Origin of the sequence: Sodalis praecaptivus (assembly GCF_000517425.1) — a bacterium.
Lineage (GTDB): Bacteria > Pseudomonadota > Gammaproteobacteria > Enterobacterales > Enterobacteriaceae > Sodalis_A > Sodalis_A praecaptivus.
In genome coordinates, this window is sequence record NZ_CP006569.1 from 3337635 (window position 1) to 3799007 (window position 461373).

General features: G+C 56.8%; 422 protein-coding genes, 9 tRNA genes, 3 rRNA genes, 1 other RNA gene, 6 pseudogenes, 1 riboswitch and 1 other annotated feature (2 of these 443 running past the window's edge). Of the genes and pseudogenes, 200 read left to right on the top strand and 241 right to left on the bottom strand.

The genetic code is table 11. The features are described 5' to 3' along the window. The 25 genes from SANT_RS14765 to SANT_RS22995 all read right to left on the bottom strand — a co-directional run. Window positions 1-309 carry the 5' portion of a phage tail terminator-like protein gene (locus SANT_RS14765; protein WP_148296302.1) on the bottom strand. Its footprint begins 102 nt before the window's first position, so the window shows 309 of its 411 coding nt (coding positions 1-309); the start codon lies at window positions 307-309; its stop codon lies beyond the left edge, outside the window. Between the two features lie 9 nt (window positions 310-318). Further along, window positions 319-768: an HK97 gp10 family phage protein gene (locus SANT_RS14770; RefSeq protein ID WP_025423047.1), complete on the bottom strand. Its 450-nt coding sequence runs from the start codon at window positions 766-768 to the stop codon at window positions 319-321. Then, window positions 768-1124, bottom strand: coding sequence for a hypothetical protein (locus SANT_RS14775; protein WP_025423048.1), 357 nt, complete (start codon window positions 1122-1124; stop codon window positions 768-770). Before SANT_RS14775 ends, SANT_RS14770 begins: the two co-directional genes overlap by 1 nt. A 1-nt stretch (window position 1125) precedes the next feature. Beyond that, window positions 1126-1608, bottom strand: coding sequence for a DnaT-like ssDNA-binding protein (locus SANT_RS14780; RefSeq protein WP_025423049.1), 483 nt, complete (start codon window positions 1606-1608; stop codon window positions 1126-1128). A 14-nt stretch (window positions 1609-1622) separates the two neighbouring features. After that, window positions 1623-2213 (bottom strand): hypothetical protein, encoded by a 591-nt coding sequence (locus SANT_RS14785; protein ID WP_025423050.1) that lies wholly within the window; start codon window positions 2211-2213, stop codon window positions 1623-1625. After that, window positions 2195-3646: a glycosyltransferase family 2 protein gene (locus SANT_RS14790; RefSeq protein ID WP_025423051.1), complete on the bottom strand. Its 1452-nt coding sequence runs from the start codon at window positions 3644-3646 to the stop codon at window positions 2195-2197. Before SANT_RS14790 ends, SANT_RS14785 begins: the two co-directional genes overlap by 19 nt. Before the next feature lie 41 nt (window positions 3647-3687). Further along, window positions 3688-4662, bottom strand: coding sequence for a hypothetical protein (locus SANT_RS14795; protein WP_025423052.1), 975 nt, complete (start codon window positions 4660-4662; stop codon window positions 3688-3690). Window positions 4663-4673: 11 nt separating this feature from the next. After that, window positions 4674-5372, bottom strand: coding sequence for a hypothetical protein (locus SANT_RS14800; RefSeq protein ID WP_025423053.1), 699 nt, complete (start codon window positions 5370-5372; stop codon window positions 4674-4676). Between the two features lie 89 nt (window positions 5373-5461). After that, complete coding sequence (locus SANT_RS22985; protein ID WP_025423054.1) at window positions 5462-5848, bottom strand: hypothetical protein; 387 nt, start codon at window positions 5846-5848, stop codon at window positions 5462-5464. A gap of 66 nt (window positions 5849-5914) precedes the next feature. Next, on the bottom strand, window positions 5915-6982 hold the full coding sequence (locus SANT_RS14810; RefSeq protein WP_025423055.1) for a minor capsid protein: 1068 nt from the start codon (window positions 6980-6982) through the stop codon (window positions 5915-5917). Further along, window positions 6963-8372 carry a DUF4055 domain-containing protein gene (locus SANT_RS14815; RefSeq protein WP_025423056.1) on the bottom strand — a complete coding sequence of 470 codons (1410 nt, stop codon included), beginning with the start codon at window positions 8370-8372 and terminating at the stop codon, window positions 6963-6965. Before SANT_RS14815 ends, SANT_RS14810 begins: the two co-directional genes overlap by 20 nt. Window position 8373: 1 nt before the next feature. Next, the gene (locus tag SANT_RS14820; protein ID WP_025423057.1) at window positions 8374-9855 is read right to left on the bottom strand and encodes a terminase; all 1482 of its coding nucleotides are present in this window, start codon (window positions 9853-9855) and stop codon (window positions 8374-8376) included. After that, window positions 9855-10373 carry a terminase small subunit gene (locus tag SANT_RS14825; protein WP_025423058.1) on the bottom strand — a complete coding sequence of 173 codons (519 nt, stop codon included), beginning with the start codon at window positions 10371-10373 and terminating at the stop codon, window positions 9855-9857. Before SANT_RS14825 ends, SANT_RS14820 begins: the two co-directional genes overlap by 1 nt. Window positions 10374-10536: 163 nt before the next feature. Then, on the bottom strand, window positions 10537-11064 hold the full coding sequence (locus SANT_RS14830; RefSeq protein WP_025423059.1) for a Rha family transcriptional regulator: 528 nt from the start codon (window positions 11062-11064) through the stop codon (window positions 10537-10539). Between the two features lie 626 nt (window positions 11065-11690). After that, window positions 11691-11957 (bottom strand): hypothetical protein, encoded by a 267-nt coding sequence (locus tag SANT_RS14835; protein ID WP_025423060.1) that lies wholly within the window; start codon window positions 11955-11957, stop codon window positions 11691-11693. A 141-nt stretch (window positions 11958-12098) separates the two neighbouring features. Beyond that, entirely contained in the window at window positions 12099-12395 is a 297-nt protein-coding gene (locus tag SANT_RS14845; protein WP_025423061.1) for a hypothetical protein, read from the bottom strand. Then, on the bottom strand, window positions 12392-12742 hold the full coding sequence (locus SANT_RS14850; RefSeq protein WP_025423062.1) for a hypothetical protein: 351 nt from the start codon (window positions 12740-12742) through the stop codon (window positions 12392-12394). Before SANT_RS14850 ends, SANT_RS14845 begins: the two co-directional genes overlap by 4 nt. Further along, on the bottom strand, window positions 12739-13206 hold the full coding sequence (locus SANT_RS14855) for a glycoside hydrolase family protein (RefSeq protein WP_025423063.1): 468 nt from the start codon (window positions 13204-13206) through the stop codon (window positions 12739-12741). Before SANT_RS14855 ends, SANT_RS14850 begins: the two co-directional genes overlap by 4 nt. Further along, entirely contained in the window at window positions 13203-13466 is a 264-nt protein-coding gene (locus SANT_RS14860; protein WP_025423064.1) for a hypothetical protein, read from the bottom strand. The genes SANT_RS14855 and SANT_RS14860 overlap by 4 nt, the downstream gene beginning before the upstream one ends. Beyond that, window positions 13463-13870, bottom strand: coding sequence for a hypothetical protein (locus tag SANT_RS23870; protein WP_148296303.1), 408 nt, complete (start codon window positions 13868-13870; stop codon window positions 13463-13465). Before SANT_RS23870 ends, SANT_RS14860 begins: the two co-directional genes overlap by 4 nt. Window positions 13871-14015: 145 nt before the next feature. Continuing rightward, the gene (locus SANT_RS14870) at window positions 14016-14426 is read right to left on the bottom strand and encodes a type II toxin-antitoxin system HicB family antitoxin (protein WP_025423066.1); all 411 of its coding nucleotides are present in this window, start codon (window positions 14424-14426) and stop codon (window positions 14016-14018) included. Between the two features lie 48 nt (window positions 14427-14474). After that, window positions 14475-14651, bottom strand: coding sequence for a type II toxin-antitoxin system HicA family toxin (locus SANT_RS14875; RefSeq protein ID WP_025423067.1), 177 nt, complete (start codon window positions 14649-14651; stop codon window positions 14475-14477). A 194-nt stretch (window positions 14652-14845) separates the two neighbouring features. Further along, complete coding sequence (locus SANT_RS14880) at window positions 14846-15580, bottom strand: phage antirepressor KilAC domain-containing protein (RefSeq protein ID WP_025423068.1); 735 nt, start codon at window positions 15578-15580, stop codon at window positions 14846-14848. Between the two features lie 77 nt (window positions 15581-15657). After that, complete coding sequence (locus tag SANT_RS14885) at window positions 15658-16206, bottom strand: Bro-N domain-containing protein (RefSeq protein ID WP_038668639.1); 549 nt, start codon at window positions 16204-16206, stop codon at window positions 15658-15660. Window positions 16207-16234: 28 nt separating this feature from the next. Next, window positions 16235-16867, bottom strand: a complete 633-nt coding sequence (locus tag SANT_RS22995; RefSeq protein ID WP_051440179.1) for an HNH endonuclease signature motif containing protein — start codon at window positions 16865-16867, stop codon at window positions 16235-16237. Between the two features lie 94 nt (window positions 16868-16961). On the opposite strand from SANT_RS22995, the gene SANT_RS14895 reads away from it, so the two are divergent. Continuing rightward, window positions 16962-17357, top strand: coding sequence for a helix-turn-helix domain-containing protein (locus SANT_RS14895; protein WP_038668642.1), 396 nt, complete (start codon window positions 16962-16964; stop codon window positions 17355-17357). A 7-nt stretch (window positions 17358-17364) separates the two neighbouring features. Here the strand turns inward: SANT_RS14895 and SANT_RS14900 are convergent, their stop codons facing one another. From SANT_RS14900 to SANT_RS23490, 12 genes are all read right to left on the bottom strand, one after another. Beyond that, window positions 17365-17754, bottom strand: a complete 390-nt coding sequence (locus tag SANT_RS14900; protein WP_025423072.1) for an antiterminator Q family protein — start codon at window positions 17752-17754, stop codon at window positions 17365-17367. Further along, window positions 17751-18347, bottom strand: a complete 597-nt coding sequence (locus SANT_RS14905) for a recombination protein NinG (RefSeq protein ID WP_025423073.1) — start codon at window positions 18345-18347, stop codon at window positions 17751-17753. Before SANT_RS14905 ends, SANT_RS14900 begins: the two co-directional genes overlap by 4 nt. A gap of 162 nt (window positions 18348-18509) precedes the next feature. Further along, window positions 18510-18845, bottom strand: a complete 336-nt coding sequence (locus tag SANT_RS14910) for a hypothetical protein (protein WP_025423074.1) — start codon at window positions 18843-18845, stop codon at window positions 18510-18512. Window positions 18846-18854: 9 nt separating this feature from the next. After that, entirely contained in the window at window positions 18855-19304 is a 450-nt protein-coding gene (locus tag SANT_RS14915) for a DUF1367 family protein (protein ID WP_025423075.1), read from the bottom strand. Between the two features lie 15 nt (window positions 19305-19319). Next, window positions 19320-19607, bottom strand: coding sequence for a hypothetical protein (locus SANT_RS14920; protein ID WP_025423076.1), 288 nt, complete (start codon window positions 19605-19607; stop codon window positions 19320-19322). A gap of 91 nt (window positions 19608-19698) precedes the next feature. Beyond that, the gene (locus tag SANT_RS14925) at window positions 19699-19962 is read right to left on the bottom strand and encodes a DUF4752 family protein (RefSeq protein WP_335328930.1); all 264 of its coding nucleotides are present in this window, start codon (window positions 19960-19962) and stop codon (window positions 19699-19701) included. Next, window positions 19959-20219 carry a hypothetical protein gene (locus tag SANT_RS14930; protein ID WP_025423078.1) on the bottom strand — a complete coding sequence of 87 codons (261 nt, stop codon included), beginning with the start codon at window positions 20217-20219 and terminating at the stop codon, window positions 19959-19961. The genes SANT_RS14925 and SANT_RS14930 overlap by 4 nt, the downstream gene beginning before the upstream one ends. Further along, complete coding sequence (locus tag SANT_RS14935) at window positions 20216-20416, bottom strand: hypothetical protein (RefSeq protein WP_025423079.1); 201 nt, start codon at window positions 20414-20416, stop codon at window positions 20216-20218. Before SANT_RS14935 ends, SANT_RS14930 begins: the two co-directional genes overlap by 4 nt. Continuing rightward, window positions 20416-21267, bottom strand: a complete 852-nt coding sequence (locus tag SANT_RS24220; RefSeq protein ID WP_025423080.1) for an ATP-binding protein — start codon at window positions 21265-21267, stop codon at window positions 20416-20418. Before SANT_RS24220 ends, SANT_RS14935 begins: the two co-directional genes overlap by 1 nt. A gap of 3 nt (window positions 21268-21270) precedes the next feature. Then, window positions 21271-22149 carry a replication protein gene (locus SANT_RS24225; protein WP_025423081.1) on the bottom strand — a complete coding sequence of 293 codons (879 nt, stop codon included), beginning with the start codon at window positions 22147-22149 and terminating at the stop codon, window positions 21271-21273. A 51-nt stretch (window positions 22150-22200) separates the two neighbouring features. Beyond that, entirely contained in the window at window positions 22201-22497 is a 297-nt protein-coding gene (locus SANT_RS14950) for a CII family transcriptional regulator (protein WP_025423082.1), read from the bottom strand. A gap of 144 nt (window positions 22498-22641) precedes the next feature. Beyond that, window positions 22642-22857 (bottom strand): helix-turn-helix transcriptional regulator, encoded by a 216-nt coding sequence (locus SANT_RS23490; RefSeq protein WP_071882034.1) that lies wholly within the window; start codon window positions 22855-22857, stop codon window positions 22642-22644. Window positions 22858-22966: 109 nt separating this feature from the next. Here SANT_RS23490 and SANT_RS14955 point away from each other — a divergent pair, with 109 nt between their 5' ends. From SANT_RS14955 to SANT_RS14990, 8 genes are all read left to right on the top strand, one after another. Further along, window positions 22967-23641 carry a S24 family peptidase gene (locus tag SANT_RS14955; RefSeq protein ID WP_038669765.1) on the top strand — a complete coding sequence of 225 codons (675 nt, stop codon included), beginning with the start codon at window positions 22967-22969 and terminating at the stop codon, window positions 23639-23641. A gap of 333 nt (window positions 23642-23974) precedes the next feature. After that, the gene (locus tag SANT_RS14960) at window positions 23975-24598 is read left to right on the top strand and encodes a Panacea domain-containing protein (RefSeq protein ID WP_025423084.1); all 624 of its coding nucleotides are present in this window, start codon (window positions 23975-23977) and stop codon (window positions 24596-24598) included. Further along, window positions 24598-24975, top strand: coding sequence for a hypothetical protein (locus tag SANT_RS14965; RefSeq protein ID WP_025423085.1), 378 nt, complete (start codon window positions 24598-24600; stop codon window positions 24973-24975). Before SANT_RS14960 ends, SANT_RS14965 begins: the two co-directional genes overlap by 1 nt. 715 nt (window positions 24976-25690) lie before the next feature. Beyond that, window positions 25691-25939 carry a hypothetical protein gene (locus SANT_RS14970; protein ID WP_025423086.1) on the top strand — a complete coding sequence of 83 codons (249 nt, stop codon included), beginning with the start codon at window positions 25691-25693 and terminating at the stop codon, window positions 25937-25939. A gap of 7 nt (window positions 25940-25946) precedes the next feature. After that, complete coding sequence (locus tag SANT_RS14975) at window positions 25947-26438, top strand: hypothetical protein (protein WP_025423087.1); 492 nt, start codon at window positions 25947-25949, stop codon at window positions 26436-26438. Window positions 26439-26474: 36 nt separating this feature from the next. After that, window positions 26475-26858 carry a pentapeptide repeat-containing protein gene (locus SANT_RS23880; protein WP_025423088.1) on the top strand — a complete coding sequence of 128 codons (384 nt, stop codon included), beginning with the start codon at window positions 26475-26477 and terminating at the stop codon, window positions 26856-26858. Between the two features lie 62 nt (window positions 26859-26920). Beyond that, window positions 26921-27349, top strand: a complete 429-nt coding sequence (locus tag SANT_RS14985) for a hypothetical protein (RefSeq protein WP_038668649.1) — start codon at window positions 26921-26923, stop codon at window positions 27347-27349. An 85-nt stretch (window positions 27350-27434) separates the two neighbouring features. Next, window positions 27435-27653, top strand: a complete 219-nt coding sequence (locus SANT_RS14990; RefSeq protein WP_025423089.1) for a hypothetical protein — start codon at window positions 27435-27437, stop codon at window positions 27651-27653. Between the two features lie 154 nt (window positions 27654-27807). Here SANT_RS14990 and SANT_RS24230 read toward each other — a convergent pair whose 3' ends face one another. Next, window positions 27808-28176, bottom strand: coding sequence for a hypothetical protein (locus SANT_RS24230; protein ID WP_148296304.1), 369 nt, complete (start codon window positions 28174-28176; stop codon window positions 27808-27810). 275 nt (window positions 28177-28451) lie between these two features. Here SANT_RS24230 and SANT_RS23495 point away from each other — a divergent pair, with 275 nt between their 5' ends. The 13 genes and pseudogenes from SANT_RS23495 (at window position 28452) to SANT_RS15050 (ending at window position 34560) form a co-directional block, all read left to right on the top strand. Continuing rightward, window positions 28452-28586: a protease FtsH-inhibitory lysogeny factor CIII gene (locus SANT_RS23495; RefSeq protein WP_071882035.1), complete on the top strand. Its 135-nt coding sequence runs from the start codon at window positions 28452-28454 to the stop codon at window positions 28584-28586. Window positions 28587-28912: 326 nt separating this feature from the next. Next, window positions 28913-29533 carry an ERF family protein gene (locus SANT_RS14995; protein WP_025423090.1) on the top strand — a complete coding sequence of 207 codons (621 nt, stop codon included), beginning with the start codon at window positions 28913-28915 and terminating at the stop codon, window positions 29531-29533. Between the two features lie 8 nt (window positions 29534-29541). Continuing rightward, on the top strand, window positions 29542-29811 hold the full coding sequence (locus SANT_RS15000; RefSeq protein WP_025423091.1) for a hypothetical protein: 270 nt from the start codon (window positions 29542-29544) through the stop codon (window positions 29809-29811). Window positions 29812-30109: 298 nt separating this feature from the next. Further along, a complete protein-coding gene (locus tag SANT_RS15005; protein WP_025423092.1) occupies window positions 30110-30415 on the top strand; it encodes a hypothetical protein in 306 nt (101 codons plus the stop codon). Then, window positions 30415-30666, top strand: coding sequence for a DUF7446 family protein (locus tag SANT_RS15010; protein ID WP_025423093.1), 252 nt, complete (start codon window positions 30415-30417; stop codon window positions 30664-30666). Before SANT_RS15005 ends, SANT_RS15010 begins: the two co-directional genes overlap by 1 nt. Next, window positions 30659-31138 (top strand): hypothetical protein, encoded by a 480-nt coding sequence (locus SANT_RS15015; RefSeq protein ID WP_025423094.1) that lies wholly within the window; start codon window positions 30659-30661, stop codon window positions 31136-31138. The genes SANT_RS15010 and SANT_RS15015 overlap by 8 nt, the downstream gene beginning before the upstream one ends. Further along, the gene (locus SANT_RS15020; protein WP_025423095.1) at window positions 31135-31401 is read left to right on the top strand and encodes a hypothetical protein; all 267 of its coding nucleotides are present in this window, start codon (window positions 31135-31137) and stop codon (window positions 31399-31401) included. Before SANT_RS15015 ends, SANT_RS15020 begins: the two co-directional genes overlap by 4 nt. Beyond that, window positions 31398-32096 (top strand): hypothetical protein, encoded by a 699-nt coding sequence (locus tag SANT_RS15025; protein WP_025423096.1) that lies wholly within the window; start codon window positions 31398-31400, stop codon window positions 32094-32096. The genes SANT_RS15020 and SANT_RS15025 overlap by 4 nt, the downstream gene beginning before the upstream one ends. Before the next feature lie 73 nt (window positions 32097-32169). Continuing rightward, window positions 32170-32343 carry an ANR family transcriptional regulator gene (locus tag SANT_RS24235; RefSeq protein ID WP_148296305.1) on the top strand — a complete coding sequence of 58 codons (174 nt, stop codon included), beginning with the start codon at window positions 32170-32172 and terminating at the stop codon, window positions 32341-32343. A 205-nt stretch (window positions 32344-32548) separates the two neighbouring features. Further along, complete coding sequence (locus tag SANT_RS15035; RefSeq protein ID WP_025423098.1) at window positions 32549-32767, top strand: hypothetical protein; 219 nt, start codon at window positions 32549-32551, stop codon at window positions 32765-32767. A gap of 183 nt (window positions 32768-32950) precedes the next feature. Then, window positions 32951-33166 carry a hypothetical protein gene (locus tag SANT_RS24240; RefSeq protein WP_051440182.1) on the top strand — a complete coding sequence of 72 codons (216 nt, stop codon included), beginning with the start codon at window positions 32951-32953 and terminating at the stop codon, window positions 33164-33166. Window positions 33167-33169: 3 nt separating this feature from the next. Further along, a pseudogene (locus tag SANT_RS24725) lies at window positions 33170-33307 on the top strand (excisionase family DNA-binding protein); the annotation flags it as partial. A gap of 92 nt (window positions 33308-33399) precedes the next feature. Then, on the top strand, window positions 33400-34560 hold the full coding sequence (locus tag SANT_RS15050; protein ID WP_025423100.1) for a tyrosine-type recombinase/integrase: 1161 nt from the start codon (window positions 33400-33402) through the stop codon (window positions 34558-34560). Between the two features lie 18 nt (window positions 34561-34578). Here the strand turns inward: SANT_RS15050 and SANT_RS15055 are convergent. Beyond that, window positions 34579-34655: transfer RNA gene (locus SANT_RS15055), tRNA-Arg, on the bottom strand. Window positions 34656-34838: 183 nt separating this feature from the next. Between SANT_RS15055 and folD the strand changes: the two genes are divergently transcribed. Both folD and ybcJ read left to right on the top strand, forming a co-directional pair. After that, the gene (gene folD / locus SANT_RS15060; RefSeq protein ID WP_025423101.1) at window positions 34839-35711 is read left to right on the top strand and encodes a bifunctional methylenetetrahydrofolate dehydrogenase/methenyltetrahydrofolate cyclohydrolase FolD; all 873 of its coding nucleotides are present in this window, start codon (window positions 34839-34841) and stop codon (window positions 35709-35711) included. 2 nt (window positions 35712-35713) lie between these two features. Continuing rightward, the gene (gene ybcJ / locus SANT_RS15065; RefSeq protein WP_025423102.1) at window positions 35714-35926 is read left to right on the top strand and encodes a ribosome-associated protein YbcJ; all 213 of its coding nucleotides are present in this window, start codon (window positions 35714-35716) and stop codon (window positions 35924-35926) included. Window positions 35927-36012: 86 nt separating this feature from the next. Here the strand turns inward: ybcJ and cysS are convergent, their stop codons facing one another. Next, window positions 36013-37398, bottom strand: coding sequence for a cysteine--tRNA ligase (gene cysS / locus SANT_RS15070; RefSeq protein WP_025423103.1), 1386 nt, complete (start codon window positions 37396-37398; stop codon window positions 36013-36015). A 264-nt stretch (window positions 37399-37662) separates the two neighbouring features. Between cysS and ppiB the strand changes: the two genes are divergently transcribed. Continuing rightward, window positions 37663-38157: a peptidylprolyl isomerase B gene (gene ppiB / locus SANT_RS15075; RefSeq protein ID WP_025423104.1), complete on the top strand. Its 495-nt coding sequence runs from the start codon at window positions 37663-37665 to the stop codon at window positions 38155-38157. Between the two features lie 10 nt (window positions 38158-38167). Further along, complete coding sequence (locus tag SANT_RS15080; RefSeq protein WP_025423105.1) at window positions 38168-38887, top strand: UDP-2,3-diacylglucosamine diphosphatase; 720 nt, start codon at window positions 38168-38170, stop codon at window positions 38885-38887. A gap of 138 nt (window positions 38888-39025) precedes the next feature. On the opposite strand, the gene SANT_RS15085 is transcribed toward SANT_RS15080, so the two are convergent. Further along, window positions 39026-39448 (bottom strand): ASCH domain-containing protein, encoded by a 423-nt coding sequence (locus SANT_RS15085; protein ID WP_025423106.1) that lies wholly within the window; start codon window positions 39446-39448, stop codon window positions 39026-39028. Window positions 39449-39681: 233 nt separating this feature from the next. On the opposite strand from SANT_RS15085, the gene purE reads away from it, so the two are divergent. Together purE and purK are read left to right on the top strand one after the other, a co-directional pair. After that, a complete protein-coding gene (gene purE / locus SANT_RS15090; RefSeq protein ID WP_025423107.1) occupies window positions 39682-40191 on the top strand; it encodes a 5-(carboxyamino)imidazole ribonucleotide mutase in 510 nt (169 codons plus the stop codon). Next, complete coding sequence (purK, locus tag SANT_RS15095) at window positions 40188-41258, top strand: 5-(carboxyamino)imidazole ribonucleotide synthase (RefSeq protein ID WP_025423108.1); 1071 nt, start codon at window positions 40188-40190, stop codon at window positions 41256-41258. Before purE ends, purK begins: the two co-directional genes overlap by 4 nt. Window positions 41259-41681: 423 nt before the next feature. Here purK and SANT_RS15100 read toward each other — a convergent pair whose 3' ends face one another. From SANT_RS15100 to ybbA, 3 genes are all read right to left on the bottom strand, one after another. Continuing rightward, on the bottom strand, window positions 41682-43913 hold the full coding sequence (locus SANT_RS15100; RefSeq protein ID WP_025423109.1) for an NADP-dependent isocitrate dehydrogenase: 2232 nt from the start codon (window positions 43911-43913) through the stop codon (window positions 41682-41684). A gap of 322 nt (window positions 43914-44235) precedes the next feature. Then, complete coding sequence (ybbP, locus tag SANT_RS15105; RefSeq protein WP_025423110.1) at window positions 44236-46668, bottom strand: putative ABC transporter permease subunit YbbP; 2433 nt, start codon at window positions 46666-46668, stop codon at window positions 44236-44238. Further along, complete coding sequence (gene ybbA / locus SANT_RS15110; RefSeq protein ID WP_025423111.1) at window positions 46665-47351, bottom strand: putative ABC transporter ATP-binding protein YbbA; 687 nt, start codon at window positions 47349-47351, stop codon at window positions 46665-46667. Before ybbA ends, ybbP begins: the two co-directional genes overlap by 4 nt. Here ybbA and tesA point away from each other — a divergent pair. From tesA to SANT_RS15135, 5 genes are all read left to right on the top strand, one after another. Beyond that, a complete protein-coding gene (gene tesA, locus SANT_RS15115; RefSeq protein WP_162149617.1) occupies window positions 47322-47957 on the top strand; it encodes a multifunctional acyl-CoA thioesterase I/protease I/lysophospholipase L1 in 636 nt (211 codons plus the stop codon). The genes ybbA and tesA overlap by 30 nt on opposite strands. Window positions 47958-47985: 28 nt before the next feature. Then, window positions 47986-48762: an SDR family oxidoreductase gene (locus tag SANT_RS15120; protein WP_025423113.1), complete on the top strand. Its 777-nt coding sequence runs from the start codon at window positions 47986-47988 to the stop codon at window positions 48760-48762. Window positions 48763-48813: 51 nt separating this feature from the next. Then, on the top strand, window positions 48814-49668 hold the full coding sequence (locus tag SANT_RS15125; protein WP_025423114.1) for a co-chaperone YbbN: 855 nt from the start codon (window positions 48814-48816) through the stop codon (window positions 49666-49668). A gap of 256 nt (window positions 49669-49924) precedes the next feature. Next, a complete protein-coding gene (locus tag SANT_RS15130) occupies window positions 49925-50842 on the top strand; it encodes an SPFH domain-containing protein (RefSeq protein WP_025423115.1) in 918 nt (305 codons plus the stop codon). Further along, complete coding sequence (locus SANT_RS15135) at window positions 50839-51297, top strand: NfeD family protein (RefSeq protein ID WP_038668653.1); 459 nt, start codon at window positions 50839-50841, stop codon at window positions 51295-51297. Before SANT_RS15130 ends, SANT_RS15135 begins: the two co-directional genes overlap by 4 nt. A 230-nt stretch (window positions 51298-51527) precedes the next feature. Here the strand turns inward: SANT_RS15135 and cueR are convergent, their stop codons facing one another. Beyond that, complete coding sequence (gene cueR, locus SANT_RS15140) at window positions 51528-51950, bottom strand: Cu(I)-responsive transcriptional regulator (protein ID WP_025423117.1); 423 nt, start codon at window positions 51948-51950, stop codon at window positions 51528-51530. Window positions 51951-52630: 680 nt separating this feature from the next. After that, on the bottom strand, window positions 52631-53659 hold the full coding sequence (locus tag SANT_RS15145) for a hypothetical protein (RefSeq protein ID WP_081730516.1): 1029 nt from the start codon (window positions 53657-53659) through the stop codon (window positions 52631-52633). 472 nt (window positions 53660-54131) lie between these two features. Here SANT_RS15145 and copA point away from each other — a divergent pair. The 4 genes and pseudogenes from copA to ybaL all read left to right on the top strand — a co-directional run bounded on the left by copA (window position 54132) and on the right by ybaL (window position 60218). Then, window positions 54132-56731 (top strand): annotated as a pseudogene (gene copA / locus SANT_RS15155) (copper-exporting P-type ATPase CopA). A gap of 59 nt (window positions 56732-56790) precedes the next feature. Next, window positions 56791-57591 (top strand): TraB/GumN family protein, encoded by an 801-nt coding sequence (locus SANT_RS15160; RefSeq protein ID WP_025423119.1) that lies wholly within the window; start codon window positions 56791-56793, stop codon window positions 57589-57591. Between the two features lie 78 nt (window positions 57592-57669). Continuing rightward, window positions 57670-58152, top strand: coding sequence for a Cys-tRNA(Pro)/Cys-tRNA(Cys) deacylase YbaK (ybaK, locus tag SANT_RS15165; protein ID WP_025423120.1), 483 nt, complete (start codon window positions 57670-57672; stop codon window positions 58150-58152). A 380-nt stretch (window positions 58153-58532) separates the two neighbouring features. Further along, entirely contained in the window at window positions 58533-60218 is a 1686-nt protein-coding gene (gene ybaL, locus SANT_RS15170; protein WP_025423121.1) for a YbaL family putative K(+) efflux transporter, read from the top strand. Between the two features lie 90 nt (window positions 60219-60308). Here the strand turns inward: ybaL and hemH are convergent, their stop codons facing one another. From hemH to apt, 7 genes are all read right to left on the bottom strand, one after another. Continuing rightward, window positions 60309-61274, bottom strand: coding sequence for a ferrochelatase (hemH, locus tag SANT_RS15175; RefSeq protein WP_025423122.1), 966 nt, complete (start codon window positions 61272-61274; stop codon window positions 60309-60311). Between the two features lie 626 nt (window positions 61275-61900). After that, window positions 61901-62545, bottom strand: a complete 645-nt coding sequence (gene adk, locus SANT_RS15180) for an adenylate kinase (RefSeq protein WP_025423123.1) — start codon at window positions 62543-62545, stop codon at window positions 61901-61903. A 607-nt stretch (window positions 62546-63152) separates the two neighbouring features. Then, window positions 63153-65054, bottom strand: a complete 1902-nt coding sequence (gene htpG / locus SANT_RS15185) for a molecular chaperone HtpG (protein ID WP_200867251.1) — start codon at window positions 65052-65054, stop codon at window positions 63153-63155. 142 nt (window positions 65055-65196) lie between these two features. Continuing rightward, entirely contained in the window at window positions 65197-65802 is a 606-nt protein-coding gene (recR, locus tag SANT_RS15190; protein WP_025423125.1) for a recombination mediator RecR, read from the bottom strand. Beyond that, window positions 65802-66131, bottom strand: coding sequence for a YbaB/EbfC family nucleoid-associated protein (locus SANT_RS15195; RefSeq protein ID WP_025423126.1), 330 nt, complete (start codon window positions 66129-66131; stop codon window positions 65802-65804). The genes recR and SANT_RS15195 overlap by 1 nt, the downstream gene beginning before the upstream one ends. 59 nt (window positions 66132-66190) lie before the next feature. Beyond that, window positions 66191-68605 (bottom strand): DNA polymerase III subunit gamma/tau, encoded by a 2415-nt coding sequence (gene dnaX, locus SANT_RS15200; RefSeq protein WP_025423127.1) that lies wholly within the window; start codon window positions 68603-68605, stop codon window positions 66191-66193. A 74-nt stretch (window positions 68606-68679) separates the two neighbouring features. After that, window positions 68680-69231, bottom strand: coding sequence for an adenine phosphoribosyltransferase (gene apt / locus SANT_RS15205; protein WP_025423128.1), 552 nt, complete (start codon window positions 69229-69231; stop codon window positions 68680-68682). A 259-nt stretch (window positions 69232-69490) separates the two neighbouring features. On the opposite strand from apt, the gene priC reads away from it, so the two are divergent. After that, window positions 69491-70021, top strand: a complete 531-nt coding sequence (gene priC / locus SANT_RS15210; RefSeq protein WP_025423129.1) for a primosomal replication protein PriC — start codon at window positions 69491-69493, stop codon at window positions 70019-70021. 108 nt (window positions 70022-70129) lie between these two features. Then, window positions 70130-70279 carry a DUF2496 domain-containing protein gene (locus SANT_RS23515; protein ID WP_071882037.1) on the top strand — a complete coding sequence of 50 codons (150 nt, stop codon included), beginning with the start codon at window positions 70130-70132 and terminating at the stop codon, window positions 70277-70279. Window positions 70280-70308: 29 nt separating this feature from the next. On the opposite strand, the gene acrR is transcribed toward SANT_RS23515, so the two are convergent. Next, complete coding sequence (acrR, locus tag SANT_RS15215; protein WP_025423130.1) at window positions 70309-70968, bottom strand: multidrug efflux transporter transcriptional repressor AcrR; 660 nt, start codon at window positions 70966-70968, stop codon at window positions 70309-70311. Between the two features lie 144 nt (window positions 70969-71112). Here acrR and SANT_RS15220 point away from each other — a divergent pair, with 144 nt between their 5' ends. From SANT_RS15220 to SANT_RS15245, 6 genes are all read left to right on the top strand, one after another. Then, window positions 71113-72309, top strand: a complete 1197-nt coding sequence (locus SANT_RS15220; protein ID WP_025423131.1) for an efflux RND transporter periplasmic adaptor subunit — start codon at window positions 71113-71115, stop codon at window positions 72307-72309. Window positions 72310-72327: 18 nt separating this feature from the next. Then, the gene (locus SANT_RS15225; RefSeq protein WP_025423132.1) at window positions 72328-75492 is read left to right on the top strand and encodes an efflux RND transporter permease subunit; all 3165 of its coding nucleotides are present in this window, start codon (window positions 72328-72330) and stop codon (window positions 75490-75492) included. Between the two features lie 151 nt (window positions 75493-75643). After that, window positions 75644-75901, top strand: coding sequence for a type B 50S ribosomal protein L31 (locus SANT_RS15230; protein ID WP_025246874.1), 258 nt, complete (start codon window positions 75644-75646; stop codon window positions 75899-75901). 20 nt (window positions 75902-75921) lie between these two features. Next, window positions 75922-76062: a type B 50S ribosomal protein L36 gene (gene ykgO, locus SANT_RS15235; protein WP_025423133.1), complete on the top strand. Its 141-nt coding sequence runs from the start codon at window positions 75922-75924 to the stop codon at window positions 76060-76062. 526 nt (window positions 76063-76588) lie between these two features. Next, complete coding sequence (gene tomB / locus SANT_RS15240; protein WP_025246875.1) at window positions 76589-76948, top strand: Hha toxicity modulator TomB; 360 nt, start codon at window positions 76589-76591, stop codon at window positions 76946-76948. A gap of 46 nt (window positions 76949-76994) precedes the next feature. Then, window positions 76995-77198 carry an HHA domain-containing protein gene (locus SANT_RS15245; RefSeq protein WP_011410544.1) on the top strand — a complete coding sequence of 68 codons (204 nt, stop codon included), beginning with the start codon at window positions 76995-76997 and terminating at the stop codon, window positions 77196-77198. Between the two features lie 492 nt (window positions 77199-77690). On the opposite strand, the gene ffs is transcribed toward SANT_RS15245, so the two are convergent. Then, window positions 77691-77787: signal recognition particle sRNA small type (ffs, locus tag SANT_RS23520), an RNA gene on the bottom strand. Between the two features lie 201 nt (window positions 77788-77988). On the opposite strand from ffs, the gene SANT_RS15250 reads away from it, so the two are divergent. Next, window positions 77989-78318 (top strand): MGMT family protein, encoded by a 330-nt coding sequence (locus tag SANT_RS15250; RefSeq protein ID WP_025423134.1) that lies wholly within the window; start codon window positions 77989-77991, stop codon window positions 78316-78318. 628 nt (window positions 78319-78946) lie between these two features. Here SANT_RS15250 and SANT_RS15255 read toward each other — a convergent pair. The 5 genes from SANT_RS15255 to SANT_RS15275 form a co-directional block, all read right to left on the bottom strand. Beyond that, the gene (locus SANT_RS15255; protein ID WP_025423135.1) at window positions 78947-79504 is read right to left on the bottom strand and encodes a YbaY family lipoprotein; all 558 of its coding nucleotides are present in this window, start codon (window positions 79502-79504) and stop codon (window positions 78947-78949) included. 261 nt (window positions 79505-79765) lie between these two features. Further along, window positions 79766-81052: an ammonium transporter AmtB gene (amtB, locus tag SANT_RS15260; protein WP_025423136.1), complete on the bottom strand. Its 1287-nt coding sequence runs from the start codon at window positions 81050-81052 to the stop codon at window positions 79766-79768. A gap of 36 nt (window positions 81053-81088) precedes the next feature. Then, window positions 81089-81427 carry a P-II family nitrogen regulator gene (gene glnK, locus SANT_RS15265; RefSeq protein WP_002208627.1) on the bottom strand — a complete coding sequence of 113 codons (339 nt, stop codon included), beginning with the start codon at window positions 81425-81427 and terminating at the stop codon, window positions 81089-81091. 392 nt (window positions 81428-81819) lie between these two features. After that, window positions 81820-83595 (bottom strand): SmdB family multidrug efflux ABC transporter permease/ATP-binding protein, encoded by a 1776-nt coding sequence (locus tag SANT_RS15270; protein ID WP_025423137.1) that lies wholly within the window; start codon window positions 83593-83595, stop codon window positions 81820-81822. Then, complete coding sequence (locus SANT_RS15275) at window positions 83579-85351, bottom strand: SmdA family multidrug ABC transporter permease/ATP-binding protein (RefSeq protein ID WP_025423138.1); 1773 nt, start codon at window positions 85349-85351, stop codon at window positions 83579-83581. Before SANT_RS15275 ends, SANT_RS15270 begins: the two co-directional genes overlap by 17 nt. Before the next feature lie 521 nt (window positions 85352-85872). On the opposite strand from SANT_RS15275, the gene SANT_RS15280 reads away from it, so the two are divergent. Beyond that, the gene (locus SANT_RS15280) at window positions 85873-86910 is read left to right on the top strand and encodes a PLP-dependent cysteine synthase family protein (RefSeq protein WP_025423139.1); all 1038 of its coding nucleotides are present in this window, start codon (window positions 85873-85875) and stop codon (window positions 86908-86910) included. A 97-nt stretch (window positions 86911-87007) separates the two neighbouring features. Continuing rightward, window positions 87008-87703 (top strand): 7-cyano-7-deazaguanine synthase QueC, encoded by a 696-nt coding sequence (gene queC / locus SANT_RS15285; protein WP_025423140.1) that lies wholly within the window; start codon window positions 87008-87010, stop codon window positions 87701-87703. A 483-nt stretch (window positions 87704-88186) separates the two neighbouring features. Here queC and SANT_RS23885 read toward each other — a convergent pair whose 3' ends face one another. From SANT_RS23885 to bolA, 8 genes are all read right to left on the bottom strand, one after another. Next, window positions 88187-88897 carry a ComEA family DNA-binding protein gene (locus SANT_RS23885; RefSeq protein ID WP_025423141.1) on the bottom strand — a complete coding sequence of 237 codons (711 nt, stop codon included), beginning with the start codon at window positions 88895-88897 and terminating at the stop codon, window positions 88187-88189. A 144-nt stretch (window positions 88898-89041) separates the two neighbouring features. Next, entirely contained in the window at window positions 89042-90928 is a 1887-nt protein-coding gene (ppiD, locus tag SANT_RS15295; protein ID WP_025423142.1) for a peptidylprolyl isomerase, read from the bottom strand. A 236-nt stretch (window positions 90929-91164) separates the two neighbouring features. Beyond that, window positions 91165-91494 (bottom strand): nucleoid-associated protein HU-beta, encoded by a 330-nt coding sequence (hupB, locus tag SANT_RS15300; RefSeq protein ID WP_158500174.1) that lies wholly within the window; start codon window positions 91492-91494, stop codon window positions 91165-91167. A gap of 154 nt (window positions 91495-91648) precedes the next feature. Then, window positions 91649-94009: an endopeptidase La gene (lon, locus tag SANT_RS15305; protein ID WP_025423143.1), complete on the bottom strand. Its 2361-nt coding sequence runs from the start codon at window positions 94007-94009 to the stop codon at window positions 91649-91651. Between the two features lie 200 nt (window positions 94010-94209). Then, window positions 94210-95484, bottom strand: a complete 1275-nt coding sequence (gene clpX, locus SANT_RS15310; protein ID WP_025423144.1) for an ATP-dependent protease ATP-binding subunit ClpX — start codon at window positions 95482-95484, stop codon at window positions 94210-94212. Between the two features lie 147 nt (window positions 95485-95631). Further along, window positions 95632-96255, bottom strand: a complete 624-nt coding sequence (gene clpP, locus SANT_RS15315) for an ATP-dependent Clp endopeptidase proteolytic subunit ClpP (RefSeq protein ID WP_025246891.1) — start codon at window positions 96253-96255, stop codon at window positions 95632-95634. Window positions 96256-96647: 392 nt separating this feature from the next. Beyond that, entirely contained in the window at window positions 96648-97952 is a 1305-nt protein-coding gene (gene tig / locus SANT_RS15320) for a trigger factor (protein ID WP_025423145.1), read from the bottom strand. A gap of 316 nt (window positions 97953-98268) precedes the next feature. Continuing rightward, window positions 98269-98586, bottom strand: a complete 318-nt coding sequence (gene bolA, locus SANT_RS15325) for a transcriptional regulator BolA (RefSeq protein WP_025423146.1) — start codon at window positions 98584-98586, stop codon at window positions 98269-98271. A gap of 289 nt (window positions 98587-98875) precedes the next feature. Here bolA and SANT_RS15330 point away from each other — a divergent pair, with 289 nt between their 5' ends. The 8 genes from SANT_RS15330 (at window position 98876) to SANT_RS15365 (ending at window position 107811) form a co-directional block, all read left to right on the top strand. Continuing rightward, entirely contained in the window at window positions 98876-99454 is a 579-nt protein-coding gene (locus tag SANT_RS15330) for a lipoprotein (RefSeq protein WP_025423147.1), read from the top strand. Between the two features lie 63 nt (window positions 99455-99517). After that, a complete protein-coding gene (ampG, locus tag SANT_RS15335) occupies window positions 99518-101005 on the top strand; it encodes a muropeptide MFS transporter AmpG (protein ID WP_025423148.1) in 1488 nt (495 codons plus the stop codon). 441 nt (window positions 101006-101446) lie between these two features. After that, on the top strand, window positions 101447-102382 hold the full coding sequence (gene cyoA / locus SANT_RS15340; protein WP_025423149.1) for a cytochrome o ubiquinol oxidase subunit II: 936 nt from the start codon (window positions 101447-101449) through the stop codon (window positions 102380-102382). A 5-nt stretch (window positions 102383-102387) separates the two neighbouring features. Beyond that, complete coding sequence (gene cyoB, locus SANT_RS15345; RefSeq protein ID WP_025423150.1) at window positions 102388-104382, top strand: cytochrome o ubiquinol oxidase subunit I; 1995 nt, start codon at window positions 102388-102390, stop codon at window positions 104380-104382. Further along, a complete protein-coding gene (locus tag SANT_RS15350; protein ID WP_025423151.1) occupies window positions 104372-104986 on the top strand; it encodes a cytochrome o ubiquinol oxidase subunit III in 615 nt (204 codons plus the stop codon). The genes cyoB and SANT_RS15350 overlap by 11 nt, the downstream gene beginning before the upstream one ends. Beyond that, window positions 104986-105318, top strand: a complete 333-nt coding sequence (locus tag SANT_RS15355) for a cytochrome o ubiquinol oxidase subunit IV (protein WP_025423152.1) — start codon at window positions 104986-104988, stop codon at window positions 105316-105318. Before SANT_RS15350 ends, SANT_RS15355 begins: the two co-directional genes overlap by 1 nt. Window positions 105319-105333: 15 nt before the next feature. Further along, window positions 105334-106224, top strand: coding sequence for a heme o synthase (gene cyoE, locus SANT_RS15360; RefSeq protein WP_025423153.1), 891 nt, complete (start codon window positions 105334-105336; stop codon window positions 106222-106224). 225 nt (window positions 106225-106449) lie between these two features. Next, window positions 106450-107811 (top strand): MFS transporter, encoded by a 1362-nt coding sequence (locus SANT_RS15365; protein ID WP_025423154.1) that lies wholly within the window; start codon window positions 106450-106452, stop codon window positions 107809-107811. Window positions 107812-108015: 204 nt separating this feature from the next. Here the strand turns inward: SANT_RS15365 and SANT_RS15370 are convergent, their stop codons facing one another. Next, on the bottom strand, window positions 108016-108507 hold the full coding sequence (locus SANT_RS15370) for a YajQ family cyclic di-GMP-binding protein (protein ID WP_025423155.1): 492 nt from the start codon (window positions 108505-108507) through the stop codon (window positions 108016-108018). A gap of 191 nt (window positions 108508-108698) precedes the next feature. Here SANT_RS15370 and panE point away from each other — a divergent pair, with 191 nt between their 5' ends. Both panE and yajL read left to right on the top strand, forming a co-directional pair. Continuing rightward, the gene (panE, locus tag SANT_RS15375) at window positions 108699-109610 is read left to right on the top strand and encodes a 2-dehydropantoate 2-reductase (protein ID WP_025423156.1); all 912 of its coding nucleotides are present in this window, start codon (window positions 108699-108701) and stop codon (window positions 109608-109610) included. Then, complete coding sequence (gene yajL / locus SANT_RS15380; RefSeq protein ID WP_025423157.1) at window positions 109573-110163, top strand: protein deglycase YajL; 591 nt, start codon at window positions 109573-109575, stop codon at window positions 110161-110163. Before panE ends, yajL begins: the two co-directional genes overlap by 38 nt. Before the next feature lie 331 nt (window positions 110164-110494). Here yajL and thiI read toward each other — a convergent pair whose 3' ends face one another. Then, complete coding sequence (gene thiI, locus SANT_RS15385; RefSeq protein ID WP_025423158.1) at window positions 110495-111946, bottom strand: tRNA uracil 4-sulfurtransferase ThiI; 1452 nt, start codon at window positions 111944-111946, stop codon at window positions 110495-110497. Window positions 111947-112165: 219 nt separating this feature from the next. Between thiI and xseB the strand changes: the two genes are divergently transcribed. The 4 genes from xseB to SANT_RS15405 all read left to right on the top strand — a co-directional run bounded on the left by xseB (window position 112166) and on the right by SANT_RS15405 (window position 116509). Next, window positions 112166-112414 carry an exodeoxyribonuclease VII small subunit gene (xseB, locus tag SANT_RS15390; protein WP_025423159.1) on the top strand — a complete coding sequence of 83 codons (249 nt, stop codon included), beginning with the start codon at window positions 112166-112168 and terminating at the stop codon, window positions 112412-112414. Then, on the top strand, window positions 112411-113313 hold the full coding sequence (ispA, locus tag SANT_RS15395; protein ID WP_025423160.1) for a (2E,6E)-farnesyl diphosphate synthase: 903 nt from the start codon (window positions 112411-112413) through the stop codon (window positions 113311-113313). Before xseB ends, ispA begins: the two co-directional genes overlap by 4 nt. A 37-nt stretch (window positions 113314-113350) precedes the next feature. Then, window positions 113351-115213, top strand: a complete 1863-nt coding sequence (gene dxs, locus SANT_RS15400; protein ID WP_025423161.1) for a 1-deoxy-D-xylulose-5-phosphate synthase — start codon at window positions 113351-113353, stop codon at window positions 115211-115213. Between the two features lie 321 nt (window positions 115214-115534). Next, window positions 115535-116509, top strand: a complete 975-nt coding sequence (locus SANT_RS15405; protein WP_025423162.1) for an aldo/keto reductase — start codon at window positions 115535-115537, stop codon at window positions 116507-116509. Window positions 116510-116552: 43 nt separating this feature from the next. On the opposite strand, the gene pgpA is transcribed toward SANT_RS15405, so the two are convergent. From pgpA to nrdR, 6 genes are all read right to left on the bottom strand, one after another. Then, complete coding sequence (pgpA, locus tag SANT_RS15410; protein WP_038470679.1) at window positions 116553-117041, bottom strand: phosphatidylglycerophosphatase A; 489 nt, start codon at window positions 117039-117041, stop codon at window positions 116553-116555. Window positions 117042-117049: 8 nt separating this feature from the next. Continuing rightward, window positions 117050-118036, bottom strand: coding sequence for a thiamine-phosphate kinase (gene thiL, locus SANT_RS15415; protein ID WP_025423163.1), 987 nt, complete (start codon window positions 118034-118036; stop codon window positions 117050-117052). A 69-nt stretch (window positions 118037-118105) separates the two neighbouring features. Then, a complete protein-coding gene (gene nusB, locus SANT_RS15420) occupies window positions 118106-118525 on the bottom strand; it encodes a transcription antitermination factor NusB (RefSeq protein ID WP_025423164.1) in 420 nt (139 codons plus the stop codon). Between the two features lie 20 nt (window positions 118526-118545). After that, window positions 118546-119016: a 6,7-dimethyl-8-ribityllumazine synthase gene (gene ribE / locus SANT_RS15425; RefSeq protein ID WP_025423165.1), complete on the bottom strand. Its 471-nt coding sequence runs from the start codon at window positions 119014-119016 to the stop codon at window positions 118546-118548. 86 nt (window positions 119017-119102) lie between these two features. Beyond that, the gene (ribD, locus tag SANT_RS15430) at window positions 119103-120230 is read right to left on the bottom strand and encodes a bifunctional diaminohydroxyphosphoribosylaminopyrimidine deaminase/5-amino-6-(5-phosphoribosylamino)uracil reductase RibD (RefSeq protein ID WP_025423166.1); all 1128 of its coding nucleotides are present in this window, start codon (window positions 120228-120230) and stop codon (window positions 119103-119105) included. Between the two features lie 21 nt (window positions 120231-120251). After that, complete coding sequence (gene nrdR, locus SANT_RS15435; protein ID WP_011410403.1) at window positions 120252-120701, bottom strand: transcriptional regulator NrdR; 450 nt, start codon at window positions 120699-120701, stop codon at window positions 120252-120254. 193 nt (window positions 120702-120894) lie between these two features. On the opposite strand from nrdR, the gene SANT_RS15440 reads away from it, so the two are divergent. Further along, window positions 120895-121488 (top strand): DUF3251 domain-containing protein, encoded by a 594-nt coding sequence (locus SANT_RS15440; protein WP_025423167.1) that lies wholly within the window; start codon window positions 120895-120897, stop codon window positions 121486-121488. A gap of 164 nt (window positions 121489-121652) precedes the next feature. Here SANT_RS15440 and secF read toward each other — a convergent pair whose 3' ends face one another. From secF to queA, 5 genes are all read right to left on the bottom strand, one after another. Next, window positions 121653-122564, bottom strand: a complete 912-nt coding sequence (secF, locus tag SANT_RS15445; RefSeq protein ID WP_051440241.1) for a protein translocase subunit SecF — start codon at window positions 122562-122564, stop codon at window positions 121653-121655. Between the two features lie 69 nt (window positions 122565-122633). Beyond that, complete coding sequence (gene secD, locus SANT_RS15450; RefSeq protein ID WP_025423169.1) at window positions 122634-124487, bottom strand: protein translocase subunit SecD; 1854 nt, start codon at window positions 124485-124487, stop codon at window positions 122634-122636. Between the two features lie 27 nt (window positions 124488-124514). Next, entirely contained in the window at window positions 124515-124847 is a 333-nt protein-coding gene (gene yajC, locus SANT_RS15455; RefSeq protein ID WP_025423170.1) for a preprotein translocase subunit YajC, read from the bottom strand. After that, entirely contained in the window at window positions 124848-125996 is a 1149-nt protein-coding gene (tgt, locus tag SANT_RS15460) for a tRNA guanosine(34) transglycosylase Tgt (protein WP_025423171.1), read from the bottom strand. It lies immediately after the preceding gene. Between the two features lie 190 nt (window positions 125997-126186). After that, window positions 126187-127260 carry a tRNA preQ1(34) S-adenosylmethionine ribosyltransferase-isomerase QueA gene (gene queA, locus SANT_RS15465; protein ID WP_025423172.1) on the bottom strand — a complete coding sequence of 358 codons (1074 nt, stop codon included), beginning with the start codon at window positions 127258-127260 and terminating at the stop codon, window positions 126187-126189. Between the two features lie 104 nt (window positions 127261-127364). On the opposite strand from queA, the gene SANT_RS15470 reads away from it, so the two are divergent. Beyond that, complete coding sequence (locus SANT_RS15470; protein WP_025423173.1) at window positions 127365-127952, top strand: ACP phosphodiesterase; 588 nt, start codon at window positions 127365-127367, stop codon at window positions 127950-127952. A 378-nt stretch (window positions 127953-128330) separates the two neighbouring features. After that, window positions 128331-129104: an N-acetylmuramoyl-L-alanine amidase gene (locus tag SANT_RS15475; RefSeq protein WP_025423174.1), complete on the top strand. Its 774-nt coding sequence runs from the start codon at window positions 128331-128333 to the stop codon at window positions 129102-129104. Window positions 129105-129168: 64 nt separating this feature from the next. On the opposite strand, the gene SANT_RS15480 is transcribed toward SANT_RS15475, so the two are convergent. After that, window positions 129169-130140, bottom strand: a complete 972-nt coding sequence (locus SANT_RS15480) for an LD-carboxypeptidase (protein ID WP_025423175.1) — start codon at window positions 130138-130140, stop codon at window positions 129169-129171. 566 nt (window positions 130141-130706) lie between these two features. Here SANT_RS15480 and SANT_RS15490 point away from each other — a divergent pair. Continuing rightward, window positions 130707-131309 (top strand): peroxiredoxin C, encoded by a 603-nt coding sequence (locus SANT_RS15490; RefSeq protein ID WP_025423177.1) that lies wholly within the window; start codon window positions 130707-130709, stop codon window positions 131307-131309. A 148-nt stretch (window positions 131310-131457) separates the two neighbouring features. Here SANT_RS15490 and proY read toward each other — a convergent pair whose 3' ends face one another. The 6 genes from proY to phoB form a co-directional block, all read right to left on the bottom strand. Then, the gene (proY, locus tag SANT_RS15495) at window positions 131458-132825 is read right to left on the bottom strand and encodes a proline-specific permease ProY (protein ID WP_025423178.1); all 1368 of its coding nucleotides are present in this window, start codon (window positions 132823-132825) and stop codon (window positions 131458-131460) included. 74 nt (window positions 132826-132899) lie between these two features. Continuing rightward, a complete protein-coding gene (gene brnQ / locus SANT_RS15500) occupies window positions 132900-134216 on the bottom strand; it encodes a branched-chain amino acid transport system II carrier protein (RefSeq protein WP_025423179.1) in 1317 nt (438 codons plus the stop codon). 503 nt (window positions 134217-134719) lie between these two features. Further along, complete coding sequence (locus SANT_RS15505; RefSeq protein ID WP_025423180.1) at window positions 134720-135823, bottom strand: cobalamin-independent methionine synthase II family protein; 1104 nt, start codon at window positions 135821-135823, stop codon at window positions 134720-134722. A 202-nt stretch (window positions 135824-136025) separates the two neighbouring features. After that, window positions 136026-136994, bottom strand: coding sequence for a PstS family phosphate ABC transporter substrate-binding protein (locus tag SANT_RS15510; protein ID WP_025423181.1), 969 nt, complete (start codon window positions 136992-136994; stop codon window positions 136026-136028). Next, complete coding sequence (gene phoR, locus SANT_RS15515) at window positions 136994-138331, bottom strand: phosphate regulon sensor histidine kinase PhoR (RefSeq protein ID WP_025423182.1); 1338 nt, start codon at window positions 138329-138331, stop codon at window positions 136994-136996. The genes SANT_RS15510 and phoR overlap by 1 nt, the downstream gene beginning before the upstream one ends. Before the next feature lie 202 nt (window positions 138332-138533). Next, on the bottom strand, window positions 138534-139223 hold the full coding sequence (gene phoB / locus SANT_RS15520; protein ID WP_025423183.1) for a phosphate response regulator transcription factor PhoB: 690 nt from the start codon (window positions 139221-139223) through the stop codon (window positions 138534-138536). A 451-nt stretch (window positions 139224-139674) separates the two neighbouring features. Between phoB and sbcD the strand changes: the two genes are divergently transcribed. Together sbcD and SANT_RS15535 are read left to right on the top strand one after the other, a co-directional pair. Further along, window positions 139675-140901 (top strand): exonuclease subunit SbcD, encoded by a 1227-nt coding sequence (sbcD, locus tag SANT_RS15530; protein WP_025423185.1) that lies wholly within the window; start codon window positions 139675-139677, stop codon window positions 140899-140901. Then, on the top strand, window positions 140898-144644 hold the full coding sequence (locus SANT_RS15535; RefSeq protein ID WP_025423186.1) for an AAA family ATPase: 3747 nt from the start codon (window positions 140898-140900) through the stop codon (window positions 144642-144644). The genes sbcD and SANT_RS15535 overlap by 4 nt, the downstream gene beginning before the upstream one ends. 362 nt (window positions 144645-145006) lie before the next feature. Here SANT_RS15535 and mak read toward each other — a convergent pair whose 3' ends face one another. Further along, a complete protein-coding gene (gene mak / locus SANT_RS15540) occupies window positions 145007-145924 on the bottom strand; it encodes a fructokinase (protein ID WP_025423187.1) in 918 nt (305 codons plus the stop codon). A 192-nt stretch (window positions 145925-146116) separates the two neighbouring features. Next, complete coding sequence (locus SANT_RS15545) at window positions 146117-147142, bottom strand: hypothetical protein (RefSeq protein ID WP_025423188.1); 1026 nt, start codon at window positions 147140-147142, stop codon at window positions 146117-146119. 501 nt (window positions 147143-147643) lie between these two features. Between SANT_RS15545 and rdgC the strand changes: the two genes are divergently transcribed. Then, window positions 147644-148561 (top strand): recombination-associated protein RdgC, encoded by a 918-nt coding sequence (rdgC, locus tag SANT_RS15550; RefSeq protein ID WP_025423189.1) that lies wholly within the window; start codon window positions 147644-147646, stop codon window positions 148559-148561. A gap of 266 nt (window positions 148562-148827) precedes the next feature. Here the strand turns inward: rdgC and ppnP are convergent, their stop codons facing one another. The 5 genes from ppnP to SANT_RS15575 form a co-directional block, all read right to left on the bottom strand. After that, on the bottom strand, window positions 148828-149124 hold the full coding sequence (gene ppnP / locus SANT_RS15555) for a pyrimidine/purine nucleoside phosphorylase (protein ID WP_025423190.1): 297 nt from the start codon (window positions 149122-149124) through the stop codon (window positions 148828-148830). A gap of 111 nt (window positions 149125-149235) precedes the next feature. Further along, a complete protein-coding gene (locus SANT_RS15560; protein WP_025423191.1) occupies window positions 149236-149997 on the bottom strand; it encodes an IclR family transcriptional regulator in 762 nt (253 codons plus the stop codon). A 361-nt stretch (window positions 149998-150358) separates the two neighbouring features. Then, on the bottom strand, window positions 150359-150550 hold the full coding sequence (locus SANT_RS15565) for a hypothetical protein (protein WP_025244430.1): 192 nt from the start codon (window positions 150548-150550) through the stop codon (window positions 150359-150361). Between the two features lie 109 nt (window positions 150551-150659). Next, window positions 150660-151184, bottom strand: a complete 525-nt coding sequence (aroL, locus tag SANT_RS15570) for a shikimate kinase AroL (RefSeq protein ID WP_025423192.1) — start codon at window positions 151182-151184, stop codon at window positions 150660-150662. Between the two features lie 225 nt (window positions 151185-151409). Next, window positions 151410-152942 carry an FAD-dependent oxidoreductase gene (locus tag SANT_RS15575; protein WP_237234619.1) on the bottom strand — a complete coding sequence of 511 codons (1533 nt, stop codon included), beginning with the start codon at window positions 152940-152942 and terminating at the stop codon, window positions 151410-151412. 120 nt (window positions 152943-153062) lie between these two features. Here SANT_RS15575 and SANT_RS15580 point away from each other — a divergent pair, with 120 nt between their 5' ends. Further along, window positions 153063-153395, top strand: a complete 333-nt coding sequence (locus tag SANT_RS15580; protein ID WP_025423194.1) for a hypothetical protein — start codon at window positions 153063-153065, stop codon at window positions 153393-153395. On the opposite strand, the gene SANT_RS15585 is transcribed toward SANT_RS15580, so the two are convergent. Together SANT_RS15585 and SANT_RS15590 are read right to left on the bottom strand one after the other, a co-directional pair. Then, complete coding sequence (locus tag SANT_RS15585) at window positions 153372-154586, bottom strand: MFS transporter (RefSeq protein ID WP_025423195.1); 1215 nt, start codon at window positions 154584-154586, stop codon at window positions 153372-153374. The two genes, SANT_RS15580 and SANT_RS15585, sit on opposite strands and share 24 nt — an antisense overlap. Before the next feature lie 604 nt (window positions 154587-155190). Next, complete coding sequence (locus SANT_RS15590; protein WP_025423196.1) at window positions 155191-155844, bottom strand: epoxyqueuosine reductase QueH; 654 nt, start codon at window positions 155842-155844, stop codon at window positions 155191-155193. Window positions 155845-156084: 240 nt separating this feature from the next. Between SANT_RS15590 and SANT_RS15595 the strand changes: the two genes are divergently transcribed. Then, complete coding sequence (locus SANT_RS15595) at window positions 156085-156852, top strand: DUF2076 domain-containing protein (protein ID WP_025423197.1); 768 nt, start codon at window positions 156085-156087, stop codon at window positions 156850-156852. Between the two features lie 552 nt (window positions 156853-157404). Here the strand turns inward: SANT_RS15595 and fusA are convergent. From fusA to bhsA, 3 genes are all read right to left on the bottom strand, one after another. Beyond that, window positions 157405-159504, bottom strand: a complete 2100-nt coding sequence (gene fusA, locus SANT_RS15600; RefSeq protein WP_025423198.1) for an elongation factor G — start codon at window positions 159502-159504, stop codon at window positions 157405-157407. A gap of 134 nt (window positions 159505-159638) precedes the next feature. Continuing rightward, the gene (locus tag SANT_RS15605) at window positions 159639-160340 is read right to left on the bottom strand and encodes an extensin family protein (protein ID WP_038668670.1); all 702 of its coding nucleotides are present in this window, start codon (window positions 160338-160340) and stop codon (window positions 159639-159641) included. A 236-nt stretch (window positions 160341-160576) separates the two neighbouring features. Then, on the bottom strand, window positions 160577-160837 hold the full coding sequence (gene bhsA / locus SANT_RS15610) for a multiple stress resistance protein BhsA (RefSeq protein ID WP_025423200.1): 261 nt from the start codon (window positions 160835-160837) through the stop codon (window positions 160577-160579). Window positions 160838-161079: 242 nt separating this feature from the next. On the opposite strand from bhsA, the gene SANT_RS15615 reads away from it, so the two are divergent. The 5 genes from SANT_RS15615 (at window position 161080) to SANT_RS15635 (ending at window position 166230) form a co-directional block, all read left to right on the top strand. Beyond that, window positions 161080-161808: a TetR/AcrR family transcriptional regulator gene (locus SANT_RS15615; RefSeq protein ID WP_025423201.1), complete on the top strand. Its 729-nt coding sequence runs from the start codon at window positions 161080-161082 to the stop codon at window positions 161806-161808. A gap of 579 nt (window positions 161809-162387) precedes the next feature. Next, complete coding sequence (locus tag SANT_RS15620) at window positions 162388-163548, top strand: M20 aminoacylase family protein (protein ID WP_025423202.1); 1161 nt, start codon at window positions 162388-162390, stop codon at window positions 163546-163548. Window positions 163549-164046: 498 nt separating this feature from the next. After that, the gene (gene mdtJ / locus SANT_RS15625; RefSeq protein ID WP_025423203.1) at window positions 164047-164445 is read left to right on the top strand and encodes a multidrug/spermidine efflux SMR transporter subunit MdtJ; all 399 of its coding nucleotides are present in this window, start codon (window positions 164047-164049) and stop codon (window positions 164443-164445) included. Next, on the top strand, window positions 164432-164761 hold the full coding sequence (gene mdtI, locus SANT_RS15630; RefSeq protein ID WP_025423204.1) for a multidrug/spermidine efflux SMR transporter subunit MdtI: 330 nt from the start codon (window positions 164432-164434) through the stop codon (window positions 164759-164761). Before mdtJ ends, mdtI begins: the two co-directional genes overlap by 14 nt. Before the next feature lie 202 nt (window positions 164762-164963). After that, window positions 164964-165132, top strand: a riboswitch (M-box (ykoK) riboswitch). 75 nt (window positions 165133-165207) lie between these two features. After that, window positions 165208-166230: a magnesium transporter gene (locus SANT_RS15635; RefSeq protein ID WP_025423205.1), complete on the top strand. Its 1023-nt coding sequence runs from the start codon at window positions 165208-165210 to the stop codon at window positions 166228-166230. Window positions 166231-166355: 125 nt separating this feature from the next. On the opposite strand, the gene iraP is transcribed toward SANT_RS15635, so the two are convergent. Next, window positions 166356-166655 (bottom strand): anti-adapter protein IraP, encoded by a 300-nt coding sequence (gene iraP, locus SANT_RS15640; RefSeq protein ID WP_025423206.1) that lies wholly within the window; start codon window positions 166653-166655, stop codon window positions 166356-166358. A gap of 776 nt (window positions 166656-167431) precedes the next feature. On the opposite strand from iraP, the gene SANT_RS15645 reads away from it, so the two are divergent. Both SANT_RS15645 and SANT_RS15650 read left to right on the top strand, forming a co-directional pair. Then, window positions 167432-168316 (top strand): MurR/RpiR family transcriptional regulator, encoded by an 885-nt coding sequence (locus SANT_RS15645; protein ID WP_237234621.1) that lies wholly within the window; start codon window positions 167432-167434, stop codon window positions 168314-168316. Between the two features lie 108 nt (window positions 168317-168424). Then, window positions 168425-169222 carry an N-formylglutamate amidohydrolase gene (locus SANT_RS15650; protein WP_025423208.1) on the top strand — a complete coding sequence of 266 codons (798 nt, stop codon included), beginning with the start codon at window positions 168425-168427 and terminating at the stop codon, window positions 169220-169222. Here the strand turns inward: SANT_RS15650 and SANT_RS15655 are convergent. Beyond that, window positions 169210-170169, bottom strand: coding sequence for a D-2-hydroxyacid dehydrogenase family protein (locus tag SANT_RS15655; RefSeq protein WP_025423209.1), 960 nt, complete (start codon window positions 170167-170169; stop codon window positions 169210-169212). The two genes, SANT_RS15650 and SANT_RS15655, sit on opposite strands and share 13 nt — an antisense overlap. A gap of 219 nt (window positions 170170-170388) precedes the next feature. Between SANT_RS15655 and SANT_RS15660 the strand changes: the two genes are divergently transcribed. Beyond that, window positions 170389-171150 carry an SDR family NAD(P)-dependent oxidoreductase gene (locus SANT_RS15660; protein WP_025423210.1) on the top strand — a complete coding sequence of 254 codons (762 nt, stop codon included), beginning with the start codon at window positions 170389-170391 and terminating at the stop codon, window positions 171148-171150. Between the two features lie 18 nt (window positions 171151-171168). Here the strand turns inward: SANT_RS15660 and SANT_RS15665 are convergent, their stop codons facing one another. Continuing rightward, on the bottom strand, window positions 171169-172137 hold the full coding sequence (locus tag SANT_RS15665) for a helix-turn-helix domain-containing protein (RefSeq protein WP_237234622.1): 969 nt from the start codon (window positions 172135-172137) through the stop codon (window positions 171169-171171). Window positions 172138-172383: 246 nt separating this feature from the next. Between SANT_RS15665 and SANT_RS15670 the strand changes: the two genes are divergently transcribed. Then, a complete protein-coding gene (locus SANT_RS15670; protein WP_025423212.1) occupies window positions 172384-173097 on the top strand; it encodes a phage antirepressor KilAC domain-containing protein in 714 nt (237 codons plus the stop codon). Between the two features lie 286 nt (window positions 173098-173383). On the opposite strand, the pseudogene SANT_RS15675 reads toward SANT_RS15670, so the two are convergent. Together SANT_RS15675 and SANT_RS15680 are read right to left on the bottom strand one after the other, a co-directional pair. Further along, window positions 173384-173698: pseudogene (locus tag SANT_RS15675) on the bottom strand (helix-turn-helix domain-containing protein); the annotation flags it as partial. A gap of 64 nt (window positions 173699-173762) precedes the next feature. After that, window positions 173763-174389 carry a TetR/AcrR family transcriptional regulator gene (locus tag SANT_RS15680; protein WP_025423214.1) on the bottom strand — a complete coding sequence of 209 codons (627 nt, stop codon included), beginning with the start codon at window positions 174387-174389 and terminating at the stop codon, window positions 173763-173765. A gap of 495 nt (window positions 174390-174884) precedes the next feature. On the opposite strand from SANT_RS15680, the gene SANT_RS15685 reads away from it, so the two are divergent. Then, window positions 174885-175160, top strand: a complete 276-nt coding sequence (locus SANT_RS15685) for a hypothetical protein (RefSeq protein WP_025423215.1) — start codon at window positions 174885-174887, stop codon at window positions 175158-175160. A 166-nt stretch (window positions 175161-175326) separates the two neighbouring features. On the opposite strand, the gene SANT_RS15690 is transcribed toward SANT_RS15685, so the two are convergent. Further along, window positions 175327-176565 carry an amino acid deaminase gene (locus SANT_RS15690; RefSeq protein WP_025423216.1) on the bottom strand — a complete coding sequence of 413 codons (1239 nt, stop codon included), beginning with the start codon at window positions 176563-176565 and terminating at the stop codon, window positions 175327-175329. A gap of 209 nt (window positions 176566-176774) precedes the next feature. Here SANT_RS15690 and SANT_RS15695 point away from each other — a divergent pair, with 209 nt between their 5' ends. The 3 genes from SANT_RS15695 to SANT_RS15705 all read left to right on the top strand — a co-directional run bounded on the left by SANT_RS15695 (window position 176775) and on the right by SANT_RS15705 (window position 180519). After that, entirely contained in the window at window positions 176775-178214 is a 1440-nt protein-coding gene (locus tag SANT_RS15695; protein WP_025423217.1) for an N-acyl-D-amino-acid deacylase family protein, read from the top strand. Window positions 178215-178315: 101 nt separating this feature from the next. Then, on the top strand, window positions 178316-178714 hold the full coding sequence (locus SANT_RS15700; RefSeq protein ID WP_025423218.1) for a RidA family protein: 399 nt from the start codon (window positions 178316-178318) through the stop codon (window positions 178712-178714). Between the two features lie 329 nt (window positions 178715-179043). Continuing rightward, window positions 179044-180519 carry a sodium:solute symporter family protein gene (locus SANT_RS15705; RefSeq protein WP_025423219.1) on the top strand — a complete coding sequence of 492 codons (1476 nt, stop codon included), beginning with the start codon at window positions 179044-179046 and terminating at the stop codon, window positions 180517-180519. Window positions 180520-180577: 58 nt separating this feature from the next. On the opposite strand, the gene SANT_RS15710 is transcribed toward SANT_RS15705, so the two are convergent. Next, the gene (locus SANT_RS15710) at window positions 180578-181441 is read right to left on the bottom strand and encodes a MurR/RpiR family transcriptional regulator (protein WP_025423220.1); all 864 of its coding nucleotides are present in this window, start codon (window positions 181439-181441) and stop codon (window positions 180578-180580) included. 433 nt (window positions 181442-181874) lie between these two features. On the opposite strand from SANT_RS15710, the gene SANT_RS15715 reads away from it, so the two are divergent. Then, a complete protein-coding gene (locus tag SANT_RS15715; protein WP_025423221.1) occupies window positions 181875-183377 on the top strand; it encodes a sugar porter family MFS transporter in 1503 nt (500 codons plus the stop codon). A gap of 403 nt (window positions 183378-183780) precedes the next feature. Here the strand turns inward: SANT_RS15715 and SANT_RS15720 are convergent, their stop codons facing one another. Continuing rightward, entirely contained in the window at window positions 183781-184044 is a 264-nt protein-coding gene (locus SANT_RS15720) for a hypothetical protein (RefSeq protein ID WP_025423222.1), read from the bottom strand. After that, a complete protein-coding gene (locus tag SANT_RS15725) occupies window positions 184044-184673 on the bottom strand; it encodes an AAA family ATPase (protein WP_025423223.1) in 630 nt (209 codons plus the stop codon). Before SANT_RS15725 ends, SANT_RS15720 begins: the two co-directional genes overlap by 1 nt. A 449-nt stretch (window positions 184674-185122) precedes the next feature. Here SANT_RS15725 and SANT_RS23005 point away from each other — a divergent pair, with 449 nt between their 5' ends. The 3 genes from SANT_RS23005 to SANT_RS15740 all read left to right on the top strand — a co-directional run bounded on the left by SANT_RS23005 (window position 185123) and on the right by SANT_RS15740 (window position 188390). Next, the gene (locus SANT_RS23005) at window positions 185123-185572 is read left to right on the top strand and encodes an RcnB family protein (protein ID WP_051440184.1); all 450 of its coding nucleotides are present in this window, start codon (window positions 185123-185125) and stop codon (window positions 185570-185572) included. Between the two features lie 825 nt (window positions 185573-186397). Then, a complete protein-coding gene (locus SANT_RS15735; RefSeq protein ID WP_025423224.1) occupies window positions 186398-187195 on the top strand; it encodes an ABC transporter substrate-binding protein in 798 nt (265 codons plus the stop codon). A gap of 79 nt (window positions 187196-187274) precedes the next feature. Beyond that, entirely contained in the window at window positions 187275-188390 is a 1116-nt protein-coding gene (locus tag SANT_RS15740) for a succinylglutamate desuccinylase/aspartoacylase family protein (protein ID WP_025423225.1), read from the top strand. A 1070-nt stretch (window positions 188391-189460) separates the two neighbouring features. On the opposite strand, the gene SANT_RS15745 is transcribed toward SANT_RS15740, so the two are convergent. Together SANT_RS15745 and SANT_RS15750 are read right to left on the bottom strand one after the other, a co-directional pair. After that, window positions 189461-190249, bottom strand: coding sequence for an SDR family oxidoreductase (locus SANT_RS15745; RefSeq protein WP_025423226.1), 789 nt, complete (start codon window positions 190247-190249; stop codon window positions 189461-189463). 62 nt (window positions 190250-190311) lie between these two features. After that, a complete protein-coding gene (locus tag SANT_RS15750) occupies window positions 190312-191208 on the bottom strand; it encodes a GntR family transcriptional regulator (RefSeq protein ID WP_025423227.1) in 897 nt (298 codons plus the stop codon). A 196-nt stretch (window positions 191209-191404) separates the two neighbouring features. On the opposite strand from SANT_RS15750, the gene SANT_RS15755 reads away from it, so the two are divergent. The 7 genes from SANT_RS15755 to SANT_RS15785 are packed head-to-tail and all read left to right on the top strand — an operon-like array spanning window position 191405 to window position 198156. Continuing rightward, window positions 191405-192226 carry an ABC transporter substrate-binding protein gene (locus SANT_RS15755; protein ID WP_025423228.1) on the top strand — a complete coding sequence of 274 codons (822 nt, stop codon included), beginning with the start codon at window positions 191405-191407 and terminating at the stop codon, window positions 192224-192226. Between the two features lie 33 nt (window positions 192227-192259). Next, a complete protein-coding gene (locus SANT_RS15760; protein ID WP_025423229.1) occupies window positions 192260-192982 on the top strand; it encodes an amino acid ABC transporter permease in 723 nt (240 codons plus the stop codon). Between the two features lie 9 nt (window positions 192983-192991). Next, entirely contained in the window at window positions 192992-193741 is a 750-nt protein-coding gene (locus tag SANT_RS15765) for an amino acid ABC transporter ATP-binding protein (RefSeq protein ID WP_025423230.1), read from the top strand. A 23-nt stretch (window positions 193742-193764) separates the two neighbouring features. Then, window positions 193765-194940 (top strand): M20 family metallopeptidase, encoded by a 1176-nt coding sequence (locus tag SANT_RS15770; protein ID WP_025423231.1) that lies wholly within the window; start codon window positions 193765-193767, stop codon window positions 194938-194940. After that, on the top strand, window positions 194937-196046 hold the full coding sequence (locus tag SANT_RS15775; RefSeq protein ID WP_025423232.1) for a mandelate racemase/muconate lactonizing enzyme family protein: 1110 nt from the start codon (window positions 194937-194939) through the stop codon (window positions 196044-196046). Before SANT_RS15770 ends, SANT_RS15775 begins: the two co-directional genes overlap by 4 nt. After that, on the top strand, window positions 196030-197205 hold the full coding sequence (locus tag SANT_RS15780) for a M24 family metallopeptidase (RefSeq protein ID WP_025423233.1): 1176 nt from the start codon (window positions 196030-196032) through the stop codon (window positions 197203-197205). Before SANT_RS15775 ends, SANT_RS15780 begins: the two co-directional genes overlap by 17 nt. A gap of 27 nt (window positions 197206-197232) precedes the next feature. Continuing rightward, a complete protein-coding gene (locus SANT_RS15785; RefSeq protein ID WP_025423234.1) occupies window positions 197233-198156 on the top strand; it encodes a dihydrodipicolinate synthase family protein in 924 nt (307 codons plus the stop codon). A 79-nt stretch (window positions 198157-198235) separates the two neighbouring features. Here the strand turns inward: SANT_RS15785 and SANT_RS15790 are convergent, their stop codons facing one another. Next, entirely contained in the window at window positions 198236-199435 is a 1200-nt protein-coding gene (locus SANT_RS15790) for a glutamine amidotransferase-related protein (protein ID WP_025423235.1), read from the bottom strand. A 170-nt stretch (window positions 199436-199605) separates the two neighbouring features. Between SANT_RS15790 and SANT_RS15795 the strand changes: the two genes are divergently transcribed. The 7 genes from SANT_RS15795 to SANT_RS15830 all read left to right on the top strand — a co-directional run bounded on the left by SANT_RS15795 (window position 199606) and on the right by SANT_RS15830 (window position 206871). After that, window positions 199606-200814, top strand: coding sequence for a pyridoxal phosphate-dependent aminotransferase (locus SANT_RS15795; protein ID WP_025423236.1), 1209 nt, complete (start codon window positions 199606-199608; stop codon window positions 200812-200814). 437 nt (window positions 200815-201251) lie between these two features. Next, complete coding sequence (locus SANT_RS15805) at window positions 201252-202820, top strand: ABC transporter substrate-binding protein (RefSeq protein ID WP_025423238.1); 1569 nt, start codon at window positions 201252-201254, stop codon at window positions 202818-202820. Continuing rightward, the gene (locus SANT_RS15810; protein ID WP_025423239.1) at window positions 202820-203872 is read left to right on the top strand and encodes an ABC transporter permease; all 1053 of its coding nucleotides are present in this window, start codon (window positions 202820-202822) and stop codon (window positions 203870-203872) included. Before SANT_RS15805 ends, SANT_RS15810 begins: the two co-directional genes overlap by 1 nt. Window positions 203873-203883: 11 nt before the next feature. Further along, window positions 203884-204759 (top strand): ABC transporter permease, encoded by an 876-nt coding sequence (locus SANT_RS15815; RefSeq protein WP_025423240.1) that lies wholly within the window; start codon window positions 203884-203886, stop codon window positions 204757-204759. After that, window positions 204746-205591, top strand: a complete 846-nt coding sequence (locus SANT_RS15820) for an ABC transporter ATP-binding protein (protein ID WP_025423241.1) — start codon at window positions 204746-204748, stop codon at window positions 205589-205591. The genes SANT_RS15815 and SANT_RS15820 overlap by 14 nt, the downstream gene beginning before the upstream one ends. After that, window positions 205588-206292 (top strand): ABC transporter ATP-binding protein, encoded by a 705-nt coding sequence (locus SANT_RS15825; protein ID WP_038668679.1) that lies wholly within the window; start codon window positions 205588-205590, stop codon window positions 206290-206292. Before SANT_RS15820 ends, SANT_RS15825 begins: the two co-directional genes overlap by 4 nt. A 183-nt stretch (window positions 206293-206475) precedes the next feature. Continuing rightward, complete coding sequence (locus tag SANT_RS15830) at window positions 206476-206871, top strand: hypothetical protein (protein ID WP_335328931.1); 396 nt, start codon at window positions 206476-206478, stop codon at window positions 206869-206871. 1129 nt (window positions 206872-208000) lie between these two features. Here the strand turns inward: SANT_RS15830 and SANT_RS15835 are convergent. After that, entirely contained in the window at window positions 208001-208396 is a 396-nt protein-coding gene (locus SANT_RS15835) for a cupin domain-containing protein (RefSeq protein WP_025423244.1), read from the bottom strand. Between the two features lie 154 nt (window positions 208397-208550). On the opposite strand from SANT_RS15835, the gene SANT_RS15840 reads away from it, so the two are divergent. The 3 genes from SANT_RS15840 to SANT_RS15855 all read left to right on the top strand — a co-directional run bounded on the left by SANT_RS15840 (window position 208551) and on the right by SANT_RS15855 (window position 212906). Beyond that, the gene (locus tag SANT_RS15840) at window positions 208551-209459 is read left to right on the top strand and encodes a LysR family transcriptional regulator (protein ID WP_025423245.1); all 909 of its coding nucleotides are present in this window, start codon (window positions 208551-208553) and stop codon (window positions 209457-209459) included. 616 nt (window positions 209460-210075) lie between these two features. Next, window positions 210076-211608 (top strand): MFS transporter, encoded by a 1533-nt coding sequence (locus tag SANT_RS15850; protein ID WP_025423247.1) that lies wholly within the window; start codon window positions 210076-210078, stop codon window positions 211606-211608. After that, on the top strand, window positions 211608-212906 hold the full coding sequence (locus tag SANT_RS15855; RefSeq protein WP_025423248.1) for a glycoside hydrolase family 28 protein: 1299 nt from the start codon (window positions 211608-211610) through the stop codon (window positions 212904-212906). The genes SANT_RS15850 and SANT_RS15855 overlap by 1 nt, the downstream gene beginning before the upstream one ends. Window positions 212907-212991: 85 nt before the next feature. Here the strand turns inward: SANT_RS15855 and SANT_RS15860 are convergent, their stop codons facing one another. From SANT_RS15860 to SANT_RS15880, 5 genes are read right to left on the bottom strand one after another with little or no spacing between them, the layout of a single operon-like run. Then, window positions 212992-213984: a substrate-binding domain-containing protein gene (locus SANT_RS15860; protein WP_237234696.1), complete on the bottom strand. Its 993-nt coding sequence runs from the start codon at window positions 213982-213984 to the stop codon at window positions 212992-212994. Window positions 213985-214039: 55 nt separating this feature from the next. After that, the gene (locus SANT_RS15865) at window positions 214040-215077 is read right to left on the bottom strand and encodes an ABC transporter permease (RefSeq protein WP_025423250.1); all 1038 of its coding nucleotides are present in this window, start codon (window positions 215075-215077) and stop codon (window positions 214040-214042) included. 35 nt (window positions 215078-215112) lie between these two features. Further along, entirely contained in the window at window positions 215113-216618 is a 1506-nt protein-coding gene (locus tag SANT_RS15870) for a sugar ABC transporter ATP-binding protein (protein ID WP_025423251.1), read from the bottom strand. Next, a complete protein-coding gene (gene xylB / locus SANT_RS15875; RefSeq protein WP_025423252.1) occupies window positions 216615-218129 on the bottom strand; it encodes a xylulokinase in 1515 nt (504 codons plus the stop codon). The genes SANT_RS15870 and xylB overlap by 4 nt, the downstream gene beginning before the upstream one ends. A gap of 3 nt (window positions 218130-218132) precedes the next feature. After that, a complete protein-coding gene (locus SANT_RS15880) occupies window positions 218133-219167 on the bottom strand; it encodes an NAD(P)-dependent alcohol dehydrogenase (protein WP_025423253.1) in 1035 nt (344 codons plus the stop codon). Window positions 219168-219388: 221 nt separating this feature from the next. On the opposite strand from SANT_RS15880, the gene SANT_RS15885 reads away from it, so the two are divergent. From SANT_RS15885 to SANT_RS15895, 3 genes are all read left to right on the top strand, one after another. Then, window positions 219389-219919, top strand: coding sequence for a sugar isomerase (locus SANT_RS15885; protein ID WP_025423254.1), 531 nt, complete (start codon window positions 219389-219391; stop codon window positions 219917-219919). 60 nt (window positions 219920-219979) lie between these two features. Then, on the top strand, window positions 219980-221005 hold the full coding sequence (locus tag SANT_RS15890; RefSeq protein WP_148296308.1) for a LacI family DNA-binding transcriptional regulator: 1026 nt from the start codon (window positions 219980-219982) through the stop codon (window positions 221003-221005). 320 nt (window positions 221006-221325) lie between these two features. Continuing rightward, window positions 221326-222393: a hypothetical protein gene (locus SANT_RS15895; protein WP_025423256.1), complete on the top strand. Its 1068-nt coding sequence runs from the start codon at window positions 221326-221328 to the stop codon at window positions 222391-222393. A 218-nt stretch (window positions 222394-222611) separates the two neighbouring features. Here the strand turns inward: SANT_RS15895 and SANT_RS15900 are convergent, their stop codons facing one another. After that, the gene (locus tag SANT_RS15900; protein WP_025423257.1) at window positions 222612-223460 is read right to left on the bottom strand and encodes an oxidoreductase; all 849 of its coding nucleotides are present in this window, start codon (window positions 223458-223460) and stop codon (window positions 222612-222614) included. 277 nt (window positions 223461-223737) lie between these two features. On the opposite strand from SANT_RS15900, the gene SANT_RS15905 reads away from it, so the two are divergent. Next, a complete protein-coding gene (locus SANT_RS15905) occupies window positions 223738-224652 on the top strand; it encodes an AraC family transcriptional regulator (RefSeq protein WP_025423258.1) in 915 nt (304 codons plus the stop codon). A 77-nt stretch (window positions 224653-224729) separates the two neighbouring features. Here SANT_RS15905 and SANT_RS15910 read toward each other — a convergent pair whose 3' ends face one another. After that, on the bottom strand, window positions 224730-225365 hold the full coding sequence (locus SANT_RS15910; protein ID WP_025423259.1) for a TetR family transcriptional regulator: 636 nt from the start codon (window positions 225363-225365) through the stop codon (window positions 224730-224732). Between the two features lie 233 nt (window positions 225366-225598). Here SANT_RS15910 and SANT_RS15915 point away from each other — a divergent pair, with 233 nt between their 5' ends. The 5 genes from SANT_RS15915 to SANT_RS15935 all read left to right on the top strand — a co-directional run bounded on the left by SANT_RS15915 (window position 225599) and on the right by SANT_RS15935 (window position 232156). Continuing rightward, complete coding sequence (locus tag SANT_RS15915) at window positions 225599-226465, top strand: SDR family oxidoreductase (RefSeq protein WP_025423260.1); 867 nt, start codon at window positions 225599-225601, stop codon at window positions 226463-226465. 348 nt (window positions 226466-226813) lie between these two features. After that, entirely contained in the window at window positions 226814-227878 is a 1065-nt protein-coding gene (locus SANT_RS15920) for an alginate lyase family protein (RefSeq protein ID WP_025423261.1), read from the top strand. Window positions 227879-228356: 478 nt separating this feature from the next. After that, window positions 228357-230075 (top strand): IlvD/Edd family dehydratase, encoded by a 1719-nt coding sequence (locus tag SANT_RS15925; RefSeq protein ID WP_025423262.1) that lies wholly within the window; start codon window positions 228357-228359, stop codon window positions 230073-230075. Between the two features lie 17 nt (window positions 230076-230092). Then, window positions 230093-230785, top strand: a complete 693-nt coding sequence (locus SANT_RS15930; RefSeq protein WP_025423263.1) for an RraA family protein — start codon at window positions 230093-230095, stop codon at window positions 230783-230785. A 33-nt stretch (window positions 230786-230818) separates the two neighbouring features. After that, window positions 230819-232156 carry an MFS transporter gene (locus SANT_RS15935; RefSeq protein WP_025423264.1) on the top strand — a complete coding sequence of 446 codons (1338 nt, stop codon included), beginning with the start codon at window positions 230819-230821 and terminating at the stop codon, window positions 232154-232156. Window positions 232157-232675: 519 nt separating this feature from the next. On the opposite strand, the gene SANT_RS15940 is transcribed toward SANT_RS15935, so the two are convergent. Genes SANT_RS15940 through SANT_RS15965 form a run of 6 tightly spaced genes read right to left on the bottom strand, consistent with a single transcriptional unit; the run spans window position 232676 to window position 237329 of the window. Continuing rightward, on the bottom strand, window positions 232676-233695 hold the full coding sequence (locus SANT_RS15940; RefSeq protein ID WP_025423265.1) for a LacI family DNA-binding transcriptional regulator: 1020 nt from the start codon (window positions 233693-233695) through the stop codon (window positions 232676-232678). A gap of 12 nt (window positions 233696-233707) precedes the next feature. Continuing rightward, on the bottom strand, window positions 233708-234574 hold the full coding sequence (locus SANT_RS15945) for a PTS system mannose/fructose/sorbose family transporter subunit IID (protein WP_051440185.1): 867 nt from the start codon (window positions 234572-234574) through the stop codon (window positions 233708-233710). Then, window positions 234574-235374 (bottom strand): PTS mannose/fructose/sorbose/N-acetylgalactosamine transporter subunit IIC, encoded by an 801-nt coding sequence (locus SANT_RS15950; RefSeq protein ID WP_038668684.1) that lies wholly within the window; start codon window positions 235372-235374, stop codon window positions 234574-234576. The genes SANT_RS15945 and SANT_RS15950 overlap by 1 nt, the downstream gene beginning before the upstream one ends. A 4-nt stretch (window positions 235375-235378) precedes the next feature. Next, a complete protein-coding gene (locus tag SANT_RS15955; protein ID WP_025423268.1) occupies window positions 235379-235876 on the bottom strand; it encodes a PTS system mannose/fructose/N-acetylgalactosamine-transporter subunit IIB in 498 nt (165 codons plus the stop codon). A gap of 2 nt (window positions 235877-235878) precedes the next feature. Continuing rightward, on the bottom strand, window positions 235879-236295 hold the full coding sequence (locus tag SANT_RS15960) for a PTS sugar transporter subunit IIA (RefSeq protein ID WP_025423269.1): 417 nt from the start codon (window positions 236293-236295) through the stop codon (window positions 235879-235881). Between the two features lie 2 nt (window positions 236296-236297). Then, window positions 236298-237329, bottom strand: a complete 1032-nt coding sequence (locus tag SANT_RS15965) for a mannitol dehydrogenase (protein ID WP_025423270.1) — start codon at window positions 237327-237329, stop codon at window positions 236298-236300. Between the two features lie 245 nt (window positions 237330-237574). Here SANT_RS15965 and SANT_RS15970 point away from each other — a divergent pair, with 245 nt between their 5' ends. The 4 genes from SANT_RS15970 to SANT_RS15985 all read left to right on the top strand — a co-directional run bounded on the left by SANT_RS15970 (window position 237575) and on the right by SANT_RS15985 (window position 244139). Next, the gene (locus SANT_RS15970) at window positions 237575-239329 is read left to right on the top strand and encodes a class I mannose-6-phosphate isomerase (RefSeq protein ID WP_025423271.1); all 1755 of its coding nucleotides are present in this window, start codon (window positions 237575-237577) and stop codon (window positions 239327-239329) included. Next, window positions 239329-240459 carry an AGE family epimerase/isomerase gene (locus tag SANT_RS15975; protein WP_025423272.1) on the top strand — a complete coding sequence of 377 codons (1131 nt, stop codon included), beginning with the start codon at window positions 239329-239331 and terminating at the stop codon, window positions 240457-240459. Before SANT_RS15970 ends, SANT_RS15975 begins: the two co-directional genes overlap by 1 nt. 123 nt (window positions 240460-240582) lie before the next feature. Beyond that, window positions 240583-242151: an alcohol dehydrogenase catalytic domain-containing protein gene (locus SANT_RS15980; RefSeq protein WP_148296309.1), complete on the top strand. Its 1569-nt coding sequence runs from the start codon at window positions 240583-240585 to the stop codon at window positions 242149-242151. Window positions 242152-242249: 98 nt separating this feature from the next. Further along, window positions 242250-244139, top strand: a complete 1890-nt coding sequence (locus SANT_RS15985) for a PTS fructose transporter subunit IIABC (RefSeq protein ID WP_025423274.1) — start codon at window positions 242250-242252, stop codon at window positions 244137-244139. Window positions 244140-244169: 30 nt separating this feature from the next. Here the strand turns inward: SANT_RS15985 and SANT_RS15990 are convergent, their stop codons facing one another. Next, window positions 244170-244469: an HPr family phosphocarrier protein gene (locus tag SANT_RS15990; RefSeq protein WP_025423275.1), complete on the bottom strand. Its 300-nt coding sequence runs from the start codon at window positions 244467-244469 to the stop codon at window positions 244170-244172. Between the two features lie 492 nt (window positions 244470-244961). Between SANT_RS15990 and SANT_RS24895 the strand changes: the two are divergent. The 7 genes and pseudogenes from SANT_RS24895 to SANT_RS16030 all read left to right on the top strand — a co-directional run bounded on the left by SANT_RS24895 (window position 244962) and on the right by SANT_RS16030 (window position 252245). Continuing rightward, a pseudogene (locus SANT_RS24895) lies at window positions 244962-245652 on the top strand (hypothetical protein). A 165-nt stretch (window positions 245653-245817) separates the two neighbouring features. Next, window positions 245818-246543 (top strand): aldehyde dehydrogenase iron-sulfur subunit PaoA, encoded by a 726-nt coding sequence (paoA, locus tag SANT_RS16005; protein WP_071882039.1) that lies wholly within the window; start codon window positions 245818-245820, stop codon window positions 246541-246543. Then, on the top strand, window positions 246540-247490 hold the full coding sequence (locus SANT_RS16010; RefSeq protein ID WP_025423279.1) for an FAD binding domain-containing protein: 951 nt from the start codon (window positions 246540-246542) through the stop codon (window positions 247488-247490). Before paoA ends, SANT_RS16010 begins: the two co-directional genes overlap by 4 nt. A 3-nt stretch (window positions 247491-247493) precedes the next feature. Next, a complete protein-coding gene (gene paoC, locus SANT_RS16015; RefSeq protein WP_025423280.1) occupies window positions 247494-249692 on the top strand; it encodes an aldehyde oxidoreductase molybdenum-binding subunit PaoC in 2199 nt (732 codons plus the stop codon). A gap of 9 nt (window positions 249693-249701) precedes the next feature. After that, entirely contained in the window at window positions 249702-250658 is a 957-nt protein-coding gene (locus tag SANT_RS16020) for an XdhC family protein (RefSeq protein ID WP_025423281.1), read from the top strand. Beyond that, window positions 250658-251224, top strand: a complete 567-nt coding sequence (locus tag SANT_RS16025; RefSeq protein WP_025423282.1) for a nucleotidyltransferase family protein — start codon at window positions 250658-250660, stop codon at window positions 251222-251224. Before SANT_RS16020 ends, SANT_RS16025 begins: the two co-directional genes overlap by 1 nt. A 307-nt stretch (window positions 251225-251531) precedes the next feature. Beyond that, window positions 251532-252245 (top strand): helix-turn-helix transcriptional regulator, encoded by a 714-nt coding sequence (locus SANT_RS16030; protein WP_025423283.1) that lies wholly within the window; start codon window positions 251532-251534, stop codon window positions 252243-252245. Window positions 252246-252480: 235 nt separating this feature from the next. Here SANT_RS16030 and SANT_RS16035 read toward each other — a convergent pair whose 3' ends face one another. Both SANT_RS16035 and SANT_RS16040 read right to left on the bottom strand, forming a co-directional pair. Continuing rightward, window positions 252481-253518, bottom strand: coding sequence for a hypothetical protein (locus tag SANT_RS16035; protein WP_148296311.1), 1038 nt, complete (start codon window positions 253516-253518; stop codon window positions 252481-252483). Window positions 253519-253613: 95 nt separating this feature from the next. Further along, complete coding sequence (locus SANT_RS16040) at window positions 253614-256418, bottom strand: inverse autotransporter beta domain-containing protein (protein ID WP_025423285.1); 2805 nt, start codon at window positions 256416-256418, stop codon at window positions 253614-253616. A gap of 1531 nt (window positions 256419-257949) precedes the next feature. Between SANT_RS16040 and SANT_RS24520 the strand changes: the two genes are divergently transcribed. The 3 genes from SANT_RS24520 to SANT_RS16050 all read left to right on the top strand — a co-directional run bounded on the left by SANT_RS24520 (window position 257950) and on the right by SANT_RS16050 (window position 261161). Then, on the top strand, window positions 257950-258087 hold the full coding sequence (locus SANT_RS24520) for a hypothetical protein (protein WP_237234623.1): 138 nt from the start codon (window positions 257950-257952) through the stop codon (window positions 258085-258087). 1720 nt (window positions 258088-259807) lie between these two features. Further along, a complete protein-coding gene (locus SANT_RS24265) occupies window positions 259808-260074 on the top strand; it encodes a hypothetical protein (RefSeq protein WP_148296312.1) in 267 nt (88 codons plus the stop codon). A gap of 373 nt (window positions 260075-260447) precedes the next feature. Next, window positions 260448-261161: a helix-turn-helix transcriptional regulator gene (locus SANT_RS16050; protein WP_025423287.1), complete on the top strand. Its 714-nt coding sequence runs from the start codon at window positions 260448-260450 to the stop codon at window positions 261159-261161. 452 nt (window positions 261162-261613) lie between these two features. Here SANT_RS16050 and SANT_RS16055 read toward each other — a convergent pair. From SANT_RS16055 to gpt, 6 genes are all read right to left on the bottom strand, one after another. After that, window positions 261614-261689: transfer RNA gene (locus SANT_RS16055), tRNA-Thr, on the bottom strand. Between the two features lie 287 nt (window positions 261690-261976). Beyond that, window positions 261977-263230, bottom strand: a complete 1254-nt coding sequence (proA, locus tag SANT_RS16060) for a glutamate-5-semialdehyde dehydrogenase (protein WP_025423288.1) — start codon at window positions 263228-263230, stop codon at window positions 261977-261979. Window positions 263231-263239: 9 nt separating this feature from the next. Further along, window positions 263240-264343, bottom strand: coding sequence for a glutamate 5-kinase (proB, locus tag SANT_RS16065; protein ID WP_025423289.1), 1104 nt, complete (start codon window positions 264341-264343; stop codon window positions 263240-263242). 116 nt (window positions 264344-264459) lie between these two features. Beyond that, complete coding sequence (gene crl, locus SANT_RS16070; protein ID WP_025244418.1) at window positions 264460-264861, bottom strand: sigma factor-binding protein Crl; 402 nt, start codon at window positions 264859-264861, stop codon at window positions 264460-264462. A 67-nt stretch (window positions 264862-264928) separates the two neighbouring features. Continuing rightward, window positions 264929-266173, bottom strand: a complete 1245-nt coding sequence (gene frsA, locus SANT_RS16075; RefSeq protein WP_025423290.1) for an esterase FrsA — start codon at window positions 266171-266173, stop codon at window positions 264929-264931. 373 nt (window positions 266174-266546) lie between these two features. Continuing rightward, window positions 266547-267005 (bottom strand): xanthine phosphoribosyltransferase, encoded by a 459-nt coding sequence (gene gpt / locus SANT_RS16080; protein ID WP_025423291.1) that lies wholly within the window; start codon window positions 267003-267005, stop codon window positions 266547-266549. 226 nt (window positions 267006-267231) lie between these two features. On the opposite strand from gpt, the gene pepD reads away from it, so the two are divergent. After that, the gene (gene pepD / locus SANT_RS16085; RefSeq protein ID WP_025423292.1) at window positions 267232-268692 is read left to right on the top strand and encodes a beta-Ala-His dipeptidase; all 1461 of its coding nucleotides are present in this window, start codon (window positions 267232-267234) and stop codon (window positions 268690-268692) included. A gap of 150 nt (window positions 268693-268842) precedes the next feature. Here the strand turns inward: pepD and dinB are convergent, their stop codons facing one another. Beyond that, window positions 268843-269931 (bottom strand): DNA polymerase IV, encoded by a 1089-nt coding sequence (dinB, locus tag SANT_RS16090; RefSeq protein ID WP_025423293.1) that lies wholly within the window; start codon window positions 269929-269931, stop codon window positions 268843-268845. Window positions 269932-270105: 174 nt separating this feature from the next. On the opposite strand from dinB, the gene dpaA reads away from it, so the two are divergent. Then, window positions 270106-270828 carry a peptidoglycan meso-diaminopimelic acid protein amidase gene (gene dpaA / locus SANT_RS16095; protein ID WP_025423294.1) on the top strand — a complete coding sequence of 241 codons (723 nt, stop codon included), beginning with the start codon at window positions 270106-270108 and terminating at the stop codon, window positions 270826-270828. Here the strand turns inward: dpaA and SANT_RS16100 are convergent. The 3 genes from SANT_RS16100 to SANT_RS16110 form a co-directional block, all read right to left on the bottom strand. Continuing rightward, the gene (locus SANT_RS16100) at window positions 270799-271566 is read right to left on the bottom strand and encodes a class II glutamine amidotransferase (protein WP_025423295.1); all 768 of its coding nucleotides are present in this window, start codon (window positions 271564-271566) and stop codon (window positions 270799-270801) included. The genes dpaA and SANT_RS16100 overlap by 30 nt on opposite strands. 33 nt (window positions 271567-271599) lie before the next feature. Next, window positions 271600-272184 carry a D-sedoheptulose 7-phosphate isomerase gene (gene lpcA, locus SANT_RS16105; RefSeq protein WP_025423296.1) on the bottom strand — a complete coding sequence of 195 codons (585 nt, stop codon included), beginning with the start codon at window positions 272182-272184 and terminating at the stop codon, window positions 271600-271602. 372 nt (window positions 272185-272556) lie between these two features. Next, entirely contained in the window at window positions 272557-273141 is a 585-nt protein-coding gene (locus tag SANT_RS16110) for a YceI family protein (RefSeq protein WP_025423297.1), read from the bottom strand. Window positions 273142-273345: 204 nt separating this feature from the next. Between SANT_RS16110 and SANT_RS16115 the strand changes: the two genes are divergently transcribed. After that, complete coding sequence (locus SANT_RS16115) at window positions 273346-274503, top strand: pyridoxal phosphate-dependent aminotransferase (RefSeq protein WP_025423298.1); 1158 nt, start codon at window positions 273346-273348, stop codon at window positions 274501-274503. Further along, entirely contained in the window at window positions 274491-275264 is a 774-nt protein-coding gene (locus SANT_RS16120) for an amidohydrolase (RefSeq protein ID WP_025423299.1), read from the top strand. Before SANT_RS16115 ends, SANT_RS16120 begins: the two co-directional genes overlap by 13 nt. A gap of 122 nt (window positions 275265-275386) precedes the next feature. Here SANT_RS16120 and puuE read toward each other — a convergent pair whose 3' ends face one another. The 3 genes from puuE to dnaQ all read right to left on the bottom strand — a co-directional run bounded on the left by puuE (window position 275387) and on the right by dnaQ (window position 277910). Then, window positions 275387-276364 (bottom strand): allantoinase PuuE, encoded by a 978-nt coding sequence (gene puuE / locus SANT_RS16125; protein ID WP_025423300.1) that lies wholly within the window; start codon window positions 276362-276364, stop codon window positions 275387-275389. Window positions 276365-276939: 575 nt separating this feature from the next. Then, a tRNA-Asp gene (locus SANT_RS16130) sits at window positions 276940-277016 on the bottom strand. Between the two features lie 135 nt (window positions 277017-277151). Then, entirely contained in the window at window positions 277152-277910 is a 759-nt protein-coding gene (dnaQ, locus tag SANT_RS16135; protein WP_025423301.1) for a DNA polymerase III subunit epsilon, read from the bottom strand. Between the two features lie 53 nt (window positions 277911-277963). Here dnaQ and rnhA point away from each other — a divergent pair, with 53 nt between their 5' ends. Then, window positions 277964-278455, top strand: coding sequence for a ribonuclease HI (rnhA, locus tag SANT_RS16140; protein ID WP_025423302.1), 492 nt, complete (start codon window positions 277964-277966; stop codon window positions 278453-278455). Window positions 278456-278462: 7 nt separating this feature from the next. Here rnhA and SANT_RS16145 read toward each other — a convergent pair whose 3' ends face one another. Beyond that, window positions 278463-279200, bottom strand: coding sequence for a class I SAM-dependent methyltransferase (locus SANT_RS16145; protein ID WP_025423303.1), 738 nt, complete (start codon window positions 279198-279200; stop codon window positions 278463-278465). 45 nt (window positions 279201-279245) lie between these two features. On the opposite strand from SANT_RS16145, the gene gloB reads away from it, so the two are divergent. Then, window positions 279246-279998, top strand: coding sequence for a hydroxyacylglutathione hydrolase (gene gloB / locus SANT_RS16150; protein ID WP_025423304.1), 753 nt, complete (start codon window positions 279246-279248; stop codon window positions 279996-279998). Between the two features lie 70 nt (window positions 279999-280068). Beyond that, entirely contained in the window at window positions 280069-281445 is a 1377-nt protein-coding gene (gene mltD / locus SANT_RS16155) for a murein transglycosylase D (protein ID WP_025423305.1), read from the top strand. Window positions 281446-281668: 223 nt separating this feature from the next. Here the strand turns inward: mltD and SANT_RS16160 are convergent, their stop codons facing one another. Then, window positions 281669-282508 (bottom strand): endonuclease/exonuclease/phosphatase family protein, encoded by an 840-nt coding sequence (locus tag SANT_RS16160; protein ID WP_025423306.1) that lies wholly within the window; start codon window positions 282506-282508, stop codon window positions 281669-281671. 409 nt (window positions 282509-282917) lie between these two features. Here SANT_RS16160 and SANT_RS16165 point away from each other — a divergent pair, with 409 nt between their 5' ends. Then, window positions 282918-283553, top strand: coding sequence for a carbapenam-3-carboxylate synthase domain-containing protein (locus SANT_RS16165; RefSeq protein ID WP_025423307.1), 636 nt, complete (start codon window positions 282918-282920; stop codon window positions 283551-283553). Then, entirely contained in the window at window positions 283550-284116 is a 567-nt protein-coding gene (locus SANT_RS16170) for a carbapenem self-resistance protein CarG family protein (protein ID WP_025423308.1), read from the top strand. The genes SANT_RS16165 and SANT_RS16170 overlap by 4 nt, the downstream gene beginning before the upstream one ends. 139 nt (window positions 284117-284255) lie before the next feature. On the opposite strand, the gene SANT_RS16175 is transcribed toward SANT_RS16170, so the two are convergent. The 9 genes from SANT_RS16175 to rluD form a co-directional block, all read right to left on the bottom strand. Further along, window positions 284256-284332, bottom strand: a tRNA-Asp gene (locus SANT_RS16175). 135 nt (window positions 284333-284467) lie between these two features. Beyond that, window positions 284468-284583 (bottom strand): 5S ribosomal RNA (gene rrf / locus SANT_RS16180). Between the two features lie 286 nt (window positions 284584-284869). Continuing rightward, window positions 284870-287778: ribosomal RNA gene (locus tag SANT_RS16185) — 23S ribosomal RNA — on the bottom strand. A 392-nt stretch (window positions 287779-288170) separates the two neighbouring features. Beyond that, window positions 288171-288246 (bottom strand) — tRNA-Glu (locus SANT_RS16190). 101 nt (window positions 288247-288347) lie between these two features. Next, window positions 288348-289889 (bottom strand): 16S ribosomal RNA (locus tag SANT_RS16195). Together the 16S, 23S and 5S rRNA genes with 2 tRNA genes alongside form the textbook arrangement of a ribosomal RNA operon. 376 nt (window positions 289890-290265) lie before the next feature. Continuing rightward, the gene (locus SANT_RS24525) at window positions 290266-290433 is read right to left on the bottom strand and encodes a hypothetical protein (protein ID WP_158500164.1); all 168 of its coding nucleotides are present in this window, start codon (window positions 290431-290433) and stop codon (window positions 290266-290268) included. A gap of 95 nt (window positions 290434-290528) precedes the next feature. Then, window positions 290529-293102: an ATP-dependent chaperone ClpB gene (gene clpB / locus SANT_RS16200; RefSeq protein ID WP_025423309.1), complete on the bottom strand. Its 2574-nt coding sequence runs from the start codon at window positions 293100-293102 to the stop codon at window positions 290529-290531. 131 nt (window positions 293103-293233) lie between these two features. After that, entirely contained in the window at window positions 293234-293965 is a 732-nt protein-coding gene (yfiH, locus tag SANT_RS16205; RefSeq protein WP_025423310.1) for a purine nucleoside phosphorylase YfiH, read from the bottom strand. Further along, the gene (gene rluD / locus SANT_RS16210; RefSeq protein WP_025423311.1) at window positions 293962-294942 is read right to left on the bottom strand and encodes a 23S rRNA pseudouridine(1911/1915/1917) synthase RluD; all 981 of its coding nucleotides are present in this window, start codon (window positions 294940-294942) and stop codon (window positions 293962-293964) included. The genes yfiH and rluD overlap by 4 nt, the downstream gene beginning before the upstream one ends. 131 nt (window positions 294943-295073) lie before the next feature. Here rluD and bamD point away from each other — a divergent pair, with 131 nt between their 5' ends. The 3 genes from bamD (at window position 295074) to pheA (ending at window position 297820) form a co-directional block, all read left to right on the top strand. Then, window positions 295074-295805: an outer membrane protein assembly factor BamD gene (gene bamD, locus SANT_RS16215; RefSeq protein WP_025423312.1), complete on the top strand. Its 732-nt coding sequence runs from the start codon at window positions 295074-295076 to the stop codon at window positions 295803-295805. A 240-nt stretch (window positions 295806-296045) separates the two neighbouring features. Continuing rightward, a complete protein-coding gene (gene raiA / locus SANT_RS16220; protein ID WP_025423313.1) occupies window positions 296046-296375 on the top strand; it encodes a ribosome-associated translation inhibitor RaiA in 330 nt (109 codons plus the stop codon). Between the two features lie 136 nt (window positions 296376-296511). Further along, window positions 296512-296639 (top strand) — a sequence feature (Phe leader region). Between the two features lie 23 nt (window positions 296640-296662). Then, window positions 296663-297820 carry a bifunctional chorismate mutase/prephenate dehydratase gene (pheA, locus tag SANT_RS16225; protein ID WP_025423314.1) on the top strand — a complete coding sequence of 386 codons (1158 nt, stop codon included), beginning with the start codon at window positions 296663-296665 and terminating at the stop codon, window positions 297818-297820. Between the two features lie 49 nt (window positions 297821-297869). On the opposite strand, the gene tyrA is transcribed toward pheA, so the two are convergent. Both tyrA and SANT_RS16235 read right to left on the bottom strand, forming a co-directional pair. Next, the gene (tyrA, locus tag SANT_RS16230; protein WP_025423315.1) at window positions 297870-298991 is read right to left on the bottom strand and encodes a bifunctional chorismate mutase/prephenate dehydrogenase; all 1122 of its coding nucleotides are present in this window, start codon (window positions 298989-298991) and stop codon (window positions 297870-297872) included. After that, complete coding sequence (locus SANT_RS16235; protein WP_025423316.1) at window positions 298985-300076, bottom strand: 3-deoxy-7-phosphoheptulonate synthase; 1092 nt, start codon at window positions 300074-300076, stop codon at window positions 298985-298987. Before SANT_RS16235 ends, tyrA begins: the two co-directional genes overlap by 7 nt. 461 nt (window positions 300077-300537) lie before the next feature. On the opposite strand from SANT_RS16235, the gene SANT_RS16240 reads away from it, so the two are divergent. After that, the gene (locus tag SANT_RS16240; RefSeq protein ID WP_071882040.1) at window positions 300538-300903 is read left to right on the top strand and encodes a DUF2799 domain-containing protein; all 366 of its coding nucleotides are present in this window, start codon (window positions 300538-300540) and stop codon (window positions 300901-300903) included. 717 nt (window positions 300904-301620) lie between these two features. Here the strand turns inward: SANT_RS16240 and SANT_RS23010 are convergent. The 19 genes from SANT_RS23010 to SANT_RS23015 all read right to left on the bottom strand — a co-directional run bounded on the left by SANT_RS23010 (window position 301621) and on the right by SANT_RS23015 (window position 322590). Beyond that, the gene (locus SANT_RS23010) at window positions 301621-302376 is read right to left on the bottom strand and encodes a winged helix-turn-helix domain-containing protein (RefSeq protein WP_025423318.1); all 756 of its coding nucleotides are present in this window, start codon (window positions 302374-302376) and stop codon (window positions 301621-301623) included. Window positions 302377-302496: 120 nt separating this feature from the next. After that, entirely contained in the window at window positions 302497-302736 is a 240-nt protein-coding gene (locus tag SANT_RS23535) for an acyl carrier protein (protein WP_038668695.1), read from the bottom strand. A gap of 23 nt (window positions 302737-302759) precedes the next feature. Beyond that, window positions 302760-305315, bottom strand: coding sequence for a hypothetical protein (locus tag SANT_RS16255; protein WP_148296313.1), 2556 nt, complete (start codon window positions 305313-305315; stop codon window positions 302760-302762). A 400-nt stretch (window positions 305316-305715) separates the two neighbouring features. Further along, window positions 305716-307176, bottom strand: a complete 1461-nt coding sequence (locus SANT_RS16260; RefSeq protein WP_025423320.1) for a hypothetical protein — start codon at window positions 307174-307176, stop codon at window positions 305716-305718. A gap of 87 nt (window positions 307177-307263) precedes the next feature. Then, window positions 307264-309240, bottom strand: coding sequence for a type III secretion system translocon subunit SctE (gene sctE, locus SANT_RS16265; RefSeq protein ID WP_025423321.1), 1977 nt, complete (start codon window positions 309238-309240; stop codon window positions 307264-307266). Continuing rightward, window positions 309233-309784 (bottom strand): type III secretion system translocator chaperone SicA, encoded by a 552-nt coding sequence (gene sicA, locus SANT_RS16270; RefSeq protein ID WP_025423322.1) that lies wholly within the window; start codon window positions 309782-309784, stop codon window positions 309233-309235. The genes sctE and sicA overlap by 8 nt, the downstream gene beginning before the upstream one ends. Window positions 309785-309972: 188 nt before the next feature. Continuing rightward, complete coding sequence (locus SANT_RS16275; RefSeq protein ID WP_038668698.1) at window positions 309973-311061, bottom strand: EscU/YscU/HrcU family type III secretion system export apparatus switch protein; 1089 nt, start codon at window positions 311059-311061, stop codon at window positions 309973-309975. 2 nt (window positions 311062-311063) lie between these two features. Beyond that, window positions 311064-311843, bottom strand: a complete 780-nt coding sequence (gene sctT / locus SANT_RS16280; protein WP_025423323.1) for a type III secretion system export apparatus subunit SctT — start codon at window positions 311841-311843, stop codon at window positions 311064-311066. Window positions 311844-311856: 13 nt separating this feature from the next. Then, the gene (gene sctS / locus SANT_RS16285; protein ID WP_025423324.1) at window positions 311857-312111 is read right to left on the bottom strand and encodes a type III secretion system export apparatus subunit SctS; all 255 of its coding nucleotides are present in this window, start codon (window positions 312109-312111) and stop codon (window positions 311857-311859) included. Further along, window positions 312108-312788: an EscR/YscR/HrcR family type III secretion system export apparatus protein gene (locus tag SANT_RS16290; RefSeq protein WP_025423325.1), complete on the bottom strand. Its 681-nt coding sequence runs from the start codon at window positions 312786-312788 to the stop codon at window positions 312108-312110. Before SANT_RS16290 ends, sctS begins: the two co-directional genes overlap by 4 nt. A gap of 4 nt (window positions 312789-312792) precedes the next feature. Next, complete coding sequence (locus tag SANT_RS16295; RefSeq protein ID WP_025423326.1) at window positions 312793-313704, bottom strand: FliM/FliN family flagellar motor switch protein; 912 nt, start codon at window positions 313702-313704, stop codon at window positions 312793-312795. Beyond that, window positions 313704-314579, bottom strand: coding sequence for a hypothetical protein (locus SANT_RS16300; RefSeq protein ID WP_025423327.1), 876 nt, complete (start codon window positions 314577-314579; stop codon window positions 313704-313706). The genes SANT_RS16295 and SANT_RS16300 overlap by 1 nt, the downstream gene beginning before the upstream one ends. Then, a complete protein-coding gene (locus SANT_RS16305; protein WP_025423328.1) occupies window positions 314569-315021 on the bottom strand; it encodes a hypothetical protein in 453 nt (150 codons plus the stop codon). Before SANT_RS16305 ends, SANT_RS16300 begins: the two co-directional genes overlap by 11 nt. Further along, entirely contained in the window at window positions 315005-316312 is a 1308-nt protein-coding gene (gene sctN / locus SANT_RS16310) for a type III secretion system ATPase SctN (RefSeq protein WP_025423329.1), read from the bottom strand. Before sctN ends, SANT_RS16305 begins: the two co-directional genes overlap by 17 nt. Window positions 316313-316322: 10 nt before the next feature. Continuing rightward, window positions 316323-316730, bottom strand: coding sequence for a hypothetical protein (locus SANT_RS16315; protein ID WP_025423330.1), 408 nt, complete (start codon window positions 316728-316730; stop codon window positions 316323-316325). A 29-nt stretch (window positions 316731-316759) separates the two neighbouring features. After that, window positions 316760-318814, bottom strand: coding sequence for an EscV/YscV/HrcV family type III secretion system export apparatus protein (locus tag SANT_RS16320; RefSeq protein WP_025423331.1), 2055 nt, complete (start codon window positions 318812-318814; stop codon window positions 316760-316762). An 85-nt stretch (window positions 318815-318899) separates the two neighbouring features. Then, complete coding sequence (gene sctW / locus SANT_RS16325) at window positions 318900-320000, bottom strand: type III secretion system gatekeeper subunit SctW (protein WP_081730469.1); 1101 nt, start codon at window positions 319998-320000, stop codon at window positions 318900-318902. Between the two features lie 15 nt (window positions 320001-320015). Further along, window positions 320016-321776, bottom strand: a complete 1761-nt coding sequence (gene sctC, locus SANT_RS16330; RefSeq protein WP_025423333.1) for a type III secretion system outer membrane ring subunit SctC — start codon at window positions 321774-321776, stop codon at window positions 320016-320018. Continuing rightward, window positions 321769-322590 carry a helix-turn-helix domain-containing protein gene (locus SANT_RS23015; protein WP_081730470.1) on the bottom strand — a complete coding sequence of 274 codons (822 nt, stop codon included), beginning with the start codon at window positions 322588-322590 and terminating at the stop codon, window positions 321769-321771. The genes sctC and SANT_RS23015 overlap by 8 nt, the downstream gene beginning before the upstream one ends. Before the next feature lie 214 nt (window positions 322591-322804). Between SANT_RS23015 and SANT_RS16340 the strand changes: the two genes are divergently transcribed. The 10 genes and pseudogenes from SANT_RS16340 to SANT_RS24900 all read left to right on the top strand — a co-directional run. Then, window positions 322805-324061 carry a PrgH/EprH family type III secretion apparatus protein gene (locus SANT_RS16340; RefSeq protein WP_025423335.1) on the top strand — a complete coding sequence of 419 codons (1257 nt, stop codon included), beginning with the start codon at window positions 322805-322807 and terminating at the stop codon, window positions 324059-324061. 11 nt (window positions 324062-324072) lie between these two features. Further along, entirely contained in the window at window positions 324073-324330 is a 258-nt protein-coding gene (gene sctF, locus SANT_RS16345) for a type III secretion system needle filament subunit SctF (protein ID WP_025423336.1), read from the top strand. A 51-nt stretch (window positions 324331-324381) separates the two neighbouring features. Then, entirely contained in the window at window positions 324382-324705 is a 324-nt protein-coding gene (gene sctI, locus SANT_RS16350) for a type III secretion system inner rod subunit SctI (protein ID WP_025423337.1), read from the top strand. Beyond that, window positions 324705-325484: a type III secretion system inner membrane ring lipoprotein SctJ gene (gene sctJ, locus SANT_RS16355; protein WP_025423338.1), complete on the top strand. Its 780-nt coding sequence runs from the start codon at window positions 324705-324707 to the stop codon at window positions 325482-325484. Before sctI ends, sctJ begins: the two co-directional genes overlap by 1 nt. Continuing rightward, on the top strand, window positions 325481-326068 hold the full coding sequence (locus tag SANT_RS16360) for a type III secretion apparatus protein OrgA/MxiK (RefSeq protein ID WP_025423339.1): 588 nt from the start codon (window positions 325481-325483) through the stop codon (window positions 326066-326068). The genes sctJ and SANT_RS16360 overlap by 4 nt, the downstream gene beginning before the upstream one ends. Next, window positions 326046-326714, top strand: a complete 669-nt coding sequence (locus SANT_RS16365) for a hypothetical protein (RefSeq protein ID WP_148296314.1) — start codon at window positions 326046-326048, stop codon at window positions 326712-326714. The genes SANT_RS16360 and SANT_RS16365 overlap by 23 nt, the downstream gene beginning before the upstream one ends. Next, the gene (locus tag SANT_RS16370; protein ID WP_025423341.1) at window positions 326711-327088 is read left to right on the top strand and encodes a hypothetical protein; all 378 of its coding nucleotides are present in this window, start codon (window positions 326711-326713) and stop codon (window positions 327086-327088) included. The genes SANT_RS16365 and SANT_RS16370 overlap by 4 nt, the downstream gene beginning before the upstream one ends. Window positions 327089-327143: 55 nt before the next feature. Beyond that, the gene (locus SANT_RS16375; RefSeq protein ID WP_237234625.1) at window positions 327144-327689 is read left to right on the top strand and encodes a lytic transglycosylase domain-containing protein; all 546 of its coding nucleotides are present in this window, start codon (window positions 327144-327146) and stop codon (window positions 327687-327689) included. Between the two features lie 274 nt (window positions 327690-327963). Then, window positions 327964-329799 carry an inositol phosphate phosphatase SopB gene (locus tag SANT_RS16380; protein WP_158500165.1) on the top strand — a complete coding sequence of 612 codons (1836 nt, stop codon included), beginning with the start codon at window positions 327964-327966 and terminating at the stop codon, window positions 329797-329799. Between the two features lie 207 nt (window positions 329800-330006). Beyond that, window positions 330007-330069, top strand: a pseudogene (locus SANT_RS24900) (hypothetical protein); the annotation flags it as partial. A 173-nt stretch (window positions 330070-330242) separates the two neighbouring features. Here the strand turns inward: SANT_RS24900 and SANT_RS16385 are convergent. The 7 genes from SANT_RS16385 to ffh form a co-directional block, all read right to left on the bottom strand. Next, the gene (locus tag SANT_RS16385; RefSeq protein WP_025423344.1) at window positions 330243-330593 is read right to left on the bottom strand and encodes a type III secretion system chaperone; all 351 of its coding nucleotides are present in this window, start codon (window positions 330591-330593) and stop codon (window positions 330243-330245) included. Next, window positions 330593-332638 carry an inositol phosphate phosphatase SopB gene (locus tag SANT_RS16390; protein ID WP_148296317.1) on the bottom strand — a complete coding sequence of 682 codons (2046 nt, stop codon included), beginning with the start codon at window positions 332636-332638 and terminating at the stop codon, window positions 330593-330595. The genes SANT_RS16385 and SANT_RS16390 overlap by 1 nt, the downstream gene beginning before the upstream one ends. A gap of 317 nt (window positions 332639-332955) precedes the next feature. After that, window positions 332956-333303, bottom strand: coding sequence for a 50S ribosomal protein L19 (gene rplS, locus SANT_RS16395; protein WP_025423346.1), 348 nt, complete (start codon window positions 333301-333303; stop codon window positions 332956-332958). A gap of 62 nt (window positions 333304-333365) precedes the next feature. Continuing rightward, window positions 333366-334121 carry a tRNA (guanosine(37)-N1)-methyltransferase TrmD gene (gene trmD, locus SANT_RS16400; protein ID WP_025423347.1) on the bottom strand — a complete coding sequence of 252 codons (756 nt, stop codon included), beginning with the start codon at window positions 334119-334121 and terminating at the stop codon, window positions 333366-333368. 38 nt (window positions 334122-334159) lie between these two features. Further along, window positions 334160-334708 carry a ribosome maturation factor RimM gene (gene rimM / locus SANT_RS16405; protein ID WP_025423348.1) on the bottom strand — a complete coding sequence of 183 codons (549 nt, stop codon included), beginning with the start codon at window positions 334706-334708 and terminating at the stop codon, window positions 334160-334162. A gap of 18 nt (window positions 334709-334726) precedes the next feature. Then, window positions 334727-334975: a 30S ribosomal protein S16 gene (gene rpsP, locus SANT_RS16410; RefSeq protein WP_011410519.1), complete on the bottom strand. Its 249-nt coding sequence runs from the start codon at window positions 334973-334975 to the stop codon at window positions 334727-334729. A 111-nt stretch (window positions 334976-335086) separates the two neighbouring features. Beyond that, on the bottom strand, window positions 335087-336448 hold the full coding sequence (gene ffh, locus SANT_RS16415; protein WP_025423349.1) for a signal recognition particle protein: 1362 nt from the start codon (window positions 336446-336448) through the stop codon (window positions 335087-335089). A 164-nt stretch (window positions 336449-336612) separates the two neighbouring features. Between ffh and SANT_RS16420 the strand changes: the two genes are divergently transcribed. Together SANT_RS16420 and SANT_RS16425 are read left to right on the top strand one after the other, a co-directional pair. Next, a complete protein-coding gene (locus tag SANT_RS16420) occupies window positions 336613-337401 on the top strand; it encodes a cytochrome C assembly family protein (RefSeq protein WP_025423350.1) in 789 nt (262 codons plus the stop codon). A 26-nt stretch (window positions 337402-337427) separates the two neighbouring features. Then, entirely contained in the window at window positions 337428-338717 is a 1290-nt protein-coding gene (locus SANT_RS16425) for an HlyC/CorC family transporter (RefSeq protein WP_025423351.1), read from the top strand. Window positions 338718-338977: 260 nt separating this feature from the next. Here SANT_RS16425 and luxS read toward each other — a convergent pair whose 3' ends face one another. From luxS to pncC, 12 genes are all read right to left on the bottom strand, one after another. After that, on the bottom strand, window positions 338978-339493 hold the full coding sequence (gene luxS, locus SANT_RS16430) for an S-ribosylhomocysteine lyase (protein WP_025423352.1): 516 nt from the start codon (window positions 339491-339493) through the stop codon (window positions 338978-338980). Between the two features lie 158 nt (window positions 339494-339651). Then, window positions 339652-341214 (bottom strand): glutamate--cysteine ligase, encoded by a 1563-nt coding sequence (gshA, locus tag SANT_RS16435; protein ID WP_025423353.1) that lies wholly within the window; start codon window positions 341212-341214, stop codon window positions 339652-339654. Window positions 341215-341290: 76 nt separating this feature from the next. Beyond that, complete coding sequence (yqaB, locus tag SANT_RS16440) at window positions 341291-341863, bottom strand: fructose-1-phosphate/6-phosphogluconate phosphatase (protein ID WP_025423354.1); 573 nt, start codon at window positions 341861-341863, stop codon at window positions 341291-341293. Window positions 341864-342400: 537 nt separating this feature from the next. Next, a tRNA-Arg gene (locus SANT_RS16445) sits at window positions 342401-342477 on the bottom strand. A 115-nt stretch (window positions 342478-342592) separates the two neighbouring features. Beyond that, window positions 342593-342669 (bottom strand) — tRNA-Arg (locus SANT_RS16450). Between the two features lie 114 nt (window positions 342670-342783). Further along, a tRNA-Arg gene (locus SANT_RS16455) sits at window positions 342784-342860 on the bottom strand. An 8-nt stretch (window positions 342861-342868) separates the two neighbouring features. Continuing rightward, window positions 342869-342961: transfer RNA gene (locus SANT_RS16460), tRNA-Ser, on the bottom strand. 265 nt (window positions 342962-343226) lie between these two features. Next, on the bottom strand, window positions 343227-343412 hold the full coding sequence (gene csrA / locus SANT_RS16465) for a carbon storage regulator CsrA (protein ID WP_011410512.1): 186 nt from the start codon (window positions 343410-343412) through the stop codon (window positions 343227-343229). A gap of 254 nt (window positions 343413-343666) precedes the next feature. After that, entirely contained in the window at window positions 343667-346294 is a 2628-nt protein-coding gene (gene alaS / locus SANT_RS16470; RefSeq protein ID WP_025423355.1) for an alanine--tRNA ligase, read from the bottom strand. Between the two features lie 145 nt (window positions 346295-346439). Then, entirely contained in the window at window positions 346440-346925 is a 486-nt protein-coding gene (locus SANT_RS16475) for a regulatory protein RecX (RefSeq protein ID WP_025423356.1), read from the bottom strand. Between the two features lie 53 nt (window positions 346926-346978). Then, on the bottom strand, window positions 346979-348046 hold the full coding sequence (gene recA / locus SANT_RS16480; protein ID WP_025424172.1) for a recombinase RecA: 1068 nt from the start codon (window positions 348044-348046) through the stop codon (window positions 346979-346981). 111 nt (window positions 348047-348157) lie between these two features. After that, on the bottom strand, window positions 348158-348646 hold the full coding sequence (pncC, locus tag SANT_RS16485) for a nicotinamide-nucleotide amidase (RefSeq protein WP_038669821.1): 489 nt from the start codon (window positions 348644-348646) through the stop codon (window positions 348158-348160). Between the two features lie 292 nt (window positions 348647-348938). Here pncC and SANT_RS16490 point away from each other — a divergent pair, with 292 nt between their 5' ends. Both SANT_RS16490 and SANT_RS16495 read left to right on the top strand, forming a co-directional pair. Further along, window positions 348939-349709: an amino acid ABC transporter substrate-binding protein gene (locus tag SANT_RS16490; RefSeq protein WP_025423357.1), complete on the top strand. Its 771-nt coding sequence runs from the start codon at window positions 348939-348941 to the stop codon at window positions 349707-349709. Window positions 349710-349733: 24 nt separating this feature from the next. Beyond that, window positions 349734-350393, top strand: a complete 660-nt coding sequence (locus SANT_RS16495) for an amino acid ABC transporter permease (protein ID WP_025423358.1) — start codon at window positions 349734-349736, stop codon at window positions 350391-350393. 75 nt (window positions 350394-350468) lie between these two features. On the opposite strand, the gene mltB is transcribed toward SANT_RS16495, so the two are convergent. Next, the gene (gene mltB / locus SANT_RS16500; protein ID WP_025423359.1) at window positions 350469-351557 is read right to left on the bottom strand and encodes a lytic murein transglycosylase B; all 1089 of its coding nucleotides are present in this window, start codon (window positions 351555-351557) and stop codon (window positions 350469-350471) included. A 95-nt stretch (window positions 351558-351652) separates the two neighbouring features. Next, on the bottom strand, window positions 351653-351994 hold the full coding sequence (locus SANT_RS16505; protein WP_025423360.1) for a zinc ribbon domain-containing protein YjdM: 342 nt from the start codon (window positions 351992-351994) through the stop codon (window positions 351653-351655). Window positions 351995-352477: 483 nt separating this feature from the next. Here SANT_RS16505 and nqrC point away from each other — a divergent pair, with 483 nt between their 5' ends. From nqrC to mutS, 9 genes are all read left to right on the top strand, one after another. Next, complete coding sequence (gene nqrC, locus SANT_RS16515; RefSeq protein ID WP_025423362.1) at window positions 352478-353236, top strand: NADH:ubiquinone reductase (Na(+)-transporting) subunit C; 759 nt, start codon at window positions 352478-352480, stop codon at window positions 353234-353236. A gap of 258 nt (window positions 353237-353494) precedes the next feature. Continuing rightward, window positions 353495-355471, top strand: coding sequence for an FTR1 family iron permease (locus SANT_RS16520; protein WP_025423363.1), 1977 nt, complete (start codon window positions 353495-353497; stop codon window positions 355469-355471). A 33-nt stretch (window positions 355472-355504) separates the two neighbouring features. Next, window positions 355505-356032 carry an iron transporter gene (locus SANT_RS16525; RefSeq protein ID WP_025423364.1) on the top strand — a complete coding sequence of 176 codons (528 nt, stop codon included), beginning with the start codon at window positions 355505-355507 and terminating at the stop codon, window positions 356030-356032. 119 nt (window positions 356033-356151) lie between these two features. Then, the gene (locus SANT_RS16530) at window positions 356152-357531 is read left to right on the top strand and encodes a Fe-S-containing protein (RefSeq protein ID WP_025423365.1); all 1380 of its coding nucleotides are present in this window, start codon (window positions 356152-356154) and stop codon (window positions 357529-357531) included. 2 nt (window positions 357532-357533) lie between these two features. Continuing rightward, window positions 357534-358817 (top strand): ABC transporter permease, encoded by a 1284-nt coding sequence (locus SANT_RS16535; RefSeq protein ID WP_025423366.1) that lies wholly within the window; start codon window positions 357534-357536, stop codon window positions 358815-358817. Beyond that, window positions 358807-359937 carry an ABC transporter permease gene (locus tag SANT_RS16540; RefSeq protein WP_025423367.1) on the top strand — a complete coding sequence of 377 codons (1131 nt, stop codon included), beginning with the start codon at window positions 358807-358809 and terminating at the stop codon, window positions 359935-359937. The genes SANT_RS16535 and SANT_RS16540 overlap by 11 nt, the downstream gene beginning before the upstream one ends. Window positions 359938-359941: 4 nt before the next feature. Beyond that, window positions 359942-360637, top strand: coding sequence for an ABC transporter ATP-binding protein (locus SANT_RS16545; protein WP_025423368.1), 696 nt, complete (start codon window positions 359942-359944; stop codon window positions 360635-360637). Continuing rightward, window positions 360624-361109, top strand: coding sequence for a TlpA family protein disulfide reductase (locus SANT_RS16550; RefSeq protein WP_025423369.1), 486 nt, complete (start codon window positions 360624-360626; stop codon window positions 361107-361109). Before SANT_RS16545 ends, SANT_RS16550 begins: the two co-directional genes overlap by 14 nt. 644 nt (window positions 361110-361753) lie before the next feature. Further along, window positions 361754-364321, top strand: coding sequence for a DNA mismatch repair protein MutS (gene mutS, locus SANT_RS16555; RefSeq protein ID WP_025423370.1), 2568 nt, complete (start codon window positions 361754-361756; stop codon window positions 364319-364321). A gap of 206 nt (window positions 364322-364527) precedes the next feature. Here the strand turns inward: mutS and rpoS are convergent, their stop codons facing one another. The 13 genes from rpoS to cysG all read right to left on the bottom strand — a co-directional run bounded on the left by rpoS (window position 364528) and on the right by cysG (window position 376077). Next, window positions 364528-365517: an RNA polymerase sigma factor RpoS gene (gene rpoS, locus SANT_RS24615; RefSeq protein ID WP_025423371.1), complete on the bottom strand. Its 990-nt coding sequence runs from the start codon at window positions 365515-365517 to the stop codon at window positions 364528-364530. A gap of 51 nt (window positions 365518-365568) precedes the next feature. Further along, window positions 365569-366681, bottom strand: a complete 1113-nt coding sequence (gene nlpD, locus SANT_RS24620; protein ID WP_038668711.1) for a murein hydrolase activator NlpD — start codon at window positions 366679-366681, stop codon at window positions 365569-365571. A 205-nt stretch (window positions 366682-366886) separates the two neighbouring features. Then, window positions 366887-367513, bottom strand: a complete 627-nt coding sequence (locus tag SANT_RS16570; RefSeq protein WP_025423373.1) for a protein-L-isoaspartate(D-aspartate) O-methyltransferase — start codon at window positions 367511-367513, stop codon at window positions 366887-366889. Next, window positions 367507-368268 (bottom strand): 5'/3'-nucleotidase SurE, encoded by a 762-nt coding sequence (gene surE / locus SANT_RS16575; RefSeq protein WP_025423374.1) that lies wholly within the window; start codon window positions 368266-368268, stop codon window positions 367507-367509. The genes SANT_RS16570 and surE overlap by 7 nt, the downstream gene beginning before the upstream one ends. 289 nt (window positions 368269-368557) lie before the next feature. Next, window positions 368558-369595, bottom strand: coding sequence for a tRNA pseudouridine(13) synthase TruD (gene truD, locus SANT_RS16580; protein ID WP_025423375.1), 1038 nt, complete (start codon window positions 369593-369595; stop codon window positions 368558-368560). Window positions 369596-369603: 8 nt separating this feature from the next. Beyond that, window positions 369604-370080 carry a 2-C-methyl-D-erythritol 2,4-cyclodiphosphate synthase gene (gene ispF, locus SANT_RS16585; RefSeq protein ID WP_025423376.1) on the bottom strand — a complete coding sequence of 159 codons (477 nt, stop codon included), beginning with the start codon at window positions 370078-370080 and terminating at the stop codon, window positions 369604-369606. Continuing rightward, window positions 370081-370800 (bottom strand): 2-C-methyl-D-erythritol 4-phosphate cytidylyltransferase, encoded by a 720-nt coding sequence (ispD, locus tag SANT_RS16590; RefSeq protein WP_025423377.1) that lies wholly within the window; start codon window positions 370798-370800, stop codon window positions 370081-370083. It lies immediately after the preceding gene. After that, a complete protein-coding gene (ftsB, locus tag SANT_RS16595) occupies window positions 370800-371117 on the bottom strand; it encodes a cell division protein FtsB (protein ID WP_025423378.1) in 318 nt (105 codons plus the stop codon). Before ftsB ends, ispD begins: the two co-directional genes overlap by 1 nt. Before the next feature lie 157 nt (window positions 371118-371274). Then, window positions 371275-371622, bottom strand: a complete 348-nt coding sequence (locus tag SANT_RS16600; protein WP_025423379.1) for a DUF3561 family protein — start codon at window positions 371620-371622, stop codon at window positions 371275-371277. A 59-nt stretch (window positions 371623-371681) separates the two neighbouring features. Then, window positions 371682-372302: an adenylyl-sulfate kinase gene (gene cysC / locus SANT_RS16605; protein WP_148296364.1), complete on the bottom strand. Its 621-nt coding sequence runs from the start codon at window positions 372300-372302 to the stop codon at window positions 371682-371684. Next, the gene (cysN, locus tag SANT_RS16610) at window positions 372302-373729 is read right to left on the bottom strand and encodes a sulfate adenylyltransferase subunit CysN (RefSeq protein ID WP_025423381.1); all 1428 of its coding nucleotides are present in this window, start codon (window positions 373727-373729) and stop codon (window positions 372302-372304) included. Before cysN ends, cysC begins: the two co-directional genes overlap by 1 nt. A gap of 12 nt (window positions 373730-373741) precedes the next feature. Beyond that, window positions 373742-374650 (bottom strand): sulfate adenylyltransferase subunit CysD, encoded by a 909-nt coding sequence (gene cysD / locus SANT_RS16615; protein WP_025423382.1) that lies wholly within the window; start codon window positions 374648-374650, stop codon window positions 373742-373744. Between the two features lie 11 nt (window positions 374651-374661). Further along, window positions 374662-376077 (bottom strand): siroheme synthase CysG, encoded by a 1416-nt coding sequence (cysG, locus tag SANT_RS16620; protein ID WP_025423383.1) that lies wholly within the window; start codon window positions 376075-376077, stop codon window positions 374662-374664. Window positions 376078-376297: 220 nt separating this feature from the next. Here cysG and SANT_RS16625 point away from each other — a divergent pair, with 220 nt between their 5' ends. Then, window positions 376298-377365, top strand: a complete 1068-nt coding sequence (locus SANT_RS16625; protein WP_025423384.1) for an aminopeptidase — start codon at window positions 376298-376300, stop codon at window positions 377363-377365. Between the two features lie 117 nt (window positions 377366-377482). Here SANT_RS16625 and SANT_RS16630 read toward each other — a convergent pair whose 3' ends face one another. The 3 genes from SANT_RS16630 to cysJ are packed head-to-tail and all read right to left on the bottom strand — an operon-like array spanning window position 377483 to window position 381747. Then, on the bottom strand, window positions 377483-378217 hold the full coding sequence (locus SANT_RS16630) for a phosphoadenylyl-sulfate reductase (protein ID WP_025423385.1): 735 nt from the start codon (window positions 378215-378217) through the stop codon (window positions 377483-377485). Window positions 378218-378232: 15 nt separating this feature from the next. After that, complete coding sequence (cysI, locus tag SANT_RS16635; protein ID WP_025423386.1) at window positions 378233-379933, bottom strand: assimilatory sulfite reductase (NADPH) hemoprotein subunit; 1701 nt, start codon at window positions 379931-379933, stop codon at window positions 378233-378235. After that, entirely contained in the window at window positions 379933-381747 is a 1815-nt protein-coding gene (cysJ, locus tag SANT_RS16640; RefSeq protein WP_025423387.1) for an NADPH-dependent assimilatory sulfite reductase flavoprotein subunit, read from the bottom strand. The genes cysI and cysJ overlap by 1 nt, the downstream gene beginning before the upstream one ends. Window positions 381748-382084: 337 nt before the next feature. Between cysJ and queD the strand changes: the two genes are divergently transcribed. Next, window positions 382085-382447, top strand: coding sequence for a 6-carboxytetrahydropterin synthase QueD (gene queD / locus SANT_RS16645; protein ID WP_025423388.1), 363 nt, complete (start codon window positions 382085-382087; stop codon window positions 382445-382447). A 266-nt stretch (window positions 382448-382713) separates the two neighbouring features. Here the strand turns inward: queD and queE are convergent, their stop codons facing one another. From queE to rlmD, 6 genes are all read right to left on the bottom strand, one after another. Beyond that, entirely contained in the window at window positions 382714-383385 is a 672-nt protein-coding gene (gene queE, locus SANT_RS16650) for a 7-carboxy-7-deazaguanine synthase QueE (protein WP_025423389.1), read from the bottom strand. A gap of 169 nt (window positions 383386-383554) precedes the next feature. Beyond that, window positions 383555-384856: a phosphopyruvate hydratase gene (gene eno, locus SANT_RS16655; RefSeq protein ID WP_025423390.1), complete on the bottom strand. Its 1302-nt coding sequence runs from the start codon at window positions 384854-384856 to the stop codon at window positions 383555-383557. Window positions 384857-384935: 79 nt separating this feature from the next. Further along, a complete protein-coding gene (gene pyrG, locus SANT_RS16660) occupies window positions 384936-386573 on the bottom strand; it encodes a glutamine hydrolyzing CTP synthase (RefSeq protein ID WP_025423391.1) in 1638 nt (545 codons plus the stop codon). A 289-nt stretch (window positions 386574-386862) separates the two neighbouring features. Beyond that, window positions 386863-387669 carry a nucleoside triphosphate pyrophosphohydrolase gene (gene mazG, locus SANT_RS16665; RefSeq protein ID WP_025423392.1) on the bottom strand — a complete coding sequence of 269 codons (807 nt, stop codon included), beginning with the start codon at window positions 387667-387669 and terminating at the stop codon, window positions 386863-386865. A gap of 18 nt (window positions 387670-387687) precedes the next feature. Next, the gene (gene relA, locus SANT_RS16670; protein WP_025423393.1) at window positions 387688-389922 is read right to left on the bottom strand and encodes a GTP diphosphokinase; all 2235 of its coding nucleotides are present in this window, start codon (window positions 389920-389922) and stop codon (window positions 387688-387690) included. Window positions 389923-389931: 9 nt separating this feature from the next. Beyond that, window positions 389932-391266: a 23S rRNA (uracil(1939)-C(5))-methyltransferase RlmD gene (gene rlmD, locus SANT_RS16675; RefSeq protein ID WP_025423394.1), complete on the bottom strand. Its 1335-nt coding sequence runs from the start codon at window positions 391264-391266 to the stop codon at window positions 389932-389934. A 60-nt stretch (window positions 391267-391326) separates the two neighbouring features. On the opposite strand from rlmD, the gene barA reads away from it, so the two are divergent. Next, entirely contained in the window at window positions 391327-394104 is a 2778-nt protein-coding gene (gene barA / locus SANT_RS16680; protein WP_025423395.1) for a two-component sensor histidine kinase BarA, read from the top strand. A 108-nt stretch (window positions 394105-394212) separates the two neighbouring features. Here the strand turns inward: barA and SANT_RS16685 are convergent, their stop codons facing one another. The 4 genes and pseudogenes from SANT_RS16685 to SANT_RS16700 all read right to left on the bottom strand — a co-directional run bounded on the left by SANT_RS16685 (window position 394213) and on the right by SANT_RS16700 (window position 398578). Continuing rightward, window positions 394213-395355, bottom strand: coding sequence for a glycerate kinase (locus SANT_RS16685; RefSeq protein WP_025423396.1), 1143 nt, complete (start codon window positions 395353-395355; stop codon window positions 394213-394215). Between the two features lie 88 nt (window positions 395356-395443). After that, window positions 395444-396337 (bottom strand): annotated as a pseudogene (garR, locus tag SANT_RS16690) (2-hydroxy-3-oxopropionate reductase); the annotation flags it as partial. A gap of 78 nt (window positions 396338-396415) precedes the next feature. Further along, window positions 396416-397186, bottom strand: coding sequence for a 2-dehydro-3-deoxyglucarate aldolase (gene garL, locus SANT_RS16695; RefSeq protein WP_025423398.1), 771 nt, complete (start codon window positions 397184-397186; stop codon window positions 396416-396418). A 60-nt stretch (window positions 397187-397246) separates the two neighbouring features. Continuing rightward, window positions 397247-398578, bottom strand: coding sequence for an MFS transporter (locus tag SANT_RS16700; RefSeq protein ID WP_025423399.1), 1332 nt, complete (start codon window positions 398576-398578; stop codon window positions 397247-397249). A 471-nt stretch (window positions 398579-399049) separates the two neighbouring features. On the opposite strand from SANT_RS16700, the gene garD reads away from it, so the two are divergent. Next, complete coding sequence (garD, locus tag SANT_RS16705) at window positions 399050-400618, top strand: galactarate dehydratase (protein ID WP_025423400.1); 1569 nt, start codon at window positions 399050-399052, stop codon at window positions 400616-400618. Between the two features lie 185 nt (window positions 400619-400803). Here garD and SANT_RS16710 read toward each other — a convergent pair whose 3' ends face one another. Next, a complete protein-coding gene (locus SANT_RS16710) occupies window positions 400804-401709 on the bottom strand; it encodes an AraC family transcriptional regulator (RefSeq protein WP_025423401.1) in 906 nt (301 codons plus the stop codon). A gap of 163 nt (window positions 401710-401872) precedes the next feature. On the opposite strand from SANT_RS16710, the gene SANT_RS16715 reads away from it, so the two are divergent. Beyond that, window positions 401873-402949 carry an aldo/keto reductase gene (locus SANT_RS16715; protein ID WP_025423402.1) on the top strand — a complete coding sequence of 359 codons (1077 nt, stop codon included), beginning with the start codon at window positions 401873-401875 and terminating at the stop codon, window positions 402947-402949. Window positions 402950-403117: 168 nt separating this feature from the next. On the opposite strand, the gene gudD is transcribed toward SANT_RS16715, so the two are convergent. Both gudD and SANT_RS16725 read right to left on the bottom strand, forming a co-directional pair. Then, on the bottom strand, window positions 403118-404458 hold the full coding sequence (gene gudD, locus SANT_RS16720) for a glucarate dehydratase (protein ID WP_025423403.1): 1341 nt from the start codon (window positions 404456-404458) through the stop codon (window positions 403118-403120). A gap of 23 nt (window positions 404459-404481) precedes the next feature. Next, window positions 404482-405825: an enolase C-terminal domain-like protein gene (locus SANT_RS16725; protein WP_025423404.1), complete on the bottom strand. Its 1344-nt coding sequence runs from the start codon at window positions 405823-405825 to the stop codon at window positions 404482-404484. Window positions 405826-406368: 543 nt separating this feature from the next. Here SANT_RS16725 and SANT_RS16730 point away from each other — a divergent pair. Beyond that, complete coding sequence (locus SANT_RS16730; RefSeq protein WP_025423405.1) at window positions 406369-407703, top strand: MFS transporter; 1335 nt, start codon at window positions 406369-406371, stop codon at window positions 407701-407703. 262 nt (window positions 407704-407965) lie between these two features. On the opposite strand, the gene SANT_RS16735 is transcribed toward SANT_RS16730, so the two are convergent. From SANT_RS16735 to dgt, 3 genes are all read right to left on the bottom strand, one after another. After that, window positions 407966-409123, bottom strand: a complete 1158-nt coding sequence (locus tag SANT_RS16735) for a CdaR family transcriptional regulator (protein ID WP_025423406.1) — start codon at window positions 409121-409123, stop codon at window positions 407966-407968. 179 nt (window positions 409124-409302) lie between these two features. After that, a complete protein-coding gene (gene degP, locus SANT_RS16740) occupies window positions 409303-410748 on the bottom strand; it encodes a serine endoprotease DegP (protein WP_025423407.1) in 1446 nt (481 codons plus the stop codon). A gap of 154 nt (window positions 410749-410902) precedes the next feature. After that, entirely contained in the window at window positions 410903-412417 is a 1515-nt protein-coding gene (gene dgt / locus SANT_RS16745; protein ID WP_025423408.1) for a dGTPase, read from the bottom strand. Between the two features lie 160 nt (window positions 412418-412577). Here dgt and mtnN point away from each other — a divergent pair, with 160 nt between their 5' ends. The 3 genes from mtnN to SANT_RS16760 are packed head-to-tail and all read left to right on the top strand — an operon-like array spanning window position 412578 to window position 414727. Beyond that, the gene (mtnN, locus tag SANT_RS16750; RefSeq protein WP_025423409.1) at window positions 412578-413279 is read left to right on the top strand and encodes a 5'-methylthioadenosine/S-adenosylhomocysteine nucleosidase; all 702 of its coding nucleotides are present in this window, start codon (window positions 412578-412580) and stop codon (window positions 413277-413279) included. Next, window positions 413280-414110, top strand: coding sequence for a vitamin B12 ABC transporter substrate-binding protein BtuF (gene btuF, locus SANT_RS16755; RefSeq protein ID WP_025423410.1), 831 nt, complete (start codon window positions 413280-413282; stop codon window positions 414108-414110). Further along, window positions 414107-414727 carry a TRIC cation channel family protein gene (locus SANT_RS16760; protein ID WP_025423411.1) on the top strand — a complete coding sequence of 207 codons (621 nt, stop codon included), beginning with the start codon at window positions 414107-414109 and terminating at the stop codon, window positions 414725-414727. Before btuF ends, SANT_RS16760 begins: the two co-directional genes overlap by 4 nt. 109 nt (window positions 414728-414836) lie before the next feature. Here SANT_RS16760 and erpA read toward each other — a convergent pair whose 3' ends face one another. Further along, window positions 414837-415181: an iron-sulfur cluster insertion protein ErpA gene (gene erpA, locus SANT_RS16765; protein WP_025423412.1), complete on the bottom strand. Its 345-nt coding sequence runs from the start codon at window positions 415179-415181 to the stop codon at window positions 414837-414839. A gap of 82 nt (window positions 415182-415263) precedes the next feature. After that, window positions 415264-416700, bottom strand: a complete 1437-nt coding sequence (gene clcA, locus SANT_RS16770) for a H(+)/Cl(-) exchange transporter ClcA (RefSeq protein WP_025423413.1) — start codon at window positions 416698-416700, stop codon at window positions 415264-415266. Window positions 416701-416876: 176 nt separating this feature from the next. Between clcA and hemL the strand changes: the two genes are divergently transcribed. Beyond that, entirely contained in the window at window positions 416877-418157 is a 1281-nt protein-coding gene (gene hemL / locus SANT_RS16775; RefSeq protein WP_025423414.1) for a glutamate-1-semialdehyde 2,1-aminomutase, read from the top strand. Between the two features lie 211 nt (window positions 418158-418368). Here hemL and fhuB read toward each other — a convergent pair whose 3' ends face one another. The 4 genes from fhuB to SANT_RS16795 form a co-directional block, all read right to left on the bottom strand. Further along, window positions 418369-420393 carry a Fe(3+)-hydroxamate ABC transporter permease FhuB gene (gene fhuB / locus SANT_RS16780; protein ID WP_081730472.1) on the bottom strand — a complete coding sequence of 675 codons (2025 nt, stop codon included), beginning with the start codon at window positions 420391-420393 and terminating at the stop codon, window positions 418369-418371. Then, a complete protein-coding gene (fhuD, locus tag SANT_RS16785; protein WP_038668718.1) occupies window positions 420390-421289 on the bottom strand; it encodes a Fe(3+)-hydroxamate ABC transporter substrate-binding protein FhuD in 900 nt (299 codons plus the stop codon). Before fhuD ends, fhuB begins: the two co-directional genes overlap by 4 nt. Next, a complete protein-coding gene (gene fhuC, locus SANT_RS16790; protein ID WP_025423417.1) occupies window positions 421289-422086 on the bottom strand; it encodes a Fe3+-hydroxamate ABC transporter ATP-binding protein FhuC in 798 nt (265 codons plus the stop codon). The genes fhuD and fhuC overlap by 1 nt, the downstream gene beginning before the upstream one ends. Window positions 422087-422681: 595 nt before the next feature. Next, window positions 422682-423335: a TetR family transcriptional regulator gene (locus SANT_RS16795; RefSeq protein ID WP_025423418.1), complete on the bottom strand. Its 654-nt coding sequence runs from the start codon at window positions 423333-423335 to the stop codon at window positions 422682-422684. A gap of 325 nt (window positions 423336-423660) precedes the next feature. On the opposite strand from SANT_RS16795, the gene SANT_RS16800 reads away from it, so the two are divergent. The 11 genes from SANT_RS16800 (at window position 423661) to SANT_RS16850 (ending at window position 435310) form a co-directional block, all read left to right on the top strand. Further along, window positions 423661-424479 (top strand): enoyl-CoA hydratase/isomerase family protein, encoded by an 819-nt coding sequence (locus SANT_RS16800; protein ID WP_025423419.1) that lies wholly within the window; start codon window positions 423661-423663, stop codon window positions 424477-424479. A gap of 115 nt (window positions 424480-424594) precedes the next feature. Further along, on the top strand, window positions 424595-425926 hold the full coding sequence (locus SANT_RS16805; protein WP_025423420.1) for an MFS transporter: 1332 nt from the start codon (window positions 424595-424597) through the stop codon (window positions 425924-425926). Window positions 425927-426054: 128 nt separating this feature from the next. Next, on the top strand, window positions 426055-426807 hold the full coding sequence (locus SANT_RS16810) for an enoyl-CoA hydratase/isomerase family protein (protein ID WP_038668722.1): 753 nt from the start codon (window positions 426055-426057) through the stop codon (window positions 426805-426807). Between the two features lie 163 nt (window positions 426808-426970). After that, complete coding sequence (locus SANT_RS16815) at window positions 426971-428335, top strand: MFS transporter (protein ID WP_025423421.1); 1365 nt, start codon at window positions 426971-426973, stop codon at window positions 428333-428335. Window positions 428336-428472: 137 nt separating this feature from the next. After that, entirely contained in the window at window positions 428473-430083 is a 1611-nt protein-coding gene (locus SANT_RS16820; RefSeq protein WP_237234627.1) for an acyl CoA:acetate/3-ketoacid CoA transferase, read from the top strand. Beyond that, complete coding sequence (locus SANT_RS16825) at window positions 430080-430910, top strand: shikimate dehydrogenase family protein (RefSeq protein WP_025423423.1); 831 nt, start codon at window positions 430080-430082, stop codon at window positions 430908-430910. The genes SANT_RS16820 and SANT_RS16825 overlap by 4 nt, the downstream gene beginning before the upstream one ends. Further along, on the top strand, window positions 430898-431764 hold the full coding sequence (locus SANT_RS16830; protein WP_038668726.1) for a sugar phosphate isomerase/epimerase family protein: 867 nt from the start codon (window positions 430898-430900) through the stop codon (window positions 431762-431764). The genes SANT_RS16825 and SANT_RS16830 overlap by 13 nt, the downstream gene beginning before the upstream one ends. After that, window positions 431751-433136, top strand: a complete 1386-nt coding sequence (locus SANT_RS16835) for a glycoside hydrolase family 88 protein (protein ID WP_025423425.1) — start codon at window positions 431751-431753, stop codon at window positions 433134-433136. The genes SANT_RS16830 and SANT_RS16835 overlap by 14 nt, the downstream gene beginning before the upstream one ends. Further along, window positions 433133-433918 carry a 3-ketoacyl-ACP reductase gene (locus SANT_RS16840; RefSeq protein ID WP_237234628.1) on the top strand — a complete coding sequence of 262 codons (786 nt, stop codon included), beginning with the start codon at window positions 433133-433135 and terminating at the stop codon, window positions 433916-433918. Before SANT_RS16835 ends, SANT_RS16840 begins: the two co-directional genes overlap by 4 nt. A gap of 46 nt (window positions 433919-433964) precedes the next feature. Then, on the top strand, window positions 433965-434444 hold the full coding sequence (locus SANT_RS16845) for a MaoC family dehydratase (RefSeq protein WP_025423427.1): 480 nt from the start codon (window positions 433965-433967) through the stop codon (window positions 434442-434444). A gap of 197 nt (window positions 434445-434641) precedes the next feature. After that, the gene (locus SANT_RS16850) at window positions 434642-435310 is read left to right on the top strand and encodes a TetR/AcrR family transcriptional regulator (protein WP_081730473.1); all 669 of its coding nucleotides are present in this window, start codon (window positions 434642-434644) and stop codon (window positions 435308-435310) included. A 148-nt stretch (window positions 435311-435458) separates the two neighbouring features. On the opposite strand, the gene mrcB is transcribed toward SANT_RS16850, so the two are convergent. After that, window positions 435459-437990 (bottom strand): bifunctional glycosyl transferase/transpeptidase, encoded by a 2532-nt coding sequence (mrcB, locus tag SANT_RS16855; protein ID WP_025423429.1) that lies wholly within the window; start codon window positions 437988-437990, stop codon window positions 435459-435461. A gap of 89 nt (window positions 437991-438079) precedes the next feature. Continuing rightward, window positions 438080-440515, bottom strand: coding sequence for an ATP-dependent helicase HrpB (gene hrpB, locus SANT_RS16860; RefSeq protein WP_025423430.1), 2436 nt, complete (start codon window positions 440513-440515; stop codon window positions 438080-438082). A 128-nt stretch (window positions 440516-440643) separates the two neighbouring features. Between hrpB and thpR the strand changes: the two genes are divergently transcribed. The 9 genes from thpR to panD all read left to right on the top strand — a co-directional run bounded on the left by thpR (window position 440644) and on the right by panD (window position 447834). Then, window positions 440644-441222 carry an RNA 2',3'-cyclic phosphodiesterase gene (thpR, locus tag SANT_RS16865; protein WP_025423431.1) on the top strand — a complete coding sequence of 193 codons (579 nt, stop codon included), beginning with the start codon at window positions 440644-440646 and terminating at the stop codon, window positions 441220-441222. Between the two features lie 9 nt (window positions 441223-441231). Then, entirely contained in the window at window positions 441232-441939 is a 708-nt protein-coding gene (gene sfsA / locus SANT_RS16870; protein ID WP_025423432.1) for a DNA/RNA nuclease SfsA, read from the top strand. Between the two features lie 195 nt (window positions 441940-442134). Continuing rightward, window positions 442135-442590: an RNA polymerase-binding protein DksA gene (gene dksA, locus SANT_RS16875; protein WP_025244526.1), complete on the top strand. Its 456-nt coding sequence runs from the start codon at window positions 442135-442137 to the stop codon at window positions 442588-442590. An 82-nt stretch (window positions 442591-442672) separates the two neighbouring features. Beyond that, on the top strand, window positions 442673-443545 hold the full coding sequence (gene gluQRS, locus SANT_RS16880) for a tRNA glutamyl-Q(34) synthetase GluQRS (RefSeq protein ID WP_025423433.1): 873 nt from the start codon (window positions 442673-442675) through the stop codon (window positions 443543-443545). A gap of 99 nt (window positions 443546-443644) precedes the next feature. Further along, window positions 443645-445045: a polynucleotide adenylyltransferase PcnB gene (pcnB, locus tag SANT_RS16885; RefSeq protein WP_206777538.1), complete on the top strand. Its 1401-nt coding sequence runs from the start codon at window positions 443645-443647 to the stop codon at window positions 445043-445045. Further along, entirely contained in the window at window positions 445045-445551 is a 507-nt protein-coding gene (gene folK, locus SANT_RS16890; protein ID WP_025423435.1) for a 2-amino-4-hydroxy-6-hydroxymethyldihydropteridine diphosphokinase, read from the top strand. The genes pcnB and folK overlap by 1 nt, the downstream gene beginning before the upstream one ends. 224 nt (window positions 445552-445775) lie before the next feature. Then, window positions 445776-446567 carry a 3-methyl-2-oxobutanoate hydroxymethyltransferase gene (gene panB, locus SANT_RS16895; RefSeq protein ID WP_025423436.1) on the top strand — a complete coding sequence of 264 codons (792 nt, stop codon included), beginning with the start codon at window positions 445776-445778 and terminating at the stop codon, window positions 446565-446567. Between the two features lie 11 nt (window positions 446568-446578). Further along, window positions 446579-447433 carry a pantoate--beta-alanine ligase gene (gene panC, locus SANT_RS16900; RefSeq protein WP_025423437.1) on the top strand — a complete coding sequence of 285 codons (855 nt, stop codon included), beginning with the start codon at window positions 446579-446581 and terminating at the stop codon, window positions 447431-447433. Window positions 447434-447453: 20 nt separating this feature from the next. Beyond that, complete coding sequence (gene panD / locus SANT_RS16905; protein WP_025423438.1) at window positions 447454-447834, top strand: aspartate 1-decarboxylase; 381 nt, start codon at window positions 447454-447456, stop codon at window positions 447832-447834. 79 nt (window positions 447835-447913) lie between these two features. Here the strand turns inward: panD and SANT_RS16910 are convergent, their stop codons facing one another. Together SANT_RS16910 and SANT_RS16915 are read right to left on the bottom strand one after the other, a co-directional pair. Beyond that, window positions 447914-448681: an ABC transporter permease gene (locus SANT_RS16910; RefSeq protein ID WP_200867308.1), complete on the bottom strand. Its 768-nt coding sequence runs from the start codon at window positions 448679-448681 to the stop codon at window positions 447914-447916. Further along, window positions 448681-449613 carry an ABC transporter ATP-binding protein gene (locus SANT_RS16915; RefSeq protein WP_025423440.1) on the bottom strand — a complete coding sequence of 311 codons (933 nt, stop codon included), beginning with the start codon at window positions 449611-449613 and terminating at the stop codon, window positions 448681-448683. Before SANT_RS16915 ends, SANT_RS16910 begins: the two co-directional genes overlap by 1 nt. Window positions 449614-449723: 110 nt before the next feature. On the opposite strand from SANT_RS16915, the gene can reads away from it, so the two are divergent. Together can and SANT_RS16925 are read left to right on the top strand one after the other, a co-directional pair. Continuing rightward, complete coding sequence (gene can / locus SANT_RS16920; protein WP_025423441.1) at window positions 449724-450380, top strand: carbonate dehydratase; 657 nt, start codon at window positions 449724-449726, stop codon at window positions 450378-450380. A gap of 738 nt (window positions 450381-451118) precedes the next feature. Next, entirely contained in the window at window positions 451119-452108 is a 990-nt protein-coding gene (locus SANT_RS16925) for an F-box protein (protein ID WP_148296318.1), read from the top strand. Window positions 452109-452709: 601 nt separating this feature from the next. Here the strand turns inward: SANT_RS16925 and hpt are convergent. Both hpt and SANT_RS16935 read right to left on the bottom strand, forming a co-directional pair. Next, window positions 452710-453252 carry a hypoxanthine phosphoribosyltransferase gene (gene hpt / locus SANT_RS16930; protein ID WP_025423443.1) on the bottom strand — a complete coding sequence of 181 codons (543 nt, stop codon included), beginning with the start codon at window positions 453250-453252 and terminating at the stop codon, window positions 452710-452712. Between the two features lie 346 nt (window positions 453253-453598). Further along, window positions 453599-455200, bottom strand: a complete 1602-nt coding sequence (locus SANT_RS16935; RefSeq protein WP_025423444.1) for a GMC family oxidoreductase — start codon at window positions 455198-455200, stop codon at window positions 453599-453601. Between the two features lie 224 nt (window positions 455201-455424). Between SANT_RS16935 and SANT_RS16940 the strand changes: the two genes are divergently transcribed. From SANT_RS16940 to speD, 4 genes are all read left to right on the top strand, one after another. Continuing rightward, window positions 455425-456579: a GAF domain-containing protein gene (locus SANT_RS16940; protein WP_200867252.1), complete on the top strand. Its 1155-nt coding sequence runs from the start codon at window positions 455425-455427 to the stop codon at window positions 456577-456579. Window positions 456580-456808: 229 nt separating this feature from the next. Beyond that, window positions 456809-457156: a YacC family pilotin-like protein gene (locus SANT_RS16945; RefSeq protein WP_025423446.1), complete on the top strand. Its 348-nt coding sequence runs from the start codon at window positions 456809-456811 to the stop codon at window positions 457154-457156. A 109-nt stretch (window positions 457157-457265) separates the two neighbouring features. Next, window positions 457266-458129 carry a polyamine aminopropyltransferase gene (gene speE / locus SANT_RS16950; RefSeq protein WP_025423447.1) on the top strand — a complete coding sequence of 288 codons (864 nt, stop codon included), beginning with the start codon at window positions 457266-457268 and terminating at the stop codon, window positions 458127-458129. A 28-nt stretch (window positions 458130-458157) separates the two neighbouring features. After that, window positions 458158-458952: an adenosylmethionine decarboxylase gene (gene speD / locus SANT_RS16955; RefSeq protein WP_025423448.1), complete on the top strand. Its 795-nt coding sequence runs from the start codon at window positions 458158-458160 to the stop codon at window positions 458950-458952. 91 nt (window positions 458953-459043) lie between these two features. Here the strand turns inward: speD and SANT_RS16960 are convergent, their stop codons facing one another. Both SANT_RS16960 and acnB read right to left on the bottom strand, forming a co-directional pair. Beyond that, window positions 459044-459409, bottom strand: a complete 366-nt coding sequence (locus tag SANT_RS16960) for a YacL family protein (RefSeq protein ID WP_025423449.1) — start codon at window positions 459407-459409, stop codon at window positions 459044-459046. A 229-nt stretch (window positions 459410-459638) separates the two neighbouring features. Then, window positions 459639-461373: the 3' portion of a bifunctional aconitate hydratase 2/2-methylisocitrate dehydratase gene (acnB, locus tag SANT_RS16965; RefSeq protein ID WP_025423450.1), read on the bottom strand. Its footprint extends 863 nt past the window's final position; only the last 1735 of its 2598 coding nucleotides appear in the window; its start codon lies off the right edge, out of view; the stop codon is at window positions 459639-459641.

The window sequence follows — 461373 nt, forward strand, 5'->3', positions numbered from 1 at the left end:
GCGAGTGTTGTTATAGGTGAGCACAGTCCCAATTTTAAACTGTCCCCGTAAAGTGTCGAAAATAGCCAGCATGGCGCCGTTGACACCCGCGCGGACCTTGCAAACGACATCAATCTGAACAAAGCCGCTGATCGAATCCAGACCACCTTGTCCAAAGGTTGTTGCAGTGTCGCCGGCAGGTGAAAAATAGAATCGAAGATAATCGCCATCTGGCGGATCAAACGACTCAAGCGGCCACGCCACCGGTACCGACAATGCAGCGGCCGCCGCTACCATGCGCGAGCGCAAAGCGGAGGAAATATCCTTCACGGGTTAGCCTCACTTAACGAGTATCATGGCCTTATTGAGGTTGGTGTTGATGCGGGACATGTTGCGGCGAACCATGCCAGCGGGCGCTTGAGTGGAATAGCCAGCTACTGTATGAGGCCCGTTTGCCGGATTTCCATTTTTGTCCTTCCATTCGCCATACTCGGCAACTTGGGCATAAGGCAAGTTGTTGGTCATATAGACCGTGAAATTACGCCCCTGGGCAAGCACGACGGTTGTCATTTTCTCTACCGTCTGAGCGCCGTCTTTGTCGTCTAATGCGAGTTGTCCGAATACAGGCGAATCAGCGGAAACCTGCCAGTTGGCCCGGAGTCTGCCCGTATCAACCGGAGTATCAAGGATAATGCCGCGAAATAACGCTATGGCAGCCTCTTTACCGACGTACTCAGAGCGCTTAATGGTTTCGCCGGACCATTTACCAATCGATGCGGAGAATCCCATTAGCGCCTCACTTGCAGCTGATAGCAGACCGTCACGTCAGCCGGAGTTTTGTCGCTGATGTTGATGATCCGCCATTTAGTTGTCCCGTCTTGGAGAAAATCACCGATAAGCGGCGTTGTATCGGCAGAGATAGTAACTTTCTTGTCGCTGGCGAGGATGAATGTGCCGTCAACCTCAACGCGGTTAAAGTCCTGCACTACGCCGATAACAGACAGCATTTGCGGCGGTTGAGTCACTGCATCACCGGTCACCGGGTCAATCACAGAAGTGCCGGCGCGTTCGATGTACATCGTTTTACCGTATTTCGTCAGTAACCGTGTTGCGGTAGCCTGCATGCGTGGATAAAAGGCCGCCATATCATCCCCTTATCACATCAAAGTTAACGGAAGACCCGGTGCCGACAAGGCCGCGAAGCAGGCCAGAAAGCCACGCAAAGTAAGGAGCTGATGTGCTGCTACCCTCGGCATAGGAAACGCTGACAACGCCGGTAACGGCCTCCTGTACCACTTCGCCACCACCAGAATAAGAAGGTGTGAGGTCGATAGTTTGCGCTTCGACTGCTAAACGGCATTGGGCCTGTATCAATTGGCGCGGGATGGTGGTCAAAGCAACACCGCCGGCATAGACCTTTGTGCGTGGCCACTGAAGCGGCTGATTAGCATTAAGGGGAAGCCCCCGCCACGCCATTCCCTCCAGATAATCCATGGCCTGCATAAGCAATTGCTCTTTTACTTCATCCGATGGTGGGATGCTGTAGCCCCTGGCTGCGGCGAACATGTCAAGGTCAGCAACGCTAGCGTAGCTATTGAAGTCGGGTGATGTCGGATCGGTGTTTATCATAACGTCCTCGTCGTTCAGGCCAATCTCCAGGCTTTACGGCGCTCAAGCCTTGGCTGACCATCCGGGTGTTTTTCGACACTAACCACATCAGCATGGTCGACCAGTGAATAGCATGGGTAGATAACAGGCCCATCCCATGCATCCCCTATTGCAAAGTCCGCCGCTTTTGTAGAGTTCCAGCGCGATAACACTCGGTTGATATGCTGTGGTGGTACGCTGTAACAGACACCGTGAATCAGCCGTGGCAGCGTGATGTAGTCAGCCCTTGCTTTGTCAGCGGCTATTAGCCGTTCCGCTATCTGTATCTGGTATTGTGGCGGCCGGCCGGTGCCGAGATAGAAAGAACACAAGTAGTCAGGGAAACGCGTCAACCATTCGTTCACAAGCGCCTTAAACCCAGCGACAGGAATCGCATCATCTTCACAGATAACAACCCTGCATTCCTGCTCAGCAGCCCACTCAAGCGCACGGCGATGGTTTGCATTGGCGCCGTTGCTGCCCTCATCAATCACCAGATGAGCATTAAGTGATGCCGCTAAATCGATAGCCATCGACCTGCGCATATGATGGCCGACCACGGCAAACTTTATTTGTGGGCAAACCATGCGAACTCCTTCCCTATGCCGTTCGTTCGGAAAACGGTATGCACCTGGGGTCCAGTGACAACGCGGTCACCGAATGTTTTCGCCACGATGCCAAACGCCAACATATCGCCGATTGCCCCATCGGGCTGTTCCGTCTTCCAGAAACGCATGCTCTCGATGCGGTAATACAGACGGACGATGCAATGCGCGAACGCCATAACGTCATCGCGTGTTCCGCCGAGTAAACCGGCATTGAGCATGGTCTCGTTACGGTGTTGTTCGATGAACTGCTGATAAATCCGTTCTGGATGTTTCTCACGCGCCCACGCATCAGCGTGGGTTTTCGGCTCGGAGCCTACATAGATTTTACCCGGCTCCATGTCCTGCCACGGCTCGCAGAGCATCTCAACGTCTGTCCCGTCCGTGCACCAAACTAAACGGTATTCAGGATGCTCGCGTAGGTATTGATAGATATGCAGCCATCGCCGGAAATAGACGTTCATATCGACCGCCGGAACGCGAACCAGAGACGCGCCAACTGGCGCCTTCTCCAGCTCATCCACAAGCACTAGGGCATCAGCACCTTTCATCGACGCTGACCATTTCGCCAGCAAAGACGCATCCGGCTTAATCTTCACATTGCGCTGTGGGTCTGGCTGGCTTGTCAGCAATGTTGTGATTACTGCATTACGCTGACGCCTGTACTCTGCATAACCTGCATACCCTTTATCGCGCCGCTCATTGTGTATCGTGACGTTGCGCTTTACCTGTTGTTCCCTGTCCGGGCGCGGCACTGAACGTTCTACGGCCTCATGCTCATCCAGCGAATGAATAAGTTTTCCCGATCCCGCTACATCAGCAAATGCCCAGCTTGTTAGCCCTGCATTGTGGATACGTAATGCCAGGTCGCTGTGCTCGTACATGCCTCGCCCATATATTGGGTCAAAGCCGCCGAGCTTCTCGATAACCGAGCGGTGATAATAGAGCATTACGCCGCGTTGCCCGGTGTAAGCGACGTGTTTATCATCCCTGTAAAGCACTGCGATATCCTTTAATTTTCGCGGCCCAGCTAAATCCAGAAACTGATAAGCAAGATGTGGCTCGGGGGATTCAATGTAAGGCAGGTGCCAGTTATCAGCGATAGGCCAGGCGTCATCGTCCCACAGGAATATATGCTCACAGCCTGCCCCCATAAGCGCTTCAAGGCTTGCGTTTTTGGAAGCCACAATGCCTAGAGATATCTCATTGCGTATAAGCTTTATACCTTCAGGAGCTTCGGCTTGAGGGTTTGAGCCGTCATCCATGACGACCATCATGGCACCTAAAGGGAAATGCTTTTGATGCTGCTCAATTGCTCGCTTGAGAACATCAGGTCTATTGTGCGTGGTTATAGCAATACCGATACTTGCGCTGTTATGTGGGGAATACAAAACCCCGTCAATCATAACCTTCATGCTTCCCTCTCATGAAAAAAGGGGCCGAAGCCCCTTGATAGTTATGAACCGGAACCACCAGACAACACGGCAGCAAAAGGAACCTGCTTACGGTCAAATACTCGCGTCCAGTTAGCAGCATCGGCCATCTGGGTGTATGTCGGCGAAAGGTTCGGATCATCCTCACCTACCCAGGAGAACCCTGCCGGCTGGATGATATAGGTTTTGCGCTCCCACAACACTTCTGCACCACCACCATTACCACCATCCGGTTTGCGCTGAAGCTCAACCGGGGTATGCGGAGTGCCAACGCCATAACCAAATGCGCCAGAGCCGAAGAACACGGAAAGGAACTGACCTGAGTTATATTTCAGGCTGTCATCCATGAACACCGGCTTACCCAGATACGTGGCGAGGATGATATTGCCGGTCGAATCGCGAAGGTATTCGATCAGGTCGGCTTTAACCATCTGGTTCATAACAGTCGAATGCACGCCGATTGCCGAGAACTGATCTGCGGCATCACCCGCAGTGAAGGCGGCATCCTGGAATGACTCGGCCAGCGAAGCGCCAGCGTCAACCACCATGTCGCCATCATCGTTAGCGATATTGGACGCAATAATGCCCCGCGCCTCGCCAATCAAATAACGCTGCCATTGGCGGGTCCAGTAAGTGCCAAAGCGATTGCGGATTTGCGTCATCGGGTCGCTGTTGGCCAATTCAGAGGCCAAATCGGCCACGCCATAGCCTTTATTCAGGTACAACGTGCGGGCGCGCATGCTTCCCTGGGTTACCTTGCCGACTTCGCCCAGATCGTCCGGGTTATCGTTGGAGGCGTTTGGTGCTTCGTCTGCATCCAGATCCTGCCAGTAGCTGACAGTCGCGGTGCCTTGGCCGTTTTGTGCGACTGCATCCAATGCCGGCAGGCGTGTGATAATCCCAGAGTTATAGACTGCGGTTTTTTCAGGGCTATTTACCGGAGCTATGGTCTGATAATAGTCCGAGACAAAAATGTCAGTAAGACGAGTGGTAGCCATTCGGCAACTCCTTAAGTGTTTTGTGTTGCTGCGAGTCGTTTAAACTCGTCAGGGTTTTCTTTGAATAACTGAAGCCTCTGGGCTTCTGTGTAATCAGTCCATTTTTTGCCGTCGCCGCTGACGAACGTCTGGCTACCGTTACCGCCGGTCCCGGATGCCTTACTACCGATAACAATTGGTGCAAAAAGCTTGTTGCTACGGAATTCTTTTTCCAAATCTTCGAGCGTTGACGCTGACGGTTTGCCATCCGCATCTAAAATTCGTGTCTTTCCGTCTTCAACAACCAGACGGGATTTAATGTGTGGGGTGAGTACTGCTGCGCTATCTCCAGCCAGGCGAGTCGCCAAGGATTGTGCGACGTTATCGACTAGCAAAGTTTGCAGTTTTCCGTCTCGTTCTTCGATCTGCGCCAGAAGCTCTCTCTCGCGGCTGGAAAGCTTTTCTGCCCAACTCTTTTCTAGGGTATCTAAATCCCCTTTTTTTCGGGCCTGCTCTTCTGCCGCCTTTCTCGCTTCTTCTTCAGCCTGCCGACGCTTTTCTTGTTCCGTTTTTTTCTCGCCCAGCAATTCGTTTACTTTCTTTTCCAGACCAGAGACATCAGGAATGCCATCAACGGCGAGCTGAAACCCTTCGCCGGCTTCCGCGTACATGGTTTTTGCAGACTCTTCCAGGTCGTCGAATTCTTCTTTGGTTAATTTGAACTTAAGCATCTATAACCTCGGGTTAGATGTTGCAGTCTCGGACTGCGAGTAAAAAAAAGCCCAACCAATGACGGCCGGGCCAATATGTTTATGGATGGCTAATGAATTTGCCTTACTGTCTCAACTGTCGAGCCCGATGAGTTCATGACATAAACCTCATCGCCGGGATAAATGAACTGGTACTGTGTTTCGCGGATGTCCTCACCATCAAAAATGGTAATAGCGTAGGGAGCGCCGCCGCTTGAATTTCCACGATGAACGACGATGTTATGCCCTTCATATGCAACGTCTGTCATGCTCTCATCGTAAAATTCAGGAGAGCGGCTCAGGATATAATCAACGTCACCGTCATATCCCATTGCGCCGCTGACGTTAAGCAGCTTCATAGCATCTACCCACTGGTCAGATCCCGGCATGGCAATAACGATGGACTCAACTTGGAAAAGAGTGGTTGCGTTATTAACTCTCTGTTTAACCGTAAACATTCGTCTTCGCCTTCTTCGTTGCATAAAAAAAGGCCGCACATGGCGACCCTGTAAAATGAAGAACACTCAAATTCCAGCGCGTTTAAATGCCTCTGGTGCTATTTTGCGCATCTCTTCCAATGTCATCGGCTCGAAGTTTCTATCTAGCTGCAAAGCTGCAAATCTCTCAGCACTAAGTCCACCATCACGCAGCAACTTTCCCCGATTCTTGCCGATAATCATGTCCTGTTGTTTGTCTGGTTGCCTCAATAGCCATTGATAATAGGTTTCATCGGAAGAAATATAACCATCAGAAGATGCCCGCGTTTCACCTTCCCTAAGAATGTCATTAAGCGCAGAATCAGCCAGCACCGGGATAATCGTACTTCGGCACCGAATGTGAAGAGGCGGTCGCGGACCGACGTTAATCGCAAATTCTCGCCCATCGAGAGAACGGCAAATTGCTGTTGTTCTGTTATCAAGCGTGGCGACAAATTGGACTTTATCAACCACATCATCGTTAACGTCAAAAAAAGTTTCGCGGGCCACTGTAGCGGTATGTTGGATGGCTGTCCTGGCTATCGCGTCAGCGTTCTTAACGTACTGCCCGATAATGCCGTCAGCGCCGTTTAATGCCCTAGTGCCGCGCAGTGCAGTAGTCAGTTGTTGAATGGTCTGTCCTTCGCGCCATGATCTCAATACGGCGTTATTTGCGGCCGTTAAGGTGAGTGTTTCCCAATCTTTAATGAACGGGTCGAGTAATAACTCACCACGCCAGTTCCTTATTGAAAGTGGTCGATTGTGGACCTGCCTAATGATTTTGTCAGTGTCGGGAACAATCAGGCCCGGCATGCCAGGAATAGAACTTAGGGAATTGAGTTCGAGCTGGGCAACGTCGCCGGAAAGTTGATCGCATAGGGCCAAAAGTTGCTTGGAGTATCCATCGACTGGCCCATACATTGCATTAGCCAACAGTTTAGATATTTCGTCACGCTGACCCATCGTATTGATAGTGCCATCGTACTCTTGTAAAACGTAGCCAGTAGACGCGCGCAATTCATTGTAGAGCGTCGTCAGTTCCGTTCCCTGGCTGGCTTTAAGTCGCTCAATCAGGGTCTGGATGAGAACAGAATTATCATGGAGTAACGTTGCCACTGATGTATGCCCCCATTCCTGGCGCAGTTTCAGCCAATTCCGTCTCTATTTCCTCCGGCGACTTATCAGCCGGGGCCAATCCCACGTTCTGTTGATAGCGTATGAAATCGACTAAACGCATGTTGCCACTTTGCACAGCCGCCATTAGTGCGCTTATCCCTTGAGAGTCTAAAAGCGCAATTTCATACTTCTTGCTCAGCTCAACAATCGCTTCACCGCTGCCGGCGAACTGAATAGCAAACTGTATGGCCCGGTTTACGGCCTGCTCAACATTCCCAGCGCACAGTGATAGGATGGAATTGTCGGTTTGCGCCTCATCACCTGCCTGTGTTGCCGTTTTGGTCGAAGTGTTGCGCTCAACTAATTTAGCGCCGAGCATTGCCATCTGTTTTTCACGGCGCTCAGCCAAAGCAATAAGAATATTTCTCTCTTCAGGCTGGGCAAACTTCATATCACCGCCCTTCGGCAACAAAACGCCCTTTCGAGAACCAACCTTAAACCCATCAGCCAGATATTTATCGGCCCACTGCTCATCCAGTCCGGTAAGTGCAACCATAGGTTGCCCTACGGTATGCGCCGCTTCGGCAATGTCGGCCTCAGCCTGATAATGCTTAATGTTGACATACGCGATATCAGCCAAGGGCGGAGCATCTGGAGTGTGGTCGTTGTTACTTGAGCCAATCCATGACCAGGGCAGTTCTTTCAAATCGATGCCATTGGCGTCTGATAATGGTCTCAAATCGCTACCGCTGATGGCCCTGTCTCCTTCGGACCATTTACGAGCGTGGGCGATACCGTTGATTAGCCTTAGCTCAATCCAGTGCCGCTGCATGGTTAACTGAAATCCGGCCTCATCATTAATCGGTTCTTCAAAATGCAAAACTACCAGCGACGTTTGTCCGTTCGTGACGCGCCAGTTTATGATCTGCTTCGCGGTGAACAGGCGCAGAACCGGACGGCCTTTCGTCGCTTGGGTTTGGGTTCCTGTACCCGTGAAATCAGTCAGGATACCGCCGCGACCACGCTGCAAATTTTGGCTCAGTGCATCTCGGATAAGTTGCGAAAGGGGTTGGCCCTCCCCGTCTGCGTCAGATGCAATATCTTCGATCCCGCCTGACAGTTCGATTTTCGGCGGCTTATTGAAAGCTATCCCCAGTAACCCGGAGAGTGTGCGCCCGGTGGCGTTGATGAATGCGGCGCGCTTAAGGTAGGAGCTATATCGGATGCCTTGCGGATCATCGTTAGCGCTGTCGTCACTCGGATGCGGAAGGTATTTTCCCTTTTTCTTCTTAATCTTTCGCTCACCATCAACGCAGTCGCCAATCATTTCCCATTCGGGCAAGAACTCAGCATATGCAGGGTGACGGTAATCAATGTCTAAATCTGCCATTTTATGCCCACTTGAAGTTAAGAGATTTGACGGGTTTTTTCTTGCTCTTTGCTACGCCGAAGTAACGAAATCCATCAGCACCGTGCGAAGTGAAATCATGGAGTGGCTTGTCTTTCCAACAACCGCGTTTGTCATCCCACTCTTTGCGATAGCCTTCAAGATGGGAAATCCCTAACTCGCATTTTGACTCATCGAATACGCATTTCGGTAAAATCTCGCGTACGGTCTCAATCCCTTCATCAATGCCTATTTTCGGCACAACCTGAAAATTAATTCGGTACGTTTCGCCGTCTATTTCATAACCTTCATACGCGAGCTGCTTCCGTGTCTTGCCATCGCCCGCGAATTCCCGGTTTTCGATATCGTGCGGCGCCCAATGCTCACCGTATTCATAACCACGGTCTTTTAATACCTTTAAGTAGTGGCGCAGCCCTTCGCCGCTGTTTTCGTAATAGTCGATGACGTGAAACTCTTCCCCGACCTCGCGAACAAACCAGATAGCGGTTGAGTCGCCCACGCCGATATCCCAGAAGGTGTGAACCGGTAAATGCGAGTTTTCCGGTATTGCCCCGATGCGCTTATTTTCGTAGAGCCAACGGAACTGTTTAGCGTAATACGCGCCTTCTACGGATTGCTGGAACGCTTCGGCGGGTATTGATGGGTACTCGCGCTTCATGTCATCGCCAAGGGTCTTCTCCTTAGCGTAATACCAGGCGCGCTGGCGTTCATCTGTCACAACGCCGTGCTTTGCTTCAATCTCTGCGAAATAATCAATCAGTCGCTGTGGAAGCGGCTCTACGGGCTCGATTGCGTACTGCGGATTCTTCCACCATGAGAAGAAAAAGAACTTCCAGTCGAGGTTGGATAGAACCTTGCCAAGCATCTGCGCCTTTTCAGCAGTCTGACAGTAATCGAAGAAGTAACCAGCGCGACCCTCAGCTGTACTCTCGATAGTGGTAAAGCATTCGCTGGATACAGCTTCAAACGCGCCGGTGACTATCTCGCGGGCCTTATCTGGGAACTTTGCGCATATCTTGCCGAACTCTGACACGTGCAGGTAACGCAGGGTGCCGCCACGGAATGACGTGCTGACGTAGAGCGAGCCGCCCTTTTTGAACACCAGCTCACCGGCAGCATCATTGCTGGCCGGATTGGCCGCCTTAATCTCATCAGGGAGATTGTCATAGGCATACTTGACCTTTTCACGAAACAGTCGCTTGGCATCATTCAACGTGTGGGCAATGAGCGCACACTTAGCTGCCTCAAACAGCGCCGCGTCAAGCTGGATAATGCAAACCTCAGTCGTGAAGCCAAGCTGACGAGCCTTCAAGATAATGTTGCGGGTGTGCATGCCCTTGAAGTAATCAAGCTGTTCCGGGGTCATTGTAAACCGGACAGGCTTACCTTCTTTATCAGTAATCCAGTAAAGGTGATTTAGCCGCCATAACTTGTCCCGCAAATGATTGAGGTGCTCAGGTTTCATTAAGCCCCCTGAGACAATGAATCCATCAGGTCAGATAATGAATTGACAGTATGATCAGCTTTAATTTGCTCGCGGAACGCCTGAACGTTAACGTGCTTGCCGAGCAACTCAAGGTTCTTCACTTTGTCAGGCCATTTGATTTTCTTGAGTAATGCCGTGCCCTCTTCTTCCCCAGAAGCTATGACGGTTACATCTAACCCGCAAAGGGTAATGCGCCAGCACTTAGGCCAATCCTTTACAGGCTTCAATTCGCCCGATTCGGTCAGAATGTCGAGCACGTCCATTTGGTCAATTTCAACCAGTCTTTTAAGGACATAAGCCGCATCTATGCCGATCTCCTCATTGCGTTCCGCTTTGAGTTGCGCGATTCTGTTCTGAATGTCAAGTTTTGACAATAATTGAGCGGCAATGCGGTTAGCGGTCTTCTCGCTGTACCCCGCCCGAATGGCCGCTTGTGTGGCGTTCAAATCGATGAGGTACTCGCGACAGAACATTTCCTGTTTGTCGGTGAGTGCCATTTTAGAATTTCCTGCTGTGAAATGAAGGTGCGCCACCGAGGGGTATCAGGCTGCATGCTGCGATATCGATATTTTGAAGTGATTGATCCCAATTCAGCCACCAGGCGCACGCGTTAATGCGCCTTGTGAATAAGAGCCGTTGTGAAAGAGGCTCTCTTGCCCATTAGTCGATAAAAAGGAGCTTCGGCTGGGTGAGAGAAAGGATCTGATCGTATTCAAGCTGAAGCAGCTTTTTCTCTCGTTTCCGGTTATTCATCAGGTGGCTTCCCATACGTGCCTTGGCTTCAGATTTCGCAACCTTGATTGCATGCCGATGCTGGGCCTCTTCACCCATTTCATTCCAGCGGAAAAGCTGATCAGCCATCCAATTAAAGGCTTGAATGTATCTAACCTTGATTAGCGTTGCTGCTGCACCAGTAAATCCCATCACGACCAACATGTAGCCATCTTTCGTCAACTTAAACATCGGCTGCGCTTCACCGTTTTTATCAATGAAATCAGCCTCCTCAAAATTGAGGGCCGCAAAATCATCGGGGCATTCCGCTTTTACTTGCCTTATCTTCCTGAGTACGTTGTCGTGACGCTTACCGAAATAATCAGCAATTTTTTGGCTTGTGGTAAAAGCCTTCCCCTGAATAGCCATAACCATTTTTGAGAAATCGAACTCATGAATTACCAATGTCTCTGTCATTGCGTATTACCTTACTTTGAAATGAACCGTTGCCGCATAGGAAATCAGCCCACCGAGGCTCGCCAGCACTAACTGACTTCCTCAACGGCTCATTTCAAAGGGTTTGGTTCGGTGGGTGTAGATGCGCATGCGTTGCGCAGGGATTTATTGCAGGCATAAAAAAGCCCCGCGGGTGCGAGGCTTAATTTTGGGTTGAACAGCCAAGTGGCTGCGTTTAATGTGCTTTTCAGTGGGGTACACCCAGCTTAACGCCACGATAATGTACATAACTCAAAGATAATATCACTACAACATTATGATTTAATTCGTCTTATTAAATAAATCTTCATTGATACCGCATTGAAACTATTAACATCAATTCGGTATATGTTAAAGATGCAATTAATAGGAGGAAACATGAAAAAATTTATCGCACTGTTTTTAATTTCTTTTGGATTGTCTTCAGCAACTGCATATGCGTGTACACAGTCGGGTGCACCAGGAGTTCTATGTAAACAAATTTGTAGCAAGTTCGCTCCTTTAAATGATAATTCTTACGCGGCCTGTATGTTCGGGGCTACGAAAAAGTAAGTTGCAATCATTCTGTAAGAAAAGCCCACTGAAGTGTGGGCTTTTACATTGAGCTTTCATAAATACTTCTTCGCTAGCACCTTCAGCTCCTCTTTCGCAGCGTCACCCAGCTGCTCTACACCGTTTTCCACGAATGCCAGGGCGGCTTCAAAATCATTCACTCCCGTCTTAACTTCTGCCGCCGGCGTCTCAACGGCAATTTCGGTGCCCGTATCAACGATTGCGGGTTGCTCAACTTCTGTGCTTGCAGCTGTTGTGTCAGTCACTTTTGTTTCCTCTGATTTCGTTGTGAGCCATGTCCAGGCTCGTTTGAAAATGTTCATTTGCTATCCCCGCATAACCTGTCCCACAAATCGTTATGCGCGTTAATGGCCCGCACAGTGCGAATATCCATTACGTCAGCGTCTTTACCGTGGGTGTGAATTGGCTGGAATAGTGTGCAGGAGGAATCAACGGTTACTGTATTAGTCTTCGGAGTTGTATTTTGACTTGCGCAGCTTGTCGCGACTAGCGTCATCAGTAAGAGCGTCGTTCTCAGACTCCACATTTTTTGCCACCTCAATGTTGTCACTCTGCTTTTTAGCTATTGCCTGAATCTGCGCTATTTCTTTCTCTGTAGCCGCAACATCCGCTTTAGCTTGCGTCTGTACAGTGCCGATTTTCTTACCGCCGAAATAGACGCTAACAAGCGCTACAGCTGCTGCAGCAATCCCAGCCACCCATTCCCAACCATTGGTAAAAATTGAGGCTATCCACGTCATGACGCTACCCCGCTTTGCATTTCTGCCTTTTTAGCCAACAGCTTTTTCTGCCGGACAAACTGCGACATAACTGCCATCGCTACCATAAAGGCGCCTATCATCCCCAAATAATTTTGCGGGAGATATGACTTGATATCAGGAGGCAGCATGTTCCAGGCATTCATAGCGGCATCAGGGAACGACTGCACCCACGCACTGATCGCGGAACCCGCCGAAGCCAGCCAGACAGACCACGCTTTAAACAGTAATCTCGCGTGACTGACGAATTCCAAAGAACTGTATTTGCGGATTAGCAACAGCGCTATCACGGCCACCAGCACAACGGCGATAAAAATCAGGAATTTCATATCAGCCCCTTGTAGGCTTCCATCGTGCCTGTGCGCATCACTTCAGCGTGACGTTTAGCCCGTGCCGGCGTTTGCCGGGCCCAGGCGCTGTTAAGCATGCCAGATGCCGCACCCGTAAAATTTTCAGCGGCAATCATTGCTAACGTGTTTTTGAATCCCGCCAAACCCTGCACGCCCATTTGAAACGACATACTTGTTAAAACGTCCTGCCGTGGGCCATTACAAGCGTTAATAGCCGCCATGATGATGGGCGTGGAGTGCATCTGAACGAGGATTTTCGCTATAAGTGTTTGCAGCCAAACGTCAGAAACTTCTTTCGGCAATGTAAACGTGTAATACGACAGCGGCGCATTTTTCGGGCCAATCAGAAAACCAGTCCCGATAGTCGGGTAGCCGAGAGAATCATAATAAGGGGTCGCTTTAAACCCCTCTTCAAATCCAAGCAGGGGAATTATCTGGCTCATTTTGGTGCGTCCTCTTGTACTACTTGTTTGACCTTGTCTGCGGTTTTTGTCGCCGTCTGGTCAGGTATCTGGTCCACTTTCAGCTTAATTTCCCCAACGGTCTTATCTCGCTTGTCAGCTCGCTGTGAATACTGCGCTTGCGCTATGAAATAGCCTGTTGACGTCCCGCTTAGGTAAATACTGAATCCGGTAGCAATGACAATGAGCCACATGCGCCAAGTGATCGTTAACTCAGTATTCTTGAATGTGAAATGCATCATGGCTTGGCCTCCACCGCTGCGCGCAGCCTTACGACCTCAGCCGTAAGCTGTTGATTGGATTCGGTAAGTGTGGTGACCTGCTTTGATAATGACTCGTTCTGTCGCTTCAGATAGTCCTGAGAGCTTTCGATTATCTGTAGCCTGGCCTGAGTCTCAGTGATAGTTTTCCAATAATCCCGTATGACCTGTTCTTTCTGATCGATCTCTTCTTTCAGAAGGTTTATTTCACCCTGCATGCTCTCACGCACTTTTTCTTGCCACTCGAGCATGTTTACCTGTTGACGGTCATTTGCGGATAGCGTTTTATTGATGCTTAGCTGTCGGCCAAATGCCATCAGGCCGACCGCGCCAGTAGCAATAGCTGTACCAAAGCCCGTCGCTATAGATGTCCAATCAAAGGTCATAAAATCACCGGCTATTTTCCGGTTGTACCGGCGCATGTGTGAGAAAAGAAAATGCAGCCGCCTACCCTAGAGGAATGGCAGGGGAAATCATCGGCGCGCTGAAATAAAAAAGGCCCGCCGAAGCGAGCCTTTAAGTCTTATGAGATTATGCAGCTTGTAGTTCTAGCCGCTTTCCGAGCGCCACCATAGCGCGCTGCACTGTATCTATTTTTGTTGAGTGATGCAGGTCAAACAGGCGTGTTACCTCCTGTTTTTTTACTCCCATGCGCGACGCCAGCTCAACCTGGGTTAAGCCGGAATCAACAAACGCATTAAGCAGCACCACTTTTGAAGCGACGCTAAGCGGGACGTCTACATAATCGCCAGTGATGACGCCGGGCGGTGGGACTTTACGATTATCCTCAAAGTAAAAATCAAACGAGGTAACCAACCCATCGAGCCCCATCGCCAATGCTTCCTCTCGCGTATCGCCCTGGGTAAGCGCCTCCGGGATATCGGGGAACGAGACAAAAAATCCCCCCTCATCGCACGGCTCAATATTAACGGGATATCGCATATCGTCTTAGTGAATCTCCGCGAGTACCAGCCCCGGAGGGCTGGTTTTTTATTTCAGGCCAAGCTGCTTAAGTATGGCCTTTCGCAGCGCTTCTTTTATCTCAGCTCCGGGATGCCTCGGCATTACGCTTCGCTTCCCGCCTAGTTTGAGCTTCAAATGGTTTGTGCCGTTTGAAACCTCTACCCCCTGAGATTCAAGCCACCGCCTGAACTCGCTTTGCTTCACTACTCCTCCTGTCTGTTGAACATGGGACTATAGTAAACAATATTGCTTACCATGTCAACATTTTTGTTTACTACATTTCAGGAGGTTTATAAAAAAGCCCCGGCGTTTTGCCGAGGCTGAATTAACTGGTAAGGCTGCTGACGTAGTCGTCACTCTTATCAGAATATCTTAAATTTTACGATCGTAAATAGTTTTTATGCGGCAATATCATTTAACCCCAGCATTTTTGATAGTTTCGTCAGCCCTTTCGGGGTCACCAATACTTGCTCCACAACTTTTTCACTACCATCGGATCGTTCAACGGTTGTTATCTTATGTTCCAGCACGCCTGACTGAATACGATGCTGATAAGCAAGCCATACTTTTCCACCAGTACGGCGATAGATCCAATGATTTGCATACATTAGTTTGAACAGAAATTTCGGCTGCACCTGTAGGTGTTTTGCCGCATTAGTGATGCACATACTACCCTCTGCTTTCGCAATGCGATCCAGCGCTTCAACATCTGGTTTCATTTCTTCGACTTTGTGTTCGAGCGCAATTACCTTCTCACTGTAAGTGAGCAATGTGCCACGCAGGAACTCCGCGTCGTTAAGAGCGGCCATAGGGTCGAAAGCTGGCGAGGCAATCAGTTTTTCCAGTTCCTGCCAGCGGTCGACCAGCTTGGCGGTGAACTCAGGGGAAAGCTGGGCCACGACAACAATACTGTCACGCTTACCCTGCTCGCCTTCAAACACGTACAGTTTTGACACCACCCCGTTCGCTGACTTTTCCCCATCCTCCATTGGAGGTTGGGATATCACGCCCGATGCAACCAATCTTTCTATTGCTCTCTTAACATTGTCATGCCTGCTTCCAACCAGCTCGGCAATTTCCAGGCTGGACATAGTGACAACGTCGTTCTGTACTGCTAAATTGTCTTTAAGCATTGATTGAACCTTTCCGTTAGTTGATGTCGACCGCCAGCGGCCACTGGCGGTTTTTCTTTGCGCCATCCCTTGCGACTTCAGTGGAGCTTCCTTAATTTCTTCTGGTTAACTGGTACGTGAGTGAAAGCGTTTGGGCGATAACCAAGGTCGTTTGCTAAACCGAAAGCCACTTGCCGCATATCCTGTGCCTGCCCCAAAATCTCGAACCTTTCACCGGTCATGTCATCGCGTATCTCTAGACGAGCTTTGTATCGATAGAAGGGGGTTAGATCCGGCTGCTTCTCAACTTCCCGATCTAATATATCTAGCACCCAGCGGCGGAATTGTTTCGCAACCGGTGTCTCGGCAAACATAGCGATCAGGTGAGCGCCACGAATTGAGAACACACGGACCTTTTTCTTACGTAAGCTATTGTTTATTCCATTGGTTGTCATATTGATAACCATTGACATAGCCGGCGTGAACTCGTCCTGGTTGCGGTTGAACAGGATGCTGACGGCTTTGGTATCAGCATATCCGAGGGCAATCGCCAATTCGGTAGACGTCAACCACATAGAACCGCCATCAATTACCGGGTGGAACGTGGTCCGCTGGAACTTCAATTCGTAACTTGCTATATTGTTCATGTCGATATCTCTAGCGGGATTAGACAAATCAGAGGCCCTGACTATCGCTAATAGTTGGGGCTTCGCTCTTGTAATCATCTACTTCTTTTAATCCGGAAAATCTTTTATATTTTGTTTGACCATTACTTTTAAGGTGTCTTTTGTATACATTCGATGGAATCCCGAGATCTTTTTCTGGCCATCCTGCCGAGATTCTTTGTTCTAGCGTTCCTGGATTGACCTCTAACTGCTGCGCCCATTCATATATCGTTTTTATTTCACCGCCAATCTCATAGAATACGCGACCGAAACGTACACTTTCTCCTCCTCCGTATCGTTTAAACCCCATTCGTTGCCGCTTTCGATCAATCATGTCATTGGCATTGTCCTTTGCGTTCCCAAGATAAAGATGCATTGGATTACAACATGCAGGGTTGTCACATTTATGCAGAACCCACCACTTAGGTGCATATTGTGGGATAAAGCCATTTGCAATTTCATAAGCAAGACGATGTGAAGCCCAAGTGCGCCCCTCAAATGAGAACTGCCCGTACCCGCAATAATTTAGTGCGCCCTTCCACTCCATACACCCATCGGCATTAGGTTTACTTAGAAGCTTTTCGAATTTGAGCTTCATCAGCCTGAGGTCTTGAATATCCTCTATTGATTTTCTTACCCTCATTTCATCACCATTAGTATTTAAGTGTCATGAAGTATCATGTATAGTGAATCTTATGGCTCAAAACTAACCATGTCAATACACTTCAATACTAAATATGACTAAGCATGATGATTTGGCATCTCGATTGATTGAGCGACGCGCACAACTAGGTTGGTCGCAAGAGCAGCTATCGAAAGAAACTGGTGTGGCCGCCGCCCAGATATCTCGCTACGAAGCACGGATCAACAAGCCGCGAGCAAATGTGATCGCAAAATTGGCCAAAGGATTATTGGTTCCTTTCGCATGGCTAGCCAATGGAGATACATCAGAGTTTCGCATTGATGATGCACCTAAGGGGTTCATAGACCTAATGCTTAACATACCTGACGATATTGCAGAGGATATGTCTAGGGCGGCTGCAACATATGGCATCAGTGAGGACGAATACATACTTAAGGCGCTTGAGGAATCGATTAAAGAAGACCTCATGAAAAACAAAAAGCCCACCTGATGGTGGGTTACGCCGCCACCTCGCGCGTGACGTACTTGTCCATATCAAGTTTTATTTCCATTGCCATCAAGAAACCGTCCACCACGCCTTCCGCGTTCTGAAGTTTTTTCCCTATATGCGTATCAGAGCAATGATGCTCCGTGGCAAGCGTCATAAATGTCTTACCAAAAACGTAGTAGTCGAATAGGAGGTCGTGTGTCGCGGGTTGTTTGCTGCGAAGTCCCGCCATGATTCCAGATATGACTAGGCCATCATCATCTGTGCATTGTGTGCGCGACTTAATTTTAGATGGTATAAGGCCCATAAACCCGGCAGCTATGGGGGGCCAGTAAACATCCTCATGATTGTTGGCTGCCCAAGCGCCCCAACGTTCTAATACCTGCTGAATGTCTCTCATGCTGCATCCTCCCGGCTCGTCTTAAGCGCTTTAAGCTTGGCCCTGTATAGGGCCCTAATTCGCTCATAATCCTCGCGGCGATATCTGACCGCATCATGTGGCCCCATGAGTCTGTCAAAACGCTCCAGACCGATTTTGGCTATTAGATTTGGCGTGTAGCTGGCTATGTTGCCTGAAAGATGGTTATTACAGACTGAACACTGCCTGTGACAATTGTCTTCATTGAACCTGAGTTCAGGATTTGCGCCCGTGGAACGATAATGGCCGGCATGATATTGCCCATCGTGATATCGGTCGCAGCTGATACACGGCAACCCAGCGTCACGCTCCCGGATGTAGGTGTTAAAATCAGCTTGCGCCAGCTTTGCGAAATAGCTAAGAGGCTTAACGGAAAGCTTTCGTACTTTCAGCTTATCCCGTCTTGCCGCTTCTTCCTGCTTCCGCTTTTTTTCTAATACGGCGATAGCTTTTTGCGTTTCCTTCTTCCGACGCTTTATGGCAAGCTTCGCGCCGCATTCTGGGCTACACCACTGGATATTCTGATAGGCTGGAATAAACCATATTCCGCATTCTTTGCACTTACGCCTTGCCATATACCCTCCTGCTGCGCACGCGGTCCCATCGCGCACGAAGTGGCGATATGAGAGCGTCGTATGTGATGATTTCAGTTGCCGGAATGTGTTTCTGTTTGCGGGGTTTGCTGTGGATGTAGATGAGCTTATCTTCGAGTTTTTGCCATGCTGAGCGCCTTCGGCTCATAGCCTCGCCCTCGCCTCTCGCTGACGCTGGTCGAACCAATAAACTTTGCTGTGTCGGCAGTACTCTTCGACGATATCAGGCACGCATTTACCGTTAAGCTCATCAAATACCGCCGCCCGGCTGGCGCTGATGTGATAGTGAACAAACTTCTTCGGGTCGCGAGTGCGGAATATCTTCTTATCAGCAAGCAGCTCAGGCATAACTCTACTAATGTTCGTCTCATCAGTTTGCAAAGCTGCTGCTATCTCAAATCTGTTTGTCGCATCGTGATCGCGTACATAATCAACAATGAGCTGTTTTAGTGTTGAGCGTTTTCTCAGTAGTCTTGTCATACGGTAGCCTCAAAAATATGAGTAAAGCTGGTTGATGATGTTTTGGTTTTTGGTGCCGCCAAATATTCGCTTAATGGCTGCGTTTATCAGCGCTGAGTAACACTGCTCAAATTCGTCCTGCTCCATGTTCCCGTACGCGAGGCTTTTCGCTTCCGTCCTAATGGAGCCGTCAAGCCGTACCGTCTGTTCGTAGTAACCTGCCAATATTGTCAGGTCTTTGCGAAAGCGGTCGAATTGAGCGGACTCGTCCATAAATTTCAGGTCGGTTTTATCAGCGGCCCAGTGGTCAAAGCAGAATTTAAAGAAAGCGAAAACTTTTCTATGAAATTGGGGGTTGCGGCTTAATTTTGCTTCGAGGGTGTACAGCTCTCCGTTTCTAAACTTTGCCAGCCTTGGCAGGTCCATATCGAACGCCGGGACAAAGACGCCGCCGGCGCTCTTTATCATTTCGATTTGCACGGCTCACCTCTCTTTCTAGCCATCTTTAACGGATATGCCTTCCGACTTAACAGCGTTTTCGCAGCGCTCCAGACAGTCATTCCAAATATCACTTTGTAGTGTTCCTGCGCATTCATAATTCGGAAATTCAAACACCAGCGCCGCACGGCTGGCCTGCCATGCCGCTTGCCAGGCTTCCCATTGATTTTGAGCTGTAAGGAAGAGATATTTATTCCCTCTTTTCTCAACCGCTCGTGGGTACTGACCTTTGTCTGATGCCCAATATTCAAACCGCTGGCGCTCAATTTCATCTTTGTCGCTCATTCTTCCTCTCCCCGCTTCATCGCTTGCGCGGCACAAACAAAAAGGGCCGCTATTACAAGCAGCCCCACGATTAACTCTGTTAGATATGTGATCATCGCTCCTCCTTGCGATATATCAGGATTATCAAATCGCCTTTTTCCGCGAAACGTAAATATCCGCCCTCTGTTATCTTGTCCAACTCAAAGGCTTCATAAAACTCGTCCACAGCTTTCTGACGGCGCGACGATTTCCGGCGCTTGCTCCATTGCCTGAGAAATATGCCCGTGAGCCACCCTCCGGCTCGGACAGTGATATACAGATATCCGACAATCATCAGGCCAATCGTCATCCATTCGCTAACGCTGATTTCTTTCATGATCCATCCTTCACTTTCAGGCCTGCGGCGCGAATGACTTTGCCGGCAGCGTTGATTCCAGCGTTATACCCCTCATCCCACTCTGTATCATTTTCTCCATTGCCAAGCAGATATCCGGTATCAATTTCAATAGCGGCGCGGGATGCCTGCCATGCTATCCAAAGAGCTTCGGTTACATCATGGTCAGGAGCATCCTTCACACTCCAGCCAGTCTCATCCCTGTACCATTCCTCAAAAACAATCCGGCTGTTCTTCATCCTTCCCCCTGTGTCTCGATAATGTCCTGCAAAATGTCGTGTGCCTCAGCAACCCTTTCGGCAATGACATCACGCATCATCCTGCCGTTCTCGTTCTCGACGGGGATAAGCTCAAGATTGTCAGCCATGCCGGCCAGTAAATCCCGAGCTTCTTCAATCGGGCCCGTCGGCTTGTGAAGTAGAATTACGTCACCCATTAGGCAGCACTCCGCGATCGGTAACTATCCCAGGTAAACGCGAGTGTGCAGCCGCCGCCATCGTTCATGCGGTCGATTACGCGCTCACCGATGAAGGCCGACAACTCATCTTTGGGCAAATTGCTGATTAATATCGTGGGCTTCATTTTCTCGTAGCGAGTATTGATAACCTCGAACAGGATCAGCTTTTCGGTATCGCTTCCAAATTGCACTCCAACTTCGTCAATGATGAGCAGTGCCGGGTCCGTGTAGGCATGAATAACGTCATACTCTGAGCGTTCCGAATTCTTTCCCCAGGTCGATTTAAACGCCCTGCCTAGCCTTAACGCGGTTGTGAATAGGGCGGCGCTCTGGTGGACGGTAATGACATGCTTGGCAATAGCAAGTGCAAGATGGTTTTTCCCCGTGCCAGGCTTCCCGCACAAGACCAACCCGCCGCCCTGCTTCAAACGGTCTGGCCATTTCGATGCGTAGGCTTTGCAAAGCTTTAGACAGCGTGCGGCATCGTCGTTGACGGGCTCGTAATTATCCAGCGTCACGTCTGCAAAACGCTCGGGCAGGTTCAACTCTCCCATGAGCCTGTTTATCTCGTTGCGCTTACGCCTTTGGTCCGCTTCATCCGCATCCTGCTGCAACTTCACGAGCTTTTCGCGCAAGCACGCAGGACACTCGCTTTTTGTTTCCATAACTTTGCTAAGCACCAACATTTTCCGGCACCGTTGATTAAACGTTCCATGCTTATCACAGACAGCCTGTACCTCCTCATAAACCGTGTTTTCAATAGGCTTGGGTGGCGCGCTAATGTCTGCCAGTTTCTGCTTAATGGCCTCGATATTTTCTCGGTAGTCCATAGATTACTCCCTGGCCCAACTGGGCATTTGAGTAGAGCCGTAGTCTTTGGCGTTGAAATTCTCGGTCATGGTGCGATGTTGCACGGGCTTTGCGGCTTGTTTGGGCTCAAACAGCCCTGTCCAGCCGTTTGCAATACTCTGGTTTATTACGTCCTCCGGCGTTGCACCTTTGCTTCGGCTCCGGTCCAGCACGTTAATTGCCTGTGTAACCGTCTGCTGGGACTTGATGGCCTTTTTGATGTCTTTCCGATAGCAAACCCATGATTGCCATGTCTGCCGCGATAGCCACTCAGGTAGCGTCACCTGCATCGGATCGAATTTGCTTGATGGCTGTTTTTTCTCAGCCTCTGAATTTATAGCCTGGGGGATTATAGGGGGATTAATATTGTCTTTATTGTCTTTTGTATGTTTGTCTTTTGTGTTTAACGGATTCCGTAAAGGGTCGATTACAGATTCCGTAAAACTTTTCTTTACGGATTGCGTAAAGGTTGACGGATTACGTAAAGGTTTACAGATTCCGTTAATCTTCGTCAGCCAGCCTGATATTTCCTTGTTAACGCCCGTTTGCCTACCTTCTGCCCGAATGACATTAAGCTTGATCAATTCATTTCTGGTCGTGCTACAACGCGTCTCAGGGATGCCTGTAAGCTCGGACAATTGGCTGTTGCTTATCCAGTCTGATTTCCTGTTGTACCCGTACGTTTTACGAATGACTGCCAAAGCAATAAGTAACTGGTTCTGGGTCAAGCCAGATAGCATTACCGCTTCAAGAAGCTCGTTAGCGATACGGGTGTACCCATCATCGGTATCGACCACGCGGCGCTCCACGGCCCGCAAGTCGGGCCTGATTGGGATGACTATGTTTTCTGCGAGGCTACCCATAGATACCCCCGACACTGTTTACAAAAACAGTTGTTTGCATGTATAATTACCTCAGAAATCGATAGAAAATTGTTGTACTGAATCCCTGGTTGCCGCCGGGGATTTTTTCTTTGTGAGCACCCTTGCAACCTGCTTAGCCAGCCGCGCTAAGTCCTCGTCCTCTACTCCGTAATTCAAAATGGCCAGAGCCATGCTCATGGTTTCAAGCATCCCATTTTTCCATCGGCTGACCTGGGATTCATGAACCCCCATTGCTTCAGCAAACCGACGCTGGCCCATCACGGAAATCTTGTTCAGCAATGACGAGTGGATCCTCATTGCCGTCTTGCGTGTACTTGCAATATCCATCTGTGATACTTCTCCTATCGAACTGAATCGATTGTTAAAATTACGGGTTCTTTGTTTGTTCATCCGACTTTTAGCCGTCCTGGCTGATCCTCGGGGCCGCCGTATACCGGGCGTTCGGTTGAAGCGGTGGCGCCGAAGCGCCGGTTATGCTGCGTTCTGTTTAGGGGGGAAAACGTCGTCTAATTGGACGGTTGCCCCAAGATTATTTAATGCGTTAACCAGTTGGCGGCACGTACTTAAATCAGGAGTTCGGCGACCAGATTCGTAATGGCCGATCGCTCCCTGCGTGCATCCAACCAGATCAGCAAGTACGGATTGAGAGACCGGAATTGCCTCCCGAATCTTGCGTAAGTTGCTCATATGCGACTCCATGAATGGCTGGTAATTACGATAATACATATTGTACTTAACAACTGCAAATGATTAATACGTTTTGTACGTTGCGAGTTTTAATACATTGCGTAATATTTTGGGCATGAAAATGAAATGGACTGACTTAGCCAAAGACAAGATGAGGGAATTAGGCATCTCACAAGAGAAGCTTGGGGAACTCATTGGCAAAACCCAGGGCGCCGTCGGGCACTGGCTGAATGGCCGACGCGAGCCAAGCATTGATGACATCGCCCAAATCATGAAGGCGCTTAAGATGCCAGAAATGGTACTTTTGTCGGATGGCTACGTGAGGTCTATAGGCGACGAGGAAGGCGACAACGTTTCTTACGTAGGGCCTTTTACGCCTACAAAAAAACTCCCCTTAATCAGTTGGGTTAGCGCCGGGCAGTGGAGTGAGGCGCTGGAGCCGTACAAGATCGATGACATTGAAGAGTGGCCTGAAACAACCGTGCATTGTAGTGATGGTTCGTTTTGGCTGAAGGTGCGTGGGGACTCGATGACGTCGCCAACAGGATTGAGTATCCCGGAGGGAATGATCATCCTGATTGACCCGGAGGTTGAACCTAGCAACGGTAAACTTGTTGTGGCTAAACTTGAAAACGAGAACGAAGCCACCTTTAAACGTTACGTCACCGACGCCGGGCAAAAATATCTGAAACCATTAAACCCGCAGTACGCGATGATTCAGATTAACGGCAATTGCACCATTATCGGTGTGGTAGTCGATGCCAAAGTTGACAACCTTCCGTAGAGATAGCCCCGCCCGTGTGTTCTGGTACTCAGTGTTGGTTTGATGCTTTCCTAGCAGTCTATGTGTGCCTATCCAAGGGAGCATAATTACTCTTAATCTAAGCCATGCACATGCATGCACGTGAGATAGGCTCAGTGGCCGGAGGAGACCTTCAACTGAGGGGGGCGAGGTAACATCTTGAACTGATTAATCTTATAGTTCTGCAATATCGCCTCACATGTGTTATGATTGTAATCAATAAAATCGCTGTATTTTTAACCAGTACATTTCTGAAAATCTTGTGTTTTTAGAATCGGATTGATTGTCTAAAGTTAACCTCAAAGGAGGCGCATCATGGCTTACTCCGCTATCGCAGTAGCTAATGCCTTCATTGACAAGGCAAATCAAGAAGGAATTTCTGACCTTTCACAAATGAAGTTGCAGAAACTGGTTTTCTTCGCACAATCATGGTCTTTAAGACTTTATGAAAAACCGATTACAGAAGATTTCTTTGCGAAATGGACCTTTGGACCAGTGATACCCTCACTCTACCACGCAACAAAACAATATGGCAGCGAGCATATTTCATCATTGATAAGTACACTAGAGTTCTCGAGTGGGGGCATGCCTGAGACAGTAACCCCTACCATTCCTGATCCAACCGCAGAATTAATATGCTTGATTGACAATATATTAAAGGTTTACGGTCATATGACTGCGGCGGCTCTTTCCAGGCTTACCCATTTACCTGGATCTGCATGGTCTCGAGCTGGCGAAGAAGAAGCTGTACTTGATAATCAATTACTTAAAGAATGCATTGTCATTGAAGAGGGAAGATTCATGTCCTGTGCAGAATTTCCCTACAACTATGATTTATCTAGGATAGAAAAAGCACTATCAGATGACTTTATAACTGTTCCAGAGGGATTGGAAACGCTTGATGACTTCACTACTTGGCTTCGCGAGGCTGTCAAGTAATGAAGGTTGAGATTGGTAAGCTTTTTGGAAGGGAATTGCTCAATTTCCCTCCCAGCGATCAGCTTAAGATCAAGAACTTTATCAAACATGTACAAGCTCATGGTTTAAATAACCTTGAGGGAAGGAACAAAAATTCTGACAACGTTCCTACTGATGACAAAGATTTTGTCAAAAAAGTTAAATTAGCTCAAGCACACCGCTTATGGCATTACCACATTGGTATAGTCGATTATGATATGACAAAGTCTTTTGGTGATAGAACTTCTGAATATGTTCTTCACTATAAAAATGAGCTAAGTCCAGGTGAGTTGCGGATTATTGATTTCTCAACTCATCCACCATTCAGGCCCCCTACCCCCCCATACTTAGAAGAATAACCCGGCCCCGCACCGGGTTTTTTTATGCCTGTCATCCTGCCGTAACCTCTATTGATAAAAATATGGAGATCCGCTACTGTACTGATGTCTAGGCAGTACGGTTGCGGGTGTCCTAAATTCCCCAATCTGAGCCCGCGCTCGCGGGCTTTTTTATGCACTCGGTGCGCGATTTAGCACACCGAACCGGCATCCCTACTCCGCTATGATGCCCACCTAACTACAAGAGAATCACGATCCCTCTGCCCGCGTCGTCCATGCCGCGGGCTTTTTTGTGCCTGAAATCCGCCAATCCCCTCCCCGGTCGGTCGGTCGGTCTGTCAAAAACTTTAAACCCTCACTATTCAAATACATATCGTTTTATAATCATCTTTAGTACGAATTGTATTGACTGCATTTAGTACATTTTGTATTGTTTACCCATCGGCAGGGAACACGCCGCCACGGAGCACCACCCGGCAGGACGCCGACAGGAGCAGCAAGCACATTCCCGTATGTGGAGACAGTCGGTAAGAATTACCGGCATAAACGGAGATAGTCTGACGGTGGACAATAAACGTAGCCGGGCTTGAAGCGAGGGTGGAACCCTTCCGACGAACAGGGCGGAGTGACCAGGACACGGAATGTCCGATTGCGGTCATCAAATCAAGCACAAGAAAATTTATACAGCATCCTGATTTTAGGATGCTGAATTAAATCTTCTTACCTGGAGGTTCAGATGAAAAACGAAATAGCTTGCCCGGTGTGTGGACGGATGTTCAGCCCGAAGACACCGTATACGCACATCCAGCAGCACCACAAGGGCGCGAAGGATTCCGAGCTGGCAAAGATACGGGATGCTCGCCGCAAATGCTTTGACGAAGTTCCAGAGCGTAAGAAGGGGGATCGGCGCTGTCTCCCGGAAGTAGCGCTCTACAGAGCGGGTTATCGAAGCGTACGCGAAGAAGCGACGCATATTGTGAAGTGAGCGAAACATGAGCAAACGGCTTGAGATTTTGAAAGCCTCTCTCGCGAAGAAAGAGGCGCGATTTGATGAGCGATTGCAGAACCACTTTGACACTGTAGCCCAGGCAAATGGACAGCCACTTAATGACAAGCGCAATGGACGCGCAACGCTGCAAAAGTGGAATGAGCAGGGCGATGGCCTGAGGACGCTACAGGACAGTATAAAGCGCACAACGGATGCTATCGATCGCGAAGAAACCATGATTGCCAAGGTCGGCATGGTTGACCTGCCGGCCTACCTTCAGCAAGCGATTGTCGATGGACTGATAACTCAATGGCGCAAGTTCCCCCGATTCTTTTTTGTGACAGGCGTGAAGCATGGCCGCATTGTTTTAGACAATAAAACCGGGGCCATTGCTCATCGATATCTGAGCAAGGTCACAAAAGATGAATATCCAACCTTTCGAGATGTATTTAACAAGCTGAACCAGCAATGCCGGGAATCATCAAAGGCTGCTTAGCGGCCTTTTTTATTGGCTAAATTCAGGATTAACAATATGAACACAGCAGACCTGAAAAAGATTTTAGATGATCACAAAGTATGGGTAGAAAGCTTATATCTGTCAGGATCAAGAGCGAACCTGTGCGGTGCCAACCTGTGCGATGCAAACCTGTGCGGTGCCGACCTGCCAGAAAAAACCTTCGTAAGGATGGGTGGGGCTTATCCAGTGTTCATAACAAACGGTGAATACGTCCGGGCAGGATGCCAGAACCACACTGTCGATAAATGGCGCAGGTTCACCAAAAAGGACATTGCCGATATGGATGGACGTAAAGCGCTGCGTTTCTATCCGATACTGCTGGATATTATTGATTTTCATCTCGGCAAAGGCGATCGGCCGGAATGGCTTAGCGAGCCTGATTCGGAAGAGGCTGCCTAACCCACAGCTTTTTTATTACCTGTTAACCCATCGTGGACGCAGCAAAACTTATAGAGGTGAGTATGGGCAATCTAGGTTATTTCGAGGGTGACACGTGCGCCCGAGATGGTTGCGAGGGAGTTATCGAGCTGGAAGAGGTAGAGAATTGCAGTTGCCATTTGTATGCACCCTGCTGGCGTCACGAAAATGCAGATATGTGGTGTCCCGAGTGCGGTTGGCAAGCATCTAAAGACCCCCTTTGCGTTCGCGAAATATCAACAATCAGTTTAGGTGGCCCACTTCCATTAATCGAAACGCGGCGCCGCGTTCTTGACCCAACAAAAATCGACTGGATCACAAAAATGCATAGTAGCAGCTCGATGATTAAAGAAGGCGTCTATCCAGAGTATCTGACAAGGCAAGAAGTCGAAAAAGAGGTGCGCGGAACTTTCGGAGGTCGATTCGAGTATTTTGGAGACGGCAAGTTTAAGTACATTGCATACACAGACTAGCCCGCCCCGAGCGGGTATATTTTTGCCAGTAGCTCGGTAATGCCGGACAAATGGCGGCTTTATACGCATGACAAAAGGAGATGATATGAGCAAAGAAACAGGTGGACAGGCGTTTCCCGTGCAGGGATATGAAGGCGTGACCATACGCGATTATTTTGCAAAAGAGGCTCTTGGATTGTGTTATGCCCAATACCTTAATTACGCCGAAGTTGAGGGTTTTCACGAAGATTGGCGCACGGGTGTAGCAATTGACGCTTACATGATGGCTGATGCAATGCTCGCCGCCCGGGCCAGTAACAGCTGACAGGAGGACGTGTGCCTAAGACCTATTCAACAACATAGAATTAACGAATGATAGCAAAAGAAAAAAAACAAAAGTGCTCGCATGCTGGAATACGAGCACTGAAAATCAACTAATCGCTCCGTGTGAATATTATCAACACGGAAGACCTATCGATTTAAACAAACTGCAGAGAATGTGTGAATTTAATCGTTTGCTTACCTTCAAGTTCCGCTGTCAATTGTTTTCCATTTTCAATTGGCACAGATATATCTTGAATAGTGATCTCTTTCGAGTCTGGGTCGAAATATAAGGTTATGGTTCCAGCGAGAACACCTTCCAAACTACCTGTACGAACTAACTTAAGTTCACAGACATGCCTTGAAGAGAGCTCCTTAGAAGCAAACGTATGTTTTTGCAATGGTTCATTAACAGTTGTCGCAGGTATAGCTTTACTGCCTACAGTCTGACTATGGAAGTTTAATGCAAGCTGGTTTGGCTTTGCGCTTACATTATCGATAGCATATATAGTTAATTCATAGTTCATGATTTACCCTTAATATAAATATAATGAATGTTGAACTAATACACGATGCCGGGGCTAAATTCCGCTCGGCATGACGACATTAACATTTAGACCATATGTAATGACAATAAATAAGGGTTGTGCCATACATGGCCGAAAAGTAATTTAAAACTTTAATGCATACCGAATCATGCAGTTTTTAATAAAATTCTCACTTATAATTTTACTTAATTATTATTTATTTTAATAAAACCTGCCGACCCATATACATAAACAAATATTAAAGGAGTCAATCTATGCAACAGTACGCCGTTGCAGGGTGGCCTGTTGCTGGCCTCCCTGAATCACAATTATCCCGCGTTGCCGACAGAATTCGCGAAGTATGTAGGAAAATAATTGAATTACTAAACCAGCCGGGCAACCCGCTATGAATTATGTAATCAAACTCACCCGAGCGCTAGCCCATGAAGCTACCAGACTTAGCGACAGCGAATTATGGGTTATTAGCCACCAACTGTTTAAGCAAGTGAGGCCGTAATGGTAATGTATGATGATTCAATAGAATACCCTAATACCATCCGTGTAGCTAAAGAATGGCGGAGATATTGTTTGATTAAGGCATTGGAGAGCAGAAGGCTAGGTTTGCGAGAAGCAAAAAAGGAATCTCTGTATTGTGCCAATATTGCAAAACTTAACCTGCGCTATTTCCTCCCAACGGGCAACGAACCATTTTAATATAGCTACTAAGGGTACAACCATGCTAGATTCAAAAGCTGTTTATAAAGCAATAAGCAATGTTGCTCGCGAGCTGGCGGCTGCCGGCATCAAAAAGGGAAGCCAGAACAAACAACAGGGGTTTATGTTTCGAGGTATAGATGCAGTTTATAATGCACTGGCTCCTGCGCTTGTTACTAACGGGCTGTTGATCTTACCTCGCATCGTCGAGAGAAGCTTATTAGAGCGCACAAGTCAAAAAGGTGCTGCTCTTTTTTATGTGACTGTAAAGGCAGAGTTTGACTTTGTCTCTACAGAGGACGGTTCTATCCACACTGTAACTACATATGGTGAGGCTATGGATAGCGGCGATAAAGCAACAAATAAGGCAATGTCTATTGCATATAAATATGCCGCTTTTCAGGCATTTTGTATTCCAACTGAAGAAACCGCAATTGATGCGGATGCAGAGTCCCACCAAGTCAAAACAACTTCACCAGATGAAATACTGAAAAATTTTACTGACATGGCCTCTAATGCACCAATGGCAGATTTGAAACGGGAGTTTGCTAAAGCGTATAAGGCTCTTCATGAAACCCCTCAACAAGCCATTGCCAAAGATGTTTACGACATCCGCAAGTCTGAATTAGAGCAGCCCGCGTAGGAGTGCATATGGACAAGCAAGAGCGATATGCCATGATTGTAGCAGAGGTTCTTGAGGCTGTTGAATGCGCAAGACTCGGGGAAAAACATTCGAGGCTAAATCAAATGATGATACGCACTATGGCAATGGAAGCCAGCTTTTACCCTCTCTGCCCTGAAGAGCTCATCCCTATCGAACGTCGCAAATATCACATGAAACCTGTGGATATTAACCGAGAAATATATCTCGACTTTAAAGACCGCCGTCAAGGCCGGTTTGGCTTTATCAGCCAGGAGTAAACATGTACGCCCTTTTCTTCCTAACGTGCCTTACTGGCGCGGCTGAATGTTATCAGCCTGACGGTTATGTCTACCCCGATTCATTCAATTGCGAAGCAGATAAGCACCAGCGCGGGCTGGGGAAACTATATGTTTGCCTGCCAATTGAGGGAGTTATTGCAAACGACAATAGCTTACCGCGTGTATCTGGAGAATAAACAAATGAGCGACGACACGAAATTACTCATCGGCGTAATTACGCTAGCTATATTAACTGCGGCAATTATCTATTTCGAGATTCCGATTAATTGAGGCGCGTATGAACAACAAATTAAGCGATGACTTTCATGATATTGCTGCCAATCTTCATGCCGCGCAATGTCGTATCGATGAGCTGGTCAACGAAATTAGCGGACTTCGCGCCCGGCTGGCGGAGTATGAGCAAGCGGGGCGGGAACCGGCGCGGGAACCGGTGGCAATGCCGGACGATGAAGATCTGCAATTCGAGATTGAGTGGATGGAAAAAGCAGAAGTGAGTGATGTTTCAGAATATTTGCAATTAATTCGGTGGCTCAAAGAATTGCAGCGCCGCCGCGCCGCCATGCTCGAAGGGGGTAAGGAATAATGGCTAAAAATATTCACATCGGGCTATCGCCTCTTACCGGAACAATCTTTGCCGGGCCTGCTAGGCCAATGAAAGGCGGGCCAGACGGCGCTATGCAGTTTACCGGCGAAAAGGTTGACGTAACCGCGCAGTGCCTCGCCGCCGTAGCACAGAAACTGGTAGATGAAGATCGGATAATTTCATGGAGTTTACCGGACGGCATAGTTTTACAGCTGCGTGCTGATTATGTGGAGGCGAAAAATCATGATTAACCTCACCGCAGAGGAACGGCAGATGCCGAGCAGTGATCGGCTTTTTAGAATAGCTTATGGCAGCGAGGCTCACCAGGAAGAAATTGAGCAAATGGCGTTGGCATTGCTGGCGTCGCTGACGGCTGAGCCTGTGGCGGTTGTTAATGAGCGAGCTAGCGCACATGGGCGCATATGCTGGAATAAATCTGGCCGTGATTTGCCACATAGGACACCGCTCTACACCGCGCCGCCTGCCAACTCTCCGGTAATTCCAGAGGGATTCGTCGCTATTCCGGTAGATTTACTTTCTGATTATCGCGATGTGAAATATGCGCAAATACAGAATTATAAATCAATATTTGGAGACCGATGCGATATACCCGGTTCCCGCTGGCAACTGCAAGTTGCTGATTTAACCGATGAGCTTGCAGAAATAGACAAGCTTTTCGCCGCCGCCCCTTCCACAAGCGCGAACACAGGCGGTGACGCATGAACACATATCAGGTTTGGTGCCCAGAGGACGGAGAGGAACGCGAGGACGCGCGAGAGATTGAGGCCTATGACGCCCAGGAGGCTGTCGAGATATGGGCGGAACTTTCCGACAGCGGAAGTGCGGATTATCTCATTGTGGGCGGGCAGGTGACGCCTGTTGTCCATGTCGCGCTTGCTGACAAAGTACCGCAGCTTTTCCGCGTCAGTGGCGAGTGCGTGGCTCAATACACCGCACGGGCGGTTAGCGCGGAGGATGCCAAATGAAAGAGAGGCCGATTATTTTCAGAGCAGATGAAGTAAGGGCTATTCTCGACGGCAGGAAGACGCAGACGCGGCGTGTAATGAAACCTCAACCGTCTGATGATTTTTGCCCTGATATTGCTCAAGGGGATGAGCCTACTGCAATAGATAACAATGGTGAAATGTACCCAGGGAAACCAATCTTTGGTGTTCCCGATAAATATGAGGATCAGGGGTACAAAAGCCCCTACGGCCAGCCGGGGGAGCGCTTGTGGGTGCGTGAAACGTGGCAAGCTATCCACGATTCGACAGATGAATGGGGCCATGTTGAAGAGCGAACCTATGCGCCGTCGATACCCAAAGAAAAGGACACCTATTGGCACACGGTATATCAAGAGTATTTCGGCGATGAAAACCGAGAAGATCGCGGGTTCCCGTGGCGCCCTGCTATACACATGCCGCGCGAGGCTTCCCGAATCACGCTTGAAATTACCGGCGTGAGGGTGGAACGGTTGCGGGATATTAGCGAAGAGGACGCAAGATCGGAGGGGATTATTGACGGTGGATGCATTAATTGCGGCAACCCGGAGCCGTGTAGTTGCGATACTCCAAATCCAGACGCAAGGGATTCTTTTGTTTATTTATGGCAATCCATCTACGGCGAGGAAAGCTGGCAGACTAATCCATTCGTTTGGGTGATCGAGTTTAAGCGCGTGTAATTAAGAATAACGTCTCACCAATCGCAATTACCATCGCCGCGTTAGCGGTTTTTTTATGCCCGGAGAATAACCAATGAACTATCAACTGCTATCGAGGCGGGCGGCTGAGCTTGAGCGTTCGCATGAGTTAATCAAGGCAAGGGACATGTGGAAGGATGCGGCAAAGGAAGCTGCGCCAGCAAATAGAGAATGGGCGGAGTTACGCGCCGCACTATGCGACACCAAAATTGAGCGGGGGTGGAAATGATGGCGGACGATATCGATAACGCTGCGCTGTTGGAACAATTCAATAATGAGATAGCGCTCTTGAACCGCCCCCGCCCGCAATTCGTTTACACAGGGAAATGCCATTGGTGTGATGAGCCTATCGCTAATGGGTGCTTTTGCAAAGACGATAGTTGCGCAGAGGACTACGAGAATTACAAGCGCGCAGAGCGGCGGCGGGGGAGAGCATGATTTCAACACTAGATGAATATTTAGATGAGGTTATCGCTATGCAGCACGGAATGAAGATCCGGCGGCGTGATGAATTATCAATAAGCCGCCTGAATTACCTACGTGAAGTATGGCCGATAGCGCATCAGGCTGGTTACAAAAAGGCCGTGGCGGATGGGCTCAAAGCGCCGGCACGTGCTAAGGCTAACGGGCTTCCGAAAGGGGTAATGCCATGAGACGAATGCCCATTAAAACTCACAGCGGAATTGTGACTGACGGTGCAGGTGACAGGTTAGTGAAACTCCATGCAACTGCTACATGCTGGGTGGTCAAACAGACAGAATGCTATTACCGGGATTCGGGTGCCCGAGTAGGCGGTAAGGGCGCGCGGCTTTATCTGGGGAGCATAAAGGAGCTGTATGGTGACACCCGTAGAGAATAATGCCCTGCGCGCCGTTGCTAGGCAGTGCAGCGACGAACTCCACTCCGCTTTAAAAGATAACCCCAGCGAAAAATTCAACACTATTAGCCGCCCAATTATTCTGAAACACGCCGCCAGGGTAGAGCCTCGCTTTAGCCTTTGCCAGCTGATCCATGCGGTGGGTGTGCTTAACGGCCAATATCCTGAAAGGTGAAGAATGACAGAAAAATATAGCCTGAGCCGCAAGGAGGCCGCTCAGTTTATTGGTGTGTCAAGGGATACAATCACCCAATGGATCAGGGACGGAAGACTAACAGCGTCGCAGAAAGACCCGTCCAAATCCAAATCACCTTATCTCATCACCCGGCAGTCATGTATTGCTGCGATCAACAATCCGTTGCACACTGTGCGAGTGAGCGCGGCGGATGCACATGAGGAGAAATCAACATGTCTATCTTCCGCAGGGGCTCCGTCTGGTACGGGAGCTACACGACGCCAGGCGGCAAGCGCATTAAAGAATCTCTTGGCACAGAGGAAAGAAAGCAAGCGCAGGAGCTCCACGACCGCCGAAAGGCTGAACTGTGGCGAATAGAGCGCCTCGGGGATTTTCCCGATGTAACGTTTGAAGAGGCCTGTGTGCGCTGGCTTGAAGAGAAGGCGCACAAGAAGTCTATAGATGCAGATAAAGGCCGGATTGGATTCTGGCTTTTGCATTTTGAAGGGGTACGACTGAAGGATATCAGCGAAGCGAAGATATATGCGGCAGTCAGTAAAATGATGAACCGCAAGTCGGAGGAGCGCTGGAATCAGCGGGCGGTCGCGATGGCTAAAAAGGGAGTCGACATCGTTGCCTATAAGCCGAAGGCGGTATCCACCTCAACTAAGGCTAAACACCTTGCGCTGATGAAGGCGATGATGCGAGCCGCGGAACGTGACTGGAAGTGGATCGAGAAATCACCAGTCATTAAGGTGCCACAAGAAAGAAATAAGCGGGTGCGTTGGCTCGAACCCGCTGAAGCTCAGCGACTGATAGATGAATGCCCCGAACCCCTCAAGTCTACAGTAGAGTTTGCACTGGCAACAGGCCTACGCCGCTCTAATATTGTAGACCTGAAATGGCAGCAGATAGACCTGCAAAGGAAGGTGGCATGGATTGAACCGGAAGACAGCAAGTCAGGCAGAGCAATTGGCGTTGCCCTGAATGGCACAGCCGAAGCCGTTCTGCGCAAACAGATCGGACGGCATCAAAACTGGGTATTCGTCCATACCGAATCCGCAAAGAGAAGTGACGGAACCACAACAGCGACAGTACGTAAAACGCGGGTGGATTCTAATACAGCATGGCGAGCAGCTCTCAAGCGAGCAGGCATTGAGGATTTCCGTTTCCATGATCTGAGACACACCTGGGCGAGTTGGCTTATTCAGGCCGGAGTGCCATTGTCGGCATTACAGGAAATGGGCGGTTGGGAGAGTATTGAAATGGTGCAGCGTTATGCCCACTTAGCACCGAACCATCTTACGGAACACGCGAGACAAATTGATGCGATTTTTGACAGTCGTGTCCCAAATCTGTCCCACGGCGAAAATATGAAAGCGGGCGGCGGGTGATAACTCGTTGAATTCATTTGGTACGCCCTACTGGACTCGAACCAGTGACCTACGGCTTAGAAGGCCGTTGCTCTATCCAACTGAGCTAAGGGCGCACAACGGAAACCGCGGCGGTGAATGCGGTTTGGATTATACGGAGGTAAGCGTTTGAGTCAATGGCTTTTCTGTCCGTTGTTCTGTTGGTAAAAGGTCAGGATGCATTCTGTGCCTGACAGCGGGGCGCGCTTCTGCCAAAATAGCGCCCTCAGCCCGATTACAATGACGGATTTCCGATTCAGATGGTAGCGAAAATAATTGATGGTAAGGCCGTTGCCCAGCAGGTCAGAAGTGAAGTGGCCGCGCGGGTTCAGGAGCGCCTCAAGGCGGGCAAGCGTGCGCCCGGGCTGGCGGTGGTGCTGGTCGGCGGCGATCCCGCCTCGCAGATTTATGTTGCCAGCAAACGCAAAGCCTGTGAAGACGTCGGTTTTATCTCCCTTTCCTATGATCTGCCGAGCACGGTCACGGAGGCGGAATTACTGGCGCTGATTGATAGGCTGAACGCCGACCGCCGCGTGGACGGCATATTGGTGCAACTGCCGCTGCCGGCGGGGATTGATAATATCAGCGTGCTGGAGCGTATCGCGCCGGATAAAGATGTAGACGGTTTCCATCCCTATAATGTCGGCCGTCTGTGCCAACGCGCGCCGCTGCTGCGACCCTGTACCCCACGCGGCATTGTGACGTTGCTGGAGCGCTATCGCATCGATACCTTTGGCCTCAATGCCGTTGTGGTTGGCGCGTCCAATATTGTCGGCCGGCCTATGAGTCTTGAGCTGTTGCTGGCGGGCTGTACGGTAACCGTCACTCACCGTTTCACGCGCGATTTACGGCGTCATATCGAAAATGCCGATCTGCTGGTGGTGGCGGTGGGCAAAGCGGGCTTTATTCCCGGCGAGTGGATTAAACCCGGTGCGGTGGTCATGGATGTCGGGATTAATCGTCTGGACAGCGGCAAAGTGGTCGGCGACGTGGATTATGCCAACGCCGCCGAGCGCGCCGCCTACATTACACCGGTGCCCGGCGGCGTGGGCCCGATGACGGTGGCCACGCTGATTCAGAATACCTTGCAGGCCTGCGAGGATTATCACGATACGTCTGCGCCGGAGGCTTAACCATGACGACATTTTCCCTTGAAGGGCACCCCTATATCGCATTATGCGATCTTCTGAAAATTTCGGGCTGGTGCGATAGCGGCGCGGCGGCCAAGTTGGTCATTGATGAGGGCCGGGTTACGGTAAACGACGCGGTGGAAACCCGCCGACGCTGTAAGATCACCGTCGGGCAGCGCGTCGCCTATGCCGGTCAGCAGGTCACGATCGCGGACTAGCCGGCGAAAGAAGCGTGATAGCCGGTCCCCGCTGTCCAAGTAGGGGAACGGCGCGGGCCGTCGAGGGCCAGCGCCGGCCTAGGCCTTTAACCGCGGCGCCAGGTCGTACCCTGGGGGCCGTCTTCCAGCACGATGCCCAGCGCGGTAAGTTTATCCCGGGCTTCATCCGCCAGTGCCCACTGCCGGGCTTTGCGCGCGTCGTTGCGCTGCTGAATTAACGCGGTTATCTCGGCATTCTCATCCACGTCGCCGCCGGCGCCCTGCTGCAGGAAGGCGGCGGGATCCTGCTCAAGCAGCCCCAGCACCCCAGCCAGCTGGCGTAACGTCGCCGCCATACCCTGCGCCGCCGCCGGCTGCTCGCTTTTCAAGCGGTTCACCTCGCGGGCGATGTCGAACAGGACAGAATAGGCTTCCGGGGTATTAAAGTCGTCATCCATCGCCGCTGTAAACTGCGCCACGAAGTTTTCACCGCCGGCGGGCGCAGCTGCCGCATCGGTGCCGCGCAGGGCGGTATACAGGCGCTCAAGGGCGGCCCGCGCCTGCTTAAGATTCTCTTCGCTGTAATTAAGCTGGCTGCGGTAATGGCCGGACATCAGAAAATAGCGCACCGTTTCGGCGTCGTAATAGCGCAGGACGTCGCGCACGGTAAAAAAGTTGCCCAGGGATTTGGACATCTTCTCTCGATCGACCATCACCATCCCGGCGTGCATCCACACATTGACATAAGGGCCGTCGTGAGCACAGGTGGACTGTGCGATTTCATTTTCATGGTGCGGGAAAATCAGGTCCGAACCGCCGCCGTGAATATCAAAATGATGGCCAAGCTGCCGGCTGTTCATGGCCGAACACTCAATGTGCCAGCCGGGCCGGCCGTCGCCCCACGGCGATGGCCAACTCGGCTCGCCGGGCTTCGACATTTTCCACAGCACGAAGTCCATGGGGTTGCGTTTTACTTCGGCGACTTCGACGCGAGCGCCGGCCTGGAGCTGCGCCAGATCCTGGCGGGACAACAGGCCATAGTCGCTGTCGCTGTCCACGGCGAACATCACATCACCGTTGGTGGCCACATAGGCATGTTCTCTGGCCAGAAGCTGCCCCACCAGTTCAATAATCGCGTCCATATAGTGCGTGGCGCGCGGTTCATGATCGGGACGCAAAATATTCAGCTGGTCGAAATCGAGATGCATCTCTTGGATCATGCGATCGGTAAGCTGATGAAAGGGTTCACCGTTTTCCGCAGCGCGGCGAATAATTTTGTCTTCAATATCGGTGATATTGCGGACATAATTGACCTCATAGCCGCGATAGCGCAGATAGCGGGTAACGACATCAAAGGCGACGAAAGTGCGCCCATGGCCGATGTGGCAGAGGTCATACACGGTAATGCCGCACACATACATACCGATTTTACCGGCATGGATAGGTTTAAATTCCTCTTTTTGGCGTGTCAGGGTGTTAAAAATCTTTAGCATCGAAAATCATTCCATGTGTCTGCGGATTACGCGTGTAGAGCGCCCAGCGGTAAAGGTCAATAAACCTAACGGGGTATTGAACCCTGAAGCCGCAGCTATTGCAAGGGTATGCCCGGAATTCCCCGTGCTTGACGCGGTGCTGTCATTCGGCCGACGGAGGGAAACGGGGGACAATGCTGACTCTATGCCAGAGTTATGCTATAAAACCCCTCTGCCCGTACACTTCGTATGAATGCAATTCATCAGACTTTCAGGACATTAAATATGGTTACTTTACATACCAATCACGGCGATATCGTTATCAAAACTTTTGCGGAAAAAGCGCCGTTAACCGTTGAGAATTTCCTCAATTATTGCCGCAGCGGGTTTTATGACAACACCATTTTCCATCGCGTGATTAATGGCTTCATGATCCAGGGCGGCGGCTTTGTCCCCGGTATGGAACAAAAGGCGACCCAGGCGCCGGTAAAAAACGAAGCCAATAATGGTCTGAAAAACACTCGCGGTACGCTGGCGATGGCCCGTACCAACGATCCGCATTCTGCCACCGCACAATTTTTTATCAACGTGGTGGATAATGACTTCCTGAATTTCCGTTCTGAGCGTCCCGACGGCTGGGGATATTGTGTCTTCGCCGAAGTGACCGAGGGTCTGGACGTGGTGGATAAAATCAAAGGCGTCGCGACCGGCCGCAGCGGGATGCACCAGGATGTACCGAAAGACGACGTCATCATTACCCATGTGACGATCGCGGAGTAACCTTAGCCGCATGTCAACGCTGTTCGTCGCGGATATTCATCTTTGCGCACAGGAGCCGGCGATTACCGCCGGTTTTCTGCATTTTCTACGTACCCGCGCCGTCGCCGCGCAAGCATTGTATATTCTTGGCGACCTGTTTGAGGTGTGGATAGGCGATGATGATCCCAATCCGCTGCATCACGAGATCGCCGTCGCGCTACGGGCGCTGGGTCAACGCGGTATTCCCTGCTATTTCATTCACGGTAATCGTGATTTCCTGCTTGGCCAGCGCTACGCCAGCGCCTGCGGAATGACGCTGCTGCCCGCGCAACAGGTTATGCAGCTTGACGGGCTTCGGGTGGTGATATTGCATGGCGACACGCTGTGTACCGACGATAGCGATTATCAGCGTTTTCGCCGCCGGGTGCATCAACGCTGGCTGCAGCGGCTGTTTCTGTCGCTGCCGCTGCGGCTGCGGTTGCGCATCGCCGACAGGATGCGCGCCAATAGTCTTCGTGTCAACGCCGGCAAAACCGCCGATATCATGGACGTCAACGCGCAGGCGGTCATGGCGGTGCTGGCGCACACCGGCGCGACGGTGATGATCCATGGCCATACCCACCGGCCGGCGATACATGAGCTGCCCGGGGAGCGCCGTCGCGCGGTGCTTGGCGCCTGGCACCGCCAGGGGTCGGCCATTGAGGTCACGGCCAAGGGCGTCACGCTGCACGAGTTCCCTTTCGGCAGTTGAAGTTTGGCACGCGCCCGGCGTTATCTTCTCGACCACGAGAGGCGCTTATCCCCTCAGCGCAGCCACCGGGGCCTTTTGCCGCCAGGGTTTCCCGCTCAACCGGGGGCTCGTAGGGCACCAGGCCACCTCTGCACGGGTCTATAAGGTCTCCACCAGCATAAACTCTTCCACCACCAGCGCCATCTCTTCCGACCAGTGGCCGGCACGTTCAAAAAACGCCCGGTGGGTTTCACGCCAGTAGGCCAGGCTAAGATCTCCCTCGCCTTCTTTGGCCGCCATTTCCGCCGTGACGTCGCAAAAACGCAGCAGGCGCAAGGCGGTGGTGCGGATAACCGCCAGCGGGCGCTCCCTGCCATCGAGGATCACGCTGTAGTCGCCAATGCGCGGGGAGCTGGCATCCTGTTGGTAAGCCTGCAGCGAGCAGCAGGTGGCGGTTTTTATGCCCCCTACCACCAGTGCGCCCAACTCGTCGGCCATTTGCGCGCTATCGCCGAAAGCCCAATAGGCCGCGCCCGGGTAGGTTACCGTAAGCGGCGCGCTTTCCTTTGGTGTGGTTTCCATCGCAGATATCCCGTTGAGCCCCGCCGGCACCGGCCAGGGCAAGCTATTCAGTTAAAGCAACATTTCGGTGCAGTATAACCCGCACAGCGCATTTTTTCCTTCGCCGCGCACGCCGCCGGCGGCTACGCAACCGTTTTCCTCTACCGGGACCCATGATATGCTCTACGCCCGGTTAGCCAGGCCGCAGGGTCTGTTAAGAACGCCGACATTATGACCACAGGAGCACGACGCGTATGCAATCCAACCACGCCACGGCAAAGATCGCGATTGTCATGGGTTCCCAAAGCGATTGGAGCACCCTGCAATTTGCCGCGGAAATTCTCACCGCGTTAAACGTTCCCTTTGAGGCGGAAATTGTTTCAGCCCACCGTACCCCTGATAAGTTATTCCGCTTCGCCGAGCAGGCGGCCGACAACGGTTATGCGGTGATTATCGCCGGCGCGGGCGGCGCGGCGCATTTGCCGGGCATGCTGGCGGCCAAGACGCTGGTACCGGTGCTCGGGGTGCCGGTTCAAAGCGCGGCGCTGAGCGGCGTGGACAGTCTCTATTCCATTGTACAAATGCCGCGCGGTATTCCGGTCGGTACCTTGGCCATCGGCAAAGCCGGCGCCGCCAACGCCGCCCTGCTGGCCGCCCAAATTTTAGCGCTGCATGACGCGGCGCTGGCCGATCGTTTGAGCCAGTGGCGCCAACGGCAAACCGATGAGGTCCTGAGCCATCCCGATCCGAGGGAACAGGCATGAAGCCGGTCTGCGTACTGGGCAACGGCCAGTTGGGTCGTATGCTGCGGCAAGCCGGCGAGCCGCTGGGTATCGCGGTGTACCCGGTCGGGCTGGACGCCGAACCCGAATCGGTGCCCTTCGGCCAAAGCGTCATCACCGCCGAAATCGAGCGCTGGCCGGAAACCGCCCTCACCCGCGAATTGGCGCGTCATCCGGGCTTCGTTAATCGCGATATTTTCCCCAGGTTGGCCGACCGGCTAACGCAAAAGCAACTGCTGGACCAGTTGCGTCTGGCCACCGCCCCCTGGGCGCCGCTGGCGGGTGCCGCCCAATGGCCGGAGGTGTTTGTTTCCTTCGGCAATTTGGCCATTGTAAAACGCCGGGTGGGCGGCTATGACGGTCGCGGCCAATGGCGGCTGCATCCAGGCGAAGAGGCCACCCTACCGCAGGAGTGCTACGGCAGTTGCATCGTCGAGCAGGGCATCGCCTTCGATGGGGAGGTCTCGCTGGTCGGCGCCCGGTCCGCCGATGGCGTCCAGGTCTTTTATCCGCTGACCCATAATTTCCATCAGGATGGCATTCTGCGCGCCAGCGTCGTCTTTCCCGCCACGGATAGCGGCCTGCAACAGCAGGCGGAAAATATGCTCGGCGCTATCCTGCATGAGCTGGACTATGTCGGCGTGATGGCGATGGAGTGCTTTATTGTCGGCGATCGGCTGCTTATCAATGAACTGGCGCCGCGGGTGCATAACAGCGGCCACTGGACGCAAAATGGCGCTTCCATCAGTCAATTTGAACTGCATTTACGCGCTATTCTGGCGCTGCCGCTACCGGCACCGGTCGTCAGCGCGCCCGCGGCCATGGTGAATATTATAGGCAGCGACGTGAATATCGATTGGCTGGCGGACTCGCTAGTGCATTTGCACTGGTACCAAAAAGAGGTGCGCGCGGGGCGCAAGGTCGGACATTTGAATCTTAGCCATCCTGATAGCGCGGCACTCAGCCGCAGCCTGCAGCGGTTGGCAACGCTACTGCCGGCGGAATACCAACACGGGATCGACTGGGCAAGGCAGAAACTGGCCGGTTGAGGTTGAGCGGGCGCGGCTCGCTCTGTCCACAACATTGCCAACGAATTGCCCGCTGCGCTGACCGACGCGATAAGTCCATCGTCCGCCGATCGTAACAATGCACCGGCTCCTGCACCGCCGTATGCGGCGCATTGTTGCCAATGCGCGTCGATCGTGACAACGCACCGGCTCCTGCGCCGCCGTATGCGCCGCATTGTTGCCAATGCGCGCCGATCGTGACAACGCACCGGCTCCTGCGCCGCCGTATGCGCCGCATTGTTGCCAATGCGCGCCGATCGTGACAATGCACTGGCTCCTGCGCCGACGTATGCGCCGCATTGTTGCCAATGCGCGCCGATCGTGACAATGCACTGGCTCCTGCGCCGCCGTATGCGGCGCGTTGTTGTCAATGCGTGCCGGGCAGGGGCTGCCCGGCGGCCTGCCTCAGGCGCCCACCGCCTGTAGCGCGGCGTTGAGGGTGGCGCTGGGGCACATGGCTTTGCTGGTCAGCGCGGGATCCGGATGATAATAGCCGCCGATATCCACCGCGTTACCCTGCACCTGATTCAGCTCCGACACAATTTTCTGCTCATTATCAGCCAAGGTGCGCGCGAGCTCGGTGAACTGCTGCTTTAACGCCGTGTCCTCGTTCTGCTCCGCCAGCGCCTGCGCCCAGAACAGCGCCAGATAGAAGTGACTGCCGCGGTTGTCGAGCTCACCGACTTTACGGGAAGGGGATTTGTTGGCGTCGAGGAATTTGCCGGTTGCCTGATCCAGCGTTTTCGCCAGCACTTTGGCCTTGCTGTTGCCGGCGGCGATACCGACGTGCTCCAGCGAGGCGGCCAGCGCCAGGAATTCTCCCAGCGAATCCCAGCGCAGGTGGTTTTCCTGCACAAACTGTTGAACGTGTTTGGGGGCGGAACCGCCGGCGCCGGTTTCAAACAGGCCGCCGCCCGCCATCAAAGGCACGATGGAGAGCATTTTGGCGCTGGTACCCAGCTCCATAATCGGGAAGAGATCCGTTAAATAATCGCGCAGCACGTTGCCGGTGACCGAAATAGTGTCCTTGCCCGCGCGGATCCGCTCGATGGAAAAACGCGTGGCGTCGACCGGGGACAGGATACGAATATCCAGCCCGTCGGTATCATTCTCCTGCAAATAACGCTGCACTTTCTCAATCATGCGCGCATCGTGCGCACGGGCCGGATCGAGCCAGAATACCGCCGGCGTATTGGATTCACGGGCGCGGTTGACCGCCAGCTTCACCCAATCCTGAATCGGCGCATCTTTAGCCTGGCACATGCGCCAAATATCGCCCGCCTCTACCGGATGGGCCAGCAGCACGTTGCCCGCCTCATCGGCGACCTGCACCACGCCGTCGGCGGGGATCTGGAAGGTCTTGTCATGAGAGCCGTATTCTTCAGCCTTTTGCGCCATCAACCCCACGTTGGGCACGCTGCCCATGGTCTTGGGGTCAAAAGCGCCATGCTGCTTGCAATCTTCAATTACCGCCTGGTATACACCGGCATAGCAGCGGTCGGGAATAATGGCCTTGGTATCATGCAGTTGGCCATCGGGCCCCCACATTTTGCCGGAATCGCGGATCATTGCCGGCATCGACGCATCCACGATAACATCGCTAGGCACATGCAAATTGGTAATGCCTTTGTCGGAATTCACCATGGCAAGCGATGGCCGCTCGGTGTACAGCGCCTCGATGGCTTGTGTGATTTCCGTCTGTTCAGCGGCGGGCAATTCTTTGATTTTGGCGTATAAGTCGCCAATACCGTTGTTGGCGTCGAAGCCCAGCGTTTTCAGTTTATCGTTATAGCGGGCCAGCACCTCTTTATAGAATTCAGACACCACGATACCGAACATAATCGGATCGGACACCTTCATCATAGTCGCTTTCAAATGCAGCGACAGCAGCACGCCCTGCCGTTTGGCATCGGTGATCTGCTGCGCGATAAAGCTGCTCAACGCCCTTTTGCTCATGACCGCGGCGTCGATGATTTCGCCGGCGTTCACCGCCGTTTTGGCTTTCAAAACCTGCTTGGCGCCATCGCGGCCGACGAGAGTGATACTAACGTTACCATCGCGTTCAATCAGCGCCGATTTCTCGCTGCCGTAGAAATCGCCCTCGTGCATATGGGCAACGTGGGATTGAGACGATGCCGACCATTCTCCCATGCGGTGCGGGTGTTTGCGGGCGTAATTCTTCACCGACAGCGGCGCGCGGCGATCGGAGTTACCTTCGCGCAGAACCGGGTTAACCGCGCTACCTTTGATTTTGTCGTAGCGGGCCTTGGCCTCTTTTTGCGCATCCGTGTTCGGTTCGTCAACGTAATCCGGCACCGCATAGCCCTGCGTTTGCAGCTCTTTGATGGCGGCTTTCAGCTGCGGCAGCGAGGCGCTGATATTCGGCAGCTTGATGATATTGGCTTCGGGCGTCACCGCCAGTTGACCCAGCTCCGCCAGGTGATCCGAGAGGCGCTGATCCGATTGCAGATGTTCGGGGAAATTGGCGAGAATACGACCCCCCAGCGAGATATCGCGGGTTTCGACGGCGATCCCCAGGGATTGGGTGAACGCACGGATGATCGGCAGCAGCGAGTAGGTCGCCAGCGCTGGGGCTTCATCGGTGAGCGTATAGATAATCTTGGACGTCGTAGTCATTTATTACGTTAACTCCTCTCTCTCATAGCGATTGCAACTATCGTGAAGAGTGCCGAACCGTTGCGTTCACCGTTGACACCCATTGGGAGCATAAGCGGAAACGCGGGTTTTCCGGATAACACTTCCTGGTGCTAAGTGGGCAGAGTGGATCTGCGAAGTGGCTGAGATATCTGGCTGATAACCTCTGCGTTGTTGGCGGACCTATTTACATTGTAGTGTGACGCCAGGCCGTTACTGTGCAGCAGGGGTCCGGGCCCTGTCAACCCGGTTGTCACTCTGCTGATTATTTTTTGTTGCGTTAATGTTCCCATTTTGTAAACGATTACGTCCAATCCTGTCCCAGCCGTCCCTTTCTTTGCACCAGACGGGCGCCAAGCACGGTCCCCAGCAGTGATAACAGCAGCATACCCCCGAGGGGCAGCGCCCACCACAGATAAGGATCCGGTCGGGCGGGGAAATCGAATACCCGCCGCTGCAACAGCATCAGCGCCGCCTCGGCGCCGATCGCGGCCACCGCGCCCGCAACGAGCCCGAGTAAGGCAAATTCATTCCACAACGTCCAGCGCAGTAATTTGCGGCTAGCGCCTAATGTCCGGTAGACCACCAATTCCTGCTGACGCTGTCGCATGCCGACCTGCACTTGCGCCATCAGCAACAGCCCGCCGCACATCAGCACCAGAATGACCATGATTTCCAGCGCCCGGCTTACCTGTTGCAGTACCTGCCCTACCTGCCGCAGCATGGCGCCGATATCCAACAGGCTCAGCGTGGGGAACTGACGTGTAAGCGCCGTCACCAGCTGCTCGTTTCCATCATAACGAAAGCTGGTGAGCCAGGTTTGCGGCTGTCCTTCCATCCCTCCGGGGGGAAAGATGAAGAAAAAATTCGGCCGCAGGCTCTCCCAATCCACCTGGCGCAGGCTGGATACCGTGGCGCTAAACGATTGGGTATCGCCGGTGAATGTCAACCGATCGCCGATACCGACCCCCAGATCTTTCGCCACACCTTGCTCCATTGATACTTCGCCCGCGCGCGGCGGCCAATGGCCCGCCAACAGCGGATTATGATCGGGCAAGGCGCGCAGCCAGGTCAGGTTGAGTTCCCGATTAACCGTGGGGCCGCCCGGATCGTCGGGCTTGATGATGTCGGTCGCGCTTCGATCGTTGATGGCGGTCAGCCGGGCGCGCACCACCGGATAGAATACGCCGGGCGTCACACCGCGCTGCCGCAGGAAGCGATTGACGGTGTCCACCTGCTCATCGGTCATATTCAACAGGAAATAGTTAGGGCTTTCCGGCGGTAGTTGCTGCTGCCATCGTTGCAGCAGGTCGCCGCGCATCACCAACAGCAGGCCCAGCAGCATAAACGACAAAGAAAACGCCGCCAGCTGACTCTGTGTCACCCAGGGCTGGCGCAGCAGGCGATTGACCGCCAGCCGCAGGGTCAGCCGGCGCAGCGTCAGCCGCCGCAATAGCAGCAGCGCCCCCCACCCCACGACGGCCAACAGCAGCGCCAGCACCGCCATACCGGCTACCACCGACCAGAGCAGCGGGCTTGGCCCCACCAACCACAGCAGGAGCCCCAGCAGCAGCGCCAGCACCGCCGGCAGATAATAGCGCAGCGGCCAAACGGTCGATAACACATCGCGGCGCAGGACGCGCAGCGGGCGGGTGGCCAGCAGTTGGCGATAGGGGCGCACCCCCACCAGTAGAGAAATGACCACCAGCGATCCCATCGACCAGAGCCAGGGCCACACCCCGGCGGCGGGTAGCGTAGCCGGCAACACCGGCGCCAGCAGTTTTATCAGCACCGCCTCGAACGCCAGCCCCGCCAGCGCGCCACAGACGGCCGAGAAGGCCAGCAGCGCCAACCACTGGCCGATTATAAGCTTTATCAGCGACAGCCGGCCGGCGCCCAGGGTTTTTAGCACCGCCACCAGCTCAGCGCGGCTGCGGCAGTAGTGTCCCATCGCCACCGCCACCGCCGCCACCGACAAGAGCAGCGTCAACAGCGCCGAAAGCAGCAGAAAATATTGTGAACGCTCCATAGAGCGATTCAGGGCACCGCTCGACTCCTCTGAACCGTTCCAGCGTTGATCGGCTTTTAACTGCGGCGTCAGCCAGTTCTCGAAACGTTGGAGCTCTTCAGGCTCGCCGGCGAACAGGTAACGCCAAGTGACCCGGCCGCCGGGCTGTACGGCGCCGGTTTTCTCCACGTCGGCGGTGTTGATGATAATGCCGGGAGCGGTTTGAAACGGATTGAAACCGCTGTCCGGTTCGCGCAGCACTTCCCCCGCCACCCGCAACGTCGCGTCGCCCACCTCCAGCGAATCGCCCGTCTTCAGTCCCAGCAGCGCCAGCAGCCGCGGCGCGACCAGCGCCTCTCCCGCGGCCGGGCGCAGATTGGCCGGCCGGGTGATCAACTCGCCATACAGCGGGTAGTTGCCGTCGGCGGCTTTGACTCTGGCCAGTTGCGCCGCGTCGCCGGCGAACGTCATGGTCATAAACGTCAGTTGGCGGCTGAGCGTCAGTCCGTCGGCCTTGGCCTGCGAGAGCCAGCGTTCCTCCACCGGCCGCGCCGCGCGCAGCACCCGATCGGCCGCCAGAAATTCGCGGCTTTGCTGGTTAAGCCCTTTTTCCATCCGATCGCTTAGGTTACCCAGCGCCAGCACGCAGGCCACCGACAGGGTAAGCGCCAGCCAGACGATCAGCATGGAGGGGGTTCGCCATTCGCGCCAGAACCAGCGTGCTATCATGCCACTTCCTCCAGCCGGCCGTCCTGCAAACGCAGACGGCGTTCACAGCGCGCGGCCAGTTGCCTGTCGTGCGTCACCAGAATCAGGGTGGTGGCGAAATCCCGGTTCAGGCTGAACAGCTGATCGGCAATGCGATCGCCGGTGGCGCGGTCCAGATTGCCGGTCGGCTCATCGGCGAATAAAATCTGCGGCCGACCGCTGAACGCGCGCGCCAGCGCGACCCGCTGCTGCTCGCCGCCGGAGAGCTGGGCGGGCAAATGGGACAAACGTTGCCCCAGCCCCAACTGCGTCAACAGGGTCACCGCCTGTTCGCGGCTTTGGCGCTCGCCCTCCCCTCTCAGCAGCGCCGGCAATTGCACATTTTCCAACGCCGTCAGGGTGGGGACCAGCATGAAAGATTGAAACACAAAACCGATATGGCGGGCGCGCAGCGCGGCGCGACGTTCTTCATTCAGCGCCGTCAGGTCGTGCCCCAGCAGATGTACGGCGCCGTCGCTACCGTCGTCGAGCCCGGCCAAGATCCCCAGCAGGGTAGATTTTCCCGATCCGGACTCGCCGATAAGCGCAATTGTCTGCGCGGGTTTGACAACCAGCTCAACTCCGGTAAGGATGGAGATATGGTGTTCACCTTGACCGACGTGCTTACTAAGATGATGAACTTCAAGAACGTTTTCCGCTGGCATTTCCCTTTCCTTATTCTGTTGAGTCTGGTAAGCGTTCGGGCGCTGGCCGCCGATACGCTCTTGGTTCTAGGCGACAGTCTAAGCGCCGGTTACCGCATGCCCGCCGCACGGGCCTGGCCCGCGCTGCTGGCCGCGCGCTGGCAGCAGGACGATAATGCCATCCGGGTGGTTAACGCCAGCATCAGCGGAGATACCGCCACCCAGGGCGTAGCCCGCCTGCCGGCGCTGCTGCGCCAGCATAAGCCACGCTGGGTGGTCATCGAGCTGGGCGGGAATGATGGTCTGCGCGGTTTTCCGCCGTCGCAGATTGAACAAGATTTGGTCAAAGCCATTACCTTAAGCCAACAGGCGGGCGCGCAGCCCCTGCTCATGCAAATCCGCCTACCGCCGAATTACGGCAAGCGCTATACGGAAACCTTCAGCGCCATTTATCCGGCGCTGGCGAGCCGGTACGCCGTTCCCTTACTGCCGTTCTTTATGGAGCAAGTTTATCTGCGGCCGGAGTGGATGCAAGATGACGGGATACATCCCAATCCGGACGCCCAGCCCTTCATCGCGCAATGGATGGCTGACCGCCTGCTGCCTTTACTTAAACATGAATCATAGGCAAGGAGAGCGCAATTTGGGTAAAGTTATGCAAAAAGCCGTGCTGATTACCGGTTGCTCCAGCGGTATCGGCCTGGTGGCGGCCCGCTATCTGCGCGCGCGCGGCTACCGGGTATTGGCCGCCTGCCGCCAAACCCGTGATGTGGCGCGGCTGGCAACGGAGGGCTTTGAGGCCGTGGCGCTGGATTTGGACGACCCGCAAAGCGTTGACGCCGCCGCCGATGAGGTGTTGCGGCTGACCGGCAACCGGTTGTACGGACTCTTCAATAATGCGGGCTACGGTATGTATGGCCGACTTGACACGTTAAGCCGGAGTCAGCTGGAACAGCAATTTTCCGCTAATCTGTTCGGTATTCATCAATTGACCCGGCGGCTACTGCCTGCCATGGTACCTCATGGCGAGGGGCGGATTATCCAGACCAGTTCGGTCATGGGGCTGGTGTGCACGCCGGGCCGGGGCGCCTATGCTGCATCCAAGTTTGCCCTGGAAGCATGGTCGGACACGCTGCGCATGGAGCTGTACGGCAGCGGCGTGCAGGTCAGCCTGATTGAACCGGGTCCCATCGCCACGTCATTTAGCACTAACCTGACCCACACCCGGACCGATCAGCCGGTGACCAATCCGGCTATCGCCCGACGCTTTACGCTGCCGCCGGAGGCCGTGTTGCCGAAATTGCGCCATGCGCTGGAAAGTCCTCGGGCCAGATTACGTTATCCGGTTACCCTGGTGGCGCACGCGCTAACGGGGTTGCGTCGCCTCCTGCCAGGGCGCTGTCTGGATTGGCTTTTACGCGGCAAGCATTGAAGCGCGGCACGCCCGCCCCCATGTATTGCCAAAACCATTGAGAGAAATTGCATGTTAAACGCCACGGTAGTTGAAATTAACGAAACCAACCTGCAGCAAACGCTGGAACAATCCATGCAGGTGCCGGTACTGTTCTATTTCTGGTCCCAGCGCAGCCCGCATTGCGAGCAGCTAACGCCGGTGCTGGACAAGTTGGCGCAGGAATACGCCGGGCAATTCGTGCTGGCGAAAGTAGACTGCGACGAACAGCAGCATGTCGCCGCCCAATTCGGCCTGCGCGCCATTCCCACCGTGTATCTGTTCAAGGAGGGTCAGCCGCTTGACGGTTTTCAGGGGCCCCAACCGGAAGAGGCGGTACGCGAGTTGCTGACCCGCGCTTTGCCGGATCCCGCCGAGCTGCAATTGCAGGAGGCCACGGCGCTGGTGCAGGCGGGGGATTTCGCCGGGGCGCTGCCGCTTTTGAAAGCGCTGTGGCAGGAACCCAAGCCCGCCAGCGAAGCCGGCCTGTTATTGGCGGAAACCTATCTGCAACTCAATCGTCCCGATGATGCGCAGGCGGTGCTGGACCAGTTCCCGCTACAGGATAAAGATACGCGCTACCAGGGTTTACTGGCGCAAATCGAGCTGCTGCGCCAGGCGGCGGATACGCCGGAAATTCAACAGTTGCAACAACAGGTGCAACTTGCGCCGCACGATGCCGCGCTGGCGGTACAGCTAGCCCTTCAGCTCCATCAGGTGGGCCGTAATGAGGAAGCGCTGGAGCTGTTGATGGGCCATTTGAAAAACGATCTTGGCGCCGCCGACGGCGAAGCGCGTAAAATCCTAATGGACATTCTGGCGGCGCTGGGCACCGGCGATGCGCTGGCGGGGAAATACCGTCGCCAACTATACTCCCTGCTGTATTAAACCTTTCTGAACGCCAGGCGCGCCATGACGAACGCCTGTCCTCTTTTGCCGTCCGGCCTTATGCGCCGGCGGCAAAGATCGCAAAAAACGCGCCTGGGGTCGCTTAACGGTAACGATCCGGTCCCTTTTATTGCGTGAATCACTGTAACCTTGCGCGCTTTGTTGTATCTTCTCTTCTATAACACCAATCCCGCCGCAGAGCGCAGGCGGGTTGCCCGGCGCGTTATTCTCTGGCACTGAAAAGGAGTCTTCACCTATGTTAATGGTCATTCCCGTTCTGGTCGTGCTCGCCTTGATTGTGGTCGCGGCGGGTATCAAGATTGTACCGCAGGGCTATCAATGGACGGTTGAGCGATTCGGCCGCTTTACGCAGGCGCTGAAACCCGGCCTGAATCTGGTCGTGCCGTTTATGGACCGCATCGGCCGTAAAATCAATATGATGGAACAGGTATTGGATATTCCTTCCCAAGAGATCATCTCCAAGGATAACGCCAACGTCACCATTGACGCCGTCTGTTTTATCCAGGTGGTGGACGCCGCACGCGCCGCGTATGAAGTCAGTAATCTCGAGCAAGCGATCCTCAATCTCACCATGACCAATATCCGCACCGTTCTGGGCGCCATGGAGCTGGATGAAATGCTGTCGCAGCGCGATAGCATCAACATCCGGCTGCTGCAAATCGTGGATGAAGCGACCAATCCCTGGGGCATCAAGGTCACCCGCGTCGAGATCCGCGATGTGCGCCCGCCGGCGGAAATGATTGCCGCGATGAACGCCCAGATGAAAGCGGAGCGAACCAAGCGCGCCGATATTCTGGAGGCGGAAGGGGTACGCCAGTCGGCCATCCTGCGCGCCGAAGGGGAGAAACAGTCGCAGATCCTGAAAGCCGAGGGCGAGCGGCAGTCGGCGTTTTTGCAGGCCGAGGCCCGTGAACGCGCCGCCGAAGCGGAAGCGCGGGCCACGCAGATGGTTTCTGACGCCATCGCCGCCGGCAATATCCAGGCCGTCAACTACTTCGTGGCGCAAAAATATACCGACGCGCTGCAAAAAATCGGCTCCGCCGGCAACAGTAAAGTCATCATGATGCCGCTGGACGCCAGCAATCTGCTTGGCGCCATTGGCGGCATCGCTGAACTCGTCAAAGAAAGTCAGTCCGGCCGGAGCAAAGGATGATAGTAGAGGCGATACGTGCGCACCCGCACAATTTTTGGCTGATCCTGGGTGGCCTGCTGCTGGCGCTGGAAATGCTGGGGGCGAGCGGCTATTTGCTATGGAGCGGGATCGCCGCGCTGCTGGTGGGGCTACTGACGTGGCTGGTACCGCTTGGCTGGGAGTGGCAGGGCGCGATTTTTGCCGTGCTTACCGTGGGCTCGGCCTGGCTGTGGTGGTATCGCCTGCGCGCCGGGGATCGCACGCGTCCGGCATCGGCGTTGAATCAGCGCGGCCAACAGCTCATCGGGCTGCGCACCCGGCTGTCCGAGCCTATCATCAACGGGTTCGGCCGATTACGCGTGGGCGACAGCACCTGGCGCGTCCAGGCCAGCGAGGATTTACCGGCGGGTACCTGGGTGGAAGTGTACGCGACGGAGGGGATTACGTTGCGCGTGCGCCGCGCCGTCGCACAATAGCGTCGCTCTGGCTATCGAAGTCGCATCGCGGCGGCATTGGGAAAACGGCGAGCGCACCCCGGCTGCAAGGGAAAACGGGCTTGGGTATTACGGTTGCATCGCCTCAGCACGAACAAACGGCGAGCGTCATGATCGCGCCAATGCAGAACGTCATAACGGCCATTAACCGCGTCAAGCACCGCCTACCGGCATTGTCACCGCGCAGAAACGAATGCGTTAGCCGTTGCGGCTTAATGCGCTGATTCCACAGAGGGTGGGCGGTGACAACAGCCCGCAAGGTTGTCCATAATGGGGCACTCTGCGCCTTGATCGCCCGGACAACTGGCCGCCAGCGCCAGCAGATGCTGGCGCATCTGGTCTAATTCGGCGATATGCGCCTCAATTTCCCGCACCTTCGTCAGCGTCCGGCGTTTGACATCGGCGCTGTGGCGACCGGGATCGTTAAACAGCGCCACCAGTTCCCGGCACTCTTCCAGAGTGAATCCCACCTGCCGTGCCTGACGCAGCAGCGTCAGCTCTTCAAGATGGCGGGCGTTATAGCTGCGATAACCGTTCTCCCGGCGCGCAGGCGGCGACACCAGCCCTTTCTGTTCGTAGAAACGAATCGCTTTGGGGGTGAGCCCGGTTTTTTTTGCCACACTACTGATATTCATCATTCCCCCTGAAGATAGCCGCCATCGTCGCGTCCCACCTACTCAGGCACGCGCGCCGTGGGATCCGCCGGCATTGCCTATCACAAGCCGCCGCGCCCTGTGCTTTGCGCGCCTACTGTGCAAGCACTTCCCCCTATACGTGCACCTGTACTATGCGCGCCTAGGGTGCAAACACTTCCCACTATACCTGCGACTGTACTATGCGTGCGCGCCTACCGTGCAAACACTTCCCACTATACCTGCGACTGTACTATGCGTGCGCACCTACCGTGCAAACACTTCCCACTATACCTGAAACTGTACTATGCGTGCCTGCTGTGCAAACACCTCCCACTATACCTGCACCTGTTCTGCGCCTGTACCTACACTTGGACTTACGCCTGCCTCAAAACAGCGCTCAATGACTATTAGTCTAGCGCATCGCGGCGCGGGTATTCCAACCGCCTGTCAAGATGTTAGGATTTGGCCAACGGTGCGTTACCCCCCTTTCGCGATATTTGGTGAAGCGCCAGAAAATGCCTCGGGAACGTTGTGCCGCCCCACCATTAAAGACGAAGAGGGGGACGCCGGATTACTCGATAGCGGGCCCCCCGTCAACCGAGCATTATCACTCCCCCCTTCCCCGCAGGAAACTTGCCAGTTTGACACCTCACACCGTTGCGCTTCCCTCGGCAGAGAACTCAACCAAGAGTCGCGCCGGCAGGGTAGCGCGCCGTCTCAACATGCTCACTGGCGTGAAAATCCACGCATTCAACTTGACCCTCGGCGGAAATAGTCAGTGCCACGTCCATTTGCAGGTGCGGATAAATATCCGGCTTCGGGCCGTTGATGACGAAATGCTGATGCTCCTCATCGTTCATCAGCCGGCGCGTAATCTGACGTACCGATAGTTCAGCGCTCTCCGGGTGATATTGCAGTGCGACGGAGGTGGAAATCCCCCCCAGGGCAAAATGCTCGATAAACGCATTGGGAAAGCTTTGCAGTCCCAGGTTGACATCGGCAAAGCCGCTTTGGCTACCCACTTCAACCAGCGCCGCGCGTTGTAGCGGCGTCAGTTTATGATAAAGCCTATTCGTAGCGTCGGTGATCTCTTCCTCCGTCATACGGGTGACACCATTAAAAATAGGCTGCCCGTCTATGATGCTTTCACCGCTTAAACGCCACATATCGATCAACAAGCGCGACGGCGCCGTCTCTCCCCACGCCGTTTGCGTATCGTTTGCCAGGATATCCTGCACCGTTTGGCCGATACTCGATTTCACCTCCGGATGCCGATTGACCTGTTGCAGATAATACGCCGCTAAAAGGGAAACCGGAGAGTCGTCCGGCTGGTGTTTATCCAGCGATTTAACGCAGGTAGCGCCAATATAGAAATCAACCCCGCGATAATGGTTCTCTTTGACCTGAAATAACGCCTTGTCATCGTCTTTGGCGAGTGCTTTAAGATTGGCAAAAGCATTAAGAGCGACATGAAGATGGGCAAATTTGCCCTCTTCGTCTTGGGGTATGGGCGTATTGTCGCTGTGAATCAAGTGATAAAGATGCTCTAGGACTTCCGATTTGTTGTAGGGACGGAAGTAATCTTTAATACGATCCCAAATGCCGATATGCGTGGCGTAGTCTTTGTCCGCGCTGAGCAGGCGGCCAATGCGCGAGGAATTGATTGCCAGCGGCTGCTGACCGATGTCGACCTTAACAGATATTGCCATAACGATTTCCTTATCATCCTTGATGTTGCAATAACGATGGCTCGATTTGAAGATGGAGTGGGTATCAACAATAACGACAGACGCCAATAGCCCTTTGCCTATGCATTGCATCTATAGCGCCGCATTGGCCGGCTTTTCGCGCCGGCGGGCGACGGCCGTCCCCGTGCTTATACAATCGCGCTTAACCTTCGAGATCACAGGGTTGTTGGACTATATTCCCTCGGCCGTGAAACGGGATCGGGTCAACACCGCAAATTGCTACACGAAAGCCAATCACCCGGTATGACGTTTTCCCCTCCGACGAGGCGCGTTCTGGCGAGAACAGGCTATCTTCCGTCATAAAGACTTGACCTTGCCCCAGCGGGAAGGTCTAGGCTGTTTGTCATAGCCTAGCCTGCTGAACGGTTTTGCCCGATACACATCGCGGGCGATCGCCGGCACCGCAGGCCTCTTGATAAATCGGGAGTGAATGATGTCAACGATGATTAAATTAGATTTGCAAGACCTGACCTGCAACCATTGCATCAATCGGGTGAAACAGGCGCTGGAAGCGGTAACGGGTGTTACCCACGCCGAAGTGACCCTTGACCACGCCCAGGTTACCGGCAGCGCCGCCGCCGGCGCGCTAATCGCAGCGGTGCAGCAGGCCGGCTATCAGGCGCAGCAGGCCGAGGCGTCCGCCGCCCCAAAACCGCGCCGCTGACGGACGATAGCGAAGTGCCGGAACCCCCGGCAGCGGCGAAAACGGTTTCGGCGCACGCCAGCGCGCCACCGACGGACTTCCGCGCGCGGTCGCCGGCGGACGATAGCCTGCAATTACTTATCGACGGCATGAGCTGCGCCAGCTGCGTGACGCGGGTCGAGCGCGCGTTGGCGTCGGTGCCCGGCGTGACGCGGGCGCGGGTCAATCTGGCCGAACGCAGCGCGTTGGTGATGGGATCGCCGGCCCCTCACGCCTTGCTCGCGGCAGTGCAACAGGCCGGCTACGGCGCCGAAGTGGTCCAGGATGAGGAGGAACGGCGCCGCCGGCAACAGCAAACCGCTGAGCGGGCGACGCGGCGCTATAGCCGACAGTCGGCGCTGGCGCTGGCGCTCGGTGTACCGCTGATGGCCTGGGGGTTATTGGGCGGCAGCATGGCGCTGACGCCCGCCACCCGCCTACCCTGGTTGGCGGTGGGCCTGCTAACGCTGGTGGTCATGGTCGTCGCCGGCGGCCACTTTTACCGTAGCGCCGCCAACAGTTTGCGCAACGGCAGCGCGACGATGGATACGCTGGTCGCGCTCGGGACCGGCGCCGCTTGGCTTTATTCCATCAGCGTGGTGGTCTGGCCGCAGGCGTTTCCCACCCTGGCCCGGCACCTCTATTTTGAAGCTAGCGCCATGATTATCGGTTTGATTAATCTCGGCCACGCCCTGGAGAGCCGCGCGCGCCAGCATGCATCCGGCGCGCTGGCGCGGCTGTTGGATCTGACGCCGCCCAGCGCACGGGTCGTGGTGGACGATCGGGAGCATTTGACGCCGCTGGCGCAGGTAGCGCCGGGGATGACGCTGCGTCTGACCAGCGGCGACCGGGTGCCGGTGGATGGCGATATTTTCCAGGGTGAAGTCTGGCTGGATGAGTCCATGCTGACCGGCGAGCCGGCGGCGCGGCATAAACAGGCCGGCGATCGGGTGCATGCCGGCACCGTTGTGGCGGACGGCAGCGTGTTATTCACCGCCCAAGCTACCGGCAATCAGACCACGCTCGCCAGAATCATCCGGCTGGTGCGGCAGGCGCAGAGCAGCAAACCCGCCATGGGACAACTGGCCGATCGAATTTCAGCCGTGTTTGTACCCGTCGTGGTGGCTATCGCGCTGGCGAGCGCCGCCCTCTGGTGGCTGGCCGGACCGGAACCGCGCATTGCCTATTCGCTGGTGGTCGCCACGACGGTGCTCATCATTGCCTGCCCCTGCGCGCTGGGCCTGGCAACGCCAATGTCCATTATTGCCGGCGTCGGCCGCGCCGCGGAATTCGGCGTGCTGGTGCGCGATGCCGATGCGCTGCAACAGGCCAGCCAAATCGATACGCTGGTATTCGATAAAACCGGTACCCTCACCGAGGGTCGGCCCCAAGTGGTGGCTATCGAGCCCTTTAGCGGCTGGGAGAGCCAGCCCGCCCTGATGCTGGCCGCGGCTATCGAACAGGGATCCGGTCATCCGCTGGCGCATGCCATTCGCGCGCGCGCGCAACAAGAAAATGACGCGCCGGCGCTGACCCAGCCGGAACAATTCCGCACGCTGCGCGGCCTTGGCGTCAGCGCCCGTCTGGCGGGGCAGCAGGTGCTACTCGGCAACGCCGCGTTGCTGGCGCAGCAAGGGGTGGACACCGCGGCGGGCGAAGCGCGGCGGCGTTACTGGGCGCAACAGGGCGCCACGCCGGTACTAATGGCGGTGGACGGCAAATTGGCGGCGCTGTTGGCGGTGCATGATCCTCTGCGCCACGACAGCGCTGAGGCCCTACAGCGGCTGCGGGCGACGGGATATCGGCTTGTCATGTTAACGGGCGATAACGCCGACACCGCCCGGACGGTCGCCGATAAGGTCGGCATCGACGAAGTGATTGCCGGCGTTCTGCCCGACGGGAAAGCGGCGGCGATCGTCTCGTTGCAGCGCCAGGGGCACCGGGTGGCGATGATAGGTGACGGTATCAACGATGCGCCCGCTTTGGCGCAAGCGGAAGTCGGCATTGCCATGGGGAGCGGGAGCGACGTGGCGATCGAAACCGCCGCCATCACCTTAATGCGCGCCAGCCTGCACGGGGTGGCCGATGCGCTGGCGCTGGCCAACGCCACCTTGCGCAACATGAAACAGAACTTGCTTGGCGCGTTCTTTTACAACGCGCTGGGTATTCCCATTGCCGCCGGAATTTTGTTTCCTTTTACCGGCACGCTGCTCAGCCCGGTGGTAGCGGGCGCGGCCATGGCGCTCTCCTCCATTACCGTGGTGAGCAACGCCAACCGACTCATCCGCTTCAAACCCGCCACCGCCGTCGACGCCGGCGCGCGGGTGAAACCGGCGGCGGCAGATTCCTGACCGTCCCCCCGGTGCTTCATGCTACCCTTAGCGAACAAATGAGCACCGGAGCGATAGGCATGAGAAAGGTATTACGGCGCCTGGCGAGTCTGCTGGGCGATTTAACGCCGGCGACGTTTCCCTGGCCGGGTATGGATGTCAGCCTGGCATCGGGGCGGCAATTTCACCTAGTGGGCAGTATACATATGGGAACGTCGGCGATGGCGCCCCTGCCCGCGCGCCTGCTGGAACGCCTTGAACGGGCCCAGGCGCTTATCGTGGAGGCGGACATCACCGCCAGCCCGCCGCTAACGAGCATCGGCGAGGCGCAAATCCCGCTGGCGAATCGACTCAGCGCTGCCCACTATGATCGCGTATGCCAATTGAGCGAAGACTATCAGTTGGATCTCGCGGCGCTTGACGGTCTGCCCCCCTGGCACGTGGCCCTGCTGCTGCAATCGCGCCAGGCAGAGCGGTTGGGGTTACGCGCCGATTTCGGCATCGATTATCAATTGATCCAGGCCGCGCGCGCCAACGACCAACCGGTTATCGAACTGGAGGGGCCGGAGGAACAGCTGGCGCTATTGCGCCGGCTGCCGGATCAGGGCGTGGCGCTGCTGGCCGATACCCTAACGCATTGGCATACCAACGCGCGCCTGCTACAGGTGATGATCGGCTGGTGGTTGGAGAGTCGGCCGGTGGACGTCCGCCAGGCTTTTCCCTCCACCTTCAGTCACGATCTGTACAGCTACCTGATGACCGATCGCAATCATCGCTGGAAATCCACGCTGCAACAATTGCCGCCGGGCACCTATGTGGTCGCGGTGGGCGCCTTGCATCTTTACGGCGCGGATAATCTGCCGGGTCTACTGCGGCAATGAGCGCCGTCGCGCAGCATTTACCCGTTGCGCCGCTTGCGCTACCCTGAACGCCTGAACTTCTGTCATCAGGATCCCGTCATGACGCCCGCGGTCACGTTATTGGAAAAAAAACGCATTCCTTTTATCCTGCATGCCTACGAGCACGATGCCAACGAAACCCATTTTGGCGAGGAAGCGGTGCAAAAACTGGGGCTGAGCGCCGATCGCGTTTATAAGACCCTGCTGGTCTGCCTGAACGGGGAAGCGCGGCAGCTGGCGGTGGCGGTCACCCCGGTTTCGCTGCAGTTGGATTTGAAGAAAGTCGCGCGCGCCCTAGGCGCCAAAAAAGCGGAAATGGCCGATGCGCAGCTGGCGCAGAAAACCACCGGTTACCTGGTCGGCGGCATCAGCCCGCTTGGCCAGAAAAAACGCCTGCCGACGGTCATTGATGCGCCTGCTCAGGCCTTCGCGACAATGTTTGTCTCGGGCGGCAAGCGCGGCCTGGATATCGAGCTGGCGCCGGCGGATTTGCAAAAGTCGCTGGATGCTCTGTTTGCCGATATCGCCAAACGCGAGGTTTAACCCCAGTTCCTAACTTTCTCCGGCGCAGGCGGCGTCAATGGCCGCCGCTCACGCGGCGTCGCCGTTTTAAACCTTGTTGGCGCAGTTAAACGGCGGAAAATCCGCCATTGTGGGCCTGCGCCGCCGAAACAGCGGCCTTTTTGCGAGTCGTAGCGAAATTTTATTGCGCTGCACGCGGGGGCAAAGCAAAATCCGGCCGCAGCGCCAGGCTCACCGCCAGGCCGCGACGCAGGATTTGCCGTGAGAAATGGCGCGTTACCGTTTTTTTCCTTCATTTCATTTTATTTGTCAATTTTAAGTAAAAAAACGTTCACTCATAGGCAAGATCCCCTAAACTGAATATGTAACACTTTGTATCTACCGATGACAGAGGAGTCCTGATGCATCATGCCACGCCGCTCATCAATACCATTGTAGGAGGGCTCGTCCTGGCATTTTTGCTCGGGATAGCAGCAAATCGGTTGCGTATCTCCCCGCTGGTGGGATATTTGGCCGCCGGCGTGCTGGTCGGTCCTTTTACTCCCGGGTTCGTCGCCGATACGTCGTTGGCGCCTGAGCTGGCAGAGCTGGGGGTGATCCTATTGATGTTCGGCGTCGGGCTCCATTTCTCCTTAAAAGATCTCATGGCGGTGAAGCACATCGCCATTCCGGGCGCCATCGCGCAAATTGCGGTGGCGACGCTCCTGGGCATGCTGTTTTCCTCCGTCATGGGCTGGACGTTACTCAACGGTCTGGTGTTTGGGCTGTGCCTGTCTACCGCCAGTACCGTAGTGCTGCTGCGCGCCCTGGAGGAACGGCAGCTGATTGACAGCCGCCGCGGCCAAATCGCCATCGGTTGGCTTATCGTTGAAGATTTGGTCATGGTGCTGACGCTGGTGCTGTTGCCTGCTTTCGGCGATATCCTCGGTACCCAGGGTACCGGCAGTGCGCAACTCTGGCGCGAGCTGGCGTTGACTATCGGTAAAGTGGTCGCCTTTATTACCCTGATGATCGTGGTGGGCCGCCGGTTGGTGCCGTGGGTGCTGGCCAAGAGCGCCAGCACCGGCTCCCGTGAATTGTTCACCCTCGCCGTACTGGCGCTGGCGCTGGGCATTGCTTTCGGCGCGGTAGAGCTCTTTGGCGTCTCCTTTGCCCTTGGCGCCTTTTTCGCCGGCGTGGTGTTAAACGAATCCGAACTCAGCCATCGCGCCGCTCACGACACGCTGCCGCTGCGCGACGCTTTTGCGGTATTGTTTTTTGTCTCGGTGGGCATGCTGTTCGACCCCACAATTCTGCTGCGCGAGCCGCTGGCGGTGCTGGCGACCCTGGCCATTATCTTGCTGGGAAAATCGGCCGCGGCCTTCGCGTTGGTCAAGCTGTTCGGCCTGTCGCTGCGCACCTCGTTAACCATCGCCGTTAGCCTGGCGCAAATCGGGGAATTCGCGTTTATTCTCGCCGGTCTGGGTATCGCGCTCAACATGCTTTCCGAACAAGGACGCCATTTAGTCCTGGCCGGCGCTATTCTGTCAATCATGATCAACCCGCTGATGTTCGCGCTGTTGGAGCGCTATCTGACCCGCTACGATAATGAAAGCGATGCCAGTGAACCACAGCAGGAGGAGAATGCCCCGCTACCGCCGTCGATAAGCCACCACGCGCTGTTGGTGGGCTATGGCCGCGTGGGCAGCCTGATTGGAGCAAAGCTGCTACAGGCGGGCGTGCCGATGGTGGTGGTGGAAAACACCCGCGCCCGCGTGGATGCGCTGCGTGATCAGGGGATCAATGTGGTGCTGGGCAACGCCGCACGGGCCGAGACTATGGCGCTGGCGCGGCTGGACACCGCCCGCTGGCTGCTCGTGACCATTCCCAACGGTTTTGAGGCGGGAGAAATTGTGGCGCTGGCGCGCGAACAACACCCCGATTTGACCATCATCGTCCGCGCACATTACGACGATGAGGTGGACTACATCACCGAGCGCGGCGCCACGCAGGTGGTGATGGGGGAGCGGGAAATCGCCAACAGTATGATTGCGCTGCTGCAGCGGGAAATGGAGCAAACGCCCCTGCAGCCTTCCTGCGCGGTTTAGGGCCGCGCGGGCGGGAGCAGGTGGCAAGCATCGGCAGCCGCAAACATGGGCTGGCTTTGACCACGGGCGGCCGCAGGCGTCCAGGGACAGTTATCGCAGCTCCGCCATTACCAGCTGACGCAGCATCTCCACATGGGCCGCATCGTCGTTCAGCGACGGAATATAATGGAACGCGCTGCCGCCGGCATGTTCAAATATTTCCCGATTTTGTACCTGAATCTCTTCCAGCGTTTCCAGGCAATCGGCGGCGAAACCGGGGCAAATCACCTGCACCCGCTTCACCCCCTGCGACGGTAGGCTTTTCATCGTTTCATCCGTGGCGGGCAGTAACCACGGATCGCGGCCGAAGCGCGACTGAAAAGTCATCAGCACCTGTTCGGCCGGATAATCCAGCGCCGCGGCCAGGGCCTGGCGCGTGACATCGCACCGCTGCGGATAATCGTCTCCCTCTTCGGCGTAGCGCTGCGGTATACCGTGGAAAGAGAGCACCAGGCGATCCGGCCTGCCGTGCCGTGCAAACGCCTGCGCAACGCTGGCGCTCAGCGCGGCAATATACGCCGGATGCGCCGCGTAATCGCGAATGAAGCTTATCGACGGTAAGCGGCGGTAACCCTTCAGGCTGCGCGCCACCGCATCCCAAATCGCGGCGCTGGTAGAGCAGGAATATTGCGGATACAGCGGCAGGATGATAAGCCGGGTGATGTCTTGGGCGAGAAGCCGCGCCAGCGCCTGCGGCAGCGCCGGCTGGCCATAGCTCATCGCCAGTTCCACCGCGACATCCGGCAGGCTGGCGGCCAGCGCCTGCTGCTGACGACGGCTGTAAACCAAAAGCGGCGACCCTTCTGCCATCCAAATGCTTTGATACAGTTTTGCCACCCTCGGCGAACGCAACGGCAGGATCACGCCGTACAGCAGCGGTAACCACAGCGCGCGCGGTGTGTCCACCACGCGTCTGTCGCTGAGGAATTCGGCCAAGTAGCGCTTGACCGCCTTGGGGGTGGGGGCTTCCGGCGTGCCCAGGTTGACCATCAATACGCCGTATTTTTCCTGCCTCATTGCCGTTTCCTTATCAATTCGTCGCTGGCGCTAACTCCATGAATTTATCAGGGTTACACCCGCTGTCGGAGAAGGTATTGTAGCGGAAAAGCGGCCTTTGAGAATGGTTATCATCCATTATCATTGCAATAGGTGATGTCTGATGCAGCGCACTCTGGACGTCGCCGGCGCGCAGGCGTGTCGTACGCGATGGCGTCATTCCTTCGCGGACGCACCGTTCGCGGGTCGTAGGGTGAAAGTGCGTCGTTGGAGGGTAAGACGTGGGAAAGCGGGTCGCCAGCAAAACGCCCAGACCAGCGCCTGGCGGCTCCTACCGACGGCACGCTTCGCCGCTAACCGGCTTACGGCCTGCGCCCGAGCATAAGCAACACCGCCGTCGTGCCCGGCGCCGGCCCCTGGACTCGATCGGCCCGGTAAGCGAGACGAGCGCCCGTCAGGCTCACTGCCGTCCTTGCATCAGCCGATAGACGGCCCACACGGCGAAAAGGGGGATTGCCGTAGCGGCCATTCAGGCCCGTGCGCCAGCCGAGCACTGCGGGCGGCGCGCAGGTCATCGACGTCGGCCACCGTTTCCGCATACGCCGCTGCTTGACGAGGGCAACAACGGCCTAAAATTCGGCGGTCAATCAGCCGAGGATAGCGGCCAGCTCGGCGCTGACCTCGTTCACATTGCGGGTGCCGTCAATGGTGAAATAGCGGGTATTGCCTGCATCTGCTTCTTTACGGTAGTAGTTGATCAGAGGCGCGGTCTGTTGATGGTATTCCACCAAACGCTTGCGTACGGTGTCTTCCTGATCATCCTTGCGGGTGGTCAACGGCTCGCCGGTGACGTCATCCTTGCCTTCCTGTTTAGGCGGATTAAACTTCACATGATAAACCCGGCCCGAAGGCGCATGTACCCGGCGACCGACAATACGGTCGATGATAAGCGAATCCGGCACCGCGAACTCCAGCACATAATCCACCGCGATGCCCGCCTCTTTCATGGCATCCGCCTGGGGAAGGGTACGGGGAAACCCATCCAATAAGAAACCCTGGCGGCAGTCGTCTTGTTTAATACGTTCTTTGACCAGCGCGATCACCAGCTCGTCGGTCACCAGTTTGCCGGCATCCATGAGCGCCTTGGCCTGCTTGCCGAGTTCGGATTGCGCTTTCACCGCGGCACGTAGCATATCGCCGGTGGAAATCTGCGGAATGCCGTACTTCTCCATGATAAATTGTGCCTGAGTGCCTTTACCAGCGCCCGGAGCGCCCAGCAGAATGATACGCATTGCGTCAATCCCCTTGCTAATCCAAAAGTATTTTTAAAATCTGAAAAAAAACGATAAACCATACCACTACCGGCACGCATTCCTCAAGCAACCGATATCGTTGGCGGCGGTTGTCCGCGGCTTTCGGATTTGCCTGAGGAAAACGGCCCACCGCTGGCGCATCCGATCATAACGCAAAACCGTGCTGGCGGCGCGGGAATATCGTGGCAAAGGGAAACTTTTAGCGCCTATCAGCCAGGGAAAACCACCCGCCAGACCAGTAGGTGGCGTGTTCCGCGCGGCCTAAGCGCGTACGCGGCACAAACGTCCGTGGCGCGCAACGAAGACGTAAGCAGAAAGTCTGGAGATGATTTCGCGGCTAAAACGTCCGCGGCACGCAGCGAAGACGTAAGCCGAGAGTCTGGCGATGATTTCGCGGCTAAAACGTCCGCGGCGCGCAGCGCAGACGCAAGCCGAGAGTCTGGAGATGATTTCGCGGCTAAAACGTCCGCGGCGCGCAGCGCAGACATAAGCCGAGAGTCTGGCGATGATTTCGGGGCTAAAACGTCCGTGGCGCGCAGAGAAAGCGGCAAATCCGCCCTTAATCGGAGGATTTGCCGCGCTACCGTTAGGCGTTCAACAGTTGGTTCATACGGCGGATGAACTGGTTAGGATCCTCAAGGGTACCGCGCTCGGCCAGTAACGCCTGGTCCAGCAGCAGCTCTACCCAATCGCCAAACGCGCCGTCATCGGCCAGATCGGCGGTGCGTTTTACCAGCGGGTGCTCCGGGTTCAGCTCGAAGATATACTTGATCTCCGGCGCGGCCTGGCCTGCGGCGGCGAACAGTTTGGCCATTTGCGTCGTCATATCATTGGCGTCAGTGGTGACGACCGCCGGAGTATCGGTCAAGCGATGGGTCAGCCGCACCTCTTTGATGCGCTCGCCGAGATAGGTCTTCACGCGTTCAACGAAAGGCTCAAGCGCCTTTTCGGCCTCTTTTTGCTCTTCGTTTTCCTCATCGGCCAGTTTATCCAGCGAGGGGTCGGCTTTGCTGACAGACTGGAAAGCTTTACCATCAAATTCCGTCAGATAGCTCATCATCCATTCATCGATACGATCGGAGAGCAGCAGCACTTCGATGCCTTTCTTACGCAGCAGCTCCAGATGCGGACTGCTCTTGGCGGCGGCATAGCTGTCGGCGGTGATATAGTAAATTTTCTCTTGCCCTTCCACCATGCGGCCAACGTACTCTTCCAGCGCGACGGTTTGCGCCGGGCTATCGCCGTGGGTCGAGGCGAAACGCAGCAGTTTGGCCACCGCTTCACCGTTGGCGGGATCCTCGCCCGGCCCTTCTTTCAGCACCAACCCGAACGCCTGCCAGAACGATTGATACTGTTCAGCGTCGTCTTTGGCCAGCTTTTCCAGCATCGACAGGGCGCGTTTGGTCAGCGCACCTTTCAGATTCTGCGTAATCCGGCTGTCTTGCAAAATTTCCCGCGACACGTTCAGCGGCAGATCGTTGGAATCAATTAACCCCTTCACGAAACGCAAATAGTTCGGCATGAATTGTTCGGCATCATCCATGATGAATACGCGCTGCACGTAGAGTTTAAGCCCGTGTTTGTGCTCACGGTTCCACATATCCCAAGGCGCCTTTGCCGGGATGTAAAGCAGGCTGGTGTATTCCTGTTTCCCTTCGACGCGGTTGTGGCTCCAGCTTAACGGGTCGCTGAAGTCATGGGACAGATGCTTATAAAATTCTTTATATTCGTCGTCGCTGATATCGGCCTTGTTACGGGTCCACAGCGCCTGCGCTTTATTGATTTTTTCCCAGGTCACGACCTCTTCGTCGCTGCCTTCTTGGTCACTGCCTTCCTCGTCGCTTTGAGTCCGCGTCTCGATTTCCACCGGCAGCGCGATGTGGTCGGAGTATTTGCCGATGACGCTTTTGAGGCGCCAGTCGTCGAGGAACTCGTCCTCGCCCGCGCGCAAATGCAGGGTAATCTCCGTCCCACGCTCCGGCTTCACGATATCGGCAATGGTATAATCGCCCTCGCCGGCGGATTCCCAAAACACCCCTTCGTCGGCATTCGCGCCGGCGGCCCGGGTGCGTACGGTGACCTTGTCCGCCACGATAAACGCCGAATAGAACCCGACGCCGAATTGGCCGATAAGCTGGCTGTCTTTTAGCTGATCGGATCCCATCGATTCAAGGAAGGCCTTGGTGCCGGATTTGGCAATGGTTCCCAAATTGTCGATCACTTCGTCGCGGCGCATGCCGATACCGTTATCGCTGAGCGTGATCGTGCGTTTCTCTTTATCGCAGGACAGACGAACGCGCAAATCGCCGTCCCCTTCGTATAAATCCGGCTGCGACAGAGCGCGAAAACGCAGTTTATCCGCCGCATCCGATGCGTTGGAAATCAATTCGCGCAGGAAGATCTCTTTATTGGAATAAAGGGAATGGATCATCAGATGAAGCAGCTGCTTTACTTCCGATTGGAATCCGCGGGTTTCTTGTCCTTTCATACTCATGTTTTACCTCAATCCAAATGCGACCAAACAGGCGGTTAAAGACGGCAATGATGAACAAATGGGGTTAAGACGAAGGGATTTCAAGCGGTAAGAAAAAAAAGCGCGCAAACGGCCGGCGAACCGGCCTGAGGCGAGGTTAGAATTTAATCGGGTGGCGACCGGCCAGCGAGTGCGACAGCGTGGTGCCGTCCACCATTTCAAGCTCGCCGCCAACCGGCACGCCGTGAGCGATGCGGCTGGCCATCACGCCGTAATGCGCGCACAGTTCGGCGATGTAATTGGCGGTGGCTTCCCCCTCCACCGTCGGGTTGGTGGCGAGGATCACCTCCTGGAGGCTCTCGCTCTCAAGCCGCTCCTGCAGCCGGCTGAGACCGATATCGTCCGGGCCGATACCGTCAAGGGGCGACAGGTGCCCCATCAGCACGAAATAGCGCCCGGCGAATTGGCCGGTCTGCTCAATGGCGTGAATATCCGCCGGGCTTTCGACCACGCAGATCTGGCCGGACTGCTGCCGGCGGGGATTCGCGCAAATAGTGCAGATCGCTTGTTCGGTGAAGGTGCGGCAATCGGCGCAGTGGCCGATTTCCGACATCGCGCGGGTCAGCGCCTGCGCCAGGCGCATCCCGCCGCTGCGATCGCGCTGCAACAGGTGGAAAACCATACGCTGCGCCGATTTCGGCCCGACGCCCGGCAGGCAGCGCAAGGCCTCCGTCAATGCCTCCAGTAATGGACTGGTTTGCATCAGAACGGCATTTTAAAACCAGGAGGAAGCTGCATGCCGCTGGAGACGGCGGCCATCTTTTCCTTCTGGGTTTCAGCGACACGGCGGGCGGCGTCGTTGAACGCCGCGGCGATCAGATCTTCTAGCATGTCTTTGTCATCTTCCAGCAGGCTGGGATCGATTTCGACACGGCGGCAATTGTGCGCGCCATTGATGGTGATCTTGACCAGGCCGGCGCCCGACTCACCGGTCACCTCCAGCTGCGCGATCTCTTCTTGCATGCGCTGCATTTTTTCCTGCATTTGCTGGGCCTGCTTCATCAGATTGCCCATTCCGCCTTTACCAAACATAGTCTTCTCTCTCAGTTGCGTCGGGCCGCACTGGCGGCATGTTGCCGCAGCGCGGCGGGTTATACGGGTCGGATACTGTCTTCATCCAACTCGGCGTCAAAAAAACGCCGCAGCATTTGAATGTGCGAATCGTTCATCATCGCTTCCCGCGCCCGCATCAGTTTCTCTTCGTAAATCGCCTGGCGCCATTCCAGCGGCGTTTTCATCGCCGGATTATCATCTTCCGTTACGGTTAATTCAACCGGTGCGCCCAAATCGGCGCTGAGCGCGTCGCGCAGGGCGTTTTGCGCCGTCGCCGAATTCAAATGACGCTGCGAGGCGCGCAGGTGCAGACAGACCTTGCCCGGCGCCAAATCTTCTTTCCAGGCGTTCAAAGCAAGCTGCTGCACCAGCTTGGGCACCGCCAGCCGATGCACCTGCGCCGCCCAGGGATCGCGTTCCAGCGCTTCTTCCGCCAGAGACAAGGCCAGTTCCGGCGTTTTTTCATGCTCCAGCGCCGTGCGCAGCGCTTTCGGAGTGGTCACCGGCGCCGGCTCAGCTTCTGGCTGCTGGCTGGCACGCCAGCGGTAAGCCTCCGGTCGCGGCGTTTTCACCGAATCTTCCCGTCCGGCGGCAGGCTGACGCTGCTGGGCGCGTTCGCCCACGGTGGCCAGCCGCTCCAGCGCGCTGACGGCCGCTTTTTGGCGCGCCGGCGCCGGTTCAGCCTTTTTTGTTTTTTGGCTCTCCTGACGTCGCAGCAAGGCGGTACGGGCCTGCAAGAGCTGCGCGGTCGCGTCCGGCAATGGACTATCGCCGCCGGGGGGCGGAGCGGGCGGCTCGGCATTTTCCGGCATTACCGCCTCCGGCTGCCATTCAGCCTGCGCCTCATCATCATCGAAGCCGCTGGCGGCATACGCCTCCATCAGGCTTTCATCCACACTGTCAACCGCAGTGGCTTGCCGGGTAGCGGCCGCGCCGCCGCCCGGTAGAGACGGGGTCTGCCCGCCGGTCAACGCTGGTGCTGGCGCAGAAACGCCAGCGGCCGGTTTATGCCCCGGTGCCGCCTGTCCAGCGACATGGCCGGCATGCGCACTGCGCGTTGGGCTATCGCTCCCGTCGCCCCCCTGGGCACCTACCGCCTTGTCTGACGCCGAGAGGCGCCCTTGCCCGCCATGGGGACTGGGCACCCTCTCAGACGCCGCCAGGGGGGCTATGTCCGGTGCCGCGCCCGGCCGGCCCTTAGCGAGGGGGGAGACATTAACGCCGGCGCGCGACGTCACGCGATCCGCGGACGCGGCCTCTGAGGCGACGGCTGCGCCGGCGGCAGCTCCACCCTGGCCGGCGCCGGGGCTGAATTCAGCCGTTTTTTTTTCCGCATTGGCGGGTATCACCGCCGCTTCCACCGCGGCAGGATGAAACGCCAGCGCGCGCAATAGGGTCATTTCAACCCCCATCCTGGGGTCCGGTGCGAAAGGCAGCTCTTTGCGCCCTATAAGCAAAGTTTGGTAATACAGCTGCAAATCGGCCGGAGGAAGGCGACGGGCCAATTCCCGCAAACGCGGCACGATGCCGGGGTCTTCCTCATCGTTGAGTTGGTCCGGCAAAAGCTGCCCCATCGCGAGACGGTGTAGCAAAGAGAGCATTTCCAGGAGCAGAGCTTGCCAATCCATACCGCGAGCGGCGCATTGCGCAAGCTGCGCCATCATCGCGCCGCCGTCGGCGTCGGCCAGCGCTTCGATAAGCGCCAGCGGCTGCTCGGTGTTCAACGTGCCGAGCATGAGGCTTACCGCCTCAGCGCTGACCTCCCCCTGCCCCATGGCGATAGCCTGATCGGCCAGGCTCAGGGCGTCACGCATGCTGCCGTCGGCGGCGCGAGCCAGCAGTTGCAGCGCGCGCGGCGCGGCGGCGATATGCTCCTGCTGCAACACCGTCGATAGCTGACCGCGGATTTGCTCGACGTCGAGCGCTTTTAAATGAAATTGTAAACAGCGGGAAAGAATGGTCACCGGTAATTTTTGCGGATCGGTGGTGGCCAGTAAAAATTTGACGTGCGCCGGCGGCTCCTCCAGCGTTTTTAACAGCGCGTTGAAGCTATGGCGGGACAGCATATGCACTTCATCGATGAGATACACCTTGAAGCGGCCGCGCGCCGGCGCGTACTGGACGTTATCCAGCAGATCGCGGGTATCCTCAACTTTGGTCCGCGAGGCGGCGTCGATTTCAATCAGATCGACGAAGCGGCCCTGCTCGATTTCGCGGCAATTATCGCACTGGCCACAGGGGGTGGCGGTGATACCGGTTTCGCAATTCAGCCCTTTCGCCAGAAGACGGGCGATGGTGGTTTTACCCACGCCGCGGGTGCCGGATAACAAATAGGCATGATGGATCCTGCCCAATGATAGGCCGTTCGCCAGCGCCGTCAGGACATGCTCCTGACCTACTACATCGGCAAATGTTTGCGGACGCCACTTACGGGCAAGCACCTGATAGCTCATGAGTCGCGATTTACGTCGGAGGAACAGAATGCCATGCTAACACAGCCTCACATCGCAGCGCGAGGCTGTTGTCATCAGTGGCCGGGGAAGAGCACCAGACTGTAACTCGTTACGCCGATACCGTTGAGAAGCGTTTCACCGCCGAGGTCGGCCAGATTGATAACGAAGGCCGCATCCTGCACATCGCCGCCGAGCCGCCGGATAAGCTTTACCGTGGCGCCGATGGTCCCGCCGGTGGCGAGCAGATCGTCCACCACCAGCACTTTATCGCCGGGGACGATGGCGTCTTTATGGATTTCCAGGCTGTCGGTACCGTATTCCAGCACGTAGTTTTCGCTAATGGTTTCACGCGGCAGCTTGCCGGGTTTGCGCACCGGCACGAACCCCAGCCCCAACGCCAGCGCGACCGGCGCGCCGAACAAAAATCCGCGCGCTTCGGTGCCGACGATTTTGGTCAGCCCTGCATCGCGATAACGATCGGCCAGCAAGGCGATGCTGGCGGCATAGGCATGCGGATCTTCAAGCAGACTGGTGACATCGCGAAACAAAATACCGGGTTTCGGATAGTCTGGAACCGATTTTATGCTTTGCTTGATTAATGCTAATTGTTGTTCCGTAGCGGTCATAGTGGGTATGCCTGGAAAGCCTTTATTCATCATTAACGCGGATCTTGTCATGGCTAAATAAGACTGACCGCGCACGAAAGCGCCCAAATCTATGCAAACTGCCGCGAAAATGCAACCTCCGGCAAACGCAGAGAAGGCAATTATTGACGTGGCGCAAGCTGCACCGGCCGCCTCCGCGCGTTAATGCAGTGCATCGCAGAAAACGACGGGGTATTATCATAAAAGTCGACCCCGATGTCATTCATTACAGGTAAATGGCGTGCACGCATCTCAACTGATTACCGTTCTTGGCGCCCGTCTAAACGATTTAGCCGTACGCATCGAAGCCCAGGGACACCCTGTTGTGAAGCAATCCCGTTTCGATCATCTGCTCTTTAGCACCCGCGGCAACCGCCTGGGCGACTATTTGTCCGAGAGCCGCGCAACGCTTGCGCATTTGACCAGCGCGGTGGAACAGGGTCGTACCGAGCGCGTGGCCTGGCTGGCCCAGCGGCTAACCGATCAAATGTTGGCGCTCTCCCGTGAACTGGCCACGCAAAATCTGCGCCAGGCGGCCCCCGCCGCCGCACCGGAGGATATTTACGCCCGCCTGGCCGAGCATCAGGACTATGAGCGGCGGCTGCTGGCGATGATCCGCGATCGCGATAGCCTGCTCGCCGCCGCGGACGATCTGTCCCGCGCGCGGCAGTTGCAGCAGGAAATCGCCGCGCTGGAAGGCCGTCTACAGCGTTGCCGGCAGGCGCTGACCCGTCTCGAATACCAGATAGAGCGGCGCGAGCGGGGCGAATAAGAAAAAAAATTCGCCCGGCGGCACAAATGGATTACCTGTTCATCTTTTAGAGTGTAAATAATATCCTCTATACTTGAGTTTACAGCCTGAGTTGAGCAGGAGCGCGAGGTGACCCTCGAAGACGAATCCCCCGAAATCAAACTGGCGGTCGATTTGATTATGCTGCTTGAAAAGAACGAACTGGCACCAGAGCTGGTGCTGGCGGCGCTGGAGATTGTCAAAAATGATTATTTGCGCAAAGCGGATACGGTGGAATAAACGTTGATCGCCTTTGCCTGGGCACGCCGTCAGACGGTTTGGGGGGCGTCGTGTTGCTCGCAGCGCAACATCGGGCTCATGCGCAACATGTCGATCAGCGCGAAAACCAGGGTGCGCGAGTCGGCCTGCAAATCAAAGCTCCCGGGAATGAACAACCAGTTTTCCATGAGGCCAGACATAGAGGCGCGCAACATGATCGCCGCACGGCGGCAGTGCAGGGTCGCGGGCAGTTGCCGTTGCGCGATGCAGCGACCGAGCGTGGCCTCAAGCCGGCCGTAACATTCGTCGAAAAGCTGCGAACGCACTTCTTGATACAGCGCCATTTCACCCACAAACTCGCATTTATGAAACACAATTTCCATAAGCTCGCGCCACTGGCGATTGGATACGGTAGCGTCAAGAATGTAAATCATTGTCTCGGTTAACACATAAAGTGGATTGTCTGGATATTTTGTCTGATACTCTGTTTCAAAATCTCGGACCTTACTGTCAGCCGTGTGAAGTATTTCATTAAATAACTCGGCTTTATTTTTGAAGTGCCAATAAATCGCGCCGCGCGTCACCCCGGCCAATGCCGCGATATCATTGAGCGAGGTGGCGGATACACCTCTCTCGGAGAAGGCCTTAATTGCGGCGTCCAGTATATGCTGGCGGGTTTCCTGAGCCTGTCGTTTGGTTTTTCGTGCCATAGTGCCGTTTTGGAGTGGTCTTTGGATTTACATACATTCAAGAATGTATGTAACATAGCATAACGAAAAATGTCGCGCAGCACTGTCTTTGGGGCTTGTGATCACTTGATCAATTTTTTCAAATCGGAATCTTGGGGTTTATCTATGAACAAAAACAGAGGGCTATTGCCTCTGGCGGCCGTTCTGATGCTTTCCGGCAGTTTTATTCTCGCAGGCTGTGATAATAAAGAAGCCGCGCAGGCAGGTAATCAGCAGCAGGCTCCCGAAGTGGGCGTTGTGACGCTAAAAAAACAAGCGCTTAATGTCACCACCGACTTACCGGGCCGTACCGCCGCTTTCCGGGTCGCGGAAGTCCGTCCACAGGTCGATGGCATTATCCTGAAACGTAATTTCGTCGAAGGGAGCGATGTCACGGCAGGCGTCTCTTTGTATCAAATCGATCCGGCCACCTATCAGGCCGCCTATAACAGCGCCAAGGGCGATTTGGCGCAGGCGCAGGCGAATGCCGGCATCGCGCGGGTGACGGTAAACCGCTATAAGAAACTGCTCTCCACCAGCTATGTCAGCCGCCAAGACTATGATCAGGCGGTTGCGACGCTGGCGCAAAACGATGCGGCCGTGCAGGCGGCGCAGGCGGCGCTGGAAACCGCCCGCATCAATCTGGCCTACACCCGCGTCACCTCCCCGATAAGCGGCCGCATCGGCAAGTCCGCCTTTACCGAAGGCGCCTTGGTCACCAGCGCGCAAACCACCGCGATGGCGACCGTTCAGCAGTTGGACCCGATGTATGTCGATGTCACCCAGTCGAGCAATGACTTCATGCGTCTGCGCCAAGAGCTGGAAAACGGCACGTTGAAACAGCATGACGGTAAAGCGACGGTGCGCCTGTTGATGGAAAACGGCGGCGAATATGCACAGACGGGTACGTTGGAATTCTCCGATGTCACGGTGGATGAAACCACCGGCTCCATTACGCTGCGCGCTATTTTCCCGAATCCGCAGCATACGCTACTGCCGGGTATGTTTGTGCGCGCCAAATTGGACCAGGGTATCAATGAAAACGCTTTACTCGTGCCTCAACAGGGCGTCACCCACACGCCCCGCGGCGAGGCGAGCGCCATGGTGGTCGGGAGCGACAATAAAGTCGCGATCCGCCAGATCACGGCGCCGCAGGCCATCGGCGATAAATGGTTAGTCACCGCCGGATTACAAGAAGGCGACAAGGTCATCGTCGCCGGCGTGCAAAAGGTGAAACCCGGCATGCAGGTCACCCCGAAAGAAGTGACCGACCAGGAAAAACAACCGGAACAACCGCAGCCTGACACCGCCAGTAAGTCTTAACAGGAACGGGTAACCCTTATGTCTAAGTACTTTATCGATCGGCCCATCTTCGCCTGGGTGATTGCCATTATCATCATGCTGGCGGGGGCGCTATCGATTCTCAAGCTGCCCATCGAACAGTATCCGGCTATCGCGCCGCCGACGATCCGTATCACCGCGACCTATCCCGGGGCGGACGCCTCAACGCTGCAAGATAGCGTGACGCAGATAGTCGAGCAGAATATGAACGGCATCGACCATCTGATGTACATGGCCTCCGACAGCGACTCGTCCGGCACCGCCACCATCACCCTGACCTTTGAATCGGGTGCCGATCCGGATATCGCCCAGGTCCAGGTGCAGAACAAACTGCAACTCGCGATGCCGCTGTTGCCTCAAGAAGTTCAGCAACAAGGCGTACAGGTGCAGAAATCCAGCGCCAGCTTCCTTATGGTCGCCGGTTTTATCAGCGATGATAAAAACATGACCCAGGAAGATATCGCGGATTATGTCGGTTCCTCCATCAAGGATCCGATAAGCCGTACCAACGGCGTGGGCGAAGTGCAATTGTTCGGCGCCCAATATGCAATGCGTATCTGGCTCGATCCCAATAAGCTAAATAATTTTCAGCTAACGCCGGTGGATGTCATCAGCGCGCTGGAGGTCCAGAACAACCAGATCGCCGCAGGCCAGCTGGGCGGTTCGCCGCCGGTGAAGGGGCAACAGCTTAACGCCTCGATTATCGTGCAGACCCGGCTGAAAACCGCCGAGGAGTTCGGCAAAATCCAGCTGAAAGTCAATCCCGACGGATCGCAGGTGCGGCTGAAGGATGTGGCGACCATCGCGCTGGGCGGAGAGAGCTACGATATTATCGCCCGCATCAACGGCCAGCCCGCCACCGGTTTGGGGGTTAAACTCGCCACCGGCGCCAACGCGCTGGATACCGCCAACGCGGTTAAAGCGGAACTGGCGCGGCTGCAGCCCAACTTCCCCGCCGGGCTGAAAGTGGTTTACCCTTACGACACCACGCCGTTTGTGAAGATCTCCATCACCGAGGTGGTGAAAACGCTGGTGGAAGCCATCATCCTGGTGTTCCTGGTGATGTATCTGTTCTTGCAGAATTTCCGCGCGACGCTTATCCCGACCATCGCGGTGCCGGTGGTTCTGCTGGGGACATTCGCCATCCTGGGAGCGTTTGGTTATACCATTAACACCTTGACGATGTTCGCCTGCGTGCTCGCCATCGGGCTGCTGGTGGATGACGCCATCGTGGTGGTGGAAAACGTCGAGCGCGTCATGGCCGAAGAGGGGCTCAGTCCCATTGAGGCCACGCGGAAATCGATGGGTCAGATCCAGGGCGCACTGGTGGGGATCGCGCTGGTACTTTCCGCGGTATTTGTGCCGATGGCGTTTTTCGGCGGCTCGACCGGCGCTATTTACCGTCAGTTCTCTATCACCATCGTTTCGGCAATGATCTTGTCGGTTATCGTGGCGCTGATTCTGACCCCGGCGCTGTGCGCCACCCTGCTCAAGCCCATTAAAAAAGGCGATCACGGCAAAACCACCGGCTTTTTCGGCTGGTTTAATAAAAAGTTCGACCAGAGTACCCACCACTATACCGACAGCATCGGCCACATCTTAAACAGCACCGGCCGCTATTTGTTGATTTATCTGCTGATTGTGGTGGGTATGGCGTTACTGTTTATTCGCCTGCCCACCTCGTTCCTGCCGGATGAGGATCAGGGCGTCTTCCTGACAATGACGCTGCTGCCGGCGGGCGCCACCCAGGAGCGCACCCAGAAAGTGCTGGATGAGGTGACCCAGTATTATCTGAACAACGAAAAAGACAATGTCAGGTCGGTGTTCACGGTCAACGGCTTTGGTTTCGCCGGCCGGGGGCAGAACTCCGGTATCGTGTTCGTCAGCCTGAAGGACTGGGGTGAGCGTTCCGGGGCAGACAACAAAGTGCCCGCGATTACCGCCCGCGCCAACCAGGCGTTCTCCAAGATCAAAGACGGCATCGTGCTGGCGTTTAACCTGCCCGCGATCGTCGAACTGGGGACTGCAACCGGTTTCGACTTTGAGCTTATCGATGAGAACAATCTGGGGCATGAACAGCTAACCGCGGCGCGCAATCAGCTGCTGGGGATGGTGGCGCAGCATCCTGATGTGTTGCAGGGCGTCAGGCCCAACGGTCTGGAAGATACCCCCGAATACAAGCTGGATGTCGATCACGAGAAAGCCGAAGCGCTGGGCGTTTCGCTGTCGGATATCAACACCACCATCGGTGCGGCGCTCGGCGGCAGCTATGTTAATGACTTCATTGACCGCGGCCGCGTGAAGAAGGTCTATGTCCAGGGTGATGCGCCCTACCGTATGCTGCCGCAGGATATCAATAACTGGTATGTACGCGGTTCGGATAACCAAATGGTGCCCTTATCGGCGGTCACGACCTCACGCTGGCAGTACGGTTCGCCGCGTCTGGAGCGCTATAACGGGCTGCCGTCGATGGAGATCCAGGGGGAAGCCGCACCCGGTAAGAGTACCGGTGAAGCCATGGCATTGATGGAGCAACTGGCGGGCAAACTGCCGACGGGAATCGGTTACGACTGGACCGGCATGTCCTACCAGGAACGGTTATCCGGCAATCAGGCCCCGTCGCTGTATGCGATATCGCTCATCGTGGTGTTCTTATGCCTGGCGGCGCTGTATGAGAGCTGGTCTATTCCGTTCTCGGTCATGCTGGTGGTACCGCTGGGGGTTATCGGCGCCCTGCTGGCGGCGACGCTACGCGGTTTAAACAATGACGTTTACTTCCAGGTTGGTCTGCTGACCACCATCGGATTGTCGGCCAAAAACGCCATATTGATCGTGGAATTCGCCAAGGATCTGATGGAGAAGGAAGGCAAAGGACTGGTAGAAGCCACTTTGGAAGCGGTACGTATGCGTTTACGACCGATTCTGATGACCTCGCTGGCCTTCATTCTCGGCGTATTGCCATTGGCGATCAGCACCGGTGCCGGCTCAGGCTCGCAAAACGCGGTCGGTACCGGCGTCATGGGCGGGATGGTTACCGCTACCCTGTTGGCCATTTTCTTCGTACCTGTGTTCTTCGTGGTGGTACGCCGCCGCTTCGGTAAGAAGGGCCATCAGGACGAACTGGAACATGGACATCCCGTGGATAACCCGCCGCCGCGGCCGTAAGCGCGACGTCGTCATCCCCTCACACCAGGGCCGCTATTGCGGCCCTTTTTCATGTCTAGCGGGCCGAGACGATCCTCCGCCCGGCGATTGTATAATGTCTTTCCTGACGCTATAATTAATATGTTATAACATTACAATTAGGAGCAGCATGATGAAACCCGCTATTCATCCCGTTTATCGTCAGGTGGTTTTTCACGACACCACGGCCAACGTCTACTTCAAAGTCGGTTCGACCATCGCCACCACGCGCTCTGTGGAATACGAGGGGGCGACCTATCCCTATGTCACTCTCGACGTCTCCAGCGCGTCGCATCCCTATTACACCGGGAAGCAGCGTACGGTAGCCAAAGACGGGAGTACCGCGCGCTTTAATCAACGCTTTGGCCGTTTCCTCGGTCAACAAGGTTAACCTTCAGGAGAAACCAGCAGATGCAGGTATTAAGTTCCCTCAAGAGCGCCAAATCGCGCCATCCCGACTGCCAGATTGTTCGCCGGCGCGGGCGCGTGTATGTCATATGCAAATCCAACCCCCGCTTCAAGGCGGTACAGGGACGCAAAACACGCCGCTGACAATTATGGCGCTGGGCGACCGGGGCCGGGACAGAAAGACAGTACAGCTGCGCCGAGGGAATACCTTCGGCGCTTTTCTTTTTATTTGTGTCGTCGGGGCGGGAAACGGTATAGGCATGATTAGGGTAGGAGAAATGCGGGGATTTACGCATATTTGTAAATAAATATTGTATTTGAGTGAATAAGAAGAAAACACTCTTTTATTTATCCGACATGTCTGCTAATTTTAAAGTATCCATCATGCATCAGCACTGATAAAAGTAATTCAGCCGTACCGTTTCATTCCGCACCAGCACGCCGGCAATGAGAGAACGCTGAGACTCCCATCCCAACGCTGTTTACCTGAGCCCTGCTGTCACGGCTGGCTATGACTCAGGGACTGTAAGTTAATGTAAGCATGGGATGCCAAACCGCCCAAAATATCCTATCTTTAATCTGGAATGGGCGAATTGAGCAGTGGGTATCGATCCATGTCCCCAGCCGGGTTTTAAGATTACTGCAATTGCTATGTGTTAGGAGGGCTGATATGGATGAGTATTCACCCAAACGCTACGATATTGCGCAATTGAAATACCTGTGTGAAAATCTCTATGATGAAGGCATTGCCAGTCTGGGTGACAGCTATCATGGTTGGGTAAATGACCCAAGTTCCGCCGTCAATTTGCAGCTTAACGAATTAATTGAGCACATAGCGGCGAATATTGTCATCTTCAAACTTAAATACCATAATGAAAGTGAGCTTACCGATCAGGTTGAAACCTTTTTAGACGATACTTTTACCCTGTTCAGTAGCTATGGCATCAATAATTACGATATCCAGCGCTGGCGTCGCAGCCGCAGGCGTTTATTCGGAACATTCTCGGAGACAGAGCTCTGTACAACCTGAGAAAGTAGTAACACACCCGTTCAACTGACTGTACAAAAAGGTAAAAATGAAAAAGATCGACTATTTAATGCGCTTGAGGAAGTGCCGAACGCTGGAAACCCTCGAGCGTGTGATTGAAAAAAACAAATATGAACTGTCTGATGACGAACTGGAGATATTCAATTCCGCCGCCGATCATCGCCTGGCGGAACTGACCATGAACAAGCTGTACGACAAAGTTCCAGTTTCTGTCTGGAAGTATGTACGCTAAAACTGATTATTCTAAACATAATGTTAGTGTTAATAAACATGACTATTAATACCATTTTTTGCCCTCCGGCAATTAAATAACCTATTGCTTGCCCCTGCTGATAACCGTTCTTTTTCGCGCCATTGACGTCAGGTTAACCTCCTATTGTCTGGCGCGCGACGCGGATGTAAATGGCCAGTGCGTTATCATACTGGTTAATAACATTATTGGTCTTCTCCAAGCGCAGGTCCCAAGCGGTGATGTCAAGTGCTTATTGCGTCGGATTTCCCTCATTTTTGCGGGGCGGCCTTGGCGTTATTTCGTACGATTGTATTTTTACAGGTGCCGGACGGGAATGTACTGACCGGCAGATACGATTTCGGCACGTCATTAATAAAGGACAATTGCGGAAAAACCACCGCTTATTTCCCGGTAAAGGGAGGATAACCTCGGCGCCGCGGGCGGGGAGGTTCAAGGAAGAGCAAGATGAATGCGGGCTGAATTGGGTGGAGGCCCCGCCAGCGACATCCCGGCACACACGTCGCCTGCTGCGGCTGCTTCCTTCCGGACCTGACCGAGTTCACAGGGTAGTGTTGCGAGAGCACCCACGGGGCCTCCATTGACGGCTCGTTTCAAACGAGCGCGGGGCATTATCAATTAAGGCTTGGGTAATTGCAAGCCAGGGCGGTTTAAGCGCCGTTTTCTTATCCAATATGTTTCACACGTAACGCTTCACCGCCGACGGTTGCGGTCGCCGGGCTAAATGTGACAGGATAATTCCCACGCCGAATTCAACTGCAGAATTGAAAATATGCCCGATCCCTCTCACGATAATTTTCGTCAGCGCGTTTATCAGATCGTGGCCGCCATCCCTTATGGCCGATTAACCACCTATGGTGATGTGGCGCGTCTGGCCGGCGCACCGCGCGCCGCCCGGCAAGTCGGCGGGCTATTGAGCCGGCTGCCCGAGGGCAGCAAACTCCCCTGGCATCGAGTGGTAAATCGTCACGGCGCTATCTCGCTAAGCGGCGAGGATTTCTACCGCCAGCTCAGGGTGCTACAGGCCGAAGGGCTGTTGTTACAAGACAGCGGCCGGTTTGATCTCGCCCGCTGCCGGTGGCGTCCAGAAGACGGCGATTAAGCGCTTATCGCCAGCCGCCTATCGCCTTGACGTTTTCACCACGGGATGAAATAGGCCGTTCTCACCCCACTCTCTCTGATGGGCCTGCATAGGCCCCGCCGACAAGCGCTGTAGCCGCGCTTTAGGGACCGGCATAATCCAGCAGCTCTTATCCCATCGCCGTGGTGGTACGGGGCGTTACCGCGCGTTCTTGATGGGCGTCTGGGCCTGTGCAGCGCGAGCGCCGCCAGTGCCACGATTTATCACCGCAGCCACGGGGAACGCAGGCCGCCCTGGGCACGCCTCGTCGTTGGCAGCGGCCGTTGGGAGCATGGTTACCAGAAGCGACCACGGGAGTGACGGTCGCCAGATGTCGCCTTAACAATGACGGCCGCCGTGAAGCGGCCGTAGGAATGACGGTCGCCGGAAGCGACCCTCGGTATTGCGGTCGCCGGAAGCAGGCATTGAGAAAACAGCCACCGGCAACAGGCATTGAGAAAACGGCCATCGGTAGAAGGCATTGGGAGGAGGGCCTCCGGGAGCAGGCATTATTACGACGGCCGCCGGAAATAGGCATTATGAAGAAGGCCGCCAGAAGCGGCCATTCGGACCAAGGCCGCCAGGACGCGCGGCCGCTGTCGGATAGCCGTTAAAAGGACGTCGGCGCCGGGATGCTATTCGAGGGTGTCACCTGCGTCGGCGAACTTGACGGCACCGTGGTAGCGGGTTGCGTTTGCGTCGGCAAGGCCACCGACTCAACCGGTACCAAGATCAAATCGTGGCGCGTTCCGCCTTGGGTGACCGCCATTTTTACCTGCTCGGTGATCATCACTACGCGGCCATCAACCGTAATGGCGGCACTTAACAGGATACGGGCATTGGGCTGAATATCCGAGGGATTAAACGGCAATACGAAGCTGAACGGAGCCTGCTTGCCGTCCGTGCGCACCACGCGCTGCGCGATGACTTTAGACGGGGTATCAGGAATCGTGGCATCGGATAGCGTGACCGTCAACGCCGCGTTAGGCGGCAGCGCGATGCGCTGGCGGATATACACCGTACCGCTGACCGCCGGCTGGCTGATGGCGCCCTGCTGGGCGGTGCCCGGCGCTTTAAACGCGGGGGTGGGAATGTTGGCGCTTTTATCCGCGCATCCTGCCAATGTGGCGCCCAGAGCGACACCCGCAATGATTTGCCAGAGTTTCATCTTTCGCTTCTCCTTCTTATTATTTGCCGGACCTTCACCACCGTGGTACAGATTGTGGCGAATGCGATGGTGGTTCGTACCACCCAATGCTTTAATCATGGCACAAGATCCCGGAAATTTCCTGTCGCCGGGTTAAGGAGGATTTTCTGCCGTCCGCCGCCTGACCGAAGGGCCGGCAGCCATAAAAAAGCGGGAGCGCTAAGCGCTCCCGCTGGATTGGCACCCGTTCTGTCGGTAGCACGGAACGGTTAATGCCCGCGATTAGGGGTTGTAGGCATTCTCGCCGTGGCTGTTGACGTCCAAACCTTCGCGCTCTTGCTCCTCGGACACGCGCAGGCCCACCATCATATCGGCGATTTTGAAGCCGATAAACGCCACCACGCCAGACCAGATCAGGCATACGATCACGCTGATGAGCTGCACCCACACCTGGTGGCCCATGGTGACCCCTTCAGCATAACCGGTGCCGCCCAGCGACGCGGAGGAGAATACCCCTGTCAGGAGACAGCCGACGATACCGCAGACGCCGTGTACGCCAAAGACATCGCACACGTCATCCACTTTCAGCCATTTCTTCAAGGTAACCACGCCCCACAGACCGGCGACGCCACCCACCAGGCCGATGACCAGTGCACCGCCAACGCCGACGGTACCGGCAGCCGGTGTAATGGCGACCAGACCGGCGATACAGCCTGAGCACGCACCCAACAACGATGGTTTACCGCGCAGCATCCACTCGACAAACACCCAGGAAAGGATGGCGCCGGCGGTGGCCATGACGGTGTTGATAAAGGCCAGGCCGGCGATTTCGTTGGCGGCGCTGGCGGAGCCGGCGTTGAAGCCGAACCAGCCGACGTACAGGATAGCGGTGCCGGTAAATACCATCGGCAAGTTATGAGGTTTGAACGCTTCTTTTCCAAAACCGGCGCGTTTGCCCAACAAGTAAGCCCCCACCAGCCCGGCGCTGGCGGCGTTAATATGCACCACGGTACCGCCGGCGAAGTCCAAAGCGCCCAAAGAGGCCAGGTAACCCCCCGCCCATACCATATGCGCCATGGGCAGATAGGAGAAAGTCAGCCACACCAGCACGAAAATCAGCACCGCCGAGAAGCGGATACGCTCCGCCAGCGCGCCGACGATCAGGCCAACGGTAATGCAGGCGAAGGAGCACTGAAACGCGACATGAATCAGCTGATAGAAACTGCCGGTCAGTGCGGTCACGCCGATGCTTTTAAGCATGATCATGCTGAAATCGCCGAAGAAGGCATTACCGGTACCGAACGTCAACGAGTAGCCGTAAATCATCCATAGCACACAGACCAGCGCAAAAGTGACCGCAACCTGCGTCAGCATTGACAGCACGTTTTTTCCGCGCAGCAGACCGCCGTAAAACAGCGCTATCCCCGGAAGCGTCATGAACAGCACCAGCGCGGTGCTTATCATCATAAAGGCATTGTCGGCCTTGTCGACTGCGGGTGCCGCAGCCATGGCCCAGGACGGCAAGAGGGCCGCAGCGCCTAAAGCGGTGAGTGAGACAAGTTTCTTCATTTTTTATTCATCCCTATCTACAAATAGCGCATGTCGTTAAAGTGCCGCTTCGTCGGTTTCGCCGGTACGAATGCGAATAACCCGCTGAAGTTCAGCAACAAAAATCTTGCCGTCGCCGATTTTGCCGGTATAGGCCGCCTTGCTGATGACATCAATCACTTCATCAAGCTGATCGTCAGCGATAGCGATATCGATTTTCACTTTTGGCAGGAAATTTACGCTGTACTCGGCGCCGCGATAAAGCTCGGCATGGCCTTTCTGACGCCCAAATCCCTTCACTTCAGTGACCGTCAGCCCCTGAATTCCCACAGAGGAGAGCGCTTCACGCACATCTTCCAATTTAAATGGCTTAATCACCACGGTTACCAGCTTCATATGTACCCCTCGAAAATTAAGTCCCGACTCGCGACCACTACGCCCAATTAAAGCAAAGCATGTGCCACAAATGTTTTGACATAAAAATTTACCGTTAGCAGGCTATTCCTATGGCAACTGCCTGTCGCGAGTTAGAGGGAGGGATCAAAAAAGCAAGGCCATATAAAGGGAAATGCACCAAACAGGTGCCTGATGCTAAAAAACGGTGCGTCTGTCACAAATTTGGCACACAAATGCCCACTCGCAGTGCGTACCGCGGCGAATGGGCATCCCATTGGCGCTTACGATGACGAAACGGCGAGGGGAAATCGTGGCGCCTGAGGGATAAAGGCAAATGTTATTGCCGCACGGCGGCGAAAGGGTAAAGGTATCGCTAAGCCGGCGGCCCGGCCTTAACCGGGCAATGCCTGGGGCGCGTCGGCGCGCAGCGCCTGTCCCGCCTGCTGCAGCTGATACATTCGATAATAGCGGCCTCGCGCCTGCAGCAGGGCGGCATGGGTGCCCCGCTCCACCGCCTCGCCCCGATGCAGCACCAGGATTTGATCCGCCTCGACCACCGTCGACAGCCGGTGGGCTATGACCACCAGCGTCGTATGGCGCCGCACCGCCACCAGCGCGCGGGCAATCGCCTGTTCAGTACCGGAATCGATATTGGCGGTGGCCTCATCGAGAATCAATACCGCCGGCGTGGACACCAGCACCCGCGCCAGAGCCAGCAATTGCTTTTGCCCGACCGACAAAGTGTTGCCCTGTTCACCCAGTTCGGCGAACACTCCCCCCGGTAGCGAGCGTACCAGCGCCGCCAGTTGCACCTGCTCTAACGCGCGCCAGACCTGTTGTTCGCTTATCTCCCGTCCGAGGGTGACGTTGCCATAGACCGTGTCAGCCATGACGACCGGATCTTGCTGCACCATTGCCACCCCCTGGCGCAAGACGCGATGGCTAAGAGTCTCTATGGGCCGGCCGTCCAGTAACAGCGTCCCCGCGCTGACCGGATAGTAGCCCATCATCAGGCTGGCCAGGGTACTCTTGCCGCTGCCGGTATGCCCCACCAGGGCGATAAAACTTTTCGCCGGCGCCATTAGCGAAATGTCGCGCAACACCGGCGATCCCTGGCGATAGGCAAAGTGCAGGTGGCGCAATTCGATGGCGCCACCGCTCAGGGAAACATCATCCGTGCCGTACCGTTGCGCGGGACCGTCCATCAGTTCAAAGATACGTTCTCCCGCGACCGCCGCCTGCTGCATGATGGACTGCTGGGATGTCAGCTCAATCAGCGGCTCGTTGAGCCGGCCGAGGTAATTGATGAAGGCGTAAAGCACCCCCACACCTATCGCCCCGCGCGGACTTAGCCCAAACAGCAGCAGCATGCCGCACAATATCAGCGCAAACAGCAGGCTGAGCAGCGGGCGCAGCAGATAGCCCTCCAGCCGTAGCGTCGCCATACGGGTTTGGAAGTGGGCGTGGCTTGCCCGCTGTAGCTTGTCGCCGAAACGCCGCTGCTGGCGGAATTGCTGAATTACCCCCATCCCGTTGATGGCTTCATTAAAACCATCATTGATATCGGCGACATAGGCCCGCATCCGCCGCACGATTGGCGTGCTGTAATGCTGATACAGCCACATCACCACAATGACCACTGGAAACAGCACCAGCGAGATACTCGCCAGCCGCCAGTCCAGCAAAAACATCGCCACCAGCATGGCGCTGATTAACGCCACGCTGCGCAGCACGGAGGCCACCACCGTGACGTACAGATCTTTCACCACTTCGGTATCGTTGGTCACCCTGGAAATGAGCTGCCCTACCGGCTGAGTATCGAATACGCCTAACGGCTGGCGCAGCGCGGCATCCATGACTTCCGTTCTCAACTGCTGCACGACGCTTAACGCGGTGCGGTTGAATAACAGCGCCTGGTAATAGCGCAGCGCCGCCGACAGCACCTGTAGCGCGAGGAAAATCGCCACCAGACCGGCCACCGTCCAGGGCGGCAGGACTTTCTCGGGCAGAATATGGTCGATGAAATAGCTAATGACTATCGGTCCGGCGACTTCCGCCGCTGCCGCTAGCCATAACATCAGAGCCGCCAACGTCAACGGCCTGCGGTAGGGCCGGCCATAGGCGAGTAGCCGTTTAAGGGGGGGCCAAAGGCTAGTCCAGCTGCGCATCGCCCGCCTCCTTGGGTTCCTGTTCGAGGGCGGCTTCCAACTGCTGGTAGCGGTACATATCCCGGTACCAGCCCGGCTGGTGCAGCAGCGCGGCGTGATCGCCGCGCTGGCCGATGCGGCCCTGTTTAAGCACCAGGATCTCGCTCGCACCCTGCAGCGCCGACAGCCGGTGCGCGGTAATGATCACCGTTCGGTGGACACCCCAGCGACGCAGATTATGCAATATGCTATGTTCGGTACGCCCGTCAACCGCCGATAACGCGTCATCCAGGACGAGAATTTCCGCCTCCAGCAAGAGCGCTCGGGCAATCGCCAGACGCTGTTTCTGCCCGCCGGACAGCATAACGCCGCGTTCCCCGACCTCTGTCTGGTACCCCTTAGCAAGACGCAGTATGTCGTCATGTATGCAGGCCAACCGTGCCGCCTCTTCGATCTGCTCCGCCGTGGCGTCCGGCCGGCCAAGGGCGATATTGCTGGCCACGCTGTCAGAAAACAAAAAAGGCGTCTGGCTCACCACCGCCAGCCGACTGCGCCATTGATCGAGCGCCAGCGCGGTCAAAGGCAGATCGTGAAAGCGTATCTCCCCTTCGCTGACGTCAAACTGCCGCAGGATTAGCGCCAGTAGCGTGCTTTTGCCGGCGCCGGTAGGGCCGCACACGCCCAGCATCTGCCCGGGCGCCAGCGTCAGATGTATATCCTGTAACGCATGCTCTTTAGCGTGGGGGTAACGAAAGGCATTAATCGCCACCCTCAACGTTCCCCGCCCCGCGGGAAGAGATAACGCGCCATCCTCGACTTCTGGCCCCTCTTCCAACGTCTGGCGGATGCGACTGTAGGCCGCGCTGCCGCGCTCGACAATATTGAACATCCAGGCAAGGGCGAGCATGGGCCAGATCATCAGCCCGAGATACATGATAAAGCTGGTCAGTTGACCGAGCGTCATGGCGCCACGCAGCACCAGCCAGCTGCCGCCGCCGACCGCCAGCAAATTTGATAACCCTACCGCCAGGTAAATAGTCGGGTCGAAGCGGGCATCTACCCGGGCCACGCGCATGTTTTTATCACCGGCCTCCGCGGCGACGGCGGCGAAACGCGCCGACTGATGCTGTTCCAGACCGAACGCCTTGATCATCCGAATGCTGGTCAGATTTTCCTGCGCCTGGTTGTTGAGCGAGGAGAACGCCGCCTGCGCCACGCGAAAGCGCTGATGCAGGCGCTGGCCGTCCCGCTTGATGAGCACCGCCATTATCGGCATCGGCAACAGCGCCAACAGCGTCAGTTGCCAGCTGATTTGCAAACTCATCACCAACAATACCGAGCAGCCCATCACCAGTGAATCCACCAGCGTCAGCACCCCTTCACCGGCGGCGAGGACCACGCGGTCCACATCATTGGTGGCGCGCGCCATCAAATCGCCGGTACGATGGCGCAGATAAAAGCCCGGCAATTGCCGGCTCAGCAACTGGTAAAGCCGGTCGCGCAGTTCTACCGCCAGCCGGTATGCGGCGCCAAATAATAATACTCGCCAGACATAGCGCAGCCCATAGACCAGCACCGCGGTAAAGACCATCACCCCTAGCCACAGCGCGAGACGCCGCCCGCTGGCGTTGCCGGCCACCACGCTATCGATAATCATCCCCACCAGCCGCGGCGGCACTAATTGCAATAGCGCGATAATGATCAGTAATGTCACAGCACCCAGGTATTGCCGCCACTCGCGGCGAAAAAACCATCCTAATTGTGCAAATAATCTCACGAGGCGTTATTCCAAAAATAAAAAGGGCCGGACAGCCGCGCCGAGCGCCAGGCGCTATTGTGGCCGTATTATACCGTGATTAAGAAATTTATGCTGGTTCAACCCTGGCGGGGACCGAAAGCCATGGGGGCGCGGCGCTGTTATCGCCCTCACCGCAGGGAGTGGTGATTCAGTGGCCGAAAGGTTAAATGGCCAAATGGCTGAAGGGTCAATTGCTCAAACGGCTAACGGGCCGATAAGGCAACTTGTCGAATAGTTGAATGGTGTTATGCCGATGGTGTGATTGGCCAACGGGTCGAATGGACGATGGGTTGAATGGCTAATTGACCGGATGACGATTAAGCCGGCGTGGTAATTTATCACTAGAATTTACGCCGCGATCACCAGATAATATATTCTCTTTTTATGGCGATAAAAGAGAAATTATTTCTCCAAATTATGATAATGATGCAATAAATAGCAAACCCTTTTTCCGCTATTGCGGTTAGGCTAGGTTTAAATTACCAATAAGGACATGAGTCATGTCGTCATGGGCAGCACGGGCGGTTAACGAGATAGCGAGCGACTTCCAGCGCTCGGCGGATACCCATTTAATCCGGCTTACGTTGCCGGCCTTTCCCAATATTATCTTCTACCTAAAAGATGAGAGCACCCACCCTTCCGGCAGCCTAAAGCATCGGCTCGCCCGATCGTTGTTTCTCTACGGGCTTTGTAACGGCTGGATCCGTCAGGGCATGCCTATTATTGAAGCATCATCCGGCAGCACCGCCGTGTCCGAAGCCTATTTCGCCCGCCTGCTTGGCCTGCCTTTTATTGCCGTGGTGCCGGAATGTACCGCGCGGCGAAAAATCGAGCAAATCGAGCATCACGGCGGCCGCTGTCATTTCGTCAGCCACGGCGGATTGATTTACGATGAGGCGAAACGGCTGGCGCGCGAGCAAAACGGCCATTATATGGATCAGTTTACCTACGCCGAACGGGCTACCGACTGGCGGGGAAATAATAATATTGCCGAAAGCATTTGGCGCCAGCTGGCACGCGAGCCGTTTCCGCAGCCGTCCTGGATGGTGATGAGCGCCGGTACCGGCGGCACCTCTGCGACGCTTGGACGTTATATCCGCTATCAGGGCCACCCGACTCGTTTGATGGTCGTCGACCCGGAAAATTCCGTGTTCCATGCATTTTTTCGCCAGCGCGATCCCGAACTGACCCATAATCGGCCCAGCCGTATTGAAGGTATTGGCCGGCCCCGGGTCGAGCCGTCGTTTATCCCTGATGTGATCGATGAAATGATGACCGTGCCCGACGGGGCCAGCATCGCCACGCTAGGGTGGCTGGAACCGCTGCTCGGCCGCCGCGTGGGTGGCTCTACCGGCACCAACATGTGGGGCGCGCTGCAATTGGCCAAACGTATGCGCGCCGCCGGCGAAGCGGGGGCCATCGTCACGTTATTATGCGACGGCGGCGAACGCTATAGCGATACTTACTATCAGCCGACATGGGTGAAGGAACATATCGGCGATATTCGTCCGTGGCAGATTGAGCTGGAAAACCTGTAACGGCAAACAACCGCCGCAATCTTCGCCGCCCGCTACTGTTCATCCGCAGGCAGAGACAGTACCCTATACCCTTTGCCATGAAGAGTGAAGGTAACAGATGAAACGAGCGGTGGTGGTGTTTAGCGGCGGGCAGGATTCAACCACCTGCCTTATCCAGGCCTTAAATCAGTACGACGAAGTCCATTGCGTTACCTTCGATTATGGCCAGCGCCATCGGGCGGAAATTACCGTCGCCCGCGAGCTGGCGATACAGTTGGGCGCGCGGGCGCACAAGGTGATCGACGCCGGCCTGCTTAATGCGCTGGCGGTCAGCAGCCTCACCCGCGACAACATTCCGGTTCCGGGCTACGAGGACACGCCCGATGGTCTGCCCAGCACCTTTGTGCCCGGTCGCAACATCCTGTTTTTGACGCTGGCCGCCATCTACGCCTATCAGGTCGAGGCGGACGCGGTCATCACCGGCGTGTGCGAGACGGATTTCTCCGGTTATCCCGATTGCCGCGACGACTTTATCAAAGCGCTGAACCACGCGGTCAATCTTGGTATGGCGCGCGAATTGCAATTCGTCACGCCGCTAATGTGGCTGGACAAGGCTGAAACCTGGGCGCTGGCGGATTATTACCATCAACTTGAAAGGGTGCGGCAGGATACGCTGACCTGCTACAACGGCATCAAAGGTGATGGCTGTGGACAGTGCGCAGCCTGCCATTTACGCGCGCGCGGGCTTGCGGCGTATCGCGCGCAGCCGCAGGCGGTGATGGCTTCACTGAAAGCTAAAACCGGCCTGCGCTGAAAGCGCCATGCTCCCGCACCGCCCTAGCCAAGCGGCCTTGAGCATCTGATATCGCTGCGGTCAGACCCAGCAAGCAGGCTCGCAGTTAATTCCCCTGCGCCATCAGACCCAGCCAAACGGCGCTCAGCATCTAATACCCCTGCGCCATCAGACCCAGCCAAGCGGCGCTGAGCATCTAATACCCCTGCGCCATCAGACCCAGCCAAGCGGCGCTGAGAATCTAATACCCCTGCGCCATCAGACCCAGCCAAGCGGCGCTGAGCATCTAATACCGCTGCGCCGTCGGAGCCAGCAAGCACGCTCGCAGTTGATTCCTCCTGCGCCAACAGACCCAGCTAAGCGGCGCTGACTGCTTGATACCGCTGCGCCGCTCGCCCCCGCCGAACGTCGCTGACAGCGGTTAGCGCGGTGCCATCCCCTCCACGCGGCGCTGGAGCCATCAGCGCGCCCGTGCAACGCCGTACTTACCTTTTCCCGCGACGCTTAGAGCTTCAGGCAATCCTTGATCCGGGCCATCGTTGCCGGACCGATACCTTTCACTTTTTCCAAATCTTCAATACGCTCAAACGGACCGTGCTGCTCACGATAATCAATAATCGCCTGGCCCTTTTTGGGCCCGATGCCTTTCAACCCGTCCACCAATTCGTCAAGGGAGGCGGTATTGATACTGATTCTGTCTTCATCCTCCTCCGTGCTGTCCGCACCCGGCGCGGCATCCGGTGCGGGTTCCGCCACGCGCTGGCCTTGCGCCGGCCCGGCGCTCTGCCTATTGCCGCTCGGCGGCGTACCGCCGGCGCCGTCTTTCACCCTACCGCCCGTGGTTTTTTTTTCCTGCTTCGCCCCAGCCCGCCCTTTGCTACCGGCGGGTTTAGGATGCGCCTTAACGCTGGCCGTGGGCCGTTCGGCTTTTTCTTGCTTACTGTCCGAGGTACTGCGGGTCGTGGTCCGTTCGACTTCTTCCTGCTTGTCATCCGAAGGGGCGGTATCCGTCGCCTGGTAATCCATCGGCGTCATCGCGCCCTCCAGCGGCAGCGTCGCCTCGAACGAAACGGGATCGGTCTGAGTGGCCTTATCGGCGGTGGCGGGTTTTTCCGCCGTGCCACCGGCGAGGGTGGCCCGCGCCGGTGACACGTGCTGCAGGGACAAAACAGCGATGAGGGTCAATAACGTCCTGGTGAATATCGGCTGTCGCATGCTCTTCTCTCCTTAGTGTATTCCCGGCAGAGCATGCCCTGGCGTTCCAATTGCCGCTACCGCCGGCGATCAAAAACGCAACAGGCCGCGAAAGCGGCCTGTTGGATTTGCACAGTTAACGGTAACGTTGCGGTCAGTGTCGCGTTATTGCATCTGCGCCGCCGCGCCCATTTTGATTTTCGCCGCCGCCCGCAGGTTCGCCAGCAGCGCATCAAAGGTCACGCCGGTCATCCCTTGATTCAGCTGGTCCACGAATGCTTTGCGCTGCTGCTCATCAAGCGATCGCGGCGTCACGCTATCCAGCGCAATCAGGACGATGTCCCCTTGCGCATTGGTGGCCATGCCGTAACTGCTTTTGCCCTGCGGCGGCTGCGGCAGCGTAAAGAGGGTTTGCGCCAGCGGATCGCCTTGGTTGGCGGAGTCGAAATGCTGCACGGCGCTGAAGCTCAGGCCGGCGGCCTGCAGCGCCTCGGCGCCTTTATCGTTGCCCTGCTTCAAGGCGGCGAGCGCTTTTTCAGCGTCTACGCGGGCCTGCTCTACGGCTTTCTGGCGCTTCACTTCCTGCTCGACCCGCGCGCGCACATCCTCCAGCGGCTGCACATGTTCGGGACGGTGATCGGCAATACGAATGACGAAAGCGCGGTTGCCGTCGACGGTGATCACATCCGAATTGCTGCCTGGCGCCCCCTTGCTTCCCAACAACGTCCCCTCGAACAGCACCTGTTTCACCGCGTCATAATTCAGCGCCGCGGGCACGTCATCCCGGCTGAACCAGTCGGTCTCTTGCGCCTTGATGCCGGCAGCGGCTTCGGCCGATGCCAGCGTCTCGTTATCATTGCTGGCCGCATCGCTCACTTTTTGCTGTAGCGCATAATAGGCGTCGATGGCTTTCTCCTGTTTCACCTTCGCCGCCACCTCGTCATGCACCGCGCTCAACGGGCTGACCTGCGCCGGCGCGACATCGTCCAAACGGACAATGAGGAAGCCCACCGAGGATTTAATCACGCCCGACAGCTGGCCTTTTTCGCTCAGGTTGGCCTGTTTCAGCTCATCGAGGCTATCGCTGTCGCTTATCCAGCCGATATCGCCGCCGTTTTTCGCCGAAACGACATCGGTGGAGTGGGCTTTGGCCAGGGCGGAGAAATCGGCGCCCTGCTGCAATTGTTTCAGCCAGTCGTTAGCGTCGTTTTCGGTTTTGCTTTGGATAATGCTGTAGCGTTTACGCGCGGGGACGGTGAATTGATCGTGGTGCTGATCATACCAGGACTGGATCTCTTGTTCGTCGACGCTGGTTTTCGCCTGCATCGCTTCAGCGTCCATCGGGATATAGCTCACCTTAAAGGTTTCCGGCGACAGGTACTGACTTTTGTGCGCGTGGTAACTGGCTTGGATCTCATCGTCGCTCGCGGTCTGCTTCGCCGCCAGCGCCGCGATATCAAACGTGGCCAGACGTGCGTCACGGGTTTGCACCGCAACCGCCAACAGTCGTTCGTTTTCCGCCGGTAACAGGAAGCCGGTGCCGCCAATGCCCTGAATAAGCTGTTGGGTAAGCAATTGTTTGCGCATCAGCGCGGCGTACTGATCCGGCGACAGCCCCATGTTGCCGATCAGGGCGCGGAATTTGGCGTTATCGAATTTATCCTCGGTGCGGAAAGCCGGGATGGCGAAGATCGCCTGTTTGATTTGATCGTCGCCGATAGCCAGTCCCAGCTTATCGGCATACTGATCCAGAAGGGTTTCATCAATCAATTGCGAGAGCACCTGCTGGCGCATCTGGCGCATGTAGCCTTCATTGGCCGCCAATTGGGAGAACTGTTCACCCATGGATTCCTGCTGGCGGTTACGTTCGTTCTGCACCGCCTGCTCCAGCTGCGCACGGCTGATCTGCTGACCGTTCACCTTGGCGGCGTAGTCGCCATCGCCGCCGATAAGATAGTTGCCTACCCCGGTCAGCACGAATGAAACAGCAATAAGCCCCAGAATAATTTTGAGCACGACGTGATTAGCGGCCGCGCGTAAATTGTCCATCATGGTGTGACAACACTCCGCTGTAAATGAATGAAACCTGTGCGCCGGTAAACGGGCTGGCCGCCTGCCGTAGCTCCCCGGAGCCGCTGCGCGTTAACGCTATTTCTCTGACAACGCCAACCCTGCTCTGTCAGCCAATCCAGAAAAAAAAAGCGCATCCTGATGATGCGCCTTGTATTCTACCCTACCCGTCTGACTGCGTCAGGTATTAGTTGACGCATGCGAGACCGGGAAAGTGATCAGTTCACCGCGTCTTTCAGCCCTTTACCGGCACGGAAGCCCGGTACCTTGGCAGCGGCGATGGTGATCTCTTTACCGGTTTGCGGATTGCGTCCGGTACGGGCGGAACGCTCGCGCACGGTGAAGGTGCCAAACCCGACCAGCGCAACGTCATCTCCCTGCTGCAGCGACTCGGTAACCGAACCAATGATTGCATCCAGCGCACGTCCGGCGGCCGCTTTGGAAATATCAGCACCTGCGGCAATTTTGTCGATCAGTTGTGACTTATTCACTTTTTCATCCCCTCTTGAATTCTCATGTCGCGGCGGATTTTTCCTTAAACGCGACAGCGCAGCTGTTATATCAAACCCAGTATGCCGGAGCAGACTAAACCTGCCCGCTGCCCCGACCCAACAGCTCACTAACTTAACGGTACAAAAAAAGGCTGGCAAGTCCGAATTGGCCTGCCAGCCCCTTTTTACCGGTTTATTTTACATAAACCCCTCATTTTACCGCTTCGGGCGCCACTTCAATGCCGAAAGGGGCATTCTGTAGCGCCAGATTCAACACCTCGTCGATGCGCTGAACCGGATGAATATCCAGGTCGTTTATCACATTGGCCGGCATATCTTCCAGATCCCGCTTATTCTCGAACGGAATCAGCACGGTTTTGATACCGCCGCGGTGCGCCGCCAGCAGTTTTTCCTTCAGACCGCCGATGGGCAACACCTGGCCGCGCAGAGTAATTTCGCCGGTCATCGCCACATTGGCCTTGACGGGATTGCCGGTCAGGCAGGACACCAGCGCGGTACACATCGCGATCCCGGCGCTCGGGCCATCTTTAGGGGTGGCGCCTTCCGGCACGTGCACATGAATATCGCGTTTTTCATAAAAGTCGGGATTGATCCCGAGCTTGTCCGCGCGCGCGCGCACCACGGTCAGCGCCGCCTGAATGGATTCCTGCATCACCTCTCCCAGCGAACCGGTATAGGTCAATTTGCCCTTGCCGGGTACGCACGCGGTCTCAATGGTCAGCAGATCGCCGCCGACCTCGGTCCACGCCAGGCCGGTCACCTGGCCGATGCGGTTTTCCCCTTCTGCGCGTCCGTAATCGAAGCGCTGGACGCCGAGGAAGTCCTTCAGATTGTCGGCGCTGATGGTGATATGTTTCGTGCTCTTATCCATCAGCAGGGTTTTCACCGCCTTGCGGCACAATTTAGAAATTTCCCGCTCCAGGCTGCGCACCCCGGCTTCGCGAGTGTAGTAGCGGATAATCCCCACCAGCGCGCTGTCTTCCACCGTCAACTCGCCTTTCTTCAGGGCGTTGCGCTCAAGCTGCTTAGGCAACAGGTGCTGCCGGGCAATGTTGAGTTTCTCGTCTTCGGTGTAACCGGACAGGCGGATCACTTCCATACGATCGAGCAGCGGTGCCGGGATATTCATCGAGTTAGAGGTGGCGACAAACATCACGTCGGAGAGATCATAGTCCACTTCCAGGTAATGGTCGTTGAACGCCACATTCTGCTCGGGATCCAGCACCTCCAGCAGCGCCGATGCGGGATCGCCGCGCATATCCGACGACATCTTGTCGATTTCGTCGAGCAAGAACAGCGGGTTTTTCACGCCGACCTTGGACATCTTCTGGATAAGCTTGCCCGGCATGGAGCCGATATAGGTACGACGGTGCCCGCGGATTTCCGCCTCATCGCGCACGCCGCCCAGCGCCATGCGCACATACTGCCGGCCGGTGGCCTTGGCGATGGATTGGCCGAGCGAGGTCTTACCCACCCCGGGCGGGCCTACCAGGCACAGGATCGGCCCCTTGATTTTACTGACCCGGCTCTGTACCGCCAGATATTCGAGAATACGGTCTTTTACGCGTTCAAGCCCGTAGTGATCCTTATCAAGCGTCTCTTGCGCCTTGACCAGGTCCTTTTTGACTTTGCTGCGCGCATGCCAGGGCACCGACAGCATCCAGTCGATGTAGCCGCGCACCACGGTCGCTTCAGCGGACATCGGCGACATCATCTTCAATTTTTGCAGTTCTGCCTCGGTCTTTTCCCGGGCTTCCTGCGGCATTTTGGCCGCCTCTATCTTACGCTTCAGCGCTTCGTTTTCATCCGGCGCATCGTCCATCTCGCCCAGTTCTTTCTGAATCGCCTTCATCTGCTCATTCAGATAGTACTCGCGCTGGCTCTTCTCCATCTGCTTTTTGACGCGATTGCGGATACGTTTTTCCACCTGGAGCAGGTCGATTTCCGACTCCATCATCGCCATCAGGTACTCCAGCCGCTCGGTCACATCGGCCATCTCCAACACCGACTGCTTGTCGGCCAGCTTCAGCGGCATGTGGGCGGCGATGGTGTCGGCCAAGCGGGCGGCATCATCGATACTGTTTAACGAGGTCAGCACTTCGGGAGGAATTTTCTTGTTCAGTTTGATATAGCCTTCAAACTGATTGATGGCGGTACGCACCAGCACTTCCTGCTCGCGCTCATCCAATTCGGGCGCGTCAAAATAGTCCGCCTCGGCGGTGAAGTGATCGCCGCTGTCCGCCAGCTCCTTGATCCGGGCGCGGGTCAGCCCTTCCACCAGCACTTTGACCGTGCCGTCGGGCAATTTAAGCATCTGCAGAATGGACGATACCGTCCCGACTGAAAAAAGATCGTTAATACCCGGCTCGTCGGTTGACGCTTCTTTTTGAGCCACCAACATGATTTTTTTATCACTGTCCATGGCTGCTTCAAGACACCGAATCGATTTTTCCCGGCCGACAAACAGCGGGATGACCATGTGCGGATAGACCACCACATCGCGCAGAGGCAATACGGGAATTTCTATGCGTTCGGAACGCTCAGCATTCATAGAGCTCTCTCTTAGTTTAGCTTCCGCCAGGTTTGTGGGATGCGCAAAAACTCGGCTTTTGCCAGTTTCAACAATTAGGTATTTGAGTATATGGGGTCGAATCGCTTACATTCAACGGCAGCCGGTAATGAAAAAAAACGGGGGATAAAATCCCCCGCCTGGACGCTCTTAATCGGCGCACGCGCCGCACCACACCCCCGTTACTCGCCGGAGGCCTGCTGCGCTTCGTGCTTACCGTAGATAAGCAACGGCTCCGATTGGCCGGCGATGACCGCTTCGTCGATCACCACCTTTTCCACACTGTCCTGGGAAGGCAGTTCGTACATGGTTTCCAGCAGCGCGCCCTCCACGATGGAGCGCAGGCCGCGGGCGCCGGTTTTGCGCGCCATGGCTTTTTTGGCGATGGCGGTCAATGCTTCGTCGCGGAACTCCAGCTCAACGCCTTCTAAGTTGAACAACGCCTGATACTGTTTGGTCAACGCGTTCTTCGGCTCGCGCAGAATCTGAATCAGCGCTTCTTCGCTTAGCTCATTCAGCGTCGCCACGACGGGCAACCGGCCGATGAATTCCGGGATAAGCCCGAACTTGATCAGGTCTTCCGGCTCCACCTGCGCCAGCAGCTCGCCTTCGGTGACTTTCTCCGAACTGCCTTTGACGGTGGCGCTAAAACCGATGCCGCGATTGGTTTCGGTGCGCTGCTCGATCACTTTATCCAGGCCGGCGAAAGCGCCGCCGCAGATAAACAGGATTTTCGAGGTATCCACCTGCAGGAATTCCTGCTGGGGATGCTTGCGTCCGCCCTGGGGCGGCACCGCGGCCACGGTACCTTCTATCAGTTTCAGCAGCGCCTGCTGCACCCCTTCACCGGAGACGTCGCGGGTAATGGAGGGGTTATCCGATTTACGGGAGATTTTGTCGATCTCGTCAATGTACACAATACCGCGCTGGGCCTTTTGCACGTCGTAATCGCATTTTTGCAACAGTTTCTGGATGATGTTTTCCACATCCTCACCGACATACCCGGCTTCGGTCAGGGTGGTGGCATCGGCCATGGTGAAAGGCACATCCAGGAAGCGTGCCAGCGTTTCCGCCAGCAGGGTCTTACCGCTGCCGGTAGGGCCAATCAGCAAAATATTGCTCTTGCCGAGTTCGATGCCGTTATTGGTGTCGCCATTGCGTAAACGCTTATAGTGGTTGTAGACCGCCACCGCGAGCACTTTTTTGGCTTTTTCCTGACCGATGACATAATCGTCCAGGTGGTGACGGATTTCATGGGGCGTCGGCAGCGCGCTGCGTTCGCGGTGCGGCGCGACCTCTTTTATCTCTTCGCGGATAATGTCGTTGCATAAGTCGACACATTCATCGCAGATATACACCGACGGCCCGGCGATCAATTTCCGCACCTCATGCTGGCTTTTACCGCAGAAAGAGCAATACAGCAGCTTTCCTGAACCGTCTTTGCGCTTATCTGTCATCAGTAAACCTCTTTCTTTCGTCTTTGTCCCGCAGGCCAATCAGGGCGGCAACGCGACGGCTGAACTCAAAACCGGTCGCCGGAAGCGCTAACGCTTCCGCACGACGCACTACATTCACTATAGTCTATCCGTTCCCGCCATTAGCAATTACGCGCGCTGGCTCAATACGGAATCCACTAATCCATAGTCTACCGCCTCAGGCGCGGAGAGGAAACGATCGCGTTCGGTATCCCGCTCTATTACTTCAAGAGGCTGGCCCGTATGTTTCGCCATCAGCTCATTCATCCGCGCCTTGACCTTCAGGATTTCCCGCGCGTGAATTTCAATATCGGTGGCCTGGCCCTGGAAGCCGCCCAGCGGCTGATGGATCATGACCCGCGAGTTGGGGAGGCAGAAGCGTTTGCCTTTGGCGCCTGCCGCGAGCAGGAAAGCGCCCATGGAGGCGGCCTGGCCCATGCAGAATGTGCTGACATCCGGTTTGATGAACTGCATGGTGTCATATATCGACATCCCGGCGGTAATGACCCCGCCCGGCGAGTTGATGTACAGATAGATATCCTTTTCCGGGTTTTCCGCTTCTAAAAACATCATCTGCGCGACGATCAAATTCGCCATATGATCTTCGACCTGACCGGTCATGAAGATAATCCGTTCTTTCAACAGGCGCGAAAAGATATCGTATGAACGCTCTCCGCGTGAAGTCTGTTCCACCACCATCGGCACCAGAGCCATATGGGGTGCAAAGTTATCTTGTTCGCCACTGTATGACATTATCGTCTCCTAGAAATAAAGCTTTCGGCGCCTGGGTTTCCGATTTTACGTGAGATGCGGCGTCATCGCCATGTCCCAAGATGTCGCCGGTCCGCTGGAGGGGTTTCGGCCCCTCTTCCGCCAGCGCGGCAGTTTCTCCCTTTCCCCTCTAGTTGGGGGAGCGTTGCGCCTTTTTCAAGGCCGCAGCGGCATTATTTCAGCGCCGGACGTTACCGGGTATTCCCGCGGCGCACCCTCTTTTTAACACTGCTTACCCGTTAAATATAGCGCTATTTATCACCGTCAATAGTATGAAAAGCTTATACAAACAAAAAGCCTGCCACCGCAGGATGACAGGCTATGGGGATAACGGATGAGCCTTGGGGCCGCACGCGGCCCGACGACGAGGGCGGTTACGCCGCGCTCGGCTGGTTCATCAACTCGTTGAAGCCGGTTTCTTTTTCCGTCACGCGCGCGTTGGCCAGCAGCGCTTCAACCGCCTGCTCTTCCAGCGCCACGTTACGCATGTTGTCCATCAGCTCTTTATTCTTGCCGTAGAACTCGATGACCTCTTTGGGATCTTCGTAGGCGGACGCCATTTCTTCAATCAGCGCGTTGACGCGGGTTTCGTCCGCTTTCAGTTCATGTTTGCGGATGACTTCACCCAGCAGCAGACCAACCTTGACGCGACGCTTGGCCTGTTCTTCAAACAGCTCGCGCGGCAGCTCCAGCGCCTGCTTTTCGTTGCCGCCGAAGCGCTGTGCCGCCTGGCGTTTCAGCACGTCGATTTCGCCGTCGACCAGCGCCGCGGGAACGTGAATGTCGTTCGCGCTGAGCAGGCCGTCAATCACCTGGGTTTTCACGCGATTGCGCACGGCGTTTTTCAGCTCGCGCTCCATGTTTTTACGCACTTCGGCGCGCAGGCCCGCCAGGGTGCCGTCGGCAACGCCGAAACGCTTAATGAAGGCTTCATCCAGCTCCGGCAGTTCACGCTGCTCGACTTTTTTCAGCTCAACGGCGAACTTCGCGGCTTTGCCTTTCAGATTTTCAGCGTGGTAGTCTTCCGGGAAAGTGACGCTGATGTCGAAGCTTTCGCCCGCTTTATGACCGATAACGCCCTCTTCAAAACCGGGGATCATGCGGCCCTGGCCCATGGCCAGCACGAAATCGGTGGCTTTGCCGCCCTCAAACGCTTCGCCGTCAATGGTGCCGGTGAAGTCGACGGTGACGCGGTCTTCCGCGGCGGCGGCATCAGCGGTTTCTTTCCAGTCGGCCTGCTGTTTGCGCAGCGTTTCCAGCATGGTGTCGACATCGGCGTCCTTCACTTCCACCTGCGGTTTTTCCACCTCAATGGTGTCCAGCCCCGTCAGTTCCACTTCGGGGTAAACTTCAAACTCCACCGCATAGCTGAAATCTTCGCCGGTCTTGTATTCGCCCGGGACATAATTCGGCGCGCCTACCGGATTGATTTTTTCCTGGATAATGGCGTCGACAAAGTTGCGCTGCATCAGGTCGCCTAGCACGTCCTGACGGACGGAGGCGCCATAGCGCTGCGCAACGATATTCATAGGGACTTTCCCTTTGCGAAAGCCGTCGATGCGGACTTTTTTGGCGACGTTCACCAATTCGCTTTTCACCGCTTGCTCAATCGTGTCGGCGGCAACGGTAATGTTTACACGGCGCCCCAGGCCTTCAGTGGTCTCAACAGAAACTTGCATCTCGTTACCTCAAAAAATCACAGTGCTCGATCAACGCCAGAAGCCGTTTTCAAAGAAGCGGTCATCCAGGTCCACTGACGTGAAAATGGCCTCTTAAGATCCGGGTGGTCTGAGGAATCAAAACCTGTTGCCCGTCGTCGTCAGAAGCATCCCGAATACCTTCCGGAAATATAAGACGCGGCATTATAGCGAGATAGGGTTTATGAGTCGAGGACGGCGCGCAAATTGCGCCGTGTGCGCGTGGAGAGGGAGATAAAAAAAGGCCGGCGGGTCGCTTCCCCGCCCATCCGGCCCGTTTACCCTGTGCCGATAGGGCTCAGGCCGTCAGCCCGGCACCCCGGCAAGGGGGGGAGGCCGGCACCGTATCCTGCAAGCCTTCCCACTCTTTCACCGTGTAGGTGTGCAGCGCCAGCGCATGCACAGGCCCCGCCAGCTCATCGGCCAGAACGCCGTATATCGCGCGGTGGCGGCTCAGGATACGCTCGCCGTTGAACCGATCGCTGACCAATACCACTTTGAAATGACTCTCAGAGCCCGCCGGGACATTATGGCGATAACTTTCATCCACCACTTCCAGATACAGCGGAGTGAACTCTGCCCTGATTTTTGTTTCTATTTGCTCGCGAATCATCATCTCTTCTCCTCAACGCCAGGCAGAGCGCTTTGCTCCGTCAGTTAAAATTTTAGCTGATTATTCTTTAACGCCTAGCCTTAAAGCGACAAATTTCACGCTCAACGCCCCTTGCCGTCCCGCCCGGGGCCGCCAACGGAGGTGACGTACGGCCAAAAGGCGTCTGCCTGACGCGGCGCGGCAAAATGTCCGGTAACGTAAATTAGCGTTATTAGGGGCTTTCCCCTCCCGATGGCGATGCTATGATGTGGCCATTTTCCCCTTCCCTATCCTGATGAATGAGAAAGCATATATGCTAAAAAAATTACTGATGCCGTTGGTGGCCTTATTGTTGCTCTCCGGCTGCGCCGCCAGCACCAATACGCTGGATATTTCCCCGAAGATTCAGCTGCCGCAGCAGGATCCGTCGCTGATGGGCGTCACCGTCAGCGTTAACGGCGCCGACCAGCGGCCGGATCAGGCGCTGGCCAAGGTCAACCGCGACGGCCAACTGGTCACCCTCACCCCGTCGCGCGATCTGCGTTTCCTGTTGCAGGAAGTGCTGGAGAAACAGATGACCGCCCGCGGCTACATGATTGGTCCGAACGGCGCCGTCGATTTGCAGATCGTGGTCAATAAACTTTACGCCGATGTCTCCGAAGGCAACGTGCGTTATAACATTACCACCCGGGCGGATATCTCCATTATCGCCCAGGCGAAAAATGGTAACAAACAAGTGAAGAGCTACCAATCGGTCTATAACGTACAGGGCGCTTTCCGCGCCACCAATGACAAAATCACCAGCGCCGTGGACAGCGTGCTGGCGGATGTCATTAACGATATGGCCAACGACAGCAGCGTCAATAGCTTCATCAAGCAAAACGCGCGTTAATCTTTTCCGTTCACCCGCCTGCCCGCGGCGCCGGGCAGGTTAACCCGAAAGCCGTGTATGCCCATGACATCCGTTCGACTTGCCACGCTTACCCAGCGCCGTTCCCTCATTTTGCTGTGCCTCGGTTTTGCCTCCGGTTTGCCGCTGGCGCTCACCTCCGGCACGCTACAGGCCTGGATGACGGTAGCCGGGTTGGATCTGAAAACCATCGGTTTTTTCTCGCTGGTGGGTCAGGCGTACGTCTTCAAATTCCTCTGGTCGCCGGTAATGGATCGCTACAGCCCGCCGCTTATGGGCCGTCGCCGCGGTTGGCTGGTCATTTGCCAAGCGCTGCTGATCGTGGGGCTGCTGGCGATGGGTACTCTCGATCCGGCACGCAATCTGGCGTGGTTGGCGGCGCTTGCGGTATGGGTGGCGTTCTGCTCCGCCTCGCAAGATATCGTGTTCGACGCCTACAAGACCGATCTGCTGCCGGCGGAGGAGCGCGGCACCGGCGCCGCGGTCTCGGTACTGGGTTATCGCCTGGCCATGCTGGTGTCCGGCGGCCTGGCGCTGTGGCTGGCGGATCGCTGGCTGGGCTGGCAGGCCACTTACTGGCTGATGGCCGCGTTGATGCTGGTAGGCTTGGTCAGCACCCTGCTGGCGCCGGAGCCGGACCAGGCGATACCCAGGCCGGCCAGTCTCGAGCAGGCGGTGATGGCGCCGCTACGCGACTTTTTCGGCCGCGATAACGCCTGGCTTATCTTAATGCTGATTGTGCTTTATAAGCTTGGCGACGCTTTTGCGCTTAGCCTGAGCACGACCTTCCTGATTCGCGGCGTAGGGTTTGACGCCGGCCAGGTGGGTATGATCAATAAAAGTCTGGGCTTATTGGCGACGATCATCGGCACGCTGGCGGGCGGGCTGCTGATGCAGCGGCTGTCGCTGTTCCGCGCCCTGATGCTATTCGGGCTCCTCCAGGCGGTCTCCAATGCCGGATACTGGGCGCTGGCGGTGACCGATAAACACCTTTGGTCGATGGCCACGGCGGTATTTGTCGAAAACCTGTGCGGAGGCATGGGCACCGCAGCCTTCGTCGCGCTGCTGATGACGTTGTGCAACAAATCCTACTCCGCCACCCAATTCGCCCTGCTGTCGGCGCTGGCCGCCGTCGGCCGGGTCTATGTCGGCCCTCTTGCCGGCTGGTTCGTTGAACTGCACGGCTGGGCCTGGTTTTACCTGTTCTCCGTCGCCGTATCATTTCCCGGTCTGGGCCTATTGATGCTGTGCCGCACCACGCTGACCGCGACGCAGCAGACCGGCGATTTCCTGCGACGCGGCCATTTTAGCGCCGGTTATCGCCTGGCGCAGCGCCTCTTGGCGACCGGCGGCGCGCTGTGGGCCGGCGCGCTGGCGCTGCTGCTGGCCAAGGCTGTCGGTATGGCCTCGGCCGCGACGCTGATGCAATGGTGTTGGGAAATAGGTGCTGTCCTGCTCTCAGTGAGTATACTCATGGGGTGCGTGCTCGATTATCGCGCGATGAAACGATCCCGGCCGCGGCTTCACGGTTAAGCCTGGCGTTGCCCAGGGCCGGCGAATAACGTTCGCCGGCGTCAACGGCCGGCGTTTGGCTTATTACTCTTCTCGCTAAAGGTCATTTTTTTATTTATGTCGCAGGAGTGACAGTTTATCACCTCTACTATTTTACAGGGTGCGTATTTACGTATTTGTAGTTTCTTTGTCAAAGAATGATATTGATTTGTTAACGTGATGATACAGATCCCGCGCCGTTATTCTTTCCGTTAGCGGAATCGAGGTTTTTCGGCGGTTAATTCTCTAAGCCTTTGTCGCGATTAATATTTTGTCATCATTCCCAACAGGTGTGACACGCCTGGCAGAACGCAGAAACATGTTTCTGACATAAGCTTAAGCGTGTTTACAGTACTGCAACCTTCCCGTAAAATGCCCCCACACAAGAAACGACATTAGAGCACATTTTATTGAGGTCGTTAGATGAGACTCAGGAAATACAATAAGTATTTAGGGATTCTGTCGCTGTTTAGCGTTGTCGCGTTAGTTAGCGGCTGCAGCGACATGGTGTTAATGAATCCCAAGGGACAGATTGGACTGGAGCAACGTTCATTAATACTGACCGCCCTCGGGCTGATGTTGATCGTCGTGATACCCGCTGTCGTCATGGCATTCGTCTTTGCCATCAAATACCGCGCATCCAATACCAAGGCGACGTACAGCCCCAACTGGTCCCACTCCAGCAAGGTGGAACTGGTGGTGTGGACGGTACCGATCCTTATCATCATCTTCCTGGCCACGCTGACATGGAAGTCGACTCATGCCTTGGATCCGAGCAAACCCATTGCGTCTGACGCCAAACCCGTCACCATTCAAGTTGTCGCCATGGACTGGAAGTGGCTGTTCATTTATCCGCAGCAGGGTATCGCTACGGTAAACGAAATCGCTTTCCCGGCCAACGTCCCGGTGAAGTTTGAGATTACCTCCAATTCGGTGATGAACTCCTTCTTTATTCCCCAGTTAGGGGGCCAGATTTACGCGATGGCCGGGATGAATGCCACTTTGCATCTCATCGCCAACGAGCCGGGGAGTTATAAAGGCATTTCAGCGAACTTCAGCGGCCGGGGTTTCTCCGGCATGAAATTCACCGCCGTCGCCACGCCGGATCAGGCAGGCTTCGACGAGTGGGTACAGAAAGTCAAGGCATCACCGGATACGCTTGGCACCATGGACGCTTACGAGCAGCTGGCAGCGCCGAGCGAGTATCATCCGGTCGAGTACTTCTCCAGCGTTAAACCCAGTCTGTACCAGGATGTGATCGGCAAATTCATGGGCAAGGGGAAGAGTATTGCCACCACCCAGGACGAAGGGATGGACATGAACATGGGTGAACACTCTCACGCGGGTACCGAGGAATAATAACGATGTTCGGAAAATTAACGCTTGATTCGGTTCCGTACCATGAACCGATCATTATGATAACCGTCGCCGCCATCATTGTGATTGGTCTGGGGCTGGTGGCCGCCATTACCTACTTCGGTAAATGGCAATATCTTTGGCAAGAGTGGTTCACCTCGGTAGACCATAAGAAAATCGGCATCATGTACATGATCGTGGCGTTCGTGATGCTGCTGCGCGGCTTCGCCGACGCCATCATGATGCGTTCGCAGCAGGCGCTGGCCTCGGCGGGCGAAGCGGGCTTTCTGCCGCCCCATCATTATGATCAGGTGGTGACCGCCCACGGCGTTATCATGATAATCTTCATGGCGACGCCGTTCGTGGTCGGGCTGATGAACCTGGCGGTGCCGCTGCAAATCGGCGCGCGTGACGTTGCCTTTCCTTTCCTGAACTCGGTGAGTTTCTGGTTCTTCGTCGTCGGCGTCATCCTGATTAACGTCTCTCTCGGCGTGGGTGAATTCGCCCAAACCGGCTGGGTGGCTTATCCGCCGCTGGCGGGCAAGGAGTACAGTCCCGGCGTCGGGGTCGATTACTGGATCTGGAGTATCCAGATAGCCGGTATCGGAACCACCCTGACCGGCGTTAACTTCTTCGCCACCATTCTGCGCATGCGCGCCCCCGGCATGCCGATGATGAAAATGCCGGTCTTCACCTGGGCCGCGCTGTGCACCAACGTGCTGATTATCGCCGCGTTCCCGATTTTAACCGTGACCATCGTACTGCTGACCCTGGATCGCTATCTGGGTACCCATTTCTTCACCAATGATATGGGCGGCAACATGATGATGTACGTGAACCTGTTCTGGGCCTGGGGCCATCCGGAAGTGTACATCCTGGTGCTGCCGGTGTTCGGCGTGTTCTCGGAAGTGGTGGCCACTTTCTCGAAAAAACGCCTGTTCGGCTACACCTCGCTGGTATGGGCGACCATCGCCATTACCGTGCTGTCGTTCTGCGTTTGGCTGCACCACTTCTTCACCATGGGCTCCGGCGCCAACGTCAACGCCTTCTTCGGCATCATGACCATGATCATCGCCATCCCGACCGGGGTGAAGATTTTCAACTGGCTGTTCACCATTTATCAGGGTCGCGTGGTGTTTAACTCCGCGATGCTGTGGACCATAGGCTTCGTCATCACCTTCTCCATCGGCGGGATGACCGGCGTGCTGCTGGCGGTGCCCGGCGCCGACTTCGTGCTGCACAACAGCCTGTTTTTGATTGCCCACTTCCATAACGTCATTATCGGCGGCGTGGTCTTCGGCTGCTTTGCCGGGATGACCTACTGGTTCCCGAAAGCCTTCGGCTATACCCTGAACGAAACCTGGGGCAAACGCGCTTTCTGGTTCTGGATTATCGGCTTCTATGTCGCATTCATGCCGCTGTACGCATTGGGCTTCATGGGGATGACCCGTCGTTTGAGCCAGCAGATCGACCCCGTCTTCCATCCGCTGCTGATGGTGGCCGCCGCCGGCGCCGCGCTTATCGCGCTGGGTATCCTGTGCCAGGTGATCCAGATTGTGGTCAGCGTGCGCGATCGCGAAAAGAACCGCGACCTGACGGGCGATCCGTGGGGCGGCCGTACTCTGGAGTGGGCCACCTCCTCTCCCCCGCCGTTCTATAACTTCGCCATCGTGCCGGAGGTAAATAACCAGCGCGATGTGTTCTGGCAGATGAAAGAAGAAGGCACCGCTTATCAAAAACCGCTGGCCTATGAGCCGATCCATATGCCGAAAAACACCGGCGCCGGCGTGGTTATCGCCGCCTTCAGCCTGGTGTTTGGCTTTGCCTTGATCTGGCATATCTGGTGGCTGGCGATCGTCGGGTTTGCCGGCATGATCGTGACCTGGATAGTTCACAGCTTCAACGAAGACGTGGATTATTACGTGCCGGTAGAGGAAGTCGAGCGTATTGAGAACCGGCATTTTGACCAAATCAGTGAAGCGGGCGTGAAGAATGTCAACTAAGATCCTATCCAATCATGATACCGCCCATGCCGAGCATGGGCACCACGATGCGGGAGCCAATAAAGTATTCGGTTTCTGGATCTACCTGATGAGCGACTGTATTTTGTTCGCCACCCTGTTCGCCACCTACGCCGTTCTGAGCAACAGCGTGGCGGGCGGGCCAACGGGCAAAGAGATTTTCGAGCTGCCGTTCGTCCTGGTCGAAACCTTCTTCCTGCTGTTCAGTAGTATCACCTACGGCATGGCGATCCTGGCCATGTACCGCGGCGACAAGAGCCGGGTCAACGTCTGGCTGGGCCTGACCTTCCTGTTCGGTCTGGGCTTTATCTGCATGGAGCTCTACGAGTTCCATCATCTGATTGCCGAAGGCTATGGCCCGGATCGCAGCGCCTTCCTGTCCGGCTTCTTCACGCTGGTGGGCACCCATGGTCTGCACGTCACCTCCGGCCTTATCTGGATTGTGGTGATGATGGTTCAGGTCTCCCGTCGTGGTCTGACCCCGGTCAACCAAACCCGCCTGCAGTGCCTGAGCCTGTTCTGGCACTTCCTGGACGTGGTCTGGATTTGCGTCTTTACCGTGGTGTATTTAATGGGGGCACTTTAATGAGTCATGCATCCGCAGGGCATACCGGCGCCAGCCACGGCAGCCATAAGTCCTATCTGATTGGTTTTATTCTCTCCATCATCCTGACGGTGATTCCGTTCGCCATGGTGATGCAGGGCTCCGCCAGCGAAAGTACGCTGATAGCGGTGCTGGTGATTTGCGCCGTGGTGCAGATTGTCGTGCATCTGGTGTATTTCCTGCACCTCAATACGTCGTCCGAGCAGCAGTGGAACCTGATAGCCTTCGTATTTGCGGTGATGATCATCGCAATCCTGGTGGTCGGCTCCTTGTGGATTATGTGGTACCTCAATCACAACTTGATGGGCCACTAACAGAGCGCAACGGTAATGATTAAGCAATACCTGCAAGTAACAAAACCAGGAATTATTTTCGGTAATCTAATTTCTGTCATCGGGGGCTTTTTGCTGGCTGCAAAGGGCCAGATAGACTATGCCCTGTTTCTCGCCACGCTGGTCGGTGTATCGCTGGTGGTCGCCTCGGGTTGCGTGTTTAACAACTATATCGATCGCGACATCGACCGGAAAATGGAAAGGACCAAAAACAGGGTCCTGGTGAGAGGGTTGATTTCTCTGAAAGCCAGTCTGGTTTACGCTACGGTGCTGGGTATTGCCGGTTTTGCGCTGCTGTATCTGGCGGCCAATCCGCTGGCCATGTGGCTGGCGGTAATGGGCTTTATCGTCTATGTCGGCGTCTACAGCCTGTATATGAAGCGCAAATCCGTCTACGGTACGCTTATCGGCAGCTTGTCCGGCGCCGCGCCGCCGGTGATTGGCTACTGCGCCGTCAGCGACCGGTTCGACACCGGCGCATTGATTTTGCTACTGATCTTCAGCCTGTGGCAAATGCCGCACTCTTATGCCATCGCCATCTTCCGTTTCAAGGATTATCAGGCGGCGTCGATTCCGGTGTTGCCGGTAAAACGCGGCATTTCCGTCACTAAACACCATATTACCCTGTATATCATCGGTTTTATGGTGGCGACGCTGATGCTGACGCTGAGCGGTTATGCCGGCTACAAATACCTGATTGTCGCCGCCTCGGTCAGCGTTTGGTGGCTCGGCATGGCGCTACAGGGCTATAAATCCGCCAATGACGATAAAGTCTGGGCGCGCAAGCTGTTCATCTTTTCGATCGTTGCTATCACCTCGCTCAGCGTGATGATGTCGGTGGACTTTATGGTGCCTTCCGCCACCAGCCTGCTCACCTACGTCTGGTAGCCATCCGCCCTACCCTCTTTCCGGCAGGGCGCAGGCCCTGCCCTCTTCCTGCCCTTTTCACCTCACTGTCAGCCATGGCCGCCGGAGCCGCGACGGCGCCGCGCTCCGGCTATCGCCACGCCCGCTGGGCAAAGGGGGATGACGTTAACATCTGTTAAATATCATTCCATTTCCCGTCATGCGTTAAGGCATTACAATGGCCCGGTAAGATATTTCGAGGTAGTGATGAACGACACAAAAATGACCGGCATGGAGCTGCGGGCCACCTGGGGCCTGGGTACGGTATTTTCACTGCGCATGCTGGGCATGTTCATGGTATTGCCGGTATTGACCACCTACGGCATGGCCTTGCAGGGCGCCAGCGAATCGCTTATCGGCCTCGCTATCGGTATTTACGGGTTGGCGCAGGCGATTTTTCAGATCCCCTTCGGCCTGGTTTCCGACCGCGTCGGTCGTAAGCCGCTTATCGTCGGCGGCTTGCTGGTCTTCGCTCTCGGCAGCGCCATTGCCGCGCTGACCGACAACATTTGGGGGGTGATACTCGGCCGCGCGTTGCAGGGATCCGGTGCCATTGCCGCCGCGGTAATGGCGCTGCTGTCGGATTTGACCCGCGAACAAAACCGCACCAAGGCGATGGCGTTTATCGGCGTCAGCTTTGGCGTGACCTTTGCCATCGCCATGGTGGTGGGCCCGATAGTCACCCACGCCATCGGACTAAACGGCCTGTTCTGGGGCATCACCGCGCTGGCGCTGGCCGGCGTCGTGCTTACCCTATTGGTGGTGCCCACCGCCGGCGACCATACCCTCAACCGCGAGTCGGGCATCGTGCGCGGCAGCGTCGGCAAAGTCCTGGCCAATCCACAATTGCTAAAACTCAATATGGGTATTTTTTGCCTGCACGCCATGCTGATGTCGAGCTTCGTCGCCTTGCCGCCCATGATGGCCGGCGCCGGCTTTTTGCCTAGCGAACAATGGAAAGTGTATCTGATCACCATGCTGGTTTCGTTTGCCGCGGTGGTGCCGGCGATCATTTACGCCGAAGTTAAGCGCCATATGAAGCGCGTTTTTTTGGGTTGCGTGACGCTGCTGCTGTTTGCCGAGCTGGTATTGCTCGCGGCGGGCAACCATCTGTGGGTGATGTTCGCCGGCATCCAACTGTTCTTTCTGGCATTCAACGTTATGGAGGCCCTCTTACCTTCGTTGATTAGCAAAGAGTCGCCGGCCGGCTATAAAGGGACCGCTATGGGCGTGTACTCCACCAGCCAGTTTCTCGGCGTTGCATTCGGCGGCACGCTCGGCGGTTTTCTGTTTCAGCTTCAGGGGGCATGGCTGGTGTTTCTGGCGGGGGCGGTAATAGCGTTGGCCTGGTGGGGGGTGAGCGCGACGCTGCGTGAACCGCCCTACGTCAGCAGCCTGCGCATCGCCCTGCCCGGTCGCGCGGCGGCCGATAGTCAACTGGCGCAGCGTCTACAGGCGCAGCCCGGCGTAACCGAAGTGGTGGTGGTGCCCGAAGAGCGCAGCGCCTACGTTAAGGTGGATACCAAACAAACCAACCGCGCGGCGCTGGAAAAGGCGGTGGCGGTCTAACGCCGGCGTCGCCGCCCAATCAGGCGCCGCAGTCGCAAACCGCCCGTTGTGCTGCCCTCCTCCGTGGTCTTGACGGCTGCATCGTCAAAGGCCGCAGCTCGTTAAAACGGCAAGCGCCCTCACGCCTCGCCGCGCCGGGAAACGGCAGCGGCCAGCGGTCGCTTACGGCGCGGTAACAGCACTGGGATCGGCGCCGGCGGGGCGTTAATCGCGAAAGTTGGTGAATTGGAAGGGTTGACCCAGCTCCCCGCCTTTGACCAGCGCGATAACCTGCTGCAGGTCATCGCGAGCCTTACCGGTGACACGGACCTGCTCGCCCTGGATCTGCGCCTGCACCTTCAGCTTGCTGTCTTTAATGAGTTTAACGATTTTCTTGGCCAGGCCGGTTTCGATTCCCTGTTTGAGCTTCGCATCAACGCTGTAGGTTTTCCCGCTGTGCTCCAGTTCGTCCGGCAATTCGATAGCGCCGCCTTCAATGCCGCGCTTGGCCAGTTTTTCGCGCAGGATTTCGATCAGTTGTTTCACCTGAAAATCCGATTCGCTGGCGGCCTTGATGGTCTGATTTTTTTCATTCAACTCAAAGCTGGCCGGGACATTGCGAAAGTCCCAGCGAGTGCTCAGTTCGCGATTGGCGTTTTCCACCGCATTACGAACTTCTTGCATATCAATTTCTGACACGATATCAAATGAGGGCATACTGTGGCTCCGGCAAGGCAAAATTTGCCCATATCATACCTTCAAGGGCAAAGAGATAAAAGACGGGATCCCCGCGCTACGTTACGCGCTGGCGCGCCGGGATAATCTGCGGCACAGCAGAAAAGTCTATACTTATGGCTCCAGGGTGATGTGCGGCCGGAGCCCTATCATTTCGCTACAGGGTAAGGAAAATGAAAATTACCGTTCTGGGTTGTGGCGCATTGGGGCAGCTATGGCTGGCGGCGCTCAGCCGCCAGGGTCACAGCGTCCAGGGATGGCTACGGGTGCCGCAATCGGTTTGCGCCGTGGACGTTATCAGCCCGCAAGGGCGGGAAAGCCGTTTGCAACTGCCCGCCAATAACGCCGAGCATTTGGCTAACAGCGATCTGCTGCTGGTCACGCTGAAAGCCTGGCAGGTATCGGGGGCGGTGCGGGCGCTGTTGCCGCAGTTGCGGGCCGATTGCGCCATCTTGCTGCTGCATAACGGGCTCGGCGCCCGTGAAGAATTACCCGCCCTGGTCCAGCCGCTGATCATGGGCACCACTACCCATGCCGCCCACCGCGAAGAGGCCAAAATTCACCATGTTTATGCCGGCACGACCCGCATCGGGCCCGGTAATAGCCAGGCGCAACAGGCCAGCGCCATTGCCGAAGTGCTACACCACGCCCTACCTGAGGTCGCCTGGCACAACAATATTGCCGCCTCCAGTTGGGTCAAACTTGCCGCCAACTGTGTGATTAATCCTCTCACCGCGATCCACGATTGTCGCAACGGCGAGCTGGAGCGCTATGCGGCGGAAATCGAGGCCATCTGCCGCGAGGTGGCGATGGTGATGGACCGCGAGGGCTACCATACCCATTACGAAAGCCTGCTGTTCTATGTTGGCCAGGTCATCCGCAGCACCGCCGATAATGTCTCCTCCATGTTGCAGGATGTCCGGGCGCAGCGGCATTCGGAAATTGATTATATCAACGGCCATATTCTACGGCGCGCACGGGCGCACGGGCTGAGCGTGCCGGAGAACCAGCGACTGTTTGATTTGGTGAAACGCAAGGAGGAAAGCTATGGACAAAACGATTCTTCTCTGTCTGGCAGATGGTAGTGAAGAAACCGAAGCCGTCACCACCTTCGATCTGCTGGTGCGCGCCGGTTTCCAGGTGCGCGCGGCCAGCGTCAACGGCGATGGCGGGCTGACCATCGCCGGATCGCGCGGCGTGCGTCTGCTGGCCGACGCGCCGCTGGCGGCGCTGGCGGACGAGCCCTATGACGCCATGGTACTGCCCGGCGGTATGCAGGGCGCCGAGTGCTTTCAGCGCAGTCCGTTGCTGGTGGCGTGCGTGCGCCGTATGCATCTCGACGGTAAATTGGTGGCGGCGATCTGCGCCGCGCCGGCATTGGTGTTGCAGCACCATCAGCTGTTCAGCCAGGCGAATATGACCGGTTTTCCGGTGCTTAAAGACCGCATCCCCGCCGAACGCTGGGTGGATCAGCGGGTGGTCTATGATGCGCGTTATCGGCTCCTCACCAGCCAAGGGCCGGGGACGGCTATGGATTTCGCTCTCAAAATCATTGAGTTACTCGCCGGCCGGCCGCGCGCGGCCGCGGTAGCGGCGCAGCTGGTGCTGCCGCAGGGCATTGACAGCTACCAGGATTAGCAACGGGCCGGATTGGGCCGCCGCTGCGGTTCAGCGCGGGCCAAGCGTGCAGACCCGATTGAGCGGCAGCCGCGGCTGAGCGCGGGCCAGGAACGCAGATCATGGTGAGCGGCAGCCGCGGTTCAGTGCGGGCCAAGCGTGCCGATCAGGGTGGGCGGCAGCCGCGGTTCAGCGCGGGCCAAGCGTGCCGATCAGGGTGAGCGGCAGCCGCGGTTCAGCGCGCGCCAAGCGTGCCGATCAGGGTGGGCGGTCACCGTGGCGTTGAACGAAACGCGCGCTCCAGATAGCGGCATGAAGGCGGGCACGGTCTGCTCACCGCGCCCGTGAGGCTTTACGGGCGGTAAACCTTCACATTATGAAAACCCTGCTCGCGCAAATAAAGCGCCTGCAAGCGGCTCATCACCCCGCGATCGCAGTAAAGCAAGTAAGATTTACTCTGATCCAGATCGCCAAATTGGCTGCCCAGTTTGTAAAACGGCAACGTCTGCACCGCCACATTGTCCAGCGTCAGCGGGCGGCCTTCCTGTTCATCCTGCGAGCGGATATCCAGCACGACATCGCCACTGCCCAATTCGGCGGTCGTTTCCACTTCGGTTATCGGCGCGGCGGTCGCGTCGGCGGCAATCTCGCGGATATCCAGCACCTGCGCCTGCGCCACCGCCGCGTCCAGCACGGCGAAATCGAATTGCCCCTCTTCCTGCTCGATGCGGCTTTTCACCGCCCGCACGGTCGGGCTTTTGGAAATCACCCCGCAATATTCCGGCATGGTTTTCGCGAATTCTTCCGTGCCTATCTGGCGCGCCAGCGTGATGATATGCTCTTTGTCATGGGAGATGAGCGGACGCAGGATAAGCGTGTCCGAAGCATTATCAATCAAACGCAAATTGGTCAGCGTCTGGCTGGAGACCTGCCCCAGCGCCTCGCCGGTCACCAGCGCCTGGATCCCGTAGCGCTCGGCCATGGCCGACGCCGCGCGCACCATCATACGTTTTAGCACGACGCCCATCTGACCATCGTCCACCTTTGCCAGAATCTCATTCACTACCGACGCGAAATCAAGGGACACAAAGCGGACTTTATGCGACAGACCATAACGGCGCCACAAATGATATGCCACCTGACGGACGCCGATCTCATGCGCCGCGCCGCCAAGATTAAAAAAGCAGTAATTCACCCTACAGCCGCGGCGCATCAGCATGTAACTGGACACGCCGGAATCGAAGCCACCGGAAATCAGCGACAGCACATCCTCCTGGGTACCGATAGGGAAGCCGCCAAGGCCTTCGAGGCGTTCGGTTATCAGCAGTAGTCGGTCGTTATCGATTTCCAGCAGTACCGTTTCGTCCGGATGGGTCAGTTTAACGCGGGTATTTTCCACATTCTGGTTCAAACCACCGCCGACGTAGCGCTCGACATCCTGCGACGTGAAATCGTGCGTGCCGCGGCGTTTTACCCGCACGCAAAAGCTTTTACCCACCAGACGGTCGCGATACATCGCCAGCGTTTGCAGGTAAATATCGTGCATATCCTGCCAGGGACGCTCCTCCACCGCCAGAATGTGATGGATCCCCGGAATGCGGGTCAACGCATCGGCCACCTGAGGACGACGGAGTTCATTGCCGGTGCGCACCTCGATATGATCCCAATGGCGTACCACCGCCACCGACTCATCGCACTCTTTGAGAATATTGCGGATATTGCTGGTGAGAATTTTAATAAAGCGCAACCGCACGGATTGACTTTTTATCGTGATTTCCGGAAACAGTTTGATGATAAACTTCATGGCGATAGTCGTTATTTGATCATTAAAGAGTCACGCGTCGCAACACGTTATATAATGGGGCATTGGCCCACGTTAGCCCTGGCGTCGGCCTCTCGGCCCTGCGGCGCGGAGTATACCACTTTATGCCGTGGGATTAAGGCGCAATTTGCTTATCACCGCACTCTGGGCTAACGTGGGCCGCCACCCGCGCCTTCGCTATTGACCGGTAGGATACAGACCATGCCAAAAAAAACTGAACAACCCGCCAGTTTTGAAACTGCCCTAAAAGAGCTGGAGCAGATAGTCACCCGCCTCGAATCCGGGGAATTGCCGCTGGAGCAGGCGCTTAACGAATTCGAGCAGGGCGTGCAGCTGGCGCGCCAGGGTCAGAAAACGCTGCAACAGGCGGAACAGCGGGTGCAAATATTGTTAAATGACGCGCCAGACGCACAGCTTACTCCCTTTGCGCCGGAAAATGATGCGTTATGACCGATTTCGCCCGCGCGTTAGAAGATAGCCGCCAGCAGGTGGATGCGGCGTTGGAACACTATCTGCACACCCTGACCAGCCAGCAGACGCCGCTGGTCCAGGCCATGCGCCACGGCGCTCTGCTGGGGGGCAAACGGCTGCGGCCCTTTTTGGTTTATCAGACCGGCCGGCTATTCGGACTCACGCCCGCAAGCCTTGATGCGCCGGCGAGCGCGATTGAGTGTATCCATGCCTATTCGCTGATTCATGACGATCTGCCGGCGATGGATAACGACGCGCTGCGCCGCGGCTTGCCGACCTGCCACGTCAAATTTGGTGAAACTACCGCCATTCTGGCCGGCGATGCGCTGCAAACGCTGGCTTTCAGCATCCTGGCCGATGCGGAAATGCCTGAGGTCAGCGCACAGGATAGGCTGCAAATGATCTCGACCCTGGCTGCCGCCAGCGGCGCCGACGGCATGTGCCTCGGGCAGGCGCTCGATTTGGCGGCGGAGGGTCAGCAGGTATCCGCCGCGCGTCTGGAGACGATTCACCGGCACAAGACCGGCGCCCTTATCCGCGCCGCGGTGCGGATGGGCGCGCTGGCGGCCGGCGAACGCGGCAGCCCGGCGCTGGGCTATCTCGATCGTTTCGCTGCCGCCATCGGCCTGGCTTTCCAGGTACAAGACGATATTCTTGATGTCGTGGGCGACAGTCAAACCACCGGCAAGCGGCAGGGAGCGGACCAGGAATTAGGCAAAAGTACCTATCCGGCCCTGCTGGGACTGGACATGGCGCGGGCCAAGGCTCAGGATCTGTATCACGAATCGCTAGCATCCTTAGAATGTGTCGCCGCACTCGGTTATGATACCGCCACGCTGGTGGCGCTGGCGCGCTATATTATTGAACGTGACAAATAAGTGATGTGGTTTTTTACACCTCAGATATGAGTACCCCATGAGCCTTGATACAAAGAAATACCCGACGCTGGTCCTGGCCGATAATCCTATGGAGCTGCGCCAGTTACCCAAAGAGAGTCTGGTGGCACTGTGCGATGAGCTGCGGCAATTTTTGCTCGACAGCGTCAGCCGCTCAAGCGGCCATTTCGCCTCGGGGCTGGGGACGGTTGAACTGACGGTGGCGCTGCATTACGTCTACAATACGCCGTTCGATCGGCTGATTTGGGATGTCGGCCATCAGGCCTATCCGCACAAAATCCTAACCGGACGTCGGGATCGCATCGCCACCATCCGCCAGCGCAACGGCCTGCATCCCTTTCCTTGGCGTGGCGAAAGCGAATATGACCAGCTTTCGGTAGGCCACTCCTCCACCTCCATTAGCGCCGGGCTCGGCATGGCGGTGGCGGCGGAGCATGAGGGATTGGGCCGCCGCACGGTCTGCGTTATCGGCGATGGCGCCATCACCGCCGGTATGGCGTTCGAGGCCATGAATCACGCCGGCGATATCAAATCCGATTTGCTGGTGGTGCTTAACGACAATGAGATGTCCATCTCGGAAAACGTTGGGGCGCTCAATAACCATCTGGCGCAGATCCTGTCCGGCAAGCTTTACTCTACCCTGCGCGAGGGCGGCAAAAAGGTGCTTTCCGGTATTCCGCCCATCAAGGAGCTGGTGAAACGCACCGAAGAGCATATTAAGGGCATGGTGGTGCCCGGCACGCTGTTCGAGGAGCTGGGATTTAACTATATCGGCCCGGTGGACGGCCATGATGTGCAGGGTCTGGTGCAGACGCTAAAAAATATGCGCGCCAAGAAAGGGCCACAGCTGCTGCATATCATGACTAAAAAAGGCCGCGGCTATGCGCCGGCGGAGAAAGACCCCATTAGCTGGCACGCGGTGCCGAAATTCGATCCTCAAATCGGCACCCTGCCGAAAAGCGGCGGCGGATGCCCCTCCTACTCGGCCATTTTCGGCGATTGGCTGTGCGCCACCGCCGCCGGCGACGATAAGTTAATGGCGATTACCCCCGCCATGCGCGAAGGCTCCGGCATGGTTGCCTTTTCACGCCAATATCCGCACCAGTATTTTGATGTCGCCATCGCCGAGCAGCATGCGGTCACCTTCGCCGCGGGTCTGGCGATCGGCGGTTATCACCCTGTGGTCGCTATCTACTCCACCTTTTTGCAACGTGCCTACGATCAGGTGATCCACGATGTGGCGATTCAGAATCTGCCGGTGCTGTTCGCCATCGATCGCGGCGGTGTCGTGGGCGCCGACGGCCAAACCCACCAGGGCGCGTTCGATCTCTCTTATCTGCGCTGTATTCCCAACATGGTCATCATGACGCCCAGCGACGAAAACGAGTGCCGTTTGATGCTGCACACGGGATATCACTATCGGGCTGGGCCGAGCGCGGTGCGTTATCCGCGCGGTAACGGCACCGGCGCCCCGCTCAGCGATCTGTATGAATTGCCGCTGGGTAAAGGGGTTGTGCGCCACGATGGCGTCGGCGTGGCGATTCTCAACTTCGGTACCTTGTTGCCCGAGGCCGAGGAGGCGGCAAAGGCGCTGAACGCGACGCTTGTAGACATGCGCTTCGTCAAACCGCTCGACGGCGCGCTTATAAAAGAACTGGCCGCCAGTCATCAGGCGCTGGTGACGGTTGAGGAGAACGCTATCATGGGCGGTGCCGGCAGCGGCGTGAACGAATTCGTCATGCACCAGCGGCTGCAGGTGCCGGTATTGAACATCGGCCTGCCGGACCATTTCATTCCCCAGGGGGGCCAAGAGGAGATCCGCGCCGATCTGGGCCTCGACGGCGCTGGGATCCGCCGGCAAATCGAGAACTGGCTGGCCTAAGCCCGCGGCGCGGTGCGGGCTCCGTTACCAGAAGCCTTCCGCCCCGCGCCGGCGCCGGCGTCAGTTTTCCGGCGTAGACGCCTGAGCTGAGTCCCCCAGCGCTAAGCGCCCAGGACACCTCTACGCCCCCGCCGGCCGGCGCTGTCCCCTGCCCCGGTTTTATTTCGCACAGGCCGACGGTATCGCCCGCGCCGCGTTTTATCCGCTTTTGCGCCATTTGTGCCGTTAGTCACGTAAAGCCATTATCGGTTGCCCGCGTCGCCGGCGCCGGCGCCTATACTTATTATTTCCCTTTACGGCGCTTTTCATCTGGAGATGATTATGGAATATACCACCCTTGGCCAGACCGGCCTGCGCGTGTCCCGCCTGTGTCTTGGCTGTATGACGTTTGGCGAACCCGCGCGCGGACGCCATGCCTGGACCTTGCCGGAAGAAAGCTCGCGGCCGCTCATCCAGCAGGCGCTGGAGGGCGGCATCAATTTTTTCGACACGGCCAATAGCTATTCCGACGGCAGCAGCGAAGAGATCGTCGGCCGGGCGCTGAAAACCTACGCCCGTCGCGAAGACGTGGTGGTGGCGACCAAGGTATTTTTTCCCACCGCCGGCCTCTCTGGCGGTTTGTCCCGCGCCAATATCCTGCAATCCATCGATGATAGCCTGACGCGCTTGGGCATGGACTATGTCGATTTACTGCAAATTCACCGCTGGGACTATGACACCCCGCTGGAGGAGACGCTGGAGGCGTTGCATGATGTCGTGCAATCCGGTAAGGCGCGCTTTATCGGCGCCTCCTCAATGTACGCCTGGCAATTCGCCCGCGCGCTCTATACCGCCGATTTGCACGGTTGGACGCGGTTTGTCAGCATGCAGGATCAATACAATTTAATTCAACGGGAAGAAGAGCGGGAAATGCACCCGTTGTGCCTGGCGGAAAATATTGCCGTATTGCCGTGGAGCCCGCTGGCGCGTGGCAGGCTTACCCGGCCCTGGGGGGAAACCACCGCCCGGCTGGTGTCTGACGAATTTGGCAAAACGCTGTATGAACACAGCGAGGATAATGATGCCCGTATCGCCGAACGGGTCGGCGTGATTGCCAAGGTCCGCGGCGTCTCGCGCGCGCAGGTGGCGCTGGCGTGGATGCTGAGCAAGCCGGCGGTGACGGCACCCATCGTTGGCGCGTCGCGCCCGGCGCAGCTTGCCGAGCTGCTGCAGGCCACGGAGGTCAAGCTGGACGACGAAGAGATAGCCGAGCTGGAGACCGCATACTTACCGCACCCTGTGGTGGGCTTTCGCTAGGGTAGCCGGCGTTTCCCCCCGCCGCCGGCACAGGGGAAACGCCCTAAAACAGCGGCCAGTGATGCCCGACCCAGTAAAGGACGCCGGCGGCGATGATCCCGGCCACCACATCGTCGATAATGATGCCCATGCCGCCGTGTACCTTGCGATCGAACCAGCGGATCGGCCAGGGTTTCCAGATATCCAGCAGTCGGAACAGTAAAAAGCCCGCCAGCACCCACCGCCAATCGTTTACCGGCAAGGCCATCAGGGTAATCCACATGCCGACGAATTCATCCCAAACGATGCAGCCGTGGTCGTGGACCCCCATATCCCGCGCCGTCTGATGGCAAAAGTAGACGCCCAGGCAAAGGCTGAACATAACCGCCAGCGAATACAGCTGCCACGGCAGCAGCACCAGCAGGCACCAAAACGGTATTGCCGCCAGCGAGCCCACGGTGCCGGGCATCCAGGGGAACATGCCGCTGCCGAAGCCCGTTGCCAGCAAATGCCAGGGGTTGGAAAGGTTAATCCGCCGCTTGGCGGCCAGCATATCCATCGTCATTCACTATCGTCCGTTTTGAAATGGTCATACCCGTGCCAGTCATACTCTACCGGCTGGTGATGGCGCATAAATTGTATCCCTTCGCTGCGCGGACCGATCTGGCCGATGCAGGTAAACGGCGCGCCGGTATGGCCCAGCGCGACATCCAGCGCGCCGCGATTGATTTCGGGCACCGTAAAGCACAGTTCGTAATCTTCGCCGCCGCCGAGCGCCCAGCGCAGCGCCTGATCGGGCGTGGCGTGGCGCAGCAGCGCCGTAGAGGTGGGAATATCGTCGAGGTTAATGCGGGCGCCGCAGTCGCTACGGGCAAGAATGTGGCGCAAATCCGTGATAATACCGTCGGAGATATCAATGGCGGCGCTGGCGAGGTCGCGCAACGCCTGGCCCTGTAGAATCCGTGGCTGCGGGCGCAAATGGCGGGCCAGCAAATATTGCCTATCCTGCGCATCCTTCACCTGCAGGCGATTTTGCAGTATCGCCAGTCCGGCGGCGCTATCCCCCAGCGTGCCGGTGACATAGATCCAGTCGCCTATTCGGGCGCCGTCACGGGTCAGCGCGCGGCCGGCGGGGACTAAACCCTGGATGGTCAACGTCAGGCTCAACGGACCGCGGGTGGTATCGCCGCCAATGAGCTGCATATCGTAGTAATCCAACTGCTGGAAGAGGCTATCGCTGAAGGCGGCCAGCCAACCCTCGTCTACCGAGGGCAAGGTCAGCGCCAGCGACAGCCAGGCCGGATCGGCGCCCATGGCGGCCAGGTCGCTGAGGTTGACCGCCAGCGACTTATAGCCCAAATCAGAAGGGCTGATGTCCGGCAGAAAATGCGTGCCCGCCACCAGCGTATCCGTACTGACCGCAATCCATTTTTTTTCAGCTACCGACAGCAGCGCACAGTCATCGCCGATGCCCACCACCACATCCCGGCGCGTGCTGCGCATCCGGTTGAAATAGCGGTCAATGAGGTCAAACTCACCACATGCCATACTCTGTCCAAATTTGTGTTGGTGCTGGCGCGGCGTAACGGTGGGACCAGCGACGCCGGCCCCGCCCCGCTATTTTCTGTTGGGACGAATTTCTGGGGCCACCTTGTCCAGCACACCATTAATAAACTTATGACTCTCTTCTGCGCCAAAGGTTTTGGCCAGCTCGATAGCTTCGTTGATGGCGACCTTGTAAGGCACATCCTGGCGCTTGCTCAGTTCAAACAGCGCAATGCGCAATACGGCGCGCTCCACGTGGCCGAGCTCCTCCAGCTGACGTGAAAGATAGGGCGCCATCAGCTTATCCAGCTCCTGGGCATTCGTCGCCGCGCCGGCATACAGCTCGCGGAAATAAGCGACATCCACATCCGACGTGTCCTGCTCCGCCAGAAACTGGACTTCGATATCGGCGATGTCGTTATGTGATAATTGCCATGAGTAAAGCGCCTGGACGGCACATTCACGAGCACGGCGACGAGCGGCTGGTTTCACAAAATTCCCCTTTCCTTTACTTACGCTTTGATGGCTTGCAATACGTTGATCATTTCCAGCGCGGTCAGTGCGGCTTCCGCGCCCTTATTGCCGGCCTTGGTGCCGGCGCGTTCGATGGCCTGTTCGATACTTTCGGTGGTCAGCACTCCGAACGCCACCGGCAGCGCGGTGCGCGCGGCGACCGCGGACAGCCCGGCGCTGCATTCGCCGGCGACGTATTCAAAATGCGCGGTGCCGCCACGGATAACCGTGCCCAGCGCCACGACGGCGTCATAGTTTTTACTATCGGCCAGCGCGCTGACCGCTAGCGGTAATTCGTAAGCGCCCGGCACCCAGACCACGGTGATATTTTCGTCTTTGACCTGGCCGATGCGTTTCAGGGCGTCGACGGCGCCATCAAGCAGGCTGTCATTGATGAAGTGGTTAAAGCGCGCAATAGCGATAGCGACGCGCGCATTGGGAGCTGCAACAACACCTTCAATAACGTTCATGATTATCCTTACAAAATGGCAAATAGCTGAATCGTCTCGCGAGGGAGCGGATTCTAACATAATACTTTGTCCGCTGCGCGGGCCAATTAAATGCCCTCGCCGGGTTTCAGACGCAGGCGGATATCCGGCCCCACCTGCCGGACGTCAAGCAGCGTAAACCCCGGCGCCGCGTTAAGTTGTTGCAGCCCCGGCAGCAGACACAGCGGGCGGGCGTCGGCGCCGAGCAGTTTCGGCGCCTGGTACAATATCAATTCATCCACCAATCCGGCGCTCAGCAGCGCGCCGGACAGACCGGCGCCCGCCTCAACCCACAGGCTGTTGATCTGACGGCGGCCCAGCTGCATCATCAACACCACCAAATCAAGCTGCGCGCCATCCGGCCCTTCGCGCGCCGGCAGTTGAAGCTGCTCGACGGACGCCGGCCACGATAGACCGTCCGGCGCAAGGCGCGCCAGCCAGGTTCGCCCTTCCTCCTGTGCGACCCGATGAGCGGGCGTCACGCGGTTGGCGCTGTCAATGATCACTCGCACCGGCTGACGCACCCGATCTTGGGGATAGTGAGCCTGAACATCCTCCGGCAGCGACGGCCAGCGCACCGTCAGGGCGGGATCGTCCGCCAGCACCGTGGCGGCGGTGGAAAGAATAGCGTCGCTTTCGGCACGCCAGCGCTGAACATCCCGCCGCGCCTCGGGGGAGGTAATCCACTGGCTCTCCCCGGAAGCCATGGCGGTGCGGCCATCGAGCGATGCCGCAAGCTTGAGCCTGACCCAGGGAAAACCGGTGCGCATGCGTTTGAGAAAGCCCGGGTTTACCGCTTCCGCCTCGGGCAACATCAAGCCATGGCGGACATTGATGCCCGCCTGCTGGAGCCGGTAGAAGCCGCGGCCCGCGACCTGCGGGTTGGGATCGGGCATCGCGGCCACCACCCGCGCCACGCCGGCGGCTATCAGCGCGTCGGCGCAGGGGGGGGTGCGGCCGTGGTGGCTGCAGGGTTCAAGGGTAACATAGGCGGTGGCGCCGCGCGCCGCCTCTCCCGCCGTGCGCAGCGCATACACTTCGGCATGCGGCTCGCCGGCGCGCTGGTGATAACCTTCACCCACAATGCGTCCATCGCGGACGATAACGCAGCCCACGTTAGGATTGGGCGCGGTAGTAAAGCGTCCACGGCGCGCCAGTTCAAATGCGCGCGCGAGAAAAACCTCATCATGCTCCATAGGAGGGTCCTTAGGGTGACGCTAATCCTGCAGTCGGGCGATCTCTTCGCCAAACTCGCGGATATCCTCGAAGCTGCGATAAACCGAGGCAAAGCGGATATAGGCGACCTTATCCAGTTTTTTCAGCGCGTCCATCACGAGATTGCCGATCATTTTGCTCGGCACTTCGCGCTCGCCGGTGGCGCGCAGCTGGGATTTGATATGGTTGATGGCCATTTCGACATCGTCGGACTTGACCGGCCGCTTTTCCAGCGCTTTCAAAAAACCGCTGCGCAGCTTTTCTTCGTTAAACGGTTCGCGCACATCATTGCTTTTGATGACGCGAGGCAGCACAAGTTCCGCCACTTCAAATGTCGTGAAGCGTTCATTACAGATGACGCACTGCCGGCGGCGGCGCACCTGGGTTCCTTCCCCCACCAGACGGGAATCAATCACTTTGGTATCGACTGCAGAACAAAACGGACAATGCATAGCGCTTCCTGGCCGGCTGATTAGGGATAGGGTAGTTTAGCGCGAACTCCGCCGAGGACAAAGCAACACTACTTAAAGCGGAACCGGCGCCGCAGAGTTATCGCTATTGACGCGAGAACGCGGCGCACCTCATGACTTTCCGCCGCTTAACGGCTAAACTGAACGCAACCGTTGAAAAAAGGAAATTGCCGCTATGACAATCAGTTATCGCGCTAGTTATGCCGTTGCCGCCCTGCTGGTGCTTACCGGCTGCGCCAGCCGGGAGGAGGCCCAACAGGTGCCCAAACTGCGCAGCGAAGTGGGGCATTTGAACCAGCGTTTGCAAACGCTTACCAATCAGGCCGCCGCGCTGGTGGCGCAAAACGAGCAAAATCAGCAGTCGACCCGCGGTATCTACCTGTATCCTGCGGCGAAAACCGCGGCGGACGTGCAAAGCGAGGCGGGCAAATTGCGGGTCTCCATCAGTCAGGTAGAGGCGGAAGCCAGCGGCTCGCGCGCGCAGCTGCATATCCGCAGCGCCGACAGCGCGGCGCTGATGCCGCTGCACGGGATTGTGGATTGGGGACAGGTGGATGCGGCCACGGGTAAGCCATTGACCGCCGATGCGCTTAGCCAGCCGATTTCCGTGCCGGCCTCGCTGTTGCCGAGGACCGAGGCCACTATCGAATTACGAATGTCCGGCCTGACGCCGGAGCAGGTAGGCTTTATCCGGCTGCATGATATTCAGCCGGACACGCCGCAAAATCCGCCGGCGGCGGACGCCACCAAACCTGTCGGCAGCCAATAAACAGCCCTCTGCCTGGGCGGTAACCGCCTAGGCGGCGCTGACTGTATCGCGCGGCGGCATTTGCGCACGCGTCACCGCCCGTGCCCGCAACGCGAACATCACGCCGCGGGAGGCCGCCTCCGCTCGCGCGGCGGCGGCACTCCTCATAGCGCGGTGGGCGTCTCTTAGGGCAGCAGCGAAGGCTGATCGGCCCCCTCTTTTTCCACCTTCTGCTGCAACAGATGTTCGCGTTTCATCCCGAGCTTAAGCGCCAACGCCGACGCCACATAGATGGAGCTGACGGTGCCGATAAAGACGCCGATAAACAGCGTGGTGGAGAAGCCGCGCAGCATCGCGCCGCCGAAAATCAGCAGCATCAACACCACCATCAATGTGGTGGCCGAGGTCATGATGGTCCGGCTCAAGGTCTGCGTCAGCGAGACGTTAAAAATATCGTAGGCGCTGCCGCGGCGAATTTTGCGGAAGTTCTCACGAATACGGTCCGACACCACGATACTGTCGTTCAGCGAGTAGCCAATCACCGACATCAGGGAGGCAATAATCGTCAGATCGATCTCGATATGAAACAGCGACAGAACCCCAAGCGTAATCACCACGTCATGGGCCAGCGCCAACACCGCCCCGGTCGCCAGCCGCCATTCAAACCGGAAGCCGACATAAATCAGGATACAGATCAACGCCACCAGCAGCGCCATGCCGCCGTCCTGAGCCAGATCGCTGCCGACGCTCGGTCCGACAAACTCGACCCGCTTCACGGCGGCATTCTGCCCGGTTGCCTGATTAATCACCCCGAGCACTTTGTTGCCCAGCTCCTGCCCAAGGCCGTCTTGCACCGGGGGCATACGCACCATCACATCGCGACTGCTGCCGAAATTCTGCACCAGTGGATCCGTGAAGCCCGCATGTTCAAGCGCGTCACGCATCTGGTCAAGATCGGCGGCCTTTTCCAGGTTAAGTTCAATTACCGTACCGCCCGTGAAATCCAGCCCCCAGTTAAAGCCCCGCACCGCCATGATGGCGATGGAGGCGATAAGCAGGATGGCCGACAGGGTGAACGCCACATAATCCCAGCGCATAAAGTCGTAGACTTTACGGCCGTAGTTCAATTCTTCGACATTTCTTTGTTGCTGAGCCACAAGCCACTCCTAGATAGACAGCTTATCGATGCGTTTACCGCCGTAAAGCAGGTTAACGATGGCACGGGTGCCGATGATCGCCGTAAACATTGAGGTAGCAATCCCGATGGCGGTAGTAATGGCGAAGCCCTTGATCGACCCCGTGCCCACCGCGTACAGGATGACGGCGGTAATCAGCGTCGTGACGTTGGCGTCAACGATACTGGAGAACGCGCCCCGATAGCCCTCATGAATGGCTTGCTGCACCGTGCGACCGTTGCGCAGCTCTTCTTTAATACGTTCATTAATAAGCACATTGGCGTCCACCGCCACCGCCAGCGTCAATACAATACCGGCGATACCCGGCATGGTCAGCGTCGCGCCGGGCAGCAGAGACATGATGCCGATAATAAGCACCAGGTTGGCGATGAGCGCCGTGGTGGCGATAAGACCAAATTTGCGATACCACACCACCATAAACAGAATCGACGCCACCAGCCCCCACAAACAGGCTTCCAGTCCCTGAGTAATATTCTGCAGCCCCAGGGTCGGACCGATGGTGCGCTCTTCCACTATCTGGATCGGCGCAATCAACGCGCCCGCACGCAGCAGCAGCGACAGCTGACGCGCCTCGTTGGGATTGTTGATGCCGGTAATGCGGAAGCTGTTACCCAGCCGCGACTGGATGGTGGCGACATTGATGACTTCTTCCTGCTTCTCCAGAATGGCGCGACCGTTGGCGTCTTTCTTGCCGCTATCCTTATACTCCACAAACAAGGTGGCCATCAGCTTGCCGATATTGTCCTTGGTGAAGTTGGACATGGTCGTGCCGCCGCTGCCGTCCAGGGAAATATTGACCTGCGGACGGTTATATTCATCGGCGCTGGAGGTGGAGTCGGTGATGTGATCGCCGGTCAGGATAACCCGTTTGTATAACACAACCGGCTGGCCGTCGCGGGTGGCTTTCACCTCCGAATCCCCCGGCACGCGGCCGTTGGCGGCGGCGGTTTGATCCACCGAGCTATTGACCAGACGGAATTCGAGCGTGGCGGTCGCCCCCAAAATTTCTTTGGCGCGCGCCGTATCCTGGATACCCGGCAGCTCGACGACAATTCGGTCGGCGCCCTGACGTTGCACCAAAGGCTCGGCAACGCCCAGCTGATTAACGCGGTTGCGCAGGATGGTGATGTTCTGTTGCACCGCGTACTCGCGGGCTTGGCGCAGGCGATCGTCCGCCAGCGTGGCGCGCAGCGCGTTGTCTCCGACGCTGTTGATAACCAGATCGCGGTGGCGCGGCGTCAACCAGGATATCGCCTGATCGCGGGTATCGGCATCGCGGAAGCGGATTTCGCTACCGTAATTCTCGATTTTACGCACCGTCGCATACGGAATGCCCTTTTCGCGCAAATCGCCGCGCAGGGTATCCATCGTCTGCTCCTGCAACTTATTGAGCGCGGTGTCCATATCCACTTCCATCAGGAAGTGAACGCCGCCGCGCAAATCCAGGCCGAGCTTCATCGGCGCCGCCCCTACCATGGCTAACCAGGGGGGAGTGGCCGGGGCCAGATTAAGCGCCACGACATAATTCTCGCCGAGGGCGTTCATCAACGCTTCGCGGGCGCGCAACTGTACGTCCGAGTTGGAAAAACGGGCCAGAATGGCGCCATTTTCCAGCGCAATGGATTTACTGGCGATATGTTGCTGTTCTAATACAGTCCGGATCTGGACCAGCGTCGATTCACTGGCGGCGCCACCCCGCGCGCCAGTGATCTGTACGGCCGGATCCTCACCATACAGGTTGGGAAGCGCATACAGCAGCCCGACGACCAGCGCCAGCACCAGCACCAGCATGATATACTTCCATAAAGGATAACGGTTTAACACGGCAGTTCCCTTCGGGAAAATCGTTTATTACAGCGCTTTCATCGTACCTTTCGGCAAAACGGCGGCCACAAAATCACGCTTGATGACCACTTCATTGGTATCGTTGAGCGCGATGGAAATATAGCCGGTGTCCGCGACTTTCACCACGCGACCCACCAGACCGCCGGTCGTCAGAACTTCATCTCCTTTGGAAATGGAATTCATCAACTCTTTATGCGTCTTGGCGCGCTTTTGCTGTGGGCGCAGGATCATGAAATAAAAGATCAGACCGAAAACAACCAGCATCACCACCAGAGAGTAAGGACTTGACTGGGACGGAGCACCGGTGGCGGCAACGGCGTCAGAAACGAAAAAGCTCATTTAAATTCCCTCATTGTTATTTAACTCGACGACTAAAGGTGGCACCGGCTTACCTGTCCGGCGATAGAACTCACCTACAAAGTGCTCTAATTTACCCTCATCAATAGCCTGGCGTAAACCCGCCATCAAACGCTGGTAATAACGTAGGTTATGGATAGTATTTAGACGGGCACCCAATATTTCGTTGCAACGGTCAAGATGATGCAAGTACGCGCGGCTATAATTGCGACAGGTGTAACAATCACATTCCGCATCCAGCGGCGCGACATCGTCTTTATACCGGGCGTTGCGTATTTTCACCACGCCATCGGTAACAAACAGATGACCATTGCGGGCATTGCGGGTCGGCATGACGCAGTCGAACATATCGATACCGCGGCGAACGCCCTCCACCAGATCTTCAGGTTTACCGACGCCCATCAAATAGCGTGGTTTATCCGCCGGGATCTGCGGGCACAGGTGCGCCAAAATACGGTGCATATCGGCTTTCGGTTCCCCTACCGCCAGGCCGCCCACAGCGTAACCATCAAAACCGATCTCTACCAGTCTTTTTACCGATACATCTCGTAAATCTTCGTAAACACCGCCCTGAATAATACCGAAAAGCGCGTTGGGATTTTCCAGCTCATCAAAACGCTGGCGACTGCGGGCCGCCCAGCGTAACGACATTTCCATCGAGCGCTTGGCGTAATCCCAATCGGAGGGATAAGGCGTGCATTCGTCAAAAATCATGACAATATCGGAGCCCAGATCGTACTGGATTTCCATCGATTTTTCGGGGCTTAGGAATATCGCGTCGCCGTTGATGGGATTGCGGAAATGCACGCCTTCTTCGGTAATTTTGCGAATGTCGCCCAGACTGAAGACCTGGAACCCGCCGGAATCGGTCAGTATTGGACCGTGCCACTGCATAAAATCGTGCAAATCGCCGTGCAGCTTCATGACCGCCTGACCCGGGCGCAGCCAAAGATGAAAGGTATTGCCCAGCAAAATCTGCGCGCCGGTCTCTTTCACTTCTTCGGGCGTCATGCCCTTCACGGTGCCATACGTCCCAACCGGCATAAACGCCGGCGTTTCCACGACGCCCCGATCAAATACCAGCCGCCCGCGGCGGGCCTGGCCATCGGTTTTCAATAATTGATATTCCACACATCCTCCAACACCAGAGAAACAGTCCGATGTTTGATGAAAAGGAGCGCATTCTAGCAACCCCGCAAGCCGCTGTACAAGCCGGTCCGCGGAATGTGTTGCCGCCGGCGTGGTTAATCCCTGCTTTCTGCCGCCGACGGTTCGCGCAAAGCACGGATCCAGACCCGCTATTGCCGATCAGCCCGCCCGCTTACGACTCACCCACGCGCTCTTGGGCAGCGGCAGGGTTCCGGGTGATAAACATGGCATCCCCATAGCTGAAAAAACGGTACGCCTGCGCCACCGCTTCCCGGTAGGCCGCCAGCGTATGGCGATAACCGGCGAACGCCGATACCAACATTATCAAGGTGGACTCGGGCAGATGAAAATTGGTGATAAGCGCATCTATTACGCGAAAATGATAACCGGGATAAATAAAAATGCGCGTGTCGCCAAAAAACGGCGCCAGGGTATTCTCTCCCGCCGCCGCGGCCGCGCTCTCAAGGGAGCGCACGGAGGTGGTACCAACGGCCACGACCCGGTTGCCGCGCGCCTTGCACGCCAGAACCGCATCCACCACCTCTTGCGGCACTTCGGCATACTCCGAGTGCATCTGATGCTGTTCGATCCGATCCACCCGCACCGGCTGGAAGGTACCAGCGCCCACATGCAGGGTGACAAACGCCATTGCAACCCCTTTGGCGCGCAGCGCCGCCAGCAGCGGCTCATCGAAATGCAGGCCGGCGGTGGGCGCCGCCACCGCGCCGGGCCGTTCACCGTAAACCGTCTGATAGAGCTCACGATCCGCGGCTTCGTCGGGCCTATCGATATAGGGCGGCAAAGGCATATGGCCGGCATCATTGAGCAGCGTCAGCACATCGCGGGGGTCGTCGAAACGCAGCTCGAAAAGTGAATCGTGGCGCGCCACCATGGTGGCGGCGATGCTGTCATCATCCCCCAACAGCAGCGCGGCGCCGGCTTTCGGTGCCTTGGACGCGCGCACGTGGGCAAGTACCCGCTTATCATCGAGAACTCTTTCCACCAGGACTTCGATTTTACCGCCGCTGACTTTGCGGCCGAACAATCGGGCGGGGATCACCCGGGTATTGTTGAATACCAGTAAATCGCCAGGCGCCAGTTTTTCCAGCAAATCGGTAAAAACCTGATGCGCCAGTGCGCCCGTCTGGCCGTCCAGCGACAGCAGACGGCAGGCGCTGCGTTCCGCCTGCGGATAGCGGGCAATCAGATTATCGGGTAATTCAAAAGAGAAGTCGGCAACGCGCATGGCAGATCACTTCAGCATAAAAACAGGCGGCTTAGTCTAGGGCTATGCGTTCCGCCCTGCAAGAATTAAGCTATGTCGCGCCGCTTTTGCCGTATACTGATGTAATGAATTTTCTTGCTCATCTGCATCTCGCCACCCTGGCCCATAGCTCCCTGCTCGGAAATCTGATGGCGGATTTTGTCCGCGGCGATCCCGAAGGCCTCTATTCACCCGCGATTGTGGCGGGGATTCGTATGCATCGCCGAATTGATAGCCTTACCGATAGTCACGAAGCGGTAAAGCAGGTGCGCACGCTGTTTTCGCCCGCGACGCGGCGGGTGGCGCCTATCGCGCTGGATGTCGTCTGGGATCATTTTCTGTCGCGCCACTGGCTGCGGGTCGAGCCACAGTTGCCGCTGACGGAATTCGTTTTGCGGGCGCAGCGGGAAATCGCGCCCGCGCTGCCGGATACGCCGGCGGGGTTTCAATCCCTTAACCGCTATCTGTGGCGGGAACGCTGGCTGCTGCGCTATGCCGATGGGCCTTTTCTGGCCCAGGTGCTAAACGGTATGGCCCAGCGCCGCCCGCGGCTGTCGGCTCTGGGCGAGATTTATCCGGAGATCCAGACCCATTATGACCGGCTGGAAACGGCGTTTTGGCAACTTTATCCAGCGATGATGCATGCAGCGCGCCAGGGCGCGCTGGGCCACTGAGCGCGGTCGCTGATCGCCCGGTCGTCCAGTGGCGTGACCACCCACCGGCAACGAGGCCCGCGCCCGCTCTGTCTGAAGACGTGTCCGCCTGTCATCCATATGTCTCACGCCCACTTTGTCTGTTGACGAGTCCCGCGCTCCGTGGCGGGGCCGGGTGGTCTGTCCGTCCAGTTATATCGCCAACTCTTCGCCGCATGGCCGGTTCCCCCCCATCGAGAATTGCCCTTTCGGTAGACAAGGGGAACCGTGCGCGGCACCACCTTTTGCCGCGCCGTACGCAATGTCCTAGAAATGACCCAACGTCCCGTCGTTGCCGACGGCGATAGGGGGTGTTATGAATAGCGCTAGGCAATCATCCCACAGGAAGGAGTCCTGGCCATGTACCCCATCGATGCGACAAGTTACCGTTCAGTAAAAGGATTTAACCAACGCGTACGCTTTCTGATTATGCATTACACCGCTCTCAATTTCGCCGACTCGGTCAACGCGCTGAGCGGCGACGCGACCCTCAGCGCGCATTATCTGGTGCCCAATCCCGACGATCAAAGCTATATCGACGCCGGCTTCAATGATATGCGCATTTTCAACCTGGTGGACGAGAAGGATCGCGCTTGGCACGCCGGCCTTAGCGCCTGGGCCGGGCGCAACAATCTCAACGATACGTCTATCGGGATAGAAAATGTCAACCTGGCGTCGGTTAACGCGGGGAAATGGACCTTCCCGCCTTATCCTGCGGTGCAAGTCGAGGCCATCATTCAATTAGCGCAGTCTGTCCTGCAACACTATCCGGATATCACCCCCACCCAGGTGGTCGGCCATAGTGATGTTGCCCCCGGCCGGAAATTCGATCCCGGCGCGGCGTTTCCCTGGAAAAAGTTGTACGAAGCGGGCATAGGCGCCTGGTTTGATGATGCGACCAAACAGCAGTATAGCGACGAGTTTGCTGAGCACGGGACGCCTGACCAGGCGGCGATAAAAGCCAAACTCAAGACCTACGGCTATAACGTCGCGGGAGCAACAGGCGCCGGCGGCTATAAAAACCTTATCCAGGCTTTTCAATTGCATTTTCGCCCCGCTGACTGGCAGGGCACGGTGGATAATGAAACCGCGGCAATTCTCTACGCTTTGGTAGATAAATATTTCAACAAGTGAGTGCTGGCTCACTTGCTGTTACCGTGGCGCTGCCGGTGGATTATGCTATCGCTTACAGCACATGTTATTCCACCGCACGCGCATTTCTCTGCTGCCCTCTTTTCGGCTCAGGCCGAATAGCCGGCTGCCGCAAAGTGCAATATTCCTGTTCGGCAGGACAAGTAATAACCGCCTGATGCTTAAGTAACATTGGATTATTCGTCGCCCCATGACCGAAATAAGGGTAATAATACACCGGAATCGGCGTGGCATCGGCGAAATCACGGATCACGCTTTTGAAAATCAATCGCTCTTCATCGCTGGCCGAGAGGGGATAAAATTGGCCGAAAATGATCGCATTGGGCGTAAAGTCTTTTTTATATTGCAATTGATGTAGTGCCCGGTCGAGTTGTTTATAAGTGACGCCGGTATCCTCCAGCAAGAGTATTTCATCGCGCAGGTATTTTTCGTAGCGGGTGGAAAACAGCGATTGAAGCAACGTCAGATTACCGCCCATCAATACCCCTGAGACGCCGGCCCTCGCCGGCGTATTCAGCGGCAGGATACCGGGATAACTCACCCCATGGGTTATCGCGTCGAAGGTTTGGCGCAACCCCGTATTCATATTTATCCCCTTCTCCCCCTGGCGTTGATAGATATCTTTATTGTTGGCCGCCACGATGCCATGGACGCTGCGCCATCCGACATGTTTATTAATAAAATCATGAATGGCCGTGACATCGCTAAAGCCAACGAGGATTTTTTCACGGGCGCCGTGGATATTCGTCAAATTCGCAAACAGATGCGGCAGAAGGTTGAGCGCCCCTGACCCGCCGCGAACAAACCACAAATACTCGACGTCATCATCGGTCAATGCCTTGACCAAATTTTCCGCCCGCGCCCGATCGGTATTGACATAGCCGAAGTCGGAAACCTGTTGATCAAGGTACTGTCTATTGACCTGAAAACCTTGCCGCTTAAACGCCGTCACAATATCCGGGATGTTGTGCTCGTCATATTCAGATGAGCTGGAAATAAGATGCACCGTTTTTGCCATAATTGTTCCCGCATGAAGTGATAAACATAAACAGCATGCCGCCATAAATATTCCCTTTGTCATTCCCATTGACTTTTATATCCTTTTTCCATTCCATCAAGCGCGCTGGTCTGAATTACCCTCGACACGCCCTCTTTTCCGCGTTCGGTTCTCCCAAAGAGAGTATTGCCGAACGCAGACGTCGCGACAACCGCTAAAATTACGCGCGCTAGGGGCCTTGCTCTCGCCATGCCGTTACCAGCGCGCCTGGCGACATCCCGCTGCGACATGCTGCGCCACCCGAGGTAAAAATTATCGCGGCAGCGTGAGGAACAGTCTGAGTGAGTTTATCGTTTCCCCTTCAATGAACAGGCGGGAAATAAAGAATCCCGCCTTTGTTGACCCGCCGCTAGTTCGCGCCAGCTCTACGGAAGGCACCGCTATGATGACAAGGTTCACCTATCGCTTCGATAGGCATAACCTATTTAACCAATCGGTACGGTTGACTTTATTCCCCCCCGGCGCGGCCTTATACTAAGCCGGCTCAAATCCTATCAATCCGCAAACGCTATTTTACAGGAGTAAATATGGTCCTGGTCACTCGTCAAGCCCCCGATTTTACCGCCGCCGCCGTGCTCGGCACGGGTGAAATCGTTGACAATTTCAATCTTAAAGCCCATATCCAGGGTAAACCGGCGGTCATTTTCTTCTGGCCGATGGACTTCACCTTCGTCTGCCCGTCCGAACTGATTGCTTTTGACAAACGTTACGCAGAATTCCAGAAGCGCGGCGTGGAAATCATCGGCGTCTCTTTTGACTCAGAGTTTGTACACAACGCCTGGCGCCAGGTCCCCACCGACAAGGGCGGTATAGGACCGGTCAAGTATCCGATGGTAGCGGACATCAAACGCGAAATCATCAAAGCCTATGGCATTGAGCATCCGGACGCCGGCGTCGCGCTGCGCGGTTCGTTCCTCATCGACAAAGACGGGATTGTTCGCCATCAGGTCGTTAACGACCTGCCGCTGGGCCGCAATATCGATGAAATGATGCGCATGGTCGATGCCCTGCAATTCCATGAAGAACACGGCGAAGTTTGCCCGGCACAGTGGGAAAAAGGGCAGGAAGGGATGGGGGCTTCACCGGAAGGTGTCGCCAAATATCTGTCTGAGAACCTGACCAGACTGTAATCAGCTTCCGCCAGATCAGAGAGGGCACGCGCCCTGTCCGTCTAACGCCGGTCAGCCAAGCTGACCGGCTTTTTTATACCCTGTGCCCGCGCCTACCCGGGAGCTAACCCGATAAAGCCGCCCTCGCATCCCCTGCCGGGCTTTGCGCTCAAGAGGCGGTCACGCGCTTCGTTGTTACCCAGCGGTATCCCAGCAAGAGCAGTAAAACCCACACCGCACCGACGTATAACGACACCCGGGTGGTGGGGAAGTAGCCAATCAAGCCGATAATAAACAGCAGAAAGACGACGCCGAGGCCTGCGGTGATAGCGCCGCCGGGCAATGGGAATTTCAGCGCCCTCACCTGCTCGGGCTTGAGCCTGCGGCGAAAGGCGATTTGCGAACACAAGATCATGATCCACACCCATACGGTGGCAAACGTGGCCAGCGAGGCGATCATCAGGAAGACATTTTCCGGCATGAGGTAATTCAAGTAGACCGCCACCAGCATCGCCATCATCATCACCAGCACCGTGATCCAGGGAATGCCGTGACGGGATACGCGCCGAAAGATGCGCGGCGCATGCCCCTGCCCCGCCATGTCGTGCAACATGCGCCCGACGCCAAACACATCGCTGTTAATGGCCGAGAGCGACGCCGTCAGCACGACGAAATTCAACAGGCCGGCGGCGACAGGAATGCCCAAATTCTGGAACGTCAGTACAAACGGGCTACCGCCGGTACCCACCTGATTCCACGGATAGATGGACATGATAACCGCCAGGGTGCCGACATAAAATAGCAGGATACGCCAGGGAACGGAGTTGATGGCCCGCGGGATAGAGCGCTCAGGATCCCGCGCTTCGCCGGCGGTGATGCCGATGATTTCAATACCGCCGTAAGCGAACATCACCATTTGCAGCGAAAGAATCATCCCCCCGACGCCGTGGCTGAAGAAGCCGCCGTGGCGCCACAAATTCGCCACACCGGTAGGTTGGCCGCCGTTGCCGATGCCCCACAGGATAATGCCGATGCCGGCGAGGATCATGACGATAATGGTGGCAACTTTGAAAAATGAGAACCAGAACTCCAGCTCGCCAAACGCTTTGACGCTCAGTAAATTGATCGCGCCGATGAATAACACCACGCTTAACACCCAGACCCAATGCGGTACCAACGGGAACCACACGCCCATATAGATGCCGAAGGCGGTCACATCGGCAATGGCAACAATCAGGATTTCAAAACAGTAGGTCCAGCCGGTAATGTAGCCCGCCATGGGGCCCAAATTATCCTGCGCATAGCGGGAGAACGAACCGGCATTGGGGTTTTCCACGGACATTTCCCCCAGGGCGCGCATGATAACGTAGGCCGCCAGGCCGCCTATCAAATAAGCCAGCAGTACGCTAGGACCGGCCATTTGTATCGCATCAGCGGAACCATAGAACAACCCGGTACCGATGGCGGAGCCAAGCGCCATAAAGCGAATATGCCGGGTGGAAAGCCCCCGCTTCAGCGAAGGGGTGGAAGATTGCATGACCCATTACCTTTTATTGCACAAGAAAAAACCACGGAACGGTGTCCGTGGTCAGTTGATTGCCTCGCCGACGCTCAAAGAACGGAGATTTGCTGCCGTCCGCGGGATTGATCGTAAGCCGCCGCGACGACAAGCATGACCAGCGTCGGCGGTAGCCAGGCCAGTCCCTGCGCGCTCAGCGGCAGGCGATCCACCCAGGCCGGGAGAATGTCGGGATAGGCCGACACCTTGATGCCATCCAGGCAGCCAAACACCAGACTGACCAGCATGCCGGGCGCAACAAGGCGGGCGCTGGAATGCCACCAGCGCAGCGTAAAACTCAGCAGGATCAGGACGATGCACGGTGGATAGATAGCGGTAAGCACCGGTACGGAAATGCTGATCAAATGGCTAAGGCCCAGGTTGGACACCACCATGGAGAACAGCCCCAGCAGGAACACCCACTTGCCATAGCCCATGCCGGTATGTTCGCTGAAAAATTCAGCGCAGGCGCAGGTCAGGCCCACCGCGGTCACCAAACAAGCTATCGTTATCAGCACCGTCAAAAAACCGCTACCGGCGGCGCCGAAGATGTACTGCACATAGGCGTGCAAGATTTCGGCGCCGTTTTGCGCCCCCGGCACCAGCACGCCGCTGCCTGAACCTAACTTGAACAGCGTCAGATAGACCGCCGTCAAACCGATACCGGCAATCAGTCCGGCCAGAACGGTGTAACGGGTCAGCAAGTGGGCGCTCGCCACGCCGCGCGAACGGGCGGCGTTGACGATAACGATGCCGAATACCATCGCGCCCAGGGTATCCATGGTGAGATAGCCGTTGACGAATCCGCTGGAAAACGGCAGGTGACTATAGCCTGCGGACACCGGCAACGGCTGGCCCGCCGGCCACAGCATCGCCGCAATGCCCAATACCGCGAGCGCGATGATCTTAAGCGGCGCCAGGACATGGCCCACCGTATCCAGCAAGCGGCCGGGGTACAGGGAAATACCGATGACCACGGCGAAATAGATCAGGCTGTAAATCAGCAAAGGCAGTTCGCCGTTGCCGGCGAAGGGGGCCACGCCGACCGCAAATGAGACGGTCGCGGTGCGCGGTGTAGCGAACAGCGGGCCCACCGCCAGATAACACACGACAGCCAGAAGCAGACCGGCTTTATGGCCGATAGGGGAGCTGAGCGCATCAATGCCGCCCCCGACCCGCGCCAGCGCGATAACGGTAATGACCGGCAGACCGACCGCGGTAATCAAAAAGCCCGCCGCCGCCAGCCAAACGTGCTGACCGGATTGCAGGCCCACCATGGGCGGAAAAATGATATTTCCGGCGCCGACAAACAGAGCAAAGGTCATAAAACCCAGCGCGAGGATGTCTTTGGAGGTTAAACGTTTAGTCATGGGTTTGTATTAAAGCCTGTAGTAAATCCAAATAAGAAATTCTTATGACTGCGCGGTGCTCAACACACCTTTGGCCGAAACGATCGGCATCGCGTAAACGGCCGTTAAGCCGGACAGAATAATCATGCGGGGAAGCAATACTGACGGGCGGCGCAACGGCGGCTAATTTAATAGTTTATAGCGGTTGCTGGCAAGTCCATCCGGCAAAACTGGCACTAAAATCTGCTTTTTGAATAATATTTAGGTTAAGTATTCAAATGTTCCCTTTTCTGCGCTACATGATAACCCGTCTGACGACGAAAATCGCCAGCGCGACATAAGAAATTGCGATGGACGACATGGACACGGGGCGTGCGGGCGACATAGGGCGAGCGAACCGCTGCGCAGTTCAAAATCTGGCACCGGCTGTGGCTGTGGTTAAAGACGAGGTTTAGACTTCCATTGACGCAGACGGTGGCAACGACTTGAGCGCGGGCAGAGAAGAACCGCCCGCGCACGCGTTATCACCAGGCGCGGCGAGCGATATCAAGCACTAACTTCAGCTTATCCCACTGCTGCTGTTCGCTCAGCATATTGCCCTCTTCGGTAGAAGCGAAACCGCATTGCGGGCTTAGGCACAGCTGATCCAGGCTGACATACTGGCTGGCTTCACGGATGCGTGCCAGCACCGCCTGGGGGTCTTCCAGCGTCGGCGTTTTCGAGGTAATAAGCCCCAGCACCGCCTGCTGATGTCCGGGTTTGATAAAGCGCAGCGGTTCAAAGCCGCCAGCGCGTTCGGTATCGTACTCCAGGAAAAAGGCATCCACCTTCACTTGACCGAACAGGATGGGCGCGACCGGCTCATAACCTCCTTCGGAAATCCAGGTGGAGCGGAAGTTCCCGCGGCAAACGTGCAGGCTCACCACCAAATCCTTCGGCTTACCGGCCAGCGCTTTATTCAGCACCTCAGCGTAAATCTGCGCCAGAGCGTCCGGATCATCGCCACGTTCGCGCATTTGACGCTTTTGATCTTCCGAGCACAGATAGCCCCAGACGGTATCGTCCAACTGCAAATAGCGGCAGCCGGCGGCATAAAACGCGGCAATGGCATCGCGCCAGGTCTGTGCCAGATCGTCGAAGTATTCCGCCAAATCGGGGTAGACGGCCCTATCGATCGCCGCGCGCCCGCCGCGGAAATGCAAGACGCTCGGACTGGGAATGGTCATTTTCGGCACCGCGTCGCCGGCCACGCTTTTCAGGAAACGGAAATCCTCCAGCATCGGGTGATGGCGAAATCCCAGTTTACCGGTGACCTTGACGCTCCGGGCTTTGGTCTGCACGCCCTGAAATTGAATGCCGTGGTCGGGCTGGTACCCTTCCACCCCGTCCAATCCTTCAAAGAAATCCATATGCCACCAGGCGCGGCGGAACTCCCCGTCCGTTACGACCTGCAGCCCCAGCGCGCGCTGCTCCGCGACGACGCGTGCAATCTCGTTGTCTTCCACGGCGCGCAGCTGCGCGGCATCTATCTCGCCATCGGTGAAACGCTGGCGGGCCTGCTTTATCGCGGCGGGACGTAACAGACTGCCGACCACATCGGCGCGGAAAGGGGCTTGGGTTCTTTGCATTTTACTGCTCCAGGAGGGCGTCATCCTCATGATGATCGCGTTAGTTTAGCGACGGTATAGTCACGCTTCGGAATGAAGGGACATCCAGACGTCTATATGTCTCAGGCGCAGTGTGTCACTTCACCTAACGCCGCACAAACGAGAAAATTTCAACGCTATTGAATTTTATTCATGATCGTTGTGAGATTTTCACTTTGGCGATTTAAGGCAATCCAGCGGCCCGCCGCGCCGTCAGCCGTTGGGATTGCGTCAAAGGCACATACCCTGCCTGGCTAACCTGCTCTTGTCCCTCGGCGGACAAAACGCGCGCCAGAAATGCCAATGTCAGGGGGTCAAGGGATTTACCCGGCGGTTTATTGACGTAGAGAAAGAGCGGGCGGGTGAAAGGGTACTCCCCGCGGCGCAATGTCTGCGCATCGGCGGTTAACGTGTGGCCAGCCGCATCGATAATCGCCAGCCGCTTCACCCCGCGGGCGTGGAAGCCCATGCTGGTATAGCCAATCGCGTTCACCGAAGCGGCCACCGCCTGCGCGACCGCCGCCGATCCGGGCAGTTCGTTGACCGTTGGCTGCATATCTCCACCGCAAAGCACCCGAAGGCGAAAAAATCCCTGGGTGCCGGAGGCGGTGTTCCGGCCGTAGCGCAGTAGCGATAACGTGCGCCATTCTCCGGTTAACCCCACGTCCCCCCAACGCCGTATCGGCGCCGCCTGTCCGCACTGACGAGTGACGGAAAAGATCGCATCCAGCTGGCGTTGGCTAATCGCTTCTAGCGGATTGGCCTGATTAACCATGACCACCAGCGCATCCTGCGCCACCGGTAGCGCCAGCGGCGCATAGCCGTAACGCTGACGAAAGCCGGCGATTTCCAGCTCGCTCATCGGGCGGCTCATGGGGCCCAGCTGCGCCGTGCCGGCCGCCAGCGCGGCGGCGGCGGCGGCGGAACCCATCGCCTGGATTTGCACGCCGACCTCGGGATAGCGCCGACTGAAGTCCGCCGCCCAGCCGCTCATCAGCGACGCCAGCGTATCCGAGCCGGTACTGGTTAACGTACCGGTCAGGAGCGGAATCGGCGCCGCCGGCGTAACGGGCTGCGCGCGCAGCGCCGCGCTATGCCCCCCCAGCAGGCAGCTAGCGAACAGGGCGCCGGCCAAGAGGGAAAAACCGCGCATCACTCTCTGGCCTGGGGTGAAAGAGGAGAAACGCTAGGGTCCACTCGCGGCGGCAGGGTAATCAACCGCGCCGGCAGGGTAAAACCGAAACGGGTGCCCTCGCCCGGCGCGCTGCTGATATCCAGCCGCGCATCGTGATGGCTTAACGCATGTTTGACAATGGCCAGACCCAGGCCGCTACCGCCGGTTTGGCGCGAACGGGCTTTATCCACCCGATAAAAGCGCTCCGTCAGGCGCGGCAAATGTTCCGGCGCAATACCCGGCCCGTTGTCGCTAACCTGAAACGTCGCCCCCTCGGCGCTGCGCTGCCAGCTGACCTCGATGCGGGTGCCGGGAGGCGTATGAATAACCGCGTTGTACATCAGATTCGATACCGCGCTGCGCAGTTGCTCTTCATTGCCGTTGATCCATAACCGCGGATTGACGCGCAGCACCAGCGGATGCTGTCCTTGGCTGAGCCCCTCGACGCTGGCCTGCAAACGCTTGAGCAAGGTCGGCATATCCACCGGCGTGTGGGTTTCCCCCTGCGGCGCCGCTTCGATACGCGACAGCTCCAACAATTGGGCGACCAGGCGTTCCATGCGCCGGGATTGATCCTGCATAGTCTGCACCGCCCGCTGCCGCATGTGGGCGTCAAGACTATCGTCGGTCATCATTTCCAGATACCCCTGCAATACCGTCAGCGGCGTGCGCAATTCGTGGCTGGCGTTAGCGAAAAAGTTACGCCGCGCCCCTTCCAGTTGCCGCATTTGCGTGACGTCACGCACCACCATCAATAGCTGATCGTCGGTATAGGGCATAACGCGAAACTCCACCCAGTGCTGATTGTTCAGCTGCAATGTAAGCGGTCGCTGAAACGCTTGCCGCTGCAAATAATCATTAAACTCTGGATAACGCAACAAATTGAGGATCGGTTGTCCATTATCCTCCGGCCAGCGGAAACTGAGCAGTTGTTGGGCTAGGCCGTTGCACCAGAAAATATGGCCGTCACCCGTTAACATCACCAGCGCATCGGGCAGCGAATCGGCGCCGCTGCGAAAGCGTTTAAACAACATCGCCAGCTCGCGCCGCCGGCGGCGTTGACGCAGTTGCATACGGTGCAAACCATAGAATAGCGAAATCCAACTGCCCCCGCCCGCCGGCGGCGCCCGCCCCGGGTTGCGCCATAGCCAATGCGATAGCCGCAGCTGAAAATAATAATTGCGCATTAGCGCCGCCAGCAGCGACAGAGCCAACAGCCAGCCCAAGTGGCCGATGAACAACGACAACAGCAGCGCCGGCAGGCAAAACAGCACCCCTTCCAGCAACAATCTGCGCCAGGTAATAGGTTCAAGCAACGGCATCTCCTTCGCGACGGCCCCTGTAGCGCGGCCACCGGCTCATCATGCGTCCGCTGACCGCGGGCATCGCATCCTTTCCATCTGACTCATGTTCCGCCTCTGCGCGCTGTCATCGCCGGTGCGCAAGCGTACCATCAACGGCCGCTACCGCGGCAGCAAGGTTTGAGCAGACCGCGCGCGCTGCCCGCCTGCGCCGTATTTAATAGCGCCCGGAGAAGCGGTAACCGGTACCGCGCACCGTTTGCACCATACGGTCATGCCCCCCGGATTCAAGCGCTTTACGCAAACGGCGGATATGGACATCCACCGTGCGATCCTCCACATAGACATTCGTGCCCCATACATGATTCAGCAATTGCTCGCGGCTGTAGACGCGCTCAGGATGGGTCATAAAGAAATGCAGCAGCTTGAATTCGGTCGGCCCCATATCTAGCGCCTGCTCGTTGGCGGTCACCCGATGCGAGGCGGGATCCAGACTCAGGCCCTGAAGCTCGATTCGCTCTTCCGCCTCCATCGGGGAGATGCGCCGCAGCACCGCTTTTATCCGCGCCAGCAGCTCTTTGGGAGAAAAGGGTTTGGTAATATAATCGTCGGCCCCGACTTCCAGCCCGCGTACGCGATCTTCTTCTTCACCGCGCGCGGTCAGCATCACAACGGGAATTTCCCTCGATAGCGCTTCGCGTTTCATCTGTTTGATGAATTGAATGCCGGACCCTCCCGGTAACATCCAGTCCAGTAGCACCAGGTCAGGGTACGGTTCCGCGAGCAGATTGACCGCGGAGGGGTAGTCCTCCGCCTCGATGGCCTGAAAGCCGTTTTGCTCCAGGACAAAACACAACATTTCCCGGATTGGCGCTTCGTCTTCCACCACCAGTATGCGTCTCGCCATCGTTTCTCCGCCATAAATCGTCATGATCAAGGTGCCGGCATTATGCGTCACTTTTGTGACATATTTATTAAAACTCATTTATCTAAAAAGAAATAGATTTTATCGTTAACTGACGCCGGCACCCGGCGGCAACAGACGACGTTTTGATACCATAACACGCTGAAAATTGGCGAATTTTACTAATCAATGCGCCGCAGCCGCGCCGTCAGCGCCTTACGCAGAATCTTGTTTCTTTTCGGGTAACCGAGCGTCAGGGGGTAGCGGCGCGTATAGCGCCACGGCAACGGCGGAGCGCGCAGCCAAGCGCGCGGTTGCTCAGCGCGGAATGACGTCGCACGGGAGGGCTTATCCTCTTTTCGGGAATCGGCGCCGCAAAATTCCCCCCGTCGGACGACAGGCGCCGGCGGCACGGTTTATACTGCCCCATCGATTTGTTTGCCGCTGGAGCGTCATGCGCATTATTCACACTTCTGATTGGCATCTGGGTCAGTCGTTCTTCACCAAAAACCGCGCCGACGAACATCAGGCGTTTCTGACGTGGCTTATCAGTCAGGTGGATGAACACCAGGTGGACGCCTTGATTGTAGCGGGCGATGTCTTCGATACCGGTACACCGCCCAGTTATGCCCGCGAATTATTCAACCGTTTCGTCGTGTCGCTGCAGCCGACCGGCTGTCGCCTGGTGGCGCTGGCGGGCAATCATGACGCGGTCGCAACGCTCAATGAATCTCGCGCGCTGCTGGCGTGCCTGAATACGCGCATTGTGGCCGGCGGCAACGGCGAGGACCAGGTGTGGGTGCTAGACGATCGCCACGGCGCGCCGGGCGCGGTGCTGTGCGCCGTTCCCTTTCTGCGGCCGCGGGATATACTGGTCAGCCGCGGCGGCCTGTCGGGCGGTGAAAAGCAGCAGGCGCTGCTTGACGCCATCGCCGAGCGCTATCAGCAGCTGTATCTACGCGCGCAGCGGTTGCGCGACGCGCTCCCCTCCCCGGTCCCGATTATCGCCACCGGCCATCTCACGACGGTCGGCGCCAGCACCACCGATTCGGTGCGCGATATTTACATCGGCGCTCTCGATGCTTTTCCCGCGCGGTTGTTCCCGCCCGCGGATTATATCGCCCTGGGCCATATTCACCGGCCGCAGATTATCGGCGGCAATGACTGCATCCGCTATTGCGGCTCGCCGATACCGCTAAGTTTTGATGAGGCGGGCCAGCCGAAACAGGTCAATCTGGTTACTTTCCAGGACGGTCTGCCGCCGCGGATAACGCCGCTGACGGTGCCCGAAACGCAGCCAATGCGGCTTATCAAAGGCCCTGTGGATGAGATAGAGCGGCAGCTGCGCGGCTATGCTGATTATCGCGGCGAACGCCCGGTGTGGCTGGACATTGAGGTTGTGGCCGACGGCTATCTCACCGACATCCAGCAGCATCTCCAGGCGTTGGCGGAGCCGTTACCGGTAGAGGTGGTGTTGCTGCGCCGCAGCCGCGAGCAGCGGTCTAGCGGCCTTCATCCGTTACAGCAGGAGACGCTTAGCGAATTGAGCGTGAGCGAGGTGTTTGAACGGCGGCTGGCGCTGGAGGAGGCGCCGGATGAACCCCGCTGCCAGCGCATCCGGGGCCTGTTTGAACAGGTGGTCGGCGATGTACACGATGGCCGGGAGGGAGCGGAAGCATGAAAATTCTGACGCTGCGCCTCAAAAACCTGAATGCGCTGCAGGGTGAATGGAAAATCGACTTTACCGCCGCCCCCTTTGATCGCAGTAGCTTGTTCGCCATCACCGGCCCGACCGGCGCGGGGAAAACCACGCTGCTCGATGCCATCAGTCTGGCGCTTTATCACCAGACGCCGCGCCTTAAGGACAACCCTGGCCCGGAGCTGATGACGCGCCATACCGCGGAAGCGCTTGCCGAAGTGGAGTTCGCCGTTAAAGGGGTCGGTTACCGTGCGTTTTGGAGCCAGCGCCGGGCGAAAAATCAACCTGACGGTAATCTGCAGGGAGTGAAAGTGGAGCTGGCTCGCATCAGCGACGGCCTGATTTTGGCGGATAAAATCAGCGATAAAAAACGCCTGATAGCCGAACTGACGGGGCTGGATTTTGCGCGGTTCACCAAATCCATTTTGCTGGCGCAGGGCGATTTTGCCGCGTTTTTGAATGCTGACGCCAAAAGCCGCGCCGGGCTGCTCGAGGAGCTGACGGGCACCGATATCTATGGCCGCATCTCCGCCGATGTGTTTGAACGTAATAAAGCGGTCCGCACCGAGCTGGCGCAGTGGGAAGCTCGCGCGGGCGCCATTGAAATGCTGACCGGTGAGCAGCAGGCGGCGCTCGAGGACGAACTGACGCAGCGGCGGCAGGAGGAACAGCGGCTGAACGCGCAGCGCCATGTACGTCAGCGTCATCAGGCTTGGCTGAATGAACGGACGCAGCGGCAGACGGCCCTGGCGCAGACGCAGCAGGCGTCCTTGCAGGCCGCGCAGCAGGTGCAGGCCGCAGCGCCGGATCTGGCTCGCCTTGCCGCGGCGGAGCCGGCGGAGGCGTTGCGCCCTTTGCTGGACCAGCAGCGGCGCGACGCGCAGGCCTGTACCCGCGCCGAGGGGGAGCTGGCCCAGTTGCAGCAGCGCCAGCAGCAGGATCAGGCGCGGCTGCAGCCGCTGGCGCAAGCGCTGCGGCTCGCCGATGAGCAACTGGCCGCGCACGAGGAGGATCAGCGCCGGCATCAGCAAATAATAGAGGAACAGCTTATCCCGCTGGATCAGCAGATCGCCACGCTGCGGCAACAACAGGAGGACCTCAAGCGTCAGCTTGTGCCGCTGCAACAGCGCCATCGTCAGGAAAGCGCGGCTCTGGCGACACAGCAGCAGGCGCTGCATCAGGCTCGTCAGCAGGCGCAGGAGGAGAGTGACTGGCTGGACCGCCATGCCGCCTGCCGCCTATGGGGTGAGCAGCTCCCGCTGTGGCGTGAGCAGTTCGCTCGCCGCGATGAAGCGCTAACCCATTGCCGAGACCTGGAACAGCGCGTGGCGCAGCAACGGTTGCGGCTTACCGCTTTACAAACGGAAGGTCAGCAGCGTTTAACGGAGAGTCAGCGGCTGGCACAGCAGCGCGAGGCGCTAAGCTTGAGCTTTGCCGAGGCGCAACGGCAGCGGGAAGAACAGGTCCACGCGCAGAGCGGCACCACGTTCGAGACGCGTTGGAAACGGCGGCAGGGGCAGCGGCCCCATTATCTGTTGCTGACCACCCTGCTGCCGCAGCTCTCGGGGCTGGCGGATAGGCTCCGGCAGGAGGAGTCGCAGCAGTCCCAACGCCTGCAAACGCGGTTTATGTTAAGCCAGGAGCAAACGGCGCTGCACGCCAGCCTGGAGGACAAAACCCGGCTGCTGAGGCAGACGAAAACCACGCTGGAGCTGGAACGGCGTATTGTCCGGCTGGAGGATGAGCGCCGCGCTCTGCGCGCCGGTGAACCGTGCCCGCTGTGCGGCGCCACCCAGCATCCAGCGATAAATGCCTATCAAACGTTGTCCCCCGGGCGCACCGAGCAGCAGTTGCAGCAGCAGCAGACCGAGGTAGACCAATGCGCCGCGGCGAAGATCGAGGGGGATACCCGTTTGCACCTGCTGGTTACGCAGTGCCAACAGGGCGAGGAGACGCTGACGGCCTTGGCGCATCAGCGCAACGAGCTGCAACAACGCTGGCGGCAGGCGGTTGAGCAACTGGCGATTGCGCCTGACGAAAACCTGCGCCTTCCCGAGCTGGCGACGCTAACGCCCGAGGCTCTGCGGGCGGCCGCAGACGCGCTGGCGGCTTATGAACGGGAAGAGACTCAACTGGCGCAGCGGCTCGAACAGCTACAGCAGGCGACCCTGGCGTGGCAGTCGGCGCGCGATGCACTAAGCGCCGCCGAGCTTGTCCACGATCGCAGCCTGTCGGCGCTGGCGCTAAACGGTCAGCAGCAGCGCGACCTGGAGGAGAATCTGCAAGCCTCCACCTTGAGTCTGACCCAGCAGCAAACCGATCTCGCGCGGCTTAACGAGGAGATTGCCGCCGCCCTCGACGCGGCAGCGTTAACGGTGCCGGAGCCGATGCAAACCGCAGCGTGGCTCGATGCCCGCCGGGAACTGTGGCTGAGGTGGCAGCAGCGCCATGAACAGGCGCAGCGGCGACTAAGCCAAATCACCTCGCTGAACGGCAGCGTCGACGCCCTGATGCAGACCGTCGCCGACCTGACGCAGCGCCAGGCGGCGCTGACGCAGGCGCTAACGGCCACCGACGCTGAACTGGCCGGCGCCGGCCGGCAGCGTCATGCCCTGGCCGGCGATGTCACGACCGTCGAGTTCGGCGCGCGGCTGCGCCGCACCGGTGAACGGCTGCGCCAGGTGCAGCTTCAGGCCGGCCAACAGCTACAGGCAGCGCAGCGTCAGCTACACGAACTGGCGGGCAGCCTCAGCGCGCTGGCGCGCCAGCGGCAGACGCTGGCTCAGCAGGCATCGTCCAGCACAAGTCAGCTGCAACAGGCGTTGAGCACCTCTTCGTTTGCCGATAGCGCTGCCCTGGATGCTGCGCTGCTGCCCACAGGCGAGCGGGATGCGCTGCGCGAACATCGCGATCGGCTTAACGCGCAGCAGCAGCGTACTGACGCCCGCCAGCAGCAGGCCGCCGAGGCGCTGGCACAGGTGGAGGCCGCCCGTCCGCCAACCCTGTCGCCCGAGGAGGATGACGCCGCGGTGGCGGAGCGCCTGGCCGAATTGGATGACCAACTGCGCCAACTTGCCCGCAGGCAAGGGGAAATACAGCAGCAGTTGGGCAGCCATCAACAGCGACAGCGGGAACAGCATCTGCTGCTGCGGCAGATAGAAGAGAGCCGCGACCGTTGTCAGGATTGGGCCTATCTCAATGAGCTCATCGGGTCGAAGGAGGGGGATAAATTTCGTAAATTCGCACAGGGTTTAACGTTAGAACACCTTATTTATCTGGCTAACCAGCAGTTGGCGCGCCTGCACGGCCGTTATCAGCTGCAACGCAAAACGCACGAAGAGCTGGAGCTGGAAGTGGTGGACACCTGGCAGGCTGACGCCATACGTGATACTCGGACGCTGTCAGGGGGGGAGAGTTTTCTGGTCAGCCTGGCGCTGGCGCTGGCGTTATCGGATTTGGTCAGTCATAAGACGGGCATCGACTCGCTGTTCCTTGACGAGGGATTCGGCACCCTTGACGCCCAGACGCTGGATATTGCCCTGGACGCGCTGGATACCCTCAACGCCAGCGGTAAAATGATCGGCGTGATAAGCCACGTGGAAGCGATGAAGGAGCGTATCCCGGTGCAGATAAAAGTCAGTAAGATTAATGGATTGGGCATCAGCCGCCTGCAGCGACAATTTGCTGTGGCGGACAATGCGCCGGTCAAAGAGGGAGACGATTGAGGTCGCTGACGGCAACGACGCCCAACCCACTCTTGGCACGGCCAGCCTCCAGCCGGCGGCAACGCCATCAGGACCGTATAGGCGCCGTGGGCAACCTTTGCCCACGGCAACTGCACCCCAGCCACCGTTGTCGCCTCTGCCGGCGGCAACGCCATCAGGACCGTACTGGCGCAGATGGCAACCTTTGCCCACGGAACTGCACCCCAACCGCCGTTGACGCCTCTGCCGGCGGCGGTGCCAGAGGCGGTGCCGGGTGCCTGTCGCCGCGAAGAGAGCCGCTCAGGCGGGAGCCCTAAGCCCCGCCGGTGCGCGATGTAAACCCAACCTGCCGCCGCGCGGGTGGCGCTGGCATCGTTCGCGAGTCAGCGCGCTTCTTCCTGCGGCCAAAGCCACGCCGCGCCGCGCACGCCGCTGGAGTCGCCATGAACCGCCTTACGAATCGGCGTCTGGCATTCGTTGCCAAATACCCAAGGCGTTATTAAGCTCGGCAGCGAATCGTACAGTCTGTCGACATTGCTCATTCCACCCGCCAACACGACGACATCCGGATCGAGCAAATTGATTACCTGCGCAAGGGCCTTGGCCAGCCGTCGCTCATAATTACTCAGCGCCCGCTCAGCCCATTTATCGCCTTCTGCGGCGAGATGGACGATCTCTGCGCCGCTGCGCTGTTGCCCGCTGAGCCTGGCGTAATCCTGCATAAAACCGGTGCCGGAGATGAAAGTTTCGGTACAGCCGGATTTTCCGCAGTAGCAGGGAACCTCTTGCATAATGCGCCTTTCATCCTCATCCATCCAGGGCAGCGGATTATGCCCCCACTCCCCCGCCACGCCATTGCCGCCGCTGTGCACTTTGCCATTAAGGGCGATACCCGAACCGCAACCGGTACCGATTATCACTGCAAACACGGTACTCATACCTATGCCGGCACCGTCCGTTGCCTCCGACACCGCCATGCAATTGGCGTCGTTGGCCATCCTTACCGACCGCTGCAGCCGGGTCTGCAAATCCTTATCCAGACGCTGACCGTTAAGCCATACCGAATTGGCATTTTTCACTTTGCCGGTATAGGGCGACAGGGTTCCGGGAATACCAACGCCGACGCTGCCGCGCTGGCCTGTCTCCTGTTCTACCCGCTCGACCAGCGCCGCGATGGTCTCCACCGTCCCAGGATAATCATCGCGCGGCGTCGCGACCCGTTTGCGTAATATCGCCTGACCCTCGTCATCCAGCGCTATTACTTCGATTTTGGTACCCCCCAAATCAATGCCGATACGCACGTTGCCAGCCCCCGCTCCGGTTATCTACCGGCGCCGTGGCCCCCGCGATAAGCGACAGGAAGCGGCACGGCGCACTATTTGGGGATCAGCATAGGATATTCGACGGAAAAAGTTGAGCTATTCCCGCCGTGGGGTAACGTTTCAGCCTGGCTTTGTGGCGCCCGTCACCCCGTGCATGCAACGGTGGCAGGTTTAGAGAACGTGATAGCGATCGCCGCTTCTTACTCCCCACCAGCCGCCGGCGGCGCTGACTATCGCCCCCAGCAATAGGGTAATGAATAACCAAAGCGCGGACTTGGCGCTGGCGGCAGCGGCCTTATCGGCGCGCTGTTTCATTTCCTCGCGCCAGCGCTGCAAATCTTCACGCGCGTGACTGACGTTCTGCTGCAGCGTATCGATCCGTTGTTTTATCGTTTCTGCCGCCTGCTGTTTATCGCGCATCACCTTATCGGTCGCCTGATTTAACGCCTCCGGCGTCATAGTACGATTGCTATTGGCCAGCGCCTGATGCACGTCGTCGCGCTTGATATCGTCGGCTACGGCATCCGTGCGCTGCTTCAACCTCTCAGCCAGCCCTGCCATAATCTGCTCACTGCGCTCAGGGGCGCGCATCGCCTCGGCGACCGCCTGGCTGACTTCCGCACGTATTTCCTTAAGCTGGCGCTGAAGGTAGTCGGGATGCAGCGCTTCCACTTCACTGTTTTGCAGCGCATCGCTAATATTTTTTGGCGAGGCATCGGCCGGCAGAGAATCGTCCAGAGTTAATTTCCCCAACCCATTGTTCAACGCCCCCGCTAATTCATCGCTATTATTCCCCACCGCCGTAACGATATTTCCGGCGGCGCTGCCCGCTGCGCCCAGCATATTTCCCGCCAAACGTAATGCACCACTAATAATGAATCCGCTAATGATAATCGCTAACAGCAGCGATAGCGCCCAGGTCAAGAAGCCGTGCGTCACGCCGGCCATCATCGCCAGCCGGCCGGCGACAAAACCACCGGCCAATAGACTAAGGAGCAGCGCAGCCGCCGTCCATAGGGTCATGGTGGTGCCGATACCCCCGGCCGGTCGCTGCGCCCAGGGATCGACCATGCTAAATCCCAACGCGCTACCGAGCAGCGCTAATAAGAGTGAAATAGAGAATGCCGTAAGAACGCCACTGAAAAGTGATCCCCATGACACCCGGTTGGCGCAGATAGCCACATCCCGCGTTTCCATAAGCTAACTCCTTTATTTTTTACGAAGTAGAATGATGCTACGCCATTAAGTTAGTCTATGTTTACGGTAATACAAGAATACCGAATTTTGAGAATCATTTATTTTATAATAATTATTATTATCTTTTTTCTATCGCTTGGCGCATGGGTTACATCAGTAATACGGCTTTTTGATAAACTTAAATTAATAGATAATTATTAATCATAAAATCATCAGACATTTTCGACGCCGGTAACCGGCGAAATCACCGTTAACGCGCTACGGCAAGCGCCTCTTTCCGGTCTCCTCTCCAGAACCTTCGGTATGCCGAGCGCCTTTTTTTTAACCTGTGGCAAACGCAGACGGTGCCTGACCCGCCCGTTACACACCATGCTTCAACGTCAAATACGGACAACTCTGTGCGCTTTTTCCTAGGGGAAGCGCCTGCAATTCGTTATCATGCGCGCTGCGTTTGTTGGCAAATCGCGCCGGTTGAGGTGCCTCAGGTCAGGGATATCTATTATGTTGTGGTTTAAGAATGTCATGATTTACCGTTTGAACCGGCCGATCGAGCTGTCGGTGGAGCAGATCGAACAGCAGTTGTCCGCCTTCGCCTTTACTCCCTGCGGCAGTCAGGATATGGCGAAATCCGGCTGGGTTCCGCCCATGGGTGCCAAGAGCGACGTGCTGACCCATGCGATACCGGGACATGTCCTGCTTTGCCTGCGCAAAGAAGAAAAAATTCTACCGTCCTCGGTGATAAAGCAGGAGCTACAGGGCAAAATCGACAAACTGGAAAATGAACAAAGCCGGAAACTGCGTAAAACCGAAAAAGACGCGCTCAAGGACGAAGTGCTGCACACCTTGATGCCTCGCGCCTTCAGCCGTTTTGGCCAAACGTTCTTGTGGCTGGATCAGGTCAATAATCTGGTGCTGGTCGACGCCGGCAGCGCCAAAAAAGCGGAAGATTGTCTGGCGCTGCTGCGCAAATCTATCGGCTCGTTGCCGGTGGTGCCGCTGACTATGGAAAAACCGATTGAAATGACCCTGACCGAATGGGTACGCAGCGGCGATCCCGCTGCCGGCTTCGCCATTCAAGATGAGGCTGAGCTAAAAGCGCTGCTGGAAGAAGGCGGCATCGTTCGCTGTAAAAAACAGGATTTGTCCAGCGACGAAATCGCGGTGCATATTGAGGCAGGCAAACTGGTGACCAAGCTGGCGCTGGATTGGCGGGAGCGAGTGCAGTTTGTGCTGGGCGATGATGGCACGGTTAAACGGTTAAAATTCGCCGATACGCTACGCGAGCAAAATGATGATATCGATCGCGACGATTTCGCCGCCCGTTTCGACGCCGATTTTACGCTCATGACCGGTGAATTGGCGGCTTTAATCACTGAGCTGATTGCGGGGCTGGGAGGCGAGGCGCAGCGTCAGGGCTAACCGAGGCGGCCGCAGGGAAAAGGCACGGTTGACCCGCCCGCCGGTTAACCCTGAGACGAATCGGCGCGGCGATGACCCTAACCGATTGCTTGAGGACGAATCGACGCGGCGGCGCAGAGGGCGGCTATGCCGCCGGGCTCGCGGCCAGCGCAGGTTACGCAATGCCGTATGCCTGGCGCGAACGAAGCGGGATGAGAGTAAAGATTGCCCCCCGGCCCAGCGGCGTCAACGGTGGACGGGACGGCGCAGGCCTTGCGCCAACCCGTTCAGCGCGAGTGGCTAAGGTACCTGCATAAATAGCTGCTGGTTTCCGCCAGCTGCAGGCAAAATTCGCTGTGTGCCGGCACGTAGAACGACTCTCCCGGCATAAAAACCTGCCAGTCGTTGGCGCCTGGCAGCAGCGTCTTAAGCGCGCCGCTAACGACCGTCATTTCTTCCGGCTGGCCGGTGGTAAAGGTGTACTCCCCTGCCTCCATAACGCCAACGCTGGCACGGCCCGTGCTGGCGGCGTCGAATCCAATGGACTTCACTTTCCCTGCAAAATAGTCATTCACCTTCAGCATCGGTCTTTTCCTATCAATTAATGTCATACCAGTGTAAAAGGCGACTCGGCGGGCGTCACGCCCTTTTCTACAAAAACCCCGGCCGGGACAAACAAATTTTGCGCCGCCGATTTACTGATAGATTCGTTGGGCAATCATCCGCGTAGCGGACTGCAACCCCGCCAACTTATCGGTCGGGAAGGCGCCTTTATCGCCAGCGTTCACGAAAGACAGACATAGGCCGAACTGCTCACGCCGCTCGCTGTCCGCCAGCGCCGTAGCGAGCGCGCTGTAACCCGGGCGGGTTTCATTGCGATTGAAATCCCAGCCCTGCCCGCGCACCACTGATAATCGCTGCAGCAAGCGGACAATGCCGGGCTGATTAAATCCCCCCAGCCTGCCCTGGCGCGGCATCAACCGCGCTATGACTTCCCGCTCGGAAAAACAGGCCAACAACGCTCTGCCGACCGCCGTATTCATGGCGGGCAAATGGCTGCCTACCGCATAGATCGCAGGCGCGGCGGCGCTGCTTTGAAATCGGTCCACGATACGGACTTTATCCCGATGCAGCATGCATAAATAACCGGTGCAGCGATAGCGTGCGCTGAGCTGATGCAGCGCCTGCGCCGCCCGCTCAGCAAGCGTAGCCGGCCCGCTCTGCGGTGCAGGCGGGCTCAATGAGCGCAGCAGGTGGCCGACCCGATAATGGCGGTTGTGGGGATCCCGCGCGAGCAGTCCCTGCGATTCCATTGCGATAAGCAGCCGGGAAAGCGTACTTTTTGGCAAGGTGAGACGGCGGGCCATGTCGCTGAAGGACAGACTTTCCGGCAGCGCATCCGTGCCCGGCTGGACGAACAACGTTAACACCGCGGCGGCGTTTTCCAATGTCGACATAATGTTATTTTTTTTGCAGGTGAACTGATGTCGGAGTTTTTATCATTCATCGCCTGCGCGTCGGCGTCAAGACAATATTTCACCGGTTTGCACGCTCCGTCCGCGGTGCGCCGGCGGCCTCATACACATCGGTTTATCGCTATTAATTAGAAACTTAAACACTAGCGTGTCGCTCTTAACGATAACGCCTCACGCACGAGCAATGCGCTTCATTCTCAGCCACTTGGCCCAATGGGGCCATGACGGCAGCAGCAGAAACATGAATTATTTTTTACGCCGATGTGACACATCGTGATGCGCGACGGTGGAAAGCGCGTAGTAACGGCGGGGCGGCAGGACGCGATGTCCTGCCGCCGGATGATCAGCTTTTGCTTTCATCCTCATAGCGCTCTTTGGAATCCAGCGCTTCTTGCTCGGTGTCGTGTTCACTGATAAGGGTATTGGGGTGGGGATGGTCGGCACGCAACTCATAGACGGTTTTGCTCTTGCCGGCCGGCCCTTTCTCTTTTTTGACGATGTGCGCTTCGCGCGGATAGGGAGGTTTGCTTGCCATAGTTACTTCCTTATAGTTGTGCTCACGTAAGGTAAGTATAGCCAACACGCCGCGCCTCGTCGGCCGAAGCGATTAACCTCTCATCACGTCTCCCCAAGTCGCCCGGTTATCAACTCGCCGCGCTGGGATAGAGCTGTTGTAAAATGGCATAGACCACATCGTCCGGCGCCTGACTGGCGTCCAATATGTGATGTGCCGCTTCTTGATAGAGTTTTTCCCGTGCGGCGAGCACGTCGGCGATCTCTTCAATCATCGGTTTGCCCGTCAAACTGGGCCGCTGCTCCTCATCGGGGTACGCCTGTAGACGGCGCGCAAGCTCCTGCGCCGACACGTGCAGATACACCACGGTGCCGCGCGCGCGCATGAAATGTCGGTTAGCCGCCGATAAAATAATACCCCCGCCCGTGGCCACCACGGTTTGCCCTTGCGTAACGCTTGTCAGGATTTCGCTCTCCTTTGCCCGAAAGCCCGCCCAGCCTTCATCAGCGACGATCTCTGCCACAGTCTTGCCGGTAGACCGCCACAACATCTCGTCGGTATCGGTAAATGCATATCCCAATACCCGCGCTAATGCCTGACCCACCGTGGTCTTGCCGCAGCCGCGCGCACCAACCATAAATAGGGGCTGTGTCATTGCCTGTCTGTCCTTTTCCTTACCTGAAATAGCGGACGAGAACGTTCATCGTCCCTGGGCCGGAGCAGGATGAGGCGGAGAGTCGCCGCCCCGTTGCGTGCCGGCAGCGCATCATATCATCGACCTCTGGCGGCGCACACGTTTGCCGGCAAAATTTTGCGCTACGGTAAAGGGAATCGGCGCCGCGAAGGCCGCGGGCATTGCCGCTGCGGCGCCGGCGCGCGGTCAGCTTTCCGCTTCGCGGGTGTCGGCGACGATGCGCTGCGCTTCGGCAAAACCGAGTTTGTCGCCCATTTTAATTAATAGCACGCCGGTCGTGCGCATCCGTCCGGCCGCCACGACCGCCACCAGATTTCCTTTCAGGCCATACAGCGAGACAAAGTTATCCTCATCCGGCGAGCCGATAATTTCCTGCTGATCCCATTTAGCGGCATGGCCCAAATATTCATAGCGAACGCCGTAATGCTGGGTCCAAAAAAAGGGTACGGCATCATAGGGGTGTGGCTTATCCATCATCGCACCGGCGGCGACACGTCCGTGCTGCTGAGCCACGCGCCAGTGTTCAATGCGGGTGGGATTGCCGTCCAGCGGGAACGTCGCGATGTCACCGATGGCAAAAATGTCTGCGGACACCTTCATCGTCCGGTCAACGGTCAGGCTGCCGTCGTCATTGAGCGGCAGATCGTGGATGAATCGCGTCGCCGGCGCCACGCCCGTCGCCAGCAAAACCAGCGTCGCCTCAATACGTTGGCCGTCTTTCAGCGTCACCGCGCTGACGCTTTTTTCCCCTTCAAAAGCGGCCGGCTCGCCGTCAACAAAGGTGACGCCTTTCTCCTGGTGACGGCGGCGGAAAAAGCGGCCCAACTCGGTGCCGAATTGTTTTTCAAACGGTAAAGGATGGGGCGAAACGACCGTGACCTCTACGGCTTGTTTACGCAGCGCCGCCGCCACCTCCATACCGATGAAGCTATTGCCGATAATGACCAGCCGGTGCTCCCGCTCGACGGTGGCAACCAGCGTCGCCGCCTGTTCCCAGCTGCGCAATACCTCCACGCCGCGTAGCGCTTTGCCAGGCAGGTCCGGCCGCTGCGGCGTGGCGCCGGTGGCTAACAGTAAACGATCGTAGGAAAGGGTCTTGCCGTCTTCCAGACGTAAACGACGGCGCTGGCTGTCCAGTTCTTCCACATTGCCATTGATGCGTTCTATCTGTTGTTGCTGATAGTAGGATTCCGGCAGCAGGGAGGGCACATCGTGAATATCCATATCCCCCTGCGGCACAAATTTCGATAGCGCGGTACGATCGTAGGGGGCCTGTTTTTCACGTTCAACCACCACCAGCCTGCCGGTAAAACCCATCTCACGCAGCGCTTTTATCGCCGCGCTACCGCCGGCGCCGGTGCCCAATACCACATAGGTCGGCTGTTTATCCGCCGTCTGCAAGGGAGTGGCTTCGTCAAGCGGGTGCGGGTCGATCCACACGGCATCTTGCTCCACCTTCACCGGGAAGCGTTTCAGTGCCCGCAGTGAGGGCGGTTCCAGCAGAGAGCCCGGGCGACTTTCGGTGATGGCGAACACCGATTTATGCCACGGGCAGACCAGTTTATCTTCGCACAGCGCCCCCTTTTCCAGCGGCGCGCCGGAGTGCGGGCAGGTGGCTTCCAGGGCATAGACCTCATCACCGCGGCGGATTACCAGTATATCGGTCTCTCCGACGGTTATTTTGCTCGGGGTCATTTGCGACAGGGAGGATAACGACATTATTTGCTCATAGGCCACGATAGGCTCCTTACTAATTTTATAAAACCTTACTGTTTAAAGCACTATCAGTAAGCCTAGCAGCAAATTGATAAAAGGCGCTCAGCCCCAGCCGGCGCCGGCTTGGGGCAAGACGAGGTTGGTGGTAACGGCGCGGCGCAAGCCAAGGCCAGCCGTAACGGCGCAGTGCGAACCAAAACCTACGATAACGGCGCGGCGCCGACCGAGGTCTGCGATAACGGCACGGCGCATGCCAAGACCAGCCGTAACGGCGCAGTGCGAACCAAAACCTACGATAACGGCGCGGCGCCGACCGAGGTCTGCGATAATGGCACGGCGCATGCCAAGACCGGCGATAACGGCAAAAGCCCGCCGGAGGGCGGGCTTTTGCCTGACAGGGACACTCCGCCGACCGGATGTCGGGGCAAGTTGTTATTCGCCGTGGGCATGCCCTAAACGGTAGCCGCGCTTATCGACAGCCCCCGGCTGGCGCAGGGTCAGCGAAATCATCAACGCGATCACCAGCAGAGCCGCTATCAGTTGGAACGTCACCATAAATCCGCCGAACAGCGACGCCACCAGGGAGCCGATAATGCTACCCACGCCGAAACCCAGATAAATAATGCCGTAATTCTTGGTTAGATTATTCAGTCCGAAGAAATCGCTGACCAGCGACGGGTATACCGTAATGGTCCCACCAAAACTGAACGCCACGCAGGCCAGCGAGATAAAGAACAGTGTCTCGTTAAGATGAACGAATAACAGCATGCTCATCCCCGCCATGGCGATGACCTGGGCCAGTGAAACGACCCGAAGACGGGACATTTTATCGGACAGGACGCCCAGCACCAGGCGCCCGCTAAGATTGGCGACGGCAATAATAGTGACCGCATTGGCCGCCACCGCCGTCGATAAATGGACCAGATTCTCGCCGATATCTTTGGCGACGCCGATAACATATAACCCGCTCATGCAGGCGGTAACAAACATCAGCGCCAATAACCAATATTGCGGCATACGCATGGATTCGGCCAAGGTGTAATCCCGGACCCCGGCACGCTGCCGGATTTCCTGGCGCGGCGCGTCTTTCATCATAAGAGCGCCGGCCACGACCATTATCACTGCGATACCGCCCCATAATACAAACGTCAACGGCAGACTATAGCGGTCCAGCAGCTGGCTGTTGATGTATTTGAAGCCCAGACTGCCCAGCCCATAGGCGCCGATAGCGCATGCAGAAATCAGGCCCTTGCGTTCGGGAAACCATTTAACACAGTTAGACAGCGTCAACAGATACCCGATACCGTCCGCCAGCCCGACCAAAATTCCGGCGCACAGCCAAAGCATGATAATGGAATTGGACCACCCGGTCAGGCAAAGTCCGATGCCCAGCAATACCCCGGCGCCGATCGTGACTTTGCGCACGCCAAAGCGCTCCTGAAATTTACCTGCGGTGGTCGACGCCACCGCCATCGCCATGCTCAGCAAACCAAAAGCGAAAGCCACCTGGCTAATGGGCTGACCCAATTTCTGCGCCAGGGGACCATTGAACAAACTCCAGGTATACACCGACCCCAAAGCAAACTGGGTAATAATGGTGCCAGCCAGGGTAAACCAACGAATGAATCGGGATGATTGCGTTTTCATGCTTTGCCTCGCATAAACAATTCAAAAAATGAATTTATTCCCCTAAGGGTTATTGCGGGCACTATAAGATCATTTGGCGCCAACGGGGGCAAAACGGGAATGAGTTGTCAGGAAGAGGGAATGAAATGCATTAAATAGGGTATGAATGACATTTATCGGCAGCGGCGAGCGGGTGTCTTCATTAAAGCGGTCTTGGTAGGGGGAAATTAAACAGCTATTATCATCCCCTGTCAATATCACTCATACAAATAACATTTTTAACATCCTGTCTATAATAGCGCGCTGCGCGTTACCGCCGTGCGCCCGCTCATAGGATTGGCGCGGTTCCCGGCCCGACGGACGCACACGCCGGCTATCGGGACTGCGCTTTTTACCGGTGATATTGACCGCCCGACGGCCTGCCTTTAGTCACCCCGCGGCAACGCGCCTGAATGCGCGGCGCTGTCAGGAGAGAATGCGCACATGGGCGCGATGCGCAATTTCTCGACGGTCCACCGCTAGAGCCAGGCGGGCAATGCCGCAGGTCCGACATGTTTACCGGGTCATCGGCGAGTAATGTAATACATTTAGCCGCTTCACAAGGTTAATAGGGCATCAACCAAGCTTATTCTTCGTCGCCATAATATTTAGTGCCGATACGGATAATATCCCTGCCCTGCGAACGACGGTGTTTATTGGTATCGCGCAAAGAATAAATGCAACCGCAATATTCCTGTTGATAAAAACGCTCACGCTTACTGATATCAATCATTCGCGCGGAGCCGCCCTGTTTACGCCAATTATATTCCCAATAAGTGATACCGTTATAATGGCCCGCGGCACGCCTGCCGCATTCGTTAATCTGCTGCATATTTTTCCAGCGGGAAATACCGAGCGAGCTGGAAATCACGCTGAAACCATTTTCAGCGGCGAAGAGCGCGGTACGTTCAAAACGCATATCGAAACACATGGTGCAGCGGATACCCCGCTCCGGTTCCTGTTCCATGCCTTTGGCGCGGGCAAACCAATTGTCGCTGTCGTAATCGGCATCAACAAACGGCACCTTATGCTGCTGCGCGAAACGGATATTCTCTTCCTTGCGGATCAGATATTCCCGCTGCGGGTGAATGTTGGGATTGTAAAAGAAAATCGTGTAGTCAATGCCTGAAGCGGTGATCGCTTCCATGACCTCTCCCGAGCACGGGGCGCAACATGAATGAAGCAGCAGTTTGTCGGCGCCGTTGGGCAACGTTAACACGGGACGGTTGAATTCGGCCATAAAAAACACTCTCTCCGGCGGCAAAATAGGCGGTCATTGGCGACAATGGTAGCACATAAAAGGCCACAGTTTGCTCCCACTCGCGTCGGTCGGGGGGTTAGCGTTCGCCGCAGATGCCAACTGGTAACAATTTCCCATAAACCTTTACGCGGGGGGCCTTTCCGCCTCGGCAGGATAAGACTAAATTTAACGCTAGGCCATCACGGCCACTTTGGCACATCATTAATGGGAACCTGACTTATGCAATCTGAAGAGCAACGTCTTATCGAAGGCCTGTTTCAACGTCTGAAGCAGGCGGAACAAAGCGCAGGCCCTCGTGATGTCGAGGCGGACCGGCAGATTCAGGGTTTTGTTCAGCAACAGCCCGCGGCTCCTTATTATATGGCACAATCCATCTTGATTCAGGAAGCCGCGCTGAACCGGCTGGGTCAGCAAGTGCAGCAACTGCAAAATGAAGTGGCGCAATTAAAGGCGGCGGCACAGCAGCGCCCCGCCAGCGGTGGCTTTCTCAGTGGACTGTTCGGCGCGGGCCGCCAGCAATCGGGGGCAGCGACCTGGGGCAGTCAACCGCCTCAGCAGCCGGGGGGGTCCGCTTGGGGCTCGCCTTCCCCGCAGCAGCAGCAGCAGCAGCAGCAGCAGCAGCAGCAGCAGGCAGGCTACAGCGGCTATGCGCAGCCGTACAATGCTCCGCGCGGCGGGGGTTTTCTGTCCGGCGCGCTACAAACGGCCGCGGGCGTCGCCGGCGGGGTGGTGCTGGGGAATATGCTCACCAATATGTTCCATCATTCCGCACCGCAAGAGATTGTTAACATCATCGATGATCCCGCCGCATCGCTTTCCGGCGCTAGCGACCCGTTACTTAATCAAGACTTTAATGCCGATAATCTTGATACGTTCAATAACGTCTCCGACAGCCATTTTTTTGATCAAACGGATGACGGCAGCAATACCGATTATAACGATTTCGGCGCTGACGATTTTAGCAATGACGATGATGACTTTATCTGATTGTTGAGGTTAAGGGATAGATCGATTGCCAAGTTTAACGGATAGCCTGTGAGTTGAGGTGAATGTATAGACCGTTTGTCCAAGTAAAGGGATAGACCTTTTGTCGAGGTGAAGGCATAGACTGTCTGTCGAGGTTAACGGATAGACCTTTTGTCGAGCTGAGGGGATAGACTTTTTGTCGAGGTGAAGGCATAGACTGTTTGTCGAGGTTAACGGAGAGACCTTTTGTCGAGCTGAGGGGATAGACTGTTTGTCGAGGTGAAGGCATAGACTGTTGGTCGAGGTTAATGGAGAGACCTTTTGTCGAGCTGAGGGGACAGATTGCTTGCCCTAATCAACGGACCGGCTGATTGCCGAAAATGACGGACCGGCGGTCTCAATGCAAGGGTGCCGGGCCGTATTGATTATCGTCACGGTCCGGCGAGCTGGCACTTTGCAGAAAAGGCGCACTGCGCAGAGGGCAAACGTCCGTATGCGCACTGCCGTAAGCCATGTCAGGCGCGCAAGGCGCTACCGCGCCCCTCACGCGCCCGGTTGCCACCGCGGTCGCCTCTAGCGCTGGCGCGCCTTAATCACCTCCTCGGCAACCTGCCGCGGCGCCGCGGCATAGTGCTTAAACTCCATCGTATAAGTCGCGCGCCCCTGGGACATCGAGCGCAACACGGTGGAATAGCCGAACATCTCGGCCAGCGGCACCTCGGCGCGGATAAGTTTACTGCCGGCGATATCTTCCATCCCCTGCACCATACCGCGTCGTGAGGAGAGATCTCCCATCACGTTGCCCATAAATTCCTCCGGCGTCTCGACCTCCACCGCCATCATCGGCTCCAGCAGTACGGGGGATGCCCGACGCATCCCCTCCTTGAAGGCCATCGATGCCGCCATACGGAACGCGTTTTCATTGGAGTCCACCTCATGGTAGGAACCAAATACCAGCGCCACTTTGACATCCACCACCGGGTAACCGCCAAGCACCCCGGTCACCAGGGTTTCTTGGATACCTTTATCCACGGCCGGGATATACTCCCGCGGCACCACGCCGCCCTTGATGTCATCGATAAAGGCATAGCCCTGACCGGCGGGCTGCGGGGTCAAATTCAACACCACATGCCCATATTGTCCCCGGCCGCCGGATTGTTTGACAAATTTGCCCTCCACCGACTCGACGCTTTGCGTAATGGTTTCCCGGTAGGCCACCTGTGGTTTCCCTACCGCGACCTCCACATTGAATTCGCGACGCAGACGATCCATCAGTATTTCCAAATGCAGCTCGCCCATGCCCGAAATAATCGTTTGCCCGGATTCCTCATCGGTGCGCACGCGAAACGACGGATCTTCCTGCATCAGACGGCTAAGAGCGATACCCATTTTTTCCTGGTCGCCTTTCGTTTTCGGCTCGATGGCCTGCGAAATGACCGGCTCGGGGAACACCATGCGTTCCAGGATAATAGCTTGCGCCGGATCGCTAAGCGTATCGCCGGTGGTCACATCCTTCATCCCGACGGTGGCAACAATATCGCCGGCGCGCACCTCTCTAATATCCTTGCGTTCGTTGGCATGCATTTGCAACAGCCGCCCCAGGCGCTCTTTTTTGCCTTTCACCGGGTTGTAAATCGTATCGCCGGTACTGGCGACGCCGGAATAGACGCGAAAGAAAATCAATTGCCCGACAAAAGGATCGGTCATGATTTTGAACGCCAGCGCGGAAAACGGCTCACTGTCGCTGGCGTGACGCACCGCTTCGCGGTCCGCCTCGTCATGGCCGCTTATCGCACGCACATCTATCGGCGACGGCAAATAATCCACCACCGCATCCAGCAATGCCTGCACGCCTTTGTTTTTGAACGCACTGCCGCACAGCATTGGCACAATCTCATTGGCGATCGTTCGCTGCCGCAGCGCCGCTTTCAGCTCCTGCTCGCTTAGGGGCTCACCGTTGAGGTATTTTTCCAGCAACGCCTCATTGGCCTCGGCGGCGGCTTCCACCATGCGGTTATGCCAGGTCTCGGCCAGCGGCAGCAGATCGGCCGGGATAGCGTCATAGGTGAATTTGACCCCCAGGCTGGTTTCGTCCCAGACGATCATCTTCATTTTCACCAAATCCACCACGCCCTGGAACTGCTCCTCCGCCCCGACCGGAATTTGTACCGGTACCGCGACGCCTTTGAGCCGTTCGCTGATTTGATCGCGCACGCGGAAAAAATCCGCGCCGGTGCGGTCCATCTTATTGACGAAAGCGATGCGCGGTACATGATACTTATTGGCCTGGCGCCATACGGTTTCCGATTGCGGCTGTACGCCGCCCACGGCGTCATAGACCATCACCGCGCCATCCAATACCCGCATGGAGCGCTCCACCTCAATGGTAAAATCCACATGCCCAGGGGTATCAATAATATTGATATGGTGCGCCGGCAAATCGCCGGCCATCCCTTTCCAATAGGCGGTGGTGGCGGCGGAGGTAATGGTAATTCCCCGCTCCTGCTCCTGTTCCATCCAGTCCATCGTAGCAGCGCCGTCGTGTACCTCGCCAATTTTATGGCTTACGCCGGTATAGAACAGAATACGTTCGGTTGTCGTGGTTTTACCGGCATCGATGTGGGCACTGATGCCGATGTTACGGTAGCGCTCAATAGGCGTTCGACGGGCCATAGTTTTTTCTTCCTAACCTGCGGGAATTCCCGCGTTGTGATTGTCACCGGCGCACCCGCGCCGGAACCGTTATACAAAGGGCCAATGGCGATGTCGCCCCCCGCTAAGCCCTCGCTAAAGCCTTACCCCGCTAGTCAGCGACACAGACCAAAGCCGCGCATGCCCAAATGAAAATGGCTGGCGTGGGCCGCGTTATAATCGGGTCCCAGCGCGTTGCCATAATAGGCGCAGCTGGCGCTGAACAGCGTGCGCAGATACTGTCCGCCGTCGTTTTGACGGCGATAATCGCCGCCGATGGTTAAACGGCTGCCGTCGCTAAATCGAAAAGCGGCCACGTCCAGCGCATCCGCGCTGGCGTGTTCACTGCGCCGGCCTTCGGCACGGTGATAAATGTTGCGACAGGCGAAGCTGCCAACATGGTCAATACGCACCAGGCGCTTACCCAATAGCGTTTGCGCCTCAGGCGCGGCCGCTTGTCCCACGAACATCGTACTGCTTAACGCCAGCGGACAACTGGCGAGAAAGCTCGCGCTCAGCGCCACCGGTCCAAACCGCGTCACGCGAACCGGGTTATCGAGCGGACAATCCCCTTCGCTTGAGCGCTGCTGGCGAAAGGTAATCCGTCCCGCCGCCTGAGCCTGCGTCAGCAACGCCATGCAGGCGGCGGGATCCTGTTTAATCCGTTTAAGCTTCATGCGGGTGACCCAGGTTGGCGGGTCGTCTACCGACAGCGGCGCAAACGGCCGATAGCCCGGGGGCAAATGCCTATCAATCCAGGGGTATCCCCCCACCACTAGCGCAGCCAATACCGCGATAACCAGCAAAAAACGCACCATGCCCCCTTGTTTTGTCCCGCTTCGTCACTGGCGGAAAGTATAGTCAGCACCGCCGCGGCCGACGCGTATCGGCTGTCATAGCATCGGGTAACGACTCATCTCAGTGACGGCCGCCGCCGGGGGCATATACGGCTGCCGACGGCGTAAAACAAAACGGCCCCGGGGCAAAGATTGCCGCCGGGGCCGTTAATGAAAGCAGGCGTCAGGCGGCGGGAAATCGCCGGCTGACGATTTCGTTACTGATAAATAACGGCGGTGCCGTGCAAATTATTCTCGCCGGAGGCGGAAGTAATTTTGTACGACTTGGCGCCGTTGGCATCGGCCTGCGCGGCCAGTTCTGCCTGAAGCTGCGACAGGTTACTGTTATTGACCGTCGCCGAGACTACACCCACTTTCTGCTGGTCGGCCGGGGCTTGCTGAACCAATTGCGCGGCAAAGCCGACAAATGACAGGGTGCTGAGCATTAAAGCGGCAATGGCATAAGTAACGTTTTTCATAAAATGTTCTCTTCTCTGGTAGCTAATAGGGGCGACAAATGCGCTTTAGTTAACGTTCGATAACTAAATGCTAGCCCGGTTGAGTGCAATGATCAAGCATTTTATTAATGATTATTAATTTTTATTTATCGCCAGGCGGGTGTGCCACGCGACCGGGTTAACATTGTGGCGAAAAGGGGGTTGTAATTTTTGTAATGATCACTAATTATATAGGTGAGTGTCATGAACCCAGAGAGGAGACCATGAGCAGCAAAACGGCCGTTACCGCCCTACGCGGGCGCGGCAGGCCGAAACATTTTGATGCCGATGCCGCACTGGACGTGGCCCTGCGTTTATTCTGGCAGCACGGCTTTGAGGCGACATCAATGCATGATCTGGTGGCCGCCACCGGTGCTAAAGCGCCGACCCTATATCATGCTTTCGGTAATAAAGAGGGGCTTTTTCGCGCGGCGATGGAACGTTATCTCCAGCGCTTTGTTCGGAAAATGAAGCCCTGTCTGGATAATCCCCACCGCAGCGTCGCCGGCGCTACCGAAGACTTTCTTACGGCTTGCGTCGCCCAATTTACCGGCGAAGGTTTACCGCCAGGATGCTTCCTGATTTGCACCTCCTCCGCCCTGTCGGCCGATTCCCAGCCTATCGCTGCCCTGCTGCGTAGCCACAATATGCTGCCCGAACAACTGCTGCGTGATTTTTACCGCGAGCGGCAGATAGCGGGTGAATTGCCCCCGAGTACCGATACCGTTCGGTTGGCCAAATATCTGGCTTGCCAGTTACAGGGGATGGCGGTGCAAGCGCGCGACGGCGTTAGCCGCCGGCAGTTGTGTACGCTTGTGGCATTAATCATGGCGCTTTGGCCGCAGCTGGCGCGATTGCCAGCGGCTTCGCCCGCCGTGGCGCACGGCGTGGATGAGATGTCCCTCGGCGCGGACAGCAGCGAAGGCGTCGACCGCCGCGCTTATCGCCGCTGAGGCGGCAAGCGCTTCCGGCAACGGGTCCAACGCGTGTTTGGCGAAAGCGCCAACGGCCGGGTTTGCCAGGGAAATCCTCGCCCGCTACTCCAGAGCAAGTTTTCCTATCGACCAAGGCCCTAGGCTACTCTTCATCCTGTATCAACAAGATAACGGCTTAAGGTCTTTAGCCGATTATCAAAACGCCCGCCCTGGTGATTGTATTAAAGATTATCGCCAGTAAGGCCCACGCCGCCCGCGGGGGAAGATGTGTCGCTGGCATGATGATATAGCTGACCTTTTTTCGCATGAGGGCTAGGCAATGCAACCAGCATGCCTCGGGTAGGAAAAACAGCCCTCTCCTGCGCGTCGGTCCGGTATCGTCCCCGGCGCAGCGGGCGTCTGTCCACCGGGATCCTCTACCGCCTTATCCCTGCTATGCTCAACGGGTACGCGCCAAGGCAGCAATAATTACCGATAAAATTTTTGCCGCAGCCGCCGTCGCTTGCCGTAAAATCAAATCGGGAGAAGTAGCGAAGCGCCGCTCATTACGGAAAATCTCCTTGCCACGATTAATGTCAAAGAGGATTGAATAACATCATGAGGATTCCCGCTGCGCTGATCGATGACGCCATCCGCTGGCGGCATCAATTGCATGCCATCCCTGAGCTGGGTTATCAGGAAACCCTGACCGCCGGTAACATTGCCGAGTGGCTGGAAAGTTTTGGTTTGCAGGTGCATACCGGTTTAGGCGGTACCGGCATCGTGGCCACGCTGGAAAACGGCCCCGGCCCTGCCATTGGTCTGCGTGCCGATATGGATGCGCTGCCCATCGCCGAAATGAGCGGTGTGCCTTATCAATCCCGCCATCCGGGCCGTATGCACGCCTGCGGACACGACGGCCATAGCGCCATTCTGCTAGGCGCCGCGCGTTCGCTGTGCCTTACTCGCCGGTTCAGCGGCACCCTCCATTTTATTTTTCAGCCGGCCGAAGAAAACTTGGCTGGTGCCCGCGCCATGATTGATGATGGGCTGTTCCGCCGGTTTCCTATGCAGGGAATATACGGGTTGCATAACTGGCCTGGCCTGCCGGCGGGCCATGTCGGTATTAATGCCGGCGCTATGATGGCGTCGCTGGATACGTTCGAGATTACCCTGACCGGCAGGAGTTGCCACGCCGCTATGCCCGAAACGGGGGACGATCCTCTTATTGCGGCCGCTCATCTACTGCTGGCGTTGCAGACCATTACCGCCCGCCACATCTCGCCAACCGATTCGGCGGTACTGAGCGTCACCCAGATCAACGGCGGCGTTGCGCTGAATGTGATCCCCGACCATGCGGTATTGCGCGGCACCTTTCGCTGCCTGCAAACGCCGGTACGTGACCGGGTGAAAACGCTGATTAGCGATCTGGTGGCCGCTCTGCCGCCGTCCTTTGGCGTCAGCGGCGAAGTGACGTTTAGCGTTGGTTATCCGGTCACCCGCAATCACGCCGCCGAGGCGGAAAAACTGCGCGCGATTGCCGTCAATACCCTGGGCGCCGAGCGGGTGCACGGCAATATCCCGCCGTCGATGGCATCGGAGGACTTTGCTTTTATGCTCGACGCGTGTCCGGGCGCCTACTTCTGGCTGGGGGCCGACGGCGAAACGCCCTCCCGTCCTCTGCACAGCGCCAGTTATGATTTTAATGATGCCCTTATCGAGCCGGGTATCGCGTTGTGGCATGCCATTGTCGAAACGCTCCTGCCCCAGCAGCCATAATCCTCGGTTCAGCACTTTTTTCCGCGGCGGACGCCCCCACCGCGTACCGCGCCGCATCAGGGGCGGCGCGTCCTTTCAGCCGATGCTTTACAATTCCTGAAATTTCCCGCTTTGCCTTTTTTCCGCCCTTATGGTAGAAATATTAACAGATAATAATTTTCTATTTACGAGGATTTTCGGAATATTACAAGGACTTCAGCTAATAACTGAAAATAACCATGATGTTTACTAAAAGTATTACCCTCAATTGTTCTTCTTACCGGTATTTCATTTTGGCTACCGCTGCCAGTGAGCAGCATTGGTGCGGCGAGCTGTAGCGTATTTTCTTCCAATACCGGTCCTGACGGCCTTGGCCTGCGCCAGCCGTTGCCAGGATCCGCGTTAATGATACGTTTGGGGCAACTTATCCCCGGCGGCAGCAATCTGTGACCGGCCCCAGGCCGCACACCCCCCGGCATAAATGCCCCGACACGCGTGTTATCTGTCGGGAGAATTACCATGATTTACTGGATCTTTTTAGCGCTCGCCATTACGGCCGAAGTTATCGGCACGCTGTCGATGAAATATGCCACCGTGAATGGCGAAATGACCGGTCATATTGTGATGTACATTATGATCACCGCCTCCTACATTCTGCTTTCGCTGGCGATCAAACGGGTAGCGCTAGGGGTCGCCTACGCGCTGTGGGAAGGCATTGGCATTCTGTTTATTACGTTGTTCAGCGTGATGTGGTTCGATGAGCCCTTCTCGCTGACCAAGCTGACGGGACTGGCCATTTTAGTCGTCGGTATCGTGATGTTGAAATCCGGCACCCGTAAAGCGCACGGCGACAACGCCAGCCGCGGCGATAGCGGTCTGAGCGCGCGGCAGAAGGAGCGCCATCATGCAACAGTTTGATCTCTATCACTCCGCCTTTCTGGCTCTGGCGGTGGTACTGGAAATTTTTGCCAACATTCTGCTCAAGATGTCGGACGGTTTCCGTAAACTGTGGCTGGGCATGTTATCGCTGCTGGCGGTACTCGGCGCCTTCAGCGCTCTGTCCCAAGCCGTCAAAGGTATAGACCTCTCGGTGGCCTACGCCTTATGGGGCGGCTTTGGTATCGCCGCGACTATCGCCGCCGGGTGGATAATGTTCAATCAGCGTTTAAGCGGCCGCGGCTGGGCAGGCTTAGTGTTACTGCTCATCGGTATGGTGGTGATTAAGCTGGCGTAAGCGAGGATGACGCGTTGCGAGCAAGCGTTTCGCGGGGTCATCCTTCTCCAGCTGGGACCTGCGGTCCATGACCTTATTTACCGTCGTCTTATCCGGTCGTTGTTTCTTTTCCTGCGAATGATAATCAACGGCTGATAAACGGAAAGCGTATTCACTTTGCCGGCCAATGTTTGGAACTATATAATTTGCCCGATTTTAATTTGCAGTATCTCGTTTGGCGAGGCTCCTATACAAATACAGGTTACTGATCTGACGACGTCGAGAGACGCCCAAGGTTAGGACAGGCTTTATCGGATTAAGGTTTAGCCCAAAGTAACTTCTGTTATACAGATACGTTGTATAGTGCCAAAACCGTGACGTGGAGATAGGCTGGCTGCGCTCTCTTCTCAGGTTTATGCCCCTTTTTGAGAACTGTTGATGTCGAAAACAGCTTTGGGGAACCCATCATGCATTACTCATCTCAACCCTCGACGGTCACGGCCGTAGGGGAAAAAATTATGGATCACGCGGTCGCTTATTATATGAGTGACCAGTATATTGCTATTTCGGGTGCCCTGTCCGCAGGTGATGCACGGCAATATTTATTGGATCATCTCACCGACAATGCTATTCCGCCGCAAATTTACATTGTCGATAAAGATAATTACCTGGAAGGGCTTCTTTCGGTCAAACGCTTATTTACCGAAGACAATGCCGATGTGCCGGTCGCCAGCTTGATGACGCGGGATTATGTGGCCGTCGCGCCTGAGCAGGATCGCGAACAGGTCGCCGAAATGCTGGGTAACCATCTGAACGGCCCGGTGCCGGTAGTGCGCCATGCCAAACTTATCGGCGAACTCGGCGAACGGGAAATCGCCGCGCTGCTGCGCGATGAATATACCGAAGACGCCCAACGTCAGGGTGCCAGCCTGCCGCTGGACGAGCCCTATCTCAGTTCTTCACCCTGGCGGCTGTGGCGAAAACGCATCAGCTGGCTGATGCTGCTGTTTGTGGCGGAAGCGTATACCGGCACGGTACTTAAAGCCTTTTCCGATGAATTGGAAGCGGCTATCGCGCTGGCGTTCTTTATTCCGTTACTTATCGGCACCGGCGGCAATAGCGGTACCCAGATCACATCCACATTGGTGCGCGCCATGGCGCTGGGGGAAGTGAGCCTGCGCAATCTGCCTGCCGTGTTGCGCAAAGAGATTCCCACGTCGTTTTTGGTGGCGATATCTATCGGCTTGGTGGCATGGATACGCGCCTGGATCTTGAATGTCGGCCCGCAGGTGACGCTGGTGGTCTGCCTGACGCTGATTGCCATTACCATCTGGACGGCAATCGTCTCGTCAATAATCCCACTGCTGCTTAAGCGCTTACGTATCGATCCGGCGGTTGTGTCGGCACCGTTCATCGCCACATTCATCGACGGCACCGGGCTGATTATCTATTTTGAAATCGCCAAGCTGGTCATGCATGATTTGGGATGATGGTCTTCGCGGTGTGGCACTATAGATTACCGTTACACCTCACCATCGCGCGGGGCGTGCTCTTCACGGCACGGCCCGGCCCCAATGGGAGCCCTCCCCCCGGCGGCGCGGGGCGGAAGGCGCAACTAATGGTGGGCTAGCTGACTGTCGGCGTTTTCCTCCACAAAATGTGAAACCGATATCAGACGGTCGAAATGCGCCAACAATAAATCGGCGTCGCTTGAGAGGATCTCAGCCGAGGCCTCCGGCGCCGACAATATCGCTTTTTGAATATTGCTCGACATACTGGCGGGAATACCTTTGCCCACGGTCAGCACCAGCGCCGCCAACAGCAGCGATTGCGCTTCAACCTGCGCCGTCAGTTCTTTGGTCTGGACATCCGCCTTGGCCATTTTAATCAAAAGATCGATCACTAGGTTTTTCATGGTGGCTTTTACTCAATAAGAGATTACCCGTAAACGCTATCAAAAATTCAGCGACGCGTATACGTCACGGCGGCTAATGTTGGTTATGCGTCTTCTGATAGTCGAATATTCAGACGCCCATCGCCGTTTCAGGGATTAAGACAGACGCAAATCCGGGCCATGTGCATGGCTGCAACCTGCCATCAAGCGTGTTGTGAACGCGACACGCGCGCGATAAAGCGACGCTTTTTTGCGCAGATGCATTAGTGCTTTAGCGAGAAAGCCCTTCGTCAGGCGTCAACCGATTAAAAATGCGCCCCGTACAGTCAGGGGCAAAGAAACAACCAGAGGGATACTCAACGGCCAAAACTTTGCAAGGTGGTCCGCGTTGCGGCGTCGCCCCCCACGCCAGTCCGCAACCGTCATGGTAACGGTGGCCGTCCAGCGTGGAGCACCCTAAGCCGTAAGGGTAACGCGCGTGTGCTGAGCGAGAACATCAGCGGCCATGCCTGGTTAAACTAAACCGCGCGCCGTGGCGGGGTTAATCAGCGCGCCGGTTCATCCAGCGCCAATGCCCTGCTTTCTCGCCACATCTTATACGCCGCTGTCGTTAGAATGTGCGGCGTGTTTTCCCGGGTGTTGATACTGTTGTGCCGACACCTTAAACCGTCGGACACCTGTAAACTGCTTGCGTCTATTTTATATCTATAACAAAATCACCGCTGAACCTGTATCTGTAATGAATATAATACCATTGGCGGTCAATAACCTATTTCTTACGTAAAAGAGCGTGGCAGATGACGGAACCTCCAACCCTCCCCTCGATGGACGACGCGCCTGAAGCGCCACAATTGATTCAGCGCCTGCGAACCGGATTGGCTCAGCTCAGCCCAACCGAGAGAAAAGTGGCGCGCGCGCTGCTGGCGGATTACCCCAGCGCGGGCTTGGATTCGGTGCAAAGCCTGGCACAGCAGGCCCAGGTCAGCGCGCCGTCGGTGGTACGATTCGCGCGCCGACTGGGATTTCGTGGCTTCGTAGAATTACAGCAGGCGCTGCGCGCCGAGCTTTCCTGGCGGTCGAATGGACCGCTGCAGCTACTGGACCGTCGGCAAACCGCCGGCTGCCACGCCGAGCTGATGGAAACCTCGCTGCAGGCCACCTGCCACGCCATTAGCCAGTCGCTGCGTCACATACCGGCCTTCGACATGCAGCAGGCGATTGAACTGCTCAGTCAGGGCGGCAAACGGGTGACGTTGGGCGGCGGGCGCTTTAGTCAGTCGCTGGCTATCTATCTGGAACGCCACTTGCGGCAACTGCGACCGCAGGTCATGCTGCTGCCGGAAGTGCCGCACCAACGGATCCTGCCTATCGTCGACGCCGGCCGACAGGACATTTTTGTTTTATTCGATTTTCGCCGTTACCAGCGCACGATGGCGACGCTGGCGCAGCAGGTCACCGAGCGTGGCGCGACTCTAATTCTGGTGACCGACTCGCATCTGTCCCCTCTTGCCGCCCATGCCCAGGTCGTACTGCCGGTGCAGGTAGAGTCTTGCTGGCCATTCGATACCCACGCCGCCGCTTTTGTGCTCACGGAAACGCTGGCGGCCGGCGTGCTAGCGCGCTTGGGGGACCAGGCGCTGGAACGCATGGCGCAGTGGGAGCAGCTCGATCCGCAGGCCTAATGGCCCTTTTCATTTCGGGCGCTAAAAAGGCGTCCAGGAGACACCCAGGCGTAATAACCCTTTTCATTTCAGGCGCTACAAAGGCGTCCAGGAGACACCGCTGACGTGATGAATGCCGCCCTTCCCCCGCCGCTGTTGGCCTTAGACGAACCCGAGCCCGCCGGCATTGCGCGGCCCGGCGCCGCTTCGCCGTTTGTTATTCTTTGTGATCACGCGGGCAAACGCATTCCGCGCCTGCTCGATTCGCTGGGATTGCCGCGGCGGGAAATCGCGCGTCATATCGGCTGGGATATCGGCGCGCTCGGCGTTGCGCAAGGGTTGAGCGCCCGGCTACAGGCCACACTGGTCTATCAGCGCTATTCGCGGCTGGTTATCGACTGCAACCGGCAACCGGACGCCCCCAGCGCTATCCCGACCGTTTCGGAGCAAACCCCCATTCCGGGCAATCGGGCGCTGACTCCCGCCGACAGGGCGGCGCGGCGAGCGGCAATTTTCGATCCATATCATCAGGCCATTAATGCCTTGCTGCACCGCCGTCTCGCGTGCGCTAAGCCGACCTGCCTTATCGCCATGCATAGCTTTACGCCCGCGTTCATGGGGCTTTCCCGACCCTGGCAGATAGGGGTTTTGTTTGACCGCCAGCCGGCGTTCGCCCGGGAAGTGCTGCGGTTGTTACAGCGGGCGGGGGATTGGGTGGTGGGTGAGAATCAACCTTATGCTTTGGATGATACCGATTACGCGGTGCCGGTGTATGCCTATGGTCATCGCCTACCCTATGTGGAGATCGAAATCCGGCAAGATTTGATTGCCGATGTCGGCGGCCAACGGGCGTGGGCGGCGCGGTTGGCCCAGCTGTTACCCATGGCCTGGCAATGTTGGCAGGCGAACGGCGCTCAGGTCAGCTGACGCACCGGCGCGCCATTTAGCCACGCCTGGATATCCTCCACCGCTTCACGGAAATAAAGGCGATAATTACTGTCGGACACGTAGCCGAGATGTGGAGTCGCCAGCACGTTGGGCAACTGACGTAAACGGTCTTGCGCCGGTAAGGGTTCGACCTCAAAGACATCCAGCCCGGCGCCGGCAATTCGCCCTTGCTCCAGCGCCGTTATCAGCGCATCACGCTCGACAATGGCCGCCCTTGAGGTATTGATAAGCAACGCGCCCGGCTTCATCTGCGCCAGCTCCGCCGCGCCGATAAGGCCGCGGGTACGCTCGCTTAACACCAAATGGATTGATACAATATCGCTGGCGGCCAGCAATGCCTCTTTCGATGCCGCCAGCGTGACGCCTGCGGCCGCGGCCGATTCCGCGTCAAGATGCCGGCTCCAGGCTACCACCTCCATGCCGAACGCCTGCGCCACCCGGGCCATGGCGCCGCCGATTTTGCCAAGGCCCAACAAGCCCAAACGTTTTCCCTTAAGCGTCAGTCCCAAACTATGCTGCCAGGGGCCGTTTTGCCGCAGCGCCTGATTCTCCGGCACAATATGGCGCGCCAGGCCCAATATCAGCGCCCAGGTCAACTCCATCGGGGGCGCCGAGTCGCTGGCGGTACCACAAACGGTGATATCACGCGCGCGCGCGGCGTCAAGGTCGATAGCCGCGTTACGCATACCGGACGTCACGACCATCCGCAGCGCCGGCAGCCGATCCATTAGCGAGGCGGTCAATGGCGTGCGCTCGCGCATTACCACAATAATCGCGCAATCGACAAGCTGCGCTGCTAAGGCGGCTTCATCCTCATAATGGGTCGTCAGGCTGAAAACATCGACGCTGGCGCCGTTAAAGGCCCAGTCGGCGAGGGTTAAGGCGACGTGCTGATAATCATCCAGAATGGCGCAACGCAGGCTCATGGCAGATCTCTTTAGCAATTGCAGCGGCAGCGGCGGGCAGCGTTTTTCCCTATCGCTACCCTGCGCTGACCGTGGCCGTCAACGGATAAACACACCATAGCAAAACCGCGACAGTGCCGGCAATGCCGCAAAAGACGCCCCCGAGGTCGCACGCGACAATGGTCAGCAGGCGACGCACCGCGCCGCTCTATAACGATTCTTTAGCTGGAGAAAACCATCATGTCTACGTTTCTTTCTACCCCCAATGAAGTCGCCGGCAAAGTGGTGCTGGTCACCGGCGCCGCCAGCGGTATCGGCCGCAGCATCGCCGAGTTAATGCACCAGCGCGGCGCCCGGGTCATCGCCGAAGATGTTCAGCCGGAGGTTAACCAACTTGCCGCCGAAAACCTTATCCCGCTGGTGGCCGACATTACCGCCGACGGGGCGGCAGAGCAGGCGGTGACCCTAGCGCAAAACGCATTCGGCCGCTTGGACATTCTGGTCAACTGCGCCGGCCGCATTCTTTATAAACCATTGATTGAATTGACTCGTGAGGAGTGGCAATGGCAGATGGAGACCAACGTCACCGGCGCATTCCTGCATTCTCGCGAAGCAATGAAAGTCATGATGCAACAGCGCAACGGCGCGATTGTGAATATCGCATCCTATGCCGCCTACTTCGCCTTTCCCGGCATCGCCGCGTATACCGCCTCCAAAGGCGCGCTGGTGCAGTTGACCCGCACTCAGGCGCTGGAAGCGATTGCCTACGGCATTCGGGTGAATGCTATCGGCGTCGGCGACGTGGTCACCAATATTCTTAATCACTTTCGCGAAGATGGTCGGGAATTCCTCGCCGAACACGGGCGCAATGCCCCCATAGGCCGAGCGGCGCAACCACAGGAAATTGCGGAGATCGCGGCTTTCCTGGCCTCCGATCGCGCCAGTTTTATGGTGGGTTCGGTGGTCATGGCCGATGGCGGCATCAGCGTACAGATAGGTTAAGACCCGCCGCGCGACCCGCTATTGTCGGTAGTGGCTTGGCGATACCCCGACTTCACGCCGAAACACCTGTGAGAAATGGCCGGGACTGGAATAACCGACTTCCAGGCCGATGTCGATAATGCTGCGCCGGGTATCGGCAAGCAATTGGCGGGCGCGCCGCATACGCAGCCGGATAAAGTAGTTGGAGGGGGAGAGCCCGGTGGCATTCTTGAACTGCCGGCTGAAGTGGTATTTGCTCAACCCCGCCGCCTGGGCAATTACGGCAAGATCAAACGGCTGCGACAGCCTGGCCTCCATTTCCGCCGTTGCCTTTTGTAAGCGAAACGCCTGCAACGCAGGGCGGCGCATGCCCGTGCCGGCGCCGGCTTTCACGTAGAAGCGCGCCAAGTGGACAGCCAGACATTGCGCCAGTCCGGCGATAAACGTGGTGCTGGTATCATGCCGCCTCAGCAATTCGCGGCGACATAGGGCAAGCAGTTGTGAAATGACCTCGTCTCGTTCGCCCGCCGCTTCGCGGATACGGCACGGCCGTCCCTGCACCTGGGCGACGGCCTCTTCCAGCAACGACACCCCCAGATAAACGTGCATGACCTCAAACGGCTCTGGGCCGTGGGCCTGCCAGCGCATTTCATAAGGCACGTCGGTGGCGGTCAAATAGAAATCACCCGCGCTGACGTCCTTCGCCTGCCAGCGTTCACCGACGCCACGCTCCTCTACCCGGGCGCAACCGGTGAGGATCCACACCAGCAGCGGCTCCGCCACGGCGGGGACCTGTACACTCTGCTCAGTGCGCTGACGACGGAAAATCTGTACCAGTATATCCGGCTGCAGATGGGCTTCATTGCCGGCAATGCGCTCCCCCGGGATGTGCGCCTCAAGACCGAGCGGGGTGGTTTGCCCGGTATCCACCCGCACGGCACGCGATGCCCGCTGCGCTAAGTGTTCCGGCGCGAAGCCAGGAGCCATCAGGCTGGGAGGTGCGGTCACGCCAGCGGAAGCTCGTTGCCCGGCATGCGTTGGTTTCCTCGTGTTGGACCCCATATGGCCTCCGCTTTCTTTCGTCAAGCTCACCGTGTTTTGCACGCGCTCTATCGCCGTTGACCCGCCCTCGTCTGAAAGACCTGGAGCACGCGCTGCAAGTTCTCGCAAAAGTACTGGATGTAATTACAGTATTGCTGTATATTTATTGTACTCCAATGGAGAGCCGTTGCTTTTACTTGAGTGGTGAACATTATGATGATATCCGCAGCGGGCTTTGTAGCCCATCATCAAACCGTCGCAATGAGCAGCCGTGAGTTGGCCGATTTAACCGGCGCCACCCATGGCGAAGTCAAGCGCCTGATTGTAAGTCTAGACAGCGGCAAGCGTCTGTCCCAGCCTCTTCGCACGGCCGACTATCTCCTCGCCAACGGGCAGCCGCGCCAGGAATACCTGCTCGACCAGCGTGATTCGTTGACGGTTGTCGCCCTGCTGTCGCCATCCTTCACCCCCGTGGTGCTTGACCGCTGGCAGGCGCGGGAAACGACGCATGATCTTCCCGATTTTACCAACCCGGCGGCCGCGGCGCGCGCTTGGGCGGAAGAGTTCGAGCGGCGACAGGCCGCGGAAAAACATCTGGCGACCCTGGCGCCGAAAGCCCGTTTCTTTGACCGTTATGTTGCCGTGGAGGGCGCAATGGGGTTCCGCCAGGTCTGTAAGCTATTGAGGGTCAAGGAGTCGGAGTTTCGTCAATTTTTGCTGGAGCGGCAGATCATGTATCGGCTGGCGGGCGTTTTGACCCCGTATCAGCAGCACCTTGATGCCGGGCGGTTTGAATTGCATACCGGCACCAGCGGCAGCCGCTACACCTTTGCTCAGGCGCGTTTTACCGCCAAGGGCGTAAAATGGATAGCCGATTTGTGGGCCGCCCACGCGGCAACCCCACAGGCAAAAAGCGCGGCGGCATAAACGCGACCGACGCGGCGACCCGCGCTTCGCGCAGAGTGGCCGCCAAGGCGGACTACGCCACCGACAGGCTGGCGACAAACCACCTTCTACGCCGGCAAACGGACAAACCCGGCGCAAAAGGGTAACCCCCTGCGCGCGATTAACGCTCCTCCACCCGTGCCTCACCCGGTGGAAACGCGTGGTGAAGCCTTACGCGCGCCTGCTGCACGCCCTGCTCCACCTCCTGCATCGGCTGCGGCGGGCGAGCGCAGCAAGGCGGAATGCCACCCTGACGCTTGCCTGCCATACGGCGATACATGCCCGGCGATTCTCCGTATTCGCGTTTAAAACTGCGGGAAAACGATTGTTGGGAATCAAACCCTACCGCCAGCGCGACCGACAGTATGGCTTCATTACCGGTGGCCAAGCGGCAAGCGGATTCGGACAACCGCCGGCGACGAATGTAATTGGCCAGCGGATAACCGGTATGGTGTTTGAACATACGCTGCAAATACCATTTAGAGAAACCGGCGCGCTCCGCCACGTGGTCAATATCCAGCGGCTGTTCCAGATTTGCCTCAATCCAGGCGATTAAATCTTGTACTATTCCGGCATGACTCATCTTATCTCTCCCTTGGCTAGCGAAGGGAAGATACTAACCTAGTGACTAATTAAGTCAATAGTCACTAAGCATCTTGATGCTTAAGGCTGCGCAGCACCAGTCGTGAAAGCTGCTCCGGCCCCTGTGGCAACAAGTCGAGATGGTGTTGTAACAATAGCGGATTGATGAAGGGTTGCATTACCAGATAGACGGCCTGACAGCATTCATCCAGCGGTGTTTGCTGCTCAAATTCGCCGTTTTCGCGGCCTTCCTGGATAATCTGGCGCAGCAGCGTGCGGATTTCCTGCTCATAGGCCAATGAAGACGGCCAGCGTTCGGCCGCCGCATATACCGCGATGTCGTAAAGTTTACGTTCGTTAACGAATAATTTGGCGGCGTTACCCACCAGCAAATCAAACAGACGGCAGAATTTTTCCGCTGCGCTGCCCGCGTTGCGCATCGCTTCACCTACGGCTTCCAGCGCAACGTTCATGCAACGGCTGCAGATAGCTTCCCCTATTGCCTGTTTGGAGTCGAAGAATTTATAAATGTAAGCCTTGGAGAACCCAATGGCTTTCGCCAAATCCGATACCGTCGTTTTGCCATAACCGTAGTGGCTGAAGTGTTCATTAGCGGCGCTAACGATTTGGTCGCGAATGCAGTGATCGGTCGGGCCACGAAGGCCACACAGGGTAGCAGTATATTCTTTCATAAATAAAGTGTAACTCAGTTAGCGCAAGACCACATCCGGCAATTGATATCCGGTTGATGTAATCGTGATGGTGAGCGCCTGAGCCAGACCGCATGTTATCCCTTGCGTATGCCCACCCGTGGCCAGGGCGTTGAAAAAACGTCCTGTAGGGGCAGTATGCCGGATTCGTCGCGGCCACACCCTACACTCTGGGCTTTTGATAAGCCAAAGCCGTCGGTCAACTGCGGTTAATAGGTCATTAACCGGCAACGGCGGCAAATGTCTCTATCATTAGGATCTAGCCGCTGCTGCGTGGTCGTTTTAAACCGCGACAGCTCACCCCGGATGCCGAGAAAGGCCGTTTCGCTCCGCACCGCTTGACGAGGCTTAACTCTCGTCACCGCGCGCGAAGGCACGAAGCGTCTGCGCAGTGAGCATTTTTTACATAGATTTAACCTTGAGAAGGTTAATAATCAATGTCAGCAGTCTCTCTGTTACTCAAATGAAGTCATGGCAATGAAAACAGGCATTTTTGTTTTGCCCGTCCTGCTGATGGCGACGCCGGTTTATGCCCTGTATGCCGACGATACCCGCAACGCTGCCCGGCACGCCGCCGGCTTAGATACGGTCAGCGTCATCGACACACGGCAACTGACCCGCGATACACCCTCCGACGCTATGGCGGAGCACGTTGCTGCGCCCTGCAAGCCTGATATTGTGCCGCCAGGTAAATTCCGCCGACGCTCGCTGGACGGTAAAGACGGCAAATTAAGCAAGTTGGGGTTATTCTAACGCCCGCCGGCACCCGCGGGCGTCAACGCGACCTGTCGCGTAACACGACATGGCACGCCTTCCTCCCGGTCGCTGCCGTACGGCAAAGCCCTTGCGCTCGGCGCCTGCGTCTGGTCAGAGAGCGGTCAGGGGCGCAGACGCATCATGCCGGCACGCTATCTGGGAGCTAGAAACACGTTTCCATCTCTTCCAGCACGTTATAATCGCTATCGATCAGAAACAGCATTTTCCATTTATCAAAGGTCAGGCAGGGGTGCGAGGTGGTGAATACCAGAATATCGCCAACCTGGACTTCGCTGCCGGGCACAAGGGTCAACATGGCGTGCTGATCCATAATGTCCACCGTCGTGAATGCGCCCGGAGTGAAGGGTAGCGCCTGCCCTTGGCGATAGTGCGCCACCGGCTGCGGCAATCCGGCGTCGAACGCGCTGTCGCGCTTGCCAAAATTTACCACCGCCCTGCCGGGTTCAGGAACCGATTGCACCATCGCTATTAGCTCCAATGCCGAAAGCAAATCGCCGCCCAGACCGCAGGCGATGGGATCGCGCGCCATCACGGCATCTTGAGCCTGCTGATAAATACCGCCGTCGTGAGTGACATAACAGCCGGGACGGATCACTAACCGGCAGCCATCCGGCAGCGGGGTTTCATGCCAGATATTACAGACCACGTCATACCACGAGGAGCCGGCACCGGTCAGGATCATTTCCCCTTTAACCCATTGATGACGGCTAAAGGACAGCGCCAGGGCGGCGGCGTCGCGCAATAATTGCTCAACCCTGGGACGCGGATCCTCATCGTGGATCACGCCTTCGTACAGTTCGATACCGTGCAGCGTCAGGCCGGGCAGCGTGGTGACCCGTTCCGCCAACGCCTCAGCCTCCTCGCTACTGCGGCAACCGCAGCGGCCGCCGGGTACGCCCAGTTCGATCAAGATATCCAGCCGCTGGCCGCGGGCGGCAAAAAAAGTCGACAGCGCGCTGGCATTGGCCTCGCTATCGACGCAGCAGAAAAAGTGACAGGCCGGATAGTCGTTTTTCAGCCGTGACACCAGCTGCATGTTCGCCCTTCCGACCAACTGATTGACCATCAATACCCGACGCGCGCCGCTTTGCATGGCGACGCTGGCCTGCCAAGCGCTGCCGACGCCGATAGCCCAGGCGCCAAGAGCGGTTTGCCGGCGAAATATCCACGGCGTCATGGTGGTTTTGCCGTGCGGCGCCAGCGATACCCCCCGCGCATCGGCATAACGCTGCATCCAGGTGATATTATTTTCCAATGACTGACTTTTTACCGCTACCGCCGGCAGACAGACATCCTCCAGCAGCAGATTGACTGGACGATCATCAGGCCGGTGCATGATGGCGGCCTTGTGCGCCACTCCTGCGACATCATGATACTTCATAACATATTCCTATTGATTAGCCATTATCATTGATAAGCGATATCATACTTCAACATCATGAAAAACAAAAAAAAATAATAAAAAATCGACATGAAAAGATAAAAAGTACCAGAAAATGGTCAATTTTTTGTGTAGTTTTCCACTGTTTTCATCGGGTGTAAATGATTATATTCAATCCACGTTCCGGTCAATGTGGTGAAAAGAAAATCATGGAGTATGACTACCTGTTTAAACATGTCACGGTAATCGACGGCAGCGGCGGCCCTGAATACCGCGCCGATGTGGCGGTGGCCGGCGATCGTATCGCCGCCATCGCCCCCACCCTTCACGCCGCCGCACGAACGGTGATCGACGGTCAGGATCGCGTACTGGCGCCAGGGTTTATCGATGTTCATACCCATGATGATATCAATGTCATCCGCATGCCGGCGTATCTGCCCAAGATAAGCCAGGGCATTACCACGGTTATCGTCGGCAACTGCGGCATCAGCGCCGCCGGCACCACGCTCAAGGGCGAGGTACCGGATCCCATGAATCTGCTGGGCGAGGCGGATCAATTTATTTACCCCACGGTGGATCACTATGCGCGAGCGGTAAGCGACGCGCGCCCGGCGGTAAATGTCGGGACGTTGGTGGGCCATACCGCGCTGCGCAATAACCACATGGATGACCTGTTCCGGCCGGCGCGTGATAACGAAATTGCCGCCATGCGTCGCGATTTACGCGAGGCGCTGCGCCAGGGCGCGCTCGGGTTGAGTACCGGCCTGGCCTACGCCACCGCCTTCGCCTCCACCACTGAAGAAGTGATGGCGCTGGCCGAAGAGCTGACCGACGCCGGCGGCCTGTATACCACCCACCTTCGCTCCGAATTCGCGCCGATTCTCGACGCCATGGATGAAGCCTTTCGCATTGGCCGCCATGGCCGGGTGCCGGTGCTTATTTCCCACCATAAATGCGCCGGCGCGCAAAACTGGGGACGGACGCGGGAAACGCTGAAATTATTTGATAAAGTGCGTCTTGAGCAGGACGTATCCTGCGATTGCTACCCCTACTCCGCCAGCTCGTCGACGCTGGACAAAAAGCAAATCACCGACGAATTCGATATCGTCATTACCTGGTCGACGCCACATCCTGAAGTGGCCGGCCGTAAGCTGGCGGAGATTGCCGCCGAGTGGTCGATGACACTACAGGAAGCCGGCGCGAAACTGATGCCCGCCGGCGCGATTTATTACAATATGGATGAGCAGGATGTGCGCCGCGTATTGAGCTATCCGGTCACCCTCATAGGCTCCGACGGCCTACCCAACGATCCGATGCCGCATCCGCGGCTGTGGGGCGCGTTTCCGCGCGTATTGGGTCACTACAGCCGGGATGAAAAGTTATTCCCGTTAACCACCGCCATTCACAAAATGACCGGCCTGTCGGCGGCGCGTTTCAATCTCTCCGGCCGCGGACTGGTACGGGAGGGCTATTTTGCCGATTTGGTATTATTCGACCCGCAAACGGTGGCGGCACGTGCCACCTTCGCCGAGCCGCAGCAGCCCGCGGCGGGGATTGATACGGTCATGGTGAACGGTAGTATCAGCTACGGTGAAACCGGCGGCGCTATTGGGCGCGCCGGACGTTTTCTTCGCCGTGCGCCGAACTAACGCGCCGATGCACCGGCATGGCACCCTGTGCGCCGATGCGGCGTTACACGTTAGAGTATTATTGCGCCAAGGGCGCCGACGATTTCAGGAGGAAATGCAAGATGAGTATCAAACGTTATGGCATCAAAGGCAGCACCGGCACGGGCGGGCAACATCTGCCCTTCTCCAGCGCGGTGGAAGCCGGCGGCTGGCTGTATGTCTCCGGCCAGACACCGATGCGCCATGGCGAAGTGGTAGAGGGGGGGATCGTTGAGCAGTCGACGCTGGCCATCCAGAACTGCATCGACATTATGAAAGAAGCAGGCTACGGCCTAGAGCACGTGGTGCACGTCAAAGTTTTTCTCACCGACGCGCGTTACTTCCAATCCTTCAATAAAGTTTTCCGTGAATTCTTTGGCGAACATCCTCCGGCACGCGTGTGCTGCGTGGCTGACCTGGTGGTGGATTGCAAGGTGGAGGTGGACGTCACCTGTTACGACGCTGGCCGGGTGAAAGGCTAAGGAGAGCATTGTTAGCCGCCGACGCCGGCGGGCGTGTCAGGGCTTGTCGCCGCTTGCCGGCGGCAAGCCGACAACAATCAGGTGAAGCGCACGCCTTCGCCACGATCATCATCAATACCGGTATGGGCGCCTCTATTTGTATAACCAGACCCAGCCGTAAACCATTACGACGCCTTAGTTGCTAATTCTCTACCGGGCGCCACGTAAGGCAAAAATGACTTATTTCACCGCCGGCGATAATCACTATCGATTATCCGGCAAATGCTCTGCGCGTTATAAGCGCAATGTCGTGCCATGCACATTGTTGTAATACTGCCAGGATGTGAGTCATGAATAATATTTCCTTTCTGTTGTGGTTCGCCATTTATGCCCTTGCCATGATAACCCTTGGCTGGTATGTCTCGCGCAATCAAAAAAACGGTGACGATTTTCTCTTGGGTGGCCGCTCGATGCCGATGATCCTGACGTTGGGATCGACGGTCGGTACGATGGTGGGCACCGGCTCAAGCGTGGGCGCGGTGGGTTTCGGCTACCTGAACGGCTGGGCCGGCATGCTGTACGGCATTGGCGGCGCGATAGGCATTTTGCTGGTGGCCCTGCTGTTTGCGCCGGTGCGCAAAATGCGCTTTATGACCATGAGCGAAGAGATTTGTTATTACACCGGCGGCAGCCGCCTGGTCAAAAATCTGGTAGCGATATTAATTTTTATCGCCTCCATCGGCTGGCTTGGCGCGCATATCCTGGGCGGCGGATTATATTTGGCCTGGGCCAGCGGCATTGATATTAATACTGCGAAAATTATTATTGCGCTGGCATTTATCGTTTATGTCGGGATTGGTGGCTATTCCGCGGTAGTGTGGATTGACACCATTCAATCCATTGTATTATTCCTTGGATTTATATTAATGGCGGTCCTGGCGGTCAATTATGTCGGCGGCTGGAGCCATATTCAGCAAGCGGTGGATCCGGCGGCGCAAAGTCTGTTCGCGGTGGATAAACTGGGCCTGATACCCGCGTTCTCGCTAGCGCTGGTGATAGGCGTCGGCGTCATGGCAACCCCCTCCTACCGCCAGCGTATTTACTCGGCGAAAACCGTCGGCGCGGTACGTCAATCGTTCACCATTACCGGCGTGCTGTATCTGTTTTTTTCGTTCCTGCCGGCAATCATCGGCATGGCGGCCTGGACCATGAATCCGCACCTTGAAAACAGCGGCTTCGCGTTCTTGTTCGCCACGCAAGTCCTCCCCCATGCGCTGGCCATGGTCGTGCTCATTGCGGGCATGTCGGCCAACATGTCTTCCGGCAGCTCGGACGCCATCGCCAGCGTCTCGATTATCCTGCGCGATTTGTATACGCTGATTACCGGCCATATGCCGGCGGAAGATAAAGCCATCCGGTTATCGCGCATCATGCTGGTGCTGGTGGTTGGCCTGGCGCTGTTATTCGCGCTCACATCCAACGATATCATCAGCTATATCACCAAAATGATCTCTATGATTATGTCCGGCATGTTTGTCTGCTCCATGCTGGGCCGGTTTTGGACCCGCTTCAACTGGCAGGGCGCCGTTGCGGCGCTGGTCGGCGGGGCGGGAGCGGCCAGCGCGGTGCTGATGGACAGTCAATGGCTGGCATTCTGGGGCAACCCTTGTTTCCCATCGGTGCTGTTCAGCCTGCTGTTCGCCGTAGTGGTCACGCTGGTCACCCCCGCCAGTAAATTGAGCCGGGAGGAAGCGCTGGAACAGATTACCCGCGAACGGGAAAACCGTCCGACGCCGGTCATTTTAGGTAAAAAACTGCCCGAGTAAGACTGCCGCGCCCGGCGTTGGCCTCACCGACGTCGGCGCAGAATGTCCCGCAAAAGGATTAATCCCCCAGCGGTTGGCGGTTTTCGCCGCCGCGGTGGCTATCGAGGGAGATTTTGATACGGCGGAGATGATCTTTTGCCTGCCGTTTGTTGGCCATCGCCATTTCGGTGGCCAGCACATCCACCATCGCCAACATCGCATAGCGTGACGTAGTGGGTTTGAAGATATAATCATTTTCCTGCACCACCAGCGCCAGCAAGGCATCCGCCTGCTGAGCCAGCGGCGTTCCCGCCGGGGTAATCGCGATCACCTTGGCGCCATACTGGCGGGCGATGGCCGCGCTCTCGACGATCTCAGGGGTATAGCCCCCAAGAGACAGCGCCACCACCACATCTTTTGTGCTGACGACCGAGCACATCATCCTGATAAGCAAACCATCGTTCTGGCTGACCACCGGTATTCCGAGCCGAAACAGCCGGTGCTGAACCTCCTGGGCGCACACCGTCGACCCGCCGCCCACGCCGATAGCCACTACCTGACGCGCACCGCTGAGCCACTTCACCGCCCGTTCCAGCGCCGGCATATCCAGCGCACGCCGGTTGATATTGAGCAGGTTAATGATGGTCTCATAAATGCCCTGTACCCCTTCTAGATCCGGCACATCGAGTATGAAACGCTGACCTACCGCCAGCGACTGGGCGAGTTTCATTTTCAGCTCGCGTACATTATCGCAGCCGACGGTGCGGGAAAACCGCGTAATAGACGCCTGACTGGTTTGAGTGACCCGCGCCATTTCAGCAATGGGCAAAGTGGCCGCCGCCTGAGCGTCATCGAGAATAAACTGGGCGATGCGCTTCTCGGTCGCGGTGAACGAGACAAAGCGATCGGTAATACAGGAAATAATATCTATTGAGGAACTCATGGCAGGCCCTTGATGATGGCGCGGCGATAAAAATAAAAAGCAATGTTATCGGCACAAAAGGGGCCGTGGGGTATTTTGTTGCGCACGGCCCGCCGACGTCAAGGGTCTTTTCCCTTCCACCTTACCGCCTATTACCGCCTCATCAGCGCCACGCGGGGCAATCAGCGCCGGCGGGAAACAAACAAGAGAGGATGTGTCCATGATCCGCCGGTTAATGAGTTTATGAATTCTCGGCGCGGCGCGGCTTACTATAGTCAGATCAGCACGACAAGATCTTCTGTGATGCCCGGAGGTGAAGCGCCCAGCCATGTTATCCGCGTCGAGTTAATCGCTAACCGTCATTTATCGGCCACGAGGAGACCCCACCGCAAAACACATCGTTGACTTACTCACCGCGCCAGCGTGATTGCCTTCATCCTCACAGGAAAAGAATATGAATCGTATTCCTCCAGAGGGCGCCGCCGCTTTCGGCGTTGCCCGCAGCGCACCACGGCCCATCAGCGTCGCTATTATTCTTTCCATCATGATTTCCGCCGTCGGCGGTATTATTTACGGCTATGACACCGGTATTATCGGCGGTGCCGTTGCCATTATCGGCAACGCCTTTCACCTCGGCAGCCTAATGCAAGGGGTTGTCGTCAGCGCATCACTGCTGGGCGCGATGGCAGGGGCGCTGACGGCCGGGCCGCTGGCCGATCGCTGCGGCCGGAAAATTATCCTGTGTCTGGCGGGTGCAATCTTTGCCGCCGGCGCGGCGATTTCCGCCTTCAGCGGCAATGTGGCGGTGTTGTTGGCCGCGCGCATCCTGTTGGGCACGGGGGTCGGCGCCTGCTTGGTGTTGGTGCCGGTGTATATTGCGGAACTGGCGCCGGCCCCTATCCGCGGGATGTTAGTGGCATCGTTTCAGCTATTAATTACCCTGGGCATTCTGCTGGCCTACGGCGTCAATGCGCTGGCGGAAAGCGGCGGTGCCTGGCGTGTACCGCTGGGGATTGCTGCGCTGTTTGGCGCAATTTTGGCGTGCGGCGCCCTCTTTATCACCGAATCGCCTCGCTGGCTTATCTCGCTTCATCGCCGCGACGAAGCGCGCCGTATTTTGATTACGCTGCGCGGCACCGATAAGGTGGAAAAAGAGCTGCGCGCCACTGAGCGGCTGAATGAAAAGGAAAGACATGACGTCACTTGGCGGGAATTGTGGCGAGGCCCCGTGCGTCATATGGTTATTATCGGCGCACTGGTCGCTTTTCTGTGCAACGCCTGCGGCATCAATCTGGTTATCTATTTCGCGCCGCAAATCCTTCAGTCCAGCGGTTTCGATACCGCCAGCTCCTGGCTGGGCACTTTGGGCCTCGGCGCGACCAATGTGGTGTTTACCCTGGTGGGCATGTTAACGGTGGATAGGATCGGCCGCCGGCCGCTGCTCATCGGCGGCGCCATTGGCCTGACGCTTTGCATGACCCTGATGGCATCTACCCTCACCTTCTCCCCCTTTGTCGGCAGCGGCTGGCTGGCGCTGGGGGCGCTGACCGGCTATATCGTCATGTACGCCCTCAGTCCGGGGGTGCTGTGCTTCCTGATTATTTCCGAGATAGCGCCGCTGCGCGCGCGTGCCAAGGTGACCAGCCTGTCGATCTTTATTAATTTTTCCGCCAATTTGATGGTGGCCCTGCTTTCTCTGCCCATGCTCGCCCGGCTCGGCGCCGCCTCGACGTTTTGGATTTTTGCCGCCATCTGCGCCGTCTTTGTGTGGTTTAGTTTTCATGTGCCGGAAACCCGCGGCAAAAGCCTGGAAGACGTGGAGCATGCTTTCCGGCAACGTCACCGTGAACGACAGCGCCAAGCCAGCGCTAACAGCGCGGGAAGCGGGCTCTCCCTTGCCCGCAGGGCGCAGGGCGCAGGCGACGAAGCGGAGCGGAAGAACCGTCGATGGCGCTGAGCGGCCGTTAGCGGGCGCAGGCGGCGGTGGCGCAGCGAAGCCTCGGTAACAAATACGGCACGTTTGGCTGAAGTTTAGCCTCGTTGTGAGACAGTACTGTCTCTCACCTTCTTTCTTCTTTGATTATTTATTCTCCGGTTGGGCATGTTATGCCCAATTTTTTTCCGCCGCGGGACTCACCCGCACGGGCCGGGCTTTCAGAACATTCCTGTATAAGCGAAGCGACGTCGGCGCTATGGTTTCGCCTCTTCATGAGGATGAAGGGTAGGGACAGCGTCAGGACGCGGGCAAAGGCGTCGCCCGACCGCCTTCCGGGATGAAGGTCCGGACGGAACCGGAGCCCATACCCGCACGGCATCAACATCCCTGTGGTCATCAGGCCCGCGGAGCGGGCGCAGGCGGGTTATTTGGTCGCGTCCTGCTGTGCGTAAATAAGCAGCGCGTGGCGGATCATATTCAGCTTGGAGCGGTTGGTCTGCTGACAAAGTTTTTCCAGCGTCTCATACTCATATTGATTGAACGGCACCCGAATCGCTTTATAGTCGCGCGGGGCTTCTTTATCCGCCTGGCGTTCCGCCGTTTTCACGCCATCTGCCGCCGCGGCAAACTCCTCAATGCGCCGCTCCACGTCCTGTGGAGGGGTTACGATCTCTCTGCGTTTAACCATTAGATAAGCTCCTTCACCAGGCACTGTAATTCAGCTTTCGCTTTCGAGTTGTTCATTTCCACGACGCCTTTGCCTTCAGACATGCCGTCACGGTAGATTTTGCGATCGCGTATCACCGTCGCCAGCAGCTTAAGCTGCGGGTAATCGCGCAGATAGGCACGGGCTTCGGCGGTTTCATTGATGATCGGGTTGGTGGGCGCCATCGTCAGCATCGCCACCGCCCGCAGCGCCGGATTGATGTCCTGCGCCTCGGTGATGATGTCATTCATGCGCGGCAGCGTGTCCAAATCCGGCTGCGAAGGGCGAAACGGCACCAGAATGATATCCGCCGCCGTCATGCCGGTACGCACCTCGCGGCTGTCGCGACCGGCGGTATCCACCACCACATAGTCATAGCGCGCCTTAAGATCCAGCAGCGTTTCGCGGATATTATCGAACTTTTGGATGCTGTGGATCCGATTCAGATCGCCGGCATTATTTCTGTCGCTTATCCAATTCGACGACGTTCCCTGCCGATCGGCATCTACCAGCACCACGTCCTTTCCCTGTCTGACCAGCTCGCTGGCAATATTGACGCACGTGGTGGATTTACCGCAGCCCCCTTTTTGGCTGCCGATAAGAATGATCATTGAACCGCCTTACAATTCCGGTGCTTAAGCGGTACCAATAAAACACTAAATTTTTCGTATAATCAACTGCCTTGCGGCCCGACCGGCTTTTTTAGCTAAAAAAAGGGCCACGCGCCGGCGGCGACCGTTTATTTTCTAGCGTCCAGACCTCAACGCCGTCCCCCCAGCGCGACGGACAGTGCCCCAAAATGCGCTGTGCGGTACAGCTAACGCCCCCGCGCGGGCCGGACGCATTTCTGCCGCGAGGCTCCCCCTCCGCGCCTGCGTCGTTCCCAGCCGCGAGTCATTGCAAAATGCGACAACCGGCGGGAGAAGTGTAAGCAATGCGAAAAGATTCTCTCCCTTAAGAGTTTTCATATTTCCCCTTCTCCGCCGTTGCTCTATTTTTTCGTCAACGCCGTCCCGTTAGGGGCGAACCGTCATCTCATCAATCCGTCATAGGCGATACTATGAAAAAAATGAACGTCATGCTGTTTTCGGGCGTGTTGCTGGCTTTGGCCACCGCTCCCTCCTTCGCTCAGGATGAGCAGCCCAACGGCGGCGCTGGCAATGGCCAACAACAGCGCAAACTTCCCCAACAACAGGGCGGCGGGCAGCAGCAGGGGGGACAGCCCGGCGGCGCGCCGCAAAGCGGCGGTAAAAACCACAATACCCCTGCAACACATCAAGCGTCGGCGCAACGCGGGCAGCCGCAAGGGCAGCGTAAGTCAAGCCACGCTTTTCATCAGGGCCATGCGTTACCCCGGCAATATCGCGCCAAACAATACCAAGTCGATGATTGGCGCGCGCGTGGGCTCAAAGCCCCGCCGAGCGGCCATCGCTGGGTGCGGGTGAATAATGACTATATCTTGATTGCGATAACGACAGGTGTGATCACCTCCATCATCACTCAGCCCTAAGGCTATCGCCGTCGGCAGTGCGTTCCGGTCGGCCCTTCCGCCGGCCGGCAATAGGTAGTGGGGTATTATTTTCGACCGCATAAAATAATATCGGCGTCGTATTTCGTCCAGAATAGTCTGATATTGCGCCAACAACCCAACGTAAGGTTTACGTTAAAAAAGGAAACAAGCTATGCCTAATATTGGCTAATTGGGCCACCAACCGTGTTGGAAATTAAAATAACGCTGTAAAACCGGCTTTATTTCCATTAACGGAAACGCTTTGTTTTTTTGTCAAGGATTTTCGCCGAGCAATACCGGCGGCGATAACGGATGTACAAAAGTTCGTTCCCGGCAAACCAATCGGTTTTGGTTATAATGGAAATCGACAAGCAATGAGTAAAAAAAGGAGCCAACAATGCGACGTATCCTGATGTGTCTGGGCATTATCGCGGTGGTGACCTCCCTGAGCGGTTGCCCGTGGTGGGGCCCTCACGGCGGTCACGGCGGAGGCGGGGGCGGTGGCCCCGGCGGCGGCCACATGAGCGGCGGTGGGGGTCCCGGCGGTGGCGGCCCTGGCGGTTAAGCCTAAACGACCCTGATGTTACCCGAAAAATACCCGCCGCGACGCGGCATCCAAAGCCATGCACAGCATGGCTTTTTTTAAGCCCCGCACGACGGCGAGGCAATACATTCCTACCCTTCCTCTTGTTATTTTTTCGCCGCTTCCCCGGGCGGTGTCAAATTTCTCGCGTTAATGTTAACTTAATCCATTCCTGGATAGCCTGACAAACATTGCCGCCGGCGGCGGTAGTGTTTGCATTGGCGTTAATGTTAAGGAGAATTATGTCTCAAAAAACTTTCTCGCGGACAATGGGCGTGGTTTTGCTGAGCGGCATGCTGGCATTCAGCGCCTCTTCCGGCGCCCACCCAATTAGTCAAATCCGTTTCGCCGTCGACCCAAGTTACCCCCCGTTTGAATCAAAACAACCCGACGGTAAATTAGTGGGTTTCGATATCGATCTCGGTAATGCGCTTTGCGCGCAATTAAAAGCAAAATGTATCTGGATCGAAAGCAGCTTCGACAGCATGATCCCCGGATTGAAAGCGCGTAAATTCGATGCCGTGCTCTCCGATATGGGCATTACCGAAGAACGTCGCAAGCAAATCGATTTCACCCGCCCACTCTACAATACGCCAGTACAACTGGTGGCGGGCAAAGACACTCAGTTACTGCCCACGGCGGCGTCGCTGCAGGGAAAGCGTATCGGCGTCGAACAGGGCACGGTGCAGGAGCGCTATGCACAGGCCAAATGGCAGCCGCACGGGGTCGAGATTGTCGCCTATGACGATCAGGCGCAGGTGGAATCAGATCTGGTCGCCGGACGCATCGATGCCCTGTTCACCGACGGCGCTCAAGCGGAGCTCGGCTTTTTGCGCACGCCCCAGGGCCAACGCTTCGCGTTAATGGGCCCGCCGGTGCACGATCCCATTATCGGTCCGGGGACCGCCATCGGCTTGCGCAAAGGGTCGACCGAGCTGAAACAGAGCTTGGACCAGGCGTTTGATACGCTGGTCGAAAACGGGACGTTCAAGCGCATCATGGATAACTACTTTACCACCGATATTTCAGTCCCGCGTTGATGCGGCGGTCGGGGCCGCAGGCCGGCCCCGCTCGTTCGCAAAGAAACGCGGCCTTTACCCTAAGCGGCAATATCAAAGTATGCAAACGATTAAGCACCCGCTGCAAAGCGCCTCTCCCGGCACCGAGCGCGACATCACCAGCTATCATTTTACCGGCACCACCGATCGGCGGATCTACGTGCAGGCGGCGCTGCACGGCGACGAATTGCCGGGCATGGCGACAGCCTGGTACCTTAAACGGCAATTTGCCGCGCTGGAGACCGCCGGCGCGCTGCGCGCCTCGATTACGCTGGTGCCGGTCGCCAACCCTATCGCCCTCGGGCAGTTCAGCCATGGCAGCCCCCAGGGTCGGTTCGATATGCAATCCGGGCAGGATTTTAACCGTCATTTTCCCGTTTTCGGCGCGGCTATCGCTCGCGAGCTGGAACATCAGCTCGGCTGCGACCAAACCCATAATAAAAAGCTAATCCGGCAGGCGCTGCGGCGCCGGTTGTCGGCCGTCACGCCCGCCAACGAGCTCGAGTCTCAGCGTCTCATTTTACTGCGTTTGGCAAGCGACGCCGATATCATGATCGATTTACATTGCGATTGGGAAGCGGTGCCGCATTTGTATACGGTTCCTGACGCCTGGCCGGCGTTGGCGCCGTTGGCATGCTATTTGGGCAGTCAAGCACAGTTACTGGCGGAGGTTTCCGACGCCTCTCCGTTTGATGAAGCCTGCTACGAAATCTGGTCGACGCTGCGCCGCCATTTTGCCGGCCGCTTCCCTATCCCGCTGGGGTTGCTACCGGTCACGCTGGAGCTGCGCGGCGTGCGCGATGTTGATACGGCGACCGCGCAGACGGATGCGCAGGCAATTATCCAGTTTCTGACGCACCTCGGTGATATCGCGGGCCAGGCAGCCCCACCGCCGGCGCTGGCTTATCCTGCCACGCCGCTGGCCGGCTGCGAATATTTGAGCGCGCCGATGGCGGGGGTCATCTTACATCAACGCCAGTTGGGCGCGTGGGTACAGCGCGGCGAGGTGATTGCCGAGATACTTGATCCCCTGTCCGATCGATTAATACCGCTGGCGGCAGGGTTAGACGGCGTGCTCTATGCCCGCCATTGGCTGCGTTTCGCTACCCACGGTATGCTGGTGGCGCGGATTGCGGGCGCGAAGCCGATACGCTCGGGGGACCTGTTGGTCCCCTGAACCGCCAGACAAGGCGCCCCCCGACACGCAGAGGGATCCTTAAGCCGGCAGACGATAGACTCCCCCTGCGCGTTGCGGGTCTTCCTTGTCGGGGGAAATCCCCGATCGGGCGCTGAGCACAGAAGCGGCCGATGACAGATGAAATCCTTCGGCGCAATATGAAATCAGCGCGGGGGTATGATTTTTTTCCGCCCTGCTCGCCTGCGCTACCGGTGCAGGTTTCATCGCGCACCGCGTGCTCTGGGCAACTGAAATTTCGCGCCGCGCCGTGAATTTCACTTGCGAGGTGTGCCATCCTTACCCGCATAATCGAGGTCGAACACATTTATTTACAGGAGGGGCTATGACGACGCTACAACCTGTCGGGATTCTGCTTGCGCTGGTGATCATCAGCGTGATTTGTTTTCTGCTGCACCGGCGACAGCGGAAGAATAGCCAACCCACCTTTAGCCACCCGCGCGCAAAACGGCGTAGCCGTTCAGCGCCCATATGAACGCGTTAAGACAGGTTGATTGACGACTGCACCAGGGGCGTTAGACCGCCGCAGTTTTTGCCGCACGGCCTTGAGCACCACCCGTCATAATCAGAAGATTGAATAATACTATGTTAGAAAGGCAATCCCTTGCCTCTCATTACCGCCGCCGATCCCGTCGGCGGTTTTCTTTATCCCTTTCCGCAGCGGCGCCATCCCTTTCCGCAGCGGCGCCGCGACAAAGCCCCTACACGTCCGGCTTACGGATACGCGGCACGCCCGGTAGGCAGGTCAATGCCGCGATGAAACCTCGCCGGCAACCCGGTTTCTGGCTGCCCTAACGCCATGATGGTCCGCCGGCAGCCCGGTTTCTGGCTGCATTACGCCATGAAACCCCGCCGGCAATCCGGTTTCTGGCTGCCCTACCGCCATCAAACCCCGCCGGCAGCCCGGTTTCTGGCTGCCCTACCGCCATCAAACCCCGCCGGCAGCCCGGTTTCTGGCTGCATTACGCCATGAAACCCCGCCGGCAATCTGGTTTCTGGTTGCCCTACCGCCATGATGGCCCGCCGGCAGCCCGCCGGTGTAGCTTTAACGGTTAGAATATCGACGGTATCAAACCGCCGTCCACCCGCAAAACCGAGCCGGTGATATAGGATGCCTGACGGCTGGCCAGAAACGCTGCGGCGGCGCCATATTCTTCCGGCTTGCCATAGCGGCCGGCGGGAATGGAGGCTTTACTCTGCGCCTGCACCGCTTCCGGCGTGCTGTTTTCCCGCTGTGCTTTGGCGGCATCCAACTGGCCGACGCGATCGGTGGCGATACGCCCCGGAATGATAATGTTGGCGGTTATGCCCTGGCCCGCGACTTCCGACGCCAGCGTTTTAGACCATCCCAGCAGCGCCATGCGCAGGGTATTGGATATGGCCAAATTCGCCAAAGGCGCTACCGCGCCCGAGGAGGTGCTGGTGATAATACGTCCCCAGCCCGCCGCCCGCATATCCGGCAGCACCTTATCGGTCAATTGAATCAATGCGCTGACCATCGCGGTGAATTGCGCCTGCCAGACTGTCGCCGCGACGCCTTCCGCCCGGGAGGGCGGCGGCCCGCCGGAGTTGTTGACCAGAATGCCGATAGGCCCCAGGGCCTGGCGAATGGCGCTGAGTACGTCATCGAACGTTTCCGGCTGGCTTAAGTCCAGCGCAAACGCCTGCGCGCGGCCGCCTTGTCCGGTAATCAGCGCCACCGTCTCGTCCAGCTTGCCCGGCGTGCGGCCGGTTACCGCCACCGTTACGCCTTCCGCCGCCAGCGCCAGCGCAATGGCGCGGCCCAAACCGCTGCCCGCGCCGCAAACCAGCGCGACTTTATCCTCAATAGCTAAATGCATACTGTTTTCCTGGTAGTCAATAAACGATACAGCTTCCCTGCCGGCCCTTACCCTTCCCTGCATTACGTCTTGGCGACTTTGCCCGCCACCGTGTCATAGGCGGATTGCAAATGCTGCCGCATGATTTCGGCGGCGGCGGCCATACGGCCATCGCGTACGGCGTCCAGGATAGCGACATGCTCCTCGCACCATTCCCGCACCCGCTGCCGATTTTGATAACTGCCAAACTCCAGCAGGCGCCGCAGCCGGTTTTGCTGCTGGATCGCCTGCAAAACAAAGACATTGCCGCTCCATTCCGCCAGTGATTCATGAAACGAGGCGTCGGTATTAAAGATCTGGCGGCTCTCCACCTGGGTGATATCCGGGTGGGCAATTAAATAAAGATGTTGCGACCGCAGGCGTTTGATCGCTCGCCTGTCGGCTTTAAACCCGGGCGCCAGGAGACTGGCCGGCTCAATGAGCAACCGAAAGCCGTAGCCGTTGCGCAAGGCCACGTCGCTGTTGAGCGTTTGCAAAAAACGCCAGCCGTGCCCCGGATTACGCGCAATGAGGCCATCTTCCGATAAACGCAGCAGCGTACGTGCCAGTACCCCGCGATCCACTTCATAGCGCTGGGCGATATCGGTTTGCGTCAGCGACTCGGGTAGATTGCCGGCAATGCGATCTTTCACCAGTTGTTCGTAAAGATCCTGATCGCTGCTGGTGGGCATATCGATCGTGATGGTTTGCAGCGCCTCCACATTGCGCAGCAGGAAAAAACCCTGGTTGCGCCTGGCTTCAACCGCGCCCAGCGAGCAGAGCAAATTCAGCCCGGCGCGTATCGGCGTTCGGGAGACGCCAATGGCGTCGGCGAGTTGTTGCTCGCGTAAATGATGACCTGGCTCGAATCTTGCTTCGACTATCAGGTCAAGAATTTGTCTGGCCAGCCGCCGGCTGCTGGCAGTTGATGATGACTGCATGGTTAAACCGCCCCAGAATATAGTATTTTTTGTGATAATAAATACAATATCACAGCTTGGCGAAAGCCGCGATACTACTGAGGTAAGCCCTAAAATTGTGCAAAGGCGCACCAATATGGCGCAGGCAAGTGCGCCGATGATTGTATTAATTGACTCATAAAGAGCAATTCAACGAACCCGTATGATGGAGACAAAAATGGCCAATACCCTGTTTGTTCGCCGCACGACCCGTCAGCTTTTGGCGGCTTTTTGCCTGACGTTGCCCCTGCTGAGCCAGGCCGCAGAGCCGAAACTCGTGTCCCCCGGGAAGCTGACCTACGGCACCGCCGCCACCTTTATGCCGTTCGAGTTTACTAAAGATGGCCAGTTGACCGGGTTCGATATCGATTTAATTAACGCGCTGAGCAAAAAAGTCGCGCTGACCCCCGCCCCCATGTCGATGGAATTTAAAGGTTTGATCCCCGCACTACAGGGTAACCGGCTGGATATCATCAATTCCGCGATGTACGTCAACCCGACGCGCGCCGAGCAGGTAGATTTTGTGCCTTACCTGATGATCGGCAGCCGGGTGGTGGTGAGCAAAGATAATCCCGCCAAGATCACCGGCCGCGATTTGTCGCTATGCGGTAAAAACGTTGCCGTCACGCTCGGCGGCATCGAAGAGAGCCAGGCGCGCGAAGACAATAAGAAATGCCTGGCGGCCAGTAAGCCGGCGATTAACGTGTTGACCTATCCCGCCGCCACCGATTCCGCCGTTGCGGTCGCACAAGGCCGTGCCGATGCCGAGTTTCTTTCCACGCCGGGTTCGGTGGCGCTGATGACCGAGAAACCGGGCATGTTTATCGCCGTCGGCCCCGAGTTTGAAGCCGATACCCATATCGCTTTCGCCATTCGCAAAGGCGATACCGCCACCCGCCAGCTGCTGGAAAACGGCCTACAGGCGCTGGTCAAGGAGGGTACCTATAAGCAGCTGATTGAGAAATGGAAATTCCCAGATTCGGTTTCTATTTTCCACTAAGCCTGACCGCTCACCGAACGGGAGAAAATAACTATGTCCATTGATCTTGTCTGGCAGTACATCAGCTCTCCGGCGTTTTTCCAGGGGGCGATGATGACGTTGCTGCTGACGCTGTGTTCGCTGCTGTTCGGCATCGTAATCGGTCTGGTACTGGCGCTACTGCAAGAATCCCGCTTCCGCGGCGCCCGCGGGCTGGCGTTTGTCTACCTGTGGCTGTTCCGCGGTACGCCGGTGCTGTTTCAAATCATTTTTGTCTACAACGTCCTGCCCACCTTCGGCCTGCGCTTTTCCGCCTTTACTTGCGCAGTGCTGGCGCTGTCTTTGAACGAAGGCGCCTACATGGCGGAGATCCTGCGCTCCGGCCTGCAGGCGGTCAAAAGCGGTCAGCGTACCGCCGGCATGGCGCTGGGCATGACGCGCGGACAGATTATGCGCAAGATTGTGCTGCCGCAGGCGGCGCGAATTGTTCTGCCGCCGATGGGTAACCAAATGATCAGCATGCTGAAATCGAGTGCGCTGGTGTCCGTTATCGCGGTGCAGGAGCTGCTGTTGATAGCCAACCAGACCGCCAGCGCCAGCTTCCGCTATTTCGAGGCGCTGTGCGCCGCGGGGGTGTATTACCTGGTGCTGACCAGCCTGTTTATGGTGTTCCAGTCCTGGCTGGAGCGCAGTCTCGACCCGAAAAAACGCAAGAGAAGCGCGGGCAAGCGCGGCGGGCTGCTGATGCGCGCCCTGCGTCAGCCCACGGCACGTTAAGGAGCCGATATGTCAAATCACGCGACCAAACCGCTGTTGGAAATTATCGGCATCGATAAATATTTCGGCCGCAACCACATTTTGAAAAACTGCTCGATTACCGTGCGCAAAGGGGAGACGGTGGTCCTTATCGGCCCCTCCGGCTCCGGTAAATCTACGCTGCTGCGCTGCGTCAACCTGTTAGAGCCGGTGGACGGCGGCAGCATCTTCTTCGCCAACCGGGATATTTGCGGCAACGACATCGAACCGCATCGCCTGCGCCAGGATATCGGCATGGTGTTCCAGAACTATGAACTGTTTTCCCATCTGTCGGCGGCGGAAAACATCATGCTGGCGCCGATGACGGTGCTGGGTATGAGCCGCGCCGAGGCGCGCGAACTGGCGCAGGAGCTGCTTGGCAAGGTCCGTATTCCGGATAAGGCGGATGCGTTTCCGGACGAATTGTCCGGCGGCCAGCAGCAGCGGGTGGCTATCGCCCGCGCGCTGGCGATGAAGCCCAAGCTGATGCTGTACGACGAGCCGACATCGGCCCTGGATCCCGAGATGATCCGTGAAGTCTTGGACGTCATGGCCGACCTGAGCGCCGAGGGTATGACCAGCATCGTCGTGACCCATGAAATGGGCTTTGCCAAGCGCGCCGCCAGCCAAATCGTGTTTATGGAGTCGGGCGAGATTATTGAAAACGCCAGCGGCCAGGACTTTTTCAGCGGCACGGTCAGCGAACGAGCGCGCCGCTTCCTCGATCAAATTTTGCATTGATTGCCCGTTACCCGGAGAAAACCATGTTCCACGTCGTTCCTGATGTTGATCGTATGAAGCGCGATTTGGCCGCGCTGGTCGCCATCAATACCGAAAACCCCCCCGGCCGCGAACGCGAGGCGGCCGAGCTTATCGCCGCCCTGCTGGGGGAAGCCGGTTTCGATCTGAGTTTCAGCGAGTATCAAACCGGCCGCACTAACGTCAAAGCGGTGCTGAAAAACGGCGCCGGCCCCTGCTTCGCCTTTAACACCCATATCGACGTCGTGCCCGCCGGCGAGGGCTGGAGCACCGACCCGTTTACCCTCGTCGAGCGCGATGGTCGACTCTACGGCCGCGGCGCCTGCGACGCCAAGGGCCCGCTGGTGGCGATGCTGGAGGCAATGCGTCTGTTGGCCGCCCACCGTGCCGAGTGGTCCGGTACCCTGATGGGCGTCTTCGTCGCCGACGAAGAAGTCGCCAGTGAGGGGGCGAAATTTTACGTCAACGATAGCCCGCCGGCCATCGACTTCGCGGTCATCGGCGAGCCAACCAGCAACGCGACTTTTTCCGCCCATAAGGGCAGCCTGCGCCCGCTGGTGCGGGTTCACGGCGTGACCGCCCACTCGGGGACGCCGGAGTTGGGCGAAAACGCCATTTTCCGCGCCGCGCAGCTGCTGGGTATGATAGAGGAAGAACATCAGCACAACGTGCGTTGCCGCTGCCACCCGCTGGTGGGTTCAGCCAGCCTGACCGTGACCCGCGTTCACGGCGGCCATGCCGACAACGTCCTGCCCGGCAGCTGCGACCTGCTGCTCGATCGGCGCATGGTGCCCGGCGAAGATGAAACGCAGGTAAAACAGGATATCGACGCCCTGCTGGCGCTGGCGCAAGAACGTTTCGGCGTGCGCGCGGAAATTTTACGCTATCAGCCCACCACCGGCGGCGCGACCGAAACCGATAGCCGCGAGCGCATCGTACAGGCCGGATTAGCCGCCTGCCGCGCCCATGGCCAGCCGGAGCCGGGCCCGTTCGGCTTCCAGGGCGGTTGCGATCTGGTACATTTCCGCAGTCTCGGCACCCAAGGCATCGTCATCGGCCCGGGTTCGCTGGCGGTGGCGCACAAGCCCGATGAATTTGTGCCGGTGGACGAATTCATTGCCGCCAGCGCTATCTATTGCGATATCGCGCTCGCCATGTTGCCCGCGGAGAACGCCGCGTGAACGCCTCACTTTATCGAGCCGATTTGCACTATCCGCACCTCCAACTGCACACCGCTTCGTCCGGCAGCGTGCCGGCGCTGGAGTCGCTGTATCTGTGCCTGCGCGATCGCGGTCTTGAGGGTATAGGCGAGGTTCGTATCAATATCGCTTACCTCAATGGCTATAGCGCTCAGCAGGTTCTCGATGACGTCGTAGCGGCGCTCGGCGATTGGGATCTTGCCAGGCCCGCGCGTACGTTACTGGCGGCGCTGGAGCAGGATCACGGGCACCGGTTGGCGCCCACGCGCATGCTGCTGGATATGGCGCTGCATGACCTGGTAGCCAAACAGGTCGGCACCAGCGTCAGCGGTTTGCTGAGCGCAGAGCCGGCCTCCCCCGTCATGGCCCACACCAATCAGACCCTGTTCTGGACCAGCGAAGCGGATTTCCTGCGCCAGGCCGGCGATTACGTGGCGCGCGGCTTCACCAGTCTTAAGGTGCGCATCGGTATCGGTACGCTACAGCAAGACGTGGATCGCCTGCGGGCGTTGCGCAGCCGTTTCGGCGACGGCGTGCATTTGGCCGCCGATGCCAATGGCCAGTGGCAGCCCGATCACGCCGCCGATAACCTCGCCGCGCTAGCGCCGCTGCGTCTCGGCTATTTGGAACAGCCGCTAGCGCCGGCGTATGACGATAGGCTGCCGGCGCTGGCGGCGCAAAGCGCCACCCCGCTGATGCTGGACGAAAGCGTCAGCCATGAAGCCGATATCGACCGGGTTATCGCCCTCGGCGGCCGCGTCTGGGCCCACCTCAAGCTGGTCAAGCTTGGGGGGATCGCCCCCACGGTTCGCGCCGCGCGCCGTCTGCGCGATGCCGGCGTGCCCTTTATGATCGGGCAAATGAATGAAGGTGCCGCCGCCACCGCCGCGGCGTTACATGTCACGCACCTGACCCGGCCGCGTTTTGCCGAGCTTTATGGCGCCGACGGTCTCGGCGACGATCCGGTCAGCGGGCTGCGCTATCAGCACGGTACGGTGCAGTGTTTATCCCCCCTCGGCCTGGGTGTCACCTTTGCGGCGCATCAGGCTACTTTGATTCAGGAGTTTTCCCATGCAAAACATCGGTAACGTGGTTCAGGGCAGCGAATCCGCCTTCAGCGTTCAGGAGTTTGACCTGCGGGTCGCCCGCGCGCGCGAACTGCTGACCGCCGCCGGGCTGGATGTGATGATTATCACGGGTCCAGAGAATATTTTTTATCTCACGGGCCAGCAGACCCCCGGCTATTACACTTTCCAAGCGCTGCTGCTGCCGGTAGAAGGCGATCCGGTGTTCGTCATCCGCCAGTTGGAGTATTGCAACTTTATCGCCAATACCTGGATAAGCGACGCCGCTATCTATCAAGACGGCGATAACCCTATCGATTTTCTGTTCGGCGTACTGCGCGATCGCCACTGGCTGAACAGCCGCATCGGCATCGATAAGCGCGGCTGGTTCCTGCCGATTGCCGTGTACGAGGCGCTACAGGCCAAGCTGGGGACCATTTATGACGGCGCCGGAGTCATTGAGCAGTTGCGCGCGGTGAAATCCGCCGCCGAGCTGGAAAAGATGGGCCACGCCGCCCGCTATGTCGATGCCGGCATGCGCGCGGGTCTTGAGGCGATCGCCGCCGGCGCCGACGAAAATGCGCTGGTGGCGGCCATGATGGGTCAAGCGATTGCCGCCGGGTCGGAGTATGTCGGTATGGAACCCCTGGTTTCCAGCGGCACGCGCAGCGGCGTACCGCACGGCACCTGGCGTCGGCGCAAAATCCAGCCGGGCGACCCGGTGTTCCTGGAGATGGCCGCCGCCCACGACCGTTATCACGCCGCGCTAATGCGCTCAGCCTGGCTGGGCAAACCGCCGGCCGCCGCGCTGGAGATGGAAAAAGTCTGTCAGGAGGCGCTGCAAGCGGCGCTCGACGCCATCCGTCCGGGCGCCACCTGTGAAGCGCCCCATATCGCCTGTCAGCAGGTCATCGACCGCGCCGGCTACACCGATAATTTCCGTAAACGCACCGGTTACTCGATCGGCGTCGCTTTTGCGCCGGACTGGGGCGAAGGGGCGATCCTTAGCCTCTACAGCGGCATTACTACCGAATTGCAGCCGGGTATGACCTTCCATATCCCGCCCGCGCTGCGCATTTACGGCGAATTTACCGTCGGCGTCAGTGAAACCATCGTCGTTACGGAAACCGGTTATCGCAGCCTCGGCACAATTCCGCGGCCGCTGACCCTGATCAATGCCTAATAGGCCCTGTAATTTAAAGGATATCTGATGAAAGACATGACCGAATGCCGCGAACGCCTGCGCGGTATTTTCAATATCACCGTGACGCCCTTTACCCACGACGGCGAAATCGACTTCGCCGGCCTGGCCGCCAACATTGAGCGGGTTATCGGCCTGGGCTATGACGGTATTCTGATCGGCGGGACCTACGGCGAATTCCCCGCTCTCTCCCCGGAGGAGCGCGCGGCGATTTTTCGCCACGTAATGGATGTGGTGAACGATCGGGTACCGGTGATGCTGTGCAGCGCCGGCTCCGATGCGCGCGTGGTAGAACAGCTCACGCGGCTGGCGGGCGATCTCGGCGGGCTGCCGATGGTGACGCCGCCGTTTGTCTCGGAGGTCACCGATGCGCAGATCGTCAGCTTCTTTAAACGGATGGCGCCGCTCTCCCGCACCGGCATTCTGGTGTATAACGCCCCGGGCATCGGCATCACGCTCGCGCCGCCGATTCTGGAACAGCTGGCGGATATCCCGCAGGTGGTGGGCATCAAACAGGGCGACCTGAACCCGACCGCCATCGATCAGATAGCCAATCGTCTGGGCGGTCGTTTACGGCTGTTCTGTGCGTCGGACCTGGCGTTCCTGGGGCCGATGATGTGCGGCTTCGACGGCATCAGCACCACTAACAGCGGCGCCTTGCCGGAGCTGGTGCTGGCGACCTTCCGCGCGCTGGAGTCCGGCGATGCCGCGACCGCGCGCGATCTGCACCGTCTGTGGTATGACTTCCGCGCCCTCGCCCGCCGCCACGGCCAACCGCAGTTGGTCAAAGCGGCCATGAATCTGCGCGGTTTCAACGGCGGACATGTCCGGTTGCCGCTTGTCGATGTGGGTCCCGAGGTGATTGAGCAAACCCGCGCGGTGTTGCAAAGCCTGGCAGCCGATGCGCGCAGCGGCGTGACGCTGGCGCAATAACCCTTTGGCCGGCGCCACGACGGGCTGGCCAAGGTGAAAGCGCGAGCCCAGAGCCAGGAGGGGACCAGCCCCTTCTGGCTTATTCTTCTCCGGCCGCGCGCCGCAGCAGCGCGGTGACCAGCGGATGCGGCGCGTCCTGACGCGACCCCAGTTCGGGATGGCCCTGTACGCCGCACCAGAATCGGCCATCGCTCGCCTCGATGGCATCCACCACCGTCCCTTCCCCGCCCAGCGCGCTAACCCGAATACCGGTCTGCGTCAGCGCCTCGTTCAGTAACGGATTAAATTGATAGCGGTGATTGTAATGCAGCGGGCTGCTTTCCCCCAGCAGTGCGGCCATCAGCGTTCCCGGCTGACTGTGCAGGCTCAGACGGCCGCTGCGGTGTACCCCGGTAAGCGCCGGCTGACACAGCGGCACAAAGGTTTTTACCGGCGCCGCGGGATCCGCCTCCGCCAGCGAAGCCGCGCGCAGCGAAGCCAACTGTTGCAGCGCCGCCGTGGCCATGGTCTGCATCCCGAGGCATAACCCGAGCGTGGGAATGCCGCGCAATAGCGTGTCGCGCGCCACCGCGATTTGCCCGGCGACATTGGCCATCGCCGATCCGCCCGGCAGCAATACGCCGTCGACCTCGTCCAGCGCCTTAAGCGTTGGTTCAAGCCGCTGCGGCGATAAATAACGCACTCTGAGCGCCAACCCCAGCGCGTCGGCGGCATCCCCGAGCGCCGCCAGTGTCGCCGGATAGCTGTCCCATTGATCCGCGCGGCTGCCTATCAGCGCCACCACCACCGGCCGGCGGCGCGGCGGCGCGCTTTGGGCGACGTCAGCCCGCGGCGTGGCGCGCAGCCAGCGGCCGAAATCGTCCTGACGCCACGGATCGCCGACGGCACGGCTCTCCTCCGCCGCCAGTTGCCACTCACCGCCCTGCCGACGGATATGTAAGCGCTGAAAGCGGTGCCCGTGTTGCTGGAGGCTCGCGATGACCGCCGACGCCTGCTGCGGCGGCGTGGCCACCACGCAGTCCGCCGGCAGCGCCAAGGCGGTGGCGGGCACGCATTCCGGCGCCAGCCAGCGGCCGCTCAGCCGCTCCGGCCACAACAGGCCGCTGGTGGCCAGGCCGCCGCCCGCCAATACATGCTGCCGGGCGTCGGGAAAGCGCTGCGTCGGCCAGTCGCTGCGTACGCAAATCAGCGGCAGTTGATGTTCAGCGGCCAATGTTCCGGCCATCACGCTAAACCGTGCCGGCTGCTCGCCGTCCTCTACCACTACCATTACGGTCATATCCCGTTCCTTGCAATGAGGGGTGATAAGCTGAACCTATGACTGCGGCTGCCTGAGGCCGTGGGTCATAAAAAAAACCGTTAACCGGATAAAATCCGTACGCATCAGACAGCGGCTCATGGTACCTTAAATTGCATTAATTGTGTCAAATAATACAATACGAGGATGTCATGACTGTGGAACACATTGCCCCGCGCATGAAACGGGTACGCCCCTCTCCCACCGCGGCGATTTCCGACCGCGTGCGCGCCATGAGCCTGGCGGGTATAGATGTGATCAATCTGGGCGAAGGCGAATTGGACTTCGATACCCCGGAGAACATCAAGCAGGCGGGCATCGACGCCATTCGCCAGGGCGATACCAAATATACCGCCGTGCCGGGCACCGCCGCGCTGAAAGCGGCCATCATCGCTAAATTCGGCAAGGAAAACGGCTTACGCTACCGCCCGGAAGAAGTGATTGCCGGCAGCGGCGCCAAGCAGCTGATTTTCAACGCGCTACTGGCCACGGTTGCCGCCGGTGACGAGGTGCTGGTGCCCGCGCCTTACTGGGTCTCTTATCCTGATATGGTCGCCCTGGCGGACGGCCAGGCGCGCATCATCCCTTGCAGTGAAGCGTCCGGTTGGAAACTCTCCGCCGCCGATCTGGCCGCCGCCATCACCCCCGCCACCCGCTGGCTTATTCTGAACTCCCCCAATAATCCCACCGGCGCGGTTTACAGCGTCGAGGAGTTAAAGGGCCTCGCGGCGGTACTGCTTGACGCTCCGCAGGTGCTCATTATGGCGGATGATATTTACGAGCATATGCGCCACGACGCTCAGCCCTTCGCGACGCTGGCGCAGGTGGAGACGCGGCTGCACGGGCGTACGCTGACGGTAAATGGATTGTCGAAAGGTTATTCTATGACCGGCTGGCGACTGGGCTATGCCGGCGGCCCGGCGTGGCTGATTGCGGCCATGCAAATTCTGCAATCCCAAAGCACCTCCAACCCCAGCTCCATTTCCCAGGCGGCGGCGGTGGCGGCGCTGACGCAGCCCGCGCAGTTTCTTTCACAGTGGCTAGCCACGCTTTCCCGCCGCCGCGCGCGGGTGATGGCGATGATCGCCGAGGTGGACGGCCTCAGCGCCGCGCTGCCCCCCGGCGCCTTTTACGTGTTCGCCAATTGTCAGGGACTACTGGGCAAACAGACGCCGGAAGGCGCGGTATTGAACAGCGATGTCGCCGTGGCGGATTATCTGGTGCAAAGCGCGCACGTGGCGACGCTGCAAGGCAGCGCGTTCGGCACGCCAGGTTATCTGCGCATCGCCTATGCGATAGACGATAAGCGCTTGGAGGAAGCCTGCGCGCGCATTGGCCAGGCCTGCGCCCGGTTGCGCTAAGCAGTCCACGCAGCGCGCGTCCCGTATACCGTGACGCGCGTCCGGCTTGGCGCCGCGTTCCCCCTTAATTCGCGACCCGCGCCCGGCTTGGCGCCGCGTTTGCTCTTATTTCATGACGCGCGTCCGGCTTGGCGCCGCGTTCGCCCTTATTTCGCGACCGCGCCCGGCTTGGCGCCGCGTTCGCCCTTATTTCATGACGCGCGTCCGGCGTGGTGCAGCGTTCGCCCGTCTTGCGTGCTAAACGTCCAGCTTTCCTGGATAGGCGTGGCGCCACGATCGCTGTTTACCTCGGCGGCGCGGCGCCGCCGTCACCGAAAACCGCCGCTGGCAAATTCTTTTTTTACTAACTATATTCCTTAAAAGAATTAAAACATTCCCCGCGCCTCCTCTACACTGCCTGCAATTTTACCTTTCTTTTTATTAGCAGGAATTGTTATATGAAGCTTCGTCACTGCTGCGCTGCCCTTGCCAGCCTTATGATTACCGCCGGCGCCCAAGGGGCAACCCCGGCGAATACGCTGGTTATCGCCCAATCCATTGATGACGCTATCAGCTTCGATCCCGCGCAGGGTTTTGAGTTGACCACCGTGCAATCTTTTAACAGCCTGTACCAGCGGCTTTTGCAATCAAATCCGCAGGATCCGGTGACGCTGCAACCGACCCTGGCCAGCGCGTGGCAGGCCGGCAGCGACAACCGCAGTCTCACCTTCACCCTGCGCCCGGACGCAAAATTCGCCAGCGGCAACCCGCTGCGCCCCGAAGACGTGATTTTTTCCCTGTCGCGGGTCATCAAACTGAATCTGGAGCCGTCGTTTATCCTCACCCAACTGGGGTGGACTAGCCAAAACGTCGACAGCATGCTGAGTAAAACCGGCGATCGCCAGATCACCGTCCGCTGGACCGCCGAGGTCAGTCCAACCTATGTGCTAAGCCTGCTCTCCGCGCCGGTGTCGTCCATCATTGACGCCAAACTCGCACTGGCCCATGAAAAAGACGGCGACTTCGGCCACGACTGGTTAAACAGCCACTCCGCCGGCAGCGGCCCCTACCAAATCCGTACCTATGTGCCCCATGAAGCGCTGGTATTGCAGGCCAACCCCGGATCGCCCGAAGGCGCGCCGAAGCTTGCGACCCTGCTCATTAAAAACGTGCCGGATCCGGCCGCTCGCCGCTTATTGGTCGAGCAGGGCGATGCCGATATCGCCCGCAACCTGGGCGCGGATCAAATCGCGGCGCTGCAGGGTAAACCGGGCGTCAAGCCGCTGGCTGTGCCGATGGCGTCTCTGTATTTTTTGCTGTTTAACACCCAGGCGTCGCCGGCGTTGAAAAACCCCGCGTTCTGGGAGGCGGCGCGTTATCTGTTTGATTATCAGGGTATCGCTGACGATCTTCTGAAAGGGCAGTTTCAGGTGCATCAAACCTTCTTGCCGGAAGGCTATCTCGGCGCCAGCAGCGAGCGGCCCTACCGCTTTGATCCGGAAAAAGCCAAGCAAATTTTGGCCAAGGCCGGTCTCACCAATGTCGCGTTTACGCTCGCCGTGAGCAATCAGCCGCCCTATCTCGATATTGCCCAAGCGCTACAGGGCAGCTTCGCCAAGGGGGGCGTAAAAGTAAACGTCGTGCCCGGCCTGAGCGCCCAAGTGTCCACCCGCGTCAAAAATCACGACTTCGAGGCCAATCTTGGCTCCTGGGGACCGGATTACTTCGACCCGAACACCAACGCCGCCGCCTTCGCCTATAACCCGCAGGACGGCAGCTCTACGCTGGCCGCGCGCGCCAACTGGGTTAATCCAGCGCTGAATAAGCAGGTATTGGCCGCCACGGCCGAGAGTTCGCCACAAAAACGCGTTGCGCTTTATCAGCACCTGCAGCAGGAACTGCTGCACCACTCCCCCTTTGTGATCGGCTTGCAGGCGCGCAATCTGATTGCGGTGCGCGATAATTTAAAAGAGTATGTTCAGGGCATCAACCCGGATATGGTCTTTTATAGCAAGGTAACCAAGTAATGACGGCGACCGCGACGATAAACGACGCCGCGGGGCAGCGCTGGCGCTGGGGCGGACGCCTGCTTACCGGCGTGATGTCGCTGGCGGTGACGCTGTTCGGCCTGCTCGTTTTCACCTTCATGCTATCGCACCTGGCGCCGATCGACCCGGTGCTGCAACTGGTGGGCGACCACGCCAGCGCCGCCACCTATGCCCAAGTGAGCCACCAGTTGGGGCTAGATCATTCGCTGCCGGTGCAGTTTTGGCGCTATCTGCAGCATCTGGCCCAGGGCGACTTGGGGCTATCGCGCACCACCGGCCAGCCGGTGCTAAGCGATCTGCTGCGCACTTTCCCCGCGACGCTTGAGCTGGCGACCTGCGCCATTCTGGCGGGCGCTATCGGCGGCATCAGCCTAGCGCTGCTGGCGGCGTATAAAGCGGGTAGTTGGTTGGATGCGCTAGCCCGGCTGATTTCATTGCTCGGTTACTCGGTGCCGGTTTTTTGGCTCGGCCTGCTGGGACTGCTGCTGTTTTATGCCGTACTGCACTGGGCCAGCGGACCCGGCAGGCTGGATGATATCTATCTCTATACTCTAGAGCCAAAGACCGGGCTGGTCCTGGTCGATAGCGCCCTGTCCGGCGATAGCGCCATGTTCCGCAACGCCGTCAGCCATCTGTGGCTACCGGTGGCGGTGTTGGGTCTGCTGTCTATGGCCGGCATTACACGCCTACTGCGCGCACTGCTGCTGGAAGAGAGCAGCAAAGAGTACGTGATGCTGGCCCGCGCCAAAGGGGCCGGCCGCTGGCGGATATTGCTGCGTCATGTTTTCCCCAACGTGCTGGGCCCGTTGATTACCGTGTTATCCCTCTCGTACGCCAGTTTACTGGAGGGCGCGGTCTTGACCGAAACGGTATTTGCCTGGCCCGGCGTGGGCCGCTACTTGACCAATGCGCTGTTCGCTGCCGACACCCCGGCGATACTGGGCGCCACGCTCCTGATAGGCGCCTGTTTCATTCTGCTCAACGCGCTGGCCGATGCGCTGACTTATTTAACCCATCCCCGAACACGATGACACAACTTTCAATGCAAGAACCGCTTCAGCCCGTCAACGGCGAAGCACCGCCGCCGCGGACCCCGCGGTCGCGCCGCAGGCCCTTGAATGCGCTGACCCTCGGCGGGTTCCTGGTCTGCGTGCTGGTCCTGCTGGCGGCGTTCGCCCCCTGGCTGGCGCCGTTCGACCCTAATTTTCAGCATATTGAAATCCGCCTGATGCCGCCCTCGCCGCACCACTGGCTGGGCACCGACGGCTTTGGCCGCGACCTGTTGTCCCGCGTTATATACGGCGCGCGGCCGACCTTGGTCCTGATTGTGCTGATCTTGGTACTGACGGTGCCCACCGGGCTGCTGCTCGGTATCTGCGCAGGCTATCTCGGCGGCTGGACCGAGCGGGTGTTGATGCGCATTACGGATATCGTCATGTCCCTACCCAGTCTGGTTATCGCGCTGGCGCTGGTGGCCATGATGGGCCCTGGTTTGATGAACGGCGCGCTGGCCCTGGCGCTCACCAGTTGGCCGCCGTTCGCGCGTCAGTCGCGAACCGAAACCCTGGCGCTGCGGCGCAGCGACTATCTGGCCGCGGCGCGAATGCAAGGCATTGGCGGGCCGCGCCTGATGTTCGGCCACATTCTGCCGCTATGCCTGCCGAGCGCCGTAGTGCGCGCGGCGCTCAGCCTCGGCGGTATCATCCTGGCCGCCGCCGGGTTAGGTTTCCTCGGCATGGGTATTCAGCCGCCCACCGCCGAGTGGGGGTCGATGGTGGCGGAAGGCAGCAAAGTCATTTTCGATCAATGGTGGGTGGCGGCCGCGCCGGGCGGCGCGATTTTGCTGACCAGTCTGGCGTTTAACCTGCTGGGCGATGGCCTGCGCGACAAAATGGATCCTCGACATGCCAACCGTTAATCCACCCTTATTGCAGGTCGACCGACTGCGCATTACCCTGCCGGCGCAACCGCCCGTGGCGCTGGTCAACTCCCTCTCGTTCTGCCTGGGGCAGGAACGGGTGGCGCTGGTAGGGGAGTCCGGCTCGGGGAAATCGCTGACCGCCCGCGCGTTGATGGGCCTGCTGCCCGCCCCGCTAACGATGGACGCTGCCGGCCTGCGCTTTCGCGGCGAGGATCTGACCCGGCTGCGGCAACGTGACTGGAACCGTTTGCGCGGAAACGGCATCGCTATTGTGCTACAAGATCCCAAATACGCCCTCAATCCCGGCCAGACGATTGGTACACAGGTGATGGAGCCGCTGGTCTTGCACCAACGGCTCGGCCGGCGCGAACGGCAGGAAAAGATGTTGGAGATGTTGGCCGCGGTCGGCCTGCCGGATCCCCGCAAACTAAGCGACCGCTATCCCCATCAGCTGTCGGGAGGAATGGGGCAACGGGTGATGCTGGCCATCGCCCTCATTAACGATCCGCGCTTGCTTATTGCCGATGAACCGACATCAGCGCTGGATTCCGCCATGCGCGACCAGGTTCTCAGCCTGATTGAAAAACTGGTGGCGGAACGCAACATGGGCCTGCTGCTGATAAGCCACGACCTACAGCAGGTCGCCCAGCATTGCGAACGGGTCATGGTCATGTATCGTGGCGAACTGCTCGACCAGTTACCGGCCGGTGAACTGGCAAACGCAACGCATCCCTATACGCGCACGCTATGGTCGTGCCGCCCCTCCAAGGCGACCCGCGGTCAACCCTTACCGGTTTTGGACCGCGCCACGCTGGGAGAAACAAAATGAGCGAACCTATAATTCGGTTACAGCGGTTGAGCGTTGCGCATCAGCAGGGTTACAGCCGGCGCACCGTCGTGCAGGATATTAACCTGACCGTGGCCGCCGGCGAATGTTTCGGGCTGGTGGGGCCGTCGGGATGTGGCAAGTCCTCCCTGTTATGGGTACTGGCGGGGCTGAATCCCCACTGGCAGGGCCAAATGCGCCTGCTGGGACGCGAACTTGTGCCGGAACAGCCCTTCACCGGCGTGCTGCGGCGCGAAGTGCAGATGGTATTCCAGGATCCCTATTCGTCCCTGCATCCGAAACATAAATTGATGCGGACATTGGCTGAACCATTGAAGCTGTTGAAAGAACGCGATATCGGCGACAAAATTCTCGCCGGATTTCGCCAGGTCGGGCTGGACGCGGCGCTGGTTGACCGCTATCCCCATCAGCTATCGGGCGGTCAGCGCCAACGCGTGGCGATCGTGCGCGCGCTGCTGCTGCGTCCGCGTCTGCTACTGCTTGATGAACCGACTTCCGCGCTGGATATGTCCGTGCAGGCGGAGATCCTCAATTTGCTCAACGAGCTGAAGCAGCGCGGGGATTTAACCCTGGTGCTGGTCAGTCACGATCGCGACGTGATCGATCACATGTGTGACCGTGCGGCCACCATGGCGCAAGGGGTCATTGTCGACGGCGGCGACTTTCACCGCGAATCAGCATAAACTTACCTCGCTTTTGCCGGTGGCGACTACACTTCATACATCACCAAGCGGTTACCGTCTCGGCCTGCGCCTAAAGCGGCGACGCTATCCCGGCGGTCGGCCGCCGGTTAACGCACGCTCACCCGCCTGGCGAAATGGCATCATGCAGAGATAGTAAGCGTCAATAATAAGGAAGATGAGACTATGGCGTTGAAACAGGGAGTGGCATCACCGCGCGTCGAGGCAATGTGCACACTTCCGTTGCGCGTCGGGCAAAGGATTGGCGTCATGTTTTGCGCGCTGCTTCTCAGCGCCTGCGCCTCGCACTACCACGGCGTCGAATGCCGTGGGGAAATCAAAACGCTGGCGGGACAGCCGCTCGGCGTGACGCAGGCGTTAATTATCGATCGGTTTAATTCTTTCTCCGTCGCCATGCCGAAGATGACCGTAGAGAGCGGGCCGCTGAAATCCACCGACCGCAACAAATACCTTCCTTCCGCCGTCACTCGGGAGGGCTTTCTGGCGCAAAGAGTATCCGATCACAAATTCAGCATAATCAATGCGCCAGCTAATCAATGGGTATCTTATACCTGCCCTTGACCACGGCGCCGAGCGCTTTTGCCCCGTCCGCTGGGCCGTTCACCACCGCTTCGCTACCGCGCGCCACGGCAATGTCGTTGGCTCTCTTGGTTGAGACCGCGCGGAGCCCCCTGCCGCGTCTCTTCCGGTAGCCAGCAAACGTCCCCCTGCCTGTGTTATGTGATGATCCCAAACGCATCGCGGCCAGATTAACCATCACCTCATTATTTCGCAGCGATGGTTAATCTGGCCGCTGGGGTAAGACTTCTGTTGTCGCCTTGTTTCTCAAGAAACAAAGAGGCCAGATCGAATTTCGCCCGGCCGGTTGCAGATGTTTGACGACGCCCTAGCGACGATGAAAAAAAACGTACGGATAACACTAAAAAAACGCTGTCATCCCATCCAAAAAATTACTGGTGATGATAATTAGCCCCCTGTAAAGGTCATCGGCTGTATTTCAAGGATAAGAATATGACTCCGCGTGGCTAAAAAAAGCCCGGACAGTCCGGGCAACATAAGAGCGAAGGAGGATGGTACAGTGGTTATACCGGAGAATATCACTTGTGTGGTGAAATGTAATGAGTGCTGTTTACCAGTACCCCATGACGATTGAAATAACGCTGAAGATAAATATTCCCGCCTCGGCCGCTAATCGTGTTTTTTGATAATTAATGGTGAAAAATGTCAGCGTTGATAATCGCGCAAGGCTTTTTTCTATCCCGTCACGAACAGTCCGTAACAGCAGGAAACAGCCTCGATTCAGCCACGGGCGCGTGGCCTGGTCGTAAGCTGACGGCGCGCAATACATTAGACCTTTAGGCAAGTATTAATTCCATGGATTTAACGGAACGATATAGGATAGATAGCAGGGTTTAATGCCTTCTATAATCCCCTCACGGGCAATGAACTGGCGATGTAATGATAAAACAACGCAGCGTGCACCTTGCCCTAAATAACGCCAATAGGCACGGCTACTTATATTAGCATTTTGATTACACGCTAGACATCGGTTGTTTGCCCTAATCATGAGGCGCGGGGAATAAAACCGGGCGTCTAATCTTGCTGCTATACCGCCGCGGCGTCACATCGTTAAGCGGGTTAATCAACGAAATTCGTTAATCAGCCCACCGATGTGGCACGCCGCGGTCAGTTAACGGCTGTACTGCGCGTCGGCGACCGGCTCCAACCAGGTTACCGGGCTGCCGTTTAACGCTTCAGCTATCGCAAGATGCGTCATGGCGGTGTCAGGCGTTGCACCGTGCCAATGTTTCACCTCCGGCGGGATCCAGACCCTATCACCCTGGCTAATGACGTAGATCGGCTCGCCGGCGCACTGTATCCAGCCCTGCCCCTGCGTCACAATCAGCGTCTGGCCCAGGGGATGGGTATGCCATGCCGTCCTGGCGCCGGGCTCAAAAGTGACCGTTGCGCCCCCGACGCGGGCCGGCGCCGCGGCCTGAAAAGGGGAATCGACTCGGACCCGGCCGGTGAAGTAGGCGTCTGACCCGACGCTGGAGGGGGTTGAGGCGGCATGGATGATGTGCATTGCGGATTCTCCTGCAAGATTCGCGATGTCATTAAGCGTATCAGCCCCCCGACGCGCCGATTAGCAGCAATAAGACGATTGGCGTTATGAATTTTATTCATCAATCAACGCGCTATAATGATCAAAACGACACTATGCACAAAGCGTGATTCGGGTGCTAAAAGAAAATTTCAACGATCTCATGGCGTTTCTCATCGTCGCCCAAGAGCGCAGTTTTACCCGCGCAGCGGCGCGGTTGGGGCTATCGCAATCCGCCCTCAGCCATTCCATGCGCAATTTGGAAGAGAGAATGGGTATTCGCCTGTTGACGCGGACCACGCGCAGCGTGTCTGTAACGCAGGCCGGCGAACGTCTGCTTGAGCGCATAGGGCCGCATTTCAACGATATCGAAATTGAACTGAACGCGATGAAAGACATGCGTGATGTGCCGGCCGGGAATATTCGCGTGACCGCCGGCGAGCACGCCGCCGATTATATCCTATGGCCGGTATTGCGTACCTTTTTGCCGCAATGGCCCGATATCCATGTTGAAGTGACGGTAGATAATGCCTTAACCGATATTGTAAGCCACCGGTTCGATGCGGGTGTCCGTCTCGGAGAGCAGGTGGCGAAAGATATGGTCGCCGTCCCCATTGGCCCGCCGATGCGGATGGCGGTAGTGGGTTCGCCGGCTTATTTCGCCCGCCATCGTCCGCCGCGCGTGCCATCGGACCTGCAACACCATCGTTGCATCACCATGCGCTCGCTGACGCTGGGCGGCCTTATGCCCTGGGAATTTGCGCACGACGGTAAAGAGCTGCGGGTCAAAGTAGAAGGCCAGTTGACTATCAATGCCTTACATCATCGTATTGATGCGGCGAAAGCCGATTTGGGCCTGATTTACCTCCCTGAAGATACGGTAAGTCATGAGATAGCCGAAGGACGTCTGGTCCGGGTTCTGGAGGCGTGGTGTGACGTTTTCCCCGGTTATTATCTCTATTATCCCAGCCGCAGGCAGCACACGACGGCGTTTTCCCTCTTCGTGGCGGCCCTGCGCGCCAACCGGGAAACGCCCCAAGGTTGATTGGCCGGTATCCCCTCCCCGCAGGGGCGCGGCGCTGACGTCAACGTCCGTGACCCGGCGCGGCCGGCACTGACCGCTTTTGTGCGGTTATGGCCTTTGGCGGCCGCAGCCGCGACCGACATCGACAACGACAACGACAACGATCTTATCGTCACGCGCAGCTCGACACGTTTGCCGCGCAAGCCTCGATAGGATTGTCACACCAACCTCGGCATGACCTCCGGCGCCGGTGGCTGCCCCCGTTCCTCATCCGCGACAACGAGCCTTTCAAGCCCAGACCCTGCGGCGTCATTGCTCCACGCCGGATTGTGAGCTGGCGCACGTTTGGGAAATTTTTCAATAACATAGTGAAATAATGGAATTGTTCCCGCTACCGATAGCGCCAAGAATACCCCCGAGCCGGTGGCTTGCGCAGGGCAGTTTAGCGTAAAACACAAACCGCGGCGTGCAATCGGGTATCACCCGATTGCGCCGCCCCCCATGCCATCAGATAACGGCGCCAGTCAGCCCGCAAGCGGAGCTTGGGTACCGCTATGGCGGCAGACCATGGCCCGCGCCTGCCCTGAAGCGCCTTCGACACGCTTGATTGATGATGCCATTTTTGCGAGGGAGAGACATGTCGCAGCAGCCTGACTATGAAAACATGCGCGTTTATAAGAAAAAAAACATCACGATGCTTCGCTCCCTGGGCTATGCCATGACGGACCTGAACGGTTCAGCGTGGGGAACGCTGGTCGGCTCCTATTTGATGCTATTTTTAACCACTTTCGCCGAACTCAACGCCGGCCTCGTCGGCACGATGTTATTTGTCTTGAAAATACTGGATATGCTGGTGTGCGGCGCAATCGGCGGCGTATCCGACCATTTATTCCGCACCCGCCTCGGACGACGGCTTGGCCGCCGCCATACGCTATTTATCATCGGCGCGATATTGACCCTCATCTGCTTTCCGCTGCTGTTTACCGTGCAAGTGGGCTCGTATTGGTGGTATTTCATCGTCCTATTGCTGCTGGACACCGCCCAATCATTTAACAATATCGCTTACGAAACGCTGGCGACCGAGATGACCGATGACGCCAATGAACGGGTAAAACTCAGTTCGGTACGGATGTTTATTTCCGCCTTCGGTACTTTCGCGGTCACCGGGCTGCCGGCTATTCTCCTATCCGTCCTGGGTAAAGACAGCGCGGAGGCCTATACCCTGTCCGGTATCATTTTCGGCATCGCACTCTGCGCCGGGACGCTTATCACCTATTTCACTACCTGGGAATTCTCGCCCAACTACGTGGCCGAATTTGAGCAACACACTAAAACCGATGAAAAGAAAAATCTCCTGTACGCTTTTAAAGAATACGGTCGCGTGTTGAAAACCAAGGCCTGTCGCAGAACCTGTACCCTCTATTTCGTCTCGTATTTTGCCAAAGACTGTTTTAATACCGCTTTCTTCTTCTATGTCGCGTTTGTGCTGGGTCTTTCCCAAGCGATGGCGCAGACGGCGTCTTCACTTTCCATCATCGGCTTAATCGTTGTTCCTATCGCGACCTATTTTATGTACCGCTACGGGCCGAAATGGCTCTGGACGCTGGCTTTCTCACTAATGATCCTGGTGCTGCTTTATTATTCGGGCCTATATCTGTTCGATATCCAGCTCGCCCCCGCCGCGGCGTTCGTCACCATCATTGTTTTATCCTCCCTGTTCCAAATCGGCCGACAAACCATGGAATATACCGTGTGGAATGTCATCCCCCTGGTGCCGGATGTTGATTCGCTGGTGTCGACCAAGCTTAGAGCGGGCACGTTCGCCGCATGCCAAACGTTTACCCGCAAATTAACCGGCGCCATCGGGTCGGCTATCATCGGCTGGGTTCTGGTATTAGGGGGATTCGATAAGTCTCTCGCCGTACAAACCGACGGCGCCAAACTCGCCATCATGCTGGCCTTTATCGTCATTCCGCTGGTTTGCCTACTCTATTCGCTCTACCTTGCCCGCACATTCAACCTTAACCCCCATACCCATAAAATCATCAAAGACGAAATGACCCGGCTGCAACAGGGCGGCGCCAAAGCGGATGTCGATCCGGTCACCCGCGACGTGGTTGAGGATTTGACGGGCTATCCATACGCTGAAATTTGGGATGCCAAAAAATAATGACTCGCTATAACGCTACACATTTTCCTACGCTACAGGATGCCATTGACGCGGCCGCCGCCAGCGCCTCACCTGGCGCCAGCGCGGAGCTTATCGTCCCCGCAGGCGTTTATGAAACCGGCCCCGTGACGCTGTACAGTGATTTAATCCTTACCCTTGAGGCGGGCGCCATCATCCGCTTTCGCGCCGATCCCCACTGCTATCCGCCGATATGGACGCGCTGGGAGGGCATTGAATGCTATGCCATGCGGCCGCTGATGTATGCGAGCGAGGCCAGTAACATCACTCTGCGCGGTGAAGGCGTTATTGATGGCGCGGGACAATGGTGGTGGGATACTTTCCGGCAAATCGAAGCGGAGGACCGCATGACGCCGCGGGAATCCTATGAGCTGGCGCTCGCCGCGCGCAATCCCGATTATCTGTCCCGCCCCGGCGGCGGCGCGCGGCCGCAAACGCAGTTCCTACGCCCGCCGCTACTGCAATTCTGGAAATGCCGCCATATCCGCCTCGAGGATATCACCCTGCAAAATTCGCCCTTTTGGACCTGCCATACGGTGTATTCGCGGGATATCATTTTGCGAGGCGTCAAAATTCTTAATCCCGCCGACGCCATAAATACGGACGCCGTCGATCTTGATTCCTCGGAAGACATCGTTATCGAACACTGCTTGTTTGATGTCGGTGATGATGCCGTAACGTTGAAATCGGGATCGGGCGCGGACGGGTTGCGTATTAATTTGCCGACACGCGGCGTCACGGTCAGCCACTGCAAAATACTGGCGAGCCACGGCGGTATTGCCATCGGTTCAGAAACCGCGGGGGGAATCGAGGATGTGACGGTTAACGATTGCGTCTTTGAAGGCACCCAGCGCGCGATACGATTGAAGTCGCGGCGCGGCCGGGGCGGTACGATAAAAAATATCACCTTGAGCAATCTGACGATGACCGGCTGCTGGTGTCCGATTGTTATCGGGCAATATTTTGCGCCCGGGGTACTGCCGGCAGAACGCGACACCACCTTATCGGAGACGGCGCAGCCGGTAACGCCTATGACGCCGCGGATTGAGAACGTGCGCATAGCCCATGTTCAGGCAACCGACATACGCGCCACCGCCGCGTTTATTGTCGGGCTACCCGAAGCGCCTATACAACGTGTCACCATTGAAAACTATCGTTATTCGCTGGCGCAGGCAGACCAGTTGCTGCCAACCTGGCATACCGAGCCAACCGAAGGCCATTTTCATGATGACGACCGCGGCATAAAGGTGGTGAACGCGGAACACGTGACCTTCCTGTAGCGCGCCAGCCCGACGCAGCGCGTCGGGCTGGGGTTTCCCTCGCTAACGCCCTGCGGGTCAGGCCACATGCCTGGCCCGCGGTTTATTATTTACGCGCGTCCAGCAGTTGAGCGGCATTTTGCGGCGTAACTTCGGTCCAGGGTACGGAATAGCGTTTGGCTTTGCCGCCGTCCCAGTTCATTTTACCTGCATACTGTTTCCAGATATCCGATTGAGGCTGGTAGCTGTCGCCTTTTACCGCGTGCAGCGCGACGTCAATGGAGCCCTGCATTTGCGCGTGCGCGTCCTGCAGAATCGAAACCATCTCGCCCGCCTGCACCGCGCGAATCGCATCGGAAACACCGTCAACGCCGGCAATGGCAAAATCTTTCACGTTCAGATTGGCGCCTTTAATAGCCTCGATAGCGCCCAGCGCCATCTCGTCGTTCTGTGCGATAACGCCGTTGATCTGGCCTTTATGTTTCTGCAACCAGTTTTCCATCAAAGGCAGCGCTTCCGCGCGCGACCAGTTGGCGGTTTTGCGCTCGAGGATCTTGATATTGCCCGCACCGCACTCGGCGATAGCTTTATCGTTGCCCTGGCCGCGCTGGATTTCGCCGCTGCCCCCTTTCGGACCTTCGATAATGACCACGTTGCCTTTACAGTTCATCTTGTTCAGCACGGACTTGGCTTCCAAATAGCCGCCCAACACATCGTCCGAAACCACCTCGGAGGTCATTTTGTCGGTATTCAAACGGGCGTTGGTGACGATAACCGGGATTTTTGCCTCGTTGGCCATAGTGACCACGTCGATGTTGGCCTCGTAGTCCATGGGGTTGATGATGATGGCATCAGCATGGGTCTGAATAGCGGTTTCGGCCTGGTTATTTTGCACCATCGGATCATAACGGCCATCGTACATGGTCAATTGAACATCACCGCTTTTCACCGCCGGATGCTCTTTCGCCGCTTTCTCCATCAACTGAACAAACTCCGCTTTCATGCCATACATCAATACGGCGATTTTTACCGGCGCGGCCTGAGCCACAACGCTATTGGCAAAAAACAGGCTTGAGGTCAGTAACGCTATTTTTGTCATCTTATTCATGGTAGCTCCTGGTCATGTAGGGAAACCGCGTGAAGTTATTTGTGTTTTAATCGCGCTGTTGCTTGCGCGATGGGTCGAGCAATACCGCCACAACGATTAATGCGCCTTTGATAATCTGCTGGTAGTAAGACTGCACCCCCAGCAGGTCAAGCCCGTTATTCATTACGCCGATAATTAAAATACCGAAGAAGGTACCGACCAGCGTACCGACGCCGCCCGCCATACTGGTGCCGCCAATCACCACGGCCGCAATGGCGTCCAGCTCGTAGGCGGCCCCTGCGCTGGTCTGCGCAGAGCCGGTGCGGGCGGTCAGAATAAGACCGGCGATACCCGCCAGCGCGCCGCACAGGGTGTAGACCAGGACTTTGATTTTCACCACGCTGATGCCCGAGGTACGGGCGCTCTTCTGATTGCCGCCAACGGCATAGACATAGCGTCCAAATAGGGTTTTATTCAACAGCACCCAGCCTAGGGCGAATATGGCGATAAACAGGATGACCGGTACCGGAATCCCCAGTACGTAGCCATTGCCCAGCCAGCGAAAATCCGAATTCAATTGCGAGACCGGGTTGCCATCGGTGGTCAGCAGCGCCAGACCGCGCGCCGCCGAGAGCATGCCCATGGTGACGATAAACGGCTGCAACCGGTAGCGCGCCAGGATAGTGCCGTTGATAAGGCCGCAGACGATACCGATGGCCAGCGCCACCAGCATCGGCATAATGAGCGCGTGGGCGCTGTCGCCTATCGATAGGCCGCTATTGGTGGTGGCGAATCGCGCCGCCACAATACCGCTCAGCGCCAGCACCGAACCAACGGACAGATCGACGCCTGCGGTAATAATCACAAACGTCATACCGATGGCCAGAATGCCGTTAATTGAAATCTGGCGTAATACGATCAGCATATTTTCATTGCTGAGAAAATAATTATTACTCCAGGCGCCGTTCGCCACCTGAACCTCACCAATAATGGTCACGACAAGGCATAGAACAAAAAACGCGATGATAATGCCGTATTTGTGCAGGCGCCGCTTATTGCGCGCAATAAACGTCAGCCCCTGGGTCAGTGAATGCGTACTGTCCATAATGAAGGTTCTCGTTAAGGTAAATTATGCCGGCTTTAAACCGCCAGCTTCATCAATTCCGCCTGAGTAGACTGCCCGGCCTGTACTTCCCCCGCCAGACGGCCGTCTTTAAATACGATGATTCTGTCGCTCATGCCGATGATTTCGGGCAGTTCGGAGGACACCATGATGATGCCTTTATCCTTCAACGCGAATTCGGACATAAAACGGTAGATCTCTTTTTTGGCGCCCACGTCGATCCCGCGCGTGGGCTCATCCAGCAACAAGACCTGTGGGTCAAGCAGCGCCCAACGCCCGAGCACCACTTTCTGCTGATTACCGCCGCTTAAGTTGCCGACGATATGGTCTCCGTCCGGCGTTTTGACGTTAAACCTTTTAATCATCTCCGCTGAACGTTGCCGCTCCAGCCTATCGTTAATAAAGCCGCCGCGGCTGATGGCGGTAAACGAGGCGATGTTGATGTTTTCCATAACCGATCGGCACAGCACCAGGCCGGTCTCCTTGCGATCTTCGGTCACGTAGGCGATGCCGCTGGCGATGGACTCTTTGGGCGAATGACGGGCAAGCTGTCTGTCGCCGATAACCACCGATCCGCTGTCGGCATGCTTGATGCCGAAAATCAAATCGAGGAATTCGCTGCGCCCGGAGCCGACCAGACCATAGATGCCGAGAATTTCCCCCCGCTTGAGCGTGAGGCTGATATCGCGGATCTTGCTGCCCCAGCTGAGGTTTTTCACCTCCATGATCACGTCTTCGCCCGGTTGGTTGAATTTGGCGAACTCGTCCTTGAACTCCCCGCCGATGATGTGCTCAATCAGCTGTTCACGCGTGATGTCGCGCAGGAACCCCTCATGGATGTAGGCGCCGTCGCGAAAAATGGTATAGCTGTCGGCAATTTGAAAGATTTCGGACAGACGGTGGGAGACGTAAATGATGCCTTTTCCCCTCTGTGCCAGGCGGGTAATGACCTGGAAAATCTTCTGCACGTCCTCTTCACCTATCGCCGAGGTGGGTTCGTCCATGATGATAATATCGGCATCGGCATGGGACAGCGCCTTGGCAATTTCCACCAATTGCTGTTCGGCCACGCTGAGATTACGCATTTTCTCCGTCGGCGACAGGGCGAACTGCAAATCGTCGAGCAGCGCCGCGGTCTGTTGATTCATTTTGCCGAAATCGACAAAACCGAGCCGGCGCGGCTCGCGTCCCAGCCAGATATTTTCCGCAACCGTCAGGTCGGGGATCGCGCTCAGCTCCTGCTGGACGATGGCGACGCCCGCTTCCAGGGCCTCTTTCGGATGGGAAAACTCACAGCGTTTACCGTTGATAAAAATATCGCCGCCGTCCGGCTGAATGAAACCCATCAAAATGCTGAGAAAAGTGGATTTGCCGGCGCCGTTGCCGCCGCACAGGGCATGAATCGACCCTCGCCGCAGACAAAACTCGGCGTTTTTCAGCGCCACCACGGGGCCAAAGCTTTTCCTTACCCCCGTGACTTCCAACAAATAGGCCGCTTCGCCGCCGGCGTGTTCCTGGCTCATAGGCCTACCTCATATTCGTGTTGCAGCAGACGCAGATAGCGCGGATAAAGCTCGCCATAGCGCTGCTGACGCGCTGGGTCGGGGCGGCAACGGCTGTCCTCGTCCAGATGGACGAAGCGCTCGCACAGTGCCTGTAACTGCTCGCGAGCCGGACGCTGCGGCTGTTGCGCTACGCGTACGGACCAAATGGCCTGGATAGCCGCGCCCAATGCGGCGGCTTCTTTCTCCACCGGACACACCACCGGACAGTTCATGACGTCCGCCACAATCTGCCGCCAGCGCGCGCTGCGGGCGCCGCCGCCGGTCAGGCGGATTTCCGTGACCGCGATCCCCTGCTGGCGGAACAAGTCCATTCCGAAACGCAGTCCATAAGTGGCGCTTTCCACCACCGCCAAACAGAGATTGGCGGCGGTAAAATTATCCGCATCCAGATTGTGCAGACTGGCCTTGGCCGCGGGCAGTTGCGGTACCCGTTCGCCGTTGAAGAACGGCAGCATCAACATGCCGCCGGCACCCGGTTCCGCCTGCCCCAGCGCCCGATTGAAGGCGTTGACGTCCATATCGAGCAATTTCTGCACCGCGCCGCTGGCGGAGGTGACGTTCATGGTGCAGATAAGCGGCAACCAGCCGTTGGTGCTGGAGCAGAAACCGGCAATCATCTCGGAATCCGCCACCACCGGCGCATCCGCGCAGGCAAACAGCGTGCCCGACGTTCCCAGGCTCATGGTCAGGATCCCCGGCTGGATATTGCCGGTGCCGATCGCCGCCATCATATTATCGCCGCCGCCGCTGGCCACCGGCGTACCCGGCGTCAGTCCCAGCCTTTCCGCCGCCGCGGCCGTCACCCCGCCTATGCAGGTTTCAGCGCTGACCAGCGGCGGCAGCGCCCGCCACAGCCGGCCGCTGCTGTCGATGCGATCCACGACGAAGCGATCCCAACAGCGGTTGCGAATATCGAACAAACCGCTGCCGGAGGCATCGCCGTATTCGGCCACGCGCTGCCCCGTTAACCAAAAATTGAGGTAATCGTGGGGCAGCAATACCGTGGCCAGCCGCTGCCACAGTTCCGGGTGATGCTGCTTGAACCAGACGATTTTGGACGCGGTATAGCCCGTCGCCACCATCAGCCCGAGCCGCGCCAGCGAGCCGCTGATACCGCCGAGCTGCTCCAGCAGCCAGTCGTTCTCCGGCGCGGTTTCGGTATCGCACCACAGCTTGACCGTATGCAGAACGTCGCCCGCAGCGTCCAGCGCCACGAAACCGTGCTGCTGGCCCGACACGGCCAGCCCCTGGATATCCGCCGGATTGACCGCCGCCGCATCGACGGCCCGCTTGAAGGCGCTCATTAGCGCGTCGACCCACCACTGCGCCTGCTGCTCACGTCGGCCGGAGGCATCGCTTATCAGCGGATGCGGGGCGCTTCCTTCACCGAGGATCCTTCCGCTGTCGTCATCGACGATCACCACCTTCGTCCCCTGCGTACCGCAGTCGATACCGGCAAAGAGCGCCATGTGTCACTCCATTTCCAGCATGATTTTGATATCGCCCGGATTGCCCGAGGCGGCGCGGTCGAACGCCTCGACGGCGTCGTTGAACTTATAGGTCTGCGAAATCAACGGCTGCACCTTCAGTTTGCCGGCGCTCAGCAGCCGCAGCGTGCGGGGATACATGTTGGCATAGCGGAAAATGGTCTTGAAGGTGACTTCTTTCGCCTGCGCGGCGACGATATCCATCGGCGACGCATCAATGGGCATACCGACCAGCACCGCGGTACCGCCGGGGGCGACATGGTCGCTGATGCTCGCGATAGCCTGTTTCGCTCCGCTGCACTCAAATATCACATCCGCGCCGTTGCCGGAGGTCAGGGCGGCGACTTTCTCCGCCAGATTGCCGGTTTTGATATTGACCGCGTGCAGGCCCGGGTAGCGTTCGGCGACCTTTAATTTTTCCTCGAACAAATCGCAGATAATGACATCGGAACACCCGCCCGCCAGCGCGGCAAGGGCCGTCACCACCCCGATGGGACCGGCGCCGATGACCAGCGCGATATCGCCGGGTTTAATGCCGGCCTTGGTAGCGGCATGCATACCAATGGCCAGCGGCTCCACCATTGCGCCTTCGGTAAAGCTGACGTTGTCCGGCAATTTGAAGGTGAACGCCGCCGGATGCACCACCGTTTCCCGCAGACAGCCATCAATCGGCGGCGTGGCCCAGAAACGTACCGCCGGGTCCAGGTTATAAATGCCGGCGCGGGATTGGGCGGATTGCATATCGGGGATCCCAGGCTCCATACAAACGCGATCGCCCTGGCGTAAATGGTGGACATTCTTCCCCACCGCCAGTACGACGCCGGCGGCTTCGTGACCCAGTACCATCGGCGCTTTGACCACGAACGGGCCGATGCGGCCATGCTGGTAGTAATGGACGTCGCTGCCGCAAATGCCGACAGAGTGGATTTTTATCAGCACCTCGTCGTCGCCAGGCTGCTCGTTGAATTCGCGATCCTGGATAGAGATTTTTCCCGCTTCTTCAAGCACTAATGCTTTCATCACACGTTTCTCCTGATCATTTTTATGATATCGATATCATTCGCATGCGGCGGATAGTAAATGAGTTATCGCCGAAAATGTGTGAAGCGCGTTAAAAAATGAGGAAATTTGTAAACATCAAGATTATTTTGGCCGTAATAATAGCCGAACACGCCGCGCATAAGCGGTGGCAACGGCTTTTTTCAATGATACCGATAACATTCACCCTCCTGGAGGAGATCATGACAACTCACGAAAAAGCACGGGAAAAAACGGCAACCATGCTGCAAGAAGCGGGCATGGTTATCACCGAAGCGGAAAAGGAAAAAATCGAAATCGCGGAATTCGGTCTGCCAGGTTATCCCTTGTCCGGCCTACAGTTGTTAACCTATTTCAATTCGCCACGCTATTGCGCAAAGGAGCTGGTGCTGTTTCCCGGACAAACCTGCCCGGAACATTTACATCCGCCGTTCAACGGCACCCCGGGGAAACAGGAAACCTTCCGTTGCCGCTGGGGAGAGGTGTATTTATTTGTCGACGACCCCGCGCTGGCGCTGAACCACGGTGAGGTCGCGCCGCCGGCTGGCGATGAAGAATGGTACCGTTGTCAACGCTATCTCGTGCTGCGCGCGGGCGAGCAATACACCATTGCGCCCAATACCCGCCATTGGTTCCAGGCCGGCGCGCAGGGCGCGGTCGTCTCTGAATTCTCATCGGAAAGCCGGGACGATCTCGATATTTTTACCGACCCGCGCGTACGGCGCGTAGCGTAAAAGCGGCAAGATCATTCGCTTCCGGCGAAGGGATATGTCATGATAGTCTAATGATACAAAATGATAACGACACGGGAGCGTAAATTGGCGCCAGGTAGGAAGGTCAAGGCTACGCTTGCAAGCGTAGCCGCGCAGTCCAACGTCAGCAAAATCACCGTATCACGCGCGTTTTCCCATCCGGAGAAAGTCCATCCGGATACGCTTAGGCGGGTGCTGGAGACCGCGGAAGAGATGGGCTACGTTGTGAACACGGCGGCGCGAAATCTGCGCGCCCGAGCCAGTAAGACCATCGGCATTGTCAATCCCGATATGGGCAACCCCTTCTTCGGTAAGCTGACCAAGCTGATGACGCTTGAAGCGCAAAAGGCCGGCTATGACACGCTGGTCTTCGATTCGTGGGAATCCCAAGAGCAGGAAAACCGCATCATCGACAAGCTGATTGGCTACGGCGTGGATGCGATAGTGTTATCGGTCATCTCCGCCGACCAGAATTATCGGCCGGCATACTTTGAGCGGCTGGCGTTGCTGAATATTCCGGTCATTCTGGTAGACCGCGAGCTTGATATCGCCTCATGCAGCGGCGTTTATATCGATAATCTCGATTGCGGCCTGCAGGCGGGCCGGTTTTTGCAGGAGCAGCAGGCCCAGCGGGTGGTGGTGGTCTCCGGTCCAGACGACTCGAATGTCGCCCGTGAAAGGGTGACCGGCGTAAGCGCCGCCCTGCAGGGCAAAATAGCGCACCTGGATATTTTGTATGCCGACTTTTATATGGATGTGGCCTGGCAGGTCACCACGGATTATCTCAATCATCAGCCGGCGCCGGATTATTTCGTAGGCTGTAATAACCAGATCTCGCAGGGTATTATAAAATCCTGTATTGACCATCGATTGCGGCCGATGCAGGACGTTAGCGTCTTCAGCATAGATGAAATTCCCCATGCCGCGGTATTCGGTTTCAATTTCCCCTGTATTTCCCACGATTTAAATGAGATGGCTTGGCAAGCAATTAATCTGGCGGTGCGCCGCGCCGCGGATAGCCAAATCAAACCGGGCAAAGTGATCATTCGCGGTAAAATGATGGTGTGACGCCGCGCGGATCCGCCGTTGGTCATGGCGGTTGTCCAGCACGCAAGGGAAACGTTCCCGGCCGGCCCGGCGCCCACTCACCCCGCGGCGCAGGCGGCCCGTCCCGCACCGGTTTCCTCCTGGCGCCCCCCCCCGCATTGTCATCCACCGCCGAGCGGCGTTGCTCTGCGCGACGGGACGCGCCGCGGCTGTGCTGCCTTCAGCAATAACTTGTTAGTAAGCGCTTTTAGCCTTTTCCTTACTCTTAGAAGGGATTAATACTATCTTCGCAGCACGGTGCAATGACCCATCCCTCAAATACACTATGCAGGAGATTATCGATGCCCATCATCACTTCCCTCGTATTGAGTCATCCGCACATCACCTTTCATAAGGTTGCTCTCAGTGCAGCAGAGAACATTGAAACACATCCAGCCGCCATCGCAGAAAAGGCAGATTTTATTCTGCCGCTTGCGCATTCTCGCCAGGCGCCGGTTGCCGCGCCAAAACGGTATCAACAGGAGGAGCCCAAGCGCTTGCCGGGCCGGTGGGGCGGTCTGTGGCACGGTGCCACCGCCTGGCGGCGAATTAATGAAGATCTCTGCCAAAAAGATCCCCCGGCGCCGGAAAATGTCGCCCCCCCTCGGCCGGTGGCGCAGACGGTTCGTCGGGTCAGACAACACCAGGAAGGAGGAATAAGCAGGCCGTTTACGGTTACGCTTAAAAGCGTCGCCGGTCTGCTGATGGGCGTCGGTTTACTCGCGGGACTGGGCGGCGCGCAAGATCTGCCCCGGCGGCGAGTTGCCCTCGGCGCGGGCCAGTCGGGAATGTCGGAACCTGACCTGTTCGATGCCTCCCAGCGCCCCCTGCGGCACCACGCGCCCTCTCACGGCCAGGAGGGTAACGCGATGGCGATCGTGAAGCGGCACGCGCTCTCATTACAGCGCAGCGGCCAGGGCAGCGGCCAGGGCGGCGCGTACCCTCTTTATACCGATGCTGAGCGAAAATACCTTGAAAGCATCAGTATCGAAAAAGAGGCGAACCGCGTTTACGTCCCCTTAACTAATCATAACCGGCGGAAATACGGTGCCGGGAAGATATACCGCACGCAAAGAAAAAATAGGGGCAAGCATTTCCACCGCGTGAGATATGTCGAAATGAATGGCAAACTTATCCCTGTACGGGTTAAACGGCACCCAAGCGAACATCTCATCTATGAAATCTATGATTTGCACCTGCCGGAAAAAGCGGGCTTCCCGATAAAGTTTGACGGCGAGCAATGGGTTTTTGATAAGCGGCCGGCGGAGCCAAAGACGACGCGGCAAGCTCCCTTCGGCGGAGAAAGCCGACGCGCCAGTTTCGCTTTATCGGACCCGCTCCCGGAGCATGTGTTTTTGCGTTTTGGCTAGCGGCCGTCACACCGCACTGCCTTCAAGCCGGCACCGCGCTAATACGACATGTCAACCAAGCATAGCGGTCCGTCAGGTCGCATGAGAATGCGAGTGTTGTGGCAAGCGCGCCGGTGAGAGGGCAGCGCGAGAGGGGCCATCACACCGCTAATACCGCTTATTGCCGCCGGCGGCAATAAGCGGCAATACAGCGCCAGGCTAATCAGTCCCTTCCCCCGTTAGCCCGCCACATCATCATGATCGGTCGAGAGCGACAGGCTTTCCCAGGCATCCATCTCCGCCAGGCGCGCCGTCAGCGCTTTGCGGACTATCGCCAAGGCATCCGAGCCCAGTAGCAAGTGCCGGGGCGGTGTTTTCTCGTTCGCCAGACGAAGAATGGCCGGGCCAAATTTCGCCGGATCCCCTGGCTGCTTATGGTTGTATCCCTGATACAGCGCCTCCGTTTGTGCTCTAACGTCATCGTAATCCGCGATGGGATTGCCGGAATAGCGGACCGAGCTGGCATCGAGAAAGTCAGTGCGGAAATAGCCCGGCTCGACGACGGTGACGTGGATACCGAACGGGGCCAGGTCGCGCGCCAGATTGACGCTGAACCCTTCCACCGCAAACTTGGACATGCCGTAAAGGGTACAAAAATCGAAATCAGCCAGCCCTGCGATTGAGCCGATGTTGATGATATGGCCCGAGCGCTGCGACCGCAGCATCGGCAGTATCGCCCGCGTCATCCGCATCATCCCCGCGACGTTGGTCTCGAGCTGACGCTGCACATCTTCTTCGGCGGCTTCTTCAAAAAGACCGAGATGACCGTATCCCGCATTATTCACCAGCACATCAACGGCGCCGAAGCGTTCGACGGCGGCGTCAACTACCCGTTGTGGCCCGGTGGCGTCGGTGACGTCCAGGCTCTGTAGCAGTAGCCGGTCAGTATGGGCCGGATACGTAGCGCGGGCGGCTTCGCTATCGCGCGCGGTCGCGACAACATTGTCCCCGGCCGCGAGGACGGTCTGCGCGAGTTGGGCGCCCAGCCCGCGGCCGGCTCCGGTTATTAGCCATGTTTTATTAGGCATCGAATTAATCTCCTGACTGGGTGATAGAGCGCGTAAAGGTGCGGGCGTACCGCGTTGCGCGCGCCGAACGCCTTTGTGGCATTAGCGGCGGCCCCATTCGGCCGCGGCAGGCCGGCTGCACCCCGAACAACGCCGCTGAGTTAAAGGGTAGACAGGCAGAACCGACGCGAAAAGGCGTATTTCTCTTCATTGATTGCCTGATACTCTTCGTACAGGAAATGAAATACGCTTTTCAGCGCGGCAATCCTGGTCTGAAAGTGATTGGAATGGAGGGAGCATGCGAGAACCGGTCGCCACGATACCGCGCCAAATGGCGGCGCTACTAAATAAACTGGCCCCCGCCGAGGGTTACACTCGCTCATTGCTTGAGGGGGTGCAGTTTATGCGGGCTGAACGTCCCCTTGAGCGTACCCCGGTGCTGTATGAACCCTGCATCGTGATCGTCTGCCAAGGCCGCAAGCGGGGGTATCTGGCGGATAAGGTGTATCACTACGATCAGCATCATTATCTGGTGCTGTCCGTGCCGTTGCCCTTTTCCACGGAAACGGAAGCCAGCCCGCAGCGCCCCCTGCTGGCGGTAGCGATAGCCCTGAACATGACGGTGCTATCAGAGCTGGTCATGGCGCTCGACAGACCCGGGGCGCGGGCCAGCGATGCCCCTGAAGGGATTATCTCCACGCCGCTGGATGAAGCGCTGGCCGATACCACATTACGCCTGCTGCGGGCGCTGGCCGCGCCGGAAGAAGCGCGCCTCATCGGCCCACAGATCGTACGTGAACTGTATTATCGCGTATTGGTAGGGGAACGGGGCAATGCGCTCAGGGCGGCGCTGGCGCATCAAGGGCATTTTGCCCGTATCGCCAAATCGTTGCAGCGCATTCATCACGACTATCCCCGCGCCCTGTCCGTCGCCACGTTGGCCGAGGACGCCGGGCTCAGCGTTCCCGCTTTCCACAAACGTTTCAAAGCCGTCACCGGTACCTCGCCGTTGCAATACATCAAATCCGTGCGCCTGAATCAGGCGCGCTTACTTATGATTCGGGACGACCTGAGCGCCGCATCGGCGGCCTTTAAAGTGGGTTATGAAAGCCCGTCGCAATTTAATCGTGAATTCCGGCGTTTTTTCGGCCGCAGCCCGGGGGAAGAAGCCCGGGAAATGAAAGCGACATTCGCCCTGCTGCCGCCGGTCTAGCTTACATCGGGATGCGCCGGCAGCCCCGCCGCTGCGCCGGATACCCAACATCGAGGAAGCGATTTCGCCGGCATCCGCTATCGCCGCGCGCCCAGCGATCTGAGCCAGGCGCAGAACATATCCGCCATTGCATCGGCAAAACGGTTTATCGCCGCCGCCGAGCGCGCGTTTTCCGAAACGGCGTGCCCTACCGTGCTCAACGTGGTGGTGATCAACTCCCTCGCCTGAGTGAGGGTGTCCTGCGAAGCGTCGGGCAGCACTTCCCGCATAAAGGCCTGAAAAACGTCATCACCCGCGGCTTTCGCCTGCTGCGCTTCGGGCGCATCGCGATACAGAGGGGCGGCATCATTCAGCGCCACGCGCATCGCGGCCTCCTCACACTCGGACTGAATAAAGCTATGGACCAGGATGCGCAGCCTCTCCAGCGGCGGTCGGCCGCCATCTTCCAGGATACGACGCAACATTTCCGTGGTTTGCTGCCACTCATCAAACTGTAGGCGAAACAGAATCGCCGCTTTGTTGGGGAAATACTGATACAGGGACCCAATGCTGACGCCGGCTTTCTCGGCGACCCGGGCGGTGGTAAAGCGCTGGGCGCCTTCCTCGGCCAAAACCTGAGTGGCGGCCTGTAAAATAGCGGCGACCAGCTCCGTCGAGCGCGCCTGTTTGGGGTGTTTTCTTGAGGAAATACGCGCGGTCTGGCGCTGGGTCATGATAGCGATGTCATCCAAAAAAGAATGCGAATAGCAAATACGAGTAATACATCGCATTATAACAATGTGAGGAATTACTCGCTTTCTTTTTTGCCGCTTTTTACCAACCGGACTCTCTGGAGGACCTCCGCACGCTCGCCAACGGCCGTCTGTCCGACGCGTAAGGCGGGATGTCGAGCTGTCCGTGCGGCATAGTAAACGCACGTTTTCATTGCTTACAGGAGACTCTCGTTATGCATGTATTTGTCACTGGCGCATCAGGATGGGTGGGTTCTGCCGTGGTTCAGGAGCTCATCGGTGCCGGCCACCGGGTGACGGGGCAGGTCCGTTCCGATGAAAAGGCGGCGACGCTTACCGCCACGGGCGCCCAGGCGCTGCGCGCAACCCTGGACGATCTTGACGCACTGCATGAAGCCGCGGCGGCGGCGGACGCCGTGATCCATACCGCCTTCAACCACGATTTCTCCCGGTTCGTAGCAAGCTGCGAACAGGACCGGCTGGCGATTGAGACGCTCGGCAGCGCCCTGGCGGGAACCGATCGCCCGCTTCTGGTGACCACCGGTCTATCGGGGCTGCCGCGAGGGGCGACAGAATATGACCGGCCGAACCCGGTCGCACCGCGAAAATCCGAAGCGGCGGCGCGCGCGCTGGCCGATCGCGGTGTCCATGCCGCTGTCGTTCGCCTCGCCTCGTCGGTTCATGGCCTGGGCGACCACGGTTTTGTCGCCATCCTGACCCGTCTGGCGCGAGAGAAAGGCATCTCCGCCTGGCTCGATAACGGGCAGAACTGCTGGTCGGGCGTGCATCGACTGGATGCGGCGCGGGTTTACCGTCTGGCGCTGGAGCAAGGCGTCACCGAACCGGTTTATCACGCCGTCGCCGACGAAGAGGTGCCGTTCAGGCTGATTGCGGCGGCAGTTGGCCGCCGGTTGGGGTTGCCGGCGGGGAGCCGCGAGCGCGAACACTTCGGCTGGTTCGCCGGCATGGCGGGAACGGACATGGCCGCCTCCAGCGCACGCACCCGCGCGTTACTGGGCTGGAAACCCACAGGCCCGAGCTTGCTTACCGAGCTCGATGATCCTGACTATTACGCCGGCTAATAGCCCGACATCGGCGGAGGAGGCTTGCGCGGCGCAGGGACGCAGCGGACCGGGGTAACCCGGTCGCTGGGAGTATCAAGACGGGCAGCCTGCCTGTTCTACCGCAAACGTGCCGCACCTCTACCGGCCGTTTCCTTTCGCCATCATGCCCCTCCCACGCTCACTTTCCTTGTATGCCCGCTGCCACCACCGACGCGGGCGGTTCAGGGGAGCACGGATGTGCGTCAGTGCAGGGGTAAAAGGCCAAATCCTGTCGTTGCCCATGGCGGGTAATCGGTTATCTTTAAGCTATAAAGCTACAACAGGGCTGCGGGCGGCATCGGTCCGTTGGCGGCACAAGGAGGAATCATGATGATCCGATATCGGCTATGCCGCGGGATATTAACGGCCGCGGCGCTGGTGGCCGCCTTGGCGGGTTACGCGGCGCAACCCACGCCGCTGGCGTCCTCCGCTTTACAGCGCCAGACGTCATCGTTACACCACGCAGTGCTTTACGCCCGGCACCATGAGCCACAACCGATCCCGCGTTTGCATACCGAGGGGACGTTACCGCATCACGGTATTTACGACCAAAGCGTACAGGCAAAAAAAGATCTGCCGTTAATGCTGAAAAACGCCCTGGCCTGGCAGGCGGGAATCGATGGCGAGGAAGGGCTGCGCCAGGCGCGACGTTATGTCCTGGCGTGGGTGACAACCTGGCAACCCACCGCCAATCCGATTGATGAAACCCAATGCGGTCAATTAGTTGAAACCTGGCAACGCATCCGGTCTCAGGTACCGGCAAGCGAGCGCCAGACGGTAGACCGTTTCCTGACGCGCTGGGCCGATAGCTATCTACGACGCATCGCGCAGGCCAATCAGGCGATGATCTGGCGAAATAACTGGCAGAGCCACCGAATAAAATTGCTGACGCTTATCGCCGTTGCCACCGACAACGCCAGGCTATTTGACCAATCCCGTGCCCTCTTCCGGCAACAGATCGCCCGAAACATGACCAAAACGGGCGTGACGGTGGATTACGAGGACAGAGATGCGTTGCACTATGTCGTCTACGATCTGCAACCGCTGGTGGACGCCGCGCTGGCGGCCCGGGGACAGGGTGAGGATTGGTATCATTGGCGGGCGGATAACGGCGCCTCCCTGGCACAAGCGATACACTGGCTGCTGCCCTACGTGAACGGCGAGAAGACGCACCCAGAATTTGTCCATTCTCGCGTCAAATTCGACCGGACGCGGGCGAACGCGGGAATAAAAGGGTTTACCGGGAATTTCGACGCCCGCAACGCCAGCGATCTGCTGTGGAGCGCAACGCTATTTGATCGCACGTTAGGGCCGGTTGCCAAAGCGCTGTCCCCCCAACCGCCGCTGTCTGTCGCCGGCGCCTTTTCACTGCACGGAACGCCGCTTTTGTAGCGCCATCGCCGCCGTGCGCCCTTCCCACCCGGCTCTTGACCACACAGGTTATGTTAGAGCCGCAAATAACCGTCTTAACGCCGGAAAGTGAGCGTGATAAAAAAACGGCTGAATCCTGGATGAGAATAGCGACAAGGTCTCGTGGTCAAGGGAAGGCACGGCGTACGGTCTATTTATTGCTATCTGGATCACATAATCAGCATTTCACGGGCTAAAAGTCACTTTTACCTATAAAAGTCATCTTTTCTGCATATCCCATTACCCGCTGTTTTTTAATCGTTTTTTGGCTTATTTAGCGCCTAACTCGTGCCAGCGCTTTCATAGATAAAAGTTAACGGCGATCGCTTAGGCCATATCCCCGGCGTCTGCTCACAAAGTCATTAAATTGTCGTGCCAGGGCGCGCTATTGACGGATGACAACCGCCCCCGCCACACTCCCTCATCATCATTAGAGGCTGAGTGCTAAGTGTGGGTAGCAATGAAAACGTATCGTAGCCAGGAGTGGTTTGGGCGTAAGGATAAATCCGGGTTTATTGCCAGAAGCTGGTTAAAAAACCAAGGGCTTCCCAATGATGCCTTTGACGGGCGCCCGGTTATTGGTATTTGTAATACCTGGTCGGAATTAACCCCGTGTAATGCACACTTGCGTGATCTGGCAGACAACGTGAAAAACGGTGTCCTGGAAGCTGGCGGTATCGCATTTGAATTCCCCGTCATGTCGCTGGGGGAAGCGTTAATGAAACCGACGACGATGTTGTACCGCAATCTCGCCAGTATGGACGTAGAAGAATCTATCCGCGCCAACCCGATTGATGGGGTCGTGATCCTGGCAAACTGCGATAAAACCACGCCAGCCTGCCTAATGGGAGCCGCCAGCGTCGATCTGCCGACGCTGGTCGTCAGCGGCGGCCCCATGCTTAACGGCAAACACCAGGGGCGCGATATCGGCTCGGGCACTGATTTATGGAAATTCAGCGAAGACTTACGCGCCGGCCTCATAAGCCAATCGATGTTTGACGAAGCGGAAAACGGCATGTCGCGCAGCCCTGGGGCGTGTAATACCATGGGCACGGCGTCCACCCTGGCCTGTATGGTGGAGGCGCTGGGGATGTCCTTGCCGGGCTCCGCGGCGATCCCCGCCGTGGACGCGTCGCGTCGTCGCGCAGCGCGCTTGTCTGGCCGCCGCATCGTCGGTATGGTGCAAGAAGACTTGCGCATGTCGCGGATCCTCACGCGGGAAGCCTTCGAGAATGCCATTATCGTTAACGCGGCGATTGGCGGGTCGACCAACTTTATCCTGCATCTCCTCGCCATCGCCGGTCGGATTGAAGTACCGCTAACGCTGGACGATTTCGACCTATTAAGTCAGAACATTCCCCTGCTCGCCAACCTCAAACCCTCAGGGGAATACCTGATGGAGGACTTTTATTACGCCGGCGGCGTGCCGGCGGTTATTAGCCAATTACGCGATAAGCTGCACGATAAGGTTATGCAATGCAATGGCAAGACGCTTAGCGCAAATTATGCCGATGCCGCTATCTTCAATCAGCGCATTATCGCCCCGGCTGAACACGCCTTTATCAAGGATGCAGGCACTATCGTTCTGCGAGGAAATCTGTGCGCGGATGGCGCGGTAATCAAACCCTCCGCGGCCACGCCCGCGCTGCTCAATCACAAGGCCAGGGCGGTGGTCTTTGAGAATATCGAAGAGTATAACCAGCGCATCAACGACCCCGATCTGGATGTGACCGCCGACGATATTCTGGTGCTAAAAGGCGCCGGGCCCAAGGGCTATCCGGGGATGCCGGAGGTGGGGAATTTCGGTCTGCCGCTAAAGCTCCTTCAACAGGGCGTCCGGGATATGATCAGAATATCGGATGGGCGCATGTCCGGCACCGCTTTCGGCACCATCGTACTGCATGTCAGCCCAGAGTCTTGCGTGGGCGGTACATTGGCGCTGGTGCAAAACGGCGACCTTATCGAACTGAATTGCCATGAGCGCCGTCTGACGTTGCATGTCAGCGATAACGAGCTGGCGCGGCGTAGGGAGAGCTGGCGGCCGGTAATGCCGGATTATCCGCGGGGGTACGCCAGTCTGTATATTCAGTCCGTCGAACAGGCCCACACCGGCGCTGACCTAAACTTTCTGCCGGGCAAATCGGGCAGCCATATTAAACGTGAGCCGCACCCTGAATAATGACTACCGGAGGAGTTATGAATCACTACTGGTCGAACGATGACGAGTTATTTAGCCTTGCCAAAAAAAAGTTATTTGTCGCCCTGGTGGGAGACGTTCTAGATACACTGGGATTATTTCATCAATTCCTGTCGCCGCAATTAAAACCCATTGACCCAGGAATGGTTATTTTAGGGCGTGCTATGCCGGTGCTCGAAGCCGACTATTTTCAGCAAAGCGGGCCAGGAAACGCCTCGCTAAGTGAAAAACCGTTTGGGTTAATGTTTCATGCCCTCGATGACTTACAAAAAAATGAAGTGTACATCTGTGCGGGAGGCTCGCTTCGCTATGCGCAGTGGGGCGGATTAATGTCTACGCGCGCCAAAAAATGCGAGGCGGCTGGGGCGGTGGTCCACGGCTTCCATCGGGATAGCAATGAAATTCTGAAACTCGGCTTCCCGGTGGCATCCTTTGGCAGCTACGCGCAAGACCAAGGACCGCGCGGCAAAGTCGTTGACTGGCGCGTACCGATCGAACTGGATAACGTCAGAGTAATGCCGGGCGACGTTATCTTTGGCGACAGAGACGGTGTCTTGGTGATTCCGGCACAGGCGGTGGATGACGCTTTTCACGGCGCGTTTGAAAAAGCCAAAGGCGAGAGCGAAGTTTTAAAGGCATTAAACATGGGAATGACCACGGTCGAGGCTTTTGACAAATTCGGCATAATGTAACGCTTCCTTACCTGCTTAAAAAAGGTGAACCCTATGCAATACGGTGATAGTCGTATTGGTATAACGACGATAAAAAAAATCTCCATTAAAGTTTTGCCCATAATGATTTTGCTTTATGTCATCGCTTATATCGACAGGCAAAATATCAGTTTTGCAAAACTTCATATGATTGACAGTTTATCATTAAGTGAAACCGCTTATGGCATTGGCGCATCGTTATTTTTTATTGGCTATCTGTTGTTTGAGGTACCCAGTAATATTTTAATGCATAAGCTGGGTGCCCGTGTCTGGTTCGCCCGCATCATGTTCTCGTGGGGGCTGGTGACCATCCTGATAGCCTTTACCACCAACGCGACCATGTTCTACATTCTGCGTTTTTTACTGGGCGCTTTTGAAGCGGGGCTCTATCCTGGACTGCTTTACTATATGACCCGCTGGTTTCCCATCGAGCATCGGCCGCGCGTCGTAGGCTATCTTATAATGGCAAGCCTTGTTGCCAACTTGATTGGCGCACCGCTGAACGGTCTGTTGTTGAGTATTCATGGTCTGCTGAACCTGGAAGGCTGGCAGTGGATCTTTATCGGCACCGGCTTGCCTGCGCTTATTTTGATCATTCCCGTTTTGTACTGGCTGCCGGAGTCTCCTGAAACATCCCTATTCCTGACGGAAGAAGAGAAAGCCTGGCTCAAGAGCACGCTGCAACGGGAGGAGAGCCGCGATCAGGACCACCAGGTGCGGGGCATATTCAAAACGCTGAAAGATACACGCGTGCTGTTACTTGCCCTGGTGTTGGGGTTCATCTCATTTGGCGCCTACGGATTGAGTTACTGGATGCCGACGATCGTGAAGGGGTTCGGCGTGTCCGATCTCGCCAATGGGGTCATTAATATGATCCCATGGTTGGCGGCCATCGTACTATTATGGTGGATGACGCGTAATCCAGCGCGCACCGCCGACCCGGTTAAAAATATTGCGTTGCCGATGTTTGTGGCCGCACTATTTTTGACGGGGAGCGCCCTGTTTATTACCACGCCCTGGCTGAGTTTCTTATGTATCATCGTAGTCATCATGGCCATCTTCTCCATTCAGCCGTGTTTTTGGACCCTGACGCGTTTTCTGGGTGGCTCCGCCGCGGCAGCCGGACTGGCGGCAATTAATTCACTGGCCAATCTGGGGGGCTTCTTTGGACAAAATACCGTGCCGGCGGTACGCGAATTAACCGGCAACCCCAGCGCGCCGATTTACTACCTCGGCGGCTGTATGGCAATAGGGGGGGTTGTCACCCTCCTGACAATCCGATATTTAAAACGCCGCGGCCGGCAACAGGAGAACACCGCTATCGCCGATTTACCGCAAAATGGAGCGCAATGAGCGACTATCGCGCGTCAGCGCTCAGCCTTGAACTGACGCTTTTGCAACACCTTTCTCAGGCAGGGACGCCGATGATGAAGAGTAACACTGCTGCCCCTTTTGAGCTTTCTTCGATCCGCTGTTTCGCGTGAAGCAGTGCCTGGAAGAGCAAGGTTATTTGCGTCAGGCCCCCCGCGCTATTATCACCTGACCCGTAAACGGCTGTGTTCCAGAAAGCCGCTTTTTATTGAGCACTTTGCCAAATCCGATTGTTGTCAGCGGTTGATGAAAGATTTTATCTGGCATAGTCGCTTTAGCCCCGCTAGCGGTGACCCGTTACGTTGACACGGCACGCTTTTGATTGCACAGCGGATTGCCTATCGGCTCCGCGGCATCAAGCTTGGATGTGCAACCTACCCACCGACCTTAGGCAGGCGCACTATTTTGCATACGGGTAAGGGGGGCTCTGCATTTGCCATCGCGGCGCCTATGTTCGCGAAGGATTCAACGCAAACGCCAGGCCAACGGCGCATCCATACGCTATTCAAAACCGCCATAAAGCGATGAGTTTCTCCAGTGAATATGGGCATGAAGCAGAGTGACATTAGGCGGATCGTCAGGCTTTTCCAGCCGCAAAAGCAGCCGATCTACAATATGCTCCGCAAGTACCTCAATTTGCACTTCGGCCGTGGTCAATGAAGGAAGCCACCCTTCTGCATCGCTGAGTCCATCAAAACCCGTCACGGCAATTTCCTCCCCCACTTTCTTACCCAGAAAATGAAGGGCATTCATTGCCCCAAAAGCGACGATGTCCTGATAACACACCAGCGCCGTGACGTTCTGATCGCGTTTAAACAGCTCACGTGTTGCCTTGATCCCGGCACTCATGCTTGAAGCGCAATAGAGGATATGGGTTTCATCCCAACGTAACGCCGCATCCTCATGGGCATCCTTCCAACCTTGTAAACGTTGACGACGAAGGCGAGAACTCTGGCTCCCCCCGATAAACGCAATCTGGGTGTGGCCGTCACGCACCAATCGGGAGGTAATATCGTAGGCCGCCTGATAGTTATCGATACCGATGAAATCGCTATCATGGCTTCCCGTAGGGCGTAGAAAGGTAATGGTGGGGCTAAGGTCTCTCCATGCATCCAGATGCTCGCTGGTGGTATCCCAAGTCGGGCATAGCAAAACGGCCAGCGCATTGTGGCGTTTCATCAGGTGCAGGTAACCTTGTTGGCTTTCCAGATTCTCATCAGAGCAGGCCAGGATAGTAGCGTAGCCCTTTTTGGCCAACTTACGGTTGATTTTGGCAATCAGCTCCGTGTAATAGGGGTTACTTAAATCGTGTATCACCAGTCCAATGATATTGGATTTGTTACTGCGTAGAGCGGCTGCGGTTTCATTGTAGGTATAATTCAGTACGCTTATCGCATCAAGAACGCGCAGGCGAGTTTTTGCCGATACCTTACCGAGCCGGTTGCTGATGACATTAGAAACCGTGGCAGATGACACTTTAGCCAAAGCTGCAACATCAGCCACCGTTGCGCGTTTTGTCATGCCGTAACTCCATCAAAAAAACCCTATGAACGCGCCAACACCCGACACAGCCAAGGTTACCAGCATGGTCTTCACCACCGATAAGCGATACCTAGTCAACAACAACCACACGCCTAAGACAGCCAGTAACGGTAACAAATGAGGGAAAATCCCGTCAAGGATATTTTGCGCGTTAATATTGACTTTACCGGAATTAAATGTAAGAGGTGTGGTCAGCGTAATATAGCTTGACGCGATACCGCCAATAACGGTAACACCAATGATCGACATGCATTCACGTAATTTATTCGCGTTTTCACTTACAAATAAATCGACCGCTTTCACCCCCAGACGATACCCAGAATGAAAAACGCGATAACTTAGGCTGACGATGAGTACATTGAAAACAATGATGTAAAATAAGGGACCGAGAATTGATCCCCCTTGAGAAAGGGAAATGGCGATACTCAACAATACGGGAATTAATGTTCCTTGAATGGATGAGTCACCAATACCTGCCAAGGGGCCCATAAGTGAGTTTTTCACGGATTGCACGGTATTCGCATCAACGGGCTCACCGCGCGCCCGCTGCTCTTCCATGCCGATAACGATGCCTGGAATCATCGCCCCTAACTGAGGTTCAGTATTAAAATAGGCGGTATGCGGCAATAAAATCTCCGCCTGCTTTTCTTTATCGCCAGGATAGAGTTTTTCAACTGCCGGCATAAGCGATTTCACAAAACCATGGCCTTCCATGCGATCATAAGAGGCCACGGTGATATTATGCATCGCCCAATTCAGCCAACATTTTCTCAACGTTTTTCTGCCCAGGGATTCCGGTAAATTCTGCTGCGCTTTGCTGACATTCACCGTTGGCGTTGCTTTAGTTATCTGTGACATCAGAATTCATCCTCATCGTTAGGGCTTGCGGAGGCGGTTTGTTGAGAGGGTTTGTATTTATAATGAATCAAAGCAAGTAACAGACTGATTATCACTAGTGCGATCATGTTAACCTTCATAAAAACCACGCAGATAAAACCAAATAAGAAATAGATCAACATGGTTTTTTCAATAATGGCCTGACGCATCAACATCGCAATACCTACCGCCGGTAATACACCACCGAATACACTCACAACGTGCATGAGTGACGCCGGCATGGCGTTAACCAATAGCTCAATATATTTAGGCCCAAAGCGACAGGCCAATAAAACAGGGACAAATCGGACGATAAAATTGCTTATCTGCGGAAACCAGACCGCATTTCTCTGCCAGGAAGTCTTGTTACCCGCCGCCAAGGCTTTATCTGCACGTGTGTTCCAAAAGACATTGGACAACATCGTGAAATTGAAAATAATGGTCCCAGCCACGCCGATGGTTGCGGCGAGAGTAACAGCGACCTTGGCATCTTGAGCGGAAAGAATTGCCAGAGGTAACGCCAGCCACGAGACGAAATTCAAATCCTGCGGCATGGCATTGCCCGGTGACACGAAAGCAATGTAGACCGTTTGAACCGCGACCCCAATCAGTATGGCGCGCTCAAGATCGCCCACAATCAAACCGGTAATGAATGCCGCGACAAGCGGCCGGGATAACGTATACCAGCCACCGGTAAGGCCCAGCAGCCACGGAGTGGTGAGCGCGCCAAGGTAACAGAAAATGCCGATCAGCGCCGCCTGAATCACATTGATCTCAATCATGGTGTCAACCTGCCAATTTTTTTGCAGCAGCTTCCCAACTCACGGCTGCCGTATCGGGTAAGAGACGAAATTCAATGGAGAATCCGATTTGTGCTAAATGTTCAAACGCCGGTATTTCCTCAGGGGTAATACTTTGCCCCTTATTGACCGGAATGGCGTCTTCTCGCTTGGACATAGGCCCCACATTGACCTTGCGGATTGCCTGCCGCAAAGCCGGCACCGCTTCGGCGAGACGCGACAGCGCAATGGCGTTACGTGCAATGACATAATATTTTTTTTGGGACTCGATCACTTTTGGCAGTTTCTCGCTCGCCTCAGGTAGGGAAAAAACCCAGGTCTTTACCGAAGGGAGAATGGACAGCAAGACTTTTTTTTGCACCTCGTTTTGAGCGGCGTCATCATCCACAACGACAATGCCATCACAGGGGCTAGATCCGATCCAGCTTGCAGCCATTTGGCCATGTATGAGCCGGTCATCAATACGCAGGAATGAAATCGCCATGGTTAAAAATCTTCCTCTGCTATAACGGTTTCTTTAAATGAATCAATGGCACTCCTGCCCGTTTCTATTACTTGGCTGAGAATGTTGTCCAAAGATTCGCCTGCCATCTCCAAAGCCGTCAGGACCATAGAAAAATTAGTTCCTGAAAGAACGGATACCTGTCGAAACTGTAATGCAAGCTGTGCGCCAACATTAAATGGCGAACCCGCAGGCATATCGGTAAGAATGAGAATGTCGTCGTCGGTTTCTTTCTTTATGCTTGTTACCAATGCTGTTAACGACTTTCTGAACGCTTCAATGCCTTCTTCCTGAGAAAGCATAACCTGATGAAAATTATTCTGTGGCCCAATGACCATCTCCACACTATCTTTCATCCCAGGCGCGGACATACCATGTGCGGCGAATATGATTGTTGTCATGATTATGTCCCCAGTTTTTCAACAATTTCCTTGTTGTCTATAATCTCGAGGGCCTGCTGCCGAGAATGGGCGTCATCACGCTGCAATGACGCCCAGCTGTTGATAAGCTTATTCAGGAAAGGTATTGCACGATCGATATTTACCCCTTTATTTTGCAGCACAATCAAAGGGTAAATAAACCGTTCTGTCGGACGAATTTTCTCCAGGAAGCTTCTGGCCACACTGCCAATTTCGCGTTTAATTTTGGGGTTGCTCAAACGGTTACGGTGTTTTTTAGCCATGCGGTTCAGGTAGTCAGGATCGTAACCACATTCTTGCTTAAGATAATCTTTTAGCACTGCCATATAGTCCGCGATATCTGCATCGATGGAGGCGCTTTCTGCCGCTTCATAGAGATATTCAAGACCCGCGGCGGCACCGAGAAAACTGATACCATCAGCGTAGGTATTCACCAAGATTCTTTTTTCCTGAAAGCGAAAATCAATATTCTCAGTGATTTCAAACTTCTCGGGAATCAAAGCGCCCTCTTGCGCCTGAACACAGACGGTTCCCCAAGATTCTGTTTCGATAAGCAATGACGCAGGCCACAATGAGGCGCAAATCCTATCCACCATACAATCTGGCAGATGCCATCCTTCCGCCACAATCCCTTCCTGCTCCAGCAATGACGCAAAGAAGGCCCCGCTTTGTTCAATGTTCTCGCAACATATTACCGTTTTAGGTGAAACCGCCCGGAGTAATCGAGCAACATGATGCAAGTTTTCCTTGCGTACCGAAGTCGTAATAAGGCTGGCTTTATTGAGCCAGTGCTGAAGCATATCGTCATCAGGATGAAGGACATCATTTACCGGAATATGGCGGGTTTCTCCCGTATCGGTTAGCGAAATGTCGTAACCCTGATTCTTCTTAAGCTGTAAGGCCAACGCCCTATCGGTATCGACCGTAATCACATCAAAACCGCTTTCATGTAAATAAGGAACAACCAGGCCTCTGCCCAACGCGCCCGTTCCAAAATGAATTGCAATAGGTTTCATTATCTTACTCCCATAGACGTTAAAACAAGGTTATTCGATTTACCTAATGAATGTCGATTATATACACAGTAATTTCTGACCTTGATCACGATTTTTTAAGAAACCTTTCGCGAAACCCCATACAATTACAAATAAAATCAGATATTTAATGTTTTTGCCGCTGAAAATACCGCTTTTCATGGGTTTCCTTTTACAGTAGATTCACCACAAGAAAAGAGTTAATCGTTTAACCTTCGGAGTTAACTATGGGATATTTAAGCCACCCCGCCAATTACGATAAATTCCCGGCCGTGCGCCTCAAGGGAATCACTGGCGCTTCCAAAGGATGGGAAAACATTGCTGAACAGATAGCAAAATCATTGCCGGCCCACCGCGATGCCGTGATCGCCATTGATTGCTATCCTGGCGTAGATGTCGCCGGTGTGCAGAGTGCATTAGGGGCTTTCTCCTCTTTTACGCAAGCGACCTGGTTTTATGCCGACACAGGCTATATCCACGGCAATGAACTCGATGCGCGGCTGGCGGACACGCTTTCCGAGGATCGCGTATTTGGTATCATGAGCTGTGCTAATTTGGCGGATTATCTGCTTTTAGCGTCAGCCAACGCGCTCAAACAGAACATCGCGTCCACCCGTGGCTTGCGCATTATCATCGGCACCGGCGCCTCACTCATCGCGCAGTGTGATCTCCTTATCTATGCTGATTACCCTCGCTGGCAGCGGCAACTTGACTGGCGGGCCGGAGGCAGTAATTGGCTGGCGGTAAATCCTGAGGAAGATATTCTCAAGAAATATAAACGAGGTTTTTTTTGGGAGTGGCGTATTGCCGACCGACATAAACGGGATCTTTTTCCCCATTTCAATTATTACCTCGATACCCTTTCAGATCCTGCGGTCATGATTGATAACGCCGCATTTCAAGCAGGGCTGGATGCCTGCCTGAAAACGCCGTTTAGATTAAATCCCTTTTTTGACCCTGGCGTGTGGGGGGGAAACTGGATGGAGGAAGTCTGCGCGCTGCCGGCAAGCGAAAAGAACTACGCATGGTGTTTTGATGGGGTACCCGAAGAGAACAGCCTGACGCTGAATTTTGACGGCGTCGCAGTCACTATGCCGGCGATAAACCTGGTTCTGGCGCGTCCGGAAGGGTTACTTGGCCCGCGCAACTATGCGCGATTCGGGGCGGAGTTTCCTATTCGGTTTGACTTTCTCGATACCATGTCTGGGGGCAATCTTAGCTTACAAGTCCACCCATCGACGGATTATATTCAACAGCATTTTGGCATGCACTACACCCAGGATGAGAGCTATTACATTTTGGACGCAGGGGAAAATGCCAGCGTTTGGCTGGGATTCCGCACGGGCGTAAAACAAGAGCAATTAGTCAAGGCCATCGACAACGCACAGCAAACCGGCACCCTGGAGGCGGAAAAATTCATCAACCGCTTTGCGGTCAAAAAGCATGATCATGTGCTTATTCCATCGGGTACCGTTCACTGTTCAGGCAAGGACGCCATGATTCTGGAAATCTCGGCGACCCCCTATATTTTTACTTTTAAATTATGGGATTGGGGGCGCCTTGGCCTGGACGGTAAACCCCGTCCGGTGCATTTGCATCACGGCAGTAAAGTGATGCGTGAAGAACGCGACACCGCATGGTGCCGCAGTCAACTGCTCAATACGATTACTCCGCTGCAGGAAACAGCCGAATGGCGGTGTGAACGCACAGGGCTACACGCCCTCGAATTCATTGATACCCACCGCTATTGGATTAACGGCAGCGTCGACATCTCGACGGATAATGAGTTTCAGATGCTCAATCTTATCGAAGGAAAAGACGCGGTCATTGAGAGCCCGGAAGGCCTTTTTGCCCCTTTCATCGTTCATTATGCTGAAACGGTGGTGATTCCAGCCGCGCTCGGTCAATACACCATTCGCTCCCCCGAACGGAAAGAAATTGGCGTTATTGTGGCCAATGTTCGCCAGGCGCAGGAGGTGTAATGCTAACCCAGGCGCATAACTTTGTTTATTGGATGCGACATACCGCTTTACCCTGCTTCTTAGAACAGGGGGTTAAACGTCTCGCGGATGGCGCCCTCTGTTTTCGAGAAACGCTGCCCGATGATGGCCTCATTTCCCGTAGCCGCGTGCAGACGCGTCAGCTTTATGTTTATGCTCACGCCACCCGAACCGGTTGGCTTGATGCCCGAGACACTCTCGACGCGGTGGCGAAGAGAGGATTAACGCACTTTACCAATGCGCAGGGGGTATTTTTCTTTTCAGACGGCGATGCTCCCGCTATGGCACAGCTAAACACCTATGAACAAGCTTTCGCACTGCTGGCTTATAGCGAGCTTTATGCCCTAACGCGAGAGCAACAGTTTCTGGATAGGGCAGAAAAGTTACATGACTGGATGAAAACACACCTGGCCTTATCCGAAGGCGGTTATGCCGCCGATGTCACCCGCCCGGCGATGCTTAATCAAAACCCTAATATGCATCTTTTTGAAGCGATGCTGTCCTGGTGGCAAATAACCGGTTCCCCGCGCTGGGAGAAAGAAGCTCACAACCTCTTTCACCTCTTTAGCGAACATTTGTTCCATCGCGAACGTCACTGCCTCACGGAATTTTTCGCCTCAGGCTGGCAAGCAGACCCTGCTTATTCAATGCGAGTTGACCCCGGTCATCACCATGAATGGACATGGCTGCTTTATCAGTATGAAAAACTCGCGGGCGTAGAGACAGCATTTTGGCGCGATGCGCTACAAAACTTTGCCGCCACGGCAGGGGAAAACCCGCTCACTCAGGCCGTGATGAACGAGGTCTATAGCGATAAAACCCCTTATCGCGCAGGCAGCCGGCTTTGGTGCCAAACAGAGAGAGTAAAAGCCGATGTGGTTGCCTGTATTACCCGACGTGATGCGGCAGCGCTGCAACGGTTGGAGAATCATGTCGCCACAATGATGCGGCACTATATTACGGGGGAAAACGGCAGAGTTTTTTGCGATGAAATCAGTGACGTGGGGGAACGTCTAGCGCACTCCTCTCCTGCCTCGACTTTGTATCATCTTTATATCGCGTGCCGCGAAGTGGATTCCTTGCTAAAGGCGCAAACGAATTGCCCCCGTTAACGGTAACACCAGTCTTCTGGAGATGAGCAAATGAACATACCAGAAACACAGCTTACATGGATATACCGTGGCCATGGCCTGAGATCATTTGGCAATAATGGCTTACCTGAAGAACGCCCTTTAATGATGCCGGGGCCCGGCGAGGTTCTCGCTAAAGTCGAAGCGTTCTCGATCTGCGCCTCAGACGTGAAGATGATCGACATGGGTAACGATTATCCCTTATTCAAAGACAGGGATTTTGCTCAACATCCTGCCATTTTGGGCCATGAATTGTCATTAACGGTGGCGGCGGCTGGCGCCGGTATGGCCGAAGCGTGGCCAATAGGCCGGCGTTTTGGCGTTCAACCAGACGTTTATCTCAACCACCAACGTTATTGTATTGGCGTCAATGTGACCGGTGGGATGGCGGAATATCTTCTGCTGGGAAAAGAGGTTTTCCAATCGGATCACGGAAGCTGTGCATTTCCCGTCGATGAGGAGATAAGCCATGCCGCGCTCGCGCAAACCGAACCGTTGGCCTGTGTAGAAGCGGCTTTCGTACAGCATTCACGCAAACACATGAAGCCCGGCGGCCGTTTGCTTATCTATCTGGATGATAAGGTCCAACAGAGGGTTAACCTGGATATTCCACTGGTTGCCGCCGAGATAACACGGGTTGGGTCTGAAGCCCGTTTTGCTCAATACGTAAACGGTGCCGCGCTGCATGGTAATGAAATTCTCGCTACCTTGCCCGAGCGCGAGTTCGATGATGTGTTGATATTGGGCAATCCCGATGTTGAAACGTTGACGCAACTGACGGAGCGAATGGCGGTAAATGGATTGCTGTGCTGGTTACCGGACACCCGCCCGGACCCTATGGCGCCTGTCGATATTGCCAAAATCCATTATCACAACGTGAATATCCTCGGCTCACCGCAGCGCCGGCTCTCGGCGGCGTTCACCGAGCGGACTTATCGGTATGATTATCAGCCAGGGGGGACATTGGTGCTCTCGGGAGGCGGCGGCACAATGGGGCGCATGCATCTTTTGCGTGCGCTGAAAAGCGTTCGGCCGCCGGCGAAAATTATCGTCACCGGCAAGACTTCTCATCGTCTTAAACAGATGCAAAAGGATATCGAGCCGTTATTAATCGCGGCAACCAGTGAAGTTTATTTTGTGGCAGTCCAGGAGCATGCAAACTTCCGCCAAACAATGCGTGATCTCGTCGGGCCTGATGGCGCTTCAGACATTATTATTAGCGCGCCAGGCATTGACCCCATTACCGGCGTAGTGGATGTGTTAGCCAAAGACGGCACTCTCGTCCTCTTTTCCGGCACGCGCTACGGCCAGTTCGGGCCATTGCCCCTAGGGCAGGTCGCATGGACCGGCGCGACCATCACGGCGAGTAGCGGCTCTTGCGCCGCCGATCAACGGCGGGTGCTGGACAAAATCCAGCGCGGCGAGGCGTTGCCCGATTTCAATGTGGCCGCCGTCGGCGGTTTGCTGGCGACCTTAGAGGGCCTCAAAGCCGTAAAAGCCGGCCGTTTCCCCGGCAAAGTAGTCATTTATCCCCACTTGACGGCCTTACCTTTGCTTCCCATTAATCGGCTTGGCGAGTGGGATGACGCGTTAGGGGAATGGGTTTCTCGACACGGCTGGTCCAAGCAGGCTGAAAAGCTTCTGTTCAGTCAATATAACAAGAAAATAAGTTAAATCATTTACACGGGCGATGTTCAATCGTGACAGAGGGTCCGCCTTTTGTCGCTGGACGCGAGCCCGTGTCGCCCTCTGTATCCAAGAGAGATCCTACAATGACGATAATAGAACTTCTGACACCCGCACGCATTATTTTAAATAATGTACCCTGTGATAAAGAGGCGCTATTTTCCTTATGCGCCGCAACCCTGGCAGCCGATAAAAGTATCGCGGCGGCTGACCAAGCCACATTCATTGATTTGCTCAGAGCGCGCGAGAAGCATTCCACCACCAATGTGGGTGAAGGCGTTGCTATGCCCCATGCGCAAGGTAGCATTATTCGTGCCCCGACACTGTTATTTTTGCGGCCGAAAGTCGGGGTTGATTGGGATGAATCTGATGATAAACCGGTATCCTTGATTTTTATGATAGCGGTCCCGGCTGCATCACAGGATCAACACCTTGAAATCATAGCACGCCTGTGCCGCTGGCTTATGGAAGACGAATTTCGCCAAGCATTATTGGATGCCCCTGACGAAACCGCGGTGATGTCCTTATTACAAGCACAAGAACAGGGCCAGACGGAAAGTGGGCTACGCGGGGAGACACGCCCTAAAAAAGATGAATCCGCCAAGTTTCTCGTTGCGGTAACGGCCTGCCCAACCGGTATCGCGCACACTTACATGGCGGCGGAGAATATTGAAAAAGCGGCGCACCAGTTGGGTTACGCGATTAAGGTTGAAACCAATGGTTCGGCGGGCGTAGGAAACCCGCTGACGGAGGAAGACATCAACAATGCCGAAGCCGTTATCATTGCGGCTGATACCAAAGTAGAGATGGACAGGTTTGCCAATAAGCCGCTTTACTATGCCAGCGTCTCACAAGGTATCCGCGAACCTGAGCATCTCATAACGCAGGCACTCGAGGCCAAGCCTTTCAATTCGGCACGTCCTGCGGCCGGTGAGGGTCGCGGCAAATCAGCACCAAATGTCTATGGCACGTTGATGAATGGTGTCTCCAACATGCTCCCCTTCGTGATTGCGGGCGGCATACTCATTGCCCTCTCTTTCCTCTGGGGAATTAATTCGGCCGATCCCAAAGACCCGAGCTTTAACTGGATGGCATCGGTGATAAAGCAGATTGGGGGTGCCGCATTCACGCTGTTTATACCGGTGATGAGCGGTTATATCGCCTACGCAATCGCGGATAGACCTGGGCTGGCGCCGGGCATGGTGGGCGGTTTGATGGCAAGCACCGGCGGCAGCGGATTTCTCGGCGCCATTGTCGCCGGGTTCATCGCGGGCTATCTCATTGTCGGCTTACGCCGCGTCCTCAAACCGTTACCTTCGTCTTTTGAAGGTCTTAAACCGGTGTTGATCTATCCATTGGTCAGCGTGTTCATCGTAGGATTCATTACCGTTGCGCTTATCAATCCCTTTATGGGTGAAGTCAATAATGCGGTTATCAAATTTCTCAATAATATCGGCTCGACCAATAAAATATTATTGGGCTTCATCATCGGCGCCATGCTGGCTGCAGATTTGGGAGGCCCCATTAATAAAGCAGCCTATCTGTTCAGCGTAGGGGTATTAGCCAGCGGAAATGATTATGTTATGGCTGCGGCGGTCGCCAGCGGCATGGTCCCCTCATTGGCGGTCGCCCTTTCCGCCAACTTGGCCAAAAATAAATTTACCGTATCACAATGTGAGGCAGCCAAAGCCAATTATATTTTAGGACTTTCGTTCATTGCTGAAGGTGCTATCCCGTTTGCCGCCAGCAATCCTTTGGTTATTTTGCCCTCGCTGATGATCGGCTCAGGGGTCGCGGGGTCATTGGCAATGTTTTTCAAGGTAACCTACCCGGCACCGCATGGCGGCGTATTCGTCATTCCCGTCGTTGGCCACCCTGTTTATTTTGTTATTTCAACGTTGGTGGGTGTCATCATTTCTACGGCATTGATATTGATGATGAAGAGAAACTTGACGGAAGAACAACGCCGGAAATAATCACCAGGGCTTCATAAGAAGCCCTTTCGTTTATTCACCCAATCCTGAGATTATGCTTTGTCGCAGACCATCACTGGCGTCTTGGGCATCTTCACCGGTAATGTTAAAACGAAGACGGTGTCCTTTTTTTACCCCGAGCGAAACAATTTTCATCATGCTACGGCCGTTGACTTCTTTACCCGTGCCGTCGAGGTTGGCAACGCTAATATCACTCTTATAAGACTTTATCACTTTCACCAGCTCCGCAGCAGGCCTGGCATGCAGGCCGTACTCGTTATTAATCGGCAGTTCAAGAATTAATGTTTTTTCCGGAATACTATCGTCTGACATTCAGAACTCCTTTATTTTTCATATATAAGACTACTTATAAATTTAACCAATCGACATAGAGAACGCAATTGAAATCAAGATGTATTCCATTTAAAAAAATGAACGCTTTCCCGCTGTTGCCGCCGGCGAAAAAGGGATCCCGCATCGGGTCATCAGATGTCATTCGCCATCGCCATGATGATATTTTGACAGAGGTTAACGTGATCTCTGGGCTTTCTGGCCCGAAGCGAACGATCAAACTTGCAGCGTCAAAAGGAGGTTCCCCTTTTAATAGACCTAACCATTGCGTCGCTTACGGGTAATGATGGACGCTGAGCTCATGGTCCCCTTTTTTCATAGAGATACCCCGCCAGCAAAGATAAGGCGCCGGGAAGGTCTTCAGGCATCACCATTAATGAGCCTTTCTCATAAACGCTATCCATTTAACACCCTTATCATTAGCGTAAAGGCCGCTAACCTATGTCCTCCCAATGACATGCCAATCAGAGCACCATGACCCTTTCCCCTATGCGACTATGCCAAACGGCAAACGTGTCTTTTATCGCTATTGTCAGCGGCTTGATGATTTTCGCGTCCTTATTCATCACTCTATATTTACCCGCCCTCCCCCTGATGGCGAAAGATTTACAGGGCGATGCACAACTGACCCTTACCGGGTTATAGTCGAGTTTTGTGCCGTTCAACTGAGTTGGCGGCCGATTAGCGACCCTCTGGTTACCGGCGATTAACGGCTTATTCATGCTAATCGCTCTATTCTGGCTTCCTGACACATTATCCGCGGAAAAACGGCGCTGGGTACATCGTTATTCCCGTAAACCTTGCTTACGTTTACGCTAATTATTGCCACCGTCGCTGCGTTTATTCTTGCCGCTGCCGCCAAACTGGGCGTTGCCGGGGGGTGATAATTGTCATCACGGTATTTATCTTCTTCTCGATGAACGGCATTATTGCGGCGATGGCTTCCGCCGCTGCGCTGAATACGGTACCCGGCCTCACGGGATCCGCGTCTGCTTTGATAAGCGCACGCCAGTGCAGCAGCGGGATCCATTCCTCTTTGCTGTTGGTGCTGATAAATGACGGCACGTCCTGGACGATGGCCTGGATTATCGCCTTATTTACGCTGGTCAGCGCTATCATGGCGTTGACGGCATATATGCCAAAAGCGGGCGTTAAACAGCCGTAATACGCTTTGCGCGTCACCGTTATAGCATTTTATTCATAACGGTATTTTTGCTTTATAAATCACCCTGCCCGCAGAACCCACTATAATTACGGTTTAAAAAAGCCACTATGACATCGCGATAAGCAGCCCATCTTGTATTTTTTTATGACACACTGGAGGCCTGGTATGAGCAACCAAGGCAATAACGCGGGAGAAAACCCTCTTCGTGGCGCAAAGGGTGAAAGAGACAAGCACAGCGCGCAAGAGGTTGAACCGCAGACCTTTAACCTGTCGCGGCGAAAACTAATTCAGGTAGGTGCCGTAACGGCCGCTTCGGCGGCGGTGTCTCCCGGCACAGCCATGAGCGACGGCGAGCTTCCCCGCACTGCACCGCCTGAGATGATGCCCGTTAGGCTCAACGTGAACGGGAGCATGAATCAACTTGAAATCGACACGCGCACGACGCTGCTGGATGCGCTGCGTGAGCATTTGCACCTTACCGGCACCAAAAAAGGGTGCGATCACGGTCAGTGCGGCGCCTGTACCGTTATTGTCAACGGTCGAAGACTCAATTCATGCCTTACGCTTGCCATCATGCATCAGGATGCGGATATCACCACCATTGAGGGCCTGGGTACCCCTGACCATCTACACCCCATGCAGGCGGCGTTTGTCAAACACGACGGCTACCAATGCGGATACTGTACTCCAGGGCAAATTTGTTCATCCGTGGCGGTGCTGAGAGAGATCGCGCAAGGTATCCCCAGCCATGTGACTTCCGATCTGGTTTCGCCGCCCGCGCTGTCGGCGGCGGAAATACGCGAGCGTATGAGCGGCAATATCTGCCGCTGCGGTGCTTACGCCAATATTGTTGCTGCGATCGAGGAGGTCGCCGGGAGTCAGGAATCATGAAGGCCTTTACTTATGAACGCGTGACATCCCCAGCCGAGGCGGCAGCAAGCGCCAGGCGTGTACCCGGTGCGAAATTTATTGCAGGGGGTACAAATTTGCTCGATCTGATGAAGCTTGAGATCGAAACCCCTGCCCACCTGATAGACGTTAACGGTCTTGCGCTGGATAAAATCGAGCCGACCGCCGAAGGCGGCCTGCGTATCGGTGCGCTGGTGCGCAATACCGATTTGGCGGCGGACCCCCGCATACGCCAGGACTATGCGGTGCTCTCAAGGGCGCTGCTCGCCGGGGCGTCAGGCCAATTGCGCAATCAGGCCACCACCGCGGGTAATCTCCTGCAGCGCACGCGATGCCCGTATTTTTACGATACCCACCAGCCGTGCAACAAACGCCTGCCCGGCAGCGGATGCGCCGCGCTGGAGGGGTTCAGCCGCCAGCATGCCGTGGTAGGTGCCAGCGAAGCGTGCATCGCTACCCATCCCAGCGATATGGCTGTTGCCCTGCGGCTACTTGATGCCGTGGTCGAGACCATTACCCCGGACGGGAGCGAACGTGCAATACCGCTGGCCGATTTCTACCGCGCGCCGGGCGAGACTCCCCATCGGGAAACGCTGTTGACTCCGGGCGAGCTTATCGCAAGCGTGACGCTGCCGCCCCCTCTCGGCGGTACGCACCTCTATCGCAAGGTGCGCGATCGCGCCTCTTACGCTTTTGCCTTGGTTTCGGTTGCCGCCATCGTGCAGCCCGACGGCACCGGCCGCGTGGCGTTGGGGGGCGTTGCGCACCAACCCTGGCGGCTACAGGAAGCCGATGCGCAACTCCCGCAGGGCGCTCAGGCGGTTTATGAGCGGCTGTTCGCCAGCGCCCATCCTACCTCTGAAAGTGCATTCAAGCTTGTCCTGGCGAAGCGTACGCTCGCCTCTGTGCTGACCGATGCGAGGGCATAAGGCATGAAATTTGACCAACCCGCGGGCGCCAACCCGATTGACCAGTTGAAAGTTGTGGGTCAGCCGCACAGTCGTATCGACGGTCCGCTTAAAACAACGGGAACCGCGCCGTACGCCTATGAATGGCATGATGAAGTCCCTAATGTGGCCTATGGCTATATTGTCGGGTCAGCCATTGCCAAGGGGCGGATCGACGCGATAGATGTCCGGGCCGCGAACGGCGCCCCCGGCGTGCTGGCGGTGGTAACGGCAGACAACGCCGGTCGTTTGGGCAAAGGCGATAAAAATACCGCCGCGCTGTTGGGCGGCCCAGAGATCGCCCATTACCACCAGGCTATCGCGCTGGTGGTGGCGGAGACATTTGAACAGGCGCGCGCGGCGGCGGCGTTGGTTGAAGTGCATTACCGCCGCCAGCGCGGCGCTTATGATCTTGCCCGGGAAAAGCCCGCGGTCGCTACCCCGCCGGAAAGTAAGCCGGACAACGTCATCGGGGATTTCAACGGCGCCTTTTCGAGTGCGGCGCTGACGCTTGATGCCACCTATTCCACTCCGGATCAAAGCCATATGGCGATGGAGCCGCATGCGTCTATGGCCGCCTGGCAGGGTGATAATCTCACCGTCTGGACGTCGAACCAAATGATTGACTGGTGCCGGACCGATCTGGCCAAAACGTTAAAGCTGCCCGCTGCGAAAGTGCGCATCATCTCCCCTTACATCGGCGGCGGGTTCGGCGGGAAACTGTTTTTGCGCTGCGACGCGCTGCTGGCGGCCCTCGGAGCCCGTGCGGCAAAACGGCCGGTAAAGGTAATGCTGCCACGCCCGCTGATTGCGAATAACACCACCCACCGACCGGCGACCATTCAGCATATTCGCATCGGCACCGAACGAGACGGCCGCATTACCGCCATTGCGCATGAAAGCTGGTCCGGCAATCTTGCCGGCGGTACGCCGGAAATGGCGGTGCAGCAGACTGAGCTGCTTTACGCGGGGGCGCATCGTCACACCGGGCTGCGGCTGGCAAGGCTTGATCTGCCGGAAGGTAACGCGATGCGCGCCCCCGGCGAAACCCCAGGGCTGATGGCGCTTGAGATCGCCATCGATGAGATGGCAGAAAAGGTGGGGATGGACCCGGTGGCGTTTCGCGTTCTCAATGATACCCAGGTCGACCCAAGCAATCCCGATCGCCCTTTCTCCCGCCGCCAGTTGGTCGAGTGTCTGCGCACGGGCGCGGCGCATTTCGGCTGGCACCACCGCAACGCCACCCCGGGGCAGGCGCGAGAGGGGCGATGGCTTATCGGCATGGGGATGGCGGCCGGCTTTCGCAATAATCAGGTGACGACGTCCGGCGCGCGAGTGCATCTCGATTCACAAGGTGTGGTGACCGTTGAAACGGATATGACCGATATTGGTACGGGCAGTTATACGATCATTGCCCAAACGGCCGCTGAAATGTTAGGGGTGCCGCTGGAGAAAGTGGTGGTGCGGCTGGGTGACTCGCGCTTCCCGGTATCCGCCGGCTCGGGGGGGCAATGGGGTGCCAATACGTCTACCGCGGGCGTTTATGCCGCCTGCGTCCGCTTGCGCGCCGCCGTGGCGGAAAAATTGGGTTTCGACCCGGCGCAGGCGGTGTTTGCCGATGAGCAGATTCGAGCGGGAAACGCTCGCGCGCCATTGGCGCAAGCCGCCGCTGACGGCACATTGACCGCCGAAGATGCTATTGAGTTTGGTGATCTGGATAAGCAGTACCAACAGTCTACGTTTGCCGGACATTTTATTGAACTCGGCGTCGATAGGGCGAGCGGTGAAGTCCGGGTGCGCCGCATGCTGGCGGTGTGTGCCGCCGGCCGCATACTCAACCCGAAAACCGCGCGTAGCCAGGTGATTGGCGCCATGACGATGGGACTGGGCGCGGCGCTGATGGAAGAGTTGGCGGTAGATACCCGGCTGGGCTATTTCGTTAACCACGATATGGCGGGCTATGAGGTGCCCGTGCATGCCGACATCCCCGAACAGGAGGTGATATTCCTGGATGATACCGACCCGATTTCGTCGCCGATGAAAGCCAAAGGGGTGGGCGAATTGGGCCTGTGCGGCGTCAGCGCCGCCATCTCGAACGCCATTTATAACGCCACGGGCGTACGGGTGCGGGATTATCCCATCACGCTGGATAAATTGATCAACGCGCTTCCAGAAGGGGTTTGAGGAGAACCGATGTTGTCACATACGCCATTGTTATCCCCTACCCATCCGGCGCGACTCAATCCCGAGCGGGCTTTTCTGACCGATGACGACGCGACGGTATTGCGCTTCGCGGCCGAAGCCCTCGCTGCTAGCATGGCCGCGGTGCTGGTGACGCTGGTCGAAATTCGCGGCGGGGCGGCCCGCCCGTTGGGGGCACAGATGGCGGTGCGCGAAGATGGTTTCTATTGCGGCTTTGTCTCCGGCGGCTGCGTCGAGGCCGCCGTAGCTTATGAAGCGATGGAGGTCATGGCTACCGGTCAAGACCGCGAGGTGGTTTACGGCGATGGCTCACCCTATTTCGACATTGTGCTTACCTGCGGCGGCGGGATTACTCTTAGCCTGCACAAGTTAGAAACGGCACAGCCTCTGCTGGCCGTACTGAACAACTTAGAACGGCGAAAGCCTGGCGGTTTACGCTATACGCCCCGCTCACAAACGCTGCAAAGCATTTCGCCCACACGATCGACGGGCTGGAATCAGGCCACTTTTGAAATCTACTACCGTCCTTGCCCTCGGGTGCTCGTTTATGGCCGCTCGGTTGAAGCGCAAGCGACGGCCACTATCGCGCAGGCTGCGGGATATGATGTTCACATGAGCGACGGTTTTCAACCGCGCGCCGGCGCGCTGATGGATGCGGATACGGCGGTGGTCCTGCTCTGTCACGATTTGCACCGTGAACTGCCCGTGCTGCACGCCGCCCTGGCGGCAAATCCTTTTTACATCGGCGCTTTGGGCAGTCAGCGAACTCATGGTAAGCGTATGCTAAGACTGCGGGAACTGGGCTGGCGCAGCGCGGATATAGCGCGGATTAAGGCGCCGATAGGACTATTTCCAAAAGCGCGCGACGCGCACTCGCTGGCACTTTCCATTTTAGCGGAAGTGGCGGCGGTCCGTCTCGGCGGCATAAGCGATGAGGCTGCAACATAATGCCCTCTCCGGTCATCATTATTCTTGCCGCGGGCCGGGGGGAACGGTTTCTCGCCTCCGGGGCAACGACGCACAAGCTCGATACGCTGCTCAATGGGCAACCGGTTATCTGGCATGTGATCCAGGCGGTGAAAGCATCGGGTTTGGACTGGCACCTCGTCAGACCTGAGGGGGGTACCGGCGGGATGGGGGAATCAATTTCCCTGGGGATAAAAGCCACATCGCATGCCGCCGGGTGGCTGATCCTCCCTGCCGATTTACCGCTGATTCGGCCGGATTCGCTATGGCGCGTCGCGGAAGGATTAAAGCAAAAACCTATCGTTGTGCCACAGTACCGCCAGCGCCGGGGACATCCGGTGGCCTTCGCGCGGGCATATCTGCCTTTGCTGCTGACCCTTGCGGGTGACCATGGCGCGAAGGAGATTGTGAGAGATTCACTGCGCCGCGAAAATGTTATGGCGCTGTCACTTGACGATGCCGGCATCGTCCATGACATCGACACATTGTCCGATTTGCACCGTGCGCAGCGCTTGTTGCAAAGGGGTGCAAGACGACGGCCCGTCTGAATACAGTGACTACCGATAATCCTGGTTGAGTCCATGGTCTTCGCTAAACAGATTTTGCGCTTCGCTGAGACCTGCTAGACCCCCGCCTCCGCCACGGGCCCGCCGCAGTGATAACCGGTCGGTTTCTCCCTCCCCGCCGGTACATTTACCAATAACCGCCATGAGTAGTGACTATCAAATGAATGACAATTTATGGCATTGATGGGGAAAAGTACTCTTTTTAAACCGACATAAACATGTGACTTTTACTCCTGCGGCGATGTTTTGGTATTAATTGCACAGCGTGTTATGTCATGGAGACAGTGTCATGGGCAGTAAAGTTAAATTACCAGCAGCCATTAAGCCTCACGATGCACTTGCAAAAGTCTCGTTGATCGCTTTGATGGAGTACTCTCACATTCCTTTCGCTATCAAAGATACGGAATCTCGTGTCCAATATATTAATCATGCATGCAGGGAGTGGCTAAATCTTCCCGCGCACTTCGATTATGAAGGACGGTGTGATGATGAATTTCCTCATCCCATAGCGGCGTTCGCCGCCGAGTTCCAAACTCAGGACAGAAAGGCCGAAACGGATAAGGGGGGAGCAGAGGTAATTATAACGTCATATTTCGGCAGGGATGGCATACTTGCGCCTTATTATTCACCCAAATTCCCCCTCTTTAACGATGAAGGAGAAGTTATTGGGTCTCTACTCTATCAAAGAAAGTTTAGCTTTATCTCCCTCGGCGACTTCTTCAACAATCTCAAGCCGTCAGTGATAACGTTAACGCCGCCCGTTGACATATTCTCCGCTAAAGAACTGGACGTAATCTTTTACGCGATACAGAAAATACCGGCGAAAGAAATGTCGCCTAAGCTCTTCATTTCACACAGAACAATTGAAAATAGATTACAAAAAATTTATAGCAAAATCGGCACCAACTCATTTAATGGGCTGATTGAGTATTGCTACAGCGTTGGCCTAAATCATTACGTACCGCCAAAACGCCTTAAAGAAGGCGTTAATTTCTGTTGGTAATTACGATAAAATTGGAATGCACCGCTAGACCGGCCGGCGTGAGTGGACCTCTACCTATGCCACAACGGAATGACAAAGGCAAAGGGGTGATAGGTCAACAATAGCGGTTACGTTCTCTCTTCTCACCCCGTTGCTTGAGGCCGCCCGCTATGATGAGGAGGGGCATACGGCGGTTTTACGGCCCCACCCCCTCGCAAACGTACGGACCCGCTCGGTGATATGCGCGAGGGTACGTTTAATCCGATTGCAGGCTTTGCGGCGTAAAACTCAACGTCATGTCGCTCTTTATATCTTGAGCCTGGCTGGTAAAGAGCCAATCGGGGGTTCCGAGCGCCAAGGACGTTGTCAAATGCGGGTTAAGAGTGAACGTTAACGCCTTGCTGCCGGCGCCGGCGCTAACCGGTACGCTCAGGTCCAGGGTTCCCCCCGGGGCAACGCTCGTGCCGCTGTAAGAAGCGCCAACGCCCAGCCCTGTTTTATCAGTGGCAAAATAACCGCTATTACCGCTGAAGGGCGACCCATTGACCTTAAGAGTACCGGAAACATGACTAATATGACTTAAGACGGTCGTTGACTCACTGCTACAGCTAAGCTTAACCGACCCCACGGTGCTTTCTTCCGATGCCGAACCGGCTAACGCCTTGTCGGTATCGATTGAGGAGAGCTTGGCATTGTTACTGACGAAAGAGCTATCGCAGCTCACGCTGCCAATATTATCCCAACCGTTGATGGATAAAGCGTAGTTTGAGTCGCGCAGCGATCCTACGCCGTCCAATTGGAAAAGAGTTAAATTCGTCACGCCCTGAGTGCTGATTTCGCCTTGCTTTTCCAGATAAACTTTGAAAGTAACTGTGATGGACCTTTTCTCCCCTTTGGCAAAGATATGATCGGTTTTGACTTTACTGCTAAGCGCATCCCCATCGGCGTCAAATAACCCGAGATCTTTACCATCAAAATATAATCCCAATTTCACCCCCTGCGGGAGTTGCTGAGAATCCCGTCTTGGATAAGGGTATACATATAAATTTTCCTCACCCGAGTTAAGTTGACTTTCGCAGGTGACGTTTTTCGTGTAAGTTTGCGATTCCCAAATTCTGTCGCCATTGGACGCGCCCTTCAGATAAGCCACCGCGCCCAACGTCACCGACTCGGCCATGGCGTTGGGGTCATCGTCGATATAGCAGGCTAGCGCGTACGCATTTGATGTCGCGAACATCCACATGCACAGTGACGCGAATATCGATAAATAAGTCTTACTGATTCTAATCTTCATGTCATTATCCTCGCACCGCGGTAGCGACCGCAATGCTGTGTAATTAAACAAGGTTCATGGGGCGCCGGTTTTCCCGTACGGCGCCCCGGCGAACATTAAGCGCTGGCATTGACCGACAGTGACAATGTCGACGAATAAACACCTGCATCAACCGCCTTAAGCTCTTCTAGTCGGGTACCGTTAACCGAAACGGCGATGCTGCCTACGCTCGGTTTGGTGGAGGTAAAGGTCGCGGTATAAACACCGTCATGCTCGCTGACCGCGCTTATTTGGCCCTCAACGTCATCCGGTACAAATGCCACCGTCAAACCCGTCACGGCGTTATTATTCTCGTCACGCGCGGTGAACGTCAGATTGATGGCGCGGCTACCGTCAGAGGCAATCAGGGTTTTATCCGCTTGCAGCGTGGATTTAACACCCACCACCTCGCCGGCGACAAAGGTAATAGAGGCCGATTTAGCATGACCGTTCGTCGTCGCGGTAACCTTGAACGTACCGGACGTGGTACTCATAGCGCTAAACGTTGCCGCCCCCTCTTTATCCGTCGTGACGCTGTCGGAAGATAATGTCGCACCGCTTTCGACCTTTAGCGTTACGGGCGTATTGTCGATGACATTCCCATTGGCGTCCGTTACGCTGACTTTAAGCTGATTTTCGGTTTTACCGTCGGCGGTCGCGTTATCAGAGACCACGTTCAATTCGGCGATTACCGCCGATTTTTCATCGCTGACAAAGGTCGTTTTGACCGTTTTAGTCGTTTTATTTTCGAGCGCCGCGGTAACCATAGCCTCGCCTGCTTTCAAACTGGTAAGACTGGCTATGGCTAATCCGTTGGCATCGGTCGTGGCATTGTCGATAATGGTAGCGCCATTATCCGCAGTGAACGTCACCGTTTGATTCGGTACCGGGTTGTCATGGGCATCCACGACGGCCACTTTGACCTGATTAGTTTCCGTGCCGTCGGCGGCGGCATTATCCGAAACGACTTCCAGGGTCTTGATCTGCGCCGTCGCGTTGTCGGCCTCCACCGTCACGCTGGCGGGTGTAAAGGTCACCGCGCGGGCGCTGGGCGTTATTTTAACCACATCGGTTCCCGTTCCTGCCGTCACCACCAGCGTGAATATACCGCTCTCCTGACGTTGTAGCGTGGAGACCTTGGCGCCAGAATTCTCCTGCTCATTTTTGGTGGTAATCGTGATCTCGTCCTCGCCAATATCGACGGGATTACCCTGTATATCCTTTACCCGCAAGGTCAGCGTTTGCTGCGAGGCATTATCGGCCGGCAGGGTGCTTTTCGCCGGCGTAAACTCGCTGGTGGTATTGTTAATAGCGGGCTGCGTGACGGTGAGGGTGGTCTTCGCTCTTTTAGACGCGTTGCCATGGGTATCAATAGCAACACCACTAATTTCATAGACATTCCCATTAGCCGCATCGAAGTTATAATCGGGCAATACAATGCTGTAGTTATCTACGCTTTCCTGCACAATTTTACCGCCGGCCGCAAGTAATTCCGGTGCCGACCAGTCGATTCGCTCAAGTCCATATTTGCTGTTTATCGACACATTCAGCGATTTTTGTTCCCCCGCATAACCGGCCAATCGATCGGCGGTATACAGATGGATAACTTCTTTCTTGCGATATTCCAGAATGATATTGTTATTGCGATCCACCAAATCATAGCGACTCCCCGAGAGAGTGCGCATCGCGCCAACGGCACTTGAATCAAACTGATGCCGCCACGGCGTGCCGAGCTGTATATTGAATTGCATGCCTAACCGAGTATCATTCTGGCCCGCCTTTCCCTGGCGCTGATCGGCGCTAAGCGTCAGCAGAGGAAACGGTGTATAGTTGACCCCGACGGTTACGGCATGTGGGTCTTTTTGCCGGTTATCTTTCCCAAACAGGGCGACCTCTTTGCCGTAATATTGTTCATACTTTAGATTCGCCCCCAATTGCGGCACCGCCGGCATCCAACCTTCAAGGCGCATATCCCAGCCGTTGGCCGGACGCTCCTGGTAATCCGCAAAGTCTTTGCTGTCTCGCCAGTTGGTGAGACGTAAATAACTGTTCGCGCCCATTTTCAGGAAATCACGCCAGTATTCTACTCCCATCCCCATACGTGCATGGTCGCGAGACAGATCGTAATCCAGGAAAGTGTTGCCGCCAACCATATAGCCATCATTAAACCAGCGCATGCCCATCCCCAGATTAGTCTGGCTACGATCATCGGTGCGGTGTAGGCTTCCCTGGGTAAAAAGAAGTTTATCCTGCTGTTCATAGAGCGGAATAAGTAAATCCAGTTGGGAATTTTTCAAAGAAAATTTCTTATCCACGTCCAACTGCAAACGAGCGGTGCCGAACTGGCTTAACCATTGCTGCACTTCGGTGCTGGCTGCCCCCGTGGCCATACCGCGCGCCATCGAGGCGGCGGCGTCGCCATTTGGGCTGTTGGTCAGAAAATTACCGGCTTGCGTTGCCACCCCCGCGATCTTCTGCGCCTGGGGATCGTCTTGCGACCGTGAAGCCATTGCCGCGGGCTCATCGCTCCATTTTACCGCCGGCAGTGGCGCTAAAGGGACGTCAAGCTCATCCCCGGGCTGCAAATGGTCAAAGCCGCGAGCAAAAGTACGAAACTGATTCAGCTTGCGCAAAGCTTCCAGACTCATGTGATATTTTTGCGCTACCGAAGCCGTCGTTTCGCCGGCGGAAAGCGTATAGATTTTGGTGTCCAGAGCCGCTTCACCCGCTGGGGCTTTCAGAAATCGCGCATTACCGGCAGCACTGGCCAATGACGGTGCGAAAGCATAAGTTAACGGCACGATAGCTTGGACGCCAATATTCAACCAGCTGACGAGAATAACACCTGGTGAAAAGTTTTTTGTTTTGCAGATTTTCTTCATATTAATAGTACTCTTTTATTTACATTTATTTACTACCACGCGCAAACATGGGAAGTGTAAAAACACCGCCCCAAACCCTATTACCGATGAATGGAAGCTATAATCAGTTCTGACAGACGACTGCAAACAAAACGTGGACCCTAGCTTGATACAGACGAAGGGGCTTTCCACTTTAAAAGCAATAGGAAGCCAACCGATAGAATCGGTAAATTAGCGATACCTTTCTGTCATTCCGCGTGCTAACCCTTTACTGATCCGTGATGCGGTAATTAAGAGCTATCACCGTTGGACCGATTTACTCACTAGCGTCTGGTTAACCCATGAGGATGAGTGCATAAACTTCGCTTTGTCGGGTCGTCGATCAAAAAAGCGACAGACAAGTGTGCCGCTTGGCGCATGTTGGCCAAGTGCAATATCGCTTATCTCAATAATTTATGCTGAACCGAACGGCTGTTTGCGCCTCTCATCGGCAGAACCGTAAACGCCTGAATGAATCACCAGCATGACGCTAAAGATGCCGTTAGCATCGAATGTAAATTGCCCGATGAGCATCAGCGCATTACGCCATTTGAGGAACGGTTGGCGATTACGCTTTCTGCCTCATTGACGTCTAAACGACATTATCGTGGCGCGCCGACCGCGCTAGTACGGTAATAGAAAGCGTCCTGATGCTGACTTGGCAATATTACATTCCTCCTAGGTGACCGCAGCAATACTTATCCATTTCTAGAAACTCAGTTTTAGAGACTTCCTGTGTAAAGCAACAGAGGCAGAGGGCAGAGATGTTTTCTTGTCTTTTGACTTTTTTGGTTTTTAATTTTAGTAGTGGGTTATCATCTGAAATGGATTATCACATGTTGATATATAAAATTCAAACCGGTTTTCAACCAGTGACTTAGTGCCTGCAATTTTCTCCCGTGAACACTCATATTGACAAATCCAATTAGTGATCATGAAAAAATCAATATTTTCATAATGTTAACAATAATAGTTTTTATGCCAACTAATTAAAATTCAAGAAAAACCCTCATCACATATACTAAAAAAACACCAAAAACCAACAATTCAAAAACAATTAACTGCTTGTTCGTTTGGGTTTCATTTAGATAATCAGCCATCCTACAAGGGTGCTGTAGATATATCGCAGAGGCACTTCAACAATCACCCTGTAAATTAGGCTTTATCTTACTATTATACTGCGACAGCAAACGCCAAAGTGAACTGACGGCCCTCGTTCAGTCAGAAAACAGCCTTTTGGCGGCATTATACGGCTTTCATGCGGTGGTCATCCGCGTGTTTATGCATAGGCCAATGTCACCGGCTTTCTAAACAGCTCACTGTCGTCATAGGATGGCTTTACGATATTGAAGAGGAGCGTCTAAAAGATAATAACGGCGAGATAAAGGTCACATTGAAGTGGGCCAGGTTGATGCGGGGGAGAAGGGGGGACTGCGTTGATATGACCGAGGGCAGAGCGGGCGCATTATCCGGTTAGTCGAGTGCCACCTTATGGCCTAAGGCAAAGGCGATAATGGGGATAATGGGGATAATGGGGATAATGGGGATAATGGGGATAATGGGGATAATGGGGATAATGGAGATAATGGGGATAATGGAGATAATGGAGATAATGGAGATAATGGAGATAATGGAGATAAGGATGAGCTGAGACGATTAACTGTCTTAGTAGTACTCCACCAAAGCGCGAGGTATAGCAACTGACGCAACTGACGCAACTGACGCAACTGACGCAATGAAGTATGTCAACACGCCTTTTCACCGACAATGTCACACTCACTCTACTGCAAAGCTTGCTGCGATCAAGGAGACCGACAGACTTCGGCGCAGCCTCAATAACGGCAAGCGTTTACCAAGAGTGATTATTTTGTCCCCCTGAGGTTTAAAAGATGATCTCGTTAATGAACATATTACCATGTTATTCTTAAATTTTCTAATCGCTCACACATTAATGAGATACCGATCTCTAAAAAATGGGGTAATATACTCTTTATTCAACGAATGAAAATATGATTTTTAACGCCCAGTTCGCTACGGTCAGACAGAAAATCTCATAGGAGAATAAATCATGGAGAAGAACAGCTCACCAGACCCCACTAAATCATTAACCATTACTCTGATGATAAACTGTCAATAAAGTTCATGCTAGAGTATACCTATCCACCCTGCGCGATCAAAGATACAGAATCCCATTAACGCTATACAAATAAACGCCACCTGGATTTCTAATTTATGGCAAAAAATTCAAATTACGAAGGAAACAAAGCTTCCGAATTCCCATGCTAATGGGCAGCAAAGGAATCAGAATACAGAGCTCAAGATCGTAAAGCGGAACAAAGCCAAGAGGGCGTGAAGTTCATTTCAACCATATATTTCTGGAGCGAACGGCTCTTTGAATTATACTCACTTATATTTTTCATACGAAATAGAGAAAATGGAATTTTAGGAACCAACAATCCTGCGAAAAAGATAAATTATCAATCAAATGGCGATTTTTTCACTGGCCCGTTAGAGTACTGTCACCACATTGGCTGAATAAACTCTGTCCCTAGAATGCTTCTTTGAGGAGGGGCGAACCTTTGCTGATAACGACGATGAAAAGGCGCATGCATCGCGGGCCCGCTATGATAGCGCGGGCTTTCATATCGTATTAATGAAACCTTCAGGGTAAGCTTTTTTCTTGGTGAGCATGAACCGATCGCTACAGCGTCGTCTTTGTCATTTGCAAACCTCTTTAATCCCGATTCAAAGTTATTAATGTGTTCTTCATTAATACACACCCTACTCTGCTACACGTCTTTTCATCATCCCTTAAGTGGTGTTGCTATAAAGAAGCATTTTCTCACCGACAGATTATGCGTCCTCCCAACGATGCCGAGCCCGACATTCCCGTACCCGCCAGCCAGATCTGCCGTGAGTAGGTCTTCTCCGATGCTGCGTTTTTTCCTGTAGTAATACGTTTGCGGCAGCGACGTGCCTAAAGTGAAGCGGCTAACTACGCACTGCGACACAATGGCGCCCGCCTGTCGCCACCGCAACTGAAGCCATGCCAGAGAGGGCGGTGCTACGGGCGGCACTGGGCCGGCAGCGCTGAAAACAGACCGGAGGCCGGCTGGTTCAGCGCTACCCTTCTTTGAGAAACAACATGAATGGAGGGCGGCAGGTCGATAACGAATGTCGTCCACCTGCGGCGTAAGATGTTTCGGCACCCCCTTACATCGGCATCAGGCTGGCGAGTAGAGGAATGCTCAGTGCGCTAAAAGCGGCGAACCCGCTAATTTTCAATACAATTTCACCTTACGAAAGAAGCGATTTATTAATTTAATCCACGCTAAAATCATCTAGCTTACGGTTTTTACCTGGAGTAAACAATGATGACCTCTTGGACCAAAGGTGTGTCTTTATTTGATAGGCAATTCTTATTTAATTCAGCGGCAGATGACATAAAAAGCTCGGGATGCGTGACTACCAGTGCCTTAGTTAAAATCTTAAGGGCCACCGCCCGCACGGATATCAAGTTCTGTGATGGTTCATCAGCAATTGTGGTACCCCGACTTAGAAAAGTCGTTTATATCAATGTAACTGGTCACATAAAAGCAGAAACATTCAATGCGCTTGGATTAACAACAAAGAGGTAGCTTTATAATACCTTTCATCAGCGCTCGCTTCTCCAGACGCGGAGTATAAGATTGCAATCACGCCTGACCTGGAATGCCGATGCTTTAAAACCAGCCCATAGAATGGCCTTTGCCCCGTTAACCGTCAAATAGAACGCCGAACGCTGTAAGCCCAAGGTCCCCACTCAAGCCCGACATGTCTTAGAGTGCTAATAGGTGACTACTAGTATGACATTAAGATTTTTCGGCCTAATTCCTAAAAAGATAATCTCCTAATCACTATCTACCGAGTTGGGAGAATGTACTCTTTACGCCAGTGAATAAATATGTGATTTTTACTCTTGCAGCGAATTCAAATCAATTGCACAACGCATTATGTCATGGAGATAGTTTCATGGAGAGTAAACTTAAATCATCAGAAACAATGACGCCTATTGCTGGACTCCAAAAAGTACCATTGATCGCTTTGATGGAGCACTCTAAAATTCCTTTCGCTATTAAAGATAAGGAATCACGAGTTCAATATATTAATGATGCATGTAAAAAGTGGTTGAATCTTCCAAAGCTCTTCGACTTCGAAGGCCGGCGCGATGATGAATTTCCCCATCCCATAGCGGCGTTCGCCGCCGAGTTCCAGGCTCAAGACAGAAAGGCCGAAAAGGATAAAGGGGCAGCGGAGGTGATCATAACCTCATATTTTGGGAGGGATTGCATACTTGAGCCTTATTATTCACCCAAATTCCCTATACATAACAGTGAAGGTGAGGTTATTGGGTCACTACTTTATCAAAGGAAATTTAGCTTTATATCCATCGGCCAATTCTTCAACGCTCTCAAGCCATCAGTAATCACGCTAACACCACCAGTGGATTTGTTTACCGAAAGAGAGCTTGAAATAATTTTTTATGCCATACAGCGCATTCCGGCCAAAGAAATAGCCCCTAAGTTATATATTTCTCATAGGACAGTAGAGAATAGATTGCTAAGAATCTATGAAAAAATTAGCGTCAATTCAGTAAACGGACTCATAGACTATTGCCATCATGTCGGATTAAATAATTATGTACCCAAAAAACTCCTCAGAGAAGGCGTGAACTTTTGCTGGTAATGCTTATGAACCATTTCATGCACTGTCAGCCCGCCCGATCAGAGCGGGCTTTCTCGTTGGTAAGTGGGTCATAACCGCACGTCGCTGCCTGCGCCGTTGTTGACAGAGGTGATTCGTGTGACATTGCCGTATGACTTTTTCGATCGTCCAATTTCCACCATCCTGCGCCTATCGCACAATTCAAACTAAAGAGTTTCGCTGCGCTGGCCGTTCCGTAGCATTAACTGAGCTATCTTGGCTGCCCGTTTACCCCTTATCGCATTTTTTAGCCAAACCGCCTTGATGTACTAGAGCCGGGTTGGGTGTTACAAAAGCGGGACATTCCATTTACCGGTCGTCGTAGCAAGCTTGAAAAAGTAAAGACCGCTTCCACAAGCAAAAGACGCTATAGCTCAAATCTATACAGATGTTACAGCATGTGTAATTTTAACTTTGTAACTTGTTGTTTTGAATGGTGCCGATAATAGGAGTCGAACCTACGACCTTCGCATTACGAATGCGCTGCTCTACCAACTGAGCTATATCGGCATGGAGAAATGATCATGCGGGCGTTAATCTGGGTGCACACGTTATGCAAAACTGGGAAAAGAGTCAATAGGCGCGCGTGCAAGTGCTGATAATTGCAGCATCTTGCCCCTTTCGAGGCATCCCTTCCGCGACATCAGTCTCGCCACCGCAATAGCCTAAGAGCCTCATGCCGCCCGGCGGCGTGGTTAGCCTGGCCGGGCTGCTTGCGTGTATCGCAGGCGTGTTTTCCAGCGCCAGTCGTGGGGTCAACCAACGCGGTTTTGTTGGCCGGAAAACCGCCGCAGTACTCAGGGCCGGCTGAGGTTGTCGCCGTAGCCGATCCATTTGTAAGTCGTTAACGCTTCCAGACCCATTGGCCCGCGGGCGTGCAGTTTTTGGGTGCTGACCGCCACTTCGGCACCAAGGCCAAACTGTCCGCCGTCGGTAAAACGGGTGCTGGCATTGACATAGACCGCCGAGGAGTCCACTTCGCGTACGAAGCGTTCTGCCGCCTGAATCGATTGGGTCAGAATGGCGTCGGAATGCTGGGTGCCGTAATGACGAATATGTTCCACCGCCTGGTCGAGACCGTCCACCAGCTTGACATTCAAGTCGCGGGACAGCCATTCGTCATGGTAATCGGCCTCGGTCACGGCAACACAGGTCGCGGGACCGTCAGCCAGATAGGGACGCGCGTTGTCATCGGCGTGTAGCGTGACGCCCAGCGCGTGCATATGGCGGCTCAGACGCGGCAGGAAATGTTCGGCGATACGCTGGTGTACCAGCAGCGTTTCAAGCGAGTTACAGGCGCTGGGGCGCTGTATTTTGGCGTTTTCAATCACCGGCAGCGCCTGCTCGAAATCAATAGTGTCATCGGCATAGATATGGCAAACGCCGATCCCACCGGTGATAACCGGAATCGTGGACTGTTCGCGGCACAGCTTGTGTAGGCCTGCACCGCCGCGCGGGATCAGCATATCGACGTAGCGATCCAGGCGCAGCAACGCGTTGACCAGCGCGCGATCCGGGTTTTCGATGGCCTGCACCGCGCTTGCAGGCAGGCCGCAGCCCGTCAGCGCCTGCTGTATGACCTTTACCGTAGCGGCATTGGTGCGGAAGGTTTCCTTACCGCCGCGCAAAATCACGGCGTTGCCGGTTTTCAAGCACAGCGCCGCGACATCGACGGTCACGTTGGGGCGAGCTTCATAAATCACGCCCACTACGCCGAGCGGTACCCGGCGACGCTCCAGCGACAGCCCGCTGTCCAACCGCTGGCCTCCGATAACCTGGCCCACCGGATCGGTAAGGCGGCACACCTGTCGCACGTCCGCGGCGATAGCGCTAAGACGCGCCGGGTTCAAAAGCAGGCGGTCCAGCAGCGCGTCGCTCAGGCCGTTACGGCGCGCCTCCGCCATATCCTGCGCGTTGGCGTCGAGGATGCTTTGGCTATTGGCCTCCAGGCTATCGGCAATCGCCTCCAGCGCCCGATCCTTTTGCGCGCTGCTCAATACCGCGAGCTGCCATGAAGCCTGTTTCGCCGCTTTGCCCATTTGCTCAAGCATGTGCGTTCCTTAACATAAAATCATATCGTCACGGTGGATGGCCACGGGCCCATATTCATAGCCCAGAATATCACTGATGTCCTGGGAGTGTTGACCGGCAATCATGCGCAGGGCATCGCTGTTATAACGGCTGACGCCATGAGCGATATCGCGACCGTCGGAGCTGAGGATACGGACCACAATCCCGCGGGAAAAATCACCTTCCACCGCCAGGATCCCTTTGGGCAGCAGCGAGCTGCCGCGCTGTAATATCGCTTTTTGCGCGCCATCGTCGACAGTGATGTCCCCCGCCGGCGGCGGGCCGAACAGCCAGCGTTTGCGGCTCTCCAGCGGCATTTTTTGCCCATGGAAACGGGTGCCTACCGATTCACCGACCATCACATCGCCAATCACGCCCGGTTTGCCGCCGGCCGCTATCACGACTTCGATTCCCGCGCGGTTGGCCACTTCCGCCGCCTGCAATTTGGTTGCCATGCCGCCGGTACCGAGACCGGAAACGCTGCCGCCGGCCATCTTGCGCAGCGCGTCATTGATGCCTTCGACTTCGCGAATCAGCTCGGCGTCGGGGTGGGTGCGCGGATCGGCGGAAAACAGCCCCGGCTGATCGGTTAGCAGCAGCAACTTGTCAGCGTCGGCAAGGATAGCCACCAGCGCCGAAAGATTATCGTTGTCGCCCACTTTGATTTCAGCGGTGGCAACCGCATCATTTTCATTAATCACCGGCACGATGCCGTTATCCAGCAGGGCGCGCAGCGTGTCGCGGGCGTTGAGAAAACGTTCTCGATCTTCCATGTCGGCGCGGGTGAGCAACATTTGACCAATATGGATATTGTAGAGAGAAAACAGCTGCTCCCAAAACTGAATCAAGCGGCTTTGCCCTACCGCCGCCAATAGCTGCTTGGAGGCGATGGTGGCGGGCAGGTCGGGATAATTGAGATACTCCCGCCCGGCGGCGATGGCGCCGGAGGTGACGATGATAATGCGGTGTCCGGCGGCGTGCAGCGGAGCACATTGGCGCACCAGTTCGACAATGTGCGCGCGATTAAGCCGGCGCGAACCGCCGGTGAGGACACTGGTGCCTAATTTTACCACCAGAGTCTGGCTGCTGTTCATAACGATATCTGCCGTTAAGGATGTTGATTGACTTAATGGTTGCCTGCCGCCGAGGGGGTTCAAGCGCTATGCCTGCCAGCATAGCGCGAAACGAATGAGAAAGCAGGAGCGGAAAATCAGGCGGTTAGGCTGAATGGCTGTTCTTTAAACGCGTCGGCAGGCTCCAGCTTCATATTCATCGTTGCGATATAGGCGCGCAGCCGGGTATGAAAGGCGCGCAGTGAACTCTCCAATTTATCGATGACTTCCTGGTCGCTGAATTCGCTCTCGGTCCATTTGCCTTCTTTGTCAAATTTACCCAGATGGTACGTATAAGTATAACGCTTCGCTTCCGCTTCCAAATTGATCCACCAGCCCCAAAACTCACGTTTCTCAGGCGCGGGCTGCATGTTGATGCAAACGGCGAGACAGTCGAAGAAAAAATGGTTGTCGCTGCACTGACCTTCACGGATATACGGGCCGAGGGCGGTAAAGCCTTTCAACACTTTGCCCCGGGGATGCCCACTCACTAACGCCATGCTATAACCTCACTTTGCTTATTGTTCACCTTAAAGAGCAAACAAACGGTAGTGCTATATTAACGTTTCAAATTGTTTTCAGCCAGCGGCTGATCTCCGCGAGCGACAGATGGAAATTGCGGTACAGCGGCGATTCCTTAATCGGCAACAGCTTTCCCGCCCGCGAAGAGGAGACAATCAGCTGCGCCTCGGCCGGCGGGCTAAAGGGGTCGTCAGGCCAGCAGCCCGCCAGAATCGGCGTGGGACAGCTGCGGCCGAGCAGGCCCTGCACTTTAAGAGAGTAACTATTAAGCTCGGTTTTCAACGCGCCATCAGCGACCCCCGCCATGCCGATGCGGCTCGCCAGCACGTCGAGATACATGTTCGGCGCCCTAGCCTGGCGTTCGCCGTCGGTCAGTAACGCATGCACCACCGGACCGAGGCAGGCGACGCCCCTGAGCCGCTGCGGTTCAAGGTAGGCGAGTCTTACCGCGATATTGGCGCCAAAGCGAAAGCCGAAAGCGCTAACGCGGCGCGAGTCAACCCAGGGAACGGCTGCCAGGCCACGCAATACCTGCTGATGGAGAAAACTGGTGTCCTGACTGAGTTTCCATTTGGCGGAGAAGCCGATCGAGGGCATATCGATAGTCAACATCGCCAGACCGGCGGGGGCGAAATAGTCGTGAAACAGCCGATAGGTATCGTTTTGCAGCATATCCAGACTGCCGCACACCAACACCGTTGGATAAGGCGCTCGCCCCGTCGACGGCAGATGCAAGAAACCGGTAACATTGCCGCCGCCGCTGACCGGGAAATCCAACTGCTTGATTTCATGCGGCAGGTGCTTGGCCGCTTCTTCCCAGGCGTGGTTGGCCAGCGTCTGCGCCTGTTCCGCCAGCATATCCCCTTTCAAATGCGGATAGCTGGCGATGCTGTAAAAGCGGGCCGCCTGTAGCCAGTCGCGCGCCGCAGCATCGCCGTCGACGTTCTCCATAGCACGCTGCTGCCAGGCCATGCCCTGGTGCGACCATTCGTAGATCCAGTTGCCGCCGCGGTAGCCGATCACGGTATCCAGCAGCCGGTCGTCGGTGTGGGGCGCGCGACTGGCGGCGATACGCGCCAGCACTTCTTCTATTTCCCACGGGTTGATACCGCGCCAAATCCACATCAGGCGGTTGATTAACCGGTACCAGTTGCCGGGATTAGCGCCGTCCAGCGCCGACAATATGCTTTTTTGCCCGCCGTGATGGACCCGGGCCACCAGCGTGGAGGTTTCGCGGTGTTTGACCGAAGGTTTGAATAGGGTTTCGCTCAGATTGTTTTCTGCTGCCATTGAGCATCGTCTCCAAAGACGGGTTCTGGATTACCAGAACGATGCCTGCAAGGTTAACCATTCAGCCAGCAAAAAACAAACGCCCGGCGGTGCCGGGCGTCAGGAAAACGGTGTTTGTCGCCGCATAAGGGAATACCGTGGCAACAATGACCCCGGAGTTCCAAGCGATGATTGCGCTAACGCCTTAAGCGGCCGTCGCACCGAAGGCCCGCCGCGGGTTTGACGGCCTGAAGCGGCCTATACACTCGTTAGCCGCCACCGCGCTTTGCGCAACTGTGCGCCCCCCTGGCGGGCAGAAGGACTATCTGTACATGTCCCTGACGGTAGTAGGGCTATCTGCCCGCTAGGACGCTCCTCCCTGGTGGCAGAAGGACTATTTGCCCGCCAGCGGCGGTACAAACACCACGCCCATATCCCAAGGCTGCTCAATCCAGGTGTTCTGCGGAATATCGATGATGTAATCATCCACCAGCGGTCGGCCGGCCGGTTTGGCGAAAATAGTGACAAAATACGCCTTGGGGTACATCTCGCGAATCGCTTTGGCGGTCCCGCCGGTGTCCACCAGATCGTCAACCACGATAAACCCGTCGCCGTCCCCTTCCGCGCGTTTCAACACGTTCAAATCGCGCTGGTTGTCGTGATCATAGCTGGCGATGCATACGGTATCCACATGGCGGATGCCCAGCTCGCGGGCCAGCAATGCGCCCGGCACCAGACCGCCGCGGCTGACCGCGATAATCCCTTTCCATTGTTCAGCGGGCAGCAGGCGTTTGGCCATGGTGCGCGCATGGATTTGCAACATGTCCCAGGTGACGACGTATTTTTCGCTCATAAATTCAGTCCCAGCCGGCTTGGGTCGGCTTAAAAAGTCTCAGGGGAAAAAAGGTTGCGCGGGATTATAGAGACGCAGCCGTCTAAATACCAGTACCTCCCCCTTTTTAACCTCAGTTTCACCCTCTGGTAAAGTAAAGTGGTATTCTGAGTTGACTCGGGTTGTTCCGTCGCTGGCCGCTCACCGCCGCCAGCGCGGTTTTTACGATATCACAGGAGTTTTTATCGTGTCTGATTTGTCTCAACTTACGCCCCAGCCGCTGTGGGATATCTTCGCCAACATTTGCGCAATCCCACACCCGTCCTACCATGAGGAAGCGCTGGCCACGCATATCCTACAGTGGGCGCAGGGAAAGGGTCTGTTCGCCGAACGCGACCAGGTGGGCAATATCCTGATTCGCAAGCCGGCAACGCCGGGTTATGAAAATCGCCGTCCGGTGGCGATGCAGGCGCACCTGGATATGGTGCCGCAGAAAAACAGCGATACCACTCATGATTTCACCCAAGATCCCATCCAGCCTTGGATAGACGGTGAATGGGTCAAGGCGCGCGGCACGACGCTCGGCGCCGATAACGGTATCGGCATGGCGTCGGCCCTGGCGGTGCTGGCCGACGATAGCGTGGAACATGGTCCGCTGGAAGTGCTGCTGACCATGACCGAAGAAACCGGGATGGAAGGCGCTTTCGGCCTGCAGCCCGGTTGGCTACAGAGCGAGATCCTCATCAATACCGACTCCGAAGAGGAAGGCGAAATCTATATGGGCTGCGCCGGCGGCGTTGACTTCAAAACCCAGCTACCGCTCAGCCGCGAAACGGCGCCGGCCGGATATCACAAGGTGCGGGTGGCCTTGACGGGCTTAAGAGGCGGCCACTCCGGCGGCGATATCCATCTGGGGCTTGGCAACGCCAATAAGCTGCTGGCCCGCTTCCTGGCGGATTTTTGCGCTACGCTGGACATTCGTCTGCTGGATATTAATGGTGGAACGCTGCGCAACGCCATTCCGCGCGAAGCGTTTGCTATCCTGGCGCTGCCGCGCGAGGATGTCGACACCCTGCGCACCCAGGCGCGCGCCTATCTGGCGATGATTGAGAGCGAATTGGCGGCGGTCGAGAAAAAACCGGTGCTGGAGGTCAGCGACAGCCAGCATGACGGGCAGGCGCTGACCAAAGCCTGCGGCGACCGGCTTATCGCATTGCTCCATGCGATGCCGAACGGCGTTATTCGGATGAGCGATGACGTGAAAGGCGTCGTGGAAACCTCGCTAAACGTCGGCGTAGTGTCGATGGATGCCGACAAAGCCGAAATCCGCTGTCTTATTCGCTCGCTTATCGACAGCGGCAAGCTGCAAGTGGAAGGGATGCTGCATGCGCTGGGACGGCTGGCCGGCGCCACCACGGTTGCCAAGGGGAGCTATCCCGGATGGAAACCGGACGCCAACTCGCCGGTGATGCATGTGGTGCGCGATACCTATCGGCAGTTGTTTAACAAAACGCCCAATATTCAGGTCATCCATGCGGGTCTGGAATGCGGGCTGTTCAAAAAACCCTACCCCGATATGGATATGGTTTCCATCGGGCCGACCATTACCGGTCCGCATTCGCCGGATGAACAAGTGCATATCGCGAGCGTTGGCCAATACTGGACGCTGCTGACCGCGCTGCTAAAAGCGATCCCCGTCAAGGCGTGAGCCAGCCCGGCGCTGGCCTGGTAGCCGGCGCCGGACACTCTCTTTTACGCAGCCTATCAACCCGCCGGCCCCGACGCCCAGAGCGACCCGCTTATGGGTCAGAGGGTGACGTTTTCACCGCCCGCGCCTGAAGCGTGTGGCCAGTGGCCGCTACGGGCCTAAAGGGGGGGAGTTCCGCTCCTCTTCCCAATTCAGCAGCAATTGACGTTCCAGCTGCGGATCCATTAACGTGACATGTAACCCCACCAGCCGAACGCCGCGATCGCCGCGGCGCTGTTCCCAGGCCTGACGCGCGATGGCTAGCAGATCCGTTTTATTAAGCCGCGGCCAGACATGCTCTTGCGTCGTCTGCTGAAAATCGGCGAACTTGAGTTTAATACCTTGACGGGCAATCTGTAGGTCGGGACGCACCCGGGCGAGGCGCCGCTCCAGCTCGGGGTAGAGGTGGTCGATAATCTCCTCGCACGCCTCCCAGCGGGTGATATCTTGCGCCAGGGTGCGTTCGACGCCGACCGACTTGCGCAGCCGGTCGGCGGACACTTGCCGTTCATCAATGCCGTGCGAGCGTTCCCAAATTACCCGGCCGAATTTGCCAAATTGGCGCAGTAGCGTCGCCAAATCAAATTGCTGCACGTCGGCGCAGGTGACAAGCCCCATCTCGCCGAGTTTTTTGGCGGTCACCTTGCCGACGCCCGGGATTTTCGCCAGCGGCAGTTGCAGCAAGAACGCCGGCATGGCGGCAGGGGTAATGACATATTGGCCGTTGGGTTTATTGAGATCGGAGGCGATTTTCGCTAAAAACTTAACCGGCGCCACGCCCGCTGAGGCCGTTAGCCGCAGCTCATCGGCAATCTCCTGACGGATGGCGCGCGCCATTAGGGTGGCGGAACCCTCGCAGCAATCGCTGTCGGTAACGTCCATAAACGCCTCATCCAGCGACAGCGGCTCAATGAGCGAGGTATAGCGGGCGAAAATGGAGCGGATATGATCCGACGCCTCTTTATACACCGCCATGCGGCCGGGGATTACGGTGAGATGGGGGCAGAGTTTTAGCGCCATGGCTGTGGACATAGCGCTATGCACGCCATAGCGCCGCGCCGGATAATTGGCGGTACTGATGACGCCGCGGCGATCGGCGCTGCCGCCGATGGCCAGCGGGATGTCGCGCAGGTGCGGATTATCGCGCATTTCGACCGCGGCAAAAAAGCAGTCCATATCGACATGTATGATTTTACGCATCCGGCCCCCTTAACCTGTACAAGTATACAGTAAGGATTCTCATCTATACAAAACGTATCTTGATAAAATAATACGCAGTGATATCTTGTCGCTGATTGCCCGCGGGCAGTTGACAGACCCGCCGGTCACATTCGTCGCCGGCCGCTCATTTATTTTGATGAAACAGGAATGACAATGCGCAGATTCGCGCTGCTGTTGGCGATGCTTTTTTTATTCCCGGCGTACGGCTACGCCAGCGATCAGGCAAAAGTCGGCCAGGAACTTAAGCAACAATTATTAGGCTCACCGGTATTTATTCAGGTCTTTAAAGAAGAGCGTATCTTGGAACTTTATGCCAAGATGGGCAACGCCTACCATCTAGTGGACAGCTTTCAAATTTGCAAGTTTTCCGGCGGTCTGGGTCCGAAACGGCGCGAAGGTGATTTCATGAGCCCGGAGGGCTTTTACGCCATTGATACCCGTAATCTGAATCCTAACAGTCATTATTATCGCGCTATTAATATCGGATTCCCCAATGATTACGACCGGGCACAGGGTTATTCGGGCGCTAAGCTGATGATTCACGGCGATTGCCGCTCAATCGGCTGCTATGCCATGACCGATACCTCTATCGCGGAAATTTATCGCTATGTGGAAGATGCGTTGCTCAATGGCCAGGCGCAGGTAAAAATTAATATTTTTCCGTTTCGCATGACGCCGGCAAATATGCAGCGCCACCACTATTCGGCCAATTATAAATTTTGGAGCCAGCTACAGCCCGGCTACGCCTATTTCGCTGAACATCATCAGCCGCCGGCGGTGTCGGTAGTCAACGGGCAATATGTGATAAGCGCCCCGCTGATGCTGCAAAGCGGCGCGCCGGTCGTGTCACAATTCGCGCTCGCCAAGCCGGAATAATACCCATTCCCCCGGCGCTACCCGCTGCCAGGTTTCGTTACCGGTCAGCGGCTGGGTGGCTATCACCGTGACCACGTCATTGGGCGTGGTCTGCTTTTGAAAATCGATTTCCACATCCTGATCGAGCAAAGTGGCTTTGCCGAACGGCGCGCGCCGGGTTATCCAATAAAGGTTGCTTGAACAATACCCCATGACGTAGCAGCCGTCGGACAGCAGCATATTGAAAATCCCTTTTTGCCGCAGTGAATCCGCTAAACCGGCAATATAGCGAAACACCGAGGGCCAGTGGCGCGGCGTTTGCGGGTAGCGTTCCGCCAGGCGCGCCAGCAGCCAGCAAAACGCCTGCTCGCTATCGGTCTGCCCCACCGGACGAAAATTGCCGGTTTTCAGCGTCCGATAGCCGCGCAACTGGCCATTGTGGGCAAAGGTCCAGTGACGGCCCCAGAGTTCGCGGGTAAACGGGTGGGTATTCTCAAGCGCTACCCTGCCGCGATTAGCCTGGCGAATATGGGAGACCACCGCGCAGGATTTGATAGGATAATCCTGCACCAAACGGGCGATGGGCGAGTCGATACTGGGCAACGGATCTTTGAACGTACGGCAGCCCAATCCCTCATAAAAGGTGATTCCCCAGCCGTCCTTGTGCGGTCCGGTCCCGCCGCCGCGCTGCACCAGGCCGGAAAAACTGAAACAAATATCCGTTGGTACATTAGCGCTCATGCCGAGTAATTCACACATGCCCCTCTCCTGTCGATCCCCTGCCGGACCGGGTTACCCCTGTGCCGCCATTTCTTTCTCGATGAGCAGTATTAGAATATGAATGGCCTTGATATGGATTTCCTGGATGCGATCGGCATAACCGAAATGGGGGACACGGATTTCTACATCCGCGCTGCCGGCCATGTTACCGCCCTCTTTGCCGGTCAGGACGATAACCCGCATCCCTTTGGCGCGCGCGGCGTCAATGGCGCGGATAATGTTCGCCGAGTTGCCGGAGGTGGAAATACCGACCAGGACATCGCCCCGATTGCCCACCGCTTCTACATAACGGGAAAAGACCTGCTCATAACCAAAATCGTTGCTCACGCAGGAGAGATGGCTGGGGTCGGAAATGGCGATAGCGGGATAGCCCGGGCGGTTTTCGCGATAGCGGCCGGTTAATTCTTCGGCAAAATGCATCGCGTCGCAGTGGGAACCGCCGTTGCCGCAGGAAAGCACTTTGCCGCCGGCTTTGAAAGTATCGGCAATCAATTTGGCCGCATCTTCAATAGACTGGATATGGCGCTCGTCGCTAAGGAAATTTTGCAGCGTTTGCAGGGCTTCGTTAAGTTCGTTGCGGATCAAATCCTGATACATGGGGTCGTCCCTCACTCAAGGCTGGCGAATGAATGAAATTTTCCGGCTGCAGTTTACCGGAATGCCCCTATTGCGAGAAGCGCCGTTCTGGCGGTGGTTTTGCGCTATCTCATAAAAGAGGCAGATAATAAGTCTGTTGATAATTGTACCGCATAATGGTGCCGAGAGGACATGGTCATGGCGCATAGGGCGACGAAAGCAGATAGGAGCCCCACCCCATTCATCGCGTAACGCGCTAATGGGGCTACACCACCGTTTTCATGCCTGCCGAGGCACCGCACGGTCGCGGGATCGTGCGCCGCAGTCCAGGCCCTGGGCAAAAAAAAGCCCCGCGTCACAAGGAGGCGGGGCGACAGGAACGGGGGCGCGATATTATTTGACCAGCGCTTCCGTCGAAATGCTGATGGTGATGTCATCGCTGACGTTGGGCACGAACTGCCCCATTTTAAACTCTGAACGCTTGATGGTGGTGGTGGCATTGAAACCCACGGCGGCTTTTTTGGCCATCGGATGCTCGCCCTGTTTATTCAGTACCGCATCCAATATCACCGGACGGCTGATGCCCTTAATGGTCAGATCGCCAAAAACTTGATAGCGATTGTCGCCTTTGCTGACGATTTTGGTGCTATGAAAAGTCGCGTTGGGGTACTGTTTCTGATCAAAATACTCCGCGCCTTGGAATTCATCGTTCAGCGCCTGCACATGGGTATCCACGGTTTTAACCGGTATCGTGACATCCACTTTGGCATTCGCGATGGCCGCATCATCCAACACAATAGTACCGGTAATAGCGGAAAAGTTGGCGGTGGGGTTGGAAAATCCGAAATGATTCCACGAGAACACCAGCGAAGTATGATTGGGATCCAGATGGTAGGTTTCCGTTTTTGCCTGGGCGATACCCGAAGCCAGCAGTAGCCCGAGGGCCAGCGGTAACAACGTCTTTTTCATCATAATCATGCCAATTCTATCCGTCATAGTGCCGAAAGGACCTTCATCATGAAGGCTTTCGGCAGGGATTGTCACTGAATATATTTGTTGACTATCTTCAATAATTTTGACCAAAATCGTCACGGACATTTAGCCGTCTACACGTCTTGATTGTCTATCATTGCCAGCATGTTATATTGGCACAAAATCCGGCTATCAGGAGTCATATTAGCCATGAGTACCCCGCTTATCCCGCAAAGTAAACTCCCCGCCCTGGGCACCACCATCTTTACCCAGATGAGCGCGCTGGCGCAACGCCATCAGGCGATTAACCTGTCCCAGGGTTTTCCCGATTTTGACGGTCCCGACTATTTGAAATCCCGGCTGGCCTGGCACGTCAGCCAGGGCGCCAATCAATATGCCCCTATGACCGGCGTTGCGCCGCTGCGCGAAGCCATCGCCGATAAAACGGCAGAGCTCTACGGCTGGCGTCCCGACGCCGAGGCCGAGGTGACGGTCACCGCCGGCGCGACCGAGGCGCTGTTTGCCGCCATCAGCGCGCTGGTGCGCCCGGGGGATGAAGTGATCTGTTTCGATCCCAGCTATGACAGCTACGGGCCGGCGGTCGAGCTGGCCGGCGGCGTCATGCGCCGCATCGCGCTGCAACCCCCGGCGTTTCGCGTTGACTGGGCGCAATTCGGCGAAATACTGAGCGATCGCACCCGATTGGTCATCCTCAATACGCCGCATAACCCCTCGGCCAGCGTCTGGCAGGCGGACGATTTTCAGCAGCTGTGGCAGGCCATCGCCGCACGGGAAATCTACGTATTGAGCGATGAAGTCTACGAACATATCTGCTTTGCCCCCGGCGGCCATCAGAGCGTGCTGGCGCATGACGGCCTGCGCCAGCGCGCCATCGCCGTCTCCTCCTTCGGCAAGACTTACCATATGACCGGTTGGAAAGTCGGCTATTGCGTGGCGCCGCCGGCCCTGAGCGCCGAGGTGCGCAAGATTCATCAATACCTGACCTTTGCGGTCAATACGCCCGCGCAGCTGGCTCTCGCCGATATGCTTCGCCAGGAGCCGGCGCACTGGCAGACGTTGTCGGCGTTCTACCGCCAGCGGCGCGACCACCTGGTACAGGCGCTGGCGCCCAGCCGGCTGAAACTGCTGCCCTGTGAAGGCACCTATTTCCTGCTGGCGGATTACAGCGCCGTTTCCGATAAAGACGACGTGGCCTTTTGTCAGTGGCTCACCACCCAGGTCGGCGTGGCCGCCATTCCGTTATCGGTATTCTGCGCCGCCCCCTTCCCGCATAAACTGATTCGCCTGTGCTTTGCCAAAGGCGACCAGACGCTGGATGCCGCCGCGGAGCGCTTATGTCGACTTTAGCGCTGAGTCTGCTACAACAGCCGCTGGTCTGGATGGACGGCGAGGCGAACCTGGCCCACTTTGACCGTTTGCTGGCGCCGATCGACGACCAGGATCTGATTGTGCTGCCGGAAATGTTTACCACCGGTTTTGCCATGGAAGCGGCCGGCAATGCCCTGCCAGAAACGCGCGTAGTGGCGTGGCTGGCGCAATGGTCGCGGCGCACCGGCGCGATGGTAGGCGGCAGCGCGGCCATCGCCACCCCGGCTGGCGCGGTGAATCGTTTCTTACTGGTGCAGCCCGACGGCGTGACGTACCGCTATGATAAACGTCATCTGTTCAGAATGGCCGACGAGCATCACCATTATCAGGCCGGCCAGGAACGGGTGGTGGTGGACTGGCGCGGCTGGCGCATTTTACCGCAGGTGTGTTATGACCTGCGCTTCCCGCTCTGGTCGCGCAATCAGCAGGACTACGATTTGGCGCTCTACGTAGCCAACTGGCCCGCGCCACGCGCCGCTCATTGGCAAACGCTGCTGGCGGCGCGCGCCATCGAAAACCAAGCCTACGTCGCCGGCTGCAACCGCGTAGGCAGCGACGGCAATCAGCATCATTATAGCGGCAACAGCCTGATCATCGACCCCCAGGGAGCGGTGCTGGCGCAGGCCGAACCGGGCGCGGCGGCCTGCCTGCAGGCCCGCCTGTCGTTGGCGACGCTGCGCCAATACCGGGAAGCATTTCCAGCCTGGCGCGATGCTGACCGTTTCAGCCTGAAGCCGTAACCCCGGGCGCGCTAACGCCCCGGCACGGCGACCGCGCCTGCCGGGTCGTTCATGTCAATCGGCTAAAACAGGGGAGAGCGCCTGCGCAGGTATACCGCCTTAGCGGGGCGAGCTCCTTTTCGTTATCCTTCCTGCGCCGGTTGCGCTTCCTTGTAGGGATGATGGGCAATCCAGTGATCGGCGATATCCTGGCGGCGGCAAATCCATACCCGTTCGTGCTGCTGAATATAATCGAGAAACCGCTGGAGCGCGCGAAAACGTCCCGGACGGCCCAAAATCCGGCCGTGCATGCCGATGGAAAGCATCTTCGGCGACGTCTCTCCTTCGGCGTAGAGCACGTCAAAGCTGTCCCGCAGATAGGTGAAGAACTGATCGCCGCTGTTGAATCCCTGGGGCGTGGTGAAGCGCATATCGTTCGCCTCCAACGTATAGGGGATGATCAAATGCGGTTTGACCGTGCCGTCCTGCCGGGTTACCTGCGTCCAGAACGGCAGATCGTCGCCGTAATAATCGCTGTCGTATTGGAACCCCTCCTGCTCAACCACCAACCGTCGGGTGTTAGGGCTGTCGTGGCCGGTATACCAACCCCGCGGCGGTGTGCCAAATAGTTGCGTCAACACGTTCACCGCCTGCTGCATATGTTGCCGTTCGGTTTTGGCGTCGACCCCCTGATAATGCAGCCAGCGCCAGCCGTGGCTCACCACATCATAGTCAGCCGCTTTGATGGCCTCCACCACCGCCGGGTTGCGCGCCAGCGCCATGGCTACGCCAAAAACGGTCAACGGCAGACCGCGGCGGCTGAACTCCTGGTGGATCCGCCAAAAACCGGCCCGGGAGCCGTATTCATAGAGCGAATCCATCGACATGTGTCTTTCCGGATAACTGGCGGCGCCAATGATATCGGAAAGGAACTGTTCGGAACCCGCGTCCCCATGCAGAACATGACTTTCGGCCCCTTCTTCATAATTCAGGACAAATTGCACCGCGATACGGGCCTGCCCAGGCCAGCCGGCATGCGGGGGCTTTCCGGCATAACCGATAAGATCGCGCGGGTAATTGGCGTTGAAAGCGAAACTTTTGTTCTCGGTCGCGTCACTCATTGTCAGTTCCTTTTTTGTGAGCCGGTGTTTTAGTTTAGTCCTATAACGCGCGAGGTTAGTGCTTTTTGTGTCGGAAAATCGCGATTGTTTTCACCGCTGGCGATAGGGCCGAAACCCCGTACAGAAGCGGTAAATTAAGCGCTGCGCGCACCTTAACCATGACCGGCATTCTCCCGCTCATGCCACCCGTACCACGTCGCTGCCGCCCTCTGCTGCGCAAAATTCAGGATGAACAAAGGATCACGTATCAACCGTACGATTGCCCACTACGCCACGGTTTGCGTTTGCGCCGCGCGACGAAGACGAAGGCGCAGGTCTTGGTCATGACGTAGTCTTCGGTTTGAAAAATCGAGACAGAGACAGGGAAAGAGATAGAGATAGAGATAGGAACAGGAACAGGAACAGGAACAGGGACAGGAACAGGGACTCAGACAGAGATAGAGACAGAAACTGAGACTGAGATTGAGATTGAGATTGAGATTGAGACGGAGACTGAGACAGCACGCGAAGATACGTTCGCCGCGCTGGAAAAGACAAAACCCCGTGCTTTGGGAAACACGGGGTTTTTGAATGGTTGGCGGTGCGGACGGGACTCGAACCCGCGACCCCCGGCGTGACAGGCCGGTATTCTAACCGACTGAACTACCGCACCGCACTTGTGCTTTGTCGGGAAAGCGAGGCGAATAGTAAAGTCACGACTGAGTAACGTCAATGCTTTTCATGCGCGGCAAAATCGTTTGCTGATAAATGCAGCACCCTGCGTTCATTTTGACCTGACGGGACGATTTTATTCGTTTTGTGCAGGGCTGTCTTCCCGCCACAGACAGCTACCGCCCTTTTTCTGCACCAGATCCAACCGCTGCTCATGGGCTACGACTTCCTCATCGCTGGCGTAAACGATTTTCAGCGACGTTTGGGCGCGCTGCACCCGCTGAATTTGCACGGTGTCGCCCACCTCGCGCTGCTCTTGCTCCCCTTCCATCGCAAAACGCATGGCGGTCTGGCCGCCGGTCATCAACAAGAAAACGTCCGCCAGGATTTCGGCGTCGAGCAAAGCGCCGTGCAGCGTACGCTTACTGTTATCGATCAGATAGCGGTCGCACAACGCGTCCAGACTATTGCGCTTCCCGGGGAACATTTTGCGCGCCAGCAGCAGGCTGTCCGTCACCTTGCAAAAGGTGTCGGTTTTAGCGATACCGCGATTAAGCATCGCAAACTCATAGTCCATAAAGCCGATATCGAAGGGGGCGTTATGAATGACCAATTCGCCGCCGCGTATGAATTGTAAAAATTCATCCGCCACGTCGGCAAACGTGGGTTTATCGGCTAGAAACTCGTCGCTGATGCCGTGGACATTGAACGCTTCAGGGTCTACCAGACGGTCCGGTTTCAGATAGACGTGGAAGTGCCGACCGGTCAGGCGGCGATTAATGACCTCCACCGCGCCAATTTCGATAATTCGGTGTCCTTCGTAGTGGACACCCAACTTGTTCATGCCGGTGGTTTCAGTATCCAGAACAATCTGTCGCGTAATGTCAGTGCTCATAATGCTCGTTTATGTCAGACTTGGGCTTTTAACATGGAGCAAGTTTACCAGAGATGCGCAAACAGGTTGAAATTTTCACCGACGGTTCGTGCCTGGGTAATCCCGGCCCCGGCGGCTATGGCGCAATCTTGCGCTATAAACAGCATGAAAAAACCTTCAGCGCCGGTTATCGCCTGACCACCAACAACCGTATGGAGTTGATGGCGGCCATCGTCGCGCTGGAAGCGCTGACGGACGCCTGCGAGGTCGTGCTCAGCACCGACAGCCAGTACGTCCGTCAAGGGATTACCCAATGGATTCATAACTGGAAAAAACGCGGCTGGAAAACCGCCGAGAAGAAACCGGTGAAAAACGTCGATTTATGGCAGCGGCTGGACGCAGCCATTCAGCCTCATACCCTGCGCTGGGATTGGGTAAAGGGTCATGCGGGCCATCCGGAAAACGAACGCTGCGACGAACTGGCGCGCACCGCCGCCGGCCATCCGGCTTTGGAGGACATCGGCTATCGGGTGGAAGCGCAAACGGGCGGCGGCCGGGCGGATTAAAGCGTTCTCACTCCTCTTTCCAGGAATGCCGCTGCCGGCAACTGCGGGTGGTGGCGTTTACAGGCCGGCGCAATCCCCGCGTGGACGCTTTGTTTTTCAGCGGCGTCAGGCTGAGGGGAAACGTGCGCTTGCGCGCGACTATCACGCTCAGGCAACCCATTGCGGGGAAATGGGTACTGAGTAGCCGCCCCCCTTGTCGTCGCCATGGCAACACCTGCAGATGGGTACGGTGCAACACCTCAAAATTGAGCACCCCCAGCCAATCCAACAGCCGCATCTGCGTATACATTCGGCTTCTGTACGGCTGGCGGCGAAAAAGGATCGGGCAGATCTTGCCAAGCCCCAGCATGCTCACCGGGTTGAACGTCGAGATGACGAGCCAGCCGTCATCAATGAGGACCCGATCGACCTCCCGCAGCAGCCGATGCGGATCGCCGGTATAGGATAAGGTATGGGCCAGTAAGCAAGCGTCTGCCGACTTATTGGCGAACGGCAATTGGTAAGGATCGGCGATAACGTGCAAACCTTCGCCCTCGAGCCCCACGTTGACCTGGTGGGAAATCGCACAATCACCGGTATCCAGATCCGCGCTCAACGCGCCGATTTTGAGTAAATGAAACCCGAACAGTTTAGGCCACCACGCTTTCAACCCCTGCTCCAGCGCCTGGCGATAGTAAGCCCCGCAGGGAATATCGTCCCATGAGGCAGGCGCCACAATCGTCTTGTTACTTTGCGCTGGTTTCATGTTTGTCTATCTTCTAAGGGCCATAGAGAAATAACGAGGTTAACAATGAATCTTATCAGCATTCCCGCACTGGCGGATAATTACATTTGGCTTTTACACAATGACGACAGCCAATGCCTGGTGGTCGATCCGGGCGAGGCGGCGCCGGTGTTACAGGCGCTTGCCGACCGCCACTTAACCCCTGTCGCTATTTTATTGACCCATCATCATCATGACCATGTGGGCGGTGTCGCCGAGCTGCTGCGGCATTTCCCGGTACCGGTCTATGGCCCGGAGGAAACCCGCGCCAAGGGCGCAACCCGGATTATTAGCGAAGGCGATACACTGACCTTACTGGGTCATACCTTCAGCATAATGGCATTGCCCGGTCATACACTCGGACATATCGGATTTTATGGCGCCCCCTGGCTTTTTAGCGGCGACACGGTTTTTTCCGCAGGTTGTGGTCGGCTTTTCGAGGGTACGCCCAAGCAAATGTACGCGTCTTTTCAAAAGGTTAATCAGCTTCCCCCCGATACCCTGATCTGCGCCGCTCATGAGTATACTTCAAGCAATTTGGACTTCGCCGCCGCCCTCTTGCCTCAAGATAGCGTTATCACAGGTTATCAACGTGAAATTAAAGAGTTACGTCTGAAAAACCAGCCTAGCCTGCCCACAACGCTGCATTTAGAGCGTCAAATTAATCTTTTCTTACGTTGCCATGACATTGATTTACAGAACAAATTAAACGCTCACCCTGCTTCCGGCGAGGAATGGCGTGTTTTTGCGGCATTACGCGAGAAGAAGGATCATTTCTGAAGGTTTTAGTTGTAATGTCCCAGCCTTCAAAGTATCATTGCTCGTCTTTTAAGCGACTATTGACATACAGATGAAGACTCATGCGATCTTATTCGCCTCGGTCTTGCTGGTGGGGTGTCAGGCGTCCAGGCAGGACACGCCCCCCCCCGAACAGCATGCACAGAGTGTTTCTTCGGCAGGTCAAGGTGAAGCGGGAAAGTACACAGATGATCGAGCGGGTACCGCACGATGGCAAGATATCAACAACAGCCTGCCGCAAGGCGATTTGTGGAACTTCATTGGCGACGAGCTGAAGATGCAGATACCGGATAACGCCCGGGTCCGCGAGCAACAAAAGCGTTATTTGAAACAGAAGAGCTATCTCCACGATGTAACATTACGGGCAGAGCCGTACATGTACTGGATAGTCGAGCAGATTAAGCAACGTAAGATGCCGATGGAACTAGTACTGCTACCCATAGTGGAGAGCGCTTTTGACCCGAAGGCAACATCCGCCTCTAACGCGGCTGGCCTTTGGCAGATAGTTCCCCAGACAGGCAAGAATTATGGCCTGAAGCAGAATCAATGGTATGACGGCCGCCGTGATGTGGTGGCATCCACCACCGTGGCGCTGGATATGATGCAGCGGCTTAACCGTATGTTTGACGGCGACTGGTTATTGACTATTGCCGCCTATAATAGCGGTGAAGGTCGTATTATGCAGGCCATCAAGCGTAACAAGGCCAAAGGCCGCCCCACCGACTTCTGGTCGTTGGCGCTGCCGCGTGAAACCACCATCTATGTTCCGAAGATGCTTGCGCTCAGCAACCTCATTAAGAATAGCAAACAATTTGGCATCGCGTTGCCTAAATCGAATGCACAACGCGCACTGGCGCGGGTGGAAGTCGGCCAGCAAATGGGGCTAACGCAGGCGGCGGAAATGTCCGGCCTGTCGCTGACCAAGCTGAAAAGCTTTAATACCGGCTATAAGCGCAACGTGACGGCGCCAAACGGACCGCATTATATCATGCTGCCCAAGGCGCATGCTTCACAGCTGCGCACCTCGCTGGCGGAAGGCGATATTGCGGCGGTGCAGTCCACACAGTTGGCGGATAACAGCCTCGGCAGCGGCAGCTATGAGGTGCGTGCCGGTGATACCTTATCCGGCATCGCCAAGCGGTTGAACGTCAAAACCGCTGATTTGCAGAAATGGAATAACCTGCGCAGCGCGCGCAGCCTGAAAGTGGGCCAAACGCTGAAAGTCGGCAGCGGCTCGATGCAGATTGCCAATAACAACAGCATCACCTATCAGGTACGCAAAGGGGATTCTCTGGCGAGCATCGCCCGCCGCCACGGCGTCGATATCAAGGACGTCATGCGCTGGAACGATGCGTTGGACAATGCCAACAACCTGCAGCCGGGGCTTAAGCTGACACTGTTCGTCAACGGCAAGTCCACGGACTCTTAATCTATCGCTTGCCACACCCTGCCCGCGGCGGGGTGTGACGACGGTAAGTTGTGTCCGGGCTGGCGCCAGCGCCAGCGAAACAAAAAAGCAGACGTTTAACGTCTGCTTTTTTTATGCCCCGCTATCGACAGCGTGATTTATCTTCCGATACCTTTTATATCCCGCTATCGGCAGCATGATTTACCTATCGATACCTTTCAGCTCCCGCTATCCACAGCGTGGTTTATCTTCCGATGCCGACAATTTGCGGCTCCGCCGGTGTCCGCTCGCGCCGTGAAGCGGGCTCGAATTCGACCAGCAAAGGGTTATGGTCGGAAGCCTCGGTTACCAGCACCGACGCCTCGCAGACGTTCATATCGCGGTAAAAGACGAAATCCAGCGGCCGGCCAAACGCCCGCTTGCGCTGATCGTCGACAAATCGCACCTCTCCCAGCCCCATCCGTTCCGCGAACCGGTAGAGCGCCAGCATACGCTGCCGGCTCCAGGCATTGAAATCCCCCGCCATGATAACCGGCCCGCTATGATTGCGGATCTGCTCACCAATGGGGCCGAGCTGTTTACTGTACACATCAATGCCCAGGCTGAAATTTACCGCGTGTATATTAACCACCATGAGCAGTTGCCCGTTATAGATGGGATACACGGTGACCAAAGCCGACTTGGCTAACCGCAACAGGGGCTCGCGCTCGCGCAGCGGACAGCAATAGACCGGATGCGCGGCGGAAAGGGTCATGACCCCCGACGGATGCTGCGGAAAAATGAGTGCGGGAACCTGGTCCGCCGCCAAATAATGCGAGGTAGCGAATCGGACCAGCTCAGGTGTGGTCTGCGCTTCCTGTAACAGGACCAATTGAGCATCTTTACCAAACCCTTGGAGTACCGACAACCAATTGGCGCGCTGCTGTTTATAGATATTCCATACCATCACCCGCAAAATGCGCGAGCCCGGCAAAGGTTCTCCCGCCGGTAGCGCCTGACCTAACTGGCCAGAGGCAAGAGGTGGAAAGATACGCTCGACTGGCTGGCCCGCGACATACCTGACGGCATATGTTTTTTTTGGCACGGTTACCGCCTATTCAACTAAGTTTTGCGCCTGTGGCGGTGTTTGAGTTAATTCCCGCTGTTTTAGTCCACAGACACCTGACCACCTTACGCTTTTATAAGCTCTCGGCCCGGCAAATTCAATATGGGGCCATGACATATTGACCCGCCCCACACAGTATATCACAAAAGCGCCCCTGCCTTGGACGAGACCGCCTGCTGCGGCAATGTCGACGCTCTGGGCGTGTTCGCCCCGCCTCGCTGCCTCTCTACCCGGCTGCCTTGATCAGCCGGAAGTGAGGCGTGCCGCCACCAAGTACTGCACTATAGTCCAGTATTCATTACTGCCAAACTTGTTTATCGTGAGAGTTTAAAAGTCGAGCAGCCGGCAACGCGCTGCAATCGATAGCATAATCAAGAGGAGTTGAGAGATGGTGGACAACGGCTTTTGCATTATTCATGGTAACATCAATAAAGATATCAGTCTGTTGGCACATTGCTGCAGCGGTAATATCGAAATGCTGCGCAACGGCTGCCTGTTTACCGGCCGCAAAACGCCGGTGCAAAGTTATCGCTTTGCCACCGGTAGCGCTTATCTCATTGGATCGCTGCGTAACAAGCGCCTACTGCGCCATCTGGCGACACATTTTACCGGTGGCGTACCGGTGGTTAACGGGGCCGAAGTGCTCTACCAGCTTAGCACGCAATTGGGCTCGGCCGCCCTTGGTCTTGCCGAGGGCGACTTTTGCTTCTTTATCGAGGATCGCAATGGCACTTTGACGCTGCTGACCGATGCTCGCGGTCAAAATCCTGTTTATTTGGTCAACGCCGGCGATCGTTGGATTACTGATAAACTCAAACTTATCAGCGCGCTACACGACCGCGATATTCAGCACGACCCGCAGGGAAGCGAAACGGCCCCGAGCGTAGGCTGCCATATTCAGCGCATTCTACCGGGAACGCTTAACGTATTTCGCTTTAGCAACGCCGATTGTGAAGTCTGCGAGAGTCGGCAATTATTGCGCCCGGCAAAAATGCCGCTGTCGATAGAGGGCGGGATTCAATGAAGGCGTTACTGCTTGCGCTGTTTGTCTCCGCCGGTGCGGCGGGCACCAACCTGACGCCGGTTCCGTTAGTACCGGGTGATAATCGGGTAGACATTGATGGCAATGGCAAACCCGATCTGGTGATTCTGGGGCAATTCGATAACAATCACACGCATAATTGCCACGGCATCAGCTTTTTTATTCACCACCCGGACGGCGGATTCAGCATGGTGCCCGTCGCCAACAGCGATAAGTTCGTTTGGCTCGATAGTCGCCTCACCGCCAGCTCAGCCAAAGTGTTGGTCAACCGCCTGTTTCACGATGGTAGGCGTTACTATCTTGTCAAAGCGCAAAAATATGGCGTTAATCTGTATACGCTACTGCCGGTGAGATTTACTCTCTACCTGCTCGGTAAGCATCAGGGTGAACCCGGCGAGCCGCATTACCGCTGGCACGCCTGGCGCAGCTTTCTTAGCCAGCGGCGCTATGCCTCCGTTGAGGAGTCCTTTGCGGAGATTGCCAGCCTCAATCCGGACACGCCCCCAGAGCGTTATGTTGCGCCAGTGCCCGAAACCGCCCCCTGAGCTCACCTCGCCGCGACCGTCGACGGTTGTGGCAACCTAAGACCTAGCAGCCTGAGGATTAGCTAGGTAAGCCTTCACTCACCGGCGAAAAAACAAGACAAAAAAGCCCTGAACCAATGTTCAGGGCTTTCAATGGGAGTGGCGGTGCGGACGGGACTCGAACCCGCGACCCCCGGCGTGACAGGCCGGTATTCTAACCGACTGAACTACCGCACCACCGAATCATGACACACACCAGATTAACATGAGCGGGGTCAGACGCCTGTTGACCATCCTGGGTGTTTATTGCAGCTCTCGCTGCCTGTTGATACTGCTTGTCGTTCCGGCGTTAACCGGCACAACCTATTGGATGCCTGGCAGTTCCCTACTCTCGCATGGGGAGACCCCACACTACCATCGGCGCTACGGCGTTTCACTTCTGAGTTCGGCATGGGGTCAGGTGGGACCACCGCGCTAGTGCCGCCAGGCAAATTCGTTGTCCGCACCGCTTTCGCCGTGCAGAAGGCTCTTGCTGCCCGACCCTCACTCACGTGACCGTCGGGCGTTATCCGGAACATCGCTGATAATGTCTTGTCTCTTGCGCACGCTGCACGCCCTGCCGCCGCACCGGGGTCGGTGTGGCTTATGCCTTTCGCGGCCATATCTGGCCTGCGGTTGGCGCGGGTGTCGGCGGTGTCATCCGCCTGCGCTTTGAGCGTCAACGTTCGCTTTCGCTCTCGTCTCACGCTCGCTCTCAAACAGCTCAGGTGTTGTAAGGTTAAGTCTCACGGGTCATTAGTATCGGTTAGCTCAACGCCTCGCAGCGCTTACACACCCGACCTATCAACGTCATCGTCTTTAACGTCCCTTCAGGAGGCTCTAGGCCTCAGGGAAGACTCATCTCGAGGCAAGTTTCCCGCTTAGATGCTTTCAGCGGTTATCTCTTCCGCACGTAGCTACCGGGCAATGCCATTGGCATGACAACCCGAACACCAGTGGTGCGTCCACTCCGGTCCTCTCGTACTAGGAGCAGCCCCTCTCAATCTTCCAGCGCCCACGGCAGATAGGGACCGAACTGTCTCACGACGTTCTAAACCCAGCTCGCGTACCACTTTAAATGGCGAACAGCCATACCCTTGGGACCTACTTCAGCCCCAGGATGTGATGAGCCGACATCGAGGTGCCAAACACCGCCGTCGATATGAACTCTTGGGCGGTATCAGCCTGTTATCCCCGGAGTACCTTTTATCCGTTGAGCGATGGCCCTTCCATTCAGAACCACCGGATCACTAAGACCTGCTTTCGCACCTGCTCGAGCCGTCACTCTCGCAGTCAAGCTAGCTTATGCCTTTGCACTAACCTCACGATGTCCGACCGTGATTAGCTAACCTTCGTGCTCCTCCGTTACACTTTGGGAGGAGACCGCCCCAGTCAAACTACCCACCAGACACTGTCCTCGGCCCGGATAACGGGCCTGAGTGAGAACATCAAACATTAAAGGGTGGTATTTCAAGGTTGGCTCCATGCAGACTGGCGTCCACACTTCAAAGCCTCCCACCTATCCTACACATCAAGGCTCAATGTTCAGTGTCAAGCTATAGTAAAGGTTCACGGGGTCTTTCCGTCTTGCCGCGGGTACACCGCATCTTCACGGCGAGTTCAATTTCACTGAGTCTCGGGTGGAGACAGCCTGGCCATCATTACGCCATTCGTGCAGGTCGGAACTTACCCGACAAGGAATTTCGCTACCTTAGGACCGTTATAGTTACGGCCGCCGTTTACCGGGGCTTCGATCAAGAGCTTCTCGCAAGCGATAACCCCATCAATTAACCTTCCGGCACCGGGCAGGCGTCACACCGTATACGTCCACTTTCGTGTTTGCACAGTGCTGTGTTTTTAATAAACAGTTGCAGCCAGCTGGTATCTGCGACTGGCTTCAGCTCGGGGCGCAAGGCCCTCCACCTACATGCCAGCGTGCCTTCTCCCGAAGTTACGGCACCATTTTGCCTAGTTCCTTCACCCGAGTTCTCTCAAGCGCCTGGGTATTCTCTACCTGACCACCTGTGTCGGTTTGGGGTACGATTCGATGTGACCTGGAGCTTAGAGGCTTTTCCTGGAAGCGTAGCATCAATTCCTTCACCACCGTAGTGGCTCGTCATCACGCCTCAGTGTTGAGAATGAGCGGATTTGCCTGCTCATTCCACCTTCACGCTTGAACCGGGACAACCGTCGCCCGGCGAACCTAGCTTTCTCCGTCCCCCCTTCGCAGTCACACCCAGTACAGGAATATTAACCTGTTTCCCATCGACTACGCCTTTCGGCCTCGCCTTAGGGGTCGACTCACCCTGCTCCGATTAACGTTGAACAGGAACCCTTGGTCTTCCGGCGAGCGGGCTTTTCACCCGCTTTATCGTTACTTATGTCAGCATTCGCACTTCTGATACCTCCAGCAGCCCTCACAGGCCACCTTCGCAGGCTTACAGAACGCTCCCCTACCCAACAACACTTACGTGTCGCTGCCGCAGCTTCGGTGCATGGTTTAGCCCCGTTACATCTTCCGCGCAGGCCGACTCGACCAGTGAGCTATTACGCTTTCTTTAAATGATGGCTGCTTCTAAGCCAACATCCTGGCTGTCTGGGCCTTCCCACATCGTTTCCCACTTAACCATGACTTTGGGACCTTAGCTGGCGGTCTGGGTTGTTTCCCTCTTCACGACGGACGTTAGCACCCGCCGTGTGTCTCCCGTGATTACATTCTACGGTATTCGCAGTTTGCATCGGGTTGGTAATCCGGGATGGACCCCTAGCCGAAACAGTGCTCTACCCCCGTAGATGACGTCACGAGGCGCTACCTAAATAGCTTTCGGGGAGAACCAGCTATCTCCCGGTTTGATTGGCCTTTCACCCCCAGCCACAAGTCATCCGCTAATTTTTCAACATTAGTCGGTTCGGTCCTCCAGTTAGTGTTACCCAACCTTCAACCTGCCCATGGCTAGATCACCGGGTTTCGGGTCTATACCCTGCAACTAGACGCCCAGTTAAGACTCGGTTTCCCTGCGGCTCCCCTATGCGGTTAACCTTGCTACAGAATATAAGTCGCTGACCCATTATACAAAAGGTACGCAGTCACACCCCGAAGGATGCTCCCACTGCTTGTACGTACACGGTTTCAGGTTCTATTTCACTCCCCTCGCCGGGGTTCTTTTCGCCTTTCCCTCACGGTACTGGTTCACTATCGGTCAGTCAGGAGTATTTAGCCTTGGAGGATGGTCCCCCCATCTTCAGACAGGATATCACGTGTCCCGCCCTACTCATCGAGCTCACAACAAGCACACCTTCGGATACGGGGCTATCACCCTCTGTCGCCGGACTTTCCAGACCGTTCTCCTGATGCGCAAGCTGATGATGGCTCTGGGCTGTTCCCCGTTCGCTCGCCGCTACTGGGGGAATCTCGGTTGATTTCTTTTCCTCAGGGTACTGAGATGTTTCAGTTCCCCTGGTTCGCTTCGTTAAGCTATGGATTCACTTAACGATGATGCAACGAATTGCACCGGGTTTCCCCATTCGGACATCGCCGGCTGATAACGCTTCATATCAGCTCACCGGCGCTTTTCGCAGATTAGCACGTCCTTCATCGCCTCTGACTGCCTAGGCATCCACCGTGTACGCTTAGTCACTTAACCTCACAACCCTGAGCTGTTTGCACCTTGTCCGACGGGCTGCACGACCGAAATCCGGCGTTGCGCGGTACTCGGCATCCTCATGGACATCAAGTCCACTGCGGTGCCTGCGTGCCGTGCGCCTGGGCTTTCAGCCGTTCGCGCCGTCTCGCTCGAGTGTCGCCATACTGGCGAGACCCGGCGTCGTCTGTGAAGACGCCACGGAGACGACAAGGCCTGTCGCGCTACAGTGATAACGCTTACGCGTTATCTCAGGTTTGCTTACTTCGTTTGAGAGACTCGCATACTGAGTTTGCGCTTCAGCATGTGTTTCAAATTTTCAGCTTGTTCCGGATTGTTAAAGAGCGGTATTTCGCAGCGCGCTCGATAAACGCGCTCTGAAATAAAAAGCAAAGTGGCGTCCCCTAGGGGGTTCGAACCCCTGTTACCGCCGTGAAAGGGCAGTGTCCTAGGCCACTAGACGAAGGGGACACGAAAAATCGGCATAAAAAAAAAGCCGCCGACGGGCTGCTTTGCTCGTGACAGTTATCAGACAATCTGTGTGGACACGTCACTTGAACGTATCGTCTAGGTAAGGAGGTGATCCAACCGCAGGTTCCCCTACGGTTACCTTGTTACGACTTCACCCCAGTCATGAATCACAAAGTGGTAAGCGCCCTCCCGAAGGTTAAGCTACCTACTTCTTTTGCAACCCACTCCCATGGTGTGACGGGCGGTGTGTACAAGGCCCGGGAACGTATTCACCGTGGCATTCTGATCCACGATTACTAGCGATTCCGACTTCATGGAGTCGAGTTGCAGACTCCAATCCGGACTACGACGCACTTTATGAGGTCCGCTGACTCTCGCGAGATCGCTTCTCTTTGTATGCGCCATTGTAGCACGTGTGTAGCCCTACTCGTAAGGGCCATGATGACTTGACGTCATCCCCACCTTCCTCCGGTTTATCACCGGCAGTCTCCTTTGAGTTCCCGACCGAATCGCTGGCAACAAAGGATAAGGGTTGCGCTCGTTGCGGGACTTAACCCAACATTTCACAACACGAGCTGACGACAGCCATGCAGCACCTGTCTCAGAGCTCCCGAAGGCACCAAGGCATCTCTGCCAAGTTCTCTGGATGTCAAGAGTAGGTAAGGTTCTTCGCGTTGCATCGAATTAAACCACATGCTCCACCGCTTGTGCGGGCCCCCGTCAATTCATTTGAGTTTTAACCTTGCGGCCGTACTCCCCAGGCGGTCGATTTAACGCGTTAGCTCCGAAAGCCACGGCTCAAGGCCACAACCTTCAAATCGACATCGTTTACAGCGTGGACTACCAGGGTATCTAATCCTGTTTGCTCCCCACGCTTTCGTACCTGAGCGTCAGTCTTCGTCCAGGGGGCCGCCTTCGCCACCGGTATTCCTCCAGATCTCTACGCATTTCACCGCTACACCTGGAATTCTACCCCCCTCTACGAGACTCTAGCCTGCCAGTTTCAAATGCAGTTCCCAGGTTGAGCCCGGGGATTTCACATCTGACTTAACAGACCGCCTGCGTACGCTTTACGCCCAGTAATTCCGATTAACGCTCGCACCCTCCGTATTACCGCGGCTGCTGGCACGGAGTTAGCCGGTGCTTCTTCTGCGGGTAACGTCAATCGATGGCGCTATTTACGCCATCGCCTTCCTCCCCGCTGAAAGTGCTTTACAACCCGAAGGCCTTCTTCACACACGCGGCATGGCTGCATCAGGGTTTCCCCCATTGTGCAATATTCCCCACTGCTGCCTCCCGTAGGAGTCTGGACCGTGTCTCAGTTCCAGTGTGGCTGGTCATCCTCTCAGACCAGCTAGGGATCGTCGCCTAGGTGAGCCATTACCCCACCTACTAGCTAATCCCATCTGGGTTCATCCGATGGTGTGAGGCCCGAAGGTCCCCCACTTTGGTCTTGCGACGTTATGCGGTATTAGCTACCGTTTCCAGTAGTTATCCCCCTCCATCGGGCAGATCCCCAGACATTACTCACCCGTCCGCCGCTCGCCGGCAAAGAAGCAAGCTTCTTTCCGCTGCCGCTCGACTTGCATGTGTTAGGCCTGCCGCCAGCGTTCAATCTGAGCCATGATCAAACTCTTCAATTAAAAGCTTGATGCTCAAAGAATTAAAACTGGTATTCGTATGAATATTCGTTGTTCACTCTTCAAGACTTGATATTTCGTGTATCGATATCGTCTTGTGAGTGCCCACACAGATTGTCTGATAAATTGTTAAAGAGCGTGGCCGGGAGGGTATTTTCTCTACCGGCGCGGGTGGCGTATATTACGTTTTCCCGCTGTAGAGTCAAGCTTTTATTTGCCCTTCGCGGGCCGCTTGCCTCTGGCTGAGCCGGTAAGTCGCAACGACTGTTCCCGGTCAGTGGAGGCGCATTATAGGGCCTTCCCGGATGGTGGCAAGCGCTAAATGCAAAATAAGTTTTAACTGGCGAAATATGCAGCAACCGCGACAAAACCGCCGTTGTCAGTAGAGGCGCATTCGGACAAAAAAAAGCGCCCCGAATGCAGCCTGGCCACAATCGAGACGCGGTTCAATAAAAAAGCCGACGAGACTGCGCACGAAGTACTGCTTAATAGCGCGCTTAACCGCCGCATTAAACGCCGCCAAGATCAGCGCGGCTAACCGCTGCATTTGACACCGCCCAGGTTAGCACGGCTGGCCGATATCAAGCTCCGGTCCGGCGGGGGCGGCCCGCGGTAATTCCCCCCCTGCCCGCCGGGCGTGGATTATTGGCTGGCGACGATATGATCGTCTCGTACCTCAAGCTTAACCGGTTTACCCGGCAACAACTGACCAGAAAGGATCTGTTGTGATAGCGGGTTTTCGATCTCTTGCTGAATGGCGCGCTTCAGCGGTCGTGCGCCATACACCGGATCGAAACCGGATTTGCCGAGCAGCGCCAGCGCCTCATCGCTGATGGTGGCAGTATAACCCCGCTCTTCCAAACGCTGGTACAGACGCTGCAGCTGAATCTGCGCAATCTCGGTGATGTGCTCGCGGCTCAGCGGATGGAAGACGACAACTTCGTCCACACGGTTGAGAAACTCCGGCCGGAAATGATGGCTGACCACTTCCAGCACGACATCCTTCATCTCCTGATAGTTCATCTGGCCGAAACGCTCTTGAATGATGTCCGACCCCAGGTTAGAGGTCATGATCACCACGGTATTGCGAAAATCCACCGTACGTCCCTGACCATCGGTCAGACGTCCGTCATCCAATACTTGCAGCAGAATATTGAAGACATCCGGATGCGCTTTTTCGATCTCATCCAGCAGAATCACCGAATAAGGCCGACGGCGCACCGCCTCGGTCAGATAGCCCCCTTCTTCGTAACCGACATAGCCGGGAGGGGCGCCAACCAACCGCGACACCGAATGTTTTTCCATAAATTCGGACATGTCGATACGCACCATGGCATCGTCGCTATCGAACAAGAATGTCGCCAGCGCTTTGCATAGCTCCGTTTTACCTACCCCGGTCGGCCCCAGGAACATAAAGGAACCGATGGGCCGGTTAGGATCCGCCAGTCCCGCACGGCTGCGGCGAATGGCGTTAGACACCGCTTCCACCGCCTCATTCTGGCCAATCACCCGCTGATGCAAATCCTGCTCCATGCGCAGCAGCTTCGCCCGCTCGCTTTCCAGCATCCGCGATACCGGGATACCCGTCCAGCGGGCCAGCACTTCGGCTATCTCAATATCGGTCACCCGGTTACGCAGCAGGCGTAGACCTTTGCCCTCGGATTGGGAAGCCGCCGCCAGTTGTTTTTCCAGCTCGGGGATTTTGCCATACTGCAATTCAGACATCCGCGCCAGATCGCCGACGCGCCGCGCCTGCTCAATCGAAATCTTTGCCTGTTCCAGTTCCGCTTTCAAATGCTGCGTACCCGACAAAGAGGCTTTTTCCGCTTTCCATTCCTCTTCAAGTTCAGAATAAGCGCGCTCTTTTTGCGCCAATTCATCATTGAGCATCGTCAGCCGTTTGAGACTGGCGTCATCCGATTCTTTCTTTAGCGCTTGCTGTTCCAGCTTCAGTTGAATGATTCGGCGCTCCAGACGATCCAGCTCTTCCGGTTTGGAGTCTATTTGCATACGAATACTGGATGCGGCTTCATCGATAAGGTCAATCGCTTTGTCCGGCAGTTGCCGGTCGGCAATATAGCGATGGGACAGCGTCGCGGCGGCGACAATGGCCGGGTCGGTTATCTGCACATGGTGATGCAGCTCATAACGCTCTTTCAATCCGCGCAGGATAGCGATGGTATCTTCAACGTTCGGCTCGGCAACAAAGACCTTTTGGAAACGCCGTTCCAGCGCCGCGTCCTTCTCGATAAATTTGCGGTATTCGTCAAGGGTCGTCGCCCCCACGCAATGCAATTCGCCGCGCGCCAGCGCGGGTTTGAGCATGTTACCGGCGTCCATCGCACCGTCGGCCTTGCCGGCGCCCACCATGGTATGCAACTCGTCGATAAACAGGATGACATTGCCTTCCTGCTTGGACAAATCGCTCAATACGCCTTTCAGCCGCTCTTCAAATTCACCGCGGTATTTCGCGCCGGCCACCAGCGAGCCCATATCCAGCGACAACACCCGGTTGTTTTTTAGGCCTTCGGGTACTTCGCCGTTGACGATACGCTGCGCCAGCCCCTCGACAATGGCGGTTTTACCCACCCCGGGTTCACCGATGAGCACCGGATTATTTTTGGTACGACGTTGCAACACCTGAATCGTGCGGCGAATTTCTTCGTCGCGGCCAATCACCGGGTCAAGTTTGCCCTGCTCGGCGCGCTCGGTCAGGTCGATGGTGAACTTTTTCAGCGCCTGGCGCTGATCTTCCGCGCCCTGATCGTTTACCTGCTCACCGCCGCGCATTTGCTCAATCGCTTGGGTCATGGTCGCCGTCGTGGCGCCCGCCGACTTCAGCAGCTCGGCCAGCGTACCGCGCGATTCCAGCGAGGCCAGAACAAAGAGTTCTGATGAGATGAAACTGTCGGCGCGTTTTTGCGCCAGCTTGTCGCACAGGTTAAGCACGCGCACCAGATCTTGCGAAGGCTGCACATCGCCCCCGGTGCCCTCCACCTGCGGCAGGCGCTCACAGGCCTGCTCCACCGCGCTGATAAACGGCACGATGTTAACGCCGGCGGATTGCAGCAGCGGACGCACGGTGCCGCCTTCCTGCTTCAACAGGGCCGCCATCACGTGTAAAGGTTCGATAAATTGATTGTCGCGCCCGAGGGCCATGGACTGGGCATCGGCGAGGGCAAGCTGGAATTTATTGGTAAGACGATCCAGACGCATAACTCCTCCCATATTGGTCAAAATTGCTACTCTGGAGATTAAATAAGGTCGTTTATTTAAAATTCAAGGGATATTTCGCCAATAAGCGGGAAGATTGTTGCTATCCATCCTGGATCGTCTTGGGCAAGAGATTATATCAGCCAGACCAAAGTTGCCATACGTCCGGTGACACCATCGCGCCGATAGGAGAAAAAAGTGTTGTTTTCCTGCACCGTGCAATGCTTACCGCCATATATGGCGCGGATCCCGGCCGTTCTCAGACGTAAACGCGCCAATTGATAGAGATCGGCCAGATATTTTTCGCCCCGCGGGACGAACGCGCCGGCGGCCGCGGGGTCGTGACGGGTAAAGGCGTCTTTAACCTCAGCGCCCACCTCAAACGCCGTTGGCCCAATGGCCGGACCCAGCCAGGCGAGGATGTCCGCGCGCGGCGCCTGAAACGCCGCCAGCGTCTGCTCCAGCACGCCGGCGCATAATCCCCGCCAACCGGCATGCGCCGCGGCCACCTCACGTCCTGCGCGATCGCAAAACAGCACCGGCAAACAATCGGCGGTCATCACGGCGCAAACCTTGCCCGGCCTGCGGGTGTAGACCGCATCCCCGCGCAGCGACGTCAGCGCCGCGTCTTCTAACACCACCACATCGACGCCGTGCACTTGGGTCAGGTAGCGCGGCGCGGCGGGAAGATGCGCCAGCGCCCTCAGCCGACGGCGATTTTCGGCAACGGCGTCGGGATCATCCCCGACATGATCCCCCAGGTTGAGCGAATGCCAAGGCGCTTGGCTCACGCCGCCCTCGCGGGTCGTGCTACAGGCGCCAACCTGGGAAGGCGCGGGCCAGTCGGGCAGAATAAGCCGGATCACAGCCAATCCATACTTTCTTTAAACAGTTCCGTATCCTCTTTCAACGCCGCTATCAGCGCCACCATATCCTGCGGCAGCGGAGCATGCCATTCCATTTCAATCGAGGTGATGGGATGGTAAAGCCGCAGCAAGGTGGCATGCAGCGCCTGGCGATCAAAGCGGCGCAGCACGTCGTTAAACGCTTCACTAGCGCCTTTCGGCGGCCGAGGACGGCCGCCATAAAGGGGATCGCCCACCAGCGGATGGTTGATATGCGCCATATGGACGCGGATCTGATGGGTGCGGCCGGTCTCCAGACGCAGGCGCAGGCGCGTATGGGCGCGAAAATGCTCCATAATGCGGTAATGGGTCACCGCTGGCTTTCCCATCGGATGGACCGCCATATGCGTCCGCTTGGTAGCGTGGCGGGCGATTGGCTGCTCCACGGTGCCGCCGGCGGTCATGGTGCCGATAGCCACGGCTTCATATTCGCGGGTAATTTCCCTTGCCTGGAGCGATTCCACCAGGCGGGTTTGCGCCGGCACGGTCTTGGCCACCACCATCAAACCGGTGGTATCTTTGTCCAGACGATGAACAATCCCCGCACGTGGCACATCCACAATGGGAGGGAAATAGTGCAACAGCGCGTTCAACACGGTGCCATCGGCATTGCCGGCGCCTGGATGGACCACCAAATCGCGGGGTTTATTGATGACAAGAATATCGTCATCTTCATAAACAATATTCAACGGGATAGCTTGCGCTTCCCAGCGCGGCTCTTCTTCGATAATGGCTTGTATTTCAACGGCTTCACCGCCGAGCATTTTCTCTTTGGGCACCGCCGTGACCCGTCCGTTCACCCTCACCCGGCCGTCAAGGATCCAGGCTTTTATCCGCGATCGTGAATAATCAGGGAACATTTCAGCCAAAGTCTGATCTAAACGTTGCCCGAGTTGTGATTCATTCACCGTTCCGGTGAGGTGTTGATGCTGTGCCATATAATGTATCTTCGTTAACGTTGGGTTTTCACGGCGATGCCGTTTAAAATAGTATGCTATTGTAGCTGGTCTCATCCGGGAGCTAAACGGACAGTCTCCCGGAATAACACTCTGAGGATAAGCAAAACGTCATGATGCGTATGAAATATCTGGTGGCAGCCGCCACACTGAGCCTGGTGCTGGCGGGTTGTTCCAGTAACAAAGACGCCGTTCCCGATAATCCCCCCTCCGAGATCTATGCTTCCGCGCAGCAAAAGCTGCAGGACGGTAATTATAAAGGCGCTATCAAGGAGCTGGAGGCGCTGGATAACCGCTATCCGTTCGGTCCCTACGCGCAACAGGTTCAGCTTGACTTGATTTATGCTTACTACAAATCCGCCGACCTGCCGCTGGCGCAAGCCTCCATCGATCGTTTTCTGCGGCTTAATCCCACCCATCCGAATGTCGACTACGTACTCTACATGCGTGGTTTGACTGATATGGCGCTGGACGACAGCGCATTACAGGGATTCTTCGGCGTGGACCGTTCCGATCGCAACCCGGAGCATGCGCGCGCGGCGTTTCGCGATTTCACGCAGCTGATTCGGGGTTATCCGAACAGCCAGTATGCCATGGATGCCACCAAACGTCTGGTTTATCTCAAAGACCGGCTGGCCAAGCATGAACTGTCGGTGGTGGAGTACTATAACAAACGCGGCGCCTATGTGGCGGTGGCCAACCGCGTTGAGCAAATGCTGCGCGACTTCCCCGATACACAGGCGACGCGCCAGGCGCTGCCCTATATGGAAAAAGCCTATCGGGAATTACAGTTGAACGGCCAGGCGGACAAAGTGACGAAGATTATTGCGTCAAACCCGGCCTAACGGCGCGGCGCGGACCAATCCAGACGGCAGCCTCGGCTGCCGTTTTGGTATGGTTAACTTAACAATATTGCCCCATTGTGCTGGCGCTGACAAGAAGATAAAACCCGTTACTGACCCCTGCTCACAGAACCGATCCCCTCCGCCGCCTTGCCGAAAAAAAAGTGATCCAAATCACACAAAAGATGCCCCTCGCGGGTATGCTTAAACTATGTAGACGGAAACACGCAGAGAGGTAGTTCTATGATAATCAACATTACCGGTAAGCAAATGGAGATCACTCCCGCCATTCGTCAACACGCAGAAGAGCGCCTGGCAAAACTGGCGAAATGGCAGACCCAGCTGATTAATCCACATATTATCCTCTCCAAACAGCCGCAGGGTTTTGTGGCCGACGCGACGCTGAGCACGCCCAATGGGCAACTGGTGGCCAGCGCGACCCATCAGGACATGTATCTGGCGATAAACGAGCTGCTGGCGAAACTTGAACGTCAAATCAATAAAGTCCAGCATAAAGGGGAGGCGCGCCGCGCCGCGGAATGTGTTAAGACCGCGAATTTTATGGCGGTATAACCCCCTTAGCCGGCGGATCTACCCGCGAACGGCAACGTTACCCCCCAATAGCGCGCCCCCAGGGCGCGTTTTATATTGACAGGGGGAAAAGCGAGCGGTTACTGTACCCCCTTATCCTTCTTTCCAAGGAGTTGACTATGCCGACCACCCCGTTTTTCTTCGCTTTCTTTTTTATCTTCCGATGCTAGGAGGCCGGCGCGCGTCGTGTGAGAAATAAAGCGAAGACGAACCGCAAAGCCTCCTGAACCAGGGGGCTTTTTTTGTTGGCGTGAAAGGTAACCAATATCATGAATGACAACACTTTATTGACGCTGCGCGATCGGATAAGCGCGCTGGATCTCAAATTGCTGTCTTTACTGGCGGAAAGGCGCGCTCTGGCACTGGATGTTGCGCGTAGCAAGATAGCCTCGCAACGGCCGATACGCGATATCGCGCGCGAGCGCGAACTGCTGAAACGCTTAGTCACCGAAGGCCAGAAACTCGACCTGGACGGTTTTTACGTGACGCGACTGTTTCAAATGATTATCGAAGATTCCGTGTTAACGCAGCAGGCCCTGCTGCAACTGGATCTTAATCATCAAGAGGAACGCTCTGCGCGCATCGCGTTTCTGGGCCCTAAAGGTTCCTATTCCCACCTGGCGGCGCGGCAGTATGGCGCGCGCTATTTTGAGCAGGTTATCGAGTGCGGTTGCCAAAAATTCGGCGATATCGTGCAGTTAGTGGAAACGGGCCAGGCGGAATACGGTATTTTGCCGATTGAAAACAGCAGTTCGGGTTCAATCAACGAAGTGTACGATCTGCTACAGCACACCCACCTGTCTTTGGTGGGCGAAATCGCTATTCCAATCGATCACTGCGTATTGGTTAGCGGCAGTACCGATCTGGATCGTATCGAGGTGGTCTACAGCCATCCGCAGCCTTTTCAACAGTGCAGCCAGTTCCTGGGACGTTTCCCGCAGTGGGAATTCGAGTACTGCGAAAGCACCGCCGCGGCCATGGAAAAAGTGGCGCAGCTTAACCGACCCACCGTCGCCGCGCTGGGCAGCGGACAGGGAGGGGCTTTGTACGGTTTGCAGGTGCTGGAAAATAACCTGGCCAACCAGCAGGAGAACATTACCCGTTTTATCGTGCTGGCCCGCAAACCTATCGACGTCACCGAGCAGGTGCCGGCGAAAACCACGCTTATCATGGCCACCGGCCAGCAGTCCGGCGCGCTTGTCGAGGCGCTGCTCGTGCTGCGGACCCACGGTATCGTGATGACGCGCCTGGAGTCTCGGCCGATACACGGCAATGCCCATGAAGAGATGTTTTATATTGATGTGCAGGCCAATTTGCGCAGTACGAAAATGCAAAAAGCATTGCGCGAGCTGCAGGCAATTACGCGGTCGCTGAAGGTCTTGGGCTGCTACCCGAGTGAAAATGTCCTGCCGGTGGATCCTGAATAAGCTGTGCGGGGGCGTCGGCGGCATTCGCCGCGCCCTGCGTGATAACGCCTTATTTGCGGCTATCGTTGGCCTGACGCAATAACACGCGACTTTCCGCAAGAAAATGGTCGGCATAATCGCCGAACCAGCGGCCGATTTGGGTGAATCGCGCGATGAACGCCTGTTTATCGCCCTGCTCCAGCAACGCGATCGCCGCGCCGAAACGCCGGTAGTAGCGCTTGATCAACGCCAGATTGTCCTCGGAAGCCATAATGATATCGGCATACAGCTGGGGATCCTGCGCGAAGAGGCGTCCAATCATCGCTAACTCAAGCCGGTAAATCGGCGAGGACAGCGCCAACAATTGTTCCAGGTCGACATTCTCCTCCGCCAGATGCATGCCGTAGGCAAAAGTGGCGAAATGACGTAGCGCTTGAATAAAGGACATGTTTTGATCGTGCTCGACGGCGCTGCTGCGGTGCAACCGCGCGCCCCATACCTGGATCTGTTCCAGGAACCACTGATAGGCCTCCGGCTGGCGCCCTTCGCAGTACACGACCACCTGCTTTGCCAGACTGCCGCTATCGGGGCCGAACATCGGATGCAGACCAAGAACCGGCCCATTGTGCGCCGCCAGCATCGCCTGTAGCGGCGCGTTTTTTACCGAGGCCAGATCGACCAAGAGGCAATCTTCCGGTAGCGTCGGCAATTGCTCAATAACCGGCACCGTCAAATGAATCGGCACGCTGACAATCACCATTCCCGCATCCGCCAGCAAGGCGTCGGCGCGCGGCCAGTCCTCTTTCTCCAGAGTGCGGACCTGGTATCCGGAAAGCGTCAGCATTTTCCCAAACAAACGCCCCATTTGTCCCTGACCGCCAATGATCACTACCGGTCGCAACTGCGGGCACAGCGTCTTAAAGCCTTTATCGTTTTCGCTGGCGTAGGATTCTCGCATTACGCGGCGCAGCACGTCTTCAATCAAATCCGGCGGTACGCCTAATGCCGCGGCTTCCCGACGGCGAGACGCCAGCATTGCCGTTTCACGATCGGGGGCATAGATAGGCAGACCGGCGCGGCTCTTGACCTCGCCGACCTCGGCAACCAGCGATAGGCGTTTCGCCAGTAGATCCAACAAAGCCTTGTCAACCTCATCGATTTTGTCCCGCAGGACGTTAAGCTCTGCTACCATGCCGCGACTTCTCCCCCAGCCTGCCGCAGCGGCAACACCGTCAGCAATTCGCCGTGCAGCTGGCGCAGCAAGCTGTCGGTACTTTCCCAGTCAATACAGGCGTCGGTCACCGATACGCCGTAGCGCATATCCTCACGCGACAGTTCCGAGGACTGGTTACCGGCATGGATATGGCTTTCCAGCATCAAACCGATAATGGAACGATTACCGGCCTTGATTTGCGCCAGCACCGACTGCGCCACCTCTGCCTGACGGCGATAGTCTTTATTGGAGTTGCCGTGGCTGCAATCGATCATCAACGCCGCCGCGAGACCTGCGGCCGCCATTTGTTGCTCACAGTCAGCGATATCGTGCGGATGATAATTAGGCTGCTTGCCGCCGCGCAGAATAACGTGTCCGTCAGGATTACCGCGCGTTTGCAGCAGACAAACCTGACCCGCCTGATTAATGCCCATAAAGCGATGGGCCATAGCCGCGGCGCGCATCGCATTAATCGCGGTGGCCAGGCTGCCGTCGGTGCCGTTTTTAAAGCCTACCGGCATGGACAGGCCCGACGCCATCTCACGGTGGGTCTGGGATTCCGTTGTACGGGCGCCAATAGCCGACCAGCTGAAGAGATCGCCCAAGTATTGCGGGCTATTGGGATCCAGCGCTTCCGTTGCCAAAGGCAGCCCCATTCTGACCAGTTCCAGCAACAAACCGCGGGCGATTTGCAGCCCGGCCTCGACATCAAAAGATCCATCCATGTAAGGATCGTTGATCAGGCCCTTCCAGCCGACGGTGGTACGGGGTTTCTCAAAATAGACGCGCATAACGATATACAGCTGATCGCTCAATTCAGCTGACAGGGCTTGCAGGCGGCGGGCATAGTCAAGGGCCGCATCGGTATCGTGAATGGAACAAGGTCCGCAGACCACCAACAGACGCGGATCGCGGCCGTGGATGATATCCGCAATCGTGCGCCGGGATTCAGCGATAGCGTGCTGCTCAGCCTCGCTTAAAGGAAACTGACGTTTTAATTCTTCGGGTGTGATCATTACCTGTTCATCACTGATATGGACATTATTGAGCGCGTCTTTTTGCATGATACTGATCCTGACTCTATGAGGTGGCCGTAAGGCGTTACATTAAACCATTACGCCGATGCGTCTAGAAAGCTACCTTACCAGCAATCGTAAAGTTTTCAATCCAAGAGTGTAAATAAATTATTACTCACTAGGCCCAAAATCGACGCGGACAAGGACGGCAGGCCTCTCTTTTCAAGGCAGCGTCGGGTCGCAATAAATTCGCCGAAGGCGCGTGATTCGGCGCTATGATACGCAAGCCGCGACAAAATTTAAACCTATTATTGCTCTTAACGTGTCAAACCGCTGGTCCGAGTGTAAAAAATAAATTACACTCACCGTACAGTTTACACTGCGTCTGCAGGGTTTTAGGCAAAAAGCGGCTTATCGGCGCATCCGCCCTTCCAGCGGCAAAGGGTCAGTATCCTGTCAACGCGAGTGTGTTCTATGCTTAACGACGTCATTCACTAGTGATTAGCTTGATGATGATAAAACTATTTCTCATTCCTTGGGCATTGCTCTTGCTGGCAGGCTGTAGCGGCGACGATCTTGCCGCCAGTGCCCCATCACGAGATTCTCCATGGCATCAGGCAGGCTATCGCGATGCCGTGGCGGGTAAAGCCGTGCGCGACAACGATACTCTGACGGAGTGGTATGGCACTCCTCAGATCGATCGTGAGGACTATTTATCGGGATACTCAGCGGGACAGGCCGAACTCTGCCGCTCGGCCACGCTGCGTGCGTGGGGAGAAAAAGGCCGTAACTTCCCGGCCAGCTGCGATGGTATCGCCAACGCCGAGCTATTACGGCAACAATGGCAAACGGGAATGGATCGCGCTAGCCGTTAACGCACAGCGACGCTGCTGGCTTTAACAAGGCATAATGGCGCGGTTGAGTTAACCCCTGTTATCCCCGGCGACGACTGGGCAATGTGCTTGCCCCGCCCGAGACGCCTTAGCCGTAATAGGCCTTCTTTGGTGCCCGGACTGATTGATGCCATCGAGGGCAGGTTAGCCGCTAATAAACAAGCGTCAGCGGAATAACCATTACCCCTGCCGTTTTCTCATTTTGCTGCTCGGCGTCAGGGATATTCTATTATTATGGAATAATAGCTCGTGCTATTCTCAATAACATTTATTCGGTCGTGAGATATTAACGCAACATGAAGTCAAAAAAACTTACAAACTCTGAAAACGTCGACCGTTGCTCTCGACGGTTATCGCTTTCTCGATTTCATTACGCGCTAGCGGTTAAAACCTCGTTAGTCGCCACAGGCTAAAAGCCGTTTTTGCTGTTCAGCTTGTTTAAACCCTGCGCTGTCTATTCTTCCGTGAAGATTCCCAAAGGGGCCGTTAACTCCCGACGATAATTTGAAAAGTTACGCGTTGCGCTAAACTTATCCTTTCTAATATACGCTCAGAAGAAACACCATGCACATTTGACTAAGAAGCCGTTGAGATCGATGCGCGGCTCGCTAAAGAGAATAGTCAACTAAGTTAGAATGTAGTAGAAACAATAACGCGATGCCTGAAGAGATAACGACAACAGGGTCTGGCAGACTTTTCTTAATGAATATTGAAAATATCACTTCCGGTATAGCATTTCGTTAACTCTGACTTCACATTGGTACTTAACATAGCTGTTTTTGTAACATCGCCATATAAGATCACATAATCATCCTTCACTTCAACATTCTTTACTTCCGAGCGAGGGATTACCATGAGAACCTCTTTATCCTGGGGTTGGTAAACCAGGGGTACTTTAGGCTTTAAACTGCAATACACCCCGTAGGATGCCGGTATTAGTAATAATAAAATCAATAACCTACACGCCCACTTCCCCACTCTACCGCCAGGCGGATAGTGGGGCGGCGGCGGCGTTGAGGGATGCCGATCTTCGGAAGGAACAAAATAGTCTTTGTCGGGTACAACATCATTATTTTCTTCCGAAAAATCAATTATTTTAACGTCGTTTTCTTCCTCGTACTGAGGTTCAATACCTAAACGATAGCCTAATTTAGGGATGGTTAAAATGATGTTTTTCCCATTCTTCTTAAGCAACTTCCTTAAAGAGCGAATGACCTGCGCGATGCTATGGGACGTGACATATCCACCGCCCCACACCTCATCCAAAAACTCGGAATGATGCACCGGATTTGGATATTTCTTGCAGAGCAGAGCCAAGACCTCGGACTCCTTCTTGCGTAGCTGATGGAGAGTACCCTCTAATTCCAAGCAGCGTTTTTTTGGATAAAAGGTAAAACATGATGTAATTACCTCAATGGGTTCTTTATAAACATTAGCTAACTTATCTTCGGTCACAGATCTTATTCCGGGTCGATGTTGTTTTTGTAACTACACTAATGTTTTGAGCGAGAATTTTCAAGCGAAAATTCATATCAAGTGACAAACCACTAATAAGAAGCCCGCAAATCCTGATAACTAATTCATTATCTCGCCGCCGGAGGAAACCACCTGAATCAGGTCAGAAACCTTTAATTTAAGCGTTAAGTCCTTTTCATTAATAATTATACCCTGATCTTCCAACCTTATAATAACATCGATAAGGTCAACTGAGTCCATCTCAAGATCAAAGAATAATTCGTCCTCCATTTTAATTTCCGATATGGGCCGGCCGGTGACAGCAGATAATGAGCTCATTACAATAGTGTAGGGTGACATAATCAGATCACTTTATATTTGGGTTATTTTTTAAACATGCCGGACGTTGACAAGGTAATGGCTTTAGCCTCCGTCAAATGTACGCGATCACTCTCTTTTACCTTGAATTGGTATTCTTTGGGAGTCGGCTTCGTAGCAACAACATTTTCCTTATTAAACAGCGCAATTTTCTTTTTTACCTCAGAGATTTCATCGGTGCCAAGGGTGACGCTGTCAGTCTCATCGCGTGAAGCATCGGTTTCATCAACTTGCACCCTGCGCGCGTGATACAGGTCCTTTGTGCTGAGAGAATCGTTAGTGCTGCCATCGCTGTCGTAGCCGCTGTCATCAGCTGAGCTCGAGTTCATAAGGGGGCGATTATCACGACGGACGGCATCGCTATAGCTCTCATCATCGGTGGAAAGATAACTTTCAACATCGCGCATATCCGCAACGCTGTCATCATCTGCGCTCTCGTATCCTGAACTGCGGCTATGAGCTGCGCTCTCGTACCCTGAACTGCGATTATGAGCTGAACCATTGTCGAGAACGAGCCCGTTGCGGTCTTTAAATGCTTCGTTTTCAAAGAAATCAACAAGTGCTTTCACCCCTTTGATTTCACCCCGAGGCGTTTCAGCCACATTCCCAACTTCCTCCTGACCTAGCGGGCGAGACGGCCTAAGATTGCTGGCATATCGGGGCTGGATAGCGTTCTGCGGCTGGGAGAACAGGGTATTGGCTTTATTCTTCATCGTCACCGATACGACCTTGTTCGCGAAAGCGGGTTCATAGCCTTTCGGCAGCTCGTCAAAGCCATCAGCATTTACCTGCAAAAGCGCCCTTTTGATCTCTCTTGCGCCGTAAGAGAATTTACTGCTATCGAGGAATTGCTCGTCGCCTGTTATCAGACGGTTGTTGTTCGCGTTAGGCTCGTTATCGCCTTTCGGCAGCTCGTCGAAGCCATTAACGTTAATCTTCAATTCCGCCCTTTTGATCTCTCTTGCGTCGTAAGAGAGTTTACTGCTATCGGTAAATTGCTCGTCTCCTGTTATCAGACGGTTGTTGTTCGCGTTAGGCTCGTTATCGCCTTTCCGCAGCTCGTCAAAGCCATCAACATTGATCTTCAATTCCGCCCTTTTGATCTCTCTTGGGTCGGGAGAGAGATTACTGCTATCGATAAATTGCTCGTCGCCCGTTATCAGACGGTTGTTGTTCGCGTTAGGCTCGTTATCGCCTTTCGGCTGCTCGTCAAAGTCCTCAATATTAATCTTCAATTCCGCCCTTTTGATCTCTCTTGCGCCGTAAGAGAGTTTACTGCTATCGATAAATTGCTCGTCGTCTGTTATCAGACGGTTATTGTTCGCATCAGGCTCGTCATTGCCCCTCGGCGTTAGCGGCTGCGAGTCAACAAACATGTCGCGAAGTTGCTTACCGTGCCCCTTCGCACCGTCCGCAGGCGAATCGATTTCAGTGCTTTTATCTTTTGTCTCGGCACGGTTAGTGGTCGTGAGTCTCGAACCGGGCTCGGCGGCGGGAGGCGCGTCTCGCTTCATCTGCTCTGTAGAGGCGGCACTATTGCTAGCGTCATTACTCGATAGTTTCCCGCCAACATTTTCATTGCCCGGGGAAGCGCTAGGGTAGTGGTAATGGTAATGATACGTGTTGTCGCCCTGGTGATTTTCGATATTACCGATAGAGACGCCTCTCTCGGCGGCGGGTTCTGCCTTCACATCCGGGCCGGGGTTAGCCGCCGCAGGTTGAGACGGCGCGAGATATATCAGCGTATGGGGGATAGTGGTAATCGCAGCAAAGGCATTGCCAAAAATCCCAGCCATCTCATGACCCGTTACGTTTTTAACAGGCATTGTCTGTAGCTGTTGAACGGCGTGTTCAATTTGATCAAGACAGCTGTCATATTGAAAGTCAAAGATGGGCTGTTTCGTGATATCTTCACCCGGATGTGCTTTTATCCAAGCCTCTTTTGAATGCCTTACCGCCTCTTCTTTAAGATTGGCGAGTACGGCAGCACCGTGCTCTTTTAATAGCATAACCTCCTGCTTACTCAGTTTATCAGGCACCTCGCCATTCGCTGAAAACCGGGAGAAGAAAGTTTTAATCAACGTCGTAGCTTTAGAAAAATCCGTATTCTCGGATTGCGCTGAATTTTCTGCACGGGGCTGTTCGACCCCATTCGGCATAGTGTCGGTATTTTGCTCTTGCAGGTCATTTTGTACACGGTTACGGATCTCTGCCGGTTGCCCAAAGAAAGGATCCGCGTTCAACAAGTTCGTCAAATTTTTTTGTATCGGGCGGTTCAAAAACGCGGTAAGGGGCGTGATAGCCTCTTCTTGTCCTTCATTAATCCGCACCGAAGGCGTCCTGACATCTGCTGCCCTTGAAGATGTGCTCGACGCGCCCTCGCCGCCGGCCACGTTTCGGGCATTTTCGGATGCGCTCGAAGACGCCATCCTATTGGCGCTATTCGCAACGCTGGTAATTTTTTCGGTCAGTGGCGACTTCGTCGGATTCGCATCGAACGAAGAAGGGATGTGAATAGCAAAGCTATTTTTCCCGCTAGCAATATTGCAAGATCCAGGCATTAAGTATTCCTCTCCGGATATTATCGTTTAAGGCCGTCTAACCGGCCGCCGCGTTTATTCTCTAGCCGGTTGAAAGCCTGTTAGAGCGATAAAACTGCCCACCCTACAGCGACGGATGAGTTTATAAAGAGTGTAAATTTATTTCATAGAATAAATAATTACGTATTATTTTTGTAAAGTAGCCGCCCCTGGGATAGTGGATGTTCACATTGTCGGTGATATCACCTTCCTGTTTATAAAAGAAGGAGATGTTGGCCCCCGGTTATAGTGCGCATTGCACCCACCACTCGCCGTAGGGCTTTCGGTGCGAAAACGCGTCGCACCGAGTTATCAAACCGTTTTCCTGCGCCTTTATCCACAATGTGCAAGGGCGGTGTCCTTTATTAAACCCGCCTTAACGCTAGCCGCGCATATTACCGGCAATAACGCTGTTGGTATCTTGAGTACGGGAAATAACGCTCTGCAGCAGCTGCAGAAGCTTATCCCGGTTGGATACGTTGGTATCGCTGGTTTTGTTCGCTGCGGCGCTAAGGGTGCTGGCAAGTTCTTTACTGGCGTCCAGCTTTTTGGAATCCGCTTCATCCGATGCGGCGGCGACGTTGAAAGCACCGGTGGCGATTTCACCCATACCGCGCCCTATAGCCAATGTCACATCCGCCTTGGCAACGGCAATGCTAGTGTCACGGCGGACCTGCTCATGTTTCATGTCGTAGTCCATGATTTTGGCTCGCTGCTGGGGATGATTTGCACGCATCGTGGCACCCGTATCAGCGGTAAAATCCGACCCCTTCGCCACCAGCCGGCTTTGCGAGCTCAGGATGCTGTTTTCAGATTCGCTCAGCTTCTGTTGCATTTTGTTTTTAGGGATTAAATTATCCTTAACCGACGCGCTCTCTTTATTGAGGGCGGTCACTTTCTGCTTGGTCGCGGACCAGGCTGAAGTCACCTGTACCCCTGCCGATGCTATCGCGCCCGCCAGTCGAACGCCCGCGGCATCCACGAGTTTCTTAGCCGACTGATTAGCAGCTTTAGCCATCAGCTCACCAAAATGCGCCGAAAGCTTATTGTTCTCATTACACATCTCTGTGGTAAGCGAGATGACCTTGAGCAATGCCTCAAAAGAGAGATCTGAGCCCAGCAACACCGACGCGCCTGATTTGCGCTCGGTAGCGAGCGTATCTGCCACCTGATTCAGGCCTTCTGAGTATTTTTGGACAACAGCAAGCTGCTCTTCGGCTAACTGACTTTGCCCATCCACCCCTTTTGCTAGTTCCCGTACGGTCGTTTCCATTCCTTTGGCGTAGGTGCGCGCTTGTGCAAGCATGCCATCAACGGATTGGCTTACCACCGCAGCCAAGGCTTCGGGTGTTTCGGACACATTAACAGCGTTAGCTAAGGTGTTGGCTACCGTTTCCAGGTCATCGGCAAAGGACGATTCCAACTTCGCCCGGTTTTCAGCATAATTGTTTATCGCCACTTTTTGGTTGGCAGAAAACTCGCTCTGTACCACCCCCAAGTCTTCAGCAGCATGTCGCGCCACCGCCTCCACCGTATAACTGGCCATATCATATTCTTTGGCGCTGTAATGCGTAGTCACGGTACTTGCCAACTCTTTTAACGCTGTCGGGTCGTTGCTCTTCTTGGCATTGGGAGCTGCTAATAACCCCACGGCGGACGAGACGAATTGGGCACCCGCTTGCGTAACCGCTTCAACATCGGATTTGTTGGGAGCCCTGACTTCACGTTGATTCAATCTGGCTGCATTGGCACTCTCATCTGCAGAGGTATTACCAATAATGTGCGATTTCTGATACTGCTGTGGCTGCGTGATCGCGGCGTTGCTAGCTAATATTTCTGCCATAAAGGCTCCTTATTCCTATCTTTTACAAATGGTTCGTGGCGTCGACCGGTCAAAAAAACAGCCGGAATGCGACATGAGTGCGCCTATTCATGCAGGGCGCATCGCAATCTGTTGCGTAATAAATCGCTTGGTTTGCTGGTCCTGCAATCCCACTTGGCTCATTTGATTCAAAATTTCATTCATGGTGGCTAAGTTGTGGGTAAAGACATTTACCGCCTCATCCATCATTTTCTTCAACAGCTCCTGTGTCGCCATGGCCTGCAGCAAATCGGCCTTATCTTCTGCTGCGCTGGCCTGCAATGCCGCCACGGCGATATTTCCGCCGGCTTGCGCCGTTGTATTTACCGCATTGGCGATGGTGGCGCCCTTCTGCACCATGGCCGCATTGCCTTCGTTTATCGGGGAAAATTTCGCCATGCTACTGCCGGCTCTTTTCGCGAAGTTGGTTACCGTATTGAGTCCGAGTTTTTTTCCTAGCGTCTCCGCCGCTTTTTTACCCATGTTTTGGAGCATTCTTTTCGCAAATGCCATGCCGGTCTTGACAATCAGGGTACTGCCGATTTTTTGCGCCACTGATTTGACAAGACTTCCCGCCACCATAACGGCGGCTATCATCAGCACCGCGGCTTGGATTGCCCCCATTATCTGAGCGATGGTATCGGCTAAACCCTTCTCCATGCCTAAACCTTCGAGGATTTTGCTGAAGAGATTGGTGAAGAATTGCATCAACGGCTGAATAATCGCTTTCATCAGCGGATCTAATATCGCCCCCATGGCTTCTTGCATGAAGGAGCGCCCGGTAATAGCCTGGCCGATTTCATCGCCTATCGCCAACGCCAGGCCGACACCCGCCAGCGCCAGCGAGGCGCCGCCGGTGAACGCGGCCGCCGCAACGCTCACCACCGTGATAATCCAGCCAATAATTTTACCGATGCAACCCATGGTTTTTTGCATCTCTTCGGCTTTAGCCTGTTTGGCGGCGAATTCTTTGGCATTCTCCTGCGCCTCTTTAATGGAGGCGGCACTCAATTTTTTGTTCAGTTCTGCGCTGGCTTCTAATTTTTCGCTGGCGCTTTTGCCGATTAACTTATTTATAACCGCCAAGAGATAGGTCAGGCTTTTGCCTTCATTCTCTTTTTGCTGTTTACGTTCCAGCGCGCCCTGCTGCTGCGGCGTTAGCGCATTAATAAAGCCACCGACTTTTGCACGCACGGCATCCAGATTTGAACGGCTGCTATTCGCCGCGGTGATAGCCGGATTAAGAGTGTTAGTAACAAATTTGTCGCTTTCGTTTTTCGTACGACTTGCTTCAGCGTCAGCCTTTTCACATAGGGCGGTAGCGGCATCAATTTTTTTCTGCAATTCGGGAGAAACGCTGCCGTTGGCGGCGGTCTCTTTGGCCGCCTGCGCCTGCAGCTCTTTCAAACTTTTCAGCGCATCGCTTGCCGCTTGTTTGGCTTGCGCCGCCGCAGATTGCAGTTGGTCCGCCTGCTGTTGGGCCGCGGTGAGATTATCCTCGCACTCGGCCCACTTGGACGCCGCGAGTTCAAGTTCAGCCGACATCGCCGCCGCTGCCGTCTGCGTTCCTTTACTTTGCGCGAGGTAGGCCGCCAAGTTATTCGATAGCTGCTGTATCGATTTGTTACCGGTCAGTTTGATGATGGTGCCCATAATATAGGTCAAACTGGCCATGCCGCTTAAGGCACTCCCCTTTCCCGCCTCCGCGCTTTCGTTTGGCTGGGCGCCGGCCGTCGAGGCGGCCGCGGCGCTTAACGGGACCGGTGTCGCCAGCCGCGGGGAATCGCCGACATTGGCCAACAGCCCCAAAGGCTGCTTATTGACCAGTTCCCGTTGCGTTTCCTGTATTACTTTTTGCAGTTGTTCGGCGGTTAAACTCTGCTGCAGCGTTTGGACTTTGTTCTTGAGCCGGTGTTGCCCATAGCGCTCGTCGCCAAATCGCCTCGCGGCTTCTTGTTCCCGCTTAGTAACCGCATTACTCGCCTCTTCATGTCCAAATATTTCATTCAAATATGGCAATGAGAGACCGTTAACTGCACTAGTCATGGTCACTTTTCTCCTTATTCTCTCCTGTGGCGTCCGCTTCGTTTTTCTCCAAATCGGCTAATGCCACAAGATAAGCCTGGGCCTTTTGCATGAGGTTTTCATCCTGTGATTTTTCTAATACAATTTCAAAACAACGTTTAGCCATTTCTCCTTTTCGCAACATAAGATTGCATTGGCCCGCATATAACATAGGGCGATAGTCGTTTTCCGATAATGAATACGTCAAGGCATAAAGCTCAATAGCCTTTTCATAGGATTTCTTTAATTGATGTACTGCCGCCAGCCCCATGATATATTCGGGGTTATAAAAATCATAAACGCACAGGAAGCGAAACAATGACTCCGCATCATCCAGGCGCCCCTGCTGATAAAAATCGTAGGCATACAGATAGACGTCCTGCATCGTTGATTCAGGTATCTGATGTATATCTTTCAACGTGGCACCATCTTGTATCGCCTCCATGAAATTTTCGGTATATTGCTGCTCCAGCTTGCCCTGCTGATGTGAGGCATTGTTTTTAGCGTGTTTAGTTTTCGTCTTCATTATCGAATCAACCTTAAATGGAATGAGATGTGACTTTGAGTTACTGCTCGCGATCCCGTCCTCCTGGGGTCGATGCACGCCGTCCCTTACTCATTTCTTGTAAGGAAAAGTAACATCCACCAGGGGGAATGAATATCAAAAAACAGGATCACGAGGGGTAACAATTACCTTTCTTTTTGCGAGTTAGGTTAACTTTTTTCCTCAGATGGCGGCTCGGATGGAACAATTTGCTCTTCACTGATCTGCCCCGCGCTTTCTACCTGCTTCAGCCAAATGAGAATACGCATTATTTCTATTAAATCGTTATCATTCAGAGAGATAAAGCTATGTACGCTGTAGTTTTTATATAATCTTCGCGCCAAAGGGATACTGCGCACGACCGGCACCCCTACCTTCTCGGCATAGGCTATGATCGCCCGCGCTTTCATATTGCTGGCACGTAAAGTGATGAACGGCAGCATCGCGACATCTGGGTTAAAAAATATACCCATTGCGATGTGGGTTGGGTTAGCCAGTATCATCTCTGAGGAACGAATTGCCGCCTGCTCCGAGCCGCTCAGCAATTCAAAATGCGCATTGCGCCGCGCGGACTTTATTTCTGGGTTACCTTCATTTTCTTTATGCTCTTGCTTAACCTCATGCTTCTCCATTTTCATATCTTTAAATTGGAGAAAATATTCACACAAGCCGTCAAGCACCAGAACAATAAGCGATACACCCACATAAATAAACACGAGTTTTACCGCCAGATCTGACCACACCCGGATGACCTGCCAGATATTCCCCTGATAAGTCGATAGCAACTTGCTAAGATAATGTGATTGAAAATAATTGACGCTGACTGCAAACACGCCAACATAGCAAAATGTTTTCACCAGTTCTTTCAGTGTCCGCATATTGAATATCCGCTTAAGTCCTTTCATCGGATTAAGCGCATCAAAATTCAACTTTATTGCTTTAGTGGCGAGCACCATCCGAGTTTGAAGCAATGTCGAGAAGGTACCGGCTATAAAACAAACCATTACCATCGGCAGCGTTAATTCCATAAACAACATGGCCAAACTAATGAGGTAAGCTTGGTAACTCAGGCTTTTGCCGTTGAGAATCACATTATTATAAAACGCGATAAAGGGTTCAAAGGACATACCGTAGCCTAAATAGGCAATCCCACTTACCAACACGACAGTGGTGGTAACATCTTTAACTTTGAACGATTGGCCTTTTTGCGCAGACTCTCTTCGCCGTTTCTCTGTGGGCTTTTCTGTTTTCTCCGCCATAATTATCCCCCCACGGCTGGGCGAATGAATTGGTAAAATGGCGTAAGCGTAAACAAGCGCATCAAGGGTGCCGACATGGCGCCGAAACCATAAAGCATAAAGATCGTGAAGGCGATAAAACTCTTCAGCGATAACGACAAGGAAAAGGGGTTAAGCTGCGGGCAGTAGCGGGAAAACACGCCGAGAATGATTTCCGATAACATCAACGTAATCAGCGTCGGCGCCGCAAGTATCAGGCTATTTTCCAATAAGAGGTGCGCCAGTTTGCCAGCCACGTTCCAATGCGCCCCCAGCAACGAGGAGCCGGAGGGAAAGACGCGATAGCTCTGTACCAGCGCATTCATCAATAATACCATCCCGCCCTGCGCCATAAAGATGGCGCCAAAAGAGAAACTCAGGAAGGACGACATGGTCGTGCTTTGCAGGCCGTTCACCGGGTCAATACTGTCGCTGATTGTCGCGCCACGCTGGTTATCGATGACTTCCCCTATCGCGCTGGCAATCCAAAACGGCAAACTCAGGATCATTGCCAGCATCAGCCCCGTCACACACTCCCTTGCGATGAGCACCACCCAACCTTGATCCCTATCAGGAATGGGTTGTATGTCAGGCCAGATACCGATAAGCGTGATGAGGATAACCATATTTTTCACAATAAGATGTGACAATATGCGCCCGCCTAATAGGGGCAACAGCAAAAATACGGTGCCGACACGCACATACGCCAGCATGATGACCATGCTGTTTTCCTGGAAGCTGAAGAATAAGCTAATTAGCGGCATAGACCCACTCTGTTTACCGGAAACCCATCAGAAATGATTCTGTGGCGAATCGCAATCCTTCGCTGGCGAACCACCCCATTAACATGAGAAGGCAGGCAAAAACCGCCAGCATTTTTAAGCCAAACGGCAACGTTTGTTCTTGAATCTGCATTACCGTTTGGAATAAACCTACAACGAGCCCCACAATGGTCGCCATCGCGATGGGCACGGCCGAAAGCTTTAGCACCAAAAGTAAGGCTGAACTACCAATATAGGAAATTTCACTCATTGCTTAATCAAATCTGCATATTGCAGGATCAGCCCCTTGGTTAATATGGTCCAACCGTCCATTGCCACAAAAAGGATCAATTTAATAGGTATTGAGATAGTGACCGGGCTCATCATCATCATCCCCAGCGCGAGCAATATACTGGAAACCACCATATCAATAACCACGAACGGGACATACAAAAAGAAGGCGATTTTAAATGCACTCTGTACCTCACTGAGCGCATAGGCCGGCATCAGCGTCATTAGCGGTAAGGATGTCATATTGTCTTCGCTACATTCCAAATCTGTCGACTGCTCATCGCCGCTTTGCCGATGCTGGGTTTCACAAAAGAAGCGAATCAGTTTTTTATCCGAATAACGCACCAGATAGTCACGATAACTTCCCAAGCCTTGGTCAACAAATTGCATCGTAGATTCGATGTTATTGAAATTGGTCTGGTGCGTTTCGATATACCGGCTAATATTCTGACATACCGGCATCATGACGAAAGCGGTTAAGACCAAAGCGATACCGTTCAGCGTGAGCGTAGAGGGTATTTGCTGTATACCCAGCGCATTTCGCACCATGACCAATACGATGGAGAATTTGATATAACAAGTTCCCCCCGCAATGACAAAAGGTAATAGTGTGGCGAACGAGAGTAAGGCAATTAACGTCATGTCATTGGAGAGCATAGCGTCACTCTTTGTCCGACTTGAAGGTATTAAGTTTGGTGATTTCCACGGCCAGCCGATCGTCGGCCAGCGCCACCAGTTCCCCCTGGCCCACTAATTGTTGATTGAGGAAAATTTTGATGTTCTTTTCCACATTTTCCGACAAATCAAACGCGGTTCCCGGTTGCAGGTTGTCCAACTCCGCCAGCGGATAGGATTTCGCTTCGAGAACAAATTCCACCGTCACCGGTACGCGGCTCCAGTCAAAGAGCGGCAGTGTGTGCTGCGCTTGGGTATCCTCAATTGAGGGGTCGATAACATTATCCACAATGATTTCCTTCGATTGTGCTTGATGACAGCTGAAAATTGCGCGTCCGTTGACGGCTAAATACATTTCTGGTTGGGTAATCACTAACAGATCGCCCGTGTCCAACTTCGCCAGTTCCACCGCCGGCAAACGGCTGCGTCCCAGGACGCAGCGCAGCTCGAACGGCAGAAGGCTGAGCTCGGCGCCGGCCGCTTGCGCTTCGGGGTAAGCTTCAACCGGCCAATCGGATACATGCAGGGTGAACTCTTCGACCGGCAGCGTCAGCCATTGCGCCGGTAATGGGGTTGACGGCGCGCGGACCGCCCGCAGCGTCCATGTTTGTCCATACAGCGCTACGCTACCGACGCTCTCTTGCAATAGCGGGCACAGATAATCCAGCGGGATCTCCCGCCAGGGCATGCCCGGCAAGGCAGCCCGTTGCGCCGCCAGCCAGTCGGTGATGTCGACAAAACCCTCTTGGCACTGGCCATGCTCATTTTCCAGCGTGACTTGCAGGTAGCGTTGATTGGCGCAAACCGCCGCTATCACGCTTTGCGCCAGCGAGTTTTGTAACCGCAATAAACGCTGATGTTCCAAAGCCACCTGACGCAGACGAGAAAAAAGCTTCATTACTGCGCCTCGGGATCCGGTTGTTCATCGGGATGGCGCTGCTGCTGCTGCTGACCTTCATCTTCGTCTGCCGGTACCACCACCATCGTGCTGTTACCCTGCCAGTGGTCCATCTCACGGTTCATCACATGGCCGACCTGCAGGCTTGAAGGCTGCAGCGTTAACACGCCGTCCTGCAGAGGACTGGGAGAAGCGGACAGTTTCACCGAATGATTGCCGGTCCAACCCTGAAAACGATATTCCATCGACAGGGTGTTACTTGGCGTCTCGGCCTGGGTTTTTACCAACGGCGACTGAGTCGATTTAGACTGCGGTGCCGGCGTCGCGACCTGCGGCAGTTCGGCATTCACCGGCGAGGTCATGGCGCTGTGGCCCTGCGGCTGGTTGGTCTGCCCCTCAACCGCGGCCGACTGCCGTCGGTTCTTGTCCGACTGCGACACCTGCCCGGACGACGCAGGTGCGGCAGACGCTGCCACGGCCGCCGTGCGGGCGGTGTCAGACTGTTGCGCTACGGTCTGTTGACCGGCGGTAGACCGGCCCAACGTCGCCGCCCGGATGCTGTGGTCCGCGCTCTGGCTTTCCGCGTGCGACGTAGCGGCGGTTTTTCCACCGTTGATGCCGTCGTCGCCCACCGCTTTCGCTTGCCCTTTTTGCTCTTTTGTCTGCGCCAGTCCCCCTCGATTGAGCTGTAAATCCGGCCTGAGCAAATCGATCATCTGCTGTACGGCATAGGGTAGTGCCTCTGGCGATGCGCTGCGACGGTTTTGCTTCTTATCCTTCTCCCGCGGGCTCCAGTTCGCGCTGCTGTCGTCAATGGGTTTTATCACGTCGGACGGCATTGATACCGACGGTGCAAGTTCTGCTTTAGCGGACATAATTTGCCATCTCCTGTATGTCGTTCTCGTTTTGCCTTTCCCGGCGACGCAAATGCTGCGCACGCACGGAATGAAAATAGCGGTCGATCTTGCGCTGCCGTTTTTCCAGGGCATTGATCTGCAATTGATAATGTTGCAGCTGCTGCAATTGCTCCTCGCGCTGCTCCGCCAGTTCCAGCAACTGCTGTTCAAACTCTTCCTGCCGGCTTAGCAATACCGCCTGACGGCGCTGCTGCTCATATAATGTGGCGCGGGTCACCGCCCCCTTGATCTGGCAGGCCGCCACCTCCTGCAGCAGCGCTGCCGACTGACGCAGGCATTCATCGCGCTGCTGTTCCAACGCCGCCAGCTCGCGCGCGATGAGCTGGGTTTGCCGCGTAAAACCCTGCTGTTTCCGATTCAATAGAGAAATAAACTGCTGCCCTCTACGCCAGACATTCATTCATTTGCTCCAGGGTTTGGGTTAATTCCATATGCTCGGCCAGCGGCTGGCGCAAAAACTCACTCATTACCGTTTTCTTATCAAAGGCGTTATCGTTCTCTTCATTTTCGCCCCGGCGGTATTCGCCCAAGTCCAGATAGAGCTGCATGTCCCGCTGGCGAACCAGTAAATCCCGAAAACGAACGGCCGCGCGCTGTTGTTTCTGATCGGTAATTTGTAAAAACAACCGGCTGGTACTGCGCAATATGTCAATGGCGGGGTAATGCCCCTGGGATGCCAGGGTGGGGCTGAGATAAATATGCCCGTCCAGAATCGACCGGACTTCATCGCCGATGGCATCAGGCTCTTCATCATTTTCCAGCAGCACGGTATAAAAGGCGGTAATCGACCCCAGCCGGCTGCTGCCGGGTCGTTCAAGCAGCTTGGGCAAGCGTTCAAATACCGACGCGGGATAGCCACGCCGCGCGGGTAATTCCCCCATGCTTAAGGCCATATCGCGCAATGCCCGCGCATAACGCGTAATGGAATCGATGAACAGCAGCACGTTTTTGCCCTGATCGCGAAAATATTCGGCGACGGTGGTGGCAACCTGCGCCGCATTGCAGCGTTCCACCGCAGAGCGGTCCGAGGTAGAATTCACCAGCACCACTTTCCCGCTGCGCGAGGAGTGTTTTAGCTCCTCAATAAATTCCGTCACTTCGCGGCCGCGCTCGCCGATAAGACCGACCACATAAACGTCGGCCTCAGAGTGCTCAATCAGCATATTCATCAACGAGGTTTTCCCGCAGCCCGCCGCGGCAAAAATGCCCAAACGCTGCCCGTGTCCGCAAGTCAGCAATCCATCAATGGCGCGGATCCGCGTGACGAGTTTTTCAGCAATGGGCCGACGTTCGGTAAAATGCAGCGCCTCTGCGTCAATCGGGCGATGTTCGGTGACGGTCAGCGTTTCATCCGTCGCCCCGTCCAGTCGTGCGCAGATATTGCCCAACGGGTCAAGCACCGCGCCCAATAAGGCATCTCCCAGACCGATTTGGAAGGGTTTGCCGGTGGGCACCAAGAGGTGATGCTGGGAAAATCCCGCACTGTCGCATAGCAGGCTCAGCATGGTACGACTGCCGTTAAAGCCAATGACCTGGGCGTAGCCCGCCAGAGAAGTGTCGTTAATCGATGATTGCACTTCACAGACTTCGCCGATCGCGGCCGCCGGCAAACTGGCTTCAATAATGTTTCCCTGGATCCGCGTGGGATGGGCCGCATAATCAAAACAATTTTGCAGAGGACTTCTTCTCATCATTGATGCCTCAGGCCATCGCCGCCTGATAATCCATCAAGAGAGTAAAGTAGGCGTCCAGCATTTCGGTGAATGAGGTTACCGACTCTAACGACTCTTTTTTTACTTGCGCCCTGAATTCAAGATTTCCGTCTATTTCCACCAATGAGGGCTGGCCGAAATTGAAGCAATCGTTGTGGGTGGTAATCATAAGCGGCAGTAAATTTGCGCTGTTAAAGCTCAGCGCGTTCTGATTAAACTCACCCAACACCGACCATATCCAGGTTTCATCCTCCTGAGTAATGATATTGATGTCGGGATTGTCATCGGTCAGCTTTAGCGTAATGGTAGAGTGATCATCAAGGCTGCCCTGCGCCACATCACCGATGCCCATTTGCTCTAGAGAAGACATTAATAATTCTGAGACCTTATAACTCATGATGATTTCCTTTGTTGTGGTTTGATGAACTAACTTGTTTGAATAGTGGCAATAATGTCGATGTCGATTCCATCAGTCATTTCATTGAATGACAGCACCTCCAGCTCCGGATAACGTCCTTCCACCAGTTTTTTGATAAAACGCCTTATATCAACCGATACCAACAAAATAATGTCTCGGGCCGCCATTCCGTTATCAGTGAGGCAGGCCGTGAGATAATGCAAAATTTCATCAATCTCGGGCGGCGTTAAATTGATAAAGCTGCCGCCGGATGTTTGCCGGATACCGCCGCGAATCTTTTCTTCAATATCATGAGCAAACACTAACGCGCGGATCTTCCCGAGATAAGAAAAACGATTGCAGATATAGCGCCCCAGCGCGCCGCGCACGTGCTCTACCAGCATAATCGGGTCTTTCTCTTTCGGTCCCCATTGCACCAGAGATTCGAGAATAAGCTTCATGTTGCGAATCGAAATTCTTTCCTGCAGCAACCTTTGAAATACTTCAGAGATACGCTGCACCGTATTATTGCGGTAACTTTCTTTCAGCAACTCAGGGTACTTTTTCTCTAAATCATCCAGCAGCATTTTGGTTTCCTGAATACCGAAGAATTCAGAAATATTATGGGTAAGCAGTGTGGATATGCAGAAATAGAATTCATCAATGGCAGATCGCGTGATGTATCCCATTTTATGTGCGTTATCCGCTTTCTCTTCCGGCAACCAATAACTCACGCCTTGCGGCGTGTTGATGCTCTCGACGCTGTTATCCAACATCTTGAGCTCTTCGCCGTTGATCAATATTTTATGCATCCCCGGTATCAGCATATAGTCCGCGACGGGGATCTCATTGATGGCAATATTCATCGAAGCACATACCGACTTGGGCGCATAACCGATGGTGATCTCCGGCAACCTTACGCCATATTCAATGAAAAAGGTTTTTTTTAGCCGCGAGGCTAAATTGTGCTGTTCCAGCTTTGGCTTGAATGTCTCATTGAACGTGATCATCAGCGGTAAGGTCTCCGGAATGATATCGCCGTCAATGGTGACCGCCTCAGACTGGGCCTCGTCGTCGGCGCCCTTCTCGCGATGACTTTCACCGCTTTTGTTCTTATGCCGGTTGCGCCATTTATCTTTAAAATAAATCGCAATCAATAGCGCCGACAGCACCATAAACACCGGTAACGGGAATCCAGGTAAGAATCCCATCGCCAGCGCCAGGCAGGCGGTGACCATGAGGGTCGACTGATTCGCGAACAGATCGGTAATGATCTTGGAACCGAGATTGTTGTTTTTATTGTTGTTGACCCGGGTGACAATAAACCCGCCGCTGATGGAGATAAGCAGCGCGGGAATTTGCGCCACCAGCGCATCACCAATCGACAAGTGGGTATAAACGGTAAGCGCCTCGGAAAGCTCCATACCGTGCTGAACCATACCGACCGAAATCCCGCCTATCAAGTTGACAAAGATGATGATAATACCGGCGATGGCATCACCCTTGATGAATTTCATCGCGCCGTCAAGCGCACCGTACAGTTGACTCTCCGCTTCCAATACTTCACGTCGTTTCTTGACGCCATCCTCATCGAGTACCCCCGCTTTCAAATCGGCATCGATGCTCATCTGTTTGCCCGGCATGGCATCCAGGGAGAAACGCGCCGCCACTTCTGCGATACGCTCTGACCCTTTGGTGATAACGATAAATTGCACGACGGTGACGATAAAGAAGATGACGAAACCGACCACCAAATTATCGCCTATGACGAATTGCCCAAAGCTGGCCACGATTTCACCGGCGTCCGCATCCATTAATACCAGCCGACTGGTACTAATGGATATCGCCAGGCGAAATAGCGTCGTGACGAGCAAGATGGACGGAAAGCTGGAAAAGTCCAAAATTCGTGAAATATAGAATGATCCCATGAAAATCAGGATCGCCATGGTCAAATTAAGCCCTATAAGAAAGTCAATCAAATAGGTTGGCAAAGGTATAATCAGCATGACGATAACGAGTACCATCATCGCCAGAATAATAAGCTCCGGCCGTGATTTAATCTGATACAAAAGTGAATTTATCATTATTTATACTAAATCATCTAATCAAGGCTAAGAAGTACACCGATATTCGATCCCATCATCGGACGACTGCGCAGTTAAGTTGTTATCAGCTGTGAAAATCTTTCCAGGCACCGCTTTTCTTTTCTATCGCAAAGAGTTCGGACAAATAGTCTTCGCACAACGTCAGAACGCTTTCACGATCTTCCTCCACGGCATATAACACCGTAGGCGTTTGATTGAATATACCGCGCATCGACTGCATGAAATTAGTCTTTCGTCTAACGCTTTGCCGCCGTAGATTCTTTTTGACGAACTCCGTCAGCGCGGCGATGAGTTTTTTATGATCTAACAAACCGAGTAAAAATAGATTTATCGCTTCGCTTTCATAATCTTCACGCGGCTGTCGCAAAGTGAGTTTAGCCAACTCCTTCATTAACATAAGGTCCAGAGTATTCAATATACGCGCATCAGACAACTTACTGCCGAGCGGCCCATACTCCTCGCTATTCAAGCCCGGTAGCGTGGATTTCATATCGCAGACTAACGCGCGCAAGGTAAAGGCCAGCAGCCGGGTACGGTGTTTAATGCCAAATTGCGCAATCCAGTCCTGATAAATATAGGCGGCGGCCAGATCCATTTCGATGAATTGCTGGTAGCTGGCCCGTAACGCTTTTGCCGTCAGGTTTGCCACGCCTTGACTGAACTGTTTCGCGCATTGGCCCACATTGGCGCCGGCGTTCATTTTTCGTTGATCCGCATGTTTTTCGAGGTCGGCAATCGCTTTTTCCAGCTCTTTCTTTTGCAGGGCTGAAAGTCTCTGCCGATACAACAGCTCCCTTAACGCCAAAATTAAATCACTGTCGTCAGGAAACAGACTGCGGGCTTCGGAAAGTAAGCGGGTATAGCTCATCTTTCCTTTGCCGAGAACGGTAATCAGCGCGTTGATCTTTTCGTCGGCCGACTCTTCAAGCATTTGCGAGAGGAAATCATTTTCTTCAATGTCATTCCCTTTACCGCGCCTGTTCATGCGGCGAAAAGCGTTAAATACCTGGCCCATCTCCTCCATGCCTAACGCAATTTCCGTCTCCAGACTGACCTCAACCACCGGCATACCGTCATCGATGGGAATCGATTCGCTCTGCCCTGTCTTAGCGGATAGGGAAATGAAATCCCGAAAACTTCTTGTATCTATCGAATTGATCGCCATCGTACCGCTCTCGGATTAATGCTGGGCCATATAATTGTGCAGCATGGCCACGGTCGCTTTTAAAGTTATATTGGTACCCAGTGAGGTCTGGCCAAGCGACGTATTTTCGTCTACGCCTTCCCAAACGGCGCCTTGGGGCAATAATTTGGGCTGAATGAGGAACATCCGCACAAATTGCTTGTTGTGTTTGTAGCGATAATCAAACAGCCGTCCCAAAAAGGGGATGTCTCGCAGCAGGGGGATCCCCCAGCCGCCGCTGACGCGTTGATCGCGGCTATAGCCTCCCACCAACAAACTACTCCCCTTGGGCACCCGTGCCTCCGTGCTGATCTGCGTATTGTTAACCAGCGGTAATTCGGCAACCTGTGTGATTTGGTTATCGCCGGTGGTCGTGAGACCGCCATCCTGGATATCCAGAATCATTTCGATTTCTTTACTGCCGCTGGACAGGCGCGGCAGGACGCTTATCAAAGTGCCGTAAGTGATCTTTTCAAGGGTGGCGGTACGTTCCCCTTTGACCTGGACATAAAAACTCGAATTGTTATCAAACAGCGCCGGGATATTTTCCTGCGTCAAAATCTCCGGATGCGCGACGATTTGCGCTTCCTGCCGTTTGGCCAGCGCGCTCACTTCCGCAAGAAACTGCGTACTGTTAGTTGCGCTCAACGAGCTGGAATTGAAGGCAATACCGCCGTTCCCCATCCGGGCGCTGCCCGACCAGTTTACCCCCAGCTGATTAACTTCATCTTTATCGATATCCAGAATCCACAGCGAAAGCTGAATCTGCTGTTTGGCAATATCAATCGCCGTAACCAGATCCTGCACATAGCTGACCTGCTGGCTCGCTCCTTGGATCAGCAAACTATTGGTATCGGGGTAAGCGACGATATTAATCGTGCCGTAACTGACGTTATCCGCCGGCTGCGAACTTTTATTCTGCTGCGGAAGGGGCGGCAACGGAGGAAAGTTCCCTCCCCCTTCAGCGGCGTTGGCGGCGGTTAATGCGCTGCGGGTATCGCGGTCAATGGTAATAGTGGCCAGCGGAACCGGGTTGCGGCTATCCCGGGGAGCGCCGTTGCCGTTACCGCCATTAAGCAGTTGATTCAACACCGTTGCGACACCCGGTATACTAACGGGTGCGTCTCGTTGCGAGTAATTACGATCGGTGACGAAAGAATTTTTCAGCTTGATCACGCGAATTTCATTCTTGCCGGTGGTGGTATCGCTAAACGTGCTATCCAAATACTTGGCGGCGGCGGTGACCAGACCGACATACACCGGCGGCCCGGAAATGTAGAAACCGCCGGAGCTGCCGTTAGTGCGTGGTGGAAAACGCTGGTCATACAGCATGGTAGACTTTAAAAAGGCCACCAGGCGGTCAAATGGCGCATGACGCAGTTGTACCATCTGACTTTGCATTTCATTTACGTCATAGACATAAATCGCGCTGCCGTCGTTATACCAAATCAAAGCCGTTTTGGCGGCCAGGTTTTCAAGCAGCTGCAGCGGTTTGTTCATGTCGAACTTTCCCGATACCTGTTTACGACCGGCCAGCTCGCTGACGATAATGGGTTTATGTATTTCACCGGCCAAGGTGGACAGCAGCTGGCGTATGCTACTCTTGTTGGCGACATATTCGTTGGTACTGCTGCTGGCTATCTCATTGCTCGTCTGCTCGGAGCGAAACGGCCCCGCCCAAGACGCAGCCGGCACGCCCACCGCCGCCAGCAATAACCAAGCGCAGCCTATTTTAAAAAATTGCACGACCTTACTCATATAAAAAACCTTCCAACGCTCTGAAACTTTTTGGCGTAATACCAAAAAACGACTTCATTTCCATAGAAAAATGTGAAGATGAACTATAGCCATTGTCCTGAGCAATAACGGAAATGCTGCTATTGCCTTCAATGAGTTGCAGGGCACAATATGCCGCGCGCCAGATTCTCATCTGCCCTTTAGCGCCGCGTTTCAAATAGCGATGGCACAGTCTTCTAAAATAAGATTCTGAAACGCCATAACGCTTACTGACTTCCTGTATTTTATTATTCACCGCATCGCCGTTACCGCTCACAATTAGCGACAGCAGATAATTGACTATCCAATAACTCTCCCGCTGGCGAATGAAATGGTATAGTCCCGCATAAGACTCTTGATAAGCCGGGTTTTTACTCAACAGGAGGATGTCCTGCAAAGTTACATTTTGATCTTTTACCAATAGACTGTAGAAGACAGTTTCTTCAACATTGATAATGGATGATTGTATTTCATCATTATACTTGATATCGTACTCGGTAAAGGCCAATAACGCCGCGGCATCATTAAGAGGAATGTCGACTAAACGCCACTCACCATAAAAGCAAAAGGTTACCAGGGAATGCACCCCGACAATTATCGCATGAAAGGGTTTAACCCATTTTCCCGGACCTTCATTAGTGTGAATGCTAAAATAGGCGTTTTTTGAAAGAGGAAGCAAATATAAGACTCTATCATGCACTTGAGTCGTTACTCCTCGTTCACCGCTAATTTCTTCAGCATTGACGGAAAATGAAGGGCGGAAATCAGTCATTACTTGCTGAATTTTACCTCTCATGTTTCACCCTTTTGCCGTTAGTGGAAGTTAATTTTCGTGTCGTAATAAGACCAGAGCTTCTCGCGACCGTCAACCGCCAGGCTTAAAAATCATAAAAAAATCATAATATGATAAAAAGATCATAAAATTTTGATGATAAAATGATATAAACGCCATTCCCATTTCCAATCAATTTCTCTATCATCGCGGCTGAACTTATTTAGAGATGGAAATAATGTCTGACGTTTTCACTGATAATAAAAATGAAGCCGGTGAATTAAGCTATACGCTTAAAATCTTATTTGGCCCCATGTACGGCAGCGATCTTATTTTGCCGCCCAAAACCTATTCTATTATTATTGGTCGTAGCCAATCGCTCATGATTGACGCGCAGGGGGATGAACAGGGACATGCCTGTCAATATGCGCATAACACCCTATTCATTCCTTATGAAGCGCGCCACATCAATATGACGCTGCATCTACCCGCTAGCGATGAAACCGGCGCTAAGGGTAAAGATGAAGATGAGGGCGACTATGCTCTGGAGATAAACGATCCCGAAGCCCCCCAGCAGCGGTGGGTAACGCACAATGCTGTATTTAGCGATGGGGATATTCATTTTGCCATTAAGCGTTCAGAAGAAGAATGGCATCAGGATATTAGCGAATTTAAACAGCCCACGCCCAACCAACCCCCGGCGGGCGATACCAACGCCGCTTGGGATACGTTGAGGAAACGTCGGGTGCTGGTGGCAAGCGTGCTGGCTATCTTTATGTTGCTCATCGCCGCGGCGATCGGCGTTCGCTATTATCGCACCTCGCATCAGATTATTTCGCTGACGGCAGCCCTTGCCGGTTCTCCGTCGCCGGTCACCTTGTTGCAGGGCAATGACGGGAAAATCTATGCCCTTGCCCGTCAATACCGCGATCTGCAATGGCTGAATGCGGCGTTGGCCAAGCGACCGAACGCCGCAGAGGTAGTACCGCTGTGGTTGACGCAGGTTTCCCAGGATATCACCAACACCTTGCGCTTAGAGGGGGTGCCGGTGCTGCGGCTGGATATGGCGCATCCCGATTCGCCGGTGCTGTTGGTGCTTGAGGGAATGACGCCGGCAAAGCAAAGCGCGTTACGAAAAAAGATTTTGGCCATGTTGCCCTTCGCCAAATCCCTTGAATTTCGCTCTTTTAGCAAAAATTTTCTGGTGCAGCAGGCCAGGCAGGCGCTCGACAGAATGCACATTGTCTATCGCCAGGTCGCCACGCCATTTGGCTTTTCCTACCTGATTCATGATCAGCTAAATGACAATACCATGGCGGAGCTACAGGGTTTCATGGAGGCCTATTATTCACAATGGGGGAGTGAGTTCATCACCTTCTCCATCAACCTTGACGAAAATTGGCTGTTGGACAAGTCCTACCTAGCCGCGCCCAACGGCTATGTTTTCGTCAATCCACATAACTGGTATTTCCCATCAGTTAATGCAACGCAATAAGGACCATAAGTATGAGTGACCTCAGAGCCTGGAACGGTAATGGTTGGTTTATCGATGATATCGCCAAAGATTTTGATACGGGCGCGCAAACCATGATGCAACAGCTTGAAGAGGCGCGTGCGGAGTTAGCGAAAGCCCCCGATAATCCCAGCGTGTTAGCGGAATTCCAGGCTAAATTGTCTGAATATACCCTATTCAGAAACGCCCAATCGTCCACCGTCAAAGCGTTTAAAGATATCGGCGCCGCGATAATTCAAAACTTCCGTTAAGGTATTTACCCCGGGGTGAGCCTCACGGCTTGCCCGACTCAGGAGCTATTTATGACCATGCAAAACTTAATTTCTTTAAAGGAACTCACGGCTTTATCCACTAATGCCATTAGCGCCACCTCGCACACCGAACTGCCCACCGGCGGTACGACCTCGCAATTGGTTTCATCTACCTTTAAACAGTTAAGTGAACAGGATTTAGATTTTAAGCAAATGATAAATGCCTTAAGTTCATCACCGGAGACGACCAGCAATCCCGAAAAGCTGTCGCAATTGCAATCCCTTATCGGCGAATACTCAAACTATGTTTCATTAGTGTCTACGCTTGCCAAAAAGGGGGTCAATACCGTCGAGACACTGGGAAAAGCACAATAATGTTCAAGCGACTTCTTTTAACCGGTACGGTGATTCTCGCCGCTTTGTTGACTACAGGCTGTAATGATACGCTTTTGTTGAATAATCTAAGTCAGGAACAGGCCAATGAAGTTCTGGCGGTGTTGCAGCAGCATAATATAGCCTCTCAGAAAAGCGGTACGCTGAAGGAAGGATATGCGATTTCGGTTCCCAAAAGCGACACCACCACGGCGTTGTCAATTCTGAATCAATATCAGCTACCGGCCAAAGCTGAAGTCCAAATTTCCCAGGCTTTCCCCGATAATGCGTTGATTTCTTCCCCGCAGGCCGAGCGGGCGCGTATGTTGTCGCTGCAGGAGCAGCGTCTTGAGCAATCGTTGAAAATTATTAGCCAAGTGGTCAATGCCCGTGTTCACGTCAGTTATCCGCTGAACGATAATACTTTCATTACCGACCTGCCCGCTGAGCATGTCTCTATTTTGATTACCTATAGCGGCAGCCTTAATGAAAATATGTTCATCAGCAAAATTAAGACGTTAATCAAAAACGGTCTTAGCAATGTCCGCTTTGAAGATATTTCCGTTGTATTGTTTCAGGCGCCGCCATTGCAATACAGTGCGCCCACGCAGGGCGCTCAGCCGTTAATGACCCCGTGGCTATATGCCCTTTGCGGTGTGCTGTTGGCGGCGTTGCTGGCGGGAGGCTCTGTATTGTATCTGCTGGTCAAGAAACAGCGGCCGGAAACGCCACAGGACGTTACGCCGCCGGATGTGCCGGAGAAGGAGGATATGCCGGTATGACCCCGCTGCGATTGGCCAATGTCATGCGCGTGATGTACCACCCGGTCAGTTATCTCCACGCCAGCCGTTTCCCCTCCGGCTGGCGCCGAGAGGACGAGGCGGCGCATCCGCTGCTTAACCATTGGATACTGCGACATTATCATTGCCCGGACGACGTCGGGACGTTCAGCCATGATCCCTTTTATCGCCTCTTAATTGACGGCTGGCAGCGGCTTGGCGACGCCGCGCTGTTGATAGGCGCACATTTGCTGCGTAATCGACTGCTGGCCGATGGGCGGTTCATTTTACTGGCGCCACCGGTGCAATCCTTTCTCGCCCTTCCGCTGCCGCAATTGACGCCGGCCGCGGGCGTACACGAGCAGGAGGAAACGGCAGCGGCGCTGTTGCATCACCCCGACCCGGCCGCCTGGGGCGCCTATTGGCTACTGTCGAGACTGAAGCATTTCCCCCCCGCCGTTTATCGGCGGGCATGCCTGCTGTTTCCGGCCGTACAGCCGTTACCGCAGCAGGCGACGCCCCTGTCGCCGTCCTCAATTAACCTGATAAAAATGGCCCTTCATCATGCGCAATATGTTACTCGATGAGCTTAATGGCGGCGGCGACCCCGTCATCATTAAAGCCCGGCGTTCACGCCGCGCCCGCCGCGCCGCGAACATGCTGGAGCAAACCTATCGGCGATGCCAGGATCTGGTCGCCGAGAATCAGCGTGAATGCGAAGCGCTTTATCAACAGCAATATCAGGCCGGTTTTCGTGCAGGCTTTCAGCATCTGTATCAGCAGTGGCTTATTCAGTTGGATGAATGGGCCGGTCTGCAAAAAGAGTTGGCCCAAGCCCGCCGCGTGCAATTGGCCGAGGATCTAACCGCGCTGTTCACTCAGCCAACCATCGTGGATTTTATCGTTAAGCAACTGACTCAGACCACGGGGATCGATGTCCCCTCGGTCGTTGTGCTGCCGGCGGGCATCACTCCTCCGGACTCGCTGCTGCACATTCATTGCATCAGCGGCGACGACGATAACTTTGCGGTACAGCAGGGCGAACGCGTTGTGCGTTTTCCCCAGGATCGCCTGTGTCGGCAATGGCTGACCGATATTGATACGCAGGAGGGAATACGCGAGCTGCAACGGCATATCGATACCTTGCCCTCTGCCCGGCTGGACGCGTTGTGCCAGTCGATGACCGTTTTTGTACAACAACTTTTCACGCCAAAAAACGAGGAAACATCATGAATATCAGCGCCATGAGCGCCGCCGCAGCCAGCGCCCAGAGTTCGTCCACGGCGACATCCAGCGATTTTAATCAGATTGTCACGGACTGGCTGCTCAGCGAGCGGCCTACGCTCAGCCTGACGGAACTGAAGCAGGAAATCAAAAAATTGTACCCCGACAGCAGCCATATCGTCACCCAGGGGGAGGTCACCTCTGCCCTGCTCTACGCCAGCGCTTCGATGGCGGGCTCGCAGGACTTGGAGGTACAAACCTATTTGAAAAACACGCTCAACCCCCTGGTGACGCAATCTTTGGGGTTGAGCTACGCCTTTAACGATTTTATGCAGGCCATGATCTGCGGCAATGAAGATGATGCGCCCGAACCTTTTTTCTAACTTTTATCTGTCTCGTTTACGCCAACCTCTTAACGCTTTCACCGCCTTAAGAGGCGTGGCAAAACTTGCCAAAACGCCTAAAACCGTTGGTTTACTGCTGTTGTTGGGGTGTGGCGCGGTTAAGGCTGAAACGGATTGCGTGCGCTATGCCGCGCAATGTTTTCAGGTCAATCCATTACTCATCCGCGCCATTATCTGGCAGGAATCCCGTTTTGAGCCGCGGGCGATAAACCACAATAGTAATCGCACGCGGGATATCGGTCTGATGCAGATCAACACGGTGAATTTACCGATGCTGAACACCCTCGGTGTCAACCCTCAAAACTTACGGGAGAATAGCTGCGTCAATGTGATGTCCGGCACTTATATCCTGCATACGCTGGTGCAGCGCTACGGGTATTCTTGGAATACCATTGGCCGATACCATTCCGCCACCCCGCGCTTTAACAACGTTTATGTCAATAAGTTACTCGATACATTGACCAAGCCCGCGCAGGTGGCCAATATACGCGCCTATCATGTGCCCATTGCGTCACGCGAGGAGATTGACAGACTCTTTGCGCCGCACTGCCTAGTCAATAAGACATTATCTACGCAATAACCTCCCTCGCCGCCGGTCCTGATGGGGTTTATCTTCGACGTTTTGTAGAGCAACTGCTTCAGGAACCTGCGCTCCGACCCGCCTGAAAAGGTTCACCTTCGTCGCGCCAATTCGGTCATTTAAACGCGCTCGGCCTTTCGCTGTGTCAATGCATTGCAGATGTGTTGACGGTCATGTTTGCTGCAGGGTGACTAAACGGCAGGTTGCGTTTTTTGACATCTTAATAAATTAAAAAAAACATAATGGACTAACTAATTGTATGGGAGGCCATTCCATGAATACATCACCCATCAGTCATGCGTCCGTTATGCCAATCAGGATTTCAGACGCGGATCAGGATGCACCCCACGCCAGTACCTCCTCGTCTATCGGCCCCGGCCTAACCTTAAGCGTCGGACGACACGCGAGTCCCCCACCGGAAAAATACCAGTTTAATGCGTCATTGCGCCGTGATAGTGCCGCCTCTGGCATCGACGAAGCACAGACAGTGTCTTTACCCCTGGCAGACAATCATGTTTCTGAGTTTGGCCAGTCGGTGCGCGAACTCCTGCAATATCAGCTCGACCTGATCAATACGGCAGAATTGGCACTGACGACCCGCAACCGGGCGGAGGGAGATGAACCGGATGGCGCCAGGCGCACCGGGATAGCGGGGTATCAGCGCCTTGGGTCGGAGCCATACCTGCCGGAGTTAGTCAAATTGACGCAAGAAATTTTTGATGCAATGACACATCTTGAGCAGGATAGGAATGCTACCGCAATCGAGCTACGAACGGCTGGCCGCCTGCGCAATAAGTTAGTCAGTCTGATCGCTGGAGAATACCGTCGTAACGGCGTGTCTTACTGCCAGGCCAAACGACTTGCCGTTGGCGACTATCATGACGCGCGCATTACATTTCTTAATAACAAATCCTGGAAAACCTTACGACACCAACTCAGCCATAAAGCGCATACCTATGTCAGTACACAACGCCCGGCGGCCGAGATGAAATTGGGTGAGCGCGATATCTTCGAGAAATCCTATGACGGTAAAGGTATCTGTAGCGCCGATACGGTTAGCGTGGACCACGCGGCCAATTTGTGGCACTCCTCTCTTAGCGTTAAAGAGGCCAACGGACAGGAAAAGGTGCTGTTTCAGGGAATACATCACGGCGTATTATCGCCCTATGGCCTGCCCGCCGGCTCACCACAACGCACAGCAGGCGCGTTGAATCGGGCAAAGGAGGTGGTCGCCGCCGCCCTGTATAGCAAAAATGACCTCATGACGCGCGCGTTGGCCGAAGAGGAGGTATCGCTGCGGTTAGTATCCACATCGCTGCTAACGCCCACAAGCGTAGCTGGCAAGGAAAAAGCCATGCTGCGTGACCAGATGGCGGCCTGGCAAACGCTGAGTGATCCGCTAAAACAGCCGCTGGAGATTCGCGTTCATGACCACGAAGGTAACTTAAAGACGGTCAAAGTGGCGCTGAGCGTCGTCGCATTGAATTTTGGGGTTAATGAAGCGGCCCTTAAACTGGGATTAGGTACCTCGACTTCCGACGCTTATAACGCCCCCGCGCTCGCGCAATTGCTGGGAAACGATTTGCGGCCTGAGGCCGAACCGGGGGGTTGGGTTGGCGCGTATTTAAATTCCGAACCTGCAAACGAACCTGCTAATGCCAGGAAGGTACGCGATCTTTGTGACCAGATAAAACGAATTTGGGCGTGGGAAGCACACCGTAGCGATGATGGCGAACCTTACAAAGCGGCACAGCGCATCGCTATGCTGGCCTACGAGATTGGCGCCGTACCTTGCTGGAATTGTAAGAGCGGCAAAGACCGGACCGGTATGCTTGATGTGGAATTGAAGAGAGAGGTTATCCACTATGATACCCAACAGCCGCTAAGTCGCCCCATTGCTCCTCTTAATGACGCACATAGAACGTTGTTGCAAGAGGTACTGATGAAAAGCGGCAATCTGGAAATTCAGCGTTGCAATACGGGCATTAAAGGCAACAAAGTGTTTAGGAAATTCAAGCTGCCTGGCTTCAATTTGTCTTTATCAAGACGTATTGGGCTGGACGCCCTCTGGTTCAGAGCAAAAGGATTATCCCATCTTGCCAAGTCGTGAAGAGAATAGGATGTCTCATTTAGTGTTATGCCTCTACATAGCACTCGGTCTTGATCCGCGACAAGAGCCTGCGGTATTAACTCATGATGAGCTGACATTGACTTTGACGCATTATTTGTAGGCCGGGTAATGCGCTGTCCGTAAAGGGTGCTGCCAGACGACAGCGAACGGCTGCAGACCATTTTACCTCTTCATGATACCCGTCCAGTGACGTTAGCGGCGGATGCTGGACGTTCCGTCTTGTCGGCGCGTTATCGCTTGTCGGCACAAAGTAGTAAGGAGCACATGCTCGCAGGATTAGCGCTGTTTGTCGAATCGGTGAAAAAAGTTGGCCACCCTGAGTGGCGGCCGAAGGATGATATCGTTCAAGGCTTGTGGATTCGCGGGCATGGTTATCGTTGCTATGCCCGCGTCCACGCGCTACGGCTCGAGACGCGGCTTTCTCAAGCCGCCTTCATGACGGCTTCCTGCCGTAGTTGCTCGATAGTTTCAACATATAATGACAGGCCCGCCAGCATATCTTCGGTGCTGCTTTCCGGCGGCAGACGGTATAACGCTAACAATACAGATTGGTCGGCATCCGCCGCCAGCGTCACCGGGCTTGCGTAATTCATACTGAGGATCGCCTGCAATTGATCGCTGTCGGTTGGCAGGCTTCTAAGCGGACAACACATTTCCAGCCCCGCGTCCGATTCGTCAAAATACACTTCCAGTTCATCATTGATAAGTAACGCCGGGTCGTCCATCGGGTCAAGTCCCAGTGATTCATAAAGATCTAACAATAAATTTTGCATTAAAGACTCCTTTTAGAGGATGACTTGGCGAATTGGGCCAATCCTTTTACTTTGGACCAAACATCACCCAGTCCAAGACGTTTCGTTAAAGATAAATTCATGCTGGACAGCTTAAATGTTTTGGCAACCTTGTTGCCTTTAACACCTGTGTTTTGCTTTTGTACTTCCAAATTCCCGCTTTGCAGCACCACCGTCTGCAGCAACTGCGTATCTTTCTCATTGAGCCTCTCTTGCGGGTCTTTCAGCGGCTGTTGATTGTGATAGGCAATCGCTTCCCGTTTCACCTCGGCATCAAGCATGCCGGTGCGATCTTTACCGCTTTTACAGTTCCAGCAAGGTACCGCACCTATTTCATACGCCAGCATCATCAGACGCTGCGGCGTTTTATAAGGCTCTCCACCGTCGCTGCGGTGCAGTTTCCCATTCCAAATATTCTTTAATTGCTTACTGAGGGTAATGACCTTGTTGGCGTTTTCCGGCGTCGGCTTGCCTTCCAGGTAGCGACCGACCCAGCCTCCCGGCTCAGCTTCTGGCCGCAAATCGTTACCGAGGAGCTGGTTTAATGCTACGGCGTTATAACTATCAGACGTGTCGTTGCCCAAGCCGAGTTTCAATGAAAATTCATTGACGCCGAAGTTAAATGCGGCGACGTCCAGGGCAACTTTGACCTCTTGGGCTTCTCCCTTATCGTTATGCACCGTTAAGGTAAGCGCGCCGTCCCGCTGCGATTCCGCCTTGCATAAGGTTTGCCAGGCCTGCATTTGGTCGCGCAGCATCTCCCTTTCTTTGCCGAAGATGCTTATTTTAGTGGGCGTCAAAAGTGAGGTTGAGACCAGCTGCAAGGGTACAGTCTCCCCTTTCAGCGCCCGTGCCATCAGTTCAGGGCGAGAGTAGAGCGCCGCCGTGACGACTTCTTTAGCACGATTCTGCGCCCCTTCAATGCGTTCCGCAGATCTCGCCGGCAATGCGAAGGGTGACAGCACGCCGTGGCGAATGCCCTGGAACAGCGTTTGCTGTTGACCAAATTGATCTTCCACACTCAACGACGATTGCCATAAGTTTGCCGCGTGCTTGGTTTCATTCGCGTCGGATGAACAGATCCCTTTCCCCTGGTAGGCGGTTGGAAAAATATCCCTGTCCCCCAGTTTCATCTCGGCGGCAGGGCGCTGGAGACTACTATACTGGTTGCCGTTATGGCTTATCTCCCGCTGTATCGTTTTCCAGGGGGCATTATTGAGCGTATCAGTACGCGCCGCATTATAAGCGACCAGCGCGCGTTTTTTGGCTTCTTGCGGCTTGATGCCCATCTTCTGATATTCACTGGTGAGCATCGCCAGCATCTCTTTGCGTAGCTTAGCGGCGTCCATTAACTCGTCGGGATGGGCATTACGATCTTGTTTAATTTCAGCGAATTTGCCCTCCGTGGTTTTTTTCAATTCCGCCAAGTGTTCGCGGCTGGCAATAATATGGTCATGGATGCTGTTCTCGGCGCTGGCAGATCTCCCTTTTCTCTCCATTGGCTGAAGTATTTCAAGCTGTTTATAGGCCAGTATTGTCGTCTCAATTACCCCAAGTTGATACTCGGTAAGCTCATTAATTGACTGGGCGCATTCGGACACATTCATGTCGCTTAAGGCGATCTCAGGCGCCACCCCTTGGCCGGAAGTGGGCGAGACGTCTTTTATTTCCGGTTGGCTTTTCGACAGCAATGCCGCGTTTATCGCCTCCGGCGAAGAATGCTGAGCGCCATCCATTGGCTGTTTTTTTTCCAACGGGTTCAGCTTATCGAAGATCGCCTCGAGCCCCTCCCTCTTACCATACACCGGTGGCGGGTCACGGCGTTCGGGAGTTTCAGTAAGGGTTTGCTTTTCTGGCCGCTTGCTATCCTTGCCATCAAGTAGGCTATACAAAAAATTTAGGTTAGAATTAAGTGAATTACGCTCGTTGACAAGCGTGTCTTTTGCCGCGTCCTTGGGCGATTGTTGCTCGAAAAGCTTTCTCATTGACGCAACGCTAACATTACTGTGTCGTATTACTTCAGGCATATCAGACCTCCTATAGTTAGGATTATTATTCCTGATTTGCCTAAATTTGATGTCAATTAACGCTACTCAGCACTTGCACTCTATCTATTCATTGTCTTCTCGCCTTTTTTCACGTGGCCGATAAATTGTTTATTGATTTTCCCTCTATGGCTGAACACCTAAGCGTTTTTCCGCCACCAGGTTATTTATGGCGTTTAGTGTTGTGATTATCTTTGCTCAGTGAGATGACAACCTACACCACCGCGCCAAAAAAAAGGGTCAACCCATTGGTTGACCCTTGACTAACTAAACACTTTCGGATGTTGCGAAAGCGTACCTTAGTTCAGGCGCTCTTTAATACGCGCTGCCTTACCGGTACGTTCACGCAGGTAATACAGTTTGGCCTGACGAACGGCACCACGACGTTTCACGGTAATGCTGTCGATGACCGGAGAATGCGTCTGGAACACGCGCTCAACGCCTTCGCCGTTGGAGATTTTGCGAACAGTGAATGCAGAATGCAGACCGCGGTTACGAATAGCGATAACCACGCCCTCGAATGCCTGCAGACGTTTTTTGCTGCCTTCAACAACCCATACCTTAACTTCCACCGAGTCGCCGGGGCGGAAGGACGGTACGTCCTGCTTCATCTGTTCTTGTTCAATTTGCTTAATAATGTTGCTCATAATTGGTCTCTTACCCTAGGTAAACTGATAGTTCAGGCTAACCGGCCAGCTGGCCGATCCCTTTAATCATCTTGTTGCATCACCCGATATTCCCGCTGGAATTCGGCTAGCAACGTTGCTTGCTCGTCAGTCAGAGCTAGGCTTTCCAGAAGTTCAGGTCTTCTCAGCCAGGTACGGCCCAAAGACTGTTTCAGACGCCAGCGACGAATCTCAGCATGATTGCCCGACAGCAGAACTGGCGGAACCTCCATGCCGGCCAACACCTCAGGACGGGTATAGTGCGGGCAATCCAGCAGCCCTCTAGCGAAGGAGTCCTCCGCCGCGGAGGCCTCATGCCCCAGTACACCCGGAATAAACCGGGAAACCGAGTCAATCAGCGCCATGGCCGCTAATTCACCGCCGCTGAGCACATAATCACCCATTGACCATTCTTCATCAATCTCGGTGGCGATTAAACGCTCATCAATACCTTCGTAACGGCCGCAGACCAAAATCATCTTTGGATTGGCGGCCAGCTCGCTCACGCCTTGCTGATCGAGCTTACGACCCTGAGGGGAGAGATAAATCACCTTCGCCCCTTCGCCTGCCTTGTTTTTTGCCTCGTGAATCGCATCCCGCAAGGGCTGCACCATCATCAGCATACCCGGTCCGCCGCCGTAAGGGCGATCGTCCACGGTACGGTGCCGATCGTGGGTAAATTCACGCGGGCTCCAGCACTGCACCCGCAGCAGGCCATTTTTCACTGCCCGGCCCGTCACCCCGTAATCGGTAATGGCGCGGAACATCTCGGGAAACAGGCTGATAACACCAATCCACATCCCGCCGCTTCCGCTATCGCCACCCTCAGAATCGGGGGTCAAAAGCCCGGATCCCAGTCAACTTCAATGACGTGGGCCGTGAGATCGACGTTCTTAATCACCTGCCCGTCGAGGAACGGAATCAACCGCTCCTGAATGCCAAAGGCATCTTTCAGGTTGGCTTTCACCACCAGAACATCGTTCGAGCCGGTTTCCATCAAATCAATGACTTCCCCCAGCTGATAACCGCCGACGGTGACGACCTGGCACCCCAGGAGGTCTTTCCAGTAGTACTCGCCGCTGTCGAGGTCCGGCAATTGCGACGCGTCGACGACGATTTCGCAATTGGTCAAAAGCGTCGCCGCTTCCCGGTCTTCGATGTCCCTGACCTTGATGATCAGGTCCTGATTGTGGCGCTTCCAGCTTTCCAGCCCAATCGGCTGCCACTCACCGGCCCTTTTGATGAACCAGGGCTGGTAATCAAAAATGCTTTCGGCTTCTTCAGTGGATGAAAACACTCTGAGCCAACCGCGAATGCCATACGCCGAGCCCATCTTGCCCACGACTACCGGCTCAACGGGTGCTGCGATACGGAGTTGTTTGCTCATTTTCACCACCAGCAGGCGTTATGCTGCTTTTTTCGCGTCTTTGATCAGCGCGGAAACGCGTTCGGAAACCGTTGCGCCCTGGCCAACCCAATGTTCAATACGATCCAGATCCAAACGCAGACCTTCAGCCTGACCGGTAGCGATCGGGTTGAAAAAGCCAATACGTTCAATAAAGCGACCGTCGCGCGCATTGCGGCTGTCGGTCACGACGATTTGATAGAACGGGCGTTTTTTAGCGCCGCCACGTGCCAAACGAATTGTTACCATAACATCCTCTTTAGTTAATAAAACAACCGGGCCCTGTCGGGGAACGGGGCCCGGTTGCCGTATAAAAAGCCCCAAAATTTTACTCGTTTCGGGGTAAAAAGCAATCGATAGTTAACGACCGGGGAAGCCGGGCGGCATCATACCCTTCATATTGCGCATCATTTTCGCCATACCGCCCTTTTTCATTTTCTTCATCATGCGCTGCATGTCGTCGAACTGTTTCAGCAGGCGGTTAACATCCTGGACCTGCATGCCGGAGCCGGCGGCGATACGGCGTTTACGCGAGCCTTTAATGATGTCCGGGCTAACGCGCTCTTTGGCGGTCATGGAATTGATGATAGCCTCCATGCGCACCAGGACTTTATCGTCCATTTGCGATTTGACGTTGTCCGGCAGCTGGCCGACGCCGGGCAGCTTGCTCATCATGCTGGCCATGCCGCCCATATTGCGCATCTGCTTGAGCTGATCCAGGAAGTCAGTCAAATCGAAACCGTCGCCTTTCTTCAGCTTGCTGGCCAGCTTCTCCGCCTGGGCGCGATCGACCTTGCTTTCAATGTCCTCGATAAGGGACAGCACATCGCCCATGCCAAGTATCCGCCCGGCCAGGCGATCGGGATAAAAGGGCTCCAGCGCGTCGGTTTTCTCGCCGACGCCCATGAATTTGATGGGTTTACCGGTAATGTGGCGGATGGAAAGCGCCGCACCGCCGCGCGCATCGCCGTCCACTTTGGTCAGGATAACCCCGGTCAGCGGCAGCGCCTGATTAAAGGCTTTAGCGGTATTGGCGGCGTCCTGGCCGGTCATGGCATCCACCACAAACAGCGTTTCCACCGGGTGGATGGCGGCGTGGATAGCGATGATTTCCGCCATCATCGTTTCATTTACATGCAGGCGGCCGGCGGTGTCCACCAGCAGCACATCATAAAATTTGAGCTTGGCCTGATTTAGCGCCTGATTGACGATATCGAGCGGTTTTTGCGCGGCGTCGGACGGGAAAAAATCGACGCCCACCGTGTTCGCCAGCGTTTCAAGCTGCTTGATAGCCGCCGGGCGATACACGTCGGCAGACACGACCAGCACTTTTTTCTTCTGTTTTTCGCGCAGATATTTACCGAGCTTGCCGACGCTTGTGGTTTTCCCCGCCCCCTGCAGGCCCGCCATCAGCACCACCGCCGGCGGCTGCGCCGCCAGATTCAGGGCGTTGTTTTCGTCGCCCATGGCGTTCACCAGCTCGGCGCGCACGATCTTGACGAATTCCTGCCCCGGCGTCAGGCTTTTATTGACTTCCTGCCCCAGCGCGCTCTCTTTGACCCGGCTGATGAAATCCCGCACTACCGGGAGCGCCACATCCGCTTCCAACAGCGCCATGCGCACTTCGCGCAGGGTCTCTTTAATATTGTCTTCAGTCAGGCGGCCTCTGCCGCTGATATTGCGCAACGTGCGCGATAATCGATCGGATAAATTGTCAAACATCGTTTCACTCAACCTGGCGTCCGGCCGCTTGCGCGACATTATTGGCGGCAGTATAACACGAAGCAGGCCGGGATCGCTGCCCCCCTTACGACAACGGTTGGAGCATGGCGCGCTGAAGGCTATACTGGTCGCCTCTTTTATTTAAGTCAGACGATGACGCTGCTATGTCCTGGATTTCCCTTCTGGCCTTTATTGCCTATTCCTTGAGCCTTGGCCTGATCTTGCCCAGCATTTTACGCCGCAATAGCGCTTATCGCCGGCTGGCCCTGCTGTCGGCGGCGGTGGCGATGCTGGGACACGGCGCGCTGATTTGGCTGCGCATCTTTGGCGTGCAGGCGGGGCAGAATTTGAGCTTGTTGAACGTGGGCTCACTCATCAGCCTTATCATCTGCGTGGTCATGACGGTGGCGGCGTCGCGCAACCGCGGCTGGTTTTTGCTGCCCATCGTTTATATCTTTGCAATGATCCATGTGGCGTTTATTACCCTGATGCCGGGGGAATTCATTACCCATCTGGAAGCCACGCCCGGTCTGATGGTCCATATCGGCCTGGCGCTATTTTCTTATGCGGTGCTGATTATCGCCGCCCTGTACGCGTTCCAGCTGACGTGGCTTGATTACCTGCTGAAAAATAAGAAACTGAGTTTCCATTCCGACATGCCGCCGCTGATGGGTATTGAGCGCAAAATGTTTCACATCACCCAGGTCGGGGTGGTGCTGTTAACATTGACGCTCGCCACCGGTCTTTTTTTCATGCGGGATCTGTTCGTCGCCGAGAACCGGCATAAGGCGATTCTCTCTTTCATCGCCTGGCTGGTCTATATTGTAATACTATGGGGTCATTACCGGCAGGGCTGGCGCGGTCGCCGGGTGGTATGGCTCAGCGTGCTGGGTGTGCTGTTATTGACGCTGGCCTATTTCGGCAGCCGGATCTGGCAAAACGTGATGGCGTAATGCGACGCCGATAAGGAAAGCCCACTTTGGAACATGTTTCAACCAGTACGCTGCTGATCATTCTGGTTATCATGGTATTGGTTTCTGCCTATTTCTCCGCTTCCGAAACCGGCATGATGACGCTAAACCGCTATCGTCTGCGCCATCAGGCAAAACAGGGTAATCGCGCCGCCCGCCGCGTAGAGAAATTGCTGCGGCGAACGGACCAACTGCTGAGTCTGGTGCTTATTGGCAATAACCTGGTCAATATTCTCGCCTCCGCGCTGGCCACCATCGTCGGTATGCGTCTTTATGGCGATCTCGGCGTCGCCATTGCCACCGGGGTATTGACGTTCGTGGTACTGCTGTTCGCTGAGGTACTGCCGAAAACCGTGGCGGCGCTTTACCCGGAACGTATCGCGTTTCCAAGCAGCCTGCTGCTGGTGCCGCTGCAAAAGCTGATGTTGCCCGTCGTGTGGCTGCTCAATCTGATTACTCGCGTATTAATGCGGCTGATGGGCATCAGGCTTCCCTCCAATGTACGCGATGCGCTGAGCAAGGAAGAGCTGCGCACCATCGTGACGGAATCCCGCTCGATGATTTCCCGCCGCAACCAGGACATGCTGATTTCCGTGCTGGATTTGGAAAAAGTGACCGTTAACGACATCATGGTGCCGCGCAACGAGATCGTCGGTATCAATGTCAACGACGAGTGGCGTTCCATTATTCGTCAGCTAACCCATTCGCCCCACGGCCGTATCGTGCTGTACCGCGATAATCTTGATGACGCCATCGGCATGCTGCGGGTTCGCGAGGCCTACCGTCTGATGACGGAAAAACAGGAATTTACCAAAGAGAATCTGCTGCGCGCCGCGGATGAGATTTATTATGTGCCCGAAGGCACCCCGCTCAATGTCCAGTTAGTGAAGTTTCAGCGCAATAAAGAAAAGGTGGGCATTATCGTCAACGAGTACGGCGATATCCAGGGGCTGGTGACGGTGGAGGATATTCTTGAGGAGATCGTGGGGGATTTTACCACCTCCATGTCTCCCAGCCTGGCGGAGGAGGTCATTCCGCAAAGCGACGGTTCGGTGATCATCGAGGGCGGCGCCAGTATCCGCGAGCTTAACAAGGCGTTTAACTGGTCGCTACCGGAAGAGGAAGCGCGCACCATTAACGGTATGCTGCTGGAAGTGCTGGAAGATATACCGCTGGCCAATACCCATACGCATATCGGCAGCTATCAGATCGATATACTGGCTGTGCAGGACAATATGATAAAGCAGGTGCGCATCACGCCCATAAAGCCGTTAAAGCAAGGCGTCGACGGGAAGTAAGCGCCCCCGCCGGGCACGCCGCCGCTCAAACCAGCCATTTTACCTGCCCCCTGGGCCATCCGACCGTTGCTGACGGCGGGGGGGGGTTTATGATCTCCTTCAGGCAGTAACTAAAAAGGCTCACCCGCGGGTGAGCCCTACTCTTAGGCGGTCTATGGTTGAACACCGCTGCCGGCCGCGATAGCGGGCGAACCCGCAGCGGTTATCCGCCGCGCTGGGGGTTCGCCCGCAGGCCGCCGGCAAGGCGCGCTTCGCGCCAACTAGATATGCAGCTCCGCCAGCTTTTCTTTCGGCAGCGCCAGTTCGTCGTTCTGATTAACGCGTATAGCGTTATCCAGAATGTGTTGCGCGATATCTTGCGCTTCCTTGAGCGAATGCATTTGATACGTGCCGCACTGGTACTCGTTCAATTCGGGGATCTGCTTTTGGTCTTTTACCTTCAGCACATCGGCCATCGCCGCTTTCCAGGCATCGGCCACACGCTGCTCATCCGGCGCGCCGATAAGGCTCATATAGAAACCGGTACGGCAGCCCATCGGAGAAATATCTACAATTTCAACGCCTTCTCCGTTCAAATGGTTGCGCATAAAGCCGGCAAAGAGATGCTCCAGCGTATGAATGCCCCGCTCCGGCATCACTTCCAGGTTTGGCCGGCAGAAACGCAGATCAAAGACGGTGATAGTATCGCCATGAGGTGTATTCATGGTTTTCGCAACACGGACCGCAGGCGCCGCCATACGGGTATGGTCTACGGTAAAGCTATCCAAAAGTGGCATGATGTCACCTCCATTAAAAATAATTTATTTTTTTGCGAATGTAAGGAAACCTTTTTCCCCGCCGTGGGTCATAACATATGAAAGACGCGCATTTGTTATCATCATCCCTGTTAACAGGAATGTTAATTTGGCCACAGTTTCTGTGGCCTTTTCTTTTTTCAGCGCCCGTTCTGGCTCGCTAAAAATTCATCGAAACTCAGGCTATCCGCCGCTTCCAGAGCACGCTGCCGCTGCCAGGAGCGTACCCGTTCATCATCAAGCTCCGCCGCCTTCAGCACCTCTAGCGGCTCATCGCGCAGCGTTTGGCGATAATCGTTGGCCAATATCAACCCCAGCCCGCCAATACCGTGCTCGATTAATTGATCCAGAAAACGGGCGGAGAGTGTCAGCTCGGGATAATCGAAACCCGCCACCAGTTTATCGCACACCTGCTGGTAGTGCGTGTCACCATTATTGCTGTCGAGGGTTTCGGCCACGCGCCGCAGATCGCTAAACAGCGATTTGCCGAGGGTGGTCAGCGGCTGCTCGGTGCTGCCGCAGTCAATACCGAGCATCAGGCCGGGCTTGCGCCCTTCGAGGATCACCCGATTCCAGTTGCTGCGGGTACAGAGTAACTCTTCCGCGCTCATCTCCGGCGCTTCAGCCAGCGTACACCAAATCAGAAAAAGATCCAGAAAGCGCGCCTGCTCTTCGTCTACGCCCACCGGCGAGAAAGGGTTGATATCCAGAGAGCGCACTTCCACATACTCAATACCGCCGCGCATCAGCGCGTCGGACGGGGATTCGTCATTCCGCGTCACCCGCTTGGGCCGTATCGGCGCATACAGTTCGTTTTCAATTTGCAACACATTCGTATTCAGCTGCAGATAACGGCCGTCCCGTTGCAACCCCATGCGCTGGTAGTCGGCGGAGGGGGTTTTAATCGCCTGTTTTAGACCGCGGACATACTCATCCAAATGGTTAAAGGTAATGCCCAGCTGACTTTGCGACTTATTGGTGTAGCCTAAATCGCTCAAGCGCAACGAGGTCGCGTAGGGCAGATAAATCAGCCCCGACGGCGCGTGCTCAAACGGCAGATCGGTCGTGCGGCCGTTGAGGAAAGACGGACAGATGCCCGGCGAGGCGCCAAAGAGGTAAGGGATAATCCAGCCGAATCGATAATAGTTACGGATAAGCCGCAGGTAGCCGGCGGAGATCGCCTCCTTGCCGCTTACCTCGTCGCGAATACCGGCGTAGGCCTGCCAGAAGGCCAGCGGCAGAGAGAAATTGTAATGCACGCCGGCTATCACCTGCATCAGGGCGCTATAGCGATTCTTTAATCCTTCGCGGTACAGCGTCTTCATACGCCCGATGTTAGAACTGCCGTATTGCGCCAATTCGATGGGCTGAGCGCCGTCAATGAAACACGGCATGCTCATCGGCCACAGGCGTTCATCCCCCAGGTGGCGAGCGACATAACGATGTATATCGCGCAACAGCGTCAGCATATGGCCGATATCGTCGTCAACCGGCGTAATAAACTCCAGCAGCGCCTCGGCGAAATCGGTTGTGATCCACTTATGGGTCAGCGCCGAGCCGAGGGACTCGGGATGGGGGGTCTGCGCCAGGCTTCCGTTGGCATTGATGCGCAGCCCTTCACGCTCGACGCCGCGACGAATGCCCTTCAGTGCTTGAGGGTTGGCTTCCAGCCAGGAAAGCGCGTTTGATACATCCGGGATCAAATTGACCTCCCGCAGTTGACAGTGTTTGGGCTTAGCATAAGGGTTCCGGCTCGTTCAAGGCCATGGTTGATTAACGTCACGCGCTCAAGGCCCGAACATCGACAAACGCCATTTTGGCCGCCTGCGCGGCCATAATACCAAAGTCGGCGTCTTCAAAAACTACGCAGGCCTCGGGCGGAACACCGATAAGCTCCGCGCAGCGCAGGAAGGTTTGCGGATCGGGTTTATGACGGCTGACATCGTCGGCGCCGACGATGGCGTCGAAATAGTGCAACAGCCCGAGATGGCGCAATAGGGCCTCCGCCATCGCATGTTCACTGCCGGTCCCCACCGCCATCGGACGTTTGCCATGGTAGCGCTTGACGACGTCGATAAGGGGCAGCGCGGTCACATCGTCAAAGAGAATGTTATGCAGCGCCGCGGTTTTTTCACGGGCCAACTGATGGGGATCGATGGGCGATTGATGATGCTCAATGATCATTTTCGCAATATGCCAGGTCGGCGATCCGTTTAACGAGACCACGGCCGCCTCGTCGAACTGCATCCCGTAAGGCGCCAGCGCCTGGCGCCAGGCTTTGCGGTGCGTCGGTTCCGTATCAAGCAGCGTGCCATCCATATCGAAGATCAATCCTTGGTACTGATCGTACATCGTTGCTCACCTGAAGCTGTAAAATAAGCGTTTACTTTAGCGCAATCTCGTAACATTGTCGCTGATTCTGTTGGCGCCGGATGTGCCTCGCGGTTTGGAATGGCGCGCCGCGGCAGGCGCTTACCCAGGCGAGACAGGCGCAAAGGATGCGCGATGGCTGAACGGTCTCAGCCGAAAAGAAGTCGTTCACCGGACTCAGGGCGGATACGCCACGGCGGGCCATCTTGGTCACTTAACGGCAGGGGTTGGGAACACCGACACCGTTAAAAACACCCAGAGAGAAACGCCGACGTGGTGAGGGGCAACGAGAGACGCTGAGAGTGAGAGAAAGAAACGAGCGCGCGCGACGGCGATAATGCGAGAAGCCGCGAGGATGGCGATCGCCAGCAATCGGGCGATACGGCAGGGATGGCCATGCGATAATGATGACGCCGCAGACAACGCATCAGAGGAAAACGCAAAACGGTGCAGAAGGCAATCGGCTTAGGACTAAGCCACAAAGATAAGAAACAAAGCAGCAGGTAACGACATGAGGAATGGTGCATCCGGGAGGATTCGAACCTCCGACCGCTCGGTTCGTAGCCGAGTACTCTATCCAGCTGAGCTACGGATGCGTGTTAACACTAAAGTGATGATGCGCGGTGTGTTTCTATACGTAAAGCATAGCGCTTTGCGTTGGCCGGCAGGTCAAACCCGTCCGGTCCCTGACCCTGTCGCCGAGCCAGTGAATGGTGCATCCGGGAGGATTCGAACCTCCGACCGCTCGGTTCGTAGCCGAGTACTCTATCCAGCTGAGCTACGGATGCATTTAATAATTATTATGACGTCATGTGCGACGTGCTTTTCTTTGGACTGTCCGACATTTACCGCTCCGGCAAGTGTATTCGCCGGGCCCCTGACTCTGCCACCAAGCCAGTGAATGGTGCATCCGGGAGGATTCGAACCTCCGACCGCTCGGTTCGTAGCCGAGTACTCTATCCAGCTGAGCTACGGATGCATTGTAAATGGCGGTGAGGGAGGGATTCGAACCCTCGATACAGCTTTTGACCGTATACTCCCTTAGCAGGGGAGCGCCTTCAGCCTCTCGGCCACCTCACCTACGCGCCGCTGTTGAAGCTCATCGGCACTGCGTGGCGCACATATTACTTTCTGGGCTTGATAAGTCAAACCCTTTTTTGCCCGCCGGGAAGCGATTGCGCAATTCCCATGCAACTTGCGCAGATTGGCAGCTAAATAGCGGTAAAATAACCGTCTCTTGGCCATTTTTGGAAAGCAGAGGAAACAGACTGAAGAAAAAGAAAGACGCTGATAACGGGGTTATCACGGGCCTGCGCCTCGCACGGGGCAAGGCGCTGAAAAGGGATCAGTAAGGAGTCTGTTGCGACTTCTCAGCCTGGATACGCTGGTATATTTCTTCGCGGTGCACAGAAACTTCTTTAGGAGCATTAACACCGATACGGACTTGGTTGCCTTTGACGCCTAAAACAGTAACCGTAACCTCATCGCCTATCATGAGGGTTTCACCAACTCGACGAGTCAGAATAAGCATTCTTTGCTCCTTGAAAGATTAAAAGAGTCGGGTCTCTCAGTTTCCCGCCATTATCCATCATATACCGTGAAAGCGTAAGCCGTGTAGCATGCATGCGACACACGCCGGCCGGCCGGGCGCTTTCCATATCTGGTATAAGTTTAGTCGATATGACCAGCTTCGCGCCTAACTTTTGTTTCCCGGAAGAGTATGTATTGAAACACCCTAACTTAACAGAAAGTTAGGGTGTTTATTATAACGTATTCTTATTCTACTCAGAGTTTTGCGGCCAGCATTGCATCTAAGCTTGCCAGCGCGGCCGGTAAAGCGGCGATGTCGCTGCCGCCCGCTTGCGCCAGATCGGGGCGTCCACCGCCTTTCCCCCCCACCTGCTGCGCGAGGTGACCGACAATATCACCCGCTTTGACCCGCTCGGTCAAATCTTTGGTCACGCCGGCTATCAGGCTAACTTTACCTTCCGCCGCCGTGGCGAGAACGATGACCGCCGAACCCAATTGGTTTTTCAGGTCGTCCACCATGGTGCGCAGCATTTTCGGCTCGACATTGTCCAGTTGGCTCACCAGGACCTTGACGCCGTTGATATCGCGCACGTTTCGGCCGAGCGATGCGCTTTCCTGCGCGGCCTGCTGGTTTTTCAACTGCTGGAGATCCTTTTCCAACTGGCGAGACCGCTCCTGTAGCGCCCGTACTTTATCCACCAGCGTTTGACTGTCGCCTTTCACCAACTGAGCAATATGATGCACCAAATCGCTCTGCTGATGAAGCGACGCCAGCGCCCCTTCGCCGGTGACCGCTTCGATACGGCGGATACCGGCGGCGGTGCCGGATTCCGAAGTAATGCGGAACAGGCCGATATCGCCGGTGCGGCTGGCGTGGGTCCCGCCGCACAGCTCGGTAGAGAAATCACCCATGCTCAGCACCCTGACCTGCGCCTCGTATTTTTCACCGAACAGCGCCATGGCCCCTTTATTGCGGGCGTCTTCCAGCGCCATAATCTCCGTCTGGATGGGCAGGTTGCGGCGGATCTGCGCATTTACGATATCTTCCACCCGGCGGATCTGTTCGGGTTTCATGGCTTCATTATGGGAGAAGTCGAAACGCAGGTAGTGATCGTTCACCAACGACCCCTTCTGCCCGACATGTTCACCGAGTACCTGACGCAGCGCCGCATGCAGCAAATGGGTGGCCGAATGATTCAAGCGGATGCGCTCGCGTCGCGCGCTATCGACCTGCGCCGCGACCTGCGCGCCCAATTTCAGTTCACCGTAGCTAAGCTTGCCCAGATGGCCAAATGCCTTGCCGTATTTCTGCGTGTCTGCTACCTCAAACACGCCGGAAGCCGCTTTTAATTCGCCCTGATCGCCCACCTGTCCGCCCGATTCGCCATAGAACGGCGTTTCGTCAAGCACCACCACCGCCTCTTCACCCTGACGGATGACCTCTACCGGCTGGCCGTCGCGGAACAGCGCGGTCACGCGTCCCTGGTGCGCAAGCTGTTCATAGCCGAAGAACCGGGTAGTTTCGTCCACGCGCAGCAGGCTGTTGTAGTCGGCGCCGAAACCGCTCGACTCGCGCGCACGTTTGCGCTGCGCCTCCATGGCGCGTTCAAAGCCCGCCTCGTCGACGCGCAAGTTGCGTTCCCGGCAGACATCGGCGGTCAAATCCAGCGGGAAACCGTAAGTATCATACAGGCGGAAAGCGGTTTCGCCGTCGAGGGTGTCGCCAGTCAGTTTGGCTAACTCCTCGTCCAGCAGCGTCAGGCCGCGCTCCAGCGTGCGGGCGAACTGCTCTTCCTCGGCGCGCAGCACCTGCTCCACCATCGCCTGTTGCGGCTGCAGCTGGCTCGCGGCGCTGCCCATCACCGCGATGAGCGGCGCGACCAGCTTATAGAAAAAGGTGTCGCTGGCGCCCAGCATGTTGCCGTGACGAATCGCGCGGCGGATGATGCGGCGCAGGACATAGCCCCGGCCCTCGTTGGACGGCACGACGCCGTCGCTGACCAGGTACGCGCAAGAGCGAATGTGATCGGCGATAACGCGCAGCGATTTGCTGTCGGGATCGCGGGCGCCGGTTGCCTGGGCCGCGGCGGCGATAAGCGTCTTGAACAGGTCGATATCATAGTTCGAGTTGACATGTTGCAATACCGCGGCAATACGCTCCAGCCCCATACCGGTATCCACCGAGGGTTTCGGCAACGGCAACAGGGTGCCGTCGGCCTGGCGGTTAAATTGCATGAACACCAGGTTCCAGATCTCGATGTAGCGGTCGCCGTCTTCCTCCGGGCTTCCCGGCGGACCGCCCCAGATATGCTCGCCGTGATCATAAAAAATCTCCGAGCAAGGACCGCAGGGACCGGTGTCGCCCATTTGCCAGAAATTATCGGAGGCATAGGCGCTACCTTTATTATCGCCGATACGGATGATGCGCTCGGCGGGTACCCCCACCTCGCTGGCCCAGATGTTGTAGGCTTCATCATCGGTGGCATACACCGTCACCCACAGCTTCTCTTTAGGCAGGTTGAACCATTGTTCACCGGTCAACAGTTCCCAGGCGAACCGGATAGCATCATGTTTGAAATAGTCGCCGAAGCTGAAATTCCCCAGCATCTCAAAAAAGGTGTGGTGGCGCGCCGTGTAGCCGACGTTTTCCAAATCGTTGTGCTTGCCGCCCGCCCGCACGCAGCGCTGCGATGTGGTGGCACGCCGGTAGGAACGGTTATCCAGACCCAGGAACACATCCTTGAACTGGTTCATGCCGGCGTTGGTGAACAGCAATGTTGGATCGTTATCAGGCACCAGTGAGCTGCTTGCCACCACCTGATGTCCCTTGCTATGGAAAAAATCGAGAAACGCCTGACGGATCTCAGCGGTGCTCTTGCTCATAGTTGTCCCGGAATCATGCAAAAAAAGATCGAATCGTGAACAGAATAGCGCAGTAGTAAGGCGCTGCAGTAGCGTTCAGGATCGTAAAAAGTGGGAATAAGATAAATTTTCTTTGGTGCGAAGTAAAATCCCGCACGCCATCTATTTATAAATTTGTATAAATAGACCGGATTTCGTCGAAGGAAAAGCCGCGGGAGAGTAGATAACGCTGCACTTTGATTTTGGTCTGCGGCTCGGCCGGCAGCGGCTGCCCGAACTTTTTCACCGCCACGGCGAACGCCTGCGCCGTGCGATCGATCTCCGCTTCGGCGAAGGCCGCATCGATGTCGTCCCTGTTGATTCCTTTCTGCATCAGTTCCATACGAATGCGCTGTTCGCCATAGCCTTGTTTGCTGCGGCGGCTGACATAGCGCCGGGCGAAGCGCCCATCGTCAAGCCAGTCGTGGTCATGACAATAAGCGATCGCCTGGTCGATCTCGTCCTGGCTTACCGCGGTCGCGGGTTGCGCATCGGTGCGCTCGCGAAAGCGACGGCGCGCTACCGGCGGTACCGCCAACTTACGCCGCAGTTCGGCTTCACTGTGATCGCGGCGGGACAGCAGCCCCAAAGCCCGGTCGAGTATGGAGGCCACCGCGTTAGCGACCGCGCGCCGCAGCCGGCGCCGTCGTCTTCACCGCCTGTCGGTTAAAACTCTTCATTACGCTCGCTGGCGCTTTCGTCCTCGCTTTCCACGTCGCTGACCAGGCTGTTGCCATCGGCGCTATGCAGCAGCATGTCGCGCAGCTTTTTATCCAGCTCCGCCGCCAGTTCGGGATGGTCCTTCAGAAAGGTGCAGGCATTGGCCTTGCCCTGACCGATCTTCTCGCCGTTATAGCTGTACCAGGCGCCCGCTTTCTCTATCAGCTTGTGCTTGACGCCCAGATCGACCAGCTCACCGCGAATGTTGATGCCTTCGCCGTACATGATCTGGAATTCGGCCTGTTTAAACGGCGCGGCGACTTTGTTCTTCACGACTTTGACGCGGGTTTCGCTGCCCACCACCACATCGCCTTCTTTCACCGAGCCGATACGGCGGATATCCAGACGAACCGATGCGTAAAACTTAAGCGCATTACCGCCGGTCGTGGTCTCCGGGTTACCGAACATAACGCCGATCTTCATGCGGATCTGGTTAATGAAAATCAGCAGCGTATTGGCGTTTTTCAAATTACCCGCCAGTTTGCGCATCGCCTGGCTCATCATACGGGCGGCCAGCCCCATATGGGAATCGCCGATCTCACCCTCGATTTCCGCTTTCGGCGTCAGTGCCGCCACGGAGTCGACGATGATGACGTCTACGGCGCCGGAGCGGGTCAGAGCATCGCAGATTTCCAGCGCCTGTTCGCCGGTATCCGGCTGGGAGCACAACAGATTATCGATATCGACGCCCAGCTTTTTGGCGTAGATAGGGTCCAGGGCATGCTCGGCATCGATAAAGGCGCAGGTTTTGCCTTCGCGCTGCGCCGCGGCGATAACCTGCAGGGTCAGAGTGGTTTTACCCGATGATTCCGGGCCGTAGATTTCAACGATACGGCCCATGGGCAGCCCACCGGCGCCCAACGCAATATCCAGAGACAGAGAACCTGTGGAGATCGTTTCAACATCCATGGAGCGATCTTCACCCAGGCGCATGATCGAGCCCTTGCCGAATTGCTTTTCAATTTGACCCAGTGCTGCCGCTAACGCCTTTTGTTTATTCTCATCAATAGCCATTTCAACTCCTATCAAGCGGGGAGCGACATCGCCACCCTCTTTCGCCAACGATATGTACCGGCGGTACTGAGTGCTAATTATACTGTATGACTGTACAGTATCAAGCGGATTTTAGAGAAATGTCGCGAGCAATGTGGTGAGCGCGAAATGCACCGCCTGACGGCGCACCGCGTCCCTGTCGCCCTCGAAATGCATCAGTTGGGAAAAGGGATCGCCCTGCGCGGCGGCGAAACCGAACCAGACGGTACCCACCGGTTTTTCAATCGTGCCGCCGTCGGGGCCGGCGATACCGCTTATCGCCACCGCGTAGTCGGCGGACGCAGCGCGCAGCGCGCCGCAGGCCATCTCCTGCACCACCGGATCGCTCACCGCGCCGTGCTGTTCCAGGGTCCGGGGGCGCACACCCAGCAAATCGGTTTTCGCCTGATTGCCGTAGGTGACAAAGCCGCGCTCAAACCAGCCGGCGCTGCCGGAAACGTCGGTAATGGTCTTGGCCACCAAGCCGCCGGTGCAAGACTCGGCGCAGGTAATAAACTTATTGTCCCGCTTGAGCGCCGCGCCCAGCCGCGCGCTAAGCGCGTAGAGTTCGCTGTCGTTTATCATATTCTTATCCTGAACCGATGTGGCTTACTGCGATCGTGCAGACTGGGCGGCCTGGCTGTCAATAGGTGTTTATAAGCGTCGCATTCCAACTTTTACTTTCGGGACCGCCGCCGCCGGCGCCCTTGTCACGCTGAGCGCGATGCACTACAGTTGCAAACGTACGTGGATTGTATAACCAAACGCAATGACTAATGACATAAAATGCTTTAGACCTGAAAGTAAAATAGTTTAGCATTGCCGGCACCCGAAGCGATGTTTGCCTCTTAATACGGTCTTTTCAGGAATAATCATGAAAAAAATAACTTTGGCACTGTTATTCAGTACCCTCGCATTTACCGCAGCGCAAGTTCAGGCCGCAGACGATTTGGCGGCGATTAAGTCCACCGGCACCATAACCTTCGGCACCGAGGGGACTTATGCGCCTTATACGTTTCACGACGAGAGCGACAAACTGGTCGGCTTTGACGTGGATCTGGGGCGGGCGGTAGCCGAGAAGCTGGGCGTCAAGGCCAAGTTTATCGAAGGTCGCTGGGATGGTCTAATCGCCGGTCTGGACGGTAAACGTTATGACGCGGTCATTAATCAGGTGGGCATCACGCCGGAACGCCAGGCGAAATATGATTTCTCCCAACCTTATATCGATTCAAAAGTGGTGTTGATTACCCGCGACGACAATACCACGATCAAAAACTTCAGCGACCTGAAAGGCCAAAAATCCGCCCAAAGTTTGACCAGCAATTATTCGCAGCTGGCCAGCAAATATGGCGCCGATATTGTGCCGACCGACGGCTTTACGCAATCTGTGGGTCTGGTCATCACCGGGCGCGCAGCCGCCACGCTTAATGACAATTTGTCGTTCTTGGATTTCAAAAAACACCAGCCGAACGCTAAAGTGAAAGTGGCCGCCTCTGAACCCGCCAATGCGCCATCGGGCATTCTGGTGCGTAAAAACCAAACCGCCCTGGTGGACGCCATCAATAAAGCCCTGGATGAGATTAAAGCCGACGGCACCTATAAAACTATTTCGCTGCGCTATTTCGGCCAGGACGTTTCTCAGTAATTTTTTTCTCCGGGAGTCATACCGATGCCGCCATGGCTGCAATTAATGTACGACTCCTTTTGGCGTTTGTTTACAGCCGGGCTGATGTTTACCCTGCCGCTGGCGCTGCTGTCGTTTGTCGGCGGCCTGGTGGTAGGGTTTCTGGTGGCGCTGGTACGTTTGTATGGCCCGCAACCGCTAAAAGGAATTGCTGATTTTTATGTCTGGGTTATTCGGGGAACACCGCTGCTGGTGCAGCTGTTTTTGATTTTCTATGGTTTGCCCAGCGCCGGCGTCACTTTGGACGCTTTCCCGGCGGCTTTGATTGGTTTCACCCTGAGCGTCGGCGCTTACAGCTCGGAGATAATCCGCGGCGCCATCGTCTCGGTGCCCAAGGCGCAGTGGGAAGCGGCATGGGCCATCGGCATGAATTCGACCCAGGCGATGCGCAGGGTCATTTTGCCGCAGTCGGTGTTTGTCTCCATACCCCCGCTGGCCAATTCATTTATCTCGCTTATCAAAGACACCTCGCTGGCGGCGGTCATTACCGTGCCGGAAATGTTTCTGGCCGCGCAGCGCATTGTGTCGGTGACCTATGAGCCGTTGATTCTCTATATCGAAGCGGCGGCGATTTATTTGTTGTTCAGCACGGCGCTGGGTAAGGTGCAAAACCGCCTGGAGCGCTATTTCCGCCGCTACGAATAACCGTCGTTGCCACCCCTTTATTTGACCGACCTCGACGGGCGCTATTCACCAGCGCCCGTTTTTTACCCCTAAACGTTAACCGCCCAGCCGCGCCCGGCTCACCGCCTCGCCCAGTTGCCATACCGCCATGGCGTAATGGGTATTATGGTTGTAGCGGGTAATGACATAGAAGTTCGGCAGCCCGTACCAATACTGGTAACCGGTGCCGATATCCAGACGCAGCAGGCTGGCCTGTTGTTCAGTCCCGAGCGGCGCAAGCGGCGACAGCCCCGCGGCGGACAGCGTCGCCAGGGTATAACGCGTGTCATAGCCATTTTGTAACCAGGGCGCCTGACCGCTGGCGGGCACCGCCACCAAGCCTCCCGGTACCCAGCCGTGGGCATGGAAATAATTGGCGACGCTGCCGATGGCGTCCTGCGGATCCCACAGATTGATATGGCCATCGCCGTCGAAATCCACGGCGTACTGTTTGAAAGAGGAAGGCATAAATTGGCCGTAGCCCATCGCACCGGCATAGGAGCCGCGCAGCGCGAGCGGATCGTCGCCCTCATCGCGCGCCATTAGCAAAAACGTTTCCAGCTCGGCGGCGAAATAGTCGCCGCGGCGCGGATAATCGAACGCCAGCGTCGCCAGCGCATCGATGATGCGCGTTTTGCCCATCACCCTTCCCCAGCGGGTCTCGACGCCTATAATGCCGACAATAATTTCCGGCGGTACGCCATATTGGCGCGCGGCGCGCTGCAAAGCGTCTTCGTTCTGATTCCAAAACACGACGCCGTTTTGCACGTTGTCCGGGGTGATGAATTTTTTACGATAGCGCAGCCAGGCGCCGTTCGGCCCGGCAGGCGCTTGCGCAACAGGCGCGGGCGCCTGCCGCTCCATAAGCCGCAGTACCGAGTCAAGCCGCTGCGTTTGGGCCAGCAGGTTATGCAGCTCCTGGCGGTCAAAGCCATGCTCATTGACCATTTTATCGATAAAACGCTCGGCGTTGGGATTGGCGGCGAAATCGCCATACAGCGCGGGGCTGGCGGCGCCCGCCTGCGGCTGACGCAGGAACCCACCGGTTAAAGGCGCTTCCTGCGAGGCCATATCGGAGGAGGATGGCTTACTACTGCACGCGGCAAGCAGAGCAATTAAAGGAACAAGGGCTGCCAGGTGACGCATTGGGGATCCATGTACCAAAGCTGATAAAAGTAACGCTATGGTAATTCATTGTCACCCTAGAACAAATAGGAAACCCTGTCCCGCGCAACGGAAAGTTATATTTTCTTCACAAATTCCGATTTCAGCTTCATGGCGCCGAATCCGTCGATCTTACAGTCGATATTGTGGTCTCCTTCCACTAATCGAATACTCTTCACTTTGGTGCCGATTTTTAGCGTCGAGGCGCTGCCTTTTACTTTCAGATCTTTAATGACCGTCACCGCATCCCCGTCCGCCAACAGATTGCCGTTGGCATCACGCACCACCAGCCCGTCTTCCGGTCCTGCGCTCGCCTCTGCCTGCGACCATTCGTGGCCGCACTCCGGGCAATTGAGCTGCTCATCCTGTTGCCAGGTATAGGCAGAGTTGCATTTTGGGCAATTTGGCAATTGTGACATAATTATCTCTCTGAAAAGTAAGGTATCTTTGAAATTTGGCAATGAAATCATAGATAAACGTGGCGCCGGTGGGCAATTTTAGCCGATCCTCTCTTCCTTGACTACCTTTCCTCCCGCCGCCGCCCCACTTCCTCCGTTCCCTTCTTCCCACTTGCCCATCTTCCCACTTCCCCTTCTTCCCCATCTTCCCCGCTTTGCTTTTTCGCTGTCTTTTTCCCTTCCTCATCTCTCATTTACTTATCCTCTGTTCCTCACTTTCCCTACTCCTCATTTTTTCTGCCCTAAATAACCGCCCACCCTGCTTATTACCCGAATTATCCCCTCTTCTCATTCCGGCGCCGCCGGCCCTTATCTCCCTTTCCTTTTCCTTATCCTTGATTGCCGTTTGCAAAACGGGTCTGTCGGTGGCATATGTATTCGCCAATAACAATGTTATTTCCACGCTCGCCCAGGGCGTCTTGGAAAGGGTGAGAAAATAAAACAATGAAGAAAGGTAAAATTATTGTTGCATCCCTGATGTTATTTTGTGTTCTCTGTTTTGCGGTGCTAGCCGTGTATTTTTTGCTATTGCAAAACAATAACGCGGAGCCGGCCGATGAGCAGCGAATCGGAGCAATTATTCAGGTTGCCGGGCTGGCCAAAGCCGATGAAACCGACGCGCGCGTCCTGCAAAACCTTTACCATCGTCGGGTCATCGCCCGTCAGGTCGATTTGGCGAGCGGCGCGTTAATACCAAGCGCCTCCTTCCAGGACGCGCCAACATCCTGTGCCACCCTGCCAGCGGACAGGGATCCGGCGCAAATACGCCGTCGCTGCAACACCGGGGAGGTTTACTTCATCCATGAAAATGATAATATTCAACAAGTTATACTACCTATACGGGGTAAGGGCGCGAAGTCGATGATGCACGCGTTTATTGCGTTGGCGCCCGATGGCCGCACGGTGAAAAACTTGCTTTATTACCAGCAAAATGAAACCCCGCTATTGGGCGCGCGGGTAGAAGATCCCGCATGGCTACACCAGTGGGCCGGAAAAAAAGTGTTGAATGATCAAGCGCAGCCCGCACTGAGGGTCGTGCAACAGGGCGCCGATCCGCAGGATGTTTACGCCGTCGACGGTATTACCGGGGCAACAATGACCTCAGTGGGCGTGGAGAAAAGCATTAATTTCTGGATGGGTGAACGTGGCTACGGCCCTTTTTTACGGCGCCTCGCCCAAAATAAACCCGTAATCACGCAGTAAGCCTTCATGCCGACGGAAATAAACGGGGCCGCCATTAAACCGCGACCAACCGAGCACGGTTTTTCGTACGCGTGCTGCGAGGGGTTTATTTCCGTGGTCGCCGTAGGGATATAAAACCCGATAAAATACGCGCTTTAATAACACCAAGCTCTTAAAAAGAAGAGGTTATTCAACGATATTTCAGAGAGAAATTTAAACATTCTGTCACTGTTTGTCATTTTTATGATCCTGGTCATGTACAAATGACAAAAAAGCTTCATGATAATCATTATCATTTGTGTTTTGACGGTATGCATTGTGTTTATTGCCCGATCCTTTCTGCTGGCCGTGTTTGGCGTGCTTTACAGCGCATGCGTCTGGGCGCAAACCCAGTACGCGCCCTTTATTGAAGATATCGAGCAGCGCCTTGATAAAACGGCGGAGCTCTATCAGCAACACCAAAACACCGCGGCGCGCCGCGAAGTACAAATGGCCTATTTCGAGGTCTTTGAGAACCTTGAAGGGCCGATACGCATCAATATCTCCGCCAATAAAAGCTATGAAATGGAGAGCGCGTTCGGTGAAATCCGTCGGATGATTGGCGACGGTAAAGCGGTGAGCGAGGTGCAGTCCAAAATCGCCGGGCTGAAGTCGGCGCTGCGCGAGGTGGCGCCGGTGTTGGACGGCGGGCACCAACTGGTGGCGGAAGAACAGCATACGGCATTGACCCGTACCGATATCGCCGTCTATTGGCAAGACAGTTTCCGCACCATCGATGATTTGCTGGCCGAGGCGGTAAACGCCTATCAGGCGGGCCAGTACGCTGTCGCCAGTGAGCGCGTCAAGCAGGCGCACTTCCAGGGATTCAAAAACTCCGAAATGGAAATGTCGGTGCGCCAAAACCGAAGTGCAAAAGACGCGGCCGCCATCAACCAGCAATTTACCGCACTCACCGCGCTGACCGTCGAGCCCGACCGCCTGAATGACGTTGCCTATCAGGTCACGACGCTGCTGCAGGATATCGAAGACATATTGCCTGGCCTGCCGACCACGCGTGACGGTCAGCCGGTAAGCGCGCAGCCGTCGACCGCGGATACTCCGGCGGCCAGCAAAGAGACACCTGACGCCGATTGGGCCACGGTGGCGGCGGGGATAAATCAGAGCATTGGCGACGCGATTGCGCGTTACCACAGCGGCAGCGCGCAGGACGCGATCCTGGCTGTTCAAGACGCCTACTTTGATCGCTTTGAAGCCACCGGCATGGAAAACAAAATCGGCGCGCGCGATGCCGCGTTCAAAACGCAGCTGGAAAACCATTTCACCCGCCTGGTCAGCCTGATGAAGGCCGGACAGCCGGCGGACAAACTGACGGCGGAGGCCCGCGCGCTACAGCACGATCTGCAAGACGCGGTCACGCTGCTGGGCGCGGGGGATGAAACCCAATGGAGCCTGCTGCTCTATAGTTTGATGATCATCGTGCGCGAAGGGCTGGAAGCGCTATTAATCGTGGCGGCCATCGTCGCTTATTTGGTGAAAAACAACCATCAGGACAAGCTGCCGCTCATCCGCCAGTCGGTAGTTGTCGCGCTATTGGCGAGCGTGATCACCGCCGCCCTCTTTCAGCTGCTGTTTGCCAACTCAGGCGCCAGCCGGGAGCTGTTGGAGGGCATTACGATGCTGATAGCGGTGGTGATGCTGTTCTTTATGAGCTACTGGCTGCTTTCCAAAGTCGAGGCGCGCCGCTGGCAGGCCTGGCTGGAAGGCAAGTTATCCCATTCGTTATCCCGTCAATCGCTCATCGGGCTGTGGTTAACCTGTTTCTTGGCCGTGTACCGCGAAGGCGCAGAGACGGTGCTGTTTTACGCTGCACTGATAGGCGACGCGCAAAATGTTGCCGGCCATATGGCGATTGGCGCCGGATTCGCCATTGGCTGCGTGGTGCTGTTGCTGGCCTGGCTGGTCATGCGCTACTCGGTGGTCAAGTTGCCGCTTAAGCCCTTCTTTATGTTGACCGGCAGTTTTATGTACCTGATGGCTTTCGTCTTTGCCGGTAAAGGAGTGCTGGAGCTGGTGGAAGGCAAACTGTTCCAGCCCACGCTGCTCAGCGGGATGCCGGAAATCGGCTGGCTGGGCATTTATCCCTATTGGGAAACCCTGCTGCCCCAGGCGATTTTGCTGCTCGCGGCGCTGGTCGCGCTGTGGGTGATGCAGCGTCGCGGCACGGTCGCCGGCGAAACACGTCACACCAATCCGTAGTTTTTTTATTTTTACGACCAGAGGAAATGTCAGATGACCATCAACAAGACACTGATCGCCAGCGCTGCGATCGCCGGGATTTTTACCGCGCCCGCCGCGCTGGCGTTTAAGGAATATCCGGCGGGCGAGCCGGTCACCATGAATGAAATGGAGCTGGCCGCCGTCTATTTACAGCCGATTGATATGGAGCCGCGCGGGATGGGGCTTTCGGCGGCAAAGTCCGACATCCATCTGGAGGCCGACATTCACGCCACGGAAGGGAACAAAAACGGGTTTGGCGCGGGGGAATGGATTCCATTTCTGACGATCAATTACACCCTGGTCAACAATGACACCGGCGAAAAGCAGGAAGGAACCTTTATGCCGATGGTCGCCAGCGATGGTCCGCATTATGGCGCCAACATTAAAATGATGGGCGTGGGTAACTACAAAGTCACCTATCACATCGATCCACCGTCAAAAGCCGGTATGCACCGCCATACCGATAGCGAAACCGGCGTCGGCCGCTGGTGGAAACCGTTCGATGTCAGCTATGAATTTAAATACGTCGGCCTGAATTAAGGCGCGGAGGGGAGTGCCTTTAACGGGGGACGGTCGCCGCGCGACCGTCCCGTCCGTCCCGGGATGTTTTATCTGGCGGCGCAACATTTCGCCGCGGCAGCCGTACCTGAGTTGACGTTATGAGTTATTTTTTTACCACAACGCTACAGTCCTTTTTCTGTATCGCCCTGCTTGCCGGTTTGCTCTGGCGACGCCAGCCGCCTCCCGCGCTGCGTCCGCTGGTGTGGACCACGCTGGCGGGTCTGGTGGCCGGTCTGCTTTGCGGGCTGTGGTTCCGAGGCTCTCAGCCGTTGCAGTTGCTGATAGTCAGCGCCGAAGTGCTGGTATCGCTGCTGTTTCTGCTCAGTTTTTGGTGGGTGCCAAACGCCGTGCGCTACCTCTGGCAAGGGGTTTTGGTGTTTGGCGCGGCGCGCCATTGGGCGCTGGATCCGAATCTCGGCGGGCTGACCAGCACCCACGTTCTCAATACCGACCTGCTGTTGAATCTTACCGCGCTGGCGCTGGCGTTTGCTTTGCTGAGCCTTGCCGCCGCGCTTTGCGGCCTGCTGGTGGCGCGTATTCGCTGGGTGTTCTGGCCGCTCGCGCTGCTGGTGCTTGGTATGCTGTGGCTGCCGCTGAGCGGTAACCTACTGTTGTTGTTAATGAAACTGCAGGTTTTGCCGCTGGCGAAGCCCTTGCTCAGCTTTGTCGCCCACGTGACGAATAATGCGGCGCTGTTCAGCTGGGCGGGCGCCGGCCTGTTGCTGTTGCTGGGTGTATGCTGGCTACCGACGCTGTGGCGCCGGCACCGCACCGTGCTCGCGGCGAGCGAACCCATTGCCCGGCGCCTCGCCCGCGCCGAACGGCGCAACGCGCTCCGGTTGGCGCTGACCACCGCCGGCTGCGCCGTCGTCGTTATCGCCGGCCAGCTGTGGTGGAATCTGGTGGCTTCGCAGCCGCCGCGCTTGTCCGAAGCGCAAACGGTGACGCTTGCCAGCGACGCTCAGGTACATATTCCCACCGAACAGATTCGCGACGGTAAACTGCACCGTTTTGTCTGGGTGGCGGATGACGGTAAAGCGGTGCGCTTTTTCGTCATCAACCGTTACCCGGATAAGTTGCGTCTCGGCGTGGTGTTCGACGCCTGCCTGCTGTGCGGCGACCAGGGCTACGTCATGGAAGGCAATCAGGTGATTTGCGTCGCCTGCGGTGTGCATATCTTTATTCCCTCCATTGGCAAACCGGGGGGATGCAATCCGGTTCCCATCGAAAACTGGCGCAACGACGCGCGGGAATTGGTCATTCCCCGCGCGGCCCTGGCCGCGGGAGCGAATTATTTCTCCACGGTGCTGACCATCCCCGTGATCGACCCGGTGGACGGGACGCGGCTCACCAATACCGCGGCTGAATTTAAATATGTCTGGGCCGGTAAAACCTGGTATTTCGCCTCAGACGCGAACTATAACCGGTTCCGCGATGCACCCGAGCAGTTTGCGCCCGGCGAGGCGAAGGAGGAGTAGCCATGTTGTGGCGCATGCTGCGTCAGTCCTGGGGACACCATCTCCGGCGTAAAGGGTTGGCGGTATTGACGGTTTTTCTCGCCTCCAGCCTGATTTCGGCGCTGCTGGCGGTGTCCATCGACATTGGCGATAAGATGTCGCGGGAGCTGAAATCCTACGGGGCCAATATTTTAATTGAACCGGCCGGACAGGCCGCGCTGCCCGCCGTATTCAGCGAAAAAAGCAACCCGCTGTCCGGCCAGGACTTCCTCGATGAAGCCGAGTTGGCCAATATCAAGGATATTTTCTGGCGCAACAATATCGTCGGTTTCGCGCCGATGCTGGCGGGCGACGTCAAGATCGGCTATCGCGATGTCCGCGTGCTGGGCACCTTTTTCAACCAACCGGTGGCCATCCCCGACGAAGAGGGGTACCGCACCGGCCAGCAAACGGTGAGTCCGTTTTGGCAGGTCACGGGCGCCTGGCCGCAGGAGCCGGCGGACCAGACGGCGCAAACGCTGGTCGGTCAGGCGTTGGCCCGCCGCACCGGCTGGAAAGTCGGCGATCGCCTTTCGTTGCGCGCCGACGGCGCGACGCGCGAGGTGAGTGTCAGCGGCATCTTGTCCAGCGGCGGCGAGGAAGACAACCAATTGGTCATGCCGCTCGCCGTGGTGCAGTCGTTGCTGGGACTGCCGGGAAAAGTGCAGGCCATTCGCGTCTCGGCGCTGACGGTGCCGGAAAACGCGCTGTCCCGTCGGGCGCGCGAGAACCTGGACGCCCTGAACGCCGAGGAATATGACCTGTGGTATTGCACCGCTTACGTCTCCTCCATTGCGCACCAGCTCCAGGAGGCGATTTCCGGGGCGGAGGTGCGTCCGGTTTGGCAGGTCGCCGCTTCGGAAGGGGTGGTCATAGACAAAATCCAGCTGCTGATGGCGGTGGTGACGCTGGCCGCGCTGGCGGCGGCGGCAATGGGTATTGCTTCGCTCATGACCAGCACCATCATGGAGCGCGCCCGGGAAATCGGCTTGATGAAAGCGCTCGGCGCCAGACCGTGGCAAATTCTTTTGCTGTTCTATCTTGAGGCCGCCACCAGCGGTTTTATCGGCGGTGCCCTCGGCTGCATTGCCGGCTGGGGGCAAGCGCAGGCCATTGGCCTGATGCTGTTTGGATCGCCGCTGAATTTTGCCTGGATAGTGGTGCCCTGCGTGTTGGTTATTGCGGTTCTGATTGCGTTAATCGGCACCTGGTTCCCGGCCCGGCGCATCGCCCGTCTTTATCCGGTGGAGGTGCTGTATGGCCGTTAAGCGCAATCTTCTCTGGCTACTGGTCTGGCGAGCCTTGCGTCTGCGTTTGCAGCGTGTAGGCGTCGTGTTCGTGGCCCTGACGGTCGGGGCCACGATTGTGACGGCGCTCTCTGCCGTCTGGTTCGACATCAATACCAAGATGAGCGAAGAGCTGCGCACCTTCGGCGCCAACTTCTATCTCGGCCCGGGGCACGGCGTCAGCCTGCCGCAGCAAGAGCTACAAACCATTATCGACCAGGCGCCCGCCGGACTGATTCACGGCGCCAGCCCGTGGCTTTACGGCATGGCGCGAACGGAACTGGAGAAGGTGGTCATGGTCGGCGTAGAGTTCGAGTCGCTGCAAAAACTGGTGCCTTACTGGCAGGTGACGGGGAACTGGATTGGCGTCTCATTTGACGATCGCAACGCCATGGTGGGCGTCAAGCTGGCCCAACGTCTGAACCTGAAGCCCGGCGATAGCCTGACGCTGGTCGATCAGCAGACGCGCAAAAAACTGCTGGTGAAAGGGATCGTGGAAGCGGGCGACGCCACCGACAATATGCTTATTGTCAGCCTGGACGTGGCCCAGGCGTGGCTGCATATGCCGGGAAAAATCACGCACGGGTTATTGAGCGTCAGCAACGACGTGGGTCAGGTTGACAGTTACGCCCGGCGCCTGCAGCGTCAATACCCCGACCTGGACATCCGCCCGGTGCGTAAAGTCTCCGCCGCCGAAGGACAGGTGCTCGATAAGATCAAGGGGCTGATGGGGTTGGTGTCGGTGGTGATCCTGGCGCTGTCGTCGCTGTGCGTCAACACCACATTAATGGCGATCGTGGGCGAACGCGCGCGGGAGTTTGCGCTGCAAAAAGCGCTCGGCGCCAGCAACGGCGATATCATCCGTCAAATTTTGCTGGAAACGAGCATTATCGCCCTGGCGGCGGTGGTGAGTGGTTGGGTGCTGGGTTATCTGCTGGCGCAACTGCTGGGGCTGACGGTATTCAATTCCGCCATTGCCCTGCGGCTGCCGGTATTGCCCCTTACCCTGCTGTTGTCTTTGCTGGTCGCGGTGCTCGCGGCTATCGTTCCGGTGCGGCGCGCGGTCAGTGTCGAGCCGGCGAAAGTGCTTAAAGGAGAGTAGTGCCATGTCCGTAATGCACCTGCCCCAAATGGCGATTGAAACTCGCCATTTGTCTAAGCGATTCGGTGAGGTTATCGCCCTCGAGGATATCAATCTGCACATCGCGCGCGGTGAGTTTGTGGCTATCATGGGCGCGTCGGGTTCCGGTAAAACCACCCTGATGAACATTTTAACCTGCCTGGATACCGCCAGCGAAGGTCAGGTACTCCTTGAGGGTACCGACGCGGCGGGTCTGGATGAAGAAGGACGGCGCCGTTTCCGGGCGCAAAAAATCGGCCTGGTGTTTCAGCAGTTTCATCTGATTCCGTTTTTGACGGCGCTGGAAAATGTGATGCTGGCACAGCATTACCACAGCGTGGTGGACGAAGCCGCCGCCAGAGCCGTGCTGCAACAGGTCGGCCTGGGCCATCGCGTCACCCATTTACCCAGTCAGCTTTCCGGCGGCGAACAACAGCGCGTGTGTATCGCCCGGGCGCTGGTTAATGAACCGCCGGTGATTTTCGCCGATGAGCCGACCGGCAACCTGGACGAAGAAAACGAGCAGCGCGTACTGGATTTGCTGCAAGACCTGCGCCAGCAGGGGCGTACCATTGTACTGGTGACGCATAACCCGGCGCTCGGGCACGTGGCCGATCGCATCATACGGTTGCAACACGGAAAATACCTCGGCGAGGAGAAAAACCATCATGCTATGGCGTAGCGGGCTACTCGTTTTGCTGCTGGCGCTGCTCGGCGGCTGCAAAGAGGAGACCCTGGCGCAGGGCGAAATCGCCCCGGCGCTGGCGGCATTTGATATGCAGGGTAAAGAGGCCAGCCTCGACCGCTGGCGGGGGAAAAGCATCTATCTCAATTTCTGGTCCGCCAGCTGCGGCGGCTGTCTGGCCGAGATGGACACGCTGGAAGCGCTCAGCAAGCGCTGGGGGGAAAAAGTGATGGTGGTGGCGGTCAATACCGATCCCGCCTCGGTCCCGCTTGAGGCGCTGCTGGCCCAACACGCCATTACCTATCCGGTATTGCGCGATCAGCTCAATATCACTCAAGAGCGCTATCGGGTGATTGGCACCCCCACCTCGGTCATGATTGACGCCCAGGGTCGCGTGCTTGACCTGCACCAGGGCGCGCGCCCGCTGCCGGAACTCCAGCAAACGTTTATGCGCCTGGCGCGTCAGTGAGCGTCCAGGGGGAATGCTGCCCCCTGGAACCGCGCATACGCCTTATCCCCTACGCCCACGCGGATAAAGCGGACGGGAAAGGGTGAATAATGTAACTCATTATCTTAACTGGAGCGGGATAACCCCGCTTATCACCGTAATGTTAAGCGGCTGCGTGCCCAGGGCGCGCGAACGCCCCGGCGAAGACATCCGTGTGTGACGAGTGAATTACGGCCGCGTCAACGCCTGCGGGCCGATGTTAACAAACCGCCTGGCATCGCAAACGAAACCGTCCGCCGGCAAGGGCCATACAGGCCGTCAGGATAGCGCGAATCGTACCCTGCGCTCGTCACCGCGCTTTTTACATTGTCGACGCCATCAGCTTGCCGCCTGATTGACCGCGCTCAACGGCCGCTCTTGGTCTGCTGGGGCGGCGCTTGAGCCAGGCATTTTTGCCCGTTCAGGCGTATTTGCGGGACGTCTTCCTTTTTTAACTGTGACAGCGGATTAGTGGCTGGGCTAGTATAGCGTTGGAAACGGACCGCCCTCGCCAGACGAGTGCAGCAGGGTGAGACTAGCGGAGGCTGAAGCCAGCATCGTGATACTCAATAACAATAACGAAAATCACTATAACGACTAATTCAATGGATTAATTCAACATGTCGATGAATGACACCAAAAATCTCGATTCACACACCCCGATGATGCAGCAGTACCTGAAACTGAAGGCGCAGCACCCGGATATCCTGCTGTTTTATCGAATGGGGGACTTTTACGAGTTATTTTATGACGACGCCAAACGCGCGTCGCAGCTGATGGACATCTCCCTGACCAAACGGGGCGCTTCCGCCGGTGAACCGATTCCCATGGCCGGCGTCCCCTATCATGCGGTCGAAAATTATCTGGCCAAGCTGGTGGCGCTGGGGGAGTCGGTGGCTATCTGTGAACAGATAGGGGATCCCGCCACCACCAAAGGGCCGGTGGAGCGTCGCGTGGTCCGCATCGTCACCCCCGGCACCCTAAGCGACGAAGCGCTGCTCAACGAACGCCAGGACAACCTGCTGGCCGCCCTCTGGCAGGCGCCGCAGGGCTTTGGTTACGCAACGCTTGATATCACCTCGGGCCGCTTCCTGGTCTCGGAGCCGGCGGACCGCGAGGCCATGGCCGCGGAACTCCAGCGCACCAATCCGGCCGAGCTGCTCTATCCCGAAACGCTGGAGGATATGACGCTCATTGAGCACCGCCGCGGCCTGCGGCGCCGCCCGCTGTGGGAATTCGAGCTGGATACCGCCCGCCAGCAGCTCACCATGCAGTTCGGCACCCGCGATTTAACCGGCTTTGGCATTGAGCGGGCGCAGCTGGCCCTGCGTGCCGCCGGCTGTCTGCTGCAATACGCCAAGGATACGCAGCGCACCTCGCTGCCGCACATCCGCGCCGTCACCCTGGAGCGGCAGCAGGACGGTATCGTGATGGATGCCGCGACGCGGCGTAATCTGGAGTTGACGCAAAACCTCAGCGGCGGCGGCGAAAATACGCTGGCGGACGTGCTCGATCGCACGGTCACGCCCATGGGCAGCCGGATGCTGAAACGCTGGCTGCACATGCCTACCCGCGAGCTCACTACCCTCACCCACCGCCAGGAAACTATTCGCGCATTACAGGATCAGGTGGCGGATCTACAGCCGCTGCTGCGTCAGGTCGGGGATTTGGAGCGGGTGCTGGCGCGTCTGGCGCTGCGTTCGGCGCGTCCGCGCGATCTGGCGCGCATGCGCCATGCCTTTGCCCAGTTGCCGGCCATGCAAACGCTGCTCGAGGGCAAATCACATGCCTATTTGCCGCAGTTGCTGGATCGGGTCGGAGAATTCGAGACGCTGCGCGATTTGCTGGCGCGGGCCATCATCGAGTCGCCGCCGGTGCTGGTGCGCGACGGCGGCGTCATCGCCCCGGGATACCATGCCGAACTGGACGAATGGCGCGGTCTGGCGGCGGGCGCGACCGATTATCTCGACCGTCTTGAGCTGCGCGAGCGGGAAAAAACCGGGCTGGAGACGCTGAAAGTGGGCTTCAACGCCGTGCACGGCTATTTTATTCAGCTCAGCCGCGGTCAAAGCCATCTGGCGCCCATCCATTATGTGCGGCGCCAAACGCTGAAAAACGCCGAACGCTACATCATTCCTGAGCTGAAGGAATACGAAGACAAGGTCCTGACCTCGAAGAGCAAGGCGCTGGCGTTGGAAAAAGCGCTGTATGATGAGCTCTTCGATCTGCTATTGCCCCACCTGGCGGCGCTGCAACAAAGCGCCGCGGCGCTGGCGGAGCTGGATGTGCTGTGCAATCTGGCCGAGCGCGCTGAAACGCTGAACTATGTGTGTCCAACGCTGGACGCCCGGCCGGGCATTTATATCACCGGCGGCCGCCATCCCGTCGTGGAGCAGGTGCTGAGCGAGCCCTTTATCGCCAATCCGCTGATGCTGACCGATGCGCGGCGTATGCTGATCATTACCGGGCCCAACATGGGCGGTAAAAGCACCTATATGCGCCAAACCGCCCTGATCGTGCTGTTGGCGTATATCGGCAGTTTTGTTCCGGCCGAGCAGGCCGTCATCGGGCCGGTGGATCGCATCTTTACCCGCGTCGGCGCCGCGGACGATCTGGCTTCCGGCCGCTCCACCTTCATGGTGGAGATGACCGAAACCGCCAACATCTTGCACAACGCCACGCGTCAGAGTCTGGTGTTGATGGATGAGATCGGCCGCGGTACCTCGACCTACGATGGGCTGTCGCTGGCCTGGGCCTGCGCGGAGAATCTGGCCGGCCGCATCAAGGCCATGACCTTGTTCGCCACGCACTATTTCGAGCTGACTACCCTGCCGGAGAAAATGGAGGGGGTGGTCAACGTGCATCTGGACGCGGTGGAGCATGGCGACACCATCGCTTTCATGCACAGCGTGCAGGAGGGGGCGGCCAGCAAGAGTTACGGCCTGTCGGTGGCGGCGCTGGCGGGGGTGCCGCGGGAAGTTATCAAGCGCGCGCGCCAGAAGCTCAGAGAATTGGAAACGTTATCCAGCGGCGCGGCGACAGCCAGCGTGGACGGCTCGCAGCTCTCGCTACTGCAACCGGAAGAGCCGCCTGTTTCGCCGGCGGTCGAGGCGCTGGAAAATCTGGATCCCGACGCGCTTTCGCCGCGCCAGGCGCTGGAATGGCTGTATCGGTTGAAAAAAATGATCGGCTAGCGGAGCCGCGGCAAAAAAAAACGGTGAGGATGACCTCACCGTTTTGGTTGCTGCCGGTGCGAAAACTGACTCACGCCGGCGGACGTGATAGGTTGGCGCCCTTCGGCGCCAGCGACAGAACTATTCCAACACACCTATTCCGATTACAGCGCCTCGCAATGCGCGACGAAACGGCGCTGCCATGATGTCACGGAATGACGCTGCGATTATTCGCGGAACAGCGCTTCGATACTCAAACCTTGACCCTGCAGGATCTCCCGCAGACGACGCAACCCTTCCACCTGAATCTGACGCACGCGCTCGCGGGTCAGACCGATTTCACGGCCAACATCTTCAAGCGTCGCGGCTTCATAGCCCAGCAGGCCGAAACGTCTGGCCAGCACTTCACGCTGCTTGGCATTCAGCTCGAACAACCACTTAACAATGCTCTGCTTCATGTCATCGTCCTGCGTGGTGTCTTCCGGACCGCTGTCTTTTTCATCGGACAGAATATCCAGCAACGCCTTCTCGGAGTCGCCCCCCAGCGGGGTATCCACCGAGGTGATACGCTCATTCAGGCGCAGCATACGGCTAACGTCTTCCACCGGCTTATCCAGCTGCTCGGCGATTTCTTCCGCGCTCGGCTCGTGATCGAGCTTGTGCGACAGTTCACGCGCGGTGCGTAAATAGACGTTCAGCTCTTTCACGATATGGATCGGCAGACGGATAGTCCGGGTTTGATTCATGATGGCCCGTTCGATCGTCTGGCGGATCCACCAGGTGGCGTAGGTCGAGAAACGGAATCCTCGTTCCGGATCGAACTTCTCAACCGCACGTATCAGACCGAGGTTGCCTTCCTCGATTAAATCCAGTAACGCCAGTCCGCGATTACTGTAACGACGGGCAATTTTCACCACCAGCCGCAGGTTGCTTTCGATCATCCGGCGACGTGAGGCAATATCACCCCGAAGTGCGCGCCGTGCAAAGTAGACCTCTTCCTCAGCGGTAAGAAGCGGGGAGTATCCAATCTCGCCCAGATAGAGCTGCGTGGCGTCCAGAACACGCTGGCTTGCCCCCTGAGACAGCAGCTCTTCTTCGGCTAAATCATTATCAGCAGGCTCATCGACTAGCGCCTTCTCGTCAAATGTTTCAGCCCCATTCTCATCGAATTCGGCCTCTTCATGTAACTCGTTAACTTTCAGCGTATTTTGGCTCATAGTGGCTCCTACCCGTGATCCCAGGACAGAACGTCGAGACATTCCGCCAATTTATCGCTGCGGAAGATAACGCAGCGGGTTTACGGATTTCCCCTTGTAACGAATTTCAAAATGCAATCTGGTTGTGCTGGTTCCGGTGCTACCCATGGTAGCGATTTTTTGCCCCGCCCTGACTTCTTGTTGTTCTCGGACCAGCATCGTATCGTTGTGGGCGTAGGCGCTCAAGTAATCATCATTGTGTTTGATAATGATGAGATTACCGTATCCCCGCAAGGCGTTGCCGGCATAAACCACTCTGCCGTTGGCGGTCGCCAAAATTGGCTGTCCTCGGGAACCGGAGATATCAACCCCTTTGTTACCGCCTTCTGCGGCGGAAAAGTTATCAATGATCTTCCCATCCGTCGGCCAACGCCAACCGGTGATTGCCGTGCTGCCAGACGCCGTAGCGGCTGGTGCCGTGCTGGGTGCTGCAACCGGCGCGGTTGTGGTAGCAACGGTGCCGGCGGTAGGTAACATTTTGCCATTGGATGATGGCAACATTTTCCCTACACTCTGTTTACTTGAACTTTCAGAATAACCATTGTTTTTATTAGAATCAACACTTGATTCTGTCAATGGTGTATTCGCGGTAGGAACGGGCGCTACCACGACGCCGGTATTGGCCTGATTGGCGTTGGACGCCAGGACGGTTCCCGCCGGCGCATTGCCGGTAATCGGCGTGGTTCCGTTACCTACCTGCAAAGTCTGACCTACGTTGAGACTGTAAGGTTCCGGGATATTGTTCCTTTGCGCCAAATCCCGGTAGTCGTTTCCAGTAATCCAGGCGATATAGAACAGCGTATCGCCACGTTTTACCTGATACGTCGCGCCGGAATAGGACCCTTTCTGAATGTTGTCATAGCTCCTATTGTAAACAATATTTCCTTGTGGGGAGACATTCACCTGGCTCTGCGCACCCCCGCTGACCGCGGCCGCTGCGCGCGGCTGGCCCAGCTGCGGCGCACTCTCGACGGTGGCGGCATTGCCGCTGTAGCCGCCGGCGTCGTTACCGCCGCCCACGCTGCTTATCGGTGCGCTGGTTTCATTGTTGGCGCATCCCGCCAGCCACATACTCGCCATGGCACAGACCGCAACGCGGCGCCACGCGCACTTCGGGCTTCCCATGCTCAATTCTCCCCTATGGCAGCAACGCCAGTCATCATTCCAAATAGGCCAGACATTATGTGTTATACATCCTTTTAATGCTTATTGTCCCAGTAACAGGAGCATTTTCAGCTATTTCTGAGATAATAATTATACTGCCGTTAATGCTAGCAACAACCGGTCGCGCACGCCATTAAACACTTGTATAGAAATTTAAGCGTCGGCGTCAGGCCAGTTCACCTTTCACCAGCGGCACGAATCGGACTGCCTCCACGGTGTCAACCACGAACTCCCCGCCCTTGCGCCGCACCCGCGTCAAATGCTGCTGCTCTTCGCCGACCGGCAGCACCATCACGCCGCCATCATCCAGTTGCGCCATCAGCGCCTGGGGAATTTCCGGCGGCGCCGCCGTCACGATGATGGCGTCAAACGGCCCGCGTGACGGCCAGCCCTGCCAACCGTCGCCGTGACGGGTAGAGATATTATGTAAATCAAGCAGTTTCAGCCGGCGCTTAGCCTGCCACTGCAATTTTTTGATCCGCTCCACCGAACAGACGTGCTTCACCAAATGGGCCAGAATGGCGGTCTGATAGCCGGAGCCGGTGCCGATTTCCAGCACCCGCGATTCCGGCCGTAGCGCCAGCAGCTCGGTCATACGCGCCACGATATAAGGTTGGGAAATGGTTTGCCCGAGCCCGATGGGCAGCGCGGTGTTATCGTAGGCTTTATGCTCGAAAGCCTCGTCGATAAAACGTTCGCGCGGCACCGCCTCCATCGCCTGTAGCAGGCGTTCATCGCGGATGCCTTGCTGACGCAGCTGCGCCAGCAACGTCTGCGTGCGTCCGTCTACCATGGAGCGAGCCCCTCGGTATCGCCGAGCCAATCGCTCAGCACGGGCAGCGCGGCGTTGGCGGTGAGATCCACCTGTAGCGGCGTCAGTGAGACATAGCCCTGACTGACGGCCTCGAAATCGGTGCCCGGCCCTTCATCAAACGAGCCGGCCGGGGGGCCGATCCACAGCATCTCGCGGCCGCGCGGATCCGTCTGGCGGATGACTTCGCTGGCGGGATGACGGCTGCCGCAGCGGGTCACTTTGCAGCCCTTGATTGACGATAGCGGCAGGTCGGGGACGTTGACATTGAGGATCTTGCCGGTGCGCAGCGGCGCGCGGGTCAGCGCGCGCAGCAGGCGACAGGTGACGGCGGCGGCGGTGGCGAAATGCCGGCTGCCGTCGAGCGACACCGCCAGCGCCGGATAGCCCAGATGACGCCCTTCCATCGCGGCGGCGACGGTGCCGGAATAGATGACGTCATCACCCAGATTCGGCCCGGCGTTAATGCCCGACACGACGATATCCGGGCCGGGACGCATTAAGGCATTGACGCCGAGATAGACGCAATCGGTGGGCGTGCCGGAGAGGATAGCGATATCGCCGTTGGGCTGGGTTTGCGTGCGCAGCGGCGCGTCCAGCGTCAGCGAATTGGACGCGCCGCTGCGGTCACGGTCCGGCGCCACAATCTGCACGGTGGCAAGCTGGCGCAACGCGACCGCCAGCTGCTGAATGCCCGGCGCACGAATGCCATCATCATTGCTTAAAAGTATGCGCATAGTGTTTTTTGACTTTATAAGAAAATCACCCGCACCACGCCGCCCTGCGGTGAAAGGCAAAAAACCGGCCTGGCCCGCCGCCGGTCAGCAACACCGGCGAAAGATCAGGGCGGGAATATAAAGCAATAATGGCATGAAACGTCACCGTGGTGAAGCCGGCAATTCAGTGGTTGCAGCAAATTTAGCCGTTGCGCGACGTGCCTCTCGCGTCGGTGAAGTCGCGCGCTGACCGCGTCGGGAATGCGCCAGCTGAAAGGTTTCGTGCTGGCGTCAGCGGGCCGGCGGCGGACTAGTGGGCGATATCGGCGGGAGCGTCCAGCAATTCACGCACTACCGCTGTGGCATAACTGCCGGCAGGCAGGCTGAAAGAAAGCGTCAGCGTCGCGGGATCTTGCCAGCGCCAGCTTAACCCTTCTGGCTGAAGCAGCAGCGCGCGCCGCGCGGGCGTTAGCCGTTCACGCGCCAGCAACGCCATCAGCGCCGGCTGCGTCGCGAGGCAGGCGTGTTCAAACGCCTCGGCTTCGTCAAGGGCGCCCAGTGCGCCCTCCCCCGGCATCGGCGCCGTTAGGGAGAGCTCCCTCGCCGCCAGCCGCGCGGTCAACGCCGGCATCTCCGCGGTGCTTGCCACAAACCAACTACCCCGGCCGGTCAATTGCAGGGCGTCCCCGTTCAATAGACGCGCCGGCCCCAACTGCGCCAAGCGTTGGCTGACCACCTTATTGAACAACGCGCTGCGGGCGGCAGAAAGCGTAAAGCTGCGTTTGCTGCGGTCTTTGATGCGCAAGGCGTTATTCGCCCAGCGCAGCGCTAGCGTCAGATTATTGCCCTGATGACCAAAGCGCTGATGGCCGAAATAGTTTGGCACCCCTTCATCGCAAATGCGTTTCAGCCGCGCCTCCACATCCTCACCATCGCTTATCTCACGTAGCGTCAGGGTAAAGGCGTTGCCCTTGAGGGCGCCGATACGCAGTTTACGTCGATGGCGGGCGGCGGCGAGGATAGTGCAGCCGGCGAGTTTAAAGGCCGCGAAGTCGGGATCGCTTTTGCCGGGCAGATGCAGGCAAAACCACTGTTCGGTGACGGCGTGGCGATCTTTAAGCCCGGCGTAGCTGACCGCGCGGGCGGGGATGCCGGCGAACGCCGCCAGCGCTTCGGCGACGTCGGGCGTGTTGTAGCCGGTTTTACGCAGGTGCACCAGCAGGTGCTCCCCTTCGCCATCGGGCGCGAAACCAAGCTGCTCGCGCACCTGGAAATCCGCCGCCTCGGCCTTCACGCGACCGGTCGCGGCGGGCTTGCCGAGCAGCCAATGCAGCCGGTGATAATCCAGGTCGTCGGTCATGCCGTTCGCACCAGTAGCGCTACCGCCTCGCAGGCGATGCCTTCGCCGCGGCCGGTAAAGCCCAGCCGTTCGGTGGTGGTCGCCTTGACGTTGATATCATCCATATGGCAGCCGAGATCTTCGGCGATATGCACGCGCATTTGCGGGATGTGCGGCGCCATCTTCGGCGCCTGAACGATAAGGGTGATGTCCAAGTTGCCAAGACGATACCCTTTGGCCACAATCCGCCGCCAGGCTTCGCGCAATAGCGCGCGGCTGTCGGCCCCTTTGTAGACCGGATCGGTATCGGGAAATAATTTGCCGATATCGCCGAGGGCGGCGGCGCCCAGCAGGGCATCGGTCGCAGCGTGCAGCGCCACATCGCCATCGGAATGCGCCAGCAGACCCTGCGGATAAGGGATACGCACACCGCCGATAATAAGCGGGCCTTCGCCGCCGAACTGGTGCACGTCGAAACCGTGTCCGATACGCATTTACGCGCTCTCCGTATTAGCCAATTGAGAAAAAAAGAAGCGGGCCAACGCCAAATCTTCCGGGCGGGTCACTTTGATGTTATCCGCGCGCCCCGGCACCAGCAGCGGCGCGTAGCCGCAATGCTCCAGCGCCGAGGCTTCATCGGTCACCGTCGCGCCTTCCGCCAGCGCCCGCTCCAAGCAGTTTTTCAGCAGATCGCGCGCGAACAGCTGTGGGGTTAGCGCATGCCATAAATCCTGGCGCTCAACGGTGCTGGCGATAATGTCGGTACCGGCACGCGCGCGTTTCATGGTGTCGCGCACCGGCGACGCCAGCAGCCCGCCCACCTCGGTGTGCGCGGTGATCGCCAGCAGGCGGCGCAAATCGTCTTGATGCAGGCAGGGACGCGCGGCGTCATGCACCAGCACCCAGGACGCCGTGCGCACGCGGCGCAGCGCGGCCATCACCGAATCGGCGCGCGCTTCGCCGCCGGTGACCACGTGTACCCGCGGGTCGGCAGCCACCGGAAGTTGGTGATACCAGCGATCCGCGGGACTTATCGCCACGATCGCCTCGCGGATGCAGGGTTGGCGCAGCAGCGCGTCGATCGCGTGCTCAAGCAGGGTTTTGTCGCCGATGGTGAGATATTGTTTGGGCAAGGCGGTCTGCATACGGCTGCCGATTCCGGCCGCCGGCAGTATAGCGATTACGTCAGGGACAGGCCCCACTGATAAGGTCATTATTGATTGTCTTGCGTTGCGGGCGCCGCCGGCTGCCGTTTCGCCTGCTCCGGTACCAGGCGATAGAAGGTCTCGCCCGGCTTAATCATGCCAAGCTCGTTGCGTGAGCGCTCCTCGATAGCTTCCTGGCCACCGTTGAGATCGTCAATTTCGGCGAACAGCTGATCGTTGCGCGCTTTGAGCTGCGCGTTATTGCTTTGTTGTGCCGCGACGTCGCTCTCAACGCGCACCAAATCGTGCACGCCGTTTTTACCCAGCCACAGTGAATACTGCAACCAGCCAAGCAATACTAATAATAGCAGCGTAAGTTTTCCCATCCCGCCCCCTGAATGACGGCATAATCATCCCATAACTTACGGCCGGACTCCACACCGGCCGGCAAATACCGCGGCAAAACCACCAAAAAGCCGGCAGTTGTGGGACTTTTTTACCGATTTTTTACGCTTTGTTACCGGACCGGGGGCATCGAGGCGCTTACCACCCCGAGAGAAAGGTAAATACCAGCCAGAACAGGCAGAACACCGACAGGCCGGTGACCAGCACCGTCAGCCATAATTTGCCGCCGAGCAGCACGCTAAAGACTACCCCCACCAACACGCACACCGGCAGCAGCGCCAGAAAAAACGGCCAGGTGTAGAGCAGGAAAAACAGGGCATTGGCACCAAATTGCAGGATAGGCACGGCAAAAGCCAGCCAGTAAAAGATAAACCCGGCGATGCCGCCCCACAGGGCGTATGGCGGCTCATCCCGGCGAAGCGCACGGTCAGGCGCTAGGCTGAATTTGAAAGGAAGAGCGCGTTTTATCTCGGTAACGTTCGGCATCAAGACCTGTCTCTGGCTGGTAAACGCCGGCGAAGGTTCCCCTTTCGCCGGCAGCGCATTCAGGACTCGATAATAACGCGCTCATCCAGCAGATCTAATAATCGGCCGGTCAAATTTGTTACCAATTGTTCGCCGTCCAGATGCAAATCCGGCCGCTGCGGCGCCTCGTACACCGCGTCGATACCGGTGAAATTACGCAGCTCGCCGGCGCGGGCTTTTTGGTATAACCCTTTCGGATCGCGCGCCTCGCAAACGGCCAGCGGCGTATCGACAAACACTTCGATAAAGCGGCCGGCGGGCAGCATATCGCGCACCAGCTGCCGCTCGGCGCGGTGGGGGGAAATGAAGGCCGTCAGCACAATAAGGCCGGCGTCCACCATCAGCCGCGCCACCTCGCCCACCCGGCGGATATTCTCGCGTCGGTCATCATCGCTGAAGCCCAGATCGCGGCACAGGCCGTGGCGCACGTTATCGCCGTCCAACAAATACGTACTGACGCCCCGCTGATGCAGCGCCTGCTCCAGCGCGCCGGCCAGGGTGGATTTCCCCGAACCGGACAGACCGGTAAACCACAGCACCGCGCCCTGGTGTTTATGCAATGCCTCGCGATCCTGGCGGGTCACCGGGTGCGGGTGCCACACCACATTTTCATTAAGCGGAAGCCCGGCGTCGGCGGCCATCATTTACCTCCCAGCAGGTCGCGCGCGCCCCAATGGGGGAAGTGGCGCCGCACCAGCGCGTTCAGCGCCAACTCGAATTCACCGTAGGTGCCGGGTTCACGATAAACGTCCTCTAGCGGCTGGCGTACCATGCCGGCGCCGACGGTGACATTGCTCAACCTGTCGATGAAAATCATGCCGCCGGTAGTCGGGTTATCGGCATACTTATCCAGGATCATCGGTTCATCAAACGCCAGCTCTACCAGGCCGATACCGTTTAGCGGCAGACTGTCCGCCACGCGCTGGGTCAGCGTATTGATATCCACCTGATACTGGATATTGTCCACCCGCGCACGGGTTTTCTTGCCGGCAATCTTGATATCGAAACTTTGGCCCGCCACCAGCGGCTGGTCGGTCATCCACACCACATCCACCTGGGCGTTTTGCACCGCCGGCAGCGTCTCGCTGGCGTCCACCAGCAGATCGCCGCGGCTGATGTCCACCTCATCCGCCAGGACCAGCGTAACCGCTTCGCCGGCCCAGGCCTCCGTCAAATCGCCGTCGAAGGTCACGATGCGGCTGATAGTGGAGGTTACGCCGGACGGCAGCACCTGTACCGCCTGCCCCACGCGCACGACGCCCGCCGCCACGGTACCGGCGTAGCCGCGAAAATCCAGATTGGGTCGGTTGACGTACTGCACCGGGAAGCGCATCGGCTGCCGCTCGTTTAGGTTGACCACCTCCACCGTTTCCAGCACGTCCAAGAGCGTGGGGCCGGCATACCAGGGCATGTGGGTGGCCGGTGCGGCGACGTTATCGCCCTCCAGCGCCGACAGCGGCACAAAAGTGATGTTCAAATCCACCGGTAACTGTTCGGCGAAGCGCAGATAATCCTGGCGGATACACTCGAATACCTGCTGGTCGAACGCCACCAGATCCATTTTGTTCACCGCCACCACCAAATGGCGGATGCCTAACAGGGTGCTGATAAAGCTGTGGCGCCGGGTCTGGTCCAGCACCCCTTTGCGCGCATCGATAAGCAGGATGGCCAGGTCGCAGGTCGAGGCGCCGGTGGCCATATTGCGGGTGTATTGTTCATGGCCCGGCGTGTCGGCAATGATAAATTTGCGTTTTTCGGTCGAAAAATAACGATAGGCGACATCAATAGTGATGCCCTGCTCGCGCTCGGCCTGCAGACCGTCCACCAGCAGCGCCAGATCCAGCTTGTCGCCCTGGGTGCCGAGGCGCTTGCTATCGGTGTGCAGCGTCGATAGCTGATCTTCGTAGATTTGTCGGGTATCGTGCAGCAGGCGGCCTATCAGGGTGCTTTTGCCGTCATCGACGCTGCCGCAGGTCAAAAAACGCAGCAGGCTTTTATGCTGCTGGGCGTGCAGATACGCTTCTACCCCGCCCTGCTCGGCGATTTGTTGGGCTATGGCATTGTTCATGTCGATGGCTCCTTAAAAATAACCCTGACGCTTTTTCATTTCCATCGACCCGGACTGATCGCGATCGATCACCCGGCCCTGACGCTCGCTGGTGGTGGAGACCAGCATCTCCTCGATAATGTCAGGCAGGGTCTGCGCGCTCGACGCCACCGCGCCGGTCAGCGGCCAGCAGCCGAGCGTGCGAAAGCGCACCATGCGCTGTTCGATCACTTCGCCCGGCTGTAGGTCGATACGGTCATCGTCCACCATCATCAGCATGCCGTCGCGCTCCAGCACGGGCCGTTTCTTGGCCAGATACAGCGGGACGATTTCGATGTTTTCCAGAAAAATGTATTGCCAGATATCCAGCTCGGTCCAGTTGGAGAGCGGGAACACGCGAATACTCTCCCCCTTGTTGATCTGACCGTTATAGTTGTGCCACAGCTCCGGACGCTGATTTTTCGGATCCCAGCGATGAAAGCGATCGCGGAACGAGTAAATACGCTCCTTGGCGCGGGATTTCTCCTCATCGCGCCGGGCGCCGCCAAAGGCGGCATCGAAGCCGTATTGATTCAGCGCCTGCTTCAGGCCTTCGGTCTTCATGATATCGGTATGCTTGGCGCTGCCGTGAACGAAGGGGTTGATGCCCATCGCCACCCCTTCCGGGTTTTTATGCACCAGCAGCTCGAAACCGTAGGCCTTGGCGGTGTGATCGCGAAACGCATACATTTCGCGGAATTTCCAGCCGGTATCCACATGCAGCAGCGGAAACGGCAGTTTGCCGGGATGAAAGGCCTTCCGCGCCAGATGCAGCATCACGGACGAGTCTTTGCCGATGGAGTACATCATCACCGGATTGCTGAATTCGGCAGCCACCTCACGGATAATATGGATACTCTCAGCCTCCAGCTGCCGCAGATGGGTAAAACGTTGTTGATCCATAAATGACATCCTTACGCCAGATTGACCACCGACGCGCGCTTTTGCGCCGCCAGGTTTTGCTGACCAAACCAATTGATTTCATGATGAAGGGCGACCACTTCGCCTATCACCAGCAGTGCGGGGGTCGGCGCCCCCTGCGCCAGTTGATCCAGCGCCGCCAGGGTCCCCGTTTGTACGTACTGGTCGCTGCGGGTCCCGCGGCTTATCACCGCCACCGGGGTTTGCGCCGACCGGCCGTGGCGAATGAGCTGGCTGCTGATTTCCGCCGCCTTGACCACCCCCATGTATATCGCCAGCGTCTGACGCCCGCGCGCCAGCGCCTGCCAATCCAGGGCATCGGCGCCGTCGCGCACATGCCCGGTAATAAAAGTCACGCTCTGGGCATGCTCACGATGGGTCAGCGGGATGCCGGCATAGGCGGTGGCGCCCGCGGCGGCGGTGATGCCGGGCACCACTTGAAAAGGGATGCCCGCTGCCGCCACGGCTTGCAGCTCTTCGCCGCCGCGGCCGAATATAAAAGGATCACCCCCTTTGAGCCGCACCACTTTTTTGCCCTGCTGCGCCAGCGTCACCAGCAGGCGATTGATCTCCTGCTGCGGCATCGACTGCTCGCCGGCGCGCTTGCCTACGCAGATCCGATCCGCATCGCGGCGCACCAGCTCCAGGATCTCTTGGCTTACCAGGTAGTCATACAGCACCACATCCGCCTGCTGCATCAGCTGCAGTCCGCGCAGCGTCAATAGCCCGCTGTCGCCGGGACCGGCGCCGACCAACGCCACCTCGCCTCCGTGTTCGGGGTCGGCAGAAAGAGCCTGCTCCAGCGCTTGCTCGGCCTGTTCCAGCCGTCCCTGCGCCACCAGACTGGCGAAGCGGCCATTGAGCGCTTTCTCCCAAAACCGGCGGCGGCCGGCCATGCTGCGGATCCGCTGTTTTACCCGACCGCGCCAGGCGCCCGCCATGGCCGCCATGGGGCCGAGAAAAGTCGGCAGCATCGATTCCAGTTTCTCGCGCAGGATGCGCGCGAGCACCGGCGCCGTACCGCCGGAGGAGATGGCCACCACGATGGGCGCGCGATCGATAATCGAGGGAAAAATGAATGAGCAGTACGGCTGGTCGTCCACCACGTTGGCCAGCAAATGGCGCTGTTCCGCGCACTGCGAGACCTGGGCGTTCAGCGCCGCGTCATCGGTGGCGGCAATGACCAGGAAGACGTCGTCCAGCATGGCCGGTTCAAACGATTCGCCTAGCCACGACAGGCCGCCGGCGCGGTGAATTTCCGTCAGTGCCGGGCATAACGCCCGCGCCGCCACTCTGATTTGGGCGCCGGCGCGCATTAACAGCTGAATTTTGCGCGCGGCAACATCGCCACCGCCAACCACCAGTACCGGACGTCGCCTGAGATCGGCAAATAGCGGTAAATATTCCACAGCAACCTTTCTATTCGTGTTTAGCAATATTATGACTATACGTCGACCATTTCTGGTATATGAAATTCTTAATTGGAATTTCATTTACCTTTATGGAATAACGACACCATTGACTTTCCAGCGAAGCGGGATTGTGTTGCCGCCGTCGCAGCCCCATACTATAGCCGACAGTTGCGCGGCCGAATATTGAGGCCGTTCCGGTAAACAAGGACTTTCCGTTATGCGTTACCCCGCTTGCCTGCGTGTTGCGTTCTGGCTCTTGGTCAGCGCGTTGCCGCCGCCGGCCGTCCAGGCCACCTCCACGCCTTCCCCTGAACGCTATGCCCAAGCGCAAACACGCGCTATCGCCACCTATTTTCCCGGCCGTATGGCGGGCAGTCCCACGGAGTTGCTGGCCGCCGAGCAGTTGCAGCAGCAATTTCGCGCGCTGGGCTATCAAAGCGACCTGCGCGCCTTCAATACCCGCTACCGCTACGGCACGCCGGGCGACAAAGTGGACTGGCGCCGCATTACCGCCAGCTCCACCATCGCCGCCAAAGCCGGCCAGGCCGGAAAAGGGGAAATTCTGGTCATTGCCCACCTCGACACTTACCTGCCGCGCGGCGATCGCGATCTGAACCTCAATCTGGGTGGTTTGACGCTACAGGGGGTGGACGACAATGCCGCCGGACTGGGTATCATGCTGGCCCTGGCGCGCGAACTGGGTCAGCTGCCGCTGCAGGTCGGCGTGCGTTTTGTCGCCTTGAGCGCCGGCGTTCCCGACCTGGCGGGCAGCCAGGAGTATCTGGACCGCATGTCGCCACGGGAGAAACAGCAAACGCGGCTGGTGGTGAATGTGCAGCAGCTGATCGCCGGTGAAAAGCTGCGCGTGGATTATCAGCTGCCGGCGGGCACCAGCGCGCTGTCGGCGCAGATCAACGCCCTGCGCGCGCAGGCCCGCCGCGCCGGCATACCGCTGCTGCTCAGCGAAGGGTTGCGCGATCGTCCGGCATGCCCGTCGCTGCTGCTGCCGTTCGCCCGCGCCGGACTGCCGGTGCTGGAGATGACTTCCGGGGTGGCCGGCGACAGCTGCCTAGAGCGGAAAGTCAGCGCCCACTTCCCGCAGGGCACGGTACGTTATCAGAGCCAGCGCGATAATGTATTGTGGCTTGACCGCCACCTTCACGGGCAGCTGGCGCGCCGCACCCGCGACAGCCTGATCCTGCTGCGGCCGCTGCTGCGCGATCTTACCGGCGCCGCGCAGACCAAAGCCGCGGCGAACCGTGACCGCGCCGGCAGGCAGGCCTAACGCGGCGCGCCGTTAGCCTTCATGCAGGCCGCTGCGGCGCGATCTTACCGGCGCCGCGCAGACCAAAGCCGCGGCGAAACGTGACCGCGTCGGCAGGCAGGCTAGCGCGGCGCGCCGTTAGCCTTCATGCAGGCCGCACTCGCGCTTCAGCCCGAAAAAGCGCGTCTCCTCCTCGCTCATGCCCGGCTCCCATTTGCGCGTCGTGTGGGTATCGCCCACCGACAGGTATCCCTGCTCCCACAGCGGGTGATAGCTCAGGCCGTGGCGGGTGAGATAGTGATAAACCTGCCGATTATCCCAGTCGATAATCGGCAGCAGCTTAAACACGCCGCGCTGGATCGCCAGCACCGGTAACCGGGCGCGGCTACCGGACTGCTCGCGCCGCAGACCCGCGAACCAGGTCCCGGCGCCAAGGGTCGCCAGCGCGCGGTTCATCGGTTCTACTTTGTTGAGCTGGTTATAGCGTTCAATACCCTCGACGCCCTGCTCCCACAGCTTGCCGTAGCGCGCCTCCTGCCAGGCGGGGGAGGTGTTGGCGCGGAAGATCTGTAGGTTAAGCCCCAGCGTCTCGGTCAGCTCATCGATAAAGCGGTAAGTTTCCGGGAACAGATAACCCGTGTCGGTCAAAATCACCGGAATATCCGGACGCTGGCGGGTCACCAGATGCAGACTGACCGCCGCCTGAATACCAAAGCTTGATGACAGCACCGCCTGCTCAGGCAGATGCTCCAGCGCCCAGGCGACCCGCTGTTCCGCCGTTTGGCTTTCCAACTGCTGATTAACCGCCGCCAGCGCCGCCGTTTGCTGCGTCTTGTCCAGCGCGGTTAATTCGCCGAGATCCCAATCGCTCATACCGTCACCCTCCGATTAATCGTAAAAGTCGCGCGCCGAATCCACTACCGGGCGCACTATGCCGGCCCGCACGACATAATCGCCGTAGGATTCACGCGGCTGGCGCTCACGCGCCCAGCGGCCTGCCGTGTCATCAATGATGCTCAGGATTTCGTCTTCGGTAATATTTTCCCGGTACATGCGCGGAATGCGGGTACCAATGCGATCGCCGCCCAAATACAAGTTATAGCGGCCAATGGCTTTACCCACCAGCCCGATTTCCGCCAGCATCGCGCGACCGCAGCCGTTCGGGCAGCCGGTCACGCGCAGGATAATCTCGTCGTCTCCCAGCCCGTGACCCGACATGATGTTCTCCACCTTACTGACAAACTGCGGCAGGAAACGTTCGGCTTCGGCCATCGCCAGCGGACAGGTGGGAAACGCCACGCAGGCCATGGATGCCTTACGCTGCGCACTGACATCATCGTTAATCAGCCCGTGGCGCCGCGCCAGCGCTTCGATAGCCGCTTTATCCTTCTTATCGACGCCGGCGATAATCAGGTTTTGGTTGGCGGTCAAGCGGAAATCCCCTTTATGGATGCGGGCGATTTCCGCCAGGCCGGTTTTTAGCGTGCGATCCGGGTAATCAAGGATGCGGCCGTTTTCGATAAACAGCGTCAGATGCCATTGGTTATCGATCCCCTTGACCCAGCCGAAGCGATCGCCGCGTTCGGTAAAAGCATAAGGGCGGATAGGGGCGAATTGAACGCCCGCGCGGATTTCCACTTCCTCGCGAAACGCGCCGACGCCTTCACGCTCCAGGGTATATTTGGTCTTGGCGTTCTTGCGATTGGCGCGGTTGCCCCAGTCACGCTGCGTGGTCACCACCGCTTCGGCGATTTTCAGCGTATCCTCCAGGGCGATAAAGCCGAACTCGCTGGCCTTGCGCGGATAGGTGCTCTTATCGCCGTGGGTCATCGCCAGGCCACCGCCCACCAGCACGTTGAACCCCACCAATTGGCCGTTATCGCTGATGGCGACAAAGTTCAGATCGTTGGCGTGCAAATCCACATCGTTCAGCGGCGGCACCACCACCGTGGTTTTAAATTTACGCGGCAGATAGGTCGGCCCCAGGATCGGTTCCTGGTCGGTGGTTTCGGTCTTTTCGCCGTCCAGCCAGATTTCCGCATAGGCGCGGGTTTTCGGCAGCAGATGTTCGGAGATCTTCTTCGCCCATTCCCAGGCCTGCCGATGCAGCACCGACTCGATGGGATTGGAGGTGCACATTACGTTACGGTTAACGTCGCCGGCGGTCGCGATAGAGTCCAGTCCCAGACGGTGCAGCAGTTGATGCATGCCTTTCAGCTTTGGCTTAAGCACGCCGTGAAACTGGAAGGTTTGCCGGGTAGTCAGGCGGATGCTGCCGTAGAAAGTCTCTTCGGCGGCGAACGCGTCGATGCCCAGCCACTGCTGCGGCGTGATCACCCCGCCCGGCAGGCGGCAGCGCAGCATCATATTAATCAGCGGCTCCAGCTTCGCCTCGGCGCGCTCGGCGCGCAGGTCGCGATCGTCTTGCTGGTACATGCCGTGAAAGCGGATCAACTGAAAATTATCGCCATTGAAGCCGCCGGTCAGCCCGTCCTGCAAATCCTGCGCGATGGTACCGCGCAGAAAATGGCTTTCGCCCTTTAACCGTTCGTTGTCGGAGAATTTGGCTTTCGGTTGTTGTTCGCTCATCAATAGACATCCCGCTGATAACGGCGCTCAATGCGCAGCTCACTTAAAAATTCGTCCGCTTGCTCAACATCCATGCCGCCGTGCTCGGCCACCACCGCCACCAGCGCCTGCTCGACATCACGGGCCATGCGGTTGGCGTCGCCGCAGACATAAATATGCGCGCCCTGCTGGATCCAGCGCCACACTTCGGCGCCCTGCTCGCGCACTCTATCCTGCACGTAGATTTTGTCCGCCTGATCCCGCGACCAGGCAAGACTGATTTTGGTCAGCAGCCCCTCTTTGACATAGCGCTGCCATTCCACCTGGTAAAGAAAGTCATCGGTAAAATGGGGATTGCCGAAGAACAGCCAATTTTGCCCCGGCGCGCCGTCGGCCTCGCGCTGCTGCAAGAACGCCCGGAACGGCGCGATCCCGGTACCCGGCCCTATCATAATCACCGGCGTGTTGGGATCGCTCGGCAGACGAAAATTATCGTTGTGCTCGATAAATACCCGCAGCTCATCGTCTTCCGCCAACCTGTCGGCCAAAAAGCCGCTGGCGCCGCCGGTGCGCGGCCGGCCATCGATTTCATAGCGCACCACGCCCACGGTAATATGCACCTCTTCGCCCACCTCCGCCTGCGACGACGCGATGGAATACAGGCGCGGCGTCAGCGGGCGCAGCAGCCCCAAAAGCTGCTCGGCGCGCAGTTCAACGGGCGCGCGGCGCACCATATCGACGATAGGCGTCGCAAGCGCAAATTGTTGCAATTGCGCTTTGTCCGCCACGACCGCCAACAGCGCCTCATCCCGCGCCAGGGCGGCATAGCGCTCTACGATGGCCGGGGTGTTTTGCGTTAGCTCATAATGTTTTTGCAGCGCCTCGCCAAGGGATAGCGTCTGCCCCGCCACCTCGACCGGCTCGTCGCCCTTAAGCCACAGCAGCGCCAGCAATTCGCCAATCAGCGCCGGATCGTTTTCATACCATACCCCCAGCGCATCGCCTGGCTGATAACGCAGCCCGGAATCCGCCAGATCGATCTCCAGATGGCGCACATCTTTGTGCGATTGCCGGCTGGTTATCTTCTGAGTCACCGACAAATGCGCGCTGAGCGGCGCCTCTTTGGTGTAGGGGCTGGAGTCCACTTCGTTGACATTGCCGCTGACCGCCAATTGCTGCTGCGCCGGACTGGCGATCGCCACCCGCGCCTTCAGCCGTTCCACCATCGCGGCGCGCCAGGCCTCGGCCTGCGACTGATAGTCCACATCGGCGTCCACCCGGTCGTGCAAACGCTGCGCTCCCAGCGCCGCCAGCCGGCTGTCGAAATCTTTGCCGGTTTTGGCAAAGTGCTCATAGGAGCTGTCGCCCAGGCCGAACACGGCGAATTGGGTATCCGGCAGCGCCGGCGCCTTTTTAGAGAAAAGATATTTATACAGCGCGATCGCCTCTTCCGGCGGATCCCCCTCGCCCTGCGTGGAGGTCACCACCAGCAGCAGTTTTTCCTGCGCGATCTGTTTGAATTTATAATCGCCCGCGTTAATCAGCACCACATCAAGCTGCGCGGCGATCAAATCATCGCGCAGTTGCTCCGCCAACCGGCGCGCGTTGCCGGTCTGCGAGGCGCTCAGCAGCGTAATCGGCGCCGCGGCGGCGGCCCCCTTAGGCTGTGCGGGCGCCACGGCGCCCGCGGGCTGGCCTTCCGCTACCCGTCCCCAAAAATAACCGGAAATCCAGGCCAGTTGCAGGGGAGAAAAATCACCGGTCGCTGCCTGCAAGCGATCCAGCTGCTCCGCGCTTAGCGGCAGCACTGTGGAAGGGAGGACCTGTTTCGTCATGGGGGTAGGAAGTTCCTTGGGCCGGCACGCCAGGCCGGGCAATAAAGACCATTAGAGTTTGTAAGGTTAACCACTCGCCGGTTTACAATAAAGGATGCGATGTGAATAATAAATAACTAAACATCATAAGGTATAAATAAGGTTAAACTTACCGGAATTACCGATAGAATAGCCCCCAGGATCCCCTGATCTTTAGGCGGGGATGACGCCGTCAGCCGCGCGGGCAGCGCGCCAAATCACCTTATTTTCCGTTGGAAGGGTTGCCGGCGGCGCGATCCATGGCATCATAGCGCGCTAACCGTTATTATGCAGTCAATGTAGTAGAAGAGAAGCGACAGTGATTACCACGTTATATAAAGATTTTACCTTTGAATCCGCCCACCGTTTGCCCCATGTCCCCGCGGGACATAAGTGCGGCCGACTGCATGGACACTCCTTTTTAGTGCGCCTGGAAGTGACCGGCGAAGTGGATCCCCACACCGGCTGGATTATGGATTTCGCCGACTTGAAGGCCGCCTTTAAACCCATCCTCAACCGGCTCGATCATTATTATCTTAATGATATCCCTGGTCTGGAGAATCCTACCAGCGAAGTGCTGGCGCAATGGATCTGGCAGCAGCTTAAACCGCAACTGCCGCTGTTAAGCGCCGTGACCGTCAAAGAAACCTGTACCGCGGGCTGCGTCTACCGCGGCCAATAAAGACGCCCTTGGCAAAGGACCCGCCCCGGCCGCTCGGGCAAAGTACCCTACCCTCACGGGGTTTGAAAATCACGACTTTCCGCGGGTTATCACAGCAGACCCATTTATGTCAATGGTTAGGGGAAAACAGCGTTTTCTTGCGGGTATCCGTCAGGAAGAACGCTAAAATGACCGGCCTACCGCGTTTATCGCTCTGATAATCGGAACAGTGATTTAGGGTTCTATCCTACGAGAAATGAAAGCATCAACACGGGGGCGGACCGCCTTTAGGCGATGTTGAGGTACTTGTGGGTTTGCATCGATAACCGCCAGTTACGGGCGATGCAGGTCTCGATACACAAGCGGGTGGCCGCCTCTTTCTGACTGATGGGCTGGAGCGCGATAACCCGCTGTTTTGTATCATGCAGGGTCTGCAACAGCGCATCCAACTCGTCGATATCGCGCTGTCGCGCCACCGGATGCTTGATTTCATCGCTGCGGCCCAGCGCCTGTGCCAGCACCGGCAAACCACCGCGCATATTGATTTTCGGCGACACCGTCACCCAGGTTTGCGGCGTGCAGTGAACCTCCTGGGTACCGCTGGTTTCAATCTGGCAGCTGTAACCCTGCTGTTCCAGGGCGTGGGTCAGGGGCATCAAATCATGCAAACAGGGCTCGCCGCCGGTTATCACGACGTGCCGGGCGGTCCAGCCCTGCTGCGCGATCATCGCGATCATCTCCTCCGCCGTGAGGCTGGCCCAGCGGCTGCTGTCGGCGGTCTTCAGCGGTATTTCCCCCGCCGGCACATGATCGGTCTCGTCCTGTTGCCAGGTATGTTTGGTATCGCACCAGCTGCATCCCACCGGACACCCCTGCAGACGAATAAAGATCGCCGGCACGCCGGTAAAATAGCCTTCGCCCTGGAGGGTCTGGAAAATTTCGTTAAGCGGGTACTGCATACATTTCTCGTGATGACGGCTGCGGATAAGACTGAGTATTGCCTGCCCGTCGGATATCGCCAGCGGGGGCCGCAGCTGTGAATAAAAAAAAAGCCCGCCGAAGCGGGCCGGAGCGCTTTCAGGCTCCGCTCCGGGGCGGTTGCACCCAGCGCGGAGTCGATGACCGGGCTTACGCCTGGCCTTTCACTTCACGCAGACCGTTGAACGGCGCGCGGTCACCCAGGGCTTCTTCGATACGAATCAGCTGGTTGTATTTTGCCACGCGGTCGGAACGGCTCATCGAACCGGTTTTGATCTGGCCAGCCGCGGTCCCTACCGCCAGGTCGGCGATGGTCGCGTCTTCGGTTTCGCCGGAACGGTGGGAAATGATGGTGGTATAACCGGCATCCTTGGCCATCTTGATCGCCGCCAGCGTTTCAGTCAGCGAACCAATCTGGTTGAATTTGATAAGGATGGAGTTGGCGATACCTTTGTCGATACCTTCTTTCAGGATCTTGGTATTGGTCACGAAAAGATCGTCGCCCACCAGCTGGATTTTGTCGCCCAGCACTTTGGTCTGGTAAGCAAAACCGTCCCAGTCGGACTCGTTCAGGCCATCTTCAATGGAAACGATCGGGTACTGTTTGGTGAGATCTTCCAGGTAGTGGGTGAACTCCTGCGAGGTGAAGGTTTTGCCTTCGCCTTTCAAGTTGTAGTTACCGGTAGATTCTTCAAAGAACTCAGAGGCCGCGCAGTCCATCGCCAGGGTGATATCTTTACCCAGCACATAACCGGCTTTCTCAACCGCTTCCTTGATAGCGGCCAGCGCCGCGGCGTTGGATTCCAGGTTCGGCGCATAGCCGCCCTCGTCACCCACGGCGGTGTTCATGCCTTTGCCCTTCAGTACCTTGGCCAGATTGTGGAACACTTCTGAGCCCATACGTACCGCTTCTTTGATGGTCTTCGCGCCGACCGGCTGAATCATGAATTCCTGAATGTCGACGTTGTTATCGGCGTGTTCACCGCCGTTGATGATGTTCATCATCGGCAGCGGCATGGAGAATTTGCCAGGGGTGCCGTTCAGCTCCGCGATATGCTCATACAAAGGCATGCCTTTGGAGGCAGCGGCGGCTTTGGCGGCGGCGAGCGACACGGCCAGAATGGCGTTGGCGCCAAACTTGGATTTGTTTTCGGTGCCGTCCAGGTCGATCATGGTTTTATCCAGCGCGGCCTGATCTTTGGCGTCTTTACCAGTCAGGGCCTGAGCGATAGGACCGTTCACCGCGTCAACCGCTTTGGTGACGCCTTTGCCCAGGAAACGGGATTTGTCGCCGTCACGCAGCTCCAGCGCTTCGCGCGAACCGGTGGAGGCGCCCGACGGCGCAGCAGCCAGACCAACGAAACCACCCTCCAGGTGTACTTCTGCTTCTACGGTCGGATTTCCGCGGGAGTCGATGATTTCACGGCCAATGACTTTTACAATTTTGGACATTCGTATTTCCTCAGTACAAGTTAAAACACAATTCCTGACGGGCTGCCGGCGCCGCTCGCGCTCTGGCCGCCCCCTGTTTTTATTTCTGCGCCCGTTTTTGATAGTCGCCCGCGGCTTTGACGAAGCCCGCGAATAACGGATGACCATCACGGGGCGTCGAGGTGAACTCCGGGTGGAACTGGCTGGCGACAAACCACGGATGATCCGGGTATTCGATAATCTCCACCAGCTTATTATCTCCAGACCAGCCGGCGACGCGCAGCCCGGCGGCCTCAATGTGTTTCAACAGCATATTGTTGACTTCATAGCGATGGCGGTGGCGTTCCATAATGGTGGCCTCGCCGTATAACGCTCGCGCCAGGCTGCCGTCCGCCAGGTGGCAGGGCTGGCTGCCGAGGCGCATGGTGCCGCCCAGGTCGCTTTGCTCGCTGCGCATTTCCACATTGCCGTCCTCATCGCGCCATTCGGTGATAAGCGCCACCACCGGATACTTACAGTCTGGCACAAATTCGGTGGAGTTGGCATCCTGCATCCCCGCCACATGGCGAGCAAATTCGATTAACGCCACCTGCATACCCAGGCAGATGCCCAGGTAGGGGATCTTTTGCTCGCGCGCGTATTGCGCGGTCAGGATCTTCCCCTCCACGCCGCGATAGCCGAAGCCGCCGGGGATGAGGATAGCGTCCAAATCTTTCAATATTTCGACGCCGCGGGTTTCAACATCCTGAGAATCAATCAGGCGGATATTTACCGTCAGGCGATTTTTCAGTCCGGCGTGTTTCAGGGCCTCGATAACCGATTTATAGGCGTCCGGTAACTCGATATATTTTCCGACCATGCCAATGGTCACTTCACCGACCGGATTCGCCTGCTGGTAAATCACCTGCTCCCATTCTGACAGATCCGCCTCGGGACAGTTCAAGCTGAATCGTTTACAAATATAATCGTCCAGCCCTTGCGATTTCAATAGCGCCGGGATTTTATAAATTGAATCAACATCTTTAAGCGAAATCACCGCCTTTTCCGGCACGTTACAGAATAAAGCAATTTTCGCCCGTTCGTTGTTGGGCACCGACCGATCGGAACGGCATATCAGCACGTCAGGCTGGATACCGATGGACAGCAGCTCTTTCACCGAATGCTGGGTCGGTTTGGTTTTCACCTCCCCCGACGCCGCCATATAGGGCACCAGGGTCAAGTGCATGTAGAGGGTGTGCTCGCGTCCGACTTCCACCGCCATTTGGCGAATGGCTTCCAGAAACGGCAGCGATTCAATATCCCCCACCGTACCGCCAATTTCCACGAGCACCACATCATGGCCTTCGCCGCCTTCGATAATGCGTTCTTTAATGGCGTTAGTGATGTGGGGAATCACCTGAATGGTGGCGCCCAGATAGTCGCCGCGGCGCTCTTTGCGCAGCACGTCGGAATAGATGCGGCCGGTGGTGAAGTTGTTGCGGCGCGACATTTTGGTACGGATAAAGCGCTCATAGTGCCCTAAGTCCAAATCCGTTTCGGCACCGTCTTCGGTGACGAATACCTCGCCGTGTTGAATAGGGCTCATGGTACCCGGATCCACATTGATGTAGGGGTCCAGCTTCATGATGGTAACGTTAAGGCCCCGGGCTTCGAGAATAGCCGCCAGGGAGGCTGCGGCAATGCCTTTACCCAAGGAGGAGACGACCCCGCCGGTTACAAAAATATAGTTTGTTGTCATGCTGAACCTGAGAAATTAGGTGTAAAGACGGAATAACCAAGACGGGAAAACAGTATACCTGAAGCCGCATTGCGCCACAAATATTCGTTTTGCTCATCCGCCCGCGCTCCCTTGCCGATTGCGCGCCGCGCCGCCCGGCGAGATGATGACAAACCGGTTAAATAACAATCCCATAAACCACCAACGGGCCGTATCCCCTGTCGCGGCGCGTCCACCACCGCGGTGCGTCAGCGGCGACCGAAACGCCCGCCCTTGTCGAAAAGTCGCGGGCTGGCTCGGCGGCGAACGCTCACGCCTCTTTTTCCCGGCGCTTGACCTGCTGCCAGGCCTGTTCCATTTGCGCCAGACTTGCCTGCGCAAGCGTAAGCCCCTGTGCGTCAATAATGGCTTCTACCTGGCGGAAGCGGCGCTCGAATTTGCGGTTGGCCTGTTGCAGAGCCACTTCCGCCGTCTGGCCCAAATGGCGCGACAGGTTGACCGTGGCGAACAGCAAATCACCTACCTCCTCCGCAAGCTTGGCCGAGTCCACCTCCGGCTGACGCGCCTCATGCATGACTTCATCGATCTCTTCATGTACTTTCGCCAGCACCGGCCCGAGAGTGGACCAGTCAAAACCCACCGCCGCGCAACGCTGCTGGATTTTCTGGGCTTTCATCAGCGCCGGCAGTGCGTCGGGGATATCGTCCAGCGGCGACGGGCGGGATTTTTCCGCCCGCTCCTGCGCCTTCAGCCGTTCCCACTGCGCGCGATGATCCACCGGCGCGACCGGCGCGGCGCCGAACAGGTGCGGATGCCGACGCTCAAGCTTATCGCTGATGGCCTCACAGATCGCGGTGAAATCGAATTGCCCCTGCTCGCGCGCCAGCTCGGCGTAAAACACCACCTGAAACAGCAGATCGCCCAGCTCGGCGCGCAGGTCGCCAAAGTCGCGCCGTGCGATGGCGTCGAGCACTTCATAGGTCTCCTCCAGCGTGCAGGGGGCGATGGAGTCAAAAGTCTGGCTTTTATCCCAGGGGCAGCCCGCCTGCGGGTCGCGCAGACGGGTCATGATGGTTAACAGCCGGTGCAGCGCCGTTGCGGCATGCGGTTCAGACATAAAGCATCCTGTGACGAGTCAGTTACCGTGCAGCCGACGCGCGTCAATGACGTCCGGCAGTTGGTTGAGTTTCGACAGCACCCGCCCCAGCACCTGCTGGTTATAGATCTCGATATCCATATCAATGGTGGCCAGCTGTTTTTTCACATCGCTGCGGCTGGCAACGCCGAGCACGTTGACTTTCTCGTTGGCGAGAATGGTGGTGATGTCGCGCAGCAGGCCGCTGCGGTCGTTGGCGGTCACTCTGACCACCAGCGAGTACCCGCTGGAGTAGCTCTCGCCCCACACCGCGTCCACAATGCGTTCCGGCGCATTGGCCTGCAGATCCGCCAGCTGCTCGCAATCGGCGCGATGGATGGAAATGCCGCGCCCCTGGGTGATAAAACCGCTGATATCGTCCCCCGGGATCGGCTGGCAGCAGCGGGCGATATGGTGCATCAGGTTGCCTACCCCTTCCACCACCACCCGGCCGTTATCGCGGTTGCGCGGCACCGGCGGGGTTTTCTGCGTCAGCTGACGCAGCGCCTGCTTGTCTTCCTCTTCGGCGCTGGGTTTGTTCAGCTTGCTTTGCAGGTAATTGACCATCTGGTTAATGCGCACGTCGCCGCCGCCGATGGACGCCAGCAGTTCATCGAGCGTATTGACGTTGTAGCGCGGCAGCAGCAGTTTTTCCGCCTCGCGCATGCTGATATCCAGATGCTCCAGCTCCTCTTCCAACAGTTGGCGGCCGGCGGCAATGTTTTTATCCCGATCCTGCTTGCGAAACCAGTTATGGATTTTGGAGCGCCCGCGGCTGGTGGTGACATAACCCAAATTGGGATTCAGCCAGTCGCGGCTCGGATTTGGGTGTTTCTGGGTGATGATTTCGACCTGATCGCCCATACGCAACTGATAGGTGAAGGGCACGATACGGCCGCTGATTTTGGCGCCGATACAGCGGTGGCCCACATCGCTATGGATATGGTAGGCGAAGTCCAGCGGCGTGGAGCCGGCCGGCAAATCCACCACGTCCCCTTTAGGCGTAAACACATAGACGCGATCGTCAAACACTTGGCTGCGCACTTCGTCGAGCATCTCGCCGGAGTCCGCCATCTCTTCCTGCCAGGCCAGCAGCTTGCGCAGCCAGGCAATGCGCTGCTCATAGCCGGATCGGCCGCCGGTCAGGGCGGTACCGCCCTCTTTATACTTCCAGTGCGCGGCCACCCCCAGCTCGGCGTCCTCATGCATCTGACGCGTGCGGATCTGGATTTCCAGCGTTTTGCCGCGCGGGCCCAATACCACGGTATGGATCGATTGATAGCCGTTGGGTTTCGGGTTGGCGACGTAGTCGTCGAACTCATCCGGCAAATGGCGAAAATGGGTATGCACAATGCCGAGGGCGGCATAGCAGTCCTGTAGGCGCTCCACCACCACCCGCACCGCGCGCACGTCGAACAGCTCGTCGAATTCCAGCGTCTTTTTCTGCATTTTGCGCCAGATGCTATAGATGTGTTTCGGCCGGCCGTAGATATCGGCCTTCAGCCCTTCCTCCTGCATGGCCTTGCGCAAGGAGGCCACAAAATCTTCGATATACTGTTCGCGGTCGATACGCCGCTCGTGCAACAACTTGGCGATGCGCTTGTATTCTTCGGGATGCAGGTAGCGGAAGCAGAAATCTTCCAGCTCCCACTTGAGCTGGCCGATGCCGAGACGGTTGGCGAGCGGGGCATAAATATTGGTGCTCTCTTTCGCCGCCAGCACCCGTTCGTCTTCGGGCGCATCCTTCAGCTCGCGCAAATGGGCGATACGCTCGGCGAGCTTTATCACCACGCAGCGGAAATCTTCGACGATCGCCAACAGCATGCGGCGCACGTTGTCCACCTGCTCCGGCGCCATGGAATCATTATGGGTTGCCTTCAACTGGCGGATGGCGTCCATATCGCGCACGCCGTGAACCAGTTCGACGATGCTCTTGCCGAACTCCGCCTCCAGCACCGTCTCTTCCACCACGCCGGCATCGGCCAGCGGGAACAATAGCGCCGCGCACAGGCTGTCGTTGTCCATACTGAGCATGGACAGAATTTCCACCATTTCAATGCCGCGCCACAGCAGCAGAGGGGCATCAGGATGGTCCTTGCACCGCTGCTCGCAGTAGCGCCAGGTGTCGGCCAGCCGTTCACTTGATTGCGGATTGGCGAGGCCCAGACTGGCAACCCAGTCGTCCACGGCAAACTCGCCCGCCGGGTTCAAATGTGCACTTCTTACCGCAACCATACCCACTCCCTATCTTGCAGAGATGCCGGAACGCTTGATAAATAACGCCATCGACTCAAGATGGCCGCTATGCGGAAACATATCCAGCATCGCCAGGCGTGCCAGGGTGTAGCCTGCCGCCAATAAAATTTTGCTATCCCGCGCAAGGGTCGCCGGATTGCAAGAAACGTAGACAATGCGCTGCGGCGCCCACGCCGCCAATAGGGGCATCACGCCGGCCGCACCCGCTCTGGCCGGGTCGAGCAATATCTTATCAAATCCGCCCACGGCCCACGGTTGATGCATCACATCTTGCTCAAGATTTTCGTGAAAAAAAGTCACGTTGCTTAGTGAATTACTCTGCGCATTATATTGCCCATTCGCTACCAGCGCCGCAACCCCCTCAACGCCGGTGACCTGCCCGCTCAAACGCGCCAGCGGCAGGGTAAAATTGCCCATGCCGCAAAAGAGATCCAACACCCGTTCGCCGGGCGCCGGCGCCAGCCAATCCAGCGCCTGGGCCACCATTTGCCGGTTGACCTCGTCATTGATCTGGATAAAGTCGCGCGGACTGAAACGCAGCGTCAACGCCGCTACCCGATAATAGGGCGGCTCGCCGCTGAGACATTCCAGGCGTTCGCTATCGGGCGCGAGCCATACGCTGACCTGCTGGGCGGCGGCGAAATCCAGCAGCCGGCGACGATCCTCCTCCACCAGCGGTTGCAGGTGGCGCAGCACTATCAACGGACCGTTATCCGCCGCCGCCAGTTCGACATGCCCCAGCTGCGCCACGGCCCGCAACCCCTGTAGACTGGCGCGCAAGGGCGCGATGAGCCGCTCGAGCGCCGGTCGCAAAATCGGGCAGGCGTGAATATCGACTAAATCGCTCGACTTTGCCTGCCGATAACCCATGCTAAGTTGACGGGATTTCGGGCGATAGACCAACCCCAGGCGCGTGCGACGCCGGTAACCATAGGCGCTGGATCCGATTTGCGCCACCTCGGGCACCGCGCCTGGCTGTTCGCGCGCCAACAGCTGCGCCAGCGCCGCCGCCTTGGTGCGCTGCTGCAGCGCCTGACTAATATGCTGCTGCTGACAGCCGCCGCACACCCCATAATGGGGGCAGCGGGGAGCGACCCGCTCGGGGGCATCGTTCAGGCGGCGGACCACTTCGCCGCGGCTGTATTGGCGCTTATCCTCGGTGAGACGCACCTCGGCCTGCTCCCCCGGCAACAGCCCGGGGATAAACATGACCTTGCCCCGGTGGCGCGCCAGCCCCTGGCCGAACGCATCCAGTTGGTCACACAGGACCGTGACCCTTTCCCGGGTCGCCACGCGACGGTTTGCAGAGTAGAATTGCGCCATAGATTGCCGGAAACGCCTTTGCGAAATGAGCCTGACGCTATTCTCCCATATTGGACCGCTATGACCAAATACAGCTTGCGCGCGCGGATGATGATACTGATCCTGGCTCCGACGCTTTTCATTGGCTTACTGCTTAGCGCTTTTTTTGTCGTCCACCGCTATAACGAGCTGCAACATCAATTGGTGGACGCCGGCGCCAGCATTATCGAGCCGCTGGCGCTGTCCAGCGAATACGGTATGACGTTTCACAATCGCGAATCGGTGCGCCATCTGGTTAATCTGCTGCATCGCCACCACTCGGATATTGTGCGGTCCATCTCGCTGTTCGACGCCAACAATACGCTGTTCGTCACCTCCAATTATCAGCAGAATATGGCGCGGCTAAAGCTGCCGGACGGCGCGCCGCTGCCCGAGGGGCTAACGTTGTTGCGCTCGGGGTCGTCGCTCATCATGCGCACGCCCATCGTGCGCGAGGACAGTCTGCCGGACGGCGAGCGCGCGTACGGTGCGGCCAGCGATGCGATAAAACCGCTTGGTTATATCGCCATCGAACTGGATATGGACGCGGTGCGGCTGCAGCAGTACAAAGAGGCGTTTATTTCCACGCTGCTGTTGCTGTTGTGCCTTTGTTGCGCCGGGCTGTTTGCCTACCGGCTGATGCGCGATGTCACGGGCCCTATCCGCAATATGGTCAGCACCGTCGATCGCATCCGCCGCGGCCAGTTGGACAGCCGGGTGGAGGGCTACATGCTCGGCGAACTGGATATGTTGAAAAACGGCATTAACGCCATGGCGATGTCGCTTAGCGCCTACCACGAAGAGCTGCAGCAGAATATCGATCAAGCAACCTCGGATCTGCGTGAGACCCTCGAGCAAATGGAAATCCAGAACGTCGAATTGGATCTGGCGAAAAAACGTGCCCAGGAGGCGGTGCGTATCAAGTCGGAATTTCTGGCGAATATGTCCCACGAGCTGCGCACGCCGCTCAACGGCGTTATCGGTTTTACCCGCCAGACGCTGAAAACACCGCTCACCCCCACCCAGCGCGACTATCTGCAAACCATTGAGCGATCGGGCAATCATTTACTCAGCATTATTAACGACGTGCTGGACTTCTCCAAATTGGAAGCCGGCAAACTGATGCTGGAAACGATCCCCTTCGCGCTGCGCGCCACACTGGATGAGGTGGTGATCCTGCTGGCCCATACCGCCCACGAAAAGGGCCTGGAGCTGATTTTACAGGTACAGCGCGAAGTGCCGGAATATGTCATCGGCGATCCGCTGCGGCTCCAGCAGGTGATGACCAACCTTATCGGCAACGCTATTAAATTCACCGAGCAGGGGCATATCATCATACGCGTCAGCCGCCAGGGTCACGAGCGGGAGCGGGTGGAGATCAACGTGCAGATCCGCGATACCGGTATCGGCATCGCCGAACGCCAGCAATCGCAGCTATTCCAGGCTTTCCGCCAGGCCGATGCCAGCATTACCCGCCGCCACGGCGGTACCGGTCTGGGGCTGGTGATTACGCAAAAGCTGGTGCGGGAGATGGGCGGAGAGATCAACTTCCGCAGCCGCGCCGGCCGGGGCTCAACCTTTTGGTTCCATATTCCGCTACAGATCAACTGCCACGCCTGGGTGGACCCGCATCGCTACGATGCCCTGATGCATAAGCGTCTGGCGTTGATCGAGACCAACAGCGCGTCGGCGCAGGCCACCCTCGAGCTTTTGGCGGACACGCCGCTCGAGGTCAGTCACTATCCCGATATGGACGCGCTGGGCGATGCGCAGGTGGATATTTTACTCATCGGTAAACCGGTGACCGCGACGCTGTCGCTGCCGGAAATGCGCTACGAGCTGCTGCGGGCCAGCGGCCATGCCCGCTGTATCATCCTGGCGCTGCCGGGCGCATGGATGGTGGAGGCGGAGCTGCTAAAACAAATGGGCGCGGACGCTTGTCTGACCAAGCCGGTGTCCGGCCAGCGCCTGCTGCCGCTGCTGCAATCGCCGCCGGCCCCGCGATCGGGCGACGAGCCCGAAGCCGGCACGCCCTGCCTGCCGCTAACCGTGATGGCGGTAGATGATAATCCCGCCAATCTCAAACTGATCGGCGCCCTGCTACAAGAGCAGGTGGAGCACACCATTTTATGTAACAGCGCCGCCGAAGCTATCGCCTACGCCGGCAAAAAGCCGCTGGATATTATTTTGATGGATATCCAGATGCCGGAAATCGATGGTCTGCGCGCCGCGGAGCTGATTCGCCAACTGCCGCTTCACGCCCATACGCCGATCGTAGCGGTCACCGCCCACACCATTAGCGATGAACGGCAGCGGCTGCTGGATGCCGGCATGATTGATTGTCTGGCCAAACCTATCGATGAAGCGATGCTGCGCCGGCTACTATCGCGCCACGGCGTGCACGATAGCGCGGCGCTCGCGGGGCCGCGCGAGGGGCCGGGGGACATCAGACCGCCGCCGGCGCCGGCCGGCAATCAGGATGTTTCGCTCGATTGGCAGTTGGCGCTGCGACAGGCGGCGGACAAACCGGATTTGGCGCGGGAAATGCTGGGGATGCTGCTGGAGTTTTTACCCGAAATCAAACAGCGGGTGGAAGCGGTGGCGAACGGCGCGCACGACGAGCACATCGGCAGCTTGATCCACAAACTGCACGGCAGTTGCAGCTACAGCGGTGTGCCGCGGCTGCGGCGGCTGTGCGCCAATATTGAGCAGCAGTTGCGCAGCGGGGTTGAGGTCGCGGCGCTGGAGCCGGAGTGGTTGGAAATGCTCGACGAAATCGAGAACGTGCGCATCGCCGCCCGCGCCTGGCTTAGCGGTTAGCGGGCTGCGCGCTCGCGAGCCATAACCGGCAATTGCGGATTAGCGTCCACCCGCTCGCGTCCGGACGAACGGCGCGCGGGCTTCGGCAAGCGCGAACCGCGCCGGCCGCTAGCGCAGCGTTTGGCCGAGCTTCACCGTAGCGGCGATATTGCGCGCCGCCATACGCACATTCTCCCCGGCGTTGTCCAGCGCCTGCTCCAGCGTACAAATGCTATACAGTACGCTGAATACCGCATCCAGGCCGTGCTGATGCACCACGCCCACATCGGCGGTCAGGCTACCGGCGATGCCGATAACCGGTTTGTGGTACCGTTTCGCCACCCGCGCGACGCCGATCGGCACCTTGCCCTGCAACGTCTGGCTGTCAATACGCCCCTCACCGGTAATCACCAGCGACGCATCTTTCACCAATTGCTCCAGCCCCAGCGCTTCGGTGACAATTTCGATTCCCTTGCGCAACTCGGCGCCGCAAAACGCCTGCAAACCGGCGCCCATTCCGCCGGCCGCGCCGGCGCCGGACACCCGATCGACCTCCTGATCCAAATCGCGCTTAATAATGTCGGCATAATGTTTTAACGCCACATCCAATTCGCGGATCATCGCCGGCGTCGCCCCCTTTTGCGGGCCGAAGACCGCCGAGGCGCCCTCGTCGCCGGTCAGCGGATTGCTGACGTCGCAGGCGACTTCAAACCGGCAGCCGCGGATGCGCGCATCCAGCCCGCCGATGTCGATGCGCGCAAGCTTCGCCAACTGACTGCCGCCGAAGCCGATGGCATCGCCGTTGTCATCCAGCAGACGGGCGCCCAGCGCCTGCACCATGCCGGCGCCGCCGTCGTTGGTGGCGCTGCCGCCGATACCGATAATGCAGTGCTTGACGCCGTGATCCAGCGCGCAGCGAATCAACTCGCCGGTGCCGTAGGAGGTGGTTAGCAGCGGATTGCGATCGTCGCTGCGCACCAGCTCCAGCCCGCTGGCGGCGGCCATTTCGATAAACGCGCTGGAGCGATCGCCGGACAAGCCGAAGAACGCCTCTACCGGTTTGCCGAGCGGCCCCGTGACCTGCACGCGGATAATTTCGCCGCCGGTGGCCGCTACCATGGCCTCCACGGTGCCCTCACCGCCATCCGCCACCGGCAGCTTGACGTAATCGGCGTCGGGAAACACCTCACGAAATCCTTTTTCGATCTGCGTCGCGACTTCCAACGCCGATAAACTCTCTTTATATGAATCCGGAGCGATGACTATTTTCATAAACTACCCGCTACGCCTGTTGAGAGCTGAAGCCGGCGGAGTGGGCGTTCCGCCGGTTGAAGGAGCGCCCGGCAGGCGCCCGAGGCCGTCACTGCCGCTGCACGACAACATGAGCCAATTTTTCATAATAGCAGGCCAGCGCGCTATGGTCCGCGTTACCCAAATCGTCTTGCTTCAGCGCCTGCATCATTTCCATCACCGCGGCGGTCAGCGGCAGTTGTGCGCCCACGCCGTGGGACGTATCCAACGCATTGGCCAAATCCTTGATGTGCAGATCAATACGGAAACCAGGTTTGAAATTGCGGTCCAGCACCATCGGCGCCTTGGCATCCAGCACGGTGCTGCCGGCCAGACCGCCGCGGATTGCTTGATACACCAGTTCCGGATCCACGCCGGCCTTGGTGGCAAGCACCATCGCTTCCGACATGGCGGCAATATTCAGCGCCACAATCACCTGATTCGCCAGTTTGGTGACATTACCGGCGCCAATGTCGCCGGTATGCACCACCGAGCCGGCCATCGACTTGAGCATGTCCACATGGCGCTCGAAGATGCCTTTATCGCCGCCGACCATCACCGACAGCGTGCCGTCGATAGCCTTCGGCTCGCCGCCGCTTACCGGCGCGTCCAGCATTTGTATCTGTTTCGCGGCCAGAGCCGCGGCAATTTCCCGGCTGGCCAGCGGCGCGATTGAACTCATATCGATGACCACGCTGCCGGCTTTGGCTCCCTCTATCACGCCATTTTCGCCGAGCACCACCTCTTTGACATGGGGTGAGTTAGGCAGCATGGTAATGATCACCTCGCACTGCTCGGCCACCGCTTTCGGCGACGTCGCCCGCTCGGCGCCGGCGGCCACCACATCCTCAACCGATTCGGTGTTGCGATCCAGCACGACCAATGCGTAACCCGCCTTCAGCAGGTTTTTACTCATCGGTTTACCCATGATCCCCAGGCCAATAAATCCAATCTTCATCGTAACATCCTCTTGACTCGTGTAATTGACGCGGCGCGGCGTTTAGCGCTCGGCGTTCAGCCTTTGGCGTTTAGCGCCAGGCGCTCAGCCTTTGAATTTGTCGCACAGGGACTGGGTCGCGCTGCGAAACACCCCCAAATCGCTGCCGACGGCGACAAAGCGCGCGCCCCATTCCAGATAGCGCCGGGCATCGGCTTCGGCCGGCGCCAGAATGCCGCTCGGTTTGCCCTGCGCCCGCGCACGGGCGAAAATATGCTGGATCACCCGCTGCACTTCGGGATGATTGGGCGCCCCGAGGTAGCCCAGCGCCGCCGACAAATCCCCCGGGCCGACAAAAATACCGTCCACGCCATCCACCGCGGCGATGGCATCGATATTGTCCACCCCGTCCTGGCTCTCGATTTGCGTCAGCACGGTAATGTTGTCGTTGATTAGCGAAAAATACTCCGGCACGGTGCCGTAATTGTTGCAGCGGTGGGACACCGAGACGCCGCGGATGCCCGCGGGCGGATAGCGCGTGGACGACACGGCCCGCAGCGCTTGCTCCTCGGTTTCGACGAAAGGAATGAGAAAATTATAGAAACCAATATCCAGCAGACGCTTGATAATCACCGGTTCGTTGGTGGGCGGGCGCACCACCGGCGCGCTGGGGCTGCCTTTGAGCGCCATCAGCTGCGGAACGAAGGTCGTGATATCATTGGGCGCGTGTTCGCCGTCCAATACCAGCCAGTCGAATCCCGCCAGCCCCAGCACTTCGGTGGACACCGGATTGGCCAGCGCACACCAGCAGCCGATCAGGGTATCCCCTTGCAGTAAACGCTGACGAAAACGGTTCGGCAGTAATGGATTGTTCATAATGATCCTCTTACATTTGGACTAAAGTGCGGCGCGGCCGGCCGGTCGCCGGCCGCCTCGTCAGGATTTTTTCAGCACCAGACGTTTGATTTCGCCTACCACCACCAGATAGCAGAACATGGCCGCCAGGGCGGAGCAGCCGACAAACACCAGCGCCATATTGAAGGAGTGCAACTCTTTGACCATATAGCCGATGACCAGCGGCGTAACGATGGAGGCAACGTTACCGAACACGTTAAACAGTCCACCGCACAGCCCGATCATCTCTTTCGGCGCGGTATCCGCCACCACCGGCCAGCCGAGCGCGCCGAAGCCTTTACCGAAGAACGCCAGCGCCATTAACGCTACCACGACAACGGTATTGTCGGTGTAATTGCACAAGATAATGCTGGTCGCCAGCAGCATACCCAGCACGATGGGAATTTTACGCGCCACGGTCAGCGAAAACCCGCGCCGCAGCAAATTATCCGACACAATGCCGCCCAACACGCCGCCGGCGAAACCGCACAATGCCGGAATCGACGCCACCAGGCCGACTTTCAGTATCGACATCCCCTTGTCCTGTACCAGGTAAATGGGAAACCAGGTGAGGAAGAACCAGGTAATACTATTGATAAAATACTGGCCGAAAAACACGCCGAGCATCATGCGGCTGGTCAACATCTGGCGCACATCGCTCCAGTGCGGCCCCTCTTTTTTACCGGCCGTGGGCGAGTCCATATCCACTACCGCGCCGCCGGCGGACATATATTCCAGCTCTTGCGCCGACACCTGGGGATGCTTATTCGGGTTATGGATAAATTTAATCCATATCACCGTCAGGACGAAGCCCACAGCGCCCATCACGGTGAAGACATGTTCCCAGCCCCAGGTATAAGTCAACCAGCCCAGCAGCGGCGAGAAAATCGCCAGCGAGAAGTATTGCGCCGAATTGAAGATGGCCGAGGCGGTACCGCGCTCGCGGGTCGGGAACCAGGCGGCGACGATACGGGCGTTGGCCGGAAATGACGGCGCCTCCGAAAAGCCGAGCATAAAGCGCAGGAAAAACAGCGTCATGGCGGCATAGGCGATAGGGAAGAAACCGACGAACCCTTGTAAAAAGGTAAACAGCGACCAGAAAAACAGACTGTAGCTGTAGACCTTTTTCGATCCGTATCGGTCTAGTAACCAGCCGCCGGGAATTTGCATAATCAAATACGCCCAGCCGAAGGCCGAGAAAATCTGCCCCATTTGGCCCGCATCCAGGCCGAGTTCTTTCGCGACATCGGTTCCCGCAATCGACAGGGTGGCCCGGTCGGCGTAATTGATGGCGGTGACCATAAAGATAATGAACAAAATCCAGTAACGTATATGGGTCTTGGTTTTATTAGCGGTCAGAGGTGCAATACTCATAGGTCAGGCCCTAATCAGGCGATAACGACGCGCGAAAATAAAAGGCAAAAGGGTATGCGTGCGCTATCCAGGGTTTACTATTCTCGTAAGAGGCTATTTTTTTTCACCGTATTGCTAGTGCCTTCACTTAATAAGGCCCGTTTAGTATAAAAATCACCGCTGCAAATAACATTATGCGTTTGCACAACAATAACCCTGAATAACGTGGTATTTTCGTGCCGATATCCAGCGCGAGTCGATGCGCGTCACGTTATCTTAGCGCGGGGCCAGTCCCGCCGCGCCTTAGTGACCCTAGTCACATCCCGTTCATCATCCGCCTGATAAATTGCCGTCTCATGGGTATAAAACAGGTCATTTGCACAATGCCAGCCGTTGGCATTGCGATTATAATAACGGCATAAACCGTGTTGTTATCGCTTATCGTCCTCACTTTCAGGTCAACCCACCCTGGCTGTTGTTACGGAGACCTCTATGTCTGTTATTCACACGCGAAGCGCTGAGCAAGCCTTCTATATAAAAGTGCACGATACCGATAATGTGGCCATTATCGTCAATGATCATGGCTTGCCGGCCGGCAGCCGTTTTCCGGACGGACTGGAATTAATTGAGCATATTCCCCAGGGACATAAAGTCGCGCTGAACGATATCGCCAAAGGCGGCGCCATTATTCGCTACGGCGAAATCATTGGCTATGCGCTGCGCGCCATCGCGCGCGGCAGTTGGATTGATGAATCGTTGGTAGAGCTGCCGGTGGCGCCGGCGCTGGAAACCCTGCCGCTGGCGACCAAGGTGCCGCCGCCGCTGCCGCCGTTGGAAGGCTACACCTTTGAGGGCTATCGCAACCCCGACGGCAGCGTCGGCACCAAGAACCTGCTCGGCATCACCACCAGCGTTCATTGCGTTGCCGGCGTGGTGGAGTTCGTGGTGAAGCTTATCGAACGCGATTTACTGCCGAAATACCCGAACGTTGACGGCGTGGTGGGCCTGAATCATCTGTACGGCTGCGGCGTGGCGATCAATGCGCCGGCCGCGGTGGTGCCCATTCGCACGATTCATAATATCGCCCTTAACCCCAACTTCGGCGGCGAGGTGATGGTCGTCGGGTTGGGCTGCGAGAAACTCCAGCCGGAGCGCCTGCTGGCCGGTAGCGAAGACGTACAGCCGATTGCGGTGGAAGCGGCGAGCATTGTGCGTTTGCAAGATGAAAAGCACGTCGGTTTTCAATCGATGGTGGCGGATATTCTGGCGGTGGCGGAGCGTCATCTTCAGCATCTTAACGGCCGCCAGCGCGAAACGTGCCCGGCGTCGGAGCTGGTGGTGGGCATGCAGTGCGGCGGCAGCGACGCGTTTTCCGGCGTGACCGCCAATCCGGCGGTGGGGTTCGCCTCGGATTTGCTGGTGCGCTGCGGCGCTACGGTAATGTTTTCCGAAGTCACCGAGGTGCGCGACGCCATCCATCTACTGACCCCCCGCGCCGCCGATGAAGCCGTGGGCCGCCGCCTGCTGGAGGAGATGGCCTGGTACGACAATTATCTCAGCCTGGGCCAGACCGACCGCAGCGCCAACCCCTCTCCCGGTAACAAAAAGGGCGGATTGGCCAACGTGGTGGAAAAAGCGCTCGGTTCAATCGCCAAATCCGGCACCAGCGCCATCGTCGAAGTACTCTCTCCCGGTCAGCGCCCCACCCGGCGCGGCCTGATTTATGCCGCCACGCCGGCGAGCGATTTTATTTGCGGCACCCAGCAGCTGGCGTCCGGGATTACGGTGCAGGTATTCACCACCGGACGCGGGACGCCTTACGGCCTGGCGGCGGTGCCGGTGATCAAAATGGCGACCCGCACGGCGCTGGCGGACCGCTGGTATGATTTGATGGACATTAATGCCGGTACTATCGCCACCGGCGAGGCCACCATTGAGGACGTCGGCTGGCAGCTGTTCCACTTTATCTTGGAGATTGCCAGCGGCCGGAAGAAAACCTGGTCTGACCAATGGGGGATCCATAACGCGCTGTCGGTATTCAATCCGGCGCCGGTCACCTGACGCGCAAGACGCCAGCGCGATGCTGGCGTGGTACGCCGGCCTGTATATCCCTCGGCCCCGCGCCCGCTGACCGGGACTTTGCCGGTCGGCATCAGCCGCCTACGGCTGGCAGAAAAATCGTTACGCACAGCATTGATCTTAGGCCAGACGTAAGGCAATCCGTTACCGGCAGCGTAGGGTGATTTTTAAGTTGCGGCCGTCAGGCTGCCCTGTTCCTGTCTCAACCGGTGGGCATGCTTGGCCGGGGAGATGCCGAATACCCGGGCATAGTCACGGCTGAACTGTGAAGGGCTTTCATAACCCACCTGGAAGCCAGCACTGGCCGCGTCGGCTGCCTCACTCACCATCAGCCGCCGCGCTTCCTGTAGCCGCAGATGCGTGCGGAACTCAATAGGACTTAAGGTCGTCACCGCCTTGAAATGAAGGTGGAAGGTGGAGCGGCTCATTCCCGCAATCTCGGCGGCGTAGGCAATACGACAAGGTTCGCGAAAGTGTGTTCTTATCCACAGGATCGCTCGGGCAATCTGATTGAGCCGGCTGTCCGCCAGCGCCATGTTCCTGATGATGTCCCCACTGGGCCCGACCAGGAGACGATAGAGGATTTCACGCAGGGTAAGCGGCGCGAGGGCATCGATATCATCGGGTGTATCCAGCAGCCCGAGCAGGCGGATTGCCGCATCAAGCAATTGCGGGGAGGTTTTGTTCAACGTTAACCCAGCAAGAGGGGGGCGCTCCTCCCTGGCGGCTGCCGGATGGCAGAGGGTGAGGTCTGACAGCTCGGCCGAGTCCAGGTCGAGTTGAAGACACAAATAAGGATGGCTTGCGCTGGCCTTGATGACCGATCCCATCACCGGTAGCGCAACGGAAGCCACCAGATACTGCGCAGGATCGTAGCAATACGCCGTGGACCCGAGGGAGGCTTGCTTCGTCCCTTGGGCAACCAAGCAGAGTGTCGGGCCATAGATCACCGGCATTGGCACGGTGGGAGAAGAACTGCGATGCAGTTTTACCCCCGGAATGGCGCTCGTATACGTGCCATCTGCCGACGCATGGCGACCGATGAGATCAACCAACCTATCAAGTCTGTTCATTGCTTTTATGCTACAGCAGCCATCGCAAAAGGCAAAACCCGCCGTGCAAACACCGGACGATCGGGCAAATCAATAGGACAAGCAGGCTACCTCTGCCAAAGCGCGCTGCATCAAGATAGTGCCGTGGATAACCCACTGCACTTACACCAGAGGATAGCGCTACATGACCACATCAAGCTCTCTAGACCACTACCGTCTGCTCGGACGATCCGGCCTTCGCGTTTCACCGCTTGCGCTCGGGACGATGACCTTCGGCACCGAATGGGGCTGGGGCAGCGACGAGGGCGAGGCAAAGCGCATCTTTGATGCCTATGTTGACTGCGGCGGCAATTTCATTGACACCGCGGTCAACTATACGAACGGCAGCGCCGAGAAAATCCTCGCCGGGATGATCAAGGACAAGCGAGAGCGTCTGGTCCTGTCAACCAAGTTCACCATGGCTCGCGAGCAGGGCAATCCCAATTCGGGCGGTAACCATCGCTATAATCTCGTCCGCTCGGTGGAGGACAGTTTGCGCCAACTCGACACGGATCGCATCGACCTGCTGCACGTGCATGCCTGGGACTTTACCACAACGCCCGAAGAGGTAATGCGTGCGCTTGATGACATGGTGCGGGCGGGGAAAATCCTCTATGTCGCCATCTGCAATACACCCGCTTGGCGCATCTCACAGATGCAAACCCTGGCCGACCTGCGCGGCTGGTCTCCTTTCGTCGCGCTACAGGTAGAATACAGCCTGGTCGAGCGATCGGTTGAGCACGAGCTATTGCCGATGGCGCAGGCGCTGGGTCTGGGTGTACTACCCTGGTCTCCGCTCGGCGGGGGTATCTTGACCGGCAAATACCGTCGCGCCGATCTGTCGGAGGAGAACGTCGCCGAGGTATCACCCACCCGTAAAGGGATCATTGCCTCAACCGGGCACCTCAACGCGCAGGCGCTGGATATCGCCGATGTCGTGGGCGAAATCGCCGATGAACTGGGGGCCTCGCGCTCGCAGGTGGCGCTGGCGTGGACGCTGCTCAATCCGGCCGTGGTCGCGCCAATTGTGGGGGCGCGCACGCTGGAGCAAGCCGAAGACAACTTTAAAGCCCTGTCCGTGGTCTTCACTGAGCATCAATGCGACCGCTTAGAAAAAGCCAGCGCCTTGGCGCCGATCTTCCCGGCGCGGTTCATGGGCCGTCCGATGGCGCAGCAGTTGATGTTCGGCGGGACGACGATTCTGCACCGCAGGGGGGAATGAATGAGGCCGACGGTAAGCGACCTCATGAGCCCCTGAATCACCCAACGCTGGATGAGAACAATAGGGCTGATGGCGAAAACAATCTCTTCCCCTCCCCCTTCCCCTGTTCAGAGAGGAGGGAGTGTTCGGCACTTGACAGGGAGCACTGCGCCTGGCGGCGCCGGGCGTTTAGCGCACCATACAGGGACGTTTTGCGTCAAATCTCCAGCCGGGGATCAGCGCCTGCATCCCGGCGGCATCGTCACGCGCCCCCAATCCATGGCGGCGGTATAGCGCATGGGCCTGCATGATCCGATCACTATCCACCTCGACGCCGAGCCCCGGGGTCGACGGCACCGTCACCTTGCCGCCGCTAATCACCAGCGGCGTCTTGGTCAGGCGCTGATTGCCTTCCTGCCAGATCCAGTGGGTGTCGATGGCGGTAATGTTACCCGGCGCGGCGGCGGCCACATGGGTAAACATCGCCAGCGAAATATCAAAATGATTATTGGAATGCGATCCCCACGTCAATCCGGCCGCATGGCAAAGCTGGGCAACCCGAACGGCGCCCTGCATTGTCCAGAAATGCGGATCCGCCAGCGGAATATCCACCGCCTGTAGCGCGATGGCATGACACATTTGCCGCCAGTCGGTGGCTATCATATTGGTGGCGGTCGGCAGACCGGTGGCGCGGCGGAATTCGGCCATCACTTCGCGGCCGGAAAAACCCTGTTCGGCGCCGCAGGGATCCTCGGCGTAGGCCAGCACGTGGCGCAGGGATTTACCGAGCTCGATGGCCTCGCGCAGCGACCAGGCGCCGTTGGGATCAAGGGTGATACGCGCGTCCGGGAAATGGCGCGCCAGCGCGGTCACCGCCTGCGCTTCTTCCTCTCCCGCGAACACGCCGCCTTTTAATTTAAAATCGTTGAAACCGTACTTCTCCCGCGCCGCTTGCGCCAACTGAACGATGGCCTCAGGGGTCATGGCCGGCTCATGGCGCAGGCGGTACCAATCGCACGACGCATCGGGCTGGCTCTGATATGGCAGGCCGGTTTTATGGCGATCGCCGATATAAAACAGATAACCCAGCATGTCCACCCGATCCCGCTGCTGGCCTTCACCCAACAACGAGGCGACATTGACGCCCAAATGCTTGCCGAGCAGATCCAACATCGCCGCCTCGATGCCGGTTACCACATGGATAGTGGTGCGCAGATCGAAGGTCTGCGGGCCACGGCCGGCGGCATCCCGGCCGGCGAACTGCGTGCGCACGCTCTTCAGCACATTCAGGTATTCGCCCAGCGGTTTACCCAGCACCAGCGGGCGGGCATCCTCCAGCGTTTGGCGGATGGCCTCGCCGCCCGGCACCTCGCCCACGCCGCGCTGACCCGCGCTGTCTTCCAGCAACACGATATTGCGGGTAAAAAACGGCGCATGGGCGCCGCTGAGGTTCATCAACATACTATCCTGGCCGGCCACCGGTATGACCTGCATACCGCGTACCACCGGCGTGTCACTGTGCGTCATCATCTTGTCCTTTGCCAATCCGCGGTTCAGCCGCGGCCGAAAGCCGGGCGTTTGCGATCAAATTGCCACTCCGGCACCAAATAGCGCATCGCGGTGGCGTCATTACGCGCCCCGCCCGGCAGGCTTTTATACAGGGCATGAGCCTGTTCCACCTGCGCCCAATCCAGCTCGACGCCAAGGCCGGGCTGTTCCGGCACCGCGATTTGTCCTTGATGGATTTGCAGCGGCGCTTTGGTCAGACGCTGATTACCCTCTTGCCAGATCCAGTGGGTGTCAATCGCGGTGGGTTTGCCCGGCGCCGCCGCACCGACGTGGGTAAACATCGCCAGCGAAATATCGAAATGATTATTGGAGTGGCAACCCCAGGTCAGGCCCCAGTCGTCACACAACTGCGCGACGCGCACCGCGCCGTGCATTGTCCAGAAATGCGGGTCGGCCAGCGGAATATCCACCGCTTGCAACATGACCGCATGGTTCATTTCGCGCCAGTTGGTGGCAATCATATTGGTCGCCACCGGTAGACCGGTGGCGCGGCGGAATTCGGCCATCACTTCACGGCCGGAATAGCCCTGCTCGGCCCCGCACGGATCTTCAGCGTAACTCAAGATCCCCTGCATTCCTTTACACAGCCGAATGGCTTCATCCAACAGCCAGGCGCCGTTGGGATCGACCGTGATACGGGCGTCGGGGAAACGCTTCGCCAGCGCCGTTACCGCCTCGATTTCCTGCTCGCCGGGGAAAACGCCGCCCTTCAGCTTGAAGTCCTTAAAGCCGTAGCGATCCTGCGCCGCTTCCGCCAGCCGCACCACCGCCGCGCTATCCATGGCTTTTTGATGGCGTAAGTGATACCAGTCATGGCCGCCCTGTTCGCCGCGTTGATAGGGGAGATCGGTACGCTCGCGATCGCCGACATAAAACAGATAGCCCAGCACCGTCACCGCGTCGCGCTGCTTGCCCGGACCGAGCAGCTCCACCACCGGCACGCCGAGGCACTGCCCCAGCAAGTCCAGCAGCGCCGCCTCCAGCGCCGCCACCGCGTTAACCCGCAGTTCAAACGTCCAGGCGCCGCCGCCGAAGGCGTCGAAGTCAGAAGATTGATTACCCAAATGCACCTGTTGCACCAGCCGGTTCATCCGCGCCACTTCGGTGCCGACCACCAGCGGTGTCGCCTCTTGCAGCGTTTTTAAGATGACTTCGCCGCCCGGGGCTTCGCCGACGCCGGTATGGCCGGCGCTGTCCTTAAGCACCACGAGATTGCGGGTAAACCAGGCGCTGTGCGCGCCGCCGATATTCAGCAGCATGCTGTCATGTCCCGCGACCGGGATCACTTTCATCTCGGTAATCACGGGACCGCTTTGGGTATTGGCCATTGACTCTTCCTCATACGAAAAAACGCTGTCGCCCCTCCGCCGGACGCGGGGAAGCCCAGGGTTTAAGCAATTGATACCTCAGTATAAGGACATTATCGCGCCCTTTTCATTGGGCATCATCACAATAAAAAAGGCCAAGAGCGGCGACGGATTGCAGCGGATGCCTAAGGCGACAGGGGCGAGTTCACAAACCGGCCGCCGCCAAACGTCTAAGGCCAAAAATGAAACCTCTTTTTAATTATCCCTGAGGCCGTGGCGATAAGTGATCGGCATCACTTCCCTTTAGCGCTTTGCTGTAAAAAGTCCGCGCATCCGCCCCCGCATTCAGTCATAAGCCCAATGTCTGCCGGGACATTAACTCTTATACTGCTGCTGAACCGCTATTTAGATTAAAAAACGTTCATTCTTACTTCCCTACCGTTCAGGACACCACTATGCAGCTATTCAGCCAATGGATCGTCATGTACACCGTCCGCTGCGGACAGCGGGTTTTGACTCGCCGCACGGCCTCCCCTGCGGGCTCACGACCGGGAGGCGTCTACCATGGATAACACGGTGATAGACGCCAGCGCGCATAAAACACGCTCGCGTTTTTGGATCCTGGCGGTGTTATTCATCATCAGCACCGTCAACTACGCCGACCGGTCCACCCTGTCCATCGCCGGCCCGCATGTGGCGCGAGATTTGGGTCTGGATCCGCTGCAAATGGGCTATATCTTCTCAGCCTTCGGCTGGGCGTATACCCTCGCTCAGCTGCCGGGCGGCTGGTTGCTGGATAAGTTCGGATCTAAAAAAGTCTACGGTTGCGCCATCTTGATCTGGTCGGTATTTACCTTCTGCCAGGGCTTTGTCCATTTCTTCGCCAATGCCGCCATGATGCTGTTCATATTGCGCTTCATGGTGGGTTTTGCCGAAGCGCCGGTCATGCCGGCCAACAGCCGCATCGTTTCCGCCTGGTTTCCGGTGCGGGAACGCGGTACCGCCTCGGCGATATTCAACATCTCGCAATATGCCGCGCTGGTGGTGTTCAACCCGCTCTTGGGCTGGATCACCCAAGAGGTCAGCTGGGAATATGTGTTTATCGTGATGGGCGTGGTGGGGATTGTGCTGTCGGCGGTATGGGTGAAAACCATGTACAGTCCACTGAACCATCCGCGGGTGAGCCAAAGCGAACTGGAGTATCTGCGCGCGGGCGGCGCGCTGGTGGAGATGGACGCCGCGGCGGGTCCCAAGGCGGATCGCGCGCCGCAGTTGGGCTATATCAAACAGTTGCTGTCCAGCCGTATGCTGTTGGGCATTTATCTGGCCAATTATTGCGTTAATGCGATTACCTGGTTCTTCTTGTCCTGGTTTCCCATTTATTTGGTTAAGGGACGCGGCATGTCGATTCTGGAGGCGGGTTTCGTCGCGGCGCTGCCGGCGGTTTGCGGCTGTATCGGCGGAGTGCTGGGCGGCGTGTTTTCCGACTATCTGCTCAACCGCGGTTATTCGCTGTCGGTGGCGCGCAAAACGCCCATCATCGTCGGCATGCTGTTATGCACCAGTATGGTTATCTGCAATTACACCACCTCCGATGTGGTGGTGGTGGCGGCCATGAGCCTGGCGTTCTTCGGCAAGGGCATCGGCGCACTCGGCTGGACGGTGAACGCCGACACCGCACCAAAGCAGATTGTCGGCCTCAGCGGCGGGGTTTTGAATTTGGTGACCCAAATCGGCGCCATTACCACACCCATCGTGATTGGCTACATTCTACAGCGTACCGGCTCGTTTGACGGCGCGCTGATTTATGTCGCCGCCAACGGTTTGATGGTTATCGTTAGCTATTTGTTTATCGTCGGCAAAATCCAGCGCCTGGAGCTAAAACCTCTCGCGGCCTGAGAACCCGGGAGGCGCCCCACTGGGCGCTTCCCGGCCTGCGCGACGGTATGCCCCGCACCGTTTACGGTTCACGGTTCACGGTTCACGGTTCACGGTTCACGGTTCACGGTTCACGGTTCACGGTTTACGGTTTACGGTTTATGGTTTACGGTTTACGGTTTACGGTTTACGGTTTACGGTTTACGGTTCAGTTTATACCCACAGCGTTAACCTTTACGCCGGCATCCGCCTGCGCCTGCGCCTGCGCATGCGCATGCGCATCTCAGAGATTATCATCCAGCTGTAGCGCTACATACAGCAGCAGCCGATCGTCAAAGTTGGCCAGATTCAGGCCGGTCATTTCGGAAATGCGGTTCAAACGGTATTCCAGCGTATTGCGATGAATAAACAGCGCGCGCGAGGTGGGCGTCGGCTGCACGTTATGGCGAAACCAGGCGATAAGGGTTCGTCGCAATAAACCGTTGCTGTCCATGGCCTTGAGTTTGACCAGCGGCCGCACCAGCTCATTGGCTTGCCAACCGCCGCGCAGGCTGTCCAATAACACCGGCAACATCAAATCGGGATAAAAATAGCGGCGCTCGTCCGGGTGGCGCTGCTTGCCCACCGCCATGGTGGTAACGGCGGTGCGCCAGGAGCGGGCGATCCCTCCCGGTCCGGTAAAAAAGTTACCCAGCGCGATACGCACCCGCAGGCGGCTGCTTTCGGTCATGCGGGAAAATAGACTATCCACGCGGCGCCGGTGCTCGTCGGCATCCCAGCGGCCGTGGCTGTTCAGCGCCGGCTTCAAAACCACCATTTCGGTCAGGGAGACGATAGCGATAAGATTGTCCCGCTCAGGGGTAGTCAACAGGGTCTGTAACTGTTGCAGCTCGGCCATGGCGCTATCGACGCCAAACTGCCCGCTGTCCACCTCCACCACCGCCGCCACGCGCGGCTGATGAATATCGATCCCCAGGCGCTGCGCCCATTCGGACAGCGCCGGCGTCACTTCTTCGGCGCGGATAAGATTCAGCACCAATTCTTCGCGCAGCCGGCTGTCCTGCGCCAGCATATGCAGCAACCGCGCCTGCTCCAGCATCATCTCGGCGGTCATACACACCAATTCGCCATACTGGCGCAGCTGGCCGGGATTACCGGTTAACCCGATGACGCCAACGATATTACCGTCGATTTTCAGCGGCAGATTAATCCCGGGACGCACGCCATGCAAATGCTTGGCCACCCCGTCGTCGATATCCACCACCCGCGCCTGGGACAGCGCCAGCAGCGCGCCCTCATGCAGCTCGCCGATACGCTCCCGATCGCCGCTGCCGATTATCCGGCCACGGGCGTCCATCACGTTAATGTTGCTGTCGATTATCTGCATGGTTCTTGCCACGATTTCCTGCGCCAGCTTGGCATCAAGATGATAAGTCGCCATCGCCGTCCTCACCGCTGATTGCTCAATCTTTGCAGCATACTCACAGCCGCGCCCCCTAGCATTGTGCAAACGCACAAAGTCAGGGACCACGCATTCAAGATGTGGTGAGCATCACGTTTTTTTGCGGGCAAAAAAAACCGGACGGCGTCATGGCCATCCGGCGAGTGTCATGCAGTCAGTTATTGCGCCAATAGATACAGCGAAGTATCACCGCGGCGAATATTCAGCGCCAGCACATTGGGTTTGGTGTCGAGGATTTTGCGCAGCTCGCCGATATTTGCCACCGGCTGCTGATTCACGCCGAGAATAACATCGCCCTTCTTCAGCCCGACCCGCTCGGCGGTGCTACCGGCTTTAACGTTATCTACCCGCACCCCTTTCTGGCCGTCAAGCTCGGTATTGCTGAGCTCCGCGCCTTCGATGCCGGTAAAGACCATCCCGGAATCCACCTGGGATTGCGTGCTTTGCTCCAGGGTAACGGTGACCGTGACCGGTTTACCGTCGCGCAGCAGGCCGAGGGTCATTTTGGTGCCCACCGGCTGGGAGCTGATGTCGGCCCGGAACGAGGCAAAGCTGTTCAGCGCCTTGCCGTTCATGGTGACGATCACATCCCCCGCTTTTACGCCGGCTTTCTCCGCGGCGGATTTCGGCATTACCTGGCTGACGAACGCGCCGCGCTGGGCATCGATCTTCATCGCTTTCGCCAGTTCCGGCGTCAACTCGGTGCCGAGAATGCCAATTTCGCCGCGTTTTACCTGACCAAATTCAACAATTTGCTTGGTCAGGTTTTTGACCATATTGCTCGGTATGGCAAAACCGATGCCGATATTACCACCGTCCGGCGCCAAGATGGCGGTATTAATACCGATAAGCTCGCCGTTCAGATTCACCAGCGCGCCGCCGGAATTGCCGCGGTTGATGGCCGCGTCGGTCTGGATAAAGTTCTCATAATTTTCGATATTCAACCCGCTGCGTCCGAGCGCCGAGACAATACCGGAGGTCGCCGTTTCCCCCAACCCGTAGGGATTGCCGATCGCCACGGTATAATCCCCGACCCGCAATTGATCGGAATCGGCCATTTTGATGGCGGTCAGGTTTTTGAAGTCAATCAGCTGCACCAGCGCAATATCGGATCGCGGATCCTTACCAATAAGCTTGGCGTCGAATTTACGTCCGTCGTTAAGCTGTACCTGTATTTTAGACGCGTCATTCACTACATGATTGTTGGTCACCACATAGCCCTTATCGGCGTCGATAATGACCCCGGCTCCCAGCGCCTGGAATTTTTCCTGGGCCGGCGCGCCGCCTTCGTCGCCACCGTCATCGCTCCCCTCATCGCCGCCCTGGCACAACGGTGACGCCTGGAAGGGCGAGCCGTCCTGGCACAGCGGCGAATTTTGACCGAAGAATTGTTTGAGTTGATCGGGCATTTGCCGCGACGTGACCGGCGTACTGCCTTCGACGCTGATACTCACCACGGAGGGCATGACTTTTTCCAGCATCGGCGCCAGGCTGGGCAATTGCTGATGGGTCGCGGCGGTTTCTGCCGCAAAGCCAGAGACGGGACTGAGCGCCATGCCCAGACTGAGAGCAAGCGCCGTCAGGACCAATGTGGATTTTTTCATCTGTGATTATCTCGACTTAATAGTAAGGGGGCACTATGCAGAACGTGCTGCGTTTCTCCATGAGAGTTATGAAATACCCCGTAGTTCAGCGCAAAGAAAGCGGCAAAGGTAAAAAAATATTGATCCGCTTTACAAATGACCACAGTGTTCGCGGCTACTCGGCGGCCATCAGCCGACGATATTCATCCCAGGCATAAAGATCGGTCATACCGCTAATATAATCCTGGATTAAACGCGCGCGATAATAAAATTCCATCATGGGTTGCTGGCCGGCGGGATAGCGGTTGACCGTCTCCATCGCCTCGCCATAGGCCAGACGATGTTTGGCGGACAGTTTATGATACAGGCGGCTGGCGATGGGATGCGCGGGGTGATAATCCTCCGCCGCCAACCGTTGAAAATCCTGCTGCGACATGTCAAGCAAGGGGTTATAGATTTCCAGCAGCCCGCTTATCACCCGATAGCCCTGCAGTTCCAACTGCTCGACTTCAGGATGATTAAACACATGCTTGAAGGCAACACTTTTAAATATCTTTAACAGCCGAAACGCCGGGCTGGAGTCCTCAAGCAGCGCCTGATTGAAACTGCCGTCGTAAATGGGCGCCAGATTATCCAAAAAACGCTGCGCGGCGTGCGGCACTAACCGCGCCACGGTATTGACGCGTAAATACATAAAAAATTGATCGCCGCTGCGCAGCCCTTGATAGCGCCTTATTTTATTGAACGCCTGGCCTATCACTTTATCGAACAGATCGCCTTTAACGACGCTGCCCCACTCTTTTTGCAGGAAAAGATACAGTTGTTCCACGGTAAAGATTTTTTTCTCCACCGCATCTTCCAGGTCGGCAATGCAATAGGAAATATCGTCGGCGGCTTCCATAATATACGTCAGCGGAAAACGGTGAAATTCCCCTAGGGATAATTCGCGCCGCAGCGTTTGGACATACTCTTCTTCCGCGAGATAAAAACCCGGTTTCTTCATGAGATAGCTGAACGCCGCCGGCGCCGGACCCTGCCAGTAGGCCGGGCGGGTGTACTTGAGAATGCAGCCGACCTGCGCATAGGTCAAATTAAGCTTAAGCAGACTGTGCACCATACGGATGGCCTGGGCGTTGCCTTCAAAATGGCACAGATCGAGACGAATGCGGCCGCGCAGCGCATTGTTGTCTTCATCGCCGGCGCGCAGGCGCAGGCTGGCCACCTGGCACCGATCGTTACCGAGGGCGTCCTGCTCCAGGCTGGCGATATCCAGCCGGCGGCGAAACCAGTCATTGATTGCCGCTTCGCCGAAATGACCAAACGGCGGATTACCGATATCGTGCATCAGGCAGGCCATCTCCACCATGCTCTCGCAGGGCGCTTCCATCTGCGATAAACCCAACGCGCCAATGCGCCCGTCGCTTTTGAGGCGATGAAAGATCTCTTTAACGATATGGCGGCCCACCTGCTGTACCTCCAGCGAGTGGGTCAGGCGCGAGCGCACCGCGGCATTGCGCTCAAGGGGAAAAACCTGGGTTTTTTGCTGTAGCCGGCGTATTGCGGCGGAATTGATAATGCGCCCGCGGTCGCTTTCAAATTGGCGGATAATAGCATAATCATCCTGGGCGCTTATCGCCGGACTGAAAGGACGTTGGAAACTGATTTTATGGCTGAAGTTGATATCGGACATGTTTTCCCCGCATGAGATCCGCACCCTACCGTGATACCAATGCCCGCCGGCAAACGCAACCCTACCGGCCGTTATTTCCCCGCGGCAGGCGTGCTAGAATGCACCCTATGAACACCCGCTATCATTTAAACCCGCTATTTTGTTAACAGGAACGCTTTGTATGAAAATTGGCATTATCGGCGCAATGGAACAGGAAGTCGCGCTGCTGCGCGACCGCTTGAGCCACTCTACCCTCCATCAGCAGGCGGGATGTGAAATTTATACCGGTCAGCTACACGGCGTTGAGGTAGCGCTGGTGAAATCCGGCATCGGCAAGGTGTCCGCCGCGTTGGGCACCACGCTGCTGCTGGATCATTTCAAGCCTGAGCTGGTCATCAATACCGGTTCCGCCGGCGGTCTGGCGCCGTCGCTGAAAGTCGGCGATATCGTGGTATCCCATGAAGTGCGCTATCACGATGTCGACGTCACCGCCTTCGGCTATGAGCCCGGCCAGATGGCGCAGTGTCCGGCGTCGTTTAATGCCGCCCCGTCGCTGGTGGCGCTGGCGGAGGAAATCATCGATCGCCTCGGCATGCATGCGGTACGCGGTCTGGTGGTTAGCGGCGACGCTTTTATCAACGGCGCAGCAGGGCTGGCCCGTATCCGCCAGACCTTCCCGCAGGCGATCGCCGTGGAAATGGAGGCTACCGCCATCGCCCATGTGTGCCACCAATTTGCCGTACCCTTCGTCGTGGTGCGCGCCATTTCTGATGTCGCGGATCAAGCGTCCCATCTGAGCTTTGAAGAGTTCCTCACCGTAGCGGCGCAAAGCTCCTCCCGCCTGGTCGAGGAAATGGTGCACGCGCTGGCCGGCCAGCGGTAAATGCGCCACGGACGCGCGGCGCTGGCCGCGTTACTTTGCCTGCTGCTGGTCTGGCCGGCGCTGGCGGCGCGGCGGGTGATTAGCCTGGCGCCTCACGCGACGGAGTTGGCCTACGCCGCCGGTATGGGCGAGGTGCTGGTGGCCGCCAGCGACTGGTCGGATTACCCTCCCGCGGCGCGGCGCCTTGAGCGGGTCGCCTCGTGGCAGGGCGTGAACATCGAGCGCATCCTGGCGCTGAAACCGGATCTGGTGCTGGGCTGGCGCGGCGGCAATCCGCAGCGCGCGCTGGAGACGCTGGCGAGCTTTGGCATCCCGGTCGTGACGTTAGATCCGCAAAGCATCGACGAGATGGCGCTGTCGCTTGAGACATTGGCCGCCTATAGCCCGCATCCGGCGCAGGCGCGTCAGGCGGCGAGCGCGCTGCGTCACCAACAGGCGACGCTCGCGAAACGTTATGCCGGCGGCGCAACGCTGCGGGTGTTTTTGCAATTTGGCCGCCGGCCGCTGTTTACCGCCGGCGGCGCAACGCTGCAAAATCAGGTCCTCGCCCTGTGCGGCGCGCGCAATATCTTCGCCGCAAGCCCGGTCCCCTGGCCGCAGGTAAGCCGCGAGCAGGTGCTGATACGGCATCCCCAAGTCATTATCGCGCCGGGCGACGCCACCGCCGCCCGCCAGGTGAGCGATTTTTGGCGGCCGCAGTTAACGGTGCCGGTGATTGCCGTCAACGAAGACAGCTTTACCCGCCCGGGACCGCGTATTCTATTGGCGGCACGTCAGCTCTGCGCGCAGCTGGCGCAACGCCGTTCCGCCCTTCCGGTTGAGGCGCCCTGATGCTCTATTGGCTCGATATTCTGGGTACGGCGGTGTTCGCCATTTCCGGCGTCCTGCTGGCCGGCAAACTTCGGATGGATCCGTTCGGTGTGCTGGTGCTCGGCGTGGTGACCGCGGTTGGCGGCGGCACGATCCGCGATATGGCGCTGGCCAACGGACCGGTATTCTGGGTAAGCGATCCCACCGATTTGGTGGTGGCGATTATCACCTGTTTCGTCACCCTCCTGACCATCGGCCAGGCGCGCCAGCCGCCGAAATGGATCCTGCCGGTGCTTGATGCCATCGGACTGGCGGTGTTTGTCGGTATCGGCGTCAATAAAGCGTTCGCCAGCGGCGCCGTGCCGCTGATTGCGGTGTGTATGGGGGTCATTACCGGCGTGGGCGGCGGCATGCTGCGGGACGTGCTGGCGCGGGAGATCCCGCTGGTCCTGCGCACCGAGATTTACGCCACCGCCTGCATCGCCGGCGGTATTGTGCATACCCTGACCTACAGCGAGTGGCATTTCCCCCTCAAGCACGCCGCCATGCTGGGAATGGCGACGACGCTGCTTATTCGGCTGGCGGCCATCCGCTGGCATCTGAAGCTGCCTGTGTTTGAATTTCATAACCGCGACTAGCGCGGACCGCCGCGCCGCCGCAACCGACCTTGGGCGTTTGGCGGGCATAAAAAAACCGGCACGCGTAGCGTCCCGGTCTTGCGGTCTTGCCGGCTAAACACGCGGCGCGCTAGATGCTGAATGACGACCCGCAGCCGCAGGTGGATTTGGCGTTGGGATTGGTGACGATAAAACGCGACCCTTCCAGCCCTTCGCTGTAATCTACCGACCCGCCCACCAGGTATTGCAGGCTCATAGGGTCGACCACCAGCGCTACACCCTGTTTCTCGATAGTGAAGTCGTCTTCGTTCACTTTATCGTCAAAGGTGAAACCATACTGGAAGCCGCTGCAGCCGCCGCCGGTGATATAGACCCGCAATTTCAGATTCGGATTATCTTCGTCCGCGATAAGGTTTTTGACCTTGCTTGCCGCTGAATCGGTAAACTGTAATGGCAATGCTGCCGTCTCACTCATAATTCTACTCCCGGGCCATCGTCGGGCTGAAGGCATGTCAACCCGATCGTTAAGGCTATTATCCGTTAGGCATCGTTTACGTTCAAGTATTGCGCATCGGTGAATTTCCGTTTGTTCCCGCGTGCGTTTGCCGGGCATGATTTTCCTGCTCCTGGCGCTGCAACGTGCGGGCCAATAGGGAGGAGTACAGCGGCTTACCGCCCAGAAATTGCGCCACCAGGGTTGCGCCCAGACAGGTGATAATCATCGGCAAAATCAGTTGATAGTTATCCGTCATTTCCAGCACCAGCACGATGCCGGTCAAGGGCGCGCGCACCGAGGCGGCGAACAGCGCCCCCATGCCGGCAATGGCAAAAGTGCCGGCCTGTAGACCGTCTTCCGGCAATAGGGTCATGGCGCCAACGCCGAACGCCGTGCCGAGCAAAGTCCCTAACGCCAGCATCGGCGCGAAGATGCCCCCGGGCGCGCCCGAACAAAAGCACAGCAGCGTGGTAAGCATGCGCGCCAAAAAGATGAAGAGCAGCAGGCTGAACGTGTAATGCCCGGCGGCGGCCAGCGGGATCAGATTAAAGCCGCCGCCGGCCGCAAATGGACCTATCAGCGTCAGGATGCCGCAACCGCCCCCCAGCAGACCGCCTATAGCGACGATTTTGCGCCAGTCGCCGCCGTGCAGGCGTAAGAAAACGGCCTGTACGCGCAGGATAAGCGCATTGAACAGCACGCCCACCGCGCCGAAAATAGCGCCCAGTAGCAGATAGAGCCACAAGGTATTGACCGGCGCGAAAGCCAATTTGCCTACCGCGATAACGGTCCGCTCGCCGTTGAACAGCCGAAACACAATGCTGGCCATAATGACGCCGATAAACACCGCTTTAATCGAGATCAAATTGTAACGGAACTGCGGCCGCATCTCTTCAATGATGAATAAAATCCCCGCCAACGGCGCATTGAACGCCGCGGTCAATCCGGCCGCCGCCCCGGTCGCCAGGAGCGTGTGGCGCGCTTCCGCGCCGCGCAGCCTGCAAACATCCACTACCATACGGCCAAGATTGCCCCCTAATTGCACCGTAGGCCCCTCCCGCCCCAGCACCATGCCGGCGCCAAGCGTGCCCATGCCGCCGATAAACTTCACCGGGATAACCCGCCACCAGCGCACCGGCCGCAGGTCCTCCAGTGCACCTTCAATCTCAGGAATGCCGGAACCGCCCGCCTCCGGGGCGTAACGGCATACCAGAAAATATCCCATCATCGCCAGCAACGCAGAGAGGACAAACGCCGCCGGCGCCAGCAGCCAGGTCTGCTGCCCCAGCTCCGCCAGCGCTGCGATACGTAAAGCCTGTACGCCATTGACCGCTTTCTCGAACAGCACGCCCACGAGCCCGGCAAGCACGCCCACTAAAGCGGCCATGAACAGGATCAGCACCGGCGTCTTATCGCGATAGAGAAGTTTGCGAAACATATGCCGGCGCGCCTGCCGCTCCCGCGGTACCGAGGTGTAGGAAAGAGTTGTTTTTGCCATAAAGATAAATTGCCTGTAAGTCCACCACGTCAGTTTGAGTGACCCGAACGGCGCTGTCGCCGGCGTCGCTTAAATACCCCGTTGCGCGGGCGCGCGTCAAGAGGATGATTTCACAATGCCCGCCAGTTGATTACACTACAGGGGTTAGGTTTATTTTGCCATTCAGGAGCCGATTGATGAGTCATTCCGCAAGTTTGTACGCCGAGGCGCAACAACTGATCCCCGGCGGGGTCAATTCACCGGTGCGTGCATTCAATGGCGTTGGCGGTACGCCGCTGTTTATCGCCAGCGCCGACGGCGCCCGCATCACCGACGCCGACGGTAACAGCTATATCGACTATGTCGGCTCTTGGGGCCCCATGGTGCTGGGCCATAACCATCCGGCGGTCCGCCAGGCGGTGCTGGACGCTGTACAGCGCGGCCTTAGCTTCGGCGCGCCCACCGAAATCGAAGTGAAAATGGCGCGGCTGGTGACCGAGCTGGTGCCGTCTATCGAGAGCGTGCGCATGGTCAACTCCGGCACCGAAGCCACCATGAGCGCCATCCGCCTGGCGCGCGGCTATACCGGCCGCGATCGGGTGATTAAATTTGAGGGTTGCTATCACGGCCACGCGGACGGGCTGCTGGTCAAGGCTGGATCCGGCGCGCTCACCCTGGGGCAGCCCAGTTCTCCCGGCGTACCGGCCGATTTCGCCAAATATACCCTCACCTGCAGCTATAACGATTTGCAGTCGGTGCGCGAGGCATTCACGCTTTATCCCCGCGATATCGCCTGCATCATCGTCGAACCGGTGGCGGGGAATATGAACTGCGTTCCGCCGCTGCCCGGGTTTTTGTCCGGTCTGCGCGCGCTGTGCGACGAATTTGGCGCGCTGTTGATTATCGATGAGGTGATGACCGGTTTTCGCGTGGCGCTGGGCGGCGCGCAGGCCTATTACGATGTGAAACCGGATTTGACCTGTCTGGGCAAAATCATCGGCGGCGGCATGCCGGTCGGCGCCTTTGGCGGCCGCCGGGAGGTGATGGCGGCGCTGGCGCCGACGGGACCGGTCTATCAGGCGGGCACCCTGTCGGGCAATCCGGTCGCCATGGCGGCCGGTTATGCCTGCCTGCGCGAGGTCGCCCGGCCGGGCGTACATCAACAGTTAACGCAGCAGACAGAGCGTCTGGCGCAGGGACTACTGTCGGCGGCGGAATCGGCGGGCGTGCCGCTGGTGGTCAACCGCGTCGGCGGCATGTTCGGTCTGTTTTTCACCGATTTGCCGCGCGTTACTCGCTTCCAGGACGTACAGACGTGCGACGTGGAACGTTTCAAGCGGTTCTTCCACGCCATGCTGTCGGCGGGGGTGTATCTGGCGCCGTCAGCGTATGAAGCCGGCTTTATGTCGCTGGCGCACGGTGACGCCGAGATTCGCCTCACGCTGGAGGCCGCCGCACAGAGTTTCGCCCAGCTGTAACCGGTTTGCCGCGCGGGGCAGGCCTGCGCGGTTTTTCCGCCGCTCTCCCCTGCGGCCGCGGCCGGAAGCCACACCGCCCCGAACGCGGGGCGCCTGTTTCCCGGCGCGGCTCTCCCTGTCGACGCCGCACAAGCTATCGTCTCAACGCGGCGGACAAGCTGAACGCCGCGCTAGCTATCGTCACCACGCGGCGGAGATCGTCACCGCCGCGTTACCGCCCCTGGCGGCGCAGCAGCCAGATGAAATACGGCGCGCCGATAAAGGTCGCCAGCAATCCGGCGGGAATTTGATTGGGGAACATCACCATGCGCCCGCACCAGTCGGCGAACATCATCAGCAGGCCGCCGATCGCCGAGGCCATCAGCCCCTGCGGCACCGGTTTATGGAAGCCCAGCATGCGCGCCATATGCGGGGCCATCAGCCCGACAAAGCTCAGCGGCCCGACGGTCAGCGTAGCGCTAGCGGTCATAACGGCCGCCAACAGCAAAATGGTCAGCCGCGCCCGCACCAGCGGTACCCCTAGCGACAGCGCACTGGCGTTGCCCAGCGGCAGCAGCGTCAACCAGCGCCGGCACAGCGGCATCAGCAATAGCAGACAAAACGCGGTCACCGCACTGAAGATGGCCTGCCGAGGGGTCACGCCGTAAGTTGAGCCGGAGATCCACGACAGCAGGCCGCCCAAGCGCGGGTCGCCGCTTATTAGCAATAGCGTAATCAGCGTGGTGAACGCGGTGCCGATGGCGATGCCCGCCAGCAGCATACGCTGCGGCGAAAAATGGCGGCGGCCGGATACCAATATTATCGCACCCAGCGTTAGCGCGGCGCCGAGGCTACCCGCCGGCAGTTGCCAGGCAAACGCATCGCCGGGGATAAGCAACATAAGCAAAATCACCGCGCCGGAAGCGCCGGCGCTGATGCCCAGCACTTCTGGGCTGCCCATGGGATTTGCGGTCAGCTTCTGAATAAGGGTGCCGGCGGTCGCCAGCATCACCCCGGCGCTCAGCGCCGCCAGCGTGCGCGGCCAGCGCCAGGGCAGTAGACGCAGCATCTCTTCGCCGTGAGCCCAATGCCAGCCTTCGGCGTTGCGCCCAAACGTCAGCGACAGCCAGACCCCCGCCAGCACCAGCAGCGCCCCCGCCCCCAGCCACAACGGGGAGTAGCGGCCCGTGGTCTGTTGCTGCAACGTCTGACCATCGGTGGCCGGTTGCGCGGTATGGCGCAGCCGCGGCAGCAGCCACAGCAGCAGCGGCGCACCTATCAACGCGGTAGCCGCGCCGGTGGGGACCTCGTGCCAGACGCGGGCCAGCCATACCACCGCTTGGTCGGTCAACCACAGCAGTAATGCGCCAATAAGCGGCGCCAGGAAAAGGCGATGCAGTAGCCGACGGGCGCCTAAAAGCCGCGCCAACAGCGGTGCGAACAGTCCGACAAAGCCCACGATACCCACCGCGTTGACCAGCACCGCGCTTAATACGATAGCCAATAATAGCGCCGCCAGTCGCGCCAGCGACAAACCGAGGCCGAGATTGCGCGCCACGCCGTCGTCCACCCCCAGCAGGGTCATCGGTCTTAGCAATAACAGCGCCAGCAACCAGGCCAGGATCACCCGCGGCAGTAACCCGGCGGCGACCTGCCAGTCCTGCTGATTCAGTGAGCCACTGCTCCACAAAAACAGGTTTTGCAGATACTCATAATGGAACAGCGCCAACAAACCGTTGGCGGCGCTGCTATACAGACTGACCACCAGGCCGGCCATAATCAGGGTCACCGGCGACATACGTTTGCCCCAGGCAACGCCGAACACCACCCCCCCTACCAGCAGCGCACCCAATAGCGCCGCCAACTGCCGCGTGGTTTCGCCGCCGGGCAGCAGCCACAGCGTCGCCACCGTGACGCCTAATTGCGCGCCGCTGGCCACCCCCAGCGTCGACGGCTCCGCCAGCGGATTGCGCAATACTTGCTGAAACAGGACGCCGGCCAACCCCAATCCGCCTCCCACCAACAGCGCCACCGCCAGCCGCGGCATCAAGCTGTAGTGAAAAATCAGCTGCGTCACATCGGCCGCATCCGGGGACCAAAGCGCGCCCCACCAGCGCGCCAGCGGCAACAGCGCAAGGGCATTCTCAAGCGTCAACGCCAGCGCCACCAGCGCGAAAAGCGCCAGCAGCACATAAGCCGTTCCCCGTTTACCCACGCTGCGGCGGGAAGGCACGGCGATATTCACCTCGGTTTTCATGACCACTCCCCTTCCAATTGCTCAAGCAACCGGCAAAAACGCAGTGCCGCCAAGGTGGCGCCGTAATACCAAATCGCCGGCGCCGGCCGCCAGCTCTGCTGTCGCACAAAGGGAATGGCCTGCCACAGCGGCGTTTTGCTTATGCGCCGACGCAAAGCGCCGTCGTCCTGCTCGAGTAAAATGGCGCGGCCCGGCGCTAACGCGATCAACTTCTCGATACCCACTACCGCGGTGCCCCAGAAATTGGTCTCACCCTGCCATAAATTGTCGATGCCCAGTTGATCCAGCACCTGCTGGAACAGGTGATTACGCCCGACCACCAGCGCGTGGCGCTCATCCATCACCGAGAAGACCAATAGCGGCTGCCGCCGATAAGATGCCAACGTCGGCGCCGCCTGCGCCAGTTGCCGGTCGAACCAGGCTAAATGCGCCCTGCCGACAGCCTCGCGATCGAGCCTTCGCGCCAGCGCCATAATAGAGACGCGCGCCATATCCAGCGGTTTTCCCGCGGCATCGGTGTAGGCGAATCCCATCGCGGGCGCGACGGCCTTCAGCTGCGCCGCACGCGGGCCGTAGCCGGCGGAATAGAGGATCATGTCCGGCTGCAATGCCGCCATCAACTCCAGATTGGGCGTCACGCGCTCCCCGACGTCAATCACCTCCGGCGGTAGCACCGGCTGTTGCACCCACTGGCGATAAGAGACGATATCCGCCACCGCAATAGGGGTAATGCCCAGGGCGAATAACAGCTCGGCCGGCAGCCATTCGACCGCCACGATGCGCGGCGCCGCCGGCAACGGTGCGGCCAGGGCTTGTCGCGCCAGCAGCGGCGCCAGCAGCATCGCGCTCAATAACCGCCGGCGTGGGAGACAGGGGGTAGATAAAAGGTGGGCCATCAGTAGACAAAGCTCACCGGCGCACCGCCGCCGGGATGGGGCAGAATGCCCATGGGAATACCATAGATACGCTCCAGCACCTCGCCGCACATTAGCTGCGACGGCGATCCCTCGGCAATCAGCCGGCCTTCGCGCAACGCCGCCAGGTGGTCGCAGTAGCGCGCCGCCATATTGATATCGTGCAGGACGGCAATCACGGTGAGGCCACGCTGACGACTCAGCCGCTGCACCAGCGCCAACACGTCCACCTGGTGCGCGATATCCAGCGCCGAGGTCGGCTCGTCCAGCAGCAGGCAGCGGCTGTCCTGCGCCATCGTCATCGCCAGCCAGGCGCGCTGCCGCTCGCCGCCGGACAAACTGTCCACCAACCGATCGGCGAATGCGTCCAGCCCCACCAGTTCGATAGCCTCCTGCACATGCTCGCGATCGGCGAGGCTAAAACGGCCAAGGGCGCCATGCCACGGGTAGCGCCCCAGCGCCACCAGCTCCCGCACCGTCATGCCTTCCGCGGCGGGCAATTGCTGCGGCAAATAGGCCACCTGCCGGGCGAATGCCTTACTGTCCCATTCCGCCAGCGGCCGGTCATTAAGCCGCGCTTCGCCGCCGCTGGCCGATTGATGACGGCCGAGGATCTTCAAAAGCGTCGATTTGCCGGAGCCGTTATGGCCAATCAGACCGCACACCTGGCCGGGCGGAAAGGAGAAATCCAGCGGATGCAGCAGCGTACGGCCGGGCACGGCAAAGCTAAGCCCGCGCAGGCTGAAATGAGCGTGTGATGGTGGGTTGGCGTTAGGCATAGGCTCTATCTGATTCGCGGGCGCAGCGTGCGCGTCCTGGCAAAATGTGTGTGATATGTCATGACGATGGCGGTAATCCGGCGCTCGTCGTCACGGCGGCGGGCGGCGCCTGTCGGCTAACCCATGACAGACCGTCGCGCCCGGCGACATAACGCTTGGGCATAAAAGTAAATGATAATTATTCAATTAGAGATAATGATATGCGTAACAGGAATCATTCCGCAAGTACTATTCGTGGCGTCGCCGTAGGGCAATGCCTTGCGCCCAACGGCGCGATTGAGGCGCTCGACCGGGGCGATTGATGGCATCGACCGGCAGCCCGGCTTTTCACGCCGCCGGCGCAGCGGGCGCCAATCTCTTTGGTGGCATGGGCCGCCGAACGCTTAGGGGGGCGCCCCTTCGCTGGCGCGATTCGCGCTGAGTCAACCTGACGCGAAAGAACAGGCGCCTGCCTGATGACAGGCCGCGATGGCCCTCTTCCGGGTTTTTGGCTTTTGCGCCCGACGGGCGGCGCTACAGCGGGGGGCGGGTTGAGATTACCGTGACGCCTTCGCGAGGTGAGCGCGGGCCAAGCCACTTGCGCCAATCGCCTGGGTCAGGGCTTGAGAAGACGCAAAATGGTATCGACATTAAAGGCAAAGCGCGCGTCAAGGGCGTCGTCAGAAACGAAGTTCTGGTCATAGATGACTTCGAGAGTATAGCGATTGTTCAAATAATAATACCCTACCGACGCCATCGTAATATACAGCTGCCCTGGGTCCACGCCCGCGCGAAAGACGCCGGCCGCCACGCCGCGATCCAGGATGCGTTTGATCCTGCCGACAAAATCCACGTGCAGCAGGGCAAAACGTGTTGACCGTTTGACATGAATGGCTTTATGCAGGTTTTCGCTATTCACCAGCGACATAAATTCCGGACGCTTGAGGTAATAGTTCCAGGTAAACCGCATTAACGCGCAAATAGCGTCAACCGGCGCTAACTCGTCCAGCCCCAGCGCCTCTTCAGCGGTGCGCACATCGGTATAAATGTCCTCCAGTACGGCCTGAAAAAGATCGTCCTTACTGTTGAAATATTCATAGATCAGGCGCTTGTTCACGCCTGCCTTGGCCGCTATACCGTCGATGCGCGCCCCTCCCAGCCCAACACCGGCGAATTCATCCATCGCCGCCGCGAGGATCAGCGCTTTCGTCTGCACCGGATCGCGCGGACGCTTTTTAACAACGCTTTTTTTTGGCGGGTTCTGTTGCATAGGCTCGGCTTAGTTATTCAATTTTAATGAAAACTATACGCTAAATTCCGGTTGTTTTGCACCGTTTGGACAACAATATCCCGCCTGCGCTTCGCCCAATGCAGGGTGTCAATGCGGGGAAAACCCCCTACACCCCCGGGCGTTATTTCCGCTAGCAAGCCGTGTTCGAAGGGCTAACGTGCTGGCAAAATTTGATCGCTATCCCACATTGCAACTTTTTTCCGATGTCGGGGTTAGCGAAAGGCGTTGGCCTCTTGAGAGCGACAAAAAGGGATGTTAGCTTAAGTAACGAACTGGTTCGTTACATGCGAATAAGAGGACGATTATGGCGCTACATCATGACATAGAGCTTGAGGTCAAACAGGGCATCGCCAGATTCACGCTCAATAAATCCGCGACGCACAATGCGCTCACCCTCGATATGCTGCGCGCGCTGGATGCGGGCCTCGCCCAATTGGAGGCGAGGGAGGACATCCGCTGTATTGTCTTTTCCTCAACCAGCGCGCGTTTTTTTTGCAGCGGTGCGGATATCAAAGAGTGGGGGGATATTGACCCTGAAAAAATGGGCAGCCTGTTTATCCGCGCCGGCAATCGCGTTTTTCGCCGTATTCGGGAGATGGACGTTGCCACCATTGCGGTCATGTCCGGCCATGCCCTCGGCGGGGGGTTGGAACTGGCGCTGGCCTGCGATTTGCGCTATGCGGCCGAGGGGATCAAACTCGGATTGCCCGAAGCCTCGCTCGGCGCCATTCCCGGTTGGCTGGGCGCGCAGCGGCTGTATGCCCTGGCGGGGGCCGGCAGAATGCATCAGCTCGTCATGTTGGGTGAGACCATTACCGCGCAGCAGGCGCTGGAATGGGGAATCGTGCAGGCGGTCGTGGCCGGCGAGCAGCTTGATGCCTATGTCCGGGGAATCTGTGCGCGGTTGAGCTCGCGTTCCCCTGCGGCGCTCGCCGTCGGCAAGCGGTTGATGCGCATGATTGAACCGCCGGCGCTGGATGTCGCCCATGAGTTAGCCGCGTCGGTGTGCAAAGGGACGGCGGATGCGCGAGAAGGCGTCGCGGCGTTTCGTGAAAAACGCCCGGCTGATTTTGGCCGCGATCGGGAGCTCGCGCCCCCTCCCGCGCGATACCGCGCCGAATAACGTCCTGCGGGCAACGAAAGGCAGCGCGGGCTGGCGGTCTATGGCCGTTAACGCGTTCTGCCGTTAAGCGACGGATGGGTTATCTGACGGCAGTACTCTACTGAAGGTAATAACAATGAAAAACGTTCTAAGGCATTATCGGTGGCGTATTTGCGCCCTGCTCTTTGTTGCCATCACCATCAATTACCTTGATCGCCAGGTGCTCGGTATTCTCAAACCCGAATTAGCGGCGAGATTTCACTGGACCGAAACGGATTACGGCTATGTCGTAACGGTATTTGCCTTTTGCTACGCGCTTGGCATGGTTTTCGCCGGAAAATTCGCCGACCGGTTCGGCGTCAAGATGGGCTACAGCGTCTGCGTGTTGGTTTGGAGCCTGGCCTGCTGCGGTCATGCTTTTATCCGCAACATGTTGGGATTTGGCGTTATGCGCGCCTTTCTCGGCCTGGCGGAGGCGGGCAGTTTTCCCTGTGCGGTAAAAGCGGTGTCGGAATGGTTTCCGCGCAAAGAGCAGTCATTGGCCGTGGGCATTATTACCTCCGGCACCAGTATCGGGGCCGTATTAGCGCCGGCGTTGGTCCCCTGGCTCGCGGTAAGCTTCGGCTGGCAAAGCGCCTTTTTGTTGACCGGTATTCCAGGCTTCATCTGGTTTGCCTTCTGGTATGTCATGTATTATGCGCCGCAGAAACATCCTCGCGTTACCCCGCAGGAATTACAGCTCATTCGGCAGGATAAAGAGACGGTCCAGGAACAGGATGACGGGCAAACCGTCGGTTGGTTTTCGCTGTTTCAACACCGCGCCACCTGGTCAATCGTGGTCGGTAAAGGCATGACCGACCCCATCTGGTGGTTTTTATTATTCTGGCTGCCCTCTTATTTCAATAGCCGTTTCAATCTGGATTTGCAGCACCTCGGTCTGCCGCTGATCATTGTGTATGTGTCCACCTCCATCGGTAGCGTGTTGGGCGGTTGGGCGGCGTCGACGTTTATCGCCCGGGGCTGGTCGGTGAGCCGCGCTCGCCAAACGACGATGCTGGGGCTTGCGGTGCTGGTCATGCCGCTAATGACGGCGCCGTGGATTGATAATATGTGGATCATTGTCGGATTGCTGAGCTTGACCGTGGCGGCGCATCAGGGCTGGTCGGCCAATATGTTTACCCTGGCGTCCGATATGTTTCCCAAACGGGTCGTGGCGTCGGTCGTGGGCATTGGCGGTATGGCGAGCGGCTTGACCTCAGCGCTGTTTCCGTTTGTGGTCGGCGCGGTGCTCGATCATTTTAAGGTGTTGGGCAAAATCGGTTTGGGCTACAACGTTCTGTTTATCATCTGCGGCTTCACCTATATCGCGGCATGGTTATGCATGCGCCTTATCTATCCGTCGCAGCAGAAAGTGCCCCTCACCCAGACCGCCGTCCAGGACGTCCAAACGACGCCGCGTGCCAGCTAATTCTCGAGAAAAGCCTCATGAGGTAATGACCAAGTTATAAAAATGTTATGTTGATCACCACTTACTTACTAGTAAGTAAGTATAACTACTTACGCGCTACCCCGCGCTCAACACGATGAGGACACATTATGAGCGATAATATCGCTTTATACCGGCATGGGGCCGTGGCTGAAGTGGTGATCAATCGGCCGGAGAAAATGAACGCCATGACGCCGGAAATGAGTGAAGCCCTGGCGTTGCTGTTTACCCGGCTCAATGAAGAGGACGCGGTGCATGTCATCCTGCTGAGAGGCGAAGGCGAACGGGCCTTCAGCGCCGGCAGCGATTTGCGAACGCTCTCCAGCTATCATTCAGCCATGGATTTCCGCCAACGCACCGATTACGGCACGACCGTGCGCCGCGCGCGCAAGCCGGTAGTGGCGGCGCTTAAAGGCTGGGTGCTGGGCGGCGGCCTGGAAATGATGCTGGCGGCGGACATCCGCGTGGCGGGCCATAGCGCCAAATTCGGCGCGCCGGAGGTGGTGCGCGGCTGGGTGGGCGGCGGCGGCGCCTCGCAATTACTGCCGCGGCTGGTGGGCTATGGTCAGGCGATGCGGTTATTGTTAAGCGGCGACAACATCGACGCACAGGAGGCCTGGCGCATTGGCTTGGTGGAATACCTGGTGGCGGATAATGAGGTCAACGACACCGCCTTGTCTTTATGCCAGCGATTGGCTGAACATCATCCGTTAGCGGTCCAGGCCGTCAAGAGTGCCGTTCGCGCCTCGTTATCCATGCCGCTGGAAGCCGGCATGCAATATGAGAACGAATTGACCACCTTATGCTTTGCCGTCGGCAATTACCAACAAGGCGCCCAGAGGTTTAGCCAACAACGATCGTGACACACCCGGCGCAGGCTGGCGTTGCCTTTCAAAGGACACCACGCCCGCAATATCAGATCTTCGCCGGCCGCCCCGCGGCGGCAATAAGATCCCATAAGGCTAAACGCTCTTCTTATTATGTTGTGAGGAAGAACTTCACGTCCTGTGTGCAGGAGAACGTTCGATGAACCCGATATCGCAGCAACCCGAAAAAATCGATAACAATGTCAAACGCGCCATTTTTGCATCAACGCTGGGAACCATTATCGAGTGGTACGATTACGGATTATATGCCGCCGCCTCCGGGCTGATTATTAATAAACTGTTCTTCCCTCAGCTCAGCCAGCTCGGCGGTATGTTGGCGGCCTTTGCCACCTTCGCCATCGGCTTTATTATCCGCCCCGTGGGCGGCATGGTTATTTCACATATTGGCGATAAGTTTGGCCGTAAACCCGCCCTCATCTTCTGTATTTCCATTATGGGGGTGGCCACCGTCGGGGTCGGTCTGCTGCCGACATGGCACAGCATTGGCATATGGGCGCCGATATTATTAATTTTCCTGCGCATTTTACAGGGTTTCGGCGCCGGCGCCGAACTGGCGGGCGCCATTACCTTGGTCGCGGAATACACGCCGGTTAAACGACGCGGCTTTTTTACCGCCATCCCCAATACCGCCACCAATTTCGGCGTTTTGATCGCGACGCTGACATTCCTGTTTTTCTCCTGGCTGCCGGAAGAGACGTTATTAAGCTGGGTGTGGCGCGTGCCTTTCCTGCTCTCGGTGCTGTTGTTTGTGATAGCGCTTTATATTCGCGCCAAGCTGGACGAAACGCCGGAATACGTGAATGCCATGGATAAAGCGCAGCGCCAGCGTCAGCAGCAAAAGGCCCCAATACGCCAACTGTTTAGGGAAAGTCCACGGGAGTTGCTCTGTGGTTTCTTCGCCATGGGGGGGCATCAGGCGCTGACCTATGTCCTTAACACCTTCGCGCTCAGTTATATGATAAACACCCTCGGCATGTCGAAAACGGACGGCCTGATGGTATTAATCATCGCGTTGACGTTTACGCTTATTTGCGGACCGATTGGCGGATGGCTGGCCGACCGCTATGGCAGCGCCAAAATATTTATTTGCGGCGCCCTGTTTGCCCTGTGCTTTGTTTATCCGCTGTTTTATCTCGTGGATACCAAAAATACCTTGCTGGCGGCGCTTGGCGTCAGTGCGATTTATGGCATCAGTTGGGGATGCACCGGCGGCGCACAGGGAGCTTTTCTCTCAAATTTATTTCCCACCCGTTATCGGTTTTCCGGCATTGCCATGTGCCGAGAACTGTCCGGCGCCCTTATCGGCGGACCCACGCCGTTTATCGCCACGGCGCTGGTGGCATTGGGGGGCGGTAGACCCACATGGGTCATGGTCTATTTAGGCGCGTTTTGTCTGTTTACGGTTATTGCCGTGGCGCTGGGCAAACATTTATCACGCCATGATGAAGATAACGCGTCATTGCTTAAGCAGAAAAATAACGCTGAGCCCGCGTCGTTACTTTAAAAGCGCGGTCGCGACGTCACGGCGGAAATAACGCAATCCGTTGCAGGAAAAGTATCTGTTTTTGTGGCAAACCCTAGCATGGCCGGTATATCCGAGCTTTCGGATCGACATAGTGAATTATTTAATAGTGGAGAATAATGATGCGGATCGTTTCTGCCGATGACGCGGTTTCATTACTGCGCGATGGCGATACCGTCATGATCGGAGGATCGGGCGGAGGACATGCGGTACCCGAAGCGCTGCTTGAAGCCCTCGAACGCCGTTTTCAGCAGCAGGATTCCCCCCGGCAGCTGACCGCGCTCCATCCCGTGGGGCTTGGGGATCGCGGCAAACGCGGCGCCTCGCGGTTGGCGCATCCGGGGCTGCTGAAACGCGTAGTCTGCGGCACGCTGGTGGACTCCCCCGCGCTGGCGCAATTGGCGCTGGATAATCAAATCGAGGCCTGGACCCTGCCGCAGGGGGTGCTGTCGCAGTTAACGCGCGAAATGGCCGCCGGTAGACCCGGTTTAATCAGCCATGTCGGCCTGCATACCTTCGTGGATCCGCGCCTCGGCGGCGGCCGTCAGAGCGAGCGCTGCGATGAGGATCTGGTCAGCCTGATCGAAATCGCCGGGCGTGAGTGGCTGTATTATAAGCCGTTTCATGTCGATGTCGCCTTTTTGCGCGGCACTACGGCGGATGAAGACGGCAATATCACTATGGAGCAGGAGGCCATCTTCGGCGACATGCTGTCGATGGCGCAGGCGACCAAACGCTGCGGCGGGCTGGTCATAGTACAGGTGAAACGTCTTGCCCGCCGCGGCACGCTGCCGGCGAAAAATGTCAAAATCCCGGCGATGCTGGTCGATTTGGTGGTAGTGGAAGCTCAACAGGCCGTGACCTATCAAAGCCCGAACGATCCCGCCTTTACCGGCGAATTGCGCATTCCGCTCAACGATTTCCCGGCTCTGCCCCTGGATGAGCGCAAAATCGTGGCGCGCCGCTGCGCCATGGAGCTGCTCCCCGGCGCCGTTTGCAACGTTGGCTCCGGCATCTGTACCGGTATCGGGCTGGTCAGCGCGGAAGAGGACGTGTTGGATAATATCGTTCTCACTAACGAGCAGGGACTTATCGGCGGCGCGCCCGCCGCCGGGCTGGACGCCGGTGCCGCGCGCAATTACAGCGCGTTGGTGGATCAGCCCTATCAGTTCGACTTTTACGATGGCGGCGGGATTGATATCGCTTTTCTGTCGGCGGCGGAAATCGACGCCGGCGGCAGCGTCAATATCAGCCGCTTCGCCAAGAAACTCATCGGCGTTGGCGGATTTATCAACATCAGTCAAAACGCCAAAAAAATGGTATTCGGCGGCACCTTTACCGCCGGCGGTTTGCGCGTGGCCTGCGATGAAGGCCAGTTACGCATTGTGCAAGAAGGCGCCCACCAGAAGTTTGTCGCCGCGCTGCAACAGGTCTCCTACAGCGGCCCCTACGCCAGCCAGCGGGGCCAGACGGTGCTGTTTGTCACCGAGCGCGCCGTTTTCCGGGTGGTCGACGGCGCGCTGGAATTAACGGAAATCGCGCCGGGTATCGATCTCGAGCGCGATATTTTGCAGCAGATGGGTTTTCGCCCCCGCATCGCCGCCGAGCTTAAAACGATGGACGCCCGGCTGTTCTCGCCGCAGCCCATGGGCCTGCACCGCGAGATGGCGGCGAAAACGCGCCAGCGACATCCGCGCCTTGCGCAACTTCCGCCGCAGGCCGCGCTATGAGTGCGTTAACCATCGACGGCAGCACGCGGCTGTACGGTATCGTGGGCGATCCCATTTCCCAGGTGAAAACGCCTCAGTTGATGAACGCTTATTTCCAGCAGCAGGGCATCAACGCGGTCTGCGTGCCGTTGCAGGTTGCCACGGCAACGTTCGAGGCCAGTCTGCGCGGCATCATGGCGCTGGGCAATATCGCGGGCCTGGTCATCACCGTACCCCATAAAATACGCGCCTGCGCCCTGGCGGATGCGCTTTCCGCGCAGGCGCGGCAAGTCGGCGCCGTGAACGTGCTTCGGCGCGACGCGCAAGGGGCCTGGTTTGGCGATATGTTCGACGGCGCCGGACTGGTCGCCGGCTTACGCGATAACGGCTTCACGCTAAAGGGACAGCACGTCAAACAGCTCGGCGCCGGCGGCAGCGGCGCCGCGGTCGCCTTCGCCCTGTTGGCGGCCGGCGCGGCCTCCTTGACGCTGTATGACCCAAACGGCGAAGCGGCGCAGGCGCTGGCGGCACGCATCAACGCCCAGTATCCGCAACGGCCGGCGCGGGTGAGCACCGTACCCGCCGAACTTCAGGGCATCAACCTGCTTATCAATTGCTCCCCCATCGGCATGAAGCCGGATGATGGGCTTCCTGCGCCGTTTGCCGACTTCGATCCCGCGTTGCAGGTGGTGGATATCATCATGCAGCCGCCCGAAACGCCCCTTATCGCCCACGCGCGCCGGGCGGGCTGTCGGGCGACCAACGGCAGGCCGATGATTGAAGGACAGCTCACGGCCTTCTTGCGATTTTTCGATCTGTACGCCGAGGCATCGCCATGCCGCCATTAACCTTGACACCAAAGCAGTTATCGTTGAATACCGCCACCCTCGGCCCCAACGCGTCGTTAGAGGATGCCGTGCGCGGCTGCGTTAAATATGGTTTTGGCGGCATCGCGCCTTGGCGGGACAAAGTCGCCGAAGTGGGATTAGCGCAGGCCTGCCGTCTGATAAAAGAGGCCGGTCTCACCGTCAGCGGGCTGTGCCGCGGCGGTCTGTTTCCCGCCGCGGACCGCTCGGCGCGGGAGAAAATCCGCGCCGATAACCTGCGGGCCATCGAGGAAGCCGCGGCGCTGGAGGCGGCGTGTCTGGTGCTGGTGGTCGGCGGACTGCCTGCGGGAGATAAAGATCTGGACGGCGCGCGCCGCCAGGTCGAGGAGGGCATCGCACAGATGCTGGCGCCGGCGCGCGCGGCCGGGGTGTCCCTGGCGATTGAGCCGCTACATCCGATGTACGCCGGGGACCGCGCCTGCGTCAACACGCTCGCCCAGGCGTTGGCGCTTTGCGAGCGTCTGGGGCCGGAAGTGGGGATTGCCGCCGACGTTTATCATATTTGGTGGGATCCCGACGTCCTACATCAACTACAGCGGGTCGCCCAGGCGCAGCGCCTGCTGGCGTTCCATCTCAGCGATTGGTTGGTGCCGACCCGTCATCTGCTGACCGATCGCGGCATGATGGGCGACGGCGTCATCGATTTGCCGCGGTTGTGCCAACGCGTGGCCGACGATGGCTATCGCGGCCTGTATGAAGTGGAAATTTTCTCCGCCGACGGCTGGTGGCGGCAGCCGGTGGATGTGACGTTAAGCACCATCATTCAACGATTGCCTGCACTAGGCAGTAAAGAGGATCGTAATGAAAATCGATAACACCCTGACCCCGGCCCGTTTGCTGCCGGCGATAAACCGTATGTGGGCGCTATCGGCCAGCAAAATCAGCGCCATAGATGCCGATTTCGATCGCGCCCAGGGCGCGCCGGTGCATACCGTCGCCGGACGCTATCAGCCCAAAGGCTGGACGGATTGGACGCAGGGATTTGAATACGGCAGCGCGCTGTTGCAATTCGATGCCACCGGCGAGCAGGCTTTTCTGGATCGGGCGCTGGCGCGCATCCGCGTCGATATGCCGCAGCATATTACCCATTTCGGCGTGCACGATCACGGTTTCAACCAAGTGAGCACTTACGGTAATTTGCTGCGCCTGATGGCAGAAGGAAAGCTACCGGCCGATCCGGGCCGCCAAGATTATTACCGGTTGGCGCTCCGCTGTTCGGGGGCGGTGCAAGCCTATCGCTGGACCTCGCTCGGCGCCGGTGAAGGTTATATCCACTCCTTTAACGGGGCCCACTCGCTGTTTATCGACACGCTGCGTACCCTGCGGGTGTTGCTGTTGGCACACGATCTGGGGCAGGAAATGAAAGTCGAGGGCGATGAGGCCATCTCACTGTTGGATCGCGCCCTGGCCCATGCCCTCACCAGCGCGCGCTATTGCGTATTCTACGGCGAAGGTCGGGATATTTATGATATCCGCGGCCGAACGGCGCACGAGGCAACCTTCAATCCGCGCAACGGCGCATTTCGCTGCGTCGGCACCCAGCAAGGCTACTCCGGCTTCTCTACCTGGACCCGCGGTTTGAGCTGGGCGATATGCGGTTTCGCGGAGCTGCTGGAGTATTTGCAGGCGCTGCCCGCCGAGACATGGCGCGCCTCGCAGGACAGAGCCCATACCGTGGCGGCGTTGGAAAAGGCCGCCGCCGCCGTTTGCGATTTTTATCTGGCGTTTACCACCCTCGACGGCATTCCCTATTGGGATACCGGCGCCCCCGGCCTGGCCACGCTCGAGGCGCCCTATGAAAAAGACTCGGATCCCGCCAACGCCGTCGAGCCCGTGGACAGCTCCGCCGCGGCGATTGCGGCGCAGGGCCTGTTGCGATTCGGCGCCTGGCTCGACGGCCAACACCGCCCCGGCGCGGACCGCTACCGCCAGGCCGGATTGACCGTGCTGCAAACGCTGCTGGACGACCGCTATCTTAGTCTGTCGCCGCAGCATCAAGGCCTTTTGCTGCACAGCCAGTACCATCGCCCCAACGGCTGGGATTATGTGCCGGAGGGCCACCGCAACCCGTTCGGCGAAGCCACCATGTGGGGGGATTATCATCTGCGCGAGCTGGCGCTTTATGTGCAGCGAATGGCGGAAAATGGCCCCTATCTGACGTTTTTCAGCCCCCTAGGAGACGCATGATGCCTCAGCAACGTCAGGCCGCTACCGCTTTAATCACCGGCGGGCGCCGGGGCATTGGTTTGGCCATCGCAAGACGGCTGGCGGCCGACGGCCATCCCATCGCGGTGACCGGCAGCGGTGAAGCCGATGCGTCCACGCGCGCCGCCGTGGCAGAGCTGGAAAAGTACGGCGTACCGGTCGGCTATTTCGCCAGCGACATTGCCGCGACGGCGGGCCATGCCGCCGTGCTTGATAGCATTGAGCAGCAGTTGGGACCGATTGCGGTACTGGTTTCCAATGCCGGTATTGCGCCCCCTGAGCGGTTGGATGTGCTCGACACCACGACGGCGAATTTTGATGCGGTACTGAACACCAATCTGCGTGGGGCATTTTTTTTCGCCCAAGCGGTCGCCAAACGCATGCTGGCCCGGCCAGCCGCGGAAGGCGCGCGCAGCATCGTTTTTATTTCTTCCTGTTCCGCGCAAATGGTGTCGGTGAACCGGCTGGAATATTGCGTCGCCAAAGCGGGACTCGCCATGGTGGCGCAGGGAATGGCAGCGCGTCTGGCCGCTGACGGTATCGGGGTTTTTGAGGTCCGTCCCGGCATCATCCGTACCGATATGACCGCCGGCGTGAATGAGAAATATGACCGTCTTATCGGCGACGGTCTGGTCCCCGCTCGGCGCTGGGGACAAGGCGATGATATCGCCGCAGCTGTCGCCATGCTTATCAAACCCGAGGCGTTTTTCGCCACCGGCTCGGTTATCCACGCCGACGGCGGGTTAACCCTGCAACGCCTATAGATCCGCGCCAGCCGCAAGCGGGCGCGGCGCAAATAATGGAGGTACTATGTCACCATCCGCTACCGTCCCCGACACGGGACGGCGGTTACCGGCCGGCGAATACGGTTATGGCGATTTGCAGCCGGGGGATCGTTATGATACCCAGGCGATAACCCTCACGGAGTCGCATATTGTCGCGTTCGCGGGCATTACCGGCGATTTTTTTGACGTGCATATGGATGATACTTTCGCCCGCCAGCAGGGTTTTCCCGGCCGCATCGCCCATGGTTTATTAGGGCTGGCGCTCATCGACGGCTTGAAAACCCGTTCGGCGGTGCGGCTGTGCGGCATCGCGACCCTGGGCTGGAACTGGTCATTCTGCGCGCCGCTGCTGCCGGGCGATCGCATTTATGCCGAAATTACCGTGGTAAGCAAGCGGCCGACCAAGCGGGCCGATAGAGGTATCGTGACCTTTGCCCTGCGGATGATCAATCAGCATGAGGCTGTCGTGCAGCAGGGTGAAACCCAGTTAATGATGCAGCAATAGGATCGCTACAGGCCGCCGGCGCGGCGTCTTCGCGTTGAAGCGCCGCCATTCTCCTCGCGCAAAATAGCGCGCGGTGTTTTGCTATCCCCCTGAAAAAATGCTAAATATTCTGCCTACCGTCACCCGTTAATCATAATATGCAGATAAAGCCATAGGTGTTGCAGGGAGCAGTGGCATTCGCTGGCCTAGAGGGGATTATGTCAAAACCAGAATACAACCAGGGCCTGACAACCAGCAGCTCAATGCAAGAAAAGATCAAAGAGGTCACGCGCAACTTGCTGATTGCTCATGGTTACCATAAGACCACCTTTGGCGTTATCGCTAAAGCCTTACAAATTACCACCACCAATATTCATTATCATTTCGGCAATAAAAATCATCTCGTGGAAATCGTGGTGCGGGAATATGTGGCCGAAGCCAAGAAGAATCACAGTATTATCTGGCTGGATACCACCACCACGCTCGAACAAAAAGTCGCCCAGGTGGTGGCGTATAACTACCGGCTGTATCGCAAATATAACCCTGATGATAAGGGCAGGCATCCCTGGAGTTTGATTGGCCGGCTGCGCCTTGAGAGCGATGTGCTTTCCGAAGCCGCCTGTCGCTCCCTGGCGTCGTTCACGCAGACTATGCAGGACGTGATTAGCCAGGCGGTGGAATATGCCTGGCAGCAGGGACAGCTAAAGGCCGATACGCCACGGCAGGATTTGGTATTTTTACTGACCAATTTGGTGGACAGCTCATCGGTGTTTGCCCAGGATGCGGGGAGCTTTGCGCGCCTGGAGCAATTCTTCACCGCTTTCTCCCGGGTGGTGTTATCCGTTTACACTCTTGAGCCGCCTACGCGCGGCGACAACGGCACGTAATGTATTAGCGCAGGGCCGATACGGCCACCGGCGAGATTATCCACCCGCCGCCGGAGCGATACGGCCACTGCCGCCACCCTCAGCGCTGCCGGGACCTGAGGTGCTTTGCCGGGCGGCGCCAGAAGAGGGCAGCGCCCGCCCGCAGGGCTTATTTGCCGAACATCTCCCGAATCCAGTTCGCCACGCCGTTGCTGTCTTTCTGCTCATCCTGCGGCGGAGCGCTTTGCTGCGGTTGCCCGCTCGACGCGGCGTCAGGCTGTGGTTGCACTTGCGCTTGGGCCGGCTGGCATAGCGACTGCGGATCGTCCGTCCACACCGGCAACGTGCGCATCGCGCTGCCGCCGTTACAGACAAAATTGCCGGCATAGTCGATGGACATCTGGCTGATGCCCTCCGGCGGCGTCAAGTTCAGCGTCAACGGCGCCTGGTTCTCCAGATAACGACGATACAGCGTCAGCGCGCCGTTGGCGCCGGTCAACTTGGCGGGACCGTTGTTATCGCGGCCGACCCAGGCAATGGACACCTCTTTGCCGTCGATACCGGCGAACCAGCTATCGCGCAAATCGTTAGTGGTCCCGGTTTTCGCCGCCAGATGCGAAGACGGGAATTTCACCGACAGCGAACGCGATGTCCCGCGCACCACCACCTGTTGCATCGCATACAGCGTCAAGTAAGCGGCCTGGGCCGGTACCACCCTCTCCGCCTGCGGGAAGCTTTGATACAGCACGGTGCCGTCCTCCCCTATCACCGAGCGCACCGCCGACAGCGTGGCATGGTTACCGCCGCTGGCGATGGTCTGGAACTCCTGCGCCACTTCCATCGGCGTGAGGCTGATGGCGCCAAGCAGCATGGAGGGGACCGGGTTCAGCACCGAGGACGGTATGCCAAGCTTCACCAGGGTAGCGGTAATACGATCAAGCCCCACCGACAGGCCGAGGTTGACCGTCGGCACGTTAAGCGAATTGGTCAACGCATCCACCAGCATCACTTTACCGCGGAACTGCCGATCGTAGTTTTTCGGCGACCATAGGCTGCCGTTCGGCTGCTTGAGGGTAATCGGTTCATCGGCAATCCAGGTATTGAGCCGATATTTATCCGGCTCGCTCAGCGCGGTCAGATAGGTGGCCGGTTTTGCCAGCGAACCCACCGAGCGCCGCGCCTGCATTGCGCGGTTAAAGCCGGCGAATTGCGGCTCCGCCCCGCCGACCATGGCGCGCACTTCGCCGCTGAAGCGATCGACTACCACCATCGCGGCCTCCAGATCCTTAACGCCGCGCCCGGCGCGCAACGCGGGCACGCCCGCCTCCACCGCTTTTTCCGCCGCATCCTGCGAAAGGGGATCCAAGGTGGTGAAGATCTTGACGCCGGAGAGATCGTTGATTTTGTCGCCCAGCTTGCTTTGCAGCTCTTCGCGCACCATCTGCATGAAAGCCGGCTGCGGCGTCAATACCCCCCCGCGCGGCTGCACCCCCAGCGGGCGGGCGCTGAGCATGTTATACAGCTCGCCGTCGATGATTTGCTGATTCTCCAGCAGTTTCAGCACCAGATTGCGGCGCTCCAGCGCCAGCTTGGGGTTGCGCCAAGGATTATACAGCGACGCGCCTTTCACCATCCCCACCAGCATCGCCTGCTGATCGAGACTGAGTTCATCCACCGGACGGCCGAAATAGTACAGGCTGGCCAGCGGGAAACCGCGAATCTGATCGCCGCCGCTCTGGCCGAGATACACCTCGTTCAGATACAGCTCCAGGATGCGATCCTTGCTGTAACGGTAATCGACGATCAACGCCATATAGGCTTCATTGGCCTTGCGCCACAGCGAGCGTTCGTTGGTCAAAAACAGGTTTTTCACCAGCTGCTGCGTTAGCGTACTCCCCCCCTGCACCGCGCGACCGGCGGTAATATTGGCCAGAAAGGCGCGGCCGATGGAGGAGAGGCTGATACCGTCATGCTCGTAGAAATGCCGGTCTTCGGTGGCTATCAGGGTATCCACCAGCAGGTCCGGGAAACCGGCGCGCGGTACGAACAGCCGCTGTTCGCCCTTGGGCGATTGCAACATGGTGATAAGACGCGGATCGAGGCGGAAAAAGCCGAAATTACGCTGGGTGTCCTGGTTTTTGATCTCCAGGAGCTGATTTTTGGCGAACGTCATACGGGCATGGATTTGCCCCTCTTTGCCGTCCGGGAAATCGAACGGCCGGCGCAGCAGCTCAATGCTGTTGCCGCGCACGGTGAATTCGCCCGGCCGGGTAATTCGCGACACCTCGCGGTACTGCATGCCTTCGAGCAACGTCGCCATGTCGCTGCGGCTGTAGGACATTCCCGGCTCCAAACTCACCATGCGGCCATAAACCGCCGCCGGGAGTTGCCAGACTTTGCCATCGATGCGGTGACGGACCTGCGCATCCAAATACACGCCATAGATAGCGATAACGACGACGAACAGCAGCACGAGGCGGATAACCCAGCCCAGCAGCCGGCGTTTCTTGCGCGGCGCGCCTCCCCTTCCCTTTCGCGGCGGCATCACGTACTCCTCTTCGTCATCATCATCATCATCCTGCCAGCGGTCATCATCATCGTAATCATCATCCCGCCGGCGGCGCGGTGCAGCCTTGCGCGGAGCCTTGCGGCCTGACGGTCGTCCATGACGTCCGATAGGTTCACGGTCATCCCCAGACATCGTTAATTACTCTCCCTACTGCCGACGGCTAAACCGTCTACTCTGTTCCCACCCCGGCCTGGCCGAAAGCGGAAACCTCTGAATTTCCGTTATGACGTTTTACGGGTACGCCGGGTAGGCAGCGCCCGCGCCGGATCGTCCGGCCAGGGGTGTTTCGGATAACGCCCTTTCATCTCTTTTTGCACCTCGCGATAGGCGCCGCACCAAAACGCCGCTAAATCACGGGTGATTTGCAGCGGCCGATGGGCGGGCGACAGCAGCTCCAGCACCACCGCCACGCGTCCTTCCGCCACCCGCGGCGTCTGCTGTTCGCCGAACATCTCCTGCATGCGGACCGCCAGCACCGGCGGCTCGCCCTGCTGATAACGCAGCGGCAGACGGCTGCCGGTGGGCACAGTGTAGTGGCTGGGCAGCTGACTATCCAGCCGTTGTCGCAACGGCCAGTCCAGCAAACGCAGCAGCGCCTCGGCCAGATTGACGCGCGCAAGGCCGCGCGCGTCGCGTACGCCGCTCAAAGACGGCAGCAGCCACCGGGGCAGCGCCGCCAGCAGCGCGTGATCGTCCACCGCCGGCCAGCCGGCCTCCGGCAGCCATTCGCCGGCGCACAGCAGGCGTTGGCGCAGCTGGACGGCCTCGCGCTCCCAGGTCAGCACCCCCAGTCCCTGTTCGCTTATCCAGTCAAGCATTGCCTGCGCCATCACCGCATCCGACGGCCTGGCCTGCGGTTGCTCCCGCAGCACCAGTTGCCCTAACCGTTCGCGCTGCACCACCCGCAGGCTGCCTTTGTCCTCATCCCACTGCATAGCGGTAGTGCGGCTGAACCAGGCGGGCCGTGCGGCGGCCAGACGGGCGATATCCAGCGGCAGCGCCAGACGGATACGGGCGTCCGGGCTCTGGCTCAGTTGCAGCAGACCGGGGGCTATCAGCCACTCCTGCGCGCTCAGCGCGTCATCCGGCGCCAGCGCCGCCCCCGCGCCGCTGGCAAGCCGATAGCGCCCGTCGGCGTCGCGGCGGCGGGCGATACGATCGCGAAAGCCCCAGGCCAGCAGCAGAGGCGCCAAATCAACATCCGGCCGGCCGTCGCCGCCCCCGCACCGGGCGCGCAACTGACGCGCGCGCGCCGTCCAGTGCGGCAACGGTCGATAAAAGTGATCGCGGATATCCGGCGAGCCGCTCCTGGGCGGCTCTTCGATCATGGCTGCCAGCAGCGCGGCGGTAGCTTCGGCGTCGGCATCCTCGCCGGCGTGGTACAGCATCGCCCCCAGGCGCGGATCGCAGCCGTAGCCGGCCATGGCGCGGCCGGCGGGGGTTAGGCGCTGCCGGGCATCAAGCGCCCCCAGCGCCGTCAGAGTGTTCACCGCGGCCGCCAGCGCCGGCGCCGGCGGCGCATCCAGCCAGGAAAGCTGCGCGCTTTCGTTGACGCCCCACTGCAACAGCTCCAGCCAGAAGGGGGTCAAATCGGCGTAGGTAATTTCCGGCGCATGATGCTCCGGCGCGCGCTCGCCCTGATCCTGACTGAACAGATGCAGGCACACGCCCGGCGACAGCCGTCCGGCCCGGCCCGCGCGCTGCGCCATGGACGCCTGGCTGATGCGCCGGGTAGTGAGACGGTCCAGCCCGCTGCGCGGGTCGAACTCCGCCACCCGCTCCAGGCCGCTGTCCACCACCAGGCGAATACCCTCTATGGTTAAGCTGGTCTCGGCGATATTGGTGGCCAGCACCACCTTGCGGCGTCCTTCAGGCGCCGGGCGGATGGCGCGCTGCTGGGCCTCCAGGGGCAAGGCGCCGTAAAGGGGGCACAGCATCACCTCCTCCGCCAGCCGCTCGCCAAGCAGCCCCTGCACCCGGTTGATTTCCGCCACGCCGGGCAAAAACAGCAGCAGCGAACCGGCCTGCTGCCGCAGCAGTTGCTGCACCGCGCCGGCCATCGCCTCTTCCGTTCGCGTCTGAGCCGGCAGCGCCTGATAGCGGCGCTCCACCGGAAAGCTACGTCCGGCGGAGCGGATCACCGGCGCCTGCGGCAACAGCTGGCTGAGCCGGCGATCGTCCAGGGTCGCGGACATAATAAGCACCTTCAGATCGTCTCGCAGGCCGCGCTGCACGTCCAGCAGCAGCGCCAGCGCCAGATCCGCCTGCAGGCTGCGCTCGTGAAATTCATCCAGGATCACCAACGAGACGCCGTCGAGCGCCGGATCCTGCTGCAATTGCCGCGTCAAAATGCCCTCGGTAACCACCTCCAGCCGGGTTGCCGGACCGCAGCGGCTCTCGTTGCGCATCCGGTAGCCGACCGTCTGGCCCGGACGCTCGCCCAACTGTTCCGCCAGCCGCAGCGCCACGTTCTTGGCCGCCAGGCGCCGCGGCTCCAGCATCACCACCCTGCCCGGCAGGCCACCGCTGCGCAGAATTTCCAGCGGCAGCCAGGTCGATTTGCCGGCGCCGGTCGGCGCGTGCAGCATCACCTGCGCGGCGCTTTGCAGGGCGGCGAGCAATTCATCAACCACGGCACTGACCGGTAATAACGCCACAACGTCTCCGCGAAAAGGTTAACATTCCAGGGCAGGCATTGTAGCATCGCTGCATCCTGGAACAATGATCGGTTCCGCCCGCCGCGCGTAGCGGCCGCGGGCGCCGCCTGAAGATAAAGAGCCCGCTTATGCCCGCATTAAGCCCCCGCCGGCCCGCCGACGCGTCTTGCGCACCGCGCCGGCTGTTCTTCGCCCTGACGCTGCCGCCCGCGCTGTGCCGTCAGCTGGTGGCGTGGCGCGCGGCGCGCTTTCCCGCTGAAACCGGCCGGCCCGTCGCGCAGGCTAATCTGCATCTGACGCTGGCCTTTCTGGGCAACGTCGGCGCCGCGCAGGAGCAGGCGCTGCGCGCGGCCGCCGGCCGTCTGCGGCAACCGGCTTTCGATCTGCGGCTGGATGACTGCGGCCACTGGCCGGGCGCGGGGGTAGTGTGGCTCGGCTGCCGCCGCGCGCCGCGCGAACTGCTGCAATTGGCGGCATGGCTGCGCGATCGGGCGGCCCGCAACGGTTGTTACCAAAATTCGCTGCCGTTTCATCCACACATTTCGCTCTGGCGACAGGCAACCCGACCGGTGGCGCTACCGCCGGACACGCCGGGCTGGACGACCCGCGTAAGCCGATTCGGACTCTGGCTATCGGCGTTTGACAACGGCCGCGTGCGCTATAGGCTGGTGCAGGACTGGCCCCTGCGCCGCGACGGCCCACAGTAAGGAAAACCCATGCAATTCGAGCCCGCCCTCAAGCCTGCCCGACTCATACAGCGCTATAAACGTTTTCTTGCCGATGTGGTGACGCCCGATGGGGAAGCCTTAACGGTTCACTGCGCCAACACCGGCGCTATGACCGGCTGCGCCACCCCTGGCGATACGGTTTGGTACTCCACCTCGGATAATCGTAAACGTCGTTATCCGCACAGTTGGGAACTAACTGAAACCGCCAGCGGTCAATGGATAGGGATCAATACGCTGCGCGCCAACGCCTTGGTTGGGGAAGCGCTGCGGGCTGAAACGATTCCTGAGCTGGCGGGCTACGCGCGTCTTCGCGGCGAAGTGCGATATGGCGCAGAGAACAGCAGGATAGATTGGTTATTATCGGCAGAAGACCGCGCGGACTGCTATATTGAGGTGAAATCCGTGACGTTATTGCAACACCAGTCGGGCTATTTCCCGGATGCGGTAACGTTACGGGGTCAAAAACATTTACGAGAATTACAGGCAATGGCGGAAATGGGGTATCGTGCGGTGCTGTTTTTCGCCGTGCTGCATTCGGGTATCGACCGGGTGTCGCCGGCCCGCCACATTGACCCCCACTATGCCGATCTGGTATTACAGGCTCAGCAGTCAGGCGTAGAAGTCCTGTGCTATGGTTGTCAGCTATCCCGGCACGGCATGCGGATCCACGCGCCGCTGCCGATAATTATTTCATAGGGCGGTGAACCGTGAAATGGCGTAAAATGCGTCAGTTTTCCAAAGTTTACCGTCGCGCCAAATACGCCTTTCCTGACACCGTTGTCAAGTAGGCGTTAGGAATAATTGCCAACCTTAACGTCATCTGCTATTTATAGCGGCCTGTTTTTTTCCCCACGTTGGGGATCGCTAGTGCGTGTTAGAAGGAGAAGCAACATGCAAGAAGGGCAAAACCGTAAGACATCCTCCTTGAGCATTCTCGCCATCGCCGGGGTGGAACCATACCAGCAAAAGCCTGGTGAAGAGTACATGAATGAAGCCCAGCTTCTGCATTTCAAGCGCATTCTTGAAGCGTGGCGTAATCAACTCAGAGATGAAGTGGGGCGTACCGTCTCGCATATGCAGGATGAGGCCGCCAACTTCCCCGATCCGGTAGACCGTGCCGCGCAGGAAGAAGAGTTCAGTCTTGAGCTGCGTAATCGTGACCGGGAACGTAAACTCATCAAGAAAATTGAGAAAACCCTCAAGAAAGTGGAAGACAACGATTTCGGCTTCTGCGAATCCTGCGGGGTGGAAATCGGTATTCGTCGCCTGGAAGCGCGTCCGACCGCCGATTTGTGCATCGACTGCAAGACTCTCGCCGAAATTCGCGAAAAACAGATGGCAGGGTAAGTGTGAACCCGGTTTACTGCGGTGTCGTTTAGGGAAAATCATGACATCGCGGTAGCTGTGCGGTTACGCCTTTTTCACCATCATGCCAACCTCTGCTCCCTATATCGGGCGTTTCGCCCCTTCGCCGTCCGGCGCGCTTCATTTCGGTTCTCTCGTCGCCGCCCTCGGCAGCTATTTGCAGGCGCGCGCCTGTGGTGGCCAATGGCGGGTGCGCATTGAGGATATCGACCCACCGCGGGAAGTGCCCGGCGCCGCCGATACCCTTTTACGCCAGCTCAACCATTACGGCCTGCATTGGGACGGGCCGGTCATGTATCAGTCGCAGCGGCACGAGGCCTATCTCAAAGTGCTGGCGACGCTGCGCCAACGCGGCCTGAGCTACTATTGCGACTGTACGCGCAGCCGTATCCAGAGTTTGGGCGGTCATTACGACGGTCACTGCCGCGATAGGCGCATCCCCGCCGAGGGCGCGGCCATTCGCCTGCGGCAAACCGCGCCGGTGTGCCATTTCCACGACCGGCTGCGGGGCCGAATCGAGGCCGACCCAGCGTTGGCGCGGGAGGATTTTATCATCCGCCGCCGCGATGGGCTGTTCGCTTATAATCTGGCGGTGGTGGTGGATGATGCCGCCATGGGCGTGACGGAGGTGGTGCGCGGCGCCGATCTCATCGCGCCGACGGTGCGCCAATTGGCGCTCTATCGTCAATTAGGTTATAAAGAACCTGATTATGTCCATCTGCCGCTGGCGCTGTCGCCGGCGGGGCTGAAGCTGTCGAAACAAAATTACGCGCCGGCGCTGCCGATGAGCGATCCCCGGCCGCTGCTGGCGCAGGCGCTAGGGCTGTTAAATCAGCCGCTGCCGCCGCAATGGCGCGCTATGCGCCTTGAGAGTGTGTTAAACTGGGCGGTGGACCACTGGCGGCTTGACGCCGTGCCGACCGCCCCCGCCCCGTAAGGGACAATGCACCCGCCCATTCTCAAGCTTGGCGGGGTGAGCTATCATTAGCCGCTGTTTTACGTTGTTCCTGTTTATTTGTTACTATTGAGGTGTACTATTTTTACCCGAGTAGCCAACTTCTGCCGCAAGGTGCTCAATCGTGAAAGCGTGGAAACGGCACCAGAGGATAGACGCCCTTTGACGATTATCCCGCGCGACCAGCACTCCATCTCTCGTAAAGAGATCAGTGAAAATGCTTTAAAGGTGCTTTACCGCTTGAACAAAGCGGGATACGAAGCCTATTTGGTCGGCGGCGGCGTTCGCGATCTGCTGCTGGGTAAAAAACCCAAGGACTTCGACATCACGACCAGCGCCACGCCGGAGCAGATGCGTAAACTGTTTCGCAACTGCCGACTGGTTGGCCGCCGTTTTCGGCTGGCCCACGTCATGTTCGGGCCTGAGATTATCGAAGTCGCCACGTTCCGCGGCCATCATCAGGTGCTGGAGCCCGAGGAAGGCGCCGCGGGGGCCGCCCTCACCGGCCACAACGGCATGCTGCTGCGCGACAATATTTTCGGCTCCATCGAAGAAGACGCCCAGCGCCGCGACTTCTCGGTGAACAGCCTGTATTACAGCGTGGCCGATTTTACGCTGCGCGACTATACCGGCGGACTGAAAGATTTACGCGAAGGGACGATTCGCCTGATTGGCGATCCGGAAACCCGCTATCGGGAAGACCCGGTCCGCATGCTGCGCGCGGTGCGTTTTGCCGCCAAGCTGGACATGACCATCAGCCGCGAAACCGCCGAACCGATCCCCCGACTGGCGGCGCTGCTGCACGATATTCCCCCGGCGCGGCTGTTTGAAGAAGCCCTCAAGCTGCTACAGGCGGGCTACGGAGAAGCTACCTACCGCCTGCTGTGCGAATACCAACTGTTCCAACCGCTGTTTCCGTTGATAAGCCGTAACTTTACCGAGCACGGCGACAGTTATATGGAACAGATGGTGATCCGCGTACTGGCCAACACCGATCAGCGTTTGCGCAATGATATGCGGGTCAATCCGGCTTTCTTATTCGCCGCCATGCTGTGGTATCCACTGTTAGAACATGCGCAGAAACTGACCCAGGAAAGCGGCCTGTCCTATTTTGACGCTTTCTCGCTGGCGATGAACGACATTCTCGACGAACAGTGCCGCACGCTGGCGATACCCAAACGCTTAACCGCCCTGATGCGCGATATGTGGCAACTTCAGCTGCGGCTGTCTCGCCGCCAGGGCAAGCGCGCCCACAAGCTGATGGAACATCCCAAATTCCGTGCCGCCTATGATTTGCTGACGCTGCGCGCCGACGTGGAAAACAACGCCGAACTGCAGCGGCTCAGCCGCTGGTGGGGGGAGTTCCAAGTGGCCGCGCCGCCGCGGCAAAAGAACATGCTGACCACGCTCGGCGATGACGCGCCGGCCCGCGCCCGTCCGCGCCGCCCGCGCCGTCGGGCACCCAACCGCGACAACGCCTGATGGAACGCGTCTGGCTGGCTGTGGGCAGCAACCTGTCCGAACCGTTGCAGCAGGTAAGCGCCGCTCTTGAGGCGCTGGCGAGCCTGCCGCACACCGACCTTGTCGCCTGTTCATCCTACTACCGCAGCCGCCCGCTCGGCCCGCAGGATCAGCCCGATTTCCTGAACGCCGTGGTGGCGCTGGACACCGCCCTCGCGCCGGAGACGCTGCTTAATCACACACAGTCGATCGAATTACGTCAGGGACGCACCCGTAAGGCGCATCGCTTCGGACCCCGCACGCTGGATCTGGATATTTTGCTCTTCGGCGATCGCATTATCGCCACCAACCGCCTAACGGTGCCGCATTACGACATGCGCAACCGCGAATTCATGCTGTATCCCCTCGCCGAGCTGGCGCCGGAGCTGCGCTTCCCCGACGGCGGCGCGCTGGCCGAGCGACTGCGTCAGGTGCCGCGCAACGGTCTCGTCTATTGGGATGAGGAGCACCGCTACCGCAAGGCGTAAACGCCCTCCGCCCGTCCGGCGCCGACGCGACGCATTCACGTGCGCCGGCGCGGCGTAAGGCCTTAGCCTCCTTTATCGGGTCACCGCGCACCTTGCGCAAGTCTAGCCAAATACCCAAATGTTTTGTGCGATAAACGCTATACCCCCGGCAAAGCTTCCATTAAAATAAGCCGCCACTCCTTAAGCTGACAGCGGGCGCGCCCGCGGTACAGAGGTTGTATACCATGACCACCATTTCTCATTTGCGCAAATGGAAGCAACAACAGCGCAAATTCGCCTCCATTACCGCCTACGACGCCGCCTTTGCCCGCCTGTTCGCTGCACAGGGGATCAAGGTGATGCTGGTGGGCGACTCCTTGGGCATGACGATGCAGGGCCACGACTCTACGCTGCCGGTTACCGTAGAGGATATGGTATACCATACCCGCTGCGTGCGGCGCGGCGCGCCCTCCTGCCTGCTGCTGGCCGATCTGCCGTTCATGAGCTACGCGACGCCGTCTGAGGCCTATGACAATGCGGCGGCGCTGATGCGCGCGGGCGCCAACATGGTGAAATTGGAGGGCGGCGCGTGGCTGGCCGATACCGTTAGCGGACTGACCGCGCGGGCGGTCCCCGTCTGCGGACACCTGGGCCTGACGCCGCAGTCGGTAAATATTTTCGGCGGCTATAAAATTCAGGGTCGCGATCCGGCCGGCGCCGAACAGCTGCTGGCCGATGCGCTGGCGCTGGAACAGGCCGGCGCCCAATTGCTGGTGCTGGAATGCGTGCCGGTGGCGCTGGCGGAGCGCGTCACCCAGGCGTTGGGCATCCCGGTTATCGGCATCGGCGCCGGCGCCGTTACCGACGGCCAGATTTTGGTCATGCAGGACGCGCTCGGCATCACCGGCGATAGCGCGCCCTCCTTCGCCAAAAATTTTCTCGCGGCGGGCGGCGATATTGCCGCCGCCGTGCGCCGCTATGTGCAAGAGGTTGAAGCCGGCCACTTTCCCGCCGCCGAACACAGCTTTCACTCATGAAGGAGACTCGCGTGCTGATTATCGAAACGCCGCCGACGCTGCGTCAGACGGTTAAACAGTGGCGTCAGGAACATAAACGTATCGCCCTCATTCCGACAATGGGCAATTTGCATGAAGGGCATATGACGCTGATTGACGCCGGGCGCGCCCGCGCGGATAAAGTCGTGGTGAGCGTTTTCGTCAATCCGATGCAGTTCGACCGCCCGGAAGATCTGGCGGCTTACCCGCGCACGCTGCAAGAAGACTGTGAACAGTTGACCCGGCGCGGCGTGGACATGGTATTCGCTCCGGCGACCGCGGTGATTTATCCTGACGGTTTGGACAGTCAGACCTTTGTCGATGTGCCGCGCTTCGCCAACATCCTGGAAGGCGAAAGCCGCCCGGGCCATTTCCGCGGCGTGGCCACGATTGTCAGCAAACTGTTCAATCTGGTGCAACCGGACGTGGCCTGCTTTGGCGAAAAGGACTTTCAGCAATTGGCGCTTATTCGTCAACTGGTGCGGGACATGAGCTATGATATCGACATTATCGGCGTACCGACGGTGCGCGCCGCCGATGGTCTGGCGCTCAGTTCGCGCAACGGTTATCTGAGCGCCGAAGAGCGCCGTCTGGCGCCGCAGCTCAACGAGGTGCTGACGCGGCTGGTGGCGCAGCTCGGCGCCGGGGAGCGCCATATCGACGGTCTGCTGGCGGCGGCGGCAGAGCAGCTGCTCCAGGCCGGTCTCACGCCGGATACGCTGGTTATCCGCGACGCCGAAACCCTGCTGCCATTGACGGTCGACAGCCGGCGGGCGGTGGTGTTATTCACCGCCTGGCTGGGTAAGGCTCGGCTAATCGATAATGCGCAAGTGGATCTCATTTCATAACGGTAAGAAGGCTCAAGCTCATGCAACGCACGATGTTACGAGGCAAGCTGCACCGGGTGCATGTCACCCAGGCGGATCTCCATTACGAAGGCTCCTGCGCCATCGATCAGGACTTTCTGGATGCGGCGGGGATCTTGGAGTATGAAGCGATTGATATTTATAACGTCGATAACGGCCAACGTTTCTCCACCTATGCGATTGCCGCCGAACGCGGCTCGCGCATCATTTCGGTGAACGGCGCCGCTGCGCGCTGCGCCTGCGTCGGCGATCTGCTGATTATCTGCGCCTATGTGCAAATGCCGGATGAAGAGGCGCGTCGCCACGCCCCGAAGGTCGCCTATTTTGACGAGCACAATCAGCTACAGCGCACCGCCAAAGCGCTACCGGTGCAAATGGCCTGAACGCGGCGCGCCGACGCAGCGCCGGTTAGCCTGCACCAATGCAGGCTGACCGACGGTAGGGTCAACGCCGGCGCGGAGATTAGGTGCGCAGGCCGCGTCCGCGCTGGATGAGCGTCCAGCACAGCAGATAAAACACCACGATGAATGCCACCAGAACCGCAAGCGTCAGCGTCAGCGGCACGTCGCTGATGCCCAAAAAGCCGTAACGGAAGCCGCTAATCATATAGACCACCGGGTTCAGCTGCGACACCACTTGCCAAAACGGCGGCAGCAGCGACAGCGAGTAGAACACTCCGCCCAGATAGGTCAGCGGCGTGAGGACGAAGGTGGGGATGATACTAATGTCGTCGAAACTTTTGGCGAACACGGCATTGAGCAATCCCGCCAGCGAAAACAGCACCGCGGTCAACAAAAGCGTTACGACCACCATCCACCAGGCATGGACCTGTAGCGGCACGAAGAACAGCGACACCGCGGTGACCAAAATACCGACGCAAATCGCGCGCGCCACCCCGCCGCCGACATAGCCCGCGATAATCACATGGGTGGGGACCGGCGCCACCAGCAACTCTTCGATATTGCGCTGGAATTTGGCGCTAAAGAACGACGACGCGACGTTGGTGTAAGCGTTGGTAATCACCGCCATCATAATCAGGCCCGGCACGATAAATTGCATGTACGTGAAACCGTGCATAGCGCCGATTTGCGATCCGATAAGATTGCCGAAAATGATAAAGTACAGCGTCATGGTAATCACCGGCGGCACCAGGGTTTGTATCCAAATCCGGGCGAAACGGTTGATCTCTTTACGCCAAATGCTTTTTAAAGCCACCCAATACAGCTGCATCATGTCCGTTGACTCCTTCCTTTGCCGTCCGAGACCAGGGTGACGAACAGCTCCTCCAGGCGGTTGGCTTTATTGCGCATACTCAGCACCTGCACCCCTTGGGCGCTCAGCTGGTTAAACAGGCTGTTAAGGCCCTGTTCGCGCATTACCTCCACCTCCAGCGTGCTGGTGTCGAGCAATTGGCTGCGATAACCGTTCAGCTTGGGCAGCGCGCTTTTTGCCGCTAAATCCAGGATGAAAGTTTCGGATTTCAGCTTTGACAGCAGTTCCCGCATAGAGGTATTTTCCACCAGCCTGCCGTGCTGGATGATGCCGATATGCCGACACAGCATTTCCGCCTCTTCCAGGTAATGGGTCGTTAAGATAATCGTGGTGCCGCTGTTGTTCAGATCGCGCAGAAAACCCCACATGGAGCGCCGCAGCTCGATATCGACCCCCGCGGTGGGTTCGTCGAGAATAAGGAGCTTCGGCTCATGCATCAGCGCACGGGCTATCATCAAACGGCGCTTCATACCGCCTGAGAGCATGCGGGCACGCTCGTCGCGCTTATCCCACAAATCCAGCTGGCGCAGATACTTCTCCGCGCTGGCCGCGGCCTGCTTGCGCTCCACGCCGTAGTAGCCGGCCTGATGCACCACGATTTGATAGACGGTTTCAAACGGATTGAAATTGAACTCCTGCGGTACCAGCCCTAACTGGCGTTTCGCATTGACGATGTCCTTATCGGTATCGTAGCCAAACACCCGCACTTTGCCGGCGGTCTTGTTCACCAGAGCGCTGATAATACCGATGGTGGTGGATTTTCCCGCCCCGTTGGGGCCAAGCAGCGCATAGAAATCGCCGGCTTCCACGTTCAGATCGATCCCTTTTAGAGCCTGTACGCCTCCTGCGTAGGTCTTGGTCAACTGCTCCAACTCCAATGCATATGTCATTTGTGACGGGTTACCTTATTCTAAACGGTTTTCAGGAACTGATTTTAAAACGCCAGCGCTTGGCCTATATTAACCTATCGCATTACGACAGTTACGGGCTATTAACATCAATGAAAGACATTTCAACCCTTATCAGTAACAACCAGGATTGGTCCAAGCTTCTGCATGAAGAGGATCCGGGCTTCTTTGAGAAGCTGTCGCTGGCGCAAAAGCCGCGCTTTTTGTGGATTGGCTGTTCCGACAGCCGCGTCCCGGCGGAAAAATTGACCGGACTGGAGCCAGGCGAGCTGTTTGTGCATCGCAATGTCGCCAACCTGGTGATCCATACCGATCTCAACTGCCTGTCGGTCGTGCAATATGCGGTCGACGTGCTGGAGGTCGAGCATATCATCATTTGCGGCCATTACGGCTGCGGCGGCATACAGGCGGCCATCGACAACCCCGAACTGGGGCTTATCGACAACTGGCTGCTGCATATCCGTGATTTGTGGTACAAGCATAGCTCACTGTTGGGCGAGCTTCATCCCGAGGACCGCGCCAACATCCTCAGCGAGATTAATGTGATTGAGCAGGTGTATAACCTGGGACACTCAACCATTATGCGCTCTGCCTGGAAACGGGGCCAGAAGGTGACTATCCACGGCTGGGTGTACGCCCTGCACGACGGCCTGCTGCGCGATCTGGAAATCACCGCCACCAGCCGCGAGACGCTGGAACAGCGTTATCGTCAGGGTATGGCCACCCTGCTGCAACGCTACGGCAGCTAATTCGGCGGACGTCCGTTCAATCGACGGACGTTCAATGACCCCACGGTTGGCCTTTCATCGACCTGCATCCGCCTAACGTTAGCGCAACCGATGGGCGCCCGCTGAACCCATTGACTTGACGTCCACTAACCCCGCCGGCATTCGCGTTAGCGCCTGGGTTCGTCCGATTAGCCCACCGGCGTTCACGTTAGCGCCTGTGTCCGTCCGATTACCCCACCGGCGTTCGCGTTAGCGTCTGGGTTCGTCTGATTAGCCACCGGCGTTCGCGTTAGCGCCTGGGATCCGCTTATCGCTCCGGCCAATAGCCTCTGCCAACCCACATCCACACCATTCAGTACAGTATAGACTATCTCCACGTGCGGTCTTTAACCGCACAAGCCTTGTCGTGAGTGTCGTGTGACCGCCCCCAGGTCGAGCCCGGCGGCGCGGCCGAGATTTCTTGCGGTAGAGTCGAAAGTCAGGTTCATTGTATGTTGGGTTAGGGGCAATTTTTAAGATCTCGTCCCCTATTCAGCAGTAAGCAACACCGAAAAGCGCTTCGATTACTCCCTTCGCTGCTTCAACCGCGTTAAGCGTTAGTGCAGTTTGGCGTGTCATTCACCGGATAATAATTGTTATTGCGGCATAGCGGCATAGCGGCAATAGTTAATTACGTTGAAGCGTTATTTAACCCTCTGTGTTATAAAACCACCAAATCTACTGCCTGCAACGGTCCTTTACTAAAAGATAGGTCAATTCATGGATGTCAACTTAACGCCGGCTATTGCAAACACGGCAAGTCCGCAAAATAGATTATCCAATACACCACCTGGTCTCCCTGAAGCCATAAACGTCGGCAACACGGCTGTAAAACTATGCTTAGTGACGCCAAGCAAAAAAAATATAAATGATTTACCCCCTGAAATGCTCGAGCATATCTTTAAGTACATCGGCAACGACAAATTCAACGTGCGCTTAACCTGCCATGCCTTCAACGATGTAGTTGATGAAATGCTTACTGAAGATGAATTATTCAAAATCGCACATGGCGAACGCCTGCGTGAATCAGGATTTAATGCAAAATTAATTAATCAGCTTATCAAACAAAGCGAACAAGGCAAAAACTTTGTCCTTAAAAACTGTCAAACCCTGCATAAAGCAGGATTTGATATGGGTAAAATCTTCACTCTCGCTCAAAAAGAAACTAAAATTCAGTCATTTGTCATAAATAACTTTAAAGTCCTAAATAAGATGGGGGCTGACATGGAGTATATTTATTACCTTGCCAGCCAAGACCCAAGCACACAAACGTTTATGGTAGACAACGGACATGCGCTGCTTAAAATGGGATTCAGCCTGTTTCACGCGCTGACTTTGTCGCAAAAAAGCATTGAAGTACATAATTTCATTTTAACCCATTTTGATAGACTACATGAAGCGGGATTGGATCGGGTCAATATTGAACACCTTGCCGGACGTAGCGTAGCTGAGCAGAATTTTGTATTAAAACACGTTAAATTTCTGCATGACGCAGGCGTCAGCGTGAACCTTATCTTATATCTATCCACTCAAGAAGAAACAGTACAGAATTTCATAGTGAAAAACGTCCATTATCTCTATGGAGAGGGGTTCGACACGGAATTTATCTTTACTTTCGCTCGCCTCGGAGAGAGAGAACGGGCTTTTTTATTAGCGGAACGGAGTAAAGCGCTGGGTAGAGACTTTAGCAAGCTAAATCTTAACCTCTAAACTACCGTTACCCATGGTGTGCCATGAGCAGCGGCGCGGCATGGCGCCAACAATGACAGTCATCGTCCTTTGATTGCTTACCTGCATCGGATTTTAATTGCAATTGCCAAAAAATGCTTAGGTTATAATAGACTTAACTCCACTACCGAGCGTCTTGCTATTCTCAAGGTCTGCTTTAGCATCAGATTCTACTGTCAAGCGGGGTTGTAGTTCAGGATCGACTGGCTGTTGTGATTTTGATTGGGGCAACAGCACATTTCATAGCGTAGCAGTATAAACTCTATTTATCCCCCTCAGCCGCAGTGATGATGGTCAGTGACCCGCCCCCCCCCCGCGCAAGCGGTTAGAGCGAACGGTTTGCTGTGTCAATGACCCTTAAGAGAACGCAAGCTTTCTTGCCTGGCATCCGTTTATTGGCGGCAAATACCTTGGCCGAGGCTTCTCACAGGCGTGCCGCGCGCCCCTCCTGTGGTCTTGCTTCCCCGATCGCCCATCTTCCTGCTCGACCTATCGGCCCAGGCGGGTTCTACGGCCGTCACTACTTTGCCGACAATCGGCTCAGGCGGATTCTACCGCCGTCACTACTTTGCCGACAATCGGCCTAGGCGGGTTCTACAGCCGTCACTACTTTGCCGACATAGGGTAAATGGCGGTAACGCTGGGCATAATCGATACCGTAACCGACGACGAACTCATCGGGAATGGTAAAGCCCACCCACTCCACCGTTACCTTGACTTCCCGGCGATCCGGTTTATCCAGCAATGTGCAAATGGCGAGGGATTTTGGCTGGCGCAAAGCGAGGATCTCGCGCACCCGGCTCAGGGTGTTGCCGGAATCGATGATATCTTCGACAATCAATATATCCTTGCCGCGGATATCCTCATCAAGATCTTTCAGTATTTTCACATCGCGGCTTGAGCTCATGCCGCTGCCGTAGCTGGAAGCGGTCATGAAATCCACTTCATGCGACACGGTGACCGCGCGGCAGAGATCGGCCATAAACATGAACGACCCCCGCAATAAACCGACCAGCACCATTTCGCTGCCGCTATCGCGATAATGCTCACTGATGGACTGCCCCAGTTCGGCGATGCGCTTGGCGATCTCTTGTTCGGAGATCATGACTTCCACATGATGTTTCATAAATTACCTATGACACTGATATTATTCAGTTAAAACGCTAGCAGGCAGACAGGAATAGCCGTTATTGCTCGATTGCTCTAGGGAGTTTTGCACAATCAGGCACAACGCAACCTGCATGAGAGCCTCTTTAGGCGAGGGATTATATCAGGGAAGGTGGTCGGATGGGCTGAAAGCATAACAACAAACTGCTGCTTTTCGCTGCCGTTTGGCCGCCCGAAGCGCCGCCAGTTGAGCTAACGGCGGAGGTAAGGGCGTGGTGGACCTAATGGATATGAGCACGCCATCAACGATGCGATGAAGGCGCCAATGAGCGCTCATGGACGCCTTTAGTCGCACCGCCCCATCGCTAGAGACGGTGGTCGGCTTTAATCATGTCCGCCGCTCTTTCGCCTATCACCACGCACGGCGCCGTGGTATTGCCGCTAGGGACATTAGGCAAAATAGACGCATCGGCGAGGCGAAGCCTATCAATGCCGTAGACCTTTAAGCGGCTGTTTACCACCGACATCGCGTCCCGCCCCATTTTGGCCGTGCAGCATTGGTGCCAGTAGGTCACCGCCGAATTACGCACATAGGCCTTCATCGCCTGGGGACTGAGATTGCCCGGTAGTGACTCGCCCTTGACCAAGCGGTGAAAGACGGAAGAGTTGCCCAGCTCCCGGCAAAGCGCGATGTTGACAAACGCCATCCTGAGATCGTCGGGATGCGATAGCGTGTTGGCCTCTATGCGTATCGGATCGTCCACATCAGGGCCGGAAAGCAGCAGTAACCCGCGGCTCTTTGGATGGGCAAGGCCCGCGAACATCGTCCATCCATGCTCGGGCACCCCCAGGGCCGCCGTTTCCGCGCTCGGCACGGGAAACTCGACCTGACAATGGAACATATCGGGACGCGCCAGCCCGGCTTCGCTTTTCCAATACAGAGTGGCTTCAGAGCCGCCATGCCCGATCGGCTGCGGCGTGCGATACTCGAAGATACAACCAAAGGAGACATGATCCTGGTGGTTCTGACCCACGCCCGGTAAATGCTGCACCACCGGAATGCCGTGGCGCTGCAACTCGTCCGCCGGACCGATACCGGACTGCATCAAGACTTTGGGCGTATGGATGGCGCCCAGTGAAAGTATGACTTCATGCTCTGCCCAGTAGCGGCGCGTCGCCGACGCCTCTATTACCTCCACGCCGACCACGCTCTTGCCCTGGTAGATAAGCTTGCTTACCAGGGTGCGCGTTAAAACCGTCAGATAGGGCCGCCCCATGAGCGGATACACATAAGAACGGAAGATGGAGGAGCGCCGCCCGTTCTTAATGATCACATCGTTTATCGCTACGCCGCCCCGCCCTTCCATCATTTTCCCGTTGGGGCTGTCGAACGCCGGCATGCCCAGAGAGCGGGCGGCGTCCACCATTGCCCTGGCAATCGGCTGCGGGTTGCCGGCGGATTGTACATGCACCAGTCCCCCCACGCCGCGGCGCAGCGGATCGGGCGCACCCTGCCAGTCCTCGATACGGCGATAAATGCCGAGGACCGATTCATAGCCCCAGCCTTTATCCCCCGCGTCGGCGGCGTAGTTTTCCCAATCGTTTTGATGACCGCGCGCCCAGACGCAGACATTGATGCTCGATCCACCGCCGAGCACCTTACCCATGTTAAGCGGAATGGCCCGACCGTTTAAATGTGAATTGGGCTGTGCGACGAAGGCCCAGTCGCGCTCCGAACCCAGATTCAGGGGCCATTGGGCCGGATCCATCACTTCAGGCACGTCGTCGCCACCCCCGGCTTCGACGAGCAGTACGCGCACGTGCGGGTTTTCCGCCAGGCGCGCCGCGACGACCGAACCGGAAGGTCCAGCGCCGCACACGATAAAGTCGAATCGTCCATGCACCTCGTTGCCGCCAACGTCCGTCGTCATGGCCGCATAGGATTTTTCAGCGAAAAAATCACTCATCGGGTCACTCCGTCTGCAAGTCTTCTTTAGGGACCGTGAGGCAGCGTGAAGGCGGACCAACCTTGAAATGAAGAGACGACAACTCCGGCGCCCGCTGCCAGCGAACTGCATCGTCGCGGCCAAGGCCGCGCGGAGAGACTATATGATCGGCCATCAAATTTGTCAAATGTATCAAATATATCAAATTTGAGTTATTTTACATAAAAATTGATCATTGAGAAAAAATGCATCAAGCTTCAGAGAAGAATCCGTTTCCGGCAGTAGAAATTATGGCTAACGATATCCTGACCACGACCCAGGCCGCGCAGTTGCTTGGTATTTCGGTGCGTACCGCTCAACTGTTCATCGAAGGCGGGGCCTTGGCCTCGTGGAAAACCCCCGGGGGGCATCGCCGCGTCCACCGCGCCGATGTGCTGGCCTTTATGGCGAAGAAGAACGATCGGGCAGCGAAGCTTTCATCGGCACGGGTCATCCTGCTCGCCTCGCCGGCGCGCCGCCCGCTGCTTGAAGGGCTGCTGTCCACGGTCGGCGAAGGCGCCGTTGACACCGTTGACGACGTTTACGCGACCGCTTTCGCTATCGGCCATCGGCTGCCGGCGGTGGTGGTGGTCGATCTGGCGGACGCGCGCGCGGAGCGACTTTCTCTGCTGTCACATCTGGCGGCCCATCCCGCTCTGGGACAGACGCGGCTAATGGCCGTGAACGACGCCGACGCCGACGCCACGGCAACGGACGCCAATCGCGCCCCGCCATCGGTCCAGGTAACCTCCGCCGAGCAGCTCCCTCTGGTCATTCGCGATGCCTTAAGCGATATCACGCCCCCGATTGAACGCATGGCATTGCCGGTGTCCTTCCCCCTGGCCGCTAATGAAAGCCAACGGCTGGAAGCGTTGGACCGCTCCGGTTTGGTGGACACCGCCCCCGAGGCAGCTTTTGACCGGTTAACCTGGCTTGCCAGCCAGAATTTGCGCATGCCTGTCGCGCTGATGACGCTACTGACCCCCACACGCCAGTGGTTTAAGTCACGACAGGGGCTGAAACTGACGCAAACGCCGCGCAGTTGGGCTTTTTGCAATCACACCGTCTTGCAAAAAGAGGTGTTCGCCGTCAACGACCTGTCGCGCGAGACGCTTTTTGCCGACAATCCGGCGGTGGCGAACCCGCCTAACTTTCGCTTCTATGCGGGCGCGCCGATAGTCGATCCCGATGGCTTTGCGTTGGGGTCATTATGCGTTATTGATTATCAACCCCGCGCGCTGGACGCCCAGCAGGCGCAAACGCTGCTCGCGCTGGCGGAGCTGGCTTCCGATGAGGTTAGGCTGCGCGCCGTCAATCGCCAATGGCGCTGGGCCTGTGATAGGCTCGAACGCCAGGCTTAACCGGCAACCGAGGCGCGACACCCCCCTGCCATTGCCCTAATGGAACCTTGATAGCGTGCCGGAGGGGAGGTGTCGGCGTGAGCAGAACCGGGAAGAGAGCGACCGCTGTGGTGCAAGTTCCTTTTCATGTTCCATAATGAGGAATGACCGCCCTGCGGTTTAAATAATAGAAGGCGTCTATCTTGAAATATGATAACGTCAAAGTATAACGATTGAATTGAGTTTCACTATGAAAAACACCTTATTGGTGATGCTATTGCTGGGCCTGCTGGGGATATCCAGTGCCGCGCAGGCGCTGACGGAGAACGAAGCGGAAGATATGGCCGACCTGACGGCGGTGTTCGTCTATCTCAAGAATAATTGCGGCTATGCGGATATGCCCAATGAGCAAATCCGCCGCGCCATCTTGATTTTCGCCCAGCAAAACCGCTGGGATTTGAGCAATTACGCCGCCTATGATATGCGCGCGCTGGGCGAAGACAGCTACCGTGACCTCAGCGGCATCCCCGTACCGTCGGCGAAAAAATGCGAATCGCTGGCGACTAACTCTCTCGGTTTACTCGCCTACGCCAAATAATACGCTCTCACAGCCCCTTTGCACGAAATTTAACCGTGCAACCGCGGGCAGAGTTAGCTATCATATTGCGCTGTTTTTTCATGGCGGACTTGCCAAGGAGCAGCCAGACATGTCCAACCAAGAAACCTGGCACGAAACGTTACACGATCATTTCGGCCAATATTTTACCGTGGATAACGTCCTGTACCGGGAAACCACCGGCCAGCAGGATTTGGTGATATTTGAAAACGCCGCATTGGGCCGGGTCATGGCGCTGGACGGCGTGGTACAGACCACCGAGCGCGATGAGTTTATCTATCATGAGATGATGGCCCATGTGCCGCTCGTCGCCCATGGCAACGCCAAAAAAGTGCTCATCATCGGCGGCGGCGACGGCGGAATGCTGCGTGAAGTCAGCCGTCATCCCGGCGTAGAGCAAATAACCATGGTTGAGATCGATGCCGGCGTGGTGACCTTCTGCCAAAAATATTTGCCAAGCCACAACGCGGGCGCGTTTGACGACCCGCGTTTTACGCTGGTGATCGCCGACGGTGTGGATTTTGTTTCCCAAAGCAGCGAGAAATTCGATGTCATCATTTCCGACTGCACCGACCCTATCGGGCCGGGAGAAAGCCTGTTTACCTCTGATTTCTATCAGGGCTGCGCGCGCTGTCTTAACCAAGACGGCATTTTCGTCGCGCAGAACGGCGTGTGTTTTTTACAGCAGGAGGAAGCGGTCAATAGCCACCGGAAACTTCGTCACTATTTTAGCGACGTCAGTTTTTATCAGGCGGCGGTGCCGACCTATTACGGCGGTATTATGACCTTCGCCTGGGCCAGTCAAAATCCGGCGCTACGCCAGCTCGACACCGCGACCCTGGCGGCGCGTATCGATAAGACCGGCCTGACCTGCCGCTACTATAATGCGGCGATCCATAACGGCAGCTTCGCCCTGCCGCAATATTTGCTGAATGCCTTATCAGCTTGCCGCTGAAACGGTATTTATAAGGGGGTGAACCAAATTGCAGAAGCTAAAACTACACGGCTTTAATAATCTGACCAAGAGCCTGAGTTTTTGTATTTACGATATTTGTTATGCCAAAACGGCGGACGACCGTGACGGCTATATCGCCTACATTGACGAACAATATAACGCCAATCGTCTGACGGAAATTCTCAGCGAAACCTGCTCGATGATAGGCGCAAATATCCTGAACATTGCCCGCCAGGACTACGAGCCGCAGGGCGCGAGCGTGACCATATTGGTCAGCGAGGAGCCGGTCGACCCCGGCAGCATCGACACGTCCGAACATCCCGGGCCGCTGCCGGAATCGGTGGTAGCGCATCTGGATAAAAGCCATATTTGTGTGCATACCTACCCGGAAAGCCATCCCGAGGGCGGTCTATGCACTTTCCGCGCCGATATAGAAGTCTCGACCTGCGGCGTCATCTCCCCGTTAAAAGCGCTTAATTACCTGATCCATCAGTTGGAGTCGGATATTGTCACCATGGATTACCGCGTGCGCGGCTTTACCCGCGATATCAACGGGGTAAAACATTATATCGACCACGAGATCAACTCGATTCAGAATTTTATGTCCAAAGACATGAAAGCGCTCTATCACATGATGGACGTCAATGTCTATCAGGAGAATATTTTTCACACCAAGATGATGCTGAAAGATTTCGATCTCAAACACTATCTTTTCAATGCCAGGCCGGACGATCTCAGCGCGGACGAGCGCAAAGCAATTACCGATCTCCTTTACAAAGAGATGCAGGAAATTTATTACGGCCGCAACCTGCCCGTAATTTAACCCCCGGCCTTGCCGGCAACGTTGGCCGCGCGGTTCAAAGCAAGCCGCGAGAAACTCAGGCGGGCCGGGGTAAGCAACCTCGGCCCGCGCTTCATCCGCCGGTATGCATAAACTGACGATACCGCTTCAGCATCAGCAGAAAATCGTCGCTGCCGCACAGCGACAAACTTTCTTCATCATAATAACTGAGCCCCTCTTCCAGATCGTCGCACTCCACCGATATGCCGTTGGCGCGCACCATGACCTCTTCAGCGTCAATAAGCAGGGTATATTCATGGCCGATGTGCTGCCACTGCGCCAGGGAGCCGGATAAGCTCAGTAAACGCCGCTCCACATCAGCCAGCAGCGCCATATCGCCCTTGACTTCGTCATTCAGCCAATGTCCGATAGCCTCATGGCCCATGGAGAATTTGACGATGACCTGACCGGTGACGTCGCGTAAAAATTCGTAGTCCATCGTTGCCGTCCACCCCGTTGGGGCGCTATGCCGTATCTTTATGGAAAATGGCGGTGGAAGATAATCGGATTTTACGCGTTTTTATCGCGCCCGCCAAAGCCTGCGTCACGATTATCGCCGCCGGAGACGGCGGTTACCCCGGCCGCGCGCCGTACAGGCCAAAAAAAACGCCCGTCAGCGACGGGCGGTAATGGACTTGCCGTGCAGGCGGCGCCGCACGCGGGCGGAGTTAAACCGCGGTTTGGAAAATGACCTGATCGGCTTTGTCGGTGTATTCGCTGAGGCGGTCGAAATTCAGATAACGGTAGGTATCCACCGCCGTCTGATCCACCAGCGCCATCGCCTGCAAATACTCCTCCACCGTCGGCAAACGGCCCAGCAGCGAGGTGACCGCCGCCAGCTCCGCAGAGGCCAGATAAACGTCGGCGCCGTTGCCTAAACGGTTCGGAAAGTTACGGGTAGAGGTGGACACCACCGTCGCGCCATCCGTTACCCGCGCCTGGTTACCCATGCACAGCGAGCAACCCGGGATTTCCATACGCGCGCCGCTTTTGCCAAAGACGCTATAGTAGCCTTCTTCGGTGAGCTGGGCGGCGTCCATTTTGGTTGGCGGCGCAACCCACAGGCGGGTCGGCAGCTGGCCCTTGTGACTGTCCAGCAGCTTACCGGCGGCGCGGAAGTGGCCGATATTGGTCATGCAGGAGCCGATAAAGACTTCATCGATTTTGCTGCCGGCCACGTCAGACAGCAGACGGGCGTCATCCGGATCGTTCGGCGCGCACAGGATCGGTTCGCTGATTTCGGCCAGATCAATCTCAATCACCGCCGCATACTCGGCATCGGCATCCGCCGACAGAAGAGACGGATTCGCCAGCCAGCTCTCCATGCCTTTGATACGCCGTTCCAGCGTGCGGCGATCGCCGTAACCTTCCGAAATCATCCATTTCAGCAGCACGATATTGGAATTTAAATATTCGGTAATCGGCGCCTGGTCAAGCTTGATGGTACAACCGGCGGCGGAGCGTTCCGCCGAGGCGTCCGCCAGTTCAAAAGCCTGTTCCACTTTCAGTTCCGGCAGCCCCTCGATTTCCAGGATGCGGCCGGAGAAAATGTTTTTCTTGCTCTTTTTCTCCACCGTCAGCAGCCCTTGCTTGATGGCATAATACGGGATCGCATGCACCAGATCGCGCAAGGTAATGCCCGGTTGCATGGCGCCTTTGAAACGAACCAGCACCGACTCAGGCATATCCAACGGCATGACCCCGGTCGCGGCGGCGAAGGCCACCAGCCCGGACCCCGCCGGGAACGAGATGCCAATCGGGAAACGGGTATGGGAATCGCCGCCGGTGCCGACGGTGTCGGGCAGTAACATGCGGTTCAGCCAGGAGTGGATGATACCGTCGCCCGGACGCAGGGAGACGCCGCCGCGGTTCATGATGAAGTCCGGCAGCGTATGGTGGGTCTGCACGTCCACCGGCTTGGGATAGGCGGCGGTGTGGCAGAATGATTGCATTACCAGGTCGGCGGAGAAGCCCAGGCACGCCAGATCCTTTAACTCATCGCGCGTCATGGGGCCGGTCGTATCCTGCGACCCTACCGAGGTCATTTTCGGCTCGCAATACTGGCCGGGACGTACCCCCGGCACGCCGCAGGCGCGGCCGACCATTTTCTGCGCCAGCGTATAGCCTTTGTCGCTGGCGGCGACATCGCGGGCGTGGCGGAAGATGGTGCTGGGCGACAGCCCCAGCGATTCACGTGCGCGCGCGGTCAGACCACGGCCGATGATGAGCGGAATACGGCCGCCGGCGCGCACTTCGTCCACCAGCACATCCGTTTTCAGCGTGAAACTGGCCAACAGCGCCCCGGTCTCGTGATGACGGATTTCCCCCGCGAACGGATAGATATCAATGACGTCGCCCATGTTCAAATCGGACACGTCTACTTCGATCGGCAGGGCGCCGGCA

What these genes read in the sequence shown, in the direction of transcription:
- ybaL (WP_025423121.1), top strand. Translation starts at nt 58,533, where the DNA reads ATGCATCATGCCACGCCGCTCATCAATACCATTGTAGGAGGGCTCGTC.
- SANT_RS14900 (WP_025423072.1), bottom strand. Translation starts at nt 17,754, where the DNA reads ATGAGAGACATTCAGCAGGTATTAGAACGTTGGGGCGCTTGGGCAGCC.
- lpcA (WP_025423296.1), bottom strand. Translation starts at nt 272,184, where the DNA reads ATGTATCAGGATTTGATCCGCAACGAACTTAACGAAGCCCTGCAAACG.
- SANT_RS16630 (WP_025423385.1), bottom strand. Translation starts at nt 378,217, where the DNA reads ATGAGCGATTGGGATCTCGGCGAATTAACCGCGCTGGACAAGACGCAG.
- SANT_RS16010 (WP_025423279.1), top strand. Translation starts at nt 246,540, where the DNA reads ATGAAGGCCTTTACTTATGAACGCGTGACATCCCCAGCCGAGGCGGCA.
- SANT_RS16170 (WP_025423308.1), top strand. Translation starts at nt 283,550, where the DNA reads ATGAAGGCGTTACTGCTTGCGCTGTTTGTCTCCGCCGGTGCGGCGGGC.
- SANT_RS16030 (WP_025423283.1), top strand. Translation starts at nt 251,532, where the DNA reads ATGGGCAGTAAAGTTAAATTACCAGCAGCCATTAAGCCTCACGATGCA.
- SANT_RS16380 (WP_158500165.1), top strand. Translation starts at nt 327,964, where the DNA reads ATGAATACATCACCCATCAGTCATGCGTCCGTTATGCCAATCAGGATT.
- SANT_RS15660 (WP_025423210.1), top strand. Translation starts at nt 170,389, where the DNA reads ATGTCTACGTTTCTTTCTACCCCCAATGAAGTCGCCGGCAAAGTGGTG.
- SANT_RS14970 (WP_025423086.1), top strand. Translation starts at nt 25,691, where the DNA reads ATGAAAAACGAAATAGCTTGCCCGGTGTGTGGACGGATGTTCAGCCCG.
- rplS (WP_025423346.1), bottom strand. Translation starts at nt 333,303, where the DNA reads ATGAGCAACATTATTAAGCAAATTGAACAAGAACAGATGAAGCAGGAC.
- SANT_RS16725 (WP_025423404.1), bottom strand. Translation starts at nt 405,825, where the DNA reads ATGGCCAATACCCAAAGCGGTCCCGTGATTACCGAGATGAAAGTGATC.
- SANT_RS15645 (WP_237234621.1), top strand. Translation starts at nt 167,432, where the DNA reads ATGACGGAACCTCCAACCCTCCCCTCGATGGACGACGCGCCTGAAGCG.
- SANT_RS14825 (WP_025423058.1), bottom strand. Translation starts at nt 10,373, where the DNA reads ATGGCACTCACCGACAAACAGGAAATGTTCTGTCGCGAGTACCTCATC.
- SANT_RS15475 (WP_025423174.1), top strand. Translation starts at nt 128,331, where the DNA reads ATGTACCCCATCGATGCGACAAGTTACCGTTCAGTAAAAGGATTTAAC.
- SANT_RS15915 (WP_025423260.1), top strand. Translation starts at nt 225,599, where the DNA reads ATGCATGTATTTGTCACTGGCGCATCAGGATGGGTGGGTTCTGCCGTG.
- SANT_RS15635 (WP_025423205.1), top strand. Translation starts at nt 165,208, where the DNA reads ATGCATTACTCATCTCAACCCTCGACGGTCACGGCCGTAGGGGAAAAA.
- mltD (WP_025423305.1), top strand. Translation starts at nt 280,069, where the DNA reads ATGAAGACTCATGCGATCTTATTCGCCTCGGTCTTGCTGGTGGGGTGT.
- ffh (WP_025423349.1), bottom strand. Translation starts at nt 336,448, where the DNA reads ATGTTTGACAATTTATCCGATCGATTATCGCGCACGTTGCGCAATATC.
- rnhA (WP_025423302.1), top strand. Translation starts at nt 277,964, where the DNA reads ATGCGCAAACAGGTTGAAATTTTCACCGACGGTTCGTGCCTGGGTAAT.
- dnaQ (WP_025423301.1), bottom strand. Translation starts at nt 277,910, where the DNA reads ATGAGCACTGACATTACGCGACAGATTGTTCTGGATACTGAAACCACC.
- SANT_RS15690 (WP_025423216.1), bottom strand. Translation starts at nt 176,565, where the DNA reads ATGAAGTATCATGATGTCGCAGGAGTGGCGCACAAGGCCGCCATCATG.
- SANT_RS16305 (WP_025423328.1), bottom strand. Translation starts at nt 315,021, where the DNA reads ATGAATGTCTGGCGTAGAGGGCAGCAGTTTATTTCTCTATTGAATCGG.
- SANT_RS15710 (WP_025423220.1), bottom strand. Translation starts at nt 181,441, where the DNA reads ATGAGTTCCTCAATAGATATTATTTCCTGTATTACCGATCGCTTTGTC.
- dxs (WP_025423161.1), top strand. Translation starts at nt 113,351, where the DNA reads ATGAGCCTTGATACAAAGAAATACCCGACGCTGGTCCTGGCCGATAAT.
- SANT_RS15890 (WP_148296308.1), top strand. Translation starts at nt 219,980, where the DNA reads ATGATAACGACACGGGAGCGTAAATTGGCGCCAGGTAGGAAGGTCAAG.
- cyoA (WP_025423149.1), top strand. Translation starts at nt 101,447, where the DNA reads ATGAGACTCAGGAAATACAATAAGTATTTAGGGATTCTGTCGCTGTTT.
- SANT_RS14860 (WP_025423064.1), bottom strand. Translation starts at nt 13,466, where the DNA reads ATGATGCATTTCACATTCAAGAATACTGAGTTAACGATCACTTGGCGC.
- adk (WP_025423123.1), bottom strand. Translation starts at nt 62,545, where the DNA reads ATGCGTATCATTCTGCTGGGCGCTCCGGGCGCTGGTAAAGGCACTCAG.
- luxS (WP_025423352.1), bottom strand. Translation starts at nt 339,493, where the DNA reads ATGCCACTTTTGGATAGCTTTACCGTAGACCATACCCGTATGGCGGCG.
- SANT_RS16935 (WP_025423444.1), bottom strand. Translation starts at nt 455,200, where the DNA reads ATGAGTGATTTTTTCGCTGAAAAATCCTATGCGGCCATGACGACGGAC.
- SANT_RS23490 (WP_071882034.1), bottom strand. Translation starts at nt 22,857, where the DNA reads ATGAGCAACTTACGCAAGATTCGGGAGGCAATTCCGGTCTCTCAATCC.
- SANT_RS15935 (WP_025423264.1), top strand. Translation starts at nt 230,819, where the DNA reads ATGCAATACGGTGATAGTCGTATTGGTATAACGACGATAAAAAAAATC.
- barA (WP_025423395.1), top strand. Translation starts at nt 391,327, where the DNA reads ATGACCAAATACAGCTTGCGCGCGCGGATGATGATACTGATCCTGGCT.
- pyrG (WP_025423391.1), bottom strand. Translation starts at nt 386,573, where the DNA reads ATGACAACAAACTATATTTTTGTAACCGGCGGGGTCGTCTCCTCCTTG.
- SANT_RS15255 (WP_025423135.1), bottom strand. Translation starts at nt 79,504, where the DNA reads ATGAAACTCTGGCAAATCATTGCGGGTGTCGCTCTGGGCGCCACATTG.
- SANT_RS16915 (WP_025423440.1), bottom strand. Translation starts at nt 449,613, where the DNA reads ATGACATATGCATTGGAGTTGGAGCAGTTGACCAAGACCTACGCAGGA.
- SANT_RS15880 (WP_025423253.1), bottom strand. Translation starts at nt 219,167, where the DNA reads ATGAAAGCATTAGTGCTTGAAGAAGCGGGAAAAATCTCTATCCAGGAT.
- rluD (WP_025423311.1), bottom strand. Translation starts at nt 294,942, where the DNA reads ATGGCACAGCATCAACACCTCACCGGAACGGTGAATGAATCACAACTC.
- SANT_RS24225 (WP_025423081.1), bottom strand. Translation starts at nt 22,149, where the DNA reads ATGGGTAGCCTCGCAGAAAACATAGTCATCCCAATCAGGCCCGACTTG.
- sctI (WP_025423337.1), top strand. Translation starts at nt 324,382, where the DNA reads ATGACCATGCAAAACTTAATTTCTTTAAAGGAACTCACGGCTTTATCC.
- SANT_RS22995 (WP_051440179.1), bottom strand. Translation starts at nt 16,867, where the DNA reads ATGAGGGTAAGAAAATCAATAGAGGATATTCAAGACCTCAGGCTGATG.
- SANT_RS15510 (WP_025423181.1), bottom strand. Translation starts at nt 136,994, where the DNA reads ATGCGCGGTTTTTCCCTCTTGGCCGGCGCCCTGTTCGCTAGCTGCCTG.
- SANT_RS23535 (WP_038668695.1), bottom strand. Translation starts at nt 302,736, where the DNA reads ATGTCACCCTACACTATTGTAATGAGCTCATTATCTGCTGTCACCGGC.
- cysJ (WP_025423387.1), bottom strand. Translation starts at nt 381,747, where the DNA reads ATGACGAAACAGGTCCTCCCTTCCACAGTGCTGCCGCTAAGCGCGGAG.
- dinB (WP_025423293.1), bottom strand. Translation starts at nt 269,931, where the DNA reads ATGCGTAAAATCATACATGTCGATATGGACTGCTTTTTTGCCGCGGTC.
- SANT_RS15745 (WP_025423226.1), bottom strand. Translation starts at nt 190,249, where the DNA reads ATGCATTTAGCTATTGAGGATAAAGTCGCGCTGGTTTGCGGCGCGGGC.
- panB (WP_025423436.1), top strand. Translation starts at nt 445,776, where the DNA reads ATGACCACCATTTCTCATTTGCGCAAATGGAAGCAACAACAGCGCAAA.
- SANT_RS15870 (WP_025423251.1), bottom strand. Translation starts at nt 216,618, where the DNA reads ATGAGCCAGGAACACGCCGGCGGCGAAGCGGCCTATTTGTTGGAAGTC.
- SANT_RS14995 (WP_025423090.1), top strand. Translation starts at nt 28,913, where the DNA reads ATGCTAGATTCAAAAGCTGTTTATAAAGCAATAAGCAATGTTGCTCGC.
- rlmD (WP_025423394.1), bottom strand. Translation starts at nt 391,266, where the DNA reads ATGGCGCAATTCTACTCTGCAAACCGTCGCGTGGCGACCCGGGAAAGG.
- cysD (WP_025423382.1), bottom strand. Translation starts at nt 374,650, where the DNA reads ATGGATCAACAACGTTTTACCCATCTGCGGCAGCTGGAGGCTGAGAGT.
- SANT_RS15750 (WP_025423227.1), bottom strand. Translation starts at nt 191,208, where the DNA reads ATGCAGTCATCATCAACTGCCAGCAGCCGGCGGCTGGCCAGACAAATT.
- cyoE (WP_025423153.1), top strand. Translation starts at nt 105,334, where the DNA reads ATGATTAAGCAATACCTGCAAGTAACAAAACCAGGAATTATTTTCGGT.
- fhuC (WP_025423417.1), bottom strand. Translation starts at nt 422,086, where the DNA reads ATGCCTAACGCCAACCCACCATCACACGCTCATTTCAGCCTGCGCGGG.
- ampG (WP_025423148.1), top strand. Translation starts at nt 99,518, where the DNA reads ATGACATCCGTTCGACTTGCCACGCTTACCCAGCGCCGTTCCCTCATT.
- SANT_RS14845 (WP_025423061.1), bottom strand. Translation starts at nt 12,395, where the DNA reads ATGACGTGGATAGCCTCAATTTTTACCAATGGTTGGGAATGGGTGGCT.
- SANT_RS15655 (WP_025423209.1), bottom strand. Translation starts at nt 170,169, where the DNA reads ATGAGCCTGCGTTGCGCCATTCTGGATGATTATCAGCACGTCGCCTTA.
- SANT_RS15705 (WP_025423219.1), top strand. Translation starts at nt 179,044, where the DNA reads ATGAATAATATTTCCTTTCTGTTGTGGTTCGCCATTTATGCCCTTGCC.
- SANT_RS14985 (WP_038668649.1), top strand. Translation starts at nt 26,921, where the DNA reads ATGGGCAATCTAGGTTATTTCGAGGGTGACACGTGCGCCCGAGATGGT.
- SANT_RS15855 (WP_025423248.1), top strand. Translation starts at nt 211,608, where the DNA reads ATGACTCGCTATAACGCTACACATTTTCCTACGCTACAGGATGCCATT.
- SANT_RS16810 (WP_038668722.1), top strand. Translation starts at nt 426,055, where the DNA reads ATGAGCGATAATATCGCTTTATACCGGCATGGGGCCGTGGCTGAAGTG.
- amtB (WP_025423136.1), bottom strand. Translation starts at nt 81,052, where the DNA reads ATGAAGAAACTTGTCTCACTCACCGCTTTAGGCGCTGCGGCCCTCTTG.
- gluQRS (WP_025423433.1), top strand. Translation starts at nt 442,673, where the DNA reads ATGCCAACCTCTGCTCCCTATATCGGGCGTTTCGCCCCTTCGCCGTCC.
- SANT_RS15605 (WP_038668670.1), bottom strand. Translation starts at nt 160,340, where the DNA reads ATGGTGCGTTTTTTGCTGGTTATCGCGGTATTGGCTGCGCTAGTGGTG.
- pgpA (WP_038470679.1), bottom strand. Translation starts at nt 117,041, where the DNA reads ATGCTGGCCGCCAAGCGGCGGATTAACCTTTCCAACCCCTGGCATTTG.
- SANT_RS15535 (WP_025423186.1), top strand. Translation starts at nt 140,898, where the DNA reads ATGAAAATTCTGACGCTGCGCCTCAAAAACCTGAATGCGCTGCAGGGT.
- ispD (WP_025423377.1), bottom strand. Translation starts at nt 370,800, where the DNA reads ATGACCTTATCAGTGGGGCCTGTCCCTGACGTAATCGCTATACTGCCG.
- SANT_RS15245 (WP_011410544.1), top strand. Translation starts at nt 76,995, where the DNA reads ATGAAAAAGATCGACTATTTAATGCGCTTGAGGAAGTGCCGAACGCTG.
- ftsB (WP_025423378.1), bottom strand. Translation starts at nt 371,117, where the DNA reads ATGGGAAAACTTACGCTGCTATTATTAGTATTGCTTGGCTGGTTGCAG.
- SANT_RS15780 (WP_025423233.1), top strand. Translation starts at nt 196,030, where the DNA reads ATGCAAAACATCGGTAACGTGGTTCAGGGCAGCGAATCCGCCTTCAGC.
- SANT_RS14990 (WP_025423089.1), top strand. Translation starts at nt 27,435, where the DNA reads ATGAGCAAAGAAACAGGTGGACAGGCGTTTCCCGTGCAGGGATATGAA.
- SANT_RS24220 (WP_025423080.1), bottom strand. Translation starts at nt 21,267, where the DNA reads ATGGACTACCGAGAAAATATCGAGGCCATTAAGCAGAAACTGGCAGAC.
- SANT_RS15685 (WP_025423215.1), top strand. Translation starts at nt 174,885, where the DNA reads ATGAAAACAGGCATTTTTGTTTTGCCCGTCCTGCTGATGGCGACGCCG.
- proA (WP_025423288.1), bottom strand. Translation starts at nt 263,230, where the DNA reads ATGCTTGAGCAAATGGGCAAAGCGGCGAAACAGGCTTCATGGCAGCTC.
- SANT_RS16535 (WP_025423366.1), top strand. Translation starts at nt 357,534, where the DNA reads ATGTTGTGGCGCATGCTGCGTCAGTCCTGGGGACACCATCTCCGGCGT.
- SANT_RS15825 (WP_038668679.1), top strand. Translation starts at nt 205,588, where the DNA reads ATGAGCGAACCTATAATTCGGTTACAGCGGTTGAGCGTTGCGCATCAG.
- SANT_RS15795 (WP_025423236.1), top strand. Translation starts at nt 199,606, where the DNA reads ATGACTGTGGAACACATTGCCCCGCGCATGAAACGGGTACGCCCCTCT.
- dgt (WP_025423408.1), bottom strand. Translation starts at nt 412,417, where the DNA reads ATGTCCGATATCAACTTCAGCCATAAAATCAGTTTCCAACGTCCTTTC.
- sctS (WP_025423324.1), bottom strand. Translation starts at nt 312,111, where the DNA reads ATGAGTGAAATTTCCTATATTGGTAGTTCAGCCTTACTTTTGGTGCTA.
- SANT_RS24265 (WP_148296312.1), top strand. Translation starts at nt 259,808, where the DNA reads ATGATGACCTCTTGGACCAAAGGTGTGTCTTTATTTGATAGGCAATTC.
- SANT_RS24525 (WP_158500164.1), bottom strand. Translation starts at nt 290,433, where the DNA reads ATGCAGCGGTTAGCCGCGCTGATCTTGGCGGCGTTTAATGCGGCGGTT.
- SANT_RS14920 (WP_025423076.1), bottom strand. Translation starts at nt 19,607, where the DNA reads ATGAGCGACAAAGATGAAATTGAGCGCCAGCGGTTTGAATATTGGGCA.
- SANT_RS15725 (WP_025423223.1), bottom strand. Translation starts at nt 184,673, where the DNA reads ATGATCATTCTTATCGGCAGCCAAAAAGGGGGCTGCGGTAAATCCACC.
- SANT_RS15080 (WP_025423105.1), top strand. Translation starts at nt 38,168, where the DNA reads ATGTCAACGCTGTTCGTCGCGGATATTCATCTTTGCGCACAGGAGCCG.
- thpR (WP_025423431.1), top strand. Translation starts at nt 440,644, where the DNA reads ATGCCCGCATTAAGCCCCCGCCGGCCCGCCGACGCGTCTTGCGCACCG.
- xylB (WP_025423252.1), bottom strand. Translation starts at nt 218,129, where the DNA reads ATGGCGCTCTTTGCCGGTATCGACTGCGGTACGCAGGGGACGAAGGTG.
- yqaB (WP_025423354.1), bottom strand. Translation starts at nt 341,863, where the DNA reads ATGTACGATCAGTACCAAGGATTGATCTTCGATATGGATGGCACGCTG.
- SANT_RS15900 (WP_025423257.1), bottom strand. Translation starts at nt 223,460, where the DNA reads ATGCCTAATAAAACATGGCTAATAACCGGAGCCGGCCGCGGGCTGGGC.
- SANT_RS15990 (WP_025423275.1), bottom strand. Translation starts at nt 244,469, where the DNA reads ATGTCAGACGATAGTATTCCGGAAAAAACATTAATTCTTGAACTGCCG.
- SANT_RS15545 (WP_025423188.1), bottom strand. Translation starts at nt 147,142, where the DNA reads ATGGAAACGCGGGATGTGGCTATCTGCGCCAACCGGGTGTCATGGGGA.
- folK (WP_025423435.1), top strand. Translation starts at nt 445,045, where the DNA reads ATGGAACGCGTCTGGCTGGCTGTGGGCAGCAACCTGTCCGAACCGTTG.
- panE (WP_025423156.1), top strand. Translation starts at nt 108,699, where the DNA reads ATGAAAATTACCGTTCTGGGTTGTGGCGCATTGGGGCAGCTATGGCTG.
- SANT_RS15950 (WP_038668684.1), bottom strand. Translation starts at nt 235,374, where the DNA reads ATGATTGAGATCAATGTGATTCAGGCGGCGCTGATCGGCATTTTCTGT.
- SANT_RS15280 (WP_025423139.1), top strand. Translation starts at nt 85,873, where the DNA reads ATGTCGTCATGGGCAGCACGGGCGGTTAACGAGATAGCGAGCGACTTC.
- folD (WP_025423101.1), top strand. Translation starts at nt 34,839, where the DNA reads ATGGTAGCGAAAATAATTGATGGTAAGGCCGTTGCCCAGCAGGTCAGA.
- SANT_RS14830 (WP_025423059.1), bottom strand. Translation starts at nt 11,064, where the DNA reads ATGACAGAGACATTGGTAATTCATGAGTTCGATTTCTCAAAAATGGTT.
- degP (WP_025423407.1), bottom strand. Translation starts at nt 410,748, where the DNA reads ATGAAAAAATCCACATTGGTCCTGACGGCGCTTGCTCTCAGTCTGGGC.
- SANT_RS15225 (WP_025423132.1), top strand. Translation starts at nt 72,328, where the DNA reads ATGTCTAAGTACTTTATCGATCGGCCCATCTTCGCCTGGGTGATTGCC.
- cueR (WP_025423117.1), bottom strand. Translation starts at nt 51,950, where the DNA reads ATGAATATCAGTAGTGTGGCAAAAAAAACCGGGCTCACCCCCAAAGCG.
- SANT_RS16710 (WP_025423401.1), bottom strand. Translation starts at nt 401,709, where the DNA reads ATGAACAGACTTGATAGGTTGGTTGATCTCATCGGTCGCCATGCGTCG.
- ybbA (WP_025423111.1), bottom strand. Translation starts at nt 47,351, where the DNA reads ATGCCAGCGGAAAACGTTCTTGAAGTTCATCATCTTAGTAAGCACGTC.
- clpX (WP_025423144.1), bottom strand. Translation starts at nt 95,484, where the DNA reads ATGACAGATAAGCGCAAAGACGGTTCAGGAAAGCTGCTGTATTGCTCT.
- crl (WP_025244418.1), bottom strand. Translation starts at nt 264,861, where the DNA reads ATGGCGTTAGTGAGTGGGCATCCCCGGGGCAAAGTGTTGAAAGGCTTT.
- SANT_RS15755 (WP_025423228.1), top strand. Translation starts at nt 191,405, where the DNA reads ATGGCCAATACCCTGTTTGTTCGCCGCACGACCCGTCAGCTTTTGGCG.
- SANT_RS15695 (WP_025423217.1), top strand. Translation starts at nt 176,775, where the DNA reads ATGGAGTATGACTACCTGTTTAAACATGTCACGGTAATCGACGGCAGC.
- SANT_RS16520 (WP_025423363.1), top strand. Translation starts at nt 353,495, where the DNA reads ATGATAATCATTATCATTTGTGTTTTGACGGTATGCATTGTGTTTATT.
- SANT_RS15505 (WP_025423180.1), bottom strand. Translation starts at nt 135,823, where the DNA reads ATGCAAAGAACCCAAGCCCCTTTCCGCGCCGATGTGGTCGGCAGTCTG.
- SANT_RS15920 (WP_025423261.1), top strand. Translation starts at nt 226,814, where the DNA reads ATGATGATCCGATATCGGCTATGCCGCGGGATATTAACGGCCGCGGCG.
- SANT_RS15765 (WP_025423230.1), top strand. Translation starts at nt 192,992, where the DNA reads ATGTCAAATCACGCGACCAAACCGCTGTTGGAAATTATCGGCATCGAT.
- SANT_RS15910 (WP_025423259.1), bottom strand. Translation starts at nt 225,365, where the DNA reads ATGACCCAGCGCCAGACCGCGCGTATTTCCTCAAGAAAACACCCCAAA.
- SANT_RS23015 (WP_081730470.1), bottom strand. Translation starts at nt 322,590, where the DNA reads ATGAGAGGTAAAATTCAGCAAGTAATGACTGATTTCCGCCCTTCATTT.
- SANT_RS15905 (WP_025423258.1), top strand. Translation starts at nt 223,738, where the DNA reads ATGCGAGAACCGGTCGCCACGATACCGCGCCAAATGGCGGCGCTACTA.
- SANT_RS16840 (WP_237234628.1), top strand. Translation starts at nt 433,133, where the DNA reads ATGATGCCTCAGCAACGTCAGGCCGCTACCGCTTTAATCACCGGCGGG.
- SANT_RS16540 (WP_025423367.1), top strand. Translation starts at nt 358,807, where the DNA reads ATGGCCGTTAAGCGCAATCTTCTCTGGCTACTGGTCTGGCGAGCCTTG.
- ybaK (WP_025423120.1), top strand. Translation starts at nt 57,670, where the DNA reads ATGACGCCCGCGGTCACGTTATTGGAAAAAAAACGCATTCCTTTTATC.
- SANT_RS15010 (WP_025423093.1), top strand. Translation starts at nt 30,415, where the DNA reads ATGGCTAAAAATATTCACATCGGGCTATCGCCTCTTACCGGAACAATC.
- SANT_RS15965 (WP_025423270.1), bottom strand. Translation starts at nt 237,329, where the DNA reads ATGAAACCTATTGCAATTCATTTTGGAACGGGCGCGTTGGGCAGAGGC.
- SANT_RS16945 (WP_025423446.1), top strand. Translation starts at nt 456,809, where the DNA reads ATGAAAAACACCTTATTGGTGATGCTATTGCTGGGCCTGCTGGGGATA.
- SANT_RS15865 (WP_025423250.1), bottom strand. Translation starts at nt 215,077, where the DNA reads ATGGACAGTACGCATTCACTGACCCAGGGGCTGACGTTTATTGCGCGC.
- glnK (WP_002208627.1), bottom strand. Translation starts at nt 81,427, where the DNA reads ATGAAGCTGGTAACCGTGGTGATTAAGCCATTTAAATTGGAAGATGTG.
- SANT_RS16110 (WP_025423297.1), bottom strand. Translation starts at nt 273,141, where the DNA reads ATGATTATGATGAAAAAGACGTTGTTACCGCTGGCCCTCGGGCTACTG.
- SANT_RS16370 (WP_025423341.1), top strand. Translation starts at nt 326,711, where the DNA reads ATGAATATCAGCGCCATGAGCGCCGCCGCAGCCAGCGCCCAGAGTTCG.
- SANT_RS15810 (WP_025423239.1), top strand. Translation starts at nt 202,820, where the DNA reads ATGACGGCGACCGCGACGATAAACGACGCCGCGGGGCAGCGCTGGCGC.
- SANT_RS16290 (WP_025423325.1), bottom strand. Translation starts at nt 312,788, where the DNA reads ATGCTCTCCAATGACATGACGTTAATTGCCTTACTCTCGTTCGCCACA.
- eno (WP_025423390.1), bottom strand. Translation starts at nt 384,856, where the DNA reads ATGTCCAAAATTGTAAAAGTCATTGGCCGTGAAATCATCGACTCCCGC.
- lon (WP_025423143.1), bottom strand. Translation starts at nt 94,009, where the DNA reads ATGAATGCTGAGCGTTCCGAACGCATAGAAATTCCCGTATTGCCTCTG.
- SANT_RS24230 (WP_148296304.1), bottom strand. Translation starts at nt 28,176, where the DNA reads ATGAACTATGAATTAACTATATATGCTATCGATAATGTAAGCGCAAAG.
- SANT_RS16505 (WP_025423360.1), bottom strand. Translation starts at nt 351,994, where the DNA reads ATGTCACAATTGCCAAATTGCCCAAAATGCAACTCTGCCTATACCTGG.
- SANT_RS15805 (WP_025423238.1), top strand. Translation starts at nt 201,252, where the DNA reads ATGAAGCTTCGTCACTGCTGCGCTGCCCTTGCCAGCCTTATGATTACC.
- dksA (WP_025244526.1), top strand. Translation starts at nt 442,135, where the DNA reads ATGCAAGAAGGGCAAAACCGTAAGACATCCTCCTTGAGCATTCTCGCC.
- SANT_RS15585 (WP_025423195.1), bottom strand. Translation starts at nt 154,586, where the DNA reads ATGAAAACGCAATCATCCCGATTCATTCGTTGGTTTACCCTGGCTGGC.
- dpaA (WP_025423294.1), top strand. Translation starts at nt 270,106, where the DNA reads ATGCGCAGATTCGCGCTGCTGTTGGCGATGCTTTTTTTATTCCCGGCG.
- brnQ (WP_025423179.1), bottom strand. Translation starts at nt 134,216, where the DNA reads ATGACTAAACGTTTAACCTCCAAAGACATCCTCGCGCTGGGTTTTATG.
- SANT_RS15650 (WP_025423208.1), top strand. Translation starts at nt 168,425, where the DNA reads ATGAATGCCGCCCTTCCCCCGCCGCTGTTGGCCTTAGACGAACCCGAG.
- iraP (WP_025423206.1), bottom strand. Translation starts at nt 166,655, where the DNA reads ATGAAAAACCTAGTGATCGATCTTTTGATTAAAATGGCCAAGGCGGAT.
- SANT_RS14855 (WP_025423063.1), bottom strand. Translation starts at nt 13,206, where the DNA reads ATGAGCCAGATAATTCCCCTGCTTGGATTTGAAGAGGGGTTTAAAGCG.
- SANT_RS14775 (WP_025423048.1), bottom strand. Translation starts at nt 1,124, where the DNA reads ATGGCGGCCTTTTATCCACGCATGCAGGCTACCGCAACACGGTTACTG.
- mdtI (WP_025423204.1), top strand. Translation starts at nt 164,432, where the DNA reads ATGCAACAGTTTGATCTCTATCACTCCGCCTTTCTGGCTCTGGCGGTG.
- ykgO (WP_025423133.1), top strand. Translation starts at nt 75,922, where the DNA reads ATGCAGGTATTAAGTTCCCTCAAGAGCGCCAAATCGCGCCATCCCGAC.
- SANT_RS15560 (WP_025423191.1), bottom strand. Translation starts at nt 149,997, where the DNA reads ATGTCGACATTGGAAAACGCCGCCGCGGTGTTAACGTTGTTCGTCCAG.
- SANT_RS15930 (WP_025423263.1), top strand. Translation starts at nt 230,093, where the DNA reads ATGAATCACTACTGGTCGAACGATGACGAGTTATTTAGCCTTGCCAAA.
- xseB (WP_025423159.1), top strand. Translation starts at nt 112,166, where the DNA reads ATGCCAAAAAAAACTGAACAACCCGCCAGTTTTGAAACTGCCCTAAAA.
- SANT_RS15575 (WP_237234619.1), bottom strand. Translation starts at nt 152,942, where the DNA reads ATGTCGTTATCCTCCCTGTCGCAAATGACCCCGAGCAAAATAACCGTC.
- cyoB (WP_025423150.1), top strand. Translation starts at nt 102,388, where the DNA reads ATGTTCGGAAAATTAACGCTTGATTCGGTTCCGTACCATGAACCGATC.
- fhuD (WP_038668718.1), bottom strand. Translation starts at nt 421,289, where the DNA reads ATGGCCCACCTTTTATCTACCCCCTGTCTCCCACGCCGGCGGTTATTG.
- hemH (WP_025423122.1), bottom strand. Translation starts at nt 61,274, where the DNA reads ATGAGGCAGGAAAAATACGGCGTATTGATGGTCAACCTGGGCACGCCG.
- SANT_RS16715 (WP_025423402.1), top strand. Translation starts at nt 401,873, where the DNA reads ATGACCACATCAAGCTCTCTAGACCACTACCGTCTGCTCGGACGATCC.
- sfsA (WP_025423432.1), top strand. Translation starts at nt 441,232, where the DNA reads ATGCAATTCGAGCCCGCCCTCAAGCCTGCCCGACTCATACAGCGCTAT.
- SANT_RS15020 (WP_025423095.1), top strand. Translation starts at nt 31,135, where the DNA reads ATGAACACATATCAGGTTTGGTGCCCAGAGGACGGAGAGGAACGCGAG.
- SANT_RS16385 (WP_025423344.1), bottom strand. Translation starts at nt 330,593, where the DNA reads ATGCAAAATTTATTGTTAGATCTTTATGAATCACTGGGACTTGACCCG.
- SANT_RS24520 (WP_237234623.1), top strand. Translation starts at nt 257,950, where the DNA reads ATGGGGATAATGGGGATAATGGGGATAATGGGGATAATGGGGATAATG.
- dnaX (WP_025423127.1), bottom strand. Translation starts at nt 68,605, where the DNA reads ATGAGCTATCAGGTGCTTGCCCGTAAGTGGCGTCCGCAAACATTTGCC.
- SANT_RS16925 (WP_148296318.1), top strand. Translation starts at nt 451,119, where the DNA reads ATGGATGTCAACTTAACGCCGGCTATTGCAAACACGGCAAGTCCGCAA.
- SANT_RS15470 (WP_025423173.1), top strand. Translation starts at nt 127,365, where the DNA reads ATGAATTTTCTTGCTCATCTGCATCTCGCCACCCTGGCCCATAGCTCC.
- SANT_RS16145 (WP_025423303.1), bottom strand. Translation starts at nt 279,200, where the DNA reads ATGAAACCAGCGCAAAGTAACAAGACGATTGTGGCGCCTGCCTCATGG.
- SANT_RS15370 (WP_025423155.1), bottom strand. Translation starts at nt 108,507, where the DNA reads ATGCCCTCATTTGATATCGTGTCAGAAATTGATATGCAAGAAGTTCGT.
- aroL (WP_025423192.1), bottom strand. Translation starts at nt 151,184, where the DNA reads ATGACACAGCCCCTATTTATGGTTGGTGCGCGCGGCTGCGGCAAGACC.
- SANT_RS14820 (WP_025423057.1), bottom strand. Translation starts at nt 9,855, where the DNA reads ATGAAACCTGAGCACCTCAATCATTTGCGGGACAAGTTATGGCGGCTA.
- alaS (WP_025423355.1), bottom strand. Translation starts at nt 346,294, where the DNA reads ATGAGCAAGAGCACCGCTGAGATCCGTCAGGCGTTTCTCGATTTTTTC.
- nrdR (WP_011410403.1), bottom strand. Translation starts at nt 120,701, where the DNA reads ATGCATTGTCCGTTTTGTTCTGCAGTCGATACCAAAGTGATTGATTCC.
- sicA (WP_025423322.1), bottom strand. Translation starts at nt 309,784, where the DNA reads ATGAAGACGAAAACTAAACACGCTAAAAACAATGCCTCACATCAGCAG.
- SANT_RS23870 (WP_148296303.1), bottom strand. Translation starts at nt 13,870, where the DNA reads ATGACCTTTGATTGGACATCTATAGCGACGGGCTTTGGTACAGCTATT.
- SANT_RS16625 (WP_025423384.1), top strand. Translation starts at nt 376,298, where the DNA reads ATGCGTTACCCCGCTTGCCTGCGTGTTGCGTTCTGGCTCTTGGTCAGC.
- sctN (WP_025423329.1), bottom strand. Translation starts at nt 316,312, where the DNA reads ATGAGAAGAAGTCCTCTGCAAAATTGTTTTGATTATGCGGCCCATCCC.
- SANT_RS16550 (WP_025423369.1), top strand. Translation starts at nt 360,624, where the DNA reads ATGCTATGGCGTAGCGGGCTACTCGTTTTGCTGCTGGCGCTGCTCGGC.
- SANT_RS14800 (WP_025423053.1), bottom strand. Translation starts at nt 5,372, where the DNA reads ATGCTTAAGTTCAAATTAACCAAAGAAGAATTCGACGACCTGGAAGAG.
- SANT_RS15835 (WP_025423244.1), bottom strand. Translation starts at nt 208,396, where the DNA reads ATGCACATCATCCATGCCGCCTCAACCCCCTCCAGCGTCGGGTCAGAC.
- SANT_RS15945 (WP_051440185.1), bottom strand. Translation starts at nt 234,574, where the DNA reads ATGTCACAGATAACTAAAGCAACGCCAACGGTGAATGTCAGCAAAGCG.
- proY (WP_025423178.1), bottom strand. Translation starts at nt 132,825, where the DNA reads ATGCAATCTTCCACCCCTTCGCTGAAGCGGGGGCTTTCCACCCGGCAT.
- relA (WP_025423393.1), bottom strand. Translation starts at nt 389,922, where the DNA reads ATGGTTGCGGTAAGAAGTGCACATTTGAACCCGGCGGGCGAGTTTGCC.
- sctT (WP_025423323.1), bottom strand. Translation starts at nt 311,843, where the DNA reads ATGCCGCTAATTAGCTTATTCTTCAGCTTCCAGGAAAACAGCATGGTC.
- csrA (WP_011410512.1), bottom strand. Translation starts at nt 343,412, where the DNA reads ATGCTTATTCTGACTCGTCGAGTTGGTGAAACCCTCATGATAGGCGAT.
- erpA (WP_025423412.1), bottom strand. Translation starts at nt 415,181, where the DNA reads ATGAGTGAGACGGCAGCATTGCCATTACAGTTTACCGATTCAGCGGCA.
- SANT_RS15785 (WP_025423234.1), top strand. Translation starts at nt 197,233, where the DNA reads ATGAAAGACATGACCGAATGCCGCGAACGCCTGCGCGGTATTTTCAAT.
- secF (WP_051440241.1), bottom strand. Translation starts at nt 122,564, where the DNA reads ATGCGCTGGGATTATGTGGCGTTCACCCTGTCGGCCATCCTGCTTATC.
- SANT_RS16845 (WP_025423427.1), top strand. Translation starts at nt 433,965, where the DNA reads ATGTCACCATCCGCTACCGTCCCCGACACGGGACGGCGGTTACCGGCC.
- frsA (WP_025423290.1), bottom strand. Translation starts at nt 266,173, where the DNA reads ATGGCAGCAGAAAACAATCTGAGCGAAACCCTATTCAAACCTTCGGTC.
- btuF (WP_025423410.1), top strand. Translation starts at nt 413,280, where the DNA reads ATGCGCCACGGACGCGCGGCGCTGGCCGCGTTACTTTGCCTGCTGCTG.
- purE (WP_025423107.1), top strand. Translation starts at nt 39,682, where the DNA reads ATGCAATCCAACCACGCCACGGCAAAGATCGCGATTGTCATGGGTTCC.
- SANT_RS15085 (WP_025423106.1), bottom strand. Translation starts at nt 39,448, where the DNA reads ATGGAAACCACACCAAAGGAAAGCGCGCCGCTTACGGTAACCTACCCG.
- SANT_RS16365 (WP_148296314.1), top strand. Translation starts at nt 326,046, where the DNA reads ATGCGCAATATGTTACTCGATGAGCTTAATGGCGGCGGCGACCCCGTC.
- SANT_RS14815 (WP_025423056.1), bottom strand. Translation starts at nt 8,372, where the DNA reads ATGGCAGATTTAGACATTGATTACCGTCACCCTGCATATGCTGAGTTC.
- SANT_RS15005 (WP_025423092.1), top strand. Translation starts at nt 30,110, where the DNA reads ATGAACAACAAATTAAGCGATGACTTTCATGATATTGCTGCCAATCTT.
- SANT_RS15680 (WP_025423214.1), bottom strand. Translation starts at nt 174,389, where the DNA reads ATGAAAGAATATACTGCTACCCTGTGTGGCCTTCGTGGCCCGACCGAT.
- SANT_RS16235 (WP_025423316.1), bottom strand. Translation starts at nt 300,076, where the DNA reads ATGCAAAAAGACGCGCTCAATAATGTCCATATCAGTGATGAACAGGTA.
- ybbP (WP_025423110.1), bottom strand. Translation starts at nt 46,668, where the DNA reads ATGATAGCACGCTGGTTCTGGCGCGAATGGCGAACCCCCTCCATGCTG.
- SANT_RS16800 (WP_025423419.1), top strand. Translation starts at nt 423,661, where the DNA reads ATGGCGCTACATCATGACATAGAGCTTGAGGTCAAACAGGGCATCGCC.
- SANT_RS16820 (WP_237234627.1), top strand. Translation starts at nt 428,473, where the DNA reads ATGATGCGGATCGTTTCTGCCGATGACGCGGTTTCATTACTGCGCGAT.
- yajC (WP_025423170.1), bottom strand. Translation starts at nt 124,847, where the DNA reads ATGAGCTTTTTCGTTTCTGACGCCGTTGCCGCCACCGGTGCTCCGTCC.
- SANT_RS16795 (WP_025423418.1), bottom strand. Translation starts at nt 423,335, where the DNA reads ATGCAACAGAACCCGCCAAAAAAAAGCGTTGTTAAAAAGCGTCCGCGC.
- SANT_RS15790 (WP_025423235.1), bottom strand. Translation starts at nt 199,435, where the DNA reads ATGACCGTAATGGTAGTGGTAGAGGACGGCGAGCAGCCGGCACGGTTT.
- SANT_RS14835 (WP_025423060.1), bottom strand. Translation starts at nt 11,957, where the DNA reads ATGAACATTTTCAAACGAGCCTGGACATGGCTCACAACGAAATCAGAG.
- SANT_RS15405 (WP_025423162.1), top strand. Translation starts at nt 115,535, where the DNA reads ATGGAATATACCACCCTTGGCCAGACCGGCCTGCGCGTGTCCCGCCTG.
- surE (WP_025423374.1), bottom strand. Translation starts at nt 368,268, where the DNA reads ATGCGCATACTTTTAAGCAATGATGATGGCATTCGTGCGCCGGGCATT.
- SANT_RS15620 (WP_025423202.1), top strand. Translation starts at nt 162,388, where the DNA reads ATGAGGATTCCCGCTGCGCTGATCGATGACGCCATCCGCTGGCGGCAT.
- SANT_RS16545 (WP_025423368.1), top strand. Translation starts at nt 359,942, where the DNA reads ATGTCCGTAATGCACCTGCCCCAAATGGCGATTGAAACTCGCCATTTG.
- ppnP (WP_025423190.1), bottom strand. Translation starts at nt 149,124, where the DNA reads ATGCTGAAGGTGAATGACTATTTTGCAGGGAAAGTGAAGTCCATTGGA.
- bamD (WP_025423312.1), top strand. Translation starts at nt 295,074, where the DNA reads ATGATGCGTATGAAATATCTGGTGGCAGCCGCCACACTGAGCCTGGTG.
- garL (WP_025423398.1), bottom strand. Translation starts at nt 397,186, where the DNA reads ATGAACAATCCATTACTGCCGAACCGTTTTCGTCAGCGTTTACTGCAA.
- purK (WP_025423108.1), top strand. Translation starts at nt 40,188, where the DNA reads ATGAAGCCGGTCTGCGTACTGGGCAACGGCCAGTTGGGTCGTATGCTG.
- gpt (WP_025423291.1), bottom strand. Translation starts at nt 267,005, where the DNA reads ATGAGCGAAAAATACGTCGTCACCTGGGACATGTTGCAAATCCATGCG.
- fhuB (WP_081730472.1), bottom strand. Translation starts at nt 420,393, where the DNA reads ATGAAAACCGAGGTGAATATCGCCGTGCCTTCCCGCCGCAGCGTGGGT.
- ribD (WP_025423166.1), bottom strand. Translation starts at nt 120,230, where the DNA reads ATGGAGCATGATGAGGTTTTTCTCGCGCGCGCATTTGAACTGGCGCGC.
- recR (WP_025423125.1), bottom strand. Translation starts at nt 65,802, where the DNA reads ATGCAAACCAGTCCATTACTGGAGGCATTGACGGAGGCCTTGCGCTGC.
- SANT_RS16315 (WP_025423330.1), bottom strand. Translation starts at nt 316,730, where the DNA reads ATGAGTTATAAGGTCTCAGAATTATTAATGTCTTCTCTAGAGCAAATG.
- hemL (WP_025423414.1), top strand. Translation starts at nt 416,877, where the DNA reads ATGAGTCATTCCGCAAGTTTGTACGCCGAGGCGCAACAACTGATCCCC.
- SANT_RS23885 (WP_025423141.1), bottom strand. Translation starts at nt 88,897, where the DNA reads ATGCGACAGCCGATATTCACCAGGACGTTATTGACCCTCATCGCTGTT.
- can (WP_025423441.1), top strand. Translation starts at nt 449,724, where the DNA reads ATGAAAGACATTTCAACCCTTATCAGTAACAACCAGGATTGGTCCAAG.
- SANT_RS15975 (WP_025423272.1), top strand. Translation starts at nt 239,329, where the DNA reads ATGCTAACCCAGGCGCATAACTTTGTTTATTGGATGCGACATACCGCT.
- mrcB (WP_025423429.1), bottom strand. Translation starts at nt 437,990, where the DNA reads ATGTCTGGGGATGACCGTGAACCTATCGGACGTCATGGACGACCGTCA.
- thiL (WP_025423163.1), bottom strand. Translation starts at nt 118,036, where the DNA reads ATGGCATGTGGTGAGTTTGACCTCATTGACCGCTATTTCAACCGGATG.
- SANT_RS16835 (WP_025423425.1), top strand. Translation starts at nt 431,751, where the DNA reads ATGAAAATCGATAACACCCTGACCCCGGCCCGTTTGCTGCCGGCGATA.
- rdgC (WP_025423189.1), top strand. Translation starts at nt 147,644, where the DNA reads ATGTTGTGGTTTAAGAATGTCATGATTTACCGTTTGAACCGGCCGATC.
- cysC (WP_148296364.1), bottom strand. Translation starts at nt 372,302, where the DNA reads ATGGCCGCCGACGCCGGGCTTCCGCTTAATGAAAATGTGGTGTGGCAC.
- SANT_RS16020 (WP_025423281.1), top strand. Translation starts at nt 249,702, where the DNA reads ATGTTGTCACATACGCCATTGTTATCCCCTACCCATCCGGCGCGACTC.
- apt (WP_025423128.1), bottom strand. Translation starts at nt 69,231, where the DNA reads ATGACCGCTACGGAACAACAATTAGCATTAATCAAGCAAAGCATAAAA.
- SANT_RS15130 (WP_025423115.1), top strand. Translation starts at nt 49,925, where the DNA reads ATGTTAATGGTCATTCCCGTTCTGGTCGTGCTCGCCTTGATTGTGGTC.
- SANT_RS16700 (WP_025423399.1), bottom strand. Translation starts at nt 398,578, where the DNA reads ATGAGTATTGCACCTCTGACCGCTAATAAAACCAAGACCCATATACGT.
- ybcJ (WP_025423102.1), top strand. Translation starts at nt 35,714, where the DNA reads ATGACGACATTTTCCCTTGAAGGGCACCCCTATATCGCATTATGCGAT.
- SANT_RS16035 (WP_148296311.1), bottom strand. Translation starts at nt 253,518, where the DNA reads ATGAAGATTAGAATCAGTAAGACTTATTTATCGATATTCGCGTCACTG.
- SANT_RS15120 (WP_025423113.1), top strand. Translation starts at nt 47,986, where the DNA reads ATGCAAAAAGCCGTGCTGATTACCGGTTGCTCCAGCGGTATCGGCCTG.
- sctJ (WP_025423338.1), top strand. Translation starts at nt 324,705, where the DNA reads ATGTTCAAGCGACTTCTTTTAACCGGTACGGTGATTCTCGCCGCTTTG.
- SANT_RS16530 (WP_025423365.1), top strand. Translation starts at nt 356,152, where the DNA reads ATGAGTTATTTTTTTACCACAACGCTACAGTCCTTTTTCTGTATCGCC.
- SANT_RS16570 (WP_025423373.1), bottom strand. Translation starts at nt 367,513, where the DNA reads ATGGTAGACGGACGCACGCAGACGTTGCTGGCGCAGCTGCGTCAGCAA.
- SANT_RS15015 (WP_025423094.1), top strand. Translation starts at nt 30,659, where the DNA reads ATGATTAACCTCACCGCAGAGGAACGGCAGATGCCGAGCAGTGATCGG.
- SANT_RS15715 (WP_025423221.1), top strand. Translation starts at nt 181,875, where the DNA reads ATGAATCGTATTCCTCCAGAGGGCGCCGCCGCTTTCGGCGTTGCCCGC.
- SANT_RS16100 (WP_025423295.1), bottom strand. Translation starts at nt 271,566, where the DNA reads ATGTGTGAATTACTCGGCATGAGCGCTAATGTACCAACGGATATTTGT.
- SANT_RS16340 (WP_025423335.1), top strand. Translation starts at nt 322,805, where the DNA reads ATGTCTGACGTTTTCACTGATAATAAAAATGAAGCCGGTGAATTAAGC.
- SANT_RS22985 (WP_025423054.1), bottom strand. Translation starts at nt 5,848, where the DNA reads ATGTTTACGGTTAAACAGAGAGTTAATAACGCAACCACTCTTTTCCAA.
- queC (WP_025423140.1), top strand. Translation starts at nt 87,008, where the DNA reads ATGAAACGAGCGGTGGTGGTGTTTAGCGGCGGGCAGGATTCAACCACC.
- SANT_RS16240 (WP_071882040.1), top strand. Translation starts at nt 300,538, where the DNA reads ATGATGATAAAACTATTTCTCATTCCTTGGGCATTGCTCTTGCTGGCA.
- SANT_RS16025 (WP_025423282.1), top strand. Translation starts at nt 250,658, where the DNA reads ATGCCCTCTCCGGTCATCATTATTCTTGCCGCGGGCCGGGGGGAACGG.
- gudD (WP_025423403.1), bottom strand. Translation starts at nt 404,458, where the DNA reads ATGATGACGCACAGTGACACGCCGGTGGTACGCGGTATGCAGGTCATA.
- puuE (WP_025423300.1), bottom strand. Translation starts at nt 276,364, where the DNA reads ATGAGTGACGCGACCGAGAACAAAAGTTTCGCTTTCAACGCCAATTAC.
- SANT_RS24235 (WP_148296305.1), top strand. Translation starts at nt 32,170, where the DNA reads ATGAACTATCAACTGCTATCGAGGCGGGCGGCTGAGCTTGAGCGTTCG.
- SANT_RS15355 (WP_025423152.1), top strand. Translation starts at nt 104,986, where the DNA reads ATGAGTCATGCATCCGCAGGGCATACCGGCGCCAGCCACGGCAGCCAT.
- SANT_RS16295 (WP_025423326.1), bottom strand. Translation starts at nt 313,704, where the DNA reads ATGAAGCTTTTTTCTCGTCTGCGTCAGGTGGCTTTGGAACATCAGCGT.
- sctE (WP_025423321.1), bottom strand. Translation starts at nt 309,240, where the DNA reads ATGACTAGTGCAGTTAACGGTCTCTCATTGCCATATTTGAATGAAATA.
- SANT_RS15820 (WP_025423241.1), top strand. Translation starts at nt 204,746, where the DNA reads ATGCCAACCGTTAATCCACCCTTATTGCAGGTCGACCGACTGCGCATT.
- SANT_RS15615 (WP_025423201.1), top strand. Translation starts at nt 161,080, where the DNA reads ATGAGCAGCAAAACGGCCGTTACCGCCCTACGCGGGCGCGGCAGGCCG.
- sctW (WP_081730469.1), bottom strand. Translation starts at nt 320,000, where the DNA reads ATGGCGATCAATTCGATAGATACAAGAAGTTTTCGGGATTTCATTTCC.
- thiI (WP_025423158.1), bottom strand. Translation starts at nt 111,946, where the DNA reads ATGAAGTTTATCATCAAACTGTTTCCGGAAATCACGATAAAAAGTCAA.
- yajL (WP_025423157.1), top strand. Translation starts at nt 109,573, where the DNA reads ATGGACAAAACGATTCTTCTCTGTCTGGCAGATGGTAGTGAAGAAACC.
- SANT_RS23880 (WP_025423088.1), top strand. Translation starts at nt 26,475, where the DNA reads ATGAACACAGCAGACCTGAAAAAGATTTTAGATGATCACAAAGTATGG.
- sctF (WP_025423336.1), top strand. Translation starts at nt 324,073, where the DNA reads ATGAGTGACCTCAGAGCCTGGAACGGTAATGGTTGGTTTATCGATGAT.
- htpG (WP_200867251.1), bottom strand. Translation starts at nt 65,054, where the DNA reads ATGAAAGGACAAGAAACCCGCGGATTCCAATCGGAAGTAAAGCAGCTG.
- SANT_RS15230 (WP_025246874.1), top strand. Translation starts at nt 75,644, where the DNA reads ATGAAACCCGCTATTCATCCCGTTTATCGTCAGGTGGTTTTTCACGAC.
- SANT_RS16050 (WP_025423287.1), top strand. Translation starts at nt 260,448, where the DNA reads ATGGAGAGTAAACTTAAATCATCAGAAACAATGACGCCTATTGCTGGA.
- acrR (WP_025423130.1), bottom strand. Translation starts at nt 70,968, where the DNA reads ATGGCACGAAAAACCAAACGACAGGCTCAGGAAACCCGCCAGCATATA.
- tig (WP_025423145.1), bottom strand. Translation starts at nt 97,952, where the DNA reads ATGCAAGTTTCTGTTGAGACCACTGAAGGCCTGGGGCGCCGTGTAAAC.
- nlpD (WP_038668711.1), bottom strand. Translation starts at nt 366,681, where the DNA reads ATGGGAAGCCCGAAGTGCGCGTGGCGCCGCGTTGCGGTCTGTGCCATG.
- SANT_RS15815 (WP_025423240.1), top strand. Translation starts at nt 203,884, where the DNA reads ATGCAAGAACCGCTTCAGCCCGTCAACGGCGAAGCACCGCCGCCGCGG.
- SANT_RS14770 (WP_025423047.1), bottom strand. Translation starts at nt 768, where the DNA reads ATGGGATTCTCCGCATCGATTGGTAAATGGTCCGGCGAAACCATTAAG.
- SANT_RS15590 (WP_025423196.1), bottom strand. Translation starts at nt 155,844, where the DNA reads ATGGCCGAATTCAACCGTCCCGTGTTAACGTTGCCCAACGGCGCCGAC.
- SANT_RS16960 (WP_025423449.1), bottom strand. Translation starts at nt 459,409, where the DNA reads ATGGACTACGAATTTTTACGCGACGTCACCGGTCAGGTCATCGTCAAA.
- SANT_RS24240 (WP_051440182.1), top strand. Translation starts at nt 32,951, where the DNA reads ATGGTGACACCCGTAGAGAATAATGCCCTGCGCGCCGTTGCTAGGCAG.
- SANT_RS15270 (WP_025423137.1), bottom strand. Translation starts at nt 83,595, where the DNA reads ATGCGCAGCTGGACTAGCCTTTGGCCCCCCCTTAAACGGCTACTCGCC.
- SANT_RS16735 (WP_025423406.1), bottom strand. Translation starts at nt 409,123, where the DNA reads ATGGCGACTTATCATCTTGATGCCAAGCTGGCGCAGGAAATCGTGGCA.
- SANT_RS16115 (WP_025423298.1), top strand. Translation starts at nt 273,346, where the DNA reads ATGAGTACCCCGCTTATCCCGCAAAGTAAACTCCCCGCCCTGGGCACC.
- SANT_RS14960 (WP_025423084.1), top strand. Translation starts at nt 23,975, where the DNA reads ATGGCTTACTCCGCTATCGCAGTAGCTAATGCCTTCATTGACAAGGCA.
- SANT_RS16490 (WP_025423357.1), top strand. Translation starts at nt 348,939, where the DNA reads ATGAAAAAAATAACTTTGGCACTGTTATTCAGTACCCTCGCATTTACC.
- SANT_RS14895 (WP_038668642.1), top strand. Translation starts at nt 16,962, where the DNA reads ATGACTAAGCATGATGATTTGGCATCTCGATTGATTGAGCGACGCGCA.
- SANT_RS16040 (WP_025423285.1), bottom strand. Translation starts at nt 256,418, where the DNA reads ATGAAGAAAATCTGCAAAACAAAAAACTTTTCACCAGGTGTTATTCTC.
- SANT_RS15330 (WP_025423147.1), top strand. Translation starts at nt 98,876, where the DNA reads ATGCTAAAAAAATTACTGATGCCGTTGGTGGCCTTATTGTTGCTCTCC.
- SANT_RS15860 (WP_237234696.1), bottom strand. Translation starts at nt 213,984, where the DNA reads ATGACAAAAATAGCGTTACTGACCTCAAGCCTGTTTTTTGCCAATAGC.
- speE (WP_025423447.1), top strand. Translation starts at nt 457,266, where the DNA reads ATGTCCAACCAAGAAACCTGGCACGAAACGTTACACGATCATTTCGGC.
- SANT_RS16120 (WP_025423299.1), top strand. Translation starts at nt 274,491, where the DNA reads ATGTCGACTTTAGCGCTGAGTCTGCTACAACAGCCGCTGGTCTGGATG.
- SANT_RS16275 (WP_038668698.1), bottom strand. Translation starts at nt 311,061, where the DNA reads ATGGCGGAGAAAACAGAAAAGCCCACAGAGAAACGGCGAAGAGAGTCT.
- SANT_RS15565 (WP_025244430.1), bottom strand. Translation starts at nt 150,550, where the DNA reads ATGGCAAGCAAACCTCCCTATCCGCGCGAAGCGCACATCGTCAAAAAA.
- rimM (WP_025423348.1), bottom strand. Translation starts at nt 334,708, where the DNA reads ATGAGCAAACAACTCCGTATCGCAGCACCCGTTGAGCCGGTAGTCGTG.
- bolA (WP_025423146.1), bottom strand. Translation starts at nt 98,586, where the DNA reads ATGATGATTCGCGAGCAAATAGAAACAAAAATCAGGGCAGAGTTCACT.
- SANT_RS15740 (WP_025423225.1), top strand. Translation starts at nt 187,275, where the DNA reads ATGCAAACGATTAAGCACCCGCTGCAAAGCGCCTCTCCCGGCACCGAG.
- SANT_RS15000 (WP_025423091.1), top strand. Translation starts at nt 29,542, where the DNA reads ATGGACAAGCAAGAGCGATATGCCATGATTGTAGCAGAGGTTCTTGAG.
- SANT_RS15160 (WP_025423119.1), top strand. Translation starts at nt 56,791, where the DNA reads ATGAGAAAGGTATTACGGCGCCTGGCGAGTCTGCTGGGCGATTTAACG.
- SANT_RS15670 (WP_025423212.1), top strand. Translation starts at nt 172,384, where the DNA reads ATGATGATATCCGCAGCGGGCTTTGTAGCCCATCATCAAACCGTCGCA.
- SANT_RS16850 (WP_081730473.1), top strand. Translation starts at nt 434,642, where the DNA reads ATGTCAAAACCAGAATACAACCAGGGCCTGACAACCAGCAGCTCAATG.
- SANT_RS15885 (WP_025423254.1), top strand. Translation starts at nt 219,389, where the DNA reads ATGACAACTCACGAAAAAGCACGGGAAAAAACGGCAACCATGCTGCAA.
- SANT_RS15135 (WP_038668653.1), top strand. Translation starts at nt 50,839, where the DNA reads ATGATAGTAGAGGCGATACGTGCGCACCCGCACAATTTTTGGCTGATC.
- SANT_RS15050 (WP_025423100.1), top strand. Translation starts at nt 33,400, where the DNA reads ATGTCTATCTTCCGCAGGGGCTCCGTCTGGTACGGGAGCTACACGACG.
- SANT_RS14950 (WP_025423082.1), bottom strand. Translation starts at nt 22,497, where the DNA reads ATGGATATTGCAAGTACACGCAAGACGGCAATGAGGATCCACTCGTCA.
- rpsP (WP_011410519.1), bottom strand. Translation starts at nt 334,975, where the DNA reads ATGGTAACAATTCGTTTGGCACGTGGCGGCGCTAAAAAACGCCCGTTC.
- SANT_RS15490 (WP_025423177.1), top strand. Translation starts at nt 130,707, where the DNA reads ATGGTCCTGGTCACTCGTCAAGCCCCCGATTTTACCGCCGCCGCCGTG.
- SANT_RS14785 (WP_025423050.1), bottom strand. Translation starts at nt 2,213, where the DNA reads ATGGTTTGCCCACAAATAAAGTTTGCCGTGGTCGGCCATCATATGCGC.
- SANT_RS15960 (WP_025423269.1), bottom strand. Translation starts at nt 236,295, where the DNA reads ATGACAACAATCATATTCGCCGCACATGGTATGTCCGCGCCTGGGATG.
- proB (WP_025423289.1), bottom strand. Translation starts at nt 264,343, where the DNA reads ATGAACAGCAGCCAGACTCTGGTGGTAAAATTAGGCACCAGTGTCCTC.
- garD (WP_025423400.1), top strand. Translation starts at nt 399,050, where the DNA reads ATGTCTGTTATTCACACGCGAAGCGCTGAGCAAGCCTTCTATATAAAA.
- tomB (WP_025246875.1), top strand. Translation starts at nt 76,589, where the DNA reads ATGGATGAGTATTCACCCAAACGCTACGATATTGCGCAATTGAAATAC.
- paoC (WP_025423280.1), top strand. Translation starts at nt 247,494, where the DNA reads ATGAAATTTGACCAACCCGCGGGCGCCAACCCGATTGACCAGTTGAAA.
- SANT_RS16525 (WP_025423364.1), top strand. Translation starts at nt 355,505, where the DNA reads ATGACCATCAACAAGACACTGATCGCCAGCGCTGCGATCGCCGGGATT.
- SANT_RS14790 (WP_025423051.1), bottom strand. Translation starts at nt 3,646, where the DNA reads ATGAAGGTTATGATTGACGGGGTTTTGTATTCCCCACATAACAGCGCA.
- SANT_RS16165 (WP_025423307.1), top strand. Translation starts at nt 282,918, where the DNA reads ATGGTGGACAACGGCTTTTGCATTATTCATGGTAACATCAATAAAGAT.
- SANT_RS14965 (WP_025423085.1), top strand. Translation starts at nt 24,598, where the DNA reads ATGAAGGTTGAGATTGGTAAGCTTTTTGGAAGGGAATTGCTCAATTTC.
- SANT_RS14850 (WP_025423062.1), bottom strand. Translation starts at nt 12,742, where the DNA reads ATGAAATTCCTGATTTTTATCGCCGTTGTGCTGGTGGCCGTGATAGCG.
- SANT_RS16940 (WP_200867252.1), top strand. Translation starts at nt 455,425, where the DNA reads ATGCATCAAGCTTCAGAGAAGAATCCGTTTCCGGCAGTAGAAATTATG.
- fusA (WP_025423198.1), bottom strand. Translation starts at nt 159,504, where the DNA reads ATGGCCCGTCGAACGCCTATTGAGCGCTACCGTAACATCGGCATCAGT.
- SANT_RS16910 (WP_200867308.1), bottom strand. Translation starts at nt 448,681, where the DNA reads ATGCAGCTGTATTGGGTGGCTTTAAAAAGCATTTGGCGTAAAGAGATC.
- SANT_RS15220 (WP_025423131.1), top strand. Translation starts at nt 71,113, where the DNA reads ATGAACAAAAACAGAGGGCTATTGCCTCTGGCGGCCGTTCTGATGCTT.
- SANT_RS15100 (WP_025423109.1), bottom strand. Translation starts at nt 43,913, where the DNA reads ATGACTACGACGTCCAAGATTATCTATACGCTCACCGATGAAGCCCCA.
- SANT_RS15970 (WP_025423271.1), top strand. Translation starts at nt 237,575, where the DNA reads ATGGGATATTTAAGCCACCCCGCCAATTACGATAAATTCCCGGCCGTG.
- SANT_RS15250 (WP_025423134.1), top strand. Translation starts at nt 77,989, where the DNA reads ATGCCCGATCCCTCTCACGATAATTTTCGTCAGCGCGTTTATCAGATC.
- tyrA (WP_025423315.1), bottom strand. Translation starts at nt 298,991, where the DNA reads ATGGTAGCAGAGCTTAACGTCCTGCGGGACAAAATCGATGAGGTTGAC.
- SANT_RS16320 (WP_025423331.1), bottom strand. Translation starts at nt 318,814, where the DNA reads ATGATAAATTCACTTTTGTATCAGATTAAATCACGGCCGGAGCTTATT.
- gloB (WP_025423304.1), top strand. Translation starts at nt 279,246, where the DNA reads ATGAATCTTATCAGCATTCCCGCACTGGCGGATAATTACATTTGGCTT.
- SANT_RS16685 (WP_025423396.1), bottom strand. Translation starts at nt 395,355, where the DNA reads ATGAAAATAGTCATCGCTCCGGATTCATATAAAGAGAGTTTATCGGCG.
- SANT_RS15365 (WP_025423154.1), top strand. Translation starts at nt 106,450, where the DNA reads ATGAACGACACAAAAATGACCGGCATGGAGCTGCGGGCCACCTGGGGC.
- SANT_RS15955 (WP_025423268.1), bottom strand. Translation starts at nt 235,876, where the DNA reads ATGGCGATTTCATTCCTGCGTATTGATGACCGGCTCATACATGGCCAA.
- bhsA (WP_025423200.1), bottom strand. Translation starts at nt 160,837, where the DNA reads ATGAAAAACGTTACTTATGCCATTGCCGCTTTAATGCTCAGCACCCTG.
- SANT_RS23495 (WP_071882035.1), top strand. Translation starts at nt 28,452, where the DNA reads ATGCAACAGTACGCCGTTGCAGGGTGGCCTGTTGCTGGCCTCCCTGAA.
- pheA (WP_025423314.1), top strand. Translation starts at nt 296,663, where the DNA reads ATGAATGACAACACTTTATTGACGCTGCGCGATCGGATAAGCGCGCTG.
- SANT_RS15980 (WP_148296309.1), top strand. Translation starts at nt 240,583, where the DNA reads ATGATGCCGGGGCCCGGCGAGGTTCTCGCTAAAGTCGAAGCGTTCTCG.
- trmD (WP_025423347.1), bottom strand. Translation starts at nt 334,121, where the DNA reads ATGTGGATTGGTGTTATCAGCCTGTTTCCCGAGATGTTCCGCGCCATT.
- SANT_RS14930 (WP_025423078.1), bottom strand. Translation starts at nt 20,219, where the DNA reads ATGAAGAACAGCCGGATTGTTTTTGAGGAATGGTACAGGGATGAGACT.
- mltB (WP_025423359.1), bottom strand. Translation starts at nt 351,557, where the DNA reads ATGCGTCACCTGGCAGCCCTTGTTCCTTTAATTGCTCTGCTTGCCGCG.
- phoB (WP_025423183.1), bottom strand. Translation starts at nt 139,223, where the DNA reads ATGGCGAGACGCATACTGGTGGTGGAAGACGAAGCGCCAATCCGGGAA.
- SANT_RS15720 (WP_025423222.1), bottom strand. Translation starts at nt 184,044, where the DNA reads ATGGTTAAACGCAGAGAGATCGTAACCCCTCCACAGGACGTGGAGCGG.
- SANT_RS16730 (WP_025423405.1), top strand. Translation starts at nt 406,369, where the DNA reads ATGGATAACACGGTGATAGACGCCAGCGCGCATAAAACACGCTCGCGT.
- SANT_RS16830 (WP_038668726.1), top strand. Translation starts at nt 430,898, where the DNA reads ATGCCGCCATTAACCTTGACACCAAAGCAGTTATCGTTGAATACCGCC.
- SANT_RS15195 (WP_025423126.1), bottom strand. Translation starts at nt 66,131, where the DNA reads ATGTTTGGTAAAGGCGGAATGGGCAATCTGATGAAGCAGGCCCAGCAA.
- SANT_RS23005 (WP_051440184.1), top strand. Translation starts at nt 185,123, where the DNA reads ATGAAAAAAATGAACGTCATGCTGTTTTCGGGCGTGTTGCTGGCTTTG.
- nqrC (WP_025423362.1), top strand. Translation starts at nt 352,478, where the DNA reads ATGAAGAAAGGTAAAATTATTGTTGCATCCCTGATGTTATTTTGTGTT.
- SANT_RS15830 (WP_335328931.1), top strand. Translation starts at nt 206,476, where the DNA reads ATGGCGTTGAAACAGGGAGTGGCATCACCGCGCGTCGAGGCAATGTGC.
- SANT_RS15850 (WP_025423247.1), top strand. Translation starts at nt 210,076, where the DNA reads ATGTCGCAGCAGCCTGACTATGAAAACATGCGCGTTTATAAGAAAAAA.
- cysS (WP_025423103.1), bottom strand. Translation starts at nt 37,398, where the DNA reads ATGCTAAAGATTTTTAACACCCTGACACGCCAAAAAGAGGAATTTAAA.
- SANT_RS16390 (WP_148296317.1), bottom strand. Translation starts at nt 332,638, where the DNA reads ATGCCTGAAGTAATACGACACAGTAATGTTAGCGTTGCGTCAATGAGA.
- mutS (WP_025423370.1), top strand. Translation starts at nt 361,754, where the DNA reads ATGAATGACACCAAAAATCTCGATTCACACACCCCGATGATGCAGCAG.
- cysN (WP_025423381.1), bottom strand. Translation starts at nt 373,729, where the DNA reads ATGAACAATGCCATAGCCCAACAAATCGCCGAGCAGGGCGGGGTAGAA.
- recA (WP_025424172.1), bottom strand. Translation starts at nt 348,046, where the DNA reads ATGGCTATTGATGAGAATAAACAAAAGGCGTTAGCGGCAGCACTGGGT.
- SANT_RS15985 (WP_025423274.1), top strand. Translation starts at nt 242,250, where the DNA reads ATGACGATAATAGAACTTCTGACACCCGCACGCATTATTTTAAATAAT.
- SANT_RS16360 (WP_025423339.1), top strand. Translation starts at nt 325,481, where the DNA reads ATGACCCCGCTGCGATTGGCCAATGTCATGCGCGTGATGTACCACCCG.
- SANT_RS16825 (WP_025423423.1), top strand. Translation starts at nt 430,080, where the DNA reads ATGAGTGCGTTAACCATCGACGGCAGCACGCGGCTGTACGGTATCGTG.
- mdtJ (WP_025423203.1), top strand. Translation starts at nt 164,047, where the DNA reads ATGATTTACTGGATCTTTTTAGCGCTCGCCATTACGGCCGAAGTTATC.
- SANT_RS15735 (WP_025423224.1), top strand. Translation starts at nt 186,398, where the DNA reads ATGTCTCAAAAAACTTTCTCGCGGACAATGGGCGTGGTTTTGCTGAGC.
- SANT_RS14870 (WP_025423066.1), bottom strand. Translation starts at nt 14,426, where the DNA reads ATGCGATATCCCGTTAATATTGAGCCGTGCGATGAGGGGGGATTTTTT.
- queA (WP_025423172.1), bottom strand. Translation starts at nt 127,260, where the DNA reads ATGCGCGTTGCCGACTTCTCTTTTGAATTACCCGATAATCTGATTGCC.
- SANT_RS16260 (WP_025423320.1), bottom strand. Translation starts at nt 307,176, where the DNA reads ATGGCAGAAATATTAGCTAGCAACGCCGCGATCACGCAGCCACAGCAG.
- SANT_RS16805 (WP_025423420.1), top strand. Translation starts at nt 424,595, where the DNA reads ATGAAAAACGTTCTAAGGCATTATCGGTGGCGTATTTGCGCCCTGCTC.
- SANT_RS16300 (WP_025423327.1), bottom strand. Translation starts at nt 314,579, where the DNA reads ATGTCCGCTAAAGCAGAACTTGCACCGTCGGTATCAATGCCGTCCGAC.
- SANT_RS14885 (WP_038668639.1), bottom strand. Translation starts at nt 16,206, where the DNA reads ATGAACAATATAGCAAGTTACGAATTGAAGTTCCAGCGGACCACGTTC.
- SANT_RS14795 (WP_025423052.1), bottom strand. Translation starts at nt 4,662, where the DNA reads ATGGCTACCACTCGTCTTACTGACATTTTTGTCTCGGACTATTATCAG.
- SANT_RS15025 (WP_025423096.1), top strand. Translation starts at nt 31,398, where the DNA reads ATGAAAGAGAGGCCGATTATTTTCAGAGCAGATGAAGTAAGGGCTATT.
- paoA (WP_071882039.1), top strand. Translation starts at nt 245,818, where the DNA reads ATGAGCAACCAAGGCAATAACGCGGGAGAAAACCCTCTTCGTGGCGCA.
- SANT_RS16815 (WP_025423421.1), top strand. Translation starts at nt 426,971, where the DNA reads ATGAACCCGATATCGCAGCAACCCGAAAAAATCGATAACAATGTCAAA.
- ribE (WP_025423165.1), bottom strand. Translation starts at nt 119,016, where the DNA reads ATGAACGTTATTGAAGGTGTTGTTGCAGCTCCCAATGCGCGCGTCGCT.
- clpP (WP_025246891.1), bottom strand. Translation starts at nt 96,255, where the DNA reads ATGTCATACAGTGGCGAACAAGATAACTTTGCACCCCATATGGCTCTG.
- raiA (WP_025423313.1), top strand. Translation starts at nt 296,046, where the DNA reads ATGATAATCAACATTACCGGTAAGCAAATGGAGATCACTCCCGCCATT.
- SANT_RS15145 (WP_081730516.1), bottom strand. Translation starts at nt 53,659, where the DNA reads ATGGCAATATCTGTTAAGGTCGACATCGGTCAGCAGCCGCTGGCAATC.
- SANT_RS15440 (WP_025423167.1), top strand. Translation starts at nt 120,895, where the DNA reads ATGACAATCAGTTATCGCGCTAGTTATGCCGTTGCCGCCCTGCTGGTG.
- hpt (WP_025423443.1), bottom strand. Translation starts at nt 453,252, where the DNA reads ATGAAACATCATGTGGAAGTCATGATCTCCGAACAAGAGATCGCCAAG.
- cysI (WP_025423386.1), bottom strand. Translation starts at nt 379,933, where the DNA reads ATGAGCGAACAACAACCGAAAGCCAAATTCTCCGACAACGAACGGTTA.
- SANT_RS15760 (WP_025423229.1), top strand. Translation starts at nt 192,260, where the DNA reads ATGTCCATTGATCTTGTCTGGCAGTACATCAGCTCTCCGGCGTTTTTC.
- sctC (WP_025423333.1), bottom strand. Translation starts at nt 321,776, where the DNA reads ATGAGTAAGGTCGTGCAATTTTTTAAAATAGGCTGCGCTTGGTTATTG.
- panD (WP_025423438.1), top strand. Translation starts at nt 447,454, where the DNA reads ATGCAACGCACGATGTTACGAGGCAAGCTGCACCGGGTGCATGTCACC.
- mazG (WP_025423392.1), bottom strand. Translation starts at nt 387,669, where the DNA reads ATGTCTGAACCGCATGCCGCAACGGCGCTGCACCGGCTGTTAACCATC.
- SANT_RS15595 (WP_025423197.1), top strand. Translation starts at nt 156,085, where the DNA reads ATGCAATCTGAAGAGCAACGTCTTATCGAAGGCCTGTTTCAACGTCTG.
- tesA (WP_162149617.1), top strand. Translation starts at nt 47,322, where the DNA reads ATGAACTTCAAGAACGTTTTCCGCTGGCATTTCCCTTTCCTTATTCTG.
- SANT_RS15940 (WP_025423265.1), bottom strand. Translation starts at nt 233,695, where the DNA reads ATGACAAAACGCGCAACGGTGGCTGATGTTGCAGCTTTGGCTAAAGTG.
- ispF (WP_025423376.1), bottom strand. Translation starts at nt 370,080, where the DNA reads ATGCGTATCGGACACGGTTTCGACGTGCACCAGTTCGGCGGCGAAGGC.
- clcA (WP_025423413.1), bottom strand. Translation starts at nt 416,700, where the DNA reads ATGGCAAAAACAACTCTTTCCTACACCTCGGTACCGCGGGAGCGGCAG.
- SANT_RS16600 (WP_025423379.1), bottom strand. Translation starts at nt 371,622, where the DNA reads ATGCCGAACGTTACCGAGATAAAACGCGCTCTTCCTTTCAAATTCAGC.
- SANT_RS14925 (WP_335328930.1), bottom strand. Translation starts at nt 19,962, where the DNA reads ATGAAAGAAATCAGCGTTAGCGAATGGATGACGATTGGCCTGATGATT.
- SANT_RS16255 (WP_148296313.1), bottom strand. Translation starts at nt 305,315, where the DNA reads ATGCCTGGATCTTGCAATATTGCTAGCGGGAAAAATAGCTTTGCTATT.
- SANT_RS14905 (WP_025423073.1), bottom strand. Translation starts at nt 18,347, where the DNA reads ATGGCAAGGCGTAAGTGCAAAGAATGCGGAATATGGTTTATTCCAGCC.
- SANT_RS16495 (WP_025423358.1), top strand. Translation starts at nt 349,734, where the DNA reads ATGCCGCCATGGCTGCAATTAATGTACGACTCCTTTTGGCGTTTGTTT.
- SANT_RS14880 (WP_025423068.1), bottom strand. Translation starts at nt 15,580, where the DNA reads ATGCTTAAAGACAATTTAGCAGTACAGAACGACGTTGTCACTATGTCC.
- sbcD (WP_025423185.1), top strand. Translation starts at nt 139,675, where the DNA reads ATGCGCATTATTCACACTTCTGATTGGCATCTGGGTCAGTCGTTCTTC.
- SANT_RS14910 (WP_025423074.1), bottom strand. Translation starts at nt 18,845, where the DNA reads ATGACAAGACTACTGAGAAAACGCTCAACACTAAAACAGCTCATTGTT.
- SANT_RS15350 (WP_025423151.1), top strand. Translation starts at nt 104,372, where the DNA reads ATGTCAACTAAGATCCTATCCAATCATGATACCGCCCATGCCGAGCAT.
- SANT_RS16420 (WP_025423350.1), top strand. Translation starts at nt 336,613, where the DNA reads ATGTCCTGGATTTCCCTTCTGGCCTTTATTGCCTATTCCTTGAGCCTT.
- SANT_RS15895 (WP_025423256.1), top strand. Translation starts at nt 221,326, where the DNA reads ATGCCCATCATCACTTCCCTCGTATTGAGTCATCCGCACATCACCTTT.
- SANT_RS15700 (WP_025423218.1), top strand. Translation starts at nt 178,316, where the DNA reads ATGAGTATCAAACGTTATGGCATCAAAGGCAGCACCGGCACGGGCGGG.
- ppiB (WP_025423104.1), top strand. Translation starts at nt 37,663, where the DNA reads ATGGTTACTTTACATACCAATCACGGCGATATCGTTATCAAAACTTTT.
- SANT_RS14975 (WP_025423087.1), top strand. Translation starts at nt 25,947, where the DNA reads ATGAGCAAACGGCTTGAGATTTTGAAAGCCTCTCTCGCGAAGAAAGAG.
- SANT_RS14780 (WP_025423049.1), bottom strand. Translation starts at nt 1,608, where the DNA reads ATGATAAACACCGATCCGACATCACCCGACTTCAATAGCTACGCTAGC.
- SANT_RS14935 (WP_025423079.1), bottom strand. Translation starts at nt 20,416, where the DNA reads ATGGGTGACGTAATTCTACTTCACAAGCCGACGGGCCCGATTGAAGAA.
- SANT_RS15035 (WP_025423098.1), top strand. Translation starts at nt 32,549, where the DNA reads ATGATTTCAACACTAGATGAATATTTAGATGAGGTTATCGCTATGCAG.
- ppiD (WP_025423142.1), bottom strand. Translation starts at nt 90,928, where the DNA reads ATGATGGACAATTTACGCGCGGCCGCTAATCACGTCGTGCTCAAAATT.
- SANT_RS15125 (WP_025423114.1), top strand. Translation starts at nt 48,814, where the DNA reads ATGTTAAACGCCACGGTAGTTGAAATTAACGAAACCAACCTGCAGCAA.
- ispA (WP_025423160.1), top strand. Translation starts at nt 112,411, where the DNA reads ATGACCGATTTCGCCCGCGCGTTAGAAGATAGCCGCCAGCAGGTGGAT.
- SANT_RS15480 (WP_025423175.1), bottom strand. Translation starts at nt 130,140, where the DNA reads ATGGCAAAAACGGTGCATCTTATTTCCAGCTCATCTGAATATGACGAG.
- mtnN (WP_025423409.1), top strand. Translation starts at nt 412,578, where the DNA reads ATGAAAATTGGCATTATCGGCGCAATGGAACAGGAAGTCGCGCTGCTG.
- queE (WP_025423389.1), bottom strand. Translation starts at nt 383,385, where the DNA reads ATGCAGTACCCGCTTAACGAAATTTTCCAGACCCTCCAGGGCGAAGGC.
- rpoS (WP_025423371.1), bottom strand. Translation starts at nt 365,517, where the DNA reads ATGAGCCAAAATACGCTGAAAGTTAACGAGTTACATGAAGAGGCCGAA.
- SANT_RS15770 (WP_025423231.1), top strand. Translation starts at nt 193,765, where the DNA reads ATGTTCCACGTCGTTCCTGATGTTGATCGTATGAAGCGCGATTTGGCC.
- clpB (WP_025423309.1), bottom strand. Translation starts at nt 293,102, where the DNA reads ATGCGTCTGGATCGTCTTACCAATAAATTCCAGCTTGCCCTCGCCGAT.
- SANT_RS15925 (WP_025423262.1), top strand. Translation starts at nt 228,357, where the DNA reads ATGAAAACGTATCGTAGCCAGGAGTGGTTTGGGCGTAAGGATAAATCC.